409 protein-coding genes, 10 tRNA genes, 7 pseudogenes and 4 riboswitches (1 of these 430 running past the window's edge) are annotated in these 461,373 nt (G+C 44.5%); of the genes and pseudogenes, 312 read left to right on the plus strand and 114 right to left on the minus strand.

Annotated elements, in window-relative coordinates; translation table 11 throughout:
- The first annotated feature begins 19 nt into the window (after positions 1-19).
- The 5 genes from NSQ57_RS06385 (at position 20) to groL (ending at position 4,083) form a co-directional block, all read left to right on the plus strand.
- Positions 20-502 carry a MogA/MoaB family molybdenum cofactor biosynthesis protein gene (locus NSQ57_RS06385; protein ID WP_013309212.1) on the plus strand — a complete coding sequence of 161 codons (483 nt, stop codon included), beginning with the start codon at positions 20-22 and terminating at the stop codon, positions 500-502.
- 103 nt (positions 503-605) lie between these two features.
- Positions 606-863, plus strand: a complete 258-nt coding sequence (locus NSQ57_RS06390; RefSeq protein WP_039269589.1) for a twin-arginine translocase TatA/TatE family subunit — start codon at positions 606-608, stop codon at positions 861-863.
- A gap of 109 nt (positions 864-972) precedes the next feature.
- Positions 973-1,740, plus strand: a complete 768-nt coding sequence (tatC, locus tag NSQ57_RS06395) for a twin-arginine translocase subunit TatC (protein WP_342425802.1) — start codon at positions 973-975, stop codon at positions 1,738-1,740.
- A 359-nt stretch (positions 1,741-2,099) separates the two neighbouring features.
- Positions 2,100-2,381 (plus strand): co-chaperone GroES, encoded by a 282-nt coding sequence (gene groES / locus NSQ57_RS06400; RefSeq protein WP_007429271.1) that lies wholly within the window; start codon positions 2,100-2,102, stop codon positions 2,379-2,381.
- 73 nt (positions 2,382-2,454) lie between these two features.
- Positions 2,455-4,083 (plus strand): chaperonin GroEL, encoded by a 1,629-nt coding sequence (gene groL / locus NSQ57_RS06405; RefSeq protein ID WP_013309215.1) that lies wholly within the window; start codon positions 2,455-2,457, stop codon positions 4,081-4,083.
- A gap of 98 nt (positions 4,084-4,181) precedes the next feature.
- Here the strand turns inward: groL and NSQ57_RS06410 are convergent, their stop codons facing one another.
- The 3 genes from NSQ57_RS06410 to NSQ57_RS06420 form a co-directional block, all read right to left on the minus strand.
- Entirely contained in the window at positions 4,182-4,490 is a 309-nt protein-coding gene (locus NSQ57_RS06410) for a tyrosine-type recombinase/integrase (protein WP_029516300.1), read from the minus strand.
- A 642-nt stretch (positions 4,491-5,132) separates the two neighbouring features.
- The gene (locus NSQ57_RS06415; protein ID WP_342425803.1) at positions 5,133-5,762 is read right to left on the minus strand and encodes a DapH/DapD/GlmU-related protein; all 630 of its coding nucleotides are present in this window, start codon (positions 5,760-5,762) and stop codon (positions 5,133-5,135) included.
- Between the two features lie 68 nt (positions 5,763-5,830).
- Positions 5,831-7,204: an MATE family efflux transporter gene (locus tag NSQ57_RS06420; protein WP_342425804.1), complete on the minus strand. Its 1,374-nt coding sequence runs from the start codon at positions 7,202-7,204 to the stop codon at positions 5,831-5,833.
- A 122-nt stretch (positions 7,205-7,326) separates the two neighbouring features.
- On the opposite strand from NSQ57_RS06420, the gene NSQ57_RS06425 reads away from it, so the two are divergent.
- On the plus strand, positions 7,327-8,217 hold the full coding sequence (locus tag NSQ57_RS06425) for an AraC family transcriptional regulator (RefSeq protein ID WP_340931626.1): 891 nt from the start codon (positions 7,327-7,329) through the stop codon (positions 8,215-8,217).
- A gap of 372 nt (positions 8,218-8,589) precedes the next feature.
- On the opposite strand, the gene NSQ57_RS06430 is transcribed toward NSQ57_RS06425, so the two are convergent.
- Positions 8,590-9,390 carry a Cof-type HAD-IIB family hydrolase gene (locus NSQ57_RS06430; RefSeq protein WP_342425805.1) on the minus strand — a complete coding sequence of 267 codons (801 nt, stop codon included), beginning with the start codon at positions 9,388-9,390 and terminating at the stop codon, positions 8,590-8,592.
- 1,455 nt (positions 9,391-10,845) lie between these two features.
- Positions 10,846-11,184 carry a helix-turn-helix domain-containing protein gene (locus NSQ57_RS06435; RefSeq protein WP_307348518.1) on the minus strand — a complete coding sequence of 113 codons (339 nt, stop codon included), beginning with the start codon at positions 11,182-11,184 and terminating at the stop codon, positions 10,846-10,848.
- Positions 11,185-11,393: 209 nt separating this feature from the next.
- On the opposite strand from NSQ57_RS06435, the gene NSQ57_RS06440 reads away from it, so the two are divergent.
- The gene (locus tag NSQ57_RS06440) at positions 11,394-12,053 is read left to right on the plus strand and encodes a nitroreductase family protein (RefSeq protein ID WP_029516306.1); all 660 of its coding nucleotides are present in this window, start codon (positions 11,394-11,396) and stop codon (positions 12,051-12,053) included.
- A gap of 503 nt (positions 12,054-12,556) precedes the next feature.
- Here the strand turns inward: NSQ57_RS06440 and NSQ57_RS06445 are convergent.
- Positions 12,557-13,276, minus strand: a complete 720-nt coding sequence (locus NSQ57_RS06445; protein ID WP_342426119.1) for an alpha-amylase family glycosyl hydrolase — start codon at positions 13,274-13,276, stop codon at positions 12,557-12,559.
- Positions 13,277-13,888: 612 nt separating this feature from the next.
- Here NSQ57_RS06445 and NSQ57_RS06450 point away from each other — a divergent pair.
- The 4 genes from NSQ57_RS06450 (at position 13,889) to NSQ57_RS06465 (ending at position 19,200) form a co-directional block, all read left to right on the plus strand.
- Positions 13,889-14,119, plus strand: a complete 231-nt coding sequence (locus NSQ57_RS06450) for a restriction endonuclease (RefSeq protein WP_080658594.1) — start codon at positions 13,889-13,891, stop codon at positions 14,117-14,119.
- 467 nt (positions 14,120-14,586) lie between these two features.
- A complete protein-coding gene (locus NSQ57_RS06455; protein ID WP_029516308.1) occupies positions 14,587-15,714 on the plus strand; it encodes a hypothetical protein in 1,128 nt (375 codons plus the stop codon).
- 1,174 nt (positions 15,715-16,888) lie between these two features.
- On the plus strand, positions 16,889-17,770 hold the full coding sequence (locus NSQ57_RS06460; RefSeq protein ID WP_342425806.1) for an AraC family transcriptional regulator: 882 nt from the start codon (positions 16,889-16,891) through the stop codon (positions 17,768-17,770).
- Positions 17,771-17,871: 101 nt separating this feature from the next.
- On the plus strand, positions 17,872-19,200 hold the full coding sequence (locus NSQ57_RS06465; protein ID WP_029516310.1) for a prolyl oligopeptidase family serine peptidase: 1,329 nt from the start codon (positions 17,872-17,874) through the stop codon (positions 19,198-19,200).
- A 217-nt stretch (positions 19,201-19,417) separates the two neighbouring features.
- On the opposite strand, the gene NSQ57_RS06470 is transcribed toward NSQ57_RS06465, so the two are convergent.
- The 5 genes from NSQ57_RS06470 to NSQ57_RS06490 form a co-directional block, all read right to left on the minus strand.
- On the minus strand, positions 19,418-20,908 hold the full coding sequence (locus NSQ57_RS06470) for an oligosaccharide flippase family protein (protein WP_342425807.1): 1,491 nt from the start codon (positions 20,906-20,908) through the stop codon (positions 19,418-19,420).
- A gap of 87 nt (positions 20,909-20,995) precedes the next feature.
- A complete protein-coding gene (locus NSQ57_RS06475) occupies positions 20,996-22,117 on the minus strand; it encodes an amidase domain-containing protein (RefSeq protein WP_342425808.1) in 1,122 nt (373 codons plus the stop codon).
- A 25-nt stretch (positions 22,118-22,142) separates the two neighbouring features.
- Complete coding sequence (locus NSQ57_RS06480; RefSeq protein ID WP_342425809.1) at positions 22,143-22,769, minus strand: class F sortase; 627 nt, start codon at positions 22,767-22,769, stop codon at positions 22,143-22,145.
- Between the two features lie 38 nt (positions 22,770-22,807).
- Positions 22,808-23,170, minus strand: a complete 363-nt coding sequence (locus NSQ57_RS06485; protein WP_342425810.1) for a hypothetical protein — start codon at positions 23,168-23,170, stop codon at positions 22,808-22,810.
- A 212-nt stretch (positions 23,171-23,382) separates the two neighbouring features.
- Positions 23,383-24,174 (minus strand): polysaccharide deacetylase family protein, encoded by a 792-nt coding sequence (locus NSQ57_RS06490; protein ID WP_342425811.1) that lies wholly within the window; start codon positions 24,172-24,174, stop codon positions 23,383-23,385.
- A gap of 464 nt (positions 24,175-24,638) precedes the next feature.
- Between NSQ57_RS06490 and NSQ57_RS06495 the strand changes: the two genes are divergently transcribed.
- The 6 genes from NSQ57_RS06495 (at position 24,639) to NSQ57_RS06520 (ending at position 31,366) form a co-directional block, all read left to right on the plus strand.
- On the plus strand, positions 24,639-25,604 hold the full coding sequence (locus tag NSQ57_RS06495; protein ID WP_069011113.1) for a sugar ABC transporter permease: 966 nt from the start codon (positions 24,639-24,641) through the stop codon (positions 25,602-25,604).
- Positions 25,601-26,422 carry a carbohydrate ABC transporter permease gene (locus tag NSQ57_RS06500; RefSeq protein ID WP_029516315.1) on the plus strand — a complete coding sequence of 274 codons (822 nt, stop codon included), beginning with the start codon at positions 25,601-25,603 and terminating at the stop codon, positions 26,420-26,422. The genes NSQ57_RS06495 and NSQ57_RS06500 overlap by 4 nt, the downstream gene beginning before the upstream one ends.
- Positions 26,423-26,547: 125 nt before the next feature.
- Positions 26,548-27,912: an ABC transporter substrate-binding protein gene (locus NSQ57_RS06505; RefSeq protein WP_069011114.1), complete on the plus strand. Its 1,365-nt coding sequence runs from the start codon at positions 26,548-26,550 to the stop codon at positions 27,910-27,912.
- A gap of 256 nt (positions 27,913-28,168) precedes the next feature.
- Positions 28,169-28,753, plus strand: coding sequence for a TetR/AcrR family transcriptional regulator (locus NSQ57_RS06510; protein WP_029516317.1), 585 nt, complete (start codon positions 28,169-28,171; stop codon positions 28,751-28,753).
- 23 nt (positions 28,754-28,776) lie between these two features.
- Positions 28,777-30,141 (plus strand): efflux RND transporter periplasmic adaptor subunit, encoded by a 1,365-nt coding sequence (locus tag NSQ57_RS06515; protein ID WP_341039052.1) that lies wholly within the window; start codon positions 28,777-28,779, stop codon positions 30,139-30,141.
- Between the two features lies 1 nt (position 30,142).
- A complete protein-coding gene (locus NSQ57_RS06520) occupies positions 30,143-31,366 on the plus strand; it encodes an ABC transporter permease (protein WP_341039054.1) in 1,224 nt (407 codons plus the stop codon).
- Between the two features lie 97 nt (positions 31,367-31,463).
- Here the strand turns inward: NSQ57_RS06520 and NSQ57_RS06525 are convergent, their stop codons facing one another.
- Together NSQ57_RS06525 and NSQ57_RS06530 are read right to left on the minus strand one after the other, a co-directional pair.
- A complete protein-coding gene (locus NSQ57_RS06525) occupies positions 31,464-34,061 on the minus strand; it encodes a glycine betaine ABC transporter substrate-binding protein (protein ID WP_340931638.1) in 2,598 nt (865 codons plus the stop codon).
- Entirely contained in the window at positions 34,036-35,259 is a 1,224-nt protein-coding gene (locus NSQ57_RS06530) for a glycine betaine/L-proline ABC transporter ATP-binding protein (RefSeq protein WP_029516322.1), read from the minus strand. The genes NSQ57_RS06525 and NSQ57_RS06530 overlap by 26 nt, the downstream gene beginning before the upstream one ends.
- Positions 35,260-35,774: 515 nt before the next feature.
- Between NSQ57_RS06530 and NSQ57_RS06535 the strand changes: the two genes are divergently transcribed.
- A complete protein-coding gene (locus NSQ57_RS06535) occupies positions 35,775-36,338 on the plus strand; it encodes a transcriptional regulator (protein WP_028543060.1) in 564 nt (187 codons plus the stop codon).
- Between the two features lie 153 nt (positions 36,339-36,491).
- On the plus strand, positions 36,492-37,973 hold the full coding sequence (locus NSQ57_RS06540; protein ID WP_342425812.1) for a carboxylesterase/lipase family protein: 1,482 nt from the start codon (positions 36,492-36,494) through the stop codon (positions 37,971-37,973).
- A 90-nt stretch (positions 37,974-38,063) separates the two neighbouring features.
- On the opposite strand, the gene NSQ57_RS06545 is transcribed toward NSQ57_RS06540, so the two are convergent.
- The 6 genes from NSQ57_RS06545 to NSQ57_RS06570 all read right to left on the minus strand — a co-directional run bounded on the left by NSQ57_RS06545 (position 38,064) and on the right by NSQ57_RS06570 (position 45,101).
- The gene (locus tag NSQ57_RS06545) at positions 38,064-40,094 is read right to left on the minus strand and encodes a methyl-accepting chemotaxis protein (protein WP_340931642.1); all 2,031 of its coding nucleotides are present in this window, start codon (positions 40,092-40,094) and stop codon (positions 38,064-38,066) included.
- A gap of 240 nt (positions 40,095-40,334) precedes the next feature.
- Positions 40,335-41,282 (minus strand): DMT family transporter, encoded by a 948-nt coding sequence (locus NSQ57_RS06550; RefSeq protein WP_340954696.1) that lies wholly within the window; start codon positions 41,280-41,282, stop codon positions 40,335-40,337.
- Positions 41,283-41,460: 178 nt separating this feature from the next.
- A riboswitch (FMN riboswitch) is annotated at positions 41,461-41,605 on the minus strand.
- 122 nt (positions 41,606-41,727) lie between these two features.
- A complete protein-coding gene (locus NSQ57_RS06555) occupies positions 41,728-42,423 on the minus strand; it encodes an ABC transporter permease (RefSeq protein WP_069011122.1) in 696 nt (231 codons plus the stop codon).
- Entirely contained in the window at positions 42,416-43,339 is a 924-nt protein-coding gene (locus NSQ57_RS06560) for an ABC transporter ATP-binding protein (RefSeq protein WP_165144895.1), read from the minus strand. The genes NSQ57_RS06555 and NSQ57_RS06560 overlap by 8 nt, the downstream gene beginning before the upstream one ends.
- Positions 43,340-43,447: 108 nt before the next feature.
- The gene (locus NSQ57_RS06565; RefSeq protein WP_049816929.1) at positions 43,448-44,392 is read right to left on the minus strand and encodes a sensor histidine kinase; all 945 of its coding nucleotides are present in this window, start codon (positions 44,390-44,392) and stop codon (positions 43,448-43,450) included.
- Between the two features lies 1 nt (position 44,393).
- Positions 44,394-45,101: a response regulator transcription factor gene (locus NSQ57_RS06570; protein WP_342425813.1), complete on the minus strand. Its 708-nt coding sequence runs from the start codon at positions 45,099-45,101 to the stop codon at positions 44,394-44,396.
- Positions 45,102-45,404: 303 nt separating this feature from the next.
- On the opposite strand from NSQ57_RS06570, the gene NSQ57_RS06575 reads away from it, so the two are divergent.
- From NSQ57_RS06575 to NSQ57_RS06585, 3 genes are all read left to right on the plus strand, one after another.
- Positions 45,405-45,908 carry a hypothetical protein gene (locus NSQ57_RS06575; protein WP_029516337.1) on the plus strand — a complete coding sequence of 168 codons (504 nt, stop codon included), beginning with the start codon at positions 45,405-45,407 and terminating at the stop codon, positions 45,906-45,908.
- Positions 45,909-46,006: 98 nt separating this feature from the next.
- On the plus strand, positions 46,007-46,315 hold the full coding sequence (locus tag NSQ57_RS06580; RefSeq protein ID WP_029516338.1) for a hypothetical protein: 309 nt from the start codon (positions 46,007-46,009) through the stop codon (positions 46,313-46,315).
- Positions 46,316-46,527: 212 nt separating this feature from the next.
- Positions 46,528-48,159 (plus strand): formate--tetrahydrofolate ligase, encoded by a 1,632-nt coding sequence (locus NSQ57_RS06585; RefSeq protein ID WP_342425814.1) that lies wholly within the window; start codon positions 46,528-46,530, stop codon positions 48,157-48,159.
- A gap of 23 nt (positions 48,160-48,182) precedes the next feature.
- Here the strand turns inward: NSQ57_RS06585 and NSQ57_RS06590 are convergent, their stop codons facing one another.
- Together NSQ57_RS06590 and NSQ57_RS06595 are read right to left on the minus strand one after the other, a co-directional pair.
- Positions 48,183-49,913 carry an ABC transporter substrate-binding protein gene (locus NSQ57_RS06590; RefSeq protein ID WP_342425815.1) on the minus strand — a complete coding sequence of 577 codons (1,731 nt, stop codon included), beginning with the start codon at positions 49,911-49,913 and terminating at the stop codon, positions 48,183-48,185.
- A gap of 108 nt (positions 49,914-50,021) precedes the next feature.
- Entirely contained in the window at positions 50,022-51,014 is a 993-nt protein-coding gene (locus NSQ57_RS06595) for an ABC transporter substrate-binding protein (protein ID WP_209949623.1), read from the minus strand.
- 234 nt (positions 51,015-51,248) lie between these two features.
- Here NSQ57_RS06595 and NSQ57_RS06600 point away from each other — a divergent pair.
- From NSQ57_RS06600 to NSQ57_RS06625, 6 genes and pseudogenes are all read left to right on the plus strand, one after another.
- Positions 51,249-51,880: pseudogene (locus NSQ57_RS06600) on the plus strand (LysE family transporter).
- Between the two features lie 110 nt (positions 51,881-51,990).
- Positions 51,991-53,268, plus strand: a complete 1,278-nt coding sequence (locus tag NSQ57_RS06605) for a DUF4367 domain-containing protein (protein WP_342425816.1) — start codon at positions 51,991-51,993, stop codon at positions 53,266-53,268.
- 269 nt (positions 53,269-53,537) lie between these two features.
- Positions 53,538-54,734, plus strand: a complete 1,197-nt coding sequence (alr, locus tag NSQ57_RS06610; RefSeq protein WP_342425817.1) for an alanine racemase — start codon at positions 53,538-53,540, stop codon at positions 54,732-54,734.
- Between the two features lie 291 nt (positions 54,735-55,025).
- Entirely contained in the window at positions 55,026-55,307 is a 282-nt protein-coding gene (locus NSQ57_RS06615; protein WP_007429334.1) for a ribbon-helix-helix protein, CopG family, read from the plus strand.
- A gap of 6 nt (positions 55,308-55,313) precedes the next feature.
- Positions 55,314-55,664, plus strand: a complete 351-nt coding sequence (locus NSQ57_RS06620; RefSeq protein ID WP_007429335.1) for a type II toxin-antitoxin system PemK/MazF family toxin — start codon at positions 55,314-55,316, stop codon at positions 55,662-55,664.
- Positions 55,665-55,843: 179 nt separating this feature from the next.
- Positions 55,844-58,066 carry a Tex family protein gene (locus NSQ57_RS06625; protein WP_029516344.1) on the plus strand — a complete coding sequence of 741 codons (2,223 nt, stop codon included), beginning with the start codon at positions 55,844-55,846 and terminating at the stop codon, positions 58,064-58,066.
- Between the two features lie 104 nt (positions 58,067-58,170).
- Here NSQ57_RS06625 and cmpA read toward each other — a convergent pair whose 3' ends face one another.
- Entirely contained in the window at positions 58,171-58,305 is a 135-nt protein-coding gene (gene cmpA, locus NSQ57_RS06630; protein ID WP_007429337.1) for a cortex morphogenetic protein CmpA, read from the minus strand.
- Between the two features lie 144 nt (positions 58,306-58,449).
- Here cmpA and NSQ57_RS06635 point away from each other — a divergent pair, with 144 nt between their 5' ends.
- The 3 genes from NSQ57_RS06635 to NSQ57_RS06645 all read left to right on the plus strand — a co-directional run bounded on the left by NSQ57_RS06635 (position 58,450) and on the right by NSQ57_RS06645 (position 59,184).
- Positions 58,450-58,974, plus strand: a complete 525-nt coding sequence (locus NSQ57_RS06635; RefSeq protein WP_029516345.1) for a SprT family protein — start codon at positions 58,450-58,452, stop codon at positions 58,972-58,974.
- Between the two features lie 44 nt (positions 58,975-59,018).
- A tRNA-Asn gene (locus NSQ57_RS06640) sits at positions 59,019-59,094 on the plus strand.
- 1 nt (position 59,095) lies between these two features.
- A tRNA-Ser gene (locus NSQ57_RS06645) sits at positions 59,096-59,184 on the plus strand.
- A 179-nt stretch (positions 59,185-59,363) separates the two neighbouring features.
- Here NSQ57_RS06645 and NSQ57_RS06650 read toward each other — a convergent pair.
- Both NSQ57_RS06650 and NSQ57_RS06655 read right to left on the minus strand, forming a co-directional pair.
- Positions 59,364-60,239 carry a Cof-type HAD-IIB family hydrolase gene (locus NSQ57_RS06650; protein ID WP_340884714.1) on the minus strand — a complete coding sequence of 292 codons (876 nt, stop codon included), beginning with the start codon at positions 60,237-60,239 and terminating at the stop codon, positions 59,364-59,366.
- A gap of 69 nt (positions 60,240-60,308) precedes the next feature.
- Positions 60,309-61,070, minus strand: a complete 762-nt coding sequence (locus tag NSQ57_RS06655) for a DeoR/GlpR family DNA-binding transcription regulator (protein ID WP_029516347.1) — start codon at positions 61,068-61,070, stop codon at positions 60,309-60,311.
- Between the two features lie 245 nt (positions 61,071-61,315).
- Between NSQ57_RS06655 and NSQ57_RS06660 the strand changes: the two genes are divergently transcribed.
- From NSQ57_RS06660 to NSQ57_RS06685, 6 genes are all read left to right on the plus strand, one after another.
- A tRNA-Glu gene (locus NSQ57_RS06660) sits at positions 61,316-61,387 on the plus strand.
- Positions 61,388-61,473: 86 nt separating this feature from the next.
- Positions 61,474-61,549, plus strand: a tRNA-Lys gene (locus NSQ57_RS06665).
- A gap of 15 nt (positions 61,550-61,564) precedes the next feature.
- Positions 61,565-61,647, plus strand: a tRNA-Leu gene (locus NSQ57_RS06670).
- Positions 61,648-61,810: 163 nt separating this feature from the next.
- Positions 61,811-62,266 (plus strand): MarR family transcriptional regulator, encoded by a 456-nt coding sequence (locus NSQ57_RS06675; protein ID WP_023987598.1) that lies wholly within the window; start codon positions 61,811-61,813, stop codon positions 62,264-62,266.
- 185 nt (positions 62,267-62,451) lie between these two features.
- Positions 62,452-62,826 (plus strand): helix-turn-helix transcriptional regulator, encoded by a 375-nt coding sequence (locus tag NSQ57_RS06680; RefSeq protein WP_318626934.1) that lies wholly within the window; start codon positions 62,452-62,454, stop codon positions 62,824-62,826.
- A gap of 93 nt (positions 62,827-62,919) precedes the next feature.
- Positions 62,920-63,303: a helix-turn-helix transcriptional regulator gene (locus NSQ57_RS06685; protein ID WP_013309253.1), complete on the plus strand. Its 384-nt coding sequence runs from the start codon at positions 62,920-62,922 to the stop codon at positions 63,301-63,303.
- Positions 63,304-63,427: 124 nt separating this feature from the next.
- Here the strand turns inward: NSQ57_RS06685 and NSQ57_RS06690 are convergent, their stop codons facing one another.
- Positions 63,428-63,649, minus strand: a complete 222-nt coding sequence (locus NSQ57_RS06690) for a hypothetical protein (RefSeq protein ID WP_029516349.1) — start codon at positions 63,647-63,649, stop codon at positions 63,428-63,430.
- Between the two features lie 342 nt (positions 63,650-63,991).
- Here NSQ57_RS06690 and NSQ57_RS06695 point away from each other — a divergent pair.
- A tRNA-Leu gene (locus NSQ57_RS06695) sits at positions 63,992-64,074 on the plus strand.
- A 146-nt stretch (positions 64,075-64,220) separates the two neighbouring features.
- Here NSQ57_RS06695 and NSQ57_RS06700 read toward each other — a convergent pair.
- Positions 64,221-64,706: a glutathione peroxidase gene (locus NSQ57_RS06700; protein ID WP_069012206.1), complete on the minus strand. Its 486-nt coding sequence runs from the start codon at positions 64,704-64,706 to the stop codon at positions 64,221-64,223.
- A 466-nt stretch (positions 64,707-65,172) separates the two neighbouring features.
- A riboswitch (cyclic di-AMP (ydaO/yuaA leader) is annotated at positions 65,173-65,345 on the plus strand.
- Between the two features lie 115 nt (positions 65,346-65,460).
- Here NSQ57_RS06700 and NSQ57_RS06705 point away from each other — a divergent pair.
- The 4 genes from NSQ57_RS06705 to kdpC all read left to right on the plus strand — a co-directional run bounded on the left by NSQ57_RS06705 (position 65,461) and on the right by kdpC (position 70,760).
- Positions 65,461-65,856, plus strand: coding sequence for a hypothetical protein (locus tag NSQ57_RS06705; RefSeq protein ID WP_023987603.1), 396 nt, complete (start codon positions 65,461-65,463; stop codon positions 65,854-65,856).
- A 411-nt stretch (positions 65,857-66,267) separates the two neighbouring features.
- Positions 66,268-67,944, plus strand: a complete 1,677-nt coding sequence (gene kdpA / locus NSQ57_RS06710; RefSeq protein ID WP_342425818.1) for a potassium-transporting ATPase subunit KdpA — start codon at positions 66,268-66,270, stop codon at positions 67,942-67,944.
- A gap of 37 nt (positions 67,945-67,981) precedes the next feature.
- Positions 67,982-70,012 carry a potassium-transporting ATPase subunit KdpB gene (kdpB, locus tag NSQ57_RS06715; RefSeq protein ID WP_342425819.1) on the plus strand — a complete coding sequence of 677 codons (2,031 nt, stop codon included), beginning with the start codon at positions 67,982-67,984 and terminating at the stop codon, positions 70,010-70,012.
- A 19-nt stretch (positions 70,013-70,031) separates the two neighbouring features.
- Positions 70,032-70,760 (plus strand): potassium-transporting ATPase subunit KdpC, encoded by a 729-nt coding sequence (kdpC, locus tag NSQ57_RS06720; RefSeq protein WP_342425820.1) that lies wholly within the window; start codon positions 70,032-70,034, stop codon positions 70,758-70,760.
- A gap of 130 nt (positions 70,761-70,890) precedes the next feature.
- Here kdpC and NSQ57_RS06725 read toward each other — a convergent pair whose 3' ends face one another.
- Both NSQ57_RS06725 and NSQ57_RS06730 read right to left on the minus strand, forming a co-directional pair.
- The gene (locus tag NSQ57_RS06725; RefSeq protein ID WP_342425821.1) at positions 70,891-72,099 is read right to left on the minus strand and encodes an MFS transporter; all 1,209 of its coding nucleotides are present in this window, start codon (positions 72,097-72,099) and stop codon (positions 70,891-70,893) included.
- A 12-nt stretch (positions 72,100-72,111) separates the two neighbouring features.
- Positions 72,112-72,654 carry a PadR family transcriptional regulator gene (locus NSQ57_RS06730; RefSeq protein ID WP_342425822.1) on the minus strand — a complete coding sequence of 181 codons (543 nt, stop codon included), beginning with the start codon at positions 72,652-72,654 and terminating at the stop codon, positions 72,112-72,114.
- 436 nt (positions 72,655-73,090) lie between these two features.
- On the opposite strand from NSQ57_RS06730, the gene cysE reads away from it, so the two are divergent.
- The 5 genes from cysE to NSQ57_RS06755 are packed head-to-tail and all read left to right on the plus strand — an operon-like array spanning position 73,091 to position 95,819.
- Entirely contained in the window at positions 73,091-73,663 is a 573-nt protein-coding gene (cysE, locus tag NSQ57_RS06735) for a serine O-acetyltransferase (protein WP_342425823.1), read from the plus strand.
- Between the two features lie 23 nt (positions 73,664-73,686).
- On the plus strand, positions 73,687-74,694 hold the full coding sequence (locus tag NSQ57_RS06740) for a SagB/ThcOx family dehydrogenase (protein WP_186290454.1): 1,008 nt from the start codon (positions 73,687-73,689) through the stop codon (positions 74,692-74,694).
- A gap of 35 nt (positions 74,695-74,729) precedes the next feature.
- Complete coding sequence (locus NSQ57_RS06745) at positions 74,730-77,918, plus strand: amino acid adenylation domain-containing protein (RefSeq protein WP_340954753.1); 3,189 nt, start codon at positions 74,730-74,732, stop codon at positions 77,916-77,918.
- 18 nt (positions 77,919-77,936) lie between these two features.
- On the plus strand, positions 77,937-81,212 hold the full coding sequence (locus NSQ57_RS06750) for an amino acid adenylation domain-containing protein (RefSeq protein WP_342425824.1): 3,276 nt from the start codon (positions 77,937-77,939) through the stop codon (positions 81,210-81,212).
- A 15-nt stretch (positions 81,213-81,227) separates the two neighbouring features.
- The gene (locus tag NSQ57_RS06755) at positions 81,228-95,819 is read left to right on the plus strand and encodes an amino acid adenylation domain-containing protein (RefSeq protein ID WP_342425825.1); all 14,592 of its coding nucleotides are present in this window, start codon (positions 81,228-81,230) and stop codon (positions 95,817-95,819) included.
- A gap of 78 nt (positions 95,820-95,897) precedes the next feature.
- On the opposite strand, the gene NSQ57_RS06760 is transcribed toward NSQ57_RS06755, so the two are convergent.
- Positions 95,898-97,217, minus strand: a complete 1,320-nt coding sequence (locus NSQ57_RS06760) for an Nramp family divalent metal transporter (protein ID WP_342425826.1) — start codon at positions 97,215-97,217, stop codon at positions 95,898-95,900.
- A gap of 585 nt (positions 97,218-97,802) precedes the next feature.
- On the opposite strand from NSQ57_RS06760, the gene NSQ57_RS06765 reads away from it, so the two are divergent.
- The 3 genes from NSQ57_RS06765 to NSQ57_RS06775 all read left to right on the plus strand — a co-directional run bounded on the left by NSQ57_RS06765 (position 97,803) and on the right by NSQ57_RS06775 (position 99,227).
- Positions 97,803-98,222 carry an organic hydroperoxide resistance protein gene (locus NSQ57_RS06765; RefSeq protein ID WP_029516355.1) on the plus strand — a complete coding sequence of 140 codons (420 nt, stop codon included), beginning with the start codon at positions 97,803-97,805 and terminating at the stop codon, positions 98,220-98,222.
- Positions 98,223-98,345: 123 nt separating this feature from the next.
- Positions 98,346-98,672: a hypothetical protein gene (locus NSQ57_RS06770; protein ID WP_013309265.1), complete on the plus strand. Its 327-nt coding sequence runs from the start codon at positions 98,346-98,348 to the stop codon at positions 98,670-98,672.
- A gap of 129 nt (positions 98,673-98,801) precedes the next feature.
- On the plus strand, positions 98,802-99,227 hold the full coding sequence (locus NSQ57_RS06775; RefSeq protein WP_029516356.1) for a thiol-disulfide oxidoreductase DCC family protein: 426 nt from the start codon (positions 98,802-98,804) through the stop codon (positions 99,225-99,227).
- Positions 99,228-99,235: 8 nt separating this feature from the next.
- Here NSQ57_RS06775 and NSQ57_RS06780 read toward each other — a convergent pair whose 3' ends face one another.
- Positions 99,236-100,012, minus strand: coding sequence for a DUF3153 domain-containing protein (locus NSQ57_RS06780; RefSeq protein WP_049816931.1), 777 nt, complete (start codon positions 100,010-100,012; stop codon positions 99,236-99,238).
- A gap of 238 nt (positions 100,013-100,250) precedes the next feature.
- Here NSQ57_RS06780 and NSQ57_RS06785 point away from each other — a divergent pair, with 238 nt between their 5' ends.
- The 15 genes from NSQ57_RS06785 to NSQ57_RS06855 all read left to right on the plus strand — a co-directional run bounded on the left by NSQ57_RS06785 (position 100,251) and on the right by NSQ57_RS06855 (position 117,554).
- Positions 100,251-101,222, plus strand: coding sequence for a zinc ABC transporter substrate-binding protein (locus tag NSQ57_RS06785; protein ID WP_342425827.1), 972 nt, complete (start codon positions 100,251-100,253; stop codon positions 101,220-101,222).
- Between the two features lie 14 nt (positions 101,223-101,236).
- Entirely contained in the window at positions 101,237-102,001 is a 765-nt protein-coding gene (locus NSQ57_RS06790) for a metal ABC transporter ATP-binding protein (protein WP_029516358.1), read from the plus strand.
- Between the two features lie 5 nt (positions 102,002-102,006).
- Positions 102,007-102,936 (plus strand): metal ABC transporter permease, encoded by a 930-nt coding sequence (locus NSQ57_RS06795; protein ID WP_342425828.1) that lies wholly within the window; start codon positions 102,007-102,009, stop codon positions 102,934-102,936.
- A complete protein-coding gene (locus NSQ57_RS06800) occupies positions 102,933-103,820 on the plus strand; it encodes a metal ABC transporter permease (protein WP_069012197.1) in 888 nt (295 codons plus the stop codon). Before NSQ57_RS06795 ends, NSQ57_RS06800 begins: the two co-directional genes overlap by 4 nt.
- A gap of 215 nt (positions 103,821-104,035) precedes the next feature.
- A complete protein-coding gene (locus NSQ57_RS06805) occupies positions 104,036-106,363 on the plus strand; it encodes a histidine kinase (RefSeq protein ID WP_340887071.1) in 2,328 nt (775 codons plus the stop codon).
- A 533-nt stretch (positions 106,364-106,896) separates the two neighbouring features.
- Positions 106,897-108,054 carry a ParA family protein gene (locus tag NSQ57_RS06810; RefSeq protein ID WP_342425829.1) on the plus strand — a complete coding sequence of 386 codons (1,158 nt, stop codon included), beginning with the start codon at positions 106,897-106,899 and terminating at the stop codon, positions 108,052-108,054.
- Positions 108,055-108,069: 15 nt separating this feature from the next.
- Complete coding sequence (locus NSQ57_RS06815) at positions 108,070-109,317, plus strand: CpaF family protein (protein WP_342425830.1); 1,248 nt, start codon at positions 108,070-108,072, stop codon at positions 109,315-109,317.
- Entirely contained in the window at positions 109,314-110,105 is a 792-nt protein-coding gene (locus NSQ57_RS06820; RefSeq protein WP_318626876.1) for a type II secretion system F family protein, read from the plus strand. The genes NSQ57_RS06815 and NSQ57_RS06820 overlap by 4 nt, the downstream gene beginning before the upstream one ends.
- Positions 110,106-110,111: 6 nt before the next feature.
- On the plus strand, positions 110,112-110,996 hold the full coding sequence (locus tag NSQ57_RS06825) for a type II secretion system F family protein (RefSeq protein WP_342425831.1): 885 nt from the start codon (positions 110,112-110,114) through the stop codon (positions 110,994-110,996).
- Between the two features lie 13 nt (positions 110,997-111,009).
- Positions 111,010-111,201 (plus strand): Flp1 family type IVb pilin, encoded by a 192-nt coding sequence (locus NSQ57_RS06830; protein WP_013309278.1) that lies wholly within the window; start codon positions 111,010-111,012, stop codon positions 111,199-111,201.
- Positions 111,201-111,869, plus strand: a complete 669-nt coding sequence (locus NSQ57_RS06835; protein ID WP_342425832.1) for a TadE family protein — start codon at positions 111,201-111,203, stop codon at positions 111,867-111,869. Before NSQ57_RS06830 ends, NSQ57_RS06835 begins: the two co-directional genes overlap by 1 nt.
- A 40-nt stretch (positions 111,870-111,909) precedes the next feature.
- Positions 111,910-114,126 (plus strand): hypothetical protein, encoded by a 2,217-nt coding sequence (locus NSQ57_RS06840; protein WP_342425833.1) that lies wholly within the window; start codon positions 111,910-111,912, stop codon positions 114,124-114,126.
- Entirely contained in the window at positions 114,095-115,090 is a 996-nt protein-coding gene (locus tag NSQ57_RS06845) for a TadE family protein (protein WP_029516369.1), read from the plus strand. Before NSQ57_RS06840 ends, NSQ57_RS06845 begins: the two co-directional genes overlap by 32 nt.
- An 85-nt stretch (positions 115,091-115,175) precedes the next feature.
- Entirely contained in the window at positions 115,176-115,688 is a 513-nt protein-coding gene (locus tag NSQ57_RS06850) for an A24 family peptidase (RefSeq protein WP_025722689.1), read from the plus strand.
- 63 nt (positions 115,689-115,751) lie between these two features.
- On the plus strand, positions 115,752-117,554 hold the full coding sequence (locus NSQ57_RS06855) for a DUF6382 domain-containing protein (RefSeq protein ID WP_342425834.1): 1,803 nt from the start codon (positions 115,752-115,754) through the stop codon (positions 117,552-117,554).
- 201 nt (positions 117,555-117,755) lie between these two features.
- Here the strand turns inward: NSQ57_RS06855 and NSQ57_RS06860 are convergent, their stop codons facing one another.
- Positions 117,756-118,670, minus strand: a complete 915-nt coding sequence (locus tag NSQ57_RS06860) for a TIGR01777 family oxidoreductase (RefSeq protein WP_069012189.1) — start codon at positions 118,668-118,670, stop codon at positions 117,756-117,758.
- Between the two features lie 417 nt (positions 118,671-119,087).
- On the opposite strand from NSQ57_RS06860, the gene NSQ57_RS06865 reads away from it, so the two are divergent.
- The 4 genes from NSQ57_RS06865 (at position 119,088) to NSQ57_RS06880 (ending at position 124,126) form a co-directional block, all read left to right on the plus strand.
- Entirely contained in the window at positions 119,088-120,215 is a 1,128-nt protein-coding gene (locus NSQ57_RS06865) for a deoxyribonuclease IV (protein ID WP_029516373.1), read from the plus strand.
- A 22-nt stretch (positions 120,216-120,237) separates the two neighbouring features.
- Positions 120,238-121,137, plus strand: a complete 900-nt coding sequence (gene purU, locus NSQ57_RS06870) for a formyltetrahydrofolate deformylase (RefSeq protein WP_023987631.1) — start codon at positions 120,238-120,240, stop codon at positions 121,135-121,137.
- 414 nt (positions 121,138-121,551) lie between these two features.
- Positions 121,552-123,597, plus strand: coding sequence for a transketolase (gene tkt / locus NSQ57_RS06875; RefSeq protein WP_029516375.1), 2,046 nt, complete (start codon positions 121,552-121,554; stop codon positions 123,595-123,597).
- A 214-nt stretch (positions 123,598-123,811) separates the two neighbouring features.
- Positions 123,812-124,126: a pyrimidine/purine nucleoside phosphorylase gene (locus NSQ57_RS06880; RefSeq protein ID WP_013309288.1), complete on the plus strand. Its 315-nt coding sequence runs from the start codon at positions 123,812-123,814 to the stop codon at positions 124,124-124,126.
- Positions 124,127-124,234: 108 nt separating this feature from the next.
- Here NSQ57_RS06880 and NSQ57_RS06885 read toward each other — a convergent pair whose 3' ends face one another.
- A complete protein-coding gene (locus tag NSQ57_RS06885) occupies positions 124,235-125,134 on the minus strand; it encodes an NAD(P)-dependent oxidoreductase (RefSeq protein WP_029516376.1) in 900 nt (299 codons plus the stop codon).
- 250 nt (positions 125,135-125,384) lie between these two features.
- Here NSQ57_RS06885 and NSQ57_RS06890 point away from each other — a divergent pair, with 250 nt between their 5' ends.
- The 3 genes from NSQ57_RS06890 (at position 125,385) to NSQ57_RS06900 (ending at position 128,108) form a co-directional block, all read left to right on the plus strand.
- The gene (locus NSQ57_RS06890) at positions 125,385-126,740 is read left to right on the plus strand and encodes a glucose-6-phosphate isomerase (protein WP_013369975.1); all 1,356 of its coding nucleotides are present in this window, start codon (positions 125,385-125,387) and stop codon (positions 126,738-126,740) included.
- A 148-nt stretch (positions 126,741-126,888) separates the two neighbouring features.
- On the plus strand, positions 126,889-127,521 hold the full coding sequence (locus NSQ57_RS06895) for a YigZ family protein (RefSeq protein WP_023987635.1): 633 nt from the start codon (positions 126,889-126,891) through the stop codon (positions 127,519-127,521).
- Between the two features lie 5 nt (positions 127,522-127,526).
- Positions 127,527-128,108: a TetR/AcrR family transcriptional regulator gene (locus NSQ57_RS06900; protein WP_029516378.1), complete on the plus strand. Its 582-nt coding sequence runs from the start codon at positions 127,527-127,529 to the stop codon at positions 128,106-128,108.
- Positions 128,109-128,281: 173 nt separating this feature from the next.
- Here NSQ57_RS06900 and NSQ57_RS06905 read toward each other — a convergent pair whose 3' ends face one another.
- Positions 128,282-128,683: a secondary thiamine-phosphate synthase enzyme YjbQ gene (locus NSQ57_RS06905; RefSeq protein WP_039270147.1), complete on the minus strand. Its 402-nt coding sequence runs from the start codon at positions 128,681-128,683 to the stop codon at positions 128,282-128,284.
- Between the two features lie 221 nt (positions 128,684-128,904).
- Here NSQ57_RS06905 and cysA point away from each other — a divergent pair, with 221 nt between their 5' ends.
- A complete protein-coding gene (cysA, locus tag NSQ57_RS06910) occupies positions 128,905-129,966 on the plus strand; it encodes a sulfate ABC transporter ATP-binding protein (protein ID WP_029516380.1) in 1,062 nt (353 codons plus the stop codon).
- Between the two features lie 189 nt (positions 129,967-130,155).
- The gene (locus tag NSQ57_RS06915) at positions 130,156-130,926 is read left to right on the plus strand and encodes an MBL fold metallo-hydrolase (RefSeq protein ID WP_029516381.1); all 771 of its coding nucleotides are present in this window, start codon (positions 130,156-130,158) and stop codon (positions 130,924-130,926) included.
- 15 nt (positions 130,927-130,941) lie between these two features.
- Here NSQ57_RS06915 and NSQ57_RS06920 read toward each other — a convergent pair whose 3' ends face one another.
- Complete coding sequence (locus NSQ57_RS06920; RefSeq protein ID WP_342425835.1) at positions 130,942-132,435, minus strand: PLP-dependent aminotransferase family protein; 1,494 nt, start codon at positions 132,433-132,435, stop codon at positions 130,942-130,944.
- A 132-nt stretch (positions 132,436-132,567) separates the two neighbouring features.
- On the opposite strand from NSQ57_RS06920, the gene NSQ57_RS06925 reads away from it, so the two are divergent.
- Positions 132,568-133,479, plus strand: coding sequence for an EamA family transporter (locus NSQ57_RS06925; RefSeq protein WP_029516383.1), 912 nt, complete (start codon positions 132,568-132,570; stop codon positions 133,477-133,479).
- 139 nt (positions 133,480-133,618) lie between these two features.
- Here NSQ57_RS06925 and NSQ57_RS06930 read toward each other — a convergent pair whose 3' ends face one another.
- Together NSQ57_RS06930 and NSQ57_RS06935 are read right to left on the minus strand one after the other, a co-directional pair.
- A complete protein-coding gene (locus NSQ57_RS06930; RefSeq protein ID WP_029516384.1) occupies positions 133,619-134,419 on the minus strand; it encodes a Cof-type HAD-IIB family hydrolase in 801 nt (266 codons plus the stop codon).
- A gap of 162 nt (positions 134,420-134,581) precedes the next feature.
- Positions 134,582-135,583 (minus strand): lipoate--protein ligase, encoded by a 1,002-nt coding sequence (locus NSQ57_RS06935; protein ID WP_029516385.1) that lies wholly within the window; start codon positions 135,581-135,583, stop codon positions 134,582-134,584.
- 160 nt (positions 135,584-135,743) lie between these two features.
- On the opposite strand from NSQ57_RS06935, the gene cobD reads away from it, so the two are divergent.
- The 10 genes from cobD (at position 135,744) to NSQ57_RS06985 (ending at position 146,213) form a co-directional block, all read left to right on the plus strand.
- On the plus strand, positions 135,744-136,847 hold the full coding sequence (gene cobD / locus NSQ57_RS06940) for a threonine-phosphate decarboxylase CobD (RefSeq protein ID WP_342425836.1): 1,104 nt from the start codon (positions 135,744-135,746) through the stop codon (positions 136,845-136,847).
- The gene (gene cbiB, locus NSQ57_RS06945; protein ID WP_318626864.1) at positions 136,837-137,808 is read left to right on the plus strand and encodes an adenosylcobinamide-phosphate synthase CbiB; all 972 of its coding nucleotides are present in this window, start codon (positions 136,837-136,839) and stop codon (positions 137,806-137,808) included. Before cobD ends, cbiB begins: the two co-directional genes overlap by 11 nt.
- A gap of 49 nt (positions 137,809-137,857) precedes the next feature.
- Positions 137,858-138,610, plus strand: a complete 753-nt coding sequence (locus NSQ57_RS06950) for a histidine phosphatase family protein (RefSeq protein WP_029516388.1) — start codon at positions 137,858-137,860, stop codon at positions 138,608-138,610.
- 122 nt (positions 138,611-138,732) lie between these two features.
- A riboswitch (cobalamin riboswitch) is annotated at positions 138,733-138,925 on the plus strand.
- Between the two features lie 206 nt (positions 138,926-139,131).
- On the plus strand, positions 139,132-140,139 hold the full coding sequence (locus tag NSQ57_RS06955) for a cobalamin-binding protein (protein WP_029516389.1): 1,008 nt from the start codon (positions 139,132-139,134) through the stop codon (positions 140,137-140,139).
- Positions 140,136-141,182 carry an iron ABC transporter permease gene (locus tag NSQ57_RS06960; protein WP_029516390.1) on the plus strand — a complete coding sequence of 349 codons (1,047 nt, stop codon included), beginning with the start codon at positions 140,136-140,138 and terminating at the stop codon, positions 141,180-141,182. Before NSQ57_RS06955 ends, NSQ57_RS06960 begins: the two co-directional genes overlap by 4 nt.
- Positions 141,179-142,012 (plus strand): ABC transporter ATP-binding protein, encoded by an 834-nt coding sequence (locus NSQ57_RS06965; protein ID WP_029516391.1) that lies wholly within the window; start codon positions 141,179-141,181, stop codon positions 142,010-142,012. The genes NSQ57_RS06960 and NSQ57_RS06965 overlap by 4 nt, the downstream gene beginning before the upstream one ends.
- Before the next feature lie 43 nt (positions 142,013-142,055).
- Entirely contained in the window at positions 142,056-143,126 is a 1,071-nt protein-coding gene (gene cobT, locus NSQ57_RS06970; protein WP_342425837.1) for a nicotinate-nucleotide--dimethylbenzimidazole phosphoribosyltransferase, read from the plus strand.
- A complete protein-coding gene (cobU, locus tag NSQ57_RS06975) occupies positions 143,123-143,689 on the plus strand; it encodes a bifunctional adenosylcobinamide kinase/adenosylcobinamide-phosphate guanylyltransferase (RefSeq protein ID WP_342425838.1) in 567 nt (188 codons plus the stop codon). Before cobT ends, cobU begins: the two co-directional genes overlap by 4 nt.
- Complete coding sequence (gene cobS, locus NSQ57_RS06980; protein WP_341039096.1) at positions 143,686-144,555, plus strand: adenosylcobinamide-GDP ribazoletransferase; 870 nt, start codon at positions 143,686-143,688, stop codon at positions 144,553-144,555. Before cobU ends, cobS begins: the two co-directional genes overlap by 4 nt.
- A 38-nt stretch (positions 144,556-144,593) precedes the next feature.
- Entirely contained in the window at positions 144,594-146,213 is a 1,620-nt protein-coding gene (locus NSQ57_RS06985; protein WP_342425839.1) for a cobyric acid synthase, read from the plus strand.
- 121 nt (positions 146,214-146,334) lie between these two features.
- Here the strand turns inward: NSQ57_RS06985 and NSQ57_RS06990 are convergent, their stop codons facing one another.
- Positions 146,335-148,035, minus strand: coding sequence for a methyl-accepting chemotaxis protein (locus tag NSQ57_RS06990; RefSeq protein ID WP_318626855.1), 1,701 nt, complete (start codon positions 148,033-148,035; stop codon positions 146,335-146,337).
- Between the two features lie 501 nt (positions 148,036-148,536).
- On the opposite strand from NSQ57_RS06990, the gene NSQ57_RS06995 reads away from it, so the two are divergent.
- The 3 genes from NSQ57_RS06995 (at position 148,537) to NSQ57_RS07005 (ending at position 152,336) form a co-directional block, all read left to right on the plus strand.
- On the plus strand, positions 148,537-149,772 hold the full coding sequence (locus NSQ57_RS06995; protein ID WP_342425840.1) for a PTS transporter subunit EIIC: 1,236 nt from the start codon (positions 148,537-148,539) through the stop codon (positions 149,770-149,772).
- Positions 149,773-149,989: 217 nt separating this feature from the next.
- Positions 149,990-151,387: an L-cystine transporter gene (locus NSQ57_RS07000; protein ID WP_029516398.1), complete on the plus strand. Its 1,398-nt coding sequence runs from the start codon at positions 149,990-149,992 to the stop codon at positions 151,385-151,387.
- Positions 151,388-151,637: 250 nt separating this feature from the next.
- Positions 151,638-152,336 carry a queuosine precursor transporter gene (locus tag NSQ57_RS07005; RefSeq protein ID WP_165144939.1) on the plus strand — a complete coding sequence of 233 codons (699 nt, stop codon included), beginning with the start codon at positions 151,638-151,640 and terminating at the stop codon, positions 152,334-152,336.
- Positions 152,337-152,394: 58 nt separating this feature from the next.
- On the opposite strand, the gene NSQ57_RS07010 is transcribed toward NSQ57_RS07005, so the two are convergent.
- Positions 152,395-153,483 (minus strand): Xaa-Pro peptidase family protein, encoded by a 1,089-nt coding sequence (locus NSQ57_RS07010; RefSeq protein WP_069012552.1) that lies wholly within the window; start codon positions 153,481-153,483, stop codon positions 152,395-152,397.
- Positions 153,484-153,555: 72 nt separating this feature from the next.
- The gene (locus NSQ57_RS07015; RefSeq protein ID WP_069012553.1) at positions 153,556-154,284 is read right to left on the minus strand and encodes an MBL fold metallo-hydrolase; all 729 of its coding nucleotides are present in this window, start codon (positions 154,282-154,284) and stop codon (positions 153,556-153,558) included.
- A gap of 197 nt (positions 154,285-154,481) precedes the next feature.
- Here NSQ57_RS07015 and NSQ57_RS07020 point away from each other — a divergent pair, with 197 nt between their 5' ends.
- Positions 154,482-154,994: a GNAT family N-acetyltransferase gene (locus NSQ57_RS07020; protein WP_069012554.1), complete on the plus strand. Its 513-nt coding sequence runs from the start codon at positions 154,482-154,484 to the stop codon at positions 154,992-154,994.
- Between the two features lie 119 nt (positions 154,995-155,113).
- Here the strand turns inward: NSQ57_RS07020 and NSQ57_RS07025 are convergent, their stop codons facing one another.
- The 3 genes from NSQ57_RS07025 to NSQ57_RS07035 form a co-directional block, all read right to left on the minus strand.
- Positions 155,114-155,548, minus strand: coding sequence for a threonine/serine exporter family protein (locus tag NSQ57_RS07025; RefSeq protein WP_013309318.1), 435 nt, complete (start codon positions 155,546-155,548; stop codon positions 155,114-155,116).
- A 20-nt stretch (positions 155,549-155,568) separates the two neighbouring features.
- Positions 155,569-156,324 carry a threonine/serine exporter family protein gene (locus tag NSQ57_RS07030; RefSeq protein ID WP_029516404.1) on the minus strand — a complete coding sequence of 252 codons (756 nt, stop codon included), beginning with the start codon at positions 156,322-156,324 and terminating at the stop codon, positions 155,569-155,571.
- 113 nt (positions 156,325-156,437) lie between these two features.
- Positions 156,438-157,292: a hypothetical protein gene (locus NSQ57_RS07035; RefSeq protein ID WP_029516405.1), complete on the minus strand. Its 855-nt coding sequence runs from the start codon at positions 157,290-157,292 to the stop codon at positions 156,438-156,440.
- A 358-nt stretch (positions 157,293-157,650) separates the two neighbouring features.
- Here NSQ57_RS07035 and NSQ57_RS07040 point away from each other — a divergent pair, with 358 nt between their 5' ends.
- On the plus strand, positions 157,651-158,382 hold the full coding sequence (locus NSQ57_RS07040; protein ID WP_029516406.1) for an HAD family hydrolase: 732 nt from the start codon (positions 157,651-157,653) through the stop codon (positions 158,380-158,382).
- Between the two features lie 137 nt (positions 158,383-158,519).
- On the plus strand, positions 158,520-159,200 hold the full coding sequence (locus NSQ57_RS07045) for a serine/threonine protein kinase (protein ID WP_029516407.1): 681 nt from the start codon (positions 158,520-158,522) through the stop codon (positions 159,198-159,200).
- Between the two features lie 85 nt (positions 159,201-159,285).
- Here the strand turns inward: NSQ57_RS07045 and NSQ57_RS07050 are convergent, their stop codons facing one another.
- Positions 159,286-160,704: an NAD-dependent malic enzyme gene (locus NSQ57_RS07050; protein WP_342425841.1), complete on the minus strand. Its 1,419-nt coding sequence runs from the start codon at positions 160,702-160,704 to the stop codon at positions 159,286-159,288.
- 273 nt (positions 160,705-160,977) lie between these two features.
- Positions 160,978-161,784, minus strand: a complete 807-nt coding sequence (gene speD / locus NSQ57_RS07055) for an adenosylmethionine decarboxylase (RefSeq protein WP_029516409.1) — start codon at positions 161,782-161,784, stop codon at positions 160,978-160,980.
- Positions 161,785-162,468: 684 nt separating this feature from the next.
- Between speD and NSQ57_RS07060 the strand changes: the two genes are divergently transcribed.
- A complete protein-coding gene (locus NSQ57_RS07060; RefSeq protein WP_029516410.1) occupies positions 162,469-163,317 on the plus strand; it encodes a hypothetical protein in 849 nt (282 codons plus the stop codon).
- Between the two features lie 86 nt (positions 163,318-163,403).
- Here the strand turns inward: NSQ57_RS07060 and NSQ57_RS07065 are convergent, their stop codons facing one another.
- Positions 163,404-164,417 (minus strand): RluA family pseudouridine synthase, encoded by a 1,014-nt coding sequence (locus NSQ57_RS07065; protein ID WP_069012016.1) that lies wholly within the window; start codon positions 164,415-164,417, stop codon positions 163,404-163,406.
- A gap of 223 nt (positions 164,418-164,640) precedes the next feature.
- On the opposite strand from NSQ57_RS07065, the gene recQ reads away from it, so the two are divergent.
- From recQ to NSQ57_RS07080, 3 genes are all read left to right on the plus strand, one after another.
- Complete coding sequence (gene recQ, locus NSQ57_RS07070; protein ID WP_342425842.1) at positions 164,641-166,539, plus strand: DNA helicase RecQ; 1,899 nt, start codon at positions 164,641-164,643, stop codon at positions 166,537-166,539.
- A gap of 54 nt (positions 166,540-166,593) precedes the next feature.
- A complete protein-coding gene (locus NSQ57_RS07075) occupies positions 166,594-168,462 on the plus strand; it encodes a radical SAM protein (RefSeq protein WP_165144953.1) in 1,869 nt (622 codons plus the stop codon).
- A gap of 176 nt (positions 168,463-168,638) precedes the next feature.
- A complete protein-coding gene (locus tag NSQ57_RS07080) occupies positions 168,639-169,952 on the plus strand; it encodes an alkaline phosphatase (RefSeq protein ID WP_185156331.1) in 1,314 nt (437 codons plus the stop codon).
- Between the two features lie 331 nt (positions 169,953-170,283).
- On the opposite strand, the gene NSQ57_RS07085 is transcribed toward NSQ57_RS07080, so the two are convergent.
- Both NSQ57_RS07085 and NSQ57_RS07090 read right to left on the minus strand, forming a co-directional pair.
- Positions 170,284-170,889 carry a DedA family protein gene (locus tag NSQ57_RS07085; protein ID WP_029516415.1) on the minus strand — a complete coding sequence of 202 codons (606 nt, stop codon included), beginning with the start codon at positions 170,887-170,889 and terminating at the stop codon, positions 170,284-170,286.
- A gap of 15 nt (positions 170,890-170,904) precedes the next feature.
- Complete coding sequence (locus NSQ57_RS07090) at positions 170,905-171,480, minus strand: phospholipid methyltransferase (protein WP_029516416.1); 576 nt, start codon at positions 171,478-171,480, stop codon at positions 170,905-170,907.
- Between the two features lie 287 nt (positions 171,481-171,767).
- Between NSQ57_RS07090 and NSQ57_RS07095 the strand changes: the two genes are divergently transcribed.
- The 15 genes from NSQ57_RS07095 to NSQ57_RS07165 all read left to right on the plus strand — a co-directional run bounded on the left by NSQ57_RS07095 (position 171,768) and on the right by NSQ57_RS07165 (position 183,003).
- Positions 171,768-172,010, plus strand: coding sequence for a hypothetical protein (locus NSQ57_RS07095; RefSeq protein ID WP_340884779.1), 243 nt, complete (start codon positions 171,768-171,770; stop codon positions 172,008-172,010).
- A gap of 101 nt (positions 172,011-172,111) precedes the next feature.
- Positions 172,112-172,465 carry a FlxA-like family protein gene (locus tag NSQ57_RS07100; protein ID WP_069012023.1) on the plus strand — a complete coding sequence of 118 codons (354 nt, stop codon included), beginning with the start codon at positions 172,112-172,114 and terminating at the stop codon, positions 172,463-172,465.
- Between the two features lie 297 nt (positions 172,466-172,762).
- A complete protein-coding gene (locus NSQ57_RS07105; RefSeq protein ID WP_069012025.1) occupies positions 172,763-173,191 on the plus strand; it encodes a GNAT family N-acetyltransferase in 429 nt (142 codons plus the stop codon).
- Between the two features lie 11 nt (positions 173,192-173,202).
- Entirely contained in the window at positions 173,203-173,664 is a 462-nt protein-coding gene (locus NSQ57_RS07110) for a hypothetical protein (RefSeq protein ID WP_069012027.1), read from the plus strand.
- 36 nt (positions 173,665-173,700) lie between these two features.
- On the plus strand, positions 173,701-174,513 hold the full coding sequence (locus NSQ57_RS07115; protein ID WP_069012029.1) for a helix-turn-helix transcriptional regulator: 813 nt from the start codon (positions 173,701-173,703) through the stop codon (positions 174,511-174,513).
- 105 nt (positions 174,514-174,618) lie between these two features.
- Positions 174,619-175,575 carry an aldo/keto reductase gene (locus tag NSQ57_RS07120; RefSeq protein ID WP_342425843.1) on the plus strand — a complete coding sequence of 319 codons (957 nt, stop codon included), beginning with the start codon at positions 174,619-174,621 and terminating at the stop codon, positions 175,573-175,575.
- A 267-nt stretch (positions 175,576-175,842) separates the two neighbouring features.
- Complete coding sequence (locus NSQ57_RS07125; protein WP_069012034.1) at positions 175,843-176,334, plus strand: 8-oxo-dGTP diphosphatase; 492 nt, start codon at positions 175,843-175,845, stop codon at positions 176,332-176,334.
- A gap of 2 nt (positions 176,335-176,336) precedes the next feature.
- Positions 176,337-177,335, plus strand: a complete 999-nt coding sequence (locus NSQ57_RS07130; protein ID WP_342425844.1) for an aminoglycoside phosphotransferase family protein — start codon at positions 176,337-176,339, stop codon at positions 177,333-177,335.
- A 47-nt stretch (positions 177,336-177,382) separates the two neighbouring features.
- Complete coding sequence (locus NSQ57_RS07135) at positions 177,383-177,904, plus strand: GNAT family N-acetyltransferase (RefSeq protein WP_340884785.1); 522 nt, start codon at positions 177,383-177,385, stop codon at positions 177,902-177,904.
- A gap of 28 nt (positions 177,905-177,932) precedes the next feature.
- On the plus strand, positions 177,933-178,382 hold the full coding sequence (locus tag NSQ57_RS07140; protein WP_340884787.1) for a hypothetical protein: 450 nt from the start codon (positions 177,933-177,935) through the stop codon (positions 178,380-178,382).
- Between the two features lie 189 nt (positions 178,383-178,571).
- Positions 178,572-179,606, plus strand: coding sequence for an NAD(P)/FAD-dependent oxidoreductase (locus NSQ57_RS07145; protein WP_307348795.1), 1,035 nt, complete (start codon positions 178,572-178,574; stop codon positions 179,604-179,606).
- A 247-nt stretch (positions 179,607-179,853) separates the two neighbouring features.
- Positions 179,854-180,519 carry an HD domain-containing protein gene (locus NSQ57_RS07150; protein ID WP_342425845.1) on the plus strand — a complete coding sequence of 222 codons (666 nt, stop codon included), beginning with the start codon at positions 179,854-179,856 and terminating at the stop codon, positions 180,517-180,519.
- 167 nt (positions 180,520-180,686) lie between these two features.
- Complete coding sequence (locus NSQ57_RS07155; protein WP_342425846.1) at positions 180,687-181,748, plus strand: SPFH domain-containing protein; 1,062 nt, start codon at positions 180,687-180,689, stop codon at positions 181,746-181,748.
- The gene (locus NSQ57_RS07160; protein ID WP_029516439.1) at positions 181,745-182,746 is read left to right on the plus strand and encodes a sugar kinase; all 1,002 of its coding nucleotides are present in this window, start codon (positions 181,745-181,747) and stop codon (positions 182,744-182,746) included. Before NSQ57_RS07155 ends, NSQ57_RS07160 begins: the two co-directional genes overlap by 4 nt.
- 77 nt (positions 182,747-182,823) lie before the next feature.
- The gene (locus tag NSQ57_RS07165; RefSeq protein WP_013309345.1) at positions 182,824-183,003 is read left to right on the plus strand and encodes a hypothetical protein; all 180 of its coding nucleotides are present in this window, start codon (positions 182,824-182,826) and stop codon (positions 183,001-183,003) included.
- Positions 183,004-183,079: 76 nt separating this feature from the next.
- On the opposite strand, the gene NSQ57_RS07170 is transcribed toward NSQ57_RS07165, so the two are convergent.
- Positions 183,080-184,171, minus strand: a complete 1,092-nt coding sequence (locus NSQ57_RS07170; protein ID WP_342425847.1) for a LuxR C-terminal-related transcriptional regulator — start codon at positions 184,169-184,171, stop codon at positions 183,080-183,082.
- A gap of 172 nt (positions 184,172-184,343) precedes the next feature.
- Between NSQ57_RS07170 and NSQ57_RS07175 the strand changes: the two are divergent.
- The 13 genes and pseudogenes from NSQ57_RS07175 (at position 184,344) to NSQ57_RS07235 (ending at position 193,393) form a co-directional block, all read left to right on the plus strand.
- A pseudogene (locus NSQ57_RS07175) lies at positions 184,344-185,158 on the plus strand (class I SAM-dependent methyltransferase).
- Positions 185,145-186,230, plus strand: coding sequence for a saccharopine dehydrogenase NADP-binding domain-containing protein (locus NSQ57_RS07180; RefSeq protein WP_340954851.1), 1,086 nt, complete (start codon positions 185,145-185,147; stop codon positions 186,228-186,230). Before NSQ57_RS07175 ends, NSQ57_RS07180 begins: the two are co-directional and overlap by 14 nt.
- Before the next feature lie 145 nt (positions 186,231-186,375).
- Positions 186,376-186,771, plus strand: a complete 396-nt coding sequence (locus NSQ57_RS07185; protein WP_029516441.1) for a hypothetical protein — start codon at positions 186,376-186,378, stop codon at positions 186,769-186,771.
- 25 nt (positions 186,772-186,796) lie between these two features.
- Positions 186,797-187,354, plus strand: coding sequence for an SMI1/KNR4 family protein (locus tag NSQ57_RS07190; protein WP_318626839.1), 558 nt, complete (start codon positions 186,797-186,799; stop codon positions 187,352-187,354).
- Between the two features lie 46 nt (positions 187,355-187,400).
- A complete protein-coding gene (locus tag NSQ57_RS07195) occupies positions 187,401-187,571 on the plus strand; it encodes a hypothetical protein (protein WP_318626838.1) in 171 nt (56 codons plus the stop codon).
- 32 nt (positions 187,572-187,603) lie between these two features.
- On the plus strand, positions 187,604-188,317 hold the full coding sequence (locus NSQ57_RS07200; RefSeq protein ID WP_342425848.1) for an HAD family hydrolase: 714 nt from the start codon (positions 187,604-187,606) through the stop codon (positions 188,315-188,317).
- A complete protein-coding gene (locus tag NSQ57_RS07205) occupies positions 188,314-188,901 on the plus strand; it encodes a GNAT family N-acetyltransferase (protein WP_342425849.1) in 588 nt (195 codons plus the stop codon). Before NSQ57_RS07200 ends, NSQ57_RS07205 begins: the two co-directional genes overlap by 4 nt.
- Positions 188,902-188,963: 62 nt before the next feature.
- Entirely contained in the window at positions 188,964-189,122 is a 159-nt protein-coding gene (locus NSQ57_RS07210; RefSeq protein ID WP_209949598.1) for a hypothetical protein, read from the plus strand.
- A 1-nt stretch (position 189,123) separates the two neighbouring features.
- Entirely contained in the window at positions 189,124-189,606 is a 483-nt protein-coding gene (locus NSQ57_RS07215; RefSeq protein ID WP_029516445.1) for a DUF2809 domain-containing protein, read from the plus strand.
- Between the two features lie 60 nt (positions 189,607-189,666).
- On the plus strand, positions 189,667-190,878 hold the full coding sequence (locus NSQ57_RS07220) for an SGNH/GDSL hydrolase family protein (protein WP_209949683.1): 1,212 nt from the start codon (positions 189,667-189,669) through the stop codon (positions 190,876-190,878).
- 115 nt (positions 190,879-190,993) lie between these two features.
- On the plus strand, positions 190,994-191,938 hold the full coding sequence (locus NSQ57_RS07225) for a class I SAM-dependent methyltransferase (RefSeq protein WP_029516447.1): 945 nt from the start codon (positions 190,994-190,996) through the stop codon (positions 191,936-191,938).
- 306 nt (positions 191,939-192,244) lie between these two features.
- The gene (locus NSQ57_RS07230) at positions 192,245-192,802 is read left to right on the plus strand and encodes a hypothetical protein (RefSeq protein ID WP_029516448.1); all 558 of its coding nucleotides are present in this window, start codon (positions 192,245-192,247) and stop codon (positions 192,800-192,802) included.
- A 30-nt stretch (positions 192,803-192,832) separates the two neighbouring features.
- Entirely contained in the window at positions 192,833-193,393 is a 561-nt protein-coding gene (locus tag NSQ57_RS07235; RefSeq protein ID WP_342425850.1) for a GNAT family N-acetyltransferase, read from the plus strand.
- 7 nt (positions 193,394-193,400) lie between these two features.
- Here NSQ57_RS07235 and NSQ57_RS07240 read toward each other — a convergent pair whose 3' ends face one another.
- Both NSQ57_RS07240 and NSQ57_RS07245 read right to left on the minus strand, forming a co-directional pair.
- Entirely contained in the window at positions 193,401-193,742 is a 342-nt protein-coding gene (locus tag NSQ57_RS07240) for a GIY-YIG nuclease family protein (protein WP_165145001.1), read from the minus strand.
- A gap of 155 nt (positions 193,743-193,897) precedes the next feature.
- The gene (locus NSQ57_RS07245; protein WP_165145004.1) at positions 193,898-194,656 is read right to left on the minus strand and encodes a DUF2087 domain-containing protein; all 759 of its coding nucleotides are present in this window, start codon (positions 194,654-194,656) and stop codon (positions 193,898-193,900) included.
- 358 nt (positions 194,657-195,014) lie between these two features.
- Here NSQ57_RS07245 and NSQ57_RS07250 point away from each other — a divergent pair, with 358 nt between their 5' ends.
- Genes NSQ57_RS07250 through NSQ57_RS07260 form a run of 3 tightly spaced genes read left to right on the plus strand, consistent with a single transcriptional unit; the run spans position 195,015 to position 203,423 of the window.
- On the plus strand, positions 195,015-197,030 hold the full coding sequence (locus NSQ57_RS07250; RefSeq protein ID WP_342426120.1) for a fibronectin type III domain-containing protein: 2,016 nt from the start codon (positions 195,015-195,017) through the stop codon (positions 197,028-197,030).
- Between the two features lie 43 nt (positions 197,031-197,073).
- The gene (locus NSQ57_RS07255; protein ID WP_342425851.1) at positions 197,074-202,962 is read left to right on the plus strand and encodes an RHS repeat-associated core domain-containing protein; all 5,889 of its coding nucleotides are present in this window, start codon (positions 197,074-197,076) and stop codon (positions 202,960-202,962) included.
- Positions 202,963-202,985: 23 nt separating this feature from the next.
- Positions 202,986-203,423, plus strand: a complete 438-nt coding sequence (locus NSQ57_RS07260; protein ID WP_340884806.1) for a hypothetical protein — start codon at positions 202,986-202,988, stop codon at positions 203,421-203,423.
- Positions 203,424-204,270: 847 nt separating this feature from the next.
- Here NSQ57_RS07260 and NSQ57_RS07265 read toward each other — a convergent pair.
- Positions 204,271-204,483 (minus strand): helix-turn-helix transcriptional regulator, encoded by a 213-nt coding sequence (locus NSQ57_RS07265; RefSeq protein WP_016820594.1) that lies wholly within the window; start codon positions 204,481-204,483, stop codon positions 204,271-204,273.
- Positions 204,484-204,767: 284 nt separating this feature from the next.
- Between NSQ57_RS07265 and NSQ57_RS07270 the strand changes: the two genes are divergently transcribed.
- Positions 204,768-205,172, plus strand: a complete 405-nt coding sequence (locus tag NSQ57_RS07270) for a hypothetical protein (RefSeq protein ID WP_340931738.1) — start codon at positions 204,768-204,770, stop codon at positions 205,170-205,172.
- A gap of 43 nt (positions 205,173-205,215) precedes the next feature.
- Here NSQ57_RS07270 and NSQ57_RS07275 read toward each other — a convergent pair whose 3' ends face one another.
- Positions 205,216-205,521, minus strand: a complete 306-nt coding sequence (locus tag NSQ57_RS07275; RefSeq protein WP_029516458.1) for a hypothetical protein — start codon at positions 205,519-205,521, stop codon at positions 205,216-205,218.
- Between the two features lie 117 nt (positions 205,522-205,638).
- On the opposite strand from NSQ57_RS07275, the gene NSQ57_RS07280 reads away from it, so the two are divergent.
- Positions 205,639-205,712, plus strand: a tRNA-Pro gene (locus NSQ57_RS07280).
- A gap of 222 nt (positions 205,713-205,934) precedes the next feature.
- Here the strand turns inward: NSQ57_RS07280 and NSQ57_RS07285 are convergent.
- Positions 205,935-207,206 (minus strand): MFS transporter, encoded by a 1,272-nt coding sequence (locus NSQ57_RS07285; protein ID WP_029516459.1) that lies wholly within the window; start codon positions 207,204-207,206, stop codon positions 205,935-205,937.
- A 520-nt stretch (positions 207,207-207,726) separates the two neighbouring features.
- On the opposite strand from NSQ57_RS07285, the gene NSQ57_RS07290 reads away from it, so the two are divergent.
- The 3 genes from NSQ57_RS07290 to NSQ57_RS07300 all read left to right on the plus strand — a co-directional run bounded on the left by NSQ57_RS07290 (position 207,727) and on the right by NSQ57_RS07300 (position 212,592).
- Positions 207,727-210,618, plus strand: a complete 2,892-nt coding sequence (locus NSQ57_RS07290; RefSeq protein ID WP_342425852.1) for a 2-oxoglutarate dehydrogenase E1 component — start codon at positions 207,727-207,729, stop codon at positions 210,616-210,618.
- Positions 210,619-210,623: 5 nt separating this feature from the next.
- On the plus strand, positions 210,624-211,922 hold the full coding sequence (odhB, locus tag NSQ57_RS07295; RefSeq protein ID WP_165145028.1) for a 2-oxoglutarate dehydrogenase complex dihydrolipoyllysine-residue succinyltransferase: 1,299 nt from the start codon (positions 210,624-210,626) through the stop codon (positions 211,920-211,922).
- 139 nt (positions 211,923-212,061) lie between these two features.
- A complete protein-coding gene (locus tag NSQ57_RS07300) occupies positions 212,062-212,592 on the plus strand; it encodes a YfiT family bacillithiol transferase (protein ID WP_342425853.1) in 531 nt (176 codons plus the stop codon).
- Between the two features lie 98 nt (positions 212,593-212,690).
- On the opposite strand, the gene NSQ57_RS07305 is transcribed toward NSQ57_RS07300, so the two are convergent.
- The 4 genes from NSQ57_RS07305 to NSQ57_RS07320 form a co-directional block, all read right to left on the minus strand.
- Positions 212,691-213,698, minus strand: coding sequence for an alpha/beta fold hydrolase (locus tag NSQ57_RS07305; RefSeq protein WP_165145032.1), 1,008 nt, complete (start codon positions 213,696-213,698; stop codon positions 212,691-212,693).
- A gap of 25 nt (positions 213,699-213,723) precedes the next feature.
- On the minus strand, positions 213,724-214,698 hold the full coding sequence (locus tag NSQ57_RS07310) for a type I phosphomannose isomerase catalytic subunit (protein WP_029516464.1): 975 nt from the start codon (positions 214,696-214,698) through the stop codon (positions 213,724-213,726).
- Between the two features lie 169 nt (positions 214,699-214,867).
- Complete coding sequence (locus tag NSQ57_RS07315) at positions 214,868-215,449, minus strand: class I SAM-dependent methyltransferase (RefSeq protein WP_029516465.1); 582 nt, start codon at positions 215,447-215,449, stop codon at positions 214,868-214,870.
- Positions 215,450-216,403: a TIGR01212 family radical SAM protein gene (locus tag NSQ57_RS07320; protein ID WP_029516466.1), complete on the minus strand. Its 954-nt coding sequence runs from the start codon at positions 216,401-216,403 to the stop codon at positions 215,450-215,452.
- A gap of 307 nt (positions 216,404-216,710) precedes the next feature.
- On the opposite strand from NSQ57_RS07320, the gene NSQ57_RS07325 reads away from it, so the two are divergent.
- Positions 216,711-216,908 (plus strand): hypothetical protein, encoded by a 198-nt coding sequence (locus NSQ57_RS07325; protein WP_013309373.1) that lies wholly within the window; start codon positions 216,711-216,713, stop codon positions 216,906-216,908.
- 104 nt (positions 216,909-217,012) lie between these two features.
- Positions 217,013-217,726 (plus strand): tRNA (guanosine(46)-N7)-methyltransferase TrmB, encoded by a 714-nt coding sequence (trmB, locus tag NSQ57_RS07330; RefSeq protein ID WP_029516467.1) that lies wholly within the window; start codon positions 217,013-217,015, stop codon positions 217,724-217,726.
- A gap of 41 nt (positions 217,727-217,767) precedes the next feature.
- Here trmB and NSQ57_RS07335 read toward each other — a convergent pair whose 3' ends face one another.
- Together NSQ57_RS07335 and NSQ57_RS07340 are read right to left on the minus strand one after the other, a co-directional pair.
- Positions 217,768-218,907: a UDP-N-acetylglucosamine--LPS N-acetylglucosamine transferase gene (locus NSQ57_RS07335; RefSeq protein ID WP_039270152.1), complete on the minus strand. Its 1,140-nt coding sequence runs from the start codon at positions 218,905-218,907 to the stop codon at positions 217,768-217,770.
- Between the two features lie 45 nt (positions 218,908-218,952).
- Positions 218,953-219,480, minus strand: a complete 528-nt coding sequence (locus tag NSQ57_RS07340) for a phosphatase PAP2 family protein (protein WP_029516469.1) — start codon at positions 219,478-219,480, stop codon at positions 218,953-218,955.
- Positions 219,481-220,090: 610 nt separating this feature from the next.
- Here NSQ57_RS07340 and NSQ57_RS07345 point away from each other — a divergent pair.
- From NSQ57_RS07345 to NSQ57_RS07385, 9 genes are all read left to right on the plus strand, one after another.
- Positions 220,091-221,329 carry a glycosyltransferase family 2 protein gene (locus NSQ57_RS07345; RefSeq protein WP_029516470.1) on the plus strand — a complete coding sequence of 413 codons (1,239 nt, stop codon included), beginning with the start codon at positions 220,091-220,093 and terminating at the stop codon, positions 221,327-221,329.
- A 309-nt stretch (positions 221,330-221,638) separates the two neighbouring features.
- The gene (gene infC, locus NSQ57_RS07350; protein ID WP_010349250.1) at positions 221,639-222,136 is read left to right on the plus strand and encodes a translation initiation factor IF-3; all 498 of its coding nucleotides are present in this window, start codon (positions 221,639-221,641) and stop codon (positions 222,134-222,136) included.
- 20 nt (positions 222,137-222,156) lie between these two features.
- Complete coding sequence (rpmI, locus tag NSQ57_RS07355) at positions 222,157-222,357, plus strand: 50S ribosomal protein L35 (RefSeq protein WP_013309379.1); 201 nt, start codon at positions 222,157-222,159, stop codon at positions 222,355-222,357.
- Between the two features lie 51 nt (positions 222,358-222,408).
- Positions 222,409-222,768, plus strand: coding sequence for a 50S ribosomal protein L20 (gene rplT, locus NSQ57_RS07360; RefSeq protein WP_007429517.1), 360 nt, complete (start codon positions 222,409-222,411; stop codon positions 222,766-222,768).
- 378 nt (positions 222,769-223,146) lie between these two features.
- A complete protein-coding gene (locus NSQ57_RS07365; protein ID WP_165145041.1) occupies positions 223,147-224,184 on the plus strand; it encodes a BMP family protein in 1,038 nt (345 codons plus the stop codon).
- A 141-nt stretch (positions 224,185-224,325) separates the two neighbouring features.
- Complete coding sequence (locus tag NSQ57_RS07370) at positions 224,326-225,864, plus strand: ABC transporter ATP-binding protein (protein WP_029516472.1); 1,539 nt, start codon at positions 224,326-224,328, stop codon at positions 225,862-225,864.
- Positions 225,857-226,936: an ABC transporter permease gene (locus tag NSQ57_RS07375; protein ID WP_069012850.1), complete on the plus strand. Its 1,080-nt coding sequence runs from the start codon at positions 225,857-225,859 to the stop codon at positions 226,934-226,936. The genes NSQ57_RS07370 and NSQ57_RS07375 overlap by 8 nt, the downstream gene beginning before the upstream one ends.
- Before the next feature lies 1 nt (position 226,937).
- Positions 226,938-227,897, plus strand: coding sequence for an ABC transporter permease (locus NSQ57_RS07380; protein ID WP_010349245.1), 960 nt, complete (start codon positions 226,938-226,940; stop codon positions 227,895-227,897).
- A gap of 261 nt (positions 227,898-228,158) precedes the next feature.
- Positions 228,159-228,506, plus strand: a complete 348-nt coding sequence (locus tag NSQ57_RS07385) for a hypothetical protein (protein WP_023987757.1) — start codon at positions 228,159-228,161, stop codon at positions 228,504-228,506.
- Positions 228,507-228,540: 34 nt separating this feature from the next.
- Here the strand turns inward: NSQ57_RS07385 and NSQ57_RS07390 are convergent, their stop codons facing one another.
- Positions 228,541-228,981 carry a GNAT family N-acetyltransferase gene (locus NSQ57_RS07390; protein WP_342425854.1) on the minus strand — a complete coding sequence of 147 codons (441 nt, stop codon included), beginning with the start codon at positions 228,979-228,981 and terminating at the stop codon, positions 228,541-228,543.
- A 613-nt stretch (positions 228,982-229,594) separates the two neighbouring features.
- On the opposite strand from NSQ57_RS07390, the gene ilvB reads away from it, so the two are divergent.
- The 15 genes from ilvB to NSQ57_RS07465 all read left to right on the plus strand — a co-directional run bounded on the left by ilvB (position 229,595) and on the right by NSQ57_RS07465 (position 251,304).
- Positions 229,595-231,340, plus strand: a complete 1,746-nt coding sequence (gene ilvB, locus NSQ57_RS07395; protein ID WP_029516475.1) for a biosynthetic-type acetolactate synthase large subunit — start codon at positions 229,595-229,597, stop codon at positions 231,338-231,340.
- 1 nt (position 231,341) lies between these two features.
- Entirely contained in the window at positions 231,342-231,827 is a 486-nt protein-coding gene (gene ilvN, locus NSQ57_RS07400) for an acetolactate synthase small subunit (RefSeq protein ID WP_023987760.1), read from the plus strand.
- Between the two features lie 163 nt (positions 231,828-231,990).
- A complete protein-coding gene (ilvC, locus tag NSQ57_RS07405) occupies positions 231,991-232,983 on the plus strand; it encodes a ketol-acid reductoisomerase (RefSeq protein WP_013309387.1) in 993 nt (330 codons plus the stop codon).
- 124 nt (positions 232,984-233,107) lie between these two features.
- Positions 233,108-234,649, plus strand: a complete 1,542-nt coding sequence (locus NSQ57_RS07410; protein WP_342425855.1) for a 2-isopropylmalate synthase — start codon at positions 233,108-233,110, stop codon at positions 234,647-234,649.
- 203 nt (positions 234,650-234,852) lie between these two features.
- Complete coding sequence (gene leuB, locus NSQ57_RS07415) at positions 234,853-235,929, plus strand: 3-isopropylmalate dehydrogenase (protein ID WP_029516477.1); 1,077 nt, start codon at positions 234,853-234,855, stop codon at positions 235,927-235,929.
- A gap of 334 nt (positions 235,930-236,263) precedes the next feature.
- The gene (locus NSQ57_RS07420) at positions 236,264-236,803 is read left to right on the plus strand and encodes a peroxiredoxin (RefSeq protein WP_023987763.1); all 540 of its coding nucleotides are present in this window, start codon (positions 236,264-236,266) and stop codon (positions 236,801-236,803) included.
- Between the two features lie 263 nt (positions 236,804-237,066).
- Positions 237,067-237,483: a hypothetical protein gene (locus NSQ57_RS07425; RefSeq protein ID WP_029516478.1), complete on the plus strand. Its 417-nt coding sequence runs from the start codon at positions 237,067-237,069 to the stop codon at positions 237,481-237,483.
- A gap of 337 nt (positions 237,484-237,820) precedes the next feature.
- Complete coding sequence (locus tag NSQ57_RS07430; protein ID WP_039269745.1) at positions 237,821-238,924, plus strand: ATP-binding protein; 1,104 nt, start codon at positions 237,821-237,823, stop codon at positions 238,922-238,924.
- A gap of 341 nt (positions 238,925-239,265) precedes the next feature.
- Positions 239,266-241,407 carry an EAL domain-containing protein gene (locus tag NSQ57_RS07435; protein ID WP_165145044.1) on the plus strand — a complete coding sequence of 714 codons (2,142 nt, stop codon included), beginning with the start codon at positions 239,266-239,268 and terminating at the stop codon, positions 241,405-241,407.
- Between the two features lie 107 nt (positions 241,408-241,514).
- A tRNA-Gly gene (locus NSQ57_RS07440) sits at positions 241,515-241,585 on the plus strand.
- Between the two features lie 269 nt (positions 241,586-241,854).
- Positions 241,855-242,895, plus strand: a complete 1,041-nt coding sequence (locus tag NSQ57_RS07445) for a pectate lyase (RefSeq protein WP_342425856.1) — start codon at positions 241,855-241,857, stop codon at positions 242,893-242,895.
- Between the two features lie 365 nt (positions 242,896-243,260).
- Positions 243,261-245,111, plus strand: coding sequence for an ABC-F type ribosomal protection protein (gene abc-f / locus NSQ57_RS07450; RefSeq protein ID WP_165145404.1), 1,851 nt, complete (start codon positions 243,261-243,263; stop codon positions 245,109-245,111).
- A gap of 451 nt (positions 245,112-245,562) precedes the next feature.
- On the plus strand, positions 245,563-246,594 hold the full coding sequence (gene pheS, locus NSQ57_RS07455) for a phenylalanine--tRNA ligase subunit alpha (protein ID WP_273041806.1): 1,032 nt from the start codon (positions 245,563-245,565) through the stop codon (positions 246,592-246,594).
- A 28-nt stretch (positions 246,595-246,622) separates the two neighbouring features.
- Positions 246,623-249,070: a phenylalanine--tRNA ligase subunit beta gene (gene pheT / locus NSQ57_RS07460; RefSeq protein WP_029516482.1), complete on the plus strand. Its 2,448-nt coding sequence runs from the start codon at positions 246,623-246,625 to the stop codon at positions 249,068-249,070.
- A gap of 209 nt (positions 249,071-249,279) precedes the next feature.
- Positions 249,280-251,304: a DNA repair protein gene (locus tag NSQ57_RS07465; RefSeq protein WP_340931742.1), complete on the plus strand. Its 2,025-nt coding sequence runs from the start codon at positions 249,280-249,282 to the stop codon at positions 251,302-251,304.
- A gap of 151 nt (positions 251,305-251,455) precedes the next feature.
- Here the strand turns inward: NSQ57_RS07465 and NSQ57_RS07470 are convergent, their stop codons facing one another.
- Positions 251,456-251,815, minus strand: coding sequence for a phage holin family protein (locus NSQ57_RS07470; RefSeq protein ID WP_029516484.1), 360 nt, complete (start codon positions 251,813-251,815; stop codon positions 251,456-251,458).
- A 149-nt stretch (positions 251,816-251,964) separates the two neighbouring features.
- On the opposite strand from NSQ57_RS07470, the gene NSQ57_RS07475 reads away from it, so the two are divergent.
- The 4 genes from NSQ57_RS07475 to NSQ57_RS07490 all read left to right on the plus strand — a co-directional run bounded on the left by NSQ57_RS07475 (position 251,965) and on the right by NSQ57_RS07490 (position 256,931).
- The gene (locus NSQ57_RS07475; RefSeq protein ID WP_342425857.1) at positions 251,965-254,334 is read left to right on the plus strand and encodes an endonuclease MutS2; all 2,370 of its coding nucleotides are present in this window, start codon (positions 251,965-251,967) and stop codon (positions 254,332-254,334) included.
- A gap of 58 nt (positions 254,335-254,392) precedes the next feature.
- Entirely contained in the window at positions 254,393-254,806 is a 414-nt protein-coding gene (locus tag NSQ57_RS07480) for a DUF350 domain-containing protein (RefSeq protein WP_340887074.1), read from the plus strand.
- Positions 254,807-254,860: 54 nt separating this feature from the next.
- On the plus strand, positions 254,861-255,571 hold the full coding sequence (locus tag NSQ57_RS07485) for a hypothetical protein (protein WP_069012840.1): 711 nt from the start codon (positions 254,861-254,863) through the stop codon (positions 255,569-255,571).
- Positions 255,572-255,686: 115 nt separating this feature from the next.
- Positions 255,687-256,931, plus strand: coding sequence for an MFS transporter (locus NSQ57_RS07490; protein WP_342425858.1), 1,245 nt, complete (start codon positions 255,687-255,689; stop codon positions 256,929-256,931).
- A 75-nt stretch (positions 256,932-257,006) separates the two neighbouring features.
- On the opposite strand, the gene NSQ57_RS07495 is transcribed toward NSQ57_RS07490, so the two are convergent.
- A complete protein-coding gene (locus tag NSQ57_RS07495) occupies positions 257,007-258,245 on the minus strand; it encodes an FAD-dependent oxidoreductase (RefSeq protein ID WP_342425859.1) in 1,239 nt (412 codons plus the stop codon).
- A 114-nt stretch (positions 258,246-258,359) separates the two neighbouring features.
- Here NSQ57_RS07495 and NSQ57_RS07500 point away from each other — a divergent pair, with 114 nt between their 5' ends.
- From NSQ57_RS07500 to NSQ57_RS07555, 12 genes and pseudogenes are all read left to right on the plus strand, one after another.
- Entirely contained in the window at positions 258,360-258,596 is a 237-nt protein-coding gene (locus NSQ57_RS07500; protein ID WP_013370103.1) for a hypothetical protein, read from the plus strand.
- Positions 258,597-258,628: 32 nt separating this feature from the next.
- Positions 258,629-259,015: a spore coat protein gene (locus tag NSQ57_RS07505; protein WP_069012837.1), complete on the plus strand. Its 387-nt coding sequence runs from the start codon at positions 258,629-258,631 to the stop codon at positions 259,013-259,015.
- 143 nt (positions 259,016-259,158) lie between these two features.
- Positions 259,159-259,659: an Lrp/AsnC family transcriptional regulator gene (locus tag NSQ57_RS07510; RefSeq protein WP_069012836.1), complete on the plus strand. Its 501-nt coding sequence runs from the start codon at positions 259,159-259,161 to the stop codon at positions 259,657-259,659.
- 12 nt (positions 259,660-259,671) lie between these two features.
- Positions 259,672-260,883 carry an aminotransferase class I/II-fold pyridoxal phosphate-dependent enzyme gene (locus NSQ57_RS07515; protein ID WP_029516491.1) on the plus strand — a complete coding sequence of 404 codons (1,212 nt, stop codon included), beginning with the start codon at positions 259,672-259,674 and terminating at the stop codon, positions 260,881-260,883.
- A gap of 114 nt (positions 260,884-260,997) precedes the next feature.
- Positions 260,998-261,204 (plus strand): aspartyl-phosphate phosphatase Spo0E family protein, encoded by a 207-nt coding sequence (locus NSQ57_RS07520; protein ID WP_069012835.1) that lies wholly within the window; start codon positions 260,998-261,000, stop codon positions 261,202-261,204.
- Positions 261,205-261,305: 101 nt separating this feature from the next.
- The gene (locus tag NSQ57_RS07525; protein WP_069012834.1) at positions 261,306-261,875 is read left to right on the plus strand and encodes a hypothetical protein; all 570 of its coding nucleotides are present in this window, start codon (positions 261,306-261,308) and stop codon (positions 261,873-261,875) included.
- An 18-nt stretch (positions 261,876-261,893) separates the two neighbouring features.
- Entirely contained in the window at positions 261,894-262,457 is a 564-nt protein-coding gene (locus NSQ57_RS07530) for a cob(I)yrinic acid a,c-diamide adenosyltransferase (RefSeq protein ID WP_069012833.1), read from the plus strand.
- 20 nt (positions 262,458-262,477) lie between these two features.
- Positions 262,478-263,416 (plus strand): annotated as a pseudogene (locus NSQ57_RS07535) (RluA family pseudouridine synthase); the annotation flags it as partial.
- Positions 263,417-263,443: 27 nt separating this feature from the next.
- A complete protein-coding gene (locus tag NSQ57_RS07540) occupies positions 263,444-263,800 on the plus strand; it encodes an arsenate reductase family protein (RefSeq protein WP_342426121.1) in 357 nt (118 codons plus the stop codon).
- 81 nt (positions 263,801-263,881) lie between these two features.
- Entirely contained in the window at positions 263,882-264,778 is an 897-nt protein-coding gene (locus NSQ57_RS07545) for a 5'-3' exonuclease H3TH domain-containing protein (protein ID WP_080710677.1), read from the plus strand.
- Between the two features lie 221 nt (positions 264,779-264,999).
- Positions 265,000-265,878: an ROK family protein gene (locus NSQ57_RS07550; RefSeq protein WP_069012832.1), complete on the plus strand. Its 879-nt coding sequence runs from the start codon at positions 265,000-265,002 to the stop codon at positions 265,876-265,878.
- Between the two features lie 166 nt (positions 265,879-266,044).
- Positions 266,045-267,052 carry an HRDC domain-containing protein gene (locus NSQ57_RS07555; protein ID WP_069012831.1) on the plus strand — a complete coding sequence of 336 codons (1,008 nt, stop codon included), beginning with the start codon at positions 266,045-266,047 and terminating at the stop codon, positions 267,050-267,052.
- 160 nt (positions 267,053-267,212) lie between these two features.
- On the opposite strand, the gene corA is transcribed toward NSQ57_RS07555, so the two are convergent.
- On the minus strand, positions 267,213-268,148 hold the full coding sequence (corA, locus tag NSQ57_RS07560; RefSeq protein ID WP_023987788.1) for a magnesium/cobalt transporter CorA: 936 nt from the start codon (positions 268,146-268,148) through the stop codon (positions 267,213-267,215).
- A 552-nt stretch (positions 268,149-268,700) separates the two neighbouring features.
- A riboswitch (SAM riboswitch) is annotated at positions 268,701-268,826 on the plus strand.
- A gap of 118 nt (positions 268,827-268,944) precedes the next feature.
- On the opposite strand from corA, the gene metA reads away from it, so the two are divergent.
- From metA to mqnC, 4 genes are all read left to right on the plus strand, one after another.
- Positions 268,945-269,862 carry a homoserine O-succinyltransferase gene (gene metA, locus NSQ57_RS07565; RefSeq protein WP_039269776.1) on the plus strand — a complete coding sequence of 306 codons (918 nt, stop codon included), beginning with the start codon at positions 268,945-268,947 and terminating at the stop codon, positions 269,860-269,862.
- A 125-nt stretch (positions 269,863-269,987) separates the two neighbouring features.
- On the plus strand, positions 269,988-271,172 hold the full coding sequence (locus tag NSQ57_RS07570; RefSeq protein WP_069012830.1) for a PLP-dependent transferase: 1,185 nt from the start codon (positions 269,988-269,990) through the stop codon (positions 271,170-271,172).
- On the plus strand, positions 271,169-272,347 hold the full coding sequence (locus NSQ57_RS07575) for an aminotransferase class I/II-fold pyridoxal phosphate-dependent enzyme (RefSeq protein WP_069012829.1): 1,179 nt from the start codon (positions 271,169-271,171) through the stop codon (positions 272,345-272,347). The genes NSQ57_RS07570 and NSQ57_RS07575 overlap by 4 nt, the downstream gene beginning before the upstream one ends.
- Positions 272,348-272,779: 432 nt before the next feature.
- On the plus strand, positions 272,780-273,913 hold the full coding sequence (gene mqnC / locus NSQ57_RS07580; protein WP_029516502.1) for a cyclic dehypoxanthinyl futalosine synthase: 1,134 nt from the start codon (positions 272,780-272,782) through the stop codon (positions 273,911-273,913).
- A gap of 96 nt (positions 273,914-274,009) precedes the next feature.
- On the opposite strand, the gene NSQ57_RS07585 is transcribed toward mqnC, so the two are convergent.
- The 4 genes from NSQ57_RS07585 to NSQ57_RS07600 form a co-directional block, all read right to left on the minus strand.
- A complete protein-coding gene (locus tag NSQ57_RS07585; RefSeq protein WP_029516503.1) occupies positions 274,010-274,873 on the minus strand; it encodes a YitT family protein in 864 nt (287 codons plus the stop codon).
- Positions 274,874-274,956: 83 nt separating this feature from the next.
- Positions 274,957-276,183, minus strand: coding sequence for a cation:proton antiporter (locus tag NSQ57_RS07590; RefSeq protein ID WP_023987794.1), 1,227 nt, complete (start codon positions 276,181-276,183; stop codon positions 274,957-274,959).
- A 4-nt stretch (positions 276,184-276,187) separates the two neighbouring features.
- The gene (locus NSQ57_RS07595; RefSeq protein ID WP_341071833.1) at positions 276,188-276,682 is read right to left on the minus strand and encodes a cation:proton antiporter regulatory subunit; all 495 of its coding nucleotides are present in this window, start codon (positions 276,680-276,682) and stop codon (positions 276,188-276,190) included.
- A gap of 208 nt (positions 276,683-276,890) precedes the next feature.
- Positions 276,891-277,286, minus strand: a complete 396-nt coding sequence (locus NSQ57_RS07600; RefSeq protein WP_029516505.1) for a hypothetical protein — start codon at positions 277,284-277,286, stop codon at positions 276,891-276,893.
- A gap of 240 nt (positions 277,287-277,526) precedes the next feature.
- Between NSQ57_RS07600 and NSQ57_RS07605 the strand changes: the two genes are divergently transcribed.
- The 12 genes from NSQ57_RS07605 (at position 277,527) to NSQ57_RS07660 (ending at position 290,288) form a co-directional block, all read left to right on the plus strand.
- Complete coding sequence (locus NSQ57_RS07605; RefSeq protein ID WP_029516506.1) at positions 277,527-278,408, plus strand: putative sporulation protein YtxC; 882 nt, start codon at positions 277,527-277,529, stop codon at positions 278,406-278,408.
- 61 nt (positions 278,409-278,469) lie between these two features.
- Complete coding sequence (locus NSQ57_RS07610) at positions 278,470-279,045, plus strand: 3D domain-containing protein (protein ID WP_013309429.1); 576 nt, start codon at positions 278,470-278,472, stop codon at positions 279,043-279,045.
- A gap of 84 nt (positions 279,046-279,129) precedes the next feature.
- Entirely contained in the window at positions 279,130-279,438 is a 309-nt protein-coding gene (locus tag NSQ57_RS07615; protein ID WP_029516507.1) for a hypothetical protein, read from the plus strand.
- 195 nt (positions 279,439-279,633) lie between these two features.
- Complete coding sequence (locus NSQ57_RS07620; RefSeq protein ID WP_342425860.1) at positions 279,634-281,220, plus strand: trypsin-like peptidase domain-containing protein; 1,587 nt, start codon at positions 279,634-279,636, stop codon at positions 281,218-281,220.
- Positions 281,221-281,369: 149 nt separating this feature from the next.
- Positions 281,370-282,059: a response regulator transcription factor gene (locus NSQ57_RS07625; RefSeq protein WP_029516509.1), complete on the plus strand. Its 690-nt coding sequence runs from the start codon at positions 281,370-281,372 to the stop codon at positions 282,057-282,059.
- Position 282,060: 1 nt separating this feature from the next.
- Positions 282,061-283,539 (plus strand): HAMP domain-containing sensor histidine kinase, encoded by a 1,479-nt coding sequence (locus NSQ57_RS07630; RefSeq protein WP_029516510.1) that lies wholly within the window; start codon positions 282,061-282,063, stop codon positions 283,537-283,539.
- 111 nt (positions 283,540-283,650) lie between these two features.
- Positions 283,651-284,607 (plus strand): 4-hydroxy-3-methylbut-2-enyl diphosphate reductase, encoded by a 957-nt coding sequence (locus NSQ57_RS07635; RefSeq protein WP_340884836.1) that lies wholly within the window; start codon positions 283,651-283,653, stop codon positions 284,605-284,607.
- 262 nt (positions 284,608-284,869) lie between these two features.
- Positions 284,870-285,907 (plus strand): 3-deoxy-7-phosphoheptulonate synthase, encoded by a 1,038-nt coding sequence (aroF, locus tag NSQ57_RS07640; RefSeq protein ID WP_023987802.1) that lies wholly within the window; start codon positions 284,870-284,872, stop codon positions 285,905-285,907.
- A 271-nt stretch (positions 285,908-286,178) separates the two neighbouring features.
- Complete coding sequence (gene glnA / locus NSQ57_RS07645) at positions 286,179-287,603, plus strand: type I glutamate--ammonia ligase (protein WP_029516512.1); 1,425 nt, start codon at positions 286,179-286,181, stop codon at positions 287,601-287,603.
- A 265-nt stretch (positions 287,604-287,868) separates the two neighbouring features.
- On the plus strand, positions 287,869-288,960 hold the full coding sequence (gene serC / locus NSQ57_RS07650) for a 3-phosphoserine/phosphohydroxythreonine transaminase (protein ID WP_029516513.1): 1,092 nt from the start codon (positions 287,869-287,871) through the stop codon (positions 288,958-288,960).
- A 239-nt stretch (positions 288,961-289,199) separates the two neighbouring features.
- Entirely contained in the window at positions 289,200-289,664 is a 465-nt protein-coding gene (trmL, locus tag NSQ57_RS07655; protein WP_029516514.1) for a tRNA (uridine(34)/cytosine(34)/5-carboxymethylaminomethyluridine(34)-2'-O)-methyltransferase TrmL, read from the plus strand.
- Between the two features lie 375 nt (positions 289,665-290,039).
- Entirely contained in the window at positions 290,040-290,288 is a 249-nt protein-coding gene (locus NSQ57_RS07660) for an AbrB/MazE/SpoVT family DNA-binding domain-containing protein (protein ID WP_013309439.1), read from the plus strand.
- Between the two features lie 98 nt (positions 290,289-290,386).
- Here the strand turns inward: NSQ57_RS07660 and NSQ57_RS07665 are convergent, their stop codons facing one another.
- Together NSQ57_RS07665 and NSQ57_RS07670 are read right to left on the minus strand one after the other, a co-directional pair.
- The gene (locus NSQ57_RS07665) at positions 290,387-291,454 is read right to left on the minus strand and encodes a phosphodiester glycosidase family protein (protein WP_029516515.1); all 1,068 of its coding nucleotides are present in this window, start codon (positions 291,452-291,454) and stop codon (positions 290,387-290,389) included.
- On the minus strand, positions 291,451-291,858 hold the full coding sequence (locus NSQ57_RS07670; RefSeq protein ID WP_029516516.1) for a hypothetical protein: 408 nt from the start codon (positions 291,856-291,858) through the stop codon (positions 291,451-291,453). Before NSQ57_RS07670 ends, NSQ57_RS07665 begins: the two co-directional genes overlap by 4 nt.
- A 275-nt stretch (positions 291,859-292,133) precedes the next feature.
- Here NSQ57_RS07670 and NSQ57_RS07675 point away from each other — a divergent pair, with 275 nt between their 5' ends.
- The gene (locus NSQ57_RS07675) at positions 292,134-292,790 is read left to right on the plus strand and encodes a response regulator transcription factor (RefSeq protein ID WP_029516517.1); all 657 of its coding nucleotides are present in this window, start codon (positions 292,134-292,136) and stop codon (positions 292,788-292,790) included.
- A gap of 50 nt (positions 292,791-292,840) precedes the next feature.
- A complete protein-coding gene (locus tag NSQ57_RS07680) occupies positions 292,841-294,094 on the plus strand; it encodes a PLP-dependent aminotransferase family protein (protein WP_029516518.1) in 1,254 nt (417 codons plus the stop codon).
- Between the two features lie 19 nt (positions 294,095-294,113).
- On the opposite strand, the gene NSQ57_RS07685 is transcribed toward NSQ57_RS07680, so the two are convergent.
- Positions 294,114-294,947, minus strand: coding sequence for a DUF2161 family putative PD-(D/E)XK-type phosphodiesterase (locus NSQ57_RS07685; protein WP_069012819.1), 834 nt, complete (start codon positions 294,945-294,947; stop codon positions 294,114-294,116).
- 283 nt (positions 294,948-295,230) lie between these two features.
- Between NSQ57_RS07685 and NSQ57_RS07690 the strand changes: the two genes are divergently transcribed.
- Positions 295,231-297,126 (plus strand): PrkA family serine protein kinase, encoded by a 1,896-nt coding sequence (locus NSQ57_RS07690; protein WP_029516521.1) that lies wholly within the window; start codon positions 295,231-295,233, stop codon positions 297,124-297,126.
- Between the two features lie 325 nt (positions 297,127-297,451).
- Here the strand turns inward: NSQ57_RS07690 and NSQ57_RS07695 are convergent, their stop codons facing one another.
- From NSQ57_RS07695 to NSQ57_RS07725, 7 genes are all read right to left on the minus strand, one after another.
- Positions 297,452-298,330, minus strand: a complete 879-nt coding sequence (locus NSQ57_RS07695; protein WP_029516522.1) for an arylamine N-acetyltransferase — start codon at positions 298,328-298,330, stop codon at positions 297,452-297,454.
- 246 nt (positions 298,331-298,576) lie between these two features.
- Positions 298,577-299,473: an aminoglycoside phosphotransferase family protein gene (locus tag NSQ57_RS07700; RefSeq protein WP_069012818.1), complete on the minus strand. Its 897-nt coding sequence runs from the start codon at positions 299,471-299,473 to the stop codon at positions 298,577-298,579.
- A gap of 18 nt (positions 299,474-299,491) precedes the next feature.
- Positions 299,492-300,502, minus strand: a complete 1,011-nt coding sequence (locus NSQ57_RS07705) for an aminoglycoside phosphotransferase family protein (RefSeq protein ID WP_318626819.1) — start codon at positions 300,500-300,502, stop codon at positions 299,492-299,494.
- Positions 300,503-300,710: 208 nt separating this feature from the next.
- Positions 300,711-301,259 (minus strand): PepSY domain-containing protein, encoded by a 549-nt coding sequence (locus tag NSQ57_RS07710; RefSeq protein WP_340954918.1) that lies wholly within the window; start codon positions 301,257-301,259, stop codon positions 300,711-300,713.
- 118 nt (positions 301,260-301,377) lie between these two features.
- Positions 301,378-301,971 carry a PepSY domain-containing protein gene (locus tag NSQ57_RS07715; protein ID WP_342425861.1) on the minus strand — a complete coding sequence of 198 codons (594 nt, stop codon included), beginning with the start codon at positions 301,969-301,971 and terminating at the stop codon, positions 301,378-301,380.
- A 22-nt stretch (positions 301,972-301,993) separates the two neighbouring features.
- Positions 301,994-303,355: a HAMP domain-containing sensor histidine kinase gene (locus NSQ57_RS07720; RefSeq protein WP_342425862.1), complete on the minus strand. Its 1,362-nt coding sequence runs from the start codon at positions 303,353-303,355 to the stop codon at positions 301,994-301,996.
- Complete coding sequence (locus NSQ57_RS07725; RefSeq protein ID WP_069012810.1) at positions 303,352-304,053, minus strand: response regulator transcription factor; 702 nt, start codon at positions 304,051-304,053, stop codon at positions 303,352-303,354. Before NSQ57_RS07725 ends, NSQ57_RS07720 begins: the two co-directional genes overlap by 4 nt.
- A 252-nt stretch (positions 304,054-304,305) precedes the next feature.
- On the opposite strand from NSQ57_RS07725, the gene NSQ57_RS07730 reads away from it, so the two are divergent.
- The 3 genes from NSQ57_RS07730 to NSQ57_RS07740 all read left to right on the plus strand — a co-directional run bounded on the left by NSQ57_RS07730 (position 304,306) and on the right by NSQ57_RS07740 (position 307,876).
- Entirely contained in the window at positions 304,306-304,992 is a 687-nt protein-coding gene (locus NSQ57_RS07730; RefSeq protein WP_029516529.1) for a response regulator transcription factor, read from the plus strand.
- Positions 304,989-306,572: a HAMP domain-containing sensor histidine kinase gene (locus NSQ57_RS07735; RefSeq protein WP_340931767.1), complete on the plus strand. Its 1,584-nt coding sequence runs from the start codon at positions 304,989-304,991 to the stop codon at positions 306,570-306,572. Before NSQ57_RS07730 ends, NSQ57_RS07735 begins: the two co-directional genes overlap by 4 nt.
- Before the next feature lie 122 nt (positions 306,573-306,694).
- The gene (locus tag NSQ57_RS07740) at positions 306,695-307,876 is read left to right on the plus strand and encodes a WD40 repeat domain-containing protein (RefSeq protein ID WP_342425863.1); all 1,182 of its coding nucleotides are present in this window, start codon (positions 306,695-306,697) and stop codon (positions 307,874-307,876) included.
- Between the two features lie 191 nt (positions 307,877-308,067).
- On the opposite strand, the gene NSQ57_RS07745 is transcribed toward NSQ57_RS07740, so the two are convergent.
- Together NSQ57_RS07745 and yhbH are read right to left on the minus strand one after the other, a co-directional pair.
- Positions 308,068-309,510 carry a SpoVR family protein gene (locus tag NSQ57_RS07745; RefSeq protein ID WP_069012807.1) on the minus strand — a complete coding sequence of 481 codons (1,443 nt, stop codon included), beginning with the start codon at positions 309,508-309,510 and terminating at the stop codon, positions 308,068-308,070.
- The gene (gene yhbH / locus NSQ57_RS07750) at positions 309,507-310,673 is read right to left on the minus strand and encodes a sporulation protein YhbH (RefSeq protein ID WP_029516533.1); all 1,167 of its coding nucleotides are present in this window, start codon (positions 310,671-310,673) and stop codon (positions 309,507-309,509) included. The genes NSQ57_RS07745 and yhbH overlap by 4 nt, the downstream gene beginning before the upstream one ends.
- A 164-nt stretch (positions 310,674-310,837) precedes the next feature.
- Between yhbH and NSQ57_RS07755 the strand changes: the two genes are divergently transcribed.
- The 14 genes and pseudogenes from NSQ57_RS07755 to NSQ57_RS07820 all read left to right on the plus strand — a co-directional run bounded on the left by NSQ57_RS07755 (position 310,838) and on the right by NSQ57_RS07820 (position 320,784).
- The gene (locus NSQ57_RS07755; RefSeq protein WP_340954930.1) at positions 310,838-311,551 is read left to right on the plus strand and encodes a response regulator transcription factor; all 714 of its coding nucleotides are present in this window, start codon (positions 310,838-310,840) and stop codon (positions 311,549-311,551) included.
- A gap of 2 nt (positions 311,552-311,553) precedes the next feature.
- Positions 311,554-312,624, plus strand: a complete 1,071-nt coding sequence (locus NSQ57_RS07760; protein ID WP_342425864.1) for a HAMP domain-containing sensor histidine kinase — start codon at positions 311,554-311,556, stop codon at positions 312,622-312,624.
- A 144-nt stretch (positions 312,625-312,768) separates the two neighbouring features.
- The gene (locus NSQ57_RS07765; RefSeq protein ID WP_342425865.1) at positions 312,769-313,692 is read left to right on the plus strand and encodes an ABC transporter ATP-binding protein; all 924 of its coding nucleotides are present in this window, start codon (positions 312,769-312,771) and stop codon (positions 313,690-313,692) included.
- Positions 313,689-314,396: an ABC transporter permease gene (locus NSQ57_RS07770; protein WP_023987832.1), complete on the plus strand. Its 708-nt coding sequence runs from the start codon at positions 313,689-313,691 to the stop codon at positions 314,394-314,396. Before NSQ57_RS07765 ends, NSQ57_RS07770 begins: the two co-directional genes overlap by 4 nt.
- A gap of 14 nt (positions 314,397-314,410) precedes the next feature.
- The gene (locus NSQ57_RS07775; protein WP_342425866.1) at positions 314,411-315,145 is read left to right on the plus strand and encodes an ABC transporter permease; all 735 of its coding nucleotides are present in this window, start codon (positions 314,411-314,413) and stop codon (positions 315,143-315,145) included.
- A 225-nt stretch (positions 315,146-315,370) separates the two neighbouring features.
- Positions 315,371-316,063: an ABC transporter ATP-binding protein gene (locus NSQ57_RS07780; RefSeq protein WP_029516538.1), complete on the plus strand. Its 693-nt coding sequence runs from the start codon at positions 315,371-315,373 to the stop codon at positions 316,061-316,063.
- Positions 316,064-316,080: 17 nt separating this feature from the next.
- On the plus strand, positions 316,081-316,464 hold the full coding sequence (locus NSQ57_RS07785; protein ID WP_342425867.1) for a hypothetical protein: 384 nt from the start codon (positions 316,081-316,083) through the stop codon (positions 316,462-316,464).
- A gap of 5 nt (positions 316,465-316,469) precedes the next feature.
- Positions 316,470-316,799: a radical SAM protein gene (locus tag NSQ57_RS07790; protein ID WP_342426122.1), complete on the plus strand. Its 330-nt coding sequence runs from the start codon at positions 316,470-316,472 to the stop codon at positions 316,797-316,799.
- Positions 316,800-316,850: 51 nt separating this feature from the next.
- Positions 316,851-317,210, plus strand: a complete 360-nt coding sequence (locus NSQ57_RS07795) for a hypothetical protein (protein WP_342425868.1) — start codon at positions 316,851-316,853, stop codon at positions 317,208-317,210.
- A gap of 388 nt (positions 317,211-317,598) precedes the next feature.
- Entirely contained in the window at positions 317,599-318,378 is a 780-nt protein-coding gene (locus NSQ57_RS07800; protein ID WP_342425869.1) for a hypothetical protein, read from the plus strand.
- Between the two features lie 49 nt (positions 318,379-318,427).
- Complete coding sequence (locus NSQ57_RS07805) at positions 318,428-318,577, plus strand: hypothetical protein (RefSeq protein WP_161626989.1); 150 nt, start codon at positions 318,428-318,430, stop codon at positions 318,575-318,577.
- Positions 318,578-318,610: 33 nt separating this feature from the next.
- On the plus strand, positions 318,611-319,039 hold the full coding sequence (locus NSQ57_RS07810) for a response regulator transcription factor (protein WP_049816938.1): 429 nt from the start codon (positions 318,611-318,613) through the stop codon (positions 319,037-319,039).
- Positions 319,040-319,114: 75 nt separating this feature from the next.
- Positions 319,115-319,845: pseudogene (locus tag NSQ57_RS07815) on the plus strand (ABC transporter transmembrane domain-containing protein); the annotation flags it as partial.
- A 66-nt stretch (positions 319,846-319,911) separates the two neighbouring features.
- The gene (locus tag NSQ57_RS07820) at positions 319,912-320,784 is read left to right on the plus strand and encodes an ATP-binding cassette domain-containing protein (protein WP_342426123.1); all 873 of its coding nucleotides are present in this window, start codon (positions 319,912-319,914) and stop codon (positions 320,782-320,784) included.
- Between the two features lie 42 nt (positions 320,785-320,826).
- Here NSQ57_RS07820 and NSQ57_RS07825 read toward each other — a convergent pair whose 3' ends face one another.
- The 3 genes from NSQ57_RS07825 to NSQ57_RS07835 form a co-directional block, all read right to left on the minus strand.
- On the minus strand, positions 320,827-321,156 hold the full coding sequence (locus tag NSQ57_RS07825) for an AzlD domain-containing protein (RefSeq protein WP_029516541.1): 330 nt from the start codon (positions 321,154-321,156) through the stop codon (positions 320,827-320,829).
- A complete protein-coding gene (locus tag NSQ57_RS07830) occupies positions 321,153-321,878 on the minus strand; it encodes an AzlC family ABC transporter permease (RefSeq protein ID WP_069012798.1) in 726 nt (241 codons plus the stop codon). Before NSQ57_RS07830 ends, NSQ57_RS07825 begins: the two co-directional genes overlap by 4 nt.
- Before the next feature lie 323 nt (positions 321,879-322,201).
- On the minus strand, positions 322,202-323,440 hold the full coding sequence (locus tag NSQ57_RS07835) for an MFS transporter (protein ID WP_342425870.1): 1,239 nt from the start codon (positions 323,438-323,440) through the stop codon (positions 322,202-322,204).
- A 335-nt stretch (positions 323,441-323,775) separates the two neighbouring features.
- Here NSQ57_RS07835 and NSQ57_RS07840 point away from each other — a divergent pair, with 335 nt between their 5' ends.
- Positions 323,776-324,324 (plus strand): helix-turn-helix domain-containing protein, encoded by a 549-nt coding sequence (locus tag NSQ57_RS07840; RefSeq protein ID WP_029516544.1) that lies wholly within the window; start codon positions 323,776-323,778, stop codon positions 324,322-324,324.
- A 99-nt stretch (positions 324,325-324,423) separates the two neighbouring features.
- Positions 324,424-324,939, plus strand: coding sequence for an acyl-CoA thioesterase (locus NSQ57_RS07845; RefSeq protein WP_013309488.1), 516 nt, complete (start codon positions 324,424-324,426; stop codon positions 324,937-324,939).
- A 109-nt stretch (positions 324,940-325,048) separates the two neighbouring features.
- Here NSQ57_RS07845 and NSQ57_RS07850 read toward each other — a convergent pair whose 3' ends face one another.
- On the minus strand, positions 325,049-326,518 hold the full coding sequence (locus tag NSQ57_RS07850) for an RICIN domain-containing protein (protein ID WP_342425871.1): 1,470 nt from the start codon (positions 326,516-326,518) through the stop codon (positions 325,049-325,051).
- A 227-nt stretch (positions 326,519-326,745) separates the two neighbouring features.
- Between NSQ57_RS07850 and NSQ57_RS07855 the strand changes: the two genes are divergently transcribed.
- Both NSQ57_RS07855 and NSQ57_RS07860 read left to right on the plus strand, forming a co-directional pair.
- Complete coding sequence (locus NSQ57_RS07855) at positions 326,746-327,444, plus strand: 4'-phosphopantetheinyl transferase superfamily protein (protein ID WP_342425872.1); 699 nt, start codon at positions 326,746-326,748, stop codon at positions 327,442-327,444.
- A 45-nt stretch (positions 327,445-327,489) separates the two neighbouring features.
- Complete coding sequence (locus NSQ57_RS07860) at positions 327,490-329,079, plus strand: amidohydrolase (RefSeq protein WP_340931788.1); 1,590 nt, start codon at positions 327,490-327,492, stop codon at positions 329,077-329,079.
- Positions 329,080-329,148: 69 nt separating this feature from the next.
- On the opposite strand, the gene NSQ57_RS07865 is transcribed toward NSQ57_RS07860, so the two are convergent.
- From NSQ57_RS07865 to NSQ57_RS07875, 3 genes are all read right to left on the minus strand, one after another.
- Positions 329,149-330,774 (minus strand): S-layer homology domain-containing protein, encoded by a 1,626-nt coding sequence (locus NSQ57_RS07865; protein WP_342425873.1) that lies wholly within the window; start codon positions 330,772-330,774, stop codon positions 329,149-329,151.
- Positions 330,775-330,931: 157 nt separating this feature from the next.
- Complete coding sequence (locus NSQ57_RS07870; protein WP_342425874.1) at positions 330,932-331,783, minus strand: DegV family protein; 852 nt, start codon at positions 331,781-331,783, stop codon at positions 330,932-330,934.
- Positions 331,784-331,815: 32 nt separating this feature from the next.
- Positions 331,816-332,289 carry a hypothetical protein gene (locus NSQ57_RS07875; protein ID WP_069012792.1) on the minus strand — a complete coding sequence of 158 codons (474 nt, stop codon included), beginning with the start codon at positions 332,287-332,289 and terminating at the stop codon, positions 331,816-331,818.
- A 219-nt stretch (positions 332,290-332,508) separates the two neighbouring features.
- On the opposite strand from NSQ57_RS07875, the gene NSQ57_RS07880 reads away from it, so the two are divergent.
- Positions 332,509-332,892, plus strand: a complete 384-nt coding sequence (locus NSQ57_RS07880) for a DUF423 domain-containing protein (protein ID WP_029516551.1) — start codon at positions 332,509-332,511, stop codon at positions 332,890-332,892.
- Positions 332,893-332,998: 106 nt separating this feature from the next.
- Here the strand turns inward: NSQ57_RS07880 and NSQ57_RS07885 are convergent, their stop codons facing one another.
- Both NSQ57_RS07885 and NSQ57_RS07890 read right to left on the minus strand, forming a co-directional pair.
- A complete protein-coding gene (locus NSQ57_RS07885; protein ID WP_029516552.1) occupies positions 332,999-333,547 on the minus strand; it encodes a hypothetical protein in 549 nt (182 codons plus the stop codon).
- Between the two features lie 450 nt (positions 333,548-333,997).
- On the minus strand, positions 333,998-334,768 hold the full coding sequence (locus NSQ57_RS07890; protein ID WP_069012790.1) for an ANT(4')-I family aminoglycoside nucleotidyltransferase: 771 nt from the start codon (positions 334,766-334,768) through the stop codon (positions 333,998-334,000).
- 608 nt (positions 334,769-335,376) lie between these two features.
- On the opposite strand from NSQ57_RS07890, the gene NSQ57_RS07895 reads away from it, so the two are divergent.
- Together NSQ57_RS07895 and NSQ57_RS07900 are read left to right on the plus strand one after the other, a co-directional pair.
- The gene (locus NSQ57_RS07895; protein ID WP_238794812.1) at positions 335,377-335,958 is read left to right on the plus strand and encodes a sigma-70 family RNA polymerase sigma factor; all 582 of its coding nucleotides are present in this window, start codon (positions 335,377-335,379) and stop codon (positions 335,956-335,958) included.
- Complete coding sequence (locus tag NSQ57_RS07900) at positions 335,915-337,612, plus strand: DUF4179 domain-containing protein (protein WP_342425875.1); 1,698 nt, start codon at positions 335,915-335,917, stop codon at positions 337,610-337,612. The genes NSQ57_RS07895 and NSQ57_RS07900 overlap by 44 nt, the downstream gene beginning before the upstream one ends.
- 185 nt (positions 337,613-337,797) lie before the next feature.
- On the opposite strand, the gene infC (NSQ57_RS07905) is transcribed toward NSQ57_RS07900, so the two are convergent.
- Positions 337,798-338,310, minus strand: coding sequence for a translation initiation factor IF-3 (infC, locus tag NSQ57_RS07905; RefSeq protein WP_029516555.1), 513 nt, complete (start codon positions 338,308-338,310; stop codon positions 337,798-337,800).
- A 168-nt stretch (positions 338,311-338,478) separates the two neighbouring features.
- Between infC (NSQ57_RS07905) and NSQ57_RS07910 the strand changes: the two genes are divergently transcribed.
- From NSQ57_RS07910 to NSQ57_RS07980, 15 genes and pseudogenes are all read left to right on the plus strand, one after another.
- Positions 338,479-339,474: an iron-siderophore ABC transporter substrate-binding protein gene (locus NSQ57_RS07910; protein ID WP_165145161.1), complete on the plus strand. Its 996-nt coding sequence runs from the start codon at positions 338,479-338,481 to the stop codon at positions 339,472-339,474.
- On the plus strand, positions 339,471-341,519 hold the full coding sequence (locus NSQ57_RS07915) for an iron ABC transporter permease (protein WP_342425876.1): 2,049 nt from the start codon (positions 339,471-339,473) through the stop codon (positions 341,517-341,519). Before NSQ57_RS07910 ends, NSQ57_RS07915 begins: the two co-directional genes overlap by 4 nt.
- A gap of 130 nt (positions 341,520-341,649) precedes the next feature.
- Positions 341,650-341,961, plus strand: a complete 312-nt coding sequence (locus NSQ57_RS07920; RefSeq protein ID WP_023987858.1) for a helix-turn-helix transcriptional regulator — start codon at positions 341,650-341,652, stop codon at positions 341,959-341,961.
- Positions 341,962-342,037: 76 nt separating this feature from the next.
- Positions 342,038-343,213 carry an MFS transporter gene (locus NSQ57_RS07925; protein WP_342425877.1) on the plus strand — a complete coding sequence of 392 codons (1,176 nt, stop codon included), beginning with the start codon at positions 342,038-342,040 and terminating at the stop codon, positions 343,211-343,213.
- A gap of 233 nt (positions 343,214-343,446) precedes the next feature.
- Entirely contained in the window at positions 343,447-343,980 is a 534-nt protein-coding gene (locus NSQ57_RS07930; protein WP_342425878.1) for a hypothetical protein, read from the plus strand.
- An 85-nt stretch (positions 343,981-344,065) separates the two neighbouring features.
- Positions 344,066-344,740, plus strand: a complete 675-nt coding sequence (locus NSQ57_RS07935; protein WP_342425879.1) for a VOC family protein — start codon at positions 344,066-344,068, stop codon at positions 344,738-344,740.
- Between the two features lie 100 nt (positions 344,741-344,840).
- Entirely contained in the window at positions 344,841-345,296 is a 456-nt protein-coding gene (locus tag NSQ57_RS07940; RefSeq protein ID WP_029516562.1) for a GNAT family N-acetyltransferase, read from the plus strand.
- Between the two features lie 223 nt (positions 345,297-345,519).
- Positions 345,520-346,851 (plus strand): helix-turn-helix transcriptional regulator, encoded by a 1,332-nt coding sequence (locus NSQ57_RS07945; protein ID WP_342425880.1) that lies wholly within the window; start codon positions 345,520-345,522, stop codon positions 346,849-346,851.
- Positions 346,852-347,301: 450 nt separating this feature from the next.
- Positions 347,302-348,675: a helix-turn-helix transcriptional regulator gene (locus NSQ57_RS07950; RefSeq protein WP_342425881.1), complete on the plus strand. Its 1,374-nt coding sequence runs from the start codon at positions 347,302-347,304 to the stop codon at positions 348,673-348,675.
- A 162-nt stretch (positions 348,676-348,837) separates the two neighbouring features.
- Positions 348,838-349,242 (plus strand): hypothetical protein, encoded by a 405-nt coding sequence (locus NSQ57_RS07955; protein WP_342425882.1) that lies wholly within the window; start codon positions 348,838-348,840, stop codon positions 349,240-349,242.
- Between the two features lie 700 nt (positions 349,243-349,942).
- Positions 349,943-350,722 (plus strand): hypothetical protein, encoded by a 780-nt coding sequence (locus NSQ57_RS07960; protein ID WP_230584964.1) that lies wholly within the window; start codon positions 349,943-349,945, stop codon positions 350,720-350,722.
- Between the two features lie 149 nt (positions 350,723-350,871).
- Positions 350,872-351,036, plus strand: a complete 165-nt coding sequence (locus tag NSQ57_RS07965; protein ID WP_155271686.1) for a hypothetical protein — start codon at positions 350,872-350,874, stop codon at positions 351,034-351,036.
- A gap of 447 nt (positions 351,037-351,483) precedes the next feature.
- Complete coding sequence (locus NSQ57_RS07970; RefSeq protein ID WP_342425883.1) at positions 351,484-352,032, plus strand: RNA 2'-phosphotransferase; 549 nt, start codon at positions 351,484-351,486, stop codon at positions 352,030-352,032.
- A gap of 195 nt (positions 352,033-352,227) precedes the next feature.
- Positions 352,228-352,347: pseudogene (locus NSQ57_RS07975) on the plus strand (DUF1805 domain-containing protein); the annotation flags it as partial.
- 626 nt (positions 352,348-352,973) lie between these two features.
- Complete coding sequence (locus tag NSQ57_RS07980; RefSeq protein WP_342425884.1) at positions 352,974-354,413, plus strand: toll/interleukin-1 receptor domain-containing protein; 1,440 nt, start codon at positions 352,974-352,976, stop codon at positions 354,411-354,413.
- Between the two features lie 894 nt (positions 354,414-355,307).
- Here the strand turns inward: NSQ57_RS07980 and NSQ57_RS07985 are convergent.
- On the minus strand, positions 355,308-355,484 hold the full coding sequence (locus NSQ57_RS07985) for a hypothetical protein (protein WP_167669709.1): 177 nt from the start codon (positions 355,482-355,484) through the stop codon (positions 355,308-355,310).
- A gap of 555 nt (positions 355,485-356,039) precedes the next feature.
- Here NSQ57_RS07985 and NSQ57_RS07990 point away from each other — a divergent pair.
- The 18 genes and pseudogenes from NSQ57_RS07990 (at position 356,040) to NSQ57_RS08075 (ending at position 370,883) form a co-directional block, all read left to right on the plus strand.
- Positions 356,040-356,723 (plus strand): zinc ribbon domain-containing protein, encoded by a 684-nt coding sequence (locus NSQ57_RS07990; protein WP_342425885.1) that lies wholly within the window; start codon positions 356,040-356,042, stop codon positions 356,721-356,723.
- A gap of 247 nt (positions 356,724-356,970) precedes the next feature.
- Complete coding sequence (locus NSQ57_RS07995; RefSeq protein WP_342425886.1) at positions 356,971-357,585, plus strand: copper amine oxidase N-terminal domain-containing protein; 615 nt, start codon at positions 356,971-356,973, stop codon at positions 357,583-357,585.
- A 154-nt stretch (positions 357,586-357,739) separates the two neighbouring features.
- The gene (locus NSQ57_RS08000; RefSeq protein WP_342425887.1) at positions 357,740-358,258 is read left to right on the plus strand and encodes a hypothetical protein; all 519 of its coding nucleotides are present in this window, start codon (positions 357,740-357,742) and stop codon (positions 358,256-358,258) included.
- 22 nt (positions 358,259-358,280) lie between these two features.
- On the plus strand, positions 358,281-358,751 hold the full coding sequence (locus NSQ57_RS08005; protein ID WP_342425889.1) for a hypothetical protein: 471 nt from the start codon (positions 358,281-358,283) through the stop codon (positions 358,749-358,751).
- Between the two features lie 118 nt (positions 358,752-358,869).
- On the plus strand, positions 358,870-359,211 hold the full coding sequence (locus NSQ57_RS08010) for a hypothetical protein (protein ID WP_342425890.1): 342 nt from the start codon (positions 358,870-358,872) through the stop codon (positions 359,209-359,211).
- A gap of 1,052 nt (positions 359,212-360,263) precedes the next feature.
- Positions 360,264-360,995, plus strand: coding sequence for a YiiX/YebB-like N1pC/P60 family cysteine hydrolase (locus tag NSQ57_RS08015; RefSeq protein ID WP_342425891.1), 732 nt, complete (start codon positions 360,264-360,266; stop codon positions 360,993-360,995).
- A gap of 65 nt (positions 360,996-361,060) precedes the next feature.
- The gene (locus NSQ57_RS08020; protein ID WP_340931807.1) at positions 361,061-362,233 is read left to right on the plus strand and encodes a hypothetical protein; all 1,173 of its coding nucleotides are present in this window, start codon (positions 361,061-361,063) and stop codon (positions 362,231-362,233) included.
- Between the two features lie 18 nt (positions 362,234-362,251).
- A complete protein-coding gene (locus NSQ57_RS08025; protein WP_029516574.1) occupies positions 362,252-362,530 on the plus strand; it encodes a hypothetical protein in 279 nt (92 codons plus the stop codon).
- Positions 362,531-362,730: 200 nt separating this feature from the next.
- A complete protein-coding gene (locus NSQ57_RS08030) occupies positions 362,731-363,063 on the plus strand; it encodes a hypothetical protein (RefSeq protein WP_342425892.1) in 333 nt (110 codons plus the stop codon).
- Between the two features lie 178 nt (positions 363,064-363,241).
- Positions 363,242-363,858 (plus strand): annotated as a pseudogene (locus tag NSQ57_RS08035) (recombinase family protein).
- Positions 363,859-364,397: 539 nt separating this feature from the next.
- On the plus strand, positions 364,398-365,813 hold the full coding sequence (locus NSQ57_RS08040) for a helix-turn-helix transcriptional regulator (protein ID WP_209949841.1): 1,416 nt from the start codon (positions 364,398-364,400) through the stop codon (positions 365,811-365,813).
- 549 nt (positions 365,814-366,362) lie between these two features.
- Positions 366,363-366,962: a papain-like cysteine protease family protein gene (locus tag NSQ57_RS08045; RefSeq protein WP_029516577.1), complete on the plus strand. Its 600-nt coding sequence runs from the start codon at positions 366,363-366,365 to the stop codon at positions 366,960-366,962.
- A gap of 25 nt (positions 366,963-366,987) precedes the next feature.
- Positions 366,988-367,773 (plus strand): LPXTG cell wall anchor domain-containing protein, encoded by a 786-nt coding sequence (locus NSQ57_RS08050; protein WP_230584968.1) that lies wholly within the window; start codon positions 366,988-366,990, stop codon positions 367,771-367,773.
- A gap of 167 nt (positions 367,774-367,940) precedes the next feature.
- A complete protein-coding gene (locus tag NSQ57_RS08055; protein WP_165145182.1) occupies positions 367,941-368,144 on the plus strand; it encodes a hypothetical protein in 204 nt (67 codons plus the stop codon).
- Between the two features lie 122 nt (positions 368,145-368,266).
- Positions 368,267-369,430 (plus strand): WXG100 family type VII secretion target, encoded by a 1,164-nt coding sequence (locus NSQ57_RS08060; RefSeq protein WP_342425893.1) that lies wholly within the window; start codon positions 368,267-368,269, stop codon positions 369,428-369,430.
- Positions 369,431-369,443: 13 nt separating this feature from the next.
- Positions 369,444-369,695: a hypothetical protein gene (locus tag NSQ57_RS08065; RefSeq protein ID WP_029516580.1), complete on the plus strand. Its 252-nt coding sequence runs from the start codon at positions 369,444-369,446 to the stop codon at positions 369,693-369,695.
- Between the two features lie 140 nt (positions 369,696-369,835).
- The gene (locus NSQ57_RS08070; protein WP_342425894.1) at positions 369,836-370,384 is read left to right on the plus strand and encodes an RNA 2'-phosphotransferase; all 549 of its coding nucleotides are present in this window, start codon (positions 369,836-369,838) and stop codon (positions 370,382-370,384) included.
- A gap of 196 nt (positions 370,385-370,580) precedes the next feature.
- Positions 370,581-370,883 carry a DUF1805 domain-containing protein gene (locus tag NSQ57_RS08075; RefSeq protein ID WP_342425895.1) on the plus strand — a complete coding sequence of 101 codons (303 nt, stop codon included), beginning with the start codon at positions 370,581-370,583 and terminating at the stop codon, positions 370,881-370,883.
- A gap of 149 nt (positions 370,884-371,032) precedes the next feature.
- Here NSQ57_RS08075 and mtnA read toward each other — a convergent pair whose 3' ends face one another.
- Together mtnA and mtnK are read right to left on the minus strand one after the other, a co-directional pair.
- Positions 371,033-372,142: an S-methyl-5-thioribose-1-phosphate isomerase gene (gene mtnA, locus NSQ57_RS08080; RefSeq protein ID WP_342425896.1), complete on the minus strand. Its 1,110-nt coding sequence runs from the start codon at positions 372,140-372,142 to the stop codon at positions 371,033-371,035.
- A 5-nt stretch (positions 372,143-372,147) separates the two neighbouring features.
- The gene (mtnK, locus tag NSQ57_RS08085) at positions 372,148-373,371 is read right to left on the minus strand and encodes an S-methyl-5-thioribose kinase (RefSeq protein ID WP_069012770.1); all 1,224 of its coding nucleotides are present in this window, start codon (positions 373,369-373,371) and stop codon (positions 372,148-372,150) included.
- Between the two features lie 312 nt (positions 373,372-373,683).
- Between mtnK and NSQ57_RS08090 the strand changes: the two genes are divergently transcribed.
- The 7 genes from NSQ57_RS08090 to NSQ57_RS08120 all read left to right on the plus strand — a co-directional run bounded on the left by NSQ57_RS08090 (position 373,684) and on the right by NSQ57_RS08120 (position 380,358).
- Entirely contained in the window at positions 373,684-374,154 is a 471-nt protein-coding gene (locus tag NSQ57_RS08090) for a Dps family protein (RefSeq protein ID WP_013309551.1), read from the plus strand.
- Positions 374,155-374,544: 390 nt separating this feature from the next.
- Positions 374,545-375,327 (plus strand): Fe-S cluster assembly ATPase SufC, encoded by a 783-nt coding sequence (gene sufC / locus NSQ57_RS08095; protein ID WP_029516585.1) that lies wholly within the window; start codon positions 374,545-374,547, stop codon positions 375,325-375,327.
- A 23-nt stretch (positions 375,328-375,350) separates the two neighbouring features.
- Positions 375,351-376,655: a Fe-S cluster assembly protein SufD gene (sufD, locus tag NSQ57_RS08100; protein WP_025719242.1), complete on the plus strand. Its 1,305-nt coding sequence runs from the start codon at positions 375,351-375,353 to the stop codon at positions 376,653-376,655.
- Positions 376,652-377,875, plus strand: a complete 1,224-nt coding sequence (locus tag NSQ57_RS08105; protein ID WP_029516586.1) for a cysteine desulfurase — start codon at positions 376,652-376,654, stop codon at positions 377,873-377,875. The genes sufD and NSQ57_RS08105 overlap by 4 nt, the downstream gene beginning before the upstream one ends.
- Positions 377,865-378,287 carry a Fe-S cluster assembly sulfur transfer protein SufU gene (gene sufU, locus NSQ57_RS08110; RefSeq protein WP_013309555.1) on the plus strand — a complete coding sequence of 141 codons (423 nt, stop codon included), beginning with the start codon at positions 377,865-377,867 and terminating at the stop codon, positions 378,285-378,287. The genes NSQ57_RS08105 and sufU overlap by 11 nt, the downstream gene beginning before the upstream one ends.
- A 30-nt stretch (positions 378,288-378,317) precedes the next feature.
- On the plus strand, positions 378,318-379,715 hold the full coding sequence (sufB, locus tag NSQ57_RS08115) for a Fe-S cluster assembly protein SufB (protein WP_013309556.1): 1,398 nt from the start codon (positions 378,318-378,320) through the stop codon (positions 379,713-379,715).
- A gap of 280 nt (positions 379,716-379,995) precedes the next feature.
- Positions 379,996-380,358, plus strand: a complete 363-nt coding sequence (locus NSQ57_RS08120) for a YmaF family protein (protein ID WP_029516587.1) — start codon at positions 379,996-379,998, stop codon at positions 380,356-380,358.
- Between the two features lie 292 nt (positions 380,359-380,650).
- On the opposite strand, the gene NSQ57_RS08125 is transcribed toward NSQ57_RS08120, so the two are convergent.
- Positions 380,651-381,490, minus strand: a complete 840-nt coding sequence (locus NSQ57_RS08125) for a manganese catalase family protein (RefSeq protein ID WP_029516588.1) — start codon at positions 381,488-381,490, stop codon at positions 380,651-380,653.
- Between the two features lie 206 nt (positions 381,491-381,696).
- On the opposite strand from NSQ57_RS08125, the pseudogene NSQ57_RS08130 reads away from it, so the two are divergent.
- Positions 381,697-382,552 (plus strand): annotated as a pseudogene (locus tag NSQ57_RS08130) (manganese catalase family protein).
- Between the two features lie 169 nt (positions 382,553-382,721).
- Here the strand turns inward: NSQ57_RS08130 and NSQ57_RS08135 are convergent.
- Positions 382,722-383,786: an HD-GYP domain-containing protein gene (locus NSQ57_RS08135; RefSeq protein WP_029516590.1), complete on the minus strand. Its 1,065-nt coding sequence runs from the start codon at positions 383,784-383,786 to the stop codon at positions 382,722-382,724.
- 317 nt (positions 383,787-384,103) lie between these two features.
- On the opposite strand from NSQ57_RS08135, the gene NSQ57_RS08140 reads away from it, so the two are divergent.
- The 7 genes from NSQ57_RS08140 (at position 384,104) to NSQ57_RS08170 (ending at position 390,809) form a co-directional block, all read left to right on the plus strand.
- On the plus strand, positions 384,104-385,558 hold the full coding sequence (locus NSQ57_RS08140) for a bifunctional UDP-sugar hydrolase/5'-nucleotidase (RefSeq protein ID WP_069011215.1): 1,455 nt from the start codon (positions 384,104-384,106) through the stop codon (positions 385,556-385,558).
- Complete coding sequence (locus NSQ57_RS08145) at positions 385,512-386,672, plus strand: HD-GYP domain-containing protein (protein WP_069011214.1); 1,161 nt, start codon at positions 385,512-385,514, stop codon at positions 386,670-386,672. The genes NSQ57_RS08140 and NSQ57_RS08145 overlap by 47 nt, the downstream gene beginning before the upstream one ends.
- 97 nt (positions 386,673-386,769) lie before the next feature.
- Positions 386,770-387,900 (plus strand): radical SAM/CxCxxxxC motif protein YfkAB, encoded by a 1,131-nt coding sequence (gene yfkAB, locus NSQ57_RS08150; protein WP_340884910.1) that lies wholly within the window; start codon positions 386,770-386,772, stop codon positions 387,898-387,900.
- 16 nt (positions 387,901-387,916) lie between these two features.
- A complete protein-coding gene (locus NSQ57_RS08155) occupies positions 387,917-389,266 on the plus strand; it encodes a hemolysin family protein (protein ID WP_029516594.1) in 1,350 nt (449 codons plus the stop codon).
- 240 nt (positions 389,267-389,506) lie between these two features.
- Complete coding sequence (locus NSQ57_RS08160) at positions 389,507-389,731, plus strand: spore coat associated protein CotJA (RefSeq protein ID WP_029516595.1); 225 nt, start codon at positions 389,507-389,509, stop codon at positions 389,729-389,731.
- A 1-nt stretch (position 389,732) separates the two neighbouring features.
- Positions 389,733-390,194, plus strand: coding sequence for a spore coat protein CotJB (locus NSQ57_RS08165; protein WP_277884395.1), 462 nt, complete (start codon positions 389,733-389,735; stop codon positions 390,192-390,194).
- Between the two features lie 45 nt (positions 390,195-390,239).
- Positions 390,240-390,809: a manganese catalase family protein gene (locus tag NSQ57_RS08170; RefSeq protein WP_029516597.1), complete on the plus strand. Its 570-nt coding sequence runs from the start codon at positions 390,240-390,242 to the stop codon at positions 390,807-390,809.
- A gap of 249 nt (positions 390,810-391,058) precedes the next feature.
- On the opposite strand, the gene NSQ57_RS08175 is transcribed toward NSQ57_RS08170, so the two are convergent.
- Positions 391,059-392,129 (minus strand): glycosyltransferase family 2 protein, encoded by a 1,071-nt coding sequence (locus NSQ57_RS08175; protein WP_340884914.1) that lies wholly within the window; start codon positions 392,127-392,129, stop codon positions 391,059-391,061.
- 431 nt (positions 392,130-392,560) lie between these two features.
- On the opposite strand from NSQ57_RS08175, the gene NSQ57_RS08180 reads away from it, so the two are divergent.
- The 3 genes from NSQ57_RS08180 (at position 392,561) to NSQ57_RS08190 (ending at position 396,851) form a co-directional block, all read left to right on the plus strand.
- Complete coding sequence (locus tag NSQ57_RS08180; protein WP_342425897.1) at positions 392,561-395,377, plus strand: bifunctional glycosyltransferase/class I SAM-dependent methyltransferase; 2,817 nt, start codon at positions 392,561-392,563, stop codon at positions 395,375-395,377.
- A gap of 25 nt (positions 395,378-395,402) precedes the next feature.
- On the plus strand, positions 395,403-396,065 hold the full coding sequence (locus NSQ57_RS08185) for a class I SAM-dependent methyltransferase (RefSeq protein WP_069011210.1): 663 nt from the start codon (positions 395,403-395,405) through the stop codon (positions 396,063-396,065).
- An 84-nt stretch (positions 396,066-396,149) separates the two neighbouring features.
- The gene (locus NSQ57_RS08190; RefSeq protein WP_340954997.1) at positions 396,150-396,851 is read left to right on the plus strand and encodes an HAD family hydrolase; all 702 of its coding nucleotides are present in this window, start codon (positions 396,150-396,152) and stop codon (positions 396,849-396,851) included.
- 103 nt (positions 396,852-396,954) lie between these two features.
- On the opposite strand, the gene NSQ57_RS08195 is transcribed toward NSQ57_RS08190, so the two are convergent.
- Genes NSQ57_RS08195 through NSQ57_RS08220 form a run of 6 tightly spaced genes read right to left on the minus strand, consistent with a single transcriptional unit; the run spans position 396,955 to position 403,728 of the window.
- Entirely contained in the window at positions 396,955-398,157 is a 1,203-nt protein-coding gene (locus NSQ57_RS08195; protein ID WP_340954999.1) for a YheC/YheD family protein, read from the minus strand.
- The gene (locus NSQ57_RS08200; RefSeq protein ID WP_039269878.1) at positions 398,139-398,654 is read right to left on the minus strand and encodes a GNAT family N-acetyltransferase; all 516 of its coding nucleotides are present in this window, start codon (positions 398,652-398,654) and stop codon (positions 398,139-398,141) included. The genes NSQ57_RS08195 and NSQ57_RS08200 overlap by 19 nt, the downstream gene beginning before the upstream one ends.
- 16 nt (positions 398,655-398,670) lie before the next feature.
- Positions 398,671-399,780 carry a YheC/YheD family protein gene (locus NSQ57_RS08205; protein WP_340884923.1) on the minus strand — a complete coding sequence of 370 codons (1,110 nt, stop codon included), beginning with the start codon at positions 399,778-399,780 and terminating at the stop codon, positions 398,671-398,673.
- Positions 399,777-401,147, minus strand: coding sequence for a YheC/YheD family protein (locus tag NSQ57_RS08210; protein ID WP_029516605.1), 1,371 nt, complete (start codon positions 401,145-401,147; stop codon positions 399,777-399,779). Before NSQ57_RS08210 ends, NSQ57_RS08205 begins: the two co-directional genes overlap by 4 nt.
- A gap of 12 nt (positions 401,148-401,159) precedes the next feature.
- A complete protein-coding gene (locus NSQ57_RS08215) occupies positions 401,160-402,314 on the minus strand; it encodes a YheC/YheD family protein (RefSeq protein ID WP_342425899.1) in 1,155 nt (384 codons plus the stop codon).
- A 43-nt stretch (positions 402,315-402,357) separates the two neighbouring features.
- Positions 402,358-403,728 (minus strand): YheC/YheD family protein, encoded by a 1,371-nt coding sequence (locus NSQ57_RS08220; RefSeq protein ID WP_029516607.1) that lies wholly within the window; start codon positions 403,726-403,728, stop codon positions 402,358-402,360.
- A 162-nt stretch (positions 403,729-403,890) separates the two neighbouring features.
- Here NSQ57_RS08220 and NSQ57_RS08225 point away from each other — a divergent pair, with 162 nt between their 5' ends.
- The 3 genes from NSQ57_RS08225 to NSQ57_RS08235 all read left to right on the plus strand — a co-directional run bounded on the left by NSQ57_RS08225 (position 403,891) and on the right by NSQ57_RS08235 (position 406,126).
- Positions 403,891-404,235 (plus strand): YlbF family regulator, encoded by a 345-nt coding sequence (locus tag NSQ57_RS08225; RefSeq protein WP_013309578.1) that lies wholly within the window; start codon positions 403,891-403,893, stop codon positions 404,233-404,235.
- A gap of 72 nt (positions 404,236-404,307) precedes the next feature.
- Entirely contained in the window at positions 404,308-404,592 is a 285-nt protein-coding gene (locus NSQ57_RS08230; protein WP_013309579.1) for a hypothetical protein, read from the plus strand.
- A 199-nt stretch (positions 404,593-404,791) separates the two neighbouring features.
- Positions 404,792-406,126 carry a DRTGG domain-containing protein gene (locus tag NSQ57_RS08235; protein ID WP_342426124.1) on the plus strand — a complete coding sequence of 445 codons (1,335 nt, stop codon included), beginning with the start codon at positions 404,792-404,794 and terminating at the stop codon, positions 406,124-406,126.
- Between the two features lie 42 nt (positions 406,127-406,168).
- Here the strand turns inward: NSQ57_RS08235 and NSQ57_RS08240 are convergent, their stop codons facing one another.
- Both NSQ57_RS08240 and NSQ57_RS08245 read right to left on the minus strand, forming a co-directional pair.
- Positions 406,169-406,666: a hypothetical protein gene (locus NSQ57_RS08240; protein WP_039269883.1), complete on the minus strand. Its 498-nt coding sequence runs from the start codon at positions 406,664-406,666 to the stop codon at positions 406,169-406,171.
- Positions 406,667-406,678: 12 nt separating this feature from the next.
- Positions 406,679-407,008 carry a YtrH family sporulation protein gene (locus NSQ57_RS08245; RefSeq protein ID WP_013309582.1) on the minus strand — a complete coding sequence of 110 codons (330 nt, stop codon included), beginning with the start codon at positions 407,006-407,008 and terminating at the stop codon, positions 406,679-406,681.
- Positions 407,009-407,145: 137 nt separating this feature from the next.
- On the opposite strand from NSQ57_RS08245, the gene NSQ57_RS08250 reads away from it, so the two are divergent.
- The 6 genes from NSQ57_RS08250 (at position 407,146) to pyk (ending at position 415,443) form a co-directional block, all read left to right on the plus strand.
- Positions 407,146-410,823 carry a DNA polymerase III subunit alpha gene (locus NSQ57_RS08250; RefSeq protein ID WP_342425900.1) on the plus strand — a complete coding sequence of 1,226 codons (3,678 nt, stop codon included), beginning with the start codon at positions 407,146-407,148 and terminating at the stop codon, positions 410,821-410,823.
- A gap of 166 nt (positions 410,824-410,989) precedes the next feature.
- Complete coding sequence (locus NSQ57_RS08255; RefSeq protein WP_023987905.1) at positions 410,990-411,487, plus strand: phosphatidylglycerophosphatase A; 498 nt, start codon at positions 410,990-410,992, stop codon at positions 411,485-411,487.
- 153 nt (positions 411,488-411,640) lie between these two features.
- Positions 411,641-411,829, plus strand: coding sequence for a hypothetical protein (locus tag NSQ57_RS08260; protein WP_013309585.1), 189 nt, complete (start codon positions 411,641-411,643; stop codon positions 411,827-411,829).
- Positions 411,830-412,009: 180 nt separating this feature from the next.
- A complete protein-coding gene (gene accD / locus NSQ57_RS08265) occupies positions 412,010-412,903 on the plus strand; it encodes an acetyl-CoA carboxylase, carboxyltransferase subunit beta (RefSeq protein ID WP_342425901.1) in 894 nt (297 codons plus the stop codon).
- On the plus strand, positions 412,904-413,887 hold the full coding sequence (locus NSQ57_RS08270; RefSeq protein ID WP_039269886.1) for an acetyl-CoA carboxylase carboxyltransferase subunit alpha: 984 nt from the start codon (positions 412,904-412,906) through the stop codon (positions 413,885-413,887).
- Positions 413,888-414,012: 125 nt separating this feature from the next.
- A complete protein-coding gene (gene pyk / locus NSQ57_RS08275; RefSeq protein WP_342425902.1) occupies positions 414,013-415,443 on the plus strand; it encodes a pyruvate kinase in 1,431 nt (476 codons plus the stop codon).
- A gap of 99 nt (positions 415,444-415,542) precedes the next feature.
- On the opposite strand, the gene NSQ57_RS08280 is transcribed toward pyk, so the two are convergent.
- Positions 415,543-416,433, minus strand: coding sequence for a LysR family transcriptional regulator (locus NSQ57_RS08280; protein ID WP_340931832.1), 891 nt, complete (start codon positions 416,431-416,433; stop codon positions 415,543-415,545).
- 207 nt (positions 416,434-416,640) lie between these two features.
- Here NSQ57_RS08280 and NSQ57_RS08285 point away from each other — a divergent pair, with 207 nt between their 5' ends.
- The 7 genes from NSQ57_RS08285 to NSQ57_RS08315 all read left to right on the plus strand — a co-directional run bounded on the left by NSQ57_RS08285 (position 416,641) and on the right by NSQ57_RS08315 (position 422,984).
- Entirely contained in the window at positions 416,641-417,564 is a 924-nt protein-coding gene (locus NSQ57_RS08285; RefSeq protein WP_039269889.1) for a phosphate ABC transporter substrate-binding protein, read from the plus strand.
- 106 nt (positions 417,565-417,670) lie between these two features.
- Positions 417,671-418,603 (plus strand): phosphate ABC transporter permease subunit PstC, encoded by a 933-nt coding sequence (gene pstC / locus NSQ57_RS08290; RefSeq protein ID WP_165145291.1) that lies wholly within the window; start codon positions 417,671-417,673, stop codon positions 418,601-418,603.
- Positions 418,603-419,499, plus strand: coding sequence for a phosphate ABC transporter permease PstA (gene pstA / locus NSQ57_RS08295; RefSeq protein ID WP_023987910.1), 897 nt, complete (start codon positions 418,603-418,605; stop codon positions 419,497-419,499). The genes pstC and pstA overlap by 1 nt, the downstream gene beginning before the upstream one ends.
- A 17-nt stretch (positions 419,500-419,516) precedes the next feature.
- Positions 419,517-420,359, plus strand: a complete 843-nt coding sequence (gene pstB / locus NSQ57_RS08300) for a phosphate ABC transporter ATP-binding protein PstB (RefSeq protein ID WP_039269891.1) — start codon at positions 419,517-419,519, stop codon at positions 420,357-420,359.
- Positions 420,360-420,646: 287 nt separating this feature from the next.
- Positions 420,647-421,936, plus strand: a complete 1,290-nt coding sequence (gene pelA, locus NSQ57_RS08305) for a pectate lyase (RefSeq protein WP_342425903.1) — start codon at positions 420,647-420,649, stop codon at positions 421,934-421,936.
- A 134-nt stretch (positions 421,937-422,070) separates the two neighbouring features.
- Positions 422,071-422,589: a thioesterase family protein gene (locus NSQ57_RS08310; RefSeq protein ID WP_342425904.1), complete on the plus strand. Its 519-nt coding sequence runs from the start codon at positions 422,071-422,073 to the stop codon at positions 422,587-422,589.
- On the plus strand, positions 422,586-422,984 hold the full coding sequence (locus NSQ57_RS08315) for an FxsA family protein (protein ID WP_013309596.1): 399 nt from the start codon (positions 422,586-422,588) through the stop codon (positions 422,982-422,984). Before NSQ57_RS08310 ends, NSQ57_RS08315 begins: the two co-directional genes overlap by 4 nt.
- 29 nt (positions 422,985-423,013) lie before the next feature.
- On the opposite strand, the gene ytvI is transcribed toward NSQ57_RS08315, so the two are convergent.
- A complete protein-coding gene (ytvI, locus tag NSQ57_RS08320; RefSeq protein WP_039269897.1) occupies positions 423,014-424,132 on the minus strand; it encodes a sporulation integral membrane protein YtvI in 1,119 nt (372 codons plus the stop codon).
- 345 nt (positions 424,133-424,477) lie between these two features.
- On the opposite strand from ytvI, the gene citZ reads away from it, so the two are divergent.
- The 15 genes from citZ (at position 424,478) to NSQ57_RS08395 (ending at position 441,276) form a co-directional block, all read left to right on the plus strand.
- On the plus strand, positions 424,478-425,590 hold the full coding sequence (gene citZ, locus NSQ57_RS08325) for a citrate synthase (protein WP_029516623.1): 1,113 nt from the start codon (positions 424,478-424,480) through the stop codon (positions 425,588-425,590).
- A 151-nt stretch (positions 425,591-425,741) separates the two neighbouring features.
- Positions 425,742-427,037: an NADP-dependent isocitrate dehydrogenase gene (icd, locus tag NSQ57_RS08330; protein ID WP_029516624.1), complete on the plus strand. Its 1,296-nt coding sequence runs from the start codon at positions 425,742-425,744 to the stop codon at positions 427,035-427,037.
- 16 nt (positions 427,038-427,053) lie between these two features.
- Entirely contained in the window at positions 427,054-427,995 is a 942-nt protein-coding gene (gene mdh / locus NSQ57_RS08335) for a malate dehydrogenase (protein WP_028542892.1), read from the plus strand.
- A gap of 325 nt (positions 427,996-428,320) precedes the next feature.
- Entirely contained in the window at positions 428,321-428,737 is a 417-nt protein-coding gene (locus NSQ57_RS08340; RefSeq protein ID WP_134904278.1) for a hypothetical protein, read from the plus strand.
- 213 nt (positions 428,738-428,950) lie between these two features.
- Positions 428,951-429,820: an SDR family oxidoreductase gene (locus NSQ57_RS08345; protein WP_029516625.1), complete on the plus strand. Its 870-nt coding sequence runs from the start codon at positions 428,951-428,953 to the stop codon at positions 429,818-429,820.
- A 119-nt stretch (positions 429,821-429,939) separates the two neighbouring features.
- Positions 429,940-431,742, plus strand: coding sequence for an ATP-binding protein (locus NSQ57_RS08350; RefSeq protein WP_029516626.1), 1,803 nt, complete (start codon positions 429,940-429,942; stop codon positions 431,740-431,742).
- Positions 431,743-431,870: 128 nt separating this feature from the next.
- Positions 431,871-432,602, plus strand: coding sequence for a response regulator transcription factor (locus tag NSQ57_RS08355; RefSeq protein ID WP_013309604.1), 732 nt, complete (start codon positions 431,871-431,873; stop codon positions 432,600-432,602).
- A gap of 159 nt (positions 432,603-432,761) precedes the next feature.
- Positions 432,762-433,886, plus strand: a complete 1,125-nt coding sequence (locus NSQ57_RS08360) for a methyl-accepting chemotaxis protein (protein WP_342425905.1) — start codon at positions 432,762-432,764, stop codon at positions 433,884-433,886.
- A gap of 127 nt (positions 433,887-434,013) precedes the next feature.
- Positions 434,014-434,772, plus strand: a complete 759-nt coding sequence (pstB, locus tag NSQ57_RS08365) for a phosphate ABC transporter ATP-binding protein PstB (protein ID WP_029516628.1) — start codon at positions 434,014-434,016, stop codon at positions 434,770-434,772.
- Between the two features lie 39 nt (positions 434,773-434,811).
- Positions 434,812-435,471, plus strand: a complete 660-nt coding sequence (gene phoU, locus NSQ57_RS08370) for a phosphate signaling complex protein PhoU (RefSeq protein WP_025721993.1) — start codon at positions 434,812-434,814, stop codon at positions 435,469-435,471.
- Positions 435,472-435,648: 177 nt separating this feature from the next.
- Entirely contained in the window at positions 435,649-438,303 is a 2,655-nt protein-coding gene (gene polA, locus NSQ57_RS08375) for a DNA polymerase I (protein ID WP_340931838.1), read from the plus strand.
- A gap of 71 nt (positions 438,304-438,374) precedes the next feature.
- Positions 438,375-439,205, plus strand: coding sequence for a DNA-formamidopyrimidine glycosylase (gene mutM / locus NSQ57_RS08380; RefSeq protein WP_342425906.1), 831 nt, complete (start codon positions 438,375-438,377; stop codon positions 439,203-439,205).
- A gap of 111 nt (positions 439,206-439,316) precedes the next feature.
- Positions 439,317-440,108: an MntP/YtaF family protein gene (locus tag NSQ57_RS08385; RefSeq protein WP_029516631.1), complete on the plus strand. Its 792-nt coding sequence runs from the start codon at positions 439,317-439,319 to the stop codon at positions 440,106-440,108.
- Positions 440,109-440,119: 11 nt separating this feature from the next.
- Positions 440,120-440,716 (plus strand): dephospho-CoA kinase, encoded by a 597-nt coding sequence (coaE, locus tag NSQ57_RS08390; RefSeq protein WP_341039166.1) that lies wholly within the window; start codon positions 440,120-440,122, stop codon positions 440,714-440,716.
- The gene (locus NSQ57_RS08395; RefSeq protein ID WP_029516633.1) at positions 440,713-441,276 is read left to right on the plus strand and encodes a lytic transglycosylase domain-containing protein; all 564 of its coding nucleotides are present in this window, start codon (positions 440,713-440,715) and stop codon (positions 441,274-441,276) included. The genes coaE and NSQ57_RS08395 overlap by 4 nt, the downstream gene beginning before the upstream one ends.
- Before the next feature lie 116 nt (positions 441,277-441,392).
- Here the strand turns inward: NSQ57_RS08395 and NSQ57_RS08400 are convergent, their stop codons facing one another.
- Positions 441,393-441,617 carry an alpha/beta-type small acid-soluble spore protein gene (locus NSQ57_RS08400; RefSeq protein ID WP_025685069.1) on the minus strand — a complete coding sequence of 75 codons (225 nt, stop codon included), beginning with the start codon at positions 441,615-441,617 and terminating at the stop codon, positions 441,393-441,395.
- 105 nt (positions 441,618-441,722) lie between these two features.
- Here NSQ57_RS08400 and nrdR point away from each other — a divergent pair, with 105 nt between their 5' ends.
- The 3 genes from nrdR to NSQ57_RS08415 all read left to right on the plus strand — a co-directional run bounded on the left by nrdR (position 441,723) and on the right by NSQ57_RS08415 (position 442,480).
- Positions 441,723-442,190 carry a transcriptional regulator NrdR gene (nrdR, locus tag NSQ57_RS08405; RefSeq protein WP_013309614.1) on the plus strand — a complete coding sequence of 156 codons (468 nt, stop codon included), beginning with the start codon at positions 441,723-441,725 and terminating at the stop codon, positions 442,188-442,190.
- Between the two features lie 129 nt (positions 442,191-442,319).
- Positions 442,320-442,395 (plus strand) — tRNA-Ala (locus NSQ57_RS08410).
- A 12-nt stretch (positions 442,396-442,407) separates the two neighbouring features.
- Positions 442,408-442,480, plus strand: a tRNA-Lys gene (locus NSQ57_RS08415).
- Between the two features lie 342 nt (positions 442,481-442,822).
- Here NSQ57_RS08415 and NSQ57_RS08420 read toward each other — a convergent pair.
- Genes NSQ57_RS08420 through NSQ57_RS08430 form a run of 3 tightly spaced genes read right to left on the minus strand, consistent with a single transcriptional unit; the run spans position 442,823 to position 445,246 of the window.
- Positions 442,823-443,827, minus strand: a complete 1,005-nt coding sequence (locus tag NSQ57_RS08420) for an alpha/beta hydrolase (RefSeq protein ID WP_342425907.1) — start codon at positions 443,825-443,827, stop codon at positions 442,823-442,825.
- Entirely contained in the window at positions 443,824-444,474 is a 651-nt protein-coding gene (locus NSQ57_RS08425; protein WP_342425908.1) for a GNAT family N-acetyltransferase, read from the minus strand. Before NSQ57_RS08425 ends, NSQ57_RS08420 begins: the two co-directional genes overlap by 4 nt.
- Positions 444,475-444,490: 16 nt before the next feature.
- On the minus strand, positions 444,491-445,246 hold the full coding sequence (locus NSQ57_RS08430; protein WP_069011193.1) for a MerR family transcriptional regulator: 756 nt from the start codon (positions 445,244-445,246) through the stop codon (positions 444,491-444,493).
- Positions 445,247-445,474: 228 nt separating this feature from the next.
- Here NSQ57_RS08430 and NSQ57_RS08435 point away from each other — a divergent pair, with 228 nt between their 5' ends.
- The 3 genes from NSQ57_RS08435 to NSQ57_RS08445 all read left to right on the plus strand — a co-directional run bounded on the left by NSQ57_RS08435 (position 445,475) and on the right by NSQ57_RS08445 (position 447,714).
- Positions 445,475-446,353, plus strand: coding sequence for a radical SAM/SPASM domain-containing protein (locus tag NSQ57_RS08435; protein WP_039269916.1), 879 nt, complete (start codon positions 445,475-445,477; stop codon positions 446,351-446,353).
- 238 nt (positions 446,354-446,591) lie between these two features.
- On the plus strand, positions 446,592-447,143 hold the full coding sequence (locus NSQ57_RS08440) for a hypothetical protein (protein ID WP_256026103.1): 552 nt from the start codon (positions 446,592-446,594) through the stop codon (positions 447,141-447,143).
- 10 nt (positions 447,144-447,153) lie between these two features.
- Positions 447,154-447,714, plus strand: coding sequence for an ABC transporter substrate-binding protein (locus tag NSQ57_RS08445; protein WP_029516638.1), 561 nt, complete (start codon positions 447,154-447,156; stop codon positions 447,712-447,714).
- A gap of 127 nt (positions 447,715-447,841) precedes the next feature.
- Here NSQ57_RS08445 and NSQ57_RS08450 read toward each other — a convergent pair whose 3' ends face one another.
- The 4 genes from NSQ57_RS08450 to NSQ57_RS08465 all read right to left on the minus strand — a co-directional run bounded on the left by NSQ57_RS08450 (position 447,842) and on the right by NSQ57_RS08465 (position 451,132).
- Complete coding sequence (locus NSQ57_RS08450) at positions 447,842-448,978, minus strand: hypothetical protein (RefSeq protein WP_029516639.1); 1,137 nt, start codon at positions 448,976-448,978, stop codon at positions 447,842-447,844.
- Positions 448,979-449,069: 91 nt separating this feature from the next.
- Positions 449,070-449,480 carry a DUF4183 domain-containing protein gene (locus tag NSQ57_RS08455; protein ID WP_029516640.1) on the minus strand — a complete coding sequence of 137 codons (411 nt, stop codon included), beginning with the start codon at positions 449,478-449,480 and terminating at the stop codon, positions 449,070-449,072.
- Positions 449,481-449,568: 88 nt separating this feature from the next.
- Entirely contained in the window at positions 449,569-450,381 is an 813-nt protein-coding gene (locus NSQ57_RS08460) for a DNA alkylation repair protein (RefSeq protein ID WP_340931847.1), read from the minus strand.
- Positions 450,382-450,457: 76 nt separating this feature from the next.
- Positions 450,458-451,132, minus strand: a complete 675-nt coding sequence (locus NSQ57_RS08465) for a Crp/Fnr family transcriptional regulator (protein ID WP_029516642.1) — start codon at positions 451,130-451,132, stop codon at positions 450,458-450,460.
- Between the two features lie 206 nt (positions 451,133-451,338).
- Here NSQ57_RS08465 and NSQ57_RS08470 point away from each other — a divergent pair, with 206 nt between their 5' ends.
- The 4 genes from NSQ57_RS08470 to NSQ57_RS08485 all read left to right on the plus strand — a co-directional run bounded on the left by NSQ57_RS08470 (position 451,339) and on the right by NSQ57_RS08485 (position 456,485).
- Complete coding sequence (locus NSQ57_RS08470; protein ID WP_029516643.1) at positions 451,339-452,421, plus strand: ankyrin repeat domain-containing protein; 1,083 nt, start codon at positions 451,339-451,341, stop codon at positions 452,419-452,421.
- Positions 452,422-452,828: 407 nt separating this feature from the next.
- Complete coding sequence (locus tag NSQ57_RS08475) at positions 452,829-453,575, plus strand: DeoR/GlpR family DNA-binding transcription regulator (RefSeq protein ID WP_029516644.1); 747 nt, start codon at positions 452,829-452,831, stop codon at positions 453,573-453,575.
- Positions 453,576-453,577: 2 nt separating this feature from the next.
- Positions 453,578-454,489 carry a 1-phosphofructokinase gene (gene pfkB / locus NSQ57_RS08480; protein WP_029516645.1) on the plus strand — a complete coding sequence of 304 codons (912 nt, stop codon included), beginning with the start codon at positions 453,578-453,580 and terminating at the stop codon, positions 454,487-454,489.
- A 67-nt stretch (positions 454,490-454,556) separates the two neighbouring features.
- Positions 454,557-456,485: a fructose-specific PTS transporter subunit EIIC gene (locus NSQ57_RS08485; RefSeq protein WP_029516646.1), complete on the plus strand. Its 1,929-nt coding sequence runs from the start codon at positions 454,557-454,559 to the stop codon at positions 456,483-456,485.
- A gap of 153 nt (positions 456,486-456,638) precedes the next feature.
- On the opposite strand, the gene NSQ57_RS08490 is transcribed toward NSQ57_RS08485, so the two are convergent.
- Positions 456,639-457,514, minus strand: a complete 876-nt coding sequence (locus NSQ57_RS08490) for a LysR family transcriptional regulator (RefSeq protein WP_029516647.1) — start codon at positions 457,512-457,514, stop codon at positions 456,639-456,641.
- 111 nt (positions 457,515-457,625) lie between these two features.
- On the opposite strand from NSQ57_RS08490, the gene NSQ57_RS08495 reads away from it, so the two are divergent.
- From NSQ57_RS08495 to NSQ57_RS08510, 4 genes are all read left to right on the plus strand, one after another.
- Positions 457,626-458,012, plus strand: a complete 387-nt coding sequence (locus tag NSQ57_RS08495; protein WP_029516648.1) for a tautomerase family protein — start codon at positions 457,626-457,628, stop codon at positions 458,010-458,012.
- A complete protein-coding gene (locus tag NSQ57_RS08500) occupies positions 458,009-458,344 on the plus strand; it encodes a carboxymuconolactone decarboxylase family protein (protein WP_029516649.1) in 336 nt (111 codons plus the stop codon). The genes NSQ57_RS08495 and NSQ57_RS08500 overlap by 4 nt, the downstream gene beginning before the upstream one ends.
- A 247-nt stretch (positions 458,345-458,591) precedes the next feature.
- Positions 458,592-459,449 carry a PRD domain-containing protein gene (locus NSQ57_RS08505; RefSeq protein WP_029516650.1) on the plus strand — a complete coding sequence of 286 codons (858 nt, stop codon included), beginning with the start codon at positions 458,592-458,594 and terminating at the stop codon, positions 459,447-459,449.
- Between the two features lie 183 nt (positions 459,450-459,632).
- Positions 459,633-461,373: the 5' portion of a beta-glucoside-specific PTS transporter subunit IIABC gene (locus NSQ57_RS08510; RefSeq protein WP_029516651.1), read on the plus strand. The gene runs 140 nt beyond the window's last position; only the first 1,741 of its 1,881 coding nucleotides appear in the window; its start codon is at positions 459,633-459,635; its stop codon lies off the right edge, out of view.

The raw sequence follows: 461,373 nt of genomic DNA on the forward strand, positions 1-461,373 counted from the left end.
ATAGGAGAAGGGTGATCTTATGGTGTGGAAAACGGCGATCCTAACAGCCAGTGATAAAGGGGCAAGGGGAGAGCGTGAGGATACAAGCGCACAGGTCATCCGGGAACTCATCGAAGAAGAACTGGGCGGAGAGATTGTGGAATACCGGATCGTTCCCGATGAACCGGATGAAATTATTGCAGCTTTAATCGAAATGACCGATTATTTTCATGCAGACCTGGTACTAACTACGGGCGGGACTGAGCTGGCCATTCGTGATGTGACACCCGAGGCGACTCGGCGGGTTGTGGAACGGGAAGTGCCGGGTATGGCAGAGGCCATGAGAATGATCGTGATGCAGAAAAATCCAGCGGCTATGCTATTCCGTGGAATCGTGGGAATACGCGGACGTACACTGATCGTCAATTTGCCAGGAACGCCCAAAGGCGTGCATGAAAATTTGGCAGCGATAATGGACCAGCTTCCAGAAGCGTTGCTTATGGTGACAGGTCAGTTCCGGTAGAAGGCAGCACATCGTGTGTGGTATGATACCTATAAGAATTTATAAGGCCGTATACGGACAAAGATTCTTATTTTGTTCGTCAACATAAGGAGGATTACTACACATGCCCAATATTGGAGCACCGGGTTATATTTTGTTAATTATTCTGGCGCTGCTGCTATTTGGTCCGAACAAGCTGCCTGAGCTGGGTCGAGCTGTAGGGCGTACATTCCGTGAGTTTAAAAACGGGGCACGCGATATTTTATCAGAAGATGAACGGACTGAGCGTAAAGACAGCAAAGATAGTGTGGTCAAAGCATCACAAACGACGTCTTCAGAAGTTCAACCTCAGCCTCAGTCTGAGGATAAACGCTTGTCATAGATTTAGTGATCGATTCTTGATCTTGTACTAAACAAAAGCCTCTTCTTCAGTGAAGGGCTTTATTTTTTAGGAGGCGCTGCTGCGTTCCGTTCAGAAAGGAGAAGTGGATTTGACCCCATCAGAGCATGAAATGCCGCTAATGGAACATCTGGGTGAGCTCCGCCGCAGAATGATCTATGTGCTAATTGTATTTGTATTGGCACTGGCTGGTGGTCTGTTCGCGGCTGGTTCTGTCTATGACTGGCTTATTCGCTCCGGTTCGGCGCAAGCTTTTCAGTTAAACGCGTTTTCATTTTGGGACGGGATTGGTATCTACATGAAGATCGCCATGATCATCGGGATTGCGGTGGCGCTACCGTTTGCATGCTACCAACTGTGGAAATTTGTCAGCCCGGGATTAAGGCCGCAAGAACGAAGTGCGACTTTGCGGTATGTGCCTTATGTGCTGCTTTTATTCATCATTGGGACAGCTTTTGCTTATTTCATTATTTTCCCGATGGCGATTCAGTTTACATCGTCTGTCACCAAAAGTATGGGATTACAGGAAACGTACGGGATCGCACAATATTTCACCTTTATGTTTAATATTGTACTGCCTGTAGCGCTACTGTTTGAGCTCCCCCTGCTTATCATGTTTCTGACGGGGATTCATGTTTTAACACCAATGCGGCTTCGCAAATGGCGGAAGATTTCTTATTTTCTGCTGGTGTTCGTCGCGGTTGTCATTACCCCGCCGGATTTTATTTCCGATTTTTTGGTGGCGATTCCGTTGCTGTTGTTATATGAAGTGAGCGTGTACTTGTCTTCGGTCGTGTACCGCAAGCAACTGCGTGCACAGGAGGAACGTGAGGCTCAATTGCGTGTAGCTTCAGAATAATAAGACAGGACTTGAATGGCTCAGTAAATAATTTATTCGGGTCGCGCTTCATGGCAACTTGCAGATGATGAATAGCATTTGTATATCATGACTATGTACAGAGCATGAACAGTAGCGGCTTAGTCCCCTGAAAAATAACCATTAGCCTTGAGTTAACGGTTATTTTTCAGATAGATGGATATAATCGGGAAGGGCTGTCCATAAAAATTCCCATAAAAAATACATTAGGGACTTGAAATTCAATCCCAAGTTGAGTATCATAAAGTTGGTTGTTAGCACTGACGACTGTCGAGTGCTAATACATACAACATAACAACCAAATTACAGGATAAAACACTTAATAAGGAGGCTATTTTTTCATGATCAAACCTTTGGGTGAACGCGTATTGGTGGAAGCAATTGAGCAAGAGACAACGACTTCCTTCGGGATCGTACTTCCTGACTCTGCCAAGGAAAAGCCGCAAGAAGGCAAAATTATCGCGGTTGGCGCAGGCGCATTGAAAGACGGTGCCCGTATTCCTCTGGAAGTAAAAGAAGGCGACCGTGTCATTTTCTCTAAATACGCTGGAACGGAAATCAAATATGAAGGTAAAGAATATTTGATTATGAAAGAAAGCGATATCCACGCGATTATCGGTTAACCGGAACCCGGACAAGACCTGAATATAGGAATTGAAACAAATCATTCATAATCCATAGGGAGGTTTATCACAAATGGCTAAAGATATTAAATTCAGTGAAGACGCTCGTCGCTCTATGCTGCGCGGGGTTGACGCATTGGCTAACGCTGTTAAAGTAACACTCGGACCGAAAGGCCGTAACGTTGTACTGGAGAAAAAATTCGGTAGCCCGCTCATCACTAATGACGGTGTAACGATTGCAAAAGAAATCGAGCTGGAAGACGCGTTCGAAAACATGGGCGCTCAACTGGTTAAAGAAGTAGCGACCAAAACGAACGATGTAGCTGGTGATGGTACGACTACTGCTACTGTTTTGGCTCAAGCCCTCATCACAGAAGGCCTGAAAAACGTAACTGCTGGCGCAAGCCCAATCGGTATCCGTAAAGGGATCGACAAAGCGGTTAAAGCGGCTGTTGCTGAACTGCAAGCCATCTCCAAACCAATCGAAAGCAAACAATCCATTGCTCAAGTAGCTGGTATTTCCGCTGCTGATGACGAAGTAGGCGAACTGATCGCTGAAGCTATGGAAAAAGTGGGCAAAGACGGTGTAATCACGGTTGAAGAATCCCGCGGGTTTGCAACAGAGCTGGAAGTGGTTGAAGGTATGCAATTTGACCGTGGCTACATTTCCCCGTACATGATTACAGATACGGACAAAATGGAAGCTGTACTGGACAATCCGTATATCCTGATCACAGACAAAAAAATCACAAACACACAAGAAATCCTGCCATTGCTTGAAAAAATCGTACAACAAGGCAAGCCACTCGTTCTGATCGCTGAAGACATCGAAGGCGAAGCGCTGGCTATGCTGGTTGTTAACAAACTGCGTGGTACATTCAACGCTGTAGCTGTTAAAGCTCCAGGCTTTGGTGACCGTCGTAAAGCAATGTTGCAAGATATCGCTGCCCTGACAGGCGGTCAAGTGATCACGGAAGAACTGGGTCTGGACCTGAAAACAGCTTCCGTAGACCAACTGGGTACAGCACGTCAAGTGCGTATCACAAAAGAAAATACGATTGTGGTTGACGGTGCTGGAAACAAAGCCGACATCGACGCTCGTGTTAGCCAAATCCGTACGCAACTGGAAGAAACCACTTCCGAGTTCGACAAAGAGAAACTGCAAGAGCGTCTGGCTAAATTGTCCGGCGGTGTAGCAGTCATCAAAGTCGGTGCGGCTACTGAAACAGAATTGAAAGAACGCAAACTGCGCATCGAAGATGCCCTGAACGCAACCCGTGCTGCGGTTGAAGAAGGTATCGTATCCGGTGGTGGTGTAGCGCTCCTGAACGTATACAAAGCAGTTGCAGCTGTTGAACTGCAAGGCGACGAGCAAACAGGCGTGAACATCGTGTTGCGCGCTCTGGAAGCTCCAATCCGTACCATTGCTGCTAACGCAGGTGAAGAAGGCTCTGTAATCGTTGAGCGTCTGAAACGCGAAGAAGTTGGCGTAGGCTTTAACGCAGCTACTGGCGACTGGGTAAACATGATCGACGCTGGTATCGTTGACCCTGCGAAAGTAACTCGTTATGCATTGCAAAACGCTGCTTCCGTAGCGGCAATGTTCCTGACTACTGAAGCGGTTATCGCTGACAAGCCAGAACCAGAAAAGGCTGCAATGCCTGACATGGGCGGCATGGGTGGAATGGGCGGCATGATGTAATTAGGGCCTCAAAACCCTGTAATACCGCTATTTAAAGGGCTCCCGAGAGGGAGCCTTTTTCTATAAAATCACATAAAAATCACATTCTCTGCAACGAGTCAGATTTGAAGGATGTCTGAGAAGTGATTTTTAATCTTCGCATTGGCATTTTTCTTCATTTTCTCCGTAACGTGTGTATAGACTTTCAATGTCGTTTTTGCGTCATCATGACCAACTCGCTTCATGATTGTTTTGATATCAACTTCAGCTTCAGTCAGCATCGATATGTGAGTGTGCCGAAAAATGTGAGGAGTAGCTTTCTTTTTAATTGAGGTTTTCTTGAGAATACGTTCCATACGGATTAATATATTTTTTTGAATGAGTGCCGTTCTTGTGGGCAAAAACAAAGTTGTTTTCATGATAATCATCAAATAATTTCTTGCATTCAAGTCTGAAAGCTTGTTGTTCAACAATGTGTCTTTGGAGCAAATTCATAACGCTATCAATTATATTAAATTTACCAATAGATCCTGTAGATTTGGGTGGAGTTAGAATGTATTTACGCATATTATCAGGATTGTAAAGTGTCTTGGTTATTCGTAACTCATTTAATTCAAAGTTAAAGTCCATATCTTTTAAAGCACAGAGTTCCACAGATCGTATCCCTGAAAAGGCAAGCAAGTGAAAGATTTCAATGTCATCAGCTTGTTCAAGATGAAGGATGCTATATTCAACGAATATTTCTAAATACTTATTAACTGTAAATTGACGTTTTGCTTCGCTAATAATGCATTGTTATTAATTTGATACGATATGCTGATCATTTTGATGCGCATCTTCATTAAAGTAATGTTCAAACTGTTTTTGCATTTTATCGGCTACCAAGTGAGTGTGGCGTGAATGCACAATTGCTGTAATGACAAAATAAAGGGAAACTATTGTAAGAAAAAAATAAATTATATTCATCGAAAAACTCCTCTCCGGAAGGTAGATGATCGAAGATGGTATGGTTCCATTTGACTTTATGTGAGCCGTATTTTTATTCTATAAAACTTACTGGTCACTTTTTCTTACCATTCAACTTGATCAAAACGCATGTCTTTATAGTAGAACTCTCTATCATGATCCGTAATCTCCCGAAGAACTCTGCATGGATTTCCAACAGCTATTACATTCGCCGGGATATCCTTGGTTACCACACTACCAGCACCAATTACACTCTCTTTGCCAATCGTGACTCCTGGAACAATAATTGCTCCGCTCCCGATCCATGCCCCATCCTCAACGGCCACTGGTAATGCAAACATCCCGCCTTCTTTGCGCTTTTCTGGATGTACAGGATGATTCGTTACAGCAATCGTTACATTCGGGCCAAACATAACATCATTACCAATCGTAACTTTATAGTCGTCAACCACGGTTAGATTGAAATTGATATATACATTATTTCCTACGGTCGTATTTGAACCATAAGACATGCGAATGGGCGGCTCCATCCATACATTTTCTCCAATGCTTCCAAAAAGTTGTTTCATTAACGTTTTGCGCATTTCAACATCATCTGGATGCAAATTATTAATTTCATAGCATATTGCCTTACCACGCTGGCGTGCTTTTGCCAACTCTGCAGCCTCTTTCGGATAATCAGCATCGTGATCTGTAAATAATTGTTTGCTGGTCATTCTTTCTTGGATATTCATGCCACATTCTCCTTTATACATGCTTATATTTATTAGAGTAAATTGCAAAACCTTATTTATGATCAGGTTTATGCAAAGTTTCTAGTGATGTTGTTAAGCCATTTAAACTGTCGATATCGAATAAAAGCAATGGGAAGTTTAATCATCTCGTCTAGGCTGATGACGATATATAAGAAAATGGGGGGGACTTGCCAAACAAAAGCACATAGGTAACTAAGCGGTAGAATAATAAGCCACATGACGACAGTATCGCACCAAAATCCAAATTTAGAATCCCCACCAGCCGTGAATATACCCGCTATAGTTGTGGAGTTAAACGATTTGGCTATACAATAATACGCACTAATGTAAAGCATCCCATCTAGGTAACTTTGAGCAGTTGGATCCAAATTGACGATAGAGTATACCAATGGTTTAATGAACAGAATCGTGCAGCCTGCAATGACTCCAAATATCAAAGCATAAAAACACATTTTGTTGCCCGCATGCTTTGCTTTCTCGATTTCACCCTGTCCCAAATACTTCCCAACAAGTACAGAGCCCCCAGTAGCGATGCCTCCACAGAGAACCACTGCTAGATTTTTAACTACAGACGCTATGGAATTTGCGGCTACCAGATCGGAGTTCACATGTCCAATAATTGCAGTAGTAGCGGTAAGAGCTCCTCCCCAAACCATATAATTCCCCTGTACAGGCAGAGTATATTTTAGGAAATCTTTTAATAAATTACGTTGAATGCCGTCACGTACAGGCAAACGAAAACGAATGGATCCCTTGGTTATGGAATGAATCACACAACACGCTAGTTCAACAATCCGTCCTAAAACCGTGGCAAGAGCTACGGCTGAAATGGCCAGTTCGGGCCTTGATGGGAATAAAATAAAAATGCAAATGGCATTGAAGAAAATGTTCAAAATCAAACATAAGGAACTAATCCACGCACTAAGTTTTGCATTTTCCATACTTCTAATCACACTGAGATACATCTGCGATATTCCCATCACAAGATAAGAAAAGGAATTCATTTGTAAAAACCTTGAGCCGAATCGAATCAGTTCTGCATCATTGGTGAATAAACGCATAAGTGTACCCGGAAGAAAGAAGGAAGATAAAAAAAACAAAATGGAGACACAAAAGGAGAACATGCAAGCGATACTAAGAATGCGCTGTATGGTTGAAGTATCCTTTTTCCCCCAGTATTGCGCAGTGAGGATACTTGCCCCCGCTGACATTCCCATATAAAACAATGTTAATGCAAAAGTAATTTGCCCTGCGAGTGATACAGCTGACATTGCGGATTGACTAATCATGCCCAGCATAACTACATCAACGGATATCACAGTTGCTGATATTAAATTTTGTAATGCAATGGGAATGACGAGCGTCATTAACTCCCGATTAAAATCACGATTAGATCCTTTGAGTTGTATGCGGTTTCTCACCTATCTCCTGTCCTCCCCCACTGATCTACACAATATAAGGATAGGATAATATCATTGTTGTTTCCATTAATATTGGCTATAATTTTATAAAAATCGTATATTTACAAAGGGGGGGCTCTTTGATGACAAATTTAGAGGTGTTTTCTGATTTATCAGAACGTTTGAATTATAATCTTCCTGATTTACCGCTTTATGTCCGAAAGGGAAGCCTTCATCAATTTAACAATTATGCAGCAGTAGCGCATTGGCATTTGGACATAGAGTTTATCTACATATTACAAGGATCGATGGATTTCTCTGTGAATGGAAGTATCACTCGATTGCATCAAGGGGATGGACTTTTTGTGAATAGCCAACGTTTGCATTTCGGCTATTCTCTTGCAGACCATAAAGATTGTTTATTCCTTGTCGTCGTCATTCATCCCTCTATCCTTGGTGAGAAGCCTTCATTTATTCAAACATACTGGGGGGAAAAGTTTAGTTTAATGATGGCTGATTTTGTTGTACTTACAGATCAGGTTGATTGGCAGCAAAGAATATTACTGTCCATTCAAGAAATCTATCAGGAAATGCATAAGGACCATACTCCTCCAAATCCGCTTCGTCTGGCATCACAAGCTTTATCTTTGTGTGCAACAATAGGGGATCATTTGCAACCCATTTCTGGGCAACCTGGAGTATTGACGCATGTTCAAGAAATGACGCGTTTCATTCATCAAAACTATGATCAAAAAATAACTCTTGAGGAGATCGCTTACGCAGGAGCCGTTTGCAGAAGCCGTTGCTGTACATTATTTAACAAGTATGTGGGCCAGACACCCAACAATTATGTCACTCAATATCGTCTTCAAAAAAGTTGCGAAATGTTAAAAGAAACACGAAGATCCATAAGTGAAATTGCACTTGCCTGCGGTTTTCAAAGTGCTAGTTATTTTTCATCCATTTTTCGTAAACAGATGGGTGTAGTTCCGCAAAATTATCGAAAACAAGTTTCGAATAACGATTCAACTTGAATGGAAGTAATACAAACCGATTTGAAATAATCTGGATTACAACAGTCTTCCAATCAAATATTATTTTTTCAAAAGCGTATTATAGAAATTCAAACAATAAGGAGTACGGACTTTACGTAGAGGAACAACCTGTTTTTTTCATGGAGAGCGCTAACATGCCAGCGTCTTTTTAGATATTTTGGGGCAACATATCCCGCAAAAATTTCATTCTTTATTGATACATGTGATGAGTCTGCTCATAAATCATTTCTTTTTCGGTACATAATAACCATTGGAAGTGCCTGTTTCTGCAACTCAAATGATAAAAGAGCGGGGCAATCACACCATTGCCCCGCTCTTTTACATAATGCAATACCAGTTGACAGACAAGGATCACTGCAAATCCAGTATTTTTTGAATCGTGAGAAGAACACCATTTTCTTCGTTTGACTTAGTAATAAAGTTTGCTGCCTTTTTAGTATTTTCACAAGCATTACTCACTGCAAAACTGTATTTCGCGATTGCCATGAGTTCCACATCATTCTCGCCGTCACCAAATGACATTGTTTCCTCGTATGTGACGCCCAACATTTCTTGCAGTTTCTTTACTGTCTCACCTTTATGCGTATGCAATGCCGTGATATCCAGCCATCTAGCTTCTGAATCAACAATATAAATTTGTCCACCCAACGTATTCTCAACATGCGCTCTTAATGCTGTACTTCGTCCCTCCGTGTCGAAGACCGTAATTTTGATAAAACAGCTATCTATGTTTGCAAAGGAGTCTGTTTTTAATACACGTTCATAGGAGCCTTTAACAACGTTATACATATCTTCTGAAATGGAAGAATGAACGTACGCAGCATCACTAGCACATACAATAAGTGTCATATTGTTGTCGAAGTCTTGAATTTGATCAATCGCCTGTAGAGCTAGATCTCGATCAATACTAAACTCTTTAACTACTTGGCCATCTTTTTTAATTCGAGCAGCACTGTCACCCAATATCCAAACTCCCTTGCCATGTTCGTCAAACAATTTTTCAACACGTTCACATTGTTTACCTGTACATGCGACAAATGTGACTTCTTTTTGCTGCATCTCTGCATAAACTTTTTCGAAAAGTTCGACATCGTACAAACTTTTATTGTTCAGAAATGTTCCGTCTAGATCAGTGACTACAAGTTTAATCATACTTATTACCCTCCTGTTTTTTGTTGGTCTTGTTTATCCTTCTGATTGCAATGATCGACGTATTTCACTTGCATGTTTTCCATCAGAATTTGAACTTTTGCGAATATACAATTGCGCTAATGATAAAATACGAACCCATCAAAACGCACGTGGTCAATATATCCACCTAATATTCCCATCAAATTCGCCTCCTGTGAAATTCATAAAACTCTTTTTTTAAATACTTTATAATGGACATTTAAAATGTCTTTAAAAAAATTCAAAACGAGTTGGTCACATGCTTATCTATGATCTCTCGCTACAAAACAAGATTAAAATATGTAACTGGTTTCATGTCAATAAATTAATTTCAGTACATTTTTCCAAGTTACCAAGCCACAATTATGATATGTGATCGTTAAAATGCCAGCTGTTTAGGAAGAGGTATTTTAGAGAATATAAGAAGGGAATTGTTGATGAGGCCGATATGTGGTGAATATTTCGTTATTTGAATCACAAAAAATCACATAAAAAATCCTGAAAAATTAAATTGAATAAGGTTGTATAGGGATATTCAAAAAGTAATTCAATTGGGTTAGTTAGAAAAGCCTTACAACCTTTTTTCTAACTACACAACTACTACGTGGGTATATACCATTTGTGTATCCTCTTAAAAATCAGCTCGTGGAAGATCCATAGTGTACTTATATTAAGTGAACTAGTGTAAATGAAAACGGAGTACCTTGATAGTAAAAATACCCACTAGGTAGATACTACATAGTGGGTCTATTAAGATTAGACCAAAGACTTCACCTATATGTCTACATGGAAAGGGGAGGGGATAGGAAGCTTAGATTAAACAGTCTCTTTCAATATATTACGAAAAAAATCACTTTTGTATGGCTTTTTCTTCGGTTAGGGTTTTCATGAGTTGTGAAATGCAGCTTTGTGCTACGCCAAGTAATTTTGCATATTCAATTTGAGTTGAATTAGGTAGTTTTTGTATTAATTGTTCTAGCTGATTTGACCGCCGTCGACCGTTCGGCAGGAATGGGGGCAAAGATCATGCTGATGCCTTGTGCGGTGCTTGTGTTAGTCACCATCATTATATGGTTTGGCACCCGTCGCACCGGTCCTGGACTGACACCACAGAACATCGCTTCAGTCAAGACGGACACAATAAAATTAGACGATTGATGAAGCTAATTGAATAAGTCCGTTAACAAAGAGGGTACTGCACTCCAGATTTCCTGGGAACAGTACCTTCTTTGCGGCCTGTATATTATTGAATCCCATTCGATTGTAGCCTGTCTCGCGAAAACGTATAGTAGAAATAACGATTGTGCTAAACAGTGAACATTAGTTGAATGAAACGGTGACAGTCTAGGACTTTATTTTCTGGTCCCTAGCTGTTGCCGTTTCATTTTTAAGATCCAGTCTAAACTATTACTTTACCCAAGCGGGGTTTCGCCATCATCAACGCGCTTCCGATGTTCCTCCCCAGGTTTCACCCCATATGCGCATTTCCCGAAGTACAGGTATGTACGCCCTTCCTTTATCTGTTAGCGAATACTCAACAGTAACAGGTGAGGTAGGGAACACCTGGCGGTTGATGACTTCATGCCGCTCAAAATGACGCAGGACATCCGTTAAAGACTTGATGCTGACATTGTCTAAATATCTTCGCATCTGATTAAATCGCTGCGGACCCAGACTAAGTAAGGTGAGTACCAAAATAGCCCATTTTCCGCGAACAACCTCCAACGCCTCGCGAATGGAGATCAGACATTGTTCGTCCTCTTTGCTTATATCCACAAAATCATTCCTTACTATAGTATAGTTAGTCTAATTTATTGAGCTATATAAAAATAATGTGTCTACTTTAAAGTAGACACTTAATAATTTATAGTAACACTAAAGCTTATTTAACTGCAATGGTTGAATTTGTTTTGAAGGTCTACTACTAATTATTTAGAACATCTTGTGCCAACTTGGGGCAAGGTAATTATGGGGAGGAGAGAAGCATGTCCGTTGAACAATCGTCACAGAAGGTGGAGGCGCAGTTTTTCGATGTTATTCAAGATCGGAGATCTGTAAGGTACTATGATTCCGAAGTAAAGATCTCACGGGACGAAATGAAGGATATATTGCAGCTAGCTACACTGGCTCCTTCTGGCGCCAATCTCCAGCCGTGGAGGTTTCTCGTCATCGACTCGCAGGAGCTAAAACAAAAACTGCTTCCGATCGCCAACAGCCAGCAGCAAGTGATTGAGGCTTCAGCTGTCATTGCGATACTCGGAGATTTGGAAGGCTATAAATTGGCCGAGAAAGTTTACGGGATGGCGGTCGATGCGGGGTACATGCCTGAAGAGACAGCTAAATCATTCGTGGAGCGATACCAAAGACTGTTCGCGAGTATGCCTCCAGAAAATGTACTCCGAAAAGTATTTATTGATAGTGGACTGGTATCCATGCAGCTAATGCTTGTCGCCCGTGCAAAAGGCTATGATACGGTCCCGATGGGCGGCTTTGACCAAGTAAAATTTGTAGAAGAGTTTGATATTCCGGCGAGATACGCTCCAGTTATGCTTATCGCCATCGGTAAGGCGGTGAAGCCCGGACACCGGACGGTAAGATTACCGATAGAAGATGTCGCTTTCTTTAATGAATTGCCTAAGGATTGATATTAATCATTCATGTAATATAAAAGAAGCTAAAGGATATGAAATGCACCTCCAATTGTTAACCACTACTAACAATTGGAGGTGCATTTTTGAGTTTTTGCGGAGATCAAGAAACTTCGTAATGAGGTGGCACCTGATCCTTATTGATCATTAATGAGGATGTCCCTGGACATTTGCGCTGTGGGGCGGACCACTATTTCACTTACCCACGCCATTTGGTTGCTCAATTGCGAACGCAATAGCTTTAGCGATAGAGTAGGGGGATAACCCAATGTTCTGATAAGCTTCGAGTTTGGCTTTCATCTCTGAGTCCTTTATGGCGTCCAGGGAATCCAATTGTGTGGATCCAGGTGTGTTTGTGAATCCGGGTGAAACGATCGTTACTCGAAGCTTGTTGCTGGCATCTTGACGCAGGCCCTCTGAAATCGAACGGCAAGCTTTGTCCCCAGACTGGCCTTCGGCTCACTGAACAGTATGGTGTGGAAGACCTTTGAAAAATTTGATTACACTGTGTATAAATAAACCTTAGCTTCATATGTTCTCAATGTAATATTTTGAGTATCAACAAGTGCAGTTTCCGACTTGTAGTTGGAAATCAGTAGTTTTCCAGATTGAGGAATAGAGCTTTCTTTTGGAAAAGAAATACTCGTAGGTTCACCAAAAAAGTTGAGAATTACCACCAGTCGTTCGTTACCCAATGCTCGCTGATAAGCAAAAACTTTCTCATGATTTTCTGCAACAATTGAGTAGTCACCATAAACAATAATGTCATGCTGCTTGCGCAGTTCAATTAGCCGACGATAATAATGAAAAATAGAATCTGGATCAGACAGCGAAGATTCTACATTAATTTGTTTGTAGTTAGGATTAACACCGATCCAGGGCTTACCAGTTGTAAATCCGGCCTGCGGTGAGTCATTCCATTGCATAGGAGTGCGGCTATTGTCGCGTCCTTTGATGTAGATAGAATTCATAATGGAGGCTTCATCTTGGCCTGCAGCCATGTATTCTTTATACATATTGAGGATTTCAATACCCTTGTATTCTTGGATTGTTTCAAAGCGCACATTTGTCATTCCGATTTCTTCGCCTTGGTAAATGTAGGATGTGCCTTGAAGCGTATGCAATAGGGTCGCCAGCATTTTGCCAGACTCTTTATGATAATTCTTATCGTCTCCAAAACGTGAAAGCATGCGAGGTTGATCATGATTATTCAGATACAGGCTATTCTAACCCTTTCCATTCAGTCGAGCTTAAAAAGAATGCTAATGAAAAAAAGTTCTGTTGGGTACACAAGCTGAGCACTTAGCAACGGTCGGTCTAGTAAGAGTTATCTCTGGATATACATATGCAAGAGTGATTCAGGCTACCGAAAATGAGAGAGGGAATCAGTGGTATACTTGGACCAGGACAAGATTGCTCAGTGGGCCAAAGGGGAGATTATGGGTCTTACGAAGATTATATGGTCCAAGGGTATTCGGACGGAACATTTAGACCGAAAGACCATATGAGTAGACAGGAAGGAGCCATGCTTTCTTTGAAAGAGAAAAAATAATGAAAGAAAATATCAAGCTCAGGCAAATACTGCCCGAGTCATTATCCTGAATCCATAAACCGTGCATAACCGTGTTAAAATTGATGTATAAGATGATCCTGATGGAAAAAAAACTCAGATCATTTTTACAGAAGAAGGAAAGCGAGAAGTTGAGTACACTTAACGCCTGGAAACAAGTGCAAGACAAGAAAACCAGCTAATGTTTGTCAAGGGGTACCACTAATATTTTAACGAAACTATACGCCAAGGACATGGCGTATTTTTCTATAAATTGAACGGTATGATCGTCTATAGGTTGAGTACTAAATTCCATATTGTTCAGGAAGTGCGGAGCGCCCGCGCACATTATAGAGCAAATGGTGCATGGGTTGTCACCAATAGCAACTTTACATCACAGGCCTATGAGTTGGCTAAATCCAATAGTGTCAGGCTAATCAGCCGGAATGAATTTGGTAGAGATGCTAGTACAAACGAAAGAAAAATGTTGTCCTCTAAGAAGACAAGTGCTTAATTCAATAACGATGCTGCCTATTGTAGAATTATTACCTTATAAAGAAAATGATTTTGAATATTATTGAAGTGATCCCACGCGAAATTGAGGAATGATTCAACTGTTGAATGAAAGGGGGAATGATCCTTAGCGAATTGGCTCAAGTGCTATTATTTATAACAGAATCTGAATTAGTGCCTTAGTAACATACTGAAGAAATTTTACTAATAAGAGTCTAATAGAAAATGTAGGTTGTAACGAGAAAGATCAGCACTGATCTTTTTGTTTCGTTTGCTGTAGGGAGAAACTCTTTGTTGTAAAAGATCCTTATAGGTGATCCTCACAAATAACCGTGGGTAGTAGTACATAAGGTTTGTTGATTGTTTTCTTAGTTGAATTAGAATCGATTTGCTGCAATTCATGTTCCCATTGACTTATATACTCTAGAATAGAAATAAATCTTTTACTTTGAAGGGAGACCGAAACATATGAGGGGTTTGTACTATCATCCTAATCGGATCAAATATAATGGTTCACCAGTGTTAATAGACTCAGGAAAACACGATGCCATATCATTGTTTGTAAAGTTAATAGAACAAATGGCACCAGATGTACTGGAACAATTAGAACATGGCGTTTATGAAAGCTATACACAAGCTTTTCAATGGTATGCAAGTCAAAAGGAACTGACTCCCAATGAAGAGCCGTCAAATTGGAAACTAATAAAAGCAGCCCGCACAGATTACTTTCCTGAATATATGAAATTAAAAGAGAGTCTATACGGCTGGGCTACTAAGTACCACTTAACAGGAGATGGAGACTTGTACCTAAATTTGGCTCTATGGGGGATTGCTAACTATTATGATGACCGGAAAGAGGAATCAAGAAAAGAAAGACAGCTGAATATAAAAAAGCACGCTGAAGATCTTGAAGTCGGTCCGGAGGCTCTTCGCGCAATGTCAATTTACAAATGCTCTTGGCCGTATGAGGAACAGTTATCATTATCAGAGTATCTCTACTTTGAGGACGAACACGACGATATTGAATTAAGTAGAAGTGTCGGTAAACAAGAAAAAATATATCATTCATTTTTTTCGAGATATTTCCCTTTCGTGTTTTCCCCAGAAGATATATTCTGTTTGTCTGGAAACGATAAACCAAATATCCATGCTTTTGAAATGCTTAGAATGTTTGACGAAAGTAAGAGCAATATTATTGAAGCTAAAATCATGGATTCGTCTAAAACTAACTCACTTACACAACCATGGGAGGGCGGGAAGGGTTGGGATCCGCGGAAAGAAACCTGGAAAGAGTTCGAGAGACTCATAGACACATATTATGAACAATATAAAAATCTATATCGTGAACGAACAGAGCAATTCCTTCAAGAACGAGGATATGTAAAAGATAAAGAGAAGAGAAATTTAGAACATTTTAAATGGCTCGTAGATTATCAAATTAAAGGATGGACTCTAAAAGAAATTGCTGATCACTATAGTAAGGTTAGATCTGAGATAATCAACGAGGATACTATTTTCCATGGAATTAAAAATACAGCCAACTTGGTTCTTGTTCATCTAAGATCCTCAAAAAACAAACAAGACACTTGGATTTAACAATTTCAATGATGGCTGTCATTACCACCTAGTAATACAAAGAGGAATAATATATGAAAAAGAAATTATTCTTTGTATCAGCCTTATCTATTAGTTGTTGGGAGCTGTTGTGCTGTTGTCGTGCCGAGTGCGATCTTTGCAAGTGTAACTGATTCTGCCAATATATCCGCTACTGCGACCCAAGATGTTGGTACAACAAATAACTTCTCAAAAATCCAGAAACGTTTTTAATGACACATCCAACAAACAAGATCCAGTAACAAACTGAAGATCGTAAGAGGCGGAAAGGAGGAAGCAAAAGCGAATTATCAAAAATTCAAAAAACATGGCCTAATCGATGGTCTTAGCTGGTTGACTGGAGATAAAGCAGAATAGTCAAAATGGAACCATATGTATTAAGGTTAATTTATCACACTTCCAAAAACTTCAAAGTAGTAGAACCTGCCCTGGGATTTTCTGGGGCTCTTTTTGGTTGTCCTTCCTTACAAAAGCTGCCTCCTTTAAATTTGGACCTTTGCATTTTTTCATGTTTAGGATACCCGGTATCATTTTTTACAATAAGATCAGAGAATGGATCTGGTCGATACTATGAGCTGAAGAAGAACCTATGAAGTATGTGTTTATGGAAAACATCCATTTTTGTTACATAACAAAATCAATTTAGAACATAATATGCTTGCACAAAAATAATCCTTAGAGGTGATTTAATGAACAATTCAGAAAAACAATTTCAGATAAAATCCTATTCTAGCACAGAATCTCAGAGGGTATTAGAATATTGGACGCTAGAAAGAATAACATGAATGAATATAGGCAAATGAAATTTTCTGAACAGGGAACAAACCATGTTATAAAATAAGAGTTAAGTTCAGAAACGTTTATCGGCGAGAATCAATCCAGTTTTTTCACTTCATTACGCTCTAAAATGAAAGCGTTGACATGTATTTCAACCCACTATATACTTAGCTTAATTAAATGAATAGCACTAGGATTGTTACTGTTACGCAGGCAAAACCTAAGGAACAAAACGTTAAGGTCCAAGGATCTTATGTATTTTGTTATACTTAGGTTTTTTTGTTTATAGAGAGAGGGAGGTTAAATACAAGTGGTTTCGGCACTCTGCTGAAGCCATTTTCTTCTATTTATGAGGTCACATCTGAGAGGAGCGATAAACTTGGAATACAAATATGAGCTGGTCCAGGCAGACAATCATTTTCCGTTAAAAATTATAGTTCATTCCTCCAATGAACCAGCATACATACCTGGGCATTGGCACGATAGCATCGAAATATCCTATGTACTTTCAGGAAGAATTGACCATATCTATATTGATGGTGCGAGCTATAGCTCCAAAGAAGGAGATATTGTGCTCATTAATTCGAATGCTATTCATTCCTTTTCTGTGGCTAAGGGAAAAGGAAGAGAGGCCATAACCGTTCTGATTCCTTCTGAATTTATTAGAGCAAATGTCAACGGCAGTAACCCCATTTCATTTGACTGTATATCCATTTTCGAAACTAACGAGCAGAGATTACAGCATTTTGCGGAGCTGCGTGATTTGCTAAACACCTTATTTGTGGCTTATCTCAATCAGTATAATGACTCTTTAGCACATATCCATTTAACATCGCTATCTTATAAACTGGTGTATCTGTTATTAATGCATTTTAAAATGGACAATGAATCTATCCCCGGCTTTAACTCTGATAAATATTTGGAGCGGCTGACGCTGATAACCAATTATATCAAAGAGAATTACGATCAAAGCTTATCCCTGGATTCCATAGCCCAGGTTTTTGGACTATCTCCCGAATATTTGTCCCGTTTTTTTGTGAAGCATGTAGGGATGACTCTATTTCAATATATCAATGCCATCCGTCTGGAGAGATCTTATCGTGTTCTTATGAATACGGATCATTCCATCATACAAATTGCGTTGGAGCACGGTTTTCCGAACGAGAAGTCTTTTGCCAGGGTATTTAAGAAGGTTTTCCAGGCAACACCGCATCAATATCGAAAAGAGAACAAGAGGTATTCTGGAGCAAGGAGTCAGTAATTGACCTGAATTAGGCTAATAAAAGACAGGATGCAAATTAAAAAGATTATTAAAATAAACAATGTAAGCGTTCTATTAATGGATCTGGGAGGTAAGACATCATGTTTAAACGGTTTCAAAAGGCTGCTAAGACAACTATGTTACTCACTTTAGCTATCGGTACGACTCTTGTTTTCAGCTCCGGTGCATGGGCCAAGGATGTAAAGATACAGCCCACCTCATACCGGACGGTTGCGGAAGTTAAGGATTGGGGAGCAGCCATTACGAAGATCATTGTTAACCTGGGTAAGCCAGTCCCTAAAGATGCGATAACTAAGGATACATTTAAGGTGCATGTGGGAAGAAGCGACAATCGGTTGTTAAATCCCTTTATTGAAAATGGCAACCGGAAAGTCACCAAGGCCTATGTATCGGACAAAAGTGGCAATCCTGTAAATAAAACCGGAAGCTATGTTGTATTGGAAATGGAAATCGGTCCGACATTAACACTAAGCTCCGCTATTCATTATGATGCGGCAGGCTCCGGGTTTAATGCATGGAATGATAACAAATACACGATCACGCAGCAAAAAACTATTAAAACCAAATCCGGAACGATTTCCGATTTGAAGATTGATACTTCCGCAGGACAGATACGGAAGTTGGTTGATCAATTTGCGACCGGTAAATCTACTTTTGATGGAGTTACTTTAACCTACGCAGACTATGCACCGGCAAAAGACAAAGTGAAAAACCCTTTGGTGATCTGGCTGCATGGTATGGGTGAGGGAGGTACCGATCCAACGATTCCGATTGCCGGAAATAAAGCAGCAAATTTTGCCTCTAAGGATATCCAATCCTATTTTGGCGGGGCTTATGTGTTGGCACCTCAGACCCCAACCTACTGGATGGATGGCTTTACAAGCTTTGGGGACGGAACCTCCAAGTATGAGCAAGCATTGATGTCCTTAATTAAGGATTACGTGGCCCAAAACAAAGACATTGATACAGATCGAATCTACATTGGTGGAGACTCCAACGGTGGTTACATGACTATGCTGATGATCCGTGACTATAAAGATTATTTTGCAGCAGCTGTGGTTGCATGTGAAGCCTTGAAGGATAGTCTTATAACCGATGAACAGATTAACGAAATGAAGGACCTGCCGATCTGGTTTGTGGCTGCCAAAACCGACACCGTGGTTCCGCCCAACGATTATACGGTTCCGACTTACAACCGTTTAGTGAATGCTGGAGCAAAGGATGTTCATATGTCGTTATTTGATAACGTAGTGGATACCTCTGGTTTGTACAAGAAGAGCGACCAAACACCGTATGAATACAACGGCCATTGGTCTTGGATTTACGTATATAACAACGAAGTATCGAAGGTGATTAACGGAAAAAAAACAACGATGATGCAATGGCTTGCCTCCAAAACATTGGACTGAAAGATAGCATGAACCAAAGCGTTGAGCTTGGACGTAGCAGTAATAGTAAACACAACTTCGCTTAACGCACATACATTTCCCAGACGAAAACTCAAGGAATCAGTATGACAGACTGTACTTGAGCAGCTCGGCAAAAGAATGATACACATAGCTAAATGCTAACATTCAAATAGAAAAGGGCTTCCCATAAGTTTGATAAACTTATGAGAAGCCTTTCCTACTCTTTGAAAACGCTTTTTAATCGAACCTTTAAATACAAAGCACACCAGAAGCAGTAATGGATTACCTCCACAATTATATGAACCGTCTCTGGCCATTCCAATGAGGATAACGTCTTGGAACACAACATGCCCACTATAAGAATGGCTTCAAAAACTAAAATATCTACTAGCAGCATAATGGCTATACGGGATTTGGCACGTTGAAAGAGTTGAAGGACTTTGAAATTCCAACCTGTTGCGATCAACTCCAGCGTTATGATTCCCAGGGACATGCCGGTATACCCGAAATCGGGAATGGCAACCAAGGAGTAAAGAATGATGAAATTGGCAAGTACACCTGTGCAAAGGCCGATAAAGGGAGTTTTCTTCCGATTTTGTGCCCATAAGACGCTAGTTGTGATTTCCCGCCATCCAACGAGTAATGGTAGCATAGCCAACGATTTAATAGGAATTTCGGCATTTTGTATATCAAAAACAAGTAGGGAGATATCTGGGGCATATTTAAAAATGAAAAAACCTGAGGCTAATCCCCAGACCCACGCTACCTCAATAGCGGCATAGCCTTTTTTATAGAATGAGTTGTACTTCTTATTTTGCCAGTCTGCTGTTATTTTCATAGTGAGCGTATGGGTTAACGCGCCTGTAATCAAAGTAGGCATATAAGCGACGACAAGGGCGATGCCAGTAACAATACCGAACATCTCCGCTGCCTCTTTAGAAGAAACCCCGGCAACTTGTAACCGTTGGGGAATAATGATCGCATCCATAAAATCAGACGCAGGTATGAGCAAACGTGTAAGCGCAATAGCAAAGGAAGCTTGTACTACTAAAGGTAAATCTGTTCGAATTGATGGAGGGGATAAAGCTACAGAAGGGCGGTTATACATAAAAAAAGCAATAAGCACAGCAAAGGATAACAACGCGCCTGTAAATGTTCCAAGTACCGCTCCACCAACAGCAAACTCGATGCCGGATTGGATAAATAATGGCACTAGCAACATCAAAGTACCGATCCGGGCAGTTTGCTCTATGATTTCCGAAATGGCGATCGCAGTGTACTTTTCAAGACCTTGCAAATATCCACGCAGCAGACTTAACAAGGGAACGGTCAGTATAGCTGGGGCTAGGCATCGAATCACAAAATTGATCTGCGGATAGCCGAGTAATTTAGCAAGGGGCGTTGAAAACCAATAGGTCAATAAACTGCATGCCAATCCCGTTAGAATTATGGGTATTGAAAAAATTTTGAACAACCGCCAGCCTTTTGCCGTATGTTTAGCTGTAAACATAGCCAACGCTGTTGGCAATCCCCCGGAAATAATCATCAATACTAAGCTGTAGAAGGAATAGACTAACTGGTAAAGGCCTATTCCTTCAGCTCCAACTAGCCGTATCATAAATACTTTTCCGATTAGACCTATGGCTTTCACGACGATCATCGCATTAGCTCTCACCATAGTTTGTTTTAATAAAAGAGGTAATTTCAAATCGTTTTTCACCCCATTAGAAGCTGTCCATTCTATTTCTATGACAGTACTCTTTGGGATATGAGCAAGTGTTGCGATTCAAGATGCTTAATCTTGTATATGAATCAATAAATACTGGGTGTTTCTATCCCATCCCAAGTCGAAGGGAACCCTGAAACGGTCTGCCGTATGGGAGTTAACTAAAGGATAGCCACCCTCATCGAATCCGACAACAACGGAAAAGTGGTCTACATCTCCTTTTAATACGTAAGCAATCAAATCACCTGGCAGCAACTGTGGTCTGTATTGATGCTGCTGACCATTGATCGCGCGGACAACATCTGAGAAGCTCCCTTGTCCTATAATCCTCCCATAGCCGGAGCGTATCAGAAAATTTTTAAAAGCGTCCGTTTGAACCCAGGCTTGGCTTCCGCCGTTACCATACAAGTAATGCCACCCAGATTTCATAGGCAGTCCTCCACCTTCCTCCTTGTCTCCGATAACTTGGGAGGAGAAGTTGGTACAGTCGCCCCCTTTGGAGTTATAATCCAGGTATTTTGGGTTATATCGCTGACGATTTCCTGCTCCCCATGTTATTCCAGCATACTTGTTAGCATAGTCAATGGCTCGGGCTCTATTGTAATTATGGATAACCTTCTCTGATGGAACCGAGTCTTTATGAGGAATAAAACTTGAATCAAGCGGTTCAATTTTTTTTGGATTTTCTTCCAGTGGATCTGAATACCATTCACGTTCCACGTACCAACGGCTATCTTTTTTTCTAAGTGTAATGCCATGACGTGTTCCAATTCCAAAATCATGCTGACCGGGGTAGCTGTCGATATACTCATAACTCAATTTTAAGGACTGAACAAGTGACACCTTTGCCGTATCGCCTAACACTTCTATACGGGATATCCGAATGGAGCTTTCTGCATTCACGAATTTCATTTTTCGATGCTTGGCCCATTCCTGAATATATTCCGCTCTGTTCATTTCATGAAGGTATGCGTAGTTGCTTCGATTGTGCTTTACTAAATAATAGTCCTCGATATGCTTTTTATCCTGATCCATCAACAACCGGGTGCGATCATTAAACAGCTTTTGAAGAAAAGGAATAACGTCATCTTGTTTTGCTGGCTCTGCTTGTACACGAAATGAAGAGAAGCTGTAAGCGGGGATCATTATTAAGATCATGCACAGCAATTGCAATTTAGCGATCTTAAGCACATTATTCATTCTCCTTGAAAATGTTTTAATTGGTTTTGGAATTGCCCTTATCCTGAGTAAGTTTCTCACAGGCTGAATTCATGTGTGCTAATTTGGTGTAAACTACTAGCCTTCCCTCGTGTTCTTTTCTGCTTCGGCTATAGCGACCTGCACATGTAATCAAGTTCAAACGATGCTCTTCTGTAGGACCAAAAATTTTCTGAATCGGTGCTTCGGAAGTTAAGTAAAATTTTACAGACTCGACAGCAAACTGAATCTTACAGCCGCCACCGCCAGTCACATACACGAAATCCCCCTTTTTTAGTTTTTTAAGAGGATAAAAAACAGCTGGGCCCGTGTATGTATCTACATGTCCATCCATAATTGCCTTACCTGCTGCCCCTGGCAATATACCGGTAGATAAATAACCTACTCGATTTGTGTTGCTTGGAACGCCCATCTGACCATTTTCTAAGAATGTAACCGGTTCTATAATTGAATGAATACGAACCTCAGGAATATCGAGCATATATGGAACGATTCCTTGAAAAGGTTTATTTTTAACCTGTAAGGGCTTCGCTATTTTAACTTGTTGAATTTCAGATTTGGCCGGGGCGTAGGTAGTGTTATGATGATGTTCAACAGAGGATGAACAGCTCGTACTTCCCAGCAAAATTAAGAATACTCCTATACGAATGATCCATGTATTGTTCATATGAAGAAAGAGAGAGGGTTTAATAAAGCTAACCCTCTCCTTTTAACCCTCCCTAATTCATTTGCTCGCTCGCGCCACCGAATCCAAGTTTTTGGTAATTTTGTTGCCTTTGCTTTCAAACTTTTCGCATGAATACTTTTTTCTCCTATGATTTTGGCAGGAGCAGCTTTACGCGCATGTAGCTTGTGTATTTTCTCATGCTTGCTCTTGGCATGCATCTTGTGTTCATGTTTTGCATGAACCTTATGTTGATGTATTTTTTGCTCGTGTTTTTCTGTTGCGGGTGCAGCCGCAGAAACCATCGATCCTGCTGACAGAAATACAGCAAGGGACGCTACAGTCAATATTGCTTTTTTCATTGTAATTGCCTCCTTTAAATAGTTGTAATTGTAATTCGTAAGTATAGTTGCCGTAAAAAGAATGTATTGTGTAACCAATAATTTCATATAAAAGGACTATATTACAAATACCTATCTCTTCAACTATTGAACTTAATTAGTCCTTTGGGTGTCACAGATAGTAATTAGACTCCGTCGGCGAGTAACTGGCGGAGTCTTTTTGTTTCTATCTACTATTTATTCACTTCAATCAGTCCTTCGGGCGTCTTACGATTGGCAAGCAGCTCAGACACAGTGACGAAGGTAAACCCCCTTTTTTTTAGTTCGGGCAAAATGATTTTCAGGGCTTCGACGGTTTGTGTACTTTTATATACATAATCGTGCATAAGGACGATGTCGCCGTTACGGACATTGCGAAGGACCTTATTAGCGATACGATGTACACCGGGTTTTCGCCAATCTAAGGTATCCTGATGCCAGGACCATAAAATAATTTTCAGCCCTTTCTCCTTGGAGAGCTTGACCAGCGAATCGGTATAGGAACCGCCGGGCGGTCTAAAAAGATGGGTCCCCGCACCAGTTGCCTGTACGATGCTCGCCTGAGCTTGATCCAATTCGGACAGAGCTTTGTTGCGAGAAATATACTGAAAGGATGAGTGAAGGAAGGTATGGTTGCCAACTTCATGCCCTTCTTCTCGTTCCCGCTTGACAAGGTGAGGCAGCTTTTCTACACGACTGCCGACGACAAAAAAGGTCGCTTTAGCATCGTATTCTTTAAGCAAATCCAAAATGGCAGGCGTATTGCGTCCATCCGGTCCGTCGTCGAATGTGAGGGCAATCAACTTGCGATGGGTAGGAACTTCCCATACAATGTCGCCGCGTTCTTCATAATAGGCTCTTCCCTTTGTAGGAGTAGGGGAGGTGTAAGATGCGGCTTGTGCAGTATTTGTATAGGTTGTGGGGCACAAGCTGGCACAAAACAAGGAAACAGCGATACTTGCAGATAGTAATCGGTCATATTTCATCAGGCTTCTTCTCCGTTCTTACGTATTCTCACATTAGCTTGCCAAGAAAGAGCGCATACCATTCCCCGTTTCTAAGATTCATCATTTCAAATCACTCAAGATTAGATCTATTTGTCGGATTCTTGAGGGAACATCACGCTGATTAATCAGGGTGTGAACGAGGTGTTCACCCACCTGCCGAGTGGAGATTGTATAGAGATAACTAAAACCTCCAACTTCGTAATGGGCCAATGGCAGGCTCCTTACGGAATTGGAGGTTTTTTTGTCTTTTTAACTAGACAGATTGTATTTGGATCGAACGCTAGCTCAACAGGGTTATAACCGTCCTTGTGCTCATACCTATAGAGAGTTGCTTTTACAATAAGAAAAAACATTAACATTTTACTCCAGCCCACTTGACGTTCCCTTTACATCGAAACGATACACTTACTGAGGTTGGTTTGAAAAGAAAGGGGCGCTCCGTTTTGGGTGAGCTTAACAAATCTATGGGACTGGGGACGAGGAGTCAGCAACAGACTTCGTCTAAAGCCCGCATACGCACGGGTTCGCTAAAAATTCAAAGACTGCGCGAAAACGCGCTGGCGTATACCTTTTTGGCTCCATCGCTTATTTTGTTTGCTGTATTTATGTTTTATCCGATGATCAAGTCCGTTTATCTCAGCTTGCATTCTACAGATCCCGCAGGAAACGTTGCAGCATATGTAGGATTAGATAATTTCACTACACTTTTCAGCTCGGGACTGTTTCTGCAAGGGATTAAGGTGACACTCCTGTTTGCACTGTTAACCGTACCAGTAGGTATTTTATTGGCGCTGGTACTGGCTGCACTTACACACAGTAAATTGCGGGGAATGCGTATCTTCCAGTTTGCCTTTTCGCTGCCGATGGTGTTGTCGGTCGGTTCATCTGCGGTCATTTGGAAATTTCTTTTTCATCCAACACTGGGGATGTTCAACTATGTGCTTTCCCTGCTACATATCCATCCGGTTCCGTGGCTGACCAGCCCCGATTGGGCGCTGTTTTCAGTAGCCATAATGACCATCTGGATGAATCTAGGCTTCAATTACATTATCTTATCGAGCGGACTTCAAGGGATTCCAGATGATATGTATGAAAGTGCCAAAATGGACGGAGCTGGCCCGCTCGTCACGTTCTGGCGTATCTCCATGCCACTGTTATCACCGACGATCTTTTTTGTAACCGTAGTTTCTATCATTGGAGCCTTCCAGTCTTTTGCTCAAATTAACATTTTGACCAAAGGCGGTCCGGTGAACAGTACGAATGTATTTGTGTATTCCATCTATCAGGAAGCTTTCGTTAATTTCCGGTTCGGAACGGGGAGCGCGCAGGCCATTGTCTTGTTTGCTGTCATTCTGCTGCTCACGATGATTCAGTTCAAATGGGTGGAAAGAAAGGTGCATTACCAATGAAACGACACCTGAATTCTACATTGCTGTATGTGCTGCTTACGATTGCAGCTGCTCTCATTTTGTATCCGGTTATATATACGTTTTTTATGGCAGTCATGTCTCCCGAGGAAGCGAGCGCTTACCCACCAAGCTTTTTCCCGCATTCTTTTCATATGGCCAATTTTACTGAAGTGTTTGAAATCGTTCCGATTGCAGCCTTTATTGGAAATACATTTCTCATTTCGGGTCTTACAATGATTGGGCAACTGATTACAGCGAGCTTGGCGGCCTATGCCTTTGCCAAAATGGAATTCAAGGGAAAAAACTTCATTTTCAGCATGTTTGTTGCGACAATGATGATCCCTTGGGAAGTGACCATTATTCCAAACTACCTGACGGTACGGAGCTGGAATTGGCTTGATACATATCAAGGGTTGACGGTTCCTTTTCTGGCGACGGCATTCGGGACATTCCTGTTAAGGCAATTTTTTCTCCAGCTTCCCAAGGAACTGTTCGAGGCGGCTCGTATGGATGGGTGCGGACATATCCGTTACTTTCTGTTCCATGTGCTTCCGTTATCGCGCCCTGCGCTCGGAACACTGGCTGTGTATTCGTTCCTGAATATGTACAATTCGTACCTCTGGCCTTTACTGATCACCAATAGCGAGAATATGCGCACGGTACAGATCGGCATATCCATGCTCGAATTTCAGGAATCGACTTCATGGAATCTGGTATTTGCGGGTACGGCTCTTGTCATTTTACCGTCTCTGCTCCTGCTGATCTTTGGACTAAAACAGTTGGTTCGTGGAATGGCGGCGGGTGCACTTAAAGGCTGACCACATATTTAAAATGATAAGCAACACCTGCGCAAGCAGCCCATATACAGAGCATCAACACACAAGAATATCGCAAGAGAATGCCAATTCAAGAATCATTTAATCAAAGGGAGAGAAGAGAGATTATGAGATTTTTTCGTCTGAAAAGTGCATTGACCCTGCTTATTCTGACTGCCATGGTGGTTGCAGCAGGTTGTAGCAATAATACTGCTGCAGAGAAGCCGAGTAATGGTAGTGATGGAGCAGCAGCGGCTTCCCCAGTGAAGCTGACTTGGTGGCATTCGATGTCCGGTAACGGTGAAAAAGCAATCAAGCAGATCGCTGCTGATTTTAACGCCAGTCATAAGGACATTCAGGTAGAGCCGGTATATCAAGGCAAATATGATGACAGCTTGAACAAGCTGAAAGCGTCGCTTGGTTCCGACAGCGGACCGGACATCATTCAGGTATATGAAATCGGTAGTAAATTCATGATCGACTCCAAAATGATCACACCCGTACAACAATTTATTGATGCAGACAAGTTCGATCTGTCACAGCTAGAGCCGAATATTACACGATACTATACGATTGATGGTAAACTGAACGCGATGCCGTTCAATACGTCAAACCCGATTTTATATTACAACAAGGATGCATTCAAAGCCGCAGGACTTGATCCAGCTAATCCTCCGAAAACGTATGATGAGTTCGAAAAGGCTGCTAAAGCCTTGAGCAAGGATGGTAAATCCGGTGCTTCCATTGCCATCTACGGCTGGTTTATGGAACAACTGTTTGCCAATCAGAACGCAGATTATGTGAATAATGGCAATGGTCGTGATCAAGCGGCAACGGAATCCATGCTGAATTCGGATGCAGGTGTAAAAACCCTAACGTGGTGGAAGAAAATGATCGATGAAAAGGTTGTATCCAATCTGGGACGTAACTCGGACGATACGGCAAAGGCTTTTTCCGCAGGGCAAATTGCAATGACGCTGGATTCCACCGCTTCGCTGCGTAATATTGTGGAGCAGGTTGGCGATAAATTTGAAGTAGGCACAGGATTCCTGCCAAGAGCCAATGAAGCTAAAGAAGGCGGCGTGGTTGTAGGCGGCGCAAGCTTGTACATCATGAACAACAAGCCCGAAGCCCAGCAGAAGGCAGCATGGGAGTTCATTAAATTCGTCGCTTCCCCAGCTGTACAGGCACAATGGAGTGTGAATACCGGGTACTTCCCGATCACGAAAGCGGCCTATGACGAAAAGGTACTTAAAGACAATATGGTAAAATATCCGCAATTCCAGACGGCGGTTGACCAATTGCATGCATCGGCACAATCCACCGCTACACAGGGCGCAGTGATGGGCGTATTCCCAGAAGCGCGTCAAATCGTCGAAGGTGCAATCGAGGCTGTGCTGAGTGGCCAGCAACAGCCCAAACAGGCATTGGATCAAGCTACCCAAGAAATCACAGGCAAAATTGCGCAATATAATCAAACCGTGAAAAAATAGTCGGCCTTCCCTTAAAATCAGATGATAATCCGTAGAATGCGCCTCCTTATCATCCGATTTTATGACATAGCGGATCGAATGAGTGACCCCCTCACTTATTCGATCCGTTTTTGCATTTTCATTTTTAGAATAAGCGTTTAGACGAATTGCCTAAAATGAAATATTTTCATTTTTCCTATTGCTGGATAACTAAAAATGGGCTTATAATAAATACATAATTTTTGTACTGGACGGTCAGTTCAAAAAAGGAGGAAGCATGAAACAACAGACAAAGGAAATTATTTTTAACGGCGCACTCAAAGCTTTTTCTGAACGAGGATTTAATGAAACAAATATGGAGGAAATTGCCAAAGTTTGTGGCATAGCCAAAGGAACCCTGTATTACAATTTTAAAAACAAGCAAGAATTGTACATTTACATTTTGAAGATGGGGATGGAGCGTTTTGTCCGGGATATCCATGAAGCAATGGCTCATACGCCTAAAGATCAGGTGGAGCTTAGGATTCGCAAGCTAATCCAAGTACATATTGAGTTTATTGTGAGAGAACCGGACTTTTGCCGTCTATTGGTCAGTAAGGGCTGGGTTTCGCAAGAGCAGCATTTTAATATTAGGCAGGTGCTGGCTGACTATTTTGATTTTATGGAGGCAGAGATCGATTCCGGCAAGTTTCATGGGAAAATTTCAAGTAAGCTGGATGCCAAAACAACAGCCAATTGCTTATTTGGGATTTACATTTTTGCACCAATGAGGTCAATGGTTTGGGGCGAAACGATGAATCTGCAAGAGGCTCGTGAAAGCATTGAAGTTTTTGTGTGTAATGCATTGGGCATGCAACATTAATATACAGATGGAGTGATGAAAATATGAAAGCTAAAAAATATACGATTTATGTCGTACTTATTATTTTAATCGCGGTTGGGATATATGCCTTAACTGCTCTTCCACGGGGTGGAAGCAGCTTGTCTGCGGATCAGTCTTCTTCCATTCCTACGGCTTATGTGGAGTCGGATACCCTCAATGCCAGCTTTAAAATGGCAGGACGGATTGACCAGATGCTCGTCAAAGAAGGCGATCAGGTTAAAAAAGGGCAGGTGTTAGCCCATCTGGAAAGTCGCGAGTTGGAAGATAAGGTGAAGCAGGCACAGGCGGCATTGCTGGCAGCCAAGAGTAATGTATCCAAAGCAAAAGCTGGAGTGTTGCAGGCTCAAGCAGGCGTAGGCCAGGCACAGGCTACTGTGAGTGCTGCTCAGGCCAAGAAAAGCCAAGGCACGACATCGGTCAGTGTGACCGCAGAGGCTTCCTCCAGCCAGATTGAACAGGCCAAAGCGGCTGCGAACGCCGCCTTGGCAAAACTGGATGCCCTCAAGAGCGGGGCAAGACCACAGGAGCTTGAGCAATTGCAAGTATCTGTAAAGGTAGCCAAGGAAACGCTGGACCTGACCGTTAAAAATCTGGAGCGTGCCAAAAAGCTTCAAGAAGCCGGTGCAGCAACCCAGGCATCTTTGGATCAAGCGACATTGGAACATCAACAGGCAGTGGCCAAGTATAATGCGGAGTCGCAAAAATTGGATATGGCACGGGAGGGAAGCCGCAAGGAGGAAATTACGGCGGCTGAAGCTCAATACCGTCAAGCCTTGGCTGCGGTGAAGGAAGCACAGGCAGGAGCGGGCAAAGTTGCTCTGCAACAGGAAGATGTCAAAGCCGCTCAGGCTTCGGTAGAACAAGCGCAATCTGCGGTGAAGGCGGCGCAATCCACAGTTGAGCAGGCTCAATCTGCGGTTGCAGGTGCCAATGCACAGGTAGCCCAAGCGGAAGCCGCACTTCAAGAGGCTCAGACCTATTTGAGCTACACTACGCTGCGTGCGTCCGAGGATGGAATCGTAAAATCCAAGTCGCTTAGCTTAGGTGAAATGGCTAGTGCAGGGTTCCCGGTTTATACCATTGAAACTTCGACACAACGTTGGGCTAAATTCTATGTACCTGAAACGTCTCTGAACGGTCTTCAAGCAGGGGATACAGTCCAAATTAAATTGCTGTCTGGCGGTAAGGAGCTGAAGGGTAAAGTCATTCTGTTAGAATCGGCTGCTGACTTTGCCATTCAAAAACCGAGCCAAAGCTCCGGTGACAAGGATGTCCGTTCCTTCGGTGTTAAAGTAGCATTGCCAGACCTTGCTGCATCGGTTCCAACAGGCTCCACGGTTCTGTTTACAGGCAAAGGGGCGCAGTAATATGCAGGATTCACAGGAAAGACTTCGTATCCGCGATGTGTTTCGCGAGGAATGGCTGAGCATCTTCCGGGACCGCCGCTTTATGGCTATTCTGCTGATTACGCCGATTGTGTATACGATACTATTCGGCTTCCTATATTCACATCAGCGGATTACCGAGATGCCTGTCACCGTGTACGACGGAGATAATTCGCAACTCAGTCGCCAGATCATTCAGGCGTTTGATTCGACCGATTCATTTGCCGTTACACGGCAAGCAAACAATCAGGATGATGTAGTCCGTCAAGTAGAGACTGGAGAAGCTAAGGTCGGAATCGTCATTCCCGACAACTTTACTACTCGGCTTAAGCATGGGGAGAATCCACCCGTGCTCACGCTGATTGACGGCAGTAATATGATGTATTCCAATAGTGCCAGTCGGATTGCGAATCAGGTTATTAGTAGCGTGAGTGCCGGAGTATCAGTCAATTCCATGAAACAAAAGGGAATGAACGCCGATCAGGCCGCGTCGACGCTGACTACCATCCCGTTCCGATCCAGAGTGCTATTTAACCCAGTATATGATTATAAGCTTTTCATGCCGTTGGGGGTTATTTCTGCGGCTCTCCAGCAGTGTTTGCTGCTAGGTATTGCGTTGTCTTGCACGCGTGATAAGGAAGCAGGGACTTGGGGAAGATTTGGCGCATGGAGAAATACCCCTTGGCGTTTGGCTATTGCCAAACTGGCACCGTATTATGCAGCGGGAGCTTTCAATGTGCTGACTGTATTCAGTATCAGCGCTTTATGCTTCGATATTCCGTTCAGGGGACAGGTACTGCCGTTGATTTTAGTGTCGCTGGTTTTTAACTTTGCCTTGTGCGGATTAGGCTTCCTGTTCAGTCTCTTTTCCAAAACCAGAGTAGATGCGACCCAAACTCTGATGCTGATTGCTGTTCCTTCCTTTATGCTGTCAGGCTATACATGGCCATTAGAGGCAATGCCCGGCTTCTTGCGGGGGCTTGCTGAGATATTGCCACTGACGTATTACCTGGATGCTGTACGGAACATCACGCTCAAAGGACTGGATATCACGTACATTTTCAAAGATATGATTGCTCTAGGCGTCATTGGTTGTGTAAGTCTGCTGGTGTCTTTCGCGATCTATCCGTTATTCTTTAGACAGCACCAGACGACAGAGCAGCATGCCGAAGTGTCCGCTCAAGAAGGATTCACGCTAAAAGGCTGAGAGCAACTCTAAATATTGGATATCACAAAAAGGCAGATCAGGAGTAAACCCTGATCTGCCTTTTGCTTGTTCGTATGGTTTAAAAGCAGAAAAAATATTATTGCGGCGGCTGAAGATCCTCGATAGAATCAATCGGCACATAGGATGGAACGACAAGCCCGGACATAACGCCAGTCATGCTGGTTCCGATGTCATCCACCTTATCCTTGTATTGAGCCCAATAATCAGCATGCGTCAATGGAAGCCAAGCGGCTGCGGTAGCATCTACACTTCCGCCAGCTACGCCAGTCCACATCGGGCCGATTTCCACCTGCAGAGCTGTTACTTTATAGCCTAATTTTTGTTCCAATACATATTTCAATACGTTCGTACTGGCAATTTCAGAATCCCAAGCAGCGTAGCTTAGCTTCAAAGGATCGCCGTTGACGGGCTGCAGACCCTTGATCCATTCCTGAACCTTGTCAGGATGTTTATCAGCCCAATTCTTGGCAGCCTGCTGTGGGGCAGTACCGTCCTGAATCGCGATCATCACTTCACCCATATCTTCAGCAGTCCACTTAAATCGGCTTAGAAATTCATAAGCCACAGGAGCATCCTGCTTCAAACCTTTGCGGGCGATTGTATGAATTTCTTCCTTATCACCGTACGCTTTTTTAGGATCTTTCAAGTATTTCAAATCATATTTGTTAAACATCCAGTGAGGTGTCCAACCTGTTACGACGATAGGCTGCTTGGCTTTGATAGCTTTATCCAGTGTAGCAGTCATAGCAGCTCCAGAGCTTTCAAGCAGCTTCCAGTCGGATAAGCCATAGTCATTCATAGCTTTAGCGGTCAGCTTCATTAGTCCGGCGCCAGGGTCGGTACCGACAATGCGGTAGCCGACCTCTTTGCCAAAGTCTCCAGTTGTGGCGGAAGCCGGAGCCGCTTCGGCTCCGTTATCCTGCAAATCAGTAATCGATTTAACATCCATGTAAGCTGGAACGACCAATCCGGTTTTAACACCGCTCATATTAGCCCCAAGATCGTCGAGCTTATCCTTGTATTTAGCCCAGTAATCCGCATGTGTTAACGGCAGCCATGCAGCGGGTGAAGCATCTACATCACCACTAGCGACACCCGTCCACATAGGACCTGCTTCAACTTGAAGTGCGGTTACTTTGTAACCCAGTTTGTTCTCCAAAATATAACTTAGCAAATTCGTGCTGGCAATTTCAGAATCCCAAGCCACATAACTTAGCTTGAAGGTGTCACCATTGACAGGTTGCAGTCCTTGAGTCCATTCCTGAACCTTGTCGGCATGTTTCTCCGCCCAATCCTTGGCAGCTTGCTCAGGACTGGTTCCGGCTTGAATGGCGACCATCATTTCACCCATATCTTCTGGTGTCCATTTGAAACGTTTTAGAAACTCATAAGCGATAGGAGCATCCTGCTGCAAGCCTTTACGGGCAATCGTATGAATCCCCTCGGCTTCACCATAAGACTTCTTAGGGTCTTCCAAATATTTGAGATCATACTTGTTGAACATCCAGTGTGGAGTCCAACCTGTAATAATGATCGGTTTTTTCGCTTTAATGGCTTTGTCCAGTGTGGCCGTCATAGCTGCACCGGAACCTTCAACCAGCTTCCAATCAGACAAATTGTAGTCTTGAATTGCTTTGGCAGTCGATTTCATAATGCCTGCCCCGGCATCAATACCGATAATTTTGTAACCGACTTCTTCGCCAACCGGGTTGGCAGCAGCGTTACCTTTGCCAGATGCGGAATGATCCGTTCCAACAAAATATTGGGATGCACCAGCGATCAGAATGACAGCTGTAACTGCAGAAGTAATCCATACTTTTTGCTTGCTGGATACGCGGCTTTTGCCTTTTTGCGTAGGTTTAAACAGGTTTTGCGTAAAACGGTCAAGCACAATAGCCAGAACGACAACAGCTAAGCCGGCTTCAAAACCTTTACCGATTTGCAGCTGTGTCACAGCACGGTACACAACAGCACCGATGCCTTCCGCACCGATCATGGAAGCAATGACAACCATAGACAGTGACAGCATAATCGTCTGGTTAATACCAGCCATTAAGGTAGGCAATGCAAGTGGAAGCTGAACTTTGAACAGCTTTTGCGCAGATGTTGAACCAAAAGCGTCTGATGCTTCGATCAGCTCACCTGATACTTGCATAATCCCCAAGTTGGTCATGCGAATGGTTGGGGGGATAGCAAAGATAACAGATGCGATAACACCCGGCACAACACCCAGGCTGAAAAAGGTAACCGCTGGGAGTAAGTACACGAACGCAGGCATCGTCTGCATAAAATCAAGTAAAGGCGTGATAATGCGTGATGCCGATTTACTGTATGCACACCAGATCCCGATGGGAATCCCGATAACAATGGATACGAGCGCAGACGTGATGACCAGTCCGAGCGTATTCATTGTTTCACTCCAATAACCAAGATTATCAATCAGCAGGAAGCCGATGACAGTAAATAGCGTAAGCTGAACCCGCCCGATCATAAAGGCGATAATCCCGATGATTACGATGAACACCAGAGGGTGCGGAAGCATGAACAGGCCTGAGAAAAAGCCAACTACAGCTTCTATAATGGAAGAAATAACATTAAACAATCCAGCCAGATGAATACCCATCCAGTCTACAATGGATTGAATCCACTCAGCGATTGGCAGTTTCGGTATCATGGGCATTCACCTCCTTCGTAGTGGTAACATCTCCACCAAGTGCGCCGAGCAATGCTCCACGGACGATAACGCCCAGCAGCTTTTGCTTGTCATCGACCACAGCCAGCGGCACCTTGGACGAGCTTGTAATTTCAAATAAATCATTAATGACTGTCTCGGCAGCAACCTGCGGTCCGTCCGTGATCAAAATATCTTCAATTTTCAAATTATTGCGCAGTGCATGAACAGCATCCTCGGCGTTAATAACACCCAGTAGCTTTTTGGTGCGGTCAATGACGAACAAATTGGAAATCCCACGCTCCCGCATCAATTCCAGAGCCACACGCGGACCACGATCCATGGTGATGGTTTCTGGACGAAGCATGACATGAGCAGCCGTCAATACCTTGGACAGATCCACATCCTCGACGAAGCGGGCTACATAAGAGTTAGCCGGTTGGATCATAATTTCTTCCGGTGTACCGATTTGTACGACCGCACCGTCTCGCATCAATGCAATCCGGTCACCAATCCGCAACGCTTCATCCAGATCATGGGTGATAAACACAATGGTTTTCTTCATTTTATCCTGAAGCTCCAATAGCTCATCCTGCATGTCACGGCGAATGAGCGGGTCCAATGCACTGAACGCTTCATCCATCAGGAGCACTTCAGGGTCATTAGCCAGCGCCCGTGCCAGACCGACACGCTGCTGCATGCCGCCACTCAATTCATCGGGCATTTTATCGCCCCAGTTTTTAAGACCAACCAGTTCCAGCGCTTGTTGCGCCTTTTCCTGACGCTGTGCTTTTTCTACCTTTTGAATTTCAAGACCATATTCTACATTTTCTAATACAGTCCGATGTGGGAACAGAGCGAATTTTTGAAAAACCATGCTGATGGTTTTACGACGAACTTCGCGAAGTTGTTCTTTGTTCATCTTACGGAGATCTTTGCCGTGGACCAGAATTTCACCGGAGGTAGGCTCAATCAAGCGATTTAGCATTCGCACCAAAGTGGACTTGCCACTGCCCGATAGCCCCATAATTACGAAAATTTCACCTTGCTTAATTTCCATGTTGGCCTTATTGACACCAACAGTAATCTGTTTTTCTTTGGCCAACTTTTCCTTGCCCCAGCCTTGCTCCAGGAGCGGAACACCTTGCTCTGCGTGAGGACCAAAGAGTTTGCTGACATTTTTGACTTCCAAAATCGTCATACATACACCTCTTCTTTCTATACTTTGCTTGGTATTAACCCCATGTTGCATTAAGGATTGAGTATAAAAATCATAATTCTGAACATCCTGAACGGTTAATGACAAAATTAATTGTAACAGAAGCATTGCTTACATTTCAAACAAAAAAACTGTTCATAAAGTACGTACAGAAAAAACTGTACAAAGTTTCCTTCGATATGCTCCTTCGTTCTATAGAATGCTCAAACATTCGGAACTTTACAACCGATAGTGCTTTTTTTAAAATAGACAATGAAATATAACCATAAGAAAAAGATTTATGTATATCCATAATTTAAAAAGTTTACTATCATTAGCAATTTTGCGAATTATGATTTTGAACGACCCATGCTGTTGTAATATAGACAGAAGCTTTGCTTTTGAAACATTTCATTTATTGTTGAAAGATTTCATATATTGCGTCAAAGCTAATCTTTTACGGGTAAATCGTTCATACTAGGTTGTGCAAAATGCTCTAAAATTAGGAGGTTGCAAGCATGAGCTTGTACCAGTTAGGTGATGAGCAGCAGGCTTCGCTGCAAAAAATTCGCAAACGTGTCATAGAAGCTATAGGTAAAAACATGGACCTGTATGGGATTACTTTGTCTGCGGGGCATTTATACGGTTTGCTTTTTTTTGCGGATAAACCGATGACGCTGGACGAGATGGGCCGTGAAATGGAAATGAGCAAAACGAGCATGAGTACAGGAGTTCGAACATTATTGGATCTGAAAATGGTAAATAAGGTATGGAGCAAGGGCTCACGCAAAGACTTGTATGAAGTCGAATATGACTGGCATCAAACCTTCACTGACTTCTTCGCTATTAAATGGAGAAAAGCGGTAGAAACAAATTTACTGGTGTTGCGCAAAGCCATTGATGAGCTGGACAGATTGATGAATCAGGGTGAAGAGTACGAGGAATTTAAGGCGATTCTTCAGCAAGATCGTATGAAAATGAAGCAGGCCGTCGCTTATTACAAGTGGCTAGATCGACTAATTGACTCTATGGAAAGCGAAGAAATTTACAAGCTGATTCCAAAAGAAGAAGTTCGGGATTAATCGCTATTTCCCTATCTTGTTTATAAAAATGCCGGAGCGCAAAAGTGCTTCCGGTATTTTTTGGTTTGGCCGTGTGCAAAGGGTATAATAGAGATATGTAAAGATTGATATTATACCGTTGTGTTGAACATACGAAATAAAGGGGGCTTCATAATGGAAAGTATTACGGTACATACTCGTTTAGGTCAATTACGTGGGGAAACGGGAAATGGATATCATGTGTGGAAAGGTATCCCATATGCACAGCCTCCTATTGGAAAACTACGTTTTCACGCGCCCCAGTCTTTGGAGTCTTGGGAGGGTGTGCGGGCTGCGACGAGTTTTGGGCCAATCTGTCCGCAACCTATGCCATCCGCTGAAAGTATGACTGGAAATCTGGTGGAACCGCCTAAGCAGTCAGAGGATTGCTTATACCTGAACGTTTGGACACCTGCTTCGAAGACTCCTGAGAAGGGACGTCCAGTGATGGTGTGGATTCATGGCGGTGCCTTTGTCACGGGGTCCGGGATTATACCTTTATATGACGGGGAACGCATGGCGAAGAATGGCGATGTTGTGGTTGTTACGATCAATTATCGATTGGGGCCGTTAGGGTTTTTGCATCTGACTCCAAAGGGAGATGGCCTGACCTCTAATGCGGGACTACTGGATCAGATCGCTGCGCTGGAATGGGTTAGGGATCACATCTCTGCCTTTGGTGGCAATCCGGACGAAGTGACGGTGTTCGGTGAATCAGCAGGCGCGATGAGTATTGCCGCTTTATTGGCGATGCCAGCAGCTAAAGGACTGTTCCAGCGTGCGATTTTGCAGAGCGGTGCGTCGCAGGTATTGCCAACTTCACAGGCCGAGCAAGTGACGGCTGTGTATCTACAGCAGCTGGGTGTGGACACTCAGCATCCAGAGAGGTTGTTTAGCCTGCCGACAGATGCGCTGATGCTAGCGATGGCGAAGACGCATGAAGTCATCGGACCAGGGATGGCGATGATCTATCAACCCGTTGTGGACGGTGTGACCTTGCCAGATGTACCCCTGTCTGCAATCGCGCAAGGTTCAGCAAAGCAGGTTTCCGTTTTGATTGGAACGAACTTGCATGAGGGGGCCTATTTCATCCGAAAAGAATCCCATCTAATGAACAAGTCAACAGCGAGACAGGCATTGGAAATGATGACGGGCATGTCAGACATCGGCGACCTGATAGAACCATTTCCGGTTACGATTGAGGGACAGGCGCAAATGTTGACCGATCTATTTTTTTGGCGTCCTGCGTTGGCTCTTGCTGTTGCACAGTCGGCGCATGCGCCTGTATGGATGTATCGTTTTGATTGGACATTGCCGGGGCATCCTACCTTTGGACAAGCGGTTCACGGTGCAGAGATTGCGTTTGTTTTCGATAATCTGGAGCTGCTAGATAAGCTTGGATTAGAGATTCAACCTTCGATGCAGAAGCTGGCTCAAGATATGCAGCAGGCATGGGTTGCTTTTGCACGTGATGGGAAGCCAGTGCTGTCCGAGGGGGCTTGGCCGATGTACGACAGAGAAGAGCGGACTACAGCTATTTTCCATCAGAATATTAAGGTGGAGCACGACCCTGAAGGAGATAGACGCCGTCATTTAACCGGTCAGATGACCCTATAAGTAACAAGAGAGAGAGCATATCAAGAACTCAAATGTAAAAAGCCTTCGCCCGTAATTTGTATACGGACGAAGGCTTTTGTTAGTAGTAAGTTAAATCTTAAATCGCTTAACCAGCTGTTGCAAATCCTGCGCCATGTTGGACAACTCCTGTGACGAAGAGGAAATTTCCTCCATAGCTGCCATTTGTTCCTGAGCAGCAGCAGATGTTGTCTGCGAGCTGTCCGCCGAATTGCGAGACAGGCTTGCCAAATGGGTAACAGTGGCGGAGACTTCCTCTGTACTGGCTGAGATTTGTTCAGCAGCAGCGGACACACTTTGAATTTGTTCCACGATATGAGAAGTAGAGCGCTCAATATTCGTAAATGCACCTTCTGCATCTTGGCTAATACGCATACCTTCACCTACCTGGTTACGAACATTACCGTTCATGGTAGCGGTAGAGCGTTGAATCAAATCGAGCATCTGAGTAATAATCTGACTGATGGAATCCGCGCTTTCCTTGGATTGCTCAGACAGCTTGCGTACCTCTATAGCGACTACGGCAAATCCACGCCCGGCTTCGCCAGCTCTGGAAGCTTCAATAGACGCGTTCAGAGACAACAAATTGGTTTGCTTGGCAATGGCGGCAATAGCCGTATTCATCTGCTTCGCATCGTCCGAGAGCTGGGATAGCTCATCCATTAGGCTAGCCGTTTGGCTGACAGCCTCCAGAATACGGTCCATTTGGGTCCGTACACTACTGATCATTTGACTGCCTTGAGCCACATCATGCTCGGTTTGTCCTGCTGAATCCACGATGGAGCTTGCCGATTCGGCAATGGTGCTGACACCCTTCGCCATTTCTTCAACGGCATTAGCGGTCTGCTCGGATGCCTCGGCGCTGGTGGCTGCATTTTCCGCGGATTCCATAACCGTTTCCGCTACATGTTGTACGGACTCCGTCGTTTGCTCTGTGCTTTCCTTGATTATCAGGGAAGAGGAAGCAAGTCGGGAGGAGGTTTGGTTGACCTCTGAGACCATCGTATGCAAGGAATGCGTCATCTGGTCAAAATTCTGTGCCAGTTCGCCGAACTCATCCTTGCTGGATAGATTAACACGTTCGGTCAGATTTCCGTCACGGACGATGCGTGTTCCTGCTTGCAGCTTGCGCAGCGGAATTAAGAATGAGCGGACCATAAGCACAATGATGATCGCCGCGGCAAGTATGGAAATAACAATCACAATCAGGCTTTGTTTCAGAATTGGTTGGGCTGCATCACTATAATCCTCCAGATCCGACAGTGCGACAATGCTCCAACCGGTGAGAGGGTCCTTAAGTGTAAAGGCCAGCATATCTCGATTCATAAATTGAATTTGCGACATGGAAGGAGTATCATTTTCGACGGTTGTCGCCACTTCGGGAAGTCCTTCTATGGCGTCAGCCGCTTTTTTGCCTGTCTTGTTGAAAGCTGTTCCAGTCCCAGATACAACTTTATGTTCAGAATCAACAATAATGAGTCCTCCGCGCTCACCAATCTTAACAGACTGCAGACTTTCACTCATTTTGTCCAGGTTCAAAGCCAGGGCAACAGCTCCTTCACCGTCCTCCAGCGTTCCCGATATATTAACGACTAAATTCCCTGTCGTGACGCTGGCAACTGGAACACCGACGAATACTTTACCCTTTTCCAGCATCGCGTTTTTGTACCATTTTCTCTCCCTGGGATCATAATCGGACTCCTGTTTTTTCGGCGAACGTATGTATTGCCCCTTCTCATTGCCGAGAAGCGCTGCATCTAGCTCGGGGTGAGCCTTGACGATAACATCTAACTTTTTCTGAAGGGTCTCTTGGTTGGTACCAATGGAATCAGAATTGATTTCAGTGGTAAGCACGTCCAGGTCTTTCATAATAGGCGCTACATACTGATTGACATTGCTCCGGATCAGATACAGATTCGTGTATACGGAACCGCCCATTTGCTGACTGAGTTGTGTCGTAGCCCCCTGATAAGAAAAGTACCCGATAAGTACGCTCGGAATCAATAACACAGCTAAAAAAGATATTATTAATCTTGTCCTCATTAAATAAAACTGCTTGAGAAACCTGTTCCACCACGGAACTGTTTGTTTTGTTTTAGTCATAGTTCTTGCTCCTCTGTGTCTGATGATCACTACATTGTTTTATTCGACATAAACCGACGAATTTTATAGATGTAATCATTGGGAAACGAGAAATAGTAGCATATTTTAGACACTTTTTTTGAAAAACAGGTCTAAAGAACTATGATTAATATTAATGCGAACACATAAAAAGCCAAATCGGAGATGCAAAAGCATCTTCACAATTTGGCTTGGGTGAGTCATGAAGGGGACATTGAACTGTTAATTTTTTTGCTGACGTGAAATCATAAAGAGCGTAATCCAGATGAGCATAAAACCAGTCAATTGCGCTACAGTAACGATTTGCTGAAATGCGATCCAATTAATCACGACACCCACCATGGGAAAGCTCAATTCTGCCATCGTAGCATAAGACGCTTTGGTCGTACTTAAGCCTTTGTAATACAGCAATAAGCTAAGAAGACCCGGAAGCAATGCCTGCAATAGCAAGTTGATAATCACAGCTGCGCCTGCCCATGTACCGGCAGGCATATTCCATGGCGCATGCTCTACAGAGGTGAGGACAATTAGCAGAGGGAGCGCCACCATGAAGCGGAGGGAGGTTACCGTTTCATATTTCATTGAACGAAGCAAGTAGCTTCCCATGACTGTCGAACCGCCCCACAGAACCGCTGCACCCAGTGCAAGTAGACTACCGACCTGGACAAAATCACGAACATGCCCGAAGGGGAGCGACCAACCGAAGGTCAGAAGATACGTCCCGAACAGAGCGACGACAATTAATAATCCAAAATGACGCGGCAGCATTTCCTTCAATATAACGCGGGCCAGAATAATAGCGACCAATGGTTGAAGCTTCTGGAGTAAGAGTACAGCATTCAGATCACCGTTGCTGAGCGCCATGGTAAAAATCACGCTGGCCAGAGCCGAGCCGCCCCACGAGACGAACAAAATAGCGAAAACTTGACGAAGCCGTACCGCTTTGAGTTCCTCACGATGCTTCCACAGCATCGGTGTCAGAGCGAGGAAGAGCAGCACATGCTCCATTAGTACAATTTGTGTTGAAGTAAATGATTTTAGCAAAATAATACGAAACAGCGGATCAGCGCCCCACAAGGCTGCCCCAATTGCGACCAGCCAAAAACCGCTTTTCATGTGGGAGCTATGATCAAAACCTTTGGATGTTAGTACAGTAGAAGATTGACTCATACTCAATTAGCTCCTTGCGAATACAGGACCGGTGGCACAAAAACCCCCGTCCATGGCGAAAGGCCATGCAAGACGGGGGTTGATCAAATAAACTTGCCGCTTTATGCAAGTTAAATGAAGTTACTGCAACTGCAAAACCCATAACGCAGCATTCATCCACTTCGCGGCATGTTGATATTTCGATCTTCTTCCATCCGGACTTTACCGTCGGCTTTGGCATCTCACCAAATCAGTCCGTATCCTGTTGCCAGATACAGAGTCGCGGGCTTAGCTCCATGAGCCATACCGCCGGTTGGGAATCACACCCTACCCCGAAGATCCTTATTCCGTTTTTTAATTTCTCCTATAGGATATACCTGTTTTAGAATGAAGTCCAGTGAAAAATGTGTGTATATCTAACAATGATTTTCATCTATTTTTCGAAAGCGTTTTACTAAGTTACATACTATGAAGTAATATCCTTATACTCAATGCGTCGAATCGCCGCATAAGCCACCAGCATTCCCAGTATAGAGAAGCCTATTTGCACGGGGGCTATGGAGCTAAGTGTAGCGCCGTTATTATTAGAGAAAAGCAATGCTACAATCAGGATTGAGGTCACAATGGTAGTAGGTACAGAGTATCTTCGCATCCCCATATACAGCGGAACCAGTCCCATAAAGCTGGCAGCAACGGCATTGATCAGCGTCCGTGCTGATTGTTGACCCAGTATCGAAAGAGTAAGGTTATCGGGTACAATCAAGACAAACTGGTTGAGCAGATGAATAGCAGCCGTAATGATTATTTCCGAAATAATAATAGACAAGAAGGTAAACAGCAGCACAACCAAGAGCTTGGCGATCATCAGCTTCTGACGGTGAATCGGATACATGAACAGGATCGTAATCGATTTGGACTTAAATTCCCCTACGATAAAGCGGCACAGGAGAACGGAGGCAAACACAATAAATGTGGCTCTGACCAGCATGTCCATGAGATCGAGAAGCTGAGTGTACTGTGTAAATTCGGGTATTCCTGTACTTTGGCTGTCCAGCGCGATGATACAGAGCAGCCCAAGAATGCATGCATTGGCGATCAGTGCTGAACGGATATAACCCGCCAGATGAAATTTTTTGAGCTCCAGTTGCATCAACTTAAGCATGAAGATCACCTCCGTTTAACAGCCGCAAAAAGTAGTCTTCCAGCGTACTGCTTTTCTGATGAATGGAATCCACTTCTATATCATTTAAAATGAGCGTCTTCGTAATTTGCTTCTGCGGTACATTTGAATCGTAAATACGTATACTCTGTTCATTGAGCACCCTTATATTATTCAGATTCAGATGATGGGAGAGGACGTAGGCCGCCTTTTTACAATCGTTGGTCGTAAATTCAATGTATTCCGTATTGGTTTCCCGCACCTGCTCCATCGACACTTCCTCAATCAGCCTTCCGTGATTAATCACGCCTACCGTATCCGCAATCTGCTCTATTTCCGCTAAAATATGACTGGACACGAGCAGAGTCATCCCATATTCCTTGCATAGCATGTGGAATAATTGGCGGATTTCCTTGATTCCCACGGGGTCCAGACCATTAATCGGTTCATCCAAAATGAGTAGCTCTGGCTTAGTCGCAATAGCGCGGGCAATCCCGAGGCGCTGTTTCATTCCCAGTGAAAAGTCTTTTACCGACTTGTCACCCGCATTCTGCAAGTTCACTAATTCTAGGGCATCTCGGACAGCCTGCTTATTATAGTAGCCCATGTATTCACAATGAAGTTCCAGATTTTGCTGCGCCGTCAGCCTGTCATAAAAAATCGGGTATTCAATAATCGAACCCATCCGTCCGAGCAGATGATACGATTTTGGCGTTAGTTTTTCACCGAATAATTCAATTTCACCCGATGTTGGCTTGAGTAAATTCGTAATCATTTTCATTATCGTTGTCTTGCCTGCCCCGTTGGGGCCGAGAAAGCCATAGGTTTCTCCCTTGCGCACATTCATGCTGACTCCTGCTACAATTTCGTTGCCCTTCAGGGCTTTGGTCAACTGATGTGTACGTATTACGTAAGTCATGGGTGTTCTCCCTTCGTATACTGCTGATAATTCAAGGATAAAGGGCGAAATGTTCATTTTTCTTTCGTGATTCTTACAAATTTATTAAGTTGAGTATGTTGAGTTCGATTAATAGTTGATTTTCTTCAATGTAAAAGAGAAGACTGTCCGCTCATAAGGTCTACTGGTCAATTGAATTTCTCCGTTCATCGTTTCAACCAGACGTTTGGCAATCGTAAGGCCCAGTCCGCTGCCTTGTACCGCCTTATTGCGGGAGTCCTCCAGTGTGTACATACGTTCAAAAACTTTATCTTGCTCAGATTCCTGTATGCCTTTGCCACGATCCCATACCTCTATACGCACTGTATCCTGCTGTTCTGACAGCGTCAGGCCTAGCGTCCGTCCATCTGCCCCGTAGCGAATGGCGTTCGAGATCAGATTATTCAGCACCCGCCCAATCGCTCCTTCGTTCCCCAAGGCATGAATGGGGTACTCCGGGATCTCAATATGCACAGTAAACCCCTGTGCAGTCAGCAGGTCATAAAACTCTAAAATGCTGCGTCTGCACAGTTCTCCCACTTCCAGTCGTGTCAACGGAATATCCGTATCATTAGCTTCCAGTTTCGCCAAATTAAAAAAGCTTCCGATCAACTCAATCGCTTCGCTTGTCTTTTGATGAATTTTGGATAGCAGCTTTATACGTTCTTCCGGCAAAATAGTCGGATCGCCATCCAGCATCTCGGCATATCCAAGCACAACCGTAAGCGGGGTCTTGAGATCGTGTGAAATGTTCGAAATCATTTTGCGCATAGCAATTTGGCTACGGTTGTAATCTGCAGACACTCTGAGATTCAAGTCCAGCAGTCGATTAATTTCCGTCATGAGTCGTTGCAGTTCAACGTCACCTGTGACATATAGCAGCTTTTCCGCATGATTCACCGTCACTATTCGCTCTAGTAGGGCTCGGATATCCCTTATTTTGCGCTTATTGGCCATACGCTCCCGCCAAAGCCATACTATAACGACTGACATGATGAGACCGACAATCCATTCAGAAATGTTTTCGATGTTCATATCAGCCATTCTCCCATTTGTAGCCAATGCCCCATAGCGTTTTAATGTGGACAGGATGAGAGGGATCTTCTTCAATTTTCTCACGCAGGCGGCGAATATGGACGTTAATCACGTTCTCGTCGCCCATATAATCGTCCTTCCAAATAAATCCGTATAATTGTGCTTTTGTAAATACCCGGTTTGGATTGGCTACAAACAGCTTCAAAATATCGGATTCTTTGGCTGTTAGTTGAATTTCGTTTTCATTGCGTATGACTGTAAAATGATCAAAATCAATGCACAGACTGCCGTAGGTCAAAACTTGTGCTTGCGGCTGTTCCTCCTGCTGTTGCTGACGGGCATATGTAGTAGATCTGCGGATCGCGGACTGAATACGAGCGGTCATTTCCAGCATTGAAAAAGGTTTGGCAATATAATCGTCTGCCCCAAAGCCCAGTCCAAGCGCTTTATCCACGTCGCTGTCCTTGGCTGACATAATCAGAATCGGGACGGCGCTATGGGTACGAATTCGTCGAATCACCTCCATACCGTCCACCTTCGGCATCATCAAATCCACCAGTACCAGATCATAGGTATGACGATCAAAGGCAAGAAGCCCCTCTTCCCCGTCATAGGCAGTGGTTAGGCTGTATCCTTCCTTAGTGAGTGCTTTAAGTAGCATTTCGGCAATGGATAGATCGTCTTCAATAAGTAAAATATGCTGTGGCATAGGTGTGGAACACCCCTAATTTTTAGATTAAGCTCGTGTGACGAACTGTACCTGAATTATATAGAGCAGTGGAGGGGATTTCCATAAAAAATATCCAAAGAAAAAATGGAAACTCCCTGGATCGTCCCAGGGAGTTACGTAATCAGCTGTGTCTGGCAATATATCTTTCCTCTATTATACTGAAAGAGTTTATAATCCGGTGTTTGGAATACGATGTTATGATATACGTGACATGCTTTATACAAGAAATCAGGTATGTCGAATCACGCTGCGGTACAGGAGCGTCAATAAAGGAGAGCAACGATGTTTGTCATACGAGGAACACAAAAACTGCTGAAGGAATGGGAGACTGAACCACTTCAAGTTGATATTTATCCGCCTTTAAATAGTTGGCATGCCAGCTTATTTTTACTGAATCGAAGAAAAAATATAGTGTTTATGCATGATATATCCCGCTTAAGCATCACGCTGTTTGGGATTAAAAAATCGCAGTACAAAAACTTGCCGACTCTTTTTATACAAGCCTTGAAGGAATTAATGATCAGCGAAGGGTTTGATGAGCAGATCGTGAAGGCATACACACAGGAAGGCGAGCAGATGCTGGCAACTACGACGAATAGACATAGTGTGTTGGTAACCTTAGATGAGATTATATTTATTATGAAGGAACTGGATATGGAGCATGGGTGCGAGCTGGAAAAAAACCAGTGGAATAACCGGATTGTTTTCAAAACTGTTGAATACAAGTACCCTGTTGATGTTTTTAAAGAAGTGCTGGAAAAGCATTATAAACTAGAGCGTATTTGAGAAATTTATGATTTTACGAAATGAGTTCCATTTATTCCCTCTGTCCTATATAATCTAATATAGTTCTAAAAGACTATATAAAGAGAGGTAAGGGGTAAATGAAGATTAAATTAAGAAATAAAACTGGAATGATCAAGGAACGCAAAGTAGGTTTTTCATGGACTACGCTCTTTTTCGGTTTTTTCCCTGCGTTGTTTAGAGGGGATTGGAAGTGGGCTGTTATTATTTTTCTGGTATCGATCCTTACGAGTGGGGCGTCCAACTTTGTATTTTGCTTCATTTATAATCGCTTACATATTAATGATCTGCTGTCCCAAGGCTATGGCCCTGCTACTAAGAAATCCCAATCTATCCTGATTTCTAAGGGATTTATTGCTGAAAATTACGCTGCTAACTTTGCAGGTTAATTTGAGAGCTGTTTGTTAAACGAGACGTATCAAAAGGGCATCCACCAAAGTCCATACGGGCGGGGGAGGCTCTTTTTTAATAACTCACATGATAGCAACGCTTGCGATGAAATGAATCATAGCGCAATAAGCGGCACACTTTGGTAAAATAAAACGATACAGGGTTTGACACCATCGGTCAGACTTATAAAACGGGGGGTACATAACGAAAGATGAAGAGGATTATTGATATAGCCAAAGAAGCAGGAATTGAAGAAGAACATCTAGAGACGTATGGAAAATATAAAGCAAAGCTGAACCCGTCCCTGTGGGAGCAGTTAAAGGATCGTCCGAATGGAAAGCTGGTGCTGGTTACGGCGATGAACCCCACGCCAGCGGGAGAAGGCAAAACGCTGACCACCATTGGACTGTCGCAGGCGCTGAATGCGCTGGGGCATAAAACCGTTGCTGCGTTACGTGAGCCGTCCCTTGGCCCTTGCTTCGGCATGAAAGGAGGAGCAACTGGGGGAGGACAAGCCCAGATTGTTCCAGCAGAAGACATTAACCTCCATTTTACAGGTGATATTCACGCGATTTCGGCAGCGCATAATTTGCTGGCAGCGATGATCGATAACCACTTATTTCATGGAAATGCTTTGCGGTTGAAACCCGAGCGGATTGTGTGGAAACGCGCTGTCGATATGAACGACCGGAGTTTACGAAACATTGTAACCGGATTGGGGTCAGGTAATGGAGCAGTGAGAGAAAGTGGTTTTCTGATTACCTCGGCTTCAGAAGTGATGGCCGTATTATGTTTAAGTGAAGATATGGACGATCTTAAAGTGCGATTGGGTCGGATGGTGATTGGTTATAACGAAGATGGCGAAACGGTAACAGCTGAGGAACTACATGCGGTGGAAGGTATGGCTGTGCTGCTTCGGGAAGCATTGAAACCCAATCTGGTGCAAACGTTGGAGGGAACTCCAGTTATTGTGCACGGCGGACCTTTTGCGAATATTGCGCATGGATGCAGTAGTTTGATCGGTACGAAGCTAGCCCTGAAGCTGGGAGAGGTGGTTGTCACGGAGGCTGGGTTCGGGGCTGAGCTGGGGGCAGAAAAGTTTTTTGACATCAAGTGCCGTCAATCCGGTTTGCAGCCAGATGCGGCTCTGTTGGTCGTAACCGTCAAAGCGCTGAAATATAACGGCGGTGTAGCTAAAAATGAGCTGGACGCAGAAAATCTGGAGCAATTGCAACTTGGATTAGCCAACATGAATCGGCATGTACGGAATTTGCAAAAGTTTGGCGTGCCAGTACTGGTAGCGGTCAACCATTTTGTAACAGATAGCGAAGCCGAGCTGGAACTGATTTTCTCGGAATGCCGCAAGCTGGGAGTATCCGTAGAGTTGTCACAGGTGTGGGCACAGGGAAGCCAAGGGGGAGAAAAGCTGGCCCAAAGCCTGCTCAACCTGCTCCAGGAGGACAAAGCCCATTTTGCACCATTGTATGAGCATACCCTTGGTTTGCAAGCGAAAATTAGTGTTATTGCGAAGGAGATTTACGGTGCGGCAGAGGTAGCTTACACTCCTGCGGCCAAACGGGCGTTGGCCGGTATGGAGCAGCTTGGTTTTGGACAACTGCCTGTATGCATGGCCAAAACGCCGTATTCTTTCTCAGATCAACCTTCTCTGCTAGGTGCACCGGAAGGCTTTACCATTCGCGTGTCCAGCGTTGCTTTGTCTGCAGGGGCAGGCTTTGTGGTCGTGGAAACAGGCAATACTATGACGATGCCAGGATTGCCCAAATCCCCAGCAGCTGAGCATATGTCGCTGGAGGCAGATGGAAGCATTCAAGGTCTAATGTAGTATCTTTAGAAAATGGCAGCTTCTCAGGATGAAGTGCCAAGCAGTTTGGGCAGTGCAGTAAGCAGTTTTTGTCGGGTTATGGCATCGCTCCAGTTCCAGCGTTCAGTTTCTACGAAATATACCCGGCCTTGACGTACAGCAGGGAGGCTGCGCCAGAGAGGGCTGCTGACCATGCGTTCCAGCGTACGCTTGGATTCTGGGGCTGTCGGGACAAGCATAAAAATGCGGTCCCCGGCGTAATCAGGCAATTCGCTTGGATCTATTTCCGCGAAGCCGTGTCCCTCGTCGAGCACCCTTTGGATCGGTTCAACGGGCTGAAAGCCCTGGGGGTGGTAGAGGGCCGACGAGAATCCGGACATACCCATGACAAAGAGCCGATCACCATGATCGAAGATGAAGACGGAGGCCGTTTCTCCGGCTGTGATTTGCGTACCGAGCTGCTGCCACATTGCCAGATTACGGGCTGTGAAGGTAGACAACCAGCGTTCGGCCTCTCGCTCCTTACCGAGCCAGGCGCCAAGTGTACGCATCCGTTCCTCCAGCGTGGCGAAGGAGTTGAAGGTGACGGTGGGGGCGATGCTGGCAATGCGCTTATATTCCTGTTCGTCCGAATTGGCGATGATAATTAGATCAGGATCAAGAGCACTGGTCAAGCGGGCATCCAGTGGAAGGCCTACATCGGCAACATTCACAAGACGATGTTTATAGACACTGTATTCACTGAGTTGCAGACTTCCGCCGATGGCTTTGGCCCCTAATGCCAATAGATCGCCCATCGTTTCTCCATGATAGATGATGCGGCTTGCTCGACGCGGAATATGAATATGGTGGCCCGTCCAATCCTTGACGCGCACAGAACCGGAGACAGAAAGTGCGTACTTGCCAGGGGGAATCCCGGTCATTTGCCTAAACCGTCGATTAAAATAATATTCGTCAGAGAAACCAACCTGACGGGCTATTTCACGTAAAGGCCGTTTGCAATCCAGCAGCAGCCGCTTGGCATGATTCAAGCGCAGCTCAGTGAGGTAATGCAGCGGCTTTTTGCCTGTGATTTTACGAAACATTTGTGAGTATTGCCATATGGAAACGTTCGCCTGCTCGGCAAGCTGCTTGACGGTAATGGGCTTTTCATAGTTGTTTTCCATATATGAGAGAGTGCCTTCTACCGATGCTGGCAATGCCGGATTAGAGGTATTGTTTTGATCAATATCGGTGTGGTCTTCCTGCCACAGCAAGAGCAACTCTTGAAACATGATTTGCTGCCGTAATACGGATGTTTGGTTATGCGGCTGTACCGTTTGTTGGGTACTATAAAATAACTCTTCAATCAACTGAATAAGTTTGGAGGAAGAAGAGGAGACGATGTATTCGCGCGGTTCCGGCAGGACAGCTCCATGATATATGGACGGCATGCGCGCTGCGTGTTCAGCCAAGGCCATGTCCGCTTGTGGTTCCGACGTCAAAGCGATGACCTCAAACGTGATTTTGTAGTATTCAGGTACAGTTCCATTCAGGGGAGCGATTTGATAGGATTCACCTGGAGCTAGCCAATACCCATGACCTGTATGGAATAGATACTGCTCTGGGCCAATGTCCACCATCCCTGTCCCACTGATGAACATAAGAAGACAGTGATATGAACTGGGACGTGATAATAATTCATCGGTAGGCTCACCAATCAACGCAATTTCTTTAAAATGAAAAAGCAGTGAGCTGAACGGAGGAGGATATACGGACGACGAAGACTGGTTCACAGTATTGCTCCTTTTATTGAGAATGGTTATCATGTATATATGAGTATACCTCCTTTAGGTTCAACAAAAAAGAAGCCTATCAACAAGTGTCGATAAGCTTCTCCAATTTTATCTGATGAGCTTGGGCAATTCCTTCAGCAGCCATTCTCGAGTGGAAGCATCACTTTCAGTTTTGCCAATATCCTGAGTGTACACACGACCCTGTTTGACAGCAGGGAGCTGGAGCCACAGCTTGCTTTTCATTAACTGTTCGGTGGATTGTTCGGCTTCTGAACTTGGTGTTCTTAGTATGAAAATCCGATCTCCAGCGTATTGTCCGATCACTTCCTGAGATATTTGTACAAATCCTTTGTCTTCATCCAGTGCTTTCTGGATAGGAGGGGTAGGTTTGAAACCATTCTTTTCATACAGTATTTGTGACAGTCCTGTCCGTCCCATTGCGAATAAACGGTCACCTGGATAGTAGGTAAAGACTGAAGCAGTTTCCCCCGCCTTAACACCTTCTGCGTGAAGTTTGGTCCACATCTCCGCTTCCTTTATTTTATATTGGGCAAGCCAATCTTCAGCGTCCTTTTTCTTGTTCACAATGTCTCCGAGATGCAGCAAACGTTCGTTTAACGGAGCAAAGGTATCGAACATAATTGTAGGTGCAATTTTTGTTAACGCTGCGTATTGCTTTTCATCTGTATCGGCGGTAATGATCAGGTCAGGCTGTAGTTCCAAGGCTTTTTCCAAATTAATCGGGAACCCCAGATCAGCCACGTTCTGAACCTGCTTTTCGTAAACCTTGCCTTCAATCATAGAAGTTGATGTACCTACAGCTTGTACGCCTAAAACCAATAAATCCCCATAGTTTTCTCCAAAGTAAACAATGCGCCGAGGAGTCGTGGGAATATTCACTGTATGTCCCTTATAGTCTGTGTATTCACGAGTTGTGGCAGCTTCCGATGTTTTTGTAGATGCTATCGTGTTGCTGTTTGCACTCTGATTGTCAGATGCGCCACATCCCAGCAGCAATGCCCCCATAAGAAAGAATAGGCAGATGAGAGCAGTGTATGGTCGAGTAGATTTTTTGTTGATTGTCGAGCTCTTGTTGGTCATAGTAACCTCCGTATAATAGAATGATTCAGAATTTTGCAAATGAGAATTATTATCATAAAAGCTATGATAAGCGCTGAACCCTCAATACTCAATGGACAAACTTGGTCAATGAATCCGATTTTGTACAAAATAAGTCTCATGTGTTCTTAGCTCATTTCATTCTTCAAATTTTATTGATTTGTCATTTTTTATGGTATAGAATAGCATTTTTATACATTTGAAAGGGGTTTTGAAATGGCATTGTTTATTACATATGTTTTACTAGGTTTCTCTATAGCACTACCTGTAGGTACAATTACGGTTGAAATGACGAAGCAAGGGCTAAAGAATGGATTCATGCATGGTTGGATTGTGGGCCTTGGGGGGATGACCATCGATTTGTTATTAATTACTGGCTTGTATTTTGGTCTGGCCTCAGTCTTGTCATTACCTGTGGTACAAGTGATTATGTGGTTCGTTGGAGCCCTTTTTTTGTGCTACGTGGGGTACGACAGCATTAAAAATGCAGATCATGATATTGCGCTAGAAGGAGAGAAAAAGACGAATCATTATTTTCTTCCTATAAAAATGGGCTGCTTGTAGCTGTTTCACCAGGAAATTTAGTGTTCTGGGTGAGTGTTTTTGGAACTGTGCTGGCAAGCTCATTTGATCGGTCAAATACAAGTCAATTCTTGATTGTTGGCTTAGGTATTTTGTTTGGTATTCTTATCCATGATTTAGGCTTGATGACCCTCGTAGCCACAACACGGAAAGCCATGAATCGAACCGCTATCAAGTGGGTTACGATCGGTGCAGGCGTGGTTTTGATCGGTTTTTCGATTTATTTTCTGTATGAATTTATGATCACTCTCCAAAAGATTTTATAGCATTACGCAAGGATACGTTCAAGCTTGTCATGCCAGTCTGCATAAATCGAACAAGTCCTTCATAGACATGTACTAATTCATTTAAAACATGTGCTGAAGGGGTTGATGACATGCGCCGGATTTCATGGATGCTCGCCATGGTCATGTGTGTAACGCTGCTGCTGGCCGGGTGCGGCAAGAAGAGCGCGGACGATGTGGTTAAAGATTTGAGTGACGTGGTGAGCGACCTGAACAGCTACCACGGTACAGCTTTGATGACGCTGCATACCGGCGACACGCCGCAGGAATACAAGGTGGATATTTCCTACCGCAAGCCGTCCTATTACCGAATTGCCATGACGAACGAGAAAAAGGATGTTACGCAAATTGTGCTTCGTAATGATGAGGGTGTATTTGTACTAACACCCAGCCTGAACAAAAGCTTCCGTTTCAAAAGCGACTGGCCAAACAATCAGGGTCAAGTATATTTATATGAAACGTTGGTTCGCAGCATTATCGGCGATGCCTCCCGTCAGTTGGCTACCGACGATAAATCCTATGTGTTTGATGTGGCAGCGAATTACAACAGCCATGCGCTGGTGAGACAAAAGATATGGCTGTCCAAAAATGACTATGCACCCACTCAGGTACAGGTGTCTGATGCGAATGCCAAGGTAGTTGTTGATCTGAAATTCGATCAATTTGCTTTTGATACGAAGTTTGACAAGGACTCTTTTGATATGGAGCGGAATATGGCTTCAGGTAAGACGAGTACAGGTAGCGCAGGGGCGCCATCTTCCGGAGCAGTAGATCCCAGTGGTCAGCTTGATCCTTCCGGTGCGATGGATGGGACGACTGGCGTGACGACTGGCGAACCCGGACAAGAGCAGGGGACAGCAGGGGATGCAGTCCAGCAACCGTCAGGGGAAGCCAAGGTGGACGGTACTGCCACAAACGATACGTCCAAACCGGACAAAGCAGCCAACGCAGAGGCGCAGCAACAAACCCCGGGCACATCGGATGCCGCAAACGGAACGTCAGCGGGAACAGATGCGGCAGAAGCTGTGATGGGTGAGTTCGGCTTGATCGAACCGTCCTACACGCCAGCCGGAGTACAGATCAAGGATACGCCGGAGCTGGAGGATAATGGTACACATGCCGTGATGCTACGGTATAGTGGAACGTATAATTATACCATTGTGGAGGCACGTCCAAAAGATCGGGCGGTCGCACTAGCCGCAGGCGAACTGGTTGATATTGGAGGGAGCTTTGCCGTGCTGACCGGAAGCGAACAGCAGACGATGACCTGGATGAATGACGGAATCGAGTTCAGAATCACCAGTGCTGACCTGCCTGTGAGCGAAATGATACAAATTGCCGCTTCTATACAGGATCAATCGGGTAAATAAAATTTTATAGACGGATGCAGACGGTCTAGAGTGTAAAAATGCTCTGCTGCCGCCCGTATCCGTCTTTTGTTCATTCGCAGTCTAAGATGTGCATCGCTTGTATATCCTGTTCTATTGTAGAGATGGTAGAGGAGGCTGGTAAAGCCCCCCTGCCATTGACAGCCACGTTTTTGAACATTACCATTAACCTTTGGAAGCAAGCACTTTTGCCACACTCCGAATGGTAAAAGGTTATGTTACAGGCTAACAATTGAAGAAGGTGACTGGATTTGCAAGCACAATACAGATCGACCCGGGCCGAAATCAACCTGGATCACCTTGGCGCCAACTATGAAGCTTTTCGCAAGGCATTGCCAGCGGATAAGCTGATACTGGTCTGTGTCAAGGCGAATGCCTACGGACACGGTGCCGTGGAAATTTCAAAGGAATTGGAACGCCTTGGTGCGGATTATTTGAGCGTCGCTTTTCTGGATGAAGCGTTGGAGCTTCGTCATGCGGGGGTTCAGCTACCGATTCTTGTACTCGGCTATACCCCACCGGAAGCTGTACAAACGGCTTGGGAGCATGATATCTCATTGACTGTGTTCAGTGAAGAAGTGCTGGAGGGTATCCGCAGACTGGACTGCCAAGGAAATGAACGCAAGCTGAAGGTGCACATCAAAATAGACAGCGGCATGGGAAGACTGGGTTTGCTGCCTGGAGAAGAGGCTATGGATTTTGTACGGCAGGCTCACGAATTAGAGCAGGTGCTGCTGGAAGGCATGTACACCCATTTTGCCCGCGCGGATGAAGAAGACAAAAGCTATACACTGCTACAATATGATCGGCTTCGGGGCGTGGCGGAAGCGCTAAGGGAACAAGGTATCACCATTCCCATTATACATACGGCTAATAGCGCCGCTACCATTGATACCCCTTCTCTTTCCCCCAATATGGTGCGGATTGGTATCAGTATATACGGTCTGTATCCGTCTGATGAGGTTAACCGGCAAGCCATTGAACTGCTGCCTGTATTGTCATTGAAGACGGCGGTGGTTTATACCAAGACGCTTCCTCCCGGCTGGGGAGTTAGCTATGGCACCCGGTATGTGACTTCCAGTGAAGAACGGATCGGTACACTGCCAATCGGCTATGCGGATGGATACTCCCGCATGCTGAGTGGGAAGATCGAAGTGTTGATACGCGGTCGTCGCGTCCCGGTACTCGGCACGATTTGCATGGACCAGTGTATGGTATCCTTACAATCTTTCGCAGAAGATGCGGAAGAAATCCAAACCGGCGAAGAGGTTGTTCTCATCGGTCAGCAGTCCGGCGAAACTATCGCGGCGGATGAGCTGGCATCCAAGCTTGGTACGATCCACTATGAGGTGATCTGCATGATCGCAGACAGGGTACCGCGTGTATACACACGAGGCCATGTTCCTGTTATTCGAGTGAACTCGCTTCTTCCAACCCACTGGAATTAATTTCATAACGCAAATTACCGAATAAAAGCAGGAGTTTTCGCAGAACGTCCCGAAATATGTATAAAGGAAAGAAAAGAGCGCTATAACTGTCAAAAGACGCATCAGGCTCCGCTGACACTTGTATTTCGGGGATCAAACGCCTGTACGAAAACGAACTGCGTAGTTTATAATGGAATGCAGCATAGATGATATACGAATATCATATACATTCTTGTATTCCGTTTGAATAAATTACCGGGAATAACGTTATAATGGTACAATGGCGACAAGGTTTTGGGGGTGGAAGAGAAGTTGGCCAATTTGCAGAACACCAAAAGAATAATGATCAGTTTGCCAGATCATCTCTTACAGGAAGTGGACGGGATCGTAGCTATGGAAAATTCCAACCGCAGTGAATTTATCAGGCAGGCCATGAAGCTGTATGTAGGCGAACGTAAAAAACGTTACATTCGTGAAGCTATGCAGCGTGGATACATGGAAATGGCTAAAATTAACTTGACCATGGCATCCGAAGCCTTTCACGCGGAGGAAGATGCAAACAGCACCTTGGGCCGTACAGTTAGCGGGGTGTAATCCATATTGATCGTAAAGCGCGGCGACGTTTTTTTTGCAGACCTTTCACCCGTAGTCGGTTCCGAGCAAGGTGGCGTCAGACCTGTGCTGATCATTCAAAATGATATCGGCAATCGGTTTAGTCCTACCGTGATCGTGGCAGCTATCACCGCTCAGATTCAGAAGGCAAAGCTGCCTACACACGTGGAAATCGACGCGGCGACGCATGGCTTTGATCGTGATTCTGTTGTTCTTCTGGAGCAAATTCGGACGATCGACAAGCAAAGGCTTACCGACAAAATCACCCACTTAGATGAAGAAACTATGCGCAAAGTGAGCGATTCGCTACAAATCAGTCTCGGTTTGATTGATTTTTAGCGTGATGGAACGACGAGTGAAACGGGAAAAGGGCAGCGCTTGGGCGCTGTCCTTTTGCGTGTCTGATGAAAAATGCAGGTAGGGCTTGCTCTAACGGCACCTGCTGGCGCTTTGAATCATTTTTTGTGATAATGAAAGACATGCTGTATGACAAGAGTTGTGAGGAAGAAGGGATAGGTTTGTCTAACGAGGAAACGAAGACGGAAATCCGGCAGGAGCCGAACGAAGCAGAACGCCAAGAGCGGATTGTCAAACAAGTGGCGAGAGAGCTGTCGCTGGCACTCAAGCAAATCCGGACAACGATCAGTTTGTTGGATGAAGGGAATACAATTCCTTTTATCGCGCGTTATCGTAAGGAAATGACAGGAGAGCTGGATGAAAATCAGCTACGTGAAATTGAAGATCGTGTAGTGTATTTGCGTAATCTGGAGGATCGTAAGGTAGAGGTCATCCGCATTATTGATGAGCAGGGCAAGCTGACGGAAGACCTGCAGGCGGCTATCACCTCTGCGGTTAAACTTCAGGAAGTGGAGGATCTGTACCGTCCGTATCGGCAAAAGCGCAAAACCCGCGCCAGTGTAGCAAAGGAACGGGGACTGGAGCCGCTGTCCATCTGGATCTGGAGCCAGCCGAAGCAGGGCGATGCTCTGAAAGAAGCCGAGTCTTATGTAAATGCGGAACTTGGAGTGGACAGCGCCGAGGCGGCCATCCAAGGAGCCTTGGACATTTTAGCTGAAAATATAGCGGATGATGCGGCTATTCGCCAATGGGTACGCCGATATACGCTGGACCATGGTATGCTGACCTCCGAAGCGAAGGACGCAGAGCAAGAATCCGTGTATGAGAACTACTACAGCTATCGTGAACTCGCTAAGAAAATGCCACCTCACCGTATTCTGGCGATTAATCGCGGGGAGCGGGAAGGCATTCTTAAGGTTGGTCTGGAGGTAGTGCCAGATTCTATTTACAATTACATGGCAGGCCAAGTGATTAAAGGATCGTCTGTCGTGCAAGATCTGCTGCGCAGTGTCATTGAGGATGCGTATAAAAGACTTATCGCGCCGTCTATCGAGCGTGAAGTGCGCGCTGAAATGACGGAGAAGGGCGAGCAGCAGGCGATCTCCATTTTTGCAGGCAACTTGCGCAGCCTGTTGCTACAGGCTCCGATCAAGGGCCGACGTGTGCTCGGTGTCGATCCGGCCTATCGGACAGGCTGCAAGCTGGCGGTTGTCGATGACACCGGCAAGCTGCTCGAAGTGGCTGTGACGTATCCGACACCACCGAACAACAAGAAGCGCGAGGCTGCTGAAAAGTTCAAGCAGCTGATTGCCCAATACGGGATCGAATTGATTGTCATTGGTAACGGAACCGCTTCGCGCGAGACAGAGCAATTCGTAGCGGAAGTCATCGCGGACATTGGTGACAGCAGTCTAGCGTATCTGATCGTCAATGAGGCGGGCGCAAGCGTATACTCTGCCTCCAAGCTGGCACAGGAGGAATTTCCCGATTTAGACGTGGCCGAGCGCAGTGCGGCTTCCATCGCACGTCGTGTGCAGGACCCGCTGGCTGAGCTGGTCAAGATTGAGCCGAAGGCTATTGGTGTAGGCCAATACCAGCATGATGTGTCGCAGAAACATCTGGATGAAAGCTTAAAGGATGTTGTCGAATCAGCCGTTAACCATGTCGGTGTAGATGTGAACACGGCTTCTTCTGCGCTGTTATCCTATGTAGCAGGGATCAATGCGACGATTGCCAAAAACATCGTTAAGTACCGTGAGGAAAACGGTAAATTCAGCAACCGTCGTCAGTTGCAGAAGGTGCCGCGTCTTGGTGCAAAAACCTACGAGCAATCTGTTGGCTTTATCCGTATACCGGGTGGAGAAAATCCGCTGGATCGCACACCGATTCACCCTGAATCCTATGCTGTCGTAGACCGCCTGTTGGCGGAACTGGCCATCAATGCCCACGATCTGGGCACCAAGGCTGCAACGGAAGCACTGAACGTGTCCAACATTGACGAACTAGCTGCGAAGCTGGAAGTCGGCGTGCCGACACTGAAGGATATTCTGGACAGTCTCCAGCGTCCGGGCCGTGACCCGCGTGACGAGCTGCCGTTACCTGTATTCCGCAAGGATGTGCTGAAGATCGAGGATCTGGCACCGGGTATGGAGCTTCAGGGAACCGTCCGCAATGTCATTGATTTTGGCGCGTTTGTCGATATCGGTATTAAAAGTGACGGGTTGGTTCATATTTCACAGCTGCGCAGTGGCTTCGTAAAGCATCCGATGGATGTCGTATCTGTCGGTGATAACGTAACGGTGTGGGTGTTAAATGTTGATTTGAAAAAAGGCAGGGTTGGTCTGACGATGAAACCTCCTGCAGAGGCGCAATCGCAGGCATAATACTTTAAATAAAACTGTGCAACCTTCTTGTGAAGGGTTAACAAAAGCCGGAATCTCCGAACTGCATCGGAGATTCCGGCTTTCATTTTGGATGCCTTTAGCTTTTACCCGTTGTTGGCATCGAACTCCACGCCAGGTGCTTTATGATAAAAAAACCAACAATCGTTCAACAGTTTAATTTGGCGCCGGTCCTTTTTGTAAAAGGCCCGCATGAGCTGATTGCTGAGCCATTGAGGCAAGCCGATCTCCTCCTCTGCGTTACATCTGTATGCTTAGCATATGGGGTGGGTACCTAAAGTGTGCTTATGAATTGGGGGTTAGACTTCGGTCGTTATTTTATAATATGCTTGTCAGTAAGGAGCAAAGGAGGAGAGACCGTAAGGATGGAGTCCAAGTCCCTGAACAATTCAATGAACCATTCAATGAGCCATTCTATGAGTAATGAAGAGCTTCAAGAATGGGTAGAGCGCATTTCGCTGGAGAGCTTCGGTGTGCCGTTTCGACATCAAGCCACCTTTAATGTACGTCTGTCTTCCACAGGCGGTAGGTATTTTATGAAAAGTCATCATATTGAAATTAATCCACATCAACTCGCAGCTTACGGACGTTCTGAGGTGGAGAAAATTATTAAGCATGAGCTGTGCCATTATCATTTACATTTGCGCGGGATGGGCTATCAGCATCGAGATGCTGACTTCAAAGCATGGTTGGCCCGTGTAGGAGGAAGCAGGCATTGTCAGACTCTGCCGGGAAGAACGGAACGTAAGCCTCAGCCTTATCGTTACAAGCTAGTATGCGTTTCCTGTAAACAGGAGTATATGCGCAAGCGTAAGATGAATCCTCAGCGATATCGCTGTGGGAAATGTGGAGGTAAGCTTCGCCTGTTGGCACTTGACGGCACCCCCTGAATCATGGTAAATTAACCATACTGTAAGATAATTTACAGTAATGTTCCCTGATAGCTCAGTTGGTAGAGCACTCGACTGTTAATCGAGTTGTCACAGGTTCGAGTCCTGTTCGGGGAGCCATGGAGAGGTACCCAAGTGGCTATAAGGGGACCCTCTGCTAAGGGGTTAGGCTGCGAAAGCGGTGCGAGGGTTCGAATCCCTCTCTCTCCGTTGGTATTTTAAGTAGAAAAAGGACGCTCGTATGCATTGTAATGATGCTTGCGAGCGTCCTTTTTGTCTAGATCTGCTTTGAAAATAACGGTGGACTGAAATTCGTTTAAGTGGAGAGACGAACGTGCTGCGTACGCCATGAAGCGACGTCAACCTGTCTTGTAAGCAGCCAATGACTTCTATTTCACAGTGTCAGCCTCAACTGTCTTAAGTATGTTCAACAGAGCATGAGCAACGCCATCTTCCGTATTAGTCAGAGTCACTTCGGAGCAGACGGCCTTAATGTCGTCTTTTGCATTGCCCATGGCAATGCCTCTTCCTGCCATTGTCAGCATGGAGATATCGTTGTAACTGTCCCCAATCGCTACAGCTTCCTGCATGGGAATGCTCAGATGATTCGCCAGATAACGCAATGCATTACCTTTAGACGCGTCCTTATGCTCGACTTCAAAGTTACGGTCTGAAGAGATGACCATGTTCAGGCCCTGAAAACTTTGGTAACGCTCACGGCCCCGATCCAATTTGGCTTGATCAAAGGAGAAACAGAGCACGTTATAAATCTCTACATCCAGTGGAATGTCCTCATATGAAGCGATGCGGGTATGTCCGGTCTGTTCATATTGTTTTTCGGCTGCGTGTAATAATGTATCCAGCGAAATATCCGGGTTGGCGCTCAGCAATCGATCCATTTCAACAGCAAGTAGCTGATGTCCGTTTTGTGGAGAATAAATAGCGCGGTCTGTCATGACCTCATAGTAAAAGTCGTTGTCGTGCAGCCAGTTCAGCACTTCAAACGTTTCACTGCGGCCTATAGGAGTAGAGGTTAACTGACGACGATGCACATCGTGTACGGTTGCTCCGTTTGCTCCAATGACGGGAGTTATAAGTTCTGCTTCCTCTAGCTTTGTCCAGGCGTCATAAGCGGCTCTACCAGTGGCAATTGTCACCTGAACGCCTTGCTTTTGTGCTTGGCGTATAGCCTCCGCGTTCACTTTGCTTATTTTTCCTTCCTCGTTCAGCAGTGTTCCATCCATATCAATCGCAAACAGTTTCATTTCTCTCCAACTCCTGTCTTTCGATATCTCTGTGATAAATCTTGAGTTCTAGCTAAGCAGTTTCATATTTTATGAGGGGACAACAACTTCAATATCATGATGTTGCAAAATTTCCAGCATTGCTGGTTCTGGCAAGCGATCGGTGATCACGATATTAACTTCAGATAAATCAGCAAAACGATACGGGAAATTAATTCCGAATTTCGAATGGTCCGCAAGGATGATCACCTGATCCGCCTGTTTCATCATCTGATGCTTCAGCATACCGTCTTCTTCATGAATCAGGCTTAGTCCGTGAGATGATATGCCTCCAATCCCGATAAAAGCTTTGTCTACAAAATAGTGAGACAAAGTGGCGATTACGGACGAGCCATATACATATCGGTGTTCTTTTTGCAGGCGGCCTCCCAACAGATGAATGGAGACACCGTCTTTTCCAGATAGTACGTCAGCCTGATTAATTGAATTGGTGATAACCGAACATTCCTGCACATTCAGTCTTTCTGCACACGCCTGTACGGTGGTAGAGGAATCCAATATAATACGATCCCTATCTCGTACCATGTTGGCAGCCAATTGTCCGATCACTTGTTTCTCCTCAGATACAGTAAGCAGTCTTTCGTTATAATTTCCAATTGGATCGTGATGCAGTTTAGGGAGAAGGGCGCCGCCGCGGGTGCGAATAATTTTTTGATGCTCCTCAAGTTTTACCAGGTCTCGACGGGCCGTATCCCGTGAAACATTAAAAATTTCACAAATATCATCCACCGAAATACGCTTGTGAAGCTGTAAGTAATCAACGATTTTTAACATTCGTTCTTCCTGATACATAGAAAGCTCCTCGGATACATAATGATTTCGGTATCTCGTAAGTGATTATAAGTAAACATAAGTGATATTGCAATCATTTATCATAATTTTTCAGGGATTAGATGATTATAGATAAGTTAATGTAAGTGAACATGCATTTTATAATGATAAAAACTGCTTTTTTTAAAATTTCAAAAATAAGTATTGCCATTTGTTATTCTATTTGATATACTCTTTCTTGTCGCCAAGTTGGCGCATAATAATAAGGCCCGTTGGTCAAGGGGTTAAGACACCTCCCTTTCACGGAGGTAACAGGGGTTCGAATCCCCTACGGGTCATTGTTGTCTTTATAGACTACATGTTGCATGCTTAAGGGAAATTCCTGAGGTCTGGTCTAATGGCGGACAGCTTGGATGAACAGCATGAGCCATTAGCTCAGTTGGTAGAGCACCTGACTTTTAATCAGGGTGTCGAAGGTTCGAGTCCTTCATGGCTCACCATTTATATTTTGTTATGCGGTCGTGGTGGAATGGCAGACACGCTATCTTGAGGGGGTAGTGAGCGTACGCTCGTGGAGGTTCGAGTCCTCTCGACCGCATCAATGGAATGAACGGAAAAGTCTCTCGCGGTAGAGGCTTTTTTTATTTGTGTAATGATGTAATAAAGTAATGATTATGATGAAATAATGATTCCATAGTATAATATAACGCCATAATGTTATAGAATGATAAGTATAAACTTATGAAGTGACGGTGAAAAATATGGACACTCAACTGTTAGGAAATATATCAGAAAATATTTTGGGCTTGTTTCCGATTGTGAAGAAGAAATTTTTCACCTACGGTCCGCTCGATTTCCCATTACACTTGTCGCCTAATAACTTTCAGGTGCTAATGCTCCTGCGTGAAGTACGTTCGTCTACGGTATCTGATTTATCCAAACAGCTCAATGTCTCACGTCCGAACATGACTCCTCTTCTGGACAAACTGGTGGAGCATGGGTTGGCTGACCGCCAGTCGTGTGATTCGGATCGCAGAGTCGTGAATGTGGCGATTACACAGGAAGGCGATGCTTTTTGTGAACAGGTATTTCATACCTTCTCCAATAAAATTCAAGAAAGACTGGTGTATCTGCCAGAAGAAGATTTATTGCATCTGAGTGAAACTTTGAATGAATTGAAGCATATTTTACTTAAAATCGACAACTCTGCTACGTGATTGGCGTAAGTGGACTGGCTTAAAGACCGCCCTTTCTTCGGAAAACAGGCGGTTTTTGTTGCGTGTTGTGGTATAATGGAAACCAACATACATAATTCGGTAATTTTAGCATACGTGATCTTTGAAATGGGAACAGAGAACATGATATCGTTATTTGAGAGCCTGCTAGGGAGGAAGGAACTTCTATGCAATCTATTTACCATCGCATCGAGGAACTCATCAAGGAACGGGGAATGACGAAAAAGGCGTTCTGCCAGCAGTTAGGCATTAGTACAGGGAACTTCGGGGATTGGAAAAGAGGAAAAACGACGCCGGGCACGAATAAACTTATTGAAATCGCTTCTTTTTTTGATGCGAGTCTGGACTGGATTATGCTGGGTCGAGATATACAGGGTGAGGTGCTAAAGGAGTCGCAAGACCCTTATTTTTTTGACGCTTCAGGGCAACTGAATTGCCAGGGGGAACCGCTTAGTGAGGCGGAAAGAAATTTTATACTTGAGTATATTGAATTTACCCGCTTTCGTAAAGAGAAAAACCAGCGCAATTCTACTATGGGGTAATGGTTGCTTAGGATTTAATGGGGATTACTAATGAGTAAGGCTGAAAAATGAAAATTATTTCAGAAAAAGTTACTGTTTCGGAGGGGAAACATTTTGGGAGATCAAACTATTTATCAACGGATTGAAGCTTTGATTAAAGATCGGGGAATGACCAAGAAGGCATTTTGTGAAAAGCTTAAAATCAGTTCAGGGAATCTCGGTGATTGGAGAAGGGGGAAAACAACGCCGGGTACCACTCATTTAATTCAGATTTCGGACTTTTTTAATGTATCGCTCGATTGGTTAATGAAAGGGATTAAGCCGGGAGAAGGCGTACTTCAGGAGCAGAAGGCTGCTTATTTTTTTGGAGTGATGGGGCCACTGAATTGCCAGGCAGAAGATCTTGAGACGGAAGAACAGAATTTTATTTTAGAATATGTTGAATTTGCGAAATATCGTAAGCAAAAAAGTGAGAAGGATAAAACAAAGCCGGAATGATTTTTTGGCTAAAGATTGTCTGGGTTGAAAACCCGTAAACGAACTGGAGGGGTTCGCTTTACGGGTTTATTTGGTTTCTTGGTGATATGGAATGACCTGTATGTAACTGGAATGCTTGTTGGATTTAGAGTGGCGATGCCTCCTTATAATCGTTATCGTCGATGTTCAGAATTGCAGCAACTTGTTTTCTGTACCTTTGTGCTTTGCGGGTGCCGTGAATCAGATTGGACAAGCGTGAAGGCGGAATATTGTGTGTCTCACAAAATGTTTTCTGATCCAGTCGAAGTTCGACAAGCCGTTGTTTGATGGCCCACCCGAAGGAGGTGACAGGCATTTTGTTGTTCAAAAGAAATCGCCCCTTACGGATTCTTACGGAATAATTGGTGTGTTATAATAATCATCAGTAAACATGTTAGAATTAACCATCTGAAACTATGATACACTTTTATACGTGTTTTTACAATCGTAAATACGCTATTTTGTCAAATTAATTACTTAGTTAAGTGCTAGGTGGTTCTGATAATCCGTAAAGGGCAACATTAATGCATAGTTCAGCAAGCGGTTATCTTTATGCAGGACGGTATATTATCGCGCTCAAATATGTAAGTTAAAATAATTATAATATTTTTGTTTACAAATAGTTGATGAGAGAGTATAATAAATCTGTTGCCTCAATACATTATGATTTGCGGTCGTGGTGGAATGGCAGACACGCTATCTTGAGGGGGTAGTGGGCGTACGCCCGTGGAGGTTCGAGTCCTCTCGACCGCATTATATGCAAGACCTAGTTAAAAAAGCATCCTGACACGGTTTACGTGAAAGGATGCTTTTTTTTGTTAAGTATTTTTCGTTATATTCTTTAGCCACGGAAGCCACGGTTGCAACAGGTCGTTTATTAACTGTGATAATGAAGAATGTCAGTTTTGCTGCAAAAGCTTCTCTATATCTCCCGCCAGCTTATCTGGAGTGGTTTGCGGTGCATAGCGCTTAAATACGTTACCTTCTCTTGTAATTAAGAATTTAGTAAAATTCCATTTGATCGCTTTGGACCCTAATACCCCCGGAGCTGTTTGGGTCAGGTAGCGAAATAAGGGGTGTGCTTGATCGCCATTGACATCTGTCTTGGCGAACATCGGAAAGGTGACACCATAATTGATCTGGCAAAACTCGGAGATCTCCTCACTGGAACCTGGCTCTTGTTTGGCAAACTGGTTGCTGGGAAATCCCAAAATTTCGAGCCCCTGTTCATGATACTGGTCATATAGCTCTTGTAGCGCTTTGTATTGGGGGGTTAACCCACATTTGCTGGCAGTGTTCACGATAAGCAGAACGTTCCCTTCAAATGTGGATAACGGAATTTGTTTCCCTTGCAGGGTTTGCGCATCATATTCATAAACGGTCATAGCATCTCTCCTCATTCAATATTCAGCAATTAAATTTTAGACAATTTAAAGAAGGGTTGCAAGCCTGGAAAAGCTGTATAAAGCCTTCAGGCGCTGTAAAATCGTATTTTGCTCAAAACAGTAAATCGCACCGCAAATGGAGCGAATTAAGGTGTTTCTTCTTATAAAAGCGGGTTCAATCGGTGTTTAGCTGGTACATATAGCGTATTTTCTTCTCTTTTTACAAAAAAAGGCCAATAACGCTTTACCCTACGCCAATATTGACATGCTTGTCATTTTCAAAAAGGGATGAAAAACAGAGATTAAAGGAGATGTGAGAAGCATAGTTGCATTGTAAGCGTTATTATTAATCTTCTATGCTCTAAAGCCCGATTTATAACCCTGCAGTTGAGCTTTACAGTCTTCCATGCGCGGGTGTATGATTCAAGACGTAATTTCAAATTAACTTGAATGAAGCAACAACGAAATGTCTATAGCGCTGAATTTTGCAGTTGCAAAAACGGGGGAACCAATCGAGACTGTACGGCTTCGGAAGCCGTGTGTCTCATGGGGTGAATTTTCCGGTCAAGTGCCAGAAATAGGGCGACTCTCACGTCCGAATCCGACAGCTAACCTCGTAAGCGTACAGGGAGAGGCAACAAACCGCCGTGTGCAGCCATGGTTTATTTTATCATGGATATGTCAGAAGCCGGAGGAAAGCCTTTTTCCTTCGGCTTCTTTTTGTTGTCTTTTTATACCGGGAGAGGAGCTACTGATGGAAGGTCGGTTAATTATTGTCACTGCACCGAATGAAGCGGGCAGAAGTTTTGTGAAATTGCTTATTTTCAAAAAATTGGCGTTTGCAGTTCTCACGAATAGCGCCCAGGAGGAACGACAGCTCAAAAAAATGGGTGTGGAGCACATTGTCCGCATCAATACCATGCAAGCGGGAAAATGGAATTTTCCAAAAAAAGAAATTGGTAGTGTGTATTTGTTCGAGAACAGCTTGAATCTGACTTGCCGTTTCCTGCAAATATGTCGACCACTAACATCGGAATCGATCTATGTTATTACACACGGCTGTAATCCACAAGGAATTTATCGGGGATTGGGAGCGGACCATGTGATCTACACATTGAACGGAGAGGTGGGTTTTCTGCTGAACGGATAAGCACTTATGACATAGTTGTTTTATGATTTTATGATGGAATAAGAATGACGATCTGAGGATCGATACGGAGGGTATAAACATGATGGATATATACATGCTGCTCGTCATGGCTGTGAGTTATGGAGTGATACTGCTGTTTGTACGCTGGTGTGATGCGCAGACCTCTAAAGGAGGACGAAGAGGATGATCGTTATACTCGGGCTTACGGCTATTGTGTTTATGTATTTAATCTACGCACTCCTGAACCCTGAAAAGTTCTAGTCACTTGTAGGGATAGAGCGGGCGGGAACAACAGATCTGAGCATTAAAGCATCATTGGTAGCAGGTTTTCGCAAACGTGTGCACTTCATAGATGGTCTGAATCGGGTCTGTTGTTCCAAACGCAGGAGCATTTTGAAGGAGGAATAGAGGATGGAGCTGCTTCAAATTGGAATTGTGATCGTTATATTGCTGCTCTTGGTAAAGCCAATGGGGACATATATGTATCATGTATTCTCGAATGAACCGAATCGGACGGATCGGATTTTTGGCAGAACAGAAAAGCTGATTTATAAGGTAGTAGGCTTGAAGAAAGTGGAGAGCATGCGTTGGACTACGTATGTTATGAGTTTCATTGCTACGAACGCCGTGCTTGTGGCAATCAGCTACTTGCTGTTGCGTTTACAGGGAATGCTTCCCGGTAATCCGGCTGGAAACAGTAATATGGAAGCATCACTAGCTTTTAATACGGTAATCAGCTTTATGACGAATACGAATCTCCAACATTATAGCGGAGAAAGCGCGCTTACGTATCTGACACAGATGGCGTTCGTCACGATGATGATGTTCACTTCGGCTGCTTCCGGTTTTGCGGTTGCTGCGGCTTTTATGAGAGGATTGACGCGGCGCGGTGAAGGGATGGGCAATTTCTTTCAAGATTTTATTAAAGCCATTATAAGGATTTTCCTGCCGCTGGCCTTTGTGCTTACGCTGGTGCTGGTTGGATTGAAGGTACCGCAGACGCTGCAGCCTACGGCGGATCTTACGACGCTGAGCGGAACACAACAGCAAATTTCTATGGGACCTATTGCTTCTCTGGAGTCCATCAAGCATTTGGGGACGAACGGGGGCGGTTATGCGGGGGCTAACTCTGCGCATCCTTTTGAAAATCCAGGTCCTTGGACGAACGTGCTGGAAATTTTGGCAATGTGGGTAATGCCGGCTTCGTTGCCGTATACCTTTGGATTGTTTGCCCGTAATCGTAAGCAGGGCTGGATTATTTTTAGCTCCATGATGGTATTGTTTCTAATTTTTCTATCCATTACGTATGTGTCTGAGAAGACAGGTAATCCGTTAATCCAGACACTGGGTGTGGATGCTTCTCAGGGAAGCATGGAAGGGAAAGAGGTTCGTTTCGGTATTGGACAATCGGCTTTATTCACTGCGGTCACAACAGCGGCAACGACAGGTTCGGTCAATAATATGCATGATACACTAACCCCGCTAGGTGGCATGGCTGCTTTGGGAGAAATGATGCTAAACGTCATTTTTGGCGGCAAGGGTGTCGGGCTGATGAATATGCTGATGTATGCGATTCTGGGTGTGTTTATATGCGGACTGATGGTCGGGAGAACTCCGGAATTTATGGGAAGGAAAATTGAAGGCAAGGAAATGAAGCTGATCGCCATTGCCATTTTGGTACATCCGTTTCTCATTCTCGCCCCAACTGCGCTTGCGTTTATGAGTCATTGGGGATATGATGCGGTCACTAACCCTGGCTATCACGGGTTGACTCAGGTGCTCTATGAATATGCGTCATCTGCCGCAAATAATGGTTCGGGGTTTGAAGGTCTTTCAGATAACAACGTATTCTGGAATGTAACAACGGGGATGGTTATGTTCTTCGGGCGATATGTATCTATGATTGCATTGTTGGCTGTGGCGGCTTCGTTGAATGCCAAAGCGCCGACTCCGGTGACGACGGGGACACTGCGCACGGACAACAAGTTATTTGGAGCCATTCTGATCGGAGTCGTGCTGCTGATTGGTGCGTTGACCTTTTTACCTGTCATCGTATTGGGACCTGTTGCTGAATTTTTGACCATGTGAAGAAGAAAATGAGAATGGATGAACGGGGTGTTTGACCATGAAGGAACAACGCAAACACATGCTGGACAGAAGCATCTTGAAGCATGCGATCAAGGATAGCTTTATAAAATTAAATCCGATGATGATGATGAAAAATCCTGTCATGTTCGTCGTGGAGATCGGTACATTGGTCGTGCTGCTAATGTTACTGTTTCCCGGTTATTTTGGAACTGACAAGGAAATAGGCTTTAACCTGGCCGTGTTTGTTATTCTGTTGTTTACGTTGCTTTTTGCCAACTTTGCCGAAGCGCTCGCGGAGGGGCGGGGTAAGGCACAAGCTGCCTCTTTAAAAAAATCCAAGCAGGATACGCAAGCTAACAAGCTCGTCGGAAATGACATTCAGGTGGTTAGCTCAACCGAGTTGCGTAAGGGGGACGTAGTTATTGTCTCCCAGGGCGAAATGATTCCAAGCGATGGTGAGGTCATTGAAGGTTTGGCTTCGGTGGATGAATCTGCAATTACGGGAGAATCGGCTCCGGTCATCAAGGAATCGGGTGGTGACTTTTGCTCGGTAACCGGCGGAACGAGAGTGGTTAGTGACCGGATTAAGGTGCGGATTACGACAGAGCCGGGCGAGACATTTATTGATAAAATGATTTCGCTCGTGGAAGGCGCACAGCGGCAAAAAACGCCGAATGAGATTGCGCTGAACACTTTGCTGATTAGCTTGACGATTATTTTTCTAATTGTGGTGGTTACGCTAGCGCCGATTGCCCGTCATTTTAACATTAATTTGCCTGTTCCTGTGCTGATTTCGTTGCTAGTCTGTCTGATTCCAACCACGATTGGAGGACTGTTGTCAGCCATCGGGATTGCCGGTATGGACCGGGTCACCCAGTTTAATGTGCTGGCCATGTCAGGCAAGGCGGTAGAAGCTTCTGGGGATATCAACACGATGATTCTGGATAAAACAGGTACAATCACCTTCGGGAACCGGATGGCGAGTGAATTCGTGCCTGTAGAGGGCGTGGAGAAGGCAGAGCTAGTGAAGTGGGCAGCAATTAGCTCTATGAAGGATGAGACGCCAGAGGGTCGCTCGGTTCTCGAGTTGATGCGCAAACAGGAGCATACGTTGGATGAATCCTTGGCGGCAGGTGGAACCTTTATCGAATTCAAGGCGGAGACCCGGATGAGTGGTCTGGATCTGGCCGATGGACGAAAGGTACGCAAGGGCGCAGTGGATTCCGTTCGGCAATGGATCGTATCGCAAAATGGCAGTGTTCCAGCCGATCTGGAGGAAAAAGCGAATCAGGTAGCCTCTGAAGGAGGTACACCGCTGGCAGTCGCGCTAGATGATCAGATATACGGTATTATTTATTTAAAGGATACAGTGAAGCCAGGTATGAAGGAACGGTTTGATCAGCTCCGGGAAATGGGTATCCGTACGATCATGTGTACCGGAGATAATCCGCTGACAGCAGCTACGATTGCACGAGAAGCGGGAGTGGACGACTTTGTAGCTGAGAGCAAGCCGGAGGATAAAATTGCGGTTATCCGACGTGAGCAGGAACAGGGTAAGCTGGTTGCCATGACCGGAGACGGCACCAATGATGCACCTGCGTTGGCGCAAGCCGATGTAGGTCTTGCCATGAATAGCGGCACAGTCGCGGCCAAAGAAGCGGCTAATATGGTGGACTTGGATTCCGATCCGTCCAAAATTATTGAGGTGGTCGCGATCGGCAAGCAGCTGCTTATGACGCGCGGAGCATTGACAACGTTCAGCATTGCGAACGATGTTGCCAAATATTTTGCCATCATCCCGGCGATGTTCATGCTAGCCATTCCACAAATGGGCGCTTTGAACGTCATGGGGCTTGGCTCCCCGCTGTCCGCTATTTTGTCGGCGTTGATCTTTAACGCGGTTATTATTCCGCTTTTGATTCCGCTGGCCATGAAGGGCGTGAAGTATAAGCCGATGAGCTCGGATCGCCTGCTGGGACGGAATTTGCTGATTTACGGTCTGGGCGGTATGGTCGTACCGTTTGTCGGTATAAAGGCCATTGATTTGCTGGTGCATTTGTGGATTTAGCGCAGAAAGGGTGAACGACATGAGTGGTTTTTATCGGATGTTGTCTGGACGCAGATTTGCCGCACATGAAAAAGCAGGATATAGGGGACAAGGTCATAACATACGTACAGGAACGAAGGCGGTAGCGGAAAATCAACCGGGAAGACAAGAGATGCGAGGAAGTACAGTTATTGGAGTGGCTTTACGAACCTCTGTGCTAATGATCCTGTTGTGCGGATTGGCATATCCGCTAGTCAGCACAGGGGTAGCGCAGATCCTGTTTCCGCAGCAAGCAAATGGCAGTATGATTCGTGATGCGGAGGGGCGGGTGATTGGCTCCGAGCTGATTGGACAGTCCTTTACTAATCCCGCTTTTTTCCAAGGTCGGGTATCAAGTATTGATTACAATGGGGCAGGCTCAGGCTCAAGTAACTATGCGCCGTCCAATCCGGCATTGGTGCAGCGGATCAAGGATTCTATTGCGGATTGGCAGAAGCATAACCCGGATGTACCCGTAAGTCAGGTTCCATTGGACCTGATTACGAACTCCGGCTCTGGTCTGGACCCGCACATCTCGCCACAGGCGGCACAGGCTCAAATTCCGCGTATTAGCAGCTTGACGGGGATTGAGCAGGACCAGCTGAAGGCAATGGTGCAGGAGCAGACAGAAGGCCGCAGCGCCGGGGTGTTCGGCGAGCCGCGTGTGAACGTGCTCAAGCTGAATCTCGCGCTTGAAGCGCTAATGAAGGTTAAGCCAGTTAAGTCATAGATGGACGAAAAAGGTATCCCCTAGCGATAAGTTTGGAGGGATACCTTTTTCTATGGATTAGGGGCTCTGGGATGGATAGCTGCAAAGGAAGTATTTTATTTCTTATAGGTGATATGAATTTGTTGTTTACTTATTTACTTAGTTTTATATTGTTTGATGAATTTTTGGCTTTCCTTAAGGCTGAAGCGAGTACCAACATGTATATTAATACAATAATACCAATGACTAAGTAAGATAATTTAATATTCATTAAATCGGTGAGAGTACTGCTCAAAATAGGGCCGATCATTAGACCAATCGAGTATGCCGTGTTATAGAGAGCAAAAGTAATTCCATAAGAATGAATTCCACTTCGTTGAGAAATATCAGCAAGTTGAGGTAAGCAGGGAGCAAGAACCATACCCATGCTAACTCCTAAAACAGCTAAAATAACAGCTTGAAGTGATAATATTGCTGGAAGTGCAGTTAGAGGAAGAGCAATGGATACCATAAGTAGACCGAGGAGAATTCCATTTTTATAGCCGATCTTGCTGGAGAATTGACCTATAAAGGGGGTTGCCAGGCCATAAGCAAGTGTGGGAATAGCAAATAACAGTCCGATAACTCCTGGATTAGCGTTAAAATTGTGCTGTAGGTGTAACGGTAGTGTTGGCTCAAGTACGCTTGGGACGGATGCACCGATAATTACAACCCCGATAACCAAAAGCAAATCTTTATTTTTCATGAACGAAAAAGGAGATAAGTACTTTTCATTTTTCTCTTCCGGAATATCGTGCAGGAGTACTAGTCGAAGTACAGCATCGATGACGGCCAATGCGATGGCAAAGTAAAAAGGGAACTGGTAACTTCCCCATTGATATAACCAACCGCCTATTGTCGGTCCGAGAAGGGTTCCAGCGGCTTGCCCAGACAACGCCAAGCCCATGGCTTTGCCGCGTTCTTCAGATGGGTATAGCTCAGCCAGCAGGGCGAGCCCTGCTGTCCAGGTCATGGCGGCTGCGACCCCTTGAAGAGCACGTGCCAGTACAAGCAGCCAGAAGGTGTGGGCTATGGCGAACATTAAAGTGGAAGCTATGAGTCCAATTAACCCCCATAACAGAGGAGTCTTTCTCCCAATTCGATCCGTTAACAGACCAAAAATAGGAGTAGCTATAAACAGTGCAATTGCATAACTGCTGAACAAAAATCCAATTTCGGTTTGAGTTGCTCCAAGAGAATCTGCGTATCTTGGCAAAATGGGGACGACTAATCCATAGATTAACATGTCAATGAATACAGCTAATCCGACAACCGTTAGAGCAGCTTTTTGTTTATAGTGTGCTCCTTTACTCATTTTCATCATTACATCCTCCTATAAATTTCTTCTGATTTCCTCTTTAATTTGCTTAACAAATTTTAATTGCAGCTCGCATTGATCATAAATATTTTTGAAAATTAACATGACGTTTACAGGGATATCCATAAGTTCAGCTTTTTGTTCCTGACCTAATTTCATTTCTTTATAGATTTTTTCAATGGCTTGATGCTGAAAACTTAAAGCTTCTTCTATTTCATGGAGGCCAGCCTCATCCATAAAAGTCAAAGCTGTGTACAGGGCTGTTGGAAACACTACAGAAGTTTCTTTAAATGATTCGATTAAAAGCCGACTAAACTCGCTTTTTCCAGTCTCCGTAATAGCATATATAGCTTTAGACCGATTCCCTGTTTGTTCTAATGTTTCTAAACGTACAATACCTTCTGAATCCAGTTTTTTTAAGGCATGATATATGGAAGCTGGTTGCACATAAGCCCATTTATCCGTTTGTGCTGATTGCATTTTCTGTTGTATTTCATATCCTGACATTGCTCCATATTGCAGCAAGAGCCCAAGAACCATTACACGTGTTGTACTCAAGATGATATCTCCTCTCATAACTTCTTTTGCTAAATGTTTTATACTAAATGTTTAGTAAAGGATTATAGTCGGATTATATCATTACAGTCCAATGATGTAAAGGTTTATTGCCTACTTGCGTTCCTCACTGTGTCTCTTCAAAAGAAGCCGTGTTGGCGAAATAAAGTTTTTTTATTTATTAAATCTGATTAAATTTATACAGTTTGCGATTATAAATTTAGCCTGAAAAACATTAATTCAATATTTACTTTACGAAAATATGGAGGTAGAATATTTCTTGTGTAACATACTAAATATTTAGTATTTTATATTTTTTAAAAAATGTATAGTTATTAATGTTTTCTATTCTATAAGAGAGGTGGAAATATATGAACAGTTAATAATGATGCTTACATTTTCATCGGAAAGGTACTTTCTGCAAGGGGAGTGATCCGAAATGTTAAGCAAGGTAATCAAGGATATCCGGTTTATTAGAGAAATGGACCCAGCGGCAAATAGTTGGCTTGAAATAGTATTATGTTACCCAGGCTTTCATACTCTGCTATTCTACCGATTATCCCATTTCCTTTTTGAGGTTCATTTGTATTTATTTGCGCGAATGTTATCTAATTGGGGACGATTTTTTACAGGAATAGATATACATCCAGGCGCGAAGATGGGGGATGGGATTTTTATAGATCATGGTATTGGGGTTGTAATAGGTGAAACTGCTGTAATAGGAAGCAATGTGACGATATATCAAAATGTTACTTTAGGAGGCACTGGGAAAGACGTGGGGAAAAGACACCCTACTATTGGAAACAGGGTTGTTTTAGGGGCGGGAGCTAAAGTATTAGGCCCTATTAGAATTGGCGATTCCTCCAAAATAGGAGCAGGTGCAGTTGTATTAAAAAATGTTCCCGACAATTGTACCGTCGTTGGTGTATCGGCAGGCATAGTGAAATGGAATGGATATTCAATCATAAAAAACAACCAGCATAATAAGTCAGTGGCCAGATACCTTAAATGATCATATTTAGAGGAGGAACTATTATGCATAAGCAAGCCCCTGTGCAATTATCTAAATTAATCCAGAATGAAACTGTGTATTTCTGGTCTCCATCCGTTCGTTGGTGCAAAACAGAGGACGCTGTTGAAATTGAGCATTCCATATTCTCTGGTATAGCACTTGAATTATTCCCTGAGTTGTACTACATAACGCAAAAAGGCATAAAGCTGGAATCTCTTATCGAGCATTATTCTCATTTAAATCAGGAACACCTTGTTGATTTTATTAAACATTTAATTAATGAACGCATATTAGTAAATTCAATTTTATCCCCTCAAGAGCTCCTTTATCCGCATAATTATCTTGTACACAATCCTCACCACGAAGACACTTTCATTGATCCGGAACGTTACAATCACTTCAAACAAAAACAGCTTGAACGCTCATTTTCGAATGTTATGGAGTATGAACTTCCTCTAGAGGATGTTTCATTCACAGAAGAGATTGTAAATCGCAGATCTTATCGTAATTTTGATATAAATCGCAAACTTCCATTTAAAACATTTTCAAAGCTAATCTCTGTTTTTAAGCAGACGATAACTAACGGGGAGATTCGCTATTTTTACGCAACTGATGGTGGATTATATCCAATCGATATATTCATTTATGTTAAGGACGCCCGTATAGAAAAGGTAAAGGCAGGCTTATATTACTATAATCCAGTACGTAATATGCTACAAATGGTAAGCAGCGCCTGTGTAATCACACAAGAAGCTCATTATGCCCAAAATCAAGAAATATTTAGCACATCAGCTTTTTCTGTATTTATGGTTTATGACAGTGAGGTAACGATGCCGAAATATGGGGGAATGGGCTATTTGTATGCTGCTATCGACTGTGGAATTATGGTGCAGCTGTTAACTCAAGTAGCTGAGCTGGAGCAGGTGGGGTTGTGTTCTATTGGTGATATGAATTTCCGGAAAATCAAAAAATATTTCAAACTAAATTCGAGTCAGGTTATGCTGCACTCCATTGAAGTTGGACTCAAGTAAATAGAAGATGGAACCTCGGCAGGGAGGAATAACATATGACTATCCACAGTCTATTTGAAAAGCAAGTAGTAGCTAATTCAGATCATCCCGCTGTTGTCAGTTGTGAAAAATGCCTAACTTATCGCGAATTAAATGAAAAATCCAATCAATTAGCTAAAGTATTGGTTGAGCATAATGTTTGTACTGATTGCATTGTTGGAATTATGATGGAACGCTCCGTCGATATGATCATTGCAGTATTAGCGGTCCTTAAATCTGGAGGAGCTTATTTGGCAATTGATCCAGGTTACCCTGAGGAGAGAATTAGATTCATGCTAAGTGACAGCAATGTGAAGTTGCTGCTTACACAGCGGCCTTTAAGAACTCCTAATCATCCAGGATTAAGTAAATTAGTAGTGACTGAACAACTGTATTCCAATCGCTCGACTGATAATTTGGAGCGGAATGTTTGCTCAAGCAATCTCGCCTATTTAATCTATACCTCAGGTTCAACAGGACAGCCTAAAGGAACCTTATTAGAACATAAGGGAATTGAAAATTTGCAGTCAATTTGGACAAATAAGTTCCATATTACTTCAAAAGATCGAATCGGTCAGTTTGCCAGCTTTTCATTTGATGCCTCTGTATGGGAACTTTTCATGGCACTTTTTAATGGGGCAACCTTATATATTATTCCTCAGAAAATAATACATGATCCCATTGATTTTGAATCCTATGTTTCAGAAAATATGATAACTGTCTTAACACTGCCTCCAAGTTATGCAGTGTACTTAGAAGTTTCACGTATTTCTGATTTAAGGTTGCTGATAACAGCAGGATCGTCATCATCCAGTAATTTGGTAAATCAATGGAGTCCGTATACAACTTATGTGAATGCATACGGGCCCACGGAAGCGAGCATTTGTGCTTCTTTATGGATGGCTCCTTCAGCATATTTTGAAGGCAATTCAGTTCCTATAGGCTTGTCATTGCCGAATACGCATTTTTTTATTTTTGATGAGCAACTGAATCCTGTTGATAATGGACAAATTGGGGAGCTTTTCATAAGCGGCTGTGGGCTGGCAAGAGGATATTTGAATCGTCCAGAGCTTACAGAACAAAAATTCATCCAACATCCAACAATTCCGGAAATAACAATATATAGAACCGGTGATTTAGTTCGGATGCTTCCTGACGGGAATTTGGAATATCGTGGGAGGCTAGATCAGCAAGTAAAAATACGTGGACATCGGATCGAATTAGAAGAAATTGAGGCGATTCTACTTAAACATAACGAAATCACAGAAGTAGTGGTGCAGGCTATTCAGAGTGAGCAGGATCAGTTGCAGTTGTGCGCGTATTATGTAGCCCAAAATACGATAAGCACGGCGGAGTTGCGTCAGTTTATCAAGCAAGAATTACCGATTTATATGATGCCTACCTATTTTATTTATTTATCTGAACTTCCTATGACTATTAATGGAAAAGTGGATCGAAAAGCTCTTCCTATGCCAACCAGGGATTTATCGGAGCAACCTAATCTTCAGCAGCCTCGCACTGATTTAGAAGAACTTCTATGCCTACTAATGGGTGAGGTTCTTGGCGTAGGCCAGGTGGGTATATATGATAACTTTTATGATTTGGGTGGTGATTCAATTAAAGCCATTCAATTATCTGCAAAGTTGAACTCCCATAATCTAAGGCTCAGTAGTCATCATCTTTTAAAACAGCCTACTATTGCACAATTTGGCCAGTCCATTCAACAGATTCACCGTAAGAGTGACCAAGGCAAAATTTTGGGGAATGTCCCCCTTATCCCTATTCAGCATTGGTTTTTTACAAAAAAGTTAACTGATAAGCATCATTGGAATCAATCTGTTCTGTTTTATAATCCGGAACGCTATGAAACAGAAGCATTGCTCAGAGTTTTGAGAACACTGGTTGAGCACCATGACGCGCTTAGAATGACTTATCAGATGGAGAGCGGTAATTTAAAACAGGTGAACATGGACGTGAGTCCCGAGGTATTCAATTTCAATGTATTCGACGTGCCGCATGAGGATGAAGAAAAATTTATTATTGACCAAATTTCAGAGATTCAAGGGAGTAAAAGTTTGGAGAAGGGGCCATTAGTACATTTAGGACTGTTCAGATCCAAGTCAGGAGATCATTTGCTGCTGTCGATACATCATTTAGTAATGGACGGAATTTCCTTACGTATATTAATCGAAGATTTCTCAAAGTCCTATGAGCAAATTATTAAAGGCAGACAGGTGGTTATACTGCAAGAAAAAACAGATTCATACCAAAAATGGGCTGAAGCATTGGAGAATTATTCGAATAGTAGGGAAATAGTAAAATACATCCCTTATTGGCTGGATTTTAATGCAAAAGTTAATCAAGAATTATTACTGTGGAAAAATGATCAAGTACAGGTGTCAACACAAAGGAACAAACGTAATTTAAAATTTGCTCTGTCAAAAGAAAACACAAAAAGGCTTCTTGGCCAAGTCCATCATGCATATAACACCGATATAAATGATGTTTTGATAACTGCTTTAGGGATAGCTCTGTATGACTGGCTTAAAGTCAAACAAGTTGTAATCAATATGGAATCCCATGGCCGTACAGATATTTTACCTGATATGAATATTACACGTACAGTCGGTTGGTTCACATCTCAGTGCCCAGTGCTTCTATGTATGTATGAGCCTGACAATTTGTCTGAATGGATTATAAAAACCAAAGAGAATCTTAGAACTATTCCAAATAAAGGTTTGGACTATGAGGTACTCAAGTATCTTAGCCCGGAAAGTTTGAGGGCACCTTTGGCATTTTCTATTGAGCCAGAAATTAATTTTAATTATTTAGGTCAACTTGACCCAATCTCAAGTTCTCCATATTTCCAACTCTCTTCTTACAGCAGTGCAGCTTCCTTTGGACCCGAGGGATTAGGGAATATCAGCCCTAATAATGAACTGTGTTATGCACTTGAAATAACAGGATATATCACGGGAGATCAATTGCATCTTTCTATCGGCTATGATAGTGCACGAATTAGTGGACAAGAAATCCAACATTTGGCTGGAAGATATGAAAAGCATCTTATCAGGACTATTCAGCATTGTATAGACAAGAAGGAGCAGTTGCGCACTCCAAGTGACTTTACATTAAAAAATTTAAAGGAAGAGGATTTAGATATGATTTATGATGTGCTTCTCAGTTCCTTAAATTCTAAACACTAGATTAGGCAGGTGAGTAGAGTGAACCCGTTTTCAAAAGAACAAATTCAGGATATATATACGCTGTCCCCCATGCAAGAAGGCATATTATATCATTCTCTGTCAGATACAGATCCCAACACTTATTTAGTACAGCTAATTCTAACTATGGAAGGTTATCTTAATGTTGAACTTATGAAGCAAAGCTTTTTGACACTTATCCAACGGCACAATGTATTAAGAACTACTTTTTTATGGGAAAAGGTCAAACAGCCGCTTCAGGTAGTGCTGACGGAAAGACCTCTTCAATTTGTTTATGAAAGCAGAGCTGATATATCAAATCTGGATAAAAAACAGTGGATCCAGCATTATTTACAAAAGGATCGTCAGCAAGGATTCAACCTAACGGAAGATCCGCTCATCAGGCTATCCGTGCTACAGACAAGCCCTGGTGAAAGTACTTGTATACTCACTTTTCACCATATTTTAATGGATGGCTGGTGCTCCGATTTAATCCTTTGCGAATTATTTGAAATCTACACTTCTTTAGTTAAAGGACAAAGCCAATCCATTGGTATGGAACAGCCTTATAGTCAGTATATAGAATGGTTGGCAATACAAGACCAAGACAGTGCTCTTGAATACTGGAAAGATTATTTAAGCGGATTTGAAGAATGCTCCATTCTACCAGATCAGACACGCAGTAATGGAAAAAAATCAGTTCAAAATTATAGCTTGGGTAAACATTCTATTCAATTAGAGCGTCGACTGTCCAATTTCTTAAAAGAATTGGCTCGAAACAACCAAGTTACATTAAACGCGGTCTATCAGAGTCTTTGGGGGATTGTGCTGCAAAAATATAATAATAGTAACGATGTTGTATTTGGTTCAGTTGTTGCAGGACGGCCACCAGAGATCCCAGCAGTTGAGCGAATGCTAGGATTGTTTATTAATACAGTTCCCTTACGTATACAATCAGCGGGAGACCAAACTTTTACCTCACTAATGCAGCATATTCATCATCTGAATTTAAAATCTAAGCCCTATGAGCACTTGTCACTTTCACAGATTCAAAATCAGTCGATCGGACAAAGCCTGTTTAATCATATTTATGTGTTTGATAATACGCCTTTAAATTCCTCATGGAAACATCTGTTAGCGGAAGTGGATGTAAATATTAAGGAAGTTGATGTTATAGAACATACTAATTATGACTTAAGTATTACAGTGCTTCCGGGAGATGAAACAAACATAACATTTATCTATAATTCCAATATTCATTCTGAAGATACTGTGCGAAGAATGGCAAATCATATATATAATGTCGCAATGAAAATCTATAGTGAACCTTCTGCTTGTTTGAAAAATATCTGTATTTTGAGTGCTGATGAGGAAATCGAACTTATTGCACTGAGAAACTCAAAGAGTATGGAGTGCAGCGGTACAGAAACACTTGCAGATTTATTTGAAAGACAAGTTGAAGTTGCGCCATTTGCAACGGCCCTTACCTATGGAGAAACTCATATATCTTATGAAGAGTTAAATAAGCAAGCCAACAAGCTTGCCTATGTTTTACAAGATTTAGGTGTTCAACCTGATCAACTAATTGGACTACTTACTGAGCGTTCACCAGAGATGATTATTGGGATACTGGGCATTTTGAAATCCAATGCGGGCTATACTCCTCTTGATCCGGAAAATACAAGTGAGCGGTTAAAGGTTATTGTGCAGGATGCTAACTTATCAATCATTGTAGTTTCGCGATCAAACGTTTCTATAATTACAAAGCTAATAGCACAACTGGAAGGTTCCGAAAGACATCGGATTTTGGTTCTTGAGGATGTGCTGGAACAAACAGATGATCGTGATAAGAGTAATCCAATACGTATTTCAGAGGCTAATCAATTGGCTTATGTAATGTATACTTCTGGCTCGACCGGTATACCTAAAGGAATCATGATTGAACATATCAATGTAATGAGAGTTGTGAAAAGTTCAGATTATGTACAAATTACACCACAAGATACCATTCTCCAATTGTCCAACTTTGCTTTTGATGGGTCTGTTTTTGATATATTTGGGAGCCTTTTGAATGGAGCAAGACTTGTTTTAGTAGATAAAGAGACAATGCTTAATGTATCTGAGTTAGCCCAATTGATTTTAAAAGAGAATGTCTCCTTTTTTTTTGTGACAACGGCCCTTTTTAATACACTCGTAGACCTTGAAATTCATTGCTTGGCCAATGTAAGAAAGGTACTTTTTGGTGGCGAGCGAGTATCCATAGTACATGTAAATAAAGCTTTTCAGTTGATGGGTAAAGGGAAATTTATTCATATGTATGGCCCCACAGAGAGTACCGTTTATGCGATGTATCATGAAGTTCAAGAAGTTAATGAGGAGATGTTTACGATTCCGATCGGCCGACCCATTAAGAATACGGAGGTGCTTGTTCTTAATTCGGATAATCAGCAGCAGCCAATTGGGGCAGTTGGGGAACTGTGTATTGCTGGAGAAGGCCTCGCACGAGGTTATCTCAACAATGACCAATTAACTCAAGAGAAATTTTTCTATCTACATGATAAACGATTATATAAGTCAGGTGACTTAGGGCGACGACTTGCAAACGGAGAAATTGAATTTACAGGTCGTAATGACCATCAGGTAAAGATTAGGGGGTTCCGAATTGAATTAGGTGAAATTGAAAAGTGTATCCTTGAAAATCAGGCCATTAAAGAAGTATTCATCATGGAGCAGGCAGATAAACAAGGAGATAAGCGCTTATGTGCGTATTTTGCTGCAGATCAAGAAATGAATACCGAAAAAATCAGGCAATGGGTATCCGAAAGATTGCCGAACTACATGATCCCTGCCTATTTTGTAAAGGTAAAGAAGTTGCCTTTAAACGCAAATGGCAAAGTGGATTATAAAAAACTACCAATTCCTAATACAAGCCAGCTTTTTCAGAATCAAGCGATACGTCCAAGGAACAGTACTGAAGAGACGATAGCCCGTGTATGGGAAACGGTGTTGGGGATTGAAAACATAAGTGTAGTCGAGGATTTTTATACATTGGGAGGAGATTCAATAAAAGCGATTCAAATTTCGGCGCAACTCCGAGTGAAAGATATTACAGTAACTACCAAAGATATATTCCAGTATCCGAGCGTAGCGGATTTAAGCACCTTTATTATAAAGGGACAATCTAAGCAGGCCCAGTCTGTGAATACTACTGTGATCCAAAATGGCTATGACGAATTAGGGATTTCCGCAAGTGATCTGCACGAACTTCAAACAGAGTTGAATTCTAAGATCAATTAACAGGGGGAACTAGTCATGTCGTCTAAACAACTTTTACAAAAGATTTATTCGTTAACACCGATGCAAGAAGGAATTCTATATCATACATTGCGTGAAGAAAATCAGGGGAATTTTATAGTTCAGCTTTTTTTCAGTGTGGAAGGGCCTCTCTCACTAGATATTATGAATAAGAGTATGCAATTGCTTGTACAGCGACATGATGTTTTCCGTACGCTTTTTAATGTCGATAAAGCGAAGCGACCCATTCAAATGGTCGTAGACCATCTGGAACATAAAATTGTTTTTCAGGATTTAACTGAAAAAAATCATGATTGCCAAATGGAGTATATCTCTCATTATGCTGATGAGGAAAAAATGAAAGGCTTCGATGTAACTGCTGAAATGCTTGTTCGGCTTGCGGTATTCCAGACGAATCTGCAACATTTTCGTTTACTGCTAAGCTTTCATCATATTATTGTAGATGGTTGGAGCTTGAGCGCGATTGTACAAGAGCTTTTTGAAATATATAGTGCCTTATCTGCGCAAAGATCTCCTGTTCTAAGGGAAATTCACTCTTTTCAAAATTATATCGAATGGCTTAATCATCAGGATCAAGATTCTGCAAGTTTATACTGGAACCAATATTTAGAGGGGATTGAACAGTCCACTGCTCTACCATGGCAACCCAAACAGAAAAAGGAAGGCTACTTGCAGGAACAAGTTAAGTTTACCTTCGATCGGGAAATGACTAAAAAACTTAAGGAATTGGCACTTGCCTATCGTGTAACAATGAATGCTGTTATTCAAGCAATCTGGAGTATTGTGCTAAAAAGATATAATGATACCAATGATGTGGTTTTTGGAACAGTCGTTTCAGGAAGGCATGCAGCAGTTTCCGGAATCGACCAAATGATCGGAATATTTATTAATACCAATCCAGTAAGAATAAAATTTGAGCAAGACATCGATTTTGAAGATCTGTTGATACTCATCCATAAGCAAATGATTGACTCCCAAGAGCACAGTCATTATCCTCTGATGAAGATACAAGCGGCTACGCTATTAAAAGAGAATTTAATCAATCATATTGTAGTTTTTGAAAATGTGCCTTTGGAATTCAATTTATTAGACGGACAGCATGCACATGAGCTGAGAATTTATGATATTGAATTAAAGGACCAAACAAACTATGATTTCAATATCATTATCATCCCCTCCGAAGAAATCTCTGTATGTTTAAAGTATAATACATTTTGCTATTCGCATGAGGATATGCAAAAGGTTGCCGGACATATTCGTGCGGTCACTACTGCCATCACTGAAAATCCACACATACTTGTTAGAAACATTTCAATTCTCACACCCGATGAAAAAGAACGTATATTAACAGAATTCAACAACACAGACCAAGCTTTCTCTGGTCAACAATGTTTACACGAATACTTTGAGGATAGAGTTATAGCTTATCCTAATAAAACTGCCCTCATTTTAGGTGAACAAAATATGAGTTATGAAGAGGTCAACAAATGTGCCAATCAGCTAGCCAGAATACTACGACGCAAGGGGGTTGGTAGTAACCGGAGCGTTGGAATAATGGTTGAAAGATCATTTGAAATGATCATAGCTATACTGGCGATTCATAAGGCTGGTGGGGCTTATATACCTATCGATCCAGCTTATCCCAAAGAGCGGGTTCGGTATATGCTACAAGACAGCGTAACCAACCTTGTCTTAACAAAGACAAAGTGGAAGGAATGCCTCTCAGGTTTTGAAACAGAAATCCTGCTTATGGATGTAGGCTTGTCTGATAACGAGGATGACACCAATCTAAATTGTGTTAATAAACCTGAGGATATGGCTTACATTATGTACACATCAGGTTCTACTGGCAAACCAAAAGGGGTTATAGTTCAGCATCGGTCCGTTGTCAACAATATGTTGTGGATGCAACGAAAGTATTCGATCACAGAAGTGGACATTATTATGCAAAAAACATCTTACACTTTTGATGTGTCTGTGTTTGAATTGTGCTGGTGGTATTTCCAGGGCGCTGCCACCCTATGTTTATTGGAGCCTGGAGCTGAAAAAGATCCTGAGAGCATAATCCGCACAGTTGAACAACAAAAAGTAACTGTGATCCACTTTGTTCCATCCATGTTACATGCATTTTTAGACTATTTGGAATATGGAGAGGGACATATTCAGCGTTTATCGTCTATACAAAAAGTATTCACCAGTGGAGAAGCACTGACATGCTGGCATGTTCAACGGTTTAACGATAGATGGAGAAGAGATAGAAACATTGTTTTCTCTAATCTATATGGACCGACTGAAGGCACTATACATGATTCTTATTTTGATTGTCCTTCTGATTTTGAGATGGATTCCATACCAATCGGCAAGCCGATCGATAATATTCAAATGCATATAATAGATCAGGATGGTCAATTGCAGCCAATTGGAGTAGCAGGAGAATTATGTATTTCGGGTACAGGTGTAGCAGCAGGATATGTGAATCTTCCAGAAGCAACTGAAGAGAAATTTGTAAGGGACCCATTTAGAGCAGGTCAAAAAATGTACAAAACAGGCGATTTAGCAAGATGGAAGAGTGATGGGAATATTGAGTACATGGGAAGAAAAGACTTTCAAATTAAGATCCGTGGGTATCGAATTGAGATTGGAGAAATAGAAAACGTTCTGCATCAATATCCAGGTATACAGCAGGCATTAGTCACAGTATATATGGATGCCAAAAATAATGGATATTTATGCGCATATATTATGGAGTCCCGATCTATCAATGAAAATTCTATAAAAGAATATCTTATCCAACGGGTTCCAGATTATATGGTGCCGTCTTATTTTATAAAGTTAGATAGATTTCCTCTATCGCAAAGCGGAAAGATTGATCGTAGGAATTTACCAGTACCGGACATCAAAGTAAAGGTATCTGCTAGCTACACACCGCCAAGAAATCATATTGAAACTGTGACTTCAGAGATATGGGAAGAAGTACTGGGGGTAGCAAAAGTGGGCATTCATGACCATTTTTTTGCACTCGGAGGAGATTCTATCAAAGCCATTCAAGTGTCGTCACGTTTACAACGTCATCATGTGCATATCGGAATCAAAGATATTTTCGCGAATCCTACGATTGCACAATTAACTCAAGTGTTAGCTATACAAACCAAAGTTGTAGATCAGAGTGTTGTTGAGGGGATCGTTCCGCTTACGCCAATTCAAAAATGGTTTTTTGAACATCAGGGGATACAACGTCATCATTGGAATCAGTCTTTTATGTTGTATAGAAAAGAAGGTTTTGAACCTGGGACCCTTCAAGAAACGATGAATTGTATTATTTATCATCATGATGCTCTGCGTATGGTGTATGCAAGCGAGCAAGACTCTATTGTACAAACAAATCAGGACATAAAAGAGCCAGCTTGGTTGCAGGTTATGGATCTATCAAGTGAACTAGATGTAAGGGAGCGTATCGCAAATTTTTCAGAAGAGATTCAAAAGAGTATGGATTTAACTACAGGTCCTCTACTGAAAGCGGGGCTATTCCAAACCATAGAAGGAGATTATCTCCTTATGGTTGCGCACCATCTGGTAATCGATGGTGTTTCTTGGCGAATATTACTGGAAGATATCACACAGGTTTATAAAAAGCTTAGTTCGGGAGAAAAGCCTTCATTACCATATAAGACTACTTCATATAAGAGCTGGGCTAGTGCACTGGAGGAGTATGCGAACAGTCCGATATTACTTGATGAGATTCCATATTGGATGAATATGGATCAACGGCATATTGAGCCTCTACCTAAGGATCGCACATGTTCGACCAACTTTATCAAGGATACAAGATCGATAAATATTCAACTATCCAAGCAGGACACAGACAATCTGCTTCGTCATTCCAATCAGGCTTACAATACGGAAATTAATGACTTATTGTTAGCTGCATTAGGGAGTGCATTCCGAGATTGGACACATCATACTCAGATTCTAATCGGTTTAGAGGGGCATGGGAGAGAAGACATAGTTTCTGATATTAATGTTTCTCGGACAATCGGTTGGTTTACAACGATGTATCCTGTAGTAATTGATCTTCCGCCATCTTGTTGTGTTCAGGATACTGTTCAACATATAAAACAAACATTACGCCAAATCCCGAAAAAAGGGATTGGATATGGTCTGTTAAAATATGTTACTGCTCTGGAACACAAAAAATTAATGAAGTGGAAGCTCAATCCAGAAGTTTGCTTTAACTATTTAGGTGAATTTTCTCAAAGTATAGATCAGGGAGTTTTTACGCTTACTGATATGCCTCAGGGCCAAATGCTTGATCCACAATCAGAGCGAAGTTACTCCATTGATATAACGGCAGCAGTTATGGAAGATGAGTTGAAAATTTCTTTTATATACAATAAGCATGAGTATGATGAAGATACCCTGACCGAAGTTGCCTTAAATTTCAAAAATCATCTCTTGGAAATTATTAATCATTGTGTAACAGGCGGGACAAAAGAGCTTAGTGGAAAAATATACCCGACAGCGCTTCCCGATTTAGAACAAATAAACGCTCCTTTTGCGTTAACTGATATTCAGATGGCATATTTTCTAGGTCGAAATGATGAACTTGAAATGGGCGGCGTTTCCACTCATGTATATACCGAGGTGGAGACTGACGTTGACATGGTTCGTTTTAATGAATGCTTGAATAAAGTCATTCAAAGACACCCAATGCTAAGGGCGATTATCATGCCAAGCGGCGAGCAGGTTATTCTTAAAGACGTGCCTGAGTATAAAATGGCTATAGAAGATCTTCGATTTCTGACAAGAAGAGAACAAGAGGAACGAATTCATCTGGAGCGAAGCCGGATGTCACACCATGTGTTTGTTCCTGAACAGTGGCCGATGTTCGAATTTAAGGCTTTCCAGCTTGAGAATGATAAGTATCTATTGTGTATGGGCAGGGATTTGCTCATTGCTGATGCAGCAAGTATGGATATTATCGGTCGTGATCTGATGTATTTCTATCACAATCCAAATGCCGAATTGCCCAAATTGGACTTCACCTTCCGCGATTATATTCTTGCTTATTTAGATTTGAAGAAATCTGAAATATATGAGCTGGATCGCAAATACTGGCTTAATAAAGTGGAAGACTTTCCTTTAGCGCCTGTTCTCCCTTTACGTTGTGATCCAGAACAAATAAAGTCACCAAAATTCCAAAGAAAAGAGAAGATATACAATCAGCAGCAGTGGGTTTCTTTAAAACAGCTGGCTTTACAAAATGGAGTGACTCCATCCGCTCTGCTTGCGACTATTTATTCATATCTTCTTTCCATATGGGGCAATCAAGAGAACTTGTCCATTAATCTTACAGTCTTCAATCGTTATCCTTTTCATGAGCAGGTAGAACATATAGTAGGTGACTTTACATCAAACCTTCTGCTTGGTATTTCATTTAAACCGGGTATGTCATTCTGGGAGAAGGCCCGAGCTGTTCAGTCTGTCTTAATTGATGCGTTGGAGCACCGTCACTATGAGGGTGTTGAGTTTATTAGAGATATTGTGAGACATCATGGGATTAGACATGGAAAGGCAGTAATTCCGTATGTTTTTACTTCTGTGCTTTCTGAAAATAAGACAGAGCGCACACCTGGTCTTGAACAATTAGGAAACTTGAAAACGGGAATAACGCAAACTTCACAGGTCTATATTGATTTTCAGGCAACATTAGTATCGGATGAATTATGGGTATTTTGGGATTATGTAGAGGAATTGTTTGCGCCAGAAATGATTGAAGGTATGTTCAGGCAGTTTACGCAAATCATTGATTCTCTTTTGTTAAATACAATGAATTCTTCAAATTTGAAAATTGAAATAGAGAATAAGGAAGCTATCCGATTATACAACAATACGAACAAGACTTTTCCACCTAGCACCTTGCACGGGTTGTTCGAGGAGCAGGCAGGGCGTAGTCCAGAAGCAGTGGCGTTAATATATAAGCATGAAAGCCTCACGTATGGAGAACTGCAGAAACGTTCGAATCAGATTGCTCGCTATTTGCAAGAGCAGGGGGTATGTCGTGGTGATTATGTCAGCGTATTGGCAAGCCGGAGCATTGCAACCATCGCTAATGTTATAGGTATTTTGAAGGCTGGAGCAGCTTATGTACCGGTGGATCCAGACTATCCGGAAGAACGGCGCCACTACATTCACGAGCACAGTCAGTGTAAGCTGACTGTAGGACCGGAGCTGTATGATACAGCCGACCTAGCAGGATATTCTGACAAAGCACTTCTGCTGGATTATCATCCAGACGATGTGGCGTATGTGATTTATACATCGGGCAGCACAGGCCGTCCCAAGGGCGTAATCACAACACACGGGGCAGCAGCCAATACAATTCAGGATATAAATCATAAATTCGGCGTCCATGAGCGCGACCGAATGATAGGTTTGTCCTCCATGTGTTTCGATTTGTCTGTATATGATCTGTTCGGTGCCTTGGCAGCCGGAGCGGCATTGGTACTGATTGATGACCAGCGGGATGTGGAAGATGTAATCTACACGATAGAGCATCAGGGCATCACCATATGGAATTCCGTACCGGCTATTATGGAAATGGTGCTTGCCAGCGTAACGGCTGACTTTCACAATGATGGAATTCGAGAGGTGTTGCTCAGCGGGGACTGGATACCGCTACAGCTGCCTGAGAAAATAAAGCGACATTGCCCACATGCAGAAGTGATTAGCTTGGGGGGAGCAACAGAAGCCTCGATTTGGTCCATTTACTACCCAATCAAGGAATGGGATAGACAGACCGCCTCGATACCTTATGGCAGGCCGCTGGCGAACCAGCAGATGTATGTGCTGAATTATGAACTAAAGCCTTGCCCGGCGGATGTACAAGGGGAACTATACATTGGCGGGATGGGGCTTGCAGCAGGTTACCTGAATGATGAACAGAAAACCCGTGAATCGTTTGTGGAACATCCAGAGCTGGGCCGACTGTACCGAACGGGAGATTATGGCGTATGGCGTCCAGCCGGTTATATCGAATTTCAAGGACGAAAGGATCAGCAGGTCAAGATTCGGGGGTACCGGGTAGAGCTGGGAGAAATTGAAGGCCGCCTGCTGGCACATGAATTCATCCAAAATGCAGTGGTGATGGAACGAAGAGATCATCGCAATCACGTATTTCTATGTGCGTACTATGTTCCAGATGAGGAGGAAGTGACCCCGGAAGAACTGCGAATATATTTACAACGGGAACTGCCGAGTTATATGGTGCCGTCGCATTATATGGAACTGGATAAACTACCGTTATCTCCTAATGGCAAGGTGAATCGAAGAGAACTGCCGATCCCGGATGTGGAGCAGCAAATGGATTCGAAATACGAAGGAGCACGTAATGAGACAGAGCAGAAACTGACGGAAATATGGAAAGAGGTATTGGACGTCGAACGAGTAGGAATCCATGATCACTTCTTTGAACTGGGTGGAAATTCGATTCTGATGGTACAAATCCGAACCAGAATAAGCAGGGAAATGGGAATCGATTTGAATCTACGAGACTTCCTGCAGCATTATACCATAGCGAAGCTGTCAGAACGGATCAAGGAAGGTGTAGATACACAAGCGGCCATTGTGTATCCGGAGTTAACACCTGATCCGGAGCATATGTATGAACCATTTCCGCTAACGGATGTGCAAATGGCCTATCTGATGGGACGTGAGGACCATTTTGAAATGGGCGGAATATCGACTCATGGATATACGGAAATTAAAACCGACTATGATATAGACCGACTTAATGTTGCATTACAACAGGTCATTCAATATCAGCCCATGATGCGTGCAGTCGTATTTCCTACCGGAGAGCAGGTTATCCTGGAGAACGTACCGGAATATCGAATAACAGTGACTGACCTTACCCATATGAGTTCGTCTGAGCAACAAGAACGGATAGTGTCAGAAAGAGAGCGAATGTCTCATTATGTATTTCCAACAGACCAATGGCCACTCTTTGAATATAAAGCTTTTAAATTATCTGAAGGAATTCATTATTTGTTTATCAGCTACGACATGTTGATTACGGATGGAGCAAGTATCCAACTGATAGGTAAGCTGCTGGTTAAATTCTATCATGAGCCCAATTGGATGCCATCACAGTTACAGAGTACATTTCGGGACTACATTCTGGCATTGCAGGATTTTAAAAATTCGGAAACCTATAAGCAGGACAAACTGTATTGGCTGAATAAATTAGACGATTTTCCTGCAGCTCCGGAGCTGCCTTTGAAAGCAGATCCCTCCGGTGTGACTGAGCCTCGTTTTTGTCGTCTAGAGCAAGAGATCGATAGAGAAACCTGGGAGAAAATTAAAAAACAGGCGTATCAGTACAACATCACGCCTACAGCGGCTCTTCTTGCTGCTTATGCAGAAGTGATGGCCTTTTGGAGTAATCAGCCTCATTTAGCCGTGAGCTTGACCGTTTTCAATAGACTACCGTTTCATCAAGATGTGAACGACATGATTGGGGATTTTACTTCCGTAATTCTTATAGAAATTGATTTTAGGTCTGAAAAGGGATATTGGGATAGGGCGAAACAGATCCAAGAACGTCTTTTAGAATCACTTGAGCATCGGCATTATGATGGAATTGAATTAATACGAGAAATATCTAAGTACCATAATTATGGTAATCGTGCTGTTATGCCAATTGTTTTTACAAGCATGCTGCTGGGGACCAAAGAAAGAGGTGAAGTTAGCTGGTATGAATTAGGAGAAATAAAAATGGGTGCTGGGCAGACATCTCAAGTTTACTTGGATCACCAACTTTTTGAAGATAACGGTTCGTTAAAGCTTGTTTGGGACTACGTTGAGCAACTATTTGATGAAAATGTAATTCATTCAATGTTCAAGCAATATATTAATACATTAACTCTGCATACCAACTGCATAAAAATTACTGAACAAGAAATGAAATTGATGGAGAGCTACAATAATACAGAGAAACTGATACCATATAGCACCTTGCACGGGTTGTTCGAGGAGCAGGCAGGGCGTAGTCCAGAAGCAGTGGCGTTAATATATAAGCATGAAAGCCTCACGTATGGAGAACTGCAGAAACGTTCGAATCAGATTGCTCGCTATTTGCAAGAGCAGGGGGTATGCCGTGGTGATTATGTCAGCGTATTGGCAAGCCGGAGCATTGCAACCATCGCTAATGTTATAGGTATTTTGAAGGCTGGAGCAGCTTATGTACCGGTGGATCCAGACTATCCGGAAGAACGGCGCCACTACATTCACGAGCACAGTCAGTGTAAGCTGACTGTAGGACCGGAGCTGTATGATACAGCCGACCTAGCAGGATATTCTGACAAAGCACTTCTGCTGGATTATCATCCAGACGATGTGGCGTATGTGATTTATACATCGGGCAGCACAGGCCGTCCCAAGGGCGTAATCACAACACACGGGGCAGCAGCCAATACAATTCAGGATATAAATCATAAATTCGGCGTCCATGAGCGCGACCGAATGATAGGTTTGTCCTCCATGTGTTTCGATTTGTCTGTATATGATCTGTTCGGTGCCTTGGCAGCCGGAGCGGCATTGGTACTGATTGATGACCAGCGGGATGTGGAAGATGTAATCTACACGATAGAGCATCAGGGCATCACCATATGGAATTCCGTACCGGCTATTATGGAAATGGTGCTTGCCAGCGTAACGGCTGACTTTCACAATGATGGAATTCGAGAGGTGTTGCTCAGCGGGGACTGGATACCGCTACAGCTGCCTGAGAAAATAAAGCGACATTGCCCACATGCAGAAGTGATTAGCTTGGGGGGAGCAACAGAAGCCTCGATTTGGTCCATTTACTACCCAATCAAGGAATGGGATAGACAGACCGCCTCGATACCTTATGGCAGGCCGCTGGCGAACCAGCAGATGTATGTGCTGAATTATGAACTAAAGCCTTGCCCGGCGGATGTACAAGGGGAACTATACATTGGCGGGATGGGGCTTGCAGCAGGTTACCTGAATGATGAACAGAAAACCCGTGAATCGTTTGTGGAACATCCAGAGCTGGGCCGACTGTACCGAACGGGAGATTATGGCGTATGGCGTCCAGCCGGTTATATCGAATTTCAAGGACGAAAGGATCAGCAGGTCAAGATTCGGGGGTACCGGGTAGAGCTGGGAGAAATTGAAGGCCGCCTGCTGGCACATGAATTCATCCAAAATGCAGTGGTGATGGAACGAAGAGATCATCGCAATCACGTATTTCTATGTGCGTACTATGTTCCAGATGAGGAGGAAGTGACCCCGGAAGAACTGCGAATATATTTACAACGGGAACTGCCGAGTTATATGGTGCCGTCGCATTATATGGAATTGGATAAACTACCGTTATCTCCTAATGGCAAGGTGAATCGAAGAGAACTGCCGATCCCGGATGTGGAGCAGCAAATGGATTCGAAATACGAAGGAGCACGTAATGAGACAGAGCAGAAACTGACGGAAATATGGAAAGAGGTATTGGACGTCGAACGAGTAGGAATCCATGATCACTTCTTTGAACTGGGTGGAAATTCGATTCTGATGGTACAAATCCGAACCAGAATAAGCAGGGAAATGGGAATCGATTTGAATCTACGAGACTTCCTGCAGCATTATACCATAGCGAAGCTGTCAGAACGGATCAAGGAAGGTGTAGATACACAAGCGGCCATTGTGTATCCGGAGTTAACACCTGATCCGGAGCATATGTATGAACCATTTCCGCTAACGGATGTGCAGATGGCTTATCTGATGGGACGCGAAGATCATTTTGAAATGGGCGGAGTGTCGACACACGTATATATTGAGTTGGAAACTTCATTGGATATGGAACGGTTTAATCGAGCACTACAAAAAGTTATTGAACGTCATGTTATGTTACGAACGATTATCTTGCCGAGCGGACAGCAACAAATATTAGATTATGTTCCGGAATATCATATTGAGATTATCCCTATGGAGGATCTCTCCAAGGAAGCCCAGGAACAGAGAATACTGATGGAAAGAGAGCGCATGTCTCACTACATTTTCAAAACCGATCAGTGGCCTCTATTTGAATATAAAGCCTTTCAATGTTCTGCCGAGATGATTTACCTTTTTATTGGTTATGACATGTTAATAACGGATGGGGCGAGCTTTCAATTCATTCATCAGGAAATTATGAAATATTACCATGATCCTGATTTAGAATTGGAAGGAGTGGACGTTACTTTCAGAGACTACATGATGGCTTATACGGCTTTCAAATCCTCGGAAATATATAAAAGGGATCGGCAATATTGGATGGATAAACTGGAGTTTTTCCCTGATCCTCCTGCTTTACCGTATATTTCCTCACCGAGCCGAATTGTACAACCGCGATTCAAAAGGGTAACCAAACACTGCAATAGAGAGCTTTACGAAAAGCTAAAGAAAGTTTCGCAAAAAAATCATGTGACACCAACTGCAGTGCTGTGTACTGTATTTGCCAAAGTGTTGTCATACTGGAGTAATCAACCCCAATTGGCGCTCAATTGTACTATTTTTAATCGTTATCCATTTCATAAAGATGTATATAAGATGATTGGGGACTTTACATCCGTTATGTTGCTTGACCTCACGCTTGAAGGAGAGAAATCTTTTTGGGAACAGGCTGAATCCATACAAAACGTGTTGATGGAGGCGCTCGAACATAGACACTACGACGGTATTCAATTCATCAGAGAGATAGTACGTCAACGTGGTGCTGAAACTCATAAGGCAGCGATGCCCATTGTATTCACAAGCATGTTACTGGATACAGGGAAAGGTACGGATGATTCTGTTTATTATATGGGGGATGTAAAAACAGCGGTTTCTCAAACCTCCCAAGTTTTTTTAGATTATCAGGTCCTGGAAGTAGATGGTGGACTCACGATCACATGGGATTATGTTGAGCAACTCTTTGATTCAGAAATCATTAAAGCGATGTTTGACCAGTACTTTATGCTGCTGGAATTTTGCTTAAGTTCAGATGCAGGAAATCATTTTTCTTGGGGACATGAAAATCATCTTCTGACTGCAGCCTTTAATAATACTTGTGAAGAAATTCCAAGGACTACACTTCATTCCTTATTTGAACAGCAGGTCGTTCGTTGTCCAGAGGCAACTGCAGTGATTTATAAAAATAGCCATATCACTTATCAGGAATTAAATGAGCGCTCGAATAGGGTGGCTCGCTATTTACAGGAATATGGCGTATGTCGTGGTGAATTTATTAGTGTATTAGCCAATCGGAGTATTGAAACCATTGTGAATATTATAGGTATATTGAAGGCCGGAGCGGCTTATGTACCGATTGACCCTGATTATCCAGAGGAACGTCGTGAATATATTAGAAATCACAGTGGTTGTAAATTAATGTTAGAACCGGATCTTTACGTTAAGAAAGAATTAGCCGTTTATTCTGGTGAGGTTCTTCAGGTCGAACATGATCCTGATGATGTTGCCTATGTGATTTATACTTCAGGTAGTACAGGCAAACCTAAAGGAGTCATTGTTACACATGGGGCGGTAGCGAACACAGTGCAGGATATAAATCGTAAATTCAATGTGAATGAGCAGGACCGTATTATTGGATTATCATCCATGTGTTTCGATTTATCGGTTTATGATCTATTTGGAGCGTTAGCGGTTGGAGCGGCTTTAGTGCTTATTGATGATCAACGTGATATTACAGAAGTCGCCAAGACACTGGAGGAACATAAAATTACAATTTGGAACTCTGTTCCAGCTATAATGGACTTGATGTTGGACCATGTGCTTGGAGAAGAAGAGGAAAGCTATTATTACTGGGATAGTATGTACCGATCGTCTGAAGCACAAAAGAAAAACACTTCTTTGCGTTTGGCCATTCTTAGTGGAGATTGGATACCTCTCAGTCTACCGGATAAAATTCGCAGACAATATATTCACGCGAATGTAGTAAGTATGGGTGGAGCAACAGAGGCTTCTATTTGGTCCATTTATTATCCTGTATATGAAGTCCATGAAGATTGGGCCTCCATACCTTACGGAATGCCACTAGCCAACCAAACTTATTATGTATTGAATTACGATCAGGAACTTTGTCCAATAGGTGTAAAAGGTGAGCTGTACATTGGAGGTGTTGGCCTAGCCAAAGGTTATCTTCATGAAGAAGAAAAAACAGCATTCTCATTCTTAAATCATCCAAAGTTTGGAATATTATATCGCACTGGAGACCAAGGGATTTTGAATTCAAAGGGATATATTGAATTTTTGGGACGTAACGATCAGCAAGTAAAAATTCGCGGTTATCGTGTAGAACTTGGTGAAATTGAAAATCAAATTCTTCAAATTATTGGAGTAAAGGAAGCAGTGGTTTTGTATACTCCTGATTCAAGAGGAAATAAAGTACTGTGTGCGTATATTGTGGCCCAACCAAGTTTGAGCATTCAGGATATTAAAGAAGGTATTTGTCGTGTATTGCCAAATTACATGGTGCCTACACATTTTATTCGTCTTGAACAAATTCCTTTAACACCTAATGGCAAATTAGACCGGAAAGCACTGCCAGAGCCATCGGGTAAAACCATATTTCAAAAGAAATATGAAGCTCCAGTGACGGAGATGGAGCACATTATGGTACGAATTTGGGAAGAGATTTTGGAGTATAGTTCCATTAGTGTAGACGATTCTTTATTTGAACTGGGAGTAGATTCGACAAGTGTAATTAAATTTGTGGCGAGACTAGCTACAGGGCACGGAATAGAGCTTCCGATTCGACAGATATTTGTGACACCGACTATTCGAGAATTGGCATCCCTAGTTTCTTCATCTGAGACGCAGACTAGCGACCTTTCTAACGAAAGAATGTTGTTTAATCCACAGGGAGAAAGAGACCGGAACATATTTTGTTTCCCTCCGGTAGTGGCTTTAGGGGTTGTATATCAAAGGCTTGCTGAATTCCTGGGTTCCTATCGATTGTATAGTTTTAATTTTCTTGGGATTGAACAGGACCGTCTCATTGCAGAATATATCCGCCTTATAAAAGAAGTTCAGCCTGAGGGGCCTTATGTATTTCTGGGAATTTCAGCAGGAGGAAATTTGGCTTTTGAGATTACAAAGGCACTTGAAAAACAGGGAGATAAGGTTGGCCAGCTCATTTTATTGGACTCATTCTACATTACAGAAATAAATTCAGAGCGGCTTACAACGGAAGAGAGTCGTAAATATGCGAAAGAGACAGTAGACATTATGTTAGAAAAATATCCACAATTGCAAAGTGAAGGAGAATTTTTTTATCTCCATGTTGGAGAGAAGATACAGAGATACTATACTTATCTGGATAATTTAATGAATTCCGGACAAGTTGCGGCTCATATTCATGTTATTAAATCTCTTCAGAGTCAAAGTAAACATATACGTGGAGATATCCGGATGTGGGAGCATTCTACAATTGGGGAGTATTCCATTTGTGATGGATATGGGGATCATGAAAGTATGCTTGATGCTACATTTGTTGAACAGAATGCAGAGTTGATTCTAAGTATATTGGGGAAATAAATGATAAAAAGAGGTATTCCATGGCTATTTTGCTTCCTGGAATACCTCTTTTTTTACTGGTTACTTCCAAACAGTCTGTCAGCCTGTAATCGTCTGAATAATAAGCACTACATTCAAGATAATGATGATAGCAGTCACGATCCAGGTTAGTACCTTTTGCCACATTTTATTCGCGAATTCACCCATAATCTTTTTGTCACTGGTAAAAAGCAATAATGGAATGATGGCAAAAGGGAGCTGGATGGATAAAATAACTTGGCTCAGTACAAGCAGCTCTTCGGCGCCTTTTTCACCTGCAATCGCAGTGACAATGACTGCCGGAATGATCGCGATAAGACGGGTTACCAAACGACGCAACCAAGGTGAGAGACGAAGGTTCAAGAAGCCCTCCATCACGATTTGTCCAGCTAAAGTGCCTGTTACGGTCGAGTTTTGACCTGAGGCGAGTAACGCTACCCCAAATAGTATGCTCGCCAGTGTGGTTCCCAGTAGGGGCGAAAGCAGATAGTAGGCATCGCTAATTTCGGCTACATCTGTTCTTCCTGCCGTATGGAATACAGCAGCTGCCACGATCAAGATGGCGGCATTAATAAATAATGCGAACATCAGCGCTATACTGGAATCCCAAGTTGCAAATGTAATAGCTTCCCGTTTACCTGCTGAAGTCTGCTCAAATTTGCGAGTTTGTACAATAGAAGAATGCAGATACAGGTTATGCGGCATTACGGTAGCACCCATAATACCGATAGCAATATACAGCATGCTTGGATTCGTCAAAATTTGCGAGTCTGGTACAAAGCCACCCAATACGCCGCCCCATTCCGGTTGTGCCAAAATGAGATTAATGCCAAAACAGCCGGCAATCGTCGCCATCAGTACAATGACGAGGGTTTCCAATGCCCGAAAGCCTTTGTTTTGCAGCAGTAAAATGAGCATAACATCAAATGCGGTAATGATAACTCCGTATAGTAACGGTAGACCAAACAGCAACTTCAGCGCAATGGCTGAACCGATGACCTCGGCTAAATCCATGGCTGCTATGGCAATTTCGCACAAGAGCCATAAGCCGATCGCGACAGGACGACTGTAGGCATCACGGCACATTTGAGCCAAATCTTTACCTGTGGCAATGCCAAGCTTGCCAGATAAGGCTTGCAGCAGGATGGCCATCAGGTTGGAGATTAGAATGACACTAAGCAACGTGTAGCCGAATTTCGATCCGCCAGCGATGTCTGTGGCCCAGTTGCCGGGGTCCATATAGCCGACTGCGACCATATAGCCGGGTCCAGCAAAGGCAAGAAACTTCCGAAACCAGGTCCCGTCTTTTGGGATGCTCAAGGAACGATTCACTTCCGACAGTGAAGCGATTTCCGCGAAGTTGCCCTTTATATTTTTCATACGCTTCACCTTCTTTATGGATGTTAAAATATATTATTAGTGACATAACGATTGTGTTATCCCTATTGTACACTCCCAATAGTTTTTGTCTAGTACAACTTTTGTGTGGTCAAGCAAGTTAATCGTATTTTTGAAGCAATATGGCCATCGTATAAGCTGAACCATAGAAAAACCAAGCTATATCGCTCTGAGGGGAGCGGCTTGGTCGTTTTGGATTTTTTAAATTGTTGTCCATCTTCCGGGTGAACGCCCGTTCCATATTTTATTAATTTTTTTCTCGCGTGCGACAGGGTTACCCCATCGAATGGGTAGGATTATGAAATGGTCTTACCTTATTCTGTCCCCGAAAATTAAACGACTGGTGGAGATGGTTGTTCAATGTAGACGGCCCAAGTAGGAGCCTATAACATATAGTGTAAACATGGTGGGGTGGAACTAAACGGTAAATGTACTAGTTTACATCCATATTTCAAATGATTCATTTTATGTAGTTCGTTTAAAGTACATACGAGAAGGAAATCATGTATTAACATGACGATAGGTTCCTGCGGAATGCAAAAGATATAGTGAAGGAGAGATGAAAACATGGAAGCATTATACACAGCATCAGCAACGGTACATGGTGGAAGAGACGGTTCAGTCGCTTCATCCGATGGAGTTTTGAAGCATAAGCTCAGCACGCCGAAGGAACTGGGTGGCGCAGGTGGAGAAGCTACGAATCCAGAGCAATTGTTTGCGGCAGGCTATGGTGCCTGCTATGAGAGCGCATTGGCTAATGTGGCCCGGAAGGCTAAGGTGAAGGTGGACAATGTTGAGGTCACTAGCCACGTATCTATCGGCAAGGATCCAAGCGATGGCGGCTTCCAGCTGGCGGTACGTCTGGATGTGAAAATACCCGGTATTGAACGCGCCCTGGCCGAAGATTTGGCACGCCAAGCGCATGATTTTTGTCCGTACTCCAAAGCAACACGCGGTAACATTGATGTCGAGCTTAATGTCATTTGACTGCATTTCTATAACTTCTACACTCTGGCCGCCGATTTATCGGGGGCTTTTGCACATAGATCTTGATTCGCTGAGATTCACGACCATTTGACATCATCGCCAAAATTCATTAAGATGGCTTAGGTGATTCTGGTCATCAGGTACGAAACAAATTTGAAAAATACGGGTGATATGATGTCTTACAGACCGAATATTGTTAATTTCACGCTGGCTGGCAGCAACGAAAAAGAAGGGCTTTATGAGTTTAAAATGAGTTTGGCCGATGGAACGGAGTGCCGCGTTTTTTCTCAACGTCATCCGGAGTGGACCTTGACGAATATTAGTCGACTGCTAACGACGCCTTGCCCGGTATGCCATAAGGATTTTATCTGCAAGTGTATGGATAAGTTCCATGAGGAGTTTTTAGAGCAAATTAATACGAAACAGCTGTTTGAGAAAGCATTGAGCTAGTTTTTCGAACAGGTAAAGACTATACATTTCTAAACAAGCGTCGGATAATTTCGGCGTTTTTTTGTTTATATTCATATGGTTGCGTTGATGGTATTCATGCCGTTGATTTCCCTGGAGGTGAAATGCTATATGAACCAGTCTGATCATGCTCATTCAGATCACTCCATTGTGTTGGTGGATGGGGTATGCCACTTTTGTCAGGGAGCAGTCCGCTTTATTATCAAGCGTGACCCTAAGGGAACATTTCATTTTGGTTCCCTGCAATCCGAGGCAGGACAAGAACTATTACGTGCAGGAGGACTATCTGCGGATCAGCTGGATACGTTCGTGCTGATTGAAGACGGTACGTATTATACAAGGTCCACCGCGGCTTTGCGAATTGCCAAACGTCTTCGTTTTCCATACCCGCTGGCCTATGGTTTCATCCTGGTACCCCGCTTTGTGCGCAACGCAGTCTATAACTGGGTGGCGCGTAACCGATATCGTTGGTTTGGCAAGGATGAAGAGGATCAATGTCTGATCCCCCCACCAGAAATTAGACAACGATTTTTTTAGTTTCTTTTTTAAGTTTCTTTTTTGGAGCGATGTCTACGAATTAGTAAGATCACAGCGATCACGATCAATATCAGGCTCGTAACAGCTACATACATGATATGTCGTACATTGGGCACGTTAACAGACAATTTTAGCTCGTTAGATTCCAATGGAGCAATGTTCCAGTACAGTGTTTTTCCGTCTTCCGACACACGGTCCGCATTATGGGTAGCAGGTTGGATGGGTAAGGATAGGCTGAAGTTAAGATCCAGCTGCCGCTCCAGTAATTTGCGCGCAAACACATTCATTTGCTTAAATTTGTCACTCAGTCCTTGAGCTTCTTCAGGAAGCATCCGTGGTAGATCGAGCTTCATGGTAAGATCAATATTCGTTGTGAAAAAATGTTGGCTCACAGCGCGCTTTATTTCTAATCCCTCAGGTAGATGTAATCCCTGACTGGGATTTTTTTTGTTTGTGCTCCAATCTCCTTGATAATGCCCCTTGATTTGATATCCCTTTCTTCCCTGTTCAGCTAGCGGCTGTACATCTACATTGTTGCTTTGAATACGCTTGACTAATTGATCTAGCACCCCGGGATTGTCCAACATCATCAGTGTCTGGTTGTTTACGCTGAACGTCGCATCCATATCTACACTTTGATCGAGATGAACATCTACATGGATGTCACCTCGAGCACAGGAAGTTAGGGCAAGCAGACAGCATACCAGCATAAAAATGAGCAGTATTTTTCGTATCCGAACTTGCCGACGTTTGTTCCGATATGGGCTGTACCCTATTGGCTTCATGACCTACACCTCTTTATATGTATTCTTTGGTTTAACGATTGGATATCTTCTATATATTACACATTGGGAGAACGAAAATCGAACGGTATAACGAAATACATAAGAAGAATTATATTTCACAAAATGTTTCCCTAGGTAAAAACTTTAGTGTATACTCTAAAATATAGTATTGATAAAAAATAATTGAATCAAGGAAATAGTTTGTCCCAAAACGAAATTCAAAGGAGGATTTTAAAACATGAACAAGCAGTTTAAGAAGGCTTTGCCGCGCTGGGTAACGACAGTTGGAGTATTGTCTCTAGCTCTGGTTCTAGCGACTGCATGTACCGATGCTAAGAAGAAGGAGCAGGGAAGTGCGAGAGAGACGGGACAAAAAATAAAGGCTACGGCTACCATCGGTATGATCTTTGACATTGTCGGCAAGGTCGGCGGTAATTATGTGGAGGTCACGGGAATTATGAAGTCAGGCGTTGACCCGCATTTGTACAAGGCTTCACAGGGAGATATGCGCAAGCTGGATCAGGCCGACGTTATTTTTTATAACGGATTGCATCTGGAAGGAAAAATGCAGGACATTCTGGAGAAAATCAGCAAGCAAAAACCCGTCATACCCGTGTCCAAAAACATCGCACAGGATCAGTTGCGTGCAGGTAGCCCGGAAATGGGATCTGAGCATGATCCACATATCTGGTTTAACGTACAGAATTGGATGTCTGCAGTAGAAACCGTCAGAGATGAATTGTCGGCGCTAGACGCTGTTCATGCGGAGGAATATAAGGCCAACGCAGAAGCCTATCTTACTGAGCTGCGAGAGCTGGATGATTACACGAGAGAGCAGATTGCCAGTATACCGGAAGCCCAGCGCGTGCTTGTCACGGCACATGATGCTTTCGGCTATTTCGGAGATGCCTACCACATTCAAGTGAGAGGACTTCAAGGTATGAGCACAGAATCAGAAGCGGGTTCTCAAGATGTGACCAAGCTGCGAGATTATTTGGTGGAGCATAAAATCAAGGCCATATTCGTAGAATCTAGTGTTCCGAGAAAGGCCATAGATGCGGTTATTCAGGGGGCCGCTCAGCAAGGTCATACAATTGAGGTTGGTGGCGAGCTGTATTCGGATGCCATGGGTGAAGAGGGCACAGAAAATGGAACATATATCGGAATGGTCAAGCATAACGTCAATACGATTGTTAAAGCTCTTAAATAAGGAGGCAGAGATACATGGGGCATTCACCACTTGTCGTTCGTGATTTATCGGTAGCTTATCAAAAAAAGCCCGTTTTGTTCGATGTTTCCTTTGAGGTGCCGGAAGGCAAGCTGATTGGTATTATCGGCCCGAACGGGGCTGGGAAATCTACACTGATCAAGGCAACGCTTGGATTGATTCCAAAGCTTAGGGGCGAGGTGCTAGTTTACGGCAAGCCCTATAAGCAACAGCTGCTTAAGGTTGGCTATGTACCACAGCGGGAGTCGGTGGATTGGGATTTTCCGACGAACGCATTGGATGTGGTTTTGATGGGACGGTATGGCAGATTGGGCTGGTTTAAGCGTCCGGGAGCAGCAGATCGTCAGGCTGCAATGGAGAGTTTGGACAAAGTTGGAATGAGCCAATATGCAGACAGACAGATTAGTCAATTGTCTGGCGGCCAGCAACAACGTGTTTTTTTAGCCAGAGCACTCGCGCAGGACGCTCAGCTTTATTTTATGGATGAACCGTTCGTCGGTGTGGACGCTGCAACAGAAAAAGCCATTATTTCATTGCTCAACGATCTGAAACAGCAGGGTAAAACCGTGCTTGTCGTTCATCATGATTTATCTACAGTCACGGATTATTTTGATCAGGTTATGCTGTTGAACGGGCATCTTATGGCGTTTGGAGAGACGACAGATATTTTTACCGAGGAAAATCTGCAGCGTACGTATGGCGGGCGTCTGAGTATACTCAAAACAGGCCCGGATTCCGGCACGATACTTGGAGTGAGGTGAGCAGTATGACAAGCTTGGCAACGCTTTTGACCGATCCAAACATGCAGTGGATTTTGCTGGGCTGCATTTTGCTCGGTTTAAGCAGCGGGGTGATTGGCAGTTTTATGTATTTGCGCAAGCAGTCGCTCATGGGAGATGCTTTGGCACATGCGGCTTTGCCGGGAGTATGTGTGGCATTTATAATCACAGGTACAAAATCTGTGTTTGGATTTATGATTGGGGCCGCCATTGCAGGGATTGTTGCGACCTTTGCTATCAGTGCGTTAACCCGGTATTCGCGAATTAAAAGCGATTCGGCGATTGCAGCGGTGCTATCGGTATTTTTTGGCTTCGGCATTATGTTGTTGACCGAAATTCAGCATAGTGGCGCAGGAAACCAAAGCGGATTGGACAAATTTCTATTTGGTCAAGCTGCGGCAATGGTATTGTCTGATGTCTATACGATGGCGGTAATTTCAGTGGTACTCATCGGAATATGTATATTATTTTTCAAGGAATTTAAGTTGCTCAGCTTTGATCCTGGCTTTGCGCGCGGACTTGGTTTTCCGGCAGGTTGGCTGGATAAGTTGTTGATGCTATTGATTGTCATTGCGGTGGTTGCTGGCATTCAGGCCGTGGGAGTCATAATGATGGCTGCCTTGCTGATTACCCCGGCAGTGTCGGCAAGATACTGGACAGAGAAGCTGGGTGTCATGGTGTGTTTATCAGGCTTGTTTGGTGCTATAGCGGGGCTTGGTGGGACGCTCATTAGCTCTCTGGGGCAAAATCTGCCTACAGGACCGTTATGTGTGTTGTGTGCGACTGTGGTGTTTGGAATGAGCTTGATTTTTGCGCCGCAGCGCGGGATGATCTCCAAGGCTATCGTTCGGTTGAACGCCAGGAAAAATCTGGAGCTGACAGTCGGAACACAGCCAAGGGAGGAGCGTGCCCTATGAGTTCATTTTATGTAATTTTGACGGGAATGTTAGTGGCGGGGGGATGTAGTATCGTTGGGTGCTTTCTTGTGCTCCGAAAAATGGCTATGATCGGTGATGCAATCAGTCATGCGGTACTACCGGGGATTGTCATTGCCTTTCTCATCAGCGGATCGAGAGATTCGGTGTGGATGATGTTTGGTGCGGCAGTGCTGGGTCTTCTAACGGTGTATTTGATTCAGCTGTTCCAACAAAGCGGTCTGCAAAGTGATGCTGCCATTGGCGTGGTGTTTACGACATTGTTTGCTATCGGTGTTTTGCTGATCAGCGTGTTTGCTTCCAATGCCCATCTGGATATGGATCACGTTTTATATGGGGAAATTGCTTATGTGCCGTGGAATACGTTAGAGATAGCCGGCTTTGATGTCGGTCCGAGGGCTGTGTGGATTACGGGTGCGATGTTTTTGATCAATTTGCTCGTGATAGGGGGCTTTTTCAAGCAATTTAAAATTACTTCCTTCGATCCCGCTTTGGCAGCTTCATTAGGCATTCCAGTTGTTTTTTTTCATTATCTGCTGATGAGTCTCGTCTCACTAACGACGGTGGCGTCATTTGAGAGCGTGGGCGCAATTCTGGTGGTTGGCATGCTCGTTGTACCGCCTCTTACCGCTTATTTGCTGACGGAGAAGTTGTCCCGCATGATTGTATACAGTGTCGGACTTGGAGCCATCAGCTCGGTCGCAGGCTTTTACACAGCAAGTGTATTGGATGCTTCTATTGCGGCATGTATGCTGTGTGTATCGGGTGTGTTGCTGCTTTTGGCTTTTCTCTTTTCCCCGTCTCATGGTGTGGTATGGCAAAAGTTAATTCAACAACGGGGGATCGTTGGCGAAGATAGCAAGTGATTGTAGGAAGTGATCCCATATGAGTTACCCAAAATAGCGTGCATTCAGGCATAGGAGACCTGAATGCACGTTTTTTTGCGCTTATGCTACCCTGTGCGGCTTTTTTTGGGGCAAGCTTGATTGATCATCTTGAATTGATTGGGACACGGGAGTACATTCATTACAACCATATAAGATGGACGGAACGAGCGGCTACGCTGTGGGGAGGAACGAAAGTGGAGAGCTTCAAACGTAAATCACCAGAGGAAATACTGGATTCGATTAACAAATTGCATCGAGGCAGACTCAAAATATACATGGGTGCGGTCAGTGGCTCGGGTAAAACGTATCACATGCTGCATGAGGGACGGTCGCTGCAGCATGAAGGTATCGATGTTGTGATTTGTGCGGTATCGACCATGCAGCGGCCTGAGACCGTGGAACAGGTCGGCACGTTGGAGCGAGTGCCTAGTATTCATTGGATAAAAGATGGTGAGGAGCAAAAGGATCTGGATGTGGAAGCTTTGGTGGCACGAAATCCTGAGGTGGTACTGGTGGATCATTTGGCACATCATAACCGGAAAGACGCCCCATTTCCAACACGGCTGGAGGATATTCGGTATTTGCTGGAGCAGGGGATTAGCGTCATTACGACAGTCAATGTTTATGAACTCGAAGGAATTACGGAGTGGGTATATCAGCTGACAGGCTTTGAAGCGGAATATACGGTTCCGGTTGATACACTGGAGCTGGCGGATGAAATTCGTCTGATTGATGCCACCCCGGAGATGATTTTGGAACGGCTGGCGAAAGGCTACATGCATACGCCCAATCCTGAGATGTTTCACCGGGGAAATCTGGGTAAATTGCGTGAGCTTGCCTTGCGATTGGTAGCAGAGGATGTGAATGATTCGCTGGAACGGCACCGGGAGGAGTTGGGCTTGCACGGGGCGTCAGGAGCCGCAGAGCGTATTTTGGTACCTGTCCAATATCATTGGAATGGGTCCATTTATGTACGCAGGGGGGAACAGGTCGCCAAGCGGTTGGGTGGAGATATGCTAGTAGTCTCCTTTGTCAGCTCGAAGCGCAAGCTGTCCAAGGAATCAGCAGCCTTTAAGCGCTCAATTGAGCAATTGGCCGACAAGATAGGATCAACATTTGAAGAAATCCCGCTTTTTTCCCGCAGAAGGTTGCCTCGCCAACTGATTCATTATGCGGTGACGCACAATGTTACCCGTATTGTTATGGGACATTCTCGGCAGACTCCGTGGCAGGAGCTGATGAAAGGATCGCTGGTGAACGGGATTTTAAAACGAATGAAAAATATGGATCTACTGCTGATTGCGGACCGAGCCGAGCAGGAGGGTGAGCGAATTTTACCAACGATGAGACAGGAGGTAGAAGAGAATGACCCGTATCATCGTTTGAGCGTTGAGGAAGCACAGGCTGAGGCAGCCAAAATCCTGCGAGGCAAGCTCAAGGTATACATTGGCGCTGCTCCGGGGGTCGGCAAAACATACACGATGCTGAGAGAGGGAAACGATCTGCTGGAGAGCGGGATTGATGTGGTTATCGGATTGCTGGAAACGCACGGAAGAGCAGAAACATTGGCCCAGGTAGGCTCTCTGGAGATGATCCCTCGTCAGTCCATTGAGCGTCATGGCGCACACTTGGAAGAAATGGACACCGAAGCTATTCTCAGGCGCAATCCCGAGGTGGTGCTAATTGATGAGCTGGCTCATACCAACGTCCCAGGAAGTCTGAGATCCAAGCGCTATGAGGATGTGCTCGCCATTTTGGAACAAGGGATTTCTGTGATATCTACAATGAATGTACAGCATCTGGAGAGCTTAAATGATGCGGTAGAACAGATTACTGGCATACGAGTGAGAGAGACTGTTCCCGACCATATGATGCGTCTGGCCGATGAAGTACAGCTTGTTGATGTGGCTCCCAAATCGTTGCAGCAGCGTATGCGTGAGGGCAAAATATACGATCCTGCGAAGGTGGAACAGGCACTTAGCCACTTTTTTAAACTGGGCAATCTGATTGCGTTGCGTGAACTTGCTTTGCGGGAATTGGCAGATGACGTAGATGAGCGGTTAGAATCCTGGGATCGACACGAATCACTTCGGGGACCGTGGCGCAGGGAGGAAGTGATCTTCGTAGGCGTGACGCTAAGCGAAAATGCTGAAAGGTTGATCCGCCGTGGTTTTCGTATCGCCTTTCGGCTAAAGGCTGTGTGGATTGTGACGTATGCTCATGTCGGTGAGTGTATACCCGAGAGACTGAACCCTCGTCTGGAACAACTAAAGTTGCTGACCCACCGACTGGGGGGAACCTTTGAGATGCGGCTTGTTTCCAGCCGACGCGAGATTGCCGACATTTTGATTGCTCCGGTGGAAGGATATTCAGGAACGCAGCTTATCGTGGGGCAGTCTTCCCGAAGTAGCTGTTGGGGGAAGTCTGCGGTTGTGCCGAGGATTCTCCGTCAAGCACGTCATATGGATGTTCTAATTGTGGCGGATTATGACCCGGATATTAAGCTGGAGGTAGATCATTAATTAGCCCAGCAAATTCATAAATAGTCATATGCTGGTTACCGATGGTTCGCTGCTTCCATAGTATATTCTATCTCAAAGAAATGGAGGCGAATTTAAATGTTTAAACATCGTAAGCATCATTGTCATTTTCCAAAGCCAAAAAAACGTGTCTTTAAGAAGATCATTAAGGTGACTGTCATTAAGTTTAAACCTAAATTTGAACGTGATCATCGGAAACATGAAGATTTTGATAAGAAATGTCATTGCCGGAAACGTCATCATCGCCATCATCGCCATCATGACTGTCATCGTCGTCACCACAAATTCTACTAAGATGAAGATGGTAGGAGGCGGGGCTAGACTGCCCGCCTTCTCTTAGTACGAGGATTTTGGAAGATACTTGCACAAAAAATACTTGCTCTAATATAAGCGCTATGCTATTCTACCAGTAAATAGATTGCACGTGACGGAAGCACCGTTCACCAACCGTATGTACTTACGGATGGATGAACGGTGCTTTTTTGCGTTGTTGTGTTAGGGAAGGGATGAGCATTATGATTCCAGTGAAAGTGGTATTAGCCGTAGAAGGTCGGGATTATATTGAGCCGCTGCTGAATTATGTTCACGGAAGCGAGTACGCTAGAAGGCTGAGAATAACGGCTTTTTCGCAACCGGAGGCATTTCATCAATACATGATGGAAACCAGCGGAATGAAAAGACCGGATGTGGTGGTTGGTGAAACTGCCTTTTTGAATCTATGGACAGACAGGGAAGCTGCTGATATTCCTTGTTTGGTATTGCATGAGGGAGAACAAGTGAGCGAATATGGACAGCCTTTATTAAAATATCAGCCTTTATCTGAACTGGTCGGTTTTATTTTGGAAACGGCGAGACAGAAGTCAAATGGTCGGAAAAGTGTAAACAGCCGGGAAGGTGGGATGATTATCGGCATGGTAGCAGCTTCCGGAGGACTGGGCAAGACAACGGCCGCACTCAATATGTCCAAACAGCTGGGGAATGAGGGATATTCGGTATTCTATCTGAATCTGGAGACGGTGGATTCAAGCTCATTATTCACTGGTTCAGGCAGTGCTAGCGGAGCAGAAGGAGAAGGGCTGTCCAGGCTGCTCTATGATCTCAAGGCAGAAGGGAGTGAGGAGACTCCGTTATCCATGGCTTCCTATTGTGTTCGTCGCCCTGAAATTCAGGCGGATACTTTTCAGCCTGTCTATAATCGCAAGGAGCTGACGGACATGACTTGTGATGAAGCGAAAGAGCTGATTCGAACAGTTGCCGAAAGTGGACAGTATGATGTAGTGATCGTAGATGGCGATTCTGAAAAAGGTGATCGGGCTCAAGCCGTGCTTGAAGCTAGTCATAAGCTGATTTGGCTGCTGGCAGACGATTTAATGAGCATGCACAAGTGCGGATTATGGCTGGATGTTTTAGAAACCACGCGGCCTGAAGGGCTTGAAGACATGATATGCAAAACCAGCTTTGTGGTGAACCGCTATATGGGAACTATGATCAACTCGTTACCTCGTGACTTCATGGAGCTAAACGGAGCCTTACCCTATATACCTTCATGGAAACAGATGCAGCACCGTGAGCTGTTGCTAAGTTCACCGATTTATCAGCGGGAAATTCGTCATCTATGCCGCGAGCTGCTGAATGTGGACGGTGTAACACATCCGGCCACCGTTTGGTCTTAAAAGGGGCTGATGAACATGAATGAGGGACGATTTAAGGCATTGCGAGCAGATATCCGAAACGGGCTGGACGTAACGTCTTCGGTAAAGGATGCAGATCTGGTACGGCATATTGAAAATCGAATTTTACACGATGTAGAGCTGGTGGGCTTAACTTCCCGGGAGAAGCACGCACTTGTCCGCAAGATTTTTAACTCTTTCCGTGGGCTGGATGTACTCCAGCCATTGATTGACGACCCGACCGTTACGGAAATTATGATCAACAGTCACCGGGAAATCTTTGTGGAGCGGGCTGGTGAGGTGATGCAGATACCCGATCAATTTGAATCCCGCGAGCGACTGGAGGATTTAATCCAGACGATTGTAGCCGGGGTGAATCGAATTGTGAATGAGGCTTCCCCCATTGTGGATGCCCGATTAAAGGATGGGTCACGCGTAAATATTGTGCTGCCTCCAGTTGCTCTCAAGGGTCCGACGATGACCATACGGAAGTTTCCCGAGCGTCCTATGACGATGGATGACTTGATACGAATGGGTGCGCTGGATGCAGAAGCCGCTGCTATGCTCAAGGACTTGGTACGTAGCAAGTACAACATTTTTATAAGCGGAGGAACGGGTTCTGGTAAAACAACTTTTCTGAATGCATTATCCCAGTTTATCCCGTCGTCTGAACGGATTATTACTATTGAAGACTCAGCAGAGCTGCAAATTGTGACGGTCCCTAATCTGGTTTCCATGGAAACACGGAATGCGAACACCGAGGGGAAGGGAGAAATCACAATTCGTGATCTGATTCGTTCCTCCCTGCGTATGCGGCCCAACCGCATTGTGGTGGGTGAGGTCCGGGGGAGTGAGGCATTGGATATGCTGCAAGCGATGAACACAGGACACGATGGATCGCTGTCAACTGACCACGCAAATAATATCCGCGATATGGTCAGCCGGCTGGAAACGATGGTGCTGGGAGGGGCAGAGCTTCCGCTTGGAGTAGTACGACAGCAGATCAGCTCGGCCATTGATATATTTGTTCATCTGTCACGGATGCGCGACAAATCCAGACGAGTGCTGGAAATTAGCGAAGTGATTGGTTTTGAAAAGGGTGAGGTGACGCTTAACCCCCTTTATCGGTTTCAGGAGCGAGGAGAAAGCAAGGGGCGAATCGTAGGAGGTCTGGAACGTTGTGGCGAGGGTCTGCAACATACGTTGAAGCTGCAAATGGCCGGGATCAATCCGGAAAACTGGCACAGGGGAGGCGTATCAGCGTGAAGTCAGGAAAAACGGCGGCCAAGCAAGTATCACGTGAGGCCCCTTCTCTGCCAGATTATACGGTGTATACATTATCGACAGTACAAAAAAGTCTGTGCATATTCTTTAGTGGCGTGTTGTTCGCGATGATCGGTTATCTATTTTATCACCAATGGATATTATCGTTGCTGTGCGCTGCCGGGGCTGGGGTGATGCCTCGTTATTTTAGGCAATTTTTGCTGCAAAGACGCAGGTCTGCCCTAAGCATCCAATTCAAACAGGCTTTATATTCGCTCTCGTCTTCTCTTTCAGCGGGAAGGTCGGTGGAGAATGGTTTTCGTGAGGCAGTAGAGGATTTGAGATTGCTTAGTCCAGATGGAGATCACGACCTGATTTTTGAATTTAACATTATTACCGCCTGTCTCGAAATCGGACAGCCTGTAGAAACCGCTTTGCAGGATTTGGCCCGTCGGGCGCAGATGGAAGATATTACGAATTTTGCGGACGTATTTGCGGCTTGCAAACGAACCGGAGGTGATCTGGTGGAAGTCGTAAGACGAGCTTCAAGTGTCATTGGTGAGAAGCTGGAAATTCAGCAGGAGATCGGTGTAATGATTGCGCAGAAACGTTTTGAATCGAGGGTTATGTTTGCGGCGCCTTTTTTGTTTGTATTGTTTATGACCATGACAGCGGGTGATTACATGATGCCCTTATACAGCGGTACAGGTATGATTTTATCAACCTTTTGTTTATTGGTGCTTGGTGGGTGTCTCGTGTGGATCAACCACATTATGAAGATTGAAGTGTAAGGAGAGATGGGTGTGGTGATGTTGATTTGTCTGGTCATGCTGGTTCTGCAAGTGGGAGGTTGGGTGGTGCTGAACCAGATGCACGGTGCTAAGTATGCGCATTTTCGCCATATGAAGTTGGAGGGACTGCGGCTGCAAAGACTTTCAGTCCCATTTGTACACATGATTCATGCTTCACGTGCTACTCATAGGCTGCCTTTGCTAATGTTCAAGCTCCAGCGTTCGGTGCAAAAGCTGTATGGTATGCGCAACAGCGGAGAAAAAACGATGCTTTTTCTGGCAGAAATGTTGGGTTACGGATATATGATGGCTGCTGGTGGAGCTATAGTATCGCTTTTGCTGGGTGGGGATGCGACCGGGCTGGTGCTCGGATTGGGACTTGGTCTTCTGGTACCCATCGCGCTGATCAAGGATTTGCACGGGAAAGTACAGAAGCGGGATCAGCAAATTTTAATGGAACTGCCTGAACTGTTGAGTAAAATGATGCTTTTAGTAGGTGCAGGTGAGACGGTACAACGGGCATTGCTACATTGCGTGGAATGTAAAGGGGCGGATACGGAACATCCGTTGTATCGAGAACTGAGGCAGACGGTGGCAGAATGGGAAAGCGGCTTTTCCTTTCAACAGGCATTTGAGCACCTGAGCAAACGTTGTGGTATTCAGGAAATGACAGTATTTACGACGACAGTTTTGTTGAATATGAGGCGCGGCGGGAGCGATTTCGTGATGGCTTTACGTGAGTTGTCCCAGACGTTATGGGGCAAGCGGACTTCAATTAGCCGCACAAGAGGGGAGCAGGCTTCATCTAAGCTGGTATTCCCGATGGCGCTGATTTTGCTAACGGTAATTGTGCTGGTGGGCGCTCCGGCTTTAATGATGATGAATATGTAGGAGGAATACAACGATGATGACATTAGTAACAGGCAGTATTCGTAAATTGTACAAGGATGAGGATGGTCTGGGTACGTTAGAAATGATCCTGATCATTGCCATTCTGATTGCGGTGGCAATTATTTTTAAGGATCAGATCAAGAAAATTGTAGAAGGGCTTTTGAAAAAGGCGGATAAAAAAAGTAACGATTTTATGGATTCATAATGCTGCGCAAATTAGCACAAAAAGAGGACGGGAGCTTCTCCTTGGAAGCTTCCCTCGTCTTTCCCATTCTATTGCTGGTCATTTTTGTGATGTTATTTTTTTGCCTATATATATATCAAAAATCTATATTGGTGCAAGTCGCTTCTACTGCTTCAGAAAGAGCCGCTTACAGCTGGGATAACAGCTTCAAGGACCCACGTACAGGAGCATTTGCGCAAGGGCAACGGGATTCTCTCTATTGGCGCTTGAAGGATGATGTTATGCTGGGAGCCCTGATTGGCTGGACCGGAGCCAACAATCAGGAAAATGTACAGGTGCCGGGCGGCAATGGGGGAGGCTCGTTACCTGCTCAAAAGCTGTCCAATGCAGAAAATAATATGCCTGCGGGCATGCAGGGGCAGATGACATATGAGAACAGTATGATTCACCGTAAGGTGACCACAAAGTTAAATAAAATCGTAAAGGTACCTTTGCTGAATCAGTTTTTAGATCAGACAGATTTGCAAGGGAAAATGAGTTCTGGCGTGATCGAACCTGTGGAATGGATTCGTACGGTGGAGTTGGTCCGTTATTATGGTGCGAAGTTTATGGGCAGAGGCTCAGGTGAAAAGGTAGATTCGGCAGTTGTAGGGAAAGTATTGATGCAATATGGTCAAAATGGTCAGTGAGAAGTAAGGAATAGGAATGTAACTGGGAAGGAGGAAGCGGGTGTTTGGTAAGGGACACAATACAAAGGACGGGGAATCAGGTGCTGTCACGGTCTTTTTAATTCTGATTTTGGCGGTCATGTTCGGTTTTATTGCTGTATTTATTGATTACGCGAGAATTGCTGCACTGCATGTGCAGACTGAACGACTGACCCATGCGGCGGTTCGTTCAGTGATGTCTGCTTATGATCCGACATTACAACAGGAGTACGGTTTGTTTGCTTATGGCGAAGGCGGCGGAGAACAAATTATGGTCAAAGTGCTGAATGACAGCGCGCGGCGTACGGCACGCGCAGAAACGCTACCGCTTATGAATATGAAGCTGGATTCTAGTTCTCTGCAAATGGAAAGGGAGCTTGGTAAGTATGCCATATTTAACGAGCAGATCCGTGAAGAGATGAAGTATAAAGCACCTGTCGATTTTACGTTTGAAGTGCTCGAAAAGCTAAAGCCGCTCTCTCAAAATATGAAAGAGGCTTCTCATACGGTAGATTTGCTGAAACGGCTGCAAAAGCTGTACGACAGACGAGAGACCAAACTGGATGACATGCTGGAGAAGCAGCGTAAGGCAGGGGCTTATATGGAAGAGGTTCGTAAGCGGATTATTAAACAGAGGGGCACCTATATGCCCAATCAGTATATATGGGACCCGCTTGAGGTTGTAGCCGATATTGCCACTCAATATAAGCATTACGTACATGTATATGAAGACAATAAGAAGAGTGTGGACGACGTTAAAATCATGCAGATGGAAAAGTATGCACGTAGAGCGAGGGCAGCGCTTGATCGCCTGCGTCAGATCATGGTTCAGGCTGGGGAAGAACATGATAAGTTGCTTCTGGAAGCCAAGGAACCGTTAAATGAAGCACGGCAGATTAATGAAGAGATGCGCAAAGTCATTGCCCAATATAAGCAGAGGGCGGCCAATGCAGGCTACGATGAGGTTTCAGCAGCCCCTACTCCAAGCGGAGCAGGCTCCAACGCAGACCCGTCGGTAGGAAGCGCACGGCAAAAAGCAGAGGATTTATTGATTCCAGACAAGGAATTTGAGCAATGGGAAGCAGAAATTGAAAAGCAACGGACTTCTATAAATACTGCTAACAATAGAATAACGAGTATGATGCGTACGTTATCCTTTTATACAGATCCATTTTTGAATGCAGACATGCTCAAGCAAGAAGTCGCTTCTACGCTCAAGGAGATAGATAAATACTTAAATGCGTATGCTTGGGCGGGACCCGCCAATGTACTCGACGGTGAAGCCAGGACGATGGATACGCGACGCGGCCCGGACAAAGAACGCAAGAAAATGGAAAAAGAGGCGAAAAACAAGCTCAAACAAGCCTATCGGATTATTGAGGTTCTATCCAAGGGTAAACAAAATGCAGAAAAATTCCAAAATCTGGAGCGGTATTACAATGAAAGTATTTCATTTAACCAGTCTACATCCAGTCCATCTGTTTCCTCCGATTTGCCCTATGACACCTATGATGCAGCGGGAGCTTCTATGGATAGTATGGATGGTCTATACGGATCGGCATCCAATTTACTGACTCAACTGGGAGACGAGTTTTACCAGAATGAATACGCACTTTCTTACTTCCATCATGTGGATTTCAGCCGTTTTGGCAGTTTGGCCGGATCGGGTGGAAATGCGGGAAATGCTGCACAGATTTTGGGAGATCAGCTAGAGGTAAATAATCAGGAAGTTGAGTATATCCTGTATGGGTTCCATAATCCGACGGGTAATCTGGCATCCGCCTATGGGGAAATTTTTGCTATGAGACTTGCCATTCGAACAATGGAGGGATTGGTTAAGAACAGCTCAAAAGGTAATCCGTTGGTCGTTTTGGCGGCAGCTTTGTTATATGGAGTAGAAAAAGCGATAGAAGACATGATTATGCTGGCACAAAAGGGGGACGTGCCATTGTCTGATTTTCTGAAATTTCGAATGACATACAAGGATCATTTGCGATTGTTCCTGATGCTCCATAGCAATAATGAACGAAAAATGTCCCGTATGCTGGCTCTGATCCGTCTGAATACAGATGTCAATCCTGCTGAGCGGCAAACGTATGCAATGGGTGAGGTCAAGAATGGGATGAGGCTGTGGTTTCTACCTGGGGTAATGAAGATGCTCGGGACCGCCTCAAAAGAAGGCGAGAGTATTAAGGGAAGTGTGTACTATGTCACGAAAACAGCGCATTTTTCCTATTAATCGATGTTTACGGAAAGTTTGTGGACAAAAGCAATGTGAACAAGGAAGTATTGTTTTAGAAGCGTCATTGGTGTTGCCAATGTTTCTGTTTTTTATTATTTTTCTCATTTATATGGTTCAGATGACACTGGTATCTACAGCGTTGCAGACCACCGCTTCAGAAGCGGTTAAACAGGTTTCGGCTAAAATCTACCCAGTTTCTCTAGCCGTGGAGGCGGCGTCCGCAAAAATAGATGCAGTGCGTGAACCGCTGGATGAACTGCCCAAGTTATCTGTGAGTGAATATGCAAGCCAATTCGCTGCCCAGTTGCCACCTCCAATTGGTGATTGGGTAGAAAGCGCTGTTCAGGGCGGTCAAAAGCCGATGGAGGAACTGCGGGGGCGATTTACGGAAGCTGCACTCGATCCTGTTTTGAAGCCGATGCTAAAGCCTTTTATGGAGGAAAGCATTCTGGAATATGACCGTATTCATATAACGAGCGTACATGTACCTGCTCTTACAGGAACTAAGGACCCTTATTTTAGAGTAGAACTGTCGTATGAACTGCCGATGAAGGTTCCTTTTCTGTATCGCAGCATTGTGCTTCAGGCGGCAGCTGAGGAACGTCTTTGGATTGGTGACACAGGGGAAGGAGCAGGTACAGGAAATGCGACGGGGGACAAGGATGCGGAGCATTCCATACAGTTGCTCGTTAAGCCTGAACCTGCTGTGAAGGGTGTGTACAATTTAATCAAGGCCAAGGTTGAGCCTGGGACGACTGCTAACCTTTCTGTGCTTTATAAGTCGGGTGAAAGCACAGCTCAGCACTTGGGCTGGACCTCTGCCAACGCGGACGGGATTATAGAATGGAACTGGTTTGTGGGAACGAACACAACACCTGGTCAATGGAGCTTTGTAATTGAAACAGAGGTTGGTCAACGTATAGAAGTTCCGTTTACCGTGGAAAAGCCAGCTGATGGATAGGATGGATATAGACTTGTAGGGATAGCTACGATGGAAAATGATTTGGCAGTCTGCTAGTTCTATTTTATAAAGGGGGAAGATCGCATTGACGTGGATGTATATTGTATGCGGAGTTCTGCTCGCGATCGCGTTAGTTACGGATTTACGTAGCATGAAAATCCCTAATAAGCTTACATTGCCCGGCATAGTGGTAGGCTTGGTATTCAATACTCTATTTGGGGGATGGCACGGTTTTTTATTTGCTGTTGCTGGACTGGGTACCGGATTTGGGTTCATGCTGATTTTGTACTGGATGGGAGCTGTTGGTGCAGGAGATGTGAAGCTGTTCGGCTTGATTGGAGCATGGACAGGTGCCGCTTTTGCATGGCAGTCAGCTTTATATTCGATTTTTTTTGCAGGTATTATTGGCATAGGGATTTTGCTATGGAAGAGGGAAACCATCATGAGACTGCGGCGCGTAGCTTTTAATTTAGGAGGATTTTTTCTATTTCGCAGTGGAAAAGCACTGACCAGTGGAAATGAAGCACACCTCAGGTTTCCTTTTATGACGGCAGTCATTCCGGGGGCGATCAGTGCTTATCTTTACTTCTTGCCATGACATGTCCGCTGGGGGAGATCATGCTACCTCACGGAGATAGGAAATTGTTAAGGAGGTCATGAATTGTTTGGTTTAAGCAGGGATTTTGCCCGGAACGGCGGGACATTTATGATTCTAAACAAGGAAGACGGGCTCAAAACCGATGATTTAAATTCCGTACAAACTGGAATGATGACTGGTAATCGGATTCCCGGTCTACTGGAACTTAGAATAAAGGAAGTCGATTTTCAGATTGAGTTACATTACGACATTTCGGGGCAACGCATGCTTTCCCAATTATGGAAAGGTGGGGGCGTGTCGACTTCTGATTTCTACCGGATTCTTTTTGAAGTGGCAGATGCCCTCCATCGCAGCCCGCAATATATGTTAGATATTCGCCAGTTTATTTTGCACGAGGATTATATTTTTCTAAGTGGTTCAGGTACAAGGGAAACCGCCAGTTTAACCTATGTTCCTTTACGCAGTGTACAGTATGCAGGGCAAACAGGCAGTCAATTTAAGCAGATGGTTATTCGTTTAATGACTCGTGTGGCCCACTTTCAGGGAGAAAATATACAACGCATACTCGATCTGTGTGATAGAAATGAATTTGAATTGGGTTTGCTAAAGGAACTGCTGTTGCAAGGAATGAAGGCTGGTACAGAGAGTGTTAGCGTGCAGGCAGAAAGTATGGAAGAGCGAGCTTTTTCATCAGCTGATCCTATCCTATCTGCCCATACCTCACAGGGGAACTATACGGATCGTGGCGGAACATACGCGCGAGAGCATCGGGAAACTCTACAGGAGATTCAGGAGCTTAAACGGATCAATCGGCTCAAACCGTCCGTGAAACCAGAGGAGAATTCCGAGCATGTAACAGAAAACGAAGTAGAAGATGTGGAGTCTGGATTGCAAAAATATAAAACCTACATTGCTCTCGGATGTCTGCTCGCTTCGGCCATCGTGTGGCGTTATATTTATCTGGACCATCCAGAGACGGTACCGTTGATTATTTCCGTGGTGCTGACCTTGGTACTTGCCGCTGTTGCTTATATAAGCTGGACGGGGAAATGGGAGCGCAATCGAACTTCATCTCATATGTACAGCGATTCAGTACCTGTATTGGATTCGGAATGGTTAGGAACTACTTCTTCCCCAGTACGGCGCAAAAATGATCGTTATCAGGTAGATAAGCTGACCGGATTTGTAGCGGGACGTCATCATCAAGACAAGCAATCTTCCGATTCGAGTGATCAAGGGCAGGAGAACTGGAGATGGACTTTTCCAAACTCAGAATCTAAGAGCGTGGGAAATCGAGTTACGGAAGATAGTAAGAAAACTTCAGCAAATTGTGACTTACACGAGCCATCGTGGAAAGGTGCGGAACGGGGAAATGAATTGGAAGCCAGTGATACCAGTGAGGCTTATTATAAGTCTCTCTCCGGGGTAACGGAGCTTCTAAATGCTGCATCTAAGCAGGAAACGATACTGCTTCGTGCAGATCAAGAGATGCAGATTTCACCAGTGCAGCAATCACCAATGGCTTGCCTGGATCGCAAGCCACCAGGTAGTGGAGGGACAGAGCGCATCCGGTTGCAGCCAGACCAATTTGTTGCAGGCAGTTTTATCATCGGGAGAGATCCGCAACTGGTTCAGTTTGTAGAGCATACGGATGGAGCTTCCCGTTCTCATATTGAGCTTTGCATAGTTACAGGAGAACATAGCCACATTGTTAAGGATTTATCCTCGACGAATGGAACTGTTCTGAATGGAGAGCCTATGGTGCCTTATAAGGAGTACACAATGAAGGATGGAGATACTTTTAAAATCGCTGGAGTTTCTTATACTTACCGGTTGGACTCTTTTAAATCCTCCAATGCATCATAAATGAAGGTTATATGGATATATGTCAAGAAGAGGCCTGTTATATTCAGAGCTTCTTTCTTTATGAATAGTGGACTATTCATGGGAATAAAATGGGGCATCTTAATAACTTGTAGTCTGCTTGAGAGATTGTATCTGACTAAAAAGAGGAACCCTAAGCTGGTAGTGACACTACCTACCAGCCAAGAGTTCCTCTTTTTCAATTCAATGCTGTTTTTGGGAAGAATGGAGTTCTTTAAGAGCGTCCTTAAGTGAAGGATAGTGAAACTTAAATCCGTGCTCCAGCGCTTTGCGCGGTATTACCTTCTGACCATCCAATACTAGCGTGCTCATCTCACCAACTAGCTTTGAAACGAGAATGCTGGGGACGGGAAACCAGTGCGGACGGTGATATACCGTAGCTACTGTCCTCCCAAACTGGTCGTTCGTCAAGGGTTGTGGTGATGAAGCATTCACTGCTCCGACGATTTCCGTCGTATGGATGCAGTACGTGATCAGACGAACGATATCTTCAATATGAATCCAGCTCATCCATTGATGGCCGCTACCTATTTTGCCGCCGAATCCGAAGCTATAAGGCATCTTCATGAGTGGGAATGCCCCTTTTTTTCTGTCCAGCACAAGGCTAATGCGTAACTTAATTAAACGGGCTTCAGAAGGGTAGGCATTGGCTGCTTCTTCCCATTGCTCAACTACCTGAGACAGAAAATCTCCCGAACAGCGCGGGCTCGTTTCATCGAATGTTTCGGTCAGGGATGTACCATAGGCGGCAACAGCAGAAGCCTGAATGATTACTTTCGGTTTTTTTTGTAGAGCATTCAATGCTTGAGCCAACCGGGCAACAGATAGCAGTCGAGATTGAAGAATTCTTTGTTTGGACTTATCCGTCCAGCGCTGATTCAGCGTTTCGCCTGCTAAATTAACGACCGCATCTGTGCCTTCCAGTACTTCAGGCTTTTGTTTTAATTCGTTCCAGCTCATATATTGCAAGCGGGGGCTCGCTTCGTGTCCTACCAGTGGCTTGCGGGTAACGACTTTCACGGTGTATCCGTCGTCTAGCAGGCTTTTGACCAGTGCACTCCCCACCAATCCAGTTCCTCCACATACGATGATGTTCATGGAGCCAGCTCTCCTTCCAATTCACAAAAAATACATCCGTTATAGAATATAACCCTTTTCGAGAGAAAAAAACTTCATATGAATGTCCTTTATACGGTTAAGTGTCAATTCATGATTTTATTTACCCCTGTTTGACTAAGATATATTCTGATGTGTACTTTATCTACGTATTCCCTTAATAGAGTTATTTGAGGATTTTGCAAAAGCCCAATAAGCGACTTTCAATGAAGAATATATTGATCGAAATGGTCTGGTTCGTCTGTATATTGCACTTTGGAGCGACTGGAATCGAATTTTGCAAAATCCTGATTTAAGAAAGTTGCCATAAAAGCTATGTTGTTTGATTTCAATAATCACGTTAAAATGATTAAATTAAAATAAGACAAGCATAACAGGATAAGGGGATGAATCAGGGTCATGCTGAAAATTGGTTCTCATGTGTCCTTCTCGGACAAGGGTCTGCTCAGCGCTACAAAAGAAGCGTCTACTTACGGGTCCAGCTCCTTTATGATATACACGGGAGCACCGCAAAACACGCGTCGTAAGCCGATGGAGTCCATGTATTTGGAGGAAGGCAAGCAGTTAATGGCTGAGAAGGGAATGGAAGATATCGTGGTGCATGCCCCGTATATCATCAACCTTGGCTCTTACAAAGAAAATACCTATGAGCTTGCGGTCAGCTTTCTTCAGGAGGAAATTCGGCGCACACACGCGATAGGTGTGAAAAATATTGTGCTGCATCCGGGCGCTTTTACCGATAAGGATGCGGAATATGGAATCGGGCGTATTGCCGATGGTTTGAACGAGGTACTGAACGGCGTGAAGGAGACAGATGTTAACATCGCGCTTGAAACGATGGCAGGCAAAGGAACGGAAATGGGGCGTAGCTTTGAGGAGATTGCCTCCATTATAGATAAAGTAGAGCGTAACGAGCGTCTTACGGTTTGTATGGACACCTGTCACATTCACGATGCGGGTTATGATATCGTAAATGATCTGGACGGTGTATTGGAGCAGTTCGACCGTATTGTCGGCTTGAATCGCATTGCAGTTGTTCACATTAATGACAGTAAAAATCCAGTTGGCGCTCATAAAGACCGCCATACTCCGATCGGATCAGGCTGGATTGGCTATCAGACTATTCATAATGTGGTGCATCATGAAGCACTTCAAGGACGTCCGTTTATTTTGGAGACGCCATGGATTGGGAAGGAAGCCAAAACTCAGCGTCCGATGTATGAGGTTGAAATTGCCCTGCTTCGCGGAAATGTAAAGGAGCGCTTTGGGGATGAGTTTTTGGGTCAGGTAGAGCAATTGCATTCGTTTTTCAAAAAACAGGATGTGGATGTCCGTAAATTTGTTCTGGACACCTGGGCTCTGCTGAAAAATGATGCCAAAGCAAGAAAAGCCGATCCACGTGAGCCGTTGGAGCGTCTGTATGACATGATAACGGAAGCAGCACTATTTCCAGATTTGAGCGAAGAACACATTAATCAACGGTTGATTGCCTGGTTTGCCGGCAGTCATTTGCCAGTGACGGTATAAGCTAAGGGGGATTAATAGCCACATGGAAATTCACGTAAAACATCAGCCAAATAGCACTCTATCTGCCCATGAAAACCGCGCGCGTATGCTTGTATCTTGTCCAGATGGACCAGGTATTGTAGCGGCCGTGTCCCGTTTTTTGTACGAGCATGGGGCCAATATCGTTCAATCTGACCAATATACAATGGACCCGTCGGGCGGTATGTTTTTTATGCGGATTGAATTTGATCTGCCGAATTTGAGTGCAACCCAGCCACAGTTGGAGCAGGATTTTGCCGCTGTTGCTGAGCAATTCCGTATGGAGTGGACGATTTCTGCGGTTAGCCGCAAGAAAAAACTGGCTATTTTCGTTTCCAAAGAAGATCACTGTTTGGTAGAACTGCTGTGGCAATGGCAGGCAGGAGATCTGGACGCGGATATTTCATTGGTGGTTAGTAATCATCCGGATATGAAGGAGTATGTGGAATCGTTTGGTATCCCATATCACCATATTCCGGTAACCGCCGATACCAAGCCGGAGGCGGAGCGTCGCCAACTAGAGGTTATTGGCGAAGACATTGACGTTATCATTTTGGCCCGTTACATGCAGATTATATCTCCCAAGTTTATTGAGCATTATCGCAACCGAATTATCAATATCCATCATTCCTTTCTGCCTGCATTCGTGGGTGGGAAGCCATATGCCCAAGCCTATAATCGCGGTGTGAAAATTATTGGTGCTACTGCGCATTATGTAACTGAAGAATTGGACGGCGGCCCGATCATTGAGCAGGACGTGCAGCGTGTAAGCCACGGAGATGATGTAAATGAGCTAAAACGGATCGGTCGCACCATAGAGCGGGTCGTTTTGGCAAGAGCCGTGAAGTGGCATGCAGAGGATCGTATTCTGGTTCATGAGAACAAAACAGTCGTTTTTAACTAATCTTAAAATTTTAGAAAAAATTTGTGAATCTATATTTTTTGTTAAACAAAGCCCATCGCATAACGGGCTTTGTTTTTTTATATAAGGATTTTGCAAAATCCTCATGTGAATTATTAGCCTTATAGCCGGTCAGTACATAATATTTTTGTGATTTTATATTTTTTTAAATGAGGTTAATACATTACGGGTATATTTATATGAGGACACGGTACTACATTTCCCACAATCATCTTTATAAACGATCTGGCAAACTTTCACGGCAAATGGTACAATACTTAAGAATGTATAAGTCATATTGAAACATTCAAGCAGATTCACTCACTTCAACAGATATCGTTTTTGTATCAGGCGGTGATGTTGGGGAGTATGACCGAATGCAATTGACATACTTTTTACAATATGAGGAGGCTAACCATGACTGACCAGAACCAAGCGATTCAAAAGGATGAAAACTCCACGATCGACAATTTGTCCATCACAACTATTCGTACGTTGGCAATTGACGCCATCGAGAAAGCAAACTCGGGACATCCTGGTATGCCGATGGGCTCCGCGCCAATGGGATACCAACTTTTTGCTAAAACGATGAATCATAATCCCGATCAACCTACATGGGTTAACCGTGACCGTTTTGTATTGTCTGCAGGACACGGTTCCATGTTGCTATACAGCCTTCTGCACCTGAGCGGCTATGATCTTCCTATGGAAGAACTGAAACAATTCCGTCAATGGGGTAGCCTTACACCGGGCCACCCTGAGTTTGGCCACACTGCTGGTGTAGATGCTACAACCGGTCCTCTGGGACAAGGTCTCGCAATGTCCGTAGGTATGGCAATGGCTGAAGCTCAACTGGGCGCAACATATAATAAGGACGAATTTAAAGTTGTAGATCACTTCACGTATGCAATCTGCGGCGATGGCGATCTGATGGAGGGTATTTCCCACGAGGCTGCCTCGCTGGCTGGTCGCTTACAACTGGGCAAGCTGATTGTATTGTTTGATTCCAATGATATTACACTGGACGGCAAGCTTAATCTGTCCTCTTCCGAGAGTGTTGCCAAACGCTTTGAAGCTTACAACTGGCAAGTACTGCGCGTAGAAGATGGTAACGACCTTCCAGCCATCCAAAAAGCCATTGAAGAAGCGCAAGGCGACTCGACACGTCCTACGCTGATTGAAGTGAAAACTGTCATCGGCTACGGAAGCCCGAACAAACAAGGTAAAGGCGGACACGGCGGTACTCATGGTTCCCCGCTGGGATCAGAAGAAGCCAAGCTGACTAAAGAATTCTACAAATGGGTATACGAAGAGGACTTCCACGTACCACAAGAGGTTCGCGAGCATTTTGCTAAAGTAAAAGAGCGCGGTATCGCAGCGAACAAAGCATGGGATGAACAGTTCGCCAAATACAAAGCAGCTCACCCTGATTTGGCAGCTCAGTTCGAAACAGCTGTAAACGGCGATCTCCCAGAAGGATGGGATCGTGACCTTCCGAAGTACACGACTGAAGACAAAGCCGTTTCGACTCGTGTAGCTTCTGGTAATGCTCTGAATGGATTAGCTCCAAACGTACCTTTCCTAACAGGCGGATCTGCCGATCTGGAGAGCTCCACGATGACACATTTGAACAACCTGACGAACTTTACGCCAGAAGACTACGCCGGTCGTAACATCTATTTCGGTATCCGCGAATTTGGTATGGCTGCTGCGATGAACGGTATGGCGTTGCACCAAGGTGTAAAAGTATTCGGCGGTACATTCTTCGTATTTACAGACTATCTGCGTCCAGCTGTTCGTCTGGCAGCTCTGATGGGATTGCCTGTAACCTACGTTCTGACTCACGACAGTATTGCTGTAGGTGAAGATGGTCCGACTCATGAGCCGATCGAGCAATTGGCTTCCCTGCGTATTATCCCGAACTTGACAGTAATTCGTCCAGCGGACGGTAATGAAACTTCTGCTGCTTGGGCTTACACGCTGGAAAACAAGAAAAACCCGGTTGCTCTGGTATTAACTCGTCAAAACCTGCCAATCCTGGCTGCTAGTGCTGAGCATGCACGCGAAGGTATCAAACGCGGTGCTTATGTGGTTGCAGATGCAACAGATGGCAAACCAGTTGCTCAAATTCTAGCTACAGGCTCCGAAGTGCAATTGGCTGTTAAAGCTCAGGAAGCACTGGCAGAACAAGGTATTCAAGTACGTGTTATCAGCTTCCCAAGCTGGGATCTGTTCGAAAAACAAGACAAAGCATACAAAGATTCCGTTCTGCTGCCAGAAGTGAAAGCTCGTTTGGCTGTAGAAATGGCATATCCACTGGGCTGGGAAAAATATGTTGGCGACCAAGGCGACATTCTCGGTATCAGTACATTCGGCGCATCCGCACCTGGCGATCGCGTGATTAAGGAATACGGCTTTACAGTAGAGAATGTTGTTAGCCGTGTGAAAGCTTTGTTGAAATAAAACATTGGAGCATCTAAAACAGACAGTCGTAACCTGAGTAAGGCTTACGGCTGTTTGTTTCATACAGTTGATGTTTTGCGAAAAGATCACTTTGGAATTCCAGTGTATTGTATACGTGATACAGTGTGTATTTTCATACTGAAGCTGGAATCAAATCTATGTTATGATGCACCAATATTCATTCAACCATTGAGAGCAGATGAGGGGATAACGAATGACACAGTTTGATGGAGTAAGCGTAGTTAAAAAAGCAAACGTTTATTACGATGGTCAGGTTACAAGCCGTACAGTCATCCTGGGTGACGGTAGTAAGGTTACACTGGGGATTATGCTGCCAGGAACGTACGAGTTCGGCACGGATTCCCGTGAGATTATGGAGATTTTGGCAGGGGATCTGAGAGTGTTACTTCCAGGTACTGAGGAATGGCTGGAAATACAAGGGACAGCAACCTTTCACGTACCTGCAAAGTCTTCCTTCAAGCTGGAAGTACGAAGTGTAACTGATTATTGCTGTTCTTATCCCGAATAGTAAGCTAAAACGGGTAAGCACACTCAGCCTTCAAGCTAAGTGTGCTTACCCTAAAGCTATGCCATATGTACACAAGCACAGCAGTATAGTTACACAGAAAGGTACAGCTTATTCGAGAGGTTGACCACCAATGGTGCGGCCAATCCATGCTTCGTATGTCTTCACGACAGCGGATAGGTCCTCGTCGCCGTAGCCTTGCGTTTGCCCGGCTTGAAATAGGCTTTTGGCAATGGATAACATAGGTGCGGGGATGGACAGGCTGTCTGTTAGTGAGGAAGCAAGCTTCAAGTCCTTAAGCATCAAGGCAAGTGAGAACTGGTTGCTAAAATCATGCTCAATGATTTTGCGCCCTTTCAGGTCAGCGGCCTTGCTGCCTGCCGATCCGAGTTGTACCAATTCAAGGAAGCTGTCTGCCGGGATGCCGGATTTAGCCGCGATAGCAAAGCCTTCAGCCAGAGCGAGGTTATGAATACCGACCATCGTATTATGAGCGAGCTTGGCTACGGCCCCGCTTCCATTAGGTCCCATATGAAGTACCTTTTTGCCCAGGGTATCAAAAACATCTGATTGTGCCGCAATGGCTTCTGCATTACCACCAACCATGAACACGAGTGTGCCGTCTACAGCGGCAGGCTTACTGCCTGTTACGGGAGCATCAATGAAGGAACAGCCCAGCTTGTCCGCTTCGGCGGCTAGTTGTTTGACCAGCTCAGGTGAAATCGTGCTGTTGTCCATCACGGTCATGCCAGCCGTAAGGCCGGCAAACACACCGTCTTCGCCGTAATAGATGTCACGAATGGAATGATCATCACTGACCATGGTAATGACCAAGTGCTGACCTTCAGCTGCTTCACGAGGGGTTGAAGCTGTACGTGCGCCTTGCTCTTCCAGTGGCTCGCAGCGCGAAGCGGTGCGATTATAAACTGTGACTCCGAATCCCTGCTTTAGCAGATTGGATGCCATCGGGGCGCCCATGGTGCCCAGTCCGATAAATCCGATGTTTTTCATTGCTAATCACCTTTCTTGTTGGAAGTTGCCGTCCGATGCAGATGCGAGTCGGCCCTGAATTGAATATTGAAACAGGTTGATCTCAGTTAATTGTAGCATGGGCATGCTACCCTATCTACAGGAGGGGCTGTCAAGCACAGGATACATAGGTAACGCAAGCTTGTCAGGCCCAGCAAATTAAAGTATCCTATTCCTAAGTCCTTATGTTCGTATTCATGGTCTTAGTAATACCAAACAGGAGGTTCCAAACATGTCTAAAAAAGTTATTTTTGATTACACTAAAGCTCTCTCCTTTGTAGGTCAGCACGAAATTGATTATTTTGCAGAGCCTATCAAGCTGGCTCATGAGCAACTGCACAACCAAACCGGTGTAGGTTCCGATTTCTTAGGTTGGATCGACCTGCCTACCAATTATGATAAAGAAGAGTTTGCGCGCATCCAAAAGGCTGCTGCTAAAATTCAAAGCGATTCCGAAGTACTGATCGTAATCGGTATCGGCGGTTCTTACCTTGGAGCACGTGCTGCGATCGAAATGCTGTCGCATTCTTTCTACAATGCACTGCCTAAAGATCAACGCAAGGGCCCAGCTATCTATTTTGCAGGCAACAACATCAGCTCTACATATGTGAATCATCTGTTGGAACTGATTGAAGGTAAAGACTTCTCTGTGAACGTCATTTCCAAATCAGGTACGACAACAGAGCCAGCTATCGCATTCCGCGTATTCCGTGCAGCTCTGGAGAAAAAATACGGTAAAGAAGAAGCGCGCAAACGTATTTATGCAACGACCGATAAAGAACGTGGCGCTTTGAAAAAACTGGCTAACGAAGAAGGCTACGAATCCTTCATTATTCCTGATGATGTGGGTGGTCGTTACTCCGTGCTGACAGCAGTAGGCTTGTTGCCGATTGCTACTGCAGGCATTAACATCGAAGAAATGATGCAGGGGGCGGCAGACGCTTCCAAAGAATACAGCAACCCGAATGTAGCTGAGAACGAGGCTTATCAATATGCAGCCGTTCGTAACGCTTTGTACCGCAAAGGTAAAGCAATTGAAATTCTCGTAAACTATGAGCCGTCTCTTCATTTTGTATCCGAGTGGTGGAAACAGTTGTACGGAGAAAGCGAAGGCAAGGATTACAAAGGCATTTATCCTGCTTCTGTTGATTTCTCGACAGACCTGCACTCCATGGGACAATTCATTCAGGAAGGCAGCCGCAATATTTTCGAAACGGTAATCCAAGTAGAAAATGTACCTAGTCACATCACCATCGAAGCAGATGAGGATGATCTGGACGGACTGAATTTCCTGGCAGGCAAAACTGTGGATTTTGTAAATAAAAAAGCATTCCAAGGTACATTGCTGGCTCACACAGACGGACAAGTACCGAACTTGATTGTAAATATTCCTGACTTGAGCCCTTACTCTTTCGGCTATCTTGCTTATTTCTTCGAAAAAGCTTGCGGCATCAGCGGCTACCTGTTGGGCGTAAATCCGTTCGATCAACCGGGCGTAGAAGCTTACAAGAAGAACATGTTTGCTCTGCTCGGCAAACCAGGCTTCGAAAAAGAAAAAGCTGAGCTTGAAGCGAGATTGTCTGAATAAGAGTGCTGTAATCTCTGATGCGAAACAGGATTTCGGTCAGAAGTGTTATAGTGTATAGCAGCAATTAAAGTACAGGAAAGCAGTTCACCAGCTGCCAGAAGCGGGGGACTGCTTTCTTGTAAAATGAAGTAAGGAAGGTTATACGTGTATGTTGGAACAATACCGAACCGTACGCGGTGCCGGCAACAAGGAAATTGTGATTCGAAAATCCCGTTTTATCGGCCACATTCAGCCTGTTCAAACTGAGGAAGAAGCAACTGCTTTCATAGAGCGCATCAAAAAAGAGCATTGGAACGCTACCCATAATTGTTCTGCTTACATGATTGGGGAAAGAGACGAAATCCAAAAGCAATCGGATGACGGAGAACCGAGCGGTACGGCTGGAAAGCCTATTTTGGAGGTAATCCGCAACCAGAAGCTGAAAAATGTCGCTATTGTTGTTACCCGTTACTTTGGTGGGATTTTGCTGGGAGCAGGCGGTCTGATTCGCGCGTATTCAGATGGTGCTGTTGCAGCAATCGAGGCAGGGGATGCAATTACGCGTGTGCTGCATCGTGAAGTTTTTGTAGAATTGGATTATACCTGGTTGGGCAAAGTGGAAAATGAATTACGCAATCGCAGCATCCGCACTGGAGAAACAATGTTTACGGATAAAGTTACCTTAACCTGTCTGCCGCTGGCTGGTGATGCGGAATCCTTTAGCAACTGGATAACAGACTTGACGCAGGGGCAATCGCTTGTGTCGGAGGGAGAGCAGCTTTACTTTATTGAAGGGGAATAAATAATATGGCTAGAAGAGCAGTAGAACAGGAGTTGTCAAGAGGGCGGATTCTGGAAGCGGCCAGGCACTTGTTTATTACCAAGGGCTACCGTGCGATTTCAATGCGCAGCATTGGCCAGCATCTGGGTTACAGTCATGGTTCGTTATACTATCATTTTAAAGAGAAGGCTGAACTGTTCTATGCCATTGTGATTGAAGATTTTAATACATTGCGTGGGATTCTACTGCAAGCAGCAACAGGCACACCTGATGATGGCTTGAGCAGACTAGAGTACTTGATGCTGGAATTTATCCGTTTTGGTTTGGAAAATCCATATCAATACGAAATTATGTTCATGATGCACGATGAAGAACTATTTGCATACTGTCGCACAGAGCAAAACCGTTGTGTCGAACTATTTGCATCCATGATCCGTCAAGAATTGAGTGGTCAGGGGCATTCGGAGGAAGATTGCTCAAGGGTACCGAAAAGTCTGTTTTTATCCATGCATGGCTTTGTATCCTTTTATATTCAGGACGGTTTAACATTTGAAGAAATTAGGCCCGCTGCTTTAGCACATGTAAAGCTGCTGTGCAGACACCTATGAGCGTACCTGCATTCACACGCTTCACCCATGAACATGTAGGGCGCTTTTCTAGGTGTATGCGCTTCATGACGGTGACTTATCATTACGGTACTTTGCGAAAGCGACTAAGAATTTAACAGACGATGATGCATCCAGTAGGAAAACATCATGGTCTGTTTTTTTTACCTGGTCCGTTAGCCCTCCATGATTTTTACATGGTATTGGCGTCTGCGTGGTCCGTCGAATTCACAAAAATAAAGTCCCTGCCATCGTCCGAGCAACAGCTTTCCATCATGGATGATGATCGTTTGTGAGGGGCCTGTCGTAATGGATTTTAGGTGGGACGCTGTATTTCCCTCCATATGGCGATATTGGGGATGCTCCCACGGATAGACTTCATCTAGTCTTAACATCACATCATGTTTGACATCTGGGTCTGCATTTTCATTAATGGCGATGCCGGCTGTCGTGTGTGGACAATAAACAAGTGCGGTTCCTTGTTGTACCCCGCTTTTTTCGATCAATGAAGCAACCTCTCGTGTAATATCGCGAATTTCATCTCGCCGTGTAGTGGATAATTCTAAAGTATGCAACAATAACTCCATCTCCTTTCTTCCTAATACTTTACCCTTTTAATTCCTAATATAATATATAGAGTTGACGAAAATTACTTTCCTTTGATAAAGTATCACATAAGAAAAAACATAGTATATGCATTGGAATAATTAAATGGTTTCAAATGAGGTACGTGCTTTGCGGTAAGCAAGGCTGCTGCTGTTCCTGAACAGGTCCAGAAGCGGAAAGGAAGTGTACGGATATGCATGTGGAAGTAAGAGGGTTAAACAAGCATTTCGGTAATTTTCATGCAGTAAAGGACGTATCTTTTGATATTCAGGCAGGCCATCTTATTGGCTTACTCGGTCCAAGTGGTGGGGGAAAAACCTCCATTCTTCGCATTTTGGCGGGTCTGGAGCAACCGGATGCGGGAGAAATTCATTTTCATGGAAAAAGGGTAAACGAGCTGTCCCCGCAGGAACGTGGAATCGGATTTGTATTTCAAAACTATGCTTTGTTCAAGCACATGAGCGTCTACGACAATATTGCCTTTGGTCTGAAAGTGAAAAAAAGCTCCAAAACCCGCATCAAGGAACGGGTCACAGAGTTGGTCGAACTAACGGGGCTTAAAGGATTTGAGCACCGTTATCCGCATCAGTTGTCAGGTGGACAGCGACAGCGAGTTGCTTTTGCACGTGCTTTGGCACCAGAGCCCCAGTTGCTGCTGTTGGATGAGCCTTTTGCAGCTATTGATGCCAAGATTCGTCAGGAGCTGCGCACCTGGCTGCGAGAGTTGATTGAGCGGGTGGGCATTACTTCAATTTTTGTCACCCATGATCAGGATGAGGCGATTGAAGTAGCGGATGAAATTATGGTGATTAATCAGGGACGACTGGAGCAGAAGGGAACGCCTTGGGATATTTATAAAAAACCGGGTACCCCGTTCGTGGCTTCCTTCATTGGGGAATCTACGGTGATTGAACAGGCAGGCAGTCTCAAAGGCTTCGAAGAAGCTGCTGGAGTGGGAACACGTGCCTTGATCCGTCCGGAGTATATTGATGTCGGGCCAAGCGAGGAATTTACGCTTCTGTCGGCGACCGAGGAAGGTGTAGTGAAGCATTTGCATTTTCGTGGAAGTGAGTGGATGGTTGAAGTACAGGTTGGGGACCATCGTCTCATGACGTACCGTTCGCTGGAGAAGTCTACGCTGGAACCTGGTCAGCAGGTGCGAGTGTTGGTGCATCGAGCCTATCTATATAATGACCAGTCCAGCTGGATGGTGGAAAACCGCCTGAAGGAAGATCCCATGCCTATCATCATTTAAAAATCAGGCTTTTGCAAAATTCTCAAATATATATGATCACGCTTGGGGGGATGTCTAGCCTGATTTCACGGCTTTGGGCATGCTCCTTTTGGCGTTGGACGCTGGAAGGATTTATGCAGATGATTTACGTAGAATCGGTCTGTTCGTTATAATAGTAGTAAAAAGACCCAAATAGATAGGAGTTAAACCATGAATCGGCTTATTTTTCTTGGCACGGGGGATGCAATGGGGGTTCCGCGTGTATATTGTGATTGTCTCGTATGCACAGAAGCTCGCACGACAGGGGCGAACATAAGATTGAGATCGTCTGTGCTGATCGAAAGCGAGACGGAGGACTTTATGATTGATTGTGGCCCGGACTGGCGCAGACAGCTAGAATTACGCGATCTGCGTTTTATCCCTACGATTCTTGTGACACATGCACATTTTGACCATATTGGAGGATTACCAGAATGGGCAGATGCCTGTCGCTGGACTGGGAACAGAGGTCGATTGTACGCGCCACAGGAAGTGATCGACACGATCTTGCGGCAATTTTCCTGGCTCTCTGGAAATTTGGATCTTATTCCAGTAGATCAGGGAGCCCAACTTGGCGGGTGGAATATCCGGGGATGGCGTGTGAATCACGGGAAGAACGGATATGCCTACGCTTATCGTCTGGAAAAGGACGGCTTCTCGTGGGCCTACTGTTCGGATTCGATTGGATTAAATGAGGCGGAAATCCTGCCCTTGCACAATCTGAATCTGCTCGTCCTGGGAACGAGTTTTTATCATGAGGAGGCCGAGTATGCCACCCGTTCCGTATACGACATGCTGGAGGCTCAGGAGCTTATAGGAAGGCTTAAACCCCAAAGCACAGTATTTACACATATGTCCCATGATGTGGATGTCACACGCAACTATGGGCTTCTGGAAGGGATTAGCTTGGCACACACCGGTATGAGTTTGCCGTTAGAATAAAGGTGCCCCTTACCCTCACATCGTTCGACTGATACGTAGAAGGGTGGAGATTCCTTCTTTGATTTGTAGCTCGTTGGCGTATGAATAGGACAGCCGTACATGCGTTTTACCCTCTGCGCCGATGGGATCAAATACATTGCCGGGGACAAAGGAAACAGACTCATGTACACTTCTGGAAAGTAGTTCATTGGGTTTTAACGCAGAAGGCAGCTGGAGCCACAGGTTGAGTCCCCCTGCCGGACTGGTCCATGTCCAACCGGAATCGCGGAGACTGTTTTCCATCGTTTCCTTACGAATTTGGAGCGCAATACATAGCTTTTTAATATGCTGCTGCATACGTGGAGATTGAAAGTATTGTAAAAACAGCTTTTGATTCAGCAGTGGCGATCCATTGTCCACCAACGCTTTGACGTTGAGCAGGCTGTTCATGAGCTGTGGTCGGCAGGTCACGGCTGCGATTCGTAGACCGGGTGCGACATATTTACTGTAACTTCGAATGTAGACGACGCTTCCCGAAACATCATAGGCGAAAATCGGAGAAGGGGGCTTTTGCCCAAAGCTGATGTCATAGGTGCTGTCATCCTCAACAATGAGACAGCCGTAGCGCTCGGCTAGTTCTGGCAGTCGTTTGCGTTGCTCATCGGGGACCGTAAAGCCCGTCGGGTTGTGGAATGTTGGATTCATATAAAAGAGACGTGGTTTTTCCGTTTTCATGCACCACTCAATCTGGTCCATATCATATCCTTCTGGTCGAATATCAGTCATGGTCAGACGTGCGCCTTGTCTGCGGAATATTTCCATGGCAGGGCCATAAGCAGGGCGTTCGATCAATACACGGTCTCCTGTATGGAGCAGAGATCGGGCAATTAAATCAATGGCTTGCTGTGCTCCCGAGGTAATCATCACTTCATCTGGTGATAAAGCAAAATGCTTATCCACGCTAAAATGCTGCGCCATGGCCTCCCGAAGCTCGGTATCACCCTGTACAGCGGAATAGGTGGCTGCTACTTTCGGATGCTTTTCAAAAACCTGCATCATCAGCTCTCCCCAAAATCGGTTGGGCAGGAGAGAGGGGTCAATCAGCGCTTTGGAAAACTGGAAATTCGCATTCACTGATTGAACGCGGGTAAGTCCATCCATTCCTCTCCAGGCTGAAACTGACGGATCATCTGCCGCATGGGCAGATTTGGAGTGAATCGTGAGGTCTATGGACGTATGTCTCGAGTAGCCAGCATATTTTGCATGTCCAGTCGCTTGGGAAGCATGAACGTAATATCCTGATTTGTCCCTTACATAGACCAGTCCTCGTTGCTTCAACTCCTGATATGCCCGGAAAACAGTTAGCCGATGTACACCCAGCTCCTGAGCCAAGCTTCGTACGGACGGCAGCTTCATGTCTGTTTGCCAATCCCCGCGATCGATCCGCACAGTTACATAATGGATAACCTGCTCATACAGCTTTAAGGCATGATCGGCTGGAAAAAGTAGTTCGCTGTTGTTCTTACCCATGCTATCCACGCTCCTTTGTGTGTATTGTACTATATAGCACTTCAAAAACGTATACAACTGTTCTGTAGTTATACAACTGTTCTGTTCGTCTCCCTGTATGCTTAAAAGCAACTGAAGGGAGAGGGACGTATCATGATTGGGATCGCGTTTACAGTAATGTGTCTTATTTTTGGCACAACGTTTTTGGCCATAAAAGTGGGAGTGGAAGCCGGGCTTCCGCCGTTTTTATCGGCAGGGGTACGTTTTTTCGCCGCAGGTGCGATATTATTTATTGCTATGAAGCTGACCGGAAAGGTGAAATGGTCGTTATTATGGCGTAAGGAAATGTTGCTGATTGGAGCAGGAACGACCTTCGGTACCTTTTCGGCCTTGTATTGGGCAGAGCAATATGTCAGCTCCGGGATCGGAGCTATTCTGTCAGCTACCGGGCCGATGATGATCGTCATTTTGCAATCTGTACTGCTACGGCAAAAAACGTCACGGATTACGGTCGTTGGCTGCATGATCAGCTTTCTTGGTGTGGTGCTGGTTGTGCTGCCCGGATTGGCGGTTCAGATCAGTGGTCTGTGGCTGGCGGGATGCCTTGTTATTTTGCTGGGGGAGCTGTGTTATTCAGGGGGAGCTCTTTATTCCAAGCGAGTGATGGATGTATTTCGTGAAACGAACCCGATTGCCCTGAATGCGGCGCAAATGATCCATGGGGGATGGATGCTGCTGTTACTGTCTGCGATCACGGAACCGTGGAGTTCTGAGGGGTGGCAGTACCTTCCTGCCATGGGGTCTTTACTCTATCTGATCCTGTTTGGTTCGATGATTGCACATACACTGTTCTACTGGCTCATGGAGCGTACAAATCCCCTGTTTCCGACGACGTGGCTGTATATATCACCGCCGATTGCGGTGGGCTTGGGAGCGTTGTTGTATGGAGAGCATGTAAGCTGGTGGATGCTGGTTGGGGTGCTGCTCATTGTGACCGGACTAATCCTTATGAACAATGGAATTATCCGTTTGGTGAACAGGCGTAAGTTACGTTCTGCTGCCTGATATTTTATAGCGGTCAGGTTATTATATGATCTGACAGAAAAGGCCTCCAAACTGTCGTATGTTACTGATCATGCGACAGTTTGGAGGCTTTGTTGTTGTATTACTTCATTTAAGAATTATGGGAGCAGGCACTTTTTGCTTATTCAACATTGAGTACGAATTTGTCGATGGCGTGCTTAACACCATCTTCGTTATTGCTGCGAGTGATGTAATCAGCCAGCTTCTTCAAATCAGGAATGGCATTCTCCATCGCTATGCCGAGACCAGCGCATTCAAGCATTTCATGGTCGTTCCAAGAGTCGCCGATGGCAATCGTTTCCGACAGTTCACAGCCAAAATGGTTTGCAAGGAAGGTAAGCGCGTGACCCTTGGTGCCTTCATGGTGCATAATTTCCAGAAAGTGAGGCTTGGATTTTGTAATGTGAACTTCATTGCCAAGCAGTACGCGAAGTTCAGGAATTAATTCATCCAACACTTCCGGCTCGTCGATAATCAGCAATTTAGGAGCCGGCTGCTCTATAACTTTACTGAATACAGGCTCTACAAAATATTCCGTGTTGTTCAGCTCCGTGTAATCTTTGATTTTCTGATTATCTTCACGTGTGTACAATTTGTCATCAATATACGTTTGTAGATGCAGATTGCGTTCCACGCAGAATTCATACAGACGACGTGCAGCCACGAGTGGAACATAACGCTCATACAGCACGTTTTCGTCCAGCAGGTTTTTAACCAAAGCTCCTTGATACGTAATGATCGGCACGTTCAAACCAGTCTGGCGAGCAATTTTGTGTGCAGAGGCATAAGCTCGTCCAGTAGCGAGGGTAACCACCACACCTTTCGCTACAGCAGCTTCTAATGCCTGTTGTGTCGCTGGTGTAACTTCTTTCTGGTCGTTAATGAGTGTATCATCAATATCAATGGCAATTAATTTATACATATCGGTATTCTCTCCTTTATCTCTATCATGGGGCAATGCTAAAATTGTATCTTATAATATTCAAAATGACAATATCGCAAGGAAAAGGGGACGGCTCCTATAAGAGCCTGTCCCCTTATAACCACTGAAGTATTGGTTTGAAACGATGGGAAAAAGTAACGGTTAGTCTTCCAAAAATACAAGTCCAACAAAATCGTCCAACTCAATATTACCAAAATAGTGCTTCAAATCGAGAGAGGATAAGGCTTGACGTACCTCACCTTCATCATAACGCTTGCCGCGCAGGATATTTTCAATATCAGCAACGTCACCCACACCGAAGAAATCCCCATAGATTTTAATATCACGAATGTAGCCTTCCTTAAGATCCATGCGGATATCAATAATACCGACTGGAAATTTACGTGTGTGCTTGATATTGCTCTCGGGGGATAGACCGTAGTTCCAATCCCACGATTGGTAGCGTTCTTTGGATATTTCATGGATTTTGGCCCAATCGGTATCGGTGAGCTTATATTGAGGTACTTGATCCAATTCTGATCCGAATATGAAACGCAACAGTTCCTCGCGAAATTGCTCTATGGTCATCTCACGGTCCATCAGTTCGCTGATGTTAGCTACGCGACTGCGGACAGATTTAGTGCTTTTGGATTTGAATTTTTCGGGATTGGCATGCAGTGATGCAGCCACATTGTCCAGATTCAGGTTAAACATCAATGTACCGTGGCTGAACATACGTCCGCGTGTGGCAAATTGGGCGTTTCCTGAAATTTTACGTTCTCCGACCTGCAGATCGTTGCGGCCTGTCATTTCAGCTTCTACTCCCATTTGGCGCAGAGCATCAATCACAGGTTGCGTAAATTTGAGGAAATTATGAAAGGACTCCCCGTTATCCTTGGTAATAAAACTGAAATTTAAATTACCGAGGTCATGATATACAGCACCGCCGCCGGACAGGCGACGAACGACTTGAATATTGTTATCTCTGACAAACTCGGCGTTGATTTCTTCAATGGTATTTTGATGCTTGCCTATAATAATAGAAGGCTGATTAATGTAAAACAGCAAATAGCTGTCGTCCAGCGGTAGATGCTTGAGCGCGTATTCCTCAATAGCAAGATTAATGGCTGGATCGTGTATCCCCTGGTTGTCGATGAACAGCATGTCCATTCCTCCGTATATAAACTGTGTAATTTTATGTGTGCCTCCTTCTATTGTAACCCAAGTGAGCCATGTACAAAAGCTCATTTGCATTGACGGGACGCAAAAAGCAGCCTCATAATGGAGCTAAATGATTGGAAACGGGCGGAAAGGATGAGAGGCAATGATAGAGGTTTACGGTCATGGCGGGGACAGGGAAACAGCTGCGGCGACATTTGGCGGGACTGCTGCTGATTTTGTAGATTTTAGTGCAAATATTAATCCGCTTGGTCCACCGCCTGAGGTGCTTGAGGCGCTGCAACACTCATTTGACACTGTGATTCGCTATCCAGACCCTGGGCATCGGAATTTTAAAAATATGCTCGCACGGCGACTGCATGTTCCACCGGAGTCGTTAAGTATCGGAAACGGAGCGGCTGAGAGCATGGCGCTCTTGTTATTGGGACTAGCTCCTAAGCGTGTGGGTACAGTGGAGCCGTGTTTTTCGGAATATGCCGAGCTGGCTGGCAAATTCGGAGCCGAGGTCAACCGGGTGTATGGGAAGGCCTCGCTTCAATGGAAGGCGGACGTGGAGGACATCCTTCAGCTCATGGAGCGGGTAGATGTTTTGTTCCTCGGGCAGCCGAATAATCCAAATGGCGTCCAATATAGTGAGCAGGAGCTGTGCGAGCTGGCAGAGGCGGCTGGCACAACGGGTACTGTGCTGGTGGTGGATGAAGCATTCATTGATTTTATTCCGCTGGAACGGCGAATCTCACTGCTGCCTGTGCTGGATCGCTATCCTCATGTGATTTTGATCCGGTCAATGACCAAATTTTATGCCATTCCTGGCCTACGATTGGGTTATGCGATTGCTCATCCAGACTATATCCGGCGAATGACGGCCAAACAGGTGACCTGGAGTGTGAATGGATTGGCGTTGCTGGCTGGCGAGGCGTGTTTGAGAAGTGGGCAAGCATATGAGCGCCAAACACAGGAGCTGATTGCTGCGGAGCGCAACCGCCTGTTGACCGCCTTGGCGGAATGGGGCTGCGGTGTCGTTCCCGGTGAAGCCAATTACGTGCTGGCAAGGGCGCCGGGTACGTGGAGTGCATCGGCTATTCAGCAGGCGCTTGGACAACGCGGAGTTCTTATACGTAGCTGTGCTATGTATCCGGGACTGACGACGAGCCATTTTCGGATTGCGGTCAAGGATGCAGAAGCCAACGACAGGCTGCTATCTGTATTGGGTGAAGTGCTGGAGGAGGAGGAGCGGCGTGACAGTTAGCTTGATTATCCTGGCAGCCTATCTATTGGACAGGCTGATCGGTGACCCGAGGTGGTTGCCGCATCCAGTCATCGGTATGGGACATGCCATTTCAGCATTGGAAAAAGTGATTCGCTGCCAGGTCCGAAGTGACCGAGGGCTGAAACGTGCAGGTATACTGCTTCCACTCATTGTGGCGGGAGGCTCCTTTGCGCTCGCCTGGGCGCTGTTGCAATTGCTTGCCTGGATTCATCCGTGGTTATCTGTCGGCGCAGAAATAGTGCTGATTGCGACCACGATTGCTTCCAAAGGACTAAAGGATGCAGGAATGGCAGTCTACCGAGCGTTGCAGGCGGATGACCTGGCTGCGGCACGGCGGGAGCTGGGCATGATAGTCGGGCGGGATACGCAGCAACTTGATGAGCCTGAGATTGTACGCGGTACGGTTGAAACGGTCGCTGAAAATATCGTGGACGCGATTATTTCCCCGCTTTTTTATGCCTTGATCGGGGGAGCACCCTTGGCGCTGGCTTATCGTGCTGTGAATACGCTCGATTCCATGGTTGGCTACAAAAATGAAAAGTATCTGCATTTAGGCTGGGCTTCAGCACGTCTAGATGATGTGGCTAACTACATTCCAGCACGCCTGACAGCGGCAATGCTTGTGATAGCGGCGTGGATGTACAAACGAGATGCTGCAAGAAGCTGGCGCACAGTCAAGCGAGACGCTCGTCTGCACCCAAGTCCGAACAGTGGCTTCCCGGAATCGGCTGTTGCTGGTGCATTGGGGATTCGTCTTGGAGGATATAATGTGTATCATGGCGTGCGCTCCTTTCGTGCATACATGGGGGATTGGATACGACCGCTAGAGTCGAAAGATATACGGCATACGATCCAGCTGATGTTCGCCGTGTCCAGTATGTTTGTAGGATTGTGTTTGTTAGGAGCCGCAGGTTGTTTTGCCTTGGGATGGGTGCGGTGAGGGTGAGGAGTGACACACTGAATAATGATCGAGCAGGAAGTGACATTTCTTGAAACAAGATATAGCAGCAAAAAGGACAGTAGAATACGCACAAAGACCGAACTCACAGGAGGATAAGGTGCCGTATGATGCTAAAGAAGATCTGCATTGGGATATGGAGCTCGTGTTAGTTCGTCACGGCACAACCTTATGGAACAAGGAACGTCGATATCTGGGACACTCCGACTTAGGTTTGCTACCGGGGGCAGAGCAGGAATTAAAGCCTTTGCAGGAAAAATTGCAAGGTCAGTCCTTTGCTCGAATCTATTGCAGCGACTTAATGCGATGTCGCCAGACCTTGCAGATCATTGTGCCGGAATCAGAGTTGACGTCTGGGCGTTCCCTATCTACTATGCCTCCTATGATGGAACCATGTCTGCGAGAGCTTCATTTTGGCGAGTGGGATGGAAAAACGTATGACATGCTCAAGGATGTGTCGTTGTATCGGGCTTGGATTGATGAGCCGCAACGGATCACCCCACCTGGTGGAGAGTCTTGGACAGATTTTGTAAATCGTCTGCGCAAATTTCTTGACTCTCTGTATGAATGGCGTGTTGCTATGGAAGTTCAACCCATGGATTTGACTGCTACGTCGCCCTCTGTTTTGGTCGTTACGCATGGTGGCGTAATTCGTCAGCTAGCTTGCATGCTGATACCGGGCCATGATTTTTGGAGTCTGAATCCGAAGCCGGGAGAAGCATTAAGGATTCAATTGAGGCTGGCAGGACCGCACAATTACATAGCGGAAATGCTTCCTCATTAGGTTAGACACCAGCGGATAAAGAGGCTGTTTGGGTTGTAAGCCGCCTCATTTTAACCTATAATCATCAAGTAAAAGAACGGCTTGACTACCACTACATCAAATATCCAGCAGACGAGGTCGGCGCAGCGTGATGAAACTATGGTTTCCCTCCCTGCGCTGTTAAAAGGGAAGTCGGTGTGAATCCGGCGCGGTCCCGCCACTGTAAATGGAAACATGCCCGTTAGTCCTCTTTAAATGTTACTAAGCATATGAAAGAATTTCAGGACATGTATTTTACCATAAGTCAGGATACCTGCCCGTCCGCCTGTCACCATAATCCTTCGAGGAAAGGATGACGTGTTCGCAGTGACTGTCCATGCGGAAAGAAGCTGCCGCCTGCGCACGATCTGCGCTAACGTGACCCCTGTGTCCTGATATGAGGATGCGGGGGTTTTTGATAGGAAAAGAAGGCTAGATTTAGAAGATATCTGATGATGTTCAAGTAACGCTCTTAACGATTTATTTATGAAGGGGTGCAAATCATGGCAGGAAAAAAAATAAAGGTGTGGACAACAGGTCTATTGGCTCTGATTTTGGCAGTTGTGCTGAGTGCATGTGGCGCTAATGGAAAAAATGCAGAAAATAAAGAGGGTCAGGCTTCTTCACAGCAGCCGGGACAGGCAGTAAACGCACAAGAGCCTCCGGGCAAAACGGTTTACCCGCTCACAGTTAAAGATGCAACAGGACAGGAATTTACATTCAAAAAAGCGCCGGATAAAATCGTTTCCGTCTCCCCGGCAGAAACCGAGGCGTTGTTCGCCATTGGGCTGGATAAGGAAATTGTCGGCGTCTCCGACTACTCTGATTACCCGGAAGCAGCTACGAAAAAGCCTAAAGTGGGCGGTATTATGAAACCAAACGAAGAGGCGATCATTGCTGCGAACCCGGAAGTCGTTTTTGCAGGGATATCACTTAGTGAACAGGCTACGACCAAGCTGCGCGACATGGGAATTATGATTTTTAAAACGGAACCGAAGACAGTGGAAGATGTCATGGCTAACATCGAATTGTATGGGAAAATCACCGATCATCAGAGAGAAGCAAGAGCGGTGACTGACAAGATGAGAGCAGATGTAGCAGAAGTAAAAGAAGGAATTAAAAATATCGGTAAAGGGCAGAAGCTGCGGGTATACGTCGAGTTTTCACCAGGCTGGACAGTGGGTAAAGGCGAGTTTATGGACGAGCTGATTACGTTGGCGGGCGGCGAAAATGTAGGTGCCACGCAGAAGGGGTGGTACCAAATTAGTGAAGAAAATATTATTGCTGCGAACCCTGACGTGATTTTGTACAGCAAAAGTGTCAAGGACGACAAAACGGGCCAGACGCTCGGTGATATCATTAAAGCTCGCAGTGGATGGGATCAAATATCGGCTGTTCGCCACAACCGGGTATTTGCCGTGGATGATAATTTGATCAGTCGTCCGGGTCCACGCGTAACGGAAGGTCTCAAGGAAGTGGCCAAGGGCGTGTATCCTGAAATTTTCAAATGAACCGTAAACTGATCGGCTTTGGAGGGACAGGTCTTGTCCTGCTGTTGCTGACGCTGCTGCTCTGTCTTGGCATCGGCTCGGCCAAGCTTCCGGTCAGCCAAATCACGGGCATTCTGGTTAACCACCTACCGTGGTTAGGCGATACGTTTACACCGGATTGGAATACATCCTCAGAGCAGATTATTTTGAAGGTCAGATTGCCACGAGTGTTACTGGGAATGTTGGTAGGAGCAGCGCTGGCGCTGGCGGGAGCCGGATTTCAGGGTGTGCTGCGTAATCCTTTGGCTGATCCGTATACACTGGGGGTATCCTCGGGGGCTTCGGTAGGAGCGGCAGTACTGATTTATTGGGGCCTTCAATTTTCATTTGTTGGCATATGGACGCTGCCGCTAGTGGCATTTACGACCGGAATGCTTACGCTGTGGATGGTGCTGACGTTGGCACGGGAAGGTGGGAAAATTCCGACACAAAGTCTCATTTTGTCGGGTGTGGTGATGCAATCCTTTCTGGGAGCGGTTGTTTCCTTTCTGACAGCCATGTCGAAGGAGACGGTCAATGAAATATTGTACTGGACGATGGGAAGTCTTAGTCTGCGCGGTTGGTCATATACAGGAATCCTTTTACCTTATGTGGTCATAGGGCTGGTATTTCTATGGAACCGGGCACGTGTGCTGAATATTTTGGCTTTGGGTGAACGTCAGGCGGCGCACATGGGAGTTCATGTAGATGCGACGAAGCTATCTGTTCTGATTATTTCCACGCTGCTGACAGCAGCCGCTGTCTCGGTGTGTGGCGTGATTGGCTTTGTTGGACTCGTTGTACCGCATATCATTCGTCTGGTGACAGGTCCTGATTACCGTATGATTGTTCCATTATCTGCGCTCGGCGGAGCTGTTTTTATGGCTTGGGCAGATACGGCGGCTCGCACATTGTTAGCCCCCACAGAAATTCCTCTGGGCGTGATGACGGCCTTTGTTGGGGCACCGTTCTTCGCATATCTCCTGTACCGAAACAAGAAGCTGCGCAGGGGGGGACTGCTGTGACAGAACAAAGTGAATCACAGAAGGTGCGTGATCGGGCATTAGAGGTAGTGGGTCTGACACGTGCCTATGGAGAGTTCCATGCTTTAAAAAATATAAGCTGGAGCGTCGACGAAGGAACTTGGTGGGGGATTATTGGTCCGAACGGCAGTGGAAAATCGACCTTGTTGCATTTGCTTTCCGGTGTAGATCAGCCAACTTCGGGAAACGTTCATATCTATGGCAAAAAGGTCGGTAGCTACAGCAGGAAAGAGCTTTCCCGACTCATAGCCGTACTCCAACAGGAAGGGCTTCCTCCCGTGGGATACACCGTCAGGGAAGTCGTAGAAATGGGACGTTTTCCCCATCAGGACTGGCTAGGCAGGGAAAAGGGTGTTGATGTGGAGGCGATCGCGGATCGCGTGCTGGAGCGATTGGGTCTTACCACGCTGGCGGACAGAGCATTAGACCGTTTGAGTGGGGGACAGCGACAGCGTGTAGCTTTAGCAAAAGTAATGGTGCAGGAGCCACGAATATTGCTGCTGGACGAGCCTACGACCTATCTGGACTTGCGCTATCAGCTTGAATTTATGGAACTGCTGGCAGATTGGCGCCAAGAAACGGGTGTGACGATCATTGCGGTCTTGCATGATCTTAACTTGACAGCCCAATTTTGCGAAGATTTGCTTGTACTCAAGGATGGAATGGTTGAAGGATTGGGAGCTTCATCGAAGTTATTAACTGAGGATCGGATTCGACGAGTATACGGTGTTGAGCCTGTGATGCTTCCGCATCCTGATAGCGGTGTGCCGCAGCTCTTGCTGCGCAGGAGCGCTTCGGATACAGCAGATTAAATAAACGATGAAACACACTTAAAAAGAGCAGGGAGTGGAAGGTATGAACGACAAGCTGCGTCAGCTGATCGATAGCATTGCCCAGCCGGATGGGGTGGCGGCCTCGGCAGCTTCAGCCCATTTGGACCAATTAACAAAGCCACCGGGAAGTCTTGGAAAGTTGGAAAGTGTGGCCATTCAGCTAGCAGGAATTACAGGAGTGGATAAGCCTGAATTCGATCGTAAAACGGTTATGGTCATGGCTGCGGATCACGGGGTGTGTGAAGAGGGAGTCAGTGCCTTTCCGGCTGAGGTTACACAGCAAATGCTGTATAACATGCTGTCAGGTGGCGCAGCAATTAATGTGCTGGCACGCCATGCGGGCGCAGATGTCAAGGTGGTAGATGTTGGCGTGAATGCGGATGTCGCTCACGCGAATCTGTTGAACCGTAAGATACGCATGGGTACTTCGAATATAGCTAAAGGGCCAGCGATGCTGCGTACGGAAGCGGAACAGGCGGTTTTGGCCGGAGCTGAAGCTGTAGCAGAAGCGGTCAAAGGTGGCACACGGCTATTCGTTACTGGAGAGCTGGGCATCGGGAATACCACAGCCAGCGCTGCGGTCGTATGTGCTCTCACCGGGCTGGAGCCGGAAGTTATCGTAGGCCGGGGAACGGGTGTAGATATGGCTGGGCTTACCCGCAAAATAGCGGTTGTCTGCCGCGCATTGGACGTGAACCAGCCAGATGCAAATGATGCGCTCGACGTGCTCACTAAGGTCGGCGGTCTGGAGATTGCCGCCTTGGCAGGAGTTATCCTCGGCGCAGCCGCACATCGCTGTCCAGTCGTGTTGGACGGCTTTATTTCCGGCGCAGCTGCCCTCGCAGCGCGTGCACTTGCGCCTGCAAGCGCTGCGTACATGCTCGCTTCGCACGCCTCGGACGAGCGCGGGCACACGGCGGTGCTCTGCCAGCTCAAGCTGGAGCCCATGCTTCATTTGGACATGCGGCTCGGGGAGGGCACAGGTGGTGCGCTTAGCTTGCACCTGATTGATGCGGCGTGCCGCATTATGCGCGAAATGGCGACCTTTGCCGATGCAGGCGTATCGGACGGTCAGGGAGCCGCGCAGCGATGAAAGCGCTCGTGACCGGCGGGGCACGCAGCGGGAAAAGCGGCTTTGCCGAGCGATTATGCATGTCGCGCGCGCCTGGCGCCTGCTACATTGCAACGGCGCAAGCCTACGACATGGAGATGAAGGAGCGCATCGCCCTTCATCGGGTCCAGCGCGAGTCTGCCGGGTACGACTGGCAGACGCTGGAGGAAGCGCAGGCGCTGCCGGAGCTGCTGCGACGGCTTGGCGGCGATCAAGTGTCGCAGCCATCACCCGCGCCTATGGTGTTAGTCGACTGCCTGACCCTGTGGCTGTCGAACGTGCTGCTGGCCGCAGGCGAGGACGGCGAAGCTGCGTCCAAAGTTGCCATTAATGAACTGACGGCAGCTGTGGAGCAGTATCCGGGGCAGCTTGTCATCGTGACCAACGAGGTTGGTGACGGTATTGTGCCCGAATATCCGCTTGGTCGGCTGTATCGGGATTTGAGTGGGGTTATGAATCAGCGGATTGCCCGTCTTTGTGATGAAGTATTTTTGGTGACGGCGGGTATTCCCGTAGAACTCAAACGGCTGGAATATAAGCTATGAGCCGCGAACGTCAGGCTGTTGCTGCTGCTTTTCAATTTTTAACGCGTCTTCCGGTGAAGGCGGAATTGGATTTTTCCCCGGATTTGCTTAAACGCAGTGCAAGTTATTATCCGCTGGTGGGAGTGGTCATTGGCATCATCGTCTGGGGCTTTGCGGCGCTCGCTTCTATGGTGCTGCCGCCGTTGCCGTGTGCGATTCTTACTCTTGTTGTCTGGGTCTGGTTGACGGGTGGATTGCATTTGGACGGGTGGATGGATGCAGCTGATGCCTTGTTCAGCTACCGATCCCGTGAACGGATGCTGGAGATTATGAAGGATAGCCGTGTAGGGGCAATGGGCGTTATTGCTTGCGTGTTGCTGCTCATGCTCAAGGCTTCTTTGCTATATACGGTGCTGGTTGAACGGAATGTGTCTGGCTTGCTGCTGCTTCCGATGGTTTGGAGCCGCTGGTTTATGGTACATGCGATGAAGCGCTGGCCTAAAGCCCGTAATGATGATGGACTGGCTGCGCGTTTTGCTGATATGAGTGGTGGCCGCGTAGGGTTGGCCGTATTCTGGGCTGTATTAGTGACCCTGAGTGCTGCCGTAGGACAATATCTTCTGGCAGGTTTGGCTACAGCAACAAGGGATACTGGGAATCTGTCGTTGGCAGGATCATGCTTACAAACCTTGCTTTCATATTCTGAAAGCCTTCCAATCTCGATAGGTTTTGTGTTGATTCCGCTCTTGGCTTACGGTGTTGGAACCTTCACGGCAAACCGTATTAACCGCCGCTTGGGTGGACTTACGGGAGATATATACGGAACTTTAAACGAATTGCTGGAGACTGTTTTATTGTTGTTTATTGTCATTTTGTACGGGTTGTGACCAGATTTGAAATGAATTCGTTAAAGGGGAAGAGGCAATTGTCAACTTTCGAACCGTCCAGCACGAGCCCGGCAGCCGTATTGATGCTTCAAGGAACAGCGTCGGATGTGGGCAAAAGCGTGGTGACGACTGCGCTTTGCCGTATTTTTACGCAGGACGGATATCGTCCAGCACCGTTTAAGTCGCAAAATATGGCGTTAAACTCTTATGTTACCGAAGACGGCAAGGAAATTGGACGCGCTCAGGGGGTGCAGGCTGAGGCCTGCGGTATTGAGGCCACGACCGACATGAATCCGATTCTGATTAAGCCGGTCAAAGATATGCACTCACAAATTGTTGTACACGGTGTACCTTATGCCTATATGAGCGCCTCCGATTACCGGAGGGATTTTTTGCCAAAAGCCAAGCAGACCGTTATGGATGCTCTGAATCGGTTGCGCGATACCTATGATATTGTCCTTATGGAAGGGGCAGGCAGCCCGGCAGAGATTAATTTGAAGGACCGCGATATCGTAAATATGAATCTGGCAGGTTGGGCGGATGCTCCAGTGTTGCTTATTTCAGATATCGACCGGGGCGGTGTTTTTGCCTCTCTCGTAGGAACCATCGAGTTGCTGGAACCCCATGAAGTACAGCGTATCCGCGGATTTATCATTAACAAATTCAGAGGCGATCTGTCTCTGCTGCAGCCGGGATTAGACTGGCTGGAGGAACGGACAGGCATTCCTGTACTCGGTGTATTGCCCTATCTACCAGACATTCGCATTGAAGCAGAGGATTCGGTAGTACTGGATAAGAAGCCCAAGCTATCTGCAAAGGATAAAGAACTGGATATTGCAGTGATACGATATCCGCGGATTTCCAATTTTACGGACACGGATGCTCTGGCCGCAGAGCCGGATGTGAGTGTTCGTTATGTCACAGAAGCCGGACAGTTGGGCGTACCGGACGCCATTATCTTACCGGGGACCAAAGACACCATTGGAGACCTGTTGGAATTGCGTGAGAGAGGTCTGGAGAAAGACATTCGGCAGGCTATGAATACCGGCTGCACACAACTAGTTGGCATTTGTGGAGGTTATCAGATGCTGGGTACCGCACTTTTTGATCCCGAAGCCGTCGAATCTGGGTTGCCGCAGCAGGCAGAGGGGTTAGGTTGGCTGGCTCTGTCCACGACCTTTTTGAAGGAAAAGCAAACCGTACGCGTACAAGGAACCCTGTCTAATCATTGTCCGCTTTTGCTTAGCGCTACGCCTGATTCGGGTTATGCCTCTAAGCCAAGCATTGAAGGTTATGAAATACATATGGGCGTTACGGAGTATGTTACGGAACCATACGCACCTACAGATGGAACTTTAAAACTAAGCGAAATGAAAAGGTTATTCCATATCCGGCGTGGCGAAGGAACAGTTTTTGAGGAAGGCTGGGGTACGACAGACGGTAAAATATGGGGAACCTATTTGCACGGTGTGTTTGATAATGACCGTTTTCGCCGATGCTGGCTGGATGGATTGCGACAAGCCAAGGGCTTGGCACCTTTAGAAAGCACTTTTACTGTACGTGAAGCCAAGGAACGAGAGTTTGACCGTGTCGCAGAGGTGGTTCGGGCTCATTTAGATATGGAGCAAATTTATCGTATGATGGGAATGAATTCATAAACTTCATAAAATGATTATTTAAATCGCTCTTAAAAATAAAGAGGTATCTCTACAGCCATTTTCATGACTGAGAGATACCTCTCTTTATTCAGGATTTTGCAAAATCCTCTATGGTATCGGCTTACGTAATTTTAAATTTTTGGACAGCCTTTTGCAGCTCGGTTGCTTGTTTGCTTAATTGGCGAACAACCTCGCTGTGGCTTTCCATTTCATTCAGTTGCTCATCGGCATTTAATCCGATTTCCTGAATCATATGCTGTGCATTGGCAGCGATGAGAGCTGTCTCTTCCACGGAAGCAGATACTTCTTCCGAGCTGGCGGATACTTGTTCCGTTGCTGCAGATACCGTTTGAATCGTAGCATTGATCTTTTGCATAAGCTCACTTAGCTGGTTAAAGGCTGAGCTCGCTTGTTGAACCATTTCCGTTCCCGAATGAATTTCACGGCTCACCTGGGTCACAGAGTCCACAGATTGTTGCGATACTTCTTGAATGGTAACCAAATAGTCGGAAATTTCTTGTGTGGCTTCTTTAGATTGCTCCGCAAGCTTGCGCACTTCTCCGGCTACTACGGCGAAGCCCCGTCCATGTTCGCCCGCACGGGCAGCTTCAATGGAGGCATTCAGGGACAACATTTGAATTTGCTTCGTGATATCGAAAATAGCCGAAACGATACTGCCAATGGCTTCTGAGCGCTCATTCATACTATGGATGTATCGAAGCGATTCATCGGCAGCATGTCCTACCTGTGACATTTGAGCTACAGCTTTTTGAGCGAGCGTAGTACCGTTAACCGTTTCTTTTGTCGCTTCACTGATTTGATCGGATACATCATTGGCAGAGGAGGCGATGTGCTGAACACCTTGAGCGATTTCCTCCATAGCCTGCGCATTTTCAGCAGCAGCTGTAGCTATGCTGGTACTGCCCTTTGCTATTTCCTCTGCGGCAACTGTAGAATCCTGGACTTTTACACTCATAGCCTCAGTCCGACGAAGCAGCTCGTCCGATCCTCCAACAACCGCACCGGATGTAGAAAGCACATGGCCGATCATTTCTTTTAAGTTATGAGACATCGATTGGAAGCTGCGGGCAAGTTGCGCAATTTCATTGACGCCATGAACCTTCGCTTCTTGTGAAAGATCACCTTGAGCAATTTTTTCGCTATGACGAACCAATTCAGCAATGGGTTTTACAACTTTACGTATCACGAGGGTAGAAATAATTCCGCCCAGCAGGAGTGTTGCCACTGTAATACCTATGCAAATCCATAGAATTTGTTGGGATTTTTCTTGTACGAATCCAACATCTTCGTTCACGCCTAGAACTAAATTACTACCCGATATAGCAAAGAAGGCGGTTTTGTGTACTCCGTACGAATCGCTATATATTTCACTGATATTCATCTCGCCTTGTTTTGCCTTTTTTACATCCTCTACAGGAATGAGTGCATCCTTGACCTTGTATACTGATTTTACATTCCGTGCGACGACTTCGGCTTTACCATCCTTCACTACCGCGATATATGCCGATTCTAATTTGAGGGTATCGACTTTGTCCTGCAGATAGGATTCCATCTGTATAGCGGAGCCGGAATCAGAACCGCTTCCTTGCCCGGCCTGAACAGCTAAGGAAATATTGAGATCCTGATATACATTTTTAGCTCCAATTTCTAGCAATTGGTCTACCTGAGGCATGACACTGTTATTAATGATACTCATGGATATTGCATAGAAACTGATGCTGAACAAAAGGGATGCAAAGAGCTGAATCAGCAAAAACATAATTCGTAATTTCGCGCCAATGGAACGATTAAAACTCTTCATGAAAATTCTCCTCTCACATGATGGTAATAAAGTCAGACGAATTCCCCTGCTTGATGTAGGCCGCTTGTCCAATAAGATGCTAGACACGCCATGATCTACTTGTTTTCCTCTCCTTGCTTGAAGAAAAGACTGAAAATGTTCGGATTCTATGTATATTTCAGCTGTATTCAAGGAACAAGAATGTGAAAGGGAAGTAATCCATGATTTACTAAAAAGTAGGTTAGACCTATTTTACATAATTAACAGACGGTTGAATAGTCATATTTGCCCAAAAAAAAACAAAAAATATATAACTATGGTCTTAGGTGTTTAGATGTAAGTTTGATGTAAATTATCAGGTGCATAAAAACGAATAGATTACTCCTTCTATAAAACTATTGTAAAAAAGAAGTAATATAAGTAGCATAAGGAATACCGCTTTTACGACAATATTCTTCTAAGCTTGGTTTGGTAAGTTCGAAAGTGGTCTTCAATATACATATAAAAGGGGAAAAGGTAGTTATGAATGGGGATTTACTTTCCAAAGAAATGATTTCGCAGGTCAGAGGAGAAGATGAACTAGAGCCAACTTCCGGCAGTAACAGAGCTGCTACAGGGGGCAATCTGATAAGTCGTCTATTAGATTATGTATCAGGCGTATTCACTCCGATCTTGCCGGCAATGATTGGGGCAGGAATGATCAAGGTAATTATATTAGTTTTAATGTCCTTCGGTTTATTGTTGTCTGATCCGCAGGTATATACTATTTTAATGGCTATCAGCGATGGGGTATATTACTTTCTACCTATTTTTGTTGCGACAAGTGCGGCAAGAAGGCTGCGCAGCAATGTATTTGTTGCGGCAGCCATCGCAGTATCCGTATTCCATCCCCAACTAACAAGTTTATTCCAGTCAAGTGAGGAGGTACGTTTTGCCGGTCTGTCAGTTATAGACCCACAAGCTGCTTCATCTATAGTACTCATACTTGTTGTCGTTTGGATAGCATCGTGTGTCGAAAGATGGTTAGACAGGTATACCCCTTATTCACTTAAATTATTGGTTGTCCCGACTTTGACACTGATAATCACTATACCTTTGATGGTGTTCGCTTTCGGACCACTGTGGAGTTATCTCGGCCAACATGTATCGGATGGACTAGGCTGGTTGTTTGACAATGCAGGAATATTTACAGGGCTGTTGCTCGGAGGCGCGATGTCTTTGCTTATTATTGCAGGCATGCAATATATAATGCTACCGATTATGATCAGCTCGCTTACAACATTGGGTTACGATCATATTTTTCCCGTGGTCATTGCAGCGGCTTTCGCTCAGGCTGGCGCAACATTTGGCGTATGTGTTAAATCCAAAAATCCCAAAGTCAAAACGCTGGCTGCGTCCACAGGTTTGTTAGCCATGCTGGGAATCATTGAACCGGCCATGTATGGTGTCAATATCCGTTTCAAAAAACCGTTAATAGCAGTTATGATTGGTGGAGCCGTTGGTGGGGCTTGTATGTGTTTGTTTGAAACAGAGCTTACTGCTATTGGTACGTCTGCTGGGCTGCTCAGCTTACCTTTATTTTCTGAACCCACGCTTGTGTACGGTATTGTGGGTATACTGATTTCGTTTGTTACGGCTGGCGTAATTACGTATTTTATGGGCTTTGTGGATGAAAAAGATGAGCATTCGCAAGTAGTATCTACATCTGGCATGAATGCTTCTCCGAACTCGGTTGTGGAAAAGAGCCCCGGCAGCTAAGTTGAATACATGTCGCTCTGTTCAGGATAACAAACAGCAAGCCTTCATCTTACGAAGGCTTGCTGTTTGTCATTTTGATAAATCTAAGGCTGAAGCAGATTTATTATTTTTATTTCAATAAAACCTACAAAAATAGTTGGCTTTGTGATATAGTAATCTTCGAATTGAAGGGTCACTTTAGAAAACATCTTACGTTTAAGTTTGGAGGAAATGATATATGGATACCTTCTTTATTATTTTGAATGTCATCGTGCTGCTTGCACTGCTCGGCGTGTTGGTCTGGATGCAGAAAAAGCACATCTCCTTTACAAAAAGGGTATTTGCCGCACTTGGCTTCGGACTGATCTACGGGGCTATTCTACAATATGCCTATGGGGCAGGCTCAGAGGTCATTACAAAATCAGTTGATTGGTTCAACCTCGCAGGTAATGGTTATGTCCGTTTGCTGCAAATGGTCGTTATTCCGCTTATCATGGTGTCGATTATTTCGGCTATTATGAATTTGAAGGGAAGACAGAACCTTGGCAAAATCAGCGTGTCCATTATTGCAGTACTACTGATTACAACGGCAATTGCTGCTTCAGTGAGTATTGTAACCAGTCTGTCATTTGATTTAAAGGCCATTGAGATTCAAGGTGGAGAAAAGGAACAAGCACAGGGCTTGAAGATGGAAGAGCGCCTTGGAACAGTTCAGGACATGACCATTCCACAGCAGGTGCTGGAATTTATTCCTTCAAATCCTTTTGAGGATATGACGGGAGCACGTCGTACGTCGACGCTGGCGGTGGTTATTTTCTCGGCCTTTATCGGGGTGGCTGTGCTCGGATTGGATCGTAAAAAACCGGAACAGGCGCAAACCTTCCGTAAAGTGATCGATGCAGTGTACGCTGTAGTGATGCGGATTGTAACGTTGGTGCTGAGATTGACACCTTACGGTATTTTAGCACTGATCACTAAAGTAGTAGCTACGACCAATCCAGATGAAATTTTGAAGCTAATCAAGTTTGTGCTCGCTTCTTATGTGGCTTTGTTGGTCATGTTTATCATTCATCTTATTTTGCTGGCCTTGTTCGGCTATAATCCGGTGACGTATGTGAAAAAGGTATTGCCTACACTGGTTTTTGCTTTTACTTCTCGTTCCAGTGCGGCGACCATTCCGTTAAATGTTGAAACGCAAACGAAAAAACTTGGTGTGTCCGATGGCATCGCGAATCTGTCTGCGACCTTGGGAGCGACTATTGGACAAAACGGCTGTGCTGGTATTTATCCGGCGATGCTGGCGGTTATGATTGCTCCAACCGTGGGTATTGATCCAACGAGCTGGGATTTTATCCTCACGCTTATTCTAGTCGTTACGGTCAGCTCGTTCGGCGTGGCGGGTGTAGGCGGTGGTGCCACTTTCGCTTCCCTGATCGTGCTTTCCACCATGAATCTTCCAGTGGCATTGGCAGGATTGCTCATCTCAGTCGAACCGTTGATTGATATGGGTCGCACAGCGTTAAATGTCAATGATTCTATTACCGCAGGTCTCATTTCAGGCAAGGTGCTCAAAGAGAACGATCAAGACGTGTTCAACAATCAAGGTATGGATTTGGATGCAACGGCGCACTCTTAAGTAAAAGATAGACAAGATGGTGTAAACTACAGTCTCATATCGCATCTATCGCATATGTAACACGTGCACTGTGCACCTCAATACTCAGAGTCGACCTTAAGGTCGGCTCTTTATATTAGGCTTAGGACAGTGTAAATTATAGCTGTTCACGAATCCTAATCTATGATACATTAAAATAATGTTTTTCCGGCTTGCTTCGGATGAACCGCGGTTCGCAACCATCCCGCGCTATCAAAACTAGGAGGATTTTATGTTTAATCTTTTATGGGGGGCAGCTTTTGTCCTCGTCAATTTTATGTTCTTTTTGTTATGTTTTCGGTTGTTCGGTAAAAAAGGGCTGTACGCCTGGATTGGTGTTGCTACTGTACTAGCTAACATTCAGGTAACCAAAACGATTGATCTGGTCGGCATTACCACGACATTGGGAAATACGATGTATGTTTCTATGTATATGGCCAGCGACTTGCTGAATGAAAAATATGGGCCTAAAGAGGCGCGTAAAGCTGTGTGGTTCGGCTTTTTCACTCTGATTATGACGACGGTCACGATGCAAATGGTGCTGCAATTCGAGCCAACTGCAACGGATTTTGCCCAGACCCCGATGCAACAGCTGTTTGGATTGTTGCCAAGGCTTGCGCTTGCCAGCTTGACAGCCTATGCAGTCAGTCAATTGCTGGACGTGCGTCTGTACGCCTGGATTCGCAAGTTTTTCCCGGAACGTCATCAGCTCTGGATTCGCGGCAATGGCAGCACGATGATCAGCTCGTTTATAGATACGCTCATTTTCTGTACTATTGCCTTTTACGGTTATGCGTGGGGGATATGGATCGAGATATTATTCACCACCTACATCTTAAAATTTGTATTGACTGCGGCGGGTACACCCATTTTGTACATTGCACGCAATTTCAGCTTTATAGAAGAGGAGGGGCAAACCCTAAAGCCATGATGGCTTGGGGTTACCCCTCCTTTTTTCATACTTTTTATATAATGAATAGCAAATGGATTTATCCGAGCACTGTCAGTTCTTTTGGAAAAGAGGTAAGCACTTCAACACCATCAGAGGTGACCAGAACGTCATCTTCAATCCGCACACCGCCGAGGCCTGGCACATAGATGCCGGGTTCGATTGTGAACACGAAGCCTTCATGAAGCAGATCGCTATTGCCTCCGTGTACAGATGGATATTCGTGAACACTCATGCCAAGGCCGTGTCCAACTCGATGGTTAAAGGCAGGGCCATATCCAGCGGATTCAACAACAGCCCGTGCTGCCTGATCTACGGATGCGCAGGAAACTCCCGGGCGAATGGCGGCAATTCCTGCTTCGTTCGAGCGAAGAACCGTATTATAAATTGTTTCGAGCTCAGTCGATAGCTTTCCAAAAGCAAAAGTACGTGTAATATCCGAAGCATAACCATCGGAATATACGCCCATATCAAACATGAGCAGATCGCCGTGTTGCAGCTTGCGGGTACCCGGAACACCATGAGGCAAGGCTGTTTTGGGTCCAGACAGCACTGTTGTGTCAAAAGACGGGCCATCTGCACCGATTTTTTTCATCTGGTATTCGATTTCGGCCACCAGCTCGACTTCCGTCACCCCTTCACGCACATGGGTGAGACCGTGACGAAGGGCATCTTCCACCAAACGAGCTGCATGTTTCAGACGTTGTACTTCCTCAGGAGTTTTTCTCACACGCATTTCTTGAAGCACTGGACCCAGGTCCACATATTGAGCCGCGCCAATGGCAGTATGTAGCTGTTCGTAACGGAGGACGGAGACGTGCTCCTTTTCCAGTGCGAATGCTTTCACACCGGTGCCTGTGCGTTGACGAAGCAGATCATATGGATTGTCCGTATCGGTGTGGGTGGATATACGAGTCACAGAAGAAGCAGCTTGGGCGGCTTCTGCATCCAGGGCGGGTACGATCAGTTCTGGTTCTTGGTCCCGAAGCAACACCAGACCAAGAAAACGCTCATGCGGATCACTGGCAAAGCCCGTCAGGTAGTAAATATGTTTAGGATCGGTCACAAGCAGGCCGTCCCAAGACTGTGACTTCAGTTCATCATACAGTCGGGTTATTTTCTCATTCATAAAGTCTCATTCCTTTCTGCCTATTTATTCATTATAGCTCTTCATACATCATTATTTATAGCATGGAATGACTTATTCTCTTTCCTGACTTAATGTTTGCAGACGTGCCTGTACATTCTGATCATAGTAACCACCATGGTAGCAGAGTACCTTATCAACATCCAATACAGTCAGTTTATCGAGGCTCTTTAGGGCCAGTGGCATATCCGGCGTAGCCGACTCAGCGGGACCGACCAGTTCACCTTCGACTACAAGCAACTCATCTGCTGCCAAGAGCAGCTTTTGTGCGGGCACATACAAGCTGATATGCCCGGGCGTGTGGCCGGGTGTATGTATAATCTGTATTCCTCCACCATAGGGTAGATGCTCACCATCCTCAAGAATATGAGCAAAGCGCAAATCTGGCAGGCGGCGAATCAGATCCTCTGCTTGTTGCTTGAGCGTAGTATCCAACTGATTAATCCGTTCCGGCGTTAGCTTCACAAATGGTCGCTCTCCTGTCATATAAGGGACGTCATCCTTATGGGCTAACAGGGCAGTATTCGGCAGCAAGTCCAGCAGTGCATGAACATTTCCGATATGGTCAATATCTTGATGTGTTAAAATAATTCTTTTCAGGCGGCTGATATCCTCACCCACATCTGAAATAGCCTTGCGTAATGGCTCCAATTGGCCGAGCATTCCCGTGTCAATCAGTGTAAGTCCATCCTCGTCCTTGAGCAGTACAGGATAAATGGTTGTTTTTCCAAAAAAAGATTCCATAGGTATTTCCAAAATCAAGAGTTGAGTTCCAATATTCATATTAAGCTGCTTCAGAATCCTTGACTCCGAAACATACCTCCCGTCTCGTCATGTTAAATCGCTTACTCCGTTTTTGTTTTTCTTCAAGCTCTATTATAAAACCCTTTGGGACTAATCCGCAAAACAACTCGATATGGCTGATCGGGCGCTTGTCTTGTACAATAAATAAATCACACAATAGGAGGCGGATACGAATAATGAATAACGACCAATCTTTTTCCATTGAATTTGCATGCAAAGAGGATCTTCCCGATATTGTGGACATTTATAATTCTACGATCGCAGGACGAATGGTCACGGCAGATCTGGAACCGGTGACAGTGGAAAGTCGAATTCCATGGTTTGAGGCTCATCAGGAAAACCACCGGCCTTTGTGGGTTTTAAAACAAAAGGGTACAATTGCCGGATGGGCCAGTCTTCAGTCCTTTTATGGGCGTCCAGCTTATAACGGTACAGCAGAAATTAGCATATACGTCCATGAGGATTCTCGTGGAACCGGAACAGGAAGTCGACTGGTGCAGCACTTGCTAAATGAATGTCCGAGACTGGGGATTACCACGTTGTTGGGATTTGTTTTTGGTCATAATGAGCCAAGTATTGGGCTGCTACGGAAGTTTGGTTTTGAGCAATGGGGGTACTATCCGCGTGTAGCTGTGCTGGACAGCATAGAGCGAGATTTAGCGATATTGGGTAAGCGAGTGGATGAATAAGCTTATGACATATAAATATTCTTTGTAACGTGTACAGAAAAAGGCTGTTTCCAAAATCGTCTCATACACTGCAGATGATTTTGGGAGCAGCCTCTTTTGCTTTTCTATTTTCATCGCTTTTAGCGCTGTGGTTTAAAACGTATACTGTGAAAAATCTGATTAAGCACTTCAGACAGCACCAAACCGACAGCAATCGCTCCTGCGATCATCAGCGTGCTCATCGCCAGCTCCAGTGCCTGCGGATAATGTTGTTGTACGAACTGGCGCATGGCATTATAGGCCATTCCCCCTGGAACGAGCGGAATCATGCCTGCGACACTGAAAATAATCACAGGCATTTTGTACAGCCGCGCAAAGCCTTGACTGACGATGCCGATGAGGATCGTTGCCAAAAGGCTGGCGCTCACAGGTCCCATGCTGTCCGTAGTTGAATAATAGACCAGCCAGCCTAGCATACCGACGAAACCGCATTGCAGCAGCGAGCGCCGGGGGGCATGGAAAAGTATGCCGAATGCAGCGGTGGCAATAAAGCTTGTGAATAATTGTGCAAGCATAGACTTGAATCTCCTCCGAATCACATATAAGAAATGATCACCGCAACGCCAGCTCCAATGCCGAAAGACGTCAGGCAAGCATCGGCTCCCTTGGAAAGACCCGAAACAAGGTGCCCGGACATTAAATCACGGATGGCATTTGTAATTAACAAGCCTGGAACCAGTGGCATGACAGAGCCAATAATAATTTTATCCATCATCTGTCCCCAGCCTACTATCGTTAATAGAGCCGCCAGCAAACCGATTAGAAAAGATGCAGAAAACTCTGAGAAAAACTTAACCTTAACGAGCCTGTGAAAATACTGTACGGCTGCAAATCCGATACCTCCGCATAACACAGCTGCGGGGAAATCTCGCCAAACTCCACCAAACATGATCATAAAGCAACCGCTGGCCAACGCAGCAGCCATCAGCTGTATACGGTTAGAATAACGGAGGGGACCACATTCAATCTCCGAAAGCTCCTTGACGGCAGCGCGGGGAGACAAATCACCTGTGCTGATTTTACGTGAAATGGAATTGACCTCTGTCACCTTGTGCAAATCGGTGGTCCGCTCTACGATGCGAATGAGCGTGGCAGGCTCCGAGTCATTAATGGCAAAAAAAATCCCAGTTGGTGTGACATAGCTATGGGACTGGGATATGCCATAGGCCGAAGCAATGCGGGACATCGTGTCTTCAACACGATAGGTTTCGGCTCCATTTTGCATCATCAGTTTGCCCGCCAACAGACAAACCTCAATGATTTCAGGAGTAGGATAGGAATGATTATTCATGCTCGCTCTCTTTCATTCGTACCGGGCCGTTCGACCCTATTATTTTCATTTATTGTAGCACAAAAAGCCGCCTTTTCGGAGGCGGTTAGGTTAGGGGAAATCCAAGGAATTCATCATGATTCTATCATATCAGGAATAACGGTATAGTAGGACTCTTCCAGATATGTTGCGGCCTCAGATAGGCCCATCAACTTAAGCTGTCCAGCTACAAAAGCACGAAGGGCAGAATGGGTGAACAGATGCCGTGTCTGGGCATCTCGAATAAAGGCCAGTCTGGCTTCACGCGAACCGTTGTGGAATAACTCACGCACAGCTTCGCCTTGTTGTTCCCAAAGGAAAGGCTCCGTTACGGTCAAGAGGGCACTCTCCTTAGAAGAGCTATGCTTCGCAGAAGAAGATACCTGAATGCCCAAGCCGTTCAGCGTAGGAGCTGCTTCATTGTGCTTCCGTTCTGTACGCAAACTATCGATATAGGCAGCCATATCCTGAATCGGTTCGATACCAAAGCGTTCCCGGAAGCATTCGCGTACAAACGCGGTACGTTCATCTACAACCTGAGGCAGTCGCTGACCTGCATGTCCAGAATAGTCATCTCCACTGGCGTAGTATCGTTGTAATGAACTGTTCTCTGTATAAACAACACTTAAAAAATCCTGCAAATGACGGGCAACCACCCATACACCCGTCCAATCGACGGGAGATACGCATACGATAGGGGCCTGTGAAAGGTCCTTTTCAAGACCAAAATCCGTTAAAAAGCCATAATGTATTCCGTCCACCCCTGCATGGGCAAAAGGAATAACATCTGGTGGTGTAGCCATATATCGTGGCGCGCGGCCCTGCTCCATAATCAATCCCAAATCAAAACTCAAAGAATGCCGGTTCGCTTCGAGCTCCTTTTCAAATTCTATAAGTGCCTCAATCAAAGGTGTAGCTGATCCATAGGCTAGGTTAGAACCGGAATCCATCGTGTATGCCTCCCTTATCCAATACATCCATAAAGCGTCCATCCCTAAAAGGTACGTGATTTTACACGAAATGTAAACCTGTATGACGAATCTTTTCAAAAATGTGACCTTTTACCCGTGTGTTGTCAAATAAAACGCTTTCGGGCAAAGCAGGACAAGATACCTATATTAGCTCGGTAGAGAAGTAAAGTGAGTTTGCGAAAATGCGGTCTTTTTCAGTGTATGTTAGCAACCGTGAAGTGTGAATGCAGGAGCGCAGTGTGAAGGACAGGGTGCAACGCAACAGGCCAACGGGTATAATATCAGGACAAGGTGAAAAGGAGCGACATCCGAAGATTTAACAGAAAGAAGTGGGCATATGAACTTGCAAAAGAAGGCTGTTTTTTTTGATGTAGATGATACGATGTACGATCATTTGCACCCTACACGCGATGCATTGCGAACAGTATTAGGATTGAGTGAGCGTTTTCCTTTTGAGAAAGCCTACCATCGTATTCGCTATTACAGCGATGTACTATCGGCTAAAGGAGGACTACTGGAGGGGAAGGCAGGGACGCATGAACTGGATGAGATGAGAGAAGGCCGTTTCATTCTGGCTTTACAAGAATTCGGGATAGAAATTACCCGTGAGCAGGCAGTACATGTTCAACAAGAATATTTGGATCGTCAGTACCGAATTGAGCCTTTTGAGGGGGCTACCTCGTTAATAAATGATTTGAGCTCGGCTGGCTTTTTAGTTGGATTAATTACCAACGGTCTTGAAGAACACCAGATGAGCAAGATCAAGGCTATGGCGTTGGAAAATCATGTTGCAGCAGAGCATATCTTTGTATCTGGAACCGTTGGCTATGCCAAGCCTGATCCGCGCATTTTTGAAGTAGTGAACGAACGGACAGGAACGTTAGCAGAGCACTGCTGTTACATTGGGGATTCCTGGCGCAATGACGTGGCGGGAGCTATAGCTGCGAATTGGCAGGTGATCTGGTTCAATCACAGGAACGCTCCCCCGGAAACTGACGTGCTAGGAATCTATAAAACAGCGGCAAGCTATGCAGAGTTAAGAAGGTTGCTTTTGCCGGACGCTCGTTAGACACGGCACATACCGTTTTTTCTAAAAGAATCAACCTATTTTGAAGCCATTCCCAAAGCTAACCCGTAATACTATTTATCTGTTATAGATCTAATTTCATTGGTAATGGTTTAGAACAGAAAAGGAGGGGATCGCGCATGGTAGAACAATGGAGGCAGGCAGAAGACATCATAAGTCAAGTGACCGTATACAGTACAGAGGATAATGATCCGGTTACCATTAAAACAGCCACTCAAGACGTCCGCTGTATTGGCATCGGGACAGATGCGGCCGTATTTACGCTGGATACGTTGCCAGGCTACGCATTCAAGGTGTACTCAGACATGGCGATCGACAAGAAAGATGCGGAGGCCGACGTATATGAGCGTTTGCGAGGGTCTGACTTTTTTCCTCATTATTACGGAAAAGGCGACAAGTATATTGTCATAAGTTATGAATCCGGTATTACGCTGCTGGATTGTTTGCTGCAAGGAATTCCTGTGCCAGAGCAGGTCATTCTGGATGTGGAAAAGGCGAGAGAATTTGTCCGATCCAAGGGGCTGAACCCCCGTGACATCCACCTCAAGAATGTACTCATGCAAGACGGGCGTGCCAAGGTATTGGACGTATCTGAATACGTGAAGGAAGGCGATGACAAGCGCTGGGAGCATTTGGTGTGGGCGTATCATACGTTTTATTCCGGTATCTCGGAGGTTAAAGTTCCCTCATGGATTTTGGATACGATTAAAAAATGGTACTACAAGCTGGACAACTCCAACTTTAATCTGGAGGAATTTGCCCAGCGTGCCAGTCAATTGTTCTCTAAATGGAGGTCATAACCGCTGTGAAGATAACGGATATGCAGTCTGATCTTTCCATAGCAAAAAGGATTGCACCCGCATTTAGGGGAGCAATCCTTTTCTTTTATCTGAAATCCCGAGGCACTCTTCTCGCTGTACCACTCGCAATTGCGGCTTGAATTACCTTTTCACGCACCCGTTGAACCGCACTCTCGTTAAATACACCAGGGATTATATACAGCTTGTTTAGTTCTTCAGGACGGATCGTGCCTGCGATGGCCTCGGCGGCCGCCAGCTTCATCTCTTCGTTGATTTCACGGGCACGGCAGTCGAGCGCTGCTCGAAAGATGCCTGGGAAACAAAGCACATTGTTAATTTGGTTAGGATAGTCCGAACGTCCGGTGGCGATGACACCCGCAATGTCCTCGACGTCCTCTGGCGCAATTTCGGGAACCGGGTTAGCCATAGTGAACAGTACCGGGGCTTCTTTCATACGTTTCACGTCTTCTCGTTGCAGTAGTCCGCCTGCCGATAGTCCGATAAACACGTCAGCGTCCTTCAGAACCTCGGACAGCGTGCCAGACAGCCGTTCGGGGTTGGTATGCTGCGCATACCAATTCCACATTTGATGCTCGTATGTTTCATCCGCTGTAAGCGCTCCGTGACGATCTACGCCAATGATATTGACTGCTCCTGCAGATAGCAAAATTTTCGTACAGGCCACACCCGCAGCCCCGATACCACAGACGACAATTTTGACGTCAGACAGGACCTTGCCGACAACCTTGAGCGCATTGATCAGCCCTGCGTACAAAACGACAGCTGTACCGTGCTGATCGTCATGAAAAACAGGTATGTCCAGCTCGTTACGTAACCGCTGTTCAATCTCAAAGCATCGTGGCGATGAAATATCCTCCAGATTAATACCGCCAAAGGCTGGGGCCAATTGCTTAATGGCCTTAATGATTTCTTCGGTGTCCTGCGTGTCCAGACAGATGGGAAAGGCATCGACGGACCCGAGCTGCTTGAACAGCATAGCTTTGCCTTCCATAACTGGCATGGCTGCATAGGGACCGATGTTGCCTAGCCCGAGGACAGCGCTTCCGTCAGAGACGACGGCGACCGTATTGCGCTTGATCGTCAAACGGAAAGCTTTGTCCGGCTCCTCGTGAATCGCCATGCATACGCGTGCTACATCGGGGGTATATACCCGGGATAAGTCATCGCGGTTTTGAATGGGGACCTTGGGCTGCATTTCAATTTTGCCCCCGAGGTGTAATAGGAAGGTACGATCAGAGATGGATAATACCTTAACACCTTGTGCTTTTTTAATCCGGGCAATCATTTGATCGATTTCTGCTGGATCAGCAATGGTGACTGTAATATCTCTCACAGTGACCTTCTCAGAGGTGCGGATGACGTCAATGGCGATTACATCCCCGCCATGTTCGTTTACCAACGTAATCAATTGACCAAATTGGATGTGCTCTGTGGAAATTTCCAGTCGTAAAATGATATTTTTACCGCCAATACCGCCTTGCATGCAAATTCCTCCTTTGTCTTCCATGACAAAATCATACGTAGGATCGATTGATTGCGCTTACAATATGAAGCGGATGTAAAATCTATGCTGATATTTCAAATTAGTGGTTTCTTCCCCTATCATAGTGAACAATCACTCGCTTGTACAGATTAAGTTGAGTAATATCTTTTATTTTGTATCAAAAAAAGGATGAAAGCCTGGCTGTATTTCAGTCCAAGCGATCATCCTTTTTTTCAATGAAATGATTCACTTTATTTTCACGCATTCGATCTGTTACGTCATATTTTTACCGTAGTAAATTTCGTCCATTTCAATTTTGAGACGTGTTGATATATTTTGTTGCTCTTTTTCAGTCAGACTTTCCTTGGTGTAGCCGAACAGGTAATTGTCTAAATCGAATTGTTTTAGCTTACATTTGGTATGGAAAATATTTTCCTGATACACATTCACGTCGATCATGTCATACTGACTGCGCACTTCGTCTGGAATATAGTTTTGAATGGAGCCGATATCATGGTCGATGAAAAGCTTATGTCCATTCATATCACGTGTGAAGCCGCGTACCCGGTAATCAATCGTCATAATGTCGGTGTCGAAAGAATGAGTCAAATAGTGGAGTGCCTTGAGCGGGGAGATTTCCCCACAGGTAGAGACATCAATATCTGCTCGAAACGTACTGATCCCCTCGTCTGGATGATATTCCGGGTAGGTGTGAACCGTAATGTGGCTTTTATCCAGCTGTATCACGACAGATTCAGGTAGGGGGCCTGGTGACTCGGCATAAGATTCAGTCGGAACCTCCACAATGGGTCCCTCTGATATAAGTACTGTCACGCTGGCTCCTTGAGGAACATAATCCTGCTGGGCTACGTTGAGCACATGGGCGCCGATAATGTCAGATACATTCTTTAAAATAGCTGTCAGCCGATCTGAGTTATATTGTTCATCAATATATTCAATATACGCCTCGCGTTCTTCTTTGGTTTTGGTGTAACAAATATCGTACATATTGAAGCTCAATGATTTGGTCAGGTTGTTAAATCCGTGCAGGGTAATCCGCTGTTCCGGTGTTATGGTCATAGGCTATTTCCCCTTATAGTCGCAGTATTCATACATAATATTCCCAACACGCCTTTTCATATACCGATTCATAAAATCAGTTCTGTAGCTGTTAGATTAAAGGCTTGAACAAGTATGTCTTACCCGTTTGGCATAATTAAAAACAGGCAGGGGAGTGGCTTTGTTTTTACATGTATGGAAATTTTAATGTATATATACTTTATTTCTTACTCAGCAATTTTTAAGTAACAGGACTTATAATATGAACTATGTATACGAAGAAGGAACTGAACTGACAGAGAACTCGTAGTAGAACTTAAGAACCAGGTTAGTAATTCAGTAATTTAATGTGTATCACCTTCACAATGCCGAAAGCTTAACCGAATATGATTATAGACCCGGAAAAATAGTGATTTTGTATATTGCATAAATCGAGAAAGCAACTTCAGCTAATAATATGCGTATAATAAAATAAACGTAAGAAGCTGAGAATTATGAAGTTAAAATGAATTTGTTAGCGAGTTTAATTTACAAACCGATCCCATGTTACTGTCAGGATTTTGCACAATTCGATTCCAGTCGCTCCGAAGTGCAAGATATAGACGAACTAAACTACTTCGTTCTATACCTTTGTTCATTGGAAGTCGCTTATTGGATTTTTGCAAAATCCTTTACTGTAAGAAAAACGGTGGAAGGAGTATCAAGATGCTGGCTTTGTCCGATCCGGCCTGGACTCTGCTCCAAGGCCCTTATGGTTCTTCTCAATACGTCCCGGAAATGTTGAAGCAGCTCCAAGCCGGATATGATGGCGAAATGGCTGACACCTTGTATTGGGAGGAGCTGTATCACCAAAATACGTTGTATACTTGTACATTTGCGGCTGTACCTTACCTTGTAGACATTGCGTTAAAAAGTTCTGATATAGGGATTCGTGCAGATATATATAACATTTGCGGAATATTCGAAGCGAAGAATAACAATCCCTTACATACCAAAGTTCCTTTGGAATTTACAAGGGATCAGGTGAAAGTGGATTCTAGTCTGGCTGAATATATTTACGCGCAATATCGGTGTGCCATTGTCCGACTTGCAGAATTGACTGAAGAAATGGTGCTGTATGCGAAAGAACACGAAGGAGATGTCGGTAAACGCTATGTTCTGGCTGCGGGTGCCGCTTTTCAGGGTTATCGCTGCGTAGCTTATATGCTACAAAGCTTCGATACTGGTGACGAATATACGCTGGATTGTCCGCATTGCGGTACCCCGCTCTATATTTGGCCTGATGAACAGAATGACACCTTGGTTGTCTATGATAAGGATCCTGTAAATTCAGATAATCTGGTTCCCCAACCGATTCGCCCCCGTTCATTGGACCATAGAGGTGCTAATATGCAGTGGTTGCACGAATATGCCCAAAAAATTGAAGAGAACAAGCTGATTGCCCAATTACCCTATTTAAATGGTTGGGTAGATTGTCCAGTGTGTAATACGCCCATATATATATGGGATGAGTTGATGAAAATGGCTGATGGTGTTCGGAGGTATACCGCTTAATCAATCAAAAAAGGGTGCTGTCCTTCTACAGCCCCCTCATTTCCTCTTCTATTTTTCTATCTAATCTCCGTATGCTTTGCTCAATTCTACTCCCGGAACGGATTCAAAAAGGTTTTAGGGATGTCGGATTCAAAACGCAGCAATACCCCGGTGACGGGATGAATAAAAGACAATACCCTCGCATGTAGGCCAAGGCGCCCAATCGACTTGGATTTGGAACCGTATTTTTTATCTCCAACAATGGGATGACCGATATCCTCCATATGTACGCGGATTTGATTTTTGCGTCCGGTCTCCAAACGTACTTCCAGCAAAGAAAAATGCCGATTGGCTTGAAGTAGCTTGTAATGAGTGACTGCGTGTTGTCCGTCATTCGGATAAGGACTGGAATACATTTTTAGCGTCTTGCTTTCTTTCAGCCATGAGGTGATTGTACCCTCAGCTTTTTTAACCTGTCCTTCTACAAGAGCAATGTATGTTCGTTCATACACAACTTCCTTCCACGCTTTTTGCATTTCCTGCTGTATGGCTTCGCTTTTCGCAAACATCATCACTCCTGATGTATCACGATCCAAACGATGCAGTACAAAAATACGATTGTACGGATGCTCGCGTCTCACATGGGCCGTAAGCTGGCGATAGGCTGTTACTTCCTGCTCCTGCGCTGAAGCCACGGACAGCAACCCGGCATCCTTATGGATAACGATAATGGCTTCATCCTCATGCAAAATACGTAGCCCAGTCAGTGGTACGACGGGAATTACCTTTTCCTTGGAAAGAGCGACAGTCTGACCTTGCTCCAGTGGAAAATTATGCACGGTACGCGGAATGCCGTTGACGGACACCTGCCCACGAGCCAGTGCTGATTTAATGGAGTTGCGACCCATGCCAGTCACATGCTCTACTAAAAAGCTTAACAGCTCGGCAGGCTCCTGGACGATGTATGTTTTGGCAGGGGCTTTATCAAAAGCATTCGTTCTCCGTGGAGCTTCCGGTCTATGGGAGCCAGATCTTCCGGCAGGTTTATGACTGCGTTTGGAATGGCTTGCGTTTGACGTAGATTTTGTATGATTTTTCCGTTGGGGTTTCCGATTGTTCATGGGTTCTTTCTCCTTCTTGGAACCGTGTCTCTTCATAATTATGGACAAATTTTCGGCACCGTGTTCACTATATCATGAGAAAACAGCGAACGCCATAAGGGACTAAACCAGATTGGCAGTCTTCTAGCGGTTGAACATTACCCTGAACCCCGGTAAACTAAAGGTAACGAAAGAAAAGCCGATATGCGTCAAGGACGCTAGAAATATGAGGAGTTTTGAAACTATGAGTGTACAAGCACCAACCTTGGAACGGGCGCAGGACTTGCTGCAAAAATTTTATGGCTATCCCGATTTCCGGGAGGGACAAAAGAAAATTGTGGCCAGTATGCTGGAGGGCAACGATACGTTGGGCATCATGCCGACAGGGGGCGGAAAATCGATATGCTACCAGATCCCCGCGTTGTTGCATGAGGGGCTGACCATTGTCGTGTCACCGCTCATTTCGCTGATGAAGGACCAGGTGGATGCGCTGACCACGATGGGGATTGCTGCTGCCTACATCAATAGTACGTTGAGTGGTCGAGAAGTGAATGATCGCATACGAGCCGCACGGAATGGTGACTTGAAGTTACTGTATGTCGCACCGGAACGACTCGAACTGGACTGGTTTCGCGATGAAATGGCTCAGTTGCCGATTTCCTGCGTAGCGGTAGATGAGGCTCACTGCGTATCCCAGTGGGGCCATGATTTCCGTACCAGCTATCTGGCTGTGGCTCCATTCGTGGACGGGCTGTATGAACGTCCAATCGTGGCTGCGTTTACGGCAACGGCGACACCGCAGGTCATGGATGACATCGTGCGCTTGCTTCGTCTGCGCTCACCGGAGACGTTCGTTACAGGCCTTGGACGGCCCAATTTGGCGTTCAGTGTGCTGCGCGGGGAAGATAAACGCAGCTTTTTACTGAATTACGCCCGTGAGCATGAGGGTGAATCCGGCATTATTTATGCGGCGACACGTAAGGACGTGGACGATTTGTACCAACGGCTGCGTGACGCAGGCATGGCGGCTGGACGCTATCATGCCGGGATGACAGATCAGGAGCGTGCAGATAGCCAGGAAGGGTTTCTGTACGACGATATCCGTGTCATTGTAGCAACCAATGCCTTCGGCATGGGGATAGATAAATCGAACGTACGCTATGTCATTCACTACAACATGCCTAAAAATATGGAGGCGTACGTGCAAGAGGCGGGACGCGCAGGACGTGATGGCGACCCGAGTCAATGTATTTTGCTGTTCGGACCGCAGGATATTGTGACGCAGAAGTTCCTAATTGAGCAAAATCCACAGGATGAAGACCGCAAGCGTAATGACTATCGCAAGCTCCAGCAGATGGTTGATTATTGCTACACGACTCGTTGCCTACGTACAGCACAGCTTGAGTATTTCGGAGAAGCGGAGGAGCATGAAGCTTGCGGCATATGCAGTTCATGTACAGATGAACGGGAACTGGTTGATATGACCATAGATGCGCAAAAGATTTTTTCGTGCATTCATCGCATGCGGGAACGTTATGGGGTCTCGATGGTCGCCTCGGTGTTGAAAGGCTCGCGTAACAAAAAAGTGCTGCAGTATGGTTTTGACAGCCTACCAACCTATGGCGTGATGGGCAACCGGACGGAAAAAGAGATCGCCGAAATCATCAATGTTCTTGTTTCGGAAGGCTATCTGATGTTGTCCGAGGGACAATATCCGGTCGTACGCTTGCAGCAGCTTGCCGCTGAAGTGCTGAAGGGCCAGCGAGAAGTCATGCAGCGTGTTGTGCGACATGCCACGGCTTTTGCAGGTGGAGCAGGTTCACGCGGACGACAGGGACGCGATGCATACCCGGCTGCAGTCAACGAAACCGTGTTCGAGCAATTGCGCCTGATCCGCCGCGATCTGGCCGCTCAGGAGCATGTACCGTCTTATATCATTTTCAATGATGCGACGCTGCGTGAGATGAGCGTAGCGAGCCCGCAATCCGAGGCAGACATGTTGCGGATCAAGGGTGTCGGAGAAGTGAAGTTCCGCAAGTACGGCAAGCCGTTTCTTGATTTTTTTCATAATCAGGGGAATATCGGGGGAACGGTAAGCGAGGACGAGATTTATGCAGACGATGTGTACGAGGATTTTGAATAGCCATACTAAGGTAAGGATATAACAGTCCATGCAAACTATAGAAGGTTGTGACCTATGAAAGTCATTTTATCAACGTTAAATGCAAAATATATTCATACCTCGCTGGCCATCCGATGTCTCAAAGCCTACAGTGAAAAGGACTTTGATATCGAGCTAGCGGAGTACACGATTAAAGACCCGGTGATGAACATCGTATCCGATTTGTTTCAACGGGGGGCAGATGTCATCGGCTTTTCCTGTTATATTTGGAACATTGAAGAGACGATTAAAGTCATCGATGTATTGAAAAAGATCATGCCCGAAGTCAAAATTGTTCTGGGTGGTCCAGAGGTATCCTACGATACGGATCACTGGATGAAGCGTTTGGCGAATGTGGACTTTATCGTGGTTGGTGAAGGAGAGGAAACATTCCATCAACTGCTGCAGGAGCTGGAAGGGGATCGCAAGTTCCATTTTGTGTATGGACTGGCTTACCGTAAGGGAGAAGAGGTTATTCAGATGCCCGGTCGTCCGAAAGCGGACTTGAACGAGTTGCCGTCGCCCTATCGTTTTGCTGAAGATATACCGGAACTCGGGAAACGGGTTGTTTATTTCGAAACGAGCCGGGGCTGTCCGTTCAGCTGCCAGTTTTGTCTGTCTAGCATTGAGGTTGGGGTGCGTTATTACGATATTGAGCGCACAAAGTCAGATATTCTGTATCTGATCGACAATGGAGCCAACCTAATTAAGTTCGTGGATCGGACGTTTAATATTAAACGCGATTATGCGCTGGAAATGTTCAAATTTTTGATTGAAAATCACCGTGGTTGTGTCTTCCAGTTTGAGATTACGGCAGATATTATGCGTCCCGAGGTATTGGATTATTTGGCGGAAAACGCGCCGCCGGGCGTATTTCGTTTTGAAATCGGCGTCCAATCAACGAATGATCCTACCAATGAGTTGGTTAAGCGTCGCCAGAACTTTACCAAACTTTCCCGTACTGTTACCAAGGTCAAACAAAGCGGTAAAATTGACCAGCATTTGGATTTGATCGCCGGGTTGCCCTTGGAGGACTACAACACATTCCGTAAAACGTTTAATGACGTTTTTGCGCTCGGCCCGGAAGAGCTTCAACTTGGCTTCCTCAAAATGCTGCGTGGCACTGGACTGCGTATCGACGCAGATAAGTACAACTACACGTACATGGACGTGGCGCCTTATGAAATGCTGAGCAATGACGTCCTTTCCTTTGCCGATATCGTCCGACTCAAGCGCTTGGAAGATGTATTGGAAAAATATTGGAACTCTCATCGTATGGATCATACAGTCAACTATCTGATTGAGCGTGAATTCTCGTCCGCCTTTGATTTCTTTCAGGAATTCGGAGACTACTGGGAAGGACAGGGCTGGCAAAAAATCGGACATCAGCTCGAAGACTTGTTCACACGTCTCCAGTCCTTTCTGGAATCGCGTGGAACAAAGCGAATGGATATGGTGCTTGGACTGATGAAGCTTGATTATTTCCTTAACCATAAATATAAGCCGCGTAAAATTTGGTGGGAGCATAGCTTGGAGAAGAATGATTGGTCCAGCTATATGAAAATGGTTCTCCAGCACCCGGATGCGCTGTTGTCACCTGTGGTTGCAGATTTTGTGGCAGATGCGAGCAAGGAGAGTACAGGCGAAACGGATGTAGGCATTCAACAGCCGCAGCCATACCGCGAGATTATCCCAGCCTTTGCTTCCTTGAAGCTGAGTGAAAAAGAACTGCAAAAGCACGCTGTTCTAGATGTACTGCCGTTCAGTCTGGATCATATCCTGAGTGGGGGTAGCCCATTGACTGCCGAAGGCCGCACGCTTCTGCTTGTAGTCTATCAGCAAAATGGACAGCAAAAGCCGCTCTACTACACCATGCCGATCGGCAAAAATATCGCTGCGATTTAATATAAGAGGCATCGACTTTGATATACCAAAAGTCGGTGCCTTCTTTTGTCTTATAAAAAACAGGTGAGCACTCCAAATTTTACATTCGTGTAATCTATTGCTTTACGATACTTTACAAAGCAGATATATGATTACTTTATCATATATGAATATTAAATTTATTGGAGTGTGACCTTGTGAAAAAGCGTTCGATGAAAAAGAGTATCCTTGCTTTAGGTGCCATTACCGTTTTGAGTGCGCCATTGTTATCTGCTAATATCCCTAACGCTTTTGCAGCCTCATCTAATACCAAGTCTACTACGACACAGGTATCCAAAGGACAGAAAACCTCGTCAGCGAAAGTCGATGCCCCTAAGAATGTCATTCTCTTTATCGGCGATGGTATGGGAGAAGCAAGTCGCAACGCGATTCGCTTGGCGACGGTAGGGAAATCGGGATTACTTGAAATGGACAACATGCCTGTAACCGGCCTGGTTAGCACAAGTTCAGGGGATAACCTGGTTACGGATTCTGCCGCCGCTGCGACTGCCATTGCAACAGGTGTGAAAACGTATAACGGCGCGATTGGAATGGATTTGAATAAAAAACCAGTGACAACGATTATGGAGCTGGCTAAAAAAGCAGGCATGTCTACAGGTGTCGTGACGACAAGCCAAGTGACAGACGCAACGGGGGCTGCCTTTGGTGCGCATGTCGAAAAACGCTCCGCTCAAAGCGAGATTGCCAAACAGTATTTGGAGAAAAGCAAGCTGGATGTTATTCTGGGCGGTGGTGAGGATTTCTGGTACCCTGCCGGAACAGTAGGCAAACATCCAGATGCTCCGGCAGAAGATCCTGAGGAAGCGAGTAAGGGAACTCAAGGGAATTTGGTAGAACAAGCGAAGAAGCTGGGTTATAGTTATGTGACGGATCAGACAGGAATGAAAGCAGCCAAAGGTTCTAAGTTGCTGGGGCTGTTCGCCAATGAAGAGATGTTCCAAGCTCACAACAAGCAGGGTAACTCTTACAATCCAACGGTTTCTTTACCGGATATGACGACCAAAGCAATTGATGTTCTTTCCAAAAACCAAAAAGGTTTTTTCCTGATGGTAGAAGAAGAAGGAACGGATGAGATGGCGCATGACAATGAAGGTGAGCTAACGATTAAGGCTGGGCAACAGCTCGATAAGGCCGTTAAAGTAGCTAAAGAGTATGCCAAAGCACATCCAGATACATTAGTGTTGGTGACAGCAGATCATGAAACGGGCGGTTTGGCGATTGAAGGCGAAGATGCGGAGGATGAATCCGGTGAAGGTGTTTCCAAAGAGGATGGTCCTTTTACTGTAAAAGGCTCTAATGAAAAGTTTTATATTGACTGGACCACGGGAGGACATACATCTGTTGATGTGGCGTTAACCGCGATGGGCCCAGGCTCTTCTCAGTTTAGCGGGAATTACCCGAATACTGCCATTCATGATAAGCTGGTTAAGTTGCTTCAATTAAAGAAATAGCTCGGGGTGTAAGCCGCCACTTTAAAGGCTTTCCATATTGGCAATATGGTTTTTCCTGTGATAAATTAAAGCTAATAAGTATATACTGAAAAAGAGCAAGGATGCTGCCAACATCCTCACTCTTTTGCAACAGCCGCTTATAAGGGCGGTAGTTGTAGGGTTGGATTAGTAAAATAGACCGCATTCCTTTTCCAGAGGGCGGTCTATTTCTTTTTGTTGAAGGAAAGAATCAAGATCACCAATGTCGCAAATTGAATCATCACATCAATGTATCTTTAACCTCCACAGGCATCACCTCCTTTGCAGGAGACTAGCCGAACGTGTTCTACCTTTACTCCTCCGTTGTTTTCTTCCCCCATACTAATTTCATTATAAAAAATATAATGGTCAGCATGATGACAAGCAATGCCATCTGCAAGCCATAACGATGGATTAGTTCTCCTACTGCCTGTACATGATCGCCAAAGATACGTCCGAGTAGAAAGAAGATCAGCGTCCAGATCAAACCCGTTGAATAAGAGAAGAGGGCGTAGCGCTTGAAGCTCATTTTATTGATTCCGACAATATAAGGAATAATGTGACGGACGATCGGCAGCAAATAACTGATGCAAATAGTGAAGTTTCCATACTTATGTATCAATTTTTCCGAAAACGTAATGTACTTGTCCATTTTTTTCTTCCGGCGTAAACGTTCTAGAATCGGTGTGCCCACGGTTCTCCCCAATACATAACCTAAGGACAAGCCTGATATAACCCCAAGATATACAATTAAAAAAGCGGGTAACGGGTGAAGTATGCCCATGCCTGTTACAGCCCCGCCAGTCATCACAATGACTTCATCCGGGATGGGCAGACCCACAATCCCCAGCCATAGAGAAAAGAATAATGCTGCATAGCCGTATTGTTCGATGATGGAAATTAAATATTCCACGTCCATACCCGTACTCCTTTCTTAAGCTTTCTTTCGGCATACATACACGAATGCGGGTGGAACATTCATGGGCACAAACTTGATTTCTTCAATATCAAACCATTCACCTAACTGCTGCTTCATCTGTTTAGAGTATTGAAAGGCCACAAACATTCCTCCATCCCTGAGCGATAGATGAATTTGTTCTACAATTTGATTCCGCATCGCTTGTGGAAAATTGAAAAAAGGCAGCCCGCTGATTATGCAGTCAAGCTGTTCTATTTGGGCATTTTTCATAGCAAGCTGAAGCTCACGCGAGTCGGAATAGCATAGATAATTCGGGAATCTTCTTTTTAAACTCTGCTGCATGGTTTGGTCTTTCTCAAAGAGTAAAACCTTAGGTTGAAATTCAGCAGCAGACGGGATGTATTGAGTAATAGCCCCTGTTCCAGCACCAAGCTCGGCAACAGCATGAACTTCACTCCATGGAATGGATTCTATCATATTTTTAGCTAAAAATCTGGAACTTGGTGTTACACTACCCACGTATGCAGGCGAGTACAAAAATTTGACCAGGAACATAAGTCTCTCGTGAACCAAATGGCTAATACGGATCATACATCATTTCCCTACTTTCAATTTTTAAAATACGTTCATTTATTCTTTGCTAAGAGTAACAAATTATCCCTTTACTTACTCCTGTCTCAAGTAGGGTTGATCCCCCCGTCTTGCGGAGGGGATTTTCCTTGACTATGGTCTAGGAAATAATAAAAGGGTTACGGTATTAATGAGTCTGTATTGATTCAGTTATCATTCAGCATACCCTCAGGTTGCATTCAGATTTGCTACCGATGAAAGGTAGGTGGGCAGCCAAAAACATTATGTACACTGAGAGGGGATCTATTTTGTCACTATCCATTAACAGACATCTTATCACGACTTCCTATGATCATTCGAATACGGTGAAGTCACATGAGAATGGACTAAATACCGCGGGTCATACCACACACAAGAAATCTAACGATTCACTCGAATTGAGTAAGGAATTCATGGAATACACGGGAGGAATGCAGGCTCCGCTTCCTACGAATGCCACAGATGAAGAAATATCGGCTTTATTCGATAAAATCGCTAAGACTTTTGAATAATCTGTATCATCGTAGTCATAGTCATTAGAGTGCAACACCATAGCTTAGAACCGGTTAGCCCACACGTGTAAACTCATACTTTTATAAAGGGGAAATCTCGTATGAACATTTCATCCACATCCAGCAGTTCTATATCTATTTCAAGCACTTCATCTTCATCCAGTACCAACGATACAGCTAGTCTGGAAAAGCAAAAAGCTCAACTTGAAGCGGAGTACAACAAGGTACAGCAAAGTAAGGATAATAAAGATACAAAAGAAGCAAAAATGAAGCAGCTTCAGCAACAAATTAAACAGATTGAAGCTCAAATTGCACAGCAAAGTTCGCAATCCAGCAGTACGTCAACTCCAAAAATGGAAAAGCCCGCTCCAAGTAACACAGAAACAACTCGTATCAACAGCGCTAACAGCAGCGATATTACGGGAGTTGGGAGATCACTGGATATTTCAATTTAATCATCCCCTCTCTTCTCCTGTATGGCAGACGATGGATATAAAGGATAGCAGGTTCTCCGTTTCAGAGGGGCCTGCTTTTTTCGTTACTAAATATTTTGCATGAATCCAGGGAACGACTTTAATCAGCGATATTTAGATTAGAATAATTCTGTCCATCTAAATTGAATCATGTGACTAAACACAGAAAAATATATACAATATATAACAGTAGAAAGATAAAAGTATTCTAATCATAGTGTTTTATATATTTGAATTAGGAAGGTGTTATTATTCATTTCAAATTGGAGGATTTATGCCATGACGCTGGAACCTCAGATGAATCGAAGTAGTAGAGATGAAGCCCGTTTAGTCAGAAATAAGTTGATTGAGTTTAATGCGAAACACGTTCCAACAGATATTCGAACCCAATACGAAGAGATTAATCTTACGCTTAAAAATGAAGACGGTCAGGTGATAGGCGGTCTCCTAAGTGTACTATGTTGGAACTGGGTGGAGGTTGATATTTTGTGGGTAGATCAGAGCTACAGAGGAAAGGGCTACGGTTCACAACTACTTGGTGAAATTGAACAAATTGCTAGAGATAAAGGGTGTGATTTTATACAACTTAATACCTTTACTTTCCAAGCGCCCGAATTCTATGAAAAGCAGGGGTATGAAGTCGTTGGTGTCATTGACGATGCTCCGAGAGGCTTTAAACACTATTATTATAAGAAAAATATCTACTGAGGACTCTATAGATGCGCGTACAGATCAAGGAAATAAATAAAGATCAGCATATCACCATTCGTAATATTGGCAAGGAAAAAGTATACGGCTACTGGACATATTTTTGGCATGAACTGACTTCTGGATATGCGTATGTTGTCCCGTATGAACAAAGCTTAAATAAGATGATTCCCGGTTGTGTAATTTCGGTCGAGACTTCTCAATCCAGTATAGAGGGGTTCAGGAGGCTGAAGCCTACTGAAGAGACAGGGATTTTTCGACCTCAACCAAAGCTAGGCGACTATTGGATTCAAGGAACGATACATCAAGTGATGCAAGGCGAAGCAGACGAGATAGAATGTGTGGAGATTGTAGTAGGAGACACTACGTTTATTTTGGATTCTGAAGAAGTGAATGGTGATGTCAACGTTAAAGCGGGCGACGGTGTCGCCTTTGAAATCATAGGCCTACAGTTGTTTGACGAGGGACTGTGAGCGTTCTATAGCGATTGATTCGAAAAGAGGTAACACATGTCTAATGATAATAGTAAATCGAAAACGTTGGGAGCTTTTCTGAAATCACGTCGAAATCGACTTCAACCAGAGCAGGCAGGTCTTAGACTTTCACAGGGTCAGCGAAGAACACCGGGGCTTCGCCGAGAAGAAGTTGCGATGCTGGCAGGTGTCAGTGCGACGTATTACACATGGCTGGAACAAGGTAGAGAAGTAACAGCATCTAAGGAGATTATCGAAAGTATAGGAGAAGCTCTACAATTAACTCATGATGAGAGAGCACATCTAATTCAATTGTGGAATCCCAATGAGGCGGTTGCGATTTCGCCCATCCATACAAGGCTGAATCCACAGTGGCAACATATTATTGATCAGTTGTCCTATCCTTCCTTTATCAGCAATGAAAAAGCGGAAGTGCTTGCTTGGAATAGCGCGGCGAATGAGGTGATTACCGATTTTTCTTCCCTGTCCGTTTCTGAACGTGTCATGATTCGTTTATTGTTCGTGGATTCCGAATTACGTCGTCGAATGGTTAACTGGGAAGAATTCGCGTCCTATTCGGTAGCTGTTTTTAGAACCTATTATGACAAGTATTTAGGAGATCCTTGGTTTGAGGAGACGGTAGAACGGCTGCGTGTGGAAAGTATGGAGTTTGACACCATGTGGAAGCAGCATCATATCCAGCTCAAAAAGGTGAATCGGGTTTCCCTTCAAATCCCTGGCGCTGTGGAAGCAGTTTCCTATGATATTAATTCTTTAGCAAGTATTACGGACCAACCGGGTCTGCACTTTTGTATCTACACGCCAGTAAGCCAATCCTCTGCCTGGTAATCTTGTTACTAGTATAAACGTACTGTGGTTGCCTCCATAAGGGTCTATTAGAATGAGTACATGTTCATTCCATCCATTTACCCAAAGAAAAGAGGGAACCATGATATGCTGAAAAGGAAATTGGGATGTGAAGGGCTGGAGGTATCAGCTCTGGGCCTTGGCACGATGATGATGCCGAACAACGAGGAGTCGGTGCGCACACTTCAGGGAGCGCTGGACCTTGGTGTAACGCTGTTTGATACAGCAGATCTTTATGGTGAGGAATACGCACAGCAGAAGTTCGGCGGCAATGAGAAGCTAGTTGGACGTGCGCTCAAGGGTCGTCGGGAGGAGGTAGTGATTGCCACTAAATTCGGGATCACACACACTCAGGGACCCAAGGGAGATCCGGCATATATTAAAAAATCCGTAGACGCCAGTCTGTTTCATCTGAGGACTGATTATATCGACCTGTATTATCAGCATCGAGTCGATCCCAATAATCCGATTGAAGAGACCGTCGGAACGATGGCCGATTTGGTTAAGGAAGGGAAAATCCGTTATATCGGCTTGTCGGAAGCGTCGGCTGAACAGATCCGCCGCGCGCATGCGGTGCATCCAATTACCGCAGTAGAAACCGAATATTCCTTGTGGAGCAGAGAAGTGGAAGACGATGTCCTTCCGCTACTAAACGAACTGGGAATCGGCTTCGTCCCCTACAGTCCACTGGGTCGAGGTTTCCTCACGGGACAGATCAAAAAATTTGACGATCTGCCAGTGGATGATTACCGCCGTCATTTCCCTCGCTTCCAAGGCGAGAATTTCACCAAAAATCTAGAGGTTGTCCTCCTGATCGAAAAGCTGGCTGCCCAAAAAGGTTGTACTTCTGCTCAGTTGGGGCTGGCATGGCTGCTTGCGCAAGGCGACCATATCGTCCCGATTCCAGGAACGAAGAGATTGGAAAGAGTGCGTGAAAATCTTGGTGCCCTACAGGTCTCTTTGTCGGAAGCAGAGCTTCAAGAGATCGAGCGTATTTCGCCTAAAGGTTTCGCAGCAGGTTCTCGTTATCCGGAGCGTGCCTAGAAAACGGAGTATTGGCATGATGATTAAGTTTAGGATAAGACCGTTCCTTTCTGGAGCCGCTTGGTAGTACCAGCGGCTCTGTAGAAAGGCGGTCTTTTTTTTACTAATTTTGACCGACTTAGGCATGAGTTCTCAAGTCTAGTCTATGGTTAGAGTTATTGCGCTCTACAAAATAACGAGTTAAAGTATGGGAAATGCCATATTTAACCACAGTTTGTCGGTGTGAAAGTAAAACTAGATTTTAGTGAATCGTGAATAAAGAAAGGTATGATCGGATTGACAACAGAAGTGACACACAAAATATATACCATGTGTATGATTCAGGACGGAAGTAAGGTATTGCTTATGAATAGACCCAATCGAAAGGGGTTTCCGGGTTATATTGCTCCAGGAGGAAAAGTAGAGTTTCCAGAAAGCATTGTGAATGGGGCCATTCGTGAAGTAAGGGAAGAAACAGGCTTAACCGTTACGAAAATCGTATTTAAAGGAATCGACGAATATTGTGACCCAAGCCAAGGGCTGAGATATATGGTCTTTAACTATTTGGCTACAGCCACTGAAGGTGAACTATTAAAAAATCCCCCCGAGGGAGAACTGCTGTGGGTGGATATGAAGGAAGCGCTAAATCTGCCGATGCAGGATTGGTTTAAGCGGAGATTTCCATTGTTTTTTGAGCCAGGAACGTTTGAAGTTAGTTCCGTGTGGCTGGCGGATACAGATGAAACTCTGGAAGCAACGATTAAGAGCTATGGTGTATAGAGATGACGACGACCATATATTTCTCATCTAATCGGCTAGGCGAGGTAACAATTGAACAAGTGCAAAGGATGCTGAATCGTTTTGATTTGGGACGTTTGCTGTCTTATGAAAAAACGGCAGAAGGTGTCCTAGGGCAAACTCTCTATGTTTCCTCAACGGCTGGGCAGTTTGTGCTGAAGGGGAACCCGCTTTTTCCAGGGCAATGGGTAGAAGAAAAGTTTATGGTGGAGCAAATACAAGCGCGGACTCCAATTCCCGTGCCAACACCGTATCTTGTGGATCATACAGAGGACATTTTTGGCTGGAACTATGCAGTTATGCCCCGTCTATACGGTCAGCATATACATACACCTGAGTTGCAAGCAAAGCTGACCTCGCTGGATAAACAGCAAATGGTTGAAATGCTTGCTACTGTTTTGTTAGAGCTTCATAGATGGAAGGTTAAGAACAGTGGAGAGCTGGATACAACAACTCTAGGCATTCGTCCTTTTGAAGTCTCTTATCGAGTATGGTTGTATGGACGAATTCGCTATTGGCTAGAGGATGCCAAAAAATACTCGAACATTTCTGTACAGGATATGGAATGGGTAGAGGAAATATTGGAAGGCTCCCGTCAAGCATTCGATCAGCTGGAAGCTGCCACTTTCGTGATGGGGGATTTTAAACCGCAAAATTTCCTTGTGCAGAATGGGAATAAGGGCTGGGGAGTCAGTGGTCTTTTTGATTTTACGACAGCCTATTTTGGGGATGGGGTTGCAGATCTTCCGAAAATAACCACCATGTATCTGGAGAACGGCGAAGAAGAATTGGCAAAAGGTTTTCTTACTGCTTACGCACAAGGGATGGAAGCTAAAGAAGGATTTACTGAGCGTTTCCGGGTGCATATGCTGCATCAGCAGGTTCTAAACTGGGGATGTGCCAAAGCGATGAAGCAAATCACTTGGGATGATAAGCTCTCTTTTGCAGATTGGGCGCAAAAATTCATGGATATTGAGGTATAAAGCAATAGCAGACAAATTGAGTGTTTAAAGAGGAGGTAGTGAGTGGGATGCAGACCGTCAGATTGGTAAAGCCGGATCAGGACTGGAAGGAAGCTTATCTTTCATTTTATGAGGAATGGAAACAGAGTCAGGAGCATATGGTACCTTGGGTGATCTCTGTAGAGCCGTACGATTTTGAAGGTATGCTGACGTTTTTAAGTAATCAGGAAAATGGAATGAACCTGTCTGAAGGCTGGGTCAAAAGCTCCACATACTGGCTTGTGAATGCGAATGAACAGGTTGTGGGAGCGGTGAATATCAGGCATGTCCTTAACGAACACCTAATGAATGCCGGAGGTCATATCGGTTACGGTATCCGTCCCTCTGCACGAGAGAACAGGTACGCTGTTACAATGCTGGCCTTGGCGCTGGAAAAAGCAAAAGAGCTGGGGATTTCCCGAGTCCTGGTCGTATGCGACTCCGATAATATTTCCTCCAAAAAAACAATCATACAAAACGGCGGAATGCCGGACAAGGATTACATAGAGGAAGACGGAAACCGTGTAAACCGGTTTTGGATCGAATTGTGAGTGAGAAAGAGAGGAACGCGAGAAGCTCATGAAATTATGGCCTGAATATGCGCAAAACATCATTGTTGGTGTTATTTTTGAAGGAAACTGGAATTGGTATGTGACGGAAAGAGAATATTGGTTTTTGAATACCGAGATGGAGGAACGGTTTGGTATCCCTATTTTGGATGAAACCACAGCAGGAGCATTTTTAGATCACATCTGTGAATATAAGGTGGCTACAGGGGAACTAACTTCAATGCTCCAGTTGCTGGATGATGCTATTCAGCATCAGGATGAAGTGTTGGAGTTCTATCCTGCTCTGTATGTTAACTTTGATGAGAAAGTTCTCTATTCGCTATTTCCTGAGCCAGCTTCGTTTGAACACTATGTCCCAGTGGGGTGGAAAGGGGAATATCAAAACTTTTTGAACGAGGTACCTTCACCTGAACAGTATTGGATGATCGATGGAAGTAACTTTTTTGAAACATTCACTTGATAGAATGAAAGAGGAAATGAATATATGGATGCTTCCATGCATGAGTAGCTATATTAACCCATAAAATGCAGTTCTAAGGTCACGAAAACCTCTCTAAGGGTTATGTTTTTATTTCCTAATTGATATTGATAATTATTATCACTTATAATAAGAGCAGACATATTACGCTATGATAGGGAGAGTTGCAGAGTGACAGTGTCCTTGGAATTATATGATGTAACGATCATCGGCGGTGGTCCTGCCGGTATGTATACCGCATTTTACAGTGGAATGAGAGATATGAAGACCAAGCTGATCGAAGCCAAGCATGAGTTGGGCGGACGGATGCGCATATACCCAGAGAAGATGATATGGGATGTCGGAGGGGTTACCCCGGTTTTATGTGAAAAGCTGATTGATCAGCTGGAGCAGCAAGCGCGGACGTTCGAGCCTACCATTGTGCTGGGGCAGCAGATCACTGGTTTGGATCGGCAAGAGGATGGCACGTTCCTGCTAACTTCTGCCACAGGGGAACAGCATTGGACACGCACGATCGTTCTGGCAGTAGGCTATGGTATTCTCAAAATGGCTAAGCTGGAGATTGAGGGGGCGGACCGCTATGAGGTTACGAACCTGCATTATACTGTACAAGAGCTGGAGCCATTCCGGGACAAGCACGTTCTGATTTCCGGTGGAGGCGACTCGGCAGTGGATTGGGCGAATGAGTTGGAGTCTATTGCGGCGAGTGTGACCGTCGTGCATCGTCGGGATCACTTTGGCGGACATGAGAAAAATGTAGCTCGTATGAAGTCATCTTCGGTCCGTGTTCTCACACCATACGCGGTAAGTCAGCTACATAGTAACAATGGAGAGACGATTGAACAGGTGACGATCAGTCATATAGATACGGACGAAATACAGGTGTTGAATGTCGATGCAGTCATTGTAAATCATGGACTAAAATCCGATTTCGGCCCGCTTCGGGATTGGGGACTGGATATGGGGGAGTGGCATGCCCGAGTGAGCGAAAAGCTGGAAACGAATCTGCCGGGGATTTTCGCGGCAGGCGATTTTGTCGAGTACGGAAGCAAGCTGTATCTAATTGCCGGTACGTTCACAGATGCGGCCCTTGCATTGAACAGCGCCAAGCTGTACATTGATCCAGCAGCTGACAAAGCGGCATATGTATCTTCTCATAACAGTCGGTTCAAGGAAAAAAACCGTGAGCTTGGTGTCGTGGAGTAAGATAAGAAACATAAGTTATATAGGATTAGAGATAGGTAGGGAAAATGTAAAAGAACTTCCGCGACTACGATTGATGTGGTTTTGGAGGTTCTTTTTTTGTCAGGTTACTTACTTCTCGTTCTAAAGGTTGGATAGCATACACCATATAGAATAAAATGAAGAATGATTCGTAGTAAGCAAATGGACAAGCATTAAAAAATCAAACGAACCTACCATAGAAAGTATGGACTGGATTGAAAGGTGACATATGAAGAGACGAACGGAGCAACAGGAAGCGATTTGTGCAGATATTATTCAAAAGGCAGAGCCCTTTGTACAGCAACAGTTGGAGCATGATCATAGTGGCCACGATTGGTGGCATATAGACCGGGTGAGAAAGCTGTCCCTTAAAATTGCTGCCAAAGAGGGCGCAGATTCGTTTATTTGTGAACTGGCAGCACTGCTGCATGATGTAGCGGATGAAAAATTAAATGATTCCAAACAAGCCGGGCTGGATAAAGTAGAGCAGTGGCTGCTTCTGCATGTAAATGATCTGGAGGTAATCGCGCACGTGATGACCATTATAGCTACGATGTCCTACAATGGTGGACAAAACCCGCCCATGGAGACGCTGGAGGGTCAAGTTGTGCAGGATGCGGATCGGTTAGATGCTCTTGGAGCAATTGGGATTGCAAGAACCTTTATGTATGCAGGCTCAAAAGGCAGTATGATGCATCACCCGGATAAAGATTTTTCACAGCATGAGTATCGTGCCGCAGGTAAAAGTGCCATATACCATTTTTACGAAAAGCTGCTCAAGCTCCAGGATTTAATGAATACCACTTATGCCCGAGAGCTGGCGGAGGTTCGGCATCAATGGATGGAGATGTACCTGGAGCAGTTCTATAGAGAATGGAATGTGGATGATAAATAAAGTGATTTAATAAGGCTGTTTTCTCTAACCGAGCATATCGGAGAGAAAGCGGCCTTTTTTATATAAATGTCATATTGATATTATCGGAAACATGTGTTATTTTATTGTTAATAACAAAATGATAATAACAAAATAATATAAACTATAAAGAAAGCGGGGAAGCGACTATGTTTGGATTTAATTTTGTTAAATTTCAGCCCAGTGAATATGTGATGAAGGTGAAAAACGGGAAGGTGGTTCGGGAGGGTGTTGGATTATCCTTTTATTACTACGCCCCGACCACCTCGGTTATTGTCGTGCCCGTCTCTTCTATTGATGCGCCGTTCATGTTTGAGGACATGACAAATGATTTTCAGGCGGTGACGGTACAGGGGCAACTGACTTATCGAATTGTGGATTATCGGAGAACGACGCAGATTTTAAACTATACGTATGACTTGAAGGAACGACGGTACATTTCCGATGATCCAAGCAAGCTGGCCCAACGGGTGATTAACATTGCCAAGGTGCTTACCAAAAAATATTTGGAGCGTGTCCCGCTCAAAGAAGCTGTTCAGTCCAGTGAACGTCTGGCCCAAAACATGACAAAGGATATTGCTCAGCATACGGAAATGGAAAAGCTCGGCATTGAGGTTATGGGGCTGTCGATTTTGGCGATTCTACCTAATAAGGAGACGATGAGAGCGCTGGAGGCTCAAGCGAGGGAAGAGATTCTTCGCAACGCGGATCATGCTTTGTATGAGCGTCGTAATGCATCTATTGAGCAAGAGCGGCGTGTGAAGGAAAACGAGCTGAACACTGAGATTGCAGTGGAGACGAAAAAGAAACAAATCCGCGAAACTCAACTCGATGCCGAGCGTTCTGTGAAGCAAAAGCAAAGCGAGATGAAAGAGGAGCAGCTACGATTTGACACGGCCTTGGAGGAGAAAAAACGCGAGCTGATTGAGCTGACCGTCACGAATAAAAAGGCAGAAGCCGATGCCAAGGCCTATGAGCTGACAGCCGTCATGAAATCGTTGCAGGATGTTGAACCGAACGTACTTCAAGCTATGGCTAACATGGATATGAGCCCGGATAAACTAATTGCGATTGCATTCCAGGAGCTTGCAGAAAATGCAGGAAAAATCGGTCAGCTAAATATTACGCCGGATCTGCTGCAAGGTCTCATGTCAGATACGGGAGCAAGCGGATCAGCAGGATCGAGAGGGTCTGGAGGAAGAACACGATGAGCGGCCGAATGACAGAGCAGAAGATCATTTTGGTGAAGCGTAAAACGCGACTGGAGGAACTGATTGTCCGATACAATACGGTGCAGCAGGCTCGCTTCTTTATGGAACGGCTGGGTGCGGATTTCAGTGATTATGTGCTGGAGGACGAAAATTACCGCAGGGCGGTGGCAACGGCAACGTCGGAGTTAACGGCCTTGGGTCGTGTTCAGATTGTGGAGCGGGAGCATGTGCCGAACTTTATTTTTGGTGAGCAGGATACAGTGGTGGTGCTGGGTCAGGATGGGCTGGTAGCCAACACCTTAAAATATTTGACCGAGCAGCCGCTTATCGGCGTGAATCCAGATCCATTGCGCTGGGACGGGGTATTGCTGCCGTTTACCGTATCCGACCTGCGCTGGGTAGTGCCGGATGTATTCGTGCACAGACGGCCAATTAAGGAAGTTACGCTGGCTAAGGCCCGATTAAATGATGGCCAATCCTTGTATGCTGTAAATGATTTGTTCATTGGACGCAAAACTCATGTTTCCGCGAGATATGAGCTAAGGCTGGAGGATCAAGTAGAGCAGCAATCCTCCAGCGGCATTATCGTTTCAACCGGATTGGGAGCGACAGGCTGGCTGACCAGCGTACTGGCTGGAGCGGCCGGAATTGTCGGCAGTGCTACACGGCATCCAATCTCGCTGACTCCAAGCCAGCTGATGCCAGGTACAGCCTTCAGTCAGGAAGGGACAGCAGACGGAATGAGTCATGATCATCGTGCAACCTGGAGTTCGCCATCGCTTTATTTTACGGTGAGAGAACCATTCCCCAGCCGAACGACTGCTGCGGATCTCGTGTTTGGTCAGGTAGCAGCCGAAAAACCGTTACGGATTGCATCGCAGATGCCGGAAAACGGAGTTATTTTCAGTGATGGAGTAGAAAGTGACTTTCTGGAGTTTAATGCTGGCATTGAGGCGATCATTGAACCCGCGGAGAAAAAAGGGCATCTGGTCGTGTAGAGGTTTGTACAGGACGGCAATGGGTAATTATGAGTAAGGTACAACCATCAGATGAAATTAAAAAAGGAGGAATCAACATGAGCGACCACACTCAAGACGAAGCGAAAATCCGCAACAAGAAGGACGAGGACGGAGATTCCTTGATGGAGAAAACGAAGCTGGAAAATGGCGTGGATATCGAGCCTGAGGCTGATGAATGGATTGCGAAGCCCTCACCAGTGTCATACGATGATACGAACTCCTCTTCGAAGAAATAAGGCTCTGGCATTCCAATAGAGCAGTGATGCAAAGACAGATGATCCCTAATCGGGGCATCTGTCTTTTTTACATAGGTTAATTGAATCTGGAATATACCTTCCATACTAGCTCACGACGGCTGCTTACATCTGTTTTCAAGAAAATCGCTTTCAGGTGATCCTGCACCGTGTAGGCAGTAATATGAAGTGCGCTGGCCAGCTCCTTGGTCGAAAAGCCCTGAACAATGAGTTGGACAATTTGTCTCTCTCGTTCGGACCATGAGTACACCTCAGCCATAAGCGGTAGCATGTCAGTTGCTTTAGCAGCCTCAAACCATACGGCTAGCTGCTTCTGTCCCGTATGCTTCTGTCCGCCTTGCAGAAGGGTGGCTCTGATGGTTACCCATGGGGCTCCTGCGTCTGTGGAAGGGATACATAGTCGTGCTGGTGCAGTGGCAGTGGATAGCGCTCGCAAGCATACCACCCGGACGGGAGCCGGAAGACCGTCTTCATGGATTCCCTCCTGCTGCCGAAGCAACTGTAGCCACTGCTCTGCTACTAAATTGGACGAAATCGGTTTTAGCTTATCGGAAAGCATGAGAACTCCTGGCTCAAGTCCATTTTCCGTGATCATGGCAGGGGATGGAGATAAACCGACACTGGCCTGACGCAGATGATAGGCTATGGACGGCGCTAACGCTTCAAGCACTTGTTGCTCTTCCTCGCTGAATACAGGTTTTCCATGATGACGGAACAACGTAAGAAATCCCCAACAGCTCCCTTTGTACATAAACGGAACACGTAGCTCATCTCCGAATCCGGCGGGTTGCAAAACATCTCTATATCGTGTGCTCCGATCCGGTTGGCCATGTGTAAACCCATGTAGCGTCGCTACAGACTGTCCTTCTCGCACCAACTGATCATATTTCATCATATCGTCGTGCAGGTATTCGTATTCTAGCAGTTTGTTATGAATGTCCTCCACACCCGACTCTGTAAATGCCCCTGTGGAAAGCAGCGTACGCGGATCTACCGAGGTACAGCACGCCGCATCGAAAGTAACCTGAGTACGCAAGCGGTCGATTAGGGTGTGCTTGTACGTTAGGGATGAGGGGTCTTTTTTTCCTAGATCAATGATTTGCTGTCGGACGTCCTTAAGCTGTGCAAATTGTGTGTAGTGTGCGTTCATCATTTACTCCTATCGTGAAAGCTGGAGATTCTCAAGCGCGATTATTAAATCCCGCATTTATGGGATGGTGGATATTTGTATTGTCTTTATAATTGAGAATGGTTCTTAATTAAATCTACAATAAACGAATGGTCTGGGAAGATCAAGGCTAAATGTTTGGAGGAAAGCCCATATGAAACAACCCCATATTGAAAATACGGACTCAAACCAGCCTATGAGCTGGAATCATCCGAATGTGCATAAGTACGCGGATACGATTGCTTTAAAAATACCTGGATATGCTCATTTGTACGAGATGACAGACGGTTTGATAGCCGCACAGCTTGAAGCACAAACTCATATTCGAAATATAGATCCAAATGTGCTAATTGTCGGAGCTGGAGGCGGTCAGGAATTGATTACGCTCGGAGGGCGCCATGATGCATGGTCCTTTACGGCAGTTGATCCCTCTGAGCACATGCTGGATTTGGCACGTAAGCGTGTAACACATGCGGGCATCAGTTCAAAAATATCGTTTGTTGCAGGTACGTTGGAAGAGTTGTCTGGAGAACAGCCTGAAGAACAGCGCGAAAAGCACAGCGAAGAATCATGCAGAGAACCGGTCTATGACGCTGCAACCTGCCTGCTGGTGCTTCATTTTCTTCAAAGCTTGGAAAGTAAACAGGCGTTGCTACGCCAGATATCTACTCGACTCAAGCCGGGTGCGCCTTTTTGTTTAGCTTCTATTAATGGGAATTCACAGGAGCCTTCTTTTTCCATCCAAATGCAGGCGTGGAAAGGTCATATGCTGAGCCAGGGCATTTCACTGGAGGATTGGGAACGATTCGCTGCTTCCATCGGTCGTGAGTCAAACCCAGTGTCCAATGCGGCAATACAGGAACTGTTGATAGATGCAGGCTTTACCCACATCACCCGGTATTATGGTGCTTTTTAGTAAATGCATGGTTTGCAGTTAAAGAGGGAGGGACAGCTTATGACAAAGGATAACATCATCATCATTGGCGGGTATGGCCATGTTGGAAAAATTGTATGTACAGAGTTAAGTGAAATGTTTCCCGGCAAGGTATTTGCCGCAGGTCGTAGTCTGGAACGGGCCACTGAATTTAGCCAACGATCGAATGGTAAGATACGGCCCTTGCAGCTTAATATTCATGAGCCGATGGACCCGTCGATATTAGAGCAAGCCAAATTGGTAATCATGTGTTTGGATCAGGACAATACGGCCTTGGTACGTGCCTGCCTTCGACATGGGGTGCATTACATGGATATTACCGCGAATGCGGACTTTTTGAGTCAGGTGGAGCAGTGTCATCAGGAGGCCCGAGCTCATCAGGCCACAGCCCTGTTAAGTGTAGGATTAGCTCCGGGACTGACCAATCTGTTGGCACTGCAAGCGACACAGCTCATGGATCAGACGGATGAGTTGAATATATCTTTGATGCTGGGTTTGGGAGATCGACACGGTCAGGCTGCTATTGAGTGGACAGTAGATCAGATTCATGCCGATTTGGAGGTTATAGAACAGGGACGTTTTGTGACTCGAAAAAGCTTTACTGGCGGAATAGTGGCAGATTTTGGTGCAGGAGTGGGTCGTCATCGGGCGTATCGATTTCCTTTTTCAGATCAGCAGACACTTCCTCGTACGCTCAAAGTTCCTACGGTTAGCACACGCCTTTGCTTCGATTCGCGCTTGACCACTCGGCTTCTAGCAGGGCTTCGGACGATAGGAGTTTCAGGTCTACTCCGACAGCAAACCGTGCGTGATGCAGTGGTTCGCAGCTTTAGCAAGGTACATATAGGTGGGAATGCTGTAGCGGTCAAGGTAGATGCTCGAGGAACTCTCAATGGCAAGGAGACGAAGGTCGAATGTCGGCTAAGGGGTCACCATCAGTCTGATTTAACCGCTAAGGCAGCCGTCTTTGCAGCGCTCGCCCTGTACCGTTCAGAACTTCCATTCGGTGTATTTCATACGGAGCAGGTTTTTTCATGGAATCGCATGCGGGCTTGGTTAGGGCAGCAAGTAGCCGCAGATATTCAGGTGAACGGACAGCAAGCATAGAAGTCATACATTCTAATAAATGAATCTCATATAATCCAAGCTTATTCAGCAACGCATTGCGGATAGGTCTTGGATTTCTTTTCCTGTTAGATTACACTAGAATGAAGTACATATTTTTGGAAAAGACCTAAGGGGATGATATGAAATGTGGAACCCCTATGAAAATAGCAGACAGCATCCGCACGATTTTATAATAAAATATCGATTTTACACACCGGAAGAAGGAGGCAGGAAACAGCTGCCTATTCAGGGTTATCGCTGTGATTTTGCCTATGAGGGTGACGACATCGGGAATACGGGAATTTATGCCATACATCCTGAGTTTGAAGATGGAGATGGTCAACTGATTATGGATGTTGGTCGTCCTGTTCAGCGGGAAGGGCAAGCGAGAATGTGGATTTTGTTTGGAGAAATGAGGAAAAAGGTACACCGACATCGGATACAGGTAGGAACAAGGGGATATTTCATGGAAGGTCCGCGCCGTGTTGGTGAAGTTGAAGTTACAAGCCTGGTAGGCCTCTTGACCAATCCGGTCAACTAGGTAGTTGCTGAGGAGTCGATAAGAGATGGATATCGCTTATATCATAGATTTATTACGTAAACACGATGTGACCCTAGCTCCAGGCTTATCCATGCAGGAGATTACCGACGTCGAAAGCAGGTATGATATTCACTTCCCGCCCGATTTGCGGGAGCTTCTGATGAGTGTTCTTCCCATCGGTAAAAGCTTTATCCCTTGGAGAGATACGTCACCACAGCGGATGGGTGTAATTCGGCAAAGGTTGAATTGGCCGTTAGAAGGTATGATTTTTGATGTGGAGCAGCATATATTCTGGCCTCCCGAATGGGGCGAAAAACCGGCAGATTCGGCGGAAGCTGTTGATATATGTAAACGTGAGTTTTTACGTGTGCCCAAGCTAATCCCAATCAACGGACATCGATATATCCCAGAGCAGCCATCTGAAGAAGGAAATCCGGTATTTTCCGTATATCAAACGGATATTATCGTGTATGGGGAATGTTTGCAGGAGTATTTCAAGCTGGAATTTGGGGAGAAGCCTTATGAACAAATTGATTTTAATGCCGTAAAAAAAGTGCGTTTTTGGAGCAGCTTGTGTGAGTGAGTATCAGGAAGGTGAATAAGTCGAAACGAAGGAAGGGGAGCATGATGTGAAGGTGGAGCAGGATTTGGAAGAAATCAAAGAAAGGTTGACCCAGATCGAGATCAAACTGGAACAAAAGTCGACCTCCAAGAGAATCTTAAAGTACATGATCATTATTTTCTTTTCTATTTTTCTTCTTTTATTTCTAATCGGAATTATTCAATTTGTTTCAACCTAATCGGGCAAGAGGATGAAGGAAGGGAGCTATTTATGTCCATAGAAGCGATTGTTTTTGATCTGGATAATACTCTTATTCATCGTAAACAGGCGTTTGCATCATATACAGAGCGTTTTATAGAACGATTTATAGTGGCAGAAGAACCGGCGATCCGCGCGGCTGTCGTTGAACAGATACGATTGGCGGATCGGGACGGATACCGGGATAAGAGGGAACTGTATACCGAGCTGCATACAGACTTGGAACTGAAAAATCCCGATACGTCAGTACAAGAGATGCTGGGCTTTTGGTATAGTGAATTTCATAAGTTTACGGTGTTGATGGACGGGGCCAAGGAAGTATTGTCCGAACTGCGGTCGCGTGGCTTGAAGCTCGGTATTATTACCAACGGCTCACTCCGCACGCAGCAAGCGAAAATCGACCGAGTTATGCTGAGGGATTATGTGGATTCTATTATCGTATCGGGTGGCGTCAACATCCAGAAGCCTCATCCTCGAATTTTCGAGTTGGCTCTGAATGAGCTGGACATTGTCGATCCCGACCATGCCTGTTATGTAGGCGATCACCCGACAAATGATATTCGTGGTGCACAAAGTGCAGGATTGCATACCATCTGGCTGGAAGGCTTTATGACGTGGCAGGAAACGGGCATTGTACCGGACTATCAGATTGGGAGTTTGCGTGAAATCACAGGTTGGCTGGATCGTCGCAGTTATTCAACGAATAAGGAGGAGGGTGCATCATGAGTATGGAGCAGCAACCGAATCCGATTCTCTTATCGTTCCCTGATCAATTCCAAACGGAACGATTGACCATACGCGCCCCGCAGTGGGGGGATGGGGCGGCAGTCAATGAGGCGATGCGAGAGAGTGCGAATGAACTGCGGCCTTGGCTTCCGTTTGCAAGAAATCTTCCTACGGCAGAGGAATCTGAAATCCGTTCGCGCCAAGCCAGACTTAAATTTCTGGATCGGTCTGATATGATGTTGTATATATTTGATACGGTTTCGGGAGAATTTGTAGCCAGCAGCGGTCTGCATCGGATTGATTGGGATGCACGAAGATTTGAAATTGGGTATTGGCTCAGAACATCATGGACCGGAAAAGGCATTATCACAGAGGCCGTGCACGGTATTACGAATTTTGCCATACAGCATTTGAATGCCAATCGGGTGGAGATTCGTTGTGATTCCAGAAACACGCGCAGCGCCAAGGTAGCGGAACGTGCAGGTTTTACACTGGAGGGGATTTTAAGAAACGTCGAGTATGATGAAAAGGGGAGCATGGCACACGAAATGGTTTTTGCCAAGGTGCGTGGTATTGAATTTTAGTATCCTCACATGAATAGTTTGGAAGTTGCTGATATGTTTGTACGATATTACGGAGGCTCATTATGATTAATTATATTATGAAAAATACAGACAAGTTGGTGTGCATACAATATGACATCAGCAAAAGGTTCTGCAATCTTGCAAACGCTATCCAAGAGAGGGTGCTTAAAAATTTCCCGCAGCTTGGCGAAGATGTCCCAGCATTAGGACAGGTGATTTAGCATGAGGAGCGTTCGTAAGAGCGTCAGCAGGAAGGCCAATCGGGAAATAAAGGCGAAATTCCGCTGGAAGGCCCGTGCTGCGTACCTTGTTGCTGTGCTGGTCACGATCTTGTTGGGTTTGGGAAGCCGAGTTTTCTCCTCCCAGTTGCCTGAATTCGTTGCTAATCACTTTGGGGATGCCTTGTGGGCGTGCATGATTTATTTTGGGCTGAGAATGTTGGGGGTGAATCGTCAATTGTCCGTAGCCCTGTGGGGCAGCTTGCTGTTTTGCTTCGCCATTGAGTTCAGCCAGATGTACCAGGCTCCCTGGATTAACCACATTCGGGCAACGACACTGGGCGGCTTGGTGCTTGGGAAAGGGTTCCTGACCGCGGATCTGATCAGGTACACGGTTGGCATTGTGGTATCCTGGGCGCTGGACCAAGGCTGTCAAAAGCTAGCGGGGATCAATACACGTATAGACGATGACAAACCACTCAAATAATCTGAAAAGCGAGGGTTGCGCTTGAAACAAAAGGGAAAGCGTCACAGGTTGTTCGGTAAGATGATTGGATTATGCGCAGGGTTCAGCTTGTTGTTTGCAACCATACTTATCCCAGGGCAGGCATTAGCCGAAAAACAGCTTGTGGCACCTCTTCGTTTTGATTTTGGCCCCGGCAAGGTAGCTGACGGCTACACCCAAGTCACTGCCAATGATGTTTACACGCCTGAGCGAGGCTATGGATTTACCGATCTTTCCAAAGTGAATGAAGAAGATCGTGGTGGAAGTGATGCTATACGCTCAGATTTTGTTCGTGTTCAAGGATCATCCTTTGTTGTCAATTTACCACCGACGGATTACACGCTTTCCCTGATTGCCGGAGATACTGCCGGAAACACAGACATTACGGTTAAAGCCGAGTCCATCGTCAAGGTAGAACCTACTGCTAAAACAGCAGGACAATTTGTCGAGGCTGGATTTGAACTTGCACTCATCGACGGTCAGCTCGAATTGTATTTCTCAGGTAATGAAGCGAAGATTAACGCTTTGGTTATTACCCCAAAGGATGCTCGAACGGCTGGAGAACATCCTTCGGTATACCTTGCGGGAGATTCTACGGTTCAAACCTATAAATCCGCGATGAAGCCTCAGGCGGGCTGGGGGCAAATGATTGCTCCGTTCTTCACAGATGAGCCTATTTTTGTGAACCGTTCTATTGGTGGACGAAGCACGAAAACCTTTCTGGTACAAGGGCGGTTAGATGATATTTTACGCAATATCCGTCCAGGAGATTATCTGCTCATTCAGTTTGGGCATAATGATGCCGCGATCAACAACCAAGAGCGTTATGTTTCACCCGCAGATTACAAAGTTTACTTAAAAACCTACATTCAAGGAGCCATCCAACGCGGTGCAACACCTGTGCTAATTACTCCTGTTGGCCGCCGGGATTATGATGCGGCAAGTGCCTCGTTTCGGATTAGTTTCCCGGAATATGTGCAGGCCATGAAGGAAACAGCATCGGAGACAAATGTTGCACTGGTCGATCTTAGCCGCTTGAGCGTAGCGTACTATGATACACTTGGACTGGAAGGAACACTCCCGTTATTTTTGCATGTGGAGCCAGGGGTGTATCCTGCATTTCCTGATGGAGTGAAGGATGATACTCATTTTCAGGAATATGGTGCGGAGCAAATAGCTCGGCTGGTAGCTCAGGGAATACGTGAGCTGAATATTCCTTTATCCTCTTATGTACAGGTGGAAGATTCGCAATAGAACATTATTTCCATAGCCATGGTATACTTAGAAAATAAGCTGGCCCTACCCAAAGATAACATTGTTTAGGCTTGGGTAGGGCTTTAATGTTCTGGATCTTAAGGAGGAAGCGAGAATGACAGTCGCTCAACTTCATAAACTTATTAACGGTCAACTCCTGTACAATCAGCATCGGAGTTTATTTTATATGCGCGAGGGTTCTGTTCTGTTAGGACCTTCAACGGAAATGACGTACTGGCTGACGCAGAGAAGCTCAGAACTGATGCTCATGCTTCAAGGCTTGAAGCGCCAGCATATGTATAACGCTTTTGTGACGGATGTAGCGGCTAAAATACTGTCCCAGTTTGTAAATACCAATCAATATCTACATTTTCACACAGCTCATGTGAGGGAGCTTACGGAGCTGTATGATCGACTTTTCACCCGTATTGAGAAACTGTTCCAGAAGAAATTTATAGATAGAGCAACCTTGGACTTACTGCTTCAGCAGCATTACGGGCATTTGAGAGATTTTTTAACTCGTACCAACGGACGTGAAATGTTTGCTAAGTATGCAGAGTGTGAGTATACCTTTTGGATACCTTGTGAGGAATATACGCCGGAGTTGCAAGCCAATCTGCTAGGATTGGACATTGCTCGTTTGCAAGAGCCTGTTCTAGATGTTGGTTGCGGATCTGAGGCACGGTTGGTTACTTATTTACGTGCCTGTGGAATTGAGGCTTACGGAACAGATCGGTTGGCTGAAACAGAAGGTTGGGTCACTCAAGGAGATTGGTTAGAGACCACCTTTGGGGAACGCACATGGGGAACGATCGTTTCACATATGGCATTCTCCAATCATTTTATACATCATCATCTGAAGGCAGATGGTAATATTCATGAGTACGCTCGCAAATATATGGAATTGCTTAGAGCCATTCGGCCCGGAGGGAGTTTTATTTACAGTCCGTGCCTTCCATTTATGGAAGGGCTTTTGGATGCCCGAATGGGTTATCAGGTAGAGTATATCCAGTCATCTGAAGGTTACAGGGCCACGAAAATAACGCGTATACATTCATAAGCGCTAGTAGTAGTCCATTCATTTGTCAGATTCCTTCTTGGAATGGTATTATAAGGATAGATATTACTCTATTTGGGATTCAGTTGATGATAGAAATTCTCATGACGCTAATTTGACACCATAGAGGATGATCATTAGCAGCATGGCTGCACTGAATAATAATGATTAGCCTACGGATAACTGAATTTTAGGGAAGATTAAACCATATTTTCCTAAAAGCCGATATATGGGAATGAGGCGAGAACATACTGTTATTAAACCCGCCCGAAAATGGATGTATATAATTGGGTTAGGAGAGTAGAAGAAGTGTCAGATCTGTATACGAAAAAAGAAGTAGAAGATTATGTAACCAACGTGGTTTTCGAACGACCTTTAGGTGTAAGCATTTCAGCCATTTTATTGATCTTTAATGGAGCACTTCTGTTGGTGACCCAGCTATTGACGCTTAATGCATTAAATGAGGCTGCTACGTTAGTAGGCATTTGTAGGGGCATGTTTCAAGGATTTATCGCGTTACTTGGTTTGGCAGGGACGACTGCCGGTATCGGCATGTTATTTGGTAAGAAGTGGGCTTGGTGGCTGGCAGTATTTTATTTTACATATGAGACCATGCGTTATACGTGTGCAATTCTGTTTATTCCAGATGTCCCTCCAACGTTGGGCGGTGTACAGTTAAACCCTGCTTTATACTACGTAAAATATGGTATGCGTATTATTTGGAATTTGTTGTTTACATTGTTCATGTGTCGTAGTAAAGTAACAGGTTTTTTTCAAACAAGTGGAATCAGCAAGTGGAGAGCATGTATTGCATTATTCTTCATCAATGGAGTGATAGTTGGGATTGGCTGGTGGCTGATAAGATAGGGTTCTTCGATGTGAAGGAGGAGATAGATCATGGCAATGGAAACGTTTCCGGTTTTAGAAACCGATCGGCTTCGTTTAAGACAGCTTACAGTAGGGGATGCGGAGGATGTGTTCGGTTATTTCTCCAAGGATGAGGTCACACAATATTACGACTTGGAAAGCTTTACAGAGGTAGAGCAAGCCGAAAAATTTATTCGTTCGATGCTAACCAGATATGAGAAGCAAGAGGGCTTTCGTTGGGGGATTACGTTAAAAGAAGCTCCTGAGCGGATCGTGGGTACAATTGGATTTCATAACTGGCAGAAGGAGCACTCCCGTATTGAAATCGGCTATGAGCTGGCACCGGAATATTGGCGGCAAGGTCTGATGACAGAGGCGATGAAGGTGGTCGTGAATTATGGCTTTCAATTGCCGAAGGTTCACCGTATAGAAGCCTTCATTGATCCAGATAACGAAGGCTCCAAACGGCTGCTACTCAAAAGTGGCTTTACTAAAGAGGGTCACCTGAGAGACTATTTTTATGAAAAGGGTCAATTTGTCGACGCTGTTATTTTTGGATACCTTCGGGAAGAGCATCCCGTGAATCGGTAAGTTTAGTTTACAAATACCCTTTGTCCCCGTAAGGCTGGAGTCGATCAAGCCAGGTCTGCTCCAGCTTTGCTAGTGCATCTTTGACATCAAAGAACGCGGATTCCTTTTTCTTCAAAACGTCCAGCACTTCAAATTCAAACGAATCTTCGCCGTACTCATTCCATTCCTGTTGTAGTTGTTTATTCTTAAATCCACCCATATTTAGCTCAAAACGCCGTCCATTCAGCGACTTTAAATTCGGCGTAGAAGAGACGAAAATTTTCTCATTACGTGTGTTGCGAATGCAATAGATTCCTGCCTCTGTCTTCATCTCCATGTATTGCTGCACCAGTTCTTTTCTTCGATTCATTGTCGAATCCTCCTATTTGAGCATTTTGCATAAATCCCAAGAGCATTTTCAAATCAGCAATGTATAGATCGAAACGCTTTAGTTCGTCTATATATTGTACCTACGAGCGTTGGGAATCGAATTATGCAAAATGCTGATTTCATAAGCGCCTAGCTTCAAGATTCCTTCAACCAATATTCACTGCCATCCGGTTTGCGATCCAACAGACTGTATTCAATCATATATCTTCGCACCGTGACATAATCGTCATACACTTCCTGTAAAATCGCATTGATATCCTTCTCATGATATATTTGTCCCTTCATAAAACGGCCCGCAATTTCACGCAGCACAATCAGCTTGTGCTTTTCTTGCATTTTAAAGGTCTTAAGGCGCCCGTCTGTACCATTCGGAAAATACTTCGTGAGTACCTTTTGCTTTTCGTCTTCTGTAATGTTGTAGCGTTCGTCCACCATCCGTGCTCCTATGGGTACTTCTACAATGGCGGGAGCGTGACGGTCCTTCTCCTTTAGCAGCTCCATTAATGTGAGAAATACCTTGGCCTGCCGTTCTTTTTCTTTGAGACCAAAGCGATGATTACGTATGGTGGATGCGCTACCGATTCCGGTTTCCTTTTGAATATCCGCATCACCCATGCCTTGATAAAATAACTGAAGCAACCGATTCTGATGATCTGTCAGTCCAGTCAGCTTTTTGTCCAGGCCGATCAAATAGTCAAAGACCGAACCATACGTGCGCTCAATATGAAGGCGCATGTACCTCTCCGCGTCATAAAATACCCCTTGATCCTGATATATGATGCCTTGCTCAAATCGCTGTCCGTCCAATAGGCAAATTACCTGCTCTCCTTGGCGAATATATCCACGCTTCAGTTCTTCAATACCAGCATTCCAGAATAGTTCGGAATGATCCATTTTAGCAAACACCTCAATTAAATGATGATTATTTTATAGACAATATAACATTTTGTTTATTTTAAATCAATGAGTGGGATGATTATTAAAGTATATTGGATATTCAAATTCATATAATGTTTAAAAAAGGATGTTATTATTTTAAACATAATTTATGGCAATTTAAAAATATTTATATATTTTTCTTTATTTCGACAATCTTCGCTATATACAAATTTAATACGACATTGTTATCATATGTAAATCAAAATACATTTTTCTGAAAGAGGGCGAAATATGATTGAATTATAAATTATTTTTAATTTTAGTATTCTTCTAACTAGGCATTACCACTATATTCAGGGGGATGATTTTGAAAATGAAATTTTTTTTAAACGAAGTGAGGCAGCGAGGAAAAGGAAAGAATGCTAAGACATTCGTTTTAACAATGCTGGGCCTATTTGTTTTTTTATCTCCGTGGAGCATAGTTGTGCTTCCTCAAGCAGAAGTGTCAGCAGCTTTTACGGGTGGAATACCAGATCTGTACCTACCACCAGACAGAGGAGGATCAATTGGACCTCCTGAAGAAAAGCCAACGCCTTCAGAACCGTCATCTACACATGAAGCAGTAACCTTGTCAGATGGTTCGATAGTTCATGTGCAAGCGAGTTCTCCCTACGTCACTTTCACTCGCAATAATGTAGTTGTTTATTCCAAAGATCTTGGATTTGCATTATCAGTTAAATTTTACTATGTATCTGTATCTTCTAATGCTATAACGGTTGGTTACTTTTATAAAGATGAGAGGGATGGAGCTAAACGTTCGGGGACTTTTACATACTCAGGGATTGTCTTAACCACTCCAGCCAGTCCACACATAAGTTCCAATATGACAGGGATGACGAATCAAAATGTCCTTATCCAATTGGACGGAGTACCTGGTAATTATCAACGAGAATATAAAATCGGTGCGAACGGTACGTGGACCACATATAATAGCCCATTTCAAGTATCCGACAACACGACCATTTTTGCTCGTTGTACAGATAATTACGGGAATATAAGCGCTGAAAACTCATTGGTGATCAACAACATTGATAAAACACCTCCTGCCCCACCGTCATTCAATAATAGCCCTGTGAATGAAGTAGCAAATAATATCAGAGTGACAATCAACTATCCTTCTGATGCATCGACAAGGGAATACCGTGTCAATCAAAGCGAATGGAAAGTGTACAACTCTCCCATTGATGTCAATGAGTATGGGACGCGTATACAGGCACGGGCAACAGATAGTGCCGGAAATGTGTCGCAAGTTACGGAATCGGTAATAAATTTGATTAATAGAACGCCAGTAACGATTAAGGGCATTCCAGCTACCATGATTGAAATGGATGAGGGAGCCTCAAATAAAGATTTATCCGAATATTTTACAGACCCAGACCAGCAGCAACTTCAATATTCGGGTACAAATTCCAACTCAGCTGTAGTTACCCATCAATTGGTCAAGGATTCAAAGGGAAATAACTCAATACTGAATTTGCAACCCCAAAGCTCGGGGGAATCCACGATAACGATTACAGCTACAGACCCGTTAGGTAAGTCTGTATCGCAGAATTTTGTTGTAAAAGTTTTGGATACCAAATATATAGAACAATTAGCCAAAGCTACAGCAGCGGTAGCACAAGCCGAGACAACCCAATTACAAAATGATGTAAATACAGCTGTAGAGCTAATAAATAAGCTACGTGAGCCAGATAAGGGCAGGCTTGTTGAAAGGGTAGTAGCAATACAGAAAAGCATTGAAACGAAAGCTGCCTATACTGAACAATTAAAGACAGCTACGCAGGCAGTTGAAAAAGCAGAATCTTCAAAATTACAAACGGAGATTAATATGGCCCGAGCTCTAGTAATGAATCTAAATGATTCAGACAAAGTACATCTTAACGGCCGTTTGGATCGCATACCAGCTATTGATGATTTGCCCAAGGATATAACAAGCCCTTCCAAACCTAAGAAATTAGCAGGCTCCAGACCTACGCCAGGCAGCATTGTTTTAACATGGGAAGCATCTACCGATGATGTTGGAGTCGTTAGCTATGATGTGTATCGTGATGGTCAACTGATAGGCAATACCAAGGAATTGACCTTTCAAGCGGACCAATTAGAACCTCAGAAAATATATATGTTTGCAGTTAAAGCTAAGGATGCGGCTGGTAACTATTCGGAGTTTAGCAATAATGTTAAAAGTGGCTTATCCAGAAAGTATAAATATGTTTATGACGCTAATGGAAGGCTTGAGCATATTGAACAAGATGGTCGGGTTGTTTTCCAATATCAATATGACCCTAACGGTAACTTGATACAGATGATAAAAATAGGCAGTTCTCAATAAATGATATGTAACTCAATTTTAAGTCGGAAATGGAGAGAAGAACTTGCGATTTAGAACAATAAGACGTCATATAGCAATGATCATGATTATCACATTTATTTTCAGTACAATTAGCGGCATTGTTCCTCCAAATGTGTTCGGTGCAGGAAATGACAGTTCGCAATATTCGGCGGATCAAATGGCTGCCCGATTTGGAGTCACATCATCTTTTCTTTCGGAACAATTAAGAAAAGGTTATTCATTAAATCAAATTTATACAGCGTTATATATGGCTGAACAGGATCATATAAGCTACGAGCAGGCAGTAGCTTCGTTATTTCCTTCAGAGGAAAACCAGTCACAGACTGTAACAAGTGACGTATATAATAAGCTATCGGATGCTCCACTAGATAACCTGATTTCTCATAGTGTTACAGATGATGTTTATCCAACTGATGATCCTGTTCCTACGAACAAAGTCACTGAAGATGTATATAAGACGGATTTCCTGAAACTAAATCTCATGGCGAATGTGCCACAGCTTCCACCTATTAGAGAGGAAGCGCCCGTTTACAATAAATCTTCTTTTAATGAAGCACCTTATTCTGTTGGCGATGATAAAGAATCGATATCCACTTTATCAGGTAGCTTATCGCTGCAAAACACAGATTTAACTCTGCCTGGACGAAACGGACTGAGCTTTTCATTGACGCGTCAATATGATACAAATCGTGCTCAATTTTTTGACAAAGGCGCTGAAATTGTCGACAACAGTGCTGCTGTGCAAAACTATTATGTCTACTTTAAGGCGATGATGAAACCTATTACTAAGTCGTACAAGGTAGCTTATCAGCAAAAAAGATGGGTACAAGAGGACACAGACGGTGATGGGAATGTTGATGTGAATACCTATAATCTTCAGCCGGAAACCAAAGTTATAGGCACATACACAACCTATGAAGCTGCTAGTCAAGCAGCGGGGCAAAAAATAACCTATACTACAGCTCCGGAGTCCAGAGTAGAAAAGGACTCTCAAACGGGAAAATGGGAGAAGGCTTTTCCCGATTCAATAAAGTACAGCAAAGATGGATTTACGGGAACCTTAAACAAAGATGGACAAGCCAGAGTCATCAAGGGATCTTATACAGGTCCTAGTTCTAAAAATATATTCTGGGAACAATGCAGCGTTATGAATACGTTCTACTATGATAGTGCGGGTAACGCTTCGCGATACTTTCCAGGTAGCCCGGCATGTGGAGACTCTAAAATGCATTATGACAGGGATTCATATGTAGGGGATTTAAGTTTATCATCTATGCTGGTTTATCCAAGGTGCCCCAGTTACGCTCCTGGTAGAGTAATGTGTACCGAATCAGGAACGGCGTATTATTCAGGAACAGTTTTCAATCAGGGAACTGCTGATACCCGAGAATGGAGGCAAGATTATAGCGGAACTGTTACCAAGCCCGGTTATACTAGCGATATTGGTTATAGCGAGTGGACAAGTAATGGAAAAGGTGGAAGGACAAGAACAGCCTTTACCATGGAAGGATCGCCGCAAATTGAAACGATTGTCTCAGAGGGTCTCGAAACGGCTGTTCGCCGACAGACAGCACTATTTACAACTATTGCTGAGGCTGAACATTACAGGGATTTAATTAACAGTAATCCTCAGACTGAAATTCCGAGTGACGATGGGAATAAATATTATATTGCAGCAGATGCGGACGCTACCGTTTTTGCTGAGATCGTAGCCTATCAACCTTCATTTATTTTTCAAAACCGTACCTATCCTGCCATGGAAGATCAATTGAGCCCTCTTGGCAAGGGGTGGTCCTGGAATTTGCCTTATGTAGAAACCAAGGAGGGCAAGCAGTACGTGCACTTGGGGGATGGTGGAAGCTATGAAATTGAGGGTGACCAGCTTAAAGGTTACGACTGGAAAGGACTGACCTTCACTCTTGACACTTCAGTAATAGTTAATGGAGAAAATTCAGCCTATGTATTAACTTCTGTGGATGGAATGAAAAAACAATATTTCTCCAAAGACGGTCAGTTGCTGCAAATTGAAGATGGATATCGTAACACGATAAAGTTCAATTATGAACTCAATGCTACTTATAAACGTAAATTGCTTAGTAAGGTAGAAGATGCGATCGGTAACTCGATTGATATTCAATATACGGCTACAGACGTTACTTTGTCTAAAGGAAACCGCACAGTTGTCTATCATAAACATACAGAACAAGGTGTTGAATTACTGGATTCAGTTACAGATGCCGAAGGCAGAAAAACGACATATTCCTATACATTGGCACCTGCCAAGTTTAATTTGAGTGCGTCACATCCAGAAAGACAAATCTCTAATCCGTACGCTTTGTTAACCAAAGTATTTCATCCTACTGGAGCCTCTACTTTGTATACTTACGAAGACCAGCCAGTAAAACGCTATATTGGCTCCAATTCGGTAAACGAGGCATATCGAGCGGTCTCACGTGTAGATCAAATCACATATCAAAATAATCAAACGGAAAACTATAATCAGGAAACGATTCATTATAATTCTGATATGGGTGAGAGCTATGTGAAAGATACTTCGTTCTCTACTGTAACAGACAATGGATTAGTTCGTTCGACCTTCAATTATACTAAAAAATTTATTAGTGCAGACACGCCACCACAGTATTACCTGGATCAATCTGTGTTTAAAGCAGGAGATTCTGAAAAGAGTACAGCTTATCAATACGGTAAGCAGGTGACAGGCAAAGCCTATACCGTACCTGTTCCGACCCGTACCTCGTCCAGCAATAATCAAAATGGAGACGTTTTGACAACTGCTGCTGAATATGATGATTACGGTAATATGACAAGCTCAGTGGATGAAAAAGGTTCACAAACTGCGTATACGTATGACGACAAGCATAGGATTAAAACCATTACGGAACCGATTGATTCTAACAGCACTGGAGTTACAGAGTACACTCGAAACCCGCAGGGGAAAGTAACACAGGCCATCGTCTCCAAGGATCATTCTGGGGGAGAACTACTACAAAAAGTAAATTATTCAGGTATTGATGCTTACGGAAATACAACGGTTCAGACGATTACGAACGGTAACAAGTCCGTGACTACAACCACGGAATACAGCAGTGGCTACGACCATGCTTTTCCTACGAAACAAAGTGTAGAGGTTACAAATATTGATGGAGAAAAATCTACGGTAACCATTCAGTCAGAGTATGATAAGCCAACTGGTTTAATCACTTCCTCGCTGGATGGGAAAGGTCAGAAAACTGAGTATCAATATGATGCTCTGGATCGCGTAAAGGCTGTAACCTATCCGGACGGTAAAAGTATCCATGTAGCCTACGATGATCTTGAGAACACTGTAACGGTTACGAATGAGCTCGGGATACGAACAAAAACACGTTACAATGCTTTGGGCTGGAATATCGAGTCAGGGCTGTATGAAGGTAACGATTATGTGATCAAATCCAAATCAGCTTATGACGTTAACGGCAGATTAGTATCCAGTGAAGATGCACTTGGGCACCTGACACGTTATGGCTATGACGCTTGGAGCCGTACAACGTCAACAGCCTACGCGGACGGATCACAAGCAGTAGTCGAGTATAATGATGCTCTTCGTCAAGTAACTCAACGAGATGGTGAGCTTAATGAACAAATTCAAATCTACGATAAATGGAATCGTCTGGTGCAAAACAAAGAGAAATCAGCAATGGACGGTATTGAGAAAATAACTTCCAAAGTAGAGTATGATGCTGTAAACGACCTGATTTTAAAACAAACCGATGCGAATGGTAATGAGACTCAATTTTCATATAATGCTTTGGGTGACCAAACATCTGTGACGGAGCCAAACGGCGAAACAACGAAGTACACTTACGATATGCTGGGCAATCTCACTCAGATCACATATCCGGATGGTCATGCCAAGGTGAAGGCGTATGATGAATTGGGTAGAGTGATTCAAACCAAGGATGAGAAAAACCAGGTTGAGAAGCGTTATTTTGATACCAACGGGAACTTATCCAAGAAAACAGATCGCAACGGGAACGTCACTTCATTTGAATACGATAGCCGTAATCGGTTGAAGTCGCGTGTAGGAAAAGATGAGACGGTCAGCTACGTATATGACGCTGCGGGCAAACGCCTAAGCATGACGGATCAAACGGGTACAACATCCTATGCGTATGATCCGTATACGGAGCAATTAGATACCCTGTCTTACCCGGATGGTCTAAAGCTCTCCAATCAGTATGATGCTAATGGAAATCGAACTGAAATGACAGGGCCGTTTGGCGAGCAAGTAGACTATACGTATGATCAATTGAACAGATTGAAGACCGTAGGAAACACAAAAGATAAGCCTATTTCGGAATATTCCTATACCAAAAATGGATTGCTGGATTCAACAGTATCTGCAAATGATTATCGCCAGCAAAACAAATATAACGGGATTGAGTTAGTTGAATTAAAGTACACACGATCTGATGCGGAAACGAACAGCTTTCAATATAGCTATGATCCTGGTAAAAATATCACGAAGCGTATTCAAAATGGTGTAGAGGATTCATTTACGTATGACAAGCTGAATCGGATTGCTACCTCCACCGATAATCAGGATGCTTATTCGTATGATGCCAGAGGGAATCGTCTTACGATGGAAACGGAGAGAGCTCCTCATACGAAGCCGAGGGAGAATCGATTCGACGAGCAGAACCGATTGACTCAAGTCAAGATTAACGGAAAGCTCGTAGAGTACCGATACAACGGGGATGGATTACTGACAGAACGTATACAGGATGGCGTTCATACTCGATACTACTACGATGGGAACAGTGCCCAAATCATAGCAGAGGCTACGATTGAAAATGGAAAACCTGTTTTAAAAGCTAACTATATTCGAGGTCTCAAATTAGAGGCTATAGCCTATGCGGATCAAACAGAAGCCTATCCCGTCTATAATGGTCACGGAGATATTATTGAAATCAGGGATTCCTCCGGAGCGTTGTTGAATCAATATCAATATGATATTTGGGGCAATGAAGAAGTGAAGGAAGAAAAAGTCCACAACCCATTTCGGTATTCAGGCGAATTATGGGATGATACAACGGAATTACAATACCTTCGCGCCAGATGGTATGATCCTGATAGTGGAAGGTTTATTAATGAGGATGCGTATCAAGGAGAGCAGAATAATCCGTCAAGTTTAAATTTGTATACGTATGTCCAAAACAATCCATTGATTTATATTGATCCTAGCGGGCATTATATTTCAACTGGACCATTGGAACAGTTTAAATATGAATTAGAACTAGCTATGAAGGACGTACATTCTAAAAAGCAGGCCGATTATTGGCTGTGGAGAGAAGAAATAGGTAGTATTTTTGCTCCTGTGTATAATGACAATAACAATGAATTTAAATTTTTATTTGGGTTAGCGACCCAAACAAGCCCTTATGGAAATAGTAAAAAGAAGGCGGATTGGGCTAAGAGTTACCTACTAGAGGCTTATAGTGCTTATATCACAGGATATGTTTATGAATCTTCGGGTCTTGTTGGTACTGTGGGTTCCATGTTTGGACCTAGTAATGGTAGGAACACTGGACAAGCTAAAGCCAAAATTTTCAGTGCAGATGGAAATGCTGAGTTAAGGGCGACCAGACGGCCTGTATTTGATAAGTGGATGGAGAATGGTGTCGAAGTTGGTGGTCAAGGATTCAAAATGAATCAACATGCTTACAATAGGCTATTTAAGTCAGGTCGCAAAGATATTATGCCAGATGATATCACAACAGCACTTAGTAAAAAGCCAACTCCGGGTGAGCCAGGAAGCGTGATATATACTAATCCATCAACTGGAACTAAGGTCTATGTCAATCCAACAAGTAAAGAAATTGTTGGAGTTCAACCTGGCAGTTTCAAATAAAGAGCGAAAGGAGAACTTTAGTAGTGCTATTAAAAGAGATTGATGCAAACCACAGTATCTCTAGGGTGTCATGCACATACACTCCGTCTATTGAAACCTACAATATTGTCACAGATAATATGACGGATGATTGTAAACCTACTCAGCTTGGCAATGGATGTTGCATTTGGCTAAATGAGAAAGGGCAACTCGGAGAGATTGAATGTATTTGTCCAAAGAAATTCAAAGATGGAATTTCAACATATTTTCATCTTGACGAATGGATTGATGGGACACCTTCTTTCGAGATATCATCAATTGATGGTGATGTAGCCATTGAACACCTTGAGGATGGATACATTATTTGGCTATCGAGAAAAAGTAACGTAGAACTAGAAGTATCGCAAAGTGGAATAAGCTACTTGTTATCAGGAAATAAACTATCAGGTATAGTAGCTAAAAAAAGTGAAATAATTGAATAAACCATAATGGATTGTCATGCCTAGTAGGAATGAAGTGTTGCCTAAATCCATATAAGGAAATGGTAAGAGATTTGAAAGGGATTAAAGAAAGATAATAATAATTATGGTTTTTTATATTAACCACATGTAAAACTCTTGCATGTGGTTGCTTTTCATCTCAAGAATGAAAAGCACGACCCGAATCAGGATGATTATTCGTATGTGCCAGAGGGAACCGCCTTACGAGGGAAACGGAGAGATCTCCTCATACAAAGCCGCGTGAAAACAGTTTTGACGATCAGAACCGATTGACTCAAGTCAAAGTCGACGGAAAACTCGTAGAGTACCGATACAACGGGGGATGGATTGCTGACAGTCCGCATACAGGATGGCGTTCATACCTGATACTACTACGATGGAAACAGTGCCCTAAACCAAAGTCTTATACTAGCGTAAATCGTCCTGTTATCACTGGTTTGAGTATGGATGTGATGATGATCGTAACGAATAAAATGTACGCAATTTTTAAAGGGACAACATAACCCTGATACATTATTTGATAAATATACATGGGGAGAATTTATTTAAAATCGCCTGACAGGAAGGGAGTTTGATCATCGAATCTAATTTGAGTGGGAGATCGGTAAACAAGTATTTGGAGTATTATATAAAGAACAGAGAGCCGTAAGCATATTAACGGCTCTCTTCGTCGTCTTCTGGCAAGTATTTGATCAGCTCACCAAGGAGTACGCAAGGGGTCTACAAAGTGTATTTAGGGTTGGATAGGCAATTCGGGCGTTTGCATTGAAGGGCAGCTTTTAGAAAACCTAATTGAAACAGTTTCCCATAACAAGAGAAGTCCATTTTACTAATTTGTATCATCCTCTACATACTCGATAACATCTTGAACATGGCAGTCTAGAGCTTTACAAATTTTATCTAGCGTATCAAATTTCACACCGTCTGTTTCTTCGTTGTAAAGTTTGGTGATTCCGTTTCTATGTAATCCAGTCATGCGAGAAAGCTCGGCAATATTTATTCGTTTTTCGCCCATAATACGGGAAAGATGAATCTTTATCATATTTTCCTCCAGATAAATGCACTCTATAGTGTTAAAAAAACCTATCAAAGTATTGACAATAAACACTATTCAATGTATTCTAGAAACAACAAAAATAACACTGTAATGTGCATTTGGTTTATTGAGATGTTATTTGTGAACGTCATAGTAATATGCTTATCGTATCAAAACGTTTTACAATTAGCAATTAATTATCGTTCAACAGCCTAGTTTGAAAAACTACCTGTAAAAGAGAGCATATTGGCAAATAAGAAACTTTGAACAAAGGAATGGAGCGAGGATGTATGACAGAATCGGTAATGGAATTGGAACGGGTATCCATGGTTCAGGGGCCGTATGATTACCCTCATATGTATGAGATATGCGAAGGGGTTCTTTATGACCGTCAATATTTCTTTTACCTCGAAAATGGCTTACTGTGTCTGCGCCATGTGAAGAAGGTGGAGCAGTCATATCATACGCATCTTTACCTGGATGGAGAAAGCGGAGGTCTGCAACTGGCAGCGGGTGTACAAGGGGAGCTTATGCAAGTTGTCACGGAGATCATCGAGCGCTTGCGCGCCAAGGATGGACTGACATTTTTATTCGATGAACTGCTGTGGCTACATGGTAGGGGCCCCATTGAATTAAACCTTTTCAATAAGAAGGATGAAGTGACCTTAGGTGGCAGACAATTTGCTACGAAATAAATGATTCTTATGCTTTATATCATGGAACTTGTCGAAATAAAGCTTATGATTTCACCGAATATATCAGTTGTTGACTGATGAAAATGAGCGGATTCCGAATCCATATGGTCAATTCCAGCATCACAGCATCGGCAGAAGGATTAAAGCCCCAATCACCTCCGAATAAAATGTTTTGCTGCTGCTCTAATATAGGAGACTGAGGTTCTTCCAAGCCATATTGTTCTTTGATTCTCTCTTTCGTTTCATGATCTATGACAAGGTTATCCTGTGCAAAGGTATAGCAGATAGGAACGCTTAACTGTATTAAAAGAAGTAATGCAATGGGGATAAGTAATTTTTTGCTTTGCATGGTTAGCTCCTATGATCTCTGTTTTTGACCTCTTAACGTGAAAATAATCCCTTTACAGGATTTTATGACCAGAATATAATAGTAAATAACAGCATCGATCTACATACACTGGGTTATCGGGGTATAGCGCAGCTAGGTAGCGCGCACCCTTGGGGTGGGTGAGGTCGTGGGTTCGAATCCCGCTACTCCGATTTCAATCAAAATGTCCTGCTGATGCAGCTAATGCGTCTGCCGGGCGTTTTTTTTTGAATATTACATACCCTATTAGTCTTTGTCTCTACTGGGTTTTGACGAGCTAGTCGTATGCAACGAATGTATGAAGCCACCTCTGAACTGGATTCGGAGGCAGAAGTGGCAACTCAACAATCGCAATCGCTGGCGGAATGGTCTGCTGTATGACTTTTTTAATTTGCCTATAAAGATTCCTGAAGGGTCTTGGAAGAAGTACTGTAATCAGCATAACGGGGAAGCACAATAGTGTAGTATATTCCTACAATAACGGTACAGACCCCAACTAATAAAAACAGAATTTCAATTGAAATAAATGAAGGAAAGCTAACAGCAATGAAACCTAATGTAAGAGACTGGGACAGCATCATTAACGGATTAATCAAACCTTGCACACGTCCCATCATTTGAGGATCTACAATACGAGGAAGCCATCCTCCTATGCCGATGTTAATGAACGGAAGTATCAGTGCGATGACAAAGTTGATAATCAGGAAAGCGTAGATGTGGTTAACAAATCCAAGTGTGCACATACCCATTCCGGCTACCAGAACTCCCGCTGCAATCATTTGGTGTAGTTTTAGCTTGGCAGAGATGAGAGAAGCGATTAGGGTACCAAGCAACACACCAGCCCCAAAAATAATACCCGTCCATACCATATACTGCTCGTAATTGCCTGGAGCTAGCTTGTATTTAAGAATAAACATCGGTAAAACGCTAAAACCACCATTTAAAATACCGAACATAAAAAAGCCTGAAACCAACCAAAGCAATAGTCTGTTGCGTAATATGTAAAGAAACCCTTGTTTAAAATCGATCATGACAAGTTTGAATTTTAATTGTTTGAATTGATGTGCCCCGTTCGGAAGGCGTACTTCCTTTGGAATTTTGCAGGAACGAATAAGCAGTGCAGACACAATAAAAGAAACAGCATCAATTAGGATGGCTCCAGTAATTCCAAAGTGCCAGTAAACGACGGCCCCGAGAGTTCCTCCGAATAGCATGAAAAGACTCCCCATCATTTGATTGAGGCCTGCGGCAATAGTGTAATCATCTTCGCTTAATATTCCCTGTATAATGGCACTTTCGGCCGGGAAGAAAAATTTGGAGGCAGCACTACGGATGAACAGGAGGGCAAATATCAAAGGAATCGAATCGACCCAAATAAAAATAAGCAAACATAAGGATAAAAAAGCGCTGATCCAGTCACAATTAACAGCAATTTTTTGTCTGTCCATCCGATCTGCCAGCACTCCAACTACGAGAAATACTACCAGCATAGGAAGCGAATACATTAACTCGGCAAGCGTTGCATAATAAGGCTGATTTGTAAACCGTTTCAACAAATAAAACATGAATGCAGTAACCCCGATAATTCCTCCCATTTGTGAGGCGAAGGTTGCCAGAAAAAACCTGACATAATTCTTGTTTCTGAGTACTTGTTTTAGTCCAGTCACAGTTCCATCCCTTTCGCTTTCAAAGCGGTTTTTAGATGCCTAATTAAAATAATAGTGAAAAGTAGGAATATTGTACAGAAAAGTGACTTTAATGTCACTTTACGTTTGAATTTGCATCGTATCGGACCTTCTGCCTTTTAAATTCTGCTGTTGACGGTAATCATAGTGGGGTGGACTCGGAAGTTGCATTCAAACTCGTTTGGCGTTATGAGGTGCAACATAGACTAAATAACCAGCTGTCAGTTGATATTCGACGGCTGGTTATTTAAGTTGCCAGGTGTTTGATTACAGATTAGCCCGATTCATCTCATTTACGCATGGATATGTTGAGAAAAAGGAAATGCTCATAGCTAGAAAACTTTATACAATGGAAGAGGAATAAGAATTGTGAAATTCGACTTTTGATGAAGAATTTCATATAATGTGAGCATATTGTGAACAACTTAAATTGAAGATTAATAAAAAAATGAAAATGATTTCCGTCCAGCTATGAATTTCAAAATTTGACGGAGGGAACGAGATGACAATGGAAGAGAGCAGCAGACAGGTACCTTGGCAGGCGTATTACGGACCTAATTTAGGTTATGTGCAGGACCAGTATGAGAAGTATGTAGCGGACCCCGGAACAGTTGATCCGGCTTATCGCGAGCTGTTTGATCAATGGGGTGAGCCGCCACAATCCGAATACTCGGCTGCTTCCATGATAGACAACAAATTGCAAGGCCCCCCCACAAGTGCTTTGGGGCATCTTGATTCGAATACATTACAGAAAGCGGTTACAGCGGGCAAAATGGTATGGAATATCCGTGAATACGGACATTTAGCCGCCCAAATCGATCCGCTGGAACTGGATGCAGAGCAGGATACACGCTTGCTTAATCCAGCATCTTACGGTTTAACTGAACAAGACTTGAAGGCTTTTCCAGCCTCTTTAATATGGGATAACGCTCCTGCGGGAACACTTAACGGATGGGAAGCCATTCAACGGTTACGTGTAGCATACACTGGTCCGATTGCCTATGAATTTAGTCATATTCATAACGAGGAGGAACGCCGCTGGCTGAACAGCTATGCAGAATCCGGTTGGTCCTCCAAGCCCCTCACCACACAGGAACGCAAGTCGTTGCTGGGCAGATTGGTAGAAGTAGAACAGTTCGAAGAGTTTTTGCATAAAACATTTGTCGGACAGAAACGTTTTTCCATCGAGGGTAATGATGTGCTTGTCCCTGTTCTCGACGAGATTATTCGTCTAACCACAAATGCAGGAGCAAGTCATGTCCTGATGGGCATGGCGCATCGCGGCCGTTTGAATGTACTGGCACATGTGCTGGGCAAGCCTTACAGTAAAATTTTCTCTGAATTTCATCATTCGCCGAATAAGGATTTGATCCCGTCGGAAGGTTCCACAGGAATTAACTACGGCTGGACTGGCGATGTGAAATATCATCTGGGTGCTGATCGTTTTGTAAAAGATGGGGGAGCGGTGCAGGCCCGTCTGACATTGGCGAATAACCCAAGTCACCTGGAATATGTGAATCCGGTGGTACAAGGATTTTCACGAGCTGCACAGGAAGACCGCAGTGAGGCTGGTTATCCGAAGCTGGATGTGAGCAAGGCAGCTACCATTATTATGCACGGTGATGCTGCTTTCCCAGGTGAAGGTATCGTGGCAGAATCACTTAATTTCACGAATTTGCGCGGCTTCCGCAATGGCGGTTCAGTTCATATTATTGTGAATAATCGTCTGGGCTTTACGACAGAGAGTGTTGATTCCCGTTCGACCCGTTATGCCAGTGATCTCGCTAAAGGCTATGAAATTCCAATTGTGCATGTGAACGCGGATAATCCCGAAGCTTGTATTGCAGCTGCTCGTATGGCTGGCGAATATCGCAATCGTTTCAAGAAGGATTTTCTGATTGATCTGATTGGTTACCGTCGTTATGGTCACAATGAATCCGATGACCCGGAAACAACACAACCGCTGGTATATCGTAAGGTGAAGAATCATCCGACGGTGAGCAAATTGTATACTCAAAAGCTGATGAAGCAGGGGATTGTGGACGAAGCGTTTAGTGCCGGCCTCATTGAAAAGGTGCAAAACAGACTGAAGGAAGCGCATGAGCAGGTGAAGAATCAACCGGAACAAGAGCCGGAGATTACTCCTGTGAAGGCGAAAAAGAATCAGAGTTCTGTGGTACGTACTGCAGTGGAATTGAAAAAACTGCGCCAAATCAATGAAAACTTACTCAAATGGCCACAGTCTTTTCACGTATATCCGAAGCTGGATCGAATTTTACAGCGTAGAAAAACCGCTCTGAACGAAGGTGAAAAGGTAGATTGGAGTTTGGCGGAGACGCTGGCTTTGGCTACCATTCTCGCAGACGGCAAGCCTATTCGTATGACAGGCCAAGATGCGGAGCGAGCTACATTTGCTCACCGTAACCTTGTGCTGCATGAGCCTGAAACAGGCCGTACACATTGCCCGTTGCATACATTGCCGGAAGCACGTGCTTCGTTCAGTATTCATAACAGTCCATTGTCTGAGGCATCTGTCCTTGGCTTTGAATATGGCTATAACGTGTATTCTCCTGAAACGTTAGTGATTTGGGAAGCACAATTCGGCGATTTTGCCAACTGTGCACAGGTTATTTTTGACCAATTTATTTCCGCAGGCCGTGCCAAATGGAGACAGAAATCGAGTCTGGTGATGCTGCTACCGCATGGTAGCGAAGGACAAGGACCAGAGCATACGAGCGCACGTCTGGAGCGTTTTCTCCAGTTGTCCGCACAAAATAACTGGACTGTCGCTAATTTGAGCAGTGCCTCCCAATATTTCCATCTGCTGCGCCGTCAGGCTGCATTAAGCGAAAGTGAGGAAGCCCGCCCGCTGGTGATGATGTCGCCGAAGAGCCTGATTCGTAATAATCGTGTCGCTTCGCCTGCTTCTGAATTTAGCGAAGGAGCATTCCGTCCTGTGTTGGAACAGCCTGGTCTGGGTGCACGTCCGGATCGTGTAGAACGCATTGTACTGTGCAGTGGCAAGATTGCCATTGATCTCGAAGAAGCATTGGAAAAGGATAAGAATGAGGCAGAAGAGCGTCTGCATATTATTCGTGTGGAGCAGTTATACCCTTTCCCGGAAGAGGAAATTCGGAATATTTTCGGTCGCTTCCCGCATGTTAAGGAGTTCGTATGGGCTCAGGAAGAACCTAAAAATATGGGGGCTTGGAGTTACATTGAACCTCGCCTGCGGAATGTTGTGCCACAGGGAGCGGAAATTCGTTACGCAGGCAGACCAGATCGTTCAAGCCCGGCCAGCGGTTATCAGCAAGTACACAGCCTAGAACAACAGCGAATTATTCAATCGGCGTTGAAGCAGGATTCCAAAAACAATATTACACTGGGGAGGTAGCGGCTGTGAGCGATATTATAGTGCCGGCAATGGGAGAATCCATCACGGAGGGAACAATCTCCAAATGGCTTGTGAAGGAAGGGGATTCCGTAGGACAGGGAGATGTTCTGCTGGAGTTGGAAACCGATAAGGTCAATCTGGAAATTAGTGCGGAAGAAGCAGGTGTGGTGCAGAAAATCCTTCGTCAGGAGGGAGATACTGTGGTCATTGGTGAAGCTGTTGGTCTGATCGGAAGCGGCAGTGGTAGTGCGGATTCAACTGGTGCTGGAGAAGTTGCAGCGACTCAAGCGCCTGAAGCACCGTCCGTAGCGACTTCACCGTCTTCCGTAGGAGGCGGCGTTAAAGTAGAAGAAAAGTCTGCACCGCCTATTTCATCGAATAGCGACGGAAATGGCCAGACGGCATCACCATCTGCACGGAAGTTAGCGCGTGAGCGCGGGATTGATCTTGAGCAGGTACAGGGAAAGGACCCGCTCGGACGTGTATTCCAGGAGGACGTAAAAACGCATAACAGCGCTGAAGTATCACGTGCAGCATCTATATCTGCGTCTCCCGCTACTAGCAAGCCTGCGCCTCCGTCTTCAGCGCAAACGGAGTACAGCAAGCCTGTGGAACGCCAGCGCATGTCTCGTCGCAGAGCGACGATCGCTAAGCGTCTTGTTGAAGCACAGCAGACAGCTGCCATGCTGACCACTTTTAATGAAGTGGATATGACCGCCATTCTCGATGTGCGTAAACGCCGTAAAGATAAGTTTAAGGAAAAACATGATGTAGGCTTGGGTTTTATGTCCTTCTTTACAAAGGCAGTGGTTGGTGCTCTCAAGCGCTTCCCTACCGTGAATGCTGAAATTAATGGCGATGATATCGTACTGAAAAAATACTATGATATTGGGATTGCTGTATCTGCCAAGGAAGGTTTGGTTGTGCCAGTTGTACGGGATGCCGATCGTCTTGGCTTTGCTGAGATCGAGAAGAGCATTGCAGATTTGGCTGGCAAAGCACGCTCCAATTCGCTTTCTCTGGCCGACTTGCAAGGAGGAACTTTTACCATAACCAATGGAGGTATTTTCGGTTCCCTGCTGTCTACGCCAATTCTCAATACGCCGCAAGTGGGGATTTTAGGAATGCATAAAATCCAACTTCGCCCGATTGCCATCGACGAGGAACGAATGGAAAATCGTCCGATGATGTATATCGCGTTGTCCTACGATCACCGGATTATTGATGGCAGTGAGGCAGTTCGTTTCCTGGTAACGGTCAAAGAATTGCTGGAAGATCCGGAATCATTGTTACTGGAAGGATAAAATAAATGGGGTAAGTGTATCTCCTCTTTACGTGTATGACAAAAGCAGACTCTTGCGAGTTTGCTTTTTTTCCTGCATAGTTATCACATAAGGCTACAGACATTACTGTCAGTAGATGTAGAGAAGGGCGGGAACTGTTTTGGACAAAGACTTGCGCTATCCGATAGGATCATTCGTTGTTCCAGACACCATTACAGAAGAACAGCTTATCGCATGGATTCACGACATTGCTGAATTGCCTGCACAGCTGCGTCTGGCGGTCGAAGGACTGAATGAGCAGCAGCTAAATACGCCTTATCGTGAAGGGGGCTGGACGATAAGGCAGGTAGTTCATCATGTGGCAGACAGCCATATGAACAGCTATATGCGTTTTAAACTGGCGCTGACGGAGGATACACCGACGATCAAGCCATATGATGAGGGACGTTGGGCCGAAATACCAGACGCCAGGGAACTTCCACTGGAGCCCTCGTTGCAATTGCTAGAAGGACTGCATGAACGGTGGGTGACCGTGTTGCGATCGTTGGGAGAGGATCAGCTACACCGATCGTTTATTCATCCTGAATCGGGCCAGACGATCCGCCTGGAACGAAACATCGGTATCTATGCCTGGCATGGCAAACATCACACAGCTCATATTACTTCCCTGAGAGAACGAAATGCATGGTGATTTTTAAAACTAACCCAAATGGAAAATAAAAAGGAATAAGAAAAGAAACCTTCAATCCCACTTTAATCGTGGTTTTAAAGGTTTCTTTTCTTATTTCCTCACAAGGCTGATGACTTGGACGAGGTTGATTGTTCAGGTTCATCGGAGGCTCCAGACAATGTGGAAACAGAGGTCACCTCTGTATTAACATGACGGTCGAGCCAGTCTACGATGTCACTCATCACCTCGTCGCGGTTTGTTTCATGAAGCATCTCATGGCGACCATCAGGATAGAGGCGATACTCTATGTCCTGAAGCTCTAGGCTTCGATACATTTGCACTAGTGACAACACGCCTTTACCGAACAAACCCACTGGATCACGATCCCCGGCAAAAATATAAACTGGCAGTTTGGGATTGATATGTTTCAGTGAGGAAGGCCAATGGATTTCTTGCAATAGCCTGAAAAAATCCAGAAAAAAGCCTGTCGTGCAAATAGCTCCACATAATGGGTCGTGCACGAACTGATCTACTTCCTCAGGATCACGGGACAGCCAGTCGAACGCTGTGCGCACCGGACGAAAGGCACGATTAAAGCCTCCAAAGACCATAGCGTTGAGCAACATACTGCGATGATCCATTCCTTGCAGTTTGGCTTGCAGTAGAGCAACTTGCTCTCCGAGTTTTAGAAGACCACGTCTTCCGTTGGTTCCCGATAAAATAAACCCATGATACGTCTGCCGATCGTCATACATAATTTTCTGGGTTAAAAAGGACCCCATGCTGTGACCCAGCAAAAAACGAGACTGTTCAGGGAATTCCTTAGCCACAATTTCGCCTAGCTCCAGCATGCCATTTGCCATTCGATTAAACGCATCAGCTCCTGGCATACCCAGCTTATCAGGATCACCAGCCGTGCGCCCGTGACCGATATGATCGTTGGCATACACACCGTAACCGCAAGCAGTAAGCTTTTCGGCCAGTCGGATGTACCGATAGGACGTCTCGCACATACCATGCGAAATTTGAACAATCCCCTTAATGGGCAAATTCTGATCGGGCAGCCAGCGGTAGGCAAAAAGCTCTGTTCCATCATTTTCAGCGATGGTGAAGGTGTATTCCCGCATAATTAGACATCACATCCTTTAAGCCTTAAGGAAGATAAGATCTAAGTACGGTCATTCCGTCATTCAGCGTGTAACCGCTCAGGTTAGCGGGCAACAGGAAGCAATCTCCAGCTTTACAGGAAAGAGACTCGGTATTATTGTTCCATGTTATGGTCCCACTGCCTTCACAAATCACGAGAATGGTGAAGCTGTCTTCCGTTGTAGAAAGTGCCCAACTTCCATCTACGATACCCTTTTCCACAACAAAATACTCACAGGCTGCCAGCTGGAGCCATTTTCCAGGCTGTAAGCCGTCCGTTTTCATCGTTGTTGCGCCTGCACCTGCGTAGGAGGTTACATTGAGGGAATCCTCGATATGCAACTCACGAGGCTTGCCATCCAGTCCGGGGCGATTATAGTCATATAAGCGATAGGTAGTATCCGAATTTTGCTGGATTTCAGCAACGACAACGCCTGCACACAGTGCATGTACGGTTCCAGCGGGGATGAAGAATGTATCGCCTGCTTCGACTGGGACCTGACGCAAACTGCCGAGGATGTCCCCACTTTCAAGAGCTGTACGCAGACTCTCGCGGGTTACACCTTCGGTCAGACCATAAATAATCTTGGCATCCGGCTTGGCATCAAGCACGTACCACATTTCAGTTTTTCCTAATTCTCCGGCTGGAAGTCCTTTGTAATCATCTGTCGGATGCACCTGAACGGATAAGTCATCATTACAATCCAGTAGTTTGATCAAAAGTGGGAATCGTCCGCCTTTTTCCGATACACCCTTGGCCCCGAGCCAATCTTGCCCGTAGGTCTCGCGAATTTCATCCAGTCCTTTGCCTGCCAGCTCACCATTGATGACCGTTGTTGTTCCGTTTGGATGATCGGCAATCATCCATCCTTCCCCGATATGTCCTTCTGGTGGGGTTAGACCAAATTGCTCTAAGGCCCGTCCTCCCCAAACTCTCTCTTTGAACTCAGGTTGAAATTGCAGCGGGTATGGCTTTAGCATAATTTCTCTCCTCCATAATGAGTAAATGAGTGTGATCTAACAGAATAGGGAAATCAATAACGTGCTGATGGGCAATAAACTGGGATGAATAGCGCCCAAACGAGCTAAAAAAATGATATATGTAAGGCGGCTAAAAAAGCCGCTCATAACCTGAGTTTAAAATCCGACATTATTTCTTCTCAACTGCCACTACGTAAGGTGAAGCGGCTCGTTGTAATTGACGATAAATAATGCTTTGACCGCTGGAGACCGGGAGAGCAGAAGCCCATTGAAGAACGGCATCTGCTTCTTCACTTCCTCCAGCATGCCCTGGATAGAGTACGGCAGTCAGAATGCCGCGTGGTCGCAGCAATTGTAAGGCAGCATCCAGTGCGACGAGCGTACTGTGCGTATGCGTGATGACCGTAGGATCGGCGCCTTCGGATGGCAAGTAACCAAGGTTAAACATGACCGCAGCGACTTTGCCATGCAGCATGTCCGGAACGGCCTCCCGCATTTGCTCATGACCTTGTAGTAGTAGCGATACTTCTGCTAATGAAGGTGAAGCGTTTTCTTCCAGTCGACGACGGGCGCAATGCAGTGCTTCTTGCTGGATGTCAAAGCCATAGACACGGCCCCGTTTGCCAGCAGCTTTTGCCAGAAATAACGTATCTGCTCCTGTACCGACGGTAGCGTCTATAGCAGTATCGCCTGGCTGCACCCGCGTAGCCACCAATTGATGAGCGTAGCTCAGGACGGATAGGAATCCCATTTAAGGTTGCCTCCAGTATTTTCCCTGCCACGTTTCGCGTGACTTCAGTTCATGATCAATGGCATTGAGCACTTCCCATTTTTTGAGCGACCACATGGGTCCCACTAGCAAATCGCGTGGGGCATCTCCGGTTAACCGATGAACAATCATTTCGGGAGGTAAAAACTCCAGTGTATCAACAATCAGCTTCACGTATTCGTCCTTTTCCAGAAAGCGTAGCAATCCCGCTTCATACTGCTTGACCATAGGCGTTTTGCGCATGAGATGCAGCAGGTGGATTTTGATGCCCTGCACATCCATAGCCGCTACTGCACGTCCCGTATCAAGCATCATTTCATGCGTCTCTTGGGGCAGACCATAAATAATGTGGGCGCACACGCGGATATTCCGCTTGCGCAACTTTTCCACCGCCTCCAGATAGCATTGAGTATCATGAGCGCGGTTAATCAGCTCTGAGGTCGATTCATGGACGGTTTGCAGACCCATTTCGACCCACAGGTACGTGCGTTCGTTTAGCTCGGCAAGGTAATCCACTACATCGTCAGGCAGGCAATCAGGACGTGTAGCGATGGACAGACCGACAACGCCGGGCTGCTCCAGAATTACCTCAAAGTATTCTCGCAGTTCCTCAACCGGGGCATACGTATTCGTGTAGGCTTGGAAATAGCCAATATATTTGGCGTTTGGCCATTTTAGATGCTGTCGATCCCGAATCGTATTAAACTGGGTGACCAGATCATCACGACGACGCCCGGCAAAATCACCCGATCCGCGTGCGCTACAAAAGGTGCAGCCCCCTTTAGCGATGGAGCCATCGCGATTCGGACAGGTAAAACCCGCATCTAGCATGACTTTGAACACTTTATTTTGAAATTGCTCACGCATTTCGTAATTCCAAGTGTGGAACCGTTTATCTCCCCACAGGAGAGGAGCAGGCAATAAATCTGTTTTCATGGGTGTACTCCTTTTTTTACGATCACCCTATTGTAACAAAAATTAGTCTTCATTGGGAATCATTTGACCGAACAAGTCAATAAAATGTGCGGATTTCACGGCGTTGCGGATTGAAAAAGGTTACACAATATGTTATATTGTAAGCGGTACCAGACATACAATAAAAGGACTGTTTTCGATCCTGAAGATAAAAGTTATCCCGTTGCTAATGATTATTCTTCAGGGAGGCAGCTATGCTGTTTCTAACGCCTGTTTTAGGGTAAGTGCACGTCGGTTCCATCACAAATAACCCGTGAGGTGATCTTTTATGAATGCGCAGGATAAGACGCGTATGGATAAAGTTACTGTTGAGTTAACCTTTGATGAGGCGTTGGCATTGACTGGTGTCCGTTTTGGGCAGGATCGTCAGATTGGAACGACCGCACGTCAAAAAATCAGAGCGGCTTGCCAAAAGACAATTGATTTTTCACCTGCTGATGGGGTAGACTATGAACAATTAAATTAGTTGGACCCCAATCCAAATATATTGAAAAAGGAATTTCATTTCCGTATCTTCAAGCGGGGGTGAAATTCCTTTTTCCTTGATAACAGAGTATATGGAGGAGTAACATGCGTTTACGCGGAAGAAAAGGAATACGGGAAAGTCTGGAAGAACAGCAGGATCTAGTCATCTTGGAGCCGGCACAGTATAAGGGGAAATGGCAACAGCTTTTTGGTAATGATCGTCCCATTCATGTAGAGTTCGGTATGGGTAAAGGGCAATTTATAAGCCAAATGAGCTTCCGGAATCCAGAGGTTAACTATATTGGCTTTGATATGTATGATGAGCTGGTTCGCCGTGCAACAGAAAAGTCCCGTCTGGCCTGGAGTAATTCAGAGGTTGATACGCCGCCTAATATTAAATTGGCACTGGCAAACATTGAACAGATCGAGAATGTTTTTGAACCAGGAGAAATTGAACGCATTTATCTAAATTTTAGTGATCCTTGGCCTAAAGCCAAGCATGCACGTCGTCGTTTGACGCATCCGCGTTTTTTGGACAAGTACCGTCAGCTTTTGAACAGCAAAGGACAAATTCATTTTAAGACTGATTCGGAGACACTATTTGAGTTTTCTTTGAATTCGTTTGCCGATAGCGGTTTACAAATGACGAATATTTCGTTAAACCTTCATCGTGAGGGGATCAACGAGGAGCATGTCATGACGGAATATGAACAAAAGTTCATGGGCAAGGGTATGAATATTCATCGAGTCGAAGTGCTGATCGGCCAAGATGCTTTGGAAGAGTACGGAAAAACACGCCTTGAAAAGTACGGGAAATAAAAAAAAGATCAAATGGATAAAATAAGACAGGGTGCTTCCTTTTAGGAAAGCACCCTGTTCGGTTCCAGTATATCCAAAATACTCTGTGCGCTCTGAAGAGGATAATATCGCGCTACATTGTGGACGTGCTCCTGTCGTTTGCGGACGATTTCTGGAAAATCGTGTAGCAGTCGGTTCATCCATTTCACGACAACATCCAGCGAAGTAATCGGTTCTCCGTAGCCTTGAGCCGTAAAGTATTGACAATTTTCCTCCTCCTGTCCAGGGAGAGGTTTGTGAAACAGCATCGGAATCCCTTTAGCCAATCCCTCGGTGCATGTCATTCCGCCGGGTTTGGTGATGAGCAGATTCGATACCTCCATTAATTTGTCGATTTCCCGTGTAAATCCGAAGATATGAATATTTGGATGATTAAACCTGGGATCTAATTGCATTTTACGACGAATTTTATCATTATGCCCCAAACAAAAAATAAATTGAATGTTCTCTCTCCACTGAGTAAGCGAACGATGTATAACTTCGTCATTCATAAGGCCCCAGCCGCCACCCATAACGAGTACGGTCGGGATGGGTTTAAGTCCAAATTGTTCTCTAATTTCATCGTGCCCAGGATGTTCCCAAAAATTTGGATGAACGGGAATACCGGTCACCTGGATTTTCGAGACGGGTACTCCGCGTGCTCGCAGCTTACGCATGACTTCAGGCGTAGATACAAAGTACCGGTCAACCTCGGGACTAATCCATGTTCCATGTGCATCGTAGTCTGTAATAACAGTACAAAGCGGAACATGTAAACCTAAGCGCTTCAAACGTGAAATTACCGCGCTTGGGATGGGATGAGTACATACCACCAAATCGGGACGAAGCTGCCGGAGAATGTTTCGGGTCTGCGTGTAGAACAGACGGTGCAAAGCGAGCGTTGTAAGACGGTTTAATGATTTTTTGTACTGATGACGGTAAACCAATCCGACTAGGCGAGGCTGCGATACGACAGTCTTCTTGTATGCTGTAATAATAAGGGGGGCCATTCTTGGATTCAAAAAACTCCCCAGCTCCAGCACTCTTGTCTGCACATTCGGAGAAAGCTTCCGCAAACTGCTTGAGAGCGCGTAGGCAGCTTGAGTATGTCCGGCACCGAAACCTTCCGATAATAATAACACTCGTTTTTTAGCCACTCTCATTTCACCTGTTCCTGCTGGGATGTTCTCAATCATACCATATCGGCTTTAAGGCCAGAATGCAACCGTTCCTATTGCTGCAGACGTTCCGATCACCGCTCCTGCAAGTACATCCGTTGGGTAGTGGAGACCTAGATAAATCCGAGAAAAACCTACAATTGTCGCTACAGGCAACAGCAGCAGTGTTAGCATCGGTGACTGTAGCATAAAAGGCACGGTAGCTGAAAAAATAGCGGTCGTGTGCCCTGAGGGAAAAGAATGGTCCGACAAGGGGTTACGGAATGTATTTGTACCTGGTAGCGCTAGATACGGGCGAATCCGTGGGTACAGCTTTTTAACGATAGCTACGGGGATGTGACTGACCCCAAGAGCGATGGCTCCCTTCATACCGGAATCTTTCCACGGGTTCGGAGCGAGCCACCAAATAAGGAGTGTGGAGGCTATAGTAAAGGTAGCCCCGCCTAAATGTGTGAGATAATAAAGCCAGAAGTTCAAAAAACGGTTGTGTAAGCGTCCGTTGATCCATTTGAACAACTGCTGCTCCAGACTTACAAGTTTTACGACTAGACGTTGCATTTGGTTTCCTCCGGTTGCCGGTTCAGGTCAGTCGGCAAATATTTTGAGTCATTTTGACATAATCAGACCATAAGTAATTATTCTCTTGCTCTCATCATATTTTTAAACGCTGTTCATTTCAAGAATCACTAAATATTCATAACTTACTTGGTTCAATTCTACACAAAAATGTTAATGGAATATAAGCTGTATTGTATAACTTTCTTTGCGTTCATCCGTCTAATAAGATAGAGTGTTTAGAAGTGGTTGCTAATTGGCCCACAAAAAGGAGGGACCAAAGAAATAAAAAGTTAGCAAATGGATGAAAATAAGACCTAAACGTCATGAATGAGAAGTCCAGCGCTGCATTCCCGGTTTAAACGGGAGTTTGTTGTGTTTTTTTGCTGCTGAGACCGGTTTAAGGGCTTTGACAAAAGATTGAAAACCAACGAAAATCGTAATGGCGTTCCTGTGTCAGCCAAAAGGAGGCTGCGCACAGCCAATGAAGAAAGCAAGGGTCGGGTCAAAAACTACAGAAAAGGCGCGAAAAGCGCCGCAACTTGCGCTACACAGATAGAAAACAAACAAACGCAAGATTTTAAGGGGTATAAAAAGGGGGTAACAAGAGATCATGTTAGACGCTATTTTTGTGACGCTCCAGGTCATACTGGCGGTGATCGCAGTCTATCAGTTTGCATTCTCCTTGTTCGGATTGGTTCGGAAGAAAAGGAAAGAGCACGCGGCTCCAGAAAAATCATTTGCCATTTTAGTCGCTGCCCACAATGAAGAACAGGTTGTCGGAGCATTGATGGAAAATTTGAAGCAACTTGATTATCCGAAGGAACTTTACGATGTGTTCGTAATCTGTGATAACTGCACAGATAAGACTGCGGACATCGTTCGCGCTCACGGCATGAATGCTTGTGAACGTACGAATCCGAATCTGCGTGGTAAAGGCTACGCTATTGAGTGGATGCTCAAGGAATTATGGGCTATGCCACGCCAATATGATGCCATCGTCATGTTTGATGCTGACAATTTGGCGCATACCAATTTCTTGAGTGAAATGAACAATGATCTGTGTACAGGTGCCCGTGTTATCCAGGGGTACATTGATACTAAGAATCCTGAGGATTCTTGGATTACAGCGGCATACGGGGTATCTTATTGGTACATCAACCGTTTGTGGCAGCTGTCACGTCACAATCTGAACATGGCTAATTTCCTCGGTGGTACAGGCATGTGCTTTGAAACAAATCTGCTTAAGGAAATGGGCTGGGGTGCGACAAGTCTCGTAGAGGATTTGGAATTCACCATGCGTTGCACGCAGTGCAACGTATATCCAAGATTTAATTACGATGCCAAGGTATATGATGAAAAGCCGTTGACGTTCAAAGCCTCCTCCAGACAGCGTCTGCGCTGGATGCAAGGTCATTTCACGGTTGCTCGTCGTTATTTCTTCCCGTTGCTGTGGCAAAGTATCAAACATAGAAGCCTGATTAAATTCGATATGGCTCTTTATGGTCTGAACGTGTATATCGTACTGCTCACCTTCTTGATGACAGTAGCTATGTGGATAGATATCGCCTTCTTTGGTGGACCTAATATCGAGAACATCTATGTACAGTTGCCAGCTTGGACCGGTGTTATAGCTATTGGTTTGAATGTTGCTACTTTTGTGCTCGCAATGATTTTGGAAAAGGTCACATTCAAAAAAGTATATCTGTACTTATTGCTGTTCCCGGTCTATGCGATATCGTGGTATCCGATTACGGTCTATGCGTTCTTCACGCAGAACAACAAGCAATGGAGCCATACCCAGCATACGCGTGTCGTTCGCCTAGAAGAGGTGCAGAGCAAGCAAGGGTAATTAGACGGTAGAGTAGAACTAGAGATCGGTGTCATCAATTTTTATTAAAGTGTTGACACCTCGATTGCACCGTGATAAGATATTTGAGTATGTTAATTGAAAAGTATGGATTAACAAGTAGAAGGTCCGACTTCTCACCTGTCCGGTATTGCCGGCTGGTCATGATCCAATGATTTGTGAATTGAACTTTCATGATGAATTGAGTATCAGACAGGGATGTCGGCTGTGTAGTCGTCATCCCTTTTTTGTGCTTAAACACAATACAACAATAACAGGTTCTGGAGGTGGAGGGTTATTAGTAAGGAACATATGATCAATGATGAGATTCGAGTGAGAGAAGTACGTCTAGTTGGTGCGAACGGTGAACAAATCGGGATTAAACCGACGCGTGAAGCTTTGCAAATGGCGATTGACGCAAACTTGGATCTCGTGAACGTGGCGCCTCAAGCGAAGCCGCCCGTGTGTCGGATTATGGATTACGGAAAATTCCGCTATGAGCAACAGAAGAAAGAAAAGGAAGCCCGTAAAAACCAGAAGATCGTTGACATCAAAGAGGTATGGTTCCGTTCCAACATCGAGGAACATGACTACCAAACCAAGTTTCGCAATGTGGTGAAGTTCCTGAATGAAGGGGACAAGGTGAAATGCTCCGTTCGTTTCCGCGGTCGTGAAATTACTCATGCTAACGTGGGTCAAAAAATTCTCGAACGTGTGAAATTGGAAGTTGCTGATCTTTGTACCGTGGAGCGCCAACCCAAGCTCGAAGGACGCAGCATGATTATGATATTGGCTCCAAAGAGTCAATGACAAATTAAGGAGGAAGTTCAATGCCTAAAATGAAAACACATAGCAGCCTTAAAGGCCGCTTCAAAATTACCGGTACTGGTAAAGTAATGCGTTACAAAGCTTACAAAAACCACTTGCTTTCCCACAAATCCAAACGTGCAAAACGCGTTCTGGGTACTAACCCTGAGATGGCACCTGGGGACGTTAAGCGTCTGAAACAAGGTCTTGCTAACCTGAAATAGCACAGCACGGCAATGAAGAAAGTATAAACATTATTTGGGAGGTCATTTGATATGGCAAGAGTAAAGGGCGGATTCGTCGTTCGTCGTCGTCATAAAAAAGTATTGAAGCTTGCTAAAGGTTATTTTGGTTCCAAACACCGCATTTTTAAAACAGCTAACGAGCAGGTAATGAAATCGCTTGTTTACGCATACCGTGACCGTCGTCAGACGAAACGTAACTTCCGCAGACTGTGGATCGTGCGTATCAACGCAGCAGCTCGTTTGAACGGTTTGTCTTACAGCAAATTGATGCACGGCCTGAAATTGGCTGGTGTGGACATTAACCGCAAAATCTTGGCTGATCTTGCAGTCAATGATATTAATGCATTCAACTCTTTGGCAACTGTTGCTAAAGGCAAAATCAACGCTTAATTATTCATAATGAAGGCGTGGAAACCACGAAAGTGGTAAAGAGGTATCCCAAGCAGTACGCTGTGTAGGGATGCCTTTTTTTGTACATACTCAATGGTACGGAAAAGACTTTGTTTTCTCCAAAATACGAATAAATATGACGTAGGATGGAAGAATGTATGTTTTTTTTAAGATTGTAGCGCTTACATTGTTGAGGTTTTAAAAAAAATTGACCCAAGGTTATTAATTGTCTAGATTTTAGCCGATCATAATTGTATAATCTCTAAAGTAAGTCTTCTGTACGATCTGTCTCGTCAGTAAATGACATGCATGAGCATGTACATGTTCAAAGAAAAGAGACAGTCCAGGGATCTAACACTAAGGGGGAACAGTATCAGCATGAAGAAAATGTTCAGTATGTCTTTGGTTATGCTGCTGGCGATCTCGGTCATTCTCGCAGGCTGCGGTAACAAAAATCAAGGTGCGTCCAACGCAAATGGTGGAGACACAGGTGGTTCTGCCAAAACATCGAATGTCCAAATCGGCATGGTTACAGATGTGGGTGGAGTAAACGACAAATCGTTTAACCAATCTGCTTGGGAGGCACTACAAGCCACTGAGAAAGAATCAGGCGTTAAAGTTAAATACCTGCAAAGTAAATCCGATCAAGATTATATTCCTAACCTGAACCAATTTGTTAAGGGTGATTTTAACCTGACTTGGGGAATCGGTTTTAATCTGGCGAATGCGATTGGACAAGTAGCGAAAGACAACCCGAGCAAGAATTTGGCGATCATTGACAGTGTCGTGGATGCGCCTAACGTAAAATCGGTTGTTTTTGCTGAAAATGAAGGTTCCTTCTTGGTGGGGGTTGTAGCTGGTAAGCTTACTAAAACAAACAAAATTGGTTTTGTGGGTGGACAAGATAGCCCGTTGATCAAACGTTTTGAAAAAGGATTCGAAGCAGGAATTAAAGCTGTAAATCCAAATGCAAAATTGGAAGTTAACTACACAGGTGCATTTGATAAGCCGGATCTGGGTAAAGCAGCGGCTGCGACGATCTATAACAGCGGTGCAGATATTATTTTCCATGCAGCTGGCGGATCTGGTACAGGTGTATTTAACGAAGCACTCGCACGTAAGCAACAAGGTCAGCAAGTATGGGTTATTGGTGTGGATAAAGACCAATCGCTTGAATTTGGTGACGACGTAACATTGACTTCGATGGTAAAACGTGTAGATGAAGCTGTAAAACGCGTATCTAAAGAAGTAATTGACGGTAAATTTAAGGGCGGTGTCGAAACACTGGCTCTGAAGGATAATGGCATTGGTTTGGCAGACACTTCAACGAAAAACGTACCTAAAGACGTGCTTGATATTGTAGAACAATACAAGCAAAAAATTATTAAGGGCGAAATTACAGTTCCTTCGAAATAAGTTTTGGATTGAAGAATATAGAGGTGGCGACAAGGCTGGTTCATAAGACTAGCCTTGTTCTTACGTCTGGAGTTATATGGATTATAACGGGCAAAATCAGCTCATTGGAGCACATACTATAAAGTGTATAAGGGTGATCTCATGGATGCAGCGACCCCCGTCGTTGAGTTAAAGCAAATTACAAAACGATTCCCCGGCATCGTTGCCAACGACTCCATCAGCATCAAGCTGCATAAGGGAGAAATTCATGCCCTTTTGGGTGAGAATGGCGCGGGTAAATCTACGCTTATGAATATTCTTTTCGGACTGTATCAGCCGGATGAAGGGACCATTGAAATCGGAGGTAAACCTGTACAGATTGATAGTCCAAATAAGGCGATTGATCTGGGGATTGGCATGGTGCATCAGCATTTTAAACTCGTACAGCCGTTTACCGTTACCGAAAATATTGTCCTGGGCTCGGAGCCACGTAAGGGTCTGAAAATCAATTATAAAAAGGCTGCCGCAGAAGTACAGCGGTTGTCTGAGCAGTACGGCCTTCAGGTGAATCCGAATGCCAAAATTGAGGATATATCTGTGGGTATGCAGCAACGTGTAGAAATTATTAAAACGCTTTATCGCGGTGCAGATATTCTGATTTTCGATGAGCCTACAGCTGTACTGACACCACAGGAGATCACTGAGTTGCTGGACATTATGAAACGTTTGGTGGCTGAAGGCAAATCAATTATTCTTATTACTCATAAACTTAAAGAAATCATGCAAATTGCGGATACCGTTACGATCATTCGCCGAGGTCAGGTTATTGATACGGTCAAGACGTCTGAAACAACACCAAATGAGCTGGCTGAGAAAATGGTGGGCCGTCGTGTGTCCTTTAAAGTGGACAAGCAGCTTGCGCAACCAGGACAAACGGTATTGGAAATGAACAATGTAATTTCTAAAAACAAGGATGGTATTCATGTTCTAAATGAGTTGAACCTGCAGGTCAAGGCGGGCGAGATTTTGGGGATTGCCGGAGTAGATGGTAATGGACAGAGTGAGCTGATCGAAGCTTTGACAGGCTTACGCAAGGTGGATGGCGGGAGCATTCGTTTGCTCGGACAAGAGGTGGCCAATCAGTCACCACGCAAAATTTCAGAGGCAGGCGTTTCACATATACCAGAGGACCGTCATAAGCATGGGTTGGTGCTCGATTTTTCTATGAGTGAAAATATGGTGCTGGAGACGTATTACCAGGCGCCTTACAGTAAAAATGGCTTCTTGAACAAAGATGCTATAGAGAAACAGGCTAAAAGTCTCATCGAAAAGTTTGATGTTAGAACACCGGATATTCACACGAAGGCAAGAGCATTATCTGGTGGGAACCAGCAGAAGGCTATCATTGCGCGTGAAATTGATAAAAATCCGGACCTTCTCATTGCAGCACAGCCTACACGCGGTCTGGATGTTGGAGCTATTGAATTTGTCCAGAAACAACTGATTGCGCAGAGGGACCAAGGTAAAGCTGTATTGCTCATATCTTTTGAACTGGACGAGATTATGAATGTATCCGACCGAATTGCTGTCATCTATGAGGGCAAGATTGTCGGGGAAGTGCTGCCAGAAGAAACGAATGACCAGGAACTGGGACTGATGATGGCAGGAAGTGCAGTGAAGAAAGGAGTAGAGAATGGCTAATCTATTGAAAATATTCACAAAAGACTCCTTTGTACTGGCGCTGGTCTCTATTATTTTGGGTCTCCTTCTGGGTGCTATCGTGATGCTGATTGGCGGGTATGACCCTATTGTGGCCTATTCTGCTTTGTTTAGCCGTGTATACGGAGATTCTTATAACTTTGGAGAGGCTATCCGCGAGATGACTCCGCTGATTTTGACGGGGTTGGCATTTGCTTTTGCGGCCCGCGCCGGATTGTTTAATATTGGTGGCGAAGGTCAGTTTCTGGTAGGTATGACAGCTGCTTCGATTGTGGGCATTAAACTCCACGGACTGCCAGCTATCATTCATGCACCGCTAGCTGTGATTGCAGGCGCAGTTTTCGGAGGCCTGTGGGCTGCGATTGCTGGCTATTTGAAGGCCAAACGAGGCGTGAATGAAGTTATTACATGTATTATGATGAACTGGATCGGCCTGTATTTGGCTAATTTGGTGATCAATCAGTTCGCACTTATGGAAGGTGAGAATCGTTCTGTGGATATTCAGCCTTCTGCTTCAATTTCCATCGAATGGCTGTCCCAGATGATGGGGAATGCTCGGGTACATTGGGGTACGGTTATTGCTGTGCTGGCAGCAGTCTTTTTCTACATTTTCATGTGGAAAACAAAGCAGGGCTATGAGCTACGGGCTGTCGGATTTAATCAGGATGCATCCCGTTATGCAGGTATGAATGTAAATCGTAATATTATAAAAGCGATGTTCATTAGTGGAGTTTTTGCCGGATTGGCAGGGGCCTTTGAAGTGCTGGGAGTATTCCATTATCAATCTGTCATGGCAGGATCACCGGGAACGGGTTTTGACGGTATCGCTGTAGCTCTGATTGGGATGAATAACCCATTTGGTGTGCTGCTTGGTTCTGTTTTGTTCGGAACGCTTACGTATGGTTCTGCGGGGATGAGCTTTAGCGCAGATGTACCGCCCGAAATTATCCGGGTTGTCATCGGCTCTATTATTTTCTTCATTGCGGCCCAAGGTATTGTACGTTGGGTTGTGAAGCCGCTCTACTCCAAGCGGAAGAAAGAGAAGGTGTTGTAAAATGAGTTGGTTAACACTTGGTGAATTAATCCATACAACGCTCGTTTTTGCGACGGCGATTATTTTTGCGTCTCTCGGCGGAGTTTTTTCAGAAAAATCCGGTGTGACGAACCTCGGGTTGGAAGGACTTATGGTATTTGGAGCGTTTGCAGCGGGTGTTGGCGGATTTTATGCCGAGCAAGCTGGACTAGGAGGCACCTCTGCGGCTTGGGTAGGTGTGCTGTCAGCTGCGGTGTTCGGTATTCTGGTTTCGCTAATTCATGCTGTAGCCTCTATTACCTTTAAAGCTGATCAGGTAATAAGTGGTATAGTTATTAATTTTCTGGCAGCAGGTAGTACGCTGTATATGGTCAAGCTTTTATTTGAGGGTGATGGTGACACTGGTCGGATTCAGGGTTTCAACGAAATATCCATCCCTTACCTTGTGGATATCCCGATTGCAGGAAAAGCCTTTTTTCAAGCTTACCCAACGACATATCTAGCCATTCTATTGGTTATTATTGGATATTTCACCTTGTATAAAACACCGTTTGGCTTGCGTTTGCGTTCCGTTGGGGAGCATCCAGGAGCGGCCGATACCGTGGGAATTAAAGTAAATCGTCTTCGTTATATTGGTGTGATGATTAGTGGGGCGTTGGCTGGGATTGGTGGAGCTACAATCACTCTGACTACAACCAACATGTTCTCACACAATACAGTTTCGGGGCAGGGATATATTGCTATTGCCGCTATGATTTTCGGTAAATGGAATCCGCTCGGTGCTTTTGGCGCAGCAGTGTTTTTTGGTTTTTCACAAGCCATTCGCAACTATGTGCAGCTGTTCGCATGGTCACAAAGTATTCCCCAGGAAATTATTTTTATGTTGCCGTATCTCCTGACGATTATTGTACTGGTAGCGGCTGTCGGACGTTCACGCGCTCCGGCCGCTTTGGGTCAACTTTATGATCCAAGCAAGCGTTAAACTTATAAACAACTGATGCTGTATGTTTTGCAAAATGTACATGGGTGTATAAAAAATCTGGTATCTGCATATGCAGGTATCAGATTTTTTTATATTGTGCAGGCATTTAAACATACGCTACTGGCATGAATGGAATAGACTGTGCTATGCAGATTGGACGGGACGCTCGGCCCCTGTCAGCTCCGGTCTATTTTGTGGTGGTGATGAGCTATCAAGGAGCCGTTCAATCTGTCCATCCGTTGAGAAGAAGGAGGAAATACGATGAAACAGGCAGTAACCAGAAAGCAGGTGGAGAAGCTTGTCGGCAAAGTCATCTTTGCTACTCGCAAGGATGGTTCCCAGGTCAGCGGCAAGCTGATTCGCATTTCGGGTAACCGACTGGTTCTTCAACCAAACCGCAAGAAAAAAGTAAACACGAAGGCAATTATTCCTCTGGTGCTGTTTGACTTGCTTGCCATCGGCACAGCTCCATACATTGGTGCCTATGGTGGGGGATATGGTGGCTACGGTCCGGGCTATGGAGGACCAGGATATGGTCCGCAGCCAGGCCCGTATACAGACGGGGGATACCCCGGGGTAGGATATCCGTATTACCCTAATTTATTTTAGTCATACAAAATCCTGAGCCCGAAAAAGATACTTTTTACAGTAACTTTTCGAGTTCGTGGCATCGGCTCAGAGCTACGTATCGCAGCATTTGATATTGATGACGCAGATAAAAGTGGATCCCCCTGATATTGTCTTCATCCACCATCACTTTAGCCCGCTTGCAGCGACGCAGTCGTCCGTAGTGTTCGGCATGCTCAAGCAGTTTTTTTCCGTATCGCATACTTTGATGAGCCGAAGAGATTGCGATCAAATCAATGTATAATAGTTCGCCATGCAGCATAACATGAATGAAGCCAACAACCTGTGCATTATCCGGTCTGCAAGCTACAAAAGTGATGCCCCGGTTTAAGCGCCGGGGTAATTCTTTGCGTATTTGCTCCATTTCTTGGGCACTTAAATGCGATAGGGGGACAAGCTCTTGCTCGATTAGACGAAAGATGATGTTGTCATCTAGAGAGCTGCGTTTTCGAATCATAAACGGGCCTCCTTTTCTACCCTTTTAACAAGATAAGACGTGGCTTTGGAGGAGTGTACTGTCTCACCGTGTGGTCTTTTTTATAATATGCGGGTACCTCTTACAAGCGTGCGACTCGGAGGTGCTTCAGAAAAGAAACATAAATTTTTATGAAATATGGGTATTGACTATCCCAGATGGGAGACATATAATGTGTCTAAACATTTGAAAGAATGACATGAACTCAACGGCAATGAAGAGGACGAAGTGATTAGGGCTCTTTTGTTCAGAGAGTGAGGCATTAGCTGCAAGCTTCACCAAAATCCCTTTTTAACGAGCTCACCTTGGAGCTGTTTTCCTGAAAAGTATTTGGGCCCGATGGTATTAACGGCGTACTAAATCACCTATTAGGGAAAATCGTACGGTCTACGTTACAGACGCCAGATATGGAGATCCTTTGTGATTTCTGTACCTGCCAAGGTTCGATATTGCGAAATATCGGGCAAACACGGGTGGTACCACGGAAGCTACAGCCTTTCGTCCCTCAGTAACAGCAAGTCTGTTCTAGGGATGAAAGGTTTTTTTGTTTTTACAAATGTCAGATGTATGTAAATTTTGTAAAGGAGGATGACCAATGAGTGCACAAATTCCTGAAGTTAGGTCAACCAATGAATTACGTGAAAAGTGGATGAAGCCTGAAGTGATTACAGGTTCGGAAATTTTACTCCGTAGCCTGTTGCTGGAGGGAGTAGATTGTGTCTTCGGATATCCTGGTGGTGCAGTGTTATATATCTATGATGCCATGTATGGCTTTAAGGATTTCAAGCATGTCCTCACTCGTCACGAACAAGGAGCTATTCATGCGGCAGATGGTTATGCACGGGCGAGCGGTAAAGTGGGCGTCTGTATTGCGACTTCCGGACCTGGAGCGACAAACCTGGTAACTGGTATTGCGACGGCTTTTATGGATTCGGTGCCGTTGGTGGTCATCACGGGTAACGTTGTATCTTCCCTGATCGGTACGGATGCTTTCCAGGAAGCCGATATTACGGGAATTACAATGCCGATTACGAAACATAGCTATCTGGTAAGAGATGTAGAGGATCTACCGCGAATCATCCATGAGGCATTTCATATTGCCAACACAGGGCGCAAGGGACCGGTACTGATTGATATTCCGAAGGATATTTCTGCAGCCCAGACGTTGTTTGTCCCACAAACGGAACCTGTGACCATGCGGGGTTATAACCCGAAAGTGTTGCCCAACAAAATTCAACTAGACAAGCTAACTCAAGCTATTTCCGAAGCAGAACGTCCATTCATTCTGGCAGGTGGAGGAGTTGTATACTCCGGTGGACATGAAGCACTTTACGAGTTTGTTCGTAAAACGGAAATTCCTATCACGACAACATTGCTCGGATTGGGTGGTTTCCCAAGTGGACATGAACTGTGGACGGGGATGCCGGGGATGCATGGAACATACACCTCCAATCAGGCGATTCAACAGTCAGATCTGTTGATCTGTATCGGAGCCCGCTTCGATGATCGGGTAACAGGCAAGTTGGATGGGTTTGCTCCTCAAGCTAAAATCGTCCACATTGATATCGATCCTGCTGAAATTGGAAAAAATGTTGCAGCGGATATTCCTATCGTGGGTGACGTGAAGGCAGTGCTGGAATTGCTGAATCAGGATGTGAAACGTGCGGACCTGGCAGATGCATGGAGAGCGCAAATTCAGCATTGGAAGAATGAGAAACCTTATTCTTATAAGGATTCTGAAACGGTGCTTAAACCACAATGGGTTGTTGAGTTGTTGGATGAAACGACCAAGGGTGGTGCAATCGTAACGACAGACGTGGGACAGCATCAAATGTGGGCAGCGCAGTATTACAAATTCAATCAGCCACGCTCATGGGTCACCTCTGGTGGACTCGGTACGATGGGATTTGGTTTCCCTTCTGCAATCGGTGCTCAAATGGCCAATCCCGACAGATTGGTAATATCGATTAACGGGGACGGCGGTATGCAGATGTGTTCGCAGGAATTAGCCATCTGTGCAATCAATAACATTCCGGTTAAAATCGTAATTATCAACAACCAGGTGCTTGGAATGGTTCGCCAATGGCAGGAATTGATCTATAACAATCGGTATAGTCACATTGACCTGGCGGGAAGTCCGGATTTTGTGAAACTTGCCGAAGCATACGGTGTCAAAGGGCTGCGTGCTACGAATAAGGAAGAGGCACGTCGGGCTTGGCAGGAGGCGCTTGATACACCCGGACCGGTCGTTGTCGAGTTTGTAGTCAGCAAGGAAGAGAACGTATATCCAATGGTGACGCAAGGTTCGACAATTGATCAAATGCTGATGGGGGACGAGTAAAATGACAACAAAAAATACCATTGCTGTACTGGTAAATGATCAACCCGGCGTTTTGCAACGTGTGTCCGGCCTGTTCGGTCGCCGCGGCTTTAACATTGAGAGCATAACTGTGGGGCAATCGGAAGAAGTTGGATTATCCCGTATGGTCATTGTGACTGTAGGGGATGAGAACAACCTAGAGCAGATTGAAAAGCAGCTTTACAAGCTGGTTGATGTGATCAAGGTCATCGATCTCAGTTCCAAACCAATGGTAGCCCGGGAATTGGCGATGATAAAGGTAAAGGCAGAACCGCCTCAACGGCCAGAGATTATGGGCGTGGTAGAAACATTCAGAGCAGCTGTAATTGATGTTGGAACGACGAGTTTGATTGTACAGGTCATTGGCGATACAGAAAAAATTGATGCCATGATCGAGTTGTTGAAGCCTTACGGTATTCGGGAGTTGACTCGAACCGGGGTTACAGCTATGATACGTGGCAATGCTTAATATGGAGCTTTAACGAATTACCGCTTATAGCGCATTACATCAATAAAGAACCGCCCGCATAAGAGCGGGGACTCGAAGAGATTTTTAGATGCTAATCACGAGGGAAAGTCTCTTGGAGTACCCGCTCATTATGAAGGGTCCAATTAAAAGGAGGAAATTAACCATGGCAGTTACAACGTACTACGAAAAGGATGCAGAACTCAGCGTATTGAAAGGAAAGACAGTGGCCGTTATCGGTTACGGTAGCCAAGGGCATGCTCAAGCACAAAACTTGCGTGACAGTGGTGTGAATGTTGTTATTGGTTTGCGTGAAGGCAAATCGGCTGATGTCGCAAGAAACGACGGTTTTGAAGTTCTGAACGTAGCTGATGCAACAAGCCGTGCAGATGTGGTTCAAATTTTGTTACCTGATGAAACTCAAGCTTCGGTGTACAAAAATGAAATTGAACCTAACCTGAAAAAAGGCGCAGCTCTTTTGTTCTCCCATGGTTTTAACGTTCATTTTGGACAAATCGTAGCTCCTAAAGATAGCGATGTATTGCTGGTTGCTCCAAAATCCCCAGGACATATGGTACGTCGTACTTATGTAGAAGGGTTTGGAGTACCGGGGCTGATCGCAATTGAGCAGGACGCAACGGGTCAGGCCAAAGAAATCGGACTTGCTTACGCAAAAGGCATTGGCTGTACACGTGCGGGCGTAATTGAAACCTCCTTCCGTGAAGAAACGGAGACGGATCTGTTCGGTGAGCAGGCGGTATTGTGTGGCGGCGTGAGCGCACTTGTAAAAGCGGGTTTTGAAACATTGACTGAAGCAGGTTATGCTCCTGAGATGGCATATTTTGAATGTTTGCATGAGCTTAAGCTGATCGTTGACTTGATGTATGAAGGTGGATTGGCAACGATGCGTGATTCCATCAGTAATACAGCGGAATATGGCGATTATGTAACTGGACCACGTGTGGTAACGGAAGATACGAAGAAAGCCATGAAGGATGTATTGACTGACATTCAACAAGGTAAATTTGCTCGTGACTTCATCCTTGAAAATCAATCTGGACGTGCATTCCTTACGGCAACTCGTCGTAATGAAGCTAACCATCCGATTGAAGTGGTGGGCGGACAACTGCGTGAAATGATGCATTGGATCAAAAAGTAATAATCTTTTGTACTATGAATTCGACTACATGCATTATTTATAAATGTTAATTACAATGCGGCCCTGCTTATTGCGTGAGCCGCATTGTAATTTAAGGGTCCTAATCCTGAGGAGGTGCGTTAGGTTGCGCAAAATATATATATTTGACACAACGTTGAGAGACGGAGAACAGTCACCTGGCGTGAACTTGAATACTCGTGAGAAAGTGGAGATCGCTCATCAGTTGGAGAAGCTGGGAATCGATCGTATGGAGGCTGGGTTCCCGGCTGCTTCTCCGGGTGATCTGGCGGCTGTTAATGCAGTGGCACAAGCTGTAAAAAATTCGACGGTGATTGGTCTTTCACGTGCAAGGGAACAGGATATTGATGCGGTTCGCGAGGCACTCAAGGGAGCTCAGGACCCGTGTATCCATATCTTTTTGGCAACCTCTCCTATTCACCGTCAGCATAAGCTGCGGATGGAGAAGGCACAGGTATTGGAAACTGCTCGTGCTGCCATACGCTATGGGTTGAAATATTTGCCTAAAGTGGAGTTTTCTTTGGAGGATGCAGGTCGTACAGAGCTTGATTTTGTGGTTGAAATGGTCACCATGGCTGTACAAGAAGGAGCTTCTGTCGTCAATATTCCAGACACGGTAGGTTACTTGACACCCTACGAGTATGGAAATATATTCAAACATATTAAGGAAAATGTAATCGATGTGGAGAAAATTCAATTGAGTGCACATTGCCACAATGACCTGGGAATGGCTACGGCTAATACACTTGCTGCCATCCTGAACGGCGCGGATCAAATCGAGGGAACCATTAACGGCATCGGTGAACGCGCTGGAAACACGGCCATTGAGGAAATCGCCATGGCACTGGAGACGAGACAGGAATTTTTCCAGGCCAAAACGTCTCTTCAATTGTCTGAAATTGCGCGCACGAGCCGTTTGGTTAGCCGTTTGACGGGAATGGTAGTGCCGGGCAACAAGGCGATTGTTGGAGCCAACGCTTTTGCGCACGAATCAGGTATTCATCAAGACGGTATGCTGAAAGAGAAAACGACTTATGAAATCATGACACCAGAAAGTATCGGTCTGAAAGAAAGCAAGCTGGTACTCGGTAAGCACTCAGGTCGTCATGCTTTCCGTGAGCGTTTGATCGAGTTGGGCTACGAATTGAACGAAGAAGATCTGAATCGCGCTTTTGGGCAGTTCAAGGATCTGGCTGATAAGAAGAAGGAAGTATCGGACGATGATATTTTGGCATTGTTAGAAGAAAAATTGGCCGATGCACCTGAAGTCTTCAAGCTGGAAACGATTTTTGTTACCTACGGGAACAAGGCTACGCCTTCCGCACAAGTGCGTCTGGTTAACGATGAAGATCAGGTTATTGAGACAGAAGCTGAAGGAAATGGTTCAGTCGATGCGATCTATAATGCGATTGATCAAGCCAGCGGTGAGAGCGTTGTACTTTCAGATTACTCCATCAAGTCTGTTACCCATGGTAAGGACGCTCTGGGTGAAGTCCATGTAGTCCTGACGCAAAACGAACTGTCTGTACAGGGACGCGGGGTAAGCACCGATATTCTGGAAGCAAGTGCTCGGGCTTACGTGGATGCGCTGAATGGTTTAATCGACAAGCGTAAAAACTACAGTAATCGCGTAGATTATAAATCTTAGTTTTTATGCAGACTTAAGAGTTGGGTTTACAGGATCGGGTTTTTTCGGTCCTGTTTTCTTTTTTTCTGATGAAAAAACCAGCTTATAGGCTGTGCCTATTGAATTGATAGATTCTATATCTTGGTCAAAGCCCTGCCATATATGTTACAAAGAAGGTATGAAAAATACAGTTGTATGGCTGTATAACAAGAGGAGTGTACGTGATGGCAGACGTTAAAAAGATTGCGGTAATAGCGGGAGATGGAATTGGACCTGAAGTGGTCGCAGAGGCAGAGAAAATTTTGAAACGTACGGAAGAAGTATTCGGCTTTTCATTTGAAACGGAGCATGCGCTGTTCGGCGGGATTGCCATTGATAAGAAGGGCACACCATTACCGGAAGAAACACTGGCAGTATGTCAGTCTGCAGATGCTGTTCTGCTGGGAGCGGTAGGAGGGCCACAATGGGACAACAATCCAAAAGAACTTCGTCCTGAAACCGGACTGCTGGGCATTCGCAAAGAGCTCGGTCTGTTTTCGAATCTTCGTCCGGCTGTCGTCTTTGACTGTCTCAAGGACGCGTCTACATTGAAACCGGAAGTGTTGGAAGGAACGGATCTGATCGTGGTGCGCGAACTGACGGGCGGCATTTATTTCGGCGAGAAGTTCAGACGAGAAAGTCCTCAGGGTGAGGAAGCAGTTGATACTTGCGCATATAATGTAACAGAAGTAGAGCGTATCGTGCGCCAATCTTTCGAAATTGCACAAAAACGTCGCAAAAAACTTGCATCGGTGGATAAGGCTAATGTACTGGAAACTTCCCGTTTATGGCGTGAAGTAGTGAACCGGGTTGCTGTAGACTACCCGGATGTCGAGCTGGAGCATGTATTGGTTGATAACTGCGCCATGCAATTGCTGCGTCGTCCATCTAGCTTCGACGTCATCGTGACGGAAAATATGTTTGGTGACATTCTCAGTGATGAAGCGGCTATGCTGACTGGATCCATCGGCATGCTCTCCTCCGCATCACTGGGAGAAGGCAGCTTCGGCCTATACGAGCCGGTACATGGCTCGGCGCCTGACATTGCAGGTCAAGGCCTGGCGAATCCCATTGCAACGATTTTGTCCGTTGCTTTGATGTTCCGTCTTACCTTCGGGTACGAGAAAGCAGCAGATGCCATTGAGAAAGCCGTAGCTGAGGTACTGGATGCAGGGCACCGTACGGCGGATATTGCGGTGGATAAATCTCAAGCAATCTCGACAACTCAAATGGGTGATCTGATCGCTGCAGCTATTCGCTAAAAGCTCCGTAAATGCACCCGTTCTGAAAAAAAGCTTCCTATTATATAGTAAGGTTATACAGTCTGGCTTTTTGGCAAATGTTTAGCACAGTAGCTCCTGAGCAATCAGGAGCTATTTGTATATTCAAAGGTTCAAAATGTGAATAAAATGTGAATAAAATGTGAATTTTTAAGCTAGTTTAAAATAATTATAAAAAAGTAATGGTTACAATATTGACTTTGATTTCAGCGAATGATAACATTTATCAAGTAAGTTGTTGTTTATTACAATACAGATGATTGAGGAAAGCACATGTGGTGTTTTTCTTACATATTTTAAAGGAGGATTTCATATTATGGCAGAAAGATTGGTAGGAAGACCCGCCCCTGATTTTGCATTGGAAACAGTGACTGGAGACGGTCAAGAATTTGGTTCGGTGAAGCTTTCCGATTACCGTGGCAAGTGGCTCGTATTTTTCTTCTATCCACTGGATTTCACTTTTGTGTGCCCTACGGAAATTACAGCATTGAGCGATGCTGCTGACCAATTCAAAGAGCTGGATACTGAAATTCTGGGTATCAGTGTAGACTCCGTGCACAGTCACAAAGCATGGATCAACACAGCTAAAGAAAACAACGGTCTAGGCAAACTGAACTTCCCATTGGCTTCTGACATCACGAAAAAAACAGCAAGCGATTATGGCGTTCTGATCGAAGAAGAAGGCGTTGCATTGCGCGGCTTGTTCATCATTGATCCAGAAGGCGAATTGAAATATCAAGTGGTTAACCACAACGATGTAGGTCGCAGTGTAGAAGAAACATTGCGTGTACTGCAAGCTTTGCAATCCGGTGGCTTGTGCCCAATGAACTGGAAACCAGGCGATCAAAATCTGTAATATAAGCTTCACAAGTTGAAATTAATTAAACAAACAAGCCCCCAACTAGCGGTTACTCTACCGTTATTGGGGGCTTGCTTGCCTGCTCTGTGCAGCGGAAAATGTGAGGACAGCCTGTTTAATGAGGCAACGCAGAGTGAGGTAACAAATAATTATGGAAATGTTGTTGTGTTCTGGAGGAATTTTGCCTGACGAAAGCGAATAAGGTATTGTAGAAGATAAACAAGGCAGAACAGGTTTTGTTCAGAGGAGGCTGAGCCCGGATGAGTTATTGCTGTGGAGCAAGCATGGTAGGAACCAAGGGAACGCTGAAGCATTACCGCACCCAAGTTCATAATGTTCCTTTGCTGTTTTGCCCGGTATGTCGTCGCATTGAAGTTCATTATAAAGTCGAAAATGAGTATGAAATTTTGGCTGAATATGCACATGGAGATGGGGCAAGCGAGATTGATTTTCAGGATTATGTCATGGAAGACGATGATACGATATTTGAAAATTGTGTGAATCGTGAAAGTGAAGATGCGTTTGAAATTGTGAAGCGTCAAATTGACATATCCCTGGATTTATTGATGGTAGCCAAACAGATGAATGATGAAAAATGGCAGGGAGAGCTTAAGAGAAGACTGGCCGTTATGAGCCAAAGACGATCCCGGCTTCAACATAATAAGAGCGGCAGTTGACATCCTACACACCAAAGAAGCTCTCAATTCTGGAGAGCTTCTTTGGTGTGTAGGGCGCTTGTTCCTAACTTCATTTTTCATTTTGGTAATGTTGCGCAGATATTATGACGAAAGAAAACAGGATAAAAATTTGGATTCGACACTTTTTCCGATTGACTGCGATCCTTAATCTTGTCTATCATAAAATAAGACTGGAATTGGAAAGAGATGGTCGGATTTCTGTGTAACTGTTTTCTACACCATTGAAGGGTAGTCGATAGATGCCTTTCTTTTCTTCAAGATTATTACGCGTCCGATATGGCCAGTTTGTCATTCCGAAACAAGGGGGAAGCCTGGCATGATCAGTGAATTCCAAGAAGCCTTGCTTGATACCGTGGGAGCTTGTCCTTCCACACAGATCGCCAATAACAAGTATGAAAATGTGCTGGAGAACCTGGATAGTGGTATCATGCTGTTTGACAGTGACGGGGTACTGACCTTTATTAACGTGCAAATGGCGAAATTGCTGGAGCTACCACGGAGTTCGCTAGCAGGTCGCAATTTGATGCAAATTTTGCATCATCCTGAGTTAAGCCGGTTTAAGAAGAAGAAAATCATGCGGATTTATAAAGAAACTATCTTTCATAGAAAGCGCTATCATGAGTTAATTGATGAGTATGGTCGGCATTGGTTGATAACAGTAACCTATGGTGATCAGATGGATGGCGATTTTTTGTTTAGCGTCAAGGATGTGTCGGATTATAAGCAGATTGAGCAGACAGCATATCAAAACGATAAGCTGGCGATGCTGGGACGCATCTCGGCCTCTATTGCTCATGAAATTCGTAACCCGCTTACCGCAATCCGGGGCTTTATTCAATTGCTTCGACCGCATTTGGTGGAGTTGGGCAGGGATGAGTATGCCCGCATTATATTAACAGAAATTGATCGTGCGAACGACATTATTTATGAGTTCTTAAATTCGTCCAAGCCTTCGGCTCCGCAAAAAACGGCTGTATCTGTGATGGGGCTGCTGAAAGAAGTAGTGATGCTGACAGAAAGCGAAGCATTGATGAAGGGTTGCCAGATTGCATTGGACGAAAATGATGAGCTCATGAAGGTTTCCATTGATGTGAAGCAGATTAAGCAGGTTATCCTCAATATGATTAAAAATGCAATGGATGCCATTGAAAGCATGGGTGGGGAACGAGAGGGCTGCATCGATATTCATACAGTGCTTGAGGGCAATTATGTCCACATTTGTATTGAAGATAACGGATTAGGTATGGATCACAATACATTGACGCGTTTATTTGATCCTTTTTTTACAACAAAAGAAAGTGGAACCGGATTGGGATTGGCTGTGAGCTATCGAATTATCAAAAATCACGGAGGTTTCATACATGTAGACAGTAAACATGGAAGTGGCACACAATTCAAAATCACGCTTCCTGTAGTTTAATATAGAGAGGTTTTCGCAGAGGGGTCCTGTACATACTATTTCTTTTATGTTGTGCAGCGTTGGGGTATAGGTATCACCTTTTTGGAAAAGGTTATCTGAAGCGCATAATCTGACAAGATGATGCGCTTTTTTGGTGCTGTAAGCTCGGTTATTTGCGTAAATGCGAAAATGAATTCATGAATTTAAGACAAAAAAATGATTCACCTTTCACAGATTAAATGCTATTATATACCAGAATACAACATTATTTTTGATACTATAGACTTAAACAACGGCTTCCAAAGCTGTCAAACGTCTTAGATGATCGGAATCTCCGATATGCAGGGGGCTGAAGAGGCTGAATGAGTATACGGCTGGAAGTAAAAAAAACGATAGGTATCGGCATTGCTGCGATAGTTTTGTTTGTCTTGGTTCAGTTATTTCACGTAACTTTGAATAAGATATACTCCCATAATGTTTTTTTCTTGTTATATCCGATCATAGGGTTTGCCTGTGCTGCGATTTGTTTTTCTATTTTTTATCAATCCTGGTCCGTTTTACTGGAACAGTTATCCTTGCAGAGACTTCTTATTGCCCCGACGTTTTTGGTGGCTGGTCTGCTTTACCTTGTTCATATTGTTTCGTTTAGTTTCGTAAGCCTGACGGACTTTGCTTTGTCTCCGGGCATTTCGTTATGGCTGCTGTTTGTAAATCGTGCCTTTACTTCTGTCTTGCTCTTATGTGTTTGTTTCCTCCCGTTTAGCAAGACGAAGTCTGAATACAAGACAGTGGCTTTGTGGGCAGGGATAGGCTGCACTTTGCTGATTCTAGGAGTTATTAAGATATTTGGTGCAGGCTTACCGGATCTACGTATACGATACGAAATAGGCAACCTGGGCTGGACGTTAAATCTGGCTGTCATGTTACTACTTGTGTTCACTTTTATTTTCGGGGTGCGAAAATATCGGAAAGTCCGCCCGGCGGAGTTGGGCATGTTGCTTATGGTTCGTGGAATTGGACTGTGTGTTGTGAGTCAGTTGTTCTATTTATTTTCTGAGCAAATGAGCGATATTAATCACCTATTGGGACTTTTGACCAACGCGATAGCATTCTATAACATGTTGAGCGGGCTGGTCCGGTTGATGGTTCTGGTTCCTTATCGTGAAAAGCAGGCAGCCGAATCTGAGTTTAATCACATTGCTTATAATGATGATATAACAGGACTCCCCAATCGTCGTCGCCTTTCCCAACGTTTAGATAAAATATTGCGCAAATCATTGAAATCGGATGAGACAGTAGCACTTTTAGTTCTAAATATTGATCGTTTCAAGGCGATTAATGATTCGCTTGGACATATGGCAGGAAATTATTTGCTGTATGCAGTAGGCGAACGCTTGGGGCATTTTAGCCATGAAGGGGAAGCTGTCTTTAGCATGGGCGGAGATGAATTTGCCTTTCTTCTAACGGGATACGAAGATACAGATGCTATGAGAAGTCGTATTGATGATATGGTGAAGCTGTTCGATCTGCCTTTCGATATTGATGGTGAGTCTTATCATGTGACGGTGAGCGTTGGTATAGCTTTGTACCCGTTGGATGCGAATCAGAGTGAACAGCTTATTCAGCAGGCGGATACGGCTGTACATAGTGCTAAAGAGCAGGGAGTGAATTTTCAGCGGTATGCTAGTTCGATGCAGATGCGAGCGCATGAAAGACTCCAGCTGGAAAATGATCTGCGGCGAGCGCTTGAAAATGAGGAATTTTCATTGGTGTATCAACCTCGTGTCCACCTGCAAAGTGGCGAGCTAACGAGTTTGGAGGCGCTGGTGCGTTGGAATCATCCTCATCGTGGGATGGTGATGCCAGGCGATTTTATTCCGGTGGCTGAAGAAAGTGGTTTAATTGTGCCCTTGGGGGAATGGGTGTTACGGGAGGCCTGTCTGCAAAATAAGCATTGGCAGGAGCTTGGGTACCCACCAATCCCGATTTCGGTCAATTTATCCATGCGCCAATTTCAGCAAAAAAAGCTGGTGGATGTAATTCGGGGCATTTTGACCTATACGGAACTTGAAGCACGCTATCTAGAGCTGGAGATTACCGAGAGTATGACCTTTGATAAGGATCGAGCCTTTGAACAGTTAAAAAAAATAAAGGCTATTGGTGTCGCAATCAGTATTGATGATTTTGGAACTGGCTATAGCTCATTGCATTATTTGAAGAATCTCCCGATTGATCGTCTAAAAATTGATCGTTCCTTTGTAAATGAGGTACTGGTCGACAGCAAAAATGCAGCAATTGTATCTACTATTGCCTCCATGGCTCACCATTTGAAGCTGAAGGTTACGGCTGAAGGGGTAGAAAATGAGGAGCAGCTTCATTTTTTGCAGGCACAAGATTGTCATGAGGGTCAGGGGTATTATTTTAGTCGCCCCATTCCGGCAGAAATCTTTGAAAAATTGTTTTTACGTGAACCTATGAATTGGCTGGCTCAGGATAGTATGTAGTATGCTTGCATTTTGCTGAAAGGTAAGTTATACTAAATAACATCCTGATTCAGCTGGTTGACGATAGGTTAAGCGTGCCATACATAAGAATCGAGATATTATAAAATGCGGGTGTAGTTCAATGGTAGAACTTCAGCCTTCCAAGCTGATAGCGTGGGTTCGATTCCCATCACCCGCTTACTATTTTAAGAAGTTCGAAACCCTTGTGACGCAAGGGTTTTTGTTTTGTTTGGAGTAGATAAATACATTATAGCCGGGGTGCCAATGGGGTATCACGGCTTTTTGCGTTCTTACGAACTATTTTTACATTGCCACACAAAATAAAATATAAAACATTTAGCTTATATGCTATAAATAAACAGATAAAAAGAACTATTTACCATTTACTAAAAAATAAGTATAGTCGCATTGTTGGGATTTAACTTAAAAAAGGATGGTGTAGCTGCAATGAGGAAAATTTCTTTTCTGTTTTTAGCATTAACTTTGGTGCTGCTTACTTTCCCTGCAAGTTCTACGTTCGCCGCTGCTGATTTTCCGAATACGTCGACGAATGGAATGACTGGTTTTGCCGGACAGGCTAAAAGTGAAAATGGAGCTACTAAGCCTGCCACAACAGGGGGAAAAGGCGGTCAGATTATCTATATCAATAATCTAAACGATTTGAAAAACCAGTTAGGGGATTCAACTCCTAAAATTCTGGTCATCGAAAAAAATATCTCTGCCTCCTCTAAAACCGTGGTCAACATTGGTACTAACAAATCGCTCATTGGTTCTTATGCGCAAAACAAACTGGTTAACATTCATTTGAAAACAACAAATAATTCGGGAAATGTGATCTTTCAAAATTTAACTTTTGAGCACAGTGCCAACATTAACGGTAACGATGACATCCAACTTTATCTTACTGCGGGCATAAATTATTGGATTGATCATGTTACGTTTGCAGGTCACAGTTATAATGCAAATGGCTCGGATCTGGACAAACTTTTGTACATAGGCCAATCGGCTGATTATGTAACCATTAGTAACTCCAAATTTGCTAATCATAAATATGGTCTCATTTTGGGATATCCTGATGATGGCAATAAAAATTATGATGGCATGCCCCATATCACGATCGCTAATAATTATTTTGAAAACTTACTTGTACGTGGTCCAGGACTCATGAGATATGGATATTTCCATGTTAAAAATAATTATATTAATAATTTTCAGCTTGCTTATACCATTGCTACGAATGCAAGAATCTATTCTGAGTACAACTACTTTGGAAAAGGTAGTGAAAAGGGCGGTATTCTTGATGATAAAGGCAATGGCGAGTTTAAAGATGTAGGGAGTTTTCCCACCATCAACAATCAAAAATCGCGTGTAACCAACTGGAATCCAAGCAAGAACTATAGCTATCAAGTTCAGACTCCTGAATATACTAAAGAGTTTGTAACGAAATATGCAGGCTCGTCGAATACAACTTTGGTATTTGGAAAATAACGAGGGTTATTTGCAAATGTGTTGTGATCTGCTATACTAACCGCAAGTAATTATCCCATGAAAAGGAAGGTAACCATACGTCCGATGAAGTAAGCACACTGATTTTCCCACTTAACTGCACAGTTACTGGCAGGCGGCTGTAAGCTGCAACGGGAGAAGTGTGTCTGAAAATGAATGTAGGGACGTATGCGTTTATTCCGGAACGGGATTTGGCTTATTCGTTTACGGTGTTATTTTTCATAAGCGTATGTTCTGAAACGATTCATAACAGTCATTCTATATTCCTTGTATGCAAGCCGCAGCCTTCTGCGGCTTTTTTTATTGCTTCCGGGGTCAAAAAACCGGGCTGGGAAAGGATGATCGGTATGAGAACGATTTTGCGTATTCGCAATGTAGTAAAGGATTGGAACGGGACATCTTTATTTGAGAATGTGTCGTTGGATGTGATGGAAGGAGAACGGCTCGCACTGTTTGGAAGAAATGGAGCAGGTAAAACGACGTTATTGCGAATATTGCTGGGAGATGAAGTGCCAACCTCTGGTCAAGTAGAGCATGATTTGCCACTGGAAGAGCGGGGCTGGCTGAAGCAGCAGGATACGGTGGATTGGTCTCGAACCGCACTGGAGGCCGCACAGCAGGCCAGCCCTCGGCATTGGCTCCTCAAGCAAGCGTTGGGACAGCTGGAAGCTGACCTAGCCGATGCTGGGAAGGATATGGAGCATCATCTGGAGCGTTACGGCGAGCTGATGGATGAATACGAACACCTGCAAGGCTTTGCCTGGGAGTCTGAGGTGGAAAAGGCGCTCACTCGAATGGGAATGCCTGTCCAGACGTGGTCCATTGCTTATGGTGACCTGAGTGGCGGACAGAAGACGAGAGTGCGATTGGCCGGACTCATGGTCAGGCAGCCAAAGCTGCTGGTGTTGGATGAGCCGACCAACCATTTGGATGCCGAAAGCTTGCTTTGGCTGGAGCAGTGGCTGTCTACGTATCCGGGAACGCTGCTGTTTGTATCGCATGACAGAGCCTTTTTGGATCGAGTGGCTACGAGTATAGTTGAGCTTGCATCGACAGGTATTGGACGCTATAAAGGCGGCTATAAGGAATATAAAGCGCAAAAGGAGCGGGAACTGCGAGAGCAGGAAGCCAGCTATCGAAAGCAGGAGCTGGCGAAACAGGCACTGGAGGAAACGATTCGAAATTACAGGGAATGGTTTCACCAGGCACATCGTAGCGCATCCAAAGTCGAAGTGGCTATTACACAGAGCTTCTATAAGGCCAAGGCTAAAAAAAATATCTCCCGTTATCATGCGAAAGAAAAAGAACTGGAGCGACTGGAGGCTAACAGGGTAGAACAACCACGTGAAGCTCCGTCTTTGCACATGAAATTAAGTGACAGCGGGTTTCAGGCAAAATATTTGCTGCGTGCTGAGCAGGTTGACTTTAGCTACGACGACCGTATCATTGTGAAAAATCTAAATCTGATCGTTGCACGTGGAGACCGTCTGGCTGTTCGGGGGCCCAATGGAATTGGTAAAACCACACTGCTTCGGTTATTAACAGGTCAACTGGAGCCGCAGACAGGAAAAATCACAGCCAACCCACAGTTGAACATCGGATATTTTTCACAGGAGCTGGAGCAGCTCCCAGAGGATCAAACGTTGCTGGACAGTCTGCTTGCGCTTCCGACGATGACGCAAACAGAAGCGAGAACAGTGTTGGGCTGCTTTCTTTTTGCGAAAGAGGACGTGTTTAAAAGGATCGGGACACTTAGTATGGGAGAAAAATGCAGGGTAGCTTTTCTGCGTCTGTACTTTAGTGGAGCCAATCTGCTGGTGCTGGATGAACCGACGAATTATTTTGACATTGAAACCCGTGAAATTGTAGAGGATTCTTTGCGTAACTATGATGGAGCACTGGTGCTCGTCTCACATGATCGGGAGCTGGTGAGGAGCACGGCAACTCGGTTACTCGATATGAAGCCGGGGGGCAGATATGAAATCTATGAGGGGACAGCCGACGAAAAGCAAGAAGATGAACGGAGCCGTCAACGGGAGCCAGAAGACCAGGAGCGGCGTGAGGAACGCCTTCGATTACAATTGCGTCTTACAGAGTTGATGGGAATGACAGGCACGAATGACGAAAATGAAAAGTTGTTGAGCGAAATCAGGCGCATTCGTGCAAATCTGGAGCGGTTGGATGATCTCGATATCTAAAGGGTTGAAACGTATGCCCTGCTTGCCAAAGCGCGGTAGTTTGCATATAATAATGAACAATAGTTCGAATTTTTGAAAATGTCTTGATGGAGAAGAGTAGACAGTGTCCGATTGAACAGGGAGGAAGCGTCGTAGGATTGAGAGCGTTTCTGCAAATACTGGGCTGTTGAAGTTCGCTCCGGAGCAGTTCCTTGAACCTCAGGCGCCATGTGAATGGCGAATGTGCAAGTAGGGGATACCGGTTCACGACCGTTATAACGTGCAGAGCGAGACGATGATGCATAGCATGAACAATCACCTGTAACTATGTTGCCGTAAGGCAAAACGCCGGGTGAGCTAAGCTTATTGTCTAACGAGGGTGGTACCACGGTCTTTTCGTCCCTTACCGGGAGGAAAGACCTTTTTTTGTTGTCTGAAAAGCTGGATATGAAGAAAGGGGACTGAACAGGCGATGAGCGAAACCATCCAAATGAAGGAACATTTGCTGGCCTTGAAGGAAGAAGCACTGGAAGTATTGGAGAAGGTGGCAACACCTAAGGAGCTGGCTGATCTACGGGTCAAATACTCGGGAAAGAAGGGCGCATTGACTGAAATTTTGCGCGGTATGGGCAAGCTGAGCGCGGAAGAGCGTCCGGTTGTTGGACAGGTAGCCAATGAGGTGCGGGAGGCGATTGAAGAAGTCGTTAACCGTAAGCAAGACGAGTTCACGAAAGCGGAAACGAATGAGCGTCTGCAAGCGGAAAAGATCGATGTTACGCTACCTGGACGCACACTGCCGCAAGGCGGACTGCACCCACTCAACAAAGTGATTGAGCAAATCGAGGATATTTTTACAGGCATGGGATATCGAGTGGCTGAGGGTCCACAGGCTGAGACGGATTATTATAACTTCGAAGCATTGAACCTGCCTAAAAATCACCCCGCACGCGATATGCAGGATTCATTTTACCTGACTGAGGATCTGTTGATGCGTACCCATACGTCACCAGTTCAGATTCGCGCGATGGAAGCGATGAAGGGCGAAACACCTATTAAGGTTATCTGTCCAGGTACGGTTTTCCGACGTGATGATGACGATGCAACACATTCTTTTCAATTCCACCAGATTGAAGGGCTTGTCATTGGAAAAGACATTCGCATGAGTGATTTGAAAGGAACCTTACTTCAATTTGCACGCGAAATGTTCGGAGAATCGACCGAAATCCGTTTGCGCCCAAGCTTCTTTCCGTTCACAGAGCCGAGTGCTGAAGTAGACGTAACTTTTGTGAAGAAAAATGGCGAACGCGTGTGGATTGAAATTTTGGGCTGTGGCATGGTCCATCCGAAAGTGCTAGAGATGGGCGGTTTTGATCCCGAGGTGTACAGCGGCTTTGCATTCGGTATGGGTGTAGAGCGGATTGCTATATTGAAATACGGTATCGATGATATTCGTCATTTTTATAACAGTGACCTGTCGTTCCTGAAACAGTTTGCGCGTCAATAAACAACTATATCAAGGGAAGTGAACCCATATGAAAGTATCATTCGAGTGGCTGTCCGAGTATGTATCGCTGGATCAGGTAAGCGCGGAGGATCTGGCAGAGAAAATCACCCGTTCGGGCATAGAAATTGATGAGGTCGAGCAGCGCAATCAAGGGATTACTGGCGTCGTTGTCGGCTATGTTAAAAGCAAGGAAAAGCATCCTGATGCTGATAAGCTGAATGTATGTATTGTCGATGCAGGTCAGGAGGAAGATCTGCAAATCGTGTGCGGTGCCAAAAACGTGGATGCAGGTCAAAAGGTTCCTGTTGCAGTTGTAGGTGCCAAGTTGCCGGGAGATTTCCACATTAAAAAGGCCAAGCTACGTGGTGTTGTATCCATGGGTATGATCTGCTCGGCCAAAGAACTGGGCATGAATGACAAGCTGCTTCCAAAGGAATTGCAAGAAGGTATTTTGGTGCTGCCTGAGGATGCTGAAATTGGTATGCCAATTACGAAGCTGCTGGCGCTGGATGATCAGGTGCTGGATTTTGATCTGACACCCAATCGTTCGGATTGCCTGAGCATGCACGGAGCAGCATATGAAGTGAGTGCGATTCTGGGACGTGATATTTCGCTGGCTGATCCGGCTAAGGATCTGGTGGAAATTAGCGATGCAGCGGCAGATCATCTGTCTGTGAAGGTAGATACTCCTGAACTGTGTACGCACTACGCGGCCCGTTATATTACAGGTGTAAAAGTGGGGGCTTCCCCATTATGGATTCAAAACCGTCTGATGGCGGCAGGTGTTCGTCCGATCAACAACATCGTAGATATTACGAACTACGTCATGCTGGAATACGGTCAGCCGTTGCATGCTTTTGATGCGGATAAGCTGGAAAATGGAAATATTGAAGTTCGACTCGCTCGTGCAGGCGAAACATTGATTACACTTGATGATCAGGAGCGTAAGCTGGAGCCGCATATGCTGCTGATTACAGACGGTGTGAAACCAATAGCATTGGCAGGCGTGATGGGTGGAGCCAACTCCGAGGTTACGGATGCGACGGTCAGCATTGCGCTGGAATCTGCGAAGTTTGACGGCGGTACAGTTCGCAAAACGTCTCGTCAACTTGGACTGCGTTCAGAAGCAAGTCTGCGTTTTGAAAAAGAGGTTGATCCAGGCGCTGTTGTGCCTGCTGTGAATCGTGCAGCTGCGCTGATTCAGCGTTATGCAGGAGGCACTGTACACCAGGGCATCGTAGAATCTGCGTCTGCAAAAGCTGAAAACCGCATTATCAAGCTGTCGCTAGATAAAATAAACCGATATTTGGGAACCGAACTGTCGCTGCTTGAGGTGAAAACGATTTTCGGTAGACTTCATTTCGGATGTGGCGACGCAGAGCAAGGGGTACTGGAAGTTCAAGTTCCTACACGCCGTGGAGATATCACCATTGACGTGGACTTAATCGAAGAGGTTGCTCGTCTGTATGGTTACGACAATATCCCGACCACGCCGATTGAAGGTCCTACAACTCCGGGAGCTTTGACAGCATCACAATCATTGCGCCGCTCCCTGCGCAGATTGCTGGCTCATGGTGGCTGGCAGGAGACGATCAGCTACTCTTTTGTACATCCGCAAAGTACGGGGTTATTTAATGCCCTGACAGAAGGCAGCCATCCGGTACGTTTGGCTATGCCTATGAGCGAAGACCGTAGTGTTTTGCGTACGAGTATCATTCCGCAGATGCTGGATACAGCGGTGTATAACATGAACCGGAAGCAAGACAATCTGGCGATTTTCGAGATGGGAACAGTATTTTATACAGAGGAACAAACATTAACCCGCCAGCCGCAGGAAATTCAAGTGCTGAGTCTGTTGTTGACTGGGGTACGCCGTGAAAAACAATGGAATATTGGTGCTGAAAAGGTTGATTTCTTTGATATTAAAGGCGCGCTTGAAACGGTGTTTGACTATTTCGGATTGAGTGCCAGCATTCGTTATGTCGCTGACCAACCGCAAAGCTACCACCCGGGCCGTTCCGCTTCGGTATGGCTGGATGTGAATGGAAGCTCTCAACGGATCGGTACCCTTGGGCAGATTCATCCGGAGCTCCAACAATCTTATGGGCTGAACGATACGTATGTTGCAGAAATTGCGTTGCAACAGGTCATTGAACACGCAAACTCTCATATTCAGTTCAGAGAGCTGGCTCGCTTCCCATCCGTGGAACGTGACATTGCCCTCGTGGTCAATAAAGACGTTGAGGCAGGCGAACTGCTTCGTGTTATTCACGCTGCAGGCGGAGAGCTGTTGCAGGATGCACGAGTGTTTGATGTATTTACAGGCAGTAAGCTTGGTGAAGATAAGAAGAGCGTAGCTATCTCTCTGACCTATCGTCACTGGGAACATACGTTGACGGATGAAGAGATCAATGCGGCGCATACTCCTGTCGTTACGTCTCTGGAACAAACTTTTGGAGCGGAATTGAGAAAGTAGCAGGAAATGCGGGAAGCCGTATCGAATCTTAGTGACAGAGGTTCGATACGGTTTTTTGGCCTATCATCATAGAAGCTCTCTTACTCTGATAATTACCCGCTGCGGGGAAGCCGGACTAATAAGGTTGAACGCTTCACGGAAGGCGGGTTACCATAGTACCGGACACACCTTAGAATCAACATACAGTAGTATTGAAGGAGGGCATAATTGTGACTACACCAGATCGTACTCGCGTCACTGTAGAGATCTACGGTACTTCTTATAAACTCGTCGGCAGCAATACCGATTATATGAAGCAGGTTGCCAATTACGTGGATGAGCGTATGCACAGCATTTCTCAAGCTCATTCGCGTCTGGATATGCCCCGAATTGCCGTGCTGGCTGCGGTTCATATGGCAGAAGAAGCTGTACAAATCCAGGAAATTCAGAGTCATATGAACCGCTTAGCAGCGGAACGAGCAGAGCTCCGGGGAGATCTGGCGCAACTCCAGACAGCTCTAGGGGAACAACAGCAGAAAAATACAGATATGCATCAATCTCTTATTCAACTGAAGGAAGAAAAGGAAGCAACGCAGAAGAAGCTGATGGAAACCGAATCTGTATCAGCCAAGGAGATTGCCCAATTGAGGGCAAAGCTGGAACAGCAGGAGAAAAAAGCGGCTGAACTTGAAAATGGACAAAAACAAGCTAAACGTGAATTGGAGGAGTCCCGTCAAGAAGCTTCTCGCAAGCTGAAAGAGCAGCAGGAGGCGGCCAATGCGCGTATCCGGCAGATAGAAGAGCAGATGAAGAAGGAAGTATTTGAAGCGGCTAAACAGGCTGAAGCCAAGCTGTCAGCTGCAGAGAAGACTCATCAGGAGCAAAAGCGCACAGAACTGGACAAGCTGCGATCTGCTTTGCAGCAAGAGCATAGCAAGAAGGTAAGCGAATGGCAAACTAAGTGCTCCGGACTGAATGAGCAGCTGGAGCAGGAACGTAAACAGGCTGAATTGGCGTTGAATGAGGAAAAGCTCCAGCATCAGGAAGCGCAGAAACGAGCTGATGAAGCTGCACTGGAGCAGGAGATTCGGGTCGAGGAGCTTCAGGAACAATTAGAACAAGTACAGGCAGGCAGTACAGAGCTTTCTTCTCGTCTGGGAGAGGCTCAAGAGCAAGCAAGAGTACTGAAGGAACAACAGTCCGAGCTGGAGTCTGTGCTGGAAACACAGCGACAGGCTGCGATAGAGCGAGAGCAGGCAGATACGCTTGCACGTGAAGAATTGCAAAGTCGATATGATCAATTAGAAGCTGAAGCCAAGGCTAAGCAGCAGCAGACGGCTAAGCTGGAGGAAGAACAGCGACGGATGCAGAAGCTGTTGGAGCAAGCTCACGTATCTTCTCGCAAGCTGCAAAGTGAGCTGGCTACGCTAGCTGAAAGCGAGAAGTCATGGAAGAAGCTTGCAGAAGAACGCCAGGTGGCAGTTGATGAGCTGGAGCTCTCCTTGCTGGAAGCACGTGAACAGAAGGAAGAAATACAAGAGCAATTACAGCACGCAGCGGCTGAGCTCGAAGCTATTAATGATAAATTTGCTTCACAACAGCAACGGCTAGTTCAACTCGAAGCGAGAATCAAGGAGCTTTCACCTGAGCTGATTCGCGTTCAGGATGAGCTTGAGAAAGCCAAAGTCCGAGAGCAAGAGGGAACTAAGGCGTATCAATCGCTTCAGGAGCAATATGGAAGCATGAAGAGCCGAGCTGGACAGCTGGAGCAAAATATCAAGCAGCTCCAGCAGGAAAATCGAGAACGGCGGAGTGAACTGGAACGTGCTGAGGAAGAATCCCTGGAATGGCAGCTTAAATACGATCAGTTGAAGGCTGAAGCGGAACGTTTGGAAGCTGAAGATGCTGCCCGTAAGGAAGAATTTGCTTCTTGGGAGCGGGAAATAGCGGTAACGGTTCAACAAAAGGAACAGCTTCAGGAGGAAATTCGTTTGGCTGTTGAAACTGCCAAAACGGCGAAGGCTGAACAGCAGTCCATAGAGCAGGAACGGATGGCCTTGCAGTCTGAATTGGACGAAGTGGGTCAAAAATATGAAATGGCAGCGCATCAGCTTCGTCTGTTGCAAGTACAACAGGACGTAGATCGGGAAAATTCGGAGAAGATTTCTACGGAATTACGTCAATTACAGGAAGAATACACCAAGCTTCAAACTGAGTATAATGAATGGATTGAACTTATCGAACAGGATCAGTAGATACGGATTATACATGTAAGGCAATCCCCGGCTGCTCATTGCCGGGGATTGTTTGTTTATTGTATCCACTCAGAGGTGTAAATGACAAAAAGCTGTCCTTTGGCAGATGAATTCTGCTTCGGGACAGCTTTGCCAGAAGCGATTACTGAAATTAATTCCCGTTTTTCCGACCGGCTTCAAACGGTGTCGATACCGGAATGAACAGGTCGATAATCCCGATAACCAATGCAGCGAGCAATGCGCCCAGAACGGAAACACTGACATGAGCGACGACATATTGAGCGACCCAGATCACCAGAGCGCTCACAAGAAAACCTACGATACCGCGTCCAAATGGGGAGACGCGTCGACCAAACACCGCCTCGACGATATAGCCAATCAAGGCAATGACAATGGCTAGGATCAGCGCGCTCCAAAAGCCGCCTACACTAAATCCGGGAACGATCCAGCTTACGACCATCAGCACCAGAGCGGCAACGATGAAACGTACAATGTGCCCGAGAATGCTCACGGAATAACCTCCTTTGTTTTTTGAATCAGGGTTAGACAAAGGTTAGTGTGTGGCATGAAGAGCTTTCTTATGTGTAAAACAGAGTTGGCAAATAGCGTAAGTTTGCTGCTTTCGGTATAATATAGATATAAGTGAAAGGAGTAGTGAAGTTGGACTCTAAAATTTTCAAAACCCTTGAATATCAAAAAATTCTAAATAAACTAAGTCACTATGCCCAAACGGCAACGGGACAACAGACAGCCCTTCGGCTACAGCCCAGCGATGATTTGGAGCATATCAAGAAAATGCTGAAAGGTACGGATGAGGCCTATGCTGCTGATCGCCTCAAAGGAGTGCCTTCATTTAACGGAGTAGTGGATATCACTCCGGCGGTGAAGCGTGCCCGTATTGGTGGAACATTAAGCCCGCATGAGTTGCTTGGCATTCGGACAACGGTTCAGGCCGCACGCCGTATACAAGTATACGTGACAAGTTTGCATGAAGAAAATCCTGTCGAAACATTGCTGTATTGGAGTGAGCAGCTTTCGGAGCAGAGAGGTTTAGAAAACTCCATCAAAGGCTGTATTGACGAAAATGCAGAAGTGTTGGATTCTGCCAGCACAGAGCTTTCACAAATCCGTCGGGAGCTACGCTCGGGAGAAGTGCGTATTCGTGAGAAGCTGGATTCCATGATTCGTTCCTCAACTGTATCCAAAATGCTTCAAGATCAGTTGATTACGATTCGTGGAGATCGGTTTGTGATCCCGGTTAAGGCCGAATACCGTTCTTATTTTGGCGGAATTGTTCATGATCAATCCGGGTCAGGTGCAACATTGTTTATCGAGCCTGAATCTATCGTAGCCATGAACAATAAGCTGAGGGAAACAAGGCTGAGAGAAGAGCGTGAAATTGAAGTCATTTTACAAAAGCTGACCGCACTTGTCGCAGAACAAGCGGATATGTTGCTGTATGATGTGGACATTTTGGGCAATCTTGATTTTATTTTTGCAAAAGCGCGTCTCGCCCGTGAAATGAAAGCAACCTTGCCTTTAATGAATGACCGAGGGTACTTGAAGCTGAAAAAAGGCAGACATCCTCTAATTCCGTTGGAGCAGGTCGTTCCCATAGATGTGGAGCTGGGCAATTCATACACCTCCATTATCGTTACCGGACCGAACACAGGGGGGAAAACCGTTACCCTGAAAACCATTGGCCTGCTTAGTTTGATGGCGATGTCTGGACTGTTTGTACCTGTCGAGGATGAAAGCCAGCTGTGTGTATTTGATGCAATCTATGCTGATATTGGTGACGAGCAGAGCATTGAGCAAAACTTAAGTACATTTTCCAGCCACATGACCAATATCATTAGCATCCTGAAAAATATGACGCCCAAAAGTCTTGTATTGCTTGACGAAGTGGGGGCAGGAACGGACCCCGCGGAAGGTTCGGCTTTGGCTGTGTCCATTTTGGAGCATATACATGCCATGGGTTGCCGTATGGTTGCGACGACTCACTATAGTGAATTGAAGGCGTATGCCTACGAGCGTAAAGGAATTATTAATGCAAGCATGGAGTTTGATGTCGCTACATTAAGCCCGACTTACCGCCTTCTGGTCGGTGTCCCCGGACGAAGTAACGCATTTGCCATTGCCGAGCGATTGGGATTGCCAGGGCGCATATTAGACTATGCCCGTGGTGAGGTAACAGAAGAAGACCAGCGTGTTGAGCACATGATTGCGTCACTGGAGCAGAACCGTTTGACAGCTGAGCAAGAACGGGAAAAAGCAGAGCAGTTGCGTAAAGAAATGGAAGCATTGCGTAGCCGTCATCAGATGGAGCTGGATAAGCTGGAGTCCCAACGGGACCGTATGCTGGAAAAAGCTGAGGACGAAGCAAGAGTTCTCGTGGATAAGGCTCGTAGCGAAGCTGAGAAAATCATTACTGATTTGCGTAAATTGGCTCAGGAAGAAGGGGCCTCGGTTAAGGAGCACAAGCTGATTGCAGCTCGCAGAGAACTGGATGAGGCTGAACCGAAGCAACGCAAGAAAAGTACCGTCAAACGCCCGGCCGCTACGCGTACTCGTTCTATCATGGCTGGCGATGAAGTATCCGTTCACAGTCTGAATAAAAAAGGCCACGTGGTTGAACTGTCCGGTACCAAGGAAGCTGTGGTTCAACTGGGGATCATGAAGATGAAGGTCAGTCTGGATGATCTGGAACTACTGCAACCTGCCCAAACAACGACTCCAAGAGTTCAAAAACCAGTCACTGGCGTTAAACGGACACGGGATGATAACGTACGAAGTGAACTTGATCTTCGGGGGGCGAACGTGGAGGAAGCCTTGATGGAAGTGGACCGCTTCATGGATGAAGCGTTTCTGGCCAATCTGGGTCAGGTACACATTATTCATGGCAAAGGTACGGGTATTCTGAGAACCGGTATTCAGGAGTACCTCCGCAAGCATAAACATGTGAAAAGCTACCGTATCGGTAATTACAATGAAGGCGGCACAGGCGTAACCGTTGCTGAATTGGAATAGCTATGGGTTGCCGGCTTTGCTCGGGAACGCTTGGTAGAACGGGAGGGACGAAGTGAAGATGGCGATTGATGAATTGCTGTCACATCCGTTGGGGATGATGCTGGGTTATTTCTCGGTGGCGGTGCTGGAGCTAATTGTATTTTTGTCGTGTTTTGAGCTGGTAACCCGCTATAAATGCTGGGAAGAGATCAAGCACGGCAATGTTTCAGTAGCCATGGCTACGGGAGGGAAAATGTTCGGTATTTGCAACGTGCTCCGCTTTGCAATGGAAGCCAAATCCAGCGTGTACGATACGATGATTTGGTCGTTCGTTGGCTTTTTACTGCTACTTGCGGCGTACTTTCTTTTTGAGTTTCTGACACCGGTATTTTCTATCGATCAACAGATTAAAGAGGATAACCGTGCTGTCGGCTTGTTCTCCATGATTATTTCAATATCGTTATCTTATGTGATCGGTGCCAGTGTAACTTGACACATCCTGTATACTAGAGCTTGGTATACGCTTGGAACGGAAGGATGATAAAGCTTGGAAATGACTATTTGTCCATGGTGTAACATGGAAATTATTTGGGATGAAGAATTGGGCCCTGAGGAAGAGTGTCCCTATTGCCATAATGATCTGAAAGGGTACTCTGACATCACTGATGATGATGAAGATGAGTCTGTTTCTCCACCTGTTCATAGACATGCCGGTGAGCATGGACATGAAGAGACGAAACATGATCATGTGACTTCTGTAACCCCGGCGCCTCACGCTCATGGAAAAGAAGACCTGAAGGGTTATCGTACATTGAGTATTCAGCTCGGTGATGATGAAGAGCAGGATATTTTATATGAGGCAGAGGATGAAATCGTAGTTGAAAAACCGGTTGATGCACCGTTGTTGCAGGATAATGAGCTGCATAAGCTACCTGTTCTGCATACTTTGCAAAAATTTGAAGAAAGCGGTGCGGATCTGATGGCTTATGAACAAGGCGCTGAACAAATACTCGACAGACAAGATGAGGTTCTTGAATGTTCCCAATGTGGAGAGTACATGCTGCATGCGGGTTCGCAAACCGTAACCAGAGAAGGTTTTGAACCGTCGATGTCGCCAGCACTTGGCAAACCTGTTCTGGACTTGCCATTCGTCTTGAATGTTTATGTTTGTCCTAGCTGTTTTCATGTCCAGCACACATTGTCAGAGAATGACCGACTGCGGATGCTGGAGAAGCTCAGCGGTATTTCCAACAATTAAATAGCAATCCCCCGGATAGGCCCAAGCTTAATACGGGCATCTTAATCGAAGAAATCTTTGAACAAGCTGGCTTGAAATAAGCTGATTGGTGATTTTTCGGTTAGGGGGAACTGCATTGAAATCAAACCTGAACGGACAATCCATTCTGCTATTAAGCTTGAATGGATTGTTTGTGTTTGCAGCAGCATTGTCAGGCACATTTCTCAACGTATATTTATGGAAGAGCAGGCAGGATTACGCGATGATTGGCTGGTTTAATGTCAGCCAACAAATTGCGCTGGGAATTATGGTCTGGGTGGCTGGGAAATGGGTCAAGGAACATAACAAAATGAATGCCCTGCGCGTGGGGACAGCACTGTCCGGTCTGTTTTATTTAATCGTGTTATATACGGGACCGCAGGCTGTAAACTACATATGGCCGCTCGGAATGTTATTGGGTGCAGCATTAGGTTTATTCTGGCTGGCGTTTAATGTCATTTTTTTCGAAGTCACAGATCAGGCAAGTCGCGATCATTTTAACGGATGGGTCGGTCTGCTGGGTTCGTTTTCCGGTATCGTGGGTCCTTGGCTGTCTGGTTGGATTATTGCTCGTATGGAGGATGATGCGGGTTATCGAGTAATATTCAGTATTTCCTTAGCTTTTTATGTCGTAGGAGTGGTACTTAGTTTCTTTCTTCGCAAGCGTAAGCCGACAGGAAACTACAATTGGAAGGAGCCTAAGCAACGATTGTCACAAAAAGGGAGCATGTGGCGTCCCTTGTCGTTATCGCTTGTTACCCAGGGCATCCGTGAAGGGGTTTTTGCCTTCCTGATTACGCTGCTCGTGTATGTAGCTACTCAACAGGAATGGAAGCTGGCACAGTTTTCACTTATCACCTCGGCGGTTTCATTTTTCAGCTTTTGGGCTGTCGGAAAATGGCTCAAGCCACACTATCGCTCGGCTGGTATGCTATTGGGTGCTGTATTGTTGGTGATTGCGCTGTTACCCTTATTGTGGCGTATGGAGTATATCACGCTACTGATTATGGGGATCGGCACCGCTATATTCCTGCCCTTGTATTTAATTCCTATGATCTCAGCGAGTTTTGATTTAATGGGTACGAGTGAAGGAGATGCGAATCAGAGAGTGGAACTGGTTGTACTGCGTGAACTGTGCTTAATGGTAGGCCGGTTGACCGGGACACTCATTTTCTTGGGCGTCCTAAGTATCAGCAAGGCTCCTACAGCGATGATTTGGTTGTTGATTGGACTTGCATTAATGCCAGTGATCGGCTGGTTTTTTATGCGAAATGTGCTGAAGATGGAACAGAAGATAAAGCGAAGCACCCGTGCACAACGCTGGCGCAAGCAAACGGAATAACAGGAAAATTCAACACAAAAAGAACCTCAGAATTCACTTATATAGGCGAAAGGAGGTTCTTTTTGTATTCATATGTTAAACCATTGGTTTTGTTGCTTCTGGCGAGGGTTTGGTCGTACGGGTCAGAGAATACAGCTCCATTTCAGGTCGGTGTGTGCCCGTCAGTTCATCAGCCAATAGCTGTGCGGCCATCATATTCGTAACCGTCCCATTTCCCCCGTAACCCTCCAAGAAATAGCAGTTTGGAAAACGCGGATGTGGACCAATATACGGCAAGCCGTCGTGAGAGGAGCCGAATACAGCCGCCCAAGCGTAGTCGATCTGAAATGGCACACTGGGAAAATGCTCCTGTAGTGCTTGCAGCAGCTTTTGTTGTTGGTGTAGTAGCCTGATTTCACGTTGGTTGGCGTCCAATACAGGTTCATCCAAACCACCAATAATGATACGTCCTTCCGGTGTGGAGCGCATATATAGATAAGGACGGGCCGTTTCCCAGATCAGACACTGCTCATGCCACAAGGGAGCATCTCCGATTGGATTGGTGGCGATAGCATAAGAGCTTTGCAGAACGGCTCCCTGATCGGTTTTAATCTCTTGTGTTTCATAACCCGTTGCAAAAATGATTTTTTTCGCTCGGATCATTCCACCGCTGGTATGACAAACGACTTCATTTTCATTGAATTCAAAATGCTTGGCTTCCGTATGCTCATATAAGCGTACACCGAGACGGCTGGCGGATTGCAATAGTCCTTGGGCAAACAAAAATGGATTAACCTCGGCATCTTCGTGTGTGTACAAGGCTGCCGGTTTTCGAAAAGGAAATCGGGTAGCCACTTGTTGCTCATCCCAGTACTCCACTGGAAATCCAAACCGGGTTAGCTGTTTGTACTCTTCCTGAAGCACCTGTACATCTTCTAGTGTACTTGCATAGTACAGGCTGCTTCGCCGAATAAAGGAAGGGTCTGTATCCAGTGTGGCAGCCAGCTTATCTAACTGATCTAGTGCATCCTTGCACATGCGGTAAAACAGTACACCGTTCGTTTCACCAAACGTATTGATGAAAGAGGTTAAGGTCTTGTCATTGCTGTATTGCAGCAGGCCAGTATTGGCCGAAGAGCTTCCAGTTACCAGTTTGCGTTTGTCAATAACCACGGTGTCTACCTGTCGTTCTCCCAATAACCGGGAGCAGATGGCCCCCCCCATCCCTCCCCCGATGATCAATACATCACAATTTAAATCCTCTGCCAAAGGCGGAAAATCCAGCGCCTGCTCCAATGTATTCGGCCAATATGTATTCCCGCTTATCAACTCCATATAAAATAGCACTCCTCATAGGCAATATGTAGTATTTCTTATGTGTACATAGTATTTCGCCAAACGGACAAGATAACCAGCGTGCAACAAAACTTTTAAGGAGGCACAGAGATTATGCAATCTACGAACATGCAACCCCTGTCAGGCAAAGAGCTGGAGTACATCGTGGACTCCATCTCCAATGAAGAACTACTACTCAAACAATGTGCGGCCACAGCGGCGTCTATTCAGCACCCAGCCATCCAACAAGCCTGTTTACAACTGGCAAGAACTCATGAGCACCACTTGAATCTGCTTTCTAATGCTCTTCAACAGCATCAGCAGCTTGCTCCAATGCAACCACAGCAGTAATTTGGATTTACCAATAAAGGAGGTTTGACAGAATGTATTCACAAAACAATATGTCATTTATGCCCGAAGAAGATTTGCTCTATACCATTCTTGCTGATATGAAACGTACAGTGCGCGAATACACAACGGCGACGACAGAATCCAATTGTCCGTCTGTGCGTCAGATGTTCACCGACCTTACGAATGATACATTGCGTCTGCAAGGTGATTTGTATCATCTGATGAGCCAAAATAATATGTACGCCACTCCAACTAAAGCACTGCGCATCGATTTGGACAAACAGATTCAAGAAGCTCGCAAGACCCAACAAGAATGCCAACAGTTCATTCAGCAAAAGTCGACATCCGCGGGAGTATATGGTCAATCTATGCACCAGCAAGGCCAGTCTACACATCAAAACAACCCTTATTATATGTAAACGGGATTTTCTGTTTTTGAAGCAGATTCCCATAACAGCCGTCCACCTGCCGGGTTTACCGGAGTGGACGGTTTTTCTTTGCAGGTTTAAAGTGCGTATTGTATGATGTATAGTAATCTCTTTCGATGGAGGCCTTATGTAGAATGACAGAGCTGAATGAATTGAAATTAAAAGTGCTGGAATTGTTAAAAGAAGATGCAAGAAGAACACCGACTCTATTGGCTACTATGCTGGGGGTTGACGAGCAGGATGTACGCATCTCAATGAAAGAGCTCGAAGACCAACACGTGATTGTCAAATATGCCGCTGTAGTCAATTGGGACAAAGTCGACGACGAAAAGGTTACCGCTTTGATCGAAGTGCAAATTACACCCGAGCGTGGAAGAGGCTTTGAAGGGATTGCAGAACGGATTTATTTGTATCCGCAAGTTAAATCGGTCTATCTCATGTCCGGAGCATACGATTTGCTGGTAGAGGTTGAAGGCCGCAATCTTCGTGAGGTCGCTAATTTTGTGTCGGAGAAACTGTCGCCTATTGATTCGGTCTTGTCTACCAAGACTAATTTTACGCTTAAAAAATACAAGCAGGACGGAATTATCTTTGAGGACCATCAGGAAGATAATCGTCTGATGATTTCGCCGTAAAGGAAGATCATGATGAATCTCAAAACAGAAGCATTTACCGACAGTAACAAAGCTATGAGTTCCTATTTGTCCCCGTTGGTGCGCGAGATCCCATCTTCGGGTATTCGTAAGTTTTTTGACTTGGTGGGTGGCAACAAGGATATTATTACCCTTGGTGTAGGCGAACCGGATTTTACAACCCCTTGGCATATGCGGGAAGCCTGTGTTTATTCATTAGAGCGAGGTTTTACCAGCTATACGTCTAATGCGGGAACGCCAGAACTGCGTGAAGCGATCAGTGATTATCTGAATGAGCAATTTGAAGTCCGTTATGATCCTAAAAATGAGATTATCGTGACCGTTGGGGGAAGCGAGGCGATTGATCTTGCTTTGCGTGCGTTAATTGTACCTGGCGACGAAATTCTCGTGCCCGAACCGTGCTACATTTCATATTCTCCAATCACTGCAATTGGAGGCGGGATTCCGGTAGGTATTGAAACCTTTGCTAAGGATGAATTCAAGCTGACGGCTGAGGCGCTGGAGGCAAAAATTACACCTAAATCCAAGGTGCTGATTTTATGCTATCCGAGCAATCCAACTGGGGCTACGATGACTTATGAAGATTGGCTTCCGATTGCCGAAGTCGTGGAAAAGCATGATTTGATCGTCATTTCTGATGAAATTTATGCTGAATTGAATTATGGAGAGAAGCATGTCAGTTTTGCAGCTATGCCTGGTATGATGGATCGTACGATTCTCGTCAGTGGTTTTTCCAAAGCCTTCGCCATGACAGGTTGGCGTATTGGATATACATGCGGACATCCCGATCTGATTGCCGCTATGCTCAAAATCCATCAGTACACCGTAATGTGTGCGCCTTCTATGGGGCAAGTTGCGGCACTGGAAGGGTTGCGGAATGGTTTGGGTGAGAAAGATCGTATGGTAGAAGCCTATAATCAGCGTCGCCGTCTGATGGTTGAAGGGTTTCGGGAAATCGGCCTGGAGTGCCATGAGCCAAGAGGGGCTTTTTACGTTTTCCCTAGTATTCAAAGCACGGGACTCAGCTCAGATGAATTTGCACAGCGTCTTTTGGCAGAGGCTAAAGTTGCGGCTGTACCAGGTAATGTGTTCGGTTTGGGAGGCGAAGGCTATCTTCGTTGCTCATACGCGACTTCTGTTGCTCAGCTGACGGAGGCACTGGATCGGATTGGTCATTTTGTAGAAAAAGTAAGAAAAGAAGGTTAAAATTATTTTTTTATGGGTAATTCATAAAAAATAGTATTTTATTTCTAAATTTCTATGCTATAATTTGAAATCGATAGCAGGAAGTTCAATTTTTCAATTGTAGGAGGAATGCTCATGTCATATGTTGGATTTAATTCGTCTAGTTCAATAGGATACGACATTTCTCTGGAAGATGAAATTTTGTTCCTGCGCAATGAGATGATGCGGACGTTTCAGAAAGAGCAGTCCTTCACCTCTGATCTTGTCATTGAGATCAGCTGCAAGCTCGATTTGAAAATCAATGAATATATGAAGCTGTATGGTACGGAATGCAAGGTTTAACCGTGTGAAGTCAGCCAAATGTAAGAAGAAGGCCGTCGAGCCTTCTTTTTTTGCGTTCACAACTTATGATATATTAATGGCATGGAAGAGGGGGCGTACATATGAGAGCGGGGCTAAAAAGGCTATCGCCGTGGATCATCGGAATGCTGACACTTGTATTATTGGCTGGATGTGGGGGACGGGACAAGGACAGCTTCTCCATTTTTATTATGGATAAAGGGGATGCTTCAGTCATCCGTGAGGAGCTGGCACAAAAGCTTAAGGATAAGCTGGGTGAACAGGCTCCGACTATTGAGATTTCAGTCAGTCCGCTGTATAACCAGCAGAAGCTGGTTGTAGAATATGCGGCCGGGGAACATGATCTGTTTCTTTTGCCGGAAGAGGACATGAAGCTGTATGGACAGAATGGTTCGAATCTGCCGTTAGATGATGCTTTTGACAAGAAGACGTATGCCCGGGGCGTGTTCGAGGGCGGCGTATTTAAGAAGAAGGGGCAGGAGGAAGAAGGAACAGATGTGAGCAAGGAAACTCATTTGTTCGGAATTCCGGTGGAGCAGATGAAGATGTTTAAGGAGCTAAAATATAACTCCAAAACATTATTTGCTACCGTTCCGCCTCGTACAAGCAATAAGGAAGAAGCCATCAAGGTGCTGAAAGCACTTACGGAATGATAAAGGGGATGAAATGGAATGGGAATCTATACTAGAACAGGTGATGAAGGACAAACTTCTGTGATCGGCGGTCGAGTGTCCAAAGATGATGATCGTGTGGAAGCGTACGGAACAATTGACGAGCTGAACAGCTTTGTAGGACAAGCGATCAGCTTTGCCGAAGGGGAAGAGTTTGCGGATATTCGGACTCAATTGGAAGAAATACAGCAGGAGCTGTTTGATTGTGGTTCGGATTTGGCATTTGTTAAAATCAGTGAAAGCAAATATAAGGTGAAGGACGAGCTGGCAGAGCGTCTGGAAGGTTGGATTGATGCATGTCAGGAGGAAAATCCGAAGGTGGAGCGTTTTATTATACCAGGTGGTAACACATTATCCTCAACGCTTCATGTTTGCCGTACGGTTTGCCGACGCGCAGAACGCCGTGCGGTTACACTAGGTAAACATACGGACATCAATCCGGCGGTACGTCGGTATTTGAACCGCCTTTCTGATTATTTCTTTGCCGTCGCTCGCACAGCGAATGTCCGTCAGGGCGTACCCGATGTCGAATATGTGCGCAGCAAAAAAGTGTTCCGCAAATAAGGAGGCAACCGGGAATTTGTATGAGCTTGTACTATGAACCTATCGTATATACGATCCCTCCGGAGGAGGAGGGCATGCTGTTGAAGACTATTTTACAAAAACGTATGAACATTTCTCGAAAGTTAATATCCAAACTCAAGCTGACCGAGCAAGGTATTATGCTGAACGGGACACGTGTGTACATTAGCGTAAAGGTGAAATCCGGGGATCGAGTAGAAATTCGCATGGAGCGCGAGCGTTCTGATGATATTTTACCGGAACCCATTCCTTTTGAGATATTGTTTGAGGATGAACATCTGTTAGTGGTGAATAAGGCGGCGGGCATGATTGTCCATCCGACTCATGGTCATTACACAGGAACACTGGCTAACGGGGTTGTGCATTATTGGCAGACCAAGGGGGAGCTGTTCCGATTTCGTCCTGTTCATCGTCTTGATCAGGAGACGACGGGGGTGCTGGTTGTAGCCAAAAATCCATATGTACACCAGCATATTTCTGAACAGATGATTGCGGGAACGGTGGATAAGCGCTATACGGCTCTGGTGCATGGGCGCCCTGAGCTACAGGAAGGTAAGGTAGACGGACCGATTGACCGCAACCCGGATGATCCGCATTTACGTATGGTGACTCCGGATGGTTATCCTGCCCTTACGCTGTATAAGCTGGAGGAAGTGTGGAACGGGGGAAGTCGCATCGGACTAAAGTTGGAATCCGGGCGTACGCACCAAATTCGAGTGCATATGACTTATATCGGTTGTCCGTTGATCGGAGATAAAATGTACCGGATTACACCTGATGATGCTGCGCAACGTGAGCGATATGATCAGCTTGATGCCAGGATGCCTCGACAAGCCTTGCATGCCTCAGAGCTGTCCTTGGTGCATCCTGTGACCGGGGAGCGAATGACGTTTTGCGCTCCTCTACCGGATGATATGGCTGAAATGCAGGAGCTTTTAAGAGAAAACCAAATGGAGGTTAATCTAGCGATGAGCCAACTGAAAGTATATCAGTATTCTAAATGCAGTACCTGCCGTAATGCAGTGAAATGGCTGCAAAACAAGGGGCATGAGACGGAACTGATTCCTATTTTTGAACAGCCGCCCGGCCCGGAGGAATTGGAAGAATTGATTCGCAAAAGCGGGCTGGAGCTGAAAAAGTTTTTCAATACGAGCGGTGAGGTGTACAAAGAGTTAAAGCTGAAAGATAAGCTGGGAGACATGAGCCGTGAAGAGCAAATTTCGCTTTTATCCTCAAATGGAAGATTAATCAAACGCCCGATTGTAACCGACGGTAACAAAGTAACGGTAGGGTTCAAAGAGGAAACATTTGAGGGCACATGGTGAGCTCAATAACGCCCAATTCACCCCCACGATATGTTATACTGTGGGGGTTAAATATTATGATGAATGGGAGCAATACAATCTGTGACACAACGCAATGAACAATCCGTAATGCTGGTTGACGGCATGGCCCTGCTATTTCGCGCTTATTATGCAACCGCCGCAAACGGTTATATCCGTCGTACAAAAGCTGGGGTGCCAACGAACGCCATATATGGTTTTATTCGATATTTTTGGGATGCAGTCCAAACGTTTAATCCTACACATGTTATTTGTTGCTGGGATATGGGCGGAACGACATTCCGTGGGGAACATTTTGCTGCGTATAAGGGAAATCGAGCCGACGCACCAGATGATTTGATTCCCCAATTTACATTGATTCGTGAAGTGACGGACAGCCTCGGCATTCCCAACATTGGAGCGGAAGGCTTTGAAGCCGATGATTGTATCGGTACGCTTGCACGCCATTATTCGCAAAATGAGGACATGGATGTAATGATTCTCTCGGGAGATCATGATTTACTTCAATTAGTGGATGATCGGACACGGGTCATTATTATGAAAAAGGGCCACGGCAATTATATGGTATACACCCCGGAGACCCTGCTGACTGAAAAAGGGCTTAAGCCACGCCAAGTGGTGGACCTTAAAGGCCTGATGGGGGATGCAAGCGATAATTATCCAGGAGTACGAGGTATTGGTGAGAAAACGGCACTCAAGCTGGTGCAGGAATACGACTCTATTGAGGGCATTCTGGAGAATCTGGATCAATTAACACCATCGGTCCGCAAAAAAATTGAGAGTGATTTGGATATGCTGCATCTTTCACGCAAACTCGCTGAAATTCACTGTGGTGTACCTGTAGCATGTGCTTTGGATAGTTGTCTGCTGACGTTGGATCACGTGCAAATTGTAGACAAGTTTGAGCAGCTTGAAATGAAAAGCTTGTGTACATTGATGGGTGTCGCAACCGGATCATAATGAAGCTATTAGGCCTGGTACGACAATTTAAATAAAGTAAGTTATATAGGGATGCTGAGGCGGGATGCGTCAGTGTCCTTATTTGTATACGTTATGTTAACGGAGTTATATCGTCTTGTGAAGGATTATATACAATTGCGATTAGGGGATTGACCTCAGGTACATTTCAGGTGAATATAGTGGAGAGAGAACCGGATTATCGAAAGGGGACAACAGCAACTATGACAGTATTGGGAGCAATTGAGGCAGGCGGTACCAAATTTGTATGTGGAATTGGCAACGAACGTGGAGAGGTACTGGAACGAGCGAGCTTTCCAACAACCACACCAGCAGAAACAATGGAGAATGTCATCGCATTTTTTGAAGGCAAGGGCATTGAAGCATTGGGCGTAGGATCGTTCGGGCCGATTGATCCTATCGAAGGTAGTGATACATATGGTTATATTACAACAACGCCAAAGCCACATTGGGGAAATTACAATCTGATTGGTAAACTGAAAGAGCATTTTGATGTGCCTATGGGGTTTGATACGGATGTGAATGGAGCAGCACTTGGTGAGTCTATTTGGGGTGCCGCCAAAGGATTGGACAACTGTCTGTATATCACGATAGGCACAGGCATCGGGGCAGGTGCTTTGGTTGGTGGAAAGCTGATACATGGATTATCTCACCCGGAAATGGGGCATATTCTGGTACGTCGTCACCCAGAAGATACTTACGAGGGGACATGTCCTTATCACGGAGATTGTTTGGAGGGTCTGGCAGCAGGTCCTGCGCTCGAAAAAAGATGGAAGGTTAAAGGACATGAGCTTTCTGTCGATCACCCGGCCTGGGAAATGGAAGCGTACTATCTGGCACAGGCTTTAATGAGCTATGTATTAATCCTGTCCCCGCAAAAAATTATTATGGGCGGGGGAGTAATGAAGCAAGACCAATTGTTCCCGCTCATTCGTACCAAACTACAAAAACTTTTGAACGGATACGTGCAGCATTCGAGTCTGACAACAGGTATTGAGCAATATATCGTATCTCCAGGATTGGGTGATAATGCTGGATTGTGCGGTGCTCTGGCATTGGCAAAGGAAAAACTGAATCATTAGAATTTAGGGTTGACGGCACTCCAAGGTACGGTTATTATATAGGCAACAGTATAGTACGGCTCAAAAAGGGAAGCACCTTTCTTGCGAATACGCAGGATAGGTGCTTTTTTTTGCGTTTTTGTGTTGTGCGGGACTGTCTTTCAACGATATGAGGGAGGAAGAAATCATGGAGATAGTATTTTTAAATCGCTTGTCCAAACGGAATGAACAGGGCTATGAGGACTTTGCTCAGGTATGGATTGGGCAGCATGAAGGGGAATGGAGTGCAGGCTGGAGCACACACCATGTCCCGGATGAAAGTATAGACGACCTTTGGTATGAGGGAAGCTTGTGGCAGGAATTACTGCATGTATACCGTCATGAGCTGGCGCTCAAAATGGCTGAGGGCTACAGGCCCCTAATCCATGGTGTATTTCATGAGCAAGAAGGATCATCAGGACGAGGACAAACGCTGCAAAAGCTGTATTGCTACAGTGATTTGTTTCCACGTGATGAAGTGTATGAGCAATTGACGATGTGGAGACGGCAAAAAGCAGCAACGGAACGAAAAGCACCTTATTTTATCGCTACGAATCGATTGCTTCGACTCATTAGCGTTTATCTTCCCCATACCGAAGAAGAACTGTTGGAGCTGCCTGGTATGGGTCAGGGTAAGGTGTCGCAATATGGGACGGAGCTATTGGCTATTACGACACAAAATGACCGCACCACGCCATTTCCGTTGAACTGGGTAACAGAGACGCTGGAAGAAGAAGTTTTTTTGTCATGGTTATACAAGCAAAAAGAGAACCAGTACAGGCAGGAGCTGAACAAATTCAGCTTAACTAGAACGATTATTGAAGGCATTTCGGACGGTCTTTCACTGGAGCATATCGGAATGAAGACAGGTTTGCATCGTAGAGAGATGATTGAAGCTGTGGAGCATTTGGATAGAGATGGTATTGATATGGACAAGCTGATCCACAAGGAATTGGTGAATGTATCTGAGGCGGAGCAGGCAGCTATCTGGTCTGCTTATGAAGAGTTGGGGGATACGTTGCTCAAGCCCGTCATGCTGAAAGTGTATGGGGAAGAAAAGGCAACCGAAACAGGACTGGATCAGATTTATGAGCGTCTGCGTCTGATCCGTATACGGTTTCGTCATCAGCAGGTACCCGGCCGACATGTTGGATAACATAGAACTAGTTGGATAAAGCTGGGTATTAAAGTATATTCAGGGTCCAACATACTAAAAAGCAGCAGCCAGTTCCTCACAGGACACGGCTGCTGCTTTTTATGACCAAGCTTGAAAATAGAAAAAAGTATCCAATTTGATACTTTTTCCCCTTTTATTTTTAAACCCAGTCTTTCTTACGGAAAATACAGAACATACTGACGCCTAATGCCACCATAATACCAATGACGACAAAATAGCCATAACGTGTATGAAGCTCAGGCATATTATCGAAGTTCATCCCATATATTCCGGTAATGACCGTCAATGGCATAAATACGGTCGTAATTGCTGTAAACACACGCATAATTTCATTGGCACGGTTGGCGATACTGGATTGATAAGCTTCTCGAAGGTTACCCATCAAGTCGCGGTAAGTTTCGAAAGTCTCCGAAATTTTCACAGCATTTTCATAAATGTCGCTAAAATATTTTTGCAATTGATCGTCGATGAGCCGCAAATCCCGCTTGTTCAGGGTATTGATGACTTCTTTTTGCGGGCCCAACACTTTTTTCAGCCACAGAATCTCACTGCGTAAGCCGATGATTTCGTTCAAATGCGACTTTTTCGTATGCATTAGAATATCTTCTTCCAGCTTTTCAATGCGGACCTCAATCCGGTCACCAACCAGAAAATAGTTGTCAACAATTAAGTCGACCAACAGATACATAAAACGGTCAGGCTGGCTGACTTCTTGCTCCCACAGCATAGGCTTGAGGGTACGAAGCTCATTGATTTTCTGCTTGGTCACCGTAATGATAAAATGGCGGCCGAGAAAAATGTTCAAAGCTCGCAAAAATATTTCTTCATCATCAAAACGAATGCTATTTACAACGATAAAATAATGGCTTTCATAAATTTCAATCTTCGGACGCTGTTCTTCTTCACTCAAACAGTCTTCTACTGCAAGATCATGCATGGAAAATAAAGGCTGGAGCACTGCCAAATCATCGACATCGGCATCAATCCAATAAAAACCTTCTGCCGGTGCAGTAAGCGCCATTTCAATTTCTTCGACAGGGGTAAAAACCCCGTTGTTGACCAAACGGATTTTCATATACGTCACTCCTTATGCTCCGCCGTAACGGAAATACGTTTACCTTAAGCATAAGGAATGGACTCAGTTAGCCAGTTAGCCGGTGCGGGTAAGCGTGCACTCTCATCAAAAGCCGGAGGCTTTTGGAGCATGCAGAGCCTGGCGTCCCGTCTTTCGGCAAGCTGAAGTCATTCCTATGCTGTTGTTCAGGGATCGCCGCCTATTCGGACTCGGGTCGCCTTCCATTCCGGATTCACCTCTCAAATGTTCTTTTTTTAGATTGCCACAGTATCGCAGGAAACACTCAAGTCTGCACTACTGCTCCATATTTTTGCCTAATAGCACTTGTATAGTATAACGCTCGGCCTACGGCCTTTCAAGCGCAAAATCATGGGCAAAATCAACAGTAGTTGCAAGAGCTTCAGCGATAGGAGGGATATGATTTAACCTATGGAAAAGGTAGACAAAATGTGAATGCAGGTTACAAATTTGCAAGTCCCATCTTGACGAAGCCCAACCGATGCATTAAAGTGAACAACAAGAACTTTGTGAACCCAAAATGAATATAGCGAAATCTTATCAAGAGCAGGTGGAGGGACTAGCCCGATGATACCCGGCAACCGGCGATTTTAATCGCACGGTGCTAATTCTTGCAGGACGCGCGCTTTGTACAAAGCGCGTTGCCCTGACAGATGAGAGAGGCGCATATGGATACAAATATGACCTTTCTCTAACCAGAGAAAGGTCTTTTTATTATATGCCCGGCATCTCAACAAGACGATTTTCGCAAAACTTACCTAACAAGGAGTGAGTTTACATGCCGATTAAAATCCCAGACACATTACCTGCTAAGGAAGTGCTGGAGGGCGAAAATATTTTCGTAATGGATGAAAGCTTGGCTTATCATCAGGATATTCGTCCGTTGCGTATCGCCATTTTGAATTTAATGCCTACAAAGGAAACGACGGAAACCCAACTGTTGCGCCTGGTCGGCAATACGCCGTTGCAAGTGGATGTCACGCTGGTGCACATGAAGTCTCATGTATCCAAAAATACATCGCAAGAATATTTGAACATGTTCTATAAAACGTTCGACGAGATCAAGAACAGTCGTTTTGACGGCATGGTCATTACAGGAGCCCCGGTTGAACAGCTTGAGTTTGAGGATGTGAACTACTGGGAGGAAATCCGGCAAATCTTTGAATGGACGAAAACGAATGTAACTTCGACCATGCATATCTGTTGGGCCTCACAGGCAGGCTTATACCATCATTTCGATGTCCCTAAATATGGGCTCGACTACAAATGCTTCGGTGTATTTCCACACACCGTGATAAAACCTAAAGTAAAATTGTTACGCGGCTTTGATGAACTGTTTTATGCCCCTCACTCCAGACATACGGAGGTTCGTCGGGAAGATATTGATCATATCGCCGAATTAGAAGTTTTATCCGAATCCGAGGAAGCTGGGGTGTACCTCGTAGCCACGCTTGACGGTAAACAAATTTTTGTAACTGGGCATTCTGAATATGACCCGCTTTCACTGAAATGGGAATACGACCGCGATGTAGCCAAAGGAATGGATATTGAAGTCCCAAAAAATTATTTTCCTAATGATGATCCTGAGCGCACCCCCCCCTCAATTTGGCGGGCGCACGCCAATTTATTATTCTCGAATTGGCTGAACTATTATGTATACCAAGAAACACCTTATGATATCGGGCCCCAGATTTAAAAAAGGAGCATGTAGTTTACCTTTGTAGAGTATCACCTTGCAGTAGCGCAGCAGTATAGTCTTTGACATCCATTTTTGCAGGATTGGTTATAGCACCCACTATGGAAGTTAACAGGAGGATTCATATGAGTGAGAAACAGTGGAAAATCGAAAGTAGATTGGCACAAATCGGTTCAGTAGAAGAGCCAGTAACCGGGGCTGTTAATTACCCGATTTACCAATCTACGGCGTTCCGCCATCCCCGTCTGGGTCAAAGCACAGGATTTGATTACATTCGGACGATCAATCCCACGCGAAAGGTACTGGAAGAGGCTTCTGCTGCACTTGAATCGGGTGATGCAGGCTTTGCATGCAGCTCAGGTATGGCGGCGCTGCAAACGGTATTTGCATTGTTTGGACAGGGAGATCATCTCATAGTATCGCTGGATCTGTATGGCGGGACGTATCGTTTGCTGGAGCGTATTTTGTCTAAATTTGGTGTGACAGCCAGTTATGTGGATACGAACGATCTTGAAGCGCTCGAACAGTCATGTCGACCGAATACCAAAGCTGTATTCATAGAAACGCCTACAAATCCGTTAATGATGATTACTGATATTCGAGCGGTGGCTAAATGGGCATCACAACATCAGTTGCTTACCATTGTAGATAATACGCTGCTAACGCCATATTTCCAGCGGCCATTGGAACTGGGCGCGGATATTGTGGTACATAGCGCAACCAAATATTTGGGCGGACACAACGATGTGCTGGCAGGGTTGATCGTAACCAAAGGCAAAGAGCTATCAGCTGAAATTGCATTCCTGCACAATTCCATAGGGGCAGTGCTTTCCCCAAGCGATTGCTACCAGTTAATGAAGGGCATGAAGACGTTAGCGCTGCGTATGGACCGACACGAGCATAATGCAACAGTGCTGTCTAACTATTTACTGACGCATCCGGCTGTGGCGGAAGTATTTTATCCAGCTCTAGAAGGCCATCCAGGTCGTGAGATTCAAAATAAACAATCCAGCGGAAATACGGGTATCTTTTCCTTTAAAGTAAAGGATGCTCGTTATGTGGAACCTTTGCTTCGTCACATTAAGCTCATTGCGTTTGCGGAAAGTCTCGGCGGTGTGGAATCGTTAATGACCTATCCCGCTGTGCAGACACATGCGGACATACCAGCAGAAATTCGGGATGCAGTCGGGGTAGATGACAGGCTGTTGCGTTTCTCCGTAGGCATTGAGCATACAGACGACCTAATTGAAGATTTACGTTCGGCGTTGGAAGCGGCACGTCAAGAAGTAGAAGGAGGAGAGCTGCAATGATAGAGGATGCGAGGAGGATCGGGCAGGATCTGAACAAAGAGCGGAAGTTCGCTACCAAGCTGCTGCATTTTGGCTCTGAAATTGACAGCGTTACGGGGGCATCGAGCGTCCCGATCTATCAAGCTTCTACCTTCCACCATCACGATATTTTTAATCCTCCACAGCATGACTATAGCCGTTCAGGTAATCCGACACGACAAGCTTTGGAGGATTATATCGCTTTATTAGAAGGCGGGGCGTGCGGTTTTGCCTTTGCATCAGGTATGGCGGCCATCTCTACTACATTTATGCTCTTGTCTGCTGGAGATCATGTCATTGTTTCCGAGGACGTATATGGAGGAACATATCGACTGCTGACCTCCATTTTGAAACGGATGAATATCGAAACGACCTTCGTCGACATGACGGACCTCAACCTTGTGAAAGATGCGTTGCAGGAGAATACAAGGGCTGTATATATGGAAACTCCGTCCAATCCGACACTCAAAATTACCGATGTGGCAGGAATAACTTCTTGGGCACAGGACAACGGGCTTTTAACGTTATTGGATAATACTTTTATGACACCTTATTATCAACGTCCGATTGAGCAGGGAGTTGATATTGTATTGCACAGTGCGACCAAGTTTCTGGGCGGACACAGCGATGTGCTGGCAGGACTTGCGGTAGCACGTACCGAATCGTTGGGAAGACAAATCAAGCAGCTCCAAAATGGACTGGGTACCGTGTTGGCTCCGCAGGAGTCATGGTTGCTCATGCGCGGTATGAAGACACTGGAGGCTCGTATGGCTCACAGCGAAAAGAGCGCAGCGAAGCTCGCTAACTGGCTGAACGAGCGCAACGACATTGAGGCGGTATACTACCCGGGTCTGGAGAATCATCCAGGGCGTGAAGTTCATGAGCGCCAATCCAGCGGTTATGGTGCAGTGATATCTTTTGATGTGGGTTCTGGTGAGCGTGCAAAAGAAGTCCTCAGTCGCGTACGTATTCCAATTGTAGCGGTGAGTCTGGGAGCTGTGGAAAGCATCTTGTCGTATCCGGCGATGATGTCACATGCGGCTATGCCCCATAGTGTACGATTGGAGCGCGGGATTACGAACGGACTACTCCGTTTCTCCGTAGGTTTGGAGGATATTGACGACCTGATCAGTGATCTGGATGAGGCGCTGCGCTAGAGCGTTAGCACATCCGCAGCATCTTTGTCGTTTTCACGCTGAGAGCAAATATGTACAGTACTAAACAGCAAGTTTCCAGTATTTCAGGAGGCTTGCTGTTTTCTATAAAATAACATGAACGACAGTGTGAAAAAAGACACTTTTCAGTTCTGTTTTCTTATTTTTTGGCTATATGCAACGTTGAGATAAGCTTGGCAGTTGCCTGTTTTCCTAGGTGAAAAGCAGAAAGAAGCGGGAATAAGTATGGTTCCTTACCTAAAGATATGTTAGTATTATCATTAGGTTTTACTATGCTAAATAGCACAGACAACATACAAGGCTAGTCATGAACATACATTACGGCAGGGTTCGAACGCAGGTTTGTGAAAGCATTCTCGTTCATAAGTCCTGTCGTTCATTTCGTCGCCCTGTGACAGCGAAGGAGGATACACCATGAGTGTAATCGACCATATTTTAGATAAAGCCCTACGCGGCGAACGCCTGAATTTAGAGGATACCGTTGCTTTGTTCGAATCAGACGAGGTAGAAAAAATCGGTCATGCGGCGAATAAAGTCATGAATCGCATGCATCCCGATCCCGTTAAAACCTTCGTTATCGGACGAAATATTAACTATACAAACGTGTGTGACGTATACTGTCGCTTCTGCGCTTTTTATCGTAGACCAGGTTCTGATGAAGGTTATGTTTTGCCGGATGAGGTGATCTTTCAGAAGATCAAGGAAACGCAGGAAGTAGGTGGCACCGAAATTCTAATGCAAGGCGGTGTGAACCCGAATCTGCCGTTCAGTTATTATACCGATTTGCTGAAAGGTATCAAGGAGCGTTTTCCCGATATTACGATGCACTCCTTCTCGCCAGCTGAAATTCACAAAATGAAGGAGAAATCTGGTCTTTCTATGGAAGAAACAATCCGCGCCATTCATGAAGCTGGATTGGATTCGCTTCCGGGCGGAGGTGGAGAAATTTTGGATGACCGCACACGCCGCAAAATTAGCCGTCTCAAAGGCTCTTGGCGTGATTGGATGGATGTCATGCAAACGGCTCATAAGGTTGGGATGAACACGACTGCTACGATGGTTATTGGCTTTGGCGAGTTGATGGAGGAGCGTGCGCTGCATTTGTTGCGTGTTCGTGATGCTCAGGACGAATGCATTGAAAACAAATATAATTCTGAAGGATTTTTGGCCTTTATTCCTTGGACCTTCCAGCCAGACAATACCAACCTGAAGAAGGAACGTCAGACGCCGGAGGAATATCTGAAGACCGTTGCGATCAGTCGTCTTGTATTGGATAACATCAAGCATATTCAATCCTCATGGGTAACTATGGGACCTGAAATCGGTAAAAAATCGTTGTACTACGGTTGCGATGATTTTGGTAGCACCATGATTGAGGAAAACGTAGTTTCCGCTGCAGGCGCAACGTATAAGGTTAACATTGAATCCATTTTACAGTTGATCCGCGAGACGGGTCACATTCCGGCACAGCGTAATACCCGTTATGATATTATTCGTACTTTTGACAGTGCCAGCAGTATTGAACATGATTTTATCATGCAGAATTAATATCCGTTAATATAGTGTTCATTACAAAACGCCTATCTGTACTAATCGTTATACATAGATTAGTGCAGATAAGCGTTTTTTTGATGTGTTACTTTGCTATGCTTTCCATCGTTTCATATACATGATCTCAGCTTGCGGGTCTGCCATTTGGATGACTGCCTTAAAGCGCTGCAAATCCAACAGATGAACGCTGTAAACGATGACCATTTGTTCTTTTTTATCCTCAGATTCGCTTTTGATCTTGCCCTCTATCTGGGCAGAGCCTTCAACAGGCGTGCTGTGTATACGCAACCTGCGATATATAGCATCCTCGACGGTTGGCTGCTTCTTGCTGACAACACAAACCATACGCGTCAGACCGGTAAACATCAGCCGGGTCGTTTCGTAGGCGGCGAGGCAGGATAAGGCTGAATATAGAGCTGGCTCCCAGCCTAGCACAAAGCCAGCTGTAATGAGCAGCAGACCGTTACATAGCATAACAATCTGTATTAACGGAATCTTGCGGTGTGTTAGCAACAATGTGGATGGACGGCCATCGCCTGGTTCGTTAAGTCCTAGTGAATCAAGCAGACCACCGTGACGAGCTGCCAGCCCTGCGCCAAGACCGATACAGATTCCGCCGCCCAAAGCACATACGACCGGATGGCCGCTCACTGCCGGAAAAGGCGAAAGAATGATGGCTGAGCCTGAAAAGGCGAACAAGCCGGGTAGTGCACGGAGCAGCATGGGTTTGTGAGTGGATAATGAATACAGCAGCATGAGTGGCAAGTTCAAAACGAATAGCAATAACCCAAAATGCTCTTGTGTATAAAGCGACATGAGTCTGGAGATCCCCGTGACGCCTCCAGCGATCATATCATGCGGATGCAAAAACAATTCCAGACCGACGGATGCCGTAATTCCGCCAATCACCGTATAAAAGACAGGGAACCTGCTCGCATCTTCTGAAGCGGGCTTCACAAGCCGCCTCATAGAGTTTCGGCATGTTTAATAGCGTGCGGCATAGCCTTCCCTCCTATGGATTGTCGTATCCAGCTTTACAGTTACGCCGAGTTACTTTCTTCTTTTCGTAGGCGGGGGTCCTTGAACTTGAATATTTTGTTTAACATATTAAAAATAGGTTTTGACTGCTTTGTGAGAAGTGGTCCAAGAATGGCCAGTATGAGTACATAGATGGCTGCAAAAGGTTGAACAATATCAAGTAAACCACCTTCTTTACCCAAGTTGGCCATGATAATCGAAAATTCACCCCGTGCCACAATGGTCAGGCCGATATTTGCTGACGCTTTGGGAGATAAGGAGGCCGTACGCCCAGCCAACATTCCTGCCCAAATGTTCCCAAATAACGTGAGAACGACTGCTGCCAGCGCAAGCCATATCGCGTTTCCTCCTAGGGACAGTGGATCAATGGATAGCCCAAAGCTGAAAAAGAACAGAGCGCCAAAGAAATCGCGGAAAGGAACAATTAAATGCTCGATCCGTTTGGCATGTTCCGTTTCGGCCAGTACGAGACCGACTAACAGGGCGCCGATAGCTTCCGCCACATGAATCGTTTCCGAAAAACCAGCCACCAGAAACAGGGAGCCGAAAACAACAAGTCCGAATACCTCATTGGAGCGAATACGAAGAATCCGATTTAACAGAGGGACGGCCTTACGGCCGATAATAATGACTGCAAGCATAAAGCCAAGCGCGATTAACGCTGATAGCAGCACACCCCCGAGCGAGGATGAATCGCTAAGAACCAATCCGGAGAGGATGGAGATGTATACGGCGAGGAAAACATCCTCGAACATAATAATGCCCAAAATCATTTCAGTTTCAGCATTGGCAGTCCGCTTGAGATCTACCAGCACCTTCGCAGCAATAGCACTGGATGATATGGTTGTAATTCCGGCGATAACCAGCGTTTCTGCTACAGGAAAGCCGCTCAGGAAGCCAAGAGCCAGCCCCAGTGTGAAATTGATGCCAATATAAATGGTGCCACCCACGGCAATGGAGCGGCCTGATTTAATTAACCGACCTACTGAAAACTCCAGACCCAAGTAAAAGAGAAGAAACAGCACTCCGATTCTTCCCATAAAATCAATAAAAGGGGCGCTTTCGATAAAGCGAAAATCAAAATGCCATAGCTCCATCGCATGCGGTCCAACTGCCATTCCGATCAGGATATAAAAAGGGATGACCGAGAAGCGCAGTTTGGAGGAAATAAGTCCGGCTGCAGCGATGAGAGCAATTGCCAATCCAACCTCAAATACCAGATGATCCATCCAATCACCCGCTTCCGTTCATAAGGATTTGTTTAAAGCGTTTTTGCTGATCGCGTTCCCCAACAACAACTACAGTGGCATCATCGTTAATAATCACTTCAGGACCAGGATTTATATATTTCATTCCCTTTTTCTCCACAATGGCAATAACAGTGGCTCCCGAATTTTGTCTAATATCCAGCTCACCGATGGATTTGCCAACACTTGCATAGTGAGATTCCACTCTATACCATTCGATAATAAAATCGTCAAACGTCATTTCTACACTTTCAAGCTGTTTCGGCTTATATGTCATACCCCCGATGATGGAGGCTACCAATCGTGCTTCCTGATCATTCAGGGTTGTTATAGAAATACTTTGTTCCAAATCCTCGTAATCAAAGTGATACAACTCACGCCTGCCATCATCATGAATAATAATGACAATTCGGTCGCCACTCTCTGCATCTATTCGATACTTAATCCCGATTCCTGGCAAAATAGACTCTCGAATATCCATTTGTAAAGCCTCCTGTACGATACGTTATTTAAATGAATGGTATGGGAAATAAATCACATGCTTTGGGAGTGACATGGAAACTTTCTTTTTGTATTAAATTTTATAAATTAACATAGAAAACCTGATAAATATACTTAACGTATTACACTTATTGGGAACGGTTAACAAATAGACATGCAAATGTGGTGATGTGCATGCTTAAGGGAGGTTAAGCCACATAACTAGAGGTAAATTTGATGGGGAACAAGTACAATTGCTTCTTTAGTTTGCAAATGACAGGAATAAAAGGCAGACGTAGTTTAGGGATGCTCAATAGCAGCACAAACGCCATCAAAATGACAAAGGGAAGTGATTTGGCCGCAGCGATCACCAGATGAAGTAAAGGGGAGGATTTGCGTATAGCTGGTTTGGGATGGTGCTCCAGACCGTGAGAATCGGTTTCTAACGAGGAAACATCAGCATGAGACAGGAGAGAAGATCCCGCAGTAAACTGAAGGGATTGAGTAGTGTCTTCCGCATGAAACGTCACAGGAAGGGACAAAATCTGAACGAGGCTCAATATGACGATCATGAATGTACGCAGCATGTTCAGCATCGTTGACATCTTATCTCCTCCCTCTTGTGAAAAATTCATATTAATTTAACCTTAACATACCCCACCCTAAATATTCAAACGTCTTTCGTTTTTTTCCTATACCACAGTAATTGTTTATAACACGCCAACCGGCTTTTTGAAACCTGATCATCCTCTTTTGACTATGTCTTTCTGTTTCCAGTCGTTCACTTCGTATAACCCTTCAGAGGCCGCCATATACTGAAAGCAGTGATCGAAAGGAGTGAGCCAATGGAACTGTTTACAGTGTGGACCAATACAGACGGAGATCAGGAACCCGACCGGTTTTACGAAGTGGTCAAAAGTAGAACAAAGGGACTACATATGTCACGGCGCGGATTTCGATTCACTTTCAGACAGCTGGACAACAAAGTGGCATGGACCTGCAAGGGCACAGAAAGCAATTCGGCGTTTGAAAGCTTTCTCCCCTGTGTATACAGCATCATGTCTTCGGCAATAGCGGATTATATTATCGAAGTTAAGGAGTGGGGGCTGCTTAATCTCATTCTCACCAAAGCCTGTTCGCTGCTGGAGAAAGAGGATACAGAGCAAATTCGCAGTATGATTCGTTCACTGTTAAACGATGATGGCCCGAGAGGTCGTTTGAAGCGTCATGGTAAGCTGACCACTCTCCTGGAGAAGGATTTCAAGGAGCTTCGTGTGATCAATTTGGAAGGACTGATTCAATTTAGGCTCCATGCGTATAAAAAAGAGCTTGAAGAAATCGTCGACTATGCCATGGAAGAATTCTGGGCAGATCGGCAATACGAAGAATTTATGGGGTTGCTTAAATATTTTGTTTTTTTTCAGGAAAGCAAAGTTCCGCTCGTACACGTACTTCACCAAGGCGGACATAATTTTACGATTCTGGATAGTGCCATGGTGCCGATACCGACTCCCGATGCAGATGACATCATTGTCGAGATGCCAGGCATTGAACTGGAAATGGAGGTCGAGGATCGAATCGTGAGCACCCTTATTTCGATTTCTCCTGCTTCCATTATATTGCATACAGACGATGAGCACACCCCCATAGTGCGGACACTCCTGCATATTTTTGAAGATAAAGTGAAGCTGAGCAGATTTTATCCAGGTCAGGATGTTCAAAAATAATAATCTGTTCGTATAAACCAATGGATTTCTGGAAAGCCTTTGCCTCAAGGGGAGGTTTTTTATGAGATCCATGTTGGTATGGAAACGGATTTTGGGAACCGTGTTAATCGCAACCTGTCTGGTATTGCCCGGCAATGAAGTTTACGGTCACAAAGAACCGGTCCAGCATAAGAAATGGCAGTCCACACCTGTTTTAGCTCCACGTGAAGAGCAGGTTATTACGACCATGACGGTCACAGCAACAGGATATACAGCAGGCTATGAATCGACTGGCAAACGGCCAAGTCATCCCGGTTACGGTATTACGTATTCCGGTGTAAAAGTGCGTCGTGACAAGAACACGCTGTCTACGATTGCGGCTGATCCCAAAACGTTTCCTTTGGGAAGCATATTGTACATTCCTGGTTATGGATACGGGATTGTAGCAGATACAGGTTCTGCGATTAAGGGCAATAAAATTGATTTGTATTTTAAAACAACCCGGCAGGTGTATTCTGAATGGGGCAAGAAAGATGTGGATGTTCAAATTATAAAAAAAGGTAACGGAAAATGTACGGAAAAGATGGTGAAATCGCTCCAAAAGGCGATAGAAACGCATAAAACCATTCCGACCGCGACACTGGATGCTTCCATATAATCCTTGAATATTGTTTTTTCCAACATCACATACTATGTTGCGGGATGAGTTTATCCCACAAAACATACTGGGAGGTTGAGAATTATGCCAAATCAAGGCGGAAGTTCTTTCACGAACAAAGGCTTCAATGCAAGCACAGGAAATCAGTTCAAAGCGGAATTTGCACAAGACAATACGGTAGGTGTTGTTTCACAAAAGGTAAAGCAGTCTGAACAAAATAAAATTCAAGACAACTTCCAGACACCAAATGAGAAGTATGATGAAGAATTTGCAACAGATCAAGGCGGTACAGGTGCAGTAGCACAAAAAGTTCAAAACTCTAGTCGCAACAAAATTCAAAACAATGCTCAAACACCGAACGAAAAGTTCGACGAAAACTTTAACACGAAATAAAAAAGCATATACAATCGATAATGCTCCGGATTATATCCGGGGCATTTCGTTTTGAGTAAAGTGGTTAGGTACAAATAGGTCTAAGGTTTTATCTCCTTTTTAATTGTTTTTAAGGTGGAATTAAGGTTTAAAGTGCAAAATAAAGTCAGTTAAACAACACCACCTTGAAGCATAGGGTTTGGGAGGAGATATACAATGGACGAATTTAAAAATAATAACTCCGGACGCCGGAACGACAACGATCAGGTTGATACCGATAACGTAACTCGGCAAAACGATTTGAACGGTTCCTCATATTATTATTCTTACGGCCCTTTTTCTTCAGTTCAATCGGACGGACAACGTAAGGAAGGGCAGTCGGTGGAAAAAGATGTTGAGATCACGCCACCGCAGGCAGTAAGACCCCTTCCTCCCTCATACCATCGTGCTATGCCTGAGCAACAGGATGGTTCGGGTCGGAATGGCGGCAACTGGCAATTCAAACCGAATAAGCCCAAGTCGCAGGTGAAAACAATTTTCTTATCTTTTTTGGCCGGGATGCTGGTCATTACGGTATTGATGTATACAGCTGACCGAACAAATATGTTCACACCCGAGACGGCGTTGACTTCGGCGGCAGCTGAAAGCGGAGAAACGACTAATTCGGGAACAACCAGTTCGACTCCAAGCGCAGTTCCGGCTGTGATGCCTTCAGGTACCGCTGATGTTCAATCTGTTGTGGCTAAGGCTGGACCGGCAGTCGTCAAAATCGAAACGCTTGCCAAACAAACCAGTGGCAGCAGCGGCAGACAAAGCAGCCCTTATTACAATGACCCGCTGTATCAATACTTTTTCGGTAATCAGTATGGTGACAGTGGCAGTAGCAGTAACAGTAATGAAAATGAAGGTAGCAACAGCGGACAGCTGACTCCGCTTGGTATTGGTTCCGGTTTTATTTTTGATAAATCGGGTTACGTCCTAACCAATAACCATGTTGTTGAAGGGGCGAGTGTGGTTCAGGTTACAGTAGAGGGAACTAATAAGCCTTACGAAGCCAAAGTCTTGGGCAAAAATGCTGATCTTGATTTGGCGGTACTTAAAATTGAAGGCAAAAATAACTTTCCGACAGTAACTTTGGGTGACTCCGATAACGCTAAAGTCGGCGAGTGGATGGTCGCAATTGGCAACCCTGAAGGCTTTGAGCATTCGGTAACAGCCGGGGTGCTAAGTGCGAAAGAACGTACGATCACCATTAATAGTGAATCAACTGGAAAACCGACGCAATACAAGCATCTCATTCAGACGGATGCGTCCATTAACCCTGGTAACTCTGGCGGACCGCTGTTAAATCTGCAAGGGCAAGTTATCGGTATGAACGTAGCTGTTAGTGCAGACGCACAGGGAATCGGGTTTGCGATTCCGTCCAATACGATTTTGGAAGTCGTCGATAAGCTGAAAAATAACCAGCCTATCCCTAAAGAACCTGTGCCTTTCATTGGTGCAAGTCTGTTAAATTTGAGTCCTGAAGTAGCCAAAGAACTGGGAACAACCCTGACCGAAGGCTCGGTTGTGCGGGATATTATATACAAATCACCAGCTTATCAGGCTGATCTGCGTCCTTACGATGTGATTATCGGAGCCAATGGCACGCCTTATAGCACATCACAAGAGCTGATCCAGTTCATTCAAAAACAAAAAGTGGGTACAGCACTGACGCTTAACATTGAACGAGCTGGGCAGAAAAAAGATGTTCAACTGAAAATTGGCAACAAAAATGACTTTAGCTCGACGCTCCAGCAATAAGATGATAACTTTACAAAAATGAACATGTGCACGCAAGAAACGGAAGGAAGATCCCTTCCGTTTCTTGCTGTATGAAGTAGCGAGATGCTACGCGCGTGTACTCCTGCTACAATAGAGGGAAAAGAAGAGATAAAGGAGTTCGATCGTGTATGCGTTCTACTATTTTGATCATTGATGACGATGAAAAAATTGTTTCCATGCTGCGCAGAGGGCTGGCATTTGAAGGCTATGAAGTGCTGACAGCCGCCAATGGAGCAGAGGGATTAAATAAAATGCTGACAGCTGAGCCTGATGTAGTCGTGCTGGATGTAATGATGCCGCAAGTCGATGGTTTTGAGGTATGCCGTCGCATGCGGGAGGGGGGGAGCACGGTACCTGTCCTAATGCTTACAGCCAAGGATGAGGTTGAGAATCGGGTTAAAGGCTTGGATCTAGGGGCCGATGATTATCTCGTCAAGCCGTTTGCTCTGGAGGAGTTGCTGGCACGAGTGCGAGCGCTTTTGCGGCGTAAAACCGAACAACAGGGCAATAACGGAAATAGACTTACCTTCGAGGATTTACAACTGGATAACGAATCCCGTGAAGTGGTTCGTGGCGGCAAACGCTTGGAACTGACGGCCAAAGAATTTGAACTGCTCCATTTGTTCATGCAAAACCCGAAGCGTGTTCTGTCGCGTGATCTGATTATGGACAAAATTTGGGGCTATGACTATAGCGGAGAATCGAATGTGCTCGAAGTATATATTGCCATGCTACGACAAAAAACGGAGCAGGATGGCGGTAAACGTCTCATTCGTACAATTCGGGGAGCTGGCTACATTTTAAGAGGTGATGTGTAATATGTCTATTCGGTGGCGGCTGACAGCTTGGTATTCGAGCATCTTGGCTATAGTGCTTGTCATTTTTGGTCTGGCTATTTACGGACTGGTTTATTATTACACATACAATGAAGTAAAAAGTCAGCTTACGACTCAGGCGCCACGGATTAACAAGCAGCTACTGCTTACAATTAAAGGGGGGTTATTTGAAGTCCCCAATCTGGATTTGGGTTTAGTGCAAGAACGTGGAATTGATGATTCACAGCTATATGTACAAATTTACAATTATACATCAGGTGTTACCAAAACCACCCAAAACATGAAAGACCTCAATATCACCTTCCCTGTTCCATCTACAGCGACAGGAGCAGTTCAAAATGAGGGAATCCGGCGTGTGAACGTAAATGGGGATACCTTTATGATTTACCAACAGCCCATTAAGTCCGAGGAGTTGGGCTTGGTAGTCGGGTTGCTACAGGTAGGACAATTCACGGGCTCTCAGGATCGACTCATGAACAGGTTGCAAAATGTGCTTGTATATGGTTCGTTGTTTGCATTACTTGCTGCTGCGACTTCAGGTCTCTTTCTGGCTCGCAAGTCTATGAAGCCGCTGGTCAAGGTAATTGAGGGGGCAAATCAGATTCAATCCAGTAATGATTTGAGTGTTCGGATTGAATATGACGGACCACCAGATGAAATTGGACAATTAATCGGGACAGTTAACAACATGCTGGGGCGTACAGAGGTGTTTTACAAGGAGTTGGAAGATGCGTACGGTGCACAGCGCCGTTTTGTGGCTGATGCTTCCCATGAGCTTCGTACGCCGCTAACGACGATCCGTGGCAACGTTGATTTTTTGCTCAAAATGTGGACTACCGAACCAGGAGAGCGACCGAATATGGATGAAGAGATGATTCGTGAGCTTTCTATGGAGGCATTAAATGACATGGCAGATGAAGGCAAACGGATGAGTCGTTTGGTGAGTGATATGTTGTCACTTGCGAGAGCAGACACAGGGAAAACGTTCGATAAGACTCCCGTTGCGCTGGAACCCCTTGTAAGTGAGGTTGCCCGTCGTGCTCAGTTTTTAGAGCGAACGGCCGAATGGAATGTGGGAGATTTTTCGTTGCTGAATGGTATTTATATGGATGGGAGCAAGGATTATTTACAGCAAATGCTATTCATTTTCATTGATAATGCATTCAAATACACACCTGAAGGTACAGTCCGATTTGATGCCATTGTTTATCAAGGACAGGTAGGGCTACGGATCAGTGATACGGGCATTGGAATGGACAAGAGTGAGGTTCCCTTTATTTTTGACCGCTTTTACCGGGCAGATGAGTCGCGCGGGGTGACAGAGGGAATTGGGTTGGGGCTGTCTATTGCCAAGTGGATTATTGATGAACATCACGGGTCTGTGGAAGTGGTTACGCGTCAAGGAGAAGGAACGACATTTGTCATCTGGCTTCCGGTCAGCTTTTCCGCGCCTTTGGAATAGGCTATAATAGGAAGGCAACTACATCATAGAATTGGCCGGTAAAGGCTTGGATGCCCACAGCTACCGAGTTATCGGAGCTGTATACTGTGTCGAAGAAAGCGGGGGCTCATTTTGGAAGTACTCAGAATTTCGCCCCGGGGTTACTGCTACGGCGTAGTCGATGCCATGGTATTGGCTCGTCAGGCAGCCAGAAATCTGGACTTACCCCGGCCTATTTATATATTGGGCATGATCGTGCATAACAGTCATGTCACGAATTCCTTTGAAGACGAAGGGATTATTACACTGGACGGCCCGAACCGTATGGAGATTTTAAGCCAGGTAGAGAGCGGCACTGTTATCTTTACTGCTCATGGCGTATCACCAGAGGTACGCAAGTTGGCACGAGACAAGGGGCTGACTACGGTAGACGCGACTTGCCCTGACGTCACAAAAACGCATGATCTGATTCGGGAGAAGTCTGCCGAAGGCTACCAGATTGTTTATATTGGCAAAAAGAATCATCCAGAGCCGGAGGGAGCTATCGGTATTGCTCCTAACCATGTTCATCTGATTGAAAAGGAAGAAGAGATCGATAGTCTTACGTTGCCAGCTGGCAAAATCCTTATCACGAATCAGACGACCATGAGCCAATGGGACATCAAGCACATTATGAAGAAGCTGCTGGAGAAGTTCCCGGGTGCTGAGATACACAATGAAATCTGTTTGGCGACGCAGGTACGTCAGGAAGCGGTAGCTGAGCAGGCTGGACAGGCGGATCTGGTGATCGTTGTCGGTGATCCGCGCAGTAACAATTCAAACCGATTAGCTCAGGTTTCGGAGGAAATTGCTGGTACAACAGCTTATCGTATTTCTGATGTAACCGAGCTGAAGAGGGAGTGGCTTGAAGGCGTAGCCAAAGTAGCTGTGACTTCTGGGGCTTCAACGCCGACACTGATTACCAAAGAGGTTATTACGTATTTGGAGCAGTATGATGCGGCTAACCCGGATACGTGGGAGATTCAGCGAACCATAGATATGAAAAAACTGCTGCCTCCTGTACGAGAGAAGTCAAAAACAACGAAATAGTATGTGATTGATTACAGCCGTTATTCGGATACAACCATCCGGATAGCGGCTTTTCAATCGTTTAAATTTATAGATATTATCCGGTAAGCTTCACTAAGTTTGAATATTGAATAATTCGGGATAATTAAACCTTGACGAGTATAGCTAAAACAGGTATAGTTGCTTTAACGAATAAAAGCTTAAAAGCGAACAAGCGTCTAAGTGTCATAATATCAATCTATTACTGGTTAATAAAATATGTTTCATAGAGAGGAAGAAAAAAATGATCGTTATCGCTGGTGTTCAAACACCTGAAGAGCATATTCAAGCTATTGTTGAAGTTATTGAGAAAGAAGGATTGCAGGCTCATGTATCAAGGGGATCGGATCGCACGATCATCGGACTGATCGGTAGCGTAGAGCCCAAGCTGGCTGAACATCTGCGTCAAATGAAAGGCGTAGAAAATGTGGTTAAAATATCGAAGTCCTATAAATTGGCCAGCCGTGATTTTCATCCGGAAAATACGGTTATCTCCATTAAAGGTGTAAATATCGGTGGGGGCGAGCTTGTCATTATGGGTGGACCATGTGCCGTTGAGTCTGCTGCACAGATAGATGAGATTGCCGGATTGGTCAAAGCAGCAGGTGCGCAAGTTCTCCGTGGAGGTGCCTTTAAGCCGCGTACAGGGCCTTACAGCTTCCAGGGAACTGGTGTAGAAGGACTGATCATGATGGCTGAGGCCGGCCAAAAGCACGACCTCCTGACCATCACAGAGGTCATGACACCTGAATACGTAGACATTTGTGCGGAATATGCCGATATCCTGCAAGTAGGTACACGTAATATGCAAAACTTTGATCTGCTGCGCAAGTTGGGAACTTGCGGCAAGCCAGTGTTGCTCAAACGCGGTTTTAGCTCGACTTATGACGAGTTTTTGAATGCTGCCGAGTACATCCTGGCAGGTGGCAATCCGAATGTTATGCTGTGTGAGCGCGGTATCCGCACATTTGAAACCTACACCAGAAATACACTCGATTTGTCCGCGATCCCTGTGTTGCAACAATTGAGCCATTTGCCAGTTATTTCTGATCCTAGCCATGGCACGGGTAGACGTGAATTGGTTGTTCCTATGACGAAGGCTTCGGTTGCTGCCGGAGCGGACGGACTAATTATTGAAATGCATACAGATCCCGACAACTCGATGACGGGTGATGGTGTGCAATCCCTGTTCCCGGATCAATTTTCAGATTTACTAAAAGATTTGGAAATATTGGCTCCTGCTGTGGGGAAAACATTTCACACGCCTAGTACCATTGCCTAAAACCAATGTTTAACATTAATGCATAAAAGTTTTGCTGCAACGCAGTAATGAGATTTAAATTGCCTAAAAGCCCGATGTTTCGGGCTTTTTGTGCTATCCAAATGTTATCAAGGGCGTAAGCATATCTAACATTAGTTTAAAAAATACCTTACATAGCTATTGACCCGTGTCATGTTTGAGATTTATAATGACGACAGAAAAAAACATTCGATCATGAACATTTCAGGGTTGTATAAGACTTAATGTTCGGAAAAATTGGGAGGAAGAAGACATGTCCGTTGAAAACGTATTGAAAACAATTCAGGAAAATAATATTGAGTGGGTAGATTTTCGTTTTGTAGATTTGTCTGGTCGTGCTCACCATATTTCATTGCCAGCTTCCGAAGTAGATGCAGAAACATTTGTTAACGGTGTTGCTTTCGACGGTTCTTCCATTCCCGGCTATCGTGGCATCGAGGAATCCGACATGGTTATGCTGCCCGATGCAGAAGCGGTTTTTATTGACCCTTTCACTCAGCATCCTACACTGAATATTCTGTGTGACATTGCTACGCCAGATGGCGAAAAATACGACCGCGATCCTCGCGGCATTGCAAAAAAAGCTGAGGAATTTCTGCAATCCGCAGGAGTCGGCACAGCAGCATTTTTTGCACCTGAGTCCGAGTTTTTCATCTTTGATGATGTACGCTACGAAAGCGGCATGAATAGCTCCTCCTTCTTCGTAGATTCCGAGGAAGCAGCTTGGAACACGAACCGTAAGGAAGAAGGCGGCAACCTGGGCTTTAAAGTGGGAGTGAAGGGCGGATATGTACCTGTAGCGCCAGTAGACACCCAACAAGATATCCGTAGTGAAATGTGCCGTTTGCTTGAAGAAGCAGGTCTGAGAATTGAGCGCCATCACCATGAGGTAGCTACGGCAGGCCAAGCGGAAATCAACTTCCGTTTTGACACACTCAAGAAAACAGCAGATAACCTGCTCGTTTATAAATACATTGTACACAACACAGCTCGTCAATATGGTAAAGTGGCAACATTCATGCCGAAACCGATTTTTGGGGATAACGGAAGCGGTATGCACGTTCACCAATCTATTTTCGATGGGGACACTCCTTTGTTCTACGAAAAAGGTGGTTATGCTAATCTGAGCGAAATGGCTCTTCATTACATTGGCGGTATTCTGTACCACGCACCTGCGTTGATCGCTTTGACCAACCCAAGCACCAACTCGTTCAAACGTCTCGTTCCTGGCTACGAAGCACCAGTTAACCTGGTATTTTCCAAAGGTAACCGTTCTGCGGCTGTACGTATTCCAGTAGCAGCTGTTACTCCTAAAGGCTGTCGGATCGAGTTCCGTACACCGGACTCCACGGCTAACCCTTACCTTGCCTTCTCAGCAATGCTGATGGCGGGTCTGGATGGCATCAAGCGCAAACTGAACCCAATCGAATTGGGATATGGTCCACTTGACAGCAACATCTACGAGCTGTCTGATGCTGAAAAAGGTAAAATCCGTAGCGTACCTGGTTCATTGGATGAGGCTCTGGACGCTCTGGAAGCTGACTACGAATTCTTGACTGAAGGCGGCGTATTTACGAAGGACTTTATTGATAACTATGTAGAGCTCAAACGTTCTGAAGCTAAATCGGTGAACATCCGTGTTCATCCACACGAATACAGCCTGTATTTTGACTGCTAATAAGTCGATAGCATAGCTGCTTTGAATAAAAAACATTAGCTTACGGGTAACACTTGTTATTCAAAATAGGTCTCCGGTCTTATGCCGGGGACCTTTTAATATTAAAGTGAAAATCACAGAATAAAGATGTTAAATATGTTAACATTCACAACTTTGTCACATCATAAATGAAATTGAAAACATTTTTATACAAGTCTTGAACGCATTTATGAATACTGCTATCATAGCGATAATATCCACACCAGAGTAGAGAAGGGATGGGAATTTGTTGAGTAAGAGAGCCTACAATTTTAATGCAGGACCAGCGGCATTGCCGCTCAAAGTACTGGAACGTGTACAAGCTGAATTCGTAGATTTCCAGGGAACAGGGATGTCGATCATGGAAATGTCACACCGTGGAGCTGTGTATGAATCTGTTCATAATGAGGCGCAGGAACGTCTGTTATCTCTGCTGGGCAATCCACAGGGCTACAAGGTGTTATTCCTACAAGGGGGCGCAAGTACGCAGTTTGCAATGCTACCTTTAAATTTCTTGCGCGAAGGACAGACTGGGAGCTATGTAATGACAGGTAGCTGGTCGGACAAGGCATATAAAGAAGCCAAGCTACTGGGCAAGGCTCATATTGCTGCATCCTCCGCTGATGAGAAGTACATGCGTCTTCCGAATGTGGATTCCTTGGACTTGCCTGAGAATACTGCTTATGTGCATATGACGTCCAACGAAACGATTGAAGGTACACAATTTAAGCAATTTCCGGATACGGGTTCCGTACCATTGATTGTGGACATGTCCAGTGATATTTTTTGCAAGCCTTTTGATGTTACTCAATTTGGATTGATTTATGCTGGCGCACAAAAAAATCTGGGACCTTCTGGTGTGACGGTCGTGATTGCCCGTGAAGAGTTGCTGACTTCCTCACCGGACAATATTCCTACCATGTTGCGTTATAGCACATATGAAAAAAATAACTCTCTCTACAATACCCCCCCATCTTTTGCCATATACATGGTGAATGAAGTGCTGAAATGGATTCAGGAAGAAGGCGGTTTGGAAGGTATTGAGCGTGTGAACCAGCAGAAGGCTGCTTTGCTATACGACCGTATTGACAGTAGCGAAGGCTTCTATCGTGGTTGTGTGGACAGCGCTGATCGCTCTATTATGAATGTAACCTTCCGCCTTGCGAATGGGGATCTGGAAAAACAATTTATTAAGGAATCCGAACAGGCCGGGTTCATCGGACTGAAGGGACATCGCAGCGTAGGAGGGCTTCGCGCCTCGATCTACAATGCTGTTCCATTGGAGAACTGTCAAGCATTAGCCGAGTTTATGGACGGATTCAAGCAACGTAACAGTTGATTACGTCGACATATATTTCGATACACGATATTTGAAATCGAAAAAGTAAATGTAGAGCCTTCCCTGAATGTGTATAGGGGAAGGCTTTTAGTGGTGTGGGTTGAAATTTTTGTCGTTTGATGTTCATATCTGTCTGATTTTGTTAAAATAGAAGAATGTGTATGTTTTCAATGTATACACTTTGGTTAAACTGTAGGTTATTTGTCTGATGAATTTAATGATGAAGGGAACGAAACGAGATGCCATTACATATTGTGCTTGTCGAGCCGGAAATCCCGGCCAACACAGGGAATATTGCCAGAACGTGTGCTGCAACCGGAACTCATCTGCATTTGGTGAAGCCACTCGGCTTCCGTACCGACGATGCCACGTTAAAACGCGCCGGACTTGATTATTGGTACGCTGTCCACATTGAATATCACGAGTCTTTTGCTGAAGTGCAGGAGAAATATCAGGAAGGTCGCTTTTTTTATGCGACGACCAAAGCAAATCAGCGGTATAGTGATATTGCATTTCAGGATGGAGATTTTTTGGTATTTGGTAAGGAAACGAAAGGCTTGCCTCCTGAATTGTTAGCTGCTAATCCAGATACATGTATCAAGATGCCTATGTCTGATAAAGTAAGATCTCTAAACTTGTCGAATTCCGCTGCAATTATCGTATATGAAGCGCTGAGACAAATGGATTTTCTGGATTTATCATAAAGAGCATCAGGTGAACAAGTATAAATGCGAATAAAGAACCAGGACCTTAGTTGCTAATAAAAGTTTCACTTTTATTGCTCAAAAGTATATGACAGTGGAGCTTAAATCAAGCTTGTATGGTCAAAAATTTGCGAAATTTCTCAACTAGGGCTAATAATAATTGGCTTTCCGGTCGATAAAAATATTATAGACATTCTGTACCATACTTTGATATGGTTCATGATTTTATGAAAAAATGTAATAAAATTTCCTGTGATCAGCAGGATTCGACAAAAAGACAGCGAATACTACATAAAGAATAGTGTCTTTGTACCTAGTTTTTCGCATGGTAAGAAATTGTAAGTTATTACTCAATAGGAGAGGTGTACGATCACGATGAAACCTGCCGGTGTGGTACGTAAAGTTGATCAGCTGGGGAGAATAGTTTTGCCTAAGTCACTGCGTAAAAGATATCAAATGAATGAGGGAGATCCTGTCGAAATTTTGGTTCAGGGTGACCACATTATTTTGGAGCGTTACCGTCCAAAATGTGTATTCTGCGGGTCAGTAGAACAAGTGAACGATTTCAAAGACCGTTATATTTGTGCTCAATGCCTGACAGAAATGACACAGTATTCCTCCTAAATGAGGCAAAAGCATCACGACATTCGTTCGTGATGCTTTTTTTCGGATAGAGACGTACGTCGGCAAGCATATTTAATTTGGTAGCAGACTACACATAACTATTTATAGAACAAAAAATGAGTAGGGACTGGACGCAAATTACCATCTGACGGTTTGTTTACGACTCGACCGTTAAGTATAAGCGACGAGGAACCGCCTCCGTCCAAATTATAGGCATCTTGAACACCTAGATTGTACATTTTTCCTTGCAGTTCTTCGAGCGTCGCGCCCGAACCCCCGCTTTCATTGTAGCCGTCTACGACAATAATGAGCAACTGATCATCTTTATAGTTGCCAATGACCGTACGTGGGGCCCGCTTGGGGGAGACTTTCCATTTGTCAGGAATAGGCATTTTTTGTCCCCTTTGCAGCAGGACGGGAACGAAGGTAGCCCCAAAGGTAGGCTTTAAGCTGTCAAGTGCACCTTGACTGTAAAATTTGCCACCGATAAGCTTGCCATCGTTACTCAATCCGACGAAGGATAAATCCTTAAAACTGGACTGAAAGCCAGTAAGGTAGTGGCCATTCAAGACAGTAGTGCTTAATGGATAGCGTTTGCCGTCTCCATCCGCAAAGCCGCCTGCATTGATGCCTGCAATAGCTCCGTGTCTCAAGACTGCACGCATGGTGGTTTCGGAGCCACCCAATTTGTCACTTCCCAAAGACATTTTCATAGCAGTAGGATCTTTAAGTTTGACCTTCATAGCGTAGCCATGATAAATTCCCGGGTTTACCTTAAACAATTCAATGGTAATCCGGTTGCTATCTACCCGCTCATAGGGAACCCCCAGTTTGGCGGTGATGCGTCGATCATAGATGACCGCGGGCCGCTTGGACTGCGTAGAGGCAGTCACGACAAGCTGATTCATCGTTTGGGTCGTTTGCTTGTAGAGCTCAGAAGTCCGGCGAATTGTAGATAAGGTGTACGTTGCCGTTTGCTTGGCTTCATCAAGCTGCTTGCCTACTGATTGCGTTTGTAGAGTGACTTCAGCTTTTTGCAGACTTGAAGAAGTAGACCCAGGAAAGCTCAATGAGGGATGCACTAACAAAATACACCCTAACAAACCGATAAAAGGAGCAAGGGCCAACATAAAGAACCGATTCACTTGTTTTGCGTCTACATTCATTTTAGCAAGTCCATTTTTTTCTGAAGTGTATTGAGCTGCTGCTTGACTTCGTTTAATTGGGTGTACAGTTTATTACTGTTATCGGTCTTATTGTTTGCATTATCCTTCGTGAAGGTCAGTAGTTCATTGAAGGACTGGACTTTGCCTTGCAATCCGCTAACTTCCTTGGAAAGAGCAGTCAGTTGCTTTTCATAGTCAGATTTGAGTGCTTGAATCTGTTGGTCTGTATGGGTTTGCATCTCGTTTAGCATTTGCTGCTTCAAGTGATTGCTATACAGATAGGTTGCGAGAGCACCTAGTATAATAAGAATGAACCAAAATAGCAGAAAAGCCTTTATGGGTAACCCCTTTCTTGAATTGCTCCGCCGAGCTTCGGCAGAAGGACGTTCAGGTGAAGCTTGCATACGATTTTCAACTCCCGTGTAAAGTCAAATTTCCAGTCTTTATTTGCAGTTCCAATTCTATCATGGGCCTATTTATTTCGCAAAAGCGAAATAGTCGTATAAAAATATTGGAAAAAGAGATTGCATCGGAAGGAAGTCCTAGGATACAATTTCCTTAAACGTTTTTCGCTTCCTATACGTTCACATTCGCGCAATTTCTACATATGCAATCACCAATTTTAGGATTATTTTCGCTATTAACTATGTATTTTTTTGTAAAATCAGGAGGTTTAGATATGAGAAAAGTATGGCAGGTGGTCATCATAGATATCCATCCTACAAGTATGCTGGGAACAAAGCTTATTTTGGAAGACCAGCAGGATTTGCTTGTCAGAGGGATGTCTTCCTCCGGAACGGAAGGCTTGGAGCTGGCTTGCTCCATTCGACCAGAAATCGTTTTAATGGACTACAGGTTGCCTGAGGGAACGGCGGAACCATTTTTGACACAAATGCGGGCCTTGTCTCCGGACAGCCATATTGTTATTATGACGGATGAGGATAATATTACTTTGTTTCAGCAGCTAATTTCGCTCGGAGCAAATGGAATGTTATCCAAACAGGCATCACCGAGCCAGTTAATCCATCTGATCAACGGTTTACGCGAAGGATTTGCTTCCTTGCCGATGGATTGGATTCGGTATGGAAACTGGCCCTTTATGCCGTTAATGGCATCCGAGCCTTTTGACGAATTGACACAAACCGAAGTGTTTATTATGGAACGTATTGTACAAGGAATTACATATGACAAAATTGCTATCGAGATCGAAGTTAGCCGGCGCTCCATTGATAATTATCTACGTAAAATTTATGCAAAATTAGGCGTGTCCAGCCGGGCGCAGGCGATTGAACGTTATGCCTTATATGCGCGTCAGAGGAAGCAGCTATATGCCTGATGCGTCAGCCCGGAGATCATGACCTATTTTTCAGGAGAAGGAGGATGTTCATGCAATATTCCTTTGCTTCACGAACGGCTGCGATGTTGGCTTCTCCAGTGCGTCATATCCGGGAAAATGCGAGAAGACACTCCTTTATATCTCTGGCTGAAGAATTGCCTGCACAAGAGCTGTTTCCGGTGAAGTTGCTGGAAGAAGCGGCCCATGATGTGTTTGGCTCCGGCCCTGATGCCCTCCAGTATGGTGAACCGGAGGGCTATTTTCCTTTGCGAGCATGGCTTGCGGGTGAGTGGGAACAGCGTAAAGGAGTAAGAGTACCACCAGGTCAAATCCTTCTCACGACAGGTAGTCAGCAGGCCATTGACCTGATCATAAGGCTGATGGTGGATGAGCGTGATCCGGTATTGGTCGAAAATCCTACATCTCCTGGATGTTTACAAGTACTATCTATGCAGGGTGCACAGATCGTTCCTGTAGAATCAGATGGGGAAGGTGTCATTCCTGATAAGCTTGAAGCTTTAATGATCCGTTATCGACCCAAGCTTTTTTTTGCCACGCCAACGTTTACGAACCCCACGGGCTCCTTGTGGAGCGCGGCAAGGCGGCAGGAAATTTTGGACCTGTGTAGGCATCATGAGGTACTGGTAGTTGAGGACGATTCTTATGGTGAATTGCATTTGAAGCAAAAAAATGAGTCCCATGACAAGAGTCCGCATGGTCAGAGTCGAAAATTCGCAGAGACTTACCCCTCACTATTTGCGCTGGATCATGCGGGTCAGGGCGGTCAAGTGCTCTATATCGGTTCGTTCAATAAAACCGTTGCTCCTGCGCTGAGAACGGGTTGGGCTGCTGGTCCTGCGCCGCTGATTGAAGGAATGTACGCCTTGAAGCAGTTGGCTGATATGCAATCCAGTACGATGAACCAACGGCTGCTGTTCCAATTGTTGACCAGCTCGCGTTTTCAATGGCACGAGCACTTAGCGATGCTGAACAAGGAATATTCGACTCGACTTCAATTAATCTTGGAGTTGCTCAAGCGTCCGTTTTGGAAAGACGTGACGTATCATATTCCGTCCGGTGGCATGTATGTATGGGTGCAGTTGCCCGATGGGCTGGACAGCGCATTGCTGCTAAAGGCGGCGTTACCCAAAGGCGTAGCATTTATGCCAGGTGCGCTATGTGCGGTTGGTAGTGAAGGCGCGTCCCATATTCGCCTCAATTTTAGCCATCCGGGCCGTGAGCAATTGCTTATGGGCATGAATCTGATCGGTGAGACGATTAGTGAATTTACTGCACGGAGCTAGCAAAAACCATCGCCCCATGTCAGTCATCCTCCGTTTCCGCAGCAACGGTGGAGTAAGTGATTGGCGCTTCCGCAATCTGGCGCTGTCCACTATCCTCGTCAAGCTCTGCGTCCATTCCAGCGGCCGTTTTAATGCCATGTTCTTGCAGTACTGCCGCATACTCATTTAGGGCAGCTTCGCCAAACGGAGTCAGTCGATAGCGGCCGCGGGATACGCGCTCAAACCAGCCGTAGTAGTTATGCTGAAGCACGGCAGCAGCTGTGCTGACGGCTGCTATGCGAGCGAGCTGCGCCGGAGCGGCTTCCCCCAAGCTCTGCAAGGCTGCCGCTACGCGCAGCGCTTTTTCCCGATAGGCAGTGACCAGCTTGCGTCGGGTGCTGCCGCCAGTATTGTGGTCACCGCTGCGTGCGTGAAATTCCCGCAGTAGCTTTTCCTTGCGCGAGCCCGGGCGTACCGCTGCTGCATTGCGGGCATTGTCGCTAGGTAGCGCAGGGTTACACAGTACCTCAACGAGCGGCGGCTTCGTTTTGAAATGGGTGACGGTAAGCAAGCCAAGTCCTAACTGGCGGCACAGTCCCACCAGTTCGTTCCAGCGCTGATTCACGGCCCCTTTTTTGGCACGATTCCGTTCTACAGCCACATATACATTGCTGCTTAGTTTCAAACGCTGCATGCCTTGCAGCACAAGCGCCAGGTTAAACGTCTTTTTGATCTCTACAATCAGTGGTGTCTGTTGCCCTGGCTTGATACCCACCAAATCGCAGTTGCGCACCTCTCCTCTGACTTCATATCCCAAGCTCTCAAAAAAGGCTTTCACCGGAGCGTACAGCTCCGTCTCATGCCGAACCGCCATGACTTCTCCCGCTCCTTTATCCCATTATTCCGAGCTTATATTGTACCATAATGCGTCAGGTCCGCGTCGTTGTTGTATATTTTAGCACAGTGTATCCCTTGGTTTTTTCGATAAAGCAGAGAGACCTGTCACAAAAAATAGGTCAATTCTGAAATCAATCTGCATAGGTATGTATTACACTTTTTTTAAGGGGATTGCATCATATCCTGAAAGGCGTGACGAGTGTAGCCATAATCATCCGGAGTGGAGGATAGTCATTACGCAGTCATGGGAGGAACCGAGCATGAATATTTTTGAACGCGTTGCGGAGTACCGGGCGGAAAACAACCGTCTGGCCTGGAGCGGCACTTTTAGAGAGTATATTGAGATACTCAAGAAAGACCCGACGCCGGCGATGACAGCTCATGCACGGGTTTACAAGATGATTGAATCTTTTGGTGTAGAAGAGGTTGGGGGACATAAGCGATATAAATTTTTTGAGCAGGAGATCTTTGGACTGGATCGAGCGCTGGAAAAGTTGGTGGAGGAATATTTCCATTCCTCAGCCAGGCGACTCGATGTGCGCAAGCGTATCCTTCTTTTGATGGGACCCGTCAGTGGGGGGAAATCGACACTGGTCACGTTGCTAAAGCGTGGCCTGGAGAAATTTTCGAGAACGGATCAGGGAGCCGTATACGCGATTGAAGGCTGCCCGATGCATGAGGACCCGCTTCATCTGATTCCCCATGAGCTGCGTCCCGATTTTGAAAAGGAGCTGGGTGTACGGATTGAAGGTAATCTCTGCCCATCCTGCCAGATGAGATTGCGCACAGAATTTGATGGCGATATTGAAAAGGTCCGCGTGGAGCGGGTGTTTATATCAGAAGAAAACCGGATTGGTATTGGTACGTTCAGCCCTTCTGATCCGAAGTCACAGGATATAGCTGATTTGACGGGCAGCATCGACTTTTCCACGATTACGGAGTATGGTTCGGAATCCGACCCGCGTGCGTATCGGTTTGACGGAGAGTTGAACAAAGCAAATCGTGGACTGATGGAGTTTCAGGAAATGCTGAAATGCGATGAGAAGTTTTTGTGGAATTTGCTTTCTCTGACCCAAGAGGGGAATTTCAAGGCCGGACGGTTTGCGCTCATCAGTGCAGATGAGATGATCGTGGCTCACACCAATGAATCCGAGTATAAAAGTTTCATTGCAAACAAAAAGAACGAGGCATTGCAATCAAGGATGATTGTAATGCCGATTCCTTATAACCTGAAGGTGTCTGAAGAAGAAAAGATTTACGCCAAGCTCATTAAACAAAGTGATATGAGACATATCCACATTGCGCCTCATGCGCTGCGTACGGCTGCCATTTTCTCCGTGCTTACCCGCTTGAAGGAGACGAAGAAACAGGGGATGGATCTGGTCAAAAAGATGCGCATGTATGACGGTGAAGAGGTCGAAGGATACAAGGAAGCCGATCTGAAAGAAATGCAAAGTGAGTTTCTGGAGGAAGGTATGTCCGGGGTAGACCCGCGGTACGTCATTAATCGCATTTCTAGTGCATTGATTAAGCAAAATGTGGAATCCATCAATGCCCTGGACATTTTACGAGCAATCAAGGATGGTCTGGATCAACATGCCTCCATCACAAAGGAAGAACGGGAGCGCTATCTGAATTTCATTTCCGTGGCTCGTAAGGAGTATGACGAATTGGCGAAAAAAGAAGTGCAGAAGGCCTTTGTGTACTCTTTCGAGGAATCAGCCAAGACGCTGTTTGACAACTATTTGGATAACATCGAAGCTTTTTGCAATTGGGCGAAAATTCGCGATCCGCTCACAGATGAGGAACTCGACCCGGATGAGCGGCTCATGCGCTCTATTGAGGAGCAAATCGGGGTATCGGAAAATGCGAAAAAGGCATTCCGTGAAGAAATATTAATCCGTATTTCTGCGTATTCTCGCAAGGGACGGAAGTTTGAGTATCATCATCATGATCGGCTGCGAGAAGCCATTGAGAAGAAGCTGTTCGCCGATTTGAAGGATATTGTGAAGATTACGACTTCAACCAAAACGCCTGACGCTAATCAGCTCAAACGGATGAATGAGGTGATTAAACGACTGATTGAGGAGCATGGCTACACAGGAGCCAGCGCTAACGATCTGTTAAGGTATGTAGGTAGCCTCCTGAATCGGTAAGACGAAATAATAAATAAGTACAGCATGGTGAAACTATGGATTGATCTGGATGGTGCCACACAGTTGTGAGGTTCCGATAAACGTGTTTTAGAGGGAATTCGGCAAGCACAGGGGGGTTCAGGTGCCTGTCGAATTCTTTTTTTAGTATCATTAGGCAGCGGAGAGTGCCTGCAATATTGCTTCTTCGCAGGAACATACAGAGGAATTGGCTTCGTTCACGAAGCTGATAAAACATGGTGAAGGAATTGGAAATGCTACAGCACTCCTCGGAAATGTTAAAGGTGTAAGATGTGGCTTGAAGACTATCCTTACGTTGGAAGCTTTACTATTGCAATGATTCAGTCATAGACTTTTTCCATTCCATATGAGCCGCAAGTACTCTTTTCCATAACTCGTCCCGTTCCTGGCGACTGTAGTTAACGAGCGGCTCGCCAAATACATCTGCCAACACTTCCAGCCACTGCGATTTCTGATCCAGCTCTATTTTTTCCAAACCGTTTAGCCCGCGCTTTTTCCAAATACATCCTCTGAGTTCATTCGCCTCTAATGCTTGCCTTTGCCGAATCAGAAATAGGTTAAACCATGGAGATTCCGCTGAGCGGCTATAGAAATGATGTTTCGGCATGAATTCTTCCAAATCCTGAACAACCGCAGGAGCAAAATCAACGCCAACAAATGAAGCAAGCGAGTCATGCTCTAACCGCCAACCTTTTGTAACAACTCCGGATTCCATGACTTTATAATGAAGAGGAGCCTGTTCATAAGTTCCCATACGGAGTGGAAGAGGCTCATATGGCATATCGCCCAGCCCGACATCAACAATCCATACTTCATCTTCATGTTGCTCATTTAGCAAGTTCACTGTTAGTCCAAGATGAAATGAATTAATGCGTGGTTCAGCTCCCAGAGGTTGTACCCCGGCACGATGCAGAGAAACTTTGTACCCTAGTGAATATAGTAGTGCACTAAAGGCACCATTCAGATGAAAACAATAACCACTTCTCCCATGTAGAATGAGTTGAATGGATTCTTGAAAACCAATGGCTGCCGGCTTCCTTGCATAAATGTCCAATGTTTGCCATGAAAGATGTTTTACATGAGCCTTATGCAGCTCAACTAAATAGGGAAGGGTAGGAGGTTGAATTTCGGGAATTCCGATTCTGTTTAAATAAGCTTTTATTTCTTCTTTTGTCATGGTGTACATGTACAGTCACCTCTATTGTTGTTAGTTTCCCAGATTCTCTTCTCGAAACCATTGAGCATTGAGTCTTAGCATCATTGTAGAAGGGGGAAGTGCTGTTTACAATGCTATAAATTTTTGATTGTACCGGTACAGTTAGCAAGTCGATTGGCTTTAGCGGCATGCGCTTTTCCTGTAGTTGTTGTCAGAACACAAAAAAACAGACCGTTTCATCGGGTCTGTTTTTTTGTTTAGTTCCAAGCTGACCGATTATAATAGTGATCTGAGTTCACGTCGGTATTTGTTCAAATGAACGAACGAGGGAATGACTCGTTTGGCAGAACGGAAGCCGCCTATTCTGATATTGCGGACCACATGATAGGGAGAGATCAATAGTGCGTGAAGCAGATGCAAATCATGGGTGCTCAATGGACGATATCGTTGATAGTAATCTATCGCGCGCAGCATCTTTGTCCCATTCCAAAGACAATTCCGATGAAGAAGATGGGAGAGATCTTTCATCCTTACATGTAGGGAGCAATTTTCAAAGTCGATCAAATGGATTTTGAGCTGTTTGTCTTTAATCAGATTGGGATAATTATAGTCGCCGTGTATAAATGCGGCGGCTTTTTGCTCCCGAGCAATGGCTTCTCTAACTTTGGGCTGCTGTAGACGATGGGACACTTCTTCACAAAGAGCTACGAGATGTGCTGTGCCTCTGTATGGGATGAGGCGTTTTTTGTATCCAGCTATTTCATCGCTCAAGCCTTCATAACGGATTCTGGATGGCGGAGCTTCAGTGACAGGAAAGCCCATGGCACTGGAATGGAATTTGGCTAAAGTAGCAATTCCCTTTTTGAAGTCTATTCTTTTTGTGAATTCTGGTCTGAGTCCATGAACCCAATTGGTTAATGTATACGAAACACCTTCATAGGTCATGTAAGCCGTTTGTTGTACTGTTGGATAGACCTTTTGGCTGCGTGTAAACCCGCGCTCATCCAGGTAGGACAAGACACGTGTAATAAAACGGATCTCTTCTTCCGGGAATTTGTAGGGTTTTAAGCAATAAGTCGTATTAGCGGTCTCAATCTTGTGAATGTCCTTCATTTGACGGGTACGCTGAATTTTGATTCCATACATCTGCTCAACGTTCGATAAAATCGACATTTTGCTCCTCACTTTCTTTTATACATGAGCCCACTCCTGCAAAATATGGATGATTTGTAATCGAAGAGGCCACGACTGATCCCAATGGTCCAGGATTTCACGATCTCTTGAACGGTGCGGGTGTCGGGAAGCATGCCAGGCTTCTCGTGGTAGTTTATATAAAGCCGTAACAATCTTCCGTTCAGTTCGGCTTAGTGGCTTGCGTTTTTGGTATCCCTTCAGCAAGGACTGCACAAATTCAGGATTGAATTGAGTCGTATTCATAAGGGCCTTTGCCAAATCAGCATAGACTGAGCCGATCTTAACCCGATCCCAATCAATGATTTTGAGATGACCATCATCCGAAATAATGACATTTGGGGTAGTGATATCACTGTGTATCAAGGAGGGGTGCCGATGTTCCATCCGAAGTAGCCTTATGATGGATGCATCCTGCAAATCCTTCCATGCTCGCCTGGATAAACGTTTGCAGTTTTCGCCGTGAGCATTGTACCAGTTGCGGTACGTTTTATCATGGCGACTGTTTTTTATCATTTTTCTTTGAAAAAGACGATCCTGGTTTTTCCATATCCGCAATTGTTGAATGGTCGGAGGAGACTTTACTTTATCCATCCGATGCAAGCCGGTGGAGGTGGCGTGAAGTGTGGCAAGTGCCCGCCCCAGTTTTTCGAAATCTTCAGCGGTCTCCAGTCCCCGTCCTTTGACCCACTGGCTTACATAAAATGGCGTTCCTTGATATAGAGTCCATAACTTGCCGGAATGAATGGGGAGCCATGCGGGCATGTAGGTATACTTTCTCTTTTTCAAAAGCCTTATATGGCTCGCAGCTCGTTCCATCTGTTGAATCGTATTTGAACGGACCATCTTTGTACGACTAAAAGGTTTTAATGCATAAGTTCCTTTTTTCGTTTTCACCTGGATCACTGCATTTTTTCGGTATAATGATGAGACTAAGCTTGATTTTAATGGAATCAAGCCGAAACGACGGGTGATTTTGCGAATCTGTGCTTTAGTATAGGATTTCGCCATAAGAACCTCACTTGACTTTGAATTGAAGAACAAGGTAATCCTCTGTTAGTTATCAGTCTATTCATAAGGAAATAATAGGTGCAGTTTTATGAAGCTATCTTCGTTCTTTTCTTGTGTCACATGGGTCAAAAAAAACGGAGCAGTGAAAGTTCGCTGCTCCGTTTTAATTAGCTCTGTATTTAGTTACCCTGATTATTGACCTGGGTGATTAATATTCGTTGTCATCATCTTCGTCTGTATCCACGATTGTGCCAGATGATGCATGGATTTCAAGTTCAACGGTTCCTTCGTTGGTGAGTACCTTTACCTCGTAGATGAACTGTCCATCTTCCTTATCCAATTTAGAAGACAAAAGGGTACTCCCGGGCACGTGTTTAAGCGCAATTTGCCCAGCCTGCTTTTCAGTCAGGGTGATGTGATTTGGCTTGTTAAGGATGGACTCGTCATTCGAGTCATGATCAAGCTCAGAATGGGAACGGATGGTTTTCCCAGTATAAGCATCAACATCTATATCCCAATCTTTATCCCCTTGTTGGAGATCCACCTCATAGTAGACCTTTCCGTTTTTGCGCTCCAGTTCGACATCTTCAACTTGTGCATTATTCCTCACAGCTTTCTTGGCAATGTTGGCAGCGGCAGTCGCTCCAATAAGGTCCGTAGGTTTAGCGGCCCATACGGCACTCGCTGAGACACCCGTAACCGTAACACCAAGCAGAACCGTGGCTGCCATAATTCCTAATGTATAATTTTTTTTCATTACATCATTCCTCCTTGTGCTATAAGCATGAATACAGCTTATCTCTTGAACATGAGAGGAACATAATAGAATCATGAGAAAACCATGAGAAACATGAGCTGAGATGATCGTCAAATCGTCATGATTCGTCGTGCGCCTGTTTTTCTTTTTCCCACGTTATAGAGTCAATAGAGCCCGATACTGCATTGACCTGTACTACTGCTTCACGCCCATCTTTTACCTCAACCTCAACCAGATAGTAGAGGCCTTTGTCGTTGCGATGAAGCTCAATATCATCGGATGTTCCGTTAACTGCTTGGGAAGCAAGCTTGGCTGCTTCTTTCTCCGTAATGACGAGAGAAGCTGGGTCAGGTTTATTAGTTGGATTCGATGTGTCTCTGGTTGGTGAGCTACCGGGCTTGTGGTTCTGGGGCTCCTGCTTCGCATCTGTATAAGCCTGTGCCCGCTTAATGGATTCGATGACACCGTCATAGGCATTGGCTCTTATATCGTATTTCCCTTTGGCGCGTTCCAGCCTGATCAGATAAAAATCACCCAAGCGTTGCGTTTCAAGCACCTCACCGGGATACTGATGTAAAACGGATTGGATGACGGCCTTTTCTTCCAATGGAGAAGCTGCTAACGACCGTGCCCAAGGCCACTGTAAAAGACAAATTGTGATCAATACAGCCGCCAGCGTACCCCCAATCATCCACACATAGATGGCTTTCATCGTTATTTCCTCCTTTGGCTTATTATTTTGGAACGGCAGGGAGGATGATCGTTGCAGTTGTTCCGCTTCCCTCTACACTTTCTAGCCCAATTTGAGCATGTATAGCTTGTGCAATTCCTGTAGCCAATGATAAGCCTAGCCCAGCCCCACCTTCCTCGCGGCTTCTGGCTTCATCCACACGATAGAAACGGTCGAATACTTTAGATAACTTTTCTTCCGGGATTCCAATTCCTTGATCTGTGATTTTTATGCAGGGTTGAGTTGTGCCGTCCACGGTATCAATCATCAGGTATATCGGCTCGTCACTGTATTTGCGTGCATTATCCAAAAAGATAAATAGGAGCTGCTTCAGCTTATTTTCATCGGTATAGCCATTGCAGTCTGCCTGTACATCCAGTTGAATTTGTCGGGCGAACGCATTTTCAAATGTAGTCTTTAATTCTGTCGCGATGCTGGTCAGGCGTACAGACTCCAGCACGACATTCCACTGTTCTTCGTTTCTGGCCAACAAAAGAAGCTGCTCTGCCATGTCCTTCATTCGGATCGCCTCGGAATGGATCGCTTCAACGGATTCGGCAAAAATCTTGGGATGCTGCAACCCCCGCCGTTTGAGCAGGCTGGCATAACTTTCAATAATGGTGAGCGGCGTCTTCAATTCATGGGACGCATTAGATACAAATTGTTCTTGCCTGACGAAATTTCGCTCCAGCAGTTCAATCATGTCATTAAATGTTTCACCCATTTCGACCAGTTCGTCGCGTGATGATGAATGGAGCGGAAGACGTTTAAATTTCCCGCTGCGCTGAATTTCTTTCATCGTGCTAATCATAGATGTAATGGGACGTGTAATCAGTCTGCCGAGCAGTCTTCCCGATACCACGACAGGAATGAGCGCAATGCCAGTGACAGCAACAAGTACGATTCTGAGTACCTGTAGCGTCTGCATCGTCGGTTGCAGACTTTCGGTCACCTGGAGATTGACAACCTCGCCATTGGTCCAAATCATGGGGAGCGATACAAGAATGTAACGGTTGCTTTCATAGGTAATGATGCGAACCTGCCGTGTTTCATCAAAAACGCCCTTCATCAAGCTAAGAGATTGCTCGGAAGAAGAGGTGATAGGGGGAAGAAAGTCGCCTTCTGGTTTCATTAGCCGAAGCATGCCATCCAGCGGTACATAGGCTCGGAGAAGATCCTCAGCGGCTACGGATACCGGAGCACGTTGAATCCCACGAATCATGTTCTCTGCTGCGTCCTCTACCTGGTCTTTTCGACTGTCTATCGAAAGTTGGCTGAATAGGAAATAGACTGAGAAATGAATGGCCACAAGTAAAATCCCGAATAATAACGAGGTATACGTATGGATTTTGTTTTGTAGCTTCATAAGGATTCCTTCAGAACATAACCAATTCCGCGTACAGTATGGATCAGCTCAGGGAGCTGGCGCGTAGGGTCGATTTTATTGCGCACGTAGCGAATATACACATCGACCACATTGGTATCGCCCATATAATCTATACCCCATACATTTTCCAGTAATTGTTCGCGGCTAAGTACCTGTCGCTGGTGTCTAAGTAAATGAACGAGCAAGTCAAATTCTCGCGGTGTAAGCTCAATGTTGTGCTCTCCTCGAAGAACTTCACGAGTACCTTCATGGAGACGTAAATCCCCGGCACTAAGCCATTGATCTACCACTTGTGGAGCCATGTCTTTCGTTGCACCCACTCTGAGTGCGGCCCGTACACGTGCAAGCAGCTCTTCGATCACAAACGGTTTGGTAACATAATCATTGGCTCCCAAATCGAGTCCCTCGACCTTATCTGCAATGGAACTTTTAGCCGTCAGCAAAATGACAGGAACGTTTGCATCATGCTTACGAATCCTCCGAAGTAGCTCGATGCCATTGAGACCGGGAATCATAATATCCAGCAATACTAGATCCCAATTGCCTTTGCAATACGTCTCCAACCCATCAATTCCGTTTTTTTCTTTACATACTTGATAGCCTTCAAATTGAAGCTCGATCTCTAGAAGCCGGGCAATCTTCTCTTCGTCTTCTACGATCAAAATAGAATGTTTCATGATCATGCCCTCCTGTAGGCGAATAGCTGATACGGAAGTATTTTAGCATATACGGACAGGTAAGACACTTCAAAGCGCAAGGCAGTGAGGGAAGAGATGTTTATACTGCGTCATATTTCCTTGACATTAAAAAGAGTCAATGTCTAATGATGGCGCTATGGAAAGTTGGAGTAACATAAGTTCAGGTCGCGGGCTTGCCCTTTGTCGCCAGGAGCGTAAAATAAAATGAAGCGAGAGCAGGGAGGGCAGGACATGGATAAGAAAATACTGATAGCGGACGATGAGGCGAGCATTCGAAATGCGCTGGCTTATGCGTTAAAGCGAGAGGGCTTTTTGGTGGAAACCGCCGTTGACGGGGAGGACGCCTTGGAAAAAATACGTTTGTTCCATCCGGATGTGCTCATATTGGATGTGATGATGCCCAAACTGGGTGGATATGAGGTGTGCCGCCGTTTGGAAAGTCGGAAGGGCATCGGTATTTTACTGCTGACGGCCAAAAACGATATCGTTGATAAGGTACTCGGACTGGAGCTGGGTGCGGACGATTTTATGAGCAAACCGTTTGATCTGAGGGAGCTGCTCGCTCGTATTAAAGCATTGGTACGGAGACTGGAGCGAGAAGGAGCACCTGCCCCGGAAGGAACAGAAATGGTACTCGGCCCATTACGGGTACGTCCGTCCAGCCGAACAGCTGAACTTGGAGCCATAGCGCTGGATCTGACCCCCAAGGAGTTTGATGTGCTGGCGCTGTTGGTATCTCATGCCGGAAGGGTGTATACACGGGACGAGCTGCTGGAGCAGGTATGGAGCTTCGATTATGTGGGAGGAACGCGGACGGTGGATATTCATATCCAGCGTTTGCGCAAGAAGCTTGAGCCGCATCAGGCGATATTGCAGACCGTGTATGGTATCGGCTATAAGGCAGAGAAAATGACGTGAACGAACATCATTCACTCCATCAGCAAGGAAACTTGCGGTCCACCGACCAGCAGAAGCGCAAACGCAAACCTACAGGCTTGAGCCTGCGTTGGAAATTTCCGCTGGTACTGGCGGCTTTGCTGCTGTTTACTGTCGGTGTGCTGAGCTGGCTCGTGCTTACTGGTATTCGCGCTAACCAGACAGATCAAATGGAACGCAGCTTAAAGCGTCAGGCCGAAATTGTAGAAATGCGTGTAAAACAGTCTTACCTGTTGGGAGTGCGCCAATCACCGGAAGACTTTATGAAGAAGCAGGCACCTGGGCTCGCAGTGGAACTGGGCGTATCCAGTAATATGCGCGTTATTTTATATGATGGTCAGGGGCATGAGGTTGGCAATTCTCTACCGCTGGCTTTTAGAACAGATGTCAGCCAGGCGCTCTCCTATGCGATCCAAGGCAAAATTGCATACATTACGGAAGGAAGCGCAATCACTTATTTGGCTCCGCTTCAAGGTCCGGACGGCTTACTGGGAGTGGTACAGCTTCACAGCTCAATAGAAGCGCAGCAGCAGTTCTACCGGGCCATTGCCCACTTGTTTCTATGGACGGGGGGTGCGGTGCTGGTATTGAGCTTTATCTTAGGTTTAGGCTATGTCAGCCGCCAGACGAGGGACATCGGAAGACTAACTCGCGCTTCTGAACAGATATCGGCAGGGCATTATCCGGAAGCCAGACTGCTGCGGCGGCAGGATGAGCTGGGAAGACTGGATGAAGGAATGCTCCAGATGAGCCATGTGATCCGGGAGAGCATTACCGCGCTGGAAAACGAAAAGCTTCGGCTGGAAGAAACGGTTCAGCGTTTGAGAGAGCTAGAGCAGCAGCAAAAATCTTTTATTGGAAATATCAGTCATGAACTAAAGACCCCGTTAACCTCTATTCAAGCTTATGCTGATTTACTGGATATGTATGGGGATGATCCTGAACTGGTGCGTGAAGCGAGAGAAAGCATCAGTAAGGAAACAAAACGGTTATACGAGCTTGTCGAGGACTCGCTGCGGCTATCTGTGCTGGATAAATATGATTTTGAATTGCATACGGAGGTTGTGGAACTGCATTCGTTACTGGAAGATGCGGGGAGCCATATTCGAGGAAAAGCGGCAGCGCGTAGACTGGATTTTTCGATAGATACCGTTCCAGCCCAGGTGTGGGGAGACCCTAAGCATCTGATGCATATTGTACTAAATTTGCTGGATAATGCAGTAAAGTATAATCAAGACGGTGGATGGATTACGTTATCGAATCGGGTAGAACAGGACACTGTGATTGTGTATGTACGCAATTCCGGTCCGTGGATTCCTAGGGAGAAATGGGACATGATTTTTGAGCCGTTTGCTACTTTAAGTCGTGATCGATCTCGTCAGGACAGCGGTACGGGACTCGGTCTTCCTCTGGCGCGCAGACTGGCGGAGCGCATGGGGGGAGAGTTGCAGCTTACAGCTTCAGATTATAGTAGCTTGGAAAATGACAAAAGCCATACGAATGTAAGTGGTAATGAATTTTCGCTTAGACTTCCCCTCTTGGTTCACGATATCTCCCTGTAAACGGCCGATTGTTAGCACAGGGCTAGAATGGTGTCTTGTTTACAACTTGGAAACAATTCGATGTATTCATGAGATGTTCGGGCATTAAACTGGGGGTATCGTTAACAAGGAGGTCGTTGTACATGATAAAGAAAAACATAGACAGCTATGGGCAAAAGAACGGCTCCTCTCATCGCGAAGATTCCCGTACAAGAATTTTCAGACAGAAAGCCACGGGGCTGCTTATGATCGGCTTAATCGCCGGGGGATTGCTCAGCGGTTGCGGCATGAAGAGCACAGGAGAGACAAATCCAGCATTCGGTATGAAACCGGGCCAACAGCTTACTGTGATTGACACGGATGCAGCCCAGCAGCAAGTAACGGACGAGCTGGTAGTATCGTCTATCGACAGGCTGGGGGATGTCTACGCGAGGTCTTGGCTGAGCGACGAAGAGCTGATTGTGGAGCGTAAAACCCAGCTGTGGATTCATAATGTAGAGACAGACAAGGAGCGGATTTTAACACCAGGTCGTAAGGCTCCACAGTTACTTGCTGTGGTATCACCGGATCAGCGCCATGTCTTCTTTACTGAAGGTAGCCCCAACAGCAAATATGATATTCAGGGCTACATTTTGGAACTAAGCAGTGGTAAGGTTACATCGATTGGCAAGCTGGATATAACTAATGAAGTGAGTTGGAGCGATGAGAATCATCTCATTACAGGCACACCGGATGGTAAAATCCGACTGATTGGTCTGGACGGCAAAGCTGAAGAATTGAATTTTCAAGATCCGAATCGCTCTGAATTGATGTCTCATGTTGAAAAAGTGGGTAACGCCATATTTTATACAGGCAGTGATAAACAAGGGTATCCAGTGCTGAATCGGTTCACCCTTAATCATCCTCAGGCTGTGACCATTGCAGAGGGTGCCATGTCCTTTGCCGTGTCGCCTGACGGTAAGTCTATCGCCATTGAAAAGCGGAAATGGAATACATCCGAACCAGCCCGTATGATCATTTTGGATGAACAGGGCAAAGAGAAAGGAATTGTCGGGCAAGGTACTTTAATGAGTCGTGGAAGCTGGTCCAGTGACGGGTCCAAGCTTGCTTTTTCCATTTATGATGAGGATCAGCAAGGCATGAGAGGGCTGTATGTATTTGACCAGTCCACGGGTAAAACCACTCCGGTTACGACCAATATCCAATCTTATGACAGCCCAACGGTATGGAGCCCATCCGCCCGGTTTTTATCCATGTACCAGAACATTTCGGAAGGTGGAAAACAGCTCAATCAAAGCTATATCGTCGAATTTAAGGAAAAGTAGTAAAAGGCGCATATCCGTATGTTCGGAATGCGCCTTTTTAAATGTAGGCTGGCTATTGATTTTATATGAGAATCAATTTCATAACTCATTAAAGTTTGATGGTTGTAACTAGAAATATACAAATTAAAACATTTTGATCTATATCTAGTTTTAATTGAAGCAGCTAGAGGTATTATGAAATGGATGCATGACTATACAAATTTACGATGATGCTTCTTACCGTCATATGAGAATAAGGCGAGCTTACCCTCAATCATCGTTTCCAAATGAACGGTGCGCCCCCACAGCTGATATACATACGGAAGCGTGCGCTCCATATATTTTAAATCTAGCTCAATGCCTTCGTACTGGTGCTTGAGCTTCAACTCGCCCGTATGCAGGTAATCTCCATCCTCGACGACGATATAAGGGGAGCCTCCATTCACACGTGAAAACACGAGCTGATCCCGTATGTTTTCCCAGGATTTATCGGTAATTTTCCAATCAGGTCCCCGTTTCTCAAACACGTACAGATCCAAATCCTCTGTCAGCTTCTTGGTCATGTAATTGCGTATAAAAGAGGTGTCTGAGTCAAACTCTCGCACCTCGAACATTTTAGCTCGACCCTCGCCCGGTTTGCGCCCTTGTCGCTCTTGCTCCTCACGGGTTGGGTTATCCCAACGTTTTTCAATATCCTCAAATATTTTCAGTCCCAAATAGTACGGGTTCAGGCTTTGCTTGGAAGGCTGTACGACGGAAGCATTCAGCATCGCAAATTCAACGGTTTCCTCCCCGGTCAAATCCAGTTCCCTTACAATCCGCTGATGCCAATAGGAGGCCCAGCCTTCATTCATGATTTTGGTCTCCATTTGGGGCCAGAAATATAGCATTTCGTCCCGCAGCATCGTCATAATATCTCGCTGCCAGTCCTCCAGTACCTCGGAGAATTCCTGAATAAACCAGACGATATCTTTTTCAGGTTCCGGTGGAAACTGGCGTACCTTAATACCCTCGGTCTCGGCCGAATCATGCTGCTTTACTGTGTCCAGTGACCACAGATCATCGTAAGGTCCGATGGGACGCTGGTGTTTTTTGGGTTCTTTTTGCTCCTTGATTTTGAGTTCCATATAGCGCTGTTTATCCAGATGCCTTGGTTTGATAAGTTGTGGGTCTACATGCTCCTGTATCGCCAGTACAGAGTCAATGAAGGATTCCACAGTCTTTGAACCATATTCCATTTCATAGCTGTTGATTCGATCTGCTGTGGCCGACATACTCTCCACCATATTGCGATTAGAAGCTGAAAAGCGGGCGTTGTGTTTGAAAAAATCACAGTGTGCCAGTACATGAGCGACAATTAGTTTATTTTGCACCAAAGAATTTCCTTCCAGCAGGAAGGCATAGCAGGGATTGGAGTTAATGACCAGCTCATAAATTTTGCTCAATCCAAAATCGTACTGCATTTTCATCTTGTGAAACGTTTTTCCAAAACTCCAGTGGCTGAAGCGCGTGGGCATACCATAGGCTCCGAACGTATAAACAATATCCGCCGGACAAATCTCATATCGCATCGGGTAGTAGTCGAGCCCGAATCCATCTGCAATCTCCATAATTTCTGATATCGCATATTCTAGCTCCTTCTGGTCGGTGCTCATCCCACCGTTCCCCCTTCCCGTTTGCGAAAAAAGGTGCGTAAGGCTTGGTATACCTCACCTTTCTCCTTGATGACATAGTACATAAACTGATCCTTTTTAATATTCTTGTAGGCTGACATCAACGTGCTGCTGCGATTATATTGATTCACTTCGCCATAGCCGAACATATTGCTCCGCTTTATAAGTTCCTCGATTAGCTTCACGCACCGCTCATTGTCCGAGGTCAGGTTATCGCCATCCGAGAAATGGAAGGGATAAATATTGTAGCTGGAAGGAGGATATCGTTTATCGATAATCTCTAGGGCTTTCAAATAAGCGGAAGAGCAGATCGTGCCGCCACTTTCTCCGCGGGTAAAAAATTCTTCTTCCGTAACCTCTTTAGCCTCGGTATGATGCGCGAGAAAGACAATTTCCACCTTTTCATACTGACGGCGCAAAAAGCGGGTCATCCAGAAAAAGAAGCTGCGAGCACAATATTTTTCAAAAGCGCCCATTGAGCCTGAGGTGTCCATCATGGCTATAATGACCGCGTTGGATTGGGGAATGGTCTTCTCTTCCCATGTCTTGTAACGAAGATCGTCCGGACTAATATGATGAATGCCGGGCTTCCCTTCACGGGCGTTGCGGCGTAGATTTTCGAGAATGGTTCGTTTCTTGTCAATGTTCGCTTGCATGCCTTTTTTACGTATATCATTGAACACGATAGATTCAACCTCAATTTGATCCTTGTCTTTTTGCTGTAAATTCGGCAATTCCATTTCCTCGAACAGCATATCTTCCAGCTCTTCTATGCTGACTTCCGTTTCCATAATATCGTGTCCCGGCTGGTCGCCGGCTTTCTCACCTTTACCAGGCTTCTGGGAGGCAGAATCACGCCCGATGACATCTCCCACCTGACTATCTCCATCCCCTTGGCCTACATGCTTTTGCTTTTGATAGTTATAAATGAAGCGATATTCATCCAGGCTGCGAATCGGCACTTTAATAATCTGTTGACCGTCCGACATAATAATATTTTCTTCCGTTATCAGATCGGGTAGATTTTGCTTAATGACATCTTTGACCTTCTGCTGATGACGTTGCTGGTCCTGGTACCCTTTGCGATGCAGCGACCAATCTTCGCGGGATACGACGAATGAATATGGCTGGCGTGGTTCTGGCATTATTAGGCACCCCCCAAGTGGATACACGGCACAGTTTGGCCTTGTTGGTTATTAAGTATATTCACGGGGATGAACGATATGTGATGGAACTCGATTTAAATTCTGCCCGTTTGCTTTTATAATGAAAGTAAAAAATGTAAAAAAAGAATGGAGAACCTTGGGTTATGGAAGAAATTGCAGTACTTATAGTAGACGATGAGCAGGGATTGCGGGATATGCTGACAACGGTGTTAAAAAAAGAAGGGTTCCTTCAAGTTAAGCATGCTGCAACGGGGCGGGAAGCGCTGCAAGTCGTGATGGAATCTCATATAGATGTGATTGTACTTGATGTCATGCTGCCTGATAGCGATGGGTTTGAGATATGTCGTCAAATGCGTCTATATACGGATGCCCCTATTCTTTTTTTGACGGCAAGAGATACAGATCTAGACAAATTAATGGGGTTCGGTATCGGAGGAGACGACTATATTACCAAACCGTTTAACCCGCTGGAAGTTGTTGCCCGTATGAAGGCTCGAATGAAATATCGGAAAGTTTCGACAGTGGCCATGAAACCGGCCATGCGCACTTTAGATTTTGGATATTTTCGATTGGAACTGGAATCCGGTGTGTTGTATGTGGAGGACAAGCAGGTCGAGTGTCCGGCGCGTGAATGGCTGCTGCTGGTATTTTTGTGCAAGCATCCTAACCGTATTTTCAGTGTACGGCAGCTTTACGAGGCGATATGGAGCGAGGCCTTCTTGGGTGATGAGAAGACCGTAGTGATTCATATCTCCCGTTTGCGGAAAAAAATAGAACCTGATTCCAAGCACCCGCAATTTTTAATCAATGTAAGAGGGCTTGGTTATAAAATGATGTCAGTCAAGATGGAGGAATGAGGATGAACTCTCTGGTTAAGATGTCCTTCCGTTTTATGAAAGTAACGTTATGTTTTGTACTGGTCTATGTCCTATGTTTTGTTATTTGCACGATCTTATATATTTTTATAAAAAGTATATTTGGAGCATCTCAAAATATAAATATTAATCTATTCTGGACAGGACTTGGTATCGTGCAGAGTGCTGTGTTCATAGCTGCCTACGGATGGTATATAGGCAAGCCTTTGGTGTATGTAATCAAATGGATTGGAAATATTGCCACAGGGGAATTTCAAGCGCCACTAACTGAATTGGAACTACCGGAGCGTAAAAAAAATCAGAAAAATAGTTATAAGCCTCCGTATCAATTGTATAAAGAAGTTTTTGAACAAATGAACATCTTATCGGCTCAATTGCGCAGCAATGAGGAAGAAAGAGTGGAAATAGAGAAACGAAAACAGCAGTGGGTAGCAGGTGTCAGCCATGATCTCAAAACACCATTATCTTATATTGAAGGATATGCGGCCATGCTAACTGCTCAAGAGTATGACTGGTCTGATGAAGAAAGAAGAAGCTTTAGTATGAGTATTAGTGAGAAAGTGACTGAAATGAAGCAGTTGATTCAGGATTTGAATGCTTCTATGCAGCTTAAGGAAAGTCCACTGCCCATCCAATTGGAGAAGGAGGACATTGTGGAGTTTCTTCGTAGTGCGGTCATAGATATCGCTAACCATCCTTCGGCTGAGCAATACGAATTTTCTTTTACGTCCATGGAGGCGACTTGTATTATGTCCTTCGATAGCAAGCTATTAGGCAGAGCGCTGCAGAATTTTTTGATTAACGCAATCATTCATAATCCTCCAGGTACACACGTTTCCATGGAAGTAAACAAAGCGAACGATAAGCTTCATATTTCTATCGAAGATGACGGAATAGGAATGAATTCCAATGAGTTCATACAGGCATCTCACTCCCAAGGGCATGGAATACCTATTGCTAAAAGCTTTATTGAAGTGCACAACGGAACGCTTCATATCCTTCCAGGCAGTAAAGCGGGCACAAGGATGGAGATTTCACTGCCGCTAAACATCTAACTTTTTAACATCTAACCCCACATTTTGCTGTTTGCTCGGTTTTTTTGCCTGCTGTTTAGGGACTGTTTACCTGATGTTAACTTTACTACAGTAAACTGTATATAACTTAAACTTCAGCATTAGAAATCGAGAGGAGATCAGGAAATGTCTGCATATGTAATACATACACAGCAGCTAACTAGGCGTTTTGGAAAGCGGGAATTTGTAAAACGAATAAATCTTCAGGTACCTGGTCAGCAAATTTATGGATTTTTAGGACCTAATGGGGCAGGTAAAACAACCACGATTCGTATGCTACTTGGGCTGATTAAATCCACATCCGGAGAAATTGAGATTTTCGGGAAAAAGCTGAAGGATCAGCGTATGGAAATATTGAAGGATGTGGGTTCCTTGGTTGAATCACCTGCCTATTATGCCCATTTATCCGCATATCGAAATTTGGAAATCGTTACAACGATGCGTGGACTGCCGACCCGAAGAATTCATGAAGTGCTGGATTTAGTGAGATTAAGCAAGGATGCGTATCGTCCGGTAAAGGGATATTCCTTGGGGATGCGACAAAGACTGGGGATTGCTATGGCGCTTATTGCGAATCCCAAATTATTGATACTTGATGAACCGACGAATGGTTTGGACCCGTCTGGTATTCAGGAAATCCGGGAGCTAATTATGAGCCTTCCTGGCGCTTATGGAATGACGGTACTGGTTTCGAGCCATCTATTAAGCGAAATTGAGCAGATTGCAACCTATGTAGGAATTATTAATCAGGGTGAAATGATTTTCCAGGGAACGATGAAGGAACTCACCGCCAAAAGCAAGCCTCAATTATTCATTGAAACCCCAGATCCTGTTCTGGCTGCTGGTGCACTGATTCAGCACGGATGGACTGCTGGAGCTGAATCGATTGAACCAAATGAGGTCGTGACTCCTATTGTAGATCGGCAACAATCATCGGAGATGATCAAGGTGCTTGTGGAGCACAATCATCCCATTTATCGGGTCACAGAGAAGAAAAAAACATTGGAGGAGATATTCCTGGAACTGACAGGTAAGGAGCGAAGCTTATGATACTCCGGGTTATAAAGGCAGAGGGGCTTAAGCTGAAGAAAATATGCTGGTGGATTCCTCTTATACAGGGGTGTGTACTTACAGGCATGACTGCTGTGGAATGGTATCTTTACTTTCGGCAAGGACCAGGAGGTGTCTATGCTGGTTTTGCCGTTATGTTTATGTTCCTTTCGTTTGTGATGCTGCTTGGCGGTACACTTTTGGCGAGCATTATGGCCGGTACAGAGCATGATACTCAAACATGGAAGCAGCTTATGGCCATGCCTGTTCCCAGAAGCTATATCTATTTATCCAAAATTGTATGGATCGTGATTCTGCAGTTGGGTACCGCCTTGATCACTGTAGCAGGTATGAGCCTCATCTGGGTGTTATATACAAACGAACCCATTCCTTGGCGGATCATGCTGTTACAGCCGATTAATGCAAGTTTGGCTACCCTACCAGTACTTGCAATTCAACTTTGGCTGTCTACACTTTTCACTAATCAGGCATTCCCATTAGCGTTTGGTATATTCGGCTCTATTGCAAGCTTGTTTTTGGCACGCACAAGTATTCTGTGGATTAAAATATTGCCTTGGTCGTACCCTGCCCTATCAAGTCCTCTAATGAAGGAACACATGATTTGGGTAATCGTTGCTTTAAGTGCGGGAGTCATCTTTACGGGACTTGGTACATTACAGTTTACCAAGCATGAATTCAAATAGAGAGGAGAAGATACATGGGCTCTATTTTACGCGTAGAGACGATAAAGCTTCAATGGATCATGGTATGGATTCTCATTATATTGGATGCGGTCATAAATTCTTTAATGGGAGTCCTCGAGCTGAACGATTTGAAACAGTTTTTTTCGCCCAGCTGGTTAACTTTATATACGTATTCAGCGCAATTTCACTCTATGTTTTTTTATCCACTCTATTGTGGAATTATCGCTTCTCTTTTGTGTGCGTATGAGCATCGGGATGGGGGATGGAAGATTTTATTAAGCAGCCCGTATCCTCGTCAGCAAATTTATTATGCAAAATATATATTGCTCATTCTCATACTGGGTCTTGATCAGCTTATATTTATATTGGACTATTTTGTAAGTGGAAATATAGCAGGTGCTCCAGGAGAAATCCCTTGGTCTGTCGTTCTTTCTACCGGCTTGGGAGGGTGGATCGGGATTTTTCCCCTGGCAGCACTACAGCTTATGCTCTCGATAAAAATTCGGAATTTTGGAGCTTCTTTGGGAATGTCTATTTGTTGTGTGGTTCCTAATATTGTCATAACGGGCTTTCACTCTTCCATAGGTGCGTGGTTTCCTTTTACGATTCCTTATTATATTATGATGCCGCAAACAGCGACTTATGCACCCAGAGTTGAGCCTTACAGCCTCGGCTTGATTGTCATTTTTACGTTTTTAGCCTATCTGTATGGTGGAAGAAAGATGTTTGTGAATAGGGACTGGTTGTAGTTAGGATAGCATGAGGATGTAATCCATAAGCGATCCTTTCAGTCGACAAGTTAATTGAAATAAACAATGATTACAAAAATAACGACAAAATCTTGCGGAAAAATTGCGTTGTTTACTTTCAAATCAGATAGTAATATATAGAAGAAAGAGCACTTCTTTTGGAAAAAATGTGAAAATAAAAAAGTTTTAAATAATATTATAGGATACTTATAAGGGGTTGGTATATTGGATTATATATTGAATTGTAATAATGTTACAAAGAAGTATGGTAGTAAAAAAGCTCTTGACTCATTAACTCTTTCAATAAAGCCTGGAACTATCTTAGGACTCCTTGGTCCCAATGGAGCAGGGAAAACGACATTAATGAAACTCATCGTATCTCTGCTGAGGGATTATAGAGGTGAGATTCGTATTAAAGGTTTGAAACCTAGTGTTGAAACGAAGAAGATCGTTTCTTATTTGCCTGACAGAGAATTTCTTTACCAGTGGATGACCATCGAGCAAGCTATTGCTTTTTTTGAACATTCTTTTGTCGATTTTAACCGAGGTTTAGCATACAAAATGGTGAAATCATTGGGTTTGGATATAAACGACAAAATTAAATCTTTATCTAAAGGAATGCAGGAAAGATTAAGTATTTCCTTGGCTTTTGCAAGGAAAGCAACGCTGTATATTTTGGATGAACCTTTGGCGGCTGTGGATCCTTCTACACGGGATAAGATTATACAAATTATACTTGATAACTTTGATCCTACTAGTGCGGTTATTATAAGTACTCATTTAATTAATGATGTTGAAAAATTGTTTACTGATGTAGCATTTGTGAATGACGGAAAGGTACTGCTACAAGGAAATGTAAAAGATATAAGAGACGAATATGAACAGTCTATAGAGGAAATATTCAAGTCTATGATCTAAGATGAGGAGGATTAATTTTGCGAGTTTCATCTTACAACGAATATTTGCTATTAAATGATTCTGATGAGGAAAGTTATTTAATTTATAACAGCTTATCGAATGGATTCGGTGAAATACATAAGGGTTTGTATAATGCCTTAATTCAAAAAGATATGGACTATCTTGAACATTGTGCAGAGAAAGAACAATTACTTCAAGGTCAGTTCCTATATGTAGGGCCTATAAAAGAACTAGACCAGATGGAGGAACAGTTCAAAATAGTTAGACATCAGAATGAGACCTTGAATTTAACTATTTTGCCTACGTTTAGCTGTAATTTTAGATGTTCTTATTGTTTTGAAAATTTGACTTCTAAATCAGGAAAGAGAGCTTTTCGCAAAAAATACAGAATGAAATTCTGACTTATATAGAAAAGTCGGTTGAAGAATTACATTTTAAACGTATTATTGTGAATTGGACAGGAGGTGAACCATTACTTGAATTTAAAAATATAACCAGTCTTATGGAGCGTATAAACTTTATCGCTAATAAAAATAAAATATCCATTGATCATTTTATGGTAAGAAATGGATATTTACTTACATCTGACCGGGCTAAGAAATTGAAAGAATTAGGTGTTAAAAGGATCCAAATTACAATAGATGGTTCAAAAAAAAGCCACGATCAAAGAAGAATATTAGCTAATAAAGAGGGCACTTTTGATAAAATTATAGAAAATATTAATAAATCATGTTAATTTATCCATATTACGATTAGAACAAATGTGGATTTGGATAATATTCATTTTATGAATGAGTATATTGAATATATGGGAAGGCAACTTTTCAAAGACAAGGTAAGTATTTATTTTTCAGCAACTACTGAATATAGCGCAGGGGGATGTGTTAGCAACAGCAGTTGTTATGCGAATAAAGATTTTTCAAAGGTAATTATAAAATTATACGAATGCGCATTAGAAAAAGGATTGAATATATCTTACTATCCTCAGTATGAACCGGTTGCTTGCGCTGCAATCGCAGCTAACTCTATGGTCATTCAGCCAGATGGAGGCATTCAGAAGTGCTGGAATACGGTTGGAAATAAGAACTATTTAATTGGACATATTAGCGAAAACTTTAGTATTGAACAACTTAATTCTAACAAATGAATGGATTATTCTCCTTACAAATTCGAAAAATGTAGGGGTTGTAATGTTTTACCTTTATGTGGTGGAGGATGCGCTCAGCAAGCATTTGAAAGTGAAGAAAAGCAGCCTGTTTGTAGAGAATTTAAATATAATTTAGAGGAAATGCTTGCGTTTAACTTTCGTCATCAATAAATCTAGGGAATTTAACTATAACTATTAATATATTTGAAAGGAGGTGAGTTGAATGCGGTGGATTGTAAAACCTCAAAAAGTAATGAACAATGTAACTCCTGCATTTTGTCTTGTAGATAACAAAAATTCTTGTGTCTTGTATGTTTAAACAAAATCTTCTGTATTACCGCCTGTTTTTTACTAAACAGGCGGCTATTTCATTGAAAAGGGGCTTAATATGTTATTTTCTCATATATTTAAAGTAGAAATCAAAAGACATTTTATGGTGTTTGCTATTCTTACGATCTTAAGCGGTATATTTAGTCTTCATTTTTTAATTAATAATCATCAACAATTAGCATTCTCTTATCTACTAATCAATATGGTTATAGGGATATTGATACCCCTTTACATATTTATGGACTTTTACAATGAGTTTTTTATAGGAAAAATGACACTTAATCATATGCTACCACTCAAAACATCAAGTCTATTTTTTATTAAATCAATAGTATTTTTAATTGGAATTATGGTTGTATGGGGGGCAACTCTCATAGAGATTTTTCTTAATCCGCAAGGGTTATACTTAACGCGCATTGTGCAGTCAACTAGTCCTTCTGAAGGTATTTTATATTTATTTTGCTCAAAGTTTTTTGGAATGTTAAGTGGGCTTTCATTGATGGGGGTTGCAATCTCTTTAGCAAAATGGGTGAGTAAAAAGGTAGCGACAGGTCACCTATTGATTGCCTTTATTTTTATTGCAGTAATCGGCTTTCAATTTGCTTTAATAATAAAAGGGTCTTGGCATTGGAGCATTGGAACATCATCACTAGAATCTTTTAAACAGTACGCCAATATGCTTACAATAAGTACCTTTTCCAATCGACCAACCTTTCCCGACATTAAAGAAACAATTCATTGGGATTCAGTAGTAATGAATGTAATTGTTACAATAATTTCAGGAAGTTTTGCAGCTTTACTATTTAATTCAAAAAGGTACGAAATTTATGGTAAATAAATTGGTTTACATTCAGTGAGCCTTTATTTTAGCTCTAGGAGGCAAGGGGGTGATCGATATAAATACCATTGTAATCATAGAAAATCAATTGACTTGGCAAAATAAACTCAAAGTATGGATTGAGCCGGAAAAGGACATGTATGCATTTTTTTTTAGATCGTATACTGATTTTATTGAAAAAGGTATATTTGAGGATTAGCAACTATTAGTTTGTGATATAGAATTAATCAGTTTGGATGAGCTGGAGCCCATATACAGAAGAGATCGGCCAATAATAATAAGCATTTCAAACCATAAGTCTCCCAAAATAAAGCAGTTATTGAAACTTGGCATCTCCGGCATTGTGTATAAGACAGCTACATCGGCACAATTGATGCGGACCATTCGTAATGCTTTAGATGGATTGGCTACGTTACCAATGGAATTATTTCAAAGCTTACATACCATTCCAGAATATGATGATATATTAATCAGCCCTAAGGAACGCTCAATTTTAGAAGGGTTAGCACTAGGAAAAAGCAACAAAGAGCTAGCAGCCCTTTTATATGTTAGCCAGAGGACAGTCGAATATCATTTGACACATATATTTAGTAAATTCAATGTTCATACAAGAACTGAGGCCGTAATGGCAGCTAAGTCTAAAGGAATAATTCATATGTGAATACCTTTTTCTGAAGGCAGGAAAATGACTTTATTTCTATTTAAATATAAATATAGGTTTTTTGTAGTCATTTTTATGATCAGTCTCGCTAGTTTGCTCGATATTTATCTAGCCTTTATATTCAAAAGTTTAATAGACACCGCCACATCGCAGGGGGAAAAGCAGTTTATTGAAATTTCCTTAATTGCAATAGGCTTCATTATAATTAACTCTCTCGTAAAAATGTTTTCCAATTTATCGCAATCTTCTTATCTCTGTAAGACGGTGTTGTTTTTAAAAGAGATTGTTTTCCAACATATTCTATATAAAGACCATTCTCAGTTTACTTCAAACCATAGTGCAAAGTACATTTCGATCATGAATAATGATATTAAAATGATTGAGGATGATTACTTAAAAAATATATTTTCTTTGACCAGTACAGGAGTTTCGTTTTTGGCGGCTCTTTTTGCTATGTTTGTTTTGAGTCCTAATATTGTTGTTATATTACTTTTACTTACACTAATATCTATTTTAATTCCACGTATTTTTGAAAAAAAATCCGAGCTGGAAAACGAAATATTGCAGATGCTTTAGAAAAATTTACGATAAAAATAAATGATGTTTTTTCTGGATTTGCTGTTATTAAAAGCTATGGAGTAGAGCAACATGTGGAGCAGCAATTTCGTTTGAATAATACTGTCGTTGAAAATAATAAGTATTTATTTTTTAAATTAAATGCTTATGTAAGCTCATTGAGCGATGTATTTGGAGGAGTAATGTTTATCTCTGTATTTCTTGTTGGCAGTTTTTTATCAATTCGAGGAGCTATCACACTAGGTACTATGATCGCTTGTGTACAGTTGACTAATAAAGTTGTCAATCCAGTATATATGAGTATTCAATATATAACTCAAATTAGGGCATTGCGTGATATTTCGGCTAAAATATTAGAAATTTTACACGAAGATCAGGATGGTAACCAATATATAAAAAAAACATCAATAGAACACTCTGTTCGTTTTACAAATGTGAGCTTTGGTTATGCCCGAAATCACCTAAATTTACATGATATTAACATGGTTTTGAATAAAGGGGGAAAATATGCCCTTGTAGGGCCTAGCGGGTCTGGAAAGTCTACTTTGCTTAAGCTCCTAATGAAACAATATGATGATTATGATGGAATTATTTATGTAGATGATTTGGATTTAAAGTTCATATCTGCTGAGGATTGGTGTCGGTTAGAATCGGTTGTGCAGCAAGACGTTTTTTTATTCGATAGCAGTATTAAAGAAAATATTACAATGTATCAATCGTTCCAAGATGAGATTCTTTCCAATGTGATAAGTGCCTCTGGGCTTAATAAACTTATCGATAAATTGCCTTATGGTTTGGACACACAGATTGGTGAAAAAGGAGGGAGGCTATCAGGGGGAGAAAAACAAAGAATTGCGATTGCCAGAACCTTAATTAGGCAAACACCGTTATTACTCCTTGATGAAGCAACTTCATCTTTGGATAGTGAAACGGTGAATGCCATTGAAGAGGTGATATTAGGTCTCGAAACTATTACATGTTTGGTAGTAACGCATCGTTTGTCTAAAGCTGCATTGCAGAAATATGATAAGATATTTGTTATGTCAGATGGAAGAGTAGTAGAAGAAGGTTCCTTTGATTATTTAATAGAGAATAAAGGTCATTTTTATCATTTATATAAATTTGTAAATGATTCTTCAATAAATCAGACACAACCTATATATACTTGATTTCACGATTTAACTATAGTTAGTTCTACACCCTTTTTTGATCTACCCCATCCATAAAAGTCGAACTACAGCCATACTCACAATACCGACAACGACGGTAGCCAGCAGGTTTTTGCTCCACAAGGCGGTCACTAGCGTTGGAAAGACAGCCATAAGCACTTGCCCATTAAAAGTGACGGAGGTCTCGGTTCGGACGAGTAGATTTTCCATCACGAGTGCAGTGAAAATACAAATAGGAATATAGGAAAGCCATTGTAGCACTGGCTTGGGTAGCGCCAGCCTTTGCAGCACGACAAAGGGAATGATCCTTGGGATCGCCGTGACAATCATGGCACCGATAATGATATACAGGACATGGGGATTAATGTTCATTTGTCGGTTAACACTCCAATCGTTGCGGTGATCATGGTCGCTACAATGACAGCAATATGTGACGGCACCCACCAGGACAAAAGGTACATCAGAACAGCCATACATAGCACAAGCAGCAGACGATGCTTGAGTTTGGAGGTATGGACACTTTGGAGCTGGGAAATGAGTAGGGCAAGAAACATCGCAGGCAAGGCAAAATCCAGACCAAAAACCTCCGGTCGGGAAATCCAGTTTCCGAGAATCCCTCCTGCCACACAGGATGCAATCCAGGCGAGATAAGCTGTAATATTAAGCCCGTTCATCCAACGGTCACTGACCTGTCCGCCTTTAGCCAATTTATCAGACGCTACCCCAAAGGATTCGTCCGTCAAAAGAACGCCGATACCTATGTTTTTCCATAGTGAATATTTAGAAAAGTAAGGAGCCAGCGACGCACTTAACAGCAGGTGGCGGGCATTTACAATGAATGTCGTTAAAATAATGACGGATGGAGGACTGGCTACAGCCAGCATTGAGCACATAATAAACTGGGAGGCTCCTGCATATACAAGCGCCGACATCAGGGCAATTTCCATGGTGCTAACCCCTGACGAAGCGCCCACAATCCCTGCCGCGAACCCAATGCATACATAACCAAGCAATGTAGGAATGCAATCTTTAACCCCTTGTAAAAAGCTGAGTGAATCGTGCTTCGTTCCGCTCAACTCCGAAGCTATGGACATTTTAACCTTACCCCCAGTGTATAAATTTTATAATAGTATATAACGGAAGTTATGAAGTATCAATATATTATACAATTGTATGTTATATTGAATAATCCTTAAAAAGCTGTTTGATTTACTATGACAACCCAAAGAAGACTATGTATTTACCAAAAAGCTTCGCTCGTGTTCCGGTTGCAGACGATTTGGCAGCAGCCAGCATCCAAAAGCGGTGTTCAAATCGGATGTGTTCATACAAGGACTGTTTTGACTGAATGGGGAGTTCGTAAAAAAAGGGCGTCCCAGTCAGTTCATGACTTATGGGACAACCCTAAGATGGTAACTTATATAAGCTCCTGCCGTTTTTTCAGATATCTGTAGAGAATAATTCCCGAGACCGCGCAGATGGCTGCGCATAGACCGATAACTCCATATCCCGCCTGAAGCCCGCGCAGCATGCCAAGCTCAGTAGTTGCGCCGTAGACTATCTTGACCCCTTCGATTACCCAGCCGATCACATAGTTGCCAATGACACTACCTATACCCATCAGCGTGACGACGAACGTAATAGCTGTATCACTGTCCTTCGGATATCTCCGTGCTATGAACGCCATCACGGTCGGATAGATCATTGCAATGCCTGCACCCGATACGGCAAAGAGAAACGCCAGTCTCTCCCCACCCGCGATTGCTGCGAACGTACATATCGCTGAGAAGGCGGAGAATAGAATCGTCGAAAGCACAAACCCCATCCGGTCAGTGAGCGGACCAAGCAACAGGCGCCCCAACGAGAAGGTAAGAAAGAACGCTGAGAGCATGCTGGACGCCTTCACCGTACTCCATGAATACGCTTTCTCTAAGAAGTTGACTAGCCAGCCCCCAACTGCTAGCTCAGAGACTACCCCAAACGACAGGATCATTACCATCATCCAGAGTGCCGGATCGCGGGTTAGGGTCTTGAGTGAGGTCCGTTCCTCATGCTGCAGATCGTCTCCCGGGAAGGTACTGAGCAGCGCGGCCACAATCGGCAGCAGGCAGAGCGACAACATAGCCAGATACATCCCCCGCCAGCCCAGCGTATGTCCAAATACCGTCAGTGACATGACTCCCGTCGCCAGCAAAGGGGAGACTGTTGAGCTGAGCCCATAGAAAAAGTGGGACAAATTCATCATCGTGCCGGTATTTTTCACAAAAATCCTCGCCCCCAAAATGGCGAGCGCAATCTCCAGCATGCCGTTCCCAATATACATCAAGAAGTAGGACGAGGCGAAGAAAGGATACGTGTGCGACAGATAGATGAACACTCCCGAGATGATCATGGAAGCAAAGGAAATGATGCTGACCGCCTTGATTCCCCACTTACGGACAAGAACGGCGGTGAACGAGCAGGCAATCAAATAACCAAGTGCGTTTAGAGACAACAATGTTCCGAGCTGCTGTTCATCCAGATTGAAGTCGAATTGAATGCGTGGAATAGCAGGGCCTTTAATATTTTCCGAGATGCCAAATACAATAAAGCCAATAAAAATTGTCGCCAGCTGCATCGTGTACATGTAACGGGACTTGCGGGTTTGCGGATTCAAATTTAGTCCCTCCTAGATAGTCAACGTTGGTTTTCTCACCTGTTGGGTGTTCAGGGACGGAAAAGTCATAGGATAGCAGCCCTCCTTCAGGATATTACAATGGTTTTCAAAAACGTTTTAATAAGTGAAGTTTAAGGACATTTATATTCAATGTCAAATGTTTTTATTGGCATGTTGAAGTTAACGAGGAACCTGACCATATTACAGTAAATTATAGCATGCCTACTTCCCGTTTAAGCCTTGTATATACCTTGATCGGCTTCTATATATAGCGAACACACAGTCTTTTGTGTATTCTTCATATATAGACTTTTGGATACAAGGAGGCATCGTCCGTGGATTCAATGCAGTATATTATTGGCTCTAATTTGGCTCAAATCAGGAAGACTAGAGGATTAAGTTTGGATAAGGTGGCTGAACTGACAGGGGTCAGCAAAGGAATGCTGGCTCAGATTGAGAAGGGGAAATCCAATCCTACGGTAACAACCCTTTGGAAAATTGCGAACGGTTTGCACGTATCCTTCTCCACCTTTCTTAAAGAAGACCCGCCGCAAATCACGAAGATTCGAAGGGAAGACCTGCATCCGGTTATTGATGAAGACGGTAACTATTTTGTTTACCCTGTATTCCCGTATCACGCTGAAAAGAAGTTTGAGGTGTTCACGGTAAGTCTGAAGCCAGGCTTTACACACCAGGCAGAGAAGCATCTGGGAGAGGAAACGATTCTCATGATCCGTGGGGAAATGTACTTTGAGATGCAGGGGCAACAGCTCAAGCTGAGTGCAGGGGATGCCGTGCAATTTCAAGTATCTGACATACATACCTACCGTAATGATTCGGATGAGGATGCCGATTTTTATGTATTGATTTATTATGCGGATTAGTGGGATGATTAGCATAGTCTAAAACAGGCTTCCACATCAGGATTTTGCAAAATCCTGAGATATAAAAGAGAGCAACGAGGAAAAGAGAGGAAAGAACCCATGGAAAGCAAGTACATCCGAGAAACCTACTGCTTTAAGACATCCCGAGTATTTCCCAACGATATCAACAATCATAACACGCTCTTCGGCGGCCGATTGATGTCGTATATCGACGATATCGCATCTATTGCAGCTGCTAAGCTGTGTCGTACGAACACAGTTACAGCCTCAACGGATTCGGTGGATTTTTTGCTACCTATCCATCCGAGTGATTCTGTCACGCTAGAAGCGTTCGTAACCTGGACAGGCCGTAGCTCGATGGAGGTGTTCGTAAAGGTAATTCGTGAAGGACTAATGACTGGCGACCGAAAAATCGCAGCCACCGCCTTCCTGACCTTTGTGGCATTGGACGAGAACAACCGTAAAGTGACCGTGCCGCAGGTGATTCCAGAAACAGAAGAGCAGTTACAATTGCACCAGACGGCTCCATCACGCGCAGCCATACGGCGTCAGCGGAGGGAAGAAAGCAAGCAGCTGGCTAGTTTTCTGACAACAGATTATCCGTGGGAACTATAACGTACTAAAGATTATCAATTTCATCGTTTTACGTAAAAAGGAGCCGTTATTTCCGTTAGCAGTCACCATGATCTGCTCGGAATACGGCTCCTTTTGAAAATAACTTGGGCTATTCTACTTTAACTACACGGAAATGCTGATTTGTCCCACCATTATCGCCCCATTGAATGGCTTTGGCTCCATCGGCGGTGGCGCCTTCAGAAATATCGATCAGCTTGCCAGTTGCCCGATTTTTCAGCTTGTAATAACCACCGGTTACGGATACTAATTGCCAGTGCTGACTGGACCAGCCTCCGTCGCTCCACTGCTCAATAACTGTACCATCCGTTGTAGTACCGCTTTCAACACCAATTAGCTTTCCGCTGTTGCGGTTCACAATTTTATAATATCCGCTGCCTGCATCTTTGAGTTGCCATTGTTGGCTTGCTGTTCCCGCATCTGCACGCTGTTCCAGGTCTGCGCCGTCCGTCGTTGCATTGCCAATAATGCTTAGTGGCTTATTGCTCTTGCGATTCACTAGCTGATAATAGGCATCCGGATCAATGGCAATGGGGGGCGTTGTTATCCCCTCGACCACACCACTGGCAGTGTCAATATTAATACTGTCGTGCCAATCCATGGCTAATGAAGTCGCTGTTGGAAAACGTAGTGGCAACCATACATATTGAGAATCCTGCACAGGACCGCTCCACGCACCCGCCCATCGGTCGCCCAAATACAGGTATGAAGTTGTCTGGGCCCCTTCAACAGGAATCACGTAAGCCGACTGTGAATCATAAGTCGTACCGTCCCCAAAGTTTATTGTATTACTCCAGGTTCCTTCAATGCTGGATGCGGTAGCATACTTGACCTGATTGGGATTCCAGCCGGTCGCCCCAGATGTAATCAGGAAGTAGACGTCTCCTTTTTTGAACATCGCTGGAGCTTCACGATATTGTCCTGGCCAAAGTGTAGTCACTAGCGACTCAACTTGCAGAAAATCCGGTGTCAGACGATAAATGTTCAGATCCGCGTTTACCCGGGTAGCCGAAATAAGGTAAGCTGTACCGTTATCGTTGTATACGGTCATATCGCGCGAATCGTAATCCAGAGGACGGAAGCTACCCTGATATGTGTAATCGCCGTCCACCGTATCGGAGGAGGCGACAGCCACTCGGGCCTCGTTGTAATTAACCCCATTCTCCTTGTGCATCCATAATACGTATTTGCGTGTTTTTTCATTATAAATCACTTTCGGACGTTCAATATTCGAAACATTCAGCTCTACGGCGGAGCTGCTGGTCAGTACGTTTTTACGAAACTCCCAGTTTTTTAAATCAGAGGAACGGTAGGCGGATACCGCCTTGAACGTGCCGTTGGGATTACGATTTTCACCAAACCAATAATAGTAACCGTCTACTTTAATCATACCACCCCCATGGGCATGGACCACGTTTCCATCTGTATCTTTAAACTGAATGCCATTCACGACATTCGCTGAAGCGGCTGAAGCGATCTTAGGTGAAAACATCTGAAAAATGCTCAACGTCAGCAAAATAGAGAGCATAATACACAGCAAGCGGGCAAAATCATATTTCATTGTTTCGTCCTCCTCTGTATGCTTTATTTTAAAGCGCTTTCATTAATGGACTCTATAAAGTAGTTTTAATAGAGCTACTTATCCCAATTGTATCCATATTGAATTGAAAGTGCTAGAGTAGTATATTGACCATGTACACGGCACACGCCATCCATATCTAACAGACTTCCATCGAACGGTGAGTGTTACAAACTGGCTGATATTCATTAGGTATATAGGAGGCGACCATGAAAATATACGCGATTGATACGAGCAAGCCGGAAGCTGAGGAGCATTACGAATTACTGGTACCTCGGGTTTCACTAGAAAAGCAGCACAAGTTAGATCGTTTTTTACATCGGGAAGATGCTTTGAGGGGCTTATATGCCGATGTACTGCTAAGATGGTTGGCCTGTCGGCAATTGAAGGTATCGAATGCCAGTCTTCAATTTACATACAATGCATTCGGTAAGCCTTCCTTAATAAATGCACCTGCATTCCATTTTAATGTTTCTCACTCGGGAAAATGGGTGGTATGCGCTATTGATGATCACCCGCTTGGAATCGACATTGAGCAGCTCCGTCCTATTGATTTTGAGGTAGGTAGGGTGTGCTTTTCGGACACAGAGTATGATGCGTTAATGCGTCAGGATGCAGACAGCCGCTTATCCTATTTTTACGATCTATGGACGCTTAAGGAAAGCTTTGTGAAGGCCGAGGGGCAGGGACTAACCCTACCGTTGAAGTCTTTTTCATTTGAGCTAAAGGCACAACCATTCATAGGCTTCACGACAGAGGGCTTTACCACCGAGTATTATCATTTTAAGCAGTATGAGCTGGATCAGGATTATAAAATGGCTGTCTGTGCAGCTCATGACCAATTTGCCGAGCAGGTGCAGCAGGTAGATATAAATACACTACGCTTGGAAGTGGTAACACAGGCTTAATATGTAGTGGATATGCGTATAGTTGAAAAAAGGAGATGAGTGGCGTTGACATTCGTTTTGTTCAAGCACGGCCGGTTGTATGGGGAGTGGGCTTCCAAAGGAGACTCCATCGTTGTACAGCAGGGTCGGATACAGGCCGTCGGATATGCTCGGGAGCTTGAATTGCAGTTGTCCGGTAAGGAATATGAAACCGTGGATTGGGAAGACGCCTATGTACTGCCAGGCTTAACCGATTCACATATGCATTTGTCTATGCATGGTATGAAGTTATCTATGCTCGATTTAACATCAGCTACCTCCAAGGGTGAGATGCTGGCTATGCTACGCAAACGGGTCGCTGTAACACCGCCGGGAGAGTGGATTTTAGGACTTAACTGGAACGAAAATGCTTTTATTCCTGTTGAAATACCGGGTGTAGCCGAGCTGGATGCCATTACAAATCAGCATCCGGTATATCTCACTCGTACGTGCTTTCATACGTTTTTGGCCAATTCAGAGGCATTTCGGCGTGCGGGTATTAGCGAGGACACCCCTGACCCGGCTTCGGGAGCCTATGGGCGAGACGCAGATGGACGGTTGAACGGTTTAATTTATGAGGAAGCCTCCTTTGCCTTTACTAGCGTGCAGCCAGAGCCGGATTATTCGGTTAAGAAGGACACGATTCGGCGGGCTTGCCTGGATGCGCTACGGCTTGGTCTGACTGCTGCACACACGGAAGATTTACGTTTTTTGGGCAGCGTGGAGACGATGCAGCGAATTTACAGGGAGCTGAGGGAAGAAGGTCTTCCTTTTCGCACACACCAGCTCATCTATCATCCATTTTTGGAAGAAGCGAAAATGCAAGGGCTGCGTGCAGGTACTGGAAATGAGTGGATTAAAATTGGTGCGATTAAAATGTTTGCCGATGGGGCTATTGGCGGAAGAACGGCATTATTGTCTGAACCCTATAGTGATGCTCCACGTACCTGCGGAATGGCGATTCAACCGCAGCCAGAGCTGAATCAGATGGTGGCAGCTGCCAGGGCCGCAGGCTTTCCAGTGGCTGTACATGCAATAGGGGATGGGGCAGCGCACATGATTTTGACAGCGATGGAGGCCCATGCGCTCACGGAGGAAAGCGGTTTGCCAGATCGCCTGATCCACGGACAGGTGCTTAGGGGGGATTTGGTCAAGAGAATGGCGAAGCTGCCGCTGATTGCGGACATCCAGCCCCGTTTTGTCGCAAGTGACTTCCCTTGGGTACTGGATCGGGTGGGGAAAGAGCGGACGGAATATTTATACGCCTGGAAAAAGCTACTGGAAGCAGGCATTCCATGTGCTGGAGGTAGTGACGCGCCGATTGAGCCGTTAAACCCTTTTCTTGGTATTCATGCGGCAGTGACTCGCGCCAAGCCGGAAGAAATGCATGAGGGCTATCTTCCCGCTGAAAAGCTGGATGTACATGAAGCCATTCGTTTGTTTACCACGGGAAGCGCAGTAGCAGCTGGTGAGGCTGATGAAAGAGGGACGATAGCTGAAGGGAAAGCCGCTGACTTTACAGTCATTGACCGTGATGTATCGGAAAGCCCGCAAGCTTTACTTGATGTTAAGGTACGAATGACAGTTGTAAACGGGAAAGTTGCATATCGGTCATAGGCTGGTGCTAAGTATGTATGCCAAAAGCCTTCAACTTCACTTTTCATGTGAGGTTGAAGGCTTTGTATTTTATAAACCACGCTCTATAAATCGGTCAGCGTTTTTTACACTGGACCACAGATCAGAGCTGGCTCCGCCCGCATACCAGTAGGCGAAGCCAGCAAACCCAGCATCCTGTCCCAAGCGATACTTACGAGTGAAGGATCGTCCTTCCTCGAGCCACAGCTTATGAAGCTGCGTGTCTTTGTAAGACACGGTATACTGCTGAATATCCTCATTCCAGATTGGTTGGGAGACGGAACGGGATATGAGCTGGTTTTGCTGATCTAGTGAAATATCAGAGGAAGCGATTGACTGTCCGCTAGCGTTAAGCGTCCAGTTCCGTGTAAATAATGGCAACGCCAAGATCGCTTTCTCTGGATAGGTGGTTTGTACAAAACGCCGCACGCTTTCACGGAGCCATGGCAGTGAGGACACAGAGCCGGGGATCGAGCTACCTCCCCAATGCTCGTCATATCCCATCAAGATCAGATAGTCTGCCGCAGCGCCAAGCTGTTTATAATCAAAGGCGGCAGTCCAGTCCGTTCCGTAATCAGGAGATACACAAATCGCCAGTACCGTATTCTGACTCTTCAACTTAGCTTTTAATTGTTGGACGAACAATGTTAAATGGGCACGATCCTGACCATCTACATTTTCAAAATCAATGATAAGTCCATTCAAACCGTGTACAGATACAGCATTAGCAAGCTGACTTATGGTTGTATTTCGTAGAACCTCACTGGACAAAATTTGGTGCGTCAGTGCCAGGTTGGAACGGTTGCCTACCATCGCCCAGATATTTTTATGATGCTGTTTGGCCCAGGTGAGCAGCGATGAATTGGTATAATCGCTGATAATACCTGTTTCATTCAGAAAAAACCAACGTGGTGACAGGGTGTTGATGTTGGATTGGAGCACCGTATTTTCAAACTGCTGAATGGTTTGATCATATTGCCAGCCAATTCGGATGGAAGAAGCGGTGGAAGCAGTTTGGTTAGCATGTTTTGTTGAATACGTTAGCAGTCGCTCCAGTAAGACCGCTGTTTCTTCACGAGTCAGAGAGGATGCAGGACGAAAATAGTTACTTTCACCTTTCATAAAGCCGTAACGATTTACGGTGATTACCGCATCAAGAGCCCAATCTGCAATTTCGCCAGTATCTGTAAAGGAGGAAGTAGCATTTCCTGATCCGCCCGAAGAGCGGATGAGACGTGCGATCATCAAAGCCGCTTCTTGACGGGTTATAGGACTATTAGGTTGGAATGTGGCAGACGTTCCCCCCTGAACGATATTGAGCTGCGAAGCCGCTTCAATCCATCCATAGTACCACGTCTTTTTGGCAACATCTCGGTAGGAGGGAACGGGTGCTTGTACAGGCTCCAGACCGAGTGTACGGTCCAGTGCGGTAACCCATTCGGCTCTGGTAACAGCCTTTTTAGGAGAGAAGTAACCAGGTCGTGTACCGTTCAAAATTCCTTTAGCGTGCAGGGAAATAATAGACTGATAGGCATAGCTGTGTGCAGTATCTTGGAACGTAGCGCCGGATGCTGCTGCTGGAGCAGCTAAGTATGAAGAGAATGTTGTGAATATTGTGATGGCTGCCGTTGCTGATAGGGTAAGCTTGGCTAACCAACGTGATCGTTTGGAACTCATACCAAATAACCTTCTTTTTTATGATAGATTGTAGATTCATAGTTCGTTACTCGACGAATAATACTATCAAAAAGAGGAAAGTTATTCATTGCTAAATTGCTGGAAAAATACCAAAAAACCCGCTACCTATGCGGCAACGGGTCTGATATTGGATAAACTATGCCTTTTTGGCATACATAATACCGATAGTCTGTGGACCACAATGACTGGAAATAACACAGCCTGCTGTAGTTAGCAGTACCTCATGTGCGTTCGTTTCTTCTTTCAAGCGAGCTTGCAGCATCAGCGCATCTTCCTCGGCCAAAGCGTGCACGACAATAATGATATCGTTATCCATCTGATCTCGTTGATTCAGAGCGTTTTGCAGCATCTGATCCAGTGCTTTTTCACGTTTGCCGCGGACTTTGTAGGCTGGCGTCATTTTTCCGTCAATTACTTTGATCACCGGACGAATTTTGAGAAGACTGCCGATCAGATTTTGCATGCCTGAGCATCTTCCGCCTTTATACAGGTATTCAAGTGTATCAATGACAAATTCCGTATCTATTAGCGGCCTGGTTTTCGTCAACATGTCTACAATCTGCTCTATCGTATTGCCGTTGGTTGCCGCACGAGCAGCTTTCATCACAAGCAGGCCAAAGCCACACGACAAATTCAAGGAATCAAAAACCGTAACGCGGCCTTCCGGAAATTCAGAGGCAGCGAGTAGCGCATTCTGGTACGTTGATGATAGCTCGGAAGACAGACTGATATATAAAATGTCGTCCCCTTGTTCTATGTAGGGCGTAAAGGCTTGAATAAAATCCGACGGAGAAGGTGCGGCGGTACGTGGTAAATGTCCCTCGCGACTTACACGTTGAAATAATTGTTCCGGGTGAATGTTCACCCCATCCTGCAATGCTTCATCACCAAATACCGTATACAAAGGTACAATGCTAATCTCGTACTGTTGCCGCCAGTGAGTTGGAATATCACTGGTACTGTCGGCAAAAATTTTAATTTTGTTCATACATTGAATCCTCTCTGTGTGATGCAGAAAAATTATAAAGATTGCACGGAGGAAGGATAGATATCCGCTGTGCTATTCGGAACGGAAAGACCGATGGCAAGAAGTGCAATAAAGCCTACAATAATAAGTGCATTAATGATTAAGCCTGTAATAGCAAAGGTCTTCTTACGGTTTTTTAACGCAATTCCAATGATACCAACGACAAGTCCGCTACAATTCAGCAACAGGCTGCCTAAAAAAATAAAAGGAAGCAATACCGTTCCGGTTTGCTGCAGAGCGATTTCCGGGTTCATCGTCTGGTATTGGCCGAAATGAGCCAGTAGATTAATAACCATAATAGCCAGAATAATATATCCGATCAGACTGACAAGCGACATAATAAAAGAAGCAATTCCGGGACCAGAATGTTTGAGCTTGACCGGAGGCTGGAACACAGGAGATTCTGAAAAAACAGGGTGCTCCTCAGACGCAGCAGGCTTTTGCAAATTAGGATCTTGGTTACTCATTTTTTCCACTCCTTGAACATAGTCCGAACAGGTACTAATTTTCCACAAAATAAACAAAAAAGCAAGCCACCCTACACATTACCCTTCAAAAGACAGGGTCTAATCATCCAATTCTGTATGCGGTCTGTTCACACACGCTGGCTGGTAAACTTCATACGGTTTCGATAAAATAAGAAGAACATTCGGCTAAAAGGATGAGATGAAAAGGAGTACACAAACATGCAACGAAAATGGATATTTACGGGATCTATAATGATGATGTTGGCGGTAGCCATTGGAGCGTTCGGGGCACATATTGTGAAAGCCCGGATCGACGCGGATGCTTTGGCCGTGTATGAAACAGGTGTGAAATATCATATGATTCACGCTGTCGGTTTGCTGATCATTGCGTTGGCTGCTGGACAGTGGGGGCCTTCCAACCGTCTAAGATGGGCAGCTCGTCTGTTATTGACGGGTATCATTTTGTTTTCTGGTAGCTTGTATGTGCTAAGTCTGACCGGAATCCGTGTGCTGGGGGCTATCACCCCTCTAGGAGGCGTGTGTTTTATAGCAGGATGGATATTACTGGCATGGGCTGCCATGGGTCTGAAGAAAGAGGATTAAAGTTTTTTTCGGATAATACAAAAAAAGAGAATGGACAAGAAAGACATCATGTTTTTCCTGAACGTTCTCTTTTTTCATGCTTCGTTTTTTTGTGAAGTATTTACATTTACGATGTGATTTCATCGATCTCATTCATTTTAAAGGAGTACACTTGCTTCTCATCTACATGATACACACTCAGCAGGCTATTATCATGGTCCAGATTGAGGATGCGGCAAGGAATGCTGCGTTGTCCACCATAGCGGTTTACGATTAACCGTACAAGCGTATTATCATGTATATAGCGTTTGATCCATTCATACGTACTAAGGTCTTGTTGTGTTGCAGGCTTTGGCTGTACGTGGGATTGTTTGATCTCTTGAACGACTGGCGGCTTGTTCGTAATTGCGGCTGATTTCTTTTTAGAAAATTTTTCCGCGAGCGTAGCGGCTGCATCAGATGGGCTATTCACGGCTGACTGTTTTTTTAGGTACAGTGCAGCTTCAATTAAATTGCCAAGTTCGATACCGGATTGAATCCGGCTATCCGCAATGTGTTCGTTTTGGCTCAAGAGATTAAGCAGGAACTGAAGGGCCTCTACATTCGAACGGCCTTTAACTAATACATCTACATTAAATAAATAACTGGTTTCGTCTTGATTTGATTCCTTTTTCATACATCCTCCAGCCCAAGCCATGGGTAATTAGTCTTTTATGGTACCTATCAATATATCATTAAAATGTAATCTATCATAGTGCCTAAGGCCCTGTTGTTGGATATTAACAAAAATAAAATCTATATAAAGCTTTATGTGTAAAATTTTAATGGAGTACACTGGAATTGTACATTTTTTGCATGTGTATACGAATGAGGAAAGTATGTGAGCATCGGATATAGATAAGCAAAGACAGAGTTACATATACAGAGAATAAAGGAGGTAGTGGGTGAAATCAAGTAGTTTAAATTTTAAATATATTACAGTGGAAAAACATAACGGAGAAGTACTATTCATCCAGAAGAAAAGTAAAATTCCCCCTTAACGAAAGGGGGACTGGGCATATAAAAAACATGATATATTAACATGGTATATTATAGTAAGTGAAATTAAAGCGAATTTTATTTTCGATCAAAAGGGGATCCGTTGTGATCGAATAAGGTAGTCATGTTCGACTGCCCAATTCACAAGACCACTCCAGAAATCTTCACAGGCTGAAATGATCTTCGCTGGTTCAGCTAAATCTCCGGACATAACCAACTTAACTACATGATCAAGTCCTTCTGGACGACTCGGCAGTTCCAGGGCCTCCGGTAGAACCATTGAACCCGTTGAGAAGAGCTTCTGATTGTGTAACCCAACTAACATAGCCCCATATTGGGCAAACTGCATTACCAAGTATGGCAAGTAGGTATGAGGACCATTTACACGGACATTCCTAAGCTTTCCTATAAACTCGTACATTTCACCTACAAGCACTTCGTTGATGGCATGCCTGAAATCTTCCTTTGTGGGGGATTCGGCAGCTTCCTTTAATATAGAAAAAAAGTCTTCAGGATCATACAGACGAAGTGGGGAAAAGAAGGGGCCATGTGTCAACGGCCATTCGCCCTCAACAGTAGAGGCAATTTTAAGAAGAACGTCTGAACTACAGACGTTCACCTCCGCTTTCCAGGGTCCCGCTGACCATTCATGGCTAAATTCTACGGGGCCGTTTGATTCACTTAGTACACAAAACATTTCAATGTCCGAGAAAGGGCCGTCAGTACCTTTGGCAACAGATCCATAGACCCCTATAGCCAGAATTTTGTCTCTATATACTTCATGTAACCTCGCAGCTATATCGTGGCAAGTCTGAAGTCTCTCACTTCGAGAAATGTTGACAGGTCCATTCATGTTCATTAGTATCCTCCTCTGTTTTATTAGGGTGAGTTGAAACTAAAACATGGATGGAGGAGCTCGGGCTTAACGGGGGACATTTTTTCGATTCATTCGAATTCCTCCCAAGCGATTTTGTTATGGGGATTGTACCCAAACGGGTTTATTTTAGCAAGCATGTTGCCTTTTCTATCTTGCTTACGGCTATGATAGGGCGGTTATAGGGTGAATCCATAGCTGAAAATTGTTGCTGGAGAGCTGTGGAAAATAGCGGCAAGTTTAATGCATATATTTTATGAGTAAAGCGATGATCTGAAGAAGTTATTTTTTAAGGGAACTAGAAAAATTATGGTCAATAATTTTCTTTTCTCGAATCAATCTTCGTAAACCCAATACTTGTGCCCTACGCTATAGCACTTGGATGGGACTAGCCCAGAAAGAAACAGATGAAAACGGGACAGGCTGATCTTCTCATAGCTGAACTAGGCATAGAGGAATGAGTCATATGTTCAGACCTCGAGGGCAACAAAAACTCAAGGTCTTTTTTATATGGATCGAGTGAGAGAAAAAATGCAGATTAGGAGTCTTAGAAGCAAGACAAACAAAAGCCAGACCTAAAAGGAGGGGAACGCGTGGAGCTGACAGACGATCATTCAATTATTGAAGCTGTACTAAAAGGCAATAAACAAGCGTACGCGGGCATTGTCCGGCGCTATCAGAATAAGCTTTACGGATTGTTCCGCAAGATGGGGTCTTCCGAAGCGGATGCTCAGGATCTGACTCAGGAGACACTACTTAAAGCCTATCGTAAACTGGGAGCGCATAACCCGACGCAGAGTTTTGCCGGTTGGATGTATACAATTGCTGTCAATTTGCAGAAGGACCGTGGACGCCGAAAAGATCCAAAGTCTCTGACACAGGAAGATACATATGAACGTGAAACACCTGAATCGAAGTTGCTGCAAAAGGAACTGCGTTTCGAATTGGATTGCTTGTTAGAGACGCTGCCCGAGCATTATCGACTTGTGTTGATTCTGCGCTACACCAACCAACTGAGTCACAAGGAGATCGCTGGTATTACTGGCATGTCGGTTCGGCAGGTTAACAACGCCGTCCACCGTGCTAAAATCAGTCTGCGCAAAACCGTAGAAGCCAAGGAGGGGCAACGTTATGAGAGTCTGGGATCGTACAACAACGAAAAAAGCCAATCTTGAAACAGAGGACGGCAAATCGACGATAGAAGACAGAAACTGGGAAATTTTGTTGTTTCACGAAAGGCTATCTAATGAGTTTACCGACCAGGTGATGCTGGCGCTGGAAGGAATCGAGATCGAACCAGCTGACAGAGCCGACGCGAGCGATCATGATGTATCCAGATACTCTCCGAGCGAGCAACCAGCGGAAGCGGAGGCACAGATCTTGACGGGACCGACTGAATACAGGAATCGGCAACAGAACGCAGCCGCGTACGATGACACGTCCATCGTCGCCCAGGTGAAACATTACCGCGCTGCCAGACGCACTTCACAGTTTAAAGTATGGAGTTTGGTGGTCGCCGTCGTTGTATTTGTGGTTAGCACACTGCTGTATACGCAGCCGACTCTTGCAGATATGGTGAGGTCGCTGTTTGCGAAAGACAGCTATGTGGATAATGGCATGAAGAAGGTCCGTGAAGCAGGACTGGTACAGATTTCGGGTGCCAGTGCTAAAGATCAGGGTTACACTCTGAAAGTCAACGAACTTATCGCCGATTCGACTAGAATGATTATCGGAATCGAAGTTTTCGATGTTGAAGGAAATGCTGTAACCGGGGATTTTAGTATTCAAGATGTCGATTTCAGCCTCTTTGATAACCAGAGAGGTGATGTTGGCGCTGTTCCTTTTGAAGTAAGCACAGGGGGCAACGAGAATATTAGTAGGATTGAGTTCGACTTTATGCGGCCGGTACTGACCGACAAGCTGCAGCTTAGTGCACATATCCGTGAATTGAGGCTGTATGCGGACAAACTTAATGTGGAAGCTCCTATTAAAACGGTAAAAGGAGATTGGAGACTGGATGTGGAGGCAGATCTAACCAAAGCCAAAGCGCAAACGTTGCTGACTCCGATTGATAAAACGTATGAGACGCCAAGCGGCTTACGTATTCACATGCAGGGAGCTACCCGGACGCCGAGCGGCGGATCATTGGAATATACTACAGAGTTGACCCCAGAAGCCGCAGACCGAGCGCTGAACGGACAAAGCGGGTTCCACGAGCTTAAGTATCATCTGGAAGATGCACACGGGAAATGGCTTGGGGATAACAGAGACCCTGAATTCGGACGTCGATCTGGATTGGACCGTTGGAGTGGCAAGACGCACTGGTTCTACCAGTTTAATGATTTTGCCTATGATAAGCAGCAAATTCGATTCGTATTGGACGGCTATATAATTCGAGAGAGAAGCGAGGCGTCGGTCGTGCTCGACCCGGCTCAAACTTCAGCTGTGCATCCCGTTAAATTCGAAGACTCGGGTGATGCTTATCTGTTCAAGGGGCTCAAACTTCGTTCCAACAGTTCTAATTCGGGCAAAATGTATGCGACCATTCCGATAGGCGGTATCTTCAGTAGTCCTAACTTCACGCAAGACATTTGGGTTGCCGTTGACGAAAATAATAAGGAGTATTCGATGTTTTTTGGCGGAGGCTACACAACAGATCGTTCAGGTGTAATCGAGCTGCAGGAGGATGCCGGATATTTCGTCGATGGGCTAAATCAAATGCCGAAACAGCTCACGCTAAAACGAAAGGTCGTCAACCATTTGTACAAGGATGCCGATTGGTCGTTTGTCATACCGCAAACGGGAACGAACGGCGTCATCCTGAAATAAGCAAGCGGGTATGTATCGAGGTTGATGGATGAGAAGCGTTTTTGGTATGCTCCCTTGGTGCAAAGTAGCTATGACAAGAAAGAGCCTGAATCATACCCTGTAACCAAGGAATTTATAACAGAGGGCCGAATGGGCCCTCTGTTTCCTACGGTCTAAGTGACTGGTCCAATTTACTGATTCGCCATTCAGCGAGGGTTTAATTTCACTTGTGAGCCCTTGCCGCCCGTCTGGATTCCAGTATCCTTCACTCCGGCTTCCTTCAAATCGATTAGTAGCCGCTCTAGTACCGCTTTGGCGACAGGCGCTTCTTTTGCACCAGACGCTTTAACGACCAGCTGCACCGGTTTGCCGGAACGCAGATGTTTGTCTGCCTGACGCAGCTTCGTGTCGTAATCATGTTCCTCAATATGAGCAGTGAAGCGAAGCTCCTTGATCTTTTCTTTGCCGCTGTTTTTTGCGGCTCGGCCGACATTTTTGCTTGCTGCGGCTTCTTTTTGCGCCAGCGCTTTTCCTTTACCCTTCGCGACCAAGCTACAGGGTGGTGGACTGCTCATCAATGAGGTGCAGACCAGGTCCACCCCTTTGGATCGGGCCATAGCCAAGGCTTCTGACTTGGATACAACGCCGAGCTTCTCCCCTGCGAGTCCAGTGAGTACCACTTCGTCAGCTTTAATTTGCTCGTTGATTAATACCGCCACGTAAATGAAGCCTCCCTTAAACAATGATAAAGCTATCATATACGGAACCTGTTTGCGATTCAATTTTAGATTTATCTGTATTGACAAAAGTCACTAAGCCCTATAATCTTTTACTGATAATGATTATCATTTTCCAATGCAATATACATACAGGGGTGATTGAGAGAAATGAAAAAGATGTTGAATAGCCTATTATTATTTGTAGTTTTTACTATTGTATTGGCGGGCTGCGGTGCGGCTGGGGATAGCTCGAAGACGGAAGGTACTGCAGGGTCTGAGCAGACATCCACAACGGCTGGTCCGGTTACGGTTAAGGATGACCATGGGGAAGTCAAGCTGGACAAGCCAGCGGAACGTGTAGTTGTACTCGAATGGACGTTTACCGAGGACCTCATTGCACTTGGCGTACAGCCTGTCGGTAATGCGGACAATGAAAACTACAAGCTGTGGGTAACACCGGAGGCGAAGCTGGCTGATACCGTAACTGATATCGGCACACGGGGCGAACCGAATCTAGAAGCGATTGCGGCGCTTAAGCCGGATCTTATTATCACTAACGCCGATAACAATGCAGCGATCTATGCACAGCTTAAGGGGATAGCACCGACAATAGAATTCGATCCTTACAAGGGGAACGGCTATGATTACGACCGTATGGTCGAAATTTTCAAGCAAGTCGCTGTGGCTACCGGAAAAACGGAACAGGCTGATAAGGTCCTAAGCGAACTTGACCAGCACTATGTAGAGGCAAAGGCAACATTGGAGAAAGCGGGCAAAGCAGACTTTCACTATGCGCTAACACAGGCCTTCACAGCTCAAAATGCTGCCAGTCTGCGAATGTTCAAGGAAAATTCGGTTGTAGTGGGAACGCTCGCGAAAATCGGCATGGTGAACGACTGGAAGTCGGACAAGACCGAGAAATACGGGTTTAGCACCGTTGGTATTGAAGCTCTTCCTGCTGTACAGGATAGTAATTTTATCTACATTACGCAAAAGACGGACGATGTATTTGGAGCCGCAATGAAGAACAACTCCGTATGGAACGGACTAAACTTTGTCAAAGAAAAACGAACCTATCCACTGGACGGTACAACATGGACGTTCGGCGGCCCGATCTCATCTAAAGTACTCGTTGATCAGGTAGTCGGAGCTCTGACGAAATGACCCGTACAGGCACAAGGGGGTTATCGAAAACTTGGCGTGTAGGAAGCATCTTTGGGGGCGGATTGATCGTCCTCATCGTGCTTTTTTTTGTAAGCTTGTGTTATGGAGAGGCTTCAATCCCGCTGCATACAGTAATTGAGGCGTTGACCCAGCGTCAGAATACGCTTGAACATAACATGGTGTGGGATCTACGAATGCCGCGTACGGTCATCGGAATCCTGGCTGGTGGTGCGCTTGCAATCGCTGGTGCTTTGCTTCAGGCCATCACCAAAAATCCGCTGGCGGCTTCTGATACACTAGGAATTAACGCTGGTGCCTACTTTGTAGTTGTCCTTGGCGCGGTGATGTTTCCCGGACTGCTGCATCAGGCGCCGTTTCTATTTGCCGCTGTCGGCGGCCTTCTGGCAGCGGTACTCGCTTACTTCATGGGCGGGGGACGAGCGGGAAGTCCGATTCGGTTGGCGCTTGCCGGCTTGATTGTATCCATGGTTCTCGGTTCGTTTACCGGAGCTTTGCATATCTTTTATTCATTTGAAACGCAGGGACTGTTTCTCTGGGGTTCTGGCTCGCTTGTGCAAAACGACTGGAGCGGGACGACTTACGCCTGGCCCTGGGTCGTAGGACTCTCGGTCATTGCCTTTCTGCTGTCAAGACAATTTGATGTCCTGGATCTGGATGAGTCCACATCCACGTCACTTGGACAAAAGGTTAGTTTGACCCGGGCGGTGGGTATTGTATTAGCTGTCCTGCTGTCGACCATTACAGTTAGCGTCATTGGACCTATTGGTTTTGTGGGTTTGGTAGCTCCTCATTTGGTGCGCTTAAGCGGCCTGAAAATGCATCGCTGGGTGCTGCCTGGTTCCTTTCTATGGGGGGCATTACTGTTGACCGGCGCTGACGTGCTGGCGAAGATGGTCCACCAATCAAGCATGGATCTGCCGACCGGAGCAATGATGGCCTTGATTGGGGCTCCTTGGTTAATTTGGTTGATTCTGTGGAAGATGAAGCTGCCTTCTGGGATTAATGGACAATCTTCAATGAACATAGGTGTGCGCTCTCGGAAATTACCCTATGGCAGGCTGGTCACGTTGCTTGGGTGCGGTGCCGTGCTGTTGACCGTATTCAGCCTGATGTTTGGAGGGATGCGAATTCCGGTTGGCGATTTGCTGTCTGGCCTGTTTGGCGGTGAGAACGCAAATTCAGCCTTGCTGCAGTTTAGAATTCCGCGCACGCTGGTGGCAGCCGGGGCTGGTATCGCGCTTGCAGTCAGCGGTGTCTTGATCCAATTAGCCGTTCGTAACCCCTTAGCGGATGCCTCGATCATTGGTGTTTCTTCAGGGGCTGGCTTTGGAGCGCTTGCAGTGATTATCGTTTGGCCTGGGCTGCCTGTTTATATGCTGCCCATCGCGGCGATTGCTGGAGCGACGGTGTCGGCGGCGGTGATCTTCTTTTTATCATGGAACAAGCACCTAAACCCGTCTGTGGTCATCCTACTTGGGATTGCCGTATCAGCGATCGGAGCAGCTGGCATTCAGATACTGATTATCCAAGGTTCGCTTTGGGGCAGCACAGGCTATATTTGGCTGACGGGTAGTACCTACGCTCGAAACTGGGGGCAGGTGGCGACGATTTTGGCTTTTCTGCTCGTGTTGTTGCCAATAGCCTGGTGGCTAGCTCGCCGCTTCGATCTTTTGGTGTTTGACGACAGCAGCGCTATGGGACTGGGACTTCCGGTGCGCCGCACCCGGTTGCTGGCGATGGCAGTGGGGGTGCTGCTGGCGGGCGGAGCGGTAGCCTGTGTAGGTACAGTTGGCTTCATCGGGCTGATTGCTCCGCATATCGTGCGTACGTTGATTGGGCACCATGTACGTCGCTCTATCGTTCTGTCTAGCATCTTGGGAGCGGTAATGCTGGTGCTGGCTGATACGATTGGACGGACAGTGCTTGCGCCGACTGAAATTCCTTCCGGATTACTGATCGCACTGATCGGTGCACCGTATTTCCTGTACTTGATGTATCGCTCCAATAAGAGTAAGTCAGTGTAGTTGAATATGTACTTGAACAGGCTGTTTCCCAACGGATTTCCCGTGGGAAAGCAGCCTTTATTATTTATTTTTCTACGTAATCATTGGACTTTATATTTACAAATCTAATAAAATAGATATAATGTTTTATATGGAACCGTCATTGATTTATAAAGCATTGTCAAACGAAACTCGTCGTCTAATTATGCTGTGGTTAAAAAAACCAGAAGAGTTTTTTGATGAACAGGCTTATCTGAAGCAAGGGCTTAATTTTCAAATTGGTGTATGTGTGGGAGATATTCAGGCTAAAGCGGGACTTGCGCAGTCTGTGATTTCAAGTTATTTATTAACGATGCAAAAATCCGGTTTGTTAGAGTCTGAGCGTATTGGGAAGTGGACGTACTATCGTCGGAATGAAAAAACAATCCGGGAATTTGCCGAGTATGTTCAAAAGGAATTATAAATAGAAAGGAGGTTTTTTTTCACAATACATATCTACAAATCTATATATATAATTAAATTGGAGGCTTATACTTAAAATGAAAAAGGTTAACCCGTTACTTATTATCATTCTGGCTTTAGGCGTATTCGGTATTATTACAACGGAAATGGGAATTATAGGCGTTCTTCCTCAAGTAACCCAAAAATTCAATGTATCAGCTGCCCAGGCGGGTTGGCTCGTTAGTATATTTTCTTTCGTTGTTGCCCTTTCAGGTCCGTTTTTGACCTTACTCGTTTCCAGCATGAATCGTAAAGTCATTCTATTAACCGCTGTATTCAGTTTTGTCATCTCCAATATAGTCTACGCCTATACCACTCATTTTGAGGTCATGCTCATTTTTCGTGTTCTTCCCGCTATTTTTCATCCTGTCTTTTTTTCGGTCGCCCTCGTGACTGCAGCTCATCTTGTCCCCCGTGAAAAGAGTAGTAAAGCCGTCACCAAGGTTTTCGCTGGAATTACGGTAGGATTTGCGTTTGGCGTGCCTTTGACTTCCTATCTTGCTGAAAAGATATCGTTAGAAGCTGCTTTCTTATTTGGAGCTGTCGTAAGCATGATTGCATTTGTGGGAATACTCGTATGGCTTCCTTCCCTGCCCGTTCAGGAAAAGATGTCTTATGGCAAACAGCTTGGTATATTACGTAAACCTCAATTGTGGTTCAACATTGTGACTGTTATTTTTATCTTTGCAGCTATGTTTTCGGTGTATAGCTATTTTGCCGAATATCTTGGAGAAGTAACTCTGATGAACGGGTCATGGATCAGTATGATGTTGATGGTCTTTGGAATCGTCATGATTTTTGGGAATTTTTTATTCGGGGGATTATTACATAAAAATCTGACCAAGACCGTAATTATGTTCCCATTGCTATATATGGTCATTTACGTATTCACCTATGCTCTGGGTGCTTCTTTCCTACCGATGTTTGTGGTTGTGCTCACTTGGGGGGCCGTGCATTCTGGGGGGCTTATTATTAGTCAAACATGGTTAACCACGGAAGCGAAAGAAGCTCCAGAGTTTGGTAATAGCCTGTTTGTCTCATTTTCTAATCTAGGTATTACGATAGGGGCTGCTACGGGCGGGTGGTTTATCTCTCACTTGGGAATACACCAGCTCATCTGGAGCGGAATGATGTTCGCATTACTAGCTTTTTCATCCATTATCATAAAAATAAAAATATTCAATTCGAATGCAGCGGAAGCCAACGTGCGTTAAAATATGGAGAGACATTAGAAGAGTACTCTACAAGATGACCATAAAATGATGCATGGGGTGATGTTGATTGAATATCGTATGGACTTCGATCTTAATGACATTCGTAATCGTTAGCGGGATCTTGGCGTTGCTCATCTGGGGAGTGATATCCTTAATCAAGCGCTTTCGCTAAACGCAATGAGGAGTAGACATCTCTATGTGTTGAACTTATATTATCCAATTGGGAGGAATAGATGAATATTCGAATGTACCACGATCTGGAGGCTCAATTGGAAGAAGAGATTTGGGAGCTTGGAGAGGATGCAGCTCATACACTCCCATTAGATAGCAACTTGGCTGTGGAAAAAGCCCAGAAGGCTTGGGATCTAATACCCGAGCCTAAGCATAAATGGGGCATCACAGGTGTAACCTTGCATCAATACGTTAAAATTCTCAATTATAACGGGCATACTCAGCGATCAGTAGAGCTTTTAAATGAGGAGATTTTAGATTTGGAAGGTACAGGGTACCGCATTATACATGCTGAACCTTATATTCAGATGGCGGAAACACTTCTTCATCAGAGCAAGCCTGTATTAGCTCATGAATATCTCCAGAAGGCATACTCGATTGGGAGGGCAAGAGCGTTTCGGGACCAGCCCGAGCTTTATCTCGAAATAGCAAAAAGTAAAGCTCTAGATGAACAGGATATACTACTTCAATTTGCGGCGTTAGATGTGAACGCCAAATTTTTAAGCGACTTAAAGGATAATAAACAAACATTGTAATGACCTCATATAGTCTGAGATAAAATGCTGATATGGATTAGACGGACAATGGGTTCCAAAATTATTTGTGGGGAGGACCAATGCATTGAAATTAAAAGAAGTGCTCTTAGCCACCCATAGTTTCGAAGCGATAAAAGCTTTTTACGGCTCTCTCTTGGATTTGCAGGTTGTGGAGGAAAGCTCTTCGCGGCTGTCGTTTCAAGTAGGGGAATCGGTTCTTGCTTTTCAGGAATCCTCCCATATGGAAAATGAGTTTTATCATATTGCGGTTACGATCCCAACGAATAAATTCATAGAAGCAAAACAGTGGGTAATCGACCGTGGAATTTCATTGATTTCAAGACCCCAAGAAGATGAGTTTTTTTTCGAAAACTGGAATGCAACAGCGCTTTACTTCTATGATCCGGATCATAACCTTGTCGAGTTCATCGCTCACCATACACTCGACAATGCAGTCACTGAAGCTTTCGGGCCCAACTCTCTACTTCGTATAAGCGAGATCGGTCTTCCTGTCGATGATGTCCCTGAAGTATCTAGGATAATCACCGAAACGTTCCAACTTGATCCATGGGGAGGGGCTGGACAAAAATTCGCGCCGCTAGGGAATGTTGAAGGATCATTTATAGTCATAGACAAGCAACGGCCTTGGTTTCCTGATGATAGGCTTCCGGCCGTATTTAATACCAGTGTCTTGTTTGAAGGTCCATACTCCGCCCGTCTTTCACTGCATAATGGTTTGTATGAATTGAGGTCAACCTGAGTTAAGGCTTCATCTCATCGCCATCACCCCCGGATTTCTGGAATAAAGCTTACGATAAGGGGGGAAACCCGGGGGCCATAATACATTCAGGAGAGAATATATGAATATTAGACTACTTAATTCAAATGAAAAATATCCAATAGATCTCTTGCTACTAGCTGATCCTTCGCGCCAACTTGTTGAGGAATATTTGAAAAGAGGGCAGTGTTATGTAGCAGAAATTGACAATCATATTGTTGGAGTCTATGTTCTTTTACCTACAAGACCTGAAACAGTTGAGTTAGTGAATATAGCAGTATCAGAAGATATGCATGGTAAAGGAATAGGCAGACTATTAGTGACACATGCCATTGAAACAGCTAGGGCACAAGGTTATAAAACGATGGAAATGGGCACAGGAAACTCTAGCATTGGGCAGTTAGCCCTCTACCAAAAATGCGGGTTTAGAATTGTAGGTGTAGATCTAGATTTCTTTATCAGACATAACTATCTAGAAGAAATTTATGAGAATGGCATACAGTGTAGAGATATGATTCGTATGTCTCAGGATTTATAGAGCTTAATTTTCTTTACAAACCCTTCAAAGGTATCTTAAGTAAGGTTCTGAAAGGTATATGATATTGTGCCAAAAGATGGTACAATGAATTGCGGAAAGGCTATACAATCATTGGATTGCAATAGTCCTTTTTTAATGAGTTGATATCCTACTAAGTTCCTGACAAGGGGTGGTTACTTTGTACAACACAACAACCACGATACTCACAGAGATAACAAAACATATGAAAGATCATGATTTAATCCTAAGTGATTTAGCAAGAGAAGCAGAAATGAATCCGGGCACCATGAGCAGTATTATTAATGGGAACCGCACACTTTCAGTCGATCAGTTAGATCGAATTACAAAAGCAATGGGGCTTCCCGTTGGCTATTACTACGAACGGTATGTGTCTGAGTATTTAACAGAGGCTAATCCGAATTGGCGTCGAATGAGTCCTTTTATACATAATTGTGCGAAATTAAATAAATTGGACTGTATACAAGAAGTTGTTAATTTATTGATGGATAAGTTAGGCTATTCAGAATCTTTATTTGAGCTTGCCGAAGAACTTTTTAGAGAAGGGCTTTACGAAGCGGCAACTATTCTATATGAGAATGTGGCTCTAAGTGAGAAAAAGCAATATTCAGAACGTCTGGCTATGTGTCAGTACCGTTTGTTCCATACAAGGCAAGGAGATAATCAAGAGAAAAACTATGAAGCAGCCGTTCAATTTGAAATATACGTTGATCGACTAGATGAGATAGAACAGTTAGATGCATTAAAAGATCTGGCGAATACATACCGTTCGTTACGAAAATGGGACAAAGTAGAATTATTCGCTAAAGCTTTGGGAGACAAGGCAAAAATTCAATATAACATGGAGCAACAACGGCATCCTTCCAAAAGAGAAAATGTAAAGAAACCAAGCTTTCCTCTGTTTGCTTATTGGGCTTTTTCGCATTTACTTCGTGCACAAGCATATGACGAGAGGAAAGACTATGAAATGGGACTTCATCATATCAAAAAATATGCTGATTTAAGCTGGGTTTTGGATACAGATGAAGAAACATTGAAATGGAAAAATAAATATGAGGATTGGGCGGTAGTAAATACTTATGTAAATAAGCTTCTTTCAGGCGAAGAGAGCGTACTTCCCGAGTATGTAGCTTATATTTCTTCAAGGAAAGATGAGGTTCTTCCCGCACTTGATAATATCATCGAGGCAGCTAATCGATACCAATTTGATGTAGATGATATTTTAGAGCAATTCAAGGAGGACATTTCATCTTATTTAGAACAACAAAAAATCGAAGGCTTTTATACTCAAAGATTCATAACAGAGCGTTTTATACATTTTTCTAAGGAATTATCAGTCTACTTTTTGACTAAAGGAAGATTTTCTGATGGTTTTAAATTTTTATTAAATTGTTTGGAAAAATCTACATTAATCAATAATAAATCATATATAATTAAATGTATGAGGCTTTTTGAATCTTATCAGGAGCATTCATCATTTGAGACGAAGACAGCCTACAGAAACTTGATTAATGAGGTGGATCAAGATGAAGCGTAAAATAATTCTGACCTTTTTAGCAACCAGCTTTATGTTAATAGCAATAGTTACTGTCCCTTTACTTTTTCATGATCAAGAACATGGCTATCAACCGAGTCACCATGGCGAAATGTAATTATTCTTAACAGGAAAAAGATGCATGATATTTAAAGTACTTAATAAGGTATAGAGTATAAAACCAAATGGATAATGGAACAGGTTAGATGGAATGATCCGTCTAGCCTTTTTATTGCGTGTTTTGCTGTATATAAGCAAAATGAGGAAATCCTCTTTTGAGGAATATATGTAAAAAGTGCAAAAATGTAATGTGTGCTGTTGTAAACAACGAAGGGTATATGACTTTGTTCCAAAAGACAATGATGGGATAAAGTAATTTTTACTAACTGTTTCTCATTACATGGTTTAATTATGTATTATATGTCGAGTTTATGTTGAAAGGGTGGTTTATCTATGGAGATCACACCTACGATTAGAGCAGAAGTTCAAACCTATCTGATACGGAAAAGCTTAACCATGACCGAGTTTGGTCACATGATTGATTTGAATGTAGGGACAGTTAGTGGCATTGTGACGGGCAACCGATCAATTTCAGTTCACCAGCTAGATCGCATCACTATGGGAATGAATTTACCACCAGATTATTTTTATGAACGTTATATTGAAGAATGTATTGAGGAAGAACCGCTCAACTGGCGAAGAATCAGCCCTTTTTTGTACCGCTGCGTGGAGTTAGGGCGACTTGATTGCTTGCGAAGAGTTGTAGGTATGTTGCTAGATAATCCTGTTTATCTTCCTTCACTTTTTGAAGTAGCCGAGGATTCTTTTAAAAAAGGTTATACTGAAGCAGCGGCGTTCCTTTATGAAAATGTAGCAGAAGGGGAAAAGTATCAGTATTCAGAACGATTAGCCGTTTGCCAGTATCGATTGTTTACGATTCGTATTGGAGACGATCAAGAGAAAGACTATGATGCAGCCATTCAATTTGAGTCTTACATTGAACGGTTAGATGAGACAGATCAGTTAGAGGCATTAAAAGAATTGGCGAATACATACCGCTCGTTACGAAAATGGGACAAATTAGAATTATTCGCTAAAGCACTTGGAGATAAGGCTAAGATTCAATACAATTTGGAACAAAAACGGCATCATATGAATAAAGACAATTCGAAGAAACCCAAATTTCCTTTGTTTGCGTATTGGGCATTCTCGCATTTGCTTCGGGCAGAAGCTTGTGAAGGAAGGAAAGACTATGAGCAAGCACTTCAGCATACTTATGCTTACGCCGATTTGAGTTGGGTGAATGCTACAGATGAAACTGCTTTGAAGTGGAAGAGGCAATATGAAGACTGGGCAGTAGTAAATACGTATGCAAATAAGCTTCTTTCTGGTGATAAGGGCGTTCTTCTTAATTATGTAAATTATATTTCTTCAAGAAAAGAGGAAGTTCTTCCCGCGCTTGATAATATGCTTGAAGCGGCAAATCGATATCATTTTGATGTAGATGATATTTTAATACAATTTGAAGGAGAAATTATCTCCTTTCTGGAGCGGGAAAAAGTGGAAGGGGTGTATACTCAACGCTTCATAACGGAGCGATATACTGATTTCGCAAGGGAATTGGCGATCTATCTTTTGCGCAAGGGGAGGTTTTCAGAAGGCTTCGCATTTTTGTTTAGCTGTTTGGAAAAGTCTGCTGAATCTAATAATAGAATACAAGCAATCAGATGTATGAGGTTGTTTACACATTTTAAAGAACATGCATCTGCTCACACGAAGGAAGTCTATGGAAATCTGATTAAAGCGGTCAACGAAGATGAAGAGTAAGCTGATCCCACCATTCCAGTTTTATGTTAGTAGCCAGTGAAGGCACCTCCTATTGAGCATTGAGAGAATGGCTCGAATTACGGACCAACGGGTCACCACGTGGCAGTCTGAGAATAAAATGCTCTCAAGTTCAAAATCACAGCCATTAGAAGGAGTAAGAGGATGAAGATAGATAAAATAAATGATACCTACTATGCTGGATTTGAAGGAGAACCAGAAATAAGATTGATTTATACAAATTCAGATAAAAGCTATGTATTGAAGATATGGAATGGATACTTTGATACATTAATGGATTGTTTGGTTCAACTAGAATCTGCACAAAGTAATATACTAAGTGAATATTATGCTCACGAAGGCTGGTATGAGGAAAGTCCATGGGAAGTGGAAAATATTAGAGAGACCCTACAATTGTTTGGTTCATTTGATATTAAATATTTGACCGAGGAAGAAGCGAAAAGTTTGACTAATATATTACCTGTACTTCCTGATCTTAAGAACGATATAATTATATTGTTACAAAAAGCCGTCAATGGAAACGGCAATGTGTTCATTGAGTATGATTAATATTTTATAAGCTTGCTCCTTTAACAATAAAATGGGAGCAAGCTTTTTTCATAGTAATTTATCTGATAAAGAAGATAATTTGCATGCACCTAAGAATTAAGAGGCGGGTTTAAACAGGAGAGTCTTCAATCAGGCTACTAACTTAGCCATATGGGTAAAGTATACGGAAGGTGCGTGAATGTTATGAAGTATGATACATTCTTAAAATTATGGGAAGAACAAAATAGTCTAATGAGACTATTGTTCTGTGAAAATAAAGTGTTAGACTGAAAAACAAAGCATTAGACCGTGAAAAATAAAGTTGTAGACTGGCAGCCGGCATTAGCCAACGGGCAGGATAACGCAACCATCAGATGGACTTATGGTTCTCATTTGATACAATTTATCCCAGAAGTATCTTCGAGGGTTAATGAAAAGCAGCGGTGATGAACTAATAGGAGACCAACACAAAAAAGTGGTAGTTTATGGATATGCAATAGTCTACTATAGGATCTTATTCTCGGTTCGTCTGAACCGATTGTAACGGAGATTCATGAAGTGCCTGGAGAGATGGAAATAAAAGTGTTGTCTGACAATGGACAGAGCGGGATTGGAAGAGCGGAAGTGAAGTGGCAAAGCCCGTAAGCGTAGGTCACAGCTCATAATACGAACGGAGAACTATAGCTTAACCAAGAAATTACTGGAAAATGCGGAGGGTAATTTGGATCGTAATTCGCTGGAATCGAGCGGAGATTCACTTCGCAGACAACTGGTGGCACTACGCGCCGAATGGAACTTGGTACTAAAAGGAGGGGCAGGACACATGCAAGAAGAACAGGAAATATTCGCGGGCGACGGATATAACAGGTCGTACGCAATGGCTACGGGTATGCCGATTTTGAATCTTAGGGGTAGCATACCGCGTGAAAGTAACGGCCAACTACCGTTTCCGTGGGTGACAACGGGCATCAGGATTGATAAAGAACAGATGTTGGAAACCGTTATGAAGCAAAAGACACTCGAGTATTTGTTTAATATGCAATTCAGTAAGGAGGAAATGACCGACCGCAATTTGGTTGTAGGCTGTTATGAATACAGGAATCCGAATGACAAGGAACAAATAATGCTATATGCGCTGGTTTCGTTGAAGGAATTTCTCGCGAGATACGGCGATGAACGGGCATTGGAGATTCTGATGCGAGTTGGCTGCACATACGAGAAGATTATGGAGGAATGTGATGAAGCCATTAAAGAACACTTTGCAGTGTTGCGCCGGTCACTTCATTTAAAGAATTTGAGGGACAAATATGATGTCGTTTACGAGTGGAGTGAAGAGGAAGGGGTAAAGACGTACATAATCAGATACACCAAATCGAGTTATACGAAGATTAAAGCTAAATCATTCGAAGAGTTGACCAAACTCTATGATGAGCAACGGAAGAAGGATGCAAAGAAGACGTTCGCGACTCTGGAGCCGTTAGAAGCATTCATGCAAGCATAAGAAAACCGCCCCTTTACGGGGTGGTTATTCAACATTTCATTGAACGAAGATTCGAGGAATATCCAGCGATAGAGAGGATTCTCGACAGTCGCATCGGAAAGTGCTGACCCGTACGCCAGATATGGTCGAATGGGGACTGATGGAAGACGTTGATCCAGCCGATTATTTCGGCAAAACCAATAGAGGTAGAACGATTTAAGGCGATTGGAAGCCTAGCGATTCAGGGAGAATTTATCGCCTCGGTGTTTCTTACTGACGGTAAGCCGATCGGCAGCACCGAAACGGTTGTAGATATATCGCATGAAATAATTTAGCACCACTTGTTACGCTAACAGAGAACGTTAGTTCAATAAACCAGCGGCAGTCTAGGACTTTATTTTCAGGTCCTTGACTGCCGCTGGTTTTATATTTGGGTCAGTCTAAAACTTATTATTCCAAGTCTGACGATTTAGCAATTCAGAATCAGCTTAGGACCAACAAATCCAGTCTAAATCTTTATTTTCATCGGACAACTATTAGATAGGAAGGATTTAAGAATCGGAAATTTTTTATCATGGATTTGATAAGAGGTATTTTCGGTTATTTTCATTGTGGGGGACTTGCAAAAATATTGGAGGCTTATAACAGATACAGTCTAAGAGGTTTTTTAATTGGTGCTACATTTTTCCTTACCGGAGGTTTGGGGCTTTACTTCACAAGGCGCTATGAATCATCGGATAGGTTATTATAGATAGACAAATATTTTATTAAAGGAGTATACAATGTTAACACTAAAACAAGAAGAGAGCCTCAGTAGGTTTATGAGTAAGATTCTTAGGCATACACCAGAACAGTTTGGTCTTGAGCTAGACCATGAGGGTTATTGTGACATTCAAGACCTGATTCAAGGGATAAGATCAGAGAATAGATGGGCCGATGTTAGTGAGTTGGATATCAAGCAAGTAGTAAACCATTGTTCAAAGCAAAGATATGAGATTGTTAATGGGTACATAAGAGCTAATTATGGTCACAGTACAGACAGGTTAGATTATAAGGAAGCTACTCCACCAACCATTCTCTATCACGGTACAAACACAAAGGTAATCCATAATATTTTCAATGAAGGAATTAAGCCAATGGGCAGAAAGTATGTACATCTGTCGGAATCCCTTGAGTTTGCAATTTTAGCAGGCAAAAGACGTGGAGAACTAGTGATTCTCGAAGTCGACACAGCAAAGGCATTAGCTAATCAAGTGAAATTTTATAAAGCCAACCATGGTGTTTGGCTTGCTGACCTTGTGCCGTCACAGTACTTAAAAAAGTTAGAATAAAGCGTAGACATAGTACATTAACTTATGATCAAGAGACTAGATGGAATGATTCGTCTAGTCTTTTTGATTTTGCCTGTTTTGCTGTACATAAATAAGATTTTTAATATTTTGAACGTATCCACGAGTGTCCACACTTACCCGCAAATGCCGCATAAAATATCCCGGATGAATAAAGAGGAGGTGCATGTAATAACCATGATACACATGGAACCCATTCAAGTGGGTGAGCATACATTTATCGGAGTCGAGGTCAGACTGCCTAAAACAACGCTGTTGACGATCTCTAAGTCCCGTGGTTACATCATGTGTGGTGCGTCTAAGATGTACCGAATTTGGGGCAGTGAAATTTTTCGCTGTTTAAGCCGTAAAGTCAAACGGGACAAGCTTTCATAGCAATTTTCAATTTACTGATCTGTACTGATTTATTCTATTAAAATCTTATAAATGACTGAATTTTGTGACCGCATTTGTGACCTTTTGAAGGGGAACAAGCATGTGACTGTGCATTTTACTCCTGTGAGGTCTGCTCAAATGGTTGTTTGAGTTGAGCCATAAAAAATCTATTAAAAAGAAGATATTTGTATATGGACAAAATGATCGTAGGATATAGCATTCTTCGTAACAGTGGTTTTGGGAAATTTATTATGGAGAAAAGAACTGTAACTTTGAATTGTGAAATGATCTTAAAAGACTATGAGTACTATCAGAAGAGCATAATAAGTGAGATAAGCTCAAACGAGAGCGTTAAGCCAACACAGGTAAGAGTTACGGGGATTTTAAGACTTTTCCCTATTCATAACTCAAATAATGCCTTAGAACGAGCGTGAGAGCGTCTTAGGAGTATTTCTTTGTAAAATGAATGAAATCAGAAAATTATACTCGAACAAGCGTGCTTAATATGGTATATTGTTCCTATATTTTTTATAAGGGGTTATTGCGATATGACAACTGAGTCAAAAAAACCACCTACAGTGTTTATTTCGTATAGTTGGACTACAACAGACCATGAACAGTGGGTCTATGAACTGGCTACGCGCTTGATGAGCGATGGAGTTATGGTTAAATTAGACAAGTGGGATTTAAAAGAAGGAAATGATACATTAGCATTTATGGAGAGTATGGTAACTTCAACAGAGATAGATAAAGTCTTAATTATCTGTGAGAGAGGTTACCAAGCTAAAGCTGATAAAAGAACTGGTGGTGTAGGAACTGAGACGGAATTAATTACTCCTAAAATTTATGGGAATGTTGGACAAGAAAAATTTATCCCAGTTGTTTCAGAGAGAGATGAGGAGGGCAAACCGTTTTTACCTACATTTTGCAGCTCTAGAATGTATGTTGATCTTTCCATTGAGTATGAGAAAGGCTACGAAAGACTGTTAAGAACCTTACATCAAGCACCTATGCATAGAAAACCAGCATTAGGAGCTGTTCCATCGTTTTTGTTTGAACAAGAGGTTTCACACTATGAATCTTCAAATCTAATCAAACAATTAAATAGTGCCATAGAGAACAATCCAAAGCGAGTAAGAGGAATTACAAGTAGCTTTATAAATACTTTCTTGGGAGAATTGAAACAACTTGAAATAACATCGATAGATAATCCGTCTTTTTTAGATGAAACAGTTAAAGAAAAAATAGATGAATCTTTGCCTTTAAGAAACGTATATATAAATTTCATAAATTCTTTATCCGAGTCAGATGAAATAGATTCTGACTGGATCGTAGAATTATTTGAGAGTTTGTATCCTTTAGCCCATAATCAAAAAAACAATAGCTACTATGAATCACAATTTGACCAATTTAAATTTTTTATTACTGAATTATTCATTTATACATGCGCTATTCTGATTAAACATAATCAATACAAGGTACTTTCAGAAGTATTTAATAGCGAGTTTCACACAAAGAATTTTACTAATGATAATTTAAAAATTCGTTTTGAAGGATATAGATTTTATATAGAGTCTTTAGAAAGATTAAATGAAAGACTTGGGTATAGAAAGTTTAGTTATACTGGCGAAATACTCAGTCAACGTGCTGATAACTCACTAATTAGTAAGGAAGAGTTTTTGAATACTGACCTTCTTTTACATTATATTTCTAAAATTTTAAGGCCAGATGAAAGATATTTCTGGTTTCCAACTACTTATATGTATCGATCTGCGTACTCACATTTTAAGCTTTTGTCTAAGCTTAAGTCTAAACGGCATGCTGAGAAAATTAAATGTATTTTTAATGCGGATACAATTGAAGAACTTAAATTAAGCATTTCGAGTTATTCTGTCGCTCAACCAATTCGTGTACAGAATGACTATTTCAATCAAGCACCTCACATTGCAAGCATTATTAAACCTGATGAAATAGCCACTATGCTTTAATTTGAATTTTCTACTAAAGAGAATTCAATTATTTCACAAAGCTTTTTAATACGAATGTATATAAAACACCAATTTTACCATCCAGTTGCCCCCATATTGACGGTAACTGGATTTTTTTGTATCAAAATACGACGACATCGACGTATTTGAGCAGTTTGGACTGTACTTTGATATTGAGAAGCGGATGGACCAATGGTCCATCTAGAATAATGGCGATCAAAGCGCTGGTCGTTTTGTCCAGCGGTCAATGAAGGATGTTGCTGAGCCAATTGGAGAAAATGAAATCAACATTGGACAAAATTTTGCCGGAAGTAATTCACCAGTATAACAATCACTACTATGTGAATTGAGAAGCTTCTAGGAAAATTTTGGGGAACCTTATTGGTGTCCTAACTGAATACTTAAACAATTTCAGTATTAGGCTACTAAGTTAAGCTTAGGACGTTCAAATGGGGGGGGGGGCAATTTTGGACTGTCCTGTAAAGTAGTAAAGGGTACGGAAAATTTTCCGAGGGGTCATAGCTGGTGATATAGTTTATATAACAAAATGGGTGTTATCAAGTTTTACCTCAAGTGAATATCAAATTGTAATGTCGTCACTATTCCATGTCACCAAGTGACACGATTCCTACTCCGCGAAATCGCGGAAAATTCATTCATGAGTGAGGGAGTAAAATTGCGCTGGCCTATTTTGTCTCTAGCTGGACAGAATTGTTCAATGTAACGTTTTCGTTACAACTTGATGTCCGTTGACAATAAAGTTGTAGACTGGTCACTGGTATTAAGCTAACGGGCAGTTTAGTTGAACAAGATAAGTAGAGGTTTTATGCCGCATTTGACGCAAACTGTGAAGGAGGAAGCTGGGAAAATGATAGCTAAGTGTAAAGTGTTGAGTTAACTATCCAGCTTGTTTGTTGATGTCTTTAATGTTTGTGCAGCCTCATCGAGATAGATATCTAAAAAAGTACCATCAGTAAATTTAATAACCACAGCATTAGTAGTGATGGCGACATCTTCAATCGTCCTACCTTTAAGTTTTTCAGGTATAACTTTGAAATTAGTCGATTCCACATTCATCAAATCCTTTCATTGATTACACATCTTAGTAATCGGTAATAAGTATATAAAACCTATATTAGTCTAACACTTCTCATAATAACAGTAAAAGATGAATGATAGAAATACTGAACAGTACGAAGATATTGTGTAATAAAAGAAAGCGTGCTTATTCAACTAACGGGAAACGTTAGCTTAATAAAACGGCAGCAGTTAAGGACTTTATTCTCTTCGGACGCTTGATTCTTTTAACTAAAATTGCGTTCTTAATCGGGGTACAAAAACAAGCCTAGATGATTAAATATGTCTAGGCTCTTTTCTATGTCTATGTAGTTAATTTAATGGAATGTAGGTTTATTCTTCTGTTTCTTCTGCTATATCGAACAAATCTTCTAAGCCGATACCTAAATAACCACAAATGTTAGCCATCATTGAGGTAGAAAGACGAGAGCTATCACCCCTCTAAATATTAATCAAGTGCCTAGCATTAGGTACCTTTTTGTTACTATAGACCCATTACCCAAGACATGGTAAACTATTGGTATTATTTGAGAGGTGGGACTGTTTTAAATGAACTCGTGTATTAATTGCAATAATCCACTAGAAGATGAAAGTTTATTTTGCAACAAATGCGGAGCTAAACAAAAAGATGATCGGCAGTTTAACGATAATCATGTTGATTCAGTCGATAATTCAGTTATTAAAAATAAACGAAAATTATCTAAAAAAATTCTATTTATTACTGCGGCTATCTGTGTATTGTTTATTGTGTCAGTTGTTATCTATTTAAATACTCCTGAACAAAAGGCTAGAGCAACAGTGGACAATTACTTAAATGCCATACAACATGGTGAGTCTGTAAGTAAATTTAAAAATGAATATTTTACTGATTATGTAAATGTGTTGGATTTCAAATATATTAACACTAGAGAACATTTAAGTTATGACGGTAAGCAAACTCTCACCCTTGATGAAGATTGGTACAACAAATATGAGAAACAAAAATTTTCTAGCTTTATGGCTTTTTTGATAGTTAAGGAAGCTGAATATAGAGAAAATACAGATTACACTATTCTAGAGAGCAATAGTGAAAAATTAGTTGTCAGAGACAATAAAGTTGGACATTCATTTTCCTTCTTATACGATATGCAAGTAACAAACACCTCAGGCACTCCTATCTATAAAAGGGTTGTATTTGATGTCGACAACTTCTCTGGTAAATATAAAATCTCTGATATCATAGAAAAGTACTAGTACAGACACACTATAATTACTCTTGCGATCTTATATTAACTGATGCGGATAGTTGCTTTCCCGTTTGTTTATACTATTTATAGAAAATGAAATCGATTTCGAAAATATTAAGATGGATGAATAAGTAAAAGCGCCTGTAATGGGCGTTTTTTTGGGTTTATTTAAATATAAAACAAAATTCTCCCTTATTATTGGTATATTGTGCTAATATACTAGGTATATAATACTAAAAAGGGGTTGTATAAGAGTGAAAAAGAAAGTATTAGCTAGTTCATTCGCCTTAGTATTAATTCTTTCCAGTGCTAGTGCATATGCTCACCCGGGTAGAACTGATTCAAATGGCGGGCATTATTGTCGTACTAACTGTGCTAAGTGGGGACTGCAAGACGGGGAATATCACTATCATAATGGTGGAGGATCTTCTTCAAGCAGTTCCTCATCTTCAAGTTCAAGTAAATCAACTCCTAAAAAGAACACTGCAAAGACTAAAGCAGCGAAGCCAGCTTATAAAGAATCTGGATTAAGAGTTTATGTAAACGGAAATAAATTAAGTTTTAGTAGCGAGCCATTGATTTTTCAGAATACCAATTTGGTTCCACTTCGTGAGATTGCTGAAGGCTTGGGTGCTACTCTGAACTATGATAATAATAGTGGTACAATTGGCGTAACTAAAGGAAATAGCAAAATGACACTTACCATTGGAAGCAAAATAGTGTTTTACAATGGATCATCTGAAACAGTAAGCGCAGCACCTAAAGTAATAAAGGGAGTTACCTATGTTCCTGCTCAGGTTTTTGCTAGGGGATTAGGTGCGGGCATTGAATTAGATAGCATTAATAACTCTCTAAAAATAACATACTAGAGACATGTAATGAGCTAGAAAATTTATTTGGTTTCTCTAAATACACCATTTAAAGTATCACAGGTTTTAGAAAGTTATATAAAATCTATGGTACTTTATCTGCTTGTATTTTTAGGGTGCATAGGAAAGAAATCTAGATAGTGGAGGATTAATAATGGAATTTATAACTAAATATTTGCCTTTAGTCGGAGTTGGATCTATAGTCGCACTAGCCATACTAATTTTCAAAGGTATTGCGTTAATTAACTCAACTCCTCTTGAAAAGCTATTGTACAAGAGCAACAAAAAATATATGGTAACACCACTGTCAATTGCTCTAACTGTTGCTTCTACGGCTACACTAATTGTCATCATGGGTTTTTTTACAGGTGATATCAAAACTATAAAAGACTTCAAGGGGATAATATTAGGAGCTTCAATTCTTAGCTTTTTATTATGCTTAATTATTTATGTGTCTTTATATTTTGTAGCAAAGAGGATAGGAAGAGTATACTATTTCACAGATAATATAAACGGCACAGATATTGAGCTTTACTTATTAAAGACTACTGATGAGGGTTATATTTTATTGTCTGATAAACCAGACATTTATTCTAGGGATGGATTTAAGATATTAAAGAAACAAGAAGACATACTCAATAAGAAGATTTATTCAAAGACAATCAATTCATAGTATTGGAGATGATGATCTAAAAATGGATCAAAACCAACATCACACAATGACCTACACGCTAAATAGCGGTATTAAAGGAACTATTAGCCTATCCACGAAGCAAATACAGGATTGGATAGAATCATATCGTGTAGGAAGCAAATATGTAACTACTGTAGGCAAAGAGCATTTTGGTTTAAATCCTGAGCTTGTAGCAGATTTTAAGGTACATAATGAATTTTCAGAGCAAAGGGAACATGTAGCAGCAATACAACCTACAGCCCCAAGTAAGGACAACGAACAGTTAGCAGAAGCATACAGTCAGCACAGGGTATTGATTCAGGTAGAGTGCAAATGTGGGGCTTCCTATATAGATGAGTCAGCATACAAGAGGAATAAATGGGGCTGTAAAGAATGCGGTGATATCGTGTTTCTGGACAGTAAGAAGGGTATGGTTGATACGACTAAGGGGAAAGCGTGGTATATGACCAATAGGTATTTTGTTGAGAGGTGATGAGGCTTCTTTCATATTGAAATAACCCTCTATTTATAGGTGTGATCACATAATTGAGGATATAACGCATATGGTAGTTGGTGGTATAATATTCCTACTATAAATAGAGGTGATAACTATGAACCAAACAACAATGTCCAGCTTGATTGACTTAATAACCGATATGAAAAATAAACAAAGAACAGTTGAAGATATTCTAGAAATAAGATGGAGTGTCTACGAATCATATACTTCAGAGATTGAAGAAATTATTCTAGATTCTGTTGGTATGCCAAGAGACAACACAGTTGAGATGTTAAAATTACACGGTGATCCAGAGGGATTTGTACATGAGGATACTTTCTCTAGAGACATGGCAGGTAATTGGTTCCTTGAATACAGTGAGGGCGATATTACAAAAGATCAGTTAATCGATAACATTATAAATTGGAAAGAAGTCTACAATATTTATTCTGAGTAGATAAAGGTGGCAGTATGCATCCTAGACTTGTCCAACGGATGAGTCTTTTTTATATACAGAACCAACTTGATAGAGTGAAGAAACATGAAAATATGAAAATATGTCATCCACTCCGCGATTCTTGTTACGTTTCACGATGCGATTGAGCTACGATACAAAATGCAGATAAATAAAGGGTTTTCTAATTTCTGGTTTTACACAATTTAATTTATAATAACTTAAAATTCACTTGATGCATCAAGCTTTTTTACACATTACTCCTCGATACCTACGATTGAAACCACGATGTAAAGCAATTCTTCACAAATCCCTTTATTTATCTATGTTTTAGCTATTTTTCGATACGGCAACAATTTAAATATATTCTGGCACAATTTTGAACCACAATGACTCAAAAAACCATATGAAATAAGTGTTTTATGCACATAAGATCAATTTTTACGATTGAGCTTCGATACGGGTGTAGTTACAGACTATCTCTACAGTGCCTCCAAAATTGGTGATACCCTCATATGGTTGACACAGCGTCAACTTCCTATCCACTTTACTGAGAACATCAAAATATTACTTTCAAACTATGATTACAAATAGCTTAAAAAATGTTGATCAATTTGACTTTTATTGAATCTATGTATATAATTTGAATATATTGGATAGGAATTTTTATCCAGTAGCTTAGAATATACATTTTTAATCAAAATTAGAGATTATAGCACATGTATAGATCGCCCAAATCTATATTTACTGGTACATACTTTTTTACATAAATCTCTGTTTAAAAAAAATTGATTGTTATTGGACGGTTATCCTGCCGGACATAAACAATATATTCGCAATTGCTACTTCTTACTTAGAAGGTGATTGCGTAAGCTCGTATTTCTATTTGACTTATGGAGCTAACTAACTAAATTTAACATACATCATCCTCCAAAAAATAGACATACGAGACTTTGTTATATGGAGGGACAAAAAATGAAGTATGGATAAACATGTAGACAAACTTTGAACAAGTACTCTCTTATATCAATTAAATCCCATTTGGAGGTATAATCATGAAAAATGTTCTTAGTTTAGCTTTTTCCGCTAGTCTTGCTCTAAGTATCCTTCTTCTTCCCAGTGCAAACATTTTTGCCGCCGATGAAACATCGCCTTCTTTCAGTGTTAATGACAATTCTTATCAGAAAATGAAAAATGCTGGAATGAGTGATAATGATATTGAGTTACTCCGTAAACATAATGAAAATGATCTTCAGATCCTAAAAAGCGGGGAATTGGAAGAGAAGGCATTGAATGACCAAAAAACTAGCCAATCGCTCACTGATAGCTCGGAGAATCCTAGGCTAGCAGCATCAAGTTTAGGAACAGTCGGTGATATTTTGGTTGCCTATAACGCAAGTTCGTGGGGTATTGATTTCGGATATCCAGGACATGCTGCTATTGTTTCCTTACTAAGTGGTAAAACAGTAGAATCGTTCCCAGCTGATGGAGTTCAATATCACACAAATGATTGGAGAGGTCGCTCAAATGTTTATGGAATGAGCGTTAAAGGGGCTTCGGGTTCCCAATATAGGGCAGCTGCACAATATGCAGCTAATCAAATTGGAAAACCCTATAACTGGAATTTTGTTAATCCATGGACAGAAGCTAAATTTTATTGTTCACAATTGGTGTGGAAGGCTTGGAAAACTCAGGGGATTGATGTTGATTATATAACAATTGATCCTATTGTTACCCCAATGGAAATAGCTAAATCCGGTAATACTTCAATTTACTATAGTAACTAACAAACCTAATCACTCACAGGAATATATATTTTTTCCTGTGAGTGATTTCACTAAGGGGGGACATTATGCTCTTTAAAAAAAGAATAAGAATTATTTTTGCAACTTTATTTTTACTTGGATTGGCAGTTTCAACGTTTTGGTTTACTACAACACATCATTCATTGAAAAATATAACAAAATCCGAGACATTTACTGTTGTTTATTCAAATGCAATGGATGACGGTGCAGAAATTGTGAAATACAGTAATAAAGGCGAGATTTTAGACAAAAAAAACTTAGTTAATGCCCAGTCACTTTATTATTTTGCCAAAGTAAAGAATGACTATTATTTAATGTCTGAACGAAAAAATAGACATTACATACTTAATCAAAATGGAATTCTTCAACCATTTTTTGGACCTAATAAATATGGAAAAGATAGGAATATCGGAACTTCATTTTTGAAAGAAAGCGACAATCATCTATTTTTCTCCATGAACGTGGGTATTAATCCGAGTTATTCTCCCACACAGTACACCAATGAATTGGTTTATTTCGATAAAAAAAATTTGAAATATAGAAATATTCTTTTGAATGGATATTTATTATCAACCGTTGAATACAATAATATGGCATACACTTTATATGTGAACAATAATGATAATTCTGTAGGTATTTATGTCATTGATTTAAAAACATCAAAGAAGATCAAACAATTCACTATAGAAAATCGTTTACATGGTTTAAAAGAATACTTTCCGGTAGGCCAAAATGGAGCATCACTACAAATATTTAAAGGCAAGCTTATTGTATTTCTTGATGGCAATACATCTGATACACAATTTCATCCTATAATGCAGATAATTGACCCTAAAAATGGTAAGTTGGAAAATGAAACATCTTTGTCAGATACTTCATTTTTGTTTTATGACAGCCAAATTTACAACGATAAATTATATATTCTCTCTGAAGACTTAAATTATACTATTTTCAATGACCTCAACAAAAAGCCTAAAAAGTTGAGATTAAAACAAAGCAATTCCGTCTCCGAAAAAATACAAAATGAGAAAGGAGTAATATCTGGAGTACAGTATTTTGCAGGATCTGTTTTTGTCCTATATGATTATGTCAAAAATTCTCCTGTTGATAGAATAAGGGAAATAAGAGAATATGACTTATTGACAGGCAAAGAATTACATGTCATTCCTCTAGCATTTAAATCAAACAAGGAAATGATTCGTTTTTTTCTGACTAATTAACTTTAAGGAGTGATTATTATGATTTACTGGTTATTTCCAAAACTTAATCCCCTCTTCCCTACTTTTATATTTTGCCCCATTCTGGCAATCTTGATCGGAGTATGTTTCGCCTATTTCAAAGGAAACATCTACTTAGGATTAATACTAGCCTTGCTACTGCCTCTTATATTTATTGCCACCAATTTAGAAACCATTGCAGTTAATATAGATGCTTGGCTTCTATATGGTTTTATCTACGCAATTATTACGTTTGTGGCTTATAAGATGGCGTTTTCACAGTTAGGAAAATCGAGTTAATTTTTTTACACTATTATCAATAGTCACCACGATCAAATTTTCGCACACTAACTTAGGTATAACAGGCGACGATGCATCTTTTGAGTTCAATCCAGTTTATTTGCTAATTGGAAATCATTCCGGAAATGATGGGTCTGGTTACCCGATTAAAATTTCTGAGAATGGATATGCAAATTAATTAATGAAGGGTTAGGGAAGAAGTGAAGGCTAAATTGAAATTTTTGGGGTTGGCTGCCCTTACTGTTACGTTTGCTGTAGTTATTGGTAATAATGTTTTTGCTAGTGACGATACTTCTGAAGAAATGAAGGGCGTTACAAAAGCAATAGTCCCTGACAGTGTATTAGAAGAACTTAATCATCCTGATAAAATTTATACTAAAGTTGGATTATTTATAAAAAAACCGCAATCTCTCCATGATGAAGATAAGTTCAGTCAAGATGAAGTAGTCTACGACGTTTCAAAGACTACTGATGAAACTAAAGCAATCATTCAATATGACGCTATTTACATCAAGGAAGAAGACAGTAAATAGATTTGTGTACTAAAGTATTTGAAAAGTTAAGTTGTATAATGGAATATCTAGGGCGACTTCGGTTGCCCTTTTTATTATGCTCAATTTAGCCAAGTCTTTTTCCAACACTTTGTCATATAGTATACATTTTGACATACTTTGCTAAATACAATTAATGACATAGTAGAGGATGATCCATATGAGTGAGATTAGACGCTATGGTTACATAAGAGTATCGAGTAAAGATCAGAATGAAGCTAGACAATTAGAATCGATGAAGGACTTAGGTATTATGGAACGTGATTACTTCATTGATAAGCAAAGTGGCAAGAATTTTGACAGACCACAATATCAAACATTAAAGAGCGTACTTAGACACGGAGACATTCTGTTCATTAAGGAACTTGACAGACTTGGACGGAATGCTAAAGAAATCAAACGTGAATGGCAAGATATAACGTATGAGATAGGTGCACACATTGTTATCCTTGTATGCCTATCCTTGACACTAGACAATATCAAAATGGTTTGGAAAAGGTTATATCTAGTATCGTGCTTGAATTACTCAGCTACATGGCAGAACGTGAACGTGAGAAGATAAACGGTAGACAATCTGAAGATATAGCAGCAGCCAAAAATAATGGTGTGGTATTTGGTCGGCCTAAAAAGGCAATAAGTGATGAGTTTATTACAGCATATGAGGAATGGAAGCAAGGTGGAATAACAGCAGTCGAAGCAATGAAGCGCGTAGAAATGAAGCCTAACACGTTCTATCGCAGGGTAAAGGAATATGAGCAACAGAAACAAGTAGGATAAATTGTTCATGTGTATGGAGCCTAGATGATTATGTCTAGGTTTCTTTGTTATGTCTGCTGATCAAATACTAGCAGGTACAATAAAAAGGACGGGGGGTATTTTACATCATAAACGTCTATTTAATTTCCAAAATTGCCCCTAACACATTCACTTTCACACTCAAGTTATTTTTTGACTCGATACCGTCCCTAATATCATTAAGGTTGATTGTATGCCATACATCCAATCAAGGCTCAATTCATAGATTAAAACACAAGGGAATGCGAACCTGACTATTAATCTGGTACTTTGTATTGGATGAGTTGTGTTCTAATTTTTTAAATAAACTATACATCAACATAAAGACGATATCCTTAATCATGAAATCATACGTAACTATCCCAAAAGGTATCTTGAGTACTATATGAAAGGTATATGATTTTATACCAAAAGATGGTACAATCAAGATCGTTAGAGCATTTTACTACTTGTTTCACAACTACATAATAATTTTTACTATGCATCGTATTGTGAGTCTACATTGAAAGGGTGGTTTATCGATGAAAATTACACCCACGATTAGAGCAGAATTGGAACAATATCTTAAACAAGAAGGCTTAAACCTATCGGAATTTGGACAAATTACAGGGATGAATAGGGGAATAATAAGTAGCATTGTAACAGGTAATAAATCTATGTCTATTAACCAGCTCGATCGTATTACTGAAGCTATGGGCTTACCAGAGGGTCACTTTTATGAATTGTTTATAGAAAATTACATCATTGATCATCCTCCAAATATGAGGCGAATCGAGCCGTTTTTGTATCGCTGTGCGGAGTTGGACAAGTTGGATGCGATCCGTCGAGTAGTGGGAGCCATCATGGACAATCTACTCTATTCACCCAAGCTATTTGAAATAGCGGAAGAATTGTTGTCGCAGGGACGACTAGAAGCGGCATTGATACTTTATGAGGGGGTAGCTGAAGCGGAGAGATATCAACATTCTGAACGCCTGGCAATCTGCCAATATCGTATTTTTAAAATTCAGATTAATGACGATCAAAATCAAAATGTTGGGGCGGCAGCCGTATTTGAAGCTTTTGTCGAAAGACTAGATGAAATAGACCAGCTTGACGCATTGAAGGATTTGGCTAACGTGTACAGATCATTGCGTAAATGGGATAAGGTTGATGAGATGGCGAGGAAAATGAGAGCTAAAGCCGAAATACAATGTACACTGAACCATCAACAGAACAGCCGAGAACAGATCGAATCTAGCGACAAGCTAAGTCGTCCCTTGTTTGTGTACATTGCTTATGCAGACTTGCTCTGTGCTAATGCATGTGAAGAGCAGGGTAATTATGAGCAGGCATTACACTATACATATGCCTACTCCAATTTAGATTGGGTTAGAGAGACCGATGAGGATACCCAGCACTGGATTGGCTTGTTTAAACATTGGTCACAAGCTAACATACTTGCATATAGGCTTTTATCTGGTGATGTGAGTGTGCTTCATGAATATCTAAACTTTATTGATGACTCATCAGATACGATTCAAGAAGATAGGGTAACTCAACTACTTAACATAATGACGGCGGCTAACCGTTATGAGCTTGATTTAAACGATATACTTAAACGATTTGAAACAGAGATTGCGTCTTTATCTCAGCGACCATCATCAGATGATATGTATACCCAGCAAGTAATACCGGAATACTCTGCACTTTGTGGATATGAATTGGCTTATTATTATTTAGATCATGGGATGCACAATGATGGCTTTAATCATTTGTTTTGTGCAATGGTAAAAGCGCATATACTAAATAATGAGACATATTTTATAAATTGTATGGGGTTGTTTGTGCGTTTCAAAGCCCATGCGGTATCTGAAACCAAAACAGAGTTTTACAATCTCATTGAAAAGGTGTGGTTAAACAATGTTGAAAAAAGTGGTAATGTTGATCGTTGTTAGTAGCTTTTTGTTCACCTTAGCTGTACCTATTTATCTGAATAGTCATGATGGAGGATTTCAAGTCTTTGCAACACATGGAGGAGCTTAAATACGAATTGATTTGAAAATTCGTTAAAACTGCACCCCTGAAATAGGTTTAATTACGGAACCCAATAGGCCAACGCAGGGGAACCTCAAAAATTCTATTATTAAATAATGTTCTATTCCAAGACCTACAACTAAAGTAGGTCTTCTTTATGATTTGTTAAAACTTTTTTTGTGAACTAATCCATTATTAACCAAGACGAGGGTTTGAAGAAGGAGGTGCATTATGAAAAGGGACGACGGTTTACGTCAAAGGATGGGATACCTTCAACGTTGTGCGTAATTAAGGAAGTAGCAGGATACTGTTTTATTAAAATTGTTGATATTTTAACACTTACAGGAAAATGATTAATACAGTGCCGACTTACTATTTTTGCAATAATGTTGAATAAAATGTTATATTATTGTATTTTCTGTATTATTATTGTATTGTATTCCAAATAAGAAAAAAGAAAGTGTCATTACATGAAAAAAATAAAAATGACAGCATTTGTGCTTATGGGGGTATTAGCACTTAGTGCTATCGCTCCATTAACATCAGCCCAAGAGATCAATTCAGACAAAATCACACCTAGTTACATAGATTACAAATCTCTTCCTGTGCCTTCGCATAAACAAGAGAAATCTAATTGGTGCTGGGCTGCTACTTCACAGATGGCTATAGAACATTTAGGTGGAAATAAAACTCAATCTCAAATTGTAAAATATATTAAAGGTAGCCTCGTAAATAAGGGAGGCACGGATAAGGAAGTAAAAAGCGCGTTAGCATATGGGGGGTTGAACTCTACAATTGATAAAGAGCCGATACCCTTTGGAACTATTATCTCTCAAATAAAAAGAAATCAACCGCAATTAGCACATATCGTGTGGAAGGACGACTCTGATCTTGGACATATGTATCTAATAAATGGATATTCCGATAATACAAATTTAGGATTTCAAAAAGTATATTACAAAGACCCTGCCGTTGGTGAGAAGATGGATAAAATAGATTACTATGATGGATTTGTTAATAATAGAGATTTTAGTTGGTACAGCACTATAAACGAAATTTATGTTAATTAAAACGAGACTAAGGAGGACTGATAAAATGTATAAAAAAATAATTGGTATTGCGTTTTCTTGTATCTTATTGTTACCTATAACCGTCTTAGCGGCAAATGAGGTTCCGAAAGAAGTTGAGCAATCTATTGAAAAGGATTTGGGGAATTTCAAAGATGATATTAGAAAGAATACAGGATTTAAAATAACAACTACTAAAGAAGCGGAAAATTTAACTCTTGATGAAGGTTTTAAGGTTTACACTGTTAATTCTAAAGCTGTTAGATCAGGGAATACAGATAGAGCTAATGACATTTTAAAATCTAAAGGGTACTTATTTTCCATAAAAAGTGGACAACAAAATAATGGTATTGTTTTTTCAGAAGATGGGAAAAGAATACGATCAGCTTATAGTGATCTTGAGTTTCCGAGTCAATTCGAAGAAGCAAAGAAATTGATTGGCTACGATGAAAGCAGCAAACTGATATATGATGATCGACTGGCTACGGTTGCTCTAATTTCTGATATAGATGGGAAGGAAGTTGTGGTTCCTCTTAGAGAGAGCGTATACATGGAATTTAAGCCATTGAAAGTATACAATTTACAGGAGTTTGTAGAGTTTCTATCTGCCAATGAGAAGGCTCGGCAAGAAGCTTCTGAAAAAAATGATTCAGATGAACTGATCTCTGGGGGGAGTCCATCTAATCTAAACTCGACTACTTCGCAGCTCATTACAAGCAAAATCAGCACAGAAAAAGTGTCACTATTTTCTATTGCCGGGTTAGCAATTATTGGTGGCATTTTTTTCGTAATTAAAAGAAGAAAAAAGTTATAGATTAATCTTGTATACAATAAACTGTGTAATAGTTTTGATATAATTAGACGGCTTGGCGGGCTGGAATTATCTATTTAAATTCAACTCAGATAATGAAGTGTTGTAGGTGGCTAGATGGATATTCCGTCTAGCCTTTTTGATTTGTGTTGAGTTGGAAAGAATCTGGAGTGAGGGATGGGAGCGCCAATCTAGAAGGGAATAATCAGCATACATATGAAAGTGCTGAGCAAAATAATTTTGGTCAGCAAAAAACACAGGCTGATATTGCACATGAGTTAAATATAACAACTCAGCAACTAAGAAACTACAAAAAACTCCTTACGCTTATCCCTGGGTTGCAAGATATGGTTGAAGATCATGGCACGTTTTAAGTCTTTAGACGTAGGTAGAAAGGTTAATCCTTCATATAACAATTAGGAATTAAGTTCATTTTCCATAAATCGGAATAGTGTTACTATGTCATAACGAATTCATGACTAGAGGTAACTAACCTATGACAACTATTAAAGTGACGCCTGAGCAACTTATGACTATCTCCAAGCAGTTTGAGTTAGCACAGCAAACGGCAACTCAAGTGAATAGCAATTTAGTAAAACAAATTTCATCTATGGGACAATTGTGGGAAGGACTGACTAAAGAGCACTTTTACTATTCCTTCCAGACCTCTCAGAAGAATATGAATGACTTTGTTACCCTGATGGATTCTATTGCTAGGGAGTTACGTCACCATGCAGATAAATTCAGATTAGCAGATCTGATGGAAACAGGTAACATTGATGCAAGTTGTTTACCACCTCCACCGAATTCATGTGCTGTTCCTGATCCAGATACACGAAATGCATTCCAGAAATCGGTAGATAGCTTAACTGAACTAGGTCAGGATTTTGTAGATGCTAATTCAGTACGTTATGAGAAAAAGTTTGATTCGGTTTGGAGCTTCTTAGATTATATGTCGTATGGTATTCCAAAAGGAATGTATCAAGGGTACATGGAACGAGCAGCTAAACAAAACGATTCGTGGAATGACATGCTCAATTTCAGTACATTTGGAATAACGGGTATGATTCAGGGCGCATTTAATCCTACCAATGCGTGGTCAAAGGAACATTGGGCTAATATGATTGGTACAGCAGGATTGTTTGGAGGAGTCAGCTCAGTTATTAAGCCTAAAATTGGTTTGAAACCATCTATTCAGTATGAGATTCCGAAGAATAATACGAGTTCCAGCTTACGGAATTCAATAGAATCTGAATCTAAAACAGAAGTACAAACAGGTGGGAGAAACGATCTTTCAATTGATGAATATTTTCGTAGAGAAGCTGAAGCAGATGAGATGTATGATCAAATCAGAGCTTCAGATAGTGATGTAAGAGCAATAGCTGAGAATTCTGGAATGAAGGAAAGTAGGATTCAAAGAATCAAAGAACACGTTTTCATAAAAGAACACATAAAATCAAGTGGTTATGGCAGATTTCATTCTGATTACGAAATAGCTCAAGCATGGGATAGATTACAAAAAGGGATACAAACAGAAAAAGATATGGATTTGCTTAACCATGAATTGTTTGAATCTAGATTTGAGGGTATATTTAAAACAGACTATGAGACTGCTCATAACGCTGCGGTAAGGTCGGGTCGTCCATGGGAAATAGAATAGAGGAGATTTTATAATGGGAGCATTTGTTTTACTTTTTAAAGAACATGAAGATGATACAGTAGTTATTTATAAATATGGTCCAAACGAACACACTATGGGGAAAATTCAATTAAACAAGGATACTAAGCTGTTCTCTGAAATTGAACCTTTACCAGATTCGAATCATTCAAACAAATTTTATTTTGATAGGGCTGCACAGCGGATGGCACGTTGCTTCGTTAAAGAAGGTGGTATATTTCCTGACAAGATGACATTTGAATCATAAAGTAGCTTCAGGAATACGAACCGAGCTTGCTCCATTGATAATAAAATGAGAGTAAGCTTTTTTCATTGCAATCTATCTGATTAAAGAGGAAAATTTTTATCCACCCTAGAATTAAGAGACGATTTTAGAAGGAGCATATCATGTTAACGTCAAAACAAGAAGAGAGCCTTAGTAAATTTATGAGTAAGATTCTTAGGCATACACCAGAACAGTTTGGTCTTGAGCTAGACCATGAGGGTTATTGTGACATTCAAGACCTGATTCAAGGAATAAGATCAGAGAATAGATGGTCTGATATAAGCAAGTCGGATATCAAGCAAGTAGTAAGCCATTGTCCAAAACAAAGATATGAGATGGTTAATGGGTACATAAGAGCTAATTATGGTCACAGTACAGACAGGTTAGATTATAAGGAAGCTACTCCACCAACCATTCTCTATCACGGTACAAACACAAAGGTAATCCATAATATTTTCAATGAAGGAATTAAGCCAATGGGCAGAAAGTATGTACATCTGTCTGAAGCCCTTGAGTTTGCAATTCTGGCAGGTAAAAGACGTGGGGAACTGGTGATCCTTGAAGTAGATACAGAAAAGGCATTGGCTAATCAAGTGAAGTTTTATAAAGCCAACCACGGTGTTTGGCTTGCCGACCTTGTGCCGCCACAGTACTTAAAAAAGTTTGAATAAAGCGTAACCCAGACCGTTAACGATGATCACCGAGACTAGATGAGAAAAAATTCGTCTGGTCTTTTTGATATCGTCTATTTTGCTGTACATACATTCCCCTCCTAATATTTTGAATGTATCCACGAGTGTCCACACTTACCCGCAAATGCCGCATAAAATATCCCGGATGAACAAAGAGGAGGTGCATGAAATCACCATGATACACATGGAACCTATTCAAGTGGGTGAGCATACATTTATCGGAGTCGAGGTCAAACTGCCTAAAACAACGCTGTTAACGATTTCTAACTCCCATGGCTACATCATGTGTGGTGCGCTGGATGTTGGATTGCTCAATGAACGGCTGGCGGATCGGAAAATTCTTGCCGCACGAGCTGTGGGGGTAAAAACACTAAAGGAACTGTTGGAAGCGCCGATGGAGTCAGTGACGACAGAAGCCGAGCAACTTGGAATTAAACCAGGGATGCCAGGCTATGAAGCACTATTGAAACTGGTGTAGTGAAGCCTATGTGCATATGTTGCATAAAAGTAGAGGAACAAGAACCGAAAAAAACCGGACTTTTTGGCTCCGGTTTTTTTCTATGAAAAGTTACACTCTATCGAGCAGACTATTCGGCTTTATACGAACGGTATGATCTGCAAGAACGATTAATCGGCAAACAAAGCGGGGAGGTTGTCGTTAAAGGGTGCTTGGACAATCCCTTTTTCGGTAATGATGGCGGTAATGTACTCATGAGGTGTAACATCGAAAGCTGGATTGTAGACTTTGATGCCCTTCGGGGCGGTCCGTTTACCAAAGCTTTCGGTAACTTCCTCCGCAGAACGTTCCTCAATCGGAATATCTGCGCCTGTTGCGGTCTGCAAATCAATGGTAGATAGTGGTGAAGCGACATAAAAAGGAATGCCATGCGCCTTCGCTAGCACAGCTAGACTATAGGTGCCGATTTTGTTGGCGACATCGCCATTAGCAGCGACTCTATCTGTGCCGACAATAACGGCCTGTACCCATCCTTTGGACATCACCATGCCCGCCATATTGTCACAGAGGAGGGTGACATCAATGCCTGCCTGCTGAAGCTCGAAAGCGGTCAGGCGCGCTCCCTGCAGCACGGGACGGGTTTCGTCGGCAAATACTTTGAGATGGATGCCGTTCTCATGCGCAAGGTACATGGGCGCGAGCGCTGTTCCGTATCTGGCTGTCGCCAATCCGCCTGCATTGCAGTGAGTGAGTACGCCCATTCCGTCCTCGAACAGAGGTAAAGCATGGATGCCGATCTGGCGGCATACTTCCTCATCCTCTGCCTGAATGGCTATGGCTTCACGCTCCAGCCCGGCATTCCAGTCTTCGACCTGACTTCCGCTAGCTTCAACGATGAGTTCCCCGGCTCGCTTCTTCATGCGATCCAACGCCCAGAACAGATTTACGGCAGTTGGCCGTGAAGTAGCCAAATGTCCGCACACGTCGTGTACATGCTGCAGCCACCCAGCAGCGTCGGTGTCGTCGTAGGCGGTAGCTCCTAGCACAACGCCGTAGGCCGCAGCCATCCCGATGGCGGGCGCACCGCGTATCTTCATGGCATGTATGCCATCCCATACTTCCTCAGCCGTGAATAAATCCAGCATGACAATCGTTTCGGGTAGCAGACGCTGATCCAACATGGACAAGCGGTTGCCTTTCCACACCAACGAAGATAGAGCCTGACCGGACACTGCAGCTTTCCCGGAGGTTACGGGAGCCGCTTCTTTCTGTTCACTCATATTCATTAAGCTCCTTTAGTTTGGGCAGCTGTTGCTGTCCGAACAATGTCTCCCAGTTCCCGAATCGAATGAAGCCCGCGATTGCGAAGAACCAAGGATTTACCAATAGATAACGCCAGACGTTCCGCAGCTTCCTTGAGGTCAGGATCGGCTATTGTCTCGATATCTGCCACATGCGACAGGCTGATGATACGGCGGATCACTTTGCACCCTGCAAAACCAATCGTATCTTGTAGTACTTTCTGAAGATACAAGTCCTGATACCCCGCTGTACGTGCCATATGATCGGTGACATGCTCGTCCCACAGTTTGCGGAACCTACGCTCAAACTGCTCCCATACCTGAATGGCAGTCTCCAGAACCCAGTCGCGCCTTTCTTTTAGAGCCTTCTCACCAGAGGTCCATCCGGGCTGTGCAGCGTAGTTCAACAGCAGATTGGCGATCACCGCTCCGATATCAAAGCCCATGGGTCCGTAGTAGGCAAATTCAGGATCAATGACTTTAGTTGATTCGGTCGTTACAAAAATGCTACCAGTATGAAGGTCACCGTGCAGAAGCGCTTCGGTTCGTGTCAAAAACTTTTCTCGCAGCAAAGCCACTTCCAGATGAAGCGCTTGATCTGTACGGAGTGCCTCTGCTTCGTCTTCGATGTACGCACCATAGTTGTTATTATCTGAGAACCGATACGGTTCATCCAGAATCAGATCCTCAGTTATTTTGCAGAGATCCGGGTTGATAAAACGTTTGACTAGGTCTTTTTTATCCTGCTGATTCATGCCCAAATCTGAGGTGAAGAAGAGCGTGCGTGCCAGAAACTCCCCAATATGATTAGCGAAATATGGATATGTGTTTCCTTCTATTAGTCCCTTGCGCATGATGGTGTGGGAGCTAAGATCCTCCATCACGGTCAATGCAAGCTCATCGTCATACGCCAGTATCGCAGGAACCAATTCGGGGCAAATGTGGTGCTCCTGCTGAAGTGCCTCGCGTTCAATACGGGCACGATCCAGTGAGAGCGGCCAGGATTCACCCACAATTTTTACATAGGGAAGTGCCTGCTTGGCAATGATACTCTTGTTAGATTCAGAATCCGTAATATGAAAAACCAGATTTAGGTTACCATCACCGATTTCTCGGCATTCCAGACGAGCTTCCTGACTAAAAAATCCGGGGATGTTCTTCACGAATTCGATTGCTTCTTCAGTCGTTAAAGGATGATATTGGGACAACGAAGTCACCTCCATAAATTGTGCACATGTAAATAGCCTGGAAATATCACAATATTAAACCAAGTATTTTGATAGGATAGAGAAAGTATAACGAAAATCATTGAAGTTTTGTACATTTTTTTTATGGAGGATCGAAAGAGGGAGAAAGGAGAACTCTTCTTTTTGTTTCGTTTCCGTATAGAGAGGGTAAGTATGAAACAGACGTCCGGCAGGTGATTAGGATGCCCGCTGGCGTCTTACCGTCAGCAATGACGGTGATGGATACGTAAACGTTCCTGAAAATCAATTTGATGAAAAAGGAAGGGATTTATGATGGCTAAAACAACAAGTAACTCGAAAAATACGCAAACCAAATCGGTGGAGGAACTTTTAAACCGTCAAGTCGCTAACCTCAATGTGTTATATGTAAAAATTCATAACTATCACTGGTATGTGAAAGGCTCCAGTTTCTACACACTCCATGTTAAATTTGAAGAGTTATACAATGAAGTGACATTGAAAATGGATGAGATCGCCGAGCGTTTGCTCGCGTTGAAAGGTTCACCTTCCGCAACATTGAAGGAGTACCTGGAGCTGTCGTCGATTCAGGAAGCAACCGGCAACGAAGATGCTCCCAAGATGGTACAAACCTTGATCGAGGATTTTGCAACGGTATGCGAGGAGTTTCAGGAAGGTATTGAACTGGCGGAAAGCAATTCCGACCAGCCAACTGCAGATTTGCTGATCGGCTATAAAGCGGATCTGGAGAAACATATGTGGATGCTTCGCTCTTATTTGGGCTAATTGTAGTGATGGGATTACGCTTTGAAATAAACTTTTTACATGTAAAACGCTACTGACGTCATGCTGTCAGTAGCGTTTTTATGGCTGAAAAGAGATCATGCACCTCGTGTTTTTTGTACAAATTTATAATTATATAAACATTCGCAGGATGTATTTTGCCATTTGTGTGCTTGGTAGGGTGAACATTTTATGAAGAAAGTTGGATAACGTGTGTCTGTTGGTTGCACCCTTCAAGATATTTATTATAAAATAACTTGAGAATCATTGAGAATCAGTTTAGAATGATTATAAATAAATTTTTAAATATTACTTGAAATCAGGGGGCTCCCCTGTTTAAATATACTTTCTGATTTCGACACCACACTACATTTTTTGGAGGGTATTGCGAATATGGCTACAAACTTTAAGATTGAAGGTCTCAAAGCGACCATTGAAGGCAAGGAAATTTTGAAAGGTATTAACCTCGAAATGAAGGGCGGAGAAATCCATGCCATCATGGGTCCTAACGGTACGGGTAAAAGTACACTTGCGTCTGCTTTGATGGGTCATCCAAAATATGAAGTCACAGATGGTAAAGTAACTTTGGATGGAGAAGACGTGCTGGATATGGAAGTGGATGAGCGTGCACGTGCAGGATTGTTCTTGGCGATGCAGTACCCGAGTGAAATTGCAGGGGTAACGAACTCCGACTTTTTGCGTAGTGCGATCAACGCGCGCCGTGAAGAAGGACAAGAAATCTCCTTGATTAAGTTTATCCGTCAAATGGAAAGCAAAATGAAAGAGCTTGAAATGAACCCTGAGTTTGCTCACCGTTACCTGAACGAAGGCTTCTCTGGTGGTGAGAAAAAACGGAATGAAATTTTGCAAATGATGATGATTGATCCGAAAATTGTCATTCTTGATGAAATCGACTCCGGTCTGGATATCGATGCTTTGAGAATCGTGGCTAACGGTGTGAACGCTATGCGTTCCGAAGATCGTGGTTTCCTCGTGATTACTCACTACCAACGTCTGTTAAACTACGTTAAACCAGATTATGTACACGTGATGATGCAAGGACGTATCGTTAAATCCGGGGGTCCTGAGCTTGCTGAGCGTCTGGAAGCAGACGGTTACGACTGGATCAAGGAAGAGCTGGGTATCGTTGATGAAACTGTAGGACAAGAGGCGTAAGCCGGAAGCGAGGAGGAAAACTAATGACTACACAAACAATCCTTCCGGTAGATTCCGAGCAACTGCGTGTTCTGTCCGAACGTAACGGCGAACCATCTTGGCTGGCTGAAGACAGACAAAAAGCACTTGAGCTTGCAGGCAAACTGGAGCTTCCGGTATTTGAAAAAACAAAAATCGAACGTTGGAAATTAAACGATTACGGTCAACATAAACAGAGCGAGGTCATTGCATCGGTAGGGCAGGTTCCTGCAGCCATTGCTGATCTGGTTAAAGAGCAACAGGAGGGCGGTCTGATTATTCAGCGCAACTCCGGCGCGGTATACGTGAAGCTGAGCGAGGAATTGGCGGCGCAAGGCGTCATTTTCACGGATTTGCAAACAGCCGTTAAAGAGCATGCTGATTTGGTTAAAGCTCATCTGAACACAGTGATTAAGGCAGAAGAAAATTCATTATCTGCATTGCACGCAGCACTCTGGAACGGTGGAGTATTTGCTTATGTGCCTAAAAATGTAGAACTGAACGTTCCGCTTCAAGCTGTATTCCTGACAGACGATGCGACTGCAACGTTTGCGCCGCATGTGCTGCTTATTGTCGAAAGTCATAGTTCCGTGACGTACGTAGACAACTATGTATCTGCGGATTTGGCGGCACCTGTTCTTCATAACGGTGCGGTAGAAGTTGTTGCAAATGCTGGGGCTAAAGTTCGCTATGCGACAGTCCATCAGTTTGGAGAGCAAGTAACGGATATTTCAATTCGTCGTGCCACGTTGGGAAATGACGCAGCTATCGAATGGATTGTGGGCGAAATGAACAACGGCAATACAGCAAGCAATACCATGTCCGTGCTCAAAGGCAATGGCTCCAATTCGGATGCCAAGATCATTGCTGTAGGTTCCGGCTCACAAAAGCTGAACTATACGACACAAGCACAGCATTTCGGCAAAAATTCCGCCAGTCAGATGATTACGCGCGCAGTGATGCGTGAAGAAGCGTCTTCCATCATTAACGGAATTACAAAAATTGAAAAAGGTGCTACCAAAGCAGATGGTCAGCAAACAGAACGTGTTCTGATGCTCAGCCCGAAAGCTCGTGGTGACGCTAACCCAATCCTGCTGATTGATGAAGATGATGTAACAGCAGGTCACGCAGCATCGGTTGGTCAGGTTAACCGTGAACAAGTGTATTACTTGATGTCCCGCGGGATTAGCCGTGCAGAAGCTGAGCGTCTGATTATTTATGGCTTCTTGGCACCTGTCGTATCTGAGATTCCGCTCGAAGGACTTCAACATCAGCTGCAAAGCCTTGTTGAAAGGAAGTTAGGCCAATGAATACTGCATTGATCCGTGAACAATTCCCGATTTTACATCAGGAGATTAACGGTCATCCGCTGGTTTATTTGGATAATGCGGCTACTTCGCAAAAACCGCTGGCGGTCATCGAGGCGATCAAGCACTACTACGAATATGATAACTCAAATGTTCACCGTGGTGTGCATACCTTGGGTAGCCGGGCGACGGATGCTTATGAAGGTGCGCGGGAGAAGGTAGCTCGCTTTCTGAATGCCAAGCGCAGTCAGGAAATTATTTTTACACGCGGAACAACAACGGCGCTGAATCTGGTGGCTTCTTCTTATGGTAGAGCTAACTGTAAGGAGGGTGATGAAATTGTCATCACACAAATGGAGCATCACAGTAATCTGATTCCGTGGCAACAGGTAGCCAAAGCCACAGGCGCAACTTTAAAATATATTCCACTTCAAGAGGATGGTAGCGTTGATCTTGCTGATGTGGAGAATACTATTACAGAAAACACCAAAATTGTAGCGATTGCGCATGTCTCCAATGTGCTTGGTGTTGTGAACCCTGTCAAAGAGATTGCAGCTATTGCGCATCGCAAAGGCGCAGTTATCGTTATAGACGGTGCACAAAGCACACCACATATGAAAGTAGACGTGCAAGACATCGATGCTGACTTTTATGCCTTTTCGGGTCACAAAATGTGTGCGCCTACTGGGATCGGGGCACTGTACGGCAAGAAGGCGCTGCTGGAAAATATGGAGCCCATTGAGTTCGGCGGGGAAATGATCGACGATGTGGGATTGTATGAATCCACATGGAAGGAGCTGCCTTGGAAATTCGAAGGTGGAACTCCGATTATCGCTGGAGCTGTTGGTTTGGGAGCTGCTATTGATTTTCTGGAAAGCATCGGAATGGACGCCATTGCACAGCATGAGAGCCGTTTGTCCAACTATGCCCTCAAACGTCTCCGTGAAGTGGAGGGGTTGACGATATACGGACCGGCAGAACGTCATGTTGGGCTCGTAACATTCAACCTGGATGATGTGCATCCGCATGATGTAGCTACTGTACTGGATAGCAAAGGGGTGGCTGTACGTGCGGGACATCATTGCTGCCAGCCATTGATGCGCTGGCTGAAAGCCAGTGCAACTGCACGTGCTAGCTTTTATCTCTATAACACGGAAGAAGAAGTCGACGCTCTGGTTAGCGCCTTAATCCAAACAAAGGAGTATTTTGGCGATGCAACTTGATGACTTGTACCGACGCGTGATTATGGATCATTATAAAAATCCGCGCAATCGCGGACGTTTTGAGGATGATGCCGTTACGGTGGATTTGAATAATCCTACGTGTGGTGACCGGATTTCCCTTCAACTCAAAACGAAAGATGGCGTGGTCGAAGATGCCCGTTTTACTGGTGAAGGCTGCTCGATTAGTATGTCCTCAGCTTCGATGATGACAGAAGCAGTCAAAGGAAAAACGATTGATCAGGCATTGGATATGGCAAGCCGCTTCTCTTCTTTAATGAAGGGGGAAGCCGTCGAATTTGATGATTATGAAGAATTGGAAGCTTTGTCAGGCGTAAATAAGTTCCCGGCCCGCATCAAATGTGCGACACTGGCTTGGAACGCGCTGCGCAAAGGGATTGATGAAGATAAATAATTTAAATAGAACAGAGGAGGTTTGAGAAACATGGCCAAGAAAGCACCGGAAATGGAAGAGTATAAATACGGCTTTCGTGACGAGCACAAGTCCATTTTCCAAACAGGTAAGGGTCTCACTCCGGAAATCGTAAAGGAAATCTCCAAAATTAAGGATGAGCCAGAATGGATGCTGGAGTTCCGTCTGAAGGCACTGAAGCAGTTTGAAAAAATGCCAATGCCAAACTGGGGCGGAGATATGGATGAACTGGATTTCAACGATATCCAGTACTATGTAAGACCTTCCGAGAAACAAGGGAAGACGTGGGAAGAGGTTCCTACGGAAATTAAAGAAACCTTTGATAAACTGGGTATTCCCGAGGCGGAGCAAAAGTTTTTGGCTGGTGTATCCGCACAGTATGAATCCGAGGTTGTCTACCACAGTATGCAAAAGGAACTGGAAGATCAGGGCGTTATTTTCATGGATACCGATACGGCGTTGCGTGAGCATCCTGAGATTCTGAAAGAGTATTTTGCAACAGTTGTACCTCCTGCGGACAATAAGTTTGCAGCACTGAACAGTGCGGTATGGTCAGGTGGGAGCTTCATCTATGTACCAAAAGGTGTGAAATGTGAAGTTCCATTGCAGGCTTACTTCCGTATCAACTCGGAAAACATGGGTCAATTTGAGCGTACGCTCATAATTGCTGACGAAGACAGCTTTGTGCACTATGTAGAAGGCTGTACGGCTCCGATTTACAGCACGAACTCGCTGCATAGTGCCGTAGTCGAAATTATTTGTAAGAAGAACGCACGCGTTCGTTATACAACGATCCAGAACTGGGCACCAAACATCTATAACCTGGTAACCAAACGTGCGGTTGCAGAAGAAAATGCAACGATGGAATGGGTCGATGGTAACATCGGTTCCAAGTTGACGATGAAGTATCCAGCCGTTGTATTGAAAGGCCGTGGAGCGAAAGGGATGGTCCTGTCCATCGCTGTTGCAGGCAAAGGCCAGCATCAGGATGCAGGTGCGAAAATGATCCACTTAGCACCAGACACCACGTCCACCATTGTATCCAAGTCGATCAGTAAGCACGGCGGTAAAGTAACGTATCGCGGATTAGCTTCATTCGGTCGTCAGGCTCAAGGTGCAAAATCCAATATCAAGTGTGATACGTTGATTTTGGATAATCAATCAACCTCAGATACTATTCCTTATAATGAAATCATGAATGATGACATCACGCTTGAGCACGAAGCAACGGTTTCCAAGGTATCGGAAGATCAGCTGTTCTATCTGATGAGCCGTGGTTTGACTGAAGCAGAGGCAACGCAAATGATCGTTATGGGCTTTATTGAGCCATTCACAAAAGAACTGCCGATGGAATATGCGGTAGAGATGAATCGTTTGATCAAGTTCGAGATGGAAGGTAGTATCGGTTAAAACGCAGTAACCCTTGGTATGTCAAGGCTCTTGAGGTATTCTAAAGCTTGTTAAATCCGAGTCGTGCCGATTTTATGCCGATTCGGATTTCCTGCTAGTATAGGAGACGAACTTTTTAAGTTCGTCTTCTTTTGTTTTTTCTGTGATACCTAAGTCCATAAGCCTTCTTTCCACTACAAAAAAAATTATGCTTAGGACTGCAGATAGTTGCCTAGCACTTATGTATGTTTGCTTAATAGGATGTTGTGAGTGACATAAACATAAGGAGGCATGCCAACAGATGCAGAAGAATAAAGCTGGAGTGAAGAAGAAAACCCTCTCTTCTAAGCAGACACAGAGACATGTACATGAATTTGAAGGTAGCACCAAACTGGCCGAAGAAGGTGCAGACCGACATAACCACCGCTTTGCAGGTGTTACTGGGCAAGCGATTCGAGTTGGAAGAAGTCATGTCCATGAAATTGATCTTACCAAAACTGATTTCGTGAACCATTTTCATAATCTGAGAAGGATTAGAACAGGGCCCGCTATTCCAGTCGGAAATGGTAAGCATGTACATTTTGTTACGGGCCAAACTACATTAAATGATGGTCATGTACACCAGTTTAATTTTGCAACATTGATTCAGGCACCTCTTATTTAATGAACGGTGGTTTGACCGAAGCTGAGGTAACACAAATGATTGTTATAGACATCTGCTCATACAGAATGAGAGCATCGTCTTTGAAATCAAAAAGCTCTGCTAACCATAATTGGTCGGCAGGGCTTTTAGTCTTACATTAATTCTGTACTTCATGATTTATGATCGGCTATGATTTTATGCTATGATAAGCCGCCTTATTCGAATATTAAGTATATATTTTTTGTAACATTTTTATGGTCAGTGTCACCAATAAGCAATTCTTTAATGTTGGGACAGCTCGTCTGCCACTTGTTTATTTATCTGAAGTTTTATGGTCTAAGTCATGATGTAACTCGGTTGCTGGTATTTTGGCATTATAGATTTGTCCCTTGGCAACTGGTTTTGAGATGTATACATAGCTCCCGGTTCCATCCGGCGCACTCCCTGTTGCCCACAAACCTTCACTAGATTCTTCGCCCTCAGACAAATTCCAAAACTCATAAGCTTCAGGCTGAGACTCTTGTTCTGCCTCAGGGGGAAAAGAAGCCGGAACCACAACACCGTTTTTCTCTTCTAATTCTTGGATTGCCGCCATCCATTGATACTGGTGATAGCGGTCACGTGCTAGCATTTTCCGTAGTGTAGCTCTGACGCTTTCATCTTGTGTCATATGATATAGCCTTGCTACCTGCAATCGACCCTGACTCTCTGCGTGCAAATTGGATCGCATATCCGCCAAAAGGTTGCCACTTGCGACGATATAAGAGCCGTTCCATGGAACTCCATTTGAATTAGTAGGCAATCCGCCTAGACCGCTGACTAGCAAGTGCTGCGGGTTAATTCCCCCCATTATGGCAGCTGTAACAGGGTCTTTTGCAGCTTGTTCTTGATCTTCTGGTTTAGCTCCATCAAGTAGTTGACTAATTAAAGCACACAGCATCTCCACATGCCCTACTTCTTCAGTTCCAATATCCATTAACATATCTTTGTATTTTTCATCACCGCGACAATTAAATCCTTGAAATAAGTATTGCATCATCACGGTCATTTCTCCAAATTGCCCTCCCAAAACTTCTTGTACCTGCCGGGCAAAAAGAGGATCAGGGCGCTCTACTTTCACTTCAAACTGCAACTCTTTTTGATGTCTAAACATATTTACTCCTCCTATAACTAAAGCAGCTTAGTGAATTCTAACTGTATTTAACCTTTTCAAGATGTAATAAAACGAGGAGCAGCATAACAACAATCTGATACGGGTCTTTATATTTAACTTTCTGTTTGTTTGGTTTGTATAAAACTTATTAAAGAGGGAAGCCTATGTTTCACTTTAAAATAAAGAGTCTAAGGAGGGGATTTGAATTGTATTTTTATAAAGAAGATTTAATTAACTTAATAGTACCCGATAAGCCCGATCCAGCTGCTGCTAAAGTGATTCAAGAAGTGTTAGGTGGTCGATTCGGAGAAATGCGTACTATGATGCAGTTTTTCTTTCAAAGTAATAATTTTCGTGGTAATGCTGTGCAGTATAGGGATTTGATACGAGGAGTTTTTCTAGAGGAGCTTAGTCATGTTGAACTGGTCCAACATACTATAAATCAACTTCTGACTGGCTCAGGCGCAGACCAAGCCGGCGATGCGGGAATGGATCATGCTCCTTTAGATGAGGCGATAAAACACGCAAATCCTCATCATTTTATTATTGGGAGCCCAAAGTTCCTTACCTGTTGATGCAAGTGGGAATCCTTGGCTAGGTAGTTATGTTTATTCCCACGGGAATCTGGTTAGTGATTTGCTTGATAATCTCGTACTCGAATCTACAGGGGTTCTGCAAAAATCCCGAATTTACGAAATGAGCTCGAACAAAACATTCCGGGAAACGTTGGCTTTTTTGATTGTGAGGGATAATGCTCATCAAAACGCGTTTGCCAAAGCGTTAGAGACACTTGGAGTTGATTGGGGAAAATTGTTCCCGGTTCCAAATTACGATATTAACAAGTATCCAGAATGCCGGAAGTATGTTGAGATGGGCTTTCACAATGCGCAGTTTAATTTTCGATTGGATTCTACCCGTATTGGGGAAATATTCAATGGGCAAACTCCAAGTAGAAACGGTGGGGATTTGAGTGTAATAGATCCTCCTGAGGGTTTTCCTCTTCCGTATATGCCCGAATTGCCTAATGAACATAGTCCAGGGCTACACGATCTTACCACTTAGGATTAAACCATAAATAAAGATAGTAACAAGGTTAATATCCGTAACTTAAAAAGAGGCTGTCCTTCGTAGAAGAACCTACGAATCAAGGACAGTCTCTTTTTATTCGCGTAGTCTGTGCTTCGGCAAAACATTTCGTTCCACCGAAGTAACGCCGGGAGGCAGTAGCGGATCAGGATTCCAAATAAATTTCATCAATGGATACATGGCGTTCCCTAGACAAATCTACATATTCATCATCGTTAATTCTTACTAAGGGTCTGAAGTAATCAGCAGGATTGTTCAGAATGATCGTTCCTGTCTGACCTGTAGTCAACAGAACCTGCTTATTAATGAAATTAGGAAGCATGTGTCTGATGAACACTTGGGTAGCTTCTGGGTTTAGATGTCCAAAACTCATGCTGTGCAGCTCGCGTAATACGGTGAGTAGCTCCTGCTTCGTCTGATACACACGATTGGAAATCATCGCGCTATACACGTCGGCAATAGCTGTTATGCTGGCAAAAGGATGAATTTCTTCCTTGAACAGACCATGGGGATATCCACTTCCATCTTCACGCTCATGATGCTGTAAGGCGACAATTGCAGAAATCTCATCGCTGGTTGAATTGCGAATAATATCATAGCCATATAGCGAATGTTTCTTCATTTCATGAAATTCTTCAGGTGTCAGTTTATCCGGTTTGTTCAAAATTTCATCGGGTATCATGGACTTGCCTATATCATGTAAATATCCAGCTTTACCGGCGGCATATGCTTCTTCTTCCGTATACCCAAGCCATGTGGCAATGTAATATGACAGTACGCCTACTTGGAGAGAATGATTATAGGTATAGTGATCTCCCCGTTCCATAATTAACAGCAGAGATACGACATCTTTTTGACGAGCTAGCTCTGAAACGAGAGGGCCGAACAGCTCATCAACTCGATATTCATCAAATTTGCCAGTTGAGGAAGCTTCGAGAAACATACTTTCAAAGCCACTGATCGTCTGCTCCATGAGAGGAACGGCACGTTTGAGGGACTCGGGGGAAGCTGGAACATCGGGGGCAAAGTCAACCGGAATGCTCGCAGAACCGGCATCAATGTCGATATAATCGACACCGTGCATAATGAGCTTGGAAATATCGTCATGCTGTAGCTCGGTGCCCTGAACCATGACAGGCACACCGTGCCCATTGTATGTATCGGATTTGAGGCGATCTCCTGGCTTGGCATCGGTAACGTGTACTCTCATGCGCTAACCTCCTTATTGTCGTAAATTTGTCGAAAATACGAAACAAACTTAATATATCAAGAATTATATGGGATGACAACGACTAATTTACTATTATTCCAAGCTGTAAAATAGGTCCCAGGAACCCAATTCCTATCAGATACCTACAATAGATAACGTCAATACTTTTCACTATGTTTGTAATATGAGATTGCCCAGAGACTACAGCGAAGCTTAAGGACTATGTCCACCCATATGTACCATATTGCTAAATAACATGATATGCTTAAACATTAGAAGCTCCAAAGTCGATATATAAAATATAGAGGAGGGCGGTTATGGAGATGACGACTCGGCAAACGTTGACCATTTTGCATACCAATGATATCCATAGTCATTTTGGCAGTATGCCTTCGATAGCCGCGATGATTAATGAACGAAGAGCTGCATTAGGGGATGCGCTACTTGTGCTTGACATAGGAGACCACATGGACCGGATGGCCCCCGAAACGGAAGGAACGCTAGGTGGGGCAAATGTGGATGTGATGAATCTAACAGGATATGATGCCATTACGATCGGTAATAATGAGGGACTGACTTTTACCCCGGATATGATTGAACAGGCATATGCGGGCATTCATTGTCCGGTCATATGTGGCAATATGACTGAGTGTGCCACAGGGATGAGTCCTGCGTGGATGAAGGAATCCCTTATTGTAGACAAAGCAGGAATCAAGGTCGGTTTACTTGGTGTGACGGCTCCTTTTGTAGAGTATTATCAATTGCTGGGCTGGGATGTGCTCAATCCGTTTGATGTGCTGGGGAAGCAGATCGCGGCACTGAGAAAGCAGGTTGATGTTTTGGTCGTGATGTCGCACCTGGGCCTACCTTCCGATAAAAAGTTAGCGTCGCAATTTCCTGAGATTGACGTTATCCTTGGAGGTCACACCCATCATGTGCTGGAGGAACCGCTTTGGATCGGGAAAACAGCTTTATGTGGGGCGGGTAAGTTCGGAACGCTGCTGGGTGAAGTGACGCTAAGTCGTAACAATAGCCTCGAACCGTTTCGAGTCACGTCAGGCGGTGTAGTTCCTGTGGATCTGACAATACTGGACGAAAAAGTGGCATCGGCCATTGTGGTGCATCGCAGACAAGCAGAGCGCGCCATGGAGAGCACGGTTGCTGTGACGGATCGGAAACTGGAGATCGCATATGATCAGGAATCCCCTTTCGGGAATATGCTGGCACAATCAGTGTCCCATTTTACAGGAACAGAAATTGCCCTCGTCAATGCGGGACAACTGCTCGGCCCATTACCTCAAGGGGATATCAGTAAAGGAATCCTGCATTCCTTATGCCCTTCACCGATTAATGCCTGTGTTATGAAGTTGCGGGGGAGCGATATTCGGTTGGCGCTGGAGCAGTCCTTGCTGCCTGAATTTGCGGACAAGCCTATGACGGGCTTTGGCTTCAGAGGCAAAGTGCTTGGTACGATGTGTGTGGAAGGCTTGGCTATTCAGTATGACCCTGGCCGTGCTCCTTATGAAAAAGTAACGGACATTCGTGTAGCAGGTCAACCTTTGGAAGAGCATGAGGAATACACAGTGGGCACGTTGGATATGTTCACTTTCAAAGCAGGTTATGAGGTGCTTGCGAACGGAACAGATCTCCGATTTATGCTTCCAGAATTTTTACGGGATTTGATTGAAATGGAGTTGAAGCGTCCGGGCGCGATGGAAGAATGTTTTGCAGCTAGGTGGCTTCAGGTATCAAAACAATCGGGAGAGGATTAAGCTGCGACTGGTACCTGTTACATTATTGAGAGCCGGCATGAAGCTGGGCAAAAAAATATACAATGAAAATGGAATGGTGCTGCTCTCGGAAGGTGTTGAGCTTACTTCGCGATTGATTGAACGTCTAGGCCAAGTCGGTATTGGATATGTATACATTGAGGATGCTGTGACAGAAGATATCGTCATTCCTGAGATGATCCATGAACAGACAAGGGCGGCGGCGCTACAGGAAATCAAAAAGCAATTTCAAGGGTTGTCATCCTACTCCGTAGATCATAAGCACAAATATTTTGGCAAGTCATTTTATAAGGTGATGGAATCTATTCTGGACGATATTGGAGGCCGGCAGGACGCCGTCATTATGTTGATGGATATTGGGGCCGCAGATCAGGATTTGTATCATCATTCTTTGAACGTATGTCTATATTCACTTGTACTGGGAATTTCCAACGGCTACGATAACAATCAGCTGATGGAGTTGGGAATAGGTTCACTACTGCACGATATCGGTAAAATGAAAATTTCACCTCAAGTACTCTATAAGCCGGGTAAATTGACCGACGAGGAATATGAGCATATGAAAACACACACGGTGATCGGCTACAAGCTGCTTAAAGACGAACCTGGAATTCCCTTGTTGTCGGCTCACTGTGCATTACAGCATCATGAGCGTATTGACGGCAGCGGATACCCACACGGTTGGAAAAAGGACCAGATCCACGAATATGCGAAATGGATCGGCCTGGCAGACTCGTACGACGCAATGACAGCAAGTCGGATATATAAGCAGGCTTTGTTGCCTTATGAGGCGATGGAAGTGCTGTACGCCGGGGCAGGAACGTTATATGAGCAGCGAATGCTAGAAGCCTTTCGTGACTGTGTGGCTATTTACCCCTTGGGACTCTCTGTGGTGCTCAACACGGGGGAAGAGGGGGTCGTGGTGCGTATACATTCCAAAATCCCGCAAAGACCCGTCATTCGCATTGTAAGGGACCGGGATGGGCAGGAAGTGAAAGCACCTTATGATGTGGATTTGTCCATATCCCTCTCGGTTATGATTACAAATACATTGGGTGCTACTGTGGCCCCTTTCGGAGGAGTACACGTAGATTAGCAGATGATGTGGAAGAAAGCATGCAGACACTTTACACATCATGATATGATAATTATACGTCTTTTGAGGTTAATAACAGAAATAAGGTGAAAACATAATGACAGTTCTACAAAATAACACGCTACCCCAAATATCGCCAACCTATGATCCGTGGGACCCGATTGTCTCATTGCGTACACATGGTCGTCATTTGCTTACGAGTGTGGAAATGACCGTAACGCATCTGTGTAATATGCGCTGTGAGCATTGCGCTGTTGGCGACATGCTGGTTATGAAGGAGGCCCCTTTCCTTCCGTTAGACCTAATGCTGAAGCGTCTGGATGAAGTCGAGCATCTGGAGACCATCAGTATTACAGGCGGGGAACCTGCTTTGCTCGATAAAACAGTGGATGAAGTGATCGTTCCACTGTTGAAATACGCCAAAGAGCGCGGTATTCGCTCGCAAATCAACTCCAATCTGACGTTAGATATTCGCAGATATGAGAAGATGCTTCCTTATCTAGATGTGATGCATATTTCGTTTAACTATTTGAATGCGGACGATTTTTATGAAGTGGGTTTTGCAAATACAGGCCGGCCGACCCCACGTGCGGGTGCTGTTCGCCTGTATGAAAAAATGATCGAGAATGCCTGCAGATTAAGTGAAATGGGAATGTTCATTTCAGCTGAATCCATGATTAATTATCGGACACACACGAAGCTGGAGGGCATTCATCAGTTGATCAACGAAATGGGATGCCGACGGCATGAGGTTCATCCAATGTATGCGTCAAATTTTGCCTCTGCTTTGCCTGTGCTTTCACTCGACGACATGCGGAACTCTATCCATAAGCTGCTGGATGTACGTAATCAGGACATGTGGATGTTGTTTGGCACATTACCGTTCTTTGCTTGTTCGGACCGGGAAGAAGACCGCAAACTGCTTCGCCGCTTGCGTCAGGAACCGAATATTACGGTGCGTAATGATCCAGACGGAAGAAACCGTGTGAATGTGAATATGTTCACGGGTAGCGTGTATGTGACGGATTTTGCAGACATTCCGGCTTTCGGCAACATTCAGGAAGACAGTCTGGACGATATTTTTGGTGAATGGCTGAATGAGCATCCGTTGAATCAGACTGTGAACTGTCATTGTGATGCCGCTGCCTGTTGTGGACCGAACCTGCTCGTAGCGGATATGTACTACAAAGGAATAGACTTTAAATCAAGAAAAGCATTACAACTATAGAAATGGGGAGTTCGTATTGGATGGTCATACCGAGTTTCATTGGGGATTGCTAGCTGTGAATCTCCTCTTGGTACTGCTGCTTGTCTTTCTAAATGGTGTATTTGTGGCCGCAGAATTTTCGTTGGTCAAAATGCGCCAATCCCGATTGACGCAGCTCCAAAGCGAGGGTCATCGCCTGGCAGGCTATGCGCTGAAGGTGAACCAAAGGTTGGATGCTTATCTGTCCGCCACCCAATTGGGCATTACGCTGGCTTCATTGGGTTTGGGTTGGATTGGAGAGCCAGCAATATCCGGCTACCTGATAGAGCCACTCATGCACAAACTCGGTGTAACTGACGGCACCCTGATTACAACGATATCCGTTGTCGTCGGATTTTGCGTAATTACCTTTTTGCATATTGTATTGGGGGAATTGGCTCCCAAGTCTTTAGCGATTCAGAAGACTGAAGGTGTGGCGTTGTTTTTATCGGCGCCTTTGCTGCTTTTTTATAAGGTCTTTCTACCTGTGATCTGGGTATTGAATGCTGCGGCAAACTTGCTGTTGCGTGCATTCGGGATTCAGCCGGCGAGTGAAGCCGAAGCGGCTCATTCGGAGGAAGAGATTCGTATATTGATGAATCAGAGCGCCAAAAGCGGTGTGATTGATAAGGACGAAATTAAGCTGATGGATAATATTTTTGATTTTTCCGACTTGCTTGCACGTGAAATCATGCTGCCGCGTACAGATATGGATTGTTTGTATACGAATTTGTCGTTTAAGGAAAATCTCAAGATTATCAGCGAGACCAAGCATTCCCGCTACCCGGTAGCGGTTGAGGATAAAGACCAGATTATCGGTTTTGTCCATATCACGGATCTTCTGCTAGCTGAGCAGGGGGAACAACTGGATCTGGCTTCGGTGGTACGTCCTATTTTGAATGTGCCGGAGTCTATGGAAGTGAGTCACGTGCTACGCCTTATGCAGAAAAAACATTCCCAAATGACTCTCGTGGTAGATGAATACGGCGGAACGGCCGGGCTGCTGACAGCGGAGGAAATTTTGGAGGAAATCGTCGGGGATCTCTATGATGAGTTTGAGGATGAACGCCCAAGCGTGGAAATCAAGGAGAACTTCATCTCTGTGGACGGTCGTATGCTCATTGAGGATGTCAATGATTTGACTGGAGTAAACATCGAAGACGACGAGGTAGATTCCATCGGAGGATGGCTGTTTAAGGAATTGGAAGGCATTCCGGTGAAAGGGAAGAAAATTGAGTTTTATAACCTTACCTTCGAGGTGGAGGAAGCAACAAGGCTTCGCATAATGAGAGTGAAGATTCACCGCAAGCCTGAGCCTGTGATTGAAGATGAGCTTTCTACCGATTGAGTCCTGATCCACAGAGATAGGTAAGATCAGTTCAGGTATGTAAGTTATTATAGTGTGCTGAAGCAAGAACCTTTAGATCCACGTTACCGTGGTTTTAAAGGTTCTTTTTGATTAGAAATAGTTCTATAGTTATTTTTTTTGAACAATTATTTTTATCTGTGATTTTTTGTTCGAGACTTGGGCGATGCGGCATATGTTGAATAGTAAAGCAGATGGATCAACCAAAGGAGGTCCCGGCCCGTGAAATTTCCACAGCAAGGTGAGTATGCCCCGTTTGTCGGCCCGTTCGATCCGTGTCCGCCCGTTCTGTGCAAGACTTATGTGCTTCCGCCAAACTTGTTTGTGCAATTTCAGCCCCCTGGTCTACCGCAATTCAGTCCAGATGAGGCGCTGACGAAGGGAACGCTATGGCCTTTGCTTTACAGCCCTTATGAGCCTAGAAGAAACCAGGGGGGAGGCGAATAGAATGGAGAATCCAAATCAGGGTCAGTCCCCATTCCAATTCCAGCAGCAAAATCAGCATGAGAGTGGACAGCAACAGCCGAATCCATATCAAAGCCCTTATTCAAATCCGTATCCATACCAGAACCAGTATCAGAACCAGTATCAGAACCAAACTCAGGGCTATAGTCAAGCCGGAAACCCGACCCAAGGCTGCACGCCCCAAACCAAGCCGGGGGATGCCCAGTTTTATGCGTTGCTGGAGAAGCTCCAAGCGGTGGATTTTGTGTTGGTGGAGCTGAATTTGTATCTGAATACGCACCCAGATGATTTACAGGCCATCGAGCAGTTCAATAAGCTGACGCAGGAAAGAACGGCGATTGCTAACGAGTATCAGATGCTATATGGGCCTTTACAAAATTTTGGTCGTGCCTATTCCAAGTATCCTTGGGAGTGGAGTCAATCCCCTTGGCCGTGGCAGGTCTAGGCAGGTACAACCTTTTAACAACCTTTTATAAAGGAGGGGACATGAATGTGGGTATATGAGAAGAAATTGCAATATCCCGTACGTGTCAGCAAATGTGATCCTCATATGGCCAAACTGCTTATGGAGCAGTATGGTGGAGCGGATGGCGAGCTGGCAGCGGCATTGCGCTATTTGAATCAGCGATATACGATTCCCGATAAGGTGATTGGTGTACTGAACGACATAGGCACGGAGGAATTTGCGCATCTCGAGATGATTGCGACTATGATTTATAAGCTGACCAAGGATGCGAGCGTGGAGCAAATGAAGGCTGCCGGTCTGGGTGAATATTATGCGGCACACGACCATGCGCTATATTATCAAAACGCTGCTGGAGTTCCTTTTACAGCGGCTTATATTCAAGCCAAAGGCGATCCTATTGCTGATCTATATGAGGACATAGCGGCAGAGGAAAAGGCTCGAGCTACATATCAGTGGCTGATTGATCTGACAGACGATGTGGATTTGCAAGATAGTCTGAAGTTTCTACGTGAACGTGAAATAATCCATTCGCTCCGTTTCCGTGAGTCAGTGGAAATTTTGAAGGGGGAAAGAGACCGGAAGAAAGTGTTCTGATAAAATGATATACGAGGTCTCTTGGTGAGCTTAAGCTTGCAGGAGACTTTTTTTCTTTTGAAGTAATCTAAGCTAATGAAATGGTCCTTCCCGAGGAGCAGCAATGGGCATTTATATATAAGAGGGGGTAAAAATAAAAGCCCCGAAAAATTGCAGGCTGTCCGCCGGGTATCGTGCCGAGCACATATCGGCATGATGACTAAGGTCGGCTACATTGAACGACCTTTCCCCGGCGCGTCTTTCTCATCCCTATTGCTTCAGTTGTGCGAAATACTTCTCGTTATATAAAACACTTGGATGAGTAGGGTGGTGCAACTGAGCTATGCGATGATGCGATTTTGCCTTTTCGATGTCACCGATTCGGTCGTAACACAGGCATAATTGCAAGTGTGGAAACCAGGTATAGTACGACGAATTGGTTAGGGCCATCACATCTTGTGGAGGCTCTATCAACGTTGCCTGGTGAAACCAGTAAATGGCTTGAGTATACTGTTCGTCTTCAATCAACAAATTGCCAAAGACACAGCAGAACTGGGCGCGTGGTACATCAAGGTTAAGTGTGCGAAGCAGAGCCATACGCTGCTCCTGTTTTTGACCCTGGTGGGCGTAGCAATCCGCTAGCTTAAAGCAAGCAGCAATCCGATCCTCAATCCATCCTTGATCGAGTCCCAGATAGTGCTCGTACTGCTGGATGGCTTCTAGTATGCGTCCGTTATCATATAGTTCATTCGCGAAGTAGTAGTGATCTCGCTCAGAAAATGCAGTGCCTTGCTCCCGATGCTTGAGATATATATGCAAATTACGATCAGTGTAGGCACGTGTCTTTTTATGAGTCACCGCTATATTACTGTGAAAGGTGCTGCCAGTCACATGCAGGAATTCGTGCACAAAGCCGATCCATCTGAATCTTCGATCACGCCGCACAATTCGGTTTCTTTTGAGCTTATACAACGGCTGTCCTTGTTCATCTACAGACAGCACATAATCCATCGTAATGCTGTCATAGGAGAGGGTGGCTTGTTTCTTCCAGTTGAGAAATGATATTCGGTCTTTTTCTTCCAGTATGTCATCAGCGTCCAGCCAAAATTGATATTCTTGCGTTGCCTGATTAAACGCATAATTGCGGGCTGCAGAGAAATCATCGCACCATTCAAAATGGTATACCCGAGCATTGAACGATGCAGCGACCTCTTGGGTACTGTCAGTGGAACCAGTATCTACGATAATGATTTCATCTACCAGGTCATGGACTGATTTCAGACAGGTATGAAGGGCTTCTTCTTCATTTTTGACAATCATACATAAGCTGACAGTTACCATGCTCTTTGTCCCTCCCAAAAAACTTGGTATAATCTCCATTTTATTAGGATAGCTTGCTCATTATGTAGTAATTCCTATGGATCGTTTAGAGGATGTGCGATGATCATAAATTCAATCTTGCTCTAATAAATTAGAAAATCAAAGTCTGATATGAGGGGGAGGAGATTGTGCGAAATTCGATATTATCAAGCGACCGGGAAATAAATTTGATGGCTAAATGTAGTTAGAAAACGGGTAGAAAACTGAAAAAGAGTAGTTGTTTGGATGGTAAGATTGTATTTTTGTATGGATGTCGTTTTCATTGATATTTCCAGGTGCAAGTCCATTCATACTACGCTCACTCCCATATCGCTCGGTTGCAATTATGGTATGCCTTAGGATATGGAGGGGGGAACGGTTATGAGGCTTCTGCCTGATGGAGGCGTTGAATCATGCGTATACTAATCGGTAGCCCGGTGCACCAGAAACCGGAAATATTGTCTTTATTTCTTCAAGCTTTAGAGCGACTGGAGGCACCTGATGTGCTGCCCGATTATTTATTTGTCGATGATAATGACAATCCGACTTCAAGCCAATGGCTTGCCGATTTCTCCAATCGGCTACCAGGCAGGGTTTTGCCCTTGTTGACAGGCTCACAGCAAGTGGAGAACCGAAGTGATGAGCACACTCATTATTGGCCGCCTGCTCTCGTCTGGAAAGTGGCCGGCTTTAAAAATCGTCTTATTGATTATGCACTTCAGCATAATTATGACGCGCTGTTTTTAGTCGATTCAGACCTGATTCTCCATTCCCGTACCTTATGTAAACTGGTAGAGGCGGAGAAGGATATTGTATCTGAGATTTTCTGGACACGCTGGCAGCCGGAGGGGCCTCTATTGCCTCAGGTGTGGGTTAGTGATGAATATAATTTGTTCCATCGTGAAGAAGGCGAAGTGTTGTCGGCAGAGGAGCGAGCACAACGCGAGTTGCATTTTATACACCAATTGCATGTTCCTGGTTTGTACGAAGTGGGGGGTCTAGGTGCTTGTACCCTAATCCGCAGACGTGCACTGGAAGCAGGGATTCACTTTGGTAAAATCAAAAACGTTTCCTATTGGGGAGAAGATCGACATTTCTGTATTCGGGCAGCTGCATTTGGATTTCCACTTTTTGTGGATACACACTATCCGGCGATGCATCTGTACCGGGAAGCGGACAGAATGAAGGCAGAGCAGCTACTATTCACCCTAAATTATTTTACAACGAGCGCTGTTCATACGGACCAATCAGAACATTTAGCATATCTAAATCACTCCGATACTTCTACTAACTCTCCTGCCTTCAATCCTTCTGCATCATCAAGTCCATCTAAGTTCCCTGAACCTCCTGTTATACCGTATGACCTCCGTGAGTCAGCTGTCTTTGCCAAGTACACGGCAGATTCTTTTGTTATACCACAAACGTTCCCTGGTCCACGACAAAGTGAACTTCATACGCCGCCTGTCTCCAAACCCAAATTGACGCTGACCATGACGGTATACAATGAGGCAGATCGCAAGCTCATTGACGTGCTGCGGAGTCATCGAGAATATATTGATGAAGCGGTCATTATTGATGATGGCAGTCAGGATGATAGCGGAGAGTTGTGCCGTGAGATCCTAAAGGGAATCCCATTACGTTTAATACGCAATGAAACAGCTTCTTTTAGCAATGAATTGGAACTACGTAAGCAACAGTGGAGAGAGACGTTGGCTTCTTTTCCGGAATGGATATTAAATATGGATGCTGACGAAATGTTCGAATCTCGTTTTGCTCAAGGGGTACATTCTTTGTTAGCGGGAACGAAAGCGGATACGATTTGTTTCAGGTTGTTTGATATGTGGAATTCCACGCATTACCGCGATGATGATTATTGGCAGGCTCATCAATATTACCGTCCTTTTTTAATTCGATATAAGGAAGGGTTCTCTTATAAATGGAAGGAGCAGTCCTTGCACTGTGGGAGATTTCCCGAAAATGTGCTTGACCTTCCCAGTGAAATCAGCAACTACCGCATCCAGCATTGGGGATGGTGTACACCTGCTATTCGCATGGCCAAATTTCAGCAATATCAGTTGCTTGATCCAAGTGCTCGTTATGGCTGGAAAGAGCAATATGAATCTATTTTGGACCCGAACCCCCGACTCACGCTTTGGGTAGATCAGGACAACATAAATGGAGAAAAAGAAACTACACCAGAGTATGAAGCTACCCATGATGTGAACGCCATGGATGTTGCCGAGATTTCAAGTGTCCAGGTTATGAATAATTCCGGTCTACAAATTAAAAGTGAAACAAAGAACGTATTTTATAGTAAATGCAAACTGTGTGGTTCGTCTGACACGGGAGTATTTCATAACTATGAACGCTTTACCTTGATGGGGTGCGGCTCCTGTGGCTTGGTTTTTCGTAATGATGTGGATCATATACAGCCGGAGGATATGATTGCAGAGATTTATAATGCCGATTGGGTTGCTATGCGGGATAGTGCAGCAGCGTCAACTTATGGGGATCATGCCCTTTTTGGACTCATGCTACTGGATATGTTCAGCTCCGGTAAAGGAAAATTGCTTGAGATTGGATCAGGTACCGGAGAATTTATCCATGCTGCCCTTCAAGCCGGCTGGGATGCAGTGGGTATTGAACCTTCCATAGACTCGCGTGCTTACGCCAAACACAAATATGACGTGGATTTATTGCCGGGTTACTGGAACGGTGAAACCGAAGAAGATACTCAAACCGATGAAGCATGTGATATGCAGGAATTGAATGAAGCACAAGAAATACAAGAAGTAGAAGAAGATACTGAATTACCACTGGATCACAAATACGAGGCCGTAGCATGCTGGCATGTGCTGGAGCATATTGCGGACCCTGTTGCATTTTTGACAGATTTACGCGAACAGCTTCAACCTGACGGGACGTTATATATTACAGTGCCCAACAAAAACTCGTTCACCAATGAGGCTTATGGTGTTTATTCACCTTTATTTACCGAGGAAGATCATTTATATCATTATTCTGAGCATACGCTGGCGCTCTTACTGGAAAAGTCTGGATTGCGCTCGGTGGCTATGTTTACCCGCCAGCTTCCCTCTGGTTTGGATGCCTTGCTGCAAGCCCATCCTTTGTACGGTGATCTTGCCTTTACGGAGCAAATGGGATTGTTGGCCAAACTTCAAGGCGAGAAACGGGGTCATGAACTGTGCTGTGTTGCAAGAGTAATTTAAATCTCTCCAAAAGGAGGCAGCATCCATGAACATGTCTGACCCGTATCTGTCTCGCTTTTTTGTATATTCTGACCCCAACTCCTCCAGCATGATTTACAGACTCCCCCAAAGCTGGTGGAGTCGCCCCTATGAGTATGAGTGGTGTCTTCAATTTATGTCCGGTCAAGATTCGGTGCTGGATGCAGCGTGTGGAATTCCACATCCATTCAAATTTGAGTTGGCCCGCCGTTGCGCTCAGGTCTATGCTTGCGATCTGGATATACGGATCGTTTCCGTGGATGCCATTTTGGCCGAGGTGCGGCGGGATATCGGAGAGGAGGCTGCCGAGCGCATTCAGGAGATTTTACCGGTTCGGCTCCACTCCGCACATGCCAATCTGACAGCTCTGCCTTATGAGGATGCCAGTTTTGACAAAATTGTATGTATTTCAGTGCTGGAACATTTAACACCTGAGGAGTCTTTGGCAGCCTTACATGAATTTCACCGGACCATACGCGATGACGGAATGCTTCTGCTGACGTTTGATTACCCTACAGTGGATCTATCAGCGATGGAGCAATGGATAGAGCAGGCGGGATTTTCGTATTGGAATGGTGTGGATCTCAACCTTCCAAGGGGTGCCTTACACACGGATATGTGGGGTGGTTTGCATTGTTTCAGGACTGTTTTAAAAAAATATAAGAGTTAGCGGTATGCGCAATGAGGTTTACACGGACCTCTCTTATTGCTTATCATGAGAGGGGTTAGAGTTGTAAACCTACATAGGAAAGGAATGACTGATAACTACATGAACAATGCACCTGTGTTGAAGAAACCTGAGGCTATGGTATTTGATATGGACGGTACACTTTTTCAGACGGAGACGCTATTGCTTCCTGCGTACCACAAGCTGTTTGATACGCTGCGCGCCGAAGGGCTTTATGAAGGAGAGACTCCTCCCGAGGAGCTTATTTTGAATAGTTTGGGCATGCTGCTGGATGAAATCTGGAGAAGAGTGATGCCGGAAGCCAGCGAAGCGGCCCATAGAAGAGCGGACGAGCTGCTGCTTCAGCTGGAACTGGAGGGATTGAAGAGCGGAAGTCATGCCCTGTATCCACATGTAAAAGAAACACTACAGGCCCTTCATGAGCAAGGTGTCCGATTGTTCGTAGCTAGTAACGGTCTGGAGGACTATGTAAAGGGGATCGCTGCTGCGTATGAAATGGTTCCCATTTTTGAAGGACTGTACAGCGCTGGGGAGTACAGCACGCTTTCCAAAGTGAATTTGCTGGAAATTCTATTGAGCAAGCACGATATTTCGAACGTATGGATGGTAGGAGATCGTTCCTCAGATGTGGAAGCAGGCAAAAAGAACGGACAGACGGTGATCGGTTGCGCTTATGCGGGATTTGGTGTGGACGATGAGTTGAAGGGGGCCGATGCGATTATTACAGACTTTACGCAACTGCTTACACTTTATAAAAACGCTGAGTAACTGTGAAACACAGGTTATTGGTTATAAATAGGCTCGACGCACCATATAATTAAACATGCTGGTACTGTCGGGCAGATGAAAAAAAGAAAGGAAGGCAGCCACTTTACGCGGAGCCTTCCTTTGTCTTATTCTCTGTCTTATTTTCTGCTTTATCTTCTGTTTTATCTTCTGTTTTATCTTCTGCTTTGTGGTCAGCCTGAGGCTTTGGATTAATTTGTGTGTGGTAGACCCACAAGGCATATTCCATGGGCTTGGCGATGGAGCGGCGATAGGTTTCTTTTTCACCAATACGCGAAAAGACCTCACGGGCTGGCTTCGGGTTGACTTCCAGCACATATATATGACCGTGCTTATTAATTGCCAAATCGAGTGCAAGCTCACACAATGCCCCGTAGCTTTCTTCCAGATACGCAGCGATGTCCAGTCCGAGTTTTTCCCCTTGCTTGATGATTTTCTCTCTATGGCTTTCATCACGAATCCATTGCGTTAGCAATTGGCTCATCGGTACTGCCTTGCCTCCACCATGCAGGTTGGAAGTGACACTCCGATGCGCCCCGATGCGCCCCGCGCATCCGGTTAGCTCCCATACTCCTTGGCCATTTTTCTGTACCAGCATACGGTAATCATGGACTCTGCCATTCGGCAACTGCACAGGAATGCCTTCCTGAACAATGTAGTTATCCATGTTCCAGCTGCTCAGACGCGGCTCCAGACGGTCTAGACGTACCCGCTGCTGGGGAATGATATGGCGTTTGCGATTGCGGCCCTCAATCAGATACAGGCCTCCTTGCTTGTTAACAGGTTCAATACGTAAAATACCTCGGCCTCCCGTACCGTTAATCGGTTTGAGGTACACTAGTGAATTCTGTTTGAGCATCCGTTTGACACTATGAAATCCACTGAACAGCTCTGTTGCAGGCAAATGGGGGCGAAAGGCAGACCTTCTCGCAAGCTGCTGATGAATGACCCATTTGTTACTCAGGGGTCGGTTTAAATATACAAGGTCTGTGTATTGCAATCGGAACTGCTTCAACTGACGATATCGCTCACTGCGCTGTACCCGACAACGGTCGAAAATCATGTCTGGGAACTCTCGCCACTTTCGGCTCCATTTTCCGCTGTGTGGATCATAGATTTGGGCAAGGAGCAGCCTGCGATCCTTATGGACATCCGCAGGAGTGAATACATACATATCCAGTCCCAGCCGTTTCCCTTCTGCAATCATGCGCTCATATATGTCGCGTTCCTCTAATTGCTTCTTGTTGTTCAAATACAAAGTCATGATGCCTAGGACAGGTTTTGGCACAGCATTCCACCTTCCTCTGCCGTCTGCTTATCTTGGGATAACTCTCCGTGAAATATCAGCGTGGGTTTCCCGGTTGGTCCAGTCGTCATTTCATGCGCAACAAGCCCAGCGCGGAAACAGGTTTTGAGACTGGACATATTGTCGGCGGCTACGCTGCACGTTAGACGGCGCAGCTGTTGGAGCTGGGCGGACAGCAGTCTAGCGCCCAGTCTGCGGCCCCGGTAAAGCGGACGAACAATTACGATGCAAGCATCCTCCCCGTAATTCAGAGCGAGGGAAAATCCGGCAATCCGCAGCCCCTTCTCCGTGCGCACAAATGCGCACAGGAGGGAGGAGCCAGGGGTGTTCAATTGCTCGGGCGTTAAAACGGCCAACTGCCGCAGAGCATTACGAGTAATGCGCATGCCCCCTGAGCTGCGGGCCAAAAAAAGCAACTGTCGTCGTCTCAGCAGCCAGCTCCGGGCAGGCAAATGTTGAACATCGCTAATTTGCGGCATGATTCCACTTCCTTGATCATGATTTCATTCGTCCGGCCAAAAAGGAGCTGTACTGGAATATGCGTCTAAGCGACTTTTGGCGGATTTCCGGCTCGTCAAATTTCATTGGTTTGGCATTGGCCTCAAAAAACCAGAGGGTTCCGAGCGTATCCACGCCCAGATCCATGGACATTTCGCCATGAGAAAGACCGGATGCGCGTTCAATTTGACGTGCAATCTGTATGGCCGTACTTTTAACTTTGTTCAGTAGATCCGTGCTGTCCTCAGGCCCAAACAGTGAGGACAGTAGCTTGAAAGGGTCCTCTACACTCCCGCCACGCGGGACATGTGTGGTAATGCTCCCCTTACCGGCCAGTCTGGCACCGACTCCGGTGATACTCCAGGAGCCACGGATATTTTTTTGTACCAGGATACGCAGGTCGAAGGGTTTTTTCTGATGGGTTGCCAGATCGATACCCTGTTGAATGATATAAGGTGAGTTGCCTGCTTCCCGTCGGATACGTCCCCACAGCCGGGATAGCGATACAGATCTGTAGGTTACACTTTTTTTGTCATGCTGAATGGTCAGTCTGTAAGCCATTAGATGGTCTGGGAGGAATTTAAGAATCATAATTCCCTTTCCAGCCTTACCGTTTTCCGGCTTGAGATACAGGTATGGATACGTAGACAGCATTTTTCCTAAGGAAGACAGGTTGCTTAACCGTTTGGTTGCCGGAACAAGCTGACGAGTCGTTTCTGAGGTGCGCAACCACTTGAACAGTTCCCATTTGTTAAAAAAGCCTGGATTGTACAGCTCAATGCCTGAGGCATGTGAAATTTCATCCAACTTTGTGCGCACAGAGGTTTTAAGTTCATAATTACGGTTGGGGATGCGATTATAAATGACCTGTGGAGGTGGAAAATTCTGTTCCTCCCACGTCTGTAAGCTCTTGTTGAAGACATAGCCCTTAATCGTCTCATCTGCCAGTTTCAGGTCCCTGACGGTAACAATGTACACCTGATATCCCATCCGTGTTCCCGTTTCAAGAATATCCCTGAAATTGCGCTGATTTCCCTTGAAAAATTGCCCTTCGTCGTGCACTGTCAATACAGCAACGACTGGCTTATGCTCCGCCCGGGTATTCATAGTTCCTCTTTTCTGCGGAATTTACTGAGGTAAAGACAGTGGTCCAAAATATGCTCCACGGATGCTTTACCCTCCGCACGCAACGATGGATGCTGAAAAATGGATCGGCCTGGCTTGGAGTTGGCTTCAAACATCCATACCTTTTCATCCTGATCAATGCCCAGATCAAAGCCGATTTCGCCCAATAGATGCTGGTGATGGTGTTCAATGGCTTCAGCGAGCGTAACTGCTACGTTCTTGGCACGTTGAAGCACTTCACCCGCTCGGTCTCCGAATACCCGGTTCAACGCCTGTTCAGGTGTCATAAGGGAGCCGCCATTTTTGATATGGGTTGTGACACTGCCACGTCCGGCTTTTTTGGCTCCAATGCCGACGACGACCCACTGATTATTTCCATTTTTATGCATGTGAAACCGGAAATCAATCGGGCAATTGTCAATCTCGATCAGCTGGATACCCTGTTGAATGACATAACCTTTTAACATCTGTCCCTGATTGGAGTGAAGCATCCTGAGCATGGAATTAAAAGAGGCGAATTTTAGCAATACATTGCTACTTTTCTTACGGTACCTCACATAATATCCTTGCTTGGGAACATGGGACAGACGATAGATTCCTTTACCGAGACTGCCTCCACTTGGCTTGTAATAAGCAAATTGATGTCGCTCCAGCATACCTCGGATACGTTCAGAGCTGGGATTCATATATGATTCAGGGACATAGCGGTTAACATCTGGGTTATTCTCCAGCAGATTATAGATATCGGACTTATTGAAAAAGCTCCAGTTAAAAAAGGGAATTCGTTTGCGGGAAAAGCGTTCGCGTAGTTGATTGATCGCCGGGGAAAAATCAGAGCGACGGCTCGGCAAACGGTTATAGATCACGTCCGGCAAAGGTACAAGTTTACGTGTGAATTCCCCGCTGGATGACAGAAAATAGCCGTTAATCGTATCATTTTGCCAGTTGATATCCCGAGGGGTGAAGGCAAAAATATAAGATTTTTTGCTGCCTTCCCTCAGCAGTTGCTTAATAAAGCCTGTGCGCGATCCGAAAGGGCGAGTGGTGGAGGTGGTACCGTCAGACAGCACGCCAATCAACGGCCCTAGCTGTATATCACCATCCAGATTCCGCAAATAGATGGCCCCGCTTTTGGGAACACGGATTGCATTACGTAAGCCGGAGGTCAAGTATAGATGGCGTCCCGCCTTCTGAATTGGTTTTACAGTAGCTGGAATCTGATCCTTACCGAGCCGCAGACGAACGGACTTGGCTCCGGATAATTTAAGGCTTTTCAACAAGGCAGTGGATATATACGCCACCTTGTCGGGCTGCTGTGAGAAATGCACATTGCAATGCGTTAAACTCATCTGTTTATCCTCCTATACCGTATGTTCAAGGGAGGCGCCCGCGCCCTTTGGCCCTGTCGCTTTGGAATGGGTCATTAAATATCGAGCATATTCGAGCGGGCGGTTGACCGACTGGAAAGCGCACTCCGGCTGACGGGTCTGAAAAAAGGCGGCCCGACCAGGTCGGGAATTAACCTCCAATAGCCAGATGTTCCCGCTCTGGTCAATACCGTAATCAATTCCCAACTCGCCAAGGCGGCCATAACGTTCCTCAAGCGCCCTGGTAATGGTCGAGGACAGCGCCCTCATCTGCCCGATGATGAGACGCGTGGTGTCCGCGCCAAATTGTTCACGAAGGTATGGCTCAGCCGGATGGGCTTCGCCCCCACCGTGCAGATTAGAAGTCAGAGTTCCTTTTCTGCCTTCTCTTACAGCAAAGCCCGTCAGGCGCCAATGGCCGTTGCCATCCTTTTGCATGAGTGCGCGAACATCAAAGGGATGATTGCTTTGGCTTGTTAATTTCAAATAAGGCTGCACGATATAAGCGCGTTTGTGTGCAATTCCGTGGATCCATGACAATCCTGCATCCAATTCGGGAAACAAACGCCGGAACGGACGGTTACGGGAGTCTCTACCCTGTACAAGTAGTCCCTGGCCTCCTTCTGCCAGCCGGAGATACAGTGTGCTCTTGCCATGTGTTCCGGTCTGTGGCTTCATAAACAGCTTCGAATGGCGTCCTAGCCATTCCACAAGCTGGGCCGTGTCCCGGTAAGGCGCCGTAGGCGGCACAAAAGGACGTACTTTATCTACCGCATGCAAAGCGCGATACACCTGCCATTTGCCAGGTAAGTTACGCGACCAGTAGATGAGCTTGCGCGAATTTTGCTCCGCCATGTCTTCCAGTGTGCGCCTGACATTCTGGCTCTCGTGGGCATGGAGACAGCGGTTATACACAATATCCGGCAACGGAAAGCGGCCGGATGTCCATACTCCGTTACGATAAACATAACCTCGTATGGAGTGATCTTCAGGTGAAACTCCTTCGACGGTAAACGCCATTACGCTAAGATCAGAGCGCCTGCCCAACAGACTTAGCCTGCGGCAAAAATCGGCTTCGGTAATAGGGGGAGTGGCGGCCTGATTCCGGCTAACAAGCACGCCCAGCGTGCCTGGCACAACAAGAGACACCGACAACAGCTCCTTTGGCAGCCAGACTCTGGAAGAGATGAATTCATTTGAAGCCGGCTGAATAACAGCAGTATTCAATCATTTTTTTAACGGACGGGCGAGTTTTCTGATCATTTAACGGCGTGTTGTCATTCTTCGATGGCTTCGAATTGACCTCCAGCAACCAGATGCGCCCCGTGCTGTCTATTGCCAGATCAATACCAAATTCTGCGAAATGGGCGGGAATTGCTTTTTCTACTCCGCTTGCGATATCCAGTGCTGCTGTTTTGAGAGAGGTATGCCCATTCGATTTAACGGTTGCGGGCAGCGTGGTCTTGGCAAGTGCTTCCTTGACAGTACTCAGCGTGCCGCCTCTTGCCAGATTGGACACAAAGTGGCTTCCTCCGGCGATCCGAGCGACAATGGATGTTACGGTCCAGGTTCCGGACGAATTTTTCTGTACAAGCGCACGAAAGTCGACCGGACGCTTACCGTGATCAATCAAGGTAAGTCCCTGTTGGAGTTGAAAGCGTGTTGTTTTCATTTTTCCCGCCAAGCTTTTGTACAGCTTATCGACGTTGGCATACGTTTGCTTGCGGGGTGTGCCCGCTGTTGTGGATAGCACCGAAAAGGTGCCATCGGTTTGCTTGTTAATGCGCATTATGCCTTTACCCAGGCTTCCGCGCACTGGCTTGAGAAAAACAGCGGGATACTGGTTGCACATTTTTTTGAAAACAACAAAAGTTTGCAGCAAGTGGGACTCGGGTAAATACTTGCGCAGGGAAGAATTTGATTTAAGCGCATCAAATACTTCATTCTTATCCAAAAACTTTTCGTTAAAAATAGTCGTGCCGTACTGCGATTTTACTTCTTTCATGAAATGCTGTACGCTAGTTCTGTTCTCGAGTTTACGGGAGGTAAGACGATTATTGACGACATCGCCGGCGGGCATGACCGTCTTTTTCCAGCCTCCGTCATACACCCATCCCTGAACTCGCCCGGGCTGACTTCCGATATGCTCCGGGGTGAAGAAATACACATATGCTCCTTGTCTGCGGCATTCCCCGACTAGTTCACGGCAGAACAGGGTGATCGACCCGAAAGGCTTGTCGGGCTGTTCGGGATAGTCCCGACTGACCAGCACGCTAATAAGTGGGCCCACTCGAAGTGTCCGGCGACCTCGGCTGTAGGTTACTCGCAGATCACAATTGGCATGAAGCCCCATTTTTCGGGCTAGCACGCTTCCCACACGTAGGCCGCTATAGCGGGGCACCGATATGACGGTAACCTCTTGGCGGAACGAACCGAAGGCGAGCTGAACGGGGTGGCCAGCGGATATTTTCCATTTGCGAAGCAAGGACTCGCCGACCATGAGTACGTCATCCTGCAAGATGCCCGATCCGATGATTTGAATCGTTGTTTTTTTGATGGACATCGTGGATCTCCTTCCGGGCAGCAACTTGATGTCTTGAAAGTAACGGGAAACGTGAATGGGCTGTAATAGCACTGATTCATCATATGAGGACATATATCCCTTGGTGATTGACGGACAATGTGAAATGTTGACACTAAACTTGTATTGGAGGAATAAACAATCATGAACATCTATGACAAAGCCCATGATTTAGCAAAAGCATTGAAGGAAAGCAAAGAGGTAGAGGAAATTACGTCAGCGATGAAGCTGATCGAAACCGATCCAGAAGCCAAGAAAATGCTCGACGATTTCCGTGAACGCCAAATGGAAGTACAACAACGCATGATGAGCGGTGATATGCCAGCACAGGAAGAGATGGAAAAGATGGAGAAGCTGTTCGAGGTACTTAGCTTGAACCTCAACATCCGTCGCCTGTTCGACGCTGAACGTCGCCTGAGCGTGATTATTGAGGACGTTAACAAAATTATTGCAGACAGCCTTCAAGATTTGTACGGTTCATCTCTGTAAGTTTGTCTCATATTCCTTCCTGTCCTCTCATAGACTAGATACATAGAGTCACAGGGAGAGGAAGGGATACGATTGGGTTCTTTTAAAAAATGGAAACATGGTTTGTATACACTGATTGCGCTGGCTATGGTCTTGGTCGCGTTACCACGCATCTCGCTTGCAGGCGGTTTGAACTGGGTCAACGGCTTTGGGATAGTATGGGTACTTTTTGCGCTGCTAGTCATCGGAGCGAACATGCATTTTTTGCTGGGTGTGGATGAGGAAAAGCGCAAAACGCTGGAGCGTGTGCGGCGGGCCAAAATGCAGCAGTGGCAGATGAAATGGGATAAAAAAGCTGACAAAGGCAGCATGCAGTGAGTTTTTTTAGCTTGTCTTGGGCTTGTCTCTCAGATTACAAATCAATCATAGTAAGAAGCGGTCCTTGTAAAAGAGGGGATCGCTTTTTTTGCTATTTCCAAAGCAGAGAACTCAAAATGAACAAAGGTCTTAAATAAAGGGATTTTGTGCTATAATAGATACAGAATGATACAGATTGGACGTTGGGGGTGTAACAGAGTTGGACGGGCTAGATGAAACAGTTACGAAGCACGAGCAGCTATTGCGACATATCGAGCAGTTGAAAATAGGCTCCAAAATTTCTGTGCGCAGGTTGGCTAAAGAAATGAGCGTCAGCGAAGGAACGGCCTATCGGGCCGTGAAGGAAGCTGAAAACCTGGGAATTGTCATTACCAAGGAACGGATTGGAACAGTACGAGTGGAGAAGCGCCCGCGCGGCTTGTCCGAACAGCTGACCTTTGCAGATGTCGTGAATATTGTAGAAGGACATGTGCTGGGCGGAAGTGAGGGACTGGAGAAGCCTTTGCACAAGTATGTGATCGGAGCGATGCGCGAGGAAGCCATGGCCCGTTATATTGATGCAGGCAGTCTGCTGATCGTAGGTAACCGTGAGGATGCGCATTCACTTGCATTGGGGCAGGGGGCAGGTGTGCTGATCACAGGGGGCTTCGGTACGAGCCGAGAGGTTAAGCAGCTCGCAGACAAGATCAGTCTGCCGATTATTTCCTCACGCCATGATACTTTTACAGTGGCATCTATGATTAATAGAGCCATATTTGACCGCTTGATCAAAAAGAAAATTATGCTGATTGAAGATATTGCGGCAGGCAAACCGAAAACGTTGACCTTGAAAATCAACAGCACGCTTACCGAGTTTGAAGAACTTTCGGTGACGACCGGACATCATCATTTTGCAATCGTGGATGAATGGAATCGTTTAATTGGTATCGTCAGCCGCAAAGATGTGGAGGGGCTTCAACCTGAGCATACGATGGATAAATGTCTGATCCGCAATCCGATAACGGTCACCTACCAGACCTCGCTGGCTTCAGCCGCGCAAATGATGGCGTGGGAAGGTGTGGATTATTTGCCGGTCGTGGACCGCAACCGCAAGCTGCTCGGGTCCGTTACACGGCGTGAGGTGCTGGAGGCGCTGCGTAACGCCCAAAAGCAGCCGCAACTTGGCGAGACGTTCGACCAGCTGATCTGGAACGGGTTTGCTGAGGAGCGTAATGAGGACGGATCGTTATTTTTTCGCGGGTTTATCATTCCGCAAATGGCGACCAATTTAGGTACGATCTCGGAAGGCGTACTGGTCAACGTGATGACACAAGCGGGCTACCGGGCAGCTAGAGACATGAGCGGCAAGGATTATGTGCTGGACAATTTGACGACATATTTTATTAGACCCGTACAGATAGAAGATGCTGTCGTTCTTCGTCCGATGCTGCTCGAGATGAGTCGCCGCACCTGCAAGCTAGAAATTGCAATTTCACGGGAAAATCATTTGGTATGCAAAGCAGTGATGACGCTTCATTCCATTGAACATGGTTAGTCTACAATGGATCGGAGTAAGGTGTGAAGTCGAATAGATCGACTAGTGGCTTTCAGGCAATCTTTCTTTTGCTTCCAGCCAAATTTGCAGCACGCCTTCCATTACAAGCATCGTTTTGACCTGGATCGTATACTCCTTGTCACGAACGGTGTATTTTTTTTGGTGCAGCAACATACGTACCAGCTTGCTGTCAGAGTCAATCTCGAACATATCTCTGCCACGCAGCACCTCCAGATCACGACTGACACGGCGAAGAAGTTCCTTCAGGTTGATAGAATCAATTTTTTCGGCCGAAGCTTCCTCCGCGATCAGCTTGATTTCTTTGACAACGGTTTGGCGCTTGCTGTATTTGCGCAATGTTTTGTTGTCCTCCTCGGCTTGCTGGAGCTGGAATTGGAGATCCTGGTTGTTCGTCCATAGCTGATTGAAGCTGGCATGCCAGATGACGTTGTAGATCATGCCTCCCGTAATCATACCGAGTACAAAGACGGAGGACAATTGCATAAAAGGACGCAGGCGCTCAAAAGGGGGAACTCTCATAGTCGTTTCACCTCACGGTCGTCCGTTGCCGCATACCCACTTGACCAGCTCTGCACCCATATGAGCGCCTAAAAAGGCGAAAATCAAATACAATATCTGCTTAATGGCAGGTGACAAATTACCATCCAACATATTGCTTTCAATGACCCGGATCGGGTCCATCGTTCCCCCCACAGCGGCAGCAAGCGCCCATATTTTAATTCTTCCGGCAACCTCTAGCATCGTCTGGGTGGGCGGCTGAAGCGATACCACAGCTCCCATTCCGCCGAGCATGGCTCCACCGAGCACGATGCCGAAAGCAATGAAGAAGTCGAGAATCGCTTTGGATATAAAAGTGCTCATGCTCTTTTCCTCCTTAGGTATACGAATCAAGACCGCGCTTGTCCGCCGAGGTCTGTACTTTTATTCTATGGGCGCTACTAACGCGGATATGATAAAATAGTTTGAAGAAAATCAAGCGGTGAAAGGAAGAGAAGCGCATGAGTTCATTTGTGCATTTGCATGTTCATAGCGAGTACAGCCTGCTGGACGGCGCGGCTCGTACCGCGGAGTTGGTCAAACAGGCATCAGCTTACGGAATGAAGGCGCTGGCCCTTACAGATCATGGAGTCATGTACGGTGCCATTCCTTTTTATAGAGCGTGTGTAGAGAACGGCATTAAGCCGATTATTGGGTGTGAGGCCTATATGACGGCAGGATCGCGCAAGGAGCGTGGCAGCCGCAAGGATCAGCCCATATATCATTTGATTTTGCTCGCCAAAAATAAAACAGGCTATCAAAATCTGATGAAGCTGTGCTCCATCGGCCATTTGGAGGGCTTTCACTATAAGCCGCGCATCGACATGGAGGCTTTGGCTGCCCATCACGAAGGCATCATATGCCTGAGCGCTTGTTTGGGCGGTGAAGTGCCGCAGCATTTACTGCATGGTCGGGAAGCCGAGGCACGACGAGCAGCGGAACGATATCGTAACATTTTTGGCGATGATTTTTATCTGGAACTCCAGGACCATGGTCTTTCGGAGCAAAAACGTGTAAATCCTCTCTTGATCGCACTGGCGAAGGAACTGGATATTCCACTGGTCGCGACGAATGACGTGCATTACTTGACTGAGCCAGATGCGGACGTGCAGGATGTTCTGATCTGTATCGGGACAGGAAAGACAGTTGACGATGAGGAGCGTTTGCGTATACCAACACGTCAGTTGTATCTGAAAAGTCAGGAGGATATGGCTCGTTTATTCCCGCATGTGGCAGTAGCCATCGCCAACACGGTGCGTATTGCTGAAAAATGCGAACTGGAGTTGGAATTCGGTCAATCCATTTTACCTGAATATCGCCCGCTGCCGGAAGGAATGACCTCTTCGTCCTATTTACGCAATCTGTGCGTGCAAGGGCTGGAGCGTCGCTATGGAAGCGATTCCGGATGGGAGCAGCCGGAGGAACGGGAAAGGCTGAACCAACGGCTAAACTATGAGTTGAATACCATTGACAGTATGGGTTTCAGCGATTATTTCCTGATTGTATGGGATTTTATTGCCTTCGCACATAAGCATAAGATTGCAACGGGGCCAGGGCGTGGTTCCTCAGCAGGCAGTTTGGTTGCCTATGTGCTTAACATCACGAATGTCGATCCGATGAAATACAACCTTCTCTTTGAACGATTTCTGAATCCTGAACGAATTAGTATGCCGGATATAGATATTGACTTTAGTGATGAGCGGCGTGACGAGGTTATCGACTATGTAGTACAGAAGTACGGAAATGAGCATGTAGCGCAAATTATCACCTTTGGAACGCTGGCGGCAAGAGCCGCTGTCCGTGACGTCGGTCGTGCATTGAACGTGCCATATGGAGAGGTAGACAAGGCTGCCAAGCTGATTCCGGCGCAGCTGGGCATTAATATCCGTCATGCGCTGGAAATTACCCCGGAGCTGAAAACACTATATGAAACGAAGCCCAAGACACGTGAACTGTTGGATATGGCGATCAAGGTTGAAGGAATGCCTCGTCATGCTTCGACACATGCAGCGGGTGTTGTCATTTCGCGGACTCCATTGACCGATGCGGTTCCGCTGCAAGAGGGGAGCGAAGGAGTACCTTTGACGCAGTACTCGATGGAAAATCTAGAGCGCATTGGTTTGCTTAAAATGGATTTCCTTGGGCTGCGTACGCTCTCCATTATTGAACGGTGCATACACTGGATTGCGGAAGAGCATGGAGACACGCCTGATTTTAGCCGTATTCCCGATAACGATCCCCATACCTATGACTTGCTGGGCAAAGGAGATACAGGAGGTGTATTCCAGCTGGAGTCGGCCGGTGTACGCCGGGTACTCAAGGATTTGAAGCCGAGTGTATTTGAGGATATCATTTCTGTCCTGGCTTTGTATCGTCCGGGTCCAATGGGTTTTATTCCTAACTTTATACAGGCCAAGCATGGTCAGATCGAGATTTCTTATCCGCATCCTGACTTGGAACCGATCTTAAAGGATACGTACGGTATTATTGTGTATCAGGAGCAAATCATGCAGATTGCTTCGCGCATGGCGGGCTTTTCCCTGGGAGAAGCCGATCTGTTGCGCCGGGCTGTGTCCAAGAAAAAGCGCGAAGTGCTGGATCTGGAGCGCGGACATTTTGTTGAAGGCAGTATCAAGCAGGGATACACGGAGGAGGAGGCCGGCAGGGTTTACGATATGATTGTTCGTTTTGCTGACTACGGCTTCCCGCGTGCTCATGCAGCTGCTTATGGTGTGCTAGCATTTCAGACGGCTTATCTAAAGGCACATTATCCAGTACAATTCATGGCTTCAATGCTGACGGCGGTGATGGGAAGTCATCGGAAAGTGGCTGAATATGTCGTCGAATGCCGTCGTATGGATATCGCAGTGTTGCCGCCTGATGTAAATGAAAGCAGGGTGCTGTTTACTCCATTACAGCAAGGAAGCATCCGTTTCGGCCTGGCTGCAATTAAAAATGTTGGCACACAGGCGATGGAGAGCATTCTCGCTGTTCGCAAGGAACGGCCTTTCGACAGCCTGCTCGATTTTTGTCGACGTGTCGATTTGCGAGTATGTAATAAGAGAGTAATTGAATCGCTTATTCAGGCAGGGGCCTTTGATTCGTTGACGGGTCATCGGGCACAGTTGCTTGCCATGCTGGATGAAACGGTGGATGCAGCCGTCAAGTGGCGCAAGGAACGGGATGACTTGCAAATTGATATGTTTGGTTTTGTGGAAATGCCCAATTGGGATATCGAATACCCCAATGTACCCAAATTCAGTGCCAGCCAGCAGTTAGAGCTGGAACGTGAACTGCTGGGACTGTATTTATCCGGGCATCCGTTGGATGATTTTGAGTCGCTTTTGGAAAACAGCGAGGCGGATCGTCTGATGGAGCTGGGCGATGTGCCAGATGAAACGGTTGTTGTGACCGCAGGCATGGTAGTGTCACTCAAAACGATTACGACCAAGCAGGGTAAGGCTATGGCCTTCATTGAGCTGGAGGATCAGATTGAGCGCTGTGAGGTTGTGTTGTTTCCTGAGGTGTGGAAGCGGAGCCAGCAGTGGATTGAAAAGGGGGCTTTGCTTACGCTTCGAGCCAAGATGCAGCAGCAGGACGAGCACTTCAAGCTCCTTGCGGATGAGACCGCCCCGCTGGCGGAAGACTCGCTGGCACGGCTCCTCCAGCGCCGACGTGCCAGTACGCGCTCGTCCGCCGCAGCTGGAGCATCCTTACCAGCTGCTGGTTCTGCCGCTGGCGGCCCAGGCGGGAGCGCGTCGCGTGTGTCGTCCCCGCCTTCGGCAGCCACTGCATCTGCTTCGCCTCAATCGAAGGCGGATCGCCCCGTGGCGGCGGCTTCACCGCGCGGAGTCGAAGCGGCTCGCGGTGAGCAGGTGCCGGTCCCGCGCAGCGCGGAGCCGACCACTCGTCAGCGGGTGTTTGTCAAGATCACCCGCCAGGCTGAGGAGGACGCCAGCTTGTTGGTCAGTCTCAAGGCGCTGCTACAGGAGCATCCCGGTGCTATGCCTACCGTACTTTTTTATGAGAGCAACCAGCGTCTGCTGGCGTTGAGCGATGCTTACAGCATTAAGCCCTCTCCACAGCTGTTTGATCAAATGGAGTCGATGTTGGGTGAAGGCACGGTGAAAGTCAAATAATAGGCACACAGTAACCCGCCCTCATTGTAACGGTTTAATGAACATTTTCCTTTCCTCCCGCATACACTTGGAAAACTGGCGGAACAGAGGTTCAACACGTACCCTGCACCATAAGGGCCCGCACGGTGAAAGAATAGAACTGCACAGTGAAAGCGGGAGGGAAATTATGTCCTATGAGTATGCAGAAACTTTGTTAAATCGCAGAGGCATTCGTATCGAGTCCATTGCGGACATTGTTTTTCAGCTTCAGCTAAAATATTATCCTCATTTGACGATGGAAGAATGTATAGACAGTGTCAAAGCGGTTTTGCAAAAGCGCGAGGTTCAATATACGTTGCTCACAGGCATTGCGCTCGATGAATTGGCTGAAAAAAAACTTCTCCCTCAGCCGCTGCAAGCCATTATGGAGGCAGACGAACCGCTGTACGGAGTGGACGAGACACTAGCTCTTGGAATTACGAGTGTGTACGGCATGATTGGCTTAACCAGTTTTGGTTATCTGGATAAGGAAAAGACGGGGATTATCGAACAGCTGAACCAAAAAGGCAGTGGTATTCATGTGTTTTTAGACGATCTTGTCGCCGGACTGGCTGCCGCTGCTTCTTCGCGAATTGCACATCGGAGTCTCCATGCCAAGCATTATCCTGCATCATTGGACGCTTAGTTGACCTGTGTAAACAGAGTTGATGATTTTCTAGGCCCTCCGACGGAACTTAAATGATCAGGAGGGCTTTTGTTGCGGGAAAAAAGTAAGGTATGTTATCATGAGTCTATTATATGGGCTCAAAACTTGAGGCTTAGGGGGTAGAAACAAGGCATGTGGACGGTGATTTATATTGCACCGACGGCCAGACTGGCTGACATGATTAAGCTCAAACTGTCTGAAGAAGGTTTTATGGTGCAGGCCCGGGCCATCAGCGCATCCAAGCAACAGTTTGAGATACTTGTGCCTTCGGGTGAAGTCGAAGAAATTCAGGAAGTGCTTAATTCGATTTTGCGCCCTTGAGTCCGGAACGGCGGAAGTGATACAGCAGCATGAGTGGAACAAAGGATGCACGATCGGCGGTAATGTTTTAGGAACAGGCGTTGACGTGTGTATGAACATAATGCTTAGAGGTGCCGCATAGACGGTAGAGGACCTTGTATCGGTTACGGCTGACAAATAAACGGCTGGAGAGGTGTAGTTGTGTTTAAAGATTTATTCCAAAAGAAGCGTAAATACGCGACCATCCCTTCGGAACGGGCGCTGAGCGGCGATCAAGCGGACATGCCGGATCGTCCCAAACGGGAAATTCCCGAAGGTCTTATGACCAAATGTGGCAAGTGCGGAAGTATTCAATACAGCAAAGAACTAGAAAAGAATTTGAAAGTGTGTCCGGTGTGCGGATACCATATGCGTTTGAATGCAATGGATCGTATTCGCATGGTGCTCGACGAAGACACGTTTACGGAATATGATGCCGATATGATTTCGGTTGACCCGCTGGACTTTCCGGGATATGCGAGCAAGCTGGAGCAACAGACCCTGAAATCTGGCTTGCGAGAGGCTGTCGTTACGGGCGACGGCCTTATTTATGGACATCCTGTTGTCGTTGCTGTGATGAGCTTTGACTTCTTTACTGGTAGTATGGGTTCAGTCGTAGGAGAGAAAATTACGCGCGCCATTGAGCAAGCAATAGACAAGCGTCGGCCGCTAATTATTTTCTCGACTTCCGGCGGGGCACGTATGCAGGAAAGTATTTTAAGCTTGATGCAGATGGCAAAAACAAGTGCTGCTCTTGCTCGTCTGGATGAGCAGGGCTTGCTCTATATTTCTGTTATCACCGACCCGACTACAGGTGGAGTATCCGCTAGCTTTGCTACGCTTGGAGATATTAATATCGCAGAGCCAGGAGCTGTATTCGGTTTTGCAGGGCGTATTGTAATTGAACAGACAATCAGACAGAAGCTGCCGGATGATTTTCAAACTTCTGAATTTAATTTGCAGCACGGACAATTGGATATGGTTGTACATCGCAAGGAACTGCGAGATACCCTTGGGCAACTGCTTGATCTACACAGTGTGAAAGGGGAGGAATAGATGGCTGGCGAATTGCCTTATGAAAAGCCCCTGGTCGAGATGCGACAGAAGATCGAAGAACTCAAGCAATTCGGACAGGATAAGCAAATTGATTTTACAGATGAAATCAACCGTCTCGAGGAACGTTATCTCGAGATGGAAGAAGAAATATATTCGAACATTACAGCACCACAAAAAATGCATTTGGCTCGTCATCATCAAAGACCAACATCTCTTGATCTGATAGAGCAGGTGTTTACGGATTTTATTGAATTACATGGCGACCGCTTGTTTGGAGATGATTTGGCGGTTGTAGGCGGGATTGCCAAGCTGAATGGTATTCCGGTGACCGTCATTGGCCAGCAGCGTGGTAAGGATACGAAAGATAACATTGCACGTTTTTTTGGTAGTGCCCATCCGGAAGGATTCCGTAAAGGCTTGCGTCTGATGCAGCAGGCTGAGAAATTTAAACGCCCTATTATTACATTCATTGATACGAAGGGCGCTTATCCGGGTAATACAGCAGAGGAGAGAGGTCAATCGGAAGCGATTGCCCGCAACTTGCGGGAGATGGCAAAGCTTTCGGTGCCTGTTATTTGTGTGGTCATCGGCGAGGGTGGAAGCGGCGGTGCGCTTGCGTTTGCAGTCGGTAACCGTGTGCTGATGCTGGAACATGCCATTTATTCGGCCATTTCTCCAAACGGTGCAGCCTCGATTCTATGGAAAGATGCTTCCAAGGCCGATCAGGCAGCTGAAGCCATGAAGATTACGGCTAATGACCTCCTGCGCATGGAAATTATCGAGGATATTGTGCCGGAGCCGAAAGGGGGCGCGCATCGTAACTATGAAGTGACCGCTGCCGCAATCAAGGAGCTATTGGAACGTCATTTGGCGGAACTTACCAATATGAGCTGCGATGAATTGAGGGAAGATCGGTATCAGAAATTCCGAAAAATAGGTCAATACACCTTCTTGAAGTCTTCGGAAACTGAACCTATGTTGTAATACGCTGTAAACGGGTAACAATAAATATGACGAACTTCCTATACAAATAGGAAAAAGTGTAGTAGATTTAATTGTTGGAAAAAGATATAAAGAGTAGCACCTTTGAAAACGGAGGAAAAACCCAAATGCGCAAAACTAAGATTGTATGTACCATCGGTCCTTCCAGTGAGTCATTGGAAAATGTGAAGAAACTGATTTTGGCTGGTATGAACGTAGCCCGCCTGAATTTCTCTCACGGTGATTTCGAGGAGCATGGCAACCGGATTAAAAACATCCGTCAAGCTTGTAAGGAGCTTAACAAAAATGTTGCTATTTTGCTCGATACGAAGGGGCCGGAAATCCGGACAGGAAAGCTCGAAGTTGAACCTATTGAGCTTGTTCAGGACGAGTTCATTACGCTGACAACGGAAGAAATTCTCGGTACGCAAGATCGTATTTCTATTACGTACAAAGATCTTCCCTCGGACGTGGAGCCCGGCTCCACCATTCTGATCGACGATGGTCTGATCGGACTCACCGTTATTGAAGTATCAGGCACTGAAATCAAATGCCGCATTGTCAATGGCGGAACGATCAAAAGCAAGAAGGGCGTTAACGTTCCAGGCGTTGCAATTTCTTTGCCTGGTATTACGGAGAAAGATGCTAATGATATCATTTTCGGCATTGAGCAGGACATTGATTTCATCGCGGCTTCTTTTGTTCGTAAAGCAAGTGATGTACTGGAAATTCGTGAATTGCTGGCGAAACACAACGCAAGTCATATTCAAATCATTTCCAAAATCGAAAATCAGCAAGGTGTGGACAACCTGGACGAAATTTTGGAAGCTTCGGATGGCCTGATGGTTGCCCGTGGTGACCTTGGTGTGGAAATTCCTGCTGAAGAAGTACCTCTGGCGCAAAAATTGATGATTAACAAATGTAATGTAGCTGGCAAGCCTGTTATTACGGCAACACAAATGCTGGATTCCATGCAACGTAACCCGCGTCCGACTCGTGCGGAAGCAAGTGACGTGGCGAATGCTATTTTTGACGGAACAGATGCAATTATGCTGTCCGGCGAAACAGCTGCGGGTAAATATCCAGTAGAATCCGTATTGACAATGTCACGTATTGCAGAAAAAGCTGAGTCCTCTCTGAACTACCGTGATTTGTTCAAAAAACAAAGAACGGCTCAAGAGATTAGTATCACAGAAGCAATCAGCCAATCTGTTTCTATTTCTGCACTTGACTTGCATGCTAAAGCGATTCTGACGTCCACACAAAGCGGAACAACGGCGCGTATGATTTCTAAATACCGTCCAGAAGCTCCGATTATTGCTGTGACAACACAGGAAAGAACAGTTCGCCGTTTGGCTCTGATCTGGGGCGTACATGCAGTACAAGGCAGACCAAACGTTGACACAACAGACAGTCTGTTTGACAACGCGCTGGAAGGTGGTCGCAAATCTGGCCTCGTTAAAGAGGGCGATTTGGTTGTGATTACTGCGGGCGTACCTCTTGGTGATTCCGGTTCTACGAACCTGATCAAAATTAGCTGCGTTCCAGCACAAGCGTAATTAAAGCCTCCGTGAAATAATACCGAGGCTGTATGTATCGTTACAACAAGCAAAAGAGCATTCAAGTCAATAAGACTTGGATGCTCTTTTTTATGTTCTCTAGCTTTTTATTTCTAGTCCTTCTTGTCGTATGAAATCAAGGAATGCCTGTTGCATTAAGTTCATGTGTGTATCTTGTTGATACACGATGTTTATTTGATAATGGCTCCTTTTGTTATCAGCCTCGGGATAAGGAAGCCACTCCACCGAGGAAGCAGCATTTTCATGATTATCGACTCCGCTTGCAGGAAAGAAGGCAAGCGCCTCTCCGCCGCTTACGACTTGCTTTACCGCTTCCCAAGAGTTGATTTCCAGATGGGGCTTAACTAGCGAGGAGTACAGATCTACAACGGATGAACCGCTATATTTTACCCATGTGTGCTTGTCCAGCATATCGGTTCCATCGAACTCCTCTAATTTGACTTCAGGTGCACGTGCAGAACGGATAACTCCTACTTGATCTGAAGCCACTGGCTCTGCCACCGTATACTCTGGAAGAGATCCTCTATCGTCGAGAAAAGCAAAATCAATTTCCCCCTGTTTCAGTAGCTGCCTAATTGCATCCGGGGATTGAATCTCCAACTGAATACGACAATCTGGATACCGCTCAGCAAACTTAGCCATCAAAGTGGGGAGGAGATAGCTACCTGATATCGACTCAGCACCCAGATGTAATTGACCCTGTGACTTTTCTGTCAGTTCATCTACAGCTTGTCTAGCTTCTTGCTCCAGAGAGATGATTTGCTTTGCGTAAGGTAATAATTTTTTTCCAGCTTCCGTTAGCATAATCCTGCCTTGTTGAAGAGAGAATAGGGAAACACCCATTTCCCTTTCCAAGCTTTTCATATGAAAGCTGACGGTAGGTTGTTTGACTTGCAAAGCTTCGGCCACATCCGTCGCCTTATGGAATTTGTCGATTAGCATCAAGATACGCAATTTTAGAATATTCATGGAATCCAACAGCTCTCCTTATATGTCATTCATAAGTGAATTTCATACTATAGATTAATTATATACCGCAAAATAATTTATCTATCAATATTTTATATTTGTTTTACAAAACCACGTCGTTCGTCTAACATTCCAGGCCTACAATGTAAAAGTGTTGATGGTCATAAATAAAAAACCGTCACTTAACTAAGGGGAGGACAATAAAAAATGTTGAAAAAATGGCCGTTCATTCTGATGACTCTCACCATGGTATTTGCACTTGCAGCTTGTGGATCAGGTAACAATGCTGCACCACAAGGAGAAGCTGCTACAGGAACAGACAATAAAGCAGCTGCTGAACTGACAGGAAACATTCTGGCTGTGGGCTCCACTGCACTTCAACCATTGGTAGAGCAAGCGGGACAAAAATTTATGGCTGTCGATAAATATAAAGGCATTGCAGTTCAAGTACAGGGCGGCGGTAGCGGTACTGGCTTGACTCAGGTTTCCGGCGGACAAGCGGACATCGGTAACTCCGACGTGTTTGCAAAAGAAAAACTGGAGAGCGGTGCAGATGAGCTGGTCGATCACCAAGTAGCTGTTGTAGCCATGTCAGCGGTAGCGAATCCTAAAGTAGGCGTTACAGACCTGAAAAAAGATCAATTGGTACAAATCTTCACAGGTAAAATCACAAACTGGAAAGAAGTTGGCGGTGCGGATCAAAAAATCGTTATTGTAAACCGTCCAAGCAGCTCCGGTACTCGTGCAACATTTGAAAAATACGCATTGGGACAAAAAACAGAAGATCTGCCGGGCTCCATTCAAGAAGATTCCTCCGGTACTGTGAAAAAGCTGATTGCTGAAACACCGGGTGCGATTGGTTATCTGGCTCTGTCCTACATCGACAACACAGTAACTGCTTTGAAATACGATGGCGTTGAAGCTAACGTTGAAAATGTAGAACAAGGTAAATATCCAGTGTGGGCTTACGAGCATATGTACACTAAAGGTGAGCCAAAAGAGCATGTGAAAGCATTCCTGGACTACATTCTGTCAGATGAAATCCAAAAAACGGATGTCGTAGACTTGGGATACATTCCAGTAGCAGGTATGCAAGTGAAACGTGATGCTGACGGTAATATCACGAAATAAGGAGAGTCACACCTCCTGTTCGATGAACGCAGCTAACGCGAGTATATTCACGAAGAAGAGGCGGACTAGCGTCCGGCCTCTATTCTTCGGTTAAAGGAGTTACAGTATGGGACCAATTGAAGGGAAGGCATACAGGGAACAGAATAAACGATCCCGAGTTATGAAAGAAAGACATTACTGGGAAGAATGGACCGGCCGCATATATACGTCGGTTTGTGTCGTTTTTTTAGTTGCGGTTATTGTCTCCATCGTATATTTTGTTGCCTCCAAAGGTGTAGCTACATTTGCGGTGAATGGAGTCAGTCTGCGAGAGTTTTTCTTTGGAACCAAATGGAGTCCGGATGGCGAGCCTAAGTCCTTCGGCGCACTTCCGTTTATTACGGGTTCTTTTGCAGTAACCATACTGGCGGCTTTAATTGCCAGTCCGCTCAGCTTATGTGCGGCTTTATTTATGACGGAAATTGTACCGAAATCGGGTAAACGTATCCTTCAACCCGCGATTGAATTATTATCCGGTATTCCGTCTGTTGTATATGGCTTTGTCGGCTTGACCGTGATCGTCCCGCTGCTGCGGAACGTGTTTGGAGGACAAGGCATCGGCATTCTGGCAGGCTGCCTAGTGTTGTCAGTCATGATTTTGCCGACGATTACGAGTATTATGGCGGATGCGTTGTCTTCCTTGCCGGGGGGGCTACGTGAATCCTCTTATGCTTTGGGTGCTACCCGCTGGCAGACAATTGCTCGTGTTATTATTCCGACGTTGTTGCCTGCTCTTTTAACAGGAATTATTCTCGGTATGGCTCGTGCCTTCGGAGAAGCGTTGGCTGTACAGATGGTAATCGGGAATGCTCCGCACATACCGCATTCCTTGCTGGAATCCGCTTCGACCTTGACCAGCGTCATTACACTTAGTATGGGGAATACAGCGATGGGCTCCGTTCATAACAATGCTCTCTGGAGCATGGCGCTTGTTCTTCTGCTCATGACATTCATTTTCGTGCTGCTGGTAAGGCTGCTTGAAAGGAGAAACCGGGTTTGATGAAAGCTAAAACGACCGACAAGATCGCTACATTTGTAATCTGTTTCTTCGCTTTGTTCATTGTTGCACTTTTGGTGGGATTACTGGGCTTCATTTTGGCCCGCGGAGTCAGTCATATTTCTTTTGACTTTTTAACCAGTGCTCCCCAAACATTACGTGCAGGCGGTGGTATTGGCCCACAACTATTTAATTCCGTATTTTTGTTAATCTTAACTTTGATTATCACCATTCCGATTGGCTGGGGCGCAGGTATTTACATGGCGCAATATGCAAAGCCGGGGAAAATTACGGACTTTATACGACTGGTCGTCGAAGTATTGTCCTCGTTCCCGTCGATCGTCATCGGATTGTTTGGACTACTACTTATCGTAAATACGTTTGATTTTGGCTTTTCCCTCTTATCAGGAGCCTTGGCTTTGGCCGTATTTAACCTGCCGCTGATGGTTCGCACAACGGAGCAGGCTTTCCGAGCTGTACCGAAGGAGCAAAAGGAAGCTGGACTTGCGCTTGGATTGTCCAAGTGGAAAATCATTACCTCCATTTTGTTGCCAGCTGCGCTGCCAAGCTTGATTACGGGTACCATTTTGGCCGCAGGCCGTATTTTCGGGGAAGCCGCAGCATTGCTGTTTACAGCAGGGATGAGTACGCCGCCGCTTGATTTTACTGATTGGAATCCATTGCATGCTAGATCGCCTATTAACCCGATGCGACCTGCTGAGACATTGGCTGTTCATATTTGGAAGGTCAATAGTGAGGGGATTGCTCCTGACTCCAAAGATATTGCTGCAGGCGCTTCTGCCGTACTGGTGCTGCTTGTGCTTGCATTCAACTTGAGTGCAAGATGGTTCGGAAGAGTTGTATACCGCCGTCTGACAGCTGCCAAACGTATGGATTAGAAAGGGGATGGAGAACAATGGAACATGTGATTACGCGAACGGCAAAAACCGCCGCACCAGCAACATCCGTTCAGTCTACGCGTTCGGAACAGCTTGTGGGGCAACCGCCGCATCCGTTCAGTACTGAGGATTTGAGTATTTATTATGGTAGCTTTGAGGCTGTGAAAAAAGTGAATCTAGCCTTTCCCGAGCAGACAGTGACTGCCCTGATCGGGCCTTCCGGCTGCGGTAAATCGACCTTTTTGCGCTCCCTTAATCGGATGAATGATGAGATTGCATCTTCCTCTACAACGGGGCACATCTGGATGGATGGACAGGATTTGACGGCACCGGAAACGGACGTGATCAAGCTGCGTCAGCAAATTGGCATGGTGTGGCAGCGTCCCAACCCTTTTTATAAATCCATTTACAATAATATCGCCTTCGGTCCTAAATACCGTGGGGTGCGCAAGAAGAAACAGCTTGATGAAATCGTCGAAAGCAGCCTGCGTAAAGCAGCATTATGGGATGAGGTCAAGGATCGCCTTCACGACTCCGCTCTAGCGCTGTCTGGCGGGCAACAGCAGCGGCTTTGCATTGCACGTGCTCTATCCGTTCAACCGAAAATTCTGTTACTTGACGAGCCAGCCTCAGCGCTGGACCCTGTGTCTACAGGCAAGGTAGAAGAGCTTATTACCGAATTGAAAAAAGAATTGCGCATCGTTATTGTGACGCACAATATGCAGCAGGCTGCACGAATTTCCGATTATACTGCTTATTTTTATATCGGAAGTCTGGTTGAACATGGGAAAACGAACGATATTTTCACGAATCCTGAAAATGAGTTGACTCAGGAGTACATCATGGGTAGATTTGGTTAAGCGATGTTGCTCATCGACCTACTTTATATTAGCTTTACGTAAAATCCTCTTACTAATCCAGCATTAGTAAGAGGATTTTTATTGTTTTCAAAGTTTTTTAACTTTTTTAATCTATTAGTAAATTAAAATATATTGATTGATTGGATATATTTTCATATAATACAAGTAACTATTTATCATGCATAAATAGTGGTTCAGTTCCTCTCGTTATCCAAAAGAATCCTCAGCAAGAATGTATAGGTTAAACTGAACGCAATGACCCAACTTAAAATAAGGGAGAGGTTCAAATGAAGAAGAAGATGTGTCCAACTGTAAAGATGATAGCGCTTTCAAGTTTGGCGATTACAGTAACGTCAGGGCTCCTAAGTCCCTCATGGGTTGCGGCACAGGAGATTGTGCCGGCTACATATGATTCGGTACGTGAATCGGCTACTGCTTCTTATGAGCTTACCACAGATTCAGCTGTGGGACGGGACGTTTATGGTGACGATGTAAATTCAGGTGTGTTGGATCGTGAGCAATTATTTGGGCTGTCGGCTGTGGCGAAGCCAACCGCTGTTGTCAATACAGACAGCATCCTAAACAAGATGCGCGATTTCAGTAAGTTTTCTACGGGGAATACATCCAAGGATACTACACTTGCCTTAAATATTGTATCTTGGCAATTGCCACATGGCGGATTCTTCAAAGCTATGGAAAAGAATTATAAATCCAAATGGGATGGCAAAGCTGCACGCTCCACATGGAAGAGCAAGGATGGTGTTGAACTCGGAACGTTCGATAACGAGGCGACGACAACCGAGATTCGCTTTTTGGCGGATGTATACAAAAAAACCAAAAATAAAGACATTAAGATCAGTGTACAAAAAGCAGTTGACTTCGTACTAACTTCTCAATATTCCTCCGGTGGCTGGCCTCAAGTATACCCTAAACGTGGTAATTATTCCGATGCTGTAACTTATAATGATGATGCAATGGTCAGAGTTATGGTTTTGGCTGACGATATCGTGAACAAGAAGCAGCCGTTTGATAGCGATATTCTGGATAACTCTTACCGCTCCAGACTTCAGCAAGCGCTAAACAAAGGTATCCAGTACACAATTAAATCTCAAATTGTAAATAATGGTACACCAACAATCTGGGGTGCACAGCACGATCCGGCTACTTATGCATCTGTTGAAGCCCGGGCATTTGAGTTACCTTCCAAAACAACTACGGAATCAGTAGGCATTACTGCTTTTCTCATGTCCCAGCCGCAAACCGCTGAAGTGAAAAAAGCGGCTCAAAGTGCTTTGAAATGGTTTGACGCGAACCGAATCGACGGTATGAAATACAATCGTCAAGGTCCGGAGTTTTTCCAAAAGGACGCATCGAGTGTAATGTGGTATCGGTTCTATAATGTGGAAGACAATAAATACTTCTTTTCAGACCGGGATGGCAAAAAGTATACCGACATCATGAAAATTAGTGAGGAAAGACGACTCGGTTACGCCTGGGCGGGAAGCCAAGCTAAGAGCTTGCTTAAGCTGGCTTCGGATAGCGGATATTATAAACTGTCCAAGCCGTTGCCACAATAATAAAGGCATTATTATATATGATTTGCGAGGGAGGACCGGTCGGTCTGCCCTCTTTTTGTTCCCGGGCTGTAAATATGGTTTAATGGAGAGAGGGCAAAATAGAGATAAAGATGCACAAAGATAGGAGAGCTTGTATGACTCAAGAGGAGAAACAAACGGAATTACGCTGGTATGGCGCACCGCTACGTGTCCGTTATCAGGAAAGCGACCAGATGGGGGTCGTATATCATGCCAATTATTTGAACTGGTTTGAGATCGGGCGCACCGAAATGATCCGACAGGCGGGTTTTAACTATCGGATCATGGAGGAACGTGGAGTTTTGCTGCCAGTTATTGAAATCAATGCGAAATATGCGAGTCCTGCTCGATATGATGATTTAATTACCGTTTATACCGCAATTACCGACTTCTCCAGACTGCGTCTAAACTATATCTATGAGGTTCGGCGGGTAACGGATGATGAGCATCAAAGGTCTCTGGGAAAGGTATGGACCCAGGCAGACACGCTGCCGGGAGAGCTGCTCGTCACTGGGATGACACGTCACGTATGGGTGAACACCGAATGGAAGCCCGTTCGACTGGACCAGGCGCTACCTGAGCTGTACACTGCATTAAGGTTTGCTTTTACAGGCGGGGAGGGACAGAAGTCATGATGATGCGTAAACGTCTGTGGCTGTTGCTGCTGCTCATTCCTTTGGCGGAGCTGTACGGGTTTATATGGGTAAGTCACTGGATTGGAGCAGGCAAAACGATTTTACTCATCATTCTGACGACGCTAATCGGGGCTGCCATGATGCAATTTGAAGGTCGTAAGGTGATTGCCGATGCGAAAAATGAAATGAATCGGGGACAAATGCCCGGCCGTAAAATGCTGGATGGATTATGTGTCTTTTTTGGTGGGAGTTTGCTGCTTATCCCCGGATTTTTAACAGATATTATTGGTTTTACGTTGGTGTTCCCTTTAACACGAGCGTTGTACCGACGTTTTTTATTAAAGTGGCTGGAGAAAAAAATGAAAAACGGCAGTATTACGTTTCGGCGGTTTTGACGTGAGTTGCTGTTTTTCCTATCCATGATCTAGCGGACTCTTCCAGCGAGAATATAATTGCGCAAGTCCTGAATGACATTCGCACGATTCAGTGCATCAACGACAATGAGTGATACAGGTCCGATAATGAGTCCTAAAACGCCAAATAGCTTGAGCCCGATGAACATACCGATAAGGGTGGGAAGCGGGTTTAAGCCCACGCTGCTGGCCAGCACCTTAGGCTCCACGATCTGTCGTCCAATCAACAGGATGATATAAAGGATCGACAATCCTACCCCTAGCGCCAAATTACCAGACATATACGCATACAGTATCCACGGAATCATCACAATGCCAACCCCCAAATAAGGTAGCAAGTCCACCAGCCCGATCATTAAACCGATGGTAAAGGCGGATTCCACACGCAATATGAACAGCCCAACAATGACCGTTAATGCCGTAATGGAGATGATAATAAACTGTGCACGCAAATAGCCGTACAGTGCTTTACGTAGATCGTGCCATATATCCGACAATGGCTTGCGAATCGTATCAGGAACCGTGTTTGCGAGCATCCGACTATGTCGGTCCCAATCCTTACTAATAAAAAAAGCTGCTAATACAATAACCATTAGAACTGCTCCCATATTAGGCAGAGAGGTCAGCAAGTTCAAAACCCCATTAAAAAATTGAGCGACTAGCGTAGTGACAGCCGAACTGACGGTTTGAGTTGTTTTATCAATATTACTGTTAATGGTATGTTGGTAATCCGGATTATCCCGGATAAAATGGTTAATTTCAATAATTACATTTTGAATCAAATCGCTTTGTGTCCAATCGATAAACAGGCTTTTAAAACGCTCAATATGCCCGTCAAAAGTCATGGCCAACTTTATAACTTCTCGGACTATGCGGGTGATTGCTGCAGATAGGATAATTGCAATTCCACCTAAATATACAAATAATGAGAACGTGACAGCCGTCCAACGTGGCATACGGGCTTTGTTACGCAGAAAACCAACCAGTGGATTCATGGCATAAGCCACAAGCCAGGCGAATAGGAAAGGATAGACGAGAGGGAAAAGCACATATATGCCCAATAACAGAGCTACAATCACGATTGCCACCCATAGAGCACGAAATATGCGATTCAGGATTAACCGGCTCAAGCTCTCACGACTCCTTTCTTTTACGATAGTATTTCATAAAATAAATGCTCTACTATACATATGCGGGAAAGGGGGGAGACAAGACCTGTGTAAAAAAGTGCAAATGAATCAATATTTTTTGTAAGGGGTTTCAAAAATTTATTTATGGAAGCGATAAAACATTTGAATGTGTTGGAATAGCCCTCAATGTTCACATAAACGACAAAATCCAGTATAGTGAAAGAAGGTTTAAATATTGACATATGGCGTTAACATTACTCGGCTATTTAAAAGGCATATCTTACTTTTGAAAATGTTTACATTGCAAGTCCGTTCACAATGTTTTTACAAAGGAGAGATGTAACGATGACAGCGACTAAAGGTCTGGAAGGGATCGTAGCGACCACTTCCTCCATAAGCTCTATCGTAGATGGCGTTCTCACGTACCGGGGTTATAACATTGATGATTTGGCTGTTAACGCCGATTTTGAAGAGGTAGCTTATTTGTTGTGGTTTGGGAAATTACCTGATAAAGAGCAATTGCAGGAGCTTCGCAACCAGTTAAGCGAATACGCTGCTATTCCGGATGAAATTGTTACTCAATTAAAGTTATATCCGAAAGATTTGAGCACGATGGCTGCCTTGAGATCAGCCGTATCGTCTCTCGCTTTGTATGACCCAGAGGCGGATGATATGTCGAGAGAGTCTAATGTGACCAAAACCGTCAAGCTTCAGGCGCAATTGCCTACCATTGTGGCAGCTATAGCACGTATACGCGAGGGCTTGGAGCCGATTGCGCCTAAAAAAGGTATTTCTATCGCTGAAAACTTTTTGTATCAGCTGACTGGCAAGGATCCAGAGGAGACGGCTATTAAAGCGTTCAATCAGGCTCTCGTGCTGCACGCCGATCATGAATTAAATGCCTCTACCTTTGCTGCGCGTGTAACGGTAGCCACATTGTCGGATATTTATTCCGGAATCACGTCTGCTATTGGAGCTTTAAAAGGACCACTGCATGGCGGGGCCAATGAGGCTGTGGCCAAAACGCTGGAGGAGATTGGTGGTTTGGATCAGTTGGACTCCTATATCCAGGCGAAACTGGATAATCGCGAAAAAATTATGGGCTTTGGACACCGAGTCTATAAAAACGGTGATCCGCGTGCCAAGCACTTGCACAAAATGTCCCGCGAGCTGGGGGAAATGAACGGCGACACAACGTTGTTTGATATGTCAGTTCGAATTGAGGAAATTGTAACAGGACAAAAAGGCTTGAAGCCCAATGTGGATTTTTATTCTGCCTCTGTTTATACCCAACTGGGTATCAAGAGAGACCTGTTTACACCTATTTTTGCTATGAGTCGTGTATCCGGTTGGACAGCGCACATTTTAGAGCAGTATGAAAATAATCGCCTGATTCGTCCTCGCGCCGAATATACAGGTCCAATGGATCAAAAATACGTATCACCAGAGTTGCGCTAACCCCTTGTCGAAGGAAGATTGAGGTTGTATACCCTGAATTTAAAAAATAAGGTACAATAGAGGGGACGACGAGAGATGTACGTTTTTGTCTGTGATAAAGATCATGTCTTTCGTCCTGTACCCATTCATATCTGAGGAGGAAAAGGAACTTATGGCGAAATTTGAAAAGTTTGAGCTCCCAACTGAAGGCGAAAAAATTACGATTGATAACGGTCAACTACAGGTTCCGAACCATCCGGTAATTCCGTTTATCGAAGGTGACGGCACGGGTCGCGATATCTGGAAAGCCTCCAAGCGCGTACTGGACGCAGCTGTAGAAAAAGCATATAACGGTAGCAAAAAGATTGCCTGGTATGAAGTATTCGCTGGTGAGAAAGCTTTCAATACATACGGCGAATGGCTCCCTAACGATACTTTGGAAGCCATCCGTGAGTATATTGTAGCCATTAAAGGTCCGCTTACGACACCTATTGGCGGTGGTATCCGTTCGTTGAATGTGGCATTGCGTCAGGAACTGGATTTATACGTATGTCTGCGTCCTGTTCGTTATTTTAACGGTGTTCCTTCTCCAGTGAAACGTCCTGAATTGGTAGATATGGTTATTTTCCGTGAGAACACAGAAGATATTTACGCGGGGATCGAGTATGCTGAAGGGTCCGAAGACGTGAAAAAGGTTATTCAGTTCCTCCAGCAAGAGCTGGGTGTGAACAAAATCCGTTTCCCTGAAACCTCTGGTATTGGCATTAAGCCAGTTTCTTCCGAGGGTTCAAAGCGTCTGGTACGGGCAGCCATTCAGTATGCAGTTGACCACGGACGCAAGAGTGTAACGCTTGTACACAAAGGTAACATTATGAAATTTACCGAGGGTGCCTTCAAAAACTGGGGTTATGAAGTGGCTGAGGAAGAATTTGCAGATAAAGTATTTACTTGGGCCCAATATGATGTAATCAAGGAAAAAGACGGTGAGGATGCGGCTAATGCAGCTCAAAAAGCAGCTGAAGATGCAGGCAAAATCATTATCAAGGATGCGATTGCTGATATCGCACTTCAGCAAGTACTGACTCGTCCTTCTGAATTTGATGTGATTGCTACGCTCAACCTGAACGGGGACTATCTGTCCGATGCTCTTGCAGCCCAAGTTGGTGGCATTGGTATTGCGCCAGGTGCGAACATTAACTATGTAACAGGGCATGCTATCTTCGAAGCTACACATGGTACAGCACCAAAATACGCCGACAAAGATGTAGTGAACCCTGGTTCCGTCATTCTGTCGGGCGTAATGTTGCTTGAACACTTGGGTTGGAAAGAAGCGGCTGACCTGATTTACAAAGGGCTGGAGACGTCCATTAATAAGAAGATTGTAACTTATGACTTTGCTCGTCTGATGGATGGTGCTACACAAGTGAAATGCTCCGAGTTCGCAGATACCATTATTAGTAACCTGTAAGGAAGGGGAATACCACTTGTCCATTCAACGTAAAAAAATATCCATTGTTGGCGCCGGTTTTACCGGTGCCACTACCGCATTGCTGCTGGCTCAAAAGGAGCTAGGTGATATCGTACTGATCGATATTCCGCAACTAGAGAATCCGACCAAAGGCAAGGCGCTTGATATTTTGGAGGCCGGTCCGGTACAGGGATTTGACAGTCAGATCACGGGCACTTCCAATTACGAGGATGCAGCTAACTCAGATATCGTCATTATTACAGCTGGGATTGCACGCAAGCCGGGTATGAGCCGTGATGATTTGGTAAATACGAACGCAGGAATTGTAAAATCCGTTTGTGAGAACGTGAAGAAGTATGCGCCAGATTCTATTGTTATTATTCTGAGCAATCCGGTAGATGCTATGACCTATACTGCCTACCAAACGCTGGGTTTCCCGAAAAATCGGGTTATTGGCCAATCCGGTGTGCTGGATACAGCGCGATATTGTACCTTTATTGCACAAGAGCTTAACGTTTCCGTCGAAGACGTGCGCGGCTTCGTTATGGGGGGCCACGGTGATGATATGGTGCCCCTGGTACGCTATTCCAGTGTTGGAGGTATACCTATCGAAACCCTGATTTCGCAGGAACGTATCGAAGCGATCGTACAACGTACACGCGGCGGTGGCGGAGAGATCGTCAACCTGTTGGGTAATGGTAGCGCATATTATGCTCCGGCAGCTTCGCTTGCACAGATGACGGAAGCGATTGTAAAAGACAAAAAACGGATTATCCCAGTCATCGCCTATCTGGAGGGAGAGTACGGCTATCAGGATTTATTCCTTGGCGTACCGACACTTCTTGGTGGCAATGGCATCGAAAAAGTGTTCGAGTTGGAATTGACAGCCGAAGAAAAAGCAGCGCTCGATCAATCCGCGGAGTCGGTCCGCAGTGTGATTAAAATAGTTACCGTTTAGATTCAATTTTCTACTAAAACGGTGACTATTACCTGAAGAGGTGTCCCTAAGCCATAGTCATGGCCGCGGGACACCTCTTTTACTCATAAACAGAATATAAGAAATCTATTGGTTTTCTTTCTTTTCCCCGCCATATTCCTTTGCTTTGACTCACTTCCCCGGTATAATAGAGTTCATATGCATTGATAGTTACATGAGGACTTTGCAAAATCCTGACATAGAAAAGCATGTCCCAAAACACTGAAAAGATGGTAGTCATTCGTTGGAATATGATCGTTCTATGGAAAAAAAGTTTGTAAGAAAACAAAGAAGTGGAGGTTGTAAAATGTTTTTTATTCACATTATTGGATCACTGGCGATGGGTTTTTATTTATTGCTCCCCTTCGTGGTGGGCAAAATCGACAAATTGGCTCCTAGCGTGCAGGAAGGAACGATATCGGCTGTTCAGCTATTGAACCGTTTGGCTCAATTTGCGCTGATCTTAGTGCTTGTTAGCGGTATCTATATGATTTTTGCCTGGAATTCTTATTCGGTAGCATGGATTGTTGTCGTTTTGCTGTTGTTTCTCGCTATTTCTGGTATTGCGGGAGCCATGGGTAAGCCGTTACGGCTGTCGCTGGAAGCGATTCGTAGCCAACAGCCTATTACGCAATATGCTGGCAAAATGCGAATGTTCAGTACGCTGCTTGCCGTCTTCCTGATTTTAATTACGTTTTTAATGGTATACAGCCATATTATTTAATTATGCATTTAGTGAGAGTCTATAATCGAATGATGACAAATGCTAAATTGAAAAACGGTCTGTGCTGAATAAGCATAGGCCGTTTTTTTTGCGCTCAAATCACTACATTGTTCTTTTTTCGTTTAACGAATAACTTTGTGTGGTAATTCAGGAGTAGAGTGGATGCAAATGTTGCATCCTAAAAAATATCTGATTTTGAAGGGAGAATGTACAATGTCTAAAAGTAATCAACCTCAGCAAACTTTGCCCCCACAGCATCAGGACCAGCAACCGGGGATTGAGTCCAAAATGTCGCCTGCACCCCAATTTGAAAAACCAACTTACAAAGCCGCTGGCAAGCTAACAGGTAAAGTTGCACTTATTACTGGTGGGGACAGTGGAATTGGTCGGGCTGTAGCTGTCACGTATGCCAAAGAAGGCGCGGACGTAGCCATCATCTACTTGAATGAGCATAAGGATGCGGAAGAAACAAAACGTCAGGTGGAACAGGAGGGACGCAAATGCGTGTTGATTCCTGGCGATATCGGAGATGATCAATTTGCCAAAAAAGCGGTTCAACAGACAGTTAACGAACTGGGCAAGCTCGACATCGTTGTGAACAATGCAGCGGAGCAGCATCCACAGCAAAAGCTGGAGGATATCACCAAAGAACAGTTAGAGCGCACGTTCCGAACGAATATTTTCGGTATGTTCTTCTTGACGCAAGCAGCATTGCCGCATTTGAAGAAAGGGAGCACGATCGTCAACACCACATCGATTACCGCGTATGCTGGGAACAAAACACTCATTGATTATTCATCGACCAAAGGGGCAATCACATCCTTTACACGTTCCCTTTCACTCAATTTGGCGGATCAAGGCATTCGGGTGAACGCTGTAGCACCAGGGCCGATCTGGACACCGTTAATCCCGTCTACATTTGATGCCAAGACGGTCAGCGAGTTTGGAGGAGCGCAGCCAATGAAGCGTCCGGGTCAGCCGGAAGAATTGGCGCCAGCCTATGTGTACCTTGCTTCAGATGATTCTTCTTATGTAAGCGGACAGGTTATTCATATCAATGGCGGTGAAGTTATAAACGGATAAAAGGACAAGGGAAAGGTTAGGGCTGTGTTATGCCCTAGCCTTTTTTCTTTTCACAGTGGAACATAATGAAGGTAGCCTGTAGAATGAGACTTAACTTACATAAAGGATGGGCATATTTTATGAAATCGTTTCGTTTCAGGCTTACCCTGATCATGCTGATTTTGATTGGCGTATCTGTCCTTGCTGCTGGAATCACGATGGGACAAATTTTTAAAAATTCGAATATGAAGGTGCTAGAGGAGAACATGGGACGGGAGATCGACCTGCTTCGAGCTACATTCCCTTTTGTTAATGCAGATGCCCTGTCCAGCACGGATTATGTCTCTTATTATTCTCAAAAGGCGAAGGAAATTGCTCGTCTTACGGAATCGCGGGTGACCTTCATTCGCAAGGACGGGACGGTGGTTGGAGATTCGTTAAGCGATCCGCGAAAGATGGAAAACCACGCATCTCGTGAAGAAATTCAGCAAGCTTCAACAGAGAAGATTGGACGCACGATTCGTTACAGCGAAACCTTGCAGCGGAACATGCTATACGTTGCAGAGCCTGTTGTATCGGATAAGGGTTTTGACGGATATATCCGTTTGTCCATGAGTCTGAAAGCGGTGGAGGAGGGAGTGCAGCGCGGCTGGACGGCCATCGGGATTGGTCTAGTGTTGCTGTTTATTGCTGCTGGACTGGTGAGCTATCGTATTGCTCGCAGTCTCACCTCGCCCATTGAACATATTACTGGGGTAGCCAACCGTATATCAGGACTGGATTATGACGCAAGGGTTGGTGTGCAGCGCCGGGACGAGGTAGGGCAACTGGGTGAAGCCATTAATCGTATGGCTGATAGTCTCCAAAACCAAATGAAAACGATACGTGACAATGAGGATCTGCTCCAGAGTGTCATGAGTAATATGACAGGCGGAATTCTAATGATTGATGCAAATGAGTGTATTGCGCTTGTAAACCGTGAGTCTGAGCGAATGCTCGGTGTCGTGGGTAAACGGGTGACAGACAAGCCGTATCATGAGCTGAAGAAGCATTATGAGCTCACAAAGCTAATTGAGGGCAGTATACAAAGCCGAGAAAGGCTGCATGGTGAGGTTCATTTGTACAATCCCGAGGAGAGACTCGTGTTGCTGGACGGTGTTCCGATGTATGAGGATGAGGGCGGATACCGGGGGATGCTGTTCCTTTTACAGGATATTACGGCTATTCGACGGTTGGAAAATATGCGGAGCGAATTTGTGGCTAACGTTTCTCATGAGCTAAAAACGCCGATTGCCGCAGTCAAGGGTTTTGCCGAGACCTTGCTCGGTGGCGGGGTTAAAGATGAGGAGACGGCCCGTTCATTTTTGCAAATTATATATGATGAAAGCGAACGATTGAATCGGTTGATCGGTGATATTCTGGAGCTGTCCAAAATCGAGTCCAAGCGTTCCCCTCTGGAATGCTCGCCGGTGCACGTTTCGTCGTTCATAGAATCATTGCTGGAAAAACTGAACAATGTAGCTGCCAAAAAAAGAATTTCACTACACATGGATATCCCGGATGAGCTGTTTATGGAGGCAGATGAAGATAAGCTTCAGCAGATTTTCCTGAACCTTTTGTCTAATGGCATCAACTATACACTTGATGGTGGCAAGGTAAAGATTAAGGTTCTAACGATACAGCGGGAGAATGACACCGAAAAGGTCGTATTTACAGTCAGTGATACAGGTATTGGAATTCCGAAGAAGGACCTGCCACGTATCTTTGAGCGCTTTTACCGGGTGGACAAAGGTCGCTCGCGTAACTCTGGCGGAACGGGGCTGGGATTGTCGATCGTCAAACACTTGGTCGATTTGCATCATGGCACCCTTTCGGTGGAAAGTGAGCTTGGATTGGGTACTACATTTACAGTTGAATTACCGCTATTGCAACAGGAAGAATGAACTAGAACATTTTTTACATTCTGTTAACAATGCCGTGATAAAATAAACGGGTGTCGCATGAGTATGGAAAAAGTTTCAGGATTTTGACCAATGCGCCTTTAACAGGTAAACAGGAGATGAAGTTATTTATGGGACAACGCTTACTGGTTATTGAGGATGAACCAACGCTTGCCAGATTGCTATCCTACAATTTGATACAAGAAGGCTTCGAAGTGGATACGGAGGATCATGGCAGTGCCGGGTTTGAGAAAGCCTCCAGAGAGTCCTACGATTTGATCCTGCTGGATTTGATGCTGCCGGGAATGAACGGGCTGGACATTCTGAGCAGACTTCGCCATCAGGGGCTGACGACGCCTATTATTATCTTAACGGCCAAAAACGGTGAAGCCGAGGTTGTCCAAGGGCTGAAGTCGGGTGCGGATGATTACATCACGAAGCCTTTTGGCGTTTCTGAGCTGTTGGCCCGCGTGACGGCTGTGCTGCGAAGAACTTCCGGTGGGGATGAAGGAGTGTTGTCTGATCAGAAAGATAGCTCCAAAATTCAATTGGGCGAGCTGGAGATTTACCCTGAAAAATATGAAGTCATTCTTGGAGGTCAGTCCATCAGCCTCAGACCCAAGGAATTTGAGGTGCTTCTTTATTTGTCCCGCAAGCCGGGTGTGGTCCTGACCCGGGATGATCTGATGAATGCTGTTTGGGGTTTTGACTATATTGGCGGTCAACGGACCGTGGATGTGCACGTCAGCTCCTTACGTAAAAAGCTGGAGCTTGATCCCGACTCGGTTCATATCGATTCGATCCGTGGAGTGGGGTACAAGCTGGTTGTAAATAAAAAAAGAAGCGCTTCTCATTTATTATAAATGAGGAGCGTTTTTCTTTATTCAGCGCAGTGTCCGGGGACCTTTGTGTCCATTTTGTGATTTTACATTTCATTAACAAAACTAGACGCTAGAATCAACAAATGACCGATATGATGTTCCCGTCACTCCAAGTAGTTAAAAAAAGGGGACTTCAGAACGATGATAACGGAACCAAAGACCCAGCCGAGCTCCACTGCCGTGATTGAACGTGAAGCATACAAGTCGATTACTACCTATGTGCCATGCCGGGAGGTTCCGATCATTGGTACGGATATGTCTTGTAAAGAACTGTTAGCCCTTATGAAAACACAGGAAGATATTCCTTGTGTCATTGTTGTGGATAAAAATGATCTTCCATTGGGCATTATTATGAGAGATGCGTACAATCGCCATTTTACGGGCAGATTTGCTGCGGCGTTGTTCTATGACAAGCCTGCGGCCCTATTTGCCGACCCCGATACATTAATTGTGGATCTGAAAAGCCAGGCATCGGACATTGTGGAACTGGCGATGCTGCGCGAAGATCAGCGTTTTTACGACTGTGTGTTGATTAAGGAAGGAACACGGTTACTCGGTGTACTCACGATTCGTGATATCCTGTCCGTCGTGCAGCGAATGCAAAGAGAAGCGGACGAAGAGCGGGGAGATGTGATTCGGCATAGCTATGACGGAGTCCAGCGTATTCAGCTGACTGTGCTGGATGCAGCTAAAGAGGCCGATGACAGTGTGCGGCTAACCCGCTCAATGAGTGAATTATCCCGTCGTGGCAAAGTAGAACTGGAGGATGTTTTGCTCTCCTATCGTGCGGTTACGGAGCAAATGAAACGCCAGCATGAGCAAATGACGGCGTTGACGCAATCGCTGAATGACATTGCGGGCATGGCTTCATCCATTCGTGCACTGGCAGATCGCAGTGGATTGCTGGCGATCAACGCGTCCATTGAAGCGGCACATGCTGGCGAACATGGACGAGGCTTCCAGATTGTGTCTCAGGAGGTGCGGAATATGTCACTCCAGACGAAAGCTTTTTCCACACAGATTACAGGCTTACTCACCCATATCGAGCAAATGCTGCGTGACACCGCTGAACTGACGGATACGAGTATGCAGCAGATTCATACAGGCTCTCAATATATATCTGCCGGAACACAAACTTTTGCCAAACTACTGCAGGCTGTCGATGAAATTGAAGCTAAAAACAGTGAAATGTCCCGTTCCGCAGAGGAAGCAGCTTTGAATGCAGCCGAAATTGCGCAGGAGCTTGAGCTCATGCTAAGTTCTTGATCATTTTACATAACGTTAACAAATCCACCACACTAAATTTACACACAGCTTATATAATCTTCATATTGTGCAAATCAGGTGCAATGCTTGAGGATCATAACTGCAACACGAAGGAGATCATAAATCCATGAATGATTCCGTAATCCGGATTGATAAGCTGAATTTATATTATGAGAAATTTCACGCGCTGAAACATATAAACCTCGATATTCCTGAAAAAACGGTAACTGCCTTTATCGGCCCGTCCGGCTGCGGCAAATCGACCCTGCTGCGTACACTAAACCGGATGAATGACATGATACCGGGAACACGTATTGAAGGCACCGTGAGTATCGCAGGTCAGGATATATACGGCGATACTATGGAAGTAGAAACTCTGCGGAAGCAGGTGGGAATGGTTTTTCAACAGCCTAACCCGTTTCCCAAATCGATTTATGATAACGTGGCTTACGGCCCGCGTCTGCATGGAGTTCGGCAAAAGGACAAGTTGGACGAATTGGTCGAGCAAAGCCTGCGGCAGGCGGCACTCTGGGAAGAGGTCAAGGACTTTTTGAAGCGTTCAGCTCTGAGCTTGTCCGGTGGACAACAGCAGCGGTTGTGCATTGCCCGGGCGCTTGCTGTACAACCAGATATTTTGCTTATGGACGAGGCGACATCTGCGCTGGATCCGATCTCCACGATGAAAATTGAAGAACTGGTTCAGGAATTGCGAGACACGTATACCATTGTCATGGTGACGCATAACATGCATCAGGCAGCGCGTGTGTCTGGTAGAACTGCGTTCTTTTTGAATGGTGTTGTGGTGGAAGCGGCGGACACACAGACGATGTTTTCCACGCCGCAAGATTCACGTACGGAAGATTATATTTCAGGGCGATTTGGCTAAAGCCTACCAGATGAATATGCCAGAAGGGGTGACTTCGAAATGATACGTAGAAAAGGTTTTGATGAAGGGTTAGATGAACTGAGAGCCGTACTGCGCGAAATGGGTGCACACGTTTCGAAGGCGCTCGATCAGGCCATTGAATGTTTGCAGACCAAAAATACAGAATTGGCTCAGCAGGTGGTCAAAAATGATGCATCCCTCAATACGCTGGAAGAGAATATTCTTGATATGGGTTCCAAGCTCATTATTACCCAGCAGCCGGTAGCGAAGGATTTGCGCCGGATCATTGTTGCATTTAAAATTTCCAGTGATCTGGAACGAATGGGCGATTTGGCGCTTGATATTGCCAAGGTGACACTTCGCTTGGAAGGGCAGCAGATCATTAAGCCGCTGGTGGATATTCCGCACATGGCTTCCATTGTTAAAGAAATGATAGATGATGCGATCAAATCCTATTTGGATGAAAACACAGATCTGGCCTACAAAATGGCCAAAGAGGATGATCGTGTGGATTCCATGTATAGCCACATGATCAGCGATCTGTACGCCTTTATGGTAGAAAAGCCGGCAGAGGCTTCACAAGCTATGCTGCAGTTGCTTGTAGGACGATACATTGAACGAATTGGTGACCATGCTACGAATATCGGTGAAAGCACTGTATATCTCGTGACAGGGGAGAGACCAGATTTGAACCAGTAGAGCTTTCAGGTATATAGCGGTTGTTTCTGACCCAGACTTGTCTTTGAGCAAAAGGCAAATTTGGTTAGGAAGCAGCCGTTTTTTTCTGAAAAAGGAGTCTTGTATGTTAAGATAGGAAGAGGAATGCGTAAAACGTAAGAACGTTACGAATGCATTGATGAACTTGCGAGGTGCTAAATGGATAAACTCATGCTTATAGATGGTAACAGTATCATTTACCGGGCGTTTTTTGCTATGCCACCGTTAACGAATTCGAGCGGGCAACAGACGAACGCGGTATACGGATTTACGACGATGTTATTGCGGCTCTTAGAGGAGCACAAACCAACACATATGCTGGTTGCCTTCGATGCCGGTAAAATAACGTTTCGCCATAAGGGATACGAGGATTACAAAGGTGGACGGGAGAAAACCCCGCCAGAGCTGTCCCAGCAATTTCCGTTGCTGAAAGAGCTATTGACCGCTTTCGGCATTGCCCAGTTTGAATTGGATGGCTATGAGGCGGACGATATTATAGGGACCCTGTCCAAGACAGCGGACGAAGCCGGCTTCAATGTGCTGGTCGTGACCGGGGACAAGGATATGCTTCAATTGGCTTCAGACCATGTCACAGTCGGCTTGACTCGCAAAGGGGTTACTGAGGTGGAGACGTATGGACCTGAGCAAATTCAGGAACGATATGGGCTGAAGCCGCTGCAAATTATTGACCTTAAGGGCCTGATGGGCGATACGTCGGACAATATTCCTGGTATTCCCGGCGTAGGTGAAAAAACAGCGCTCAAGCTGTTGCATCAATACGGTTCAGTCGAAGAAGTGCTGGCGCACACGAATGAGCTGAAGGGCAAAATGAAAGAACGCGTTGAGACACATGCTGACGATGCGCGAATGAGCAAAGATTTGGCGACCATTTATCGGGACGTAACGTTGGACAAGCAGCTGGAAGATGTGGCCTTCGGCGGGCTGCAAGCAGAAACAGCCGGGCCAGCTCTGGCGAAGCTGGAGTTCAAGTCCTTGCTGGAACGTTTATCTTTTTCAGGTGAGGTTGGCAGTACTGGGGTAGACGTAGAGGAAGCCGCGGCTGACGTAACAGTGCTGGATGAGCAGCGGATTAGCAAATTGGTAGAAGTGTTGGATCATGTGGATGTGCTGCATGTTGAGACGCATGGCGATAATCCGCATCATGCTGACATCGTAGGTCTGATATTTGCCGCAACGGGACAGCAGTTTTTTATGACACTGGATGTACTGCAAAGCGATACAGCTACACCTATTCGCGAATGGCTTGCTGACCCTGAACGCAAAAAACGCGGTCATGATCTGCATCGTACGGATTTGGCTTTACACTGGCATGGAATTGAGTTTGCAGGTGCCGAGTTTGATGTGCAATTGGCAGGATACTTGCTGGACCCAACTGATGCAAACCAGACATTGAGCGGATTGGCAGCCAAATATGGCTTGTCTTCGATCCGTCCTGACGAAGAAGTGTTCGGCAAAGGAGCTAAATATAAAGTTCCTGACGTGGATGTACTGTCTGATCATGTGGCGCGTAAGGCAGCGGTGATTGAAGCTTTGGTGCCTGTGCAGCAGGCTGAGTTGGAGAAAACGGAAATGCACAAGCTGTTTCATGAGCTGGAGATGCCGTTGTCCCGCATTTTGGCGGATATGGAGAAGCAGGGCATTTTGGTGAACGTAGAAGAACTGCGTGCTTTGGGTAAAGAATTTGAAGCCCAGATCGCAACGTTGGTGAACGAGATCTACAGCATTGCCGGAGTAGAGTTCAATCTGAATTCGCCTAAGCAGTTGGGTGAGATTTTGTTTGATAAACTGGGTTTACCTGTCATTAAAAAGACGAAAACGGGGTACTCGACCGATGCGGAGGTACTGGAAAAGCTGGCCCCCTATCATGATATTGTACAAAACATTTTGCAGTACCGTACCATTGCCAAACTCCAATCGACGTATGTTGAAGGATTGCTTAAAGAAATTTCGGAGAAAACGGGTAAGGTGCATACGTATTTCCGGCAGACAGTTGCAGCAACTGGACGCTTGAGCAGTCAATTTCCGAATTTGCAAAACATTCCGATTCGTCTTGAAGAAGGTCGCAAAATCCGCAAAGTATTTGTTCCGTCCGAACCGGGCTGGTCTATTTTGGCGGCAGACTACTCACAGATTGAGCTGCGGGTGCTGGCTGATATTTCGGATGATGAACGTTTGAAGGAAGCCTTTGTCCACGATATGGACATTCACACCAAGACCGCATCCGATGTGTTCGGTGTAGCAGCGGAAGATGTGGACTCCAATATGCGGCGTTCTGCGAAGGCAGTCAACTTTGGGATTGTCTACGGGATCAGTGATTATGGTCTGTCACAAAATTTGAATATTACGCGGAAGGAAGCGGCTCGCTTTATCGACCAGTATTTTGATGTGTTCCAAGGCGTTCGCCGTTACATGGATGATATTGTGAAGGATGCGAAGCGGGACGGCTACGTAAAAACGCTGTTGGAACGCAGACGCTATTTGCCGGAGATTAACGCCAGCAATTTCAACCTGCGTTCATTCGCCGAGCGTACAGCGATGAATACGCCGATTCAAGGCACCGCAGCCGATATTATCAAGTTGGCGATGGTACAGATGGATAAAGCGCTACGTGAACGTAATCTTCGTAGCAGAATGCTGCTCCAAGTACATGATGAGCTTGTATTCGAGGTTCCGCCTGAGGAAATGGAAACGATGAAAGAGCTTGTCCCGGCTACCATGGAAGCTGCATTAAAGCTGGCTGTGCCGCTCAAAGCCGAAGTAAGCTATGGCAGCAATTGGTATGAGGCCAAATAAGATATTTCAATGAGTAGATAGTCCCAATTTGACGCTGCTTCCGTTATAATATAGGGTGAGGTGAAGACATCATGCCGGAATTACCGGAAGTAGAAACCATTAAACGAACGCTAAACGAGCTTATCGTTGATAAACATATAGATCATGTCACTGTGAATCTGCCGCGGATCATTCAACGGCCCGATGATATCCACGCTTTTGCCATGGAATTGGCTGATCACCGGATTACAGGGGTGGAGAGACGCGGAAAGTTTCTGCGGATTTTGCTGGACGGGCTGGTGCTGGTCTCCCATCTTCGAATGGAAGGGCGATATGGATTATATTCACAACATGATCCTGTGGAAAGGCATACCCATGTCATCTTTCATTTTAAAGATGGTACGGAGCTGCGTTATCAGGATGTGCGCCAGTTTGGCACGATGCACTTATTTCCAGCAGGACAGGATTTGCTGGAAAAGCCGCTGAACAAACTTGGCCTGGAACCGATGGACGAGGCCTTTACACCAGAAATGCTGCGTGCCGCTGTTGGAACTCGTTCGACTTCGATCAAGGCAGCGCTGTTAAACCAGTCATATGTGGTGGGCATCGGGAATATCTATGTAGATGAATCGTTGTTTAAGGCGGGGATTCATCCAGCACAGCCAGCCAAAAGCCTAACGGATAGCCAATTTCATGTCTTGCATGAGGCGATTGTCTCCACGCTAGGTGCGTCCATTCAGGTTGGAGGCTCGTCCATTAAATCGTTCGTGAATGGACAGGGCAAAGCGGGCGACTTCCAGCATCAATTGCAAATCTATGGACGTAACGCGAAGCCTTGCATCAACTGTGGTACATTGATCGAAAAATCTGTTGTAGCCGGACGGGGCACACATCATTGTCCGGTCTGCCAGCCTCTGCGCTAAACAGGCGCAGTCACCCCAAGCCCATCCCTCTCATATATTGTTCCAAGTACCAATACTGCGGAGGATTTCGGTTGTTATAAGACCCTGCCTTCGCAATGGGAGGGAATTGGAGTGGCTAATCATTGGGGAGCCCTGCTGTTACTGGCATTTGCGCTAAGTTTGGACAGTTTCGGAGTCGGTGTTACATATGGTCTGCGCAAAATGAAAATTCCACTGTTGTCGATTGCTATCATCTCCGTATGTTCAGGTTTGGTGATCGGCATATCCATGCAATTGGGCGCATTACTATCTCGTGTCCTGTCTCCTGTATATACGACCGTTTTCGGTGCTGTCATCCTGATCTGTATTGGCTGTTACTCTTTGATTCAAGCTCTGCACCGCAAAGAGGATTTGCCAGAGGATTCAGTGGAGCCCTCTCGGGGTCTGCTTCTTACAAAACAGACTGATCCAGCGAGCAGATCTGTTCTTGGGGAGAAGGAGGGTATGGAGAATGCTGATACCGAGTCTTTCCCCAGCTCAAGAAAAGATCTGTCGGCAGAAGCTTCTGTGGAGCAGCAGGAACGAACAGTATTTTCTCTGGAGTTTCGCAAATGGGGGCTTGTTATTCGGATTCTTCGAAGCCCGTCTGCTGCGGATATGGACCGTTCCGGCAGTATATCTGCTACCGAAGCGGTTTGGCTGGGTATTGCATTATCGGTCGATGCGTTCGGAGCGGGACTCGGGGCAGCTATGCTTGGTTTTCAACCACTGTCTACTGCGCTGGCTATTACGTTATTCAGTGGAACATTTTTGATTGCAGGGATGAAGGCAGGTTTCTTTCTATCAGCATTTCGATTTATGAAGGCGCTGGGTGTATTGCCGGCATTATTACTGATTATGATGGGCATATTGAAGCTGTTATGAGGTGAAAGAGCATGAATATCGGATTAACCGGAGGTATTGCTACCGGAAAAAGCACCGTGTCGGCTCTTTTGGTCGCCAAAGGTGCGCTGCTGATCGACGCAGATGCCATTGCCCGGGAAGTGATGCTTCCGGGGCATCCGGTGTTGGCGGCGGTCATACAGCATTTTGGACAAGCTATAGTGAACAGTGACGGAACTCTGCATCGCAAAAAGCTGGGAGAGATTGTATTCGGAGACCCTGCCCAGCGGCAGGCACTTAACGAGATTACACATCCTGCTATTCGTGAGGAAATGCGTATGCGCATGGAAGCATTCGAACGGGAACAGCCGAACAAGCTTGTTTTGGCAGATATTCCGTTACTGTACGAGTCGGGGCTTGAGAGCTTGTACGAGGAAATTATGGTTGTGTACGTACCACGTGATATTCAGCTCCAGCGTCTGGTGCTCAGAGACGGTCTGACGGAGGAGCAAGCTGGACTTCGGCTGTCCGCACAAATGGATATTGAGCAAAAGAAAAGCTTGGCCGATATCGTTATTGATAATAGCGGAACACAGACTGAGACGAAGCGACAAATTGATCAATTTTGGCAGCGGAAGGGACTTGCATGAATATTTTGCGAAAGAAAAGAGTCCTGCTCATTTTGTTTGTCGGGTTTGTCCTGATTCTATTCCTTAATTCAAATTGGATGTCTTGGTTCTATCCAATTCAATATAAGGATGAGATTCGGCAGTATTCACAGACGTATGAAGTAGACCCATTTTTGGTGGCGTCTATTATCCGTGTAGAAACCAATTTTAAAACCAGTAAGCAGTCACATAAGGGGGCGCTAGGGCTGATGCAGATTATGCCGAATACGGCAAATTGGATTATGGACAGCGCCCAGATTCAAAAGGTTCCGCTGGACAGTGTCAAGCACGAGCCTGGCACCAATATTGAGCTGGGAACCTGGTATTTGCATAACCTATCCATAAAGTTTCAGGATAATCCTGTAGCAATCGTAGCTGCTTACAATGCAGGGCCGGGTAAAGTTCAAGAGTGGCTGGATAAGGGAGTGTGGGATGGAAAAGAAGAGTCCATCAAGCAAATCCCTTTTGGTGAAACACGACATTATGTACAGCGGGTCATTTATTACTACAGGCAATACACGAAAATTTATAATGATTTTTAAATCCAAGTTAATGACATGATGAGCTTTTCGCTTTAAAATGAAAAAAGCGTTGGACAGGCTGTTTTTACCAGCCCATCCAGACACTTTTTCTTGTTATTTTTGCATTATTACCGCGATTATTGGTATTGACCTGCCAATTGTTGTTCGGCGATCGTTACGAGGCGTTTTGTGATGTAGCCCCCGATCGAACCGTTCTCATAGGAAGTCATATTACCTTGGTATCCATCTTGAGGAATGCTGATACCCAACTCTTGAGCGATTTCAAATTTCATTTGCTCCAGAGCGCCGGAGGATCTGCTGACTACCAGATTGTTGGAGTTGCCATTGTTTCCTTGTGCCATTGTTGTTCACCTCCTCGCGATATGGTAAACATATTATGATCTGTTTTGACAAAATTATTACTAAAAGTCTTCGGGAATTTATTGGAAAAAGAAAGTGGTGAGATTATGAAATGTCCGTATTGTGCCTACAATGGCACGAAAGTGCTGGATTCGCGACCTGCGAATGATAACAAGTCCATCCGTCGCCGCCGTGAATGTGAGCAGTGTGCCAGGCGTTTTACCACCTTTGAAATGGTGGAGGAAACCCCTCTCATGGTCATCAAAAAAGACGGCAGCCGTGAAGAGTTTAGTCGTGATAAAATGCTGCGCGGTCTCATTCGAGCCTGCGAGAAGCGTCCAGTATCCGTCGAGCAACTGGATATGATCGTATCCCAGGTGGAGAACGCTATCCGCAACACAGCAGCCACAGAAGTGGATAGCCAGCAGATTGGTGAGCTGGTCATGGAACAGCTCTACCCAGTGGATGAAGTCGCCTACGTACGTTTTGCGTCCGTCTATCGTCAGTTTAAAGACATCAATATGTTTATGAAGGAACTGAAAACACTGTTATCTAAAGATACAGCCAGCGACTGATCGCTGACTGTATCTTTTCTGGGCCATGAAGGGAGAAAATTATATTTTTTTATAAAAGTATTGACACAGGGTTAAATATTTTATATGATATAGAAGTCGCTTGAAACGTTGATAAAACTTGCTTATGATGGGGCCTTAGCTCAGCTGGGAGAGCGCATCGCTGGCAGCGATGAGGTCAGGGGTTCGATCCCCCTAGGCTCCACCAAACTTTTATTATGGACTCTTAGCTCAGTTGGTAGAGCAGTTGACTCTTAATCAATTGGTCCAGGGTTCGAGTCCCTGAGAGTCCATCTTTTTAGAAAAAACGGCAGAGATGCCGTTTTTTTGTTGTTTATAGATCTATTCCCAGTCTAACCGGGAACAGTTATGGGTGGAATGAGCGCGTAACTGACTGCACAGAAAACAGATCCTAAAGGAAATAGACGTCTTTTTTAATTGCAACCCATTGTTCACGAGTGCAAGGACTAGTTGTTTGCAGACATGGGCTGCCCATTGACGAACTCTCAGAACAATGTGGACTGTCTGTAGACCGCATTAAGAAAATCGTATACTCAAAAAAAATGTACCCTTTTATCTTTCGATGGTTTTTTTTATCAGCATATTCAAATGAAGTATGGAAAAAACATCATTGTTTAACGCTCACTGACATAATTGGCAATAATTTTGAGATACTCGTCATTCACCAATTTTCTTGGGGCGAATACGGCTGTTAAAAAAGTTAGAGATTTTGAACGCGCGATTTTTTCATCCATCATGGAGTGGTCGGCTTCAGGTAAATGAATCACGGACAGTAGCTCTGCGGGGATTTTCTGGTGATAGACTCGCTCGGTATCCTTTACATCAACATTAATATCCTTTCCTGCCAGAACCAAGAGTACAGGAGAATGGAAGTGACTTAATTCTTCGGTGGAATCAGACAGAAAATTTTTGCGTATAAAGCTCCATCTTTCTTTGGAAATCATATCGTCAGGATCAGCTATGCTTAGATATTCTTCATAAGAAGCCTGTTTTTTCAGTAACTGTAGAATCTCTTGATCGTAGTTCAATGTCTTTTGAATTTCTTGCGGAGTAACTCCTTCTCGCTCCAGTTCTTTTCTGGTATTAAATTGTCCTTGGGAAATCCAGTTCACGGCAGGCGATACAAGGATGCTGAATGCTATATCATGCTCCTCTTTAACGATCTTCGGAATGATCCATCCTGCTTGACTGGCTCCCCATAGGCCGATTTTTTGCTTATCAATCATAGGTAAGCTTCTTGCCCAGTCTATTGCATATCGGATCTCCTGTGCGCGGTCCTCCATGCTTTGGGCGAGCCAGTTGCCAGGAGCGCTGTTAATACCGGGCTTATTCAGTGACAAGGATGCATAACCCTTGGAAGCGAACTTTTCCCACAGTGGTTTGTATCCATCATCATAGGTGTCATTAATAGGACCATCCCCATGGACAAAAACAACCAATCCAACCTTTCCCGAGTAGTTCTTAGGCAAAGTTAATGTACCTGTTAACAGCCCTTTAGGTGTCGTGATTTGTATTTTTTCTTCTGTCATCTTGTAGGAATTTTGATATAGAATAATGAGTACCAAGGCAACAGCCAGAGCTGCCGCAATACCAAAAGTAAGCTTGAGTGTTTTTTTCAATGATGCTCTCTCCTCGAATGCAGGTTCTCTTGCCAACTCATCAGATGCCATACAGGCTCCTTGAACCAAAAATGCCGTAACCCATTATATTTGGATTGTTTTACTTCAAACGCCAGTTGGTGATACAAACGGATAGCCCCTTGGTTCTTATGCGCTACGTGAAGCGTCAATGCATGAAAACCAGATTCAACCGAAAATTGCTGTGCGAAAGCTACAAGATGGCGTCCTATTCCCTGATTACGATGACTTGAACGAATCGCCAAATGATCAATGTAACACTCATTTGCAGCGGGGGTATACTCTAGCGCATGCATACCTGTCAAAAATTTAAATACATTGAAACAACCAAACTGTTTTAGGAGCGGAGTCAAAGAAATGGGGTTTGTTTCAGGAAGTGAAGAGTAGGAGGGTTTCCATTTAAGGGAAAGAACACCGATAACTTTTTCGTTTTCTTTGGCTACAAATTGTTTCATAGATGTAGAATAAGGATTTTGAACCCAAACCTGCATTAACAACTGCTGTGTAGCTTGATCCTCTAGTGTAACAAGAGATTGGAATTTTGCTTTAAACGATTCGACTAAAAGACTGCAAACAGCTTCATGGTCTTGTTTTTGGTATGCAACAATGTCAAAAGATTTTGCACTCATGTAACACCTCCAAGATTTATTCTACTTTGACTTGAATTTCATATTGTAGCTTGTTGTTGTCGAACATCGAAAGATAAGATTTTTCTACTAGAATGATCTTGCTTTGGCAGTTATATTGGTGATGAGCTACATATCGTTCCATTTGTTTGATCTCATAATCAATCTCAGGTTCTTCAATGACGGAAAGATGCTTATAAAGATAGTTGCCTTCTTCCAGAATATAGTCAGCCACATCCGCCGTTTCATAACACAGCTTCAACTGTCCAGCATCAGGCAAGTAATGCATGTCATTTTCAAATAATCGAGGTGGGGCAGGGCGGTGTTCAAATAGGTTTCCGGCAGTGAACTCTTGACCATTCTCCAATGCAAACCATAGCTTTAAATGACGGGGACCTAATCGTTTGACTTGATACTCATCGCCCTGCTGGGTCCGATTATTATATTCTTCTAACACTTTGTGAATAAACTGTTCATGCATCTTTAAGTTAGCTATTTCAGCTTGTACTTTTTGCAACGAATGCTCTAAAAGCTGGTTATAATCATCGGCAGCATAGGAAGTCATACATTCTTGAATCTGACCGACAGGGACATTTAATTTACGTAGTAATAAAATATGCGATAGCTGATAAATCTCATGAAGCCCGTACATCCGATATTGATTTTCTTCAGTATGTGATGGATAGAGGATTCCCTTTTCTTCAAAATATCGCAGTTGATGTACAGATACATTCATAAGCTGAGCAAGCTGGCTGATCGTAATGTGTTCTTTCAATGAGAGGACTCCTTACTGATATTTGAATAACTCCACTATAAACCTTAGGTCAGACCTAGGGTCAATAGAAAATATCAAACAAATCTTGGATAGGCGTAGGTGTCGAGCATTTGATGCCCACACCAAGGGGGAGACTGGAGAGTTTACCTGTCGGTGATAACCCGTTATAATCATAAGATTAGTGAGCATAAACAAGATGCTCAGGATGAAGGTTAGAATGGGGAAATCATGTTGAAAACTTTTAAAAAGGTATATATTGAGATAACGAGCATTTGCAATCTCGCATGCAGCTTTTGTCCTCAAACACAGCGTGTCAAAAAATTTATTGATCCGGAAGTCTTTCGAAATGTGCTTGATCAGGTCAAACCACATACAGATTATATCTATTTGCATGTAAAAGGAGAGCCGTTGCTCCATCCGAAAATTGATCTTTTACTGGAAAGTGCTCATGAGAAAGGCTTAAAGGTCAATATTACCACTAATGGTACCTTGCTGCCGAAGACCGGACATAAGCTGCTTGGGCAACCAGCGCTGCGTCAGATGAACTTCTCTCTCCATAGTTTTGACGGACATGAAGGCTCCGTGGATCGAGAAGGATATTTGGGTAATATTTTCACGTTTGTAAGAGAAGCGGTGAAACACAATGTCATTATTTCGTTCCGTCTCTGGAACTTGACTGAAGATAATTTGACTAATGTGCAGCGTCAGCGCAATCGGGAAACACTTGAACGACTGGAGCAAGAGTTTGGACTGGACTATCGGATTGAGGAAAAGGTGATACCGGGTAGTGGGGTCAAAATCGCACCAAACGTTTATTTGAATCAGGACCACGAATTTGAATGGCCGAGCCTCAGTGCCCCGGAAGATGACGGAAAAGGCTTTTGCCATGCACTCCGTAGCCAAGCAGCGATATTGGTGGATGGAACGGTGGTCCCTTGCTGTCTGGATGGAGAAGGTGTCATTAATTTAGGTAATGTGCATGAGCAATCTTTTTCCGACATTGTGGAAGGGGAGCGTGCAAACCGTCTGTACTTCGGGTTCTCCAAAAGAGAAGCGGTAGAAGAGTTATGCCGAAAATGCGGGTACCGCAAACGATTTGGAACATAGCCATACAGGTAGAGCTTTAATCGACAGTAGAATGAATCGCAAGAAAGATAGCCCTTTTGCAGGGCTTTTTTACTTATATTTTGATATATACATACATAATTAATGGTTTTAAACTATTCAGAGGAAGTTGGATATATTCGATTGCTTGTGAGAATGATTATCAATTATAATAAATTTAATTCTGATAGGACGGAATAAGAACTGAAGGAACGGTTTGGATGGGGGCTGAGCGGTAGTAATGAAGTTGAACGATCACATTTTGCTGTGGAATCATGTTTTTATACAGGTGATGGATGTTCGTCATAGGAAGATCGAAAAAGGAGAGGAGCTTCGAGCCTATCGACTTCCTGCCAGTGCGTTCTTATATGCCGTGCGTGGAAGTCCACGGGTACGGTTGGATAACAGTATTCACAGGATAGAGCGTTTCCATGTACTGCATGGCGGAAAAGGAATGTGCCTGAGTATCCTGGCGGAGGATGTGCTTGAATATTACATCATTTTGTACAGGGCGACGTTGGCCCTGCCTGATCGCAAAGAGATAGCACAATTGCTGGAAAAGGAAAATCCCTTTCAGAATCAGTATGCTTTCGCACCACATTACCCGCTGTCCCTGTACGAGAAAGTGAAGCTGTTGGAGCAAGAATGGCGTGGAGCTTCTGGACTTGGCAAACTGCATGTTAAAGCCTTGTTTCATCAATTTGTATACGAGTTGTTGCAGCAGTTGTATTGGCAGGGCATCGAACCTCTTAAGCCCGACCTTGTATCGCAGGCTCATGCACGGAAGAGTTAAAATAACGGCCATGATGATTATGCTGTGTTTATCATTGATGCTGGGAGCTTGCTCGGCTCCGACGAATACAAATGGAAGTTCGCAAACGAAGGCTAATCATACAGCGACAACATCCAACAGCGATGGACAAGCGGCAGTGCAAGCACTGGATAAATTCCGTAGAATCAGTGAAATCTTTGGCAAGCAGAAAGAAGCCGAGCAGTGGATTACTGAATACGAGAAGAAAGCTGCAGAGGCCAGAATGAAAATTCAAGGTATCGTTAAGGACGGAGAGACGGTTTCAATTGTACAAGTCGCCAATAAATCGATATATGTTTTGGCAGCGAAAGGCGGCAATTACGGAAGTCCGACCATTTATCAGATGCTAAAGCTACCACCTACCAAGAAGGCATTGAATATGAAAGAAGGATTTGAAAATATTTCACTTGAGGTTTTACCCGAGTATATGGGAGATCACATCTTTGTATACGGTTCAGAAGATGAAGGGGCTAATCAGATTCTGCATAGTGAGCTATGGAAAGGCCTTCAGCTGGATACCATAGTTAATCTCTTATTAGCCCACAAAAAATAAAAGGATGTACAAGTAACATCTCCTATCTAAACAAGGGGAAGCTTTTAGAATTTCAAGCTGTGATAGTCATATAGACAAAATCCGCTTAACACAAAGATTCCTAAGTGTTTGGCGGATTTTATCATGTCTATATTTCTTCTTCTCTGTATGTTTTGGTGTATCTTTGAAATTCAGATTTTTGATTATCGTAATAATCAGCTCTCGTCCAAAAAATAATTTGAGAGAATGAGTCAGAATGTTCCAAATAAGTGATTAGATATACAATTTTTACTTTATCACTCTCTACCCATACTTCGTATTGCAAGCCTTGATTCCCGTTTATATTGACCTTTACTGGTCCCGTCGAAATAATCCCTTTTCCAGACCTTTTGAGTACTAATTGAGCTGAAAACTCAGCGTAATCTTTTAATGTGATCATTGAGGATTTCTCATACGGCAGTTCGGATTTCCAATCCTTGATGATCGTCATGTATGCATCGTTTTTTTCATACCAAGCTTGAATTAGCGCATCTGGATTAAGAATTAAACCAGTCTTCCATATATAAGGGAGACGAATTTGTTGCGTGGCATCTTCACTTTTAAATGTTTTCAAAATAGTTGTTGAGCGAAGGTCTGGCTTAACTTGTGAGTCGCTTAAGACTTTCAAGGAGCTGGCTATAGTTGCAAATTCGTGATGTTGTTCTACTGCAGAGCCTCCCCTTGAATAGATTAATACTTGAAGATAGTGCTGCTTACTCTCTAACATGGCACTGAAGTAATAGACCTGTTGGCCATTGTATTTCCCGCTATAATCGGCTGTTCTGGCGGTTGTGGAATCAATCTGGATTGGGGTAGTATCCACAGCCTTAAAGTTTTCTAGGCCCAATGCGGAGATTTCTTCACGTTGCTGTACGAATTCGTCGAGCGTCATATTATTTGCAAAAGCTGACTTGGGGACACGGAAAACCAGACCTACATTCTTTTTTTCTTTGTCACAAACACTAAGCACCGAATCCAGTTGTCCCTGTTTAAATTTACGCCAGCCAGCGGGAATGGTAAGAGCCACAAGATCCTCATCCGAGGTAACGGTATGAGGCAGCGACTCTGTGACGGGTAGAACAGGCTGACTTTCTTTGTCTACAACTGTTGTACTATGAGCCGCATTGTCTACATCAGAATTTGTTTGGACTGCAGTTGCAGCATTTTTTGAGGTGCAGCTGGTAAGCATGAGCACTGCGATCAGTGCAATAACATAAAATCGGAAATGCACAAAATTGAATTTCATGGAAATAACTCCCTCTGTTTCATATTTACAAAGGAAATTTTACCCTTTTATAAAATTATAAAATAGAGGCGTTTGTCCTGTTTTACGTAGCTCAGTCGCTTATGGTAGTCGTTACTGTAACATTGTTGACAGAGGTTGAGGAGGCACTAGAGTTGAAATTAATAACTTCAACGACTACTGTCGCGCCAACAATCAGGCCTGTATTTATAATTAGGTTTGTAGCAGAAAGCGTTGTTAAGCCGCCTCGCTGCAACGTCCCATTTACAAATACATTGTAGTATCCGCTACTGGTCGGAACAACAAGACTGTTTGCCGCGACTGAAGTACCACTATCATTCGTGAAATTTTGTGCTGGGATAGTGGTCACTCCACCTAATATATTACCAAGCACGACAATAGCTGTGTAACGATTAACCACTGGAGTGACATTGATACTTGTTGTGATAGCAATGTTTCCAGATACGATACTGTCTGCTTCCAGATAGATTTGAATAATAGACATAGGAATTCCTCATTCCTAATACTCCAGATAAATATAATAGTTTATGTGAATACTCTAGATATGGATTGGATGGGGAGGAGTCTTCTAATTATTTCTCTTTGTTCAAGCTTCTTTGGGCCCGGGTTACTATTCGCTTCGTTTCTTTAGTATCCGAAGCCATTAGCCATGCATTACAAACTTGAAGAACCCATTCCGGGCTGGTTTTGCTGGCATCATTCAACCAATTGCCAACGGAGTCCTGGACATATTTGACCGGATCGGACTGAACAGCCTCCAAGAGCGGAAGAGCCAACTCGGGATGTTCTTTTAGTTCAGGGATGTGCTTGGCCCAAACGCCTTGTGGTCGGGTTAATTCAATGGCAAAACGACGTATGTTAGCATCCTCATCTCGCACCCAACTGTCTAACAGGGCAAGCCCTTCAAGCAGTTGCAAGGATATGGATTCTCTCACGGCCATCCAGGCTATTTCACGTACTCCGAAATGGGAATCCGCTGCAAAGGGGCGAATGCCAGCCAATTTTTCCTCTACACTTAAACAGGGATCAACCCCGATGATGTAGGCAGCCCAGCAGCGAATGCTGTCTGAAAGATGCGAGGCCATCGCATCAAAGATGCGAATACGTTCTTCTATCGCTTGTTGCTCAAACACATGAAGCCACGCTCGCGCGATTGCGGGTATCATTTTCATGATCTTCTTTTCCTTCAGCTGATTCAATTCGGTCAGGAAGACATCGGATGATTGCTGCAAGTCAAATTCATCAAGAGTATTTTGCAATAGTACAACATGATCGACAGCCAGCCATTCGGTGAGATTCGCCGTCTGAAGCCGCCCCTGCTGTAGCAGCTGAAGCACATCACTAGGAATATCTGACCCTTTGCGAGCACCTTTTCGTTGTAACATTTCATCCACTCCATATCGTAAATTGTCTGATAGGTATACGATACTTTTTTGGGGTGGAGTATAGATGTAATGTAGTTTACAACTTCACTAACTTTTCGCGATGGATGTAAACCGTCTTAAAGCCGGTTTTAATGACCTTTTCTTTGACAAGCTCCTGAAGAGCAGCTGTTACAGCCTCACGGGTGGCCCCGACCAGATTCGCAATTTCTTGATGAGAGAGAGGGAAATTGATTTTGCAATACTCATCACGGCTTTGGAGGGCGAACTGATCGGACAATTTCAGAAGAATATACAAAATTTTATCCTGTAAATTTCCCAAAGCTAAATGCTGGGCCAGACTGCTCATTCCTGAAATTCGGTCACTTAACACCTTGATCATGTTCATCATGAACCTGGGATGTTCTATTAAAAAATGCTCGAATCGGTCTTTGTCCATACGGCAGATATCGCATTCTTCTATCGTTTCTATATACATCTCCCTTGTTCCTAGTGAAATCATATCCATTTCACCAAATACATTTCCCTCGCGGAGGATATCCAAAGTAAATTGCTTCCCGTCAGCATTTAGCTTATATAGACGTACTTTGCCCTTTTTCACAAAATAAAGTCCCTCGGAAAAGGTCTCTGGAGTTTGTATAAAGTTTTTTTTCGGTATAGTCGTAATGGAGGTCATTTGATCCATTTCAATTAAATCTTCTAATGAGAGACTATGAAGCAAATTAAATTGGGACAAATATTGAATGCTATTCATATGTTCTCCTTTTCGGTTGCACAGGGTATACAGAATCATAATACAATTATAGCTTCTATAAGGTATTTTGACCTCTATTACTCACTTGTTTGCGATAGAGTGAATAATGAATTTTGGGGAATCTGTTGGATTTATATAAAAGAGAGGTTGGTATAAAATAGATATACATGATTAATAGTAGATACATAAAGAGTGAGGTAATAACCATGATTAAATTAAAAGATGTAGGCAATTTCAAGGTTCTTCCTGAGATAGCGATGCATATCGTTCAAGGCAATATATCCGCTTTACGCCAGGCGCTGACCGAAGGCTGGGATATAGAACAAGGGATCGTACTCAGCAAATATACGACATTAAGTCCACTGGATATTACACTCATAACTGGGCAAATGGAAGTCTTGAAGCTACTGGTCGATGAGGGGGTTCAACTTAATGTAAAGGATAATCCCGCATTCCTGACGGCTGTTCGCTATGGTACCGAAGAGGTTGTCCGTTATGTGGTCGCCCATGGCGCCAAGCAGGACGGTAAAAATCATGTCAAATCTGGTGCTTATGAGCAAGCCTACTACGGTAACAAAAGTAATATGCTGCTTATCCATGAGCTGGGCCTCGATATGAAGCAGCATGCTGGAGCAACACTCCGCAACGCAGTTAGTGAGCATGACTTGAAAACAGTAGCTTTACTATTGGAACATGGCGTAGATATTAATTTCAATGCCCCTAATATGGTATATCCATATAAAGCCACGCCTTTGACAGTGGCGGCGCGCAACAACGATTTTTCGATGGTGAAGTATTTGGTTCAGCTAGGCGCTGATGTGACGCTGGCAGAAAAAGATGGAGAACGGGCATATACAATTGCACTAAGTAATAAAAACGTAGAAATGGCTGAGTATTTAAAGTCTGTAGAGCCTCCGGCATTTCATAATCTGGAAAATAAACGACATGCTTTGAAAAGCTACAAGCTTCCGAAGGATTTAATAGCCTTTCTGACAGGGAATCAACTCCGTGTGAACCTGCCAGAAAATGATCTTGATATTCAATTTGTTGAGTTCTTTTCAATTATCGATACGGTTGAGATGAAGGTAGGTCGGCAAAAGCTGTTGCGTCTGTCTCTAAACGTAGATAATTACTCGGATATTATATTGGTGTGGAATCCAAAGCAGAAGTGCCTGGGTTATTATGACGAGGAGCATCAGGAATATGCGGATGTGTGCAGCTTTGCTGAGTTTCTTGCACAGCCGGAAGATTATCTGGAGAAGATTATTGAGGGTGAATATGTATCATAACAAGGTGAGCCATGAATGCGGTATGCACGCAGTCATGGCTCTTGTTATTTTAAAATACAGCGCTAGTGTACACAGGTGCCTAATGCTCATCAGGAATGGTTACGTATGAGCTGAATGAGGTTTCAGGGAAATTGGGACGAATTGTGCGCATAATGGTAAAATAGTACTGATGGAAGCTTTAGAACGTTTTTGAACGTTTACTGCTGAATTCCTATGTAAGAAGAATGAATTTACATAAAAGTAGATGAATTTTCTTTAAAATGTAAACGCAATCATGTCGATTAGAGCGGGAATTCACCATTTTGTAAAAAAATGAAGTTGGAATGAATTTTTTTGAATCTTTTTGGAGAAAAATGATTGTTTTTTATCAGGTTTGTGGTACGATATAAACAGTTGGGGGAATGAAGATGCTGACGGAGGAAAGATACAAGTTAATAATACAGCGCTTACAAGAACGTGGTGTTGTAAAGTTGCAGGAATTGGCTGATCTGTTGGGAGCTTCTGAATCAACAATTCGGCGCGATTTGATAGATCTTGAGGGCCGTCAGTTGCTAAAACGGATTCATGGTGGGGCAACCTTACTGAATCAGAAAAGTCAGGAACCTGGCATGGAAGAAAAAACATTCAAAAACGTTCAACAAAAAAACGCAGTCGCCCGCATGGCAGCCAAAGAAATTTTGGATGGCGAATGTATTTATCTGGATGCGGGAACAACAACGATGGCGATGATTCCTTACATTGAAGCTAAAGACGTGACGGTCGTGACGAATGGTCTATCCCACGTAGAAGCACTGGTAAGTAAAAGAATCAGAAGCTATCTACTGGGAGGGATGATGAAAATTCATACCAAAGCCGTAATTGGCAGTATTGCCCTACAAAATTTGGACAATTTTCGATTCGACAAGTGCTTTCTAGGAACGAACGGGGTGGATATGGAAATGGGGTATACGACTCCTGATCCTGAAGAGGCGCTAATCAAGCGGCGAGCCCATCAGTTGTCAGGCAAAACGTATGTGTTGGCCGATTCCAGCAAAATTGGAGAAGTAACCTTCGCCAAACTGTTCGAGCTCAAGGAAGCTATACTTATTACCGAATCGATGCCAGAACGCTCACGCCGATCCATCGCTCAGAAAACTAAGATAATCGAGGGATAACAATGATATATACAGTAACGCTGAACCCTTCCATTGATTATATCGTGGAAGTTGACGATTTGAAGCTTGGTGATTTGAACCGGATGAAACGTGATTTGAAATTGCCAGGTGGTAAAGGAATTAATGTATCACGTGTACTAAACCAGCTGGGAGCAGATAGCACGGCGATCGGCTTTCTAGGAGGATTCACAGGCAGGTTTATCGACGATACATTGCGGGAAGAATCCATTAAAACTGATTTTGTAATGATCGAAGATGACACACGGATTAACATTAAACTCAAGCATGGCGATGAAACGGAAATTAACGGTTTGGGACCTGTGATTCGTGAGCAAGAGGCCGATGCGTTGGTGCAAAAGCTGGCCGCACTCCAGAAAAATGACATTGTCGTCTTGTCGGGAAGTATCCCGCCGTCACTTGGAGGAGACTTCTATGATCGGCTGATTAGCGTATGCCAGCAAACTGGGGCTGAATTCGTCATCGACACCACAGGTGAGGCGCTGATGAAAGCACTGGTTCATAAACCGCTGCTCATCAAGCCAAATCACCACGAGTTGGCTGAGTTGTTTGGCGTAACTATTCATTCAAAGGAGGAGATCGTCACTTACGGTCGTAAGCTGCTGGAAGCAGGTGCAAAAAATGTACTGATTTCCATGGCAGGAGAAGGGGCTTTGTTCATTACGGCAGATGAAGTGTATCACGCAAATGTACCAGCAGGAACGGTTAAAAATTCTGTAGGCGCAGGTGATTCAATGATTGCTGGATTCGTGGGTACGCTGGCTCTTCATGGCGATCCGATCGAAGCATTCCGTGCAGGAGTGGCATCCGGAAGCGCAACTGCGTTTTCCGATGATCTGGCTACTAGAGAGAAAATTGAACAATTACGGCCGCAAGTCACGATTTCAAAACGGTAATCCGGCTGCATCATGAGCTTATTATGCGTGTATCGACACGCTGACCGAACTTAGGAGAGTGTGAAAAATGAGAATAACAGACCTGATGATTAAAGAAACGATGATCATGGACCTGCAGGCGACGACAAAAGACGAAGCGATTGAGGAACTCATTGCTAGCCTTGAAGCAAGTGGACGTATTAATGACCGTGCCTTGTTTAAAGAAATGATTTACAAACGTGAAGCAGAGTCCAGCACTGGAATCGGCGGCGGCATTGCGATGCCGCATGCCAAGACCAAAGCTGTGAATGAAGCGACTGTCGTTTTCGCCAAAAGCAGTAAAGGCGTAGAATTCGAATCGTTGGACGGTGAGCCGGCAAAAGTGTTCTTTATGATTGCGGCTCCAGAGGGAGCAGCAAATACGCATCTTCGCACATTGGCAGCCCTTTCCCGGCTCTTAATTGATACCGATTTTATCGGGAACCTTATGAAAACGCAAACACCGGATGAAGTATCTGTGTTGTTTGATACCAAGCAGGCGGAAGAAGAAGCTGCCAAAAAAGCAAAAGAGGCTAAGAAAGAGGCAGCCAAAGCGCAGCAAACGCCAGACGTTATCGTTGGCAATCCGAATTCTGACGAGTTTGTGGTTGCAGTGACCGCTTGTCCTACAGGCATTGCACACACGTTTATGGCTGAAGATGCTCTTATTAAGAAAGCGAAAGAAATGGGTGTAAATATCCGTGTAGAGACGAATGGCTCGGAAGGCGCACAAAACGTACTGACAGCGGATGAAATTCGTCGTGCCAAAGGAGTAATCGTCGCAGCTGACAAGAAGGTTGAAATGGCCAGATTTGACGGTAAACCTGTATTACAAAGACCGGTAAGTGACGGTATTCGTAAATCTGAGGAACTGATCCGCAAAGCGCTGAACGGCGATGCGCCAATTTATCGTAGTGAAGGTAAAGGCAGCGCTGAAGAGTCGAAAGCGGAGAAGAGCAGCGTAGGCAGCAAAATCTACAAGGATTTAATGAACGGTATTTCTCATATGCTACCATTCGTTGTAGGCGGGGGGATCTTGCTAGCCATTTCCTTCTTGATTGAACAGGTAGCGGGAGAAGATAATGTATTCTTCCAACTGTTACAAACGATTGGCGGCGGAACAGGTGCGTTCCACTTCCTGATTCCGATACTGGCCGGATTTATCGCGATGAGTATTGGAGACCGCCCGGCACTGATGCCAGGTATGGTTGGGGGTCTGATGGCTGTAAACTCCAATGCAGGTTTCCTTGGCGGTCTGGCAGCAGGTTTTCTGGCTGGTTATGTGGTGATCTTCCTGCGTAAAGCTTTTGCAGGTCTACCAAAAACGCTGGATGGTTTAAAACCAATCTTGTTATACCCGGTATTCGGACTCCTAATTACAGGCGCGATTATGTTCTACCTGTTTGATCCAATTTTCGGTGGTATTAATACGTGGCTTGTCAACGTTCTGAACAATTTAGGAACAGGTAATGCAGTTATTTTGGGTCTGATCCTGGGCGGAATGATGTCGATTGACATGGGTGGACCTTTCAACAAGGCAGCTTACGCATTTTCGATCGGTGTCTTTACTTCCAGTGGTAACACGAACGGAGCTATGATGGCGGCTGTTATGGCGGGCGGCATGGTACCTCCGCTGGCAATCGCATTAGCTTCGACGTTCTTCAAAAATAAGTTTACTGAGCAAGAGCGCAAGTCTGGCTTGACGAACTATGTACTTGGATTGTCCTTCATTACGGAAGGAGCCATTCCATTCGCAGCTGCTGATCCTCTGCGTGTCTTAACCTCTTGTATTGTAGGTTCAGCGATTGCTGGTGGTCTGACGCAGTTCTGGCAAATCAATCTTCCAGCTCCACATGGCGGAATTTTTGTAGCAGCTCTTGCCAATCATGCTTTGCTGTTCTTGCTTGCAGTGGTGATTGGTTCCGTAATTTCCGCGCTCATTCTGGGACTGTGGAAAAAACCGCTTGAAGCGAAATAACAGGTATGACAACAAGAGTATAAAAATAAAGAGAGGGCCACATTTTCTTAGGCCTTCAAAATAGTAAAGCCGCTAAACACCAGGTTTCTGAGTGTTTAGCGGCTTTTTCTTTATGCAAAGATGATATAACTTATTAGTAGTCTCTCATAGATGCTATAGCCTGCAAAGCTCCTTAACCAGCTGTATAAATAGCTTTCGGGCCGAAGACATATACTGCTGGTGATGGTTGTTTTGTAATAGTCCAACGGCAATATTAGGGTCTGTTAACTGGAGGGGGACGGTGACCAGTTCCTCCGGCAAAGGCATTGACGATAGAACCACTCCAACTGAAGGAATCGTTTTTACGAACGTGGGGATCGACGAGATTTGACTGACAGTATAAAAAAACGGCATCGACGGGAAGTGTGAAAGCTCTTTCTCCAGTCGTATATGGTACAAGCAGTTCTTACCTCCGACGATAAGCGGATACGCGTACAGATCTTCGAGCTGAAGCTCACTTTTTGCCGCGAAGGGATGATTACGGGACACAATAAAGGCGATGTGTTCGTGAAATATGGATTCAAAGTGTAAAGAAGGAATGGAGTGAGGTTCCCCAGAGATAGCAAAATCCAGCTTACCATCCACCAAAGCATGTGCGAGTGCATCCGTGTTTCCAACTGTAAAATGACATGTAATATTCGGTTTATGCTCTCGAAACTGCTGCAGAGCCAAGGGGAGTAAGGTAGCCGCTACCGTTTCAAGCACACCGATATGGAGCGTGCCGATCTCCTCCTTTTTCAGCGACTTCGCCTGGTCCATTACAAAATTCCAATGCTGAATAAGTCCGTCTATCTCCTCGGCATATAGTTTGCCCGGGGACGTTAACTCCGCATCCCAACCCCTTTTAAAAAGTTGAAATCCCAGCTCTTTTTCAAGCCTCTGGATTTGGTTCGTGACTGTAGACTGAGCGTAGTTTAATTTGACAGCAGCTTTTGAAAACGTTCCTTCTTCGATTATGGTACGAAATGTAGTTAATTCTTTCAGATCCACGCTTGCTCATCTCCATCGATGAAATTGAATATATTTATGATTATTTTCAATTATACAGATGAAAGTAAGAGGAGTACAATCATCTTATCCCAACGGATAGGAGAGATGAACATGCCATTTGTACGAGTTGGCTACATGGAGCAACAATACACAGAGCAAGAGCTGTCTGACATTAGCTGCTGTATCATGAATGCTTTGATCGAACATTTTCAGGTTCCGGAAAAAGATTACTTTCAGGCTTTTCATGCTCATAAGCAAAGCGAGTTTTATTATAGTCCCGATTATTTGAATGTATCCAGAACAGACAAGCTGCTGTACATCCAAATTACGATGGGATCGGGTAGAACTACGGAACAAAAAAAGGATTTTTACCAAAGATTAGCCGAACTCATCTCTATTGAATGTAAAGTCCGACCGGAGGATGTTTTTGTGACACTGGTAGAGACTGAATTAGAGGATTGGTCCTTTGGCAATGGACTTGCCCAGATGATTGTATGAAGCATAAATTGATTAGATCGAGTGTTCGGGAAACGATCGGTGATTTTGCTCCCGCTTTTGTAGGTTATACGGAGGATGTCCTTTTTGGAGATGTATGGAGAAGAGGTGAGCTATCTCTAAGGGAACGGAGTCTCATTACAGTTGCCGCTCTGGTAGCGGGTGAGCATGTGAATCAACTTCCTTATCATCTGAACCTGGCCAAGGAAAACGGGATTTCGGAGGAAGAACTGGTTGAAGTCATTACACAGCTTGCCTTTTATGTAGGATGGCCCCGGGCAGCCTCAGCCATTCAGGTTGCCAAAGAGGTGTTTTGCAAAGAGCAAGAAAGTTAAGCATGAACCTAAAAAACTGCTAAGCACAAAGGATTCCGAGTGTTTGGCGGTTTTTTGGCATGATTGTATTGTTATTCTGCATTGAAAGCGGTATAGTAAGAGTAATTGAATGAGGGGTGAAGTGCCCTTCGGGATTGTTACTGGTGAGCAGGCGATACCCAAATAATGACTAATTGATTTAGTCGTTATTTGGTTTTTTTTTTGTTATTACAAACTTTGTCATTACATCAATGAGGTGAGCAGATAAATGATCATCCGGCAAATTTTTAACAACAATGTTATCCGAGTCGAAAATCAGGTGGGTCATGAATTTGTTGTCATAGGGAATGGTCTAGGCTTTAAAAAGAAAAATGGCCAGAGGGTCGATGAAGACAAAATAGAAAAAACCTTTGTATTAAAGTCCGATAAAATTCCACAAAAATTAATAGATCTTATTGGGGAAACATCTGTAGAGTATTTAAAGGTGGCGGATGAAATTGTAGGCAGCGCAAAAAAGGAAATGGGAGATATTTTTAGTGACAATATCTATATTTCTCTGATTGACCATATTCAATTTGCCATCTCTCGATACAGAAAATCCGTAGGACTTAAAAATTCACTGTTATGGCAAATTAAAAAATTTTACAAAAAAGAATTTATGATCGGAATGAACGCATTGGACATCATCCATGCTCAATTTGGCATCCAAATGGATGAGCATGAAGCAAGCTTTATTGCTATGCATTTTGTAAATGCAAGACAAGACGGTCAGGGAATGAAACAAACGGTTGAGATTACCGAGATTATTGATGACATTTTCAACATTGTAACCGATTACTACGAGATTACACTGGATGAAACTTCGTTCAATTATTCCCGTTTTATTACTCATTTGCAGTACTTTGCCCAACGATTGCTGAGCAATGAACAAGAACAACTAGCTTCAGGGGATAATTTCTTGTATGACCAAGTCAAAGATAAATACGAGAAGGCTTTTCAATGCACCCAATTAATCAATCAATATTTAGAGTTAAAGCATGAAAGTGCTATGTCGATTGATGAAAAAGTGTATTTGACGATTCATATACAGCGTGTAACCTCCAGAAATGATATAGCTAGTTCTTAGAAAAAAAGCTTGCAAACGATTTCTAAGTGATTTATAGTAGGCTCACAACTTAAATATAAGGATTGTTACTGGTTAAGCAGGCGATACCTAAATGAATGGCAGTGATCATTTTCTTTGATCATACAGGCCTTTCGTTTAGGTATTTTTTTGTTTCCATGCAATCTGCCCAAGAGGAGAATGAACATGGATCATAAGAAAATGGGCGAAGACATCGTACGTCTCGTTGGAGGAGAAGAAAATATCAATGGACTTGTCCATTGTGCTACACGACTCCGATTTGACCTGAAGGATTCACGAAAAGCCGAAAGAGAAGCGCTTGAGAAGCATGAGGGAATCATTACCGTTGTTGAAAGCGGAGGACAATTCCAAGTTGTTATTGGCAGCCATGTTGCCTATGTATATGCAGAGATCATGAAAAACAGGGATTTTGGATCGAATTCCCCTGCAGCCAGTGAATCCAGTGGGAAAAAAACATCGGTCATATCCACAATCTTTGAAGTCATTTCCGGTAGTTTCTCCCCATTGATTCCAGCGATGGCGGGCTCGGGAATGATAAAAGCACTCCTGACGGTTTTGACCTTGCTAGGATGGATGTCTGCAACAAGTGATACTTATATGATCCTGTCTGCTGCAGGGAATGCTGTGTTTTACTTCTTGCCGATTTTACTAGGGATTACGCTTGGTATAAAGCTGAAGGCGAATCCTTATGTAGCTGGTGTGATCGGTGCGGCTCTCATGGAACCCAACTTTACGGGGCTGATGGACAAAGGCTCTGATGTATCGTTTTTAGGAATACCGGTGGTCATGATGAACTACTCCGCCAGTGTTTTCCCGATTTTTATATCCATTAGCATCTATGCGTTGGTAGATAAGTTTTTGAAGAAGATCATTCTTAAGGATTTACAGCTATTTTTAGTTCCGATGCTGGCTTTAATGATTATGGTTCCGCTATCTGCGATGGCTTTTGGACCTTTCGGTACAGGGGTAGGAGATTGGATTTCTTCAGGTGTGACATGGTTAATCGGTGTAAGTGGCATTTTGTCAGGGATTGTTCTTGGCGGTTTTATGACCTTTATGGTCGTCTTCGGACTTCACTGGGGTTTTACCCCGATCACGATTCAAAATATCGGTGTTGGCGGTGATCCGATTGAGGCGATGGCTGCAGCAGCTGTATTTGCTCAAATTGGGGTCGCATTTGGTATCTTCCTGAAGGCGAGAAAAGATAAAACACTTAGAACTCTTGCCGGTTCCACGAGTATTACAGGATTGCTGGCTGGTGTGACAGAGCCGATTGTGTATGGTCTGGTGCTTCGCTATAAACGTGTCATTCCGATTGTCATTATCGCAGGTGCTCTAGGCGGTGCCATCAATGGACATTTTGGAGTGAAAATGACGGCGTATGTGTTTCACAACATTTTTGCGATTCCAGTGTATACGCCAACCTTGTTATACGTGATTGCCATTGCCTGCTCATTCGCGGCAGCAACCGCACTAACCCTTATTTTTGGGTATGAAAGCAAGGTGAAGGAGGAGACCCCAGAAACAGTTGAATCCGTGAAAACAGCAGAACCAGAACCTGTTGTTACAGCAACCAAGGCTGTTGACATCAAGAAAGAAACGATCTACAGCCCGATCACAGGCAAGACGATACCATTGAGCCAAGTGAATGATTCGGCATTTTCTACAGGGGCGATGGGAAAAGGCTTAGCCATTGAGCCGTCTGTCGGTGAGGTCGTAGCGCCTATAGATGGAGTTGTAACCTCGCTGTTTCCCACAGGACACGCCATCGGCTTGACTTCAAAGGCGGGTACGGAGATATTAATTCATATCGGAATTAACACCGTTGCGCTGAAAGGGAAGCATTTTAATCCAGTGGTTAAAGAAGGCGACAGCGTGAAACAAGGCGATTTGCTAATCCAGTTTG

Origin of the sequence: Paenibacillus sp. FSL L8-0502, from assembly GCF_038593055.1 — a bacterium.
Taxonomy (GTDB): domain Bacteria; phylum Bacillota; class Bacilli; order Paenibacillales; family Paenibacillaceae; genus Paenibacillus; species Paenibacillus polymyxa_D.

What these genes read in the sequence shown, in the direction of transcription:
- NSQ57_RS06385 (WP_013309212.1), top strand. Translation starts at nt 20, where the DNA reads ATGGTGTGGAAAACGGCGATCCTAACAGCCAGTGATAAAGGGGCAAGG.
- NSQ57_RS06390 (WP_039269589.1), top strand. Translation starts at nt 606, where the DNA reads ATGCCCAATATTGGAGCACCGGGTTATATTTTGTTAATTATTCTGGCG.
- groES (WP_007429271.1), top strand. Translation starts at nt 2,100, where the DNA reads ATGATCAAACCTTTGGGTGAACGCGTATTGGTGGAAGCAATTGAGCAA.
- groL (WP_013309215.1), top strand. Translation starts at nt 2,455, where the DNA reads ATGGCTAAAGATATTAAATTCAGTGAAGACGCTCGTCGCTCTATGCTG.
- NSQ57_RS06410 (WP_029516300.1), bottom strand. Translation starts at nt 4,490, where the DNA reads ATGATTATCATGAAAACAACTTTGTTTTTGCCCACAAGAACGGCACTC.
- NSQ57_RS06415 (WP_342425803.1), bottom strand. Translation starts at nt 5,762, where the DNA reads ATGAATATCCAAGAAAGAATGACCAGCAAACAATTATTTACAGATCAC.
- NSQ57_RS06425 (WP_340931626.1), top strand. Translation starts at nt 7,327, where the DNA reads ATGACAAATTTAGAGGTGTTTTCTGATTTATCAGAACGTTTGAATTAT.
- NSQ57_RS06430 (WP_342425805.1), bottom strand. Translation starts at nt 9,390, where the DNA reads ATGATTAAACTTGTAGTCACTGATCTAGACGGAACATTTCTGAACAAT.
- NSQ57_RS06440 (WP_029516306.1), top strand. Translation starts at nt 11,394, where the DNA reads ATGTCCGTTGAACAATCGTCACAGAAGGTGGAGGCGCAGTTTTTCGAT.
- NSQ57_RS06450 (WP_080658594.1), top strand. Translation starts at nt 13,889, where the DNA reads ATGATCGTCTATAGGTTGAGTACTAAATTCCATATTGTTCAGGAAGTG.
- NSQ57_RS06455 (WP_029516308.1), top strand. Translation starts at nt 14,587, where the DNA reads ATGAGGGGTTTGTACTATCATCCTAATCGGATCAAATATAATGGTTCA.
- NSQ57_RS06465 (WP_029516310.1), top strand. Translation starts at nt 17,872, where the DNA reads ATGTTTAAACGGTTTCAAAAGGCTGCTAAGACAACTATGTTACTCACT.
- NSQ57_RS06485 (WP_342425810.1), bottom strand. Translation starts at nt 23,170, where the DNA reads ATGAAAAAAGCAATATTGACTGTAGCGTCCCTTGCTGTATTTCTGTCA.
- NSQ57_RS06490 (WP_342425811.1), bottom strand. Translation starts at nt 24,174, where the DNA reads ATGAAATATGACCGATTACTATCTGCAAGTATCGCTGTTTCCTTGTTT.
- NSQ57_RS06500 (WP_029516315.1), top strand. Translation starts at nt 25,601, where the DNA reads ATGAAACGACACCTGAATTCTACATTGCTGTATGTGCTGCTTACGATT.
- NSQ57_RS06505 (WP_069011114.1), top strand. Translation starts at nt 26,548, where the DNA reads ATGAGATTTTTTCGTCTGAAAAGTGCATTGACCCTGCTTATTCTGACT.
- NSQ57_RS06510 (WP_029516317.1), top strand. Translation starts at nt 28,169, where the DNA reads ATGAAACAACAGACAAAGGAAATTATTTTTAACGGCGCACTCAAAGCT.
- NSQ57_RS06515 (WP_341039052.1), top strand. Translation starts at nt 28,777, where the DNA reads ATGAAAGCTAAAAAATATACGATTTATGTCGTACTTATTATTTTAATC.
- NSQ57_RS06520 (WP_341039054.1), top strand. Translation starts at nt 30,143, where the DNA reads ATGCAGGATTCACAGGAAAGACTTCGTATCCGCGATGTGTTTCGCGAG.
- NSQ57_RS06525 (WP_340931638.1), bottom strand. Translation starts at nt 34,061, where the DNA reads ATGATACCGAAACTGCCAATCGCTGAGTGGATTCAATCCATTGTAGAC.
- NSQ57_RS06530 (WP_029516322.1), bottom strand. Translation starts at nt 35,259, where the DNA reads ATGACGATTTTGGAAGTCAAAAATGTCAGCAAACTCTTTGGTCCTCAC.
- NSQ57_RS06535 (WP_028543060.1), top strand. Translation starts at nt 35,775, where the DNA reads ATGAGCTTGTACCAGTTAGGTGATGAGCAGCAGGCTTCGCTGCAAAAA.
- NSQ57_RS06540 (WP_342425812.1), top strand. Translation starts at nt 36,492, where the DNA reads ATGGAAAGTATTACGGTACATACTCGTTTAGGTCAATTACGTGGGGAA.
- NSQ57_RS06545 (WP_340931642.1), bottom strand. Translation starts at nt 40,094, where the DNA reads ATGACTAAAACAAAACAAACAGTTCCGTGGTGGAACAGGTTTCTCAAG.
- NSQ57_RS06550 (WP_340954696.1), bottom strand. Translation starts at nt 41,282, where the DNA reads ATGAGTCAATCTTCTACTGTACTAACATCCAAAGGTTTTGATCATAGC.
- NSQ57_RS06555 (WP_069011122.1), bottom strand. Translation starts at nt 42,423, where the DNA reads ATGCTTAAGTTGATGCAACTGGAGCTCAAAAAATTTCATCTGGCGGGT.
- NSQ57_RS06560 (WP_165144895.1), bottom strand. Translation starts at nt 43,339, where the DNA reads ATGACTTACGTAATACGTACACATCAGTTGACCAAAGCCCTGAAGGGC.
- NSQ57_RS06565 (WP_049816929.1), bottom strand. Translation starts at nt 44,392, where the DNA reads ATGAACATCGAAAACATTTCTGAATGGATTGTCGGTCTCATCATGTCA.
- NSQ57_RS06570 (WP_342425813.1), bottom strand. Translation starts at nt 45,101, where the DNA reads ATGCCACAGCATATTTTACTTATTGAAGACGATCTATCCATTGCCGAA.
- NSQ57_RS06575 (WP_029516337.1), top strand. Translation starts at nt 45,405, where the DNA reads ATGTTTGTCATACGAGGAACACAAAAACTGCTGAAGGAATGGGAGACT.
- NSQ57_RS06580 (WP_029516338.1), top strand. Translation starts at nt 46,007, where the DNA reads ATGAAGATTAAATTAAGAAATAAAACTGGAATGATCAAGGAACGCAAA.
- NSQ57_RS06585 (WP_342425814.1), top strand. Translation starts at nt 46,528, where the DNA reads ATGAAGAGGATTATTGATATAGCCAAAGAAGCAGGAATTGAAGAAGAA.
- NSQ57_RS06595 (WP_209949623.1), bottom strand. Translation starts at nt 51,014, where the DNA reads ATGACCAACAAGAGCTCGACAATCAACAAAAAATCTACTCGACCATAC.
- NSQ57_RS06605 (WP_342425816.1), top strand. Translation starts at nt 51,991, where the DNA reads ATGCGCCGGATTTCATGGATGCTCGCCATGGTCATGTGTGTAACGCTG.
- NSQ57_RS06635 (WP_029516345.1), top strand. Translation starts at nt 58,450, where the DNA reads ATGGAGTCCAAGTCCCTGAACAATTCAATGAACCATTCAATGAGCCAT.
- NSQ57_RS06650 (WP_340884714.1), bottom strand. Translation starts at nt 60,239, where the DNA reads ATGAAACTGTTTGCGATTGATATGGATGGAACACTGCTGAACGAGGAA.
- NSQ57_RS06655 (WP_029516347.1), bottom strand. Translation starts at nt 61,070, where the DNA reads ATGTATCAGGAAGAACGAATGTTAAAAATCGTTGATTACTTACAGCTT.
- NSQ57_RS06675 (WP_023987598.1), top strand. Translation starts at nt 61,811, where the DNA reads ATGGACACTCAACTGTTAGGAAATATATCAGAAAATATTTTGGGCTTG.
- NSQ57_RS06680 (WP_318626934.1), top strand. Translation starts at nt 62,452, where the DNA reads ATGCAATCTATTTACCATCGCATCGAGGAACTCATCAAGGAACGGGGA.
- NSQ57_RS06700 (WP_069012206.1), bottom strand. Translation starts at nt 64,706, where the DNA reads ATGACCGTTTATGAATATGATGCGCAAACCCTGCAAGGGAAACAAATT.
- NSQ57_RS06705 (WP_023987603.1), top strand. Translation starts at nt 65,461, where the DNA reads ATGGAAGGTCGGTTAATTATTGTCACTGCACCGAATGAAGCGGGCAGA.
- kdpA (WP_342425818.1), top strand. Translation starts at nt 66,268, where the DNA reads ATGGAGCTGCTTCAAATTGGAATTGTGATCGTTATATTGCTGCTCTTG.
- kdpB (WP_342425819.1), top strand. Translation starts at nt 67,982, where the DNA reads ATGAAGGAACAACGCAAACACATGCTGGACAGAAGCATCTTGAAGCAT.
- kdpC (WP_342425820.1), top strand. Translation starts at nt 70,032, where the DNA reads ATGAGTGGTTTTTATCGGATGTTGTCTGGACGCAGATTTGCCGCACAT.
- NSQ57_RS06725 (WP_342425821.1), bottom strand. Translation starts at nt 72,099, where the DNA reads ATGAAAATGAGTAAAGGAGCACACTATAAACAAAAAGCTGCTCTAACG.
- cysE (WP_342425823.1), top strand. Translation starts at nt 73,091, where the DNA reads ATGTTAAGCAAGGTAATCAAGGATATCCGGTTTATTAGAGAAATGGAC.
- NSQ57_RS06740 (WP_186290454.1), top strand. Translation starts at nt 73,687, where the DNA reads ATGCATAAGCAAGCCCCTGTGCAATTATCTAAATTAATCCAGAATGAA.
- NSQ57_RS06745 (WP_340954753.1), top strand. Translation starts at nt 74,730, where the DNA reads ATGACTATCCACAGTCTATTTGAAAAGCAAGTAGTAGCTAATTCAGAT.
- NSQ57_RS06755 (WP_342425825.1), top strand. Translation starts at nt 81,228, where the DNA reads ATGTCGTCTAAACAACTTTTACAAAAGATTTATTCGTTAACACCGATG.
- NSQ57_RS06760 (WP_342425826.1), bottom strand. Translation starts at nt 97,217, where the DNA reads ATGAAAAATATAAAGGGCAACTTCGCGGAAATCGCTTCACTGTCGGAA.
- NSQ57_RS06765 (WP_029516355.1), top strand. Translation starts at nt 97,803, where the DNA reads ATGGAAGCATTATACACAGCATCAGCAACGGTACATGGTGGAAGAGAC.
- NSQ57_RS06775 (WP_029516356.1), top strand. Translation starts at nt 98,802, where the DNA reads ATGAACCAGTCTGATCATGCTCATTCAGATCACTCCATTGTGTTGGTG.
- NSQ57_RS06780 (WP_049816931.1), bottom strand. Translation starts at nt 100,012, where the DNA reads ATGAAGCCAATAGGGTACAGCCCATATCGGAACAAACGTCGGCAAGTT.
- NSQ57_RS06785 (WP_342425827.1), top strand. Translation starts at nt 100,251, where the DNA reads ATGAACAAGCAGTTTAAGAAGGCTTTGCCGCGCTGGGTAACGACAGTT.
- NSQ57_RS06790 (WP_029516358.1), top strand. Translation starts at nt 101,237, where the DNA reads ATGGGGCATTCACCACTTGTCGTTCGTGATTTATCGGTAGCTTATCAA.
- NSQ57_RS06795 (WP_342425828.1), top strand. Translation starts at nt 102,007, where the DNA reads ATGACAAGCTTGGCAACGCTTTTGACCGATCCAAACATGCAGTGGATT.
- NSQ57_RS06800 (WP_069012197.1), top strand. Translation starts at nt 102,933, where the DNA reads ATGAGTTCATTTTATGTAATTTTGACGGGAATGTTAGTGGCGGGGGGA.
- NSQ57_RS06810 (WP_342425829.1), top strand. Translation starts at nt 106,897, where the DNA reads ATGATTCCAGTGAAAGTGGTATTAGCCGTAGAAGGTCGGGATTATATT.
- NSQ57_RS06815 (WP_342425830.1), top strand. Translation starts at nt 108,070, where the DNA reads ATGAATGAGGGACGATTTAAGGCATTGCGAGCAGATATCCGAAACGGG.
- NSQ57_RS06825 (WP_342425831.1), top strand. Translation starts at nt 110,112, where the DNA reads ATGGGTGTGGTGATGTTGATTTGTCTGGTCATGCTGGTTCTGCAAGTG.
- NSQ57_RS06830 (WP_013309278.1), top strand. Translation starts at nt 111,010, where the DNA reads ATGATGACATTAGTAACAGGCAGTATTCGTAAATTGTACAAGGATGAG.
- NSQ57_RS06835 (WP_342425832.1), top strand. Translation starts at nt 111,201, where the DNA reads ATGCTGCGCAAATTAGCACAAAAAGAGGACGGGAGCTTCTCCTTGGAA.
- NSQ57_RS06845 (WP_029516369.1), top strand. Translation starts at nt 114,095, where the DNA reads ATGTCACGAAAACAGCGCATTTTTCCTATTAATCGATGTTTACGGAAA.
- NSQ57_RS06860 (WP_069012189.1), bottom strand. Translation starts at nt 118,670, where the DNA reads ATGAACATCATCGTATGTGGAGGAACTGGATTGGTGGGGAGTGCACTG.
- NSQ57_RS06865 (WP_029516373.1), top strand. Translation starts at nt 119,088, where the DNA reads ATGCTGAAAATTGGTTCTCATGTGTCCTTCTCGGACAAGGGTCTGCTC.
- purU (WP_023987631.1), top strand. Translation starts at nt 120,238, where the DNA reads ATGGAAATTCACGTAAAACATCAGCCAAATAGCACTCTATCTGCCCAT.
- tkt (WP_029516375.1), top strand. Translation starts at nt 121,552, where the DNA reads ATGACTGACCAGAACCAAGCGATTCAAAAGGATGAAAACTCCACGATC.
- NSQ57_RS06880 (WP_013309288.1), top strand. Translation starts at nt 123,812, where the DNA reads ATGACACAGTTTGATGGAGTAAGCGTAGTTAAAAAAGCAAACGTTTAT.
- NSQ57_RS06885 (WP_029516376.1), bottom strand. Translation starts at nt 125,134, where the DNA reads ATGAAAAACATCGGATTTATCGGACTGGGCACCATGGGCGCCCCGATG.
- NSQ57_RS06890 (WP_013369975.1), top strand. Translation starts at nt 125,385, where the DNA reads ATGTCTAAAAAAGTTATTTTTGATTACACTAAAGCTCTCTCCTTTGTA.
- NSQ57_RS06895 (WP_023987635.1), top strand. Translation starts at nt 126,889, where the DNA reads ATGTTGGAACAATACCGAACCGTACGCGGTGCCGGCAACAAGGAAATT.
- NSQ57_RS06900 (WP_029516378.1), top strand. Translation starts at nt 127,527, where the DNA reads ATGGCTAGAAGAGCAGTAGAACAGGAGTTGTCAAGAGGGCGGATTCTG.
- cysA (WP_029516380.1), top strand. Translation starts at nt 128,905, where the DNA reads ATGCATGTGGAAGTAAGAGGGTTAAACAAGCATTTCGGTAATTTTCAT.
- NSQ57_RS06915 (WP_029516381.1), top strand. Translation starts at nt 130,156, where the DNA reads ATGAATCGGCTTATTTTTCTTGGCACGGGGGATGCAATGGGGGTTCCG.
- NSQ57_RS06920 (WP_342425835.1), bottom strand. Translation starts at nt 132,435, where the DNA reads ATGGGTAAGAACAACAGCGAACTACTTTTTCCAGCCGATCATGCCTTA.
- NSQ57_RS06925 (WP_029516383.1), top strand. Translation starts at nt 132,568, where the DNA reads ATGATTGGGATCGCGTTTACAGTAATGTGTCTTATTTTTGGCACAACG.
- NSQ57_RS06930 (WP_029516384.1), bottom strand. Translation starts at nt 134,419, where the DNA reads ATGTATAAATTAATTGCCATTGATATTGATGATACACTCATTAACGAC.
- NSQ57_RS06935 (WP_029516385.1), bottom strand. Translation starts at nt 135,583, where the DNA reads ATGCTGTTCATCGACAACCAGGGGATACACGATCCAGCCATTAATCTT.
- cobD (WP_342425836.1), top strand. Translation starts at nt 135,744, where the DNA reads ATGATAGAGGTTTACGGTCATGGCGGGGACAGGGAAACAGCTGCGGCG.
- NSQ57_RS06955 (WP_029516389.1), top strand. Translation starts at nt 139,132, where the DNA reads ATGGCAGGAAAAAAAATAAAGGTGTGGACAACAGGTCTATTGGCTCTG.
- NSQ57_RS06960 (WP_029516390.1), top strand. Translation starts at nt 140,136, where the DNA reads ATGAACCGTAAACTGATCGGCTTTGGAGGGACAGGTCTTGTCCTGCTG.
- cobT (WP_342425837.1), top strand. Translation starts at nt 142,056, where the DNA reads ATGAACGACAAGCTGCGTCAGCTGATCGATAGCATTGCCCAGCCGGAT.
- cobU (WP_342425838.1), top strand. Translation starts at nt 143,123, where the DNA reads ATGAAAGCGCTCGTGACCGGCGGGGCACGCAGCGGGAAAAGCGGCTTT.
- cobS (WP_341039096.1), top strand. Translation starts at nt 143,686, where the DNA reads ATGAGCCGCGAACGTCAGGCTGTTGCTGCTGCTTTTCAATTTTTAACG.
- NSQ57_RS06990 (WP_318626855.1), bottom strand. Translation starts at nt 148,035, where the DNA reads ATGAAGAGTTTTAATCGTTCCATTGGCGCGAAATTACGAATTATGTTT.
- NSQ57_RS06995 (WP_342425840.1), top strand. Translation starts at nt 148,537, where the DNA reads ATGAATGGGGATTTACTTTCCAAAGAAATGATTTCGCAGGTCAGAGGA.
- NSQ57_RS07000 (WP_029516398.1), top strand. Translation starts at nt 149,990, where the DNA reads ATGGATACCTTCTTTATTATTTTGAATGTCATCGTGCTGCTTGCACTG.
- NSQ57_RS07005 (WP_165144939.1), top strand. Translation starts at nt 151,638, where the DNA reads ATGTTTAATCTTTTATGGGGGGCAGCTTTTGTCCTCGTCAATTTTATG.
- NSQ57_RS07010 (WP_069012552.1), bottom strand. Translation starts at nt 153,483, where the DNA reads ATGAATGAGAAAATAACCCGACTGTATGATGAACTGAAGTCACAGTCT.
- NSQ57_RS07015 (WP_069012553.1), bottom strand. Translation starts at nt 154,284, where the DNA reads ATGAATATTGGAACTCAACTCTTGATTTTGGAAATACCTATGGAATCT.
- NSQ57_RS07020 (WP_069012554.1), top strand. Translation starts at nt 154,482, where the DNA reads ATGAATAACGACCAATCTTTTTCCATTGAATTTGCATGCAAAGAGGAT.
- NSQ57_RS07025 (WP_013309318.1), bottom strand. Translation starts at nt 155,548, where the DNA reads ATGCTTGCACAATTATTCACAAGCTTTATTGCCACCGCTGCATTCGGC.
- NSQ57_RS07030 (WP_029516404.1), bottom strand. Translation starts at nt 156,324, where the DNA reads ATGAATAATCATTCCTATCCTACTCCTGAAATCATTGAGGTTTGTCTG.
- NSQ57_RS07035 (WP_029516405.1), bottom strand. Translation starts at nt 157,292, where the DNA reads ATGGATTCCGGTTCTAACCTAGCCTATGGATCAGCTACACCTTTGATT.
- NSQ57_RS07040 (WP_029516406.1), top strand. Translation starts at nt 157,651, where the DNA reads ATGAACTTGCAAAAGAAGGCTGTTTTTTTTGATGTAGATGATACGATG.
- NSQ57_RS07045 (WP_029516407.1), top strand. Translation starts at nt 158,520, where the DNA reads ATGGTAGAACAATGGAGGCAGGCAGAAGACATCATAAGTCAAGTGACC.
- NSQ57_RS07050 (WP_342425841.1), bottom strand. Translation starts at nt 160,704, where the DNA reads ATGCAAGGCGGTATTGGCGGTAAAAATATCATTTTACGACTGGAAATT.
- speD (WP_029516409.1), bottom strand. Translation starts at nt 161,784, where the DNA reads ATGACCATAACACCGGAACAGCGGATTACCCTGCACGGATTTAACAAC.
- NSQ57_RS07060 (WP_029516410.1), top strand. Translation starts at nt 162,469, where the DNA reads ATGCTGGCTTTGTCCGATCCGGCCTGGACTCTGCTCCAAGGCCCTTAT.
- NSQ57_RS07065 (WP_069012016.1), bottom strand. Translation starts at nt 164,417, where the DNA reads ATGAACAATCGGAAACCCCAACGGAAAAATCATACAAAATCTACGTCA.
- recQ (WP_342425842.1), top strand. Translation starts at nt 164,641, where the DNA reads ATGAGTGTACAAGCACCAACCTTGGAACGGGCGCAGGACTTGCTGCAA.
- NSQ57_RS07075 (WP_165144953.1), top strand. Translation starts at nt 166,594, where the DNA reads ATGAAAGTCATTTTATCAACGTTAAATGCAAAATATATTCATACCTCG.
- NSQ57_RS07085 (WP_029516415.1), bottom strand. Translation starts at nt 170,889, where the DNA reads ATGGACGTGGAATATTTAATTTCCATCATCGAACAATACGGCTATGCA.
- NSQ57_RS07090 (WP_029516416.1), bottom strand. Translation starts at nt 171,480, where the DNA reads ATGATCCGTATTAGCCATTTGGTTCACGAGAGACTTATGTTCCTGGTC.
- NSQ57_RS07100 (WP_069012023.1), top strand. Translation starts at nt 172,112, where the DNA reads ATGAACATTTCATCCACATCCAGCAGTTCTATATCTATTTCAAGCACT.
- NSQ57_RS07105 (WP_069012025.1), top strand. Translation starts at nt 172,763, where the DNA reads ATGACGCTGGAACCTCAGATGAATCGAAGTAGTAGAGATGAAGCCCGT.
- NSQ57_RS07110 (WP_069012027.1), top strand. Translation starts at nt 173,203, where the DNA reads ATGCGCGTACAGATCAAGGAAATAAATAAAGATCAGCATATCACCATT.
- NSQ57_RS07115 (WP_069012029.1), top strand. Translation starts at nt 173,701, where the DNA reads ATGTCTAATGATAATAGTAAATCGAAAACGTTGGGAGCTTTTCTGAAA.
- NSQ57_RS07120 (WP_342425843.1), top strand. Translation starts at nt 174,619, where the DNA reads ATGCTGAAAAGGAAATTGGGATGTGAAGGGCTGGAGGTATCAGCTCTG.
- NSQ57_RS07125 (WP_069012034.1), top strand. Translation starts at nt 175,843, where the DNA reads ATGATCGGATTGACAACAGAAGTGACACACAAAATATATACCATGTGT.
- NSQ57_RS07130 (WP_342425844.1), top strand. Translation starts at nt 176,337, where the DNA reads ATGACGACGACCATATATTTCTCATCTAATCGGCTAGGCGAGGTAACA.
- NSQ57_RS07135 (WP_340884785.1), top strand. Translation starts at nt 177,383, where the DNA reads ATGCAGACCGTCAGATTGGTAAAGCCGGATCAGGACTGGAAGGAAGCT.
- NSQ57_RS07140 (WP_340884787.1), top strand. Translation starts at nt 177,933, where the DNA reads ATGAAATTATGGCCTGAATATGCGCAAAACATCATTGTTGGTGTTATT.
- NSQ57_RS07150 (WP_342425845.1), top strand. Translation starts at nt 179,854, where the DNA reads ATGAAGAGACGAACGGAGCAACAGGAAGCGATTTGTGCAGATATTATT.
- NSQ57_RS07155 (WP_342425846.1), top strand. Translation starts at nt 180,687, where the DNA reads ATGTTTGGATTTAATTTTGTTAAATTTCAGCCCAGTGAATATGTGATG.
- NSQ57_RS07160 (WP_029516439.1), top strand. Translation starts at nt 181,745, where the DNA reads ATGAGCGGCCGAATGACAGAGCAGAAGATCATTTTGGTGAAGCGTAAA.
- NSQ57_RS07165 (WP_013309345.1), top strand. Translation starts at nt 182,824, where the DNA reads ATGAGCGACCACACTCAAGACGAAGCGAAAATCCGCAACAAGAAGGAC.
- NSQ57_RS07170 (WP_342425847.1), bottom strand. Translation starts at nt 184,171, where the DNA reads ATGAACGCACACTACACACAATTTGCACAGCTTAAGGACGTCCGACAG.
- NSQ57_RS07180 (WP_340954851.1), top strand. Translation starts at nt 185,145, where the DNA reads ATGACAAAGGATAACATCATCATCATTGGCGGGTATGGCCATGTTGGA.
- NSQ57_RS07185 (WP_029516441.1), top strand. Translation starts at nt 186,376, where the DNA reads ATGTGGAACCCCTATGAAAATAGCAGACAGCATCCGCACGATTTTATA.
- NSQ57_RS07190 (WP_318626839.1), top strand. Translation starts at nt 186,797, where the DNA reads ATGGATATCGCTTATATCATAGATTTATTACGTAAACACGATGTGACC.
- NSQ57_RS07200 (WP_342425848.1), top strand. Translation starts at nt 187,604, where the DNA reads ATGTCCATAGAAGCGATTGTTTTTGATCTGGATAATACTCTTATTCAT.
- NSQ57_RS07205 (WP_342425849.1), top strand. Translation starts at nt 188,314, where the DNA reads ATGAGTATGGAGCAGCAACCGAATCCGATTCTCTTATCGTTCCCTGAT.
- NSQ57_RS07210 (WP_209949598.1), top strand. Translation starts at nt 188,964, where the DNA reads ATGATTAATTATATTATGAAAAATACAGACAAGTTGGTGTGCATACAA.
- NSQ57_RS07215 (WP_029516445.1), top strand. Translation starts at nt 189,124, where the DNA reads ATGAGGAGCGTTCGTAAGAGCGTCAGCAGGAAGGCCAATCGGGAAATA.
- NSQ57_RS07220 (WP_209949683.1), top strand. Translation starts at nt 189,667, where the DNA reads ATGATTGGATTATGCGCAGGGTTCAGCTTGTTGTTTGCAACCATACTT.
- NSQ57_RS07225 (WP_029516447.1), top strand. Translation starts at nt 190,994, where the DNA reads ATGACAGTCGCTCAACTTCATAAACTTATTAACGGTCAACTCCTGTAC.
- NSQ57_RS07235 (WP_342425850.1), top strand. Translation starts at nt 192,833, where the DNA reads ATGGCAATGGAAACGTTTCCGGTTTTAGAAACCGATCGGCTTCGTTTA.
- NSQ57_RS07240 (WP_165145001.1), bottom strand. Translation starts at nt 193,742, where the DNA reads ATGAATCGAAGAAAAGAACTGGTGCAGCAATACATGGAGATGAAGACA.
- NSQ57_RS07245 (WP_165145004.1), bottom strand. Translation starts at nt 194,656, where the DNA reads ATGGATCATTCCGAACTATTCTGGAATGCTGGTATTGAAGAACTGAAG.
- NSQ57_RS07250 (WP_342426120.1), top strand. Translation starts at nt 195,015, where the DNA reads ATGAAATTTTTTTTAAACGAAGTGAGGCAGCGAGGAAAAGGAAAGAAT.
- NSQ57_RS07265 (WP_016820594.1), bottom strand. Translation starts at nt 204,483, where the DNA reads ATGATAAAGATTCATCTTTCCCGTATTATGGGCGAAAAACGAATAAAT.
- NSQ57_RS07270 (WP_340931738.1), top strand. Translation starts at nt 204,768, where the DNA reads ATGACAGAATCGGTAATGGAATTGGAACGGGTATCCATGGTTCAGGGG.
- NSQ57_RS07275 (WP_029516458.1), bottom strand. Translation starts at nt 205,521, where the DNA reads ATGCAAAGCAAAAAATTACTTATCCCCATTGCATTACTTCTTTTAATA.
- NSQ57_RS07290 (WP_342425852.1), top strand. Translation starts at nt 207,727, where the DNA reads ATGACAATGGAAGAGAGCAGCAGACAGGTACCTTGGCAGGCGTATTAC.
- NSQ57_RS07305 (WP_165145032.1), bottom strand. Translation starts at nt 213,698, where the DNA reads ATGCGGGAATACACCTTCACCATCGCTGAAAATGATGGAACAGAGCTT.
- NSQ57_RS07310 (WP_029516464.1), bottom strand. Translation starts at nt 214,698, where the DNA reads ATGCTAAAGCCATACCCGCTGCAATTTCAACCTGAGTTCAAAGAGAGA.
- NSQ57_RS07315 (WP_029516465.1), bottom strand. Translation starts at nt 215,449, where the DNA reads ATGGGATTCCTATCCGTCCTGAGCTACGCTCATCAATTGGTGGCTACG.
- NSQ57_RS07320 (WP_029516466.1), bottom strand. Translation starts at nt 216,403, where the DNA reads ATGAAAACAGATTTATTGCCTGCTCCTCTCCTGTGGGGAGATAAACGG.
- NSQ57_RS07325 (WP_013309373.1), top strand. Translation starts at nt 216,711, where the DNA reads ATGAATGCGCAGGATAAGACGCGTATGGATAAAGTTACTGTTGAGTTA.
- trmB (WP_029516467.1), top strand. Translation starts at nt 217,013, where the DNA reads ATGCGTTTACGCGGAAGAAAAGGAATACGGGAAAGTCTGGAAGAACAG.
- NSQ57_RS07335 (WP_039270152.1), bottom strand. Translation starts at nt 218,907, where the DNA reads ATGAGAGTGGCTAAAAAACGAGTGTTATTATTATCGGAAGGTTTCGGT.
- NSQ57_RS07340 (WP_029516469.1), bottom strand. Translation starts at nt 219,480, where the DNA reads ATGCAACGTCTAGTCGTAAAACTTGTAAGTCTGGAGCAGCAGTTGTTC.
- NSQ57_RS07345 (WP_029516470.1), top strand. Translation starts at nt 220,091, where the DNA reads ATGTTAGACGCTATTTTTGTGACGCTCCAGGTCATACTGGCGGTGATC.
- infC (WP_010349250.1), top strand. Translation starts at nt 221,639, where the DNA reads ATGATCAATGATGAGATTCGAGTGAGAGAAGTACGTCTAGTTGGTGCG.
- rpmI (WP_013309379.1), top strand. Translation starts at nt 222,157, where the DNA reads ATGCCTAAAATGAAAACACATAGCAGCCTTAAAGGCCGCTTCAAAATT.
- rplT (WP_007429517.1), top strand. Translation starts at nt 222,409, where the DNA reads ATGGCAAGAGTAAAGGGCGGATTCGTCGTTCGTCGTCGTCATAAAAAA.
- NSQ57_RS07365 (WP_165145041.1), top strand. Translation starts at nt 223,147, where the DNA reads ATGAAGAAAATGTTCAGTATGTCTTTGGTTATGCTGCTGGCGATCTCG.
- NSQ57_RS07370 (WP_029516472.1), top strand. Translation starts at nt 224,326, where the DNA reads ATGGATGCAGCGACCCCCGTCGTTGAGTTAAAGCAAATTACAAAACGA.
- NSQ57_RS07375 (WP_069012850.1), top strand. Translation starts at nt 225,857, where the DNA reads ATGGCTAATCTATTGAAAATATTCACAAAAGACTCCTTTGTACTGGCG.
- NSQ57_RS07380 (WP_010349245.1), top strand. Translation starts at nt 226,938, where the DNA reads ATGAGTTGGTTAACACTTGGTGAATTAATCCATACAACGCTCGTTTTT.
- NSQ57_RS07385 (WP_023987757.1), top strand. Translation starts at nt 228,159, where the DNA reads ATGAAACAGGCAGTAACCAGAAAGCAGGTGGAGAAGCTTGTCGGCAAA.
- NSQ57_RS07390 (WP_342425854.1), bottom strand. Translation starts at nt 228,981, where the DNA reads ATGATTCGAAAACGCAGCTCTCTAGATGACAACATCATCTTTCGTCTA.
- ilvB (WP_029516475.1), top strand. Translation starts at nt 229,595, where the DNA reads ATGAGTGCACAAATTCCTGAAGTTAGGTCAACCAATGAATTACGTGAA.
- ilvN (WP_023987760.1), top strand. Translation starts at nt 231,342, where the DNA reads ATGACAACAAAAAATACCATTGCTGTACTGGTAAATGATCAACCCGGC.
- ilvC (WP_013309387.1), top strand. Translation starts at nt 231,991, where the DNA reads ATGGCAGTTACAACGTACTACGAAAAGGATGCAGAACTCAGCGTATTG.
- leuB (WP_029516477.1), top strand. Translation starts at nt 234,853, where the DNA reads ATGGCAGACGTTAAAAAGATTGCGGTAATAGCGGGAGATGGAATTGGA.
- NSQ57_RS07420 (WP_023987763.1), top strand. Translation starts at nt 236,264, where the DNA reads ATGGCAGAAAGATTGGTAGGAAGACCCGCCCCTGATTTTGCATTGGAA.
- NSQ57_RS07425 (WP_029516478.1), top strand. Translation starts at nt 237,067, where the DNA reads ATGAGTTATTGCTGTGGAGCAAGCATGGTAGGAACCAAGGGAACGCTG.
- NSQ57_RS07430 (WP_039269745.1), top strand. Translation starts at nt 237,821, where the DNA reads ATGATCAGTGAATTCCAAGAAGCCTTGCTTGATACCGTGGGAGCTTGT.
- NSQ57_RS07435 (WP_165145044.1), top strand. Translation starts at nt 239,266, where the DNA reads ATGAGTATACGGCTGGAAGTAAAAAAAACGATAGGTATCGGCATTGCT.
- NSQ57_RS07445 (WP_342425856.1), top strand. Translation starts at nt 241,855, where the DNA reads ATGAGGAAAATTTCTTTTCTGTTTTTAGCATTAACTTTGGTGCTGCTT.
- abc-f (WP_165145404.1), top strand. Translation starts at nt 243,261, where the DNA reads ATGAGAACGATTTTGCGTATTCGCAATGTAGTAAAGGATTGGAACGGG.
- pheS (WP_273041806.1), top strand. Translation starts at nt 245,563, where the DNA reads ATGAGCGAAACCATCCAAATGAAGGAACATTTGCTGGCCTTGAAGGAA.
- pheT (WP_029516482.1), top strand. Translation starts at nt 246,623, where the DNA reads ATGAAAGTATCATTCGAGTGGCTGTCCGAGTATGTATCGCTGGATCAG.
- NSQ57_RS07480 (WP_340887074.1), top strand. Translation starts at nt 254,393, where the DNA reads ATGGCGATTGATGAATTGCTGTCACATCCGTTGGGGATGATGCTGGGT.
- NSQ57_RS07495 (WP_342425859.1), bottom strand. Translation starts at nt 258,245, where the DNA reads ATGGAGTTGATAAGCGGGAATACATATTGGCCGAATACATTGGAGCAG.
- NSQ57_RS07500 (WP_013370103.1), top strand. Translation starts at nt 258,360, where the DNA reads ATGCAATCTACGAACATGCAACCCCTGTCAGGCAAAGAGCTGGAGTAC.
- NSQ57_RS07505 (WP_069012837.1), top strand. Translation starts at nt 258,629, where the DNA reads ATGTATTCACAAAACAATATGTCATTTATGCCCGAAGAAGATTTGCTC.
- NSQ57_RS07510 (WP_069012836.1), top strand. Translation starts at nt 259,159, where the DNA reads ATGACAGAGCTGAATGAATTGAAATTAAAAGTGCTGGAATTGTTAAAA.
- NSQ57_RS07515 (WP_029516491.1), top strand. Translation starts at nt 259,672, where the DNA reads ATGAATCTCAAAACAGAAGCATTTACCGACAGTAACAAAGCTATGAGT.
- NSQ57_RS07520 (WP_069012835.1), top strand. Translation starts at nt 260,998, where the DNA reads ATGTCATATGTTGGATTTAATTCGTCTAGTTCAATAGGATACGACATT.
- NSQ57_RS07525 (WP_069012834.1), top strand. Translation starts at nt 261,306, where the DNA reads ATGAGAGCGGGGCTAAAAAGGCTATCGCCGTGGATCATCGGAATGCTG.
- NSQ57_RS07530 (WP_069012833.1), top strand. Translation starts at nt 261,894, where the DNA reads ATGGGAATCTATACTAGAACAGGTGATGAAGGACAAACTTCTGTGATC.
- NSQ57_RS07540 (WP_342426121.1), top strand. Translation starts at nt 263,444, where the DNA reads ATGAGCCAACTGAAAGTATATCAGTATTCTAAATGCAGTACCTGCCGT.
- NSQ57_RS07550 (WP_069012832.1), top strand. Translation starts at nt 265,000, where the DNA reads ATGACAGTATTGGGAGCAATTGAGGCAGGCGGTACCAAATTTGTATGT.
- NSQ57_RS07555 (WP_069012831.1), top strand. Translation starts at nt 266,045, where the DNA reads ATGGAGATAGTATTTTTAAATCGCTTGTCCAAACGGAATGAACAGGGC.
- corA (WP_023987788.1), bottom strand. Translation starts at nt 268,148, where the DNA reads ATGAAAATCCGTTTGGTCAACAACGGGGTTTTTACCCCTGTCGAAGAA.
- metA (WP_039269776.1), top strand. Translation starts at nt 268,945, where the DNA reads ATGCCGATTAAAATCCCAGACACATTACCTGCTAAGGAAGTGCTGGAG.
- NSQ57_RS07570 (WP_069012830.1), top strand. Translation starts at nt 269,988, where the DNA reads ATGAGTGAGAAACAGTGGAAAATCGAAAGTAGATTGGCACAAATCGGT.
- NSQ57_RS07575 (WP_069012829.1), top strand. Translation starts at nt 271,169, where the DNA reads ATGATAGAGGATGCGAGGAGGATCGGGCAGGATCTGAACAAAGAGCGG.
- mqnC (WP_029516502.1), top strand. Translation starts at nt 272,780, where the DNA reads ATGAGTGTAATCGACCATATTTTAGATAAAGCCCTACGCGGCGAACGC.
- NSQ57_RS07590 (WP_023987794.1), bottom strand. Translation starts at nt 276,183, where the DNA reads ATGGATCATCTGGTATTTGAGGTTGGATTGGCAATTGCTCTCATCGCT.
- NSQ57_RS07595 (WP_341071833.1), bottom strand. Translation starts at nt 276,682, where the DNA reads ATGGATATTCGAGAGTCTATTTTGCCAGGAATCGGGATTAAGTATCGA.
- NSQ57_RS07600 (WP_029516505.1), bottom strand. Translation starts at nt 277,286, where the DNA reads ATGTCAACGATGCTGAACATGCTGCGTACATTCATGATCGTCATATTG.
- NSQ57_RS07605 (WP_029516506.1), top strand. Translation starts at nt 277,527, where the DNA reads ATGGAACTGTTTACAGTGTGGACCAATACAGACGGAGATCAGGAACCC.
- NSQ57_RS07610 (WP_013309429.1), top strand. Translation starts at nt 278,470, where the DNA reads ATGAGATCCATGTTGGTATGGAAACGGATTTTGGGAACCGTGTTAATC.
- NSQ57_RS07615 (WP_029516507.1), top strand. Translation starts at nt 279,130, where the DNA reads ATGCCAAATCAAGGCGGAAGTTCTTTCACGAACAAAGGCTTCAATGCA.
- NSQ57_RS07620 (WP_342425860.1), top strand. Translation starts at nt 279,634, where the DNA reads ATGGACGAATTTAAAAATAATAACTCCGGACGCCGGAACGACAACGAT.
- NSQ57_RS07625 (WP_029516509.1), top strand. Translation starts at nt 281,370, where the DNA reads ATGCGTTCTACTATTTTGATCATTGATGACGATGAAAAAATTGTTTCC.
- NSQ57_RS07630 (WP_029516510.1), top strand. Translation starts at nt 282,061, where the DNA reads ATGTCTATTCGGTGGCGGCTGACAGCTTGGTATTCGAGCATCTTGGCT.
- aroF (WP_023987802.1), top strand. Translation starts at nt 284,870, where the DNA reads ATGATCGTTATCGCTGGTGTTCAAACACCTGAAGAGCATATTCAAGCT.
- glnA (WP_029516512.1), top strand. Translation starts at nt 286,179, where the DNA reads ATGTCCGTTGAAAACGTATTGAAAACAATTCAGGAAAATAATATTGAG.
- trmL (WP_029516514.1), top strand. Translation starts at nt 289,200, where the DNA reads ATGCCATTACATATTGTGCTTGTCGAGCCGGAAATCCCGGCCAACACA.
- NSQ57_RS07660 (WP_013309439.1), top strand. Translation starts at nt 290,040, where the DNA reads ATGAAACCTGCCGGTGTGGTACGTAAAGTTGATCAGCTGGGGAGAATA.
- NSQ57_RS07665 (WP_029516515.1), bottom strand. Translation starts at nt 291,454, where the DNA reads ATGAATGTAGACGCAAAACAAGTGAATCGGTTCTTTATGTTGGCCCTT.
- NSQ57_RS07670 (WP_029516516.1), bottom strand. Translation starts at nt 291,858, where the DNA reads ATGCAAGCTTCACCTGAACGTCCTTCTGCCGAAGCTCGGCGGAGCAAT.
- NSQ57_RS07675 (WP_029516517.1), top strand. Translation starts at nt 292,134, where the DNA reads ATGAGAAAAGTATGGCAGGTGGTCATCATAGATATCCATCCTACAAGT.
- NSQ57_RS07680 (WP_029516518.1), top strand. Translation starts at nt 292,841, where the DNA reads ATGCAATATTCCTTTGCTTCACGAACGGCTGCGATGTTGGCTTCTCCA.
- NSQ57_RS07685 (WP_069012819.1), bottom strand. Translation starts at nt 294,947, where the DNA reads ATGGCGGTTCGGCATGAGACGGAGCTGTACGCTCCGGTGAAAGCCTTT.
- NSQ57_RS07690 (WP_029516521.1), top strand. Translation starts at nt 295,231, where the DNA reads ATGAATATTTTTGAACGCGTTGCGGAGTACCGGGCGGAAAACAACCGT.
- NSQ57_RS07695 (WP_029516522.1), bottom strand. Translation starts at nt 298,330, where the DNA reads ATGTACACCATGACAAAAGAAGAAATAAAAGCTTATTTAAACAGAATC.
- NSQ57_RS07700 (WP_069012818.1), bottom strand. Translation starts at nt 299,473, where the DNA reads ATGTCGATTTTATCGAACGTTGAGCAGATGTATGGAATCAAAATTCAG.
- NSQ57_RS07705 (WP_318626819.1), bottom strand. Translation starts at nt 300,502, where the DNA reads ATGGCGAAATCCTATACTAAAGCACAGATTCGCAAAATCACCCGTCGT.
- NSQ57_RS07710 (WP_340954918.1), bottom strand. Translation starts at nt 301,259, where the DNA reads ATGAAAAAAAATTATACATTAGGAATTATGGCAGCCACGGTTCTGCTT.
- NSQ57_RS07715 (WP_342425861.1), bottom strand. Translation starts at nt 301,971, where the DNA reads ATGAAAGCCATCTATGTGTGGATGATTGGGGGTACGCTGGCGGCTGTA.
- NSQ57_RS07720 (WP_342425862.1), bottom strand. Translation starts at nt 303,355, where the DNA reads ATGAAGCTACAAAACAAAATCCATACGTATACCTCGTTATTATTCGGG.
- NSQ57_RS07725 (WP_069012810.1), bottom strand. Translation starts at nt 304,053, where the DNA reads ATGAAACATTCTATTTTGATCGTAGAAGACGAAGAGAAGATTGCCCGG.
- NSQ57_RS07730 (WP_029516529.1), top strand. Translation starts at nt 304,306, where the DNA reads ATGGATAAGAAAATACTGATAGCGGACGATGAGGCGAGCATTCGAAAT.
- NSQ57_RS07740 (WP_342425863.1), top strand. Translation starts at nt 306,695, where the DNA reads ATGATAAAGAAAAACATAGACAGCTATGGGCAAAAGAACGGCTCCTCT.
- NSQ57_RS07745 (WP_069012807.1), bottom strand. Translation starts at nt 309,510, where the DNA reads ATGAGCACCGACCAGAAGGAGCTAGAATATGCGATATCAGAAATTATG.
- yhbH (WP_029516533.1), bottom strand. Translation starts at nt 310,673, where the DNA reads ATGCCAGAACCACGCCAGCCATATTCATTCGTCGTATCCCGCGAAGAT.
- NSQ57_RS07755 (WP_340954930.1), top strand. Translation starts at nt 310,838, where the DNA reads ATGGAAGAAATTGCAGTACTTATAGTAGACGATGAGCAGGGATTGCGG.
- NSQ57_RS07760 (WP_342425864.1), top strand. Translation starts at nt 311,554, where the DNA reads ATGAACTCTCTGGTTAAGATGTCCTTCCGTTTTATGAAAGTAACGTTA.
- NSQ57_RS07765 (WP_342425865.1), top strand. Translation starts at nt 312,769, where the DNA reads ATGTCTGCATATGTAATACATACACAGCAGCTAACTAGGCGTTTTGGA.
- NSQ57_RS07770 (WP_023987832.1), top strand. Translation starts at nt 313,689, where the DNA reads ATGATACTCCGGGTTATAAAGGCAGAGGGGCTTAAGCTGAAGAAAATA.
- NSQ57_RS07775 (WP_342425866.1), top strand. Translation starts at nt 314,411, where the DNA reads ATGGGCTCTATTTTACGCGTAGAGACGATAAAGCTTCAATGGATCATG.
- NSQ57_RS07795 (WP_342425868.1), top strand. Translation starts at nt 316,851, where the DNA reads ATGAATGAGTATATTGAATATATGGGAAGGCAACTTTTCAAAGACAAG.
- NSQ57_RS07800 (WP_342425869.1), top strand. Translation starts at nt 317,599, where the DNA reads ATGTTATTTTCTCATATATTTAAAGTAGAAATCAAAAGACATTTTATG.
- NSQ57_RS07820 (WP_342426123.1), top strand. Translation starts at nt 319,912, where the DNA reads ATGAGTATTCAATATATAACTCAAATTAGGGCATTGCGTGATATTTCG.
- NSQ57_RS07825 (WP_029516541.1), bottom strand. Translation starts at nt 321,156, where the DNA reads ATGAACATTAATCCCCATGTCCTGTATATCATTATCGGTGCCATGATT.
- NSQ57_RS07830 (WP_069012798.1), bottom strand. Translation starts at nt 321,878, where the DNA reads ATGTCCATAGCTTCGGAGTTGAGCGGAACGAAGCACGATTCACTCAGC.
- NSQ57_RS07845 (WP_013309488.1), top strand. Translation starts at nt 324,424, where the DNA reads ATGGAAAGCAAGTACATCCGAGAAACCTACTGCTTTAAGACATCCCGA.
- NSQ57_RS07850 (WP_342425871.1), bottom strand. Translation starts at nt 326,518, where the DNA reads ATGAAATATGATTTTGCCCGCTTGCTGTGTATTATGCTCTCTATTTTG.
- NSQ57_RS07855 (WP_342425872.1), top strand. Translation starts at nt 326,746, where the DNA reads ATGAAAATATACGCGATTGATACGAGCAAGCCGGAAGCTGAGGAGCAT.
- NSQ57_RS07865 (WP_342425873.1), bottom strand. Translation starts at nt 330,774, where the DNA reads ATGAGTTCCAAACGATCACGTTGGTTAGCCAAGCTTACCCTATCAGCA.
- NSQ57_RS07870 (WP_342425874.1), bottom strand. Translation starts at nt 331,783, where the DNA reads ATGAACAAAATTAAAATTTTTGCCGACAGTACCAGTGATATTCCAACT.
- NSQ57_RS07875 (WP_069012792.1), bottom strand. Translation starts at nt 332,289, where the DNA reads ATGAGTAACCAAGATCCTAATTTGCAAAAGCCTGCTGCGTCTGAGGAG.
- NSQ57_RS07880 (WP_029516551.1), top strand. Translation starts at nt 332,509, where the DNA reads ATGCAACGAAAATGGATATTTACGGGATCTATAATGATGATGTTGGCG.
- NSQ57_RS07885 (WP_029516552.1), bottom strand. Translation starts at nt 333,547, where the DNA reads ATGAAAAAGGAATCAAATCAAGACGAAACCAGTTATTTATTTAATGTA.
- NSQ57_RS07890 (WP_069012790.1), bottom strand. Translation starts at nt 334,768, where the DNA reads ATGAACATGAATGGACCTGTCAACATTTCTCGAAGTGAGAGACTTCAG.
- NSQ57_RS07900 (WP_342425875.1), top strand. Translation starts at nt 335,915, where the DNA reads ATGAGAGTCTGGGATCGTACAACAACGAAAAAAGCCAATCTTGAAACA.
- NSQ57_RS07910 (WP_165145161.1), top strand. Translation starts at nt 338,479, where the DNA reads ATGAAAAAGATGTTGAATAGCCTATTATTATTTGTAGTTTTTACTATT.
- NSQ57_RS07915 (WP_342425876.1), top strand. Translation starts at nt 339,471, where the DNA reads ATGACCCGTACAGGCACAAGGGGGTTATCGAAAACTTGGCGTGTAGGA.
- NSQ57_RS07920 (WP_023987858.1), top strand. Translation starts at nt 341,650, where the DNA reads ATGGAACCGTCATTGATTTATAAAGCATTGTCAAACGAAACTCGTCGT.
- NSQ57_RS07925 (WP_342425877.1), top strand. Translation starts at nt 342,038, where the DNA reads ATGAAAAAGGTTAACCCGTTACTTATTATCATTCTGGCTTTAGGCGTA.
- NSQ57_RS07930 (WP_342425878.1), top strand. Translation starts at nt 343,447, where the DNA reads ATGAATATTCGAATGTACCACGATCTGGAGGCTCAATTGGAAGAAGAG.
- NSQ57_RS07940 (WP_029516562.1), top strand. Translation starts at nt 344,841, where the DNA reads ATGAATATTAGACTACTTAATTCAAATGAAAAATATCCAATAGATCTC.
- NSQ57_RS07945 (WP_342425880.1), top strand. Translation starts at nt 345,520, where the DNA reads ATGAAAGATCATGATTTAATCCTAAGTGATTTAGCAAGAGAAGCAGAA.
- NSQ57_RS07950 (WP_342425881.1), top strand. Translation starts at nt 347,302, where the DNA reads ATGGAGATCACACCTACGATTAGAGCAGAAGTTCAAACCTATCTGATA.
- NSQ57_RS07955 (WP_342425882.1), top strand. Translation starts at nt 348,838, where the DNA reads ATGAAGATAGATAAAATAAATGATACCTACTATGCTGGATTTGAAGGA.
- NSQ57_RS07970 (WP_342425883.1), top strand. Translation starts at nt 351,484, where the DNA reads ATGTTAACACTAAAACAAGAAGAGAGCCTCAGTAGGTTTATGAGTAAG.
- NSQ57_RS07980 (WP_342425884.1), top strand. Translation starts at nt 352,974, where the DNA reads ATGACAACTGAGTCAAAAAAACCACCTACAGTGTTTATTTCGTATAGT.
- NSQ57_RS07990 (WP_342425885.1), top strand. Translation starts at nt 356,040, where the DNA reads ATGAACTCGTGTATTAATTGCAATAATCCACTAGAAGATGAAAGTTTA.
- NSQ57_RS08000 (WP_342425887.1), top strand. Translation starts at nt 357,740, where the DNA reads ATGGAATTTATAACTAAATATTTGCCTTTAGTCGGAGTTGGATCTATA.
- NSQ57_RS08005 (WP_342425889.1), top strand. Translation starts at nt 358,281, where the DNA reads ATGGATCAAAACCAACATCACACAATGACCTACACGCTAAATAGCGGT.
- NSQ57_RS08010 (WP_342425890.1), top strand. Translation starts at nt 358,870, where the DNA reads ATGAACCAAACAACAATGTCCAGCTTGATTGACTTAATAACCGATATG.
- NSQ57_RS08015 (WP_342425891.1), top strand. Translation starts at nt 360,264, where the DNA reads ATGAAAAATGTTCTTAGTTTAGCTTTTTCCGCTAGTCTTGCTCTAAGT.
- NSQ57_RS08020 (WP_340931807.1), top strand. Translation starts at nt 361,061, where the DNA reads ATGCTCTTTAAAAAAAGAATAAGAATTATTTTTGCAACTTTATTTTTA.
- NSQ57_RS08025 (WP_029516574.1), top strand. Translation starts at nt 362,252, where the DNA reads ATGATTTACTGGTTATTTCCAAAACTTAATCCCCTCTTCCCTACTTTT.
- NSQ57_RS08040 (WP_209949841.1), top strand. Translation starts at nt 364,398, where the DNA reads ATGAAAATTACACCCACGATTAGAGCAGAATTGGAACAATATCTTAAA.
- NSQ57_RS08045 (WP_029516577.1), top strand. Translation starts at nt 366,363, where the DNA reads ATGAAAAAAATAAAAATGACAGCATTTGTGCTTATGGGGGTATTAGCA.
- NSQ57_RS08050 (WP_230584968.1), top strand. Translation starts at nt 366,988, where the DNA reads ATGTATAAAAAAATAATTGGTATTGCGTTTTCTTGTATCTTATTGTTA.
- NSQ57_RS08060 (WP_342425893.1), top strand. Translation starts at nt 368,267, where the DNA reads ATGACAACTATTAAAGTGACGCCTGAGCAACTTATGACTATCTCCAAG.
- NSQ57_RS08065 (WP_029516580.1), top strand. Translation starts at nt 369,444, where the DNA reads ATGGGAGCATTTGTTTTACTTTTTAAAGAACATGAAGATGATACAGTA.
- NSQ57_RS08070 (WP_342425894.1), top strand. Translation starts at nt 369,836, where the DNA reads ATGTTAACGTCAAAACAAGAAGAGAGCCTTAGTAAATTTATGAGTAAG.
- NSQ57_RS08075 (WP_342425895.1), top strand. Translation starts at nt 370,581, where the DNA reads ATGATACACATGGAACCTATTCAAGTGGGTGAGCATACATTTATCGGA.
- mtnA (WP_342425896.1), bottom strand. Translation starts at nt 372,142, where the DNA reads ATGAGTGAACAGAAAGAAGCGGCTCCCGTAACCTCCGGGAAAGCTGCA.
- NSQ57_RS08090 (WP_013309551.1), top strand. Translation starts at nt 373,684, where the DNA reads ATGGCTAAAACAACAAGTAACTCGAAAAATACGCAAACCAAATCGGTG.
- sufC (WP_029516585.1), top strand. Translation starts at nt 374,545, where the DNA reads ATGGCTACAAACTTTAAGATTGAAGGTCTCAAAGCGACCATTGAAGGC.
- sufD (WP_025719242.1), top strand. Translation starts at nt 375,351, where the DNA reads ATGACTACACAAACAATCCTTCCGGTAGATTCCGAGCAACTGCGTGTT.
- NSQ57_RS08105 (WP_029516586.1), top strand. Translation starts at nt 376,652, where the DNA reads ATGAATACTGCATTGATCCGTGAACAATTCCCGATTTTACATCAGGAG.
- sufU (WP_013309555.1), top strand. Translation starts at nt 377,865, where the DNA reads ATGCAACTTGATGACTTGTACCGACGCGTGATTATGGATCATTATAAA.
- sufB (WP_013309556.1), top strand. Translation starts at nt 378,318, where the DNA reads ATGGCCAAGAAAGCACCGGAAATGGAAGAGTATAAATACGGCTTTCGT.
- NSQ57_RS08120 (WP_029516587.1), top strand. Translation starts at nt 379,996, where the DNA reads ATGCAGAAGAATAAAGCTGGAGTGAAGAAGAAAACCCTCTCTTCTAAG.
- NSQ57_RS08125 (WP_029516588.1), bottom strand. Translation starts at nt 381,490, where the DNA reads ATGTTTAGACATCAAAAAGAGTTGCAGTTTGAAGTGAAAGTAGAGCGC.
- NSQ57_RS08135 (WP_029516590.1), bottom strand. Translation starts at nt 383,786, where the DNA reads ATGAGAGTACACGTTACCGATGCCAAGCCAGGAGATCGCCTCAAATCC.
- NSQ57_RS08140 (WP_069011215.1), top strand. Translation starts at nt 384,104, where the DNA reads ATGGAGATGACGACTCGGCAAACGTTGACCATTTTGCATACCAATGAT.
- yfkAB (WP_340884910.1), top strand. Translation starts at nt 386,770, where the DNA reads ATGACAGTTCTACAAAATAACACGCTACCCCAAATATCGCCAACCTAT.
- NSQ57_RS08165 (WP_277884395.1), top strand. Translation starts at nt 389,733, where the DNA reads ATGGAGAATCCAAATCAGGGTCAGTCCCCATTCCAATTCCAGCAGCAA.
- NSQ57_RS08170 (WP_029516597.1), top strand. Translation starts at nt 390,240, where the DNA reads ATGTGGGTATATGAGAAGAAATTGCAATATCCCGTACGTGTCAGCAAA.
- NSQ57_RS08175 (WP_340884914.1), bottom strand. Translation starts at nt 392,129, where the DNA reads ATGGTAACTGTCAGCTTATGTATGATTGTCAAAAATGAAGAAGAAGCC.
- NSQ57_RS08180 (WP_342425897.1), top strand. Translation starts at nt 392,561, where the DNA reads ATGCGTATACTAATCGGTAGCCCGGTGCACCAGAAACCGGAAATATTG.
- NSQ57_RS08185 (WP_069011210.1), top strand. Translation starts at nt 395,403, where the DNA reads ATGAACATGTCTGACCCGTATCTGTCTCGCTTTTTTGTATATTCTGAC.
- NSQ57_RS08190 (WP_340954997.1), top strand. Translation starts at nt 396,150, where the DNA reads ATGACTGATAACTACATGAACAATGCACCTGTGTTGAAGAAACCTGAG.
- NSQ57_RS08200 (WP_039269878.1), bottom strand. Translation starts at nt 398,654, where the DNA reads ATGCCGCAAATTAGCGATGTTCAACATTTGCCTGCCCGGAGCTGGCTG.
- NSQ57_RS08205 (WP_340884923.1), bottom strand. Translation starts at nt 399,780, where the DNA reads ATGAATACCCGGGCGGAGCATAAGCCAGTCGTTGCTGTATTGACAGTG.
- NSQ57_RS08210 (WP_029516605.1), bottom strand. Translation starts at nt 401,147, where the DNA reads ATGAGTTTAACGCATTGCAATGTGCATTTCTCACAGCAGCCCGACAAG.
- NSQ57_RS08220 (WP_029516607.1), bottom strand. Translation starts at nt 403,728, where the DNA reads ATGTCCATCAAAAAAACAACGATTCAAATCATCGGATCGGGCATCTTG.
- NSQ57_RS08225 (WP_013309578.1), top strand. Translation starts at nt 403,891, where the DNA reads ATGAACATCTATGACAAAGCCCATGATTTAGCAAAAGCATTGAAGGAA.
- NSQ57_RS08240 (WP_039269883.1), bottom strand. Translation starts at nt 406,666, where the DNA reads ATGAGAGTTCCCCCTTTTGAGCGCCTGCGTCCTTTTATGCAATTGTCC.
- NSQ57_RS08245 (WP_013309582.1), bottom strand. Translation starts at nt 407,008, where the DNA reads ATGAGCACTTTTATATCCAAAGCGATTCTCGACTTCTTCATTGCTTTC.
- NSQ57_RS08250 (WP_342425900.1), top strand. Translation starts at nt 407,146, where the DNA reads ATGAGTTCATTTGTGCATTTGCATGTTCATAGCGAGTACAGCCTGCTG.
- NSQ57_RS08255 (WP_023987905.1), top strand. Translation starts at nt 410,990, where the DNA reads ATGTCCTATGAGTATGCAGAAACTTTGTTAAATCGCAGAGGCATTCGT.
- NSQ57_RS08260 (WP_013309585.1), top strand. Translation starts at nt 411,641, where the DNA reads ATGTGGACGGTGATTTATATTGCACCGACGGCCAGACTGGCTGACATG.
- NSQ57_RS08270 (WP_039269886.1), top strand. Translation starts at nt 412,904, where the DNA reads ATGGCTGGCGAATTGCCTTATGAAAAGCCCCTGGTCGAGATGCGACAG.
- pyk (WP_342425902.1), top strand. Translation starts at nt 414,013, where the DNA reads ATGCGCAAAACTAAGATTGTATGTACCATCGGTCCTTCCAGTGAGTCA.
- NSQ57_RS08280 (WP_340931832.1), bottom strand. Translation starts at nt 416,433, where the DNA reads ATGAATATTCTAAAATTGCGTATCTTGATGCTAATCGACAAATTCCAT.
- NSQ57_RS08285 (WP_039269889.1), top strand. Translation starts at nt 416,641, where the DNA reads ATGTTGAAAAAATGGCCGTTCATTCTGATGACTCTCACCATGGTATTT.
- pstC (WP_165145291.1), top strand. Translation starts at nt 417,671, where the DNA reads ATGGGACCAATTGAAGGGAAGGCATACAGGGAACAGAATAAACGATCC.
- pstA (WP_023987910.1), top strand. Translation starts at nt 418,603, where the DNA reads ATGAAAGCTAAAACGACCGACAAGATCGCTACATTTGTAATCTGTTTC.
- pstB (WP_039269891.1), top strand. Translation starts at nt 419,517, where the DNA reads ATGGAACATGTGATTACGCGAACGGCAAAAACCGCCGCACCAGCAACA.
- pelA (WP_342425903.1), top strand. Translation starts at nt 420,647, where the DNA reads ATGAAGAAGAAGATGTGTCCAACTGTAAAGATGATAGCGCTTTCAAGT.
- NSQ57_RS08310 (WP_342425904.1), top strand. Translation starts at nt 422,071, where the DNA reads ATGACTCAAGAGGAGAAACAAACGGAATTACGCTGGTATGGCGCACCG.
- NSQ57_RS08315 (WP_013309596.1), top strand. Translation starts at nt 422,586, where the DNA reads ATGATGATGCGTAAACGTCTGTGGCTGTTGCTGCTGCTCATTCCTTTG.
- citZ (WP_029516623.1), top strand. Translation starts at nt 424,478, where the DNA reads ATGACAGCGACTAAAGGTCTGGAAGGGATCGTAGCGACCACTTCCTCC.
- icd (WP_029516624.1), top strand. Translation starts at nt 425,742, where the DNA reads ATGGCGAAATTTGAAAAGTTTGAGCTCCCAACTGAAGGCGAAAAAATT.
- NSQ57_RS08340 (WP_134904278.1), top strand. Translation starts at nt 428,321, where the DNA reads ATGTTTTTTATTCACATTATTGGATCACTGGCGATGGGTTTTTATTTA.
- NSQ57_RS08345 (WP_029516625.1), top strand. Translation starts at nt 428,951, where the DNA reads ATGTCTAAAAGTAATCAACCTCAGCAAACTTTGCCCCCACAGCATCAG.
- NSQ57_RS08350 (WP_029516626.1), top strand. Translation starts at nt 429,940, where the DNA reads ATGAAATCGTTTCGTTTCAGGCTTACCCTGATCATGCTGATTTTGATT.
- NSQ57_RS08355 (WP_013309604.1), top strand. Translation starts at nt 431,871, where the DNA reads ATGGGACAACGCTTACTGGTTATTGAGGATGAACCAACGCTTGCCAGA.
- NSQ57_RS08360 (WP_342425905.1), top strand. Translation starts at nt 432,762, where the DNA reads ATGATAACGGAACCAAAGACCCAGCCGAGCTCCACTGCCGTGATTGAA.
- pstB (WP_029516628.1), top strand. Translation starts at nt 434,014, where the DNA reads ATGAATGATTCCGTAATCCGGATTGATAAGCTGAATTTATATTATGAG.
- phoU (WP_025721993.1), top strand. Translation starts at nt 434,812, where the DNA reads ATGATACGTAGAAAAGGTTTTGATGAAGGGTTAGATGAACTGAGAGCC.
- polA (WP_340931838.1), top strand. Translation starts at nt 435,649, where the DNA reads ATGGATAAACTCATGCTTATAGATGGTAACAGTATCATTTACCGGGCG.
- mutM (WP_342425906.1), top strand. Translation starts at nt 438,375, where the DNA reads ATGCCGGAATTACCGGAAGTAGAAACCATTAAACGAACGCTAAACGAG.
- coaE (WP_341039166.1), top strand. Translation starts at nt 440,120, where the DNA reads ATGAATATCGGATTAACCGGAGGTATTGCTACCGGAAAAAGCACCGTG.
- NSQ57_RS08395 (WP_029516633.1), top strand. Translation starts at nt 440,713, where the DNA reads ATGAATATTTTGCGAAAGAAAAGAGTCCTGCTCATTTTGTTTGTCGGG.
- NSQ57_RS08400 (WP_025685069.1), bottom strand. Translation starts at nt 441,617, where the DNA reads ATGGCACAAGGAAACAATGGCAACTCCAACAATCTGGTAGTCAGCAGA.
- nrdR (WP_013309614.1), top strand. Translation starts at nt 441,723, where the DNA reads ATGAAATGTCCGTATTGTGCCTACAATGGCACGAAAGTGCTGGATTCG.
- NSQ57_RS08425 (WP_342425908.1), bottom strand. Translation starts at nt 444,474, where the DNA reads ATGAGTGCAAAATCTTTTGACATTGTTGCATACCAAAAACAAGACCAT.
- NSQ57_RS08435 (WP_039269916.1), top strand. Translation starts at nt 445,475, where the DNA reads ATGTTGAAAACTTTTAAAAAGGTATATATTGAGATAACGAGCATTTGC.
- NSQ57_RS08440 (WP_256026103.1), top strand. Translation starts at nt 446,592, where the DNA reads ATGAAGTTGAACGATCACATTTTGCTGTGGAATCATGTTTTTATACAG.
- NSQ57_RS08445 (WP_029516638.1), top strand. Translation starts at nt 447,154, where the DNA reads ATGATGATTATGCTGTGTTTATCATTGATGCTGGGAGCTTGCTCGGCT.
- NSQ57_RS08450 (WP_029516639.1), bottom strand. Translation starts at nt 448,978, where the DNA reads ATGAAATTCAATTTTGTGCATTTCCGATTTTATGTTATTGCACTGATC.
- NSQ57_RS08455 (WP_029516640.1), bottom strand. Translation starts at nt 449,480, where the DNA reads ATGTCTATTATTCAAATCTATCTGGAAGCAGACAGTATCGTATCTGGA.
- NSQ57_RS08460 (WP_340931847.1), bottom strand. Translation starts at nt 450,381, where the DNA reads ATGTTACAACGAAAAGGTGCTCGCAAAGGGTCAGATATTCCTAGTGAT.
- NSQ57_RS08465 (WP_029516642.1), bottom strand. Translation starts at nt 451,132, where the DNA reads ATGAATAGCATTCAATATTTGTCCCAATTTAATTTGCTTCATAGTCTC.
- NSQ57_RS08470 (WP_029516643.1), top strand. Translation starts at nt 451,339, where the DNA reads ATGATTAAATTAAAAGATGTAGGCAATTTCAAGGTTCTTCCTGAGATA.
- NSQ57_RS08475 (WP_029516644.1), top strand. Translation starts at nt 452,829, where the DNA reads ATGCTGACGGAGGAAAGATACAAGTTAATAATACAGCGCTTACAAGAA.
- pfkB (WP_029516645.1), top strand. Translation starts at nt 453,578, where the DNA reads ATGATATATACAGTAACGCTGAACCCTTCCATTGATTATATCGTGGAA.
- NSQ57_RS08485 (WP_029516646.1), top strand. Translation starts at nt 454,557, where the DNA reads ATGAGAATAACAGACCTGATGATTAAAGAAACGATGATCATGGACCTG.
- NSQ57_RS08495 (WP_029516648.1), top strand. Translation starts at nt 457,626, where the DNA reads ATGCCATTTGTACGAGTTGGCTACATGGAGCAACAATACACAGAGCAA.
- NSQ57_RS08500 (WP_029516649.1), top strand. Translation starts at nt 458,009, where the DNA reads ATGAAGCATAAATTGATTAGATCGAGTGTTCGGGAAACGATCGGTGAT.
- NSQ57_RS08505 (WP_029516650.1), top strand. Translation starts at nt 458,592, where the DNA reads ATGATCATCCGGCAAATTTTTAACAACAATGTTATCCGAGTCGAAAAT.